At 56.7% G+C, this 461,373-nt stretch carries 423 protein-coding genes, 2 tRNA genes, 1 other RNA gene and 2 pseudogenes (2 of these 428 running past the window's edge); 249 read left to right on the forward strand and 179 right to left on the reverse strand.

Annotated features, from left to right (window positions below; translation table 11 throughout):
- From fdhD to DT594_RS01115, 6 genes are all read left to right on the forward strand, one after another.
- Window positions 1–306 carry the end of a formate dehydrogenase accessory sulfurtransferase FdhD gene (fdhD, locus tag DT594_RS01090; RefSeq protein ID WP_246164563.1) on the forward strand. 483 nt of this gene lie to the left of the window's left edge, so only the last 306 of its 789 coding nucleotides appear in the window; its start codon lies beyond the left edge, outside the window; it ends in the stop codon at window positions 304–306.
- A complete protein-coding gene (locus DT594_RS01095; RefSeq protein WP_149330985.1) occupies window positions 303–2,627 on the forward strand; it encodes an FdhF/YdeP family oxidoreductase in 2,325 nt (774 codons plus the stop codon). The genes fdhD and DT594_RS01095 overlap by 4 nt, the downstream gene beginning before the upstream one ends.
- A 389-nt stretch (window positions 2,628–3,016) precedes the next feature.
- The gene (locus DT594_RS01100) at window positions 3,017–4,045 is read left to right on the forward strand and encodes an amino acid ABC transporter substrate-binding protein (protein WP_149330986.1); all 1,029 of its coding nucleotides are present in this window, start codon (window positions 3,017–3,019) and stop codon (window positions 4,043–4,045) included.
- A 100-nt stretch (window positions 4,046–4,145) separates the two neighbouring features.
- Complete coding sequence (locus DT594_RS01105; RefSeq protein WP_149330987.1) at window positions 4,146–5,330, forward strand: amino acid ABC transporter permease; 1,185 nt, start codon at window positions 4,146–4,148, stop codon at window positions 5,328–5,330.
- Between the two features lie 8 nt (window positions 5,331–5,338).
- Entirely contained in the window at window positions 5,339–6,436 is a 1,098-nt protein-coding gene (locus tag DT594_RS01110) for an amino acid ABC transporter permease (RefSeq protein WP_149330988.1), read from the forward strand.
- A 62-nt stretch (window positions 6,437–6,498) separates the two neighbouring features.
- Complete coding sequence (locus DT594_RS01115) at window positions 6,499–7,224, forward strand: amino acid ABC transporter ATP-binding protein (protein ID WP_178091445.1); 726 nt, start codon at window positions 6,499–6,501, stop codon at window positions 7,222–7,224.
- Window positions 7,225–7,299: 75 nt separating this feature from the next.
- On the opposite strand, the gene DT594_RS01120 is transcribed toward DT594_RS01115, so the two are convergent.
- Entirely contained in the window at window positions 7,300–7,752 is a 453-nt protein-coding gene (locus tag DT594_RS01120) for a GNAT family N-acetyltransferase (protein WP_149330990.1), read from the reverse strand.
- A gap of 277 nt (window positions 7,753–8,029) precedes the next feature.
- Between DT594_RS01120 and DT594_RS01125 the strand changes: the two genes are divergently transcribed.
- The 4 genes from DT594_RS01125 to DT594_RS01140 all read left to right on the forward strand — a co-directional run bounded on the left by DT594_RS01125 (window position 8,030) and on the right by DT594_RS01140 (window position 14,075).
- A complete protein-coding gene (locus DT594_RS01125; protein ID WP_149330991.1) occupies window positions 8,030–9,106 on the forward strand; it encodes a GGDEF domain-containing protein in 1,077 nt (358 codons plus the stop codon).
- A 354-nt stretch (window positions 9,107–9,460) separates the two neighbouring features.
- The gene (locus DT594_RS01130; protein WP_149330992.1) at window positions 9,461–11,923 is read left to right on the forward strand and encodes a penicillin acylase family protein; all 2,463 of its coding nucleotides are present in this window, start codon (window positions 9,461–9,463) and stop codon (window positions 11,921–11,923) included.
- 178 nt (window positions 11,924–12,101) lie between these two features.
- The gene (locus tag DT594_RS01135; RefSeq protein ID WP_149330993.1) at window positions 12,102–12,464 is read left to right on the forward strand and encodes a DUF2237 family protein; all 363 of its coding nucleotides are present in this window, start codon (window positions 12,102–12,104) and stop codon (window positions 12,462–12,464) included.
- A gap of 294 nt (window positions 12,465–12,758) precedes the next feature.
- Window positions 12,759–14,075 carry an MFS transporter gene (locus DT594_RS01140; RefSeq protein WP_149330994.1) on the forward strand — a complete coding sequence of 439 codons (1,317 nt, stop codon included), beginning with the start codon at window positions 12,759–12,761 and terminating at the stop codon, window positions 14,073–14,075.
- 47 nt (window positions 14,076–14,122) lie between these two features.
- Here the strand turns inward: DT594_RS01140 and DT594_RS01145 are convergent, their stop codons facing one another.
- From DT594_RS01145 to flgA, 4 genes are all read right to left on the reverse strand, one after another.
- Window positions 14,123–14,872 (reverse strand): flagellar brake protein, encoded by a 750-nt coding sequence (locus DT594_RS01145; protein ID WP_149330995.1) that lies wholly within the window; start codon window positions 14,870–14,872, stop codon window positions 14,123–14,125.
- A gap of 73 nt (window positions 14,873–14,945) precedes the next feature.
- Window positions 14,946–15,407 carry a flagella synthesis protein FlgN gene (locus DT594_RS01150; RefSeq protein ID WP_149330996.1) on the reverse strand — a complete coding sequence of 154 codons (462 nt, stop codon included), beginning with the start codon at window positions 15,405–15,407 and terminating at the stop codon, window positions 14,946–14,948.
- A 50-nt stretch (window positions 15,408–15,457) separates the two neighbouring features.
- Window positions 15,458–15,769 carry a flagellar biosynthesis anti-sigma factor FlgM gene (gene flgM / locus DT594_RS01155; RefSeq protein WP_149330997.1) on the reverse strand — a complete coding sequence of 104 codons (312 nt, stop codon included), beginning with the start codon at window positions 15,767–15,769 and terminating at the stop codon, window positions 15,458–15,460.
- A gap of 206 nt (window positions 15,770–15,975) precedes the next feature.
- On the reverse strand, window positions 15,976–16,686 hold the full coding sequence (flgA, locus tag DT594_RS01160) for a flagellar basal body P-ring formation chaperone FlgA (RefSeq protein ID WP_149330998.1): 711 nt from the start codon (window positions 16,684–16,686) through the stop codon (window positions 15,976–15,978).
- A 117-nt stretch (window positions 16,687–16,803) separates the two neighbouring features.
- Here flgA and DT594_RS01165 point away from each other — a divergent pair, with 117 nt between their 5' ends.
- The 13 genes from DT594_RS01165 (at window position 16,804) to flgL (ending at window position 29,913) form a co-directional block, all read left to right on the forward strand.
- A complete protein-coding gene (locus DT594_RS01165; RefSeq protein ID WP_149330999.1) occupies window positions 16,804–17,733 on the forward strand; it encodes a chemotaxis protein CheV in 930 nt (309 codons plus the stop codon).
- 60 nt (window positions 17,734–17,793) lie between these two features.
- Window positions 17,794–18,621: a CheR family methyltransferase gene (locus tag DT594_RS01170; protein WP_149331000.1), complete on the forward strand. Its 828-nt coding sequence runs from the start codon at window positions 17,794–17,796 to the stop codon at window positions 18,619–18,621.
- A 250-nt stretch (window positions 18,622–18,871) separates the two neighbouring features.
- Window positions 18,872–19,276, forward strand: coding sequence for a flagellar basal body rod protein FlgB (gene flgB / locus DT594_RS01175; protein ID WP_096346130.1), 405 nt, complete (start codon window positions 18,872–18,874; stop codon window positions 19,274–19,276).
- Window positions 19,277–19,279: 3 nt separating this feature from the next.
- The gene (gene flgC, locus DT594_RS01180; protein WP_096346129.1) at window positions 19,280–19,732 is read left to right on the forward strand and encodes a flagellar basal body rod protein FlgC; all 453 of its coding nucleotides are present in this window, start codon (window positions 19,280–19,282) and stop codon (window positions 19,730–19,732) included.
- A 16-nt stretch (window positions 19,733–19,748) separates the two neighbouring features.
- A complete protein-coding gene (gene flgD / locus DT594_RS01185; protein ID WP_149331001.1) occupies window positions 19,749–20,435 on the forward strand; it encodes a flagellar hook assembly protein FlgD in 687 nt (228 codons plus the stop codon).
- Between the two features lie 36 nt (window positions 20,436–20,471).
- The gene (locus DT594_RS01190) at window positions 20,472–21,836 is read left to right on the forward strand and encodes a flagellar hook protein FlgE (protein ID WP_149331002.1); all 1,365 of its coding nucleotides are present in this window, start codon (window positions 20,472–20,474) and stop codon (window positions 21,834–21,836) included.
- Window positions 21,837–22,051: 215 nt separating this feature from the next.
- Window positions 22,052–22,792 carry a flagellar basal-body rod protein FlgF gene (gene flgF, locus DT594_RS01195; RefSeq protein ID WP_149331003.1) on the forward strand — a complete coding sequence of 247 codons (741 nt, stop codon included), beginning with the start codon at window positions 22,052–22,054 and terminating at the stop codon, window positions 22,790–22,792.
- A gap of 55 nt (window positions 22,793–22,847) precedes the next feature.
- Window positions 22,848–23,633, forward strand: a complete 786-nt coding sequence (gene flgG / locus DT594_RS01200; RefSeq protein WP_149331004.1) for a flagellar basal-body rod protein FlgG — start codon at window positions 22,848–22,850, stop codon at window positions 23,631–23,633.
- A 15-nt stretch (window positions 23,634–23,648) separates the two neighbouring features.
- Window positions 23,649–24,326, forward strand: coding sequence for a flagellar basal body L-ring protein FlgH (flgH, locus tag DT594_RS01205; protein WP_149331005.1), 678 nt, complete (start codon window positions 23,649–23,651; stop codon window positions 24,324–24,326).
- Window positions 24,327–24,337: 11 nt separating this feature from the next.
- Window positions 24,338–25,438: a flagellar basal body P-ring protein FlgI gene (locus DT594_RS01210; protein ID WP_149331006.1), complete on the forward strand. Its 1,101-nt coding sequence runs from the start codon at window positions 24,338–24,340 to the stop codon at window positions 25,436–25,438.
- Between the two features lie 14 nt (window positions 25,439–25,452).
- A complete protein-coding gene (gene flgJ, locus DT594_RS01215) occupies window positions 25,453–26,670 on the forward strand; it encodes a flagellar assembly peptidoglycan hydrolase FlgJ (RefSeq protein WP_149331007.1) in 1,218 nt (405 codons plus the stop codon).
- 2 nt (window positions 26,671–26,672) lie between these two features.
- Window positions 26,673–28,649, forward strand: coding sequence for a flagellar hook-associated protein FlgK (flgK, locus tag DT594_RS01220; protein ID WP_149331008.1), 1,977 nt, complete (start codon window positions 26,673–26,675; stop codon window positions 28,647–28,649).
- A 13-nt stretch (window positions 28,650–28,662) separates the two neighbouring features.
- Entirely contained in the window at window positions 28,663–29,913 is a 1,251-nt protein-coding gene (gene flgL / locus DT594_RS01225; protein ID WP_149331009.1) for a flagellar hook-associated protein FlgL, read from the forward strand.
- A 29-nt stretch (window positions 29,914–29,942) separates the two neighbouring features.
- On the opposite strand, the gene cueR is transcribed toward flgL, so the two are convergent.
- From cueR to DT594_RS01240, 3 genes are all read right to left on the reverse strand, one after another.
- Window positions 29,943–30,332, reverse strand: a complete 390-nt coding sequence (gene cueR / locus DT594_RS01230) for a Cu(I)-responsive transcriptional regulator (RefSeq protein WP_149331010.1) — start codon at window positions 30,330–30,332, stop codon at window positions 29,943–29,945.
- Window positions 30,329–32,746 (reverse strand): heavy metal translocating P-type ATPase, encoded by a 2,418-nt coding sequence (locus DT594_RS01235; protein ID WP_149331011.1) that lies wholly within the window; start codon window positions 32,744–32,746, stop codon window positions 30,329–30,331. Before DT594_RS01235 ends, cueR begins: the two co-directional genes overlap by 4 nt.
- A 91-nt stretch (window positions 32,747–32,837) precedes the next feature.
- On the reverse strand, window positions 32,838–34,586 hold the full coding sequence (locus tag DT594_RS01240; RefSeq protein ID WP_149331012.1) for a potassium/proton antiporter: 1,749 nt from the start codon (window positions 34,584–34,586) through the stop codon (window positions 32,838–32,840).
- Window positions 34,587–34,698: 112 nt separating this feature from the next.
- Here DT594_RS01240 and DT594_RS01245 point away from each other — a divergent pair, with 112 nt between their 5' ends.
- The 4 genes from DT594_RS01245 to DT594_RS01260 all read left to right on the forward strand — a co-directional run bounded on the left by DT594_RS01245 (window position 34,699) and on the right by DT594_RS01260 (window position 37,130).
- Complete coding sequence (locus DT594_RS01245; RefSeq protein WP_149331013.1) at window positions 34,699–35,361, forward strand: thiopurine S-methyltransferase; 663 nt, start codon at window positions 34,699–34,701, stop codon at window positions 35,359–35,361.
- Window positions 35,361–36,284, forward strand: coding sequence for an AEC family transporter (locus DT594_RS01250; protein WP_149331014.1), 924 nt, complete (start codon window positions 35,361–35,363; stop codon window positions 36,282–36,284). The genes DT594_RS01245 and DT594_RS01250 overlap by 1 nt, the downstream gene beginning before the upstream one ends.
- A 273-nt stretch (window positions 36,285–36,557) precedes the next feature.
- Window positions 36,558–36,788, forward strand: a complete 231-nt coding sequence (locus DT594_RS01255; RefSeq protein ID WP_149331015.1) for a hypothetical protein — start codon at window positions 36,558–36,560, stop codon at window positions 36,786–36,788.
- A gap of 129 nt (window positions 36,789–36,917) precedes the next feature.
- Window positions 36,918–37,130: a DUF1328 domain-containing protein gene (locus tag DT594_RS01260; protein ID WP_096346113.1), complete on the forward strand. Its 213-nt coding sequence runs from the start codon at window positions 36,918–36,920 to the stop codon at window positions 37,128–37,130.
- 134 nt (window positions 37,131–37,264) lie between these two features.
- On the opposite strand, the gene DT594_RS01265 is transcribed toward DT594_RS01260, so the two are convergent.
- Both DT594_RS01265 and DT594_RS01270 read right to left on the reverse strand, forming a co-directional pair.
- Window positions 37,265–39,478: a glycosyltransferase gene (locus DT594_RS01265; protein WP_149331016.1), complete on the reverse strand. Its 2,214-nt coding sequence runs from the start codon at window positions 39,476–39,478 to the stop codon at window positions 37,265–37,267.
- The gene (locus DT594_RS01270; protein WP_149331017.1) at window positions 39,475–40,533 is read right to left on the reverse strand and encodes a lysylphosphatidylglycerol synthase transmembrane domain-containing protein; all 1,059 of its coding nucleotides are present in this window, start codon (window positions 40,531–40,533) and stop codon (window positions 39,475–39,477) included. The genes DT594_RS01265 and DT594_RS01270 overlap by 4 nt, the downstream gene beginning before the upstream one ends.
- 210 nt (window positions 40,534–40,743) lie before the next feature.
- Between DT594_RS01270 and ffs the strand changes: the two genes are divergently transcribed.
- The 4 genes from ffs (at window position 40,744) to recR (ending at window position 44,057) form a co-directional block, all read left to right on the forward strand.
- Window positions 40,744–40,840: signal recognition particle sRNA small type (gene ffs / locus DT594_RS01275), an RNA gene on the forward strand.
- A gap of 134 nt (window positions 40,841–40,974) precedes the next feature.
- Window positions 40,975–43,050 (forward strand): DNA polymerase III subunit gamma/tau, encoded by a 2,076-nt coding sequence (gene dnaX, locus DT594_RS01280; RefSeq protein WP_149331018.1) that lies wholly within the window; start codon window positions 40,975–40,977, stop codon window positions 43,048–43,050.
- A 36-nt stretch (window positions 43,051–43,086) separates the two neighbouring features.
- Window positions 43,087–43,413: a YbaB/EbfC family nucleoid-associated protein gene (locus DT594_RS01285; RefSeq protein ID WP_149331019.1), complete on the forward strand. Its 327-nt coding sequence runs from the start codon at window positions 43,087–43,089 to the stop codon at window positions 43,411–43,413.
- A 29-nt stretch (window positions 43,414–43,442) separates the two neighbouring features.
- Window positions 43,443–44,057: a recombination mediator RecR gene (gene recR, locus DT594_RS01290; protein ID WP_096346108.1), complete on the forward strand. Its 615-nt coding sequence runs from the start codon at window positions 43,443–43,445 to the stop codon at window positions 44,055–44,057.
- 22 nt (window positions 44,058–44,079) lie between these two features.
- Here the strand turns inward: recR and DT594_RS01295 are convergent, their stop codons facing one another.
- Together DT594_RS01295 and DT594_RS01300 are read right to left on the reverse strand one after the other, a co-directional pair.
- Entirely contained in the window at window positions 44,080–44,949 is an 870-nt protein-coding gene (locus DT594_RS01295) for a pirin family protein (RefSeq protein ID WP_149331020.1), read from the reverse strand.
- A 103-nt stretch (window positions 44,950–45,052) separates the two neighbouring features.
- Window positions 45,053–45,322: a hypothetical protein gene (locus DT594_RS01300; protein ID WP_149331021.1), complete on the reverse strand. Its 270-nt coding sequence runs from the start codon at window positions 45,320–45,322 to the stop codon at window positions 45,053–45,055.
- A 215-nt stretch (window positions 45,323–45,537) separates the two neighbouring features.
- On the opposite strand from DT594_RS01300, the gene DT594_RS01305 reads away from it, so the two are divergent.
- Complete coding sequence (locus DT594_RS01305; RefSeq protein ID WP_149331022.1) at window positions 45,538–46,272, forward strand: substrate-binding periplasmic protein; 735 nt, start codon at window positions 45,538–45,540, stop codon at window positions 46,270–46,272.
- Window positions 46,273–46,386: 114 nt separating this feature from the next.
- The gene (locus DT594_RS01310; protein WP_149331023.1) at window positions 46,387–47,718 is read left to right on the forward strand and encodes a serine hydrolase domain-containing protein; all 1,332 of its coding nucleotides are present in this window, start codon (window positions 46,387–46,389) and stop codon (window positions 47,716–47,718) included.
- 67 nt (window positions 47,719–47,785) lie between these two features.
- Here the strand turns inward: DT594_RS01310 and DT594_RS01315 are convergent, their stop codons facing one another.
- Window positions 47,786–48,013 carry a YheU family protein gene (locus tag DT594_RS01315; protein ID WP_096346103.1) on the reverse strand — a complete coding sequence of 76 codons (228 nt, stop codon included), beginning with the start codon at window positions 48,011–48,013 and terminating at the stop codon, window positions 47,786–47,788.
- 71 nt (window positions 48,014–48,084) lie between these two features.
- On the opposite strand from DT594_RS01315, the gene DT594_RS01320 reads away from it, so the two are divergent.
- Complete coding sequence (locus DT594_RS01320; protein WP_149331024.1) at window positions 48,085–48,843, forward strand: sulfite exporter TauE/SafE family protein; 759 nt, start codon at window positions 48,085–48,087, stop codon at window positions 48,841–48,843.
- On the opposite strand, the gene DT594_RS01325 is transcribed toward DT594_RS01320, so the two are convergent.
- Together DT594_RS01325 and mnmC are read right to left on the reverse strand one after the other, a co-directional pair.
- Window positions 48,821–51,589, reverse strand: coding sequence for a hybrid sensor histidine kinase/response regulator (locus DT594_RS01325; protein WP_149331025.1), 2,769 nt, complete (start codon window positions 51,587–51,589; stop codon window positions 48,821–48,823). The genes DT594_RS01320 and DT594_RS01325 overlap by 23 nt on opposite strands.
- 114 nt (window positions 51,590–51,703) lie before the next feature.
- On the reverse strand, window positions 51,704–53,692 hold the full coding sequence (gene mnmC, locus DT594_RS01330; protein WP_149331026.1) for a bifunctional tRNA (5-methylaminomethyl-2-thiouridine)(34)-methyltransferase MnmC2/FAD-dependent 5-carboxymethylaminomethyl-2-thiouridine(34) oxidoreductase MnmC1: 1,989 nt from the start codon (window positions 53,690–53,692) through the stop codon (window positions 51,704–51,706).
- Window positions 53,693–54,282: 590 nt separating this feature from the next.
- On the opposite strand from mnmC, the gene DT594_RS01335 reads away from it, so the two are divergent.
- Together DT594_RS01335 and DT594_RS01340 are read left to right on the forward strand one after the other, a co-directional pair.
- Window positions 54,283–55,488, forward strand: coding sequence for an acetyl-CoA C-acetyltransferase (locus DT594_RS01335; protein ID WP_149331027.1), 1,206 nt, complete (start codon window positions 54,283–54,285; stop codon window positions 55,486–55,488).
- 22 nt (window positions 55,489–55,510) lie between these two features.
- Window positions 55,511–57,655 (forward strand): 3-hydroxyacyl-CoA dehydrogenase NAD-binding domain-containing protein, encoded by a 2,145-nt coding sequence (locus tag DT594_RS01340; RefSeq protein ID WP_149331028.1) that lies wholly within the window; start codon window positions 55,511–55,513, stop codon window positions 57,653–57,655.
- A gap of 2 nt (window positions 57,656–57,657) precedes the next feature.
- On the opposite strand, the gene DT594_RS01345 is transcribed toward DT594_RS01340, so the two are convergent.
- Complete coding sequence (locus DT594_RS01345) at window positions 57,658–57,993, reverse strand: 4a-hydroxytetrahydrobiopterin dehydratase (protein ID WP_149331029.1); 336 nt, start codon at window positions 57,991–57,993, stop codon at window positions 57,658–57,660.
- A 117-nt stretch (window positions 57,994–58,110) separates the two neighbouring features.
- Here DT594_RS01345 and DT594_RS01350 point away from each other — a divergent pair, with 117 nt between their 5' ends.
- Both DT594_RS01350 and DT594_RS01355 read left to right on the forward strand, forming a co-directional pair.
- A complete protein-coding gene (locus DT594_RS01350; RefSeq protein ID WP_149331030.1) occupies window positions 58,111–59,058 on the forward strand; it encodes an HPP family protein in 948 nt (315 codons plus the stop codon).
- A gap of 277 nt (window positions 59,059–59,335) precedes the next feature.
- Window positions 59,336–60,316, forward strand: coding sequence for a DMT family transporter (locus DT594_RS01355; RefSeq protein WP_149331031.1), 981 nt, complete (start codon window positions 59,336–59,338; stop codon window positions 60,314–60,316).
- A gap of 58 nt (window positions 60,317–60,374) precedes the next feature.
- Here the strand turns inward: DT594_RS01355 and fumC are convergent, their stop codons facing one another.
- Complete coding sequence (gene fumC / locus DT594_RS01360; protein ID WP_149331032.1) at window positions 60,375–61,766, reverse strand: class II fumarate hydratase; 1,392 nt, start codon at window positions 61,764–61,766, stop codon at window positions 60,375–60,377.
- Between the two features lie 85 nt (window positions 61,767–61,851).
- Between fumC and DT594_RS01365 the strand changes: the two genes are divergently transcribed.
- The 5 genes from DT594_RS01365 (at window position 61,852) to DT594_RS01385 (ending at window position 64,788) form a co-directional block, all read left to right on the forward strand.
- On the forward strand, window positions 61,852–62,388 hold the full coding sequence (locus tag DT594_RS01365; protein WP_149331033.1) for a DUF2059 domain-containing protein: 537 nt from the start codon (window positions 61,852–61,854) through the stop codon (window positions 62,386–62,388).
- 62 nt (window positions 62,389–62,450) lie between these two features.
- Window positions 62,451–62,777, forward strand: a complete 327-nt coding sequence (locus tag DT594_RS01370) for a BolA family protein (RefSeq protein WP_149331034.1) — start codon at window positions 62,451–62,453, stop codon at window positions 62,775–62,777.
- 83 nt (window positions 62,778–62,860) lie between these two features.
- Complete coding sequence (gene trhO / locus DT594_RS01375; protein WP_149331035.1) at window positions 62,861–63,814, forward strand: oxygen-dependent tRNA uridine(34) hydroxylase TrhO; 954 nt, start codon at window positions 62,861–62,863, stop codon at window positions 63,812–63,814.
- Between the two features lie 12 nt (window positions 63,815–63,826).
- Window positions 63,827–64,468: a DsbA family protein gene (locus tag DT594_RS01380; RefSeq protein ID WP_149331036.1), complete on the forward strand. Its 642-nt coding sequence runs from the start codon at window positions 63,827–63,829 to the stop codon at window positions 64,466–64,468.
- On the forward strand, window positions 64,462–64,788 hold the full coding sequence (locus DT594_RS01385) for a DUF6122 family protein (RefSeq protein WP_149331037.1): 327 nt from the start codon (window positions 64,462–64,464) through the stop codon (window positions 64,786–64,788). The genes DT594_RS01380 and DT594_RS01385 overlap by 7 nt, the downstream gene beginning before the upstream one ends.
- A gap of 82 nt (window positions 64,789–64,870) precedes the next feature.
- On the opposite strand, the gene DT594_RS01390 is transcribed toward DT594_RS01385, so the two are convergent.
- Window positions 64,871–65,458 carry a UPF0149 family protein gene (locus DT594_RS01390; protein WP_149331038.1) on the reverse strand — a complete coding sequence of 196 codons (588 nt, stop codon included), beginning with the start codon at window positions 65,456–65,458 and terminating at the stop codon, window positions 64,871–64,873.
- A 159-nt stretch (window positions 65,459–65,617) separates the two neighbouring features.
- On the opposite strand from DT594_RS01390, the gene recQ reads away from it, so the two are divergent.
- The gene (gene recQ / locus DT594_RS01395; protein ID WP_149331039.1) at window positions 65,618–67,747 is read left to right on the forward strand and encodes a DNA helicase RecQ; all 2,130 of its coding nucleotides are present in this window, start codon (window positions 65,618–65,620) and stop codon (window positions 67,745–67,747) included.
- Window positions 67,748–67,772: 25 nt separating this feature from the next.
- On the opposite strand, the gene DT594_RS01400 is transcribed toward recQ, so the two are convergent.
- The gene (locus DT594_RS01400) at window positions 67,773–69,953 is read right to left on the reverse strand and encodes a patatin-like phospholipase family protein (protein ID WP_149331040.1); all 2,181 of its coding nucleotides are present in this window, start codon (window positions 69,951–69,953) and stop codon (window positions 67,773–67,775) included.
- Between the two features lie 187 nt (window positions 69,954–70,140).
- On the opposite strand from DT594_RS01400, the gene DT594_RS01405 reads away from it, so the two are divergent.
- Window positions 70,141–70,953, forward strand: a complete 813-nt coding sequence (locus DT594_RS01405) for a UDP-2,3-diacylglucosamine diphosphatase (protein WP_149331041.1) — start codon at window positions 70,141–70,143, stop codon at window positions 70,951–70,953.
- Here the strand turns inward: DT594_RS01405 and DT594_RS01410 are convergent.
- The 3 genes from DT594_RS01410 to DT594_RS01420 form a co-directional block, all read right to left on the reverse strand.
- On the reverse strand, window positions 70,950–72,329 hold the full coding sequence (locus tag DT594_RS01410) for an adenylate/guanylate cyclase domain-containing protein (RefSeq protein ID WP_149331042.1): 1,380 nt from the start codon (window positions 72,327–72,329) through the stop codon (window positions 70,950–70,952). The genes DT594_RS01405 and DT594_RS01410 overlap by 4 nt on opposite strands.
- A gap of 209 nt (window positions 72,330–72,538) precedes the next feature.
- Window positions 72,539–73,138 (reverse strand): HD domain-containing protein, encoded by a 600-nt coding sequence (locus DT594_RS01415; RefSeq protein WP_096346083.1) that lies wholly within the window; start codon window positions 73,136–73,138, stop codon window positions 72,539–72,541.
- A gap of 106 nt (window positions 73,139–73,244) precedes the next feature.
- Window positions 73,245–73,580: an Mpo1-like protein gene (locus DT594_RS01420; RefSeq protein ID WP_149331043.1), complete on the reverse strand. Its 336-nt coding sequence runs from the start codon at window positions 73,578–73,580 to the stop codon at window positions 73,245–73,247.
- A 258-nt stretch (window positions 73,581–73,838) separates the two neighbouring features.
- Between DT594_RS01420 and DT594_RS01425 the strand changes: the two genes are divergently transcribed.
- Window positions 73,839–74,876: an AraC family transcriptional regulator gene (locus tag DT594_RS01425; protein ID WP_149331044.1), complete on the forward strand. Its 1,038-nt coding sequence runs from the start codon at window positions 73,839–73,841 to the stop codon at window positions 74,874–74,876.
- Entirely contained in the window at window positions 74,876–75,439 is a 564-nt protein-coding gene (locus DT594_RS01430) for a nitroreductase family protein (protein WP_149331045.1), read from the forward strand. The genes DT594_RS01425 and DT594_RS01430 overlap by 1 nt, the downstream gene beginning before the upstream one ends.
- Here DT594_RS01430 and DT594_RS01435 read toward each other — a convergent pair.
- The 5 genes from DT594_RS01435 to DT594_RS01455 form a co-directional block, all read right to left on the reverse strand.
- Window positions 75,418–76,737 (reverse strand): sensor histidine kinase, encoded by a 1,320-nt coding sequence (locus tag DT594_RS01435; protein WP_149331046.1) that lies wholly within the window; start codon window positions 76,735–76,737, stop codon window positions 75,418–75,420. The two genes, DT594_RS01430 and DT594_RS01435, sit on opposite strands and share 22 nt — an antisense overlap.
- A 5-nt stretch (window positions 76,738–76,742) precedes the next feature.
- A complete protein-coding gene (locus tag DT594_RS01440) occupies window positions 76,743–77,096 on the reverse strand; it encodes a hypothetical protein (protein ID WP_149331047.1) in 354 nt (117 codons plus the stop codon).
- 148 nt (window positions 77,097–77,244) lie between these two features.
- Window positions 77,245–77,925, reverse strand: coding sequence for a response regulator transcription factor (locus DT594_RS01445; RefSeq protein ID WP_096346077.1), 681 nt, complete (start codon window positions 77,923–77,925; stop codon window positions 77,245–77,247).
- A complete protein-coding gene (locus tag DT594_RS01450; protein ID WP_149331048.1) occupies window positions 77,922–78,326 on the reverse strand; it encodes an SH3 domain-containing protein in 405 nt (134 codons plus the stop codon). The genes DT594_RS01445 and DT594_RS01450 overlap by 4 nt, the downstream gene beginning before the upstream one ends.
- Before the next feature lie 14 nt (window positions 78,327–78,340).
- Window positions 78,341–78,643, reverse strand: a complete 303-nt coding sequence (locus DT594_RS01455; protein ID WP_149331049.1) for a YciI family protein — start codon at window positions 78,641–78,643, stop codon at window positions 78,341–78,343.
- Window positions 78,644–78,793: 150 nt separating this feature from the next.
- Between DT594_RS01455 and DT594_RS01460 the strand changes: the two genes are divergently transcribed.
- From DT594_RS01460 to rluB, 6 genes are all read left to right on the forward strand, one after another.
- On the forward strand, window positions 78,794–79,648 hold the full coding sequence (locus DT594_RS01460) for a PHP domain-containing protein (RefSeq protein ID WP_149331050.1): 855 nt from the start codon (window positions 78,794–78,796) through the stop codon (window positions 79,646–79,648).
- A gap of 30 nt (window positions 79,649–79,678) precedes the next feature.
- Complete coding sequence (locus DT594_RS01465; protein WP_149331051.1) at window positions 79,679–80,317, forward strand: L-threonylcarbamoyladenylate synthase; 639 nt, start codon at window positions 79,679–79,681, stop codon at window positions 80,315–80,317.
- A gap of 81 nt (window positions 80,318–80,398) precedes the next feature.
- On the forward strand, window positions 80,399–81,616 hold the full coding sequence (locus DT594_RS01470; RefSeq protein WP_149331052.1) for a tryptophan--tRNA ligase: 1,218 nt from the start codon (window positions 80,399–80,401) through the stop codon (window positions 81,614–81,616).
- Between the two features lie 89 nt (window positions 81,617–81,705).
- Window positions 81,706–82,524 carry a segregation and condensation protein A gene (locus tag DT594_RS01475; protein ID WP_149331908.1) on the forward strand — a complete coding sequence of 273 codons (819 nt, stop codon included), beginning with the start codon at window positions 81,706–81,708 and terminating at the stop codon, window positions 82,522–82,524.
- Window positions 82,499–83,284: an SMC-Scp complex subunit ScpB gene (gene scpB, locus DT594_RS01480; RefSeq protein WP_149331053.1), complete on the forward strand. Its 786-nt coding sequence runs from the start codon at window positions 82,499–82,501 to the stop codon at window positions 83,282–83,284. The genes DT594_RS01475 and scpB overlap by 26 nt, the downstream gene beginning before the upstream one ends.
- 101 nt (window positions 83,285–83,385) lie before the next feature.
- Window positions 83,386–84,282: a 23S rRNA pseudouridine(2605) synthase RluB gene (gene rluB, locus DT594_RS01485; protein ID WP_149331054.1), complete on the forward strand. Its 897-nt coding sequence runs from the start codon at window positions 83,386–83,388 to the stop codon at window positions 84,280–84,282.
- A gap of 26 nt (window positions 84,283–84,308) precedes the next feature.
- Here rluB and DT594_RS01490 read toward each other — a convergent pair whose 3' ends face one another.
- The 5 genes from DT594_RS01490 to DT594_RS01510 all read right to left on the reverse strand — a co-directional run bounded on the left by DT594_RS01490 (window position 84,309) and on the right by DT594_RS01510 (window position 88,878).
- Window positions 84,309–85,244: a GGDEF domain-containing protein gene (locus DT594_RS01490; protein ID WP_149331055.1), complete on the reverse strand. Its 936-nt coding sequence runs from the start codon at window positions 85,242–85,244 to the stop codon at window positions 84,309–84,311.
- Between the two features lie 181 nt (window positions 85,245–85,425).
- On the reverse strand, window positions 85,426–86,166 hold the full coding sequence (locus DT594_RS01495; RefSeq protein ID WP_149331056.1) for a YciK family oxidoreductase: 741 nt from the start codon (window positions 86,164–86,166) through the stop codon (window positions 85,426–85,428).
- Complete coding sequence (locus DT594_RS01500; RefSeq protein WP_149331057.1) at window positions 86,159–86,839, reverse strand: HAD family hydrolase; 681 nt, start codon at window positions 86,837–86,839, stop codon at window positions 86,159–86,161. The genes DT594_RS01495 and DT594_RS01500 overlap by 8 nt, the downstream gene beginning before the upstream one ends.
- Before the next feature lie 4 nt (window positions 86,840–86,843).
- The gene (gene ubiG / locus DT594_RS01505) at window positions 86,844–87,545 is read right to left on the reverse strand and encodes a bifunctional 2-polyprenyl-6-hydroxyphenol methylase/3-demethylubiquinol 3-O-methyltransferase UbiG (RefSeq protein ID WP_096346066.1); all 702 of its coding nucleotides are present in this window, start codon (window positions 87,543–87,545) and stop codon (window positions 86,844–86,846) included.
- Window positions 87,535–88,878 (reverse strand): TRZ/ATZ family hydrolase, encoded by a 1,344-nt coding sequence (locus DT594_RS01510; protein ID WP_149331058.1) that lies wholly within the window; start codon window positions 88,876–88,878, stop codon window positions 87,535–87,537. Before DT594_RS01510 ends, ubiG begins: the two co-directional genes overlap by 11 nt.
- Before the next feature lie 127 nt (window positions 88,879–89,005).
- Between DT594_RS01510 and mtnA the strand changes: the two genes are divergently transcribed.
- From mtnA to pyrF, 12 genes are all read left to right on the forward strand, one after another.
- Window positions 89,006–90,085, forward strand: a complete 1,080-nt coding sequence (mtnA, locus tag DT594_RS01515) for an S-methyl-5-thioribose-1-phosphate isomerase (RefSeq protein WP_149331059.1) — start codon at window positions 89,006–89,008, stop codon at window positions 90,083–90,085.
- Window positions 90,086–90,331: 246 nt separating this feature from the next.
- Complete coding sequence (gene gyrA, locus DT594_RS01520; protein WP_149331060.1) at window positions 90,332–92,977, forward strand: DNA gyrase subunit A; 2,646 nt, start codon at window positions 90,332–90,334, stop codon at window positions 92,975–92,977.
- 9 nt (window positions 92,978–92,986) lie between these two features.
- The gene (serC, locus tag DT594_RS01525) at window positions 92,987–94,072 is read left to right on the forward strand and encodes a 3-phosphoserine/phosphohydroxythreonine transaminase (protein WP_149331061.1); all 1,086 of its coding nucleotides are present in this window, start codon (window positions 92,987–92,989) and stop codon (window positions 94,070–94,072) included.
- 5 nt (window positions 94,073–94,077) lie between these two features.
- Complete coding sequence (gene pheA, locus DT594_RS01530; protein WP_149331062.1) at window positions 94,078–95,175, forward strand: prephenate dehydratase; 1,098 nt, start codon at window positions 94,078–94,080, stop codon at window positions 95,173–95,175.
- A gap of 83 nt (window positions 95,176–95,258) precedes the next feature.
- The gene (hisC, locus tag DT594_RS01535) at window positions 95,259–96,386 is read left to right on the forward strand and encodes a histidinol-phosphate transaminase (protein WP_149331063.1); all 1,128 of its coding nucleotides are present in this window, start codon (window positions 95,259–95,261) and stop codon (window positions 96,384–96,386) included.
- Window positions 96,383–98,626, forward strand: a complete 2,244-nt coding sequence (locus tag DT594_RS01540) for a bifunctional prephenate dehydrogenase/3-phosphoshikimate 1-carboxyvinyltransferase (RefSeq protein ID WP_149331064.1) — start codon at window positions 96,383–96,385, stop codon at window positions 98,624–98,626. The genes hisC and DT594_RS01540 overlap by 4 nt, the downstream gene beginning before the upstream one ends.
- Window positions 98,623–99,315, forward strand: a complete 693-nt coding sequence (gene cmk, locus DT594_RS01545) for a (d)CMP kinase (RefSeq protein WP_149331065.1) — start codon at window positions 98,623–98,625, stop codon at window positions 99,313–99,315. The genes DT594_RS01540 and cmk overlap by 4 nt, the downstream gene beginning before the upstream one ends.
- 157 nt (window positions 99,316–99,472) lie before the next feature.
- Window positions 99,473–101,155 (forward strand): 30S ribosomal protein S1, encoded by a 1,683-nt coding sequence (gene rpsA / locus DT594_RS01550; RefSeq protein WP_022961938.1) that lies wholly within the window; start codon window positions 99,473–99,475, stop codon window positions 101,153–101,155.
- A 149-nt stretch (window positions 101,156–101,304) separates the two neighbouring features.
- Window positions 101,305–101,598, forward strand: a complete 294-nt coding sequence (ihfB, locus tag DT594_RS01555) for an integration host factor subunit beta (protein WP_096346058.1) — start codon at window positions 101,305–101,307, stop codon at window positions 101,596–101,598.
- A gap of 68 nt (window positions 101,599–101,666) precedes the next feature.
- Window positions 101,667–101,966: a lipopolysaccharide assembly protein LapA domain-containing protein gene (locus tag DT594_RS01560; protein WP_174958793.1), complete on the forward strand. Its 300-nt coding sequence runs from the start codon at window positions 101,667–101,669 to the stop codon at window positions 101,964–101,966.
- A gap of 5 nt (window positions 101,967–101,971) precedes the next feature.
- The gene (gene lapB, locus DT594_RS01565) at window positions 101,972–103,150 is read left to right on the forward strand and encodes a lipopolysaccharide assembly protein LapB (RefSeq protein ID WP_149331066.1); all 1,179 of its coding nucleotides are present in this window, start codon (window positions 101,972–101,974) and stop codon (window positions 103,148–103,150) included.
- A gap of 37 nt (window positions 103,151–103,187) precedes the next feature.
- Window positions 103,188–103,895 carry an orotidine-5'-phosphate decarboxylase gene (gene pyrF / locus DT594_RS01570; RefSeq protein WP_149331067.1) on the forward strand — a complete coding sequence of 236 codons (708 nt, stop codon included), beginning with the start codon at window positions 103,188–103,190 and terminating at the stop codon, window positions 103,893–103,895.
- Between the two features lie 4 nt (window positions 103,896–103,899).
- On the opposite strand, the gene DT594_RS01575 is transcribed toward pyrF, so the two are convergent.
- The 4 genes from DT594_RS01575 to DT594_RS01590 form a co-directional block, all read right to left on the reverse strand.
- Window positions 103,900–104,955 carry an NAD(P)-dependent alcohol dehydrogenase gene (locus DT594_RS01575; RefSeq protein ID WP_149331068.1) on the reverse strand — a complete coding sequence of 352 codons (1,056 nt, stop codon included), beginning with the start codon at window positions 104,953–104,955 and terminating at the stop codon, window positions 103,900–103,902.
- Window positions 104,956–105,031: 76 nt separating this feature from the next.
- Window positions 105,032–105,907, reverse strand: coding sequence for a DUF6279 family lipoprotein (locus tag DT594_RS01580; RefSeq protein ID WP_149331069.1), 876 nt, complete (start codon window positions 105,905–105,907; stop codon window positions 105,032–105,034).
- Between the two features lie 142 nt (window positions 105,908–106,049).
- Window positions 106,050–106,499 carry an anti-virulence regulator CigR family protein gene (locus tag DT594_RS01585; protein WP_246164523.1) on the reverse strand — a complete coding sequence of 150 codons (450 nt, stop codon included), beginning with the start codon at window positions 106,497–106,499 and terminating at the stop codon, window positions 106,050–106,052.
- A gap of 38 nt (window positions 106,500–106,537) precedes the next feature.
- A complete protein-coding gene (locus tag DT594_RS01590) occupies window positions 106,538–107,737 on the reverse strand; it encodes a YbfB/YjiJ family MFS transporter (protein ID WP_425460500.1) in 1,200 nt (399 codons plus the stop codon).
- A gap of 341 nt (window positions 107,738–108,078) precedes the next feature.
- Here DT594_RS01590 and DT594_RS01595 point away from each other — a divergent pair, with 341 nt between their 5' ends.
- The 4 genes from DT594_RS01595 (at window position 108,079) to DT594_RS01610 (ending at window position 112,183) form a co-directional block, all read left to right on the forward strand.
- Window positions 108,079–109,515: an MFS transporter gene (locus tag DT594_RS01595; protein ID WP_149331072.1), complete on the forward strand. Its 1,437-nt coding sequence runs from the start codon at window positions 108,079–108,081 to the stop codon at window positions 109,513–109,515.
- A 120-nt stretch (window positions 109,516–109,635) separates the two neighbouring features.
- Window positions 109,636–110,607, forward strand: a complete 972-nt coding sequence (locus DT594_RS01600) for a DUF2157 domain-containing protein (RefSeq protein ID WP_149331073.1) — start codon at window positions 109,636–109,638, stop codon at window positions 110,605–110,607.
- Window positions 110,607–111,668: a DUF4401 domain-containing protein gene (locus DT594_RS01605; RefSeq protein ID WP_149331074.1), complete on the forward strand. Its 1,062-nt coding sequence runs from the start codon at window positions 110,607–110,609 to the stop codon at window positions 111,666–111,668. The genes DT594_RS01600 and DT594_RS01605 overlap by 1 nt, the downstream gene beginning before the upstream one ends.
- On the forward strand, window positions 111,665–112,183 hold the full coding sequence (locus DT594_RS01610; RefSeq protein ID WP_149331075.1) for a GDYXXLXY domain-containing protein: 519 nt from the start codon (window positions 111,665–111,667) through the stop codon (window positions 112,181–112,183). The genes DT594_RS01605 and DT594_RS01610 overlap by 4 nt, the downstream gene beginning before the upstream one ends.
- Before the next feature lie 68 nt (window positions 112,184–112,251).
- Here the strand turns inward: DT594_RS01610 and DT594_RS18900 are convergent, their stop codons facing one another.
- The 4 genes from DT594_RS18900 to msrB form a co-directional block, all read right to left on the reverse strand.
- The gene (locus DT594_RS18900) at window positions 112,252–112,428 is read right to left on the reverse strand and encodes a hypothetical protein (protein WP_096346047.1); all 177 of its coding nucleotides are present in this window, start codon (window positions 112,426–112,428) and stop codon (window positions 112,252–112,254) included.
- Between the two features lie 126 nt (window positions 112,429–112,554).
- The gene (locus DT594_RS01615; protein ID WP_149331076.1) at window positions 112,555–113,034 is read right to left on the reverse strand and encodes an FKBP-type peptidyl-prolyl cis-trans isomerase; all 480 of its coding nucleotides are present in this window, start codon (window positions 113,032–113,034) and stop codon (window positions 112,555–112,557) included.
- A gap of 101 nt (window positions 113,035–113,135) precedes the next feature.
- A complete protein-coding gene (gene msrA, locus DT594_RS01620) occupies window positions 113,136–113,744 on the reverse strand; it encodes a peptide-methionine (S)-S-oxide reductase MsrA (protein WP_149331077.1) in 609 nt (202 codons plus the stop codon).
- Window positions 113,741–114,256 carry a peptide-methionine (R)-S-oxide reductase MsrB gene (gene msrB, locus DT594_RS01625; protein ID WP_149331078.1) on the reverse strand — a complete coding sequence of 172 codons (516 nt, stop codon included), beginning with the start codon at window positions 114,254–114,256 and terminating at the stop codon, window positions 113,741–113,743. Before msrB ends, msrA begins: the two co-directional genes overlap by 4 nt.
- A 201-nt stretch (window positions 114,257–114,457) precedes the next feature.
- On the opposite strand from msrB, the gene DT594_RS01630 reads away from it, so the two are divergent.
- Window positions 114,458–115,711 carry a serine hydrolase domain-containing protein gene (locus tag DT594_RS01630; protein WP_149331079.1) on the forward strand — a complete coding sequence of 418 codons (1,254 nt, stop codon included), beginning with the start codon at window positions 114,458–114,460 and terminating at the stop codon, window positions 115,709–115,711.
- 87 nt (window positions 115,712–115,798) lie between these two features.
- Here DT594_RS01630 and DT594_RS01635 read toward each other — a convergent pair whose 3' ends face one another.
- The gene (locus tag DT594_RS01635) at window positions 115,799–116,923 is read right to left on the reverse strand and encodes an ABC transporter ATP-binding protein (protein WP_149331080.1); all 1,125 of its coding nucleotides are present in this window, start codon (window positions 116,921–116,923) and stop codon (window positions 115,799–115,801) included.
- Window positions 116,924–116,977: 54 nt separating this feature from the next.
- Window positions 116,978–117,883 carry an ornithine carbamoyltransferase gene (argF, locus tag DT594_RS01640; RefSeq protein ID WP_149331081.1) on the reverse strand — a complete coding sequence of 302 codons (906 nt, stop codon included), beginning with the start codon at window positions 117,881–117,883 and terminating at the stop codon, window positions 116,978–116,980.
- Between the two features lie 275 nt (window positions 117,884–118,158).
- Between argF and DT594_RS01645 the strand changes: the two genes are divergently transcribed.
- Window positions 118,159–120,252, forward strand: coding sequence for a molybdopterin oxidoreductase family protein (locus tag DT594_RS01645; RefSeq protein WP_149331082.1), 2,094 nt, complete (start codon window positions 118,159–118,161; stop codon window positions 120,250–120,252).
- A gap of 90 nt (window positions 120,253–120,342) precedes the next feature.
- Window positions 120,343–120,660: a Grx4 family monothiol glutaredoxin gene (grxD, locus tag DT594_RS01650; protein WP_149331083.1), complete on the forward strand. Its 318-nt coding sequence runs from the start codon at window positions 120,343–120,345 to the stop codon at window positions 120,658–120,660.
- Window positions 120,661–120,712: 52 nt separating this feature from the next.
- On the opposite strand, the gene DT594_RS01655 is transcribed toward grxD, so the two are convergent.
- Both DT594_RS01655 and moaB read right to left on the reverse strand, forming a co-directional pair.
- Window positions 120,713–121,918 (reverse strand): molybdopterin molybdotransferase MoeA, encoded by a 1,206-nt coding sequence (locus DT594_RS01655; protein WP_246164524.1) that lies wholly within the window; start codon window positions 121,916–121,918, stop codon window positions 120,713–120,715.
- Entirely contained in the window at window positions 121,915–122,463 is a 549-nt protein-coding gene (gene moaB / locus DT594_RS01660; RefSeq protein WP_149331085.1) for a molybdenum cofactor biosynthesis protein B, read from the reverse strand. Before moaB ends, DT594_RS01655 begins: the two co-directional genes overlap by 4 nt.
- A gap of 72 nt (window positions 122,464–122,535) precedes the next feature.
- Between moaB and mobA the strand changes: the two genes are divergently transcribed.
- From mobA to DT594_RS18905, 4 genes are all read left to right on the forward strand, one after another.
- Window positions 122,536–123,114 carry a molybdenum cofactor guanylyltransferase MobA gene (mobA, locus tag DT594_RS01665; protein WP_149331086.1) on the forward strand — a complete coding sequence of 193 codons (579 nt, stop codon included), beginning with the start codon at window positions 122,536–122,538 and terminating at the stop codon, window positions 123,112–123,114.
- An 85-nt stretch (window positions 123,115–123,199) separates the two neighbouring features.
- A tRNA-Pro gene (locus tag DT594_RS01670) sits at window positions 123,200–123,276 on the forward strand.
- A 168-nt stretch (window positions 123,277–123,444) separates the two neighbouring features.
- On the forward strand, window positions 123,445–124,677 hold the full coding sequence (locus DT594_RS01675) for a tyrosine-type recombinase/integrase (RefSeq protein ID WP_149331087.1): 1,233 nt from the start codon (window positions 123,445–123,447) through the stop codon (window positions 124,675–124,677).
- Between the two features lie 185 nt (window positions 124,678–124,862).
- The gene (locus DT594_RS18905) at window positions 124,863–125,021 is read left to right on the forward strand and encodes a hypothetical protein (RefSeq protein ID WP_174958799.1); all 159 of its coding nucleotides are present in this window, start codon (window positions 124,863–124,865) and stop codon (window positions 125,019–125,021) included.
- A gap of 397 nt (window positions 125,022–125,418) precedes the next feature.
- Here DT594_RS18905 and DT594_RS01680 read toward each other — a convergent pair whose 3' ends face one another.
- On the reverse strand, window positions 125,419–126,372 hold the full coding sequence (locus DT594_RS01680) for a LysR family transcriptional regulator (RefSeq protein ID WP_246164525.1): 954 nt from the start codon (window positions 126,370–126,372) through the stop codon (window positions 125,419–125,421).
- A gap of 104 nt (window positions 126,373–126,476) precedes the next feature.
- Between DT594_RS01680 and DT594_RS01685 the strand changes: the two genes are divergently transcribed.
- Genes DT594_RS01685 through DT594_RS01695 form a run of 3 tightly spaced genes read left to right on the forward strand, consistent with a single transcriptional unit; the run spans window position 126,477 to window position 129,390 of the window.
- Window positions 126,477–127,700, forward strand: a complete 1,224-nt coding sequence (locus DT594_RS01685) for an argininosuccinate synthase-related protein (protein ID WP_149331088.1) — start codon at window positions 126,477–126,479, stop codon at window positions 127,698–127,700.
- 9 nt (window positions 127,701–127,709) lie between these two features.
- The gene (locus DT594_RS01690; protein ID WP_149331089.1) at window positions 127,710–128,471 is read left to right on the forward strand and encodes a 2OG-Fe dioxygenase family protein; all 762 of its coding nucleotides are present in this window, start codon (window positions 127,710–127,712) and stop codon (window positions 128,469–128,471) included.
- Complete coding sequence (locus DT594_RS01695; RefSeq protein ID WP_246164526.1) at window positions 128,464–129,390, forward strand: DMT family transporter; 927 nt, start codon at window positions 128,464–128,466, stop codon at window positions 129,388–129,390. Before DT594_RS01690 ends, DT594_RS01695 begins: the two co-directional genes overlap by 8 nt.
- Window positions 129,391–129,876: 486 nt before the next feature.
- Here DT594_RS01695 and DT594_RS01700 read toward each other — a convergent pair whose 3' ends face one another.
- The 5 genes from DT594_RS01700 to DT594_RS01720 all read right to left on the reverse strand — a co-directional run bounded on the left by DT594_RS01700 (window position 129,877) and on the right by DT594_RS01720 (window position 138,043).
- Window positions 129,877–131,151 carry a YiiX/YebB-like N1pC/P60 family cysteine hydrolase gene (locus tag DT594_RS01700; RefSeq protein ID WP_149331090.1) on the reverse strand — a complete coding sequence of 425 codons (1,275 nt, stop codon included), beginning with the start codon at window positions 131,149–131,151 and terminating at the stop codon, window positions 129,877–129,879.
- 189 nt (window positions 131,152–131,340) lie between these two features.
- Window positions 131,341–134,139 carry a dsDNA nuclease domain-containing protein gene (locus tag DT594_RS01705; protein ID WP_149331091.1) on the reverse strand — a complete coding sequence of 933 codons (2,799 nt, stop codon included), beginning with the start codon at window positions 134,137–134,139 and terminating at the stop codon, window positions 131,341–131,343.
- Between the two features lie 243 nt (window positions 134,140–134,382).
- Window positions 134,383–136,338 carry a DUF3732 domain-containing protein gene (locus DT594_RS01710; protein WP_149331092.1) on the reverse strand — a complete coding sequence of 652 codons (1,956 nt, stop codon included), beginning with the start codon at window positions 136,336–136,338 and terminating at the stop codon, window positions 134,383–134,385.
- Window positions 136,335–136,823 carry a three component ABC system middle component gene (locus tag DT594_RS01715; protein ID WP_149331093.1) on the reverse strand — a complete coding sequence of 163 codons (489 nt, stop codon included), beginning with the start codon at window positions 136,821–136,823 and terminating at the stop codon, window positions 136,335–136,337. Before DT594_RS01715 ends, DT594_RS01710 begins: the two co-directional genes overlap by 4 nt.
- Entirely contained in the window at window positions 136,820–138,043 is a 1,224-nt protein-coding gene (locus DT594_RS01720) for an ABC-three component system protein (protein WP_149331094.1), read from the reverse strand. The genes DT594_RS01715 and DT594_RS01720 overlap by 4 nt, the downstream gene beginning before the upstream one ends.
- A gap of 617 nt (window positions 138,044–138,660) precedes the next feature.
- Here DT594_RS01720 and DT594_RS01725 point away from each other — a divergent pair.
- From DT594_RS01725 to DT594_RS18910, 3 genes are all read left to right on the forward strand, one after another.
- Entirely contained in the window at window positions 138,661–139,308 is a 648-nt protein-coding gene (locus DT594_RS01725) for a hypothetical protein (RefSeq protein WP_149331095.1), read from the forward strand.
- The gene (locus DT594_RS01730; protein WP_149331096.1) at window positions 139,305–140,507 is read left to right on the forward strand and encodes an ImmA/IrrE family metallo-endopeptidase; all 1,203 of its coding nucleotides are present in this window, start codon (window positions 139,305–139,307) and stop codon (window positions 140,505–140,507) included. The genes DT594_RS01725 and DT594_RS01730 overlap by 4 nt, the downstream gene beginning before the upstream one ends.
- A 264-nt stretch (window positions 140,508–140,771) precedes the next feature.
- Window positions 140,772–140,933, forward strand: a complete 162-nt coding sequence (locus tag DT594_RS18910; RefSeq protein ID WP_178091348.1) for a hypothetical protein — start codon at window positions 140,772–140,774, stop codon at window positions 140,931–140,933.
- A 62-nt stretch (window positions 140,934–140,995) separates the two neighbouring features.
- Here the strand turns inward: DT594_RS18910 and DT594_RS01735 are convergent, their stop codons facing one another.
- Window positions 140,996–141,253 (reverse strand): helix-turn-helix domain-containing protein, encoded by a 258-nt coding sequence (locus DT594_RS01735; protein WP_149331097.1) that lies wholly within the window; start codon window positions 141,251–141,253, stop codon window positions 140,996–140,998.
- A gap of 675 nt (window positions 141,254–141,928) precedes the next feature.
- Between DT594_RS01735 and DT594_RS01740 the strand changes: the two genes are divergently transcribed.
- The 5 genes and pseudogenes from DT594_RS01740 to DT594_RS01760 all read left to right on the forward strand — a co-directional run.
- Window positions 141,929–142,309 carry a hypothetical protein gene (locus tag DT594_RS01740; RefSeq protein WP_149331098.1) on the forward strand — a complete coding sequence of 127 codons (381 nt, stop codon included), beginning with the start codon at window positions 141,929–141,931 and terminating at the stop codon, window positions 142,307–142,309.
- 74 nt (window positions 142,310–142,383) lie between these two features.
- Window positions 142,384–143,550: a hypothetical protein gene (locus tag DT594_RS01745; RefSeq protein WP_149331099.1), complete on the forward strand. Its 1,167-nt coding sequence runs from the start codon at window positions 142,384–142,386 to the stop codon at window positions 143,548–143,550.
- A gap of 607 nt (window positions 143,551–144,157) precedes the next feature.
- Window positions 144,158–145,033, forward strand: coding sequence for a site-specific integrase (locus DT594_RS01750; protein ID WP_149331100.1), 876 nt, complete (start codon window positions 144,158–144,160; stop codon window positions 145,031–145,033).
- 77 nt (window positions 145,034–145,110) lie between these two features.
- Entirely contained in the window at window positions 145,111–145,455 is a 345-nt protein-coding gene (locus tag DT594_RS01755; protein WP_149331101.1) for an MbcA/ParS/Xre antitoxin family protein, read from the forward strand.
- Window positions 145,456–145,511: 56 nt separating this feature from the next.
- A pseudogene (locus tag DT594_RS01760) lies at window positions 145,512–145,661 on the forward strand (integrase core domain-containing protein); the annotation flags it as partial.
- A gap of 7 nt (window positions 145,662–145,668) precedes the next feature.
- Here the strand turns inward: DT594_RS01760 and DT594_RS01765 are convergent.
- Both DT594_RS01765 and DT594_RS01770 read right to left on the reverse strand, forming a co-directional pair.
- Window positions 145,669–146,313, reverse strand: a complete 645-nt coding sequence (locus DT594_RS01765; RefSeq protein ID WP_149331102.1) for a TetR/AcrR family transcriptional regulator — start codon at window positions 146,311–146,313, stop codon at window positions 145,669–145,671.
- Between the two features lie 201 nt (window positions 146,314–146,514).
- A complete protein-coding gene (locus DT594_RS01770; RefSeq protein ID WP_149331103.1) occupies window positions 146,515–147,441 on the reverse strand; it encodes a quinone oxidoreductase family protein in 927 nt (308 codons plus the stop codon).
- Between the two features lie 186 nt (window positions 147,442–147,627).
- On the opposite strand from DT594_RS01770, the gene DT594_RS01775 reads away from it, so the two are divergent.
- On the forward strand, window positions 147,628–149,964 hold the full coding sequence (locus DT594_RS01775; protein ID WP_149331104.1) for an FdhF/YdeP family oxidoreductase: 2,337 nt from the start codon (window positions 147,628–147,630) through the stop codon (window positions 149,962–149,964).
- Window positions 149,965–150,017: 53 nt separating this feature from the next.
- Here the strand turns inward: DT594_RS01775 and DT594_RS01780 are convergent, their stop codons facing one another.
- The 9 genes from DT594_RS01780 to DT594_RS01820 all read right to left on the reverse strand — a co-directional run bounded on the left by DT594_RS01780 (window position 150,018) and on the right by DT594_RS01820 (window position 162,921).
- Entirely contained in the window at window positions 150,018–151,199 is a 1,182-nt protein-coding gene (locus tag DT594_RS01780; protein ID WP_149331105.1) for an acetyl-CoA C-acetyltransferase, read from the reverse strand.
- A 126-nt stretch (window positions 151,200–151,325) separates the two neighbouring features.
- Window positions 151,326–151,976: a CoA transferase subunit B gene (locus tag DT594_RS01785; protein ID WP_096346500.1), complete on the reverse strand. Its 651-nt coding sequence runs from the start codon at window positions 151,974–151,976 to the stop codon at window positions 151,326–151,328.
- A 2-nt stretch (window positions 151,977–151,978) separates the two neighbouring features.
- Entirely contained in the window at window positions 151,979–152,677 is a 699-nt protein-coding gene (locus DT594_RS01790) for a CoA transferase subunit A (RefSeq protein ID WP_149331106.1), read from the reverse strand.
- Window positions 152,678–152,713: 36 nt separating this feature from the next.
- Window positions 152,714–153,622: a hydroxymethylglutaryl-CoA lyase gene (locus DT594_RS01795; RefSeq protein ID WP_149331107.1), complete on the reverse strand. Its 909-nt coding sequence runs from the start codon at window positions 153,620–153,622 to the stop codon at window positions 152,714–152,716.
- Window positions 153,619–155,574, reverse strand: a complete 1,956-nt coding sequence (locus DT594_RS01800) for an acetyl/propionyl/methylcrotonyl-CoA carboxylase subunit alpha (protein WP_149331108.1) — start codon at window positions 155,572–155,574, stop codon at window positions 153,619–153,621. Before DT594_RS01800 ends, DT594_RS01795 begins: the two co-directional genes overlap by 4 nt.
- Before the next feature lie 54 nt (window positions 155,575–155,628).
- A complete protein-coding gene (locus DT594_RS01805; RefSeq protein WP_149331109.1) occupies window positions 155,629–156,423 on the reverse strand; it encodes a gamma-carboxygeranoyl-CoA hydratase in 795 nt (264 codons plus the stop codon).
- Between the two features lie 58 nt (window positions 156,424–156,481).
- Window positions 156,482–158,089, reverse strand: a complete 1,608-nt coding sequence (locus tag DT594_RS01810; protein WP_149331110.1) for a carboxyl transferase domain-containing protein — start codon at window positions 158,087–158,089, stop codon at window positions 156,482–156,484.
- A gap of 61 nt (window positions 158,090–158,150) precedes the next feature.
- Window positions 158,151–159,332 carry an isovaleryl-CoA dehydrogenase gene (locus tag DT594_RS01815; protein ID WP_096346494.1) on the reverse strand — a complete coding sequence of 394 codons (1,182 nt, stop codon included), beginning with the start codon at window positions 159,330–159,332 and terminating at the stop codon, window positions 158,151–158,153.
- Between the two features lie 25 nt (window positions 159,333–159,357).
- Window positions 159,358–162,921: an indolepyruvate ferredoxin oxidoreductase family protein gene (locus tag DT594_RS01820; protein WP_149331111.1), complete on the reverse strand. Its 3,564-nt coding sequence runs from the start codon at window positions 162,919–162,921 to the stop codon at window positions 159,358–159,360.
- 152 nt (window positions 162,922–163,073) lie between these two features.
- Here DT594_RS01820 and DT594_RS01825 point away from each other — a divergent pair, with 152 nt between their 5' ends.
- On the forward strand, window positions 163,074–163,961 hold the full coding sequence (locus tag DT594_RS01825) for a LysR family transcriptional regulator (protein WP_174959104.1): 888 nt from the start codon (window positions 163,074–163,076) through the stop codon (window positions 163,959–163,961).
- 38 nt (window positions 163,962–163,999) lie between these two features.
- On the opposite strand, the gene DT594_RS01830 is transcribed toward DT594_RS01825, so the two are convergent.
- Window positions 164,000–164,851, reverse strand: a complete 852-nt coding sequence (locus DT594_RS01830) for an SDR family oxidoreductase (protein ID WP_149331112.1) — start codon at window positions 164,849–164,851, stop codon at window positions 164,000–164,002.
- 444 nt (window positions 164,852–165,295) lie between these two features.
- On the opposite strand from DT594_RS01830, the gene DT594_RS01835 reads away from it, so the two are divergent.
- The 8 genes from DT594_RS01835 to DT594_RS01870 all read left to right on the forward strand — a co-directional run bounded on the left by DT594_RS01835 (window position 165,296) and on the right by DT594_RS01870 (window position 175,187).
- On the forward strand, window positions 165,296–166,966 hold the full coding sequence (locus DT594_RS01835; protein WP_149331113.1) for a DUF1302 domain-containing protein: 1,671 nt from the start codon (window positions 165,296–165,298) through the stop codon (window positions 166,964–166,966).
- A 23-nt stretch (window positions 166,967–166,989) separates the two neighbouring features.
- On the forward strand, window positions 166,990–168,357 hold the full coding sequence (locus tag DT594_RS01840) for a DUF1329 domain-containing protein (protein ID WP_149331114.1): 1,368 nt from the start codon (window positions 166,990–166,992) through the stop codon (window positions 168,355–168,357).
- Between the two features lie 219 nt (window positions 168,358–168,576).
- Complete coding sequence (locus tag DT594_RS01845; RefSeq protein WP_246164527.1) at window positions 168,577–169,638, forward strand: WD40/YVTN/BNR-like repeat-containing protein; 1,062 nt, start codon at window positions 168,577–168,579, stop codon at window positions 169,636–169,638.
- Between the two features lie 44 nt (window positions 169,639–169,682).
- The gene (locus DT594_RS01850) at window positions 169,683–169,922 is read left to right on the forward strand and encodes a hypothetical protein (protein ID WP_149331116.1); all 240 of its coding nucleotides are present in this window, start codon (window positions 169,683–169,685) and stop codon (window positions 169,920–169,922) included.
- A gap of 36 nt (window positions 169,923–169,958) precedes the next feature.
- A complete protein-coding gene (locus tag DT594_RS01855; RefSeq protein WP_149331117.1) occupies window positions 169,959–172,469 on the forward strand; it encodes an efflux RND transporter permease subunit in 2,511 nt (836 codons plus the stop codon).
- Window positions 172,470–172,539: 70 nt separating this feature from the next.
- Window positions 172,540–173,505, forward strand: coding sequence for a VOC family protein (locus DT594_RS01860; RefSeq protein ID WP_149331118.1), 966 nt, complete (start codon window positions 172,540–172,542; stop codon window positions 173,503–173,505).
- Window position 173,506: 1 nt separating this feature from the next.
- Window positions 173,507–174,319, forward strand: coding sequence for an enoyl-CoA hydratase/isomerase family protein (locus DT594_RS01865; protein ID WP_149331119.1), 813 nt, complete (start codon window positions 173,507–173,509; stop codon window positions 174,317–174,319).
- A gap of 37 nt (window positions 174,320–174,356) precedes the next feature.
- A complete protein-coding gene (locus DT594_RS01870; RefSeq protein WP_149331120.1) occupies window positions 174,357–175,187 on the forward strand; it encodes an SDR family NAD(P)-dependent oxidoreductase in 831 nt (276 codons plus the stop codon).
- Window positions 175,188–175,240: 53 nt separating this feature from the next.
- On the opposite strand, the gene DT594_RS01875 is transcribed toward DT594_RS01870, so the two are convergent.
- Window positions 175,241–175,876, reverse strand: coding sequence for a TetR/AcrR family transcriptional regulator (locus tag DT594_RS01875; RefSeq protein ID WP_149331121.1), 636 nt, complete (start codon window positions 175,874–175,876; stop codon window positions 175,241–175,243).
- A gap of 154 nt (window positions 175,877–176,030) precedes the next feature.
- On the opposite strand from DT594_RS01875, the gene DT594_RS01880 reads away from it, so the two are divergent.
- Window positions 176,031–176,810, forward strand: coding sequence for an SDR family oxidoreductase (locus tag DT594_RS01880; RefSeq protein WP_149331122.1), 780 nt, complete (start codon window positions 176,031–176,033; stop codon window positions 176,808–176,810).
- A 2-nt stretch (window positions 176,811–176,812) separates the two neighbouring features.
- On the opposite strand, the gene DT594_RS01885 is transcribed toward DT594_RS01880, so the two are convergent.
- Window positions 176,813–177,208: a VOC family protein gene (locus tag DT594_RS01885; RefSeq protein WP_246164528.1), complete on the reverse strand. Its 396-nt coding sequence runs from the start codon at window positions 177,206–177,208 to the stop codon at window positions 176,813–176,815.
- Window positions 177,209–177,530: 322 nt separating this feature from the next.
- Between DT594_RS01885 and DT594_RS01890 the strand changes: the two genes are divergently transcribed.
- Window positions 177,531–178,427: a helix-turn-helix transcriptional regulator gene (locus DT594_RS01890; protein WP_149331124.1), complete on the forward strand. Its 897-nt coding sequence runs from the start codon at window positions 177,531–177,533 to the stop codon at window positions 178,425–178,427.
- An 8-nt stretch (window positions 178,428–178,435) separates the two neighbouring features.
- Here DT594_RS01890 and DT594_RS01895 read toward each other — a convergent pair whose 3' ends face one another.
- The 9 genes from DT594_RS01895 to DT594_RS01935 form a co-directional block, all read right to left on the reverse strand.
- The gene (locus tag DT594_RS01895; RefSeq protein WP_149331125.1) at window positions 178,436–179,695 is read right to left on the reverse strand and encodes an MFS transporter; all 1,260 of its coding nucleotides are present in this window, start codon (window positions 179,693–179,695) and stop codon (window positions 178,436–178,438) included.
- A gap of 44 nt (window positions 179,696–179,739) precedes the next feature.
- Window positions 179,740–180,618, reverse strand: coding sequence for an SDR family NAD(P)-dependent oxidoreductase (locus tag DT594_RS01900; protein ID WP_149331126.1), 879 nt, complete (start codon window positions 180,616–180,618; stop codon window positions 179,740–179,742).
- On the reverse strand, window positions 180,615–181,985 hold the full coding sequence (locus DT594_RS01905) for a phosphotransferase family protein (RefSeq protein WP_149331127.1): 1,371 nt from the start codon (window positions 181,983–181,985) through the stop codon (window positions 180,615–180,617). Before DT594_RS01905 ends, DT594_RS01900 begins: the two co-directional genes overlap by 4 nt.
- 65 nt (window positions 181,986–182,050) lie before the next feature.
- Window positions 182,051–182,497 carry a nuclear transport factor 2 family protein gene (locus tag DT594_RS01910; RefSeq protein WP_149331128.1) on the reverse strand — a complete coding sequence of 149 codons (447 nt, stop codon included), beginning with the start codon at window positions 182,495–182,497 and terminating at the stop codon, window positions 182,051–182,053.
- Between the two features lie 36 nt (window positions 182,498–182,533).
- Window positions 182,534–183,331 (reverse strand): SDR family NAD(P)-dependent oxidoreductase, encoded by a 798-nt coding sequence (locus DT594_RS01915; RefSeq protein ID WP_149331129.1) that lies wholly within the window; start codon window positions 183,329–183,331, stop codon window positions 182,534–182,536.
- 30 nt (window positions 183,332–183,361) lie between these two features.
- A complete protein-coding gene (locus DT594_RS01920; protein ID WP_149331130.1) occupies window positions 183,362–184,711 on the reverse strand; it encodes a DUF1329 domain-containing protein in 1,350 nt (449 codons plus the stop codon).
- 42 nt (window positions 184,712–184,753) lie between these two features.
- Window positions 184,754–186,415, reverse strand: a complete 1,662-nt coding sequence (locus tag DT594_RS01925) for a DUF1302 domain-containing protein (protein ID WP_149331131.1) — start codon at window positions 186,413–186,415, stop codon at window positions 184,754–184,756.
- 199 nt (window positions 186,416–186,614) lie between these two features.
- A complete protein-coding gene (locus DT594_RS01930; protein WP_149331132.1) occupies window positions 186,615–187,523 on the reverse strand; it encodes an alpha/beta hydrolase in 909 nt (302 codons plus the stop codon).
- Window positions 187,524–187,598: 75 nt separating this feature from the next.
- On the reverse strand, window positions 187,599–188,957 hold the full coding sequence (locus DT594_RS01935) for a DUF1329 domain-containing protein (protein ID WP_149331133.1): 1,359 nt from the start codon (window positions 188,955–188,957) through the stop codon (window positions 187,599–187,601).
- Window positions 188,958–189,482: 525 nt separating this feature from the next.
- Here DT594_RS01935 and DT594_RS01940 point away from each other — a divergent pair.
- From DT594_RS01940 to DT594_RS01955, 4 genes are all read left to right on the forward strand, one after another.
- Window positions 189,483–191,072 (forward strand): phytoene desaturase family protein, encoded by a 1,590-nt coding sequence (locus DT594_RS01940; protein ID WP_149331134.1) that lies wholly within the window; start codon window positions 189,483–189,485, stop codon window positions 191,070–191,072.
- A gap of 43 nt (window positions 191,073–191,115) precedes the next feature.
- The gene (locus DT594_RS01945) at window positions 191,116–192,393 is read left to right on the forward strand and encodes a cytochrome P450 (protein WP_149331135.1); all 1,278 of its coding nucleotides are present in this window, start codon (window positions 191,116–191,118) and stop codon (window positions 192,391–192,393) included.
- A gap of 36 nt (window positions 192,394–192,429) precedes the next feature.
- Window positions 192,430–192,783, forward strand: a complete 354-nt coding sequence (locus tag DT594_RS01950) for a nuclear transport factor 2 family protein (protein WP_149331136.1) — start codon at window positions 192,430–192,432, stop codon at window positions 192,781–192,783.
- 181 nt (window positions 192,784–192,964) lie between these two features.
- Window positions 192,965–193,783 carry an FkbM family methyltransferase gene (locus DT594_RS01955; protein ID WP_149331137.1) on the forward strand — a complete coding sequence of 273 codons (819 nt, stop codon included), beginning with the start codon at window positions 192,965–192,967 and terminating at the stop codon, window positions 193,781–193,783.
- Here DT594_RS01955 and DT594_RS01960 read toward each other — a convergent pair.
- The 8 genes from DT594_RS01960 to DT594_RS01995 all read right to left on the reverse strand — a co-directional run bounded on the left by DT594_RS01960 (window position 193,765) and on the right by DT594_RS01995 (window position 203,014).
- Window positions 193,765–195,048: an MFS transporter gene (locus DT594_RS01960; RefSeq protein WP_149331138.1), complete on the reverse strand. Its 1,284-nt coding sequence runs from the start codon at window positions 195,046–195,048 to the stop codon at window positions 193,765–193,767. The two genes, DT594_RS01955 and DT594_RS01960, sit on opposite strands and share 19 nt — an antisense overlap.
- Before the next feature lie 70 nt (window positions 195,049–195,118).
- Window positions 195,119–195,907 carry an SDR family NAD(P)-dependent oxidoreductase gene (locus DT594_RS01965; RefSeq protein ID WP_149331139.1) on the reverse strand — a complete coding sequence of 263 codons (789 nt, stop codon included), beginning with the start codon at window positions 195,905–195,907 and terminating at the stop codon, window positions 195,119–195,121.
- Window positions 195,908–195,970: 63 nt separating this feature from the next.
- Window positions 195,971–197,002, reverse strand: coding sequence for a hypothetical protein (locus tag DT594_RS01970; RefSeq protein WP_149331140.1), 1,032 nt, complete (start codon window positions 197,000–197,002; stop codon window positions 195,971–195,973).
- Between the two features lie 39 nt (window positions 197,003–197,041).
- Entirely contained in the window at window positions 197,042–198,406 is a 1,365-nt protein-coding gene (locus DT594_RS01975) for a DUF1329 domain-containing protein (protein WP_149331141.1), read from the reverse strand.
- A 391-nt stretch (window positions 198,407–198,797) separates the two neighbouring features.
- Entirely contained in the window at window positions 198,798–200,018 is a 1,221-nt protein-coding gene (locus DT594_RS01980; protein WP_149331142.1) for a multidrug effflux MFS transporter, read from the reverse strand.
- A gap of 122 nt (window positions 200,019–200,140) precedes the next feature.
- Window positions 200,141–201,376 carry an NAD(P)/FAD-dependent oxidoreductase gene (locus DT594_RS01985; protein WP_149331143.1) on the reverse strand — a complete coding sequence of 412 codons (1,236 nt, stop codon included), beginning with the start codon at window positions 201,374–201,376 and terminating at the stop codon, window positions 200,141–200,143.
- Between the two features lie 16 nt (window positions 201,377–201,392).
- Window positions 201,393–201,713 carry a 2Fe-2S iron-sulfur cluster-binding protein gene (locus tag DT594_RS01990; protein WP_096346460.1) on the reverse strand — a complete coding sequence of 107 codons (321 nt, stop codon included), beginning with the start codon at window positions 201,711–201,713 and terminating at the stop codon, window positions 201,393–201,395.
- A gap of 23 nt (window positions 201,714–201,736) precedes the next feature.
- On the reverse strand, window positions 201,737–203,014 hold the full coding sequence (locus DT594_RS01995; RefSeq protein WP_096346459.1) for an MFS transporter: 1,278 nt from the start codon (window positions 203,012–203,014) through the stop codon (window positions 201,737–201,739).
- Between the two features lie 196 nt (window positions 203,015–203,210).
- Between DT594_RS01995 and DT594_RS02000 the strand changes: the two genes are divergently transcribed.
- Together DT594_RS02000 and DT594_RS02005 are read left to right on the forward strand one after the other, a co-directional pair.
- On the forward strand, window positions 203,211–204,860 hold the full coding sequence (locus tag DT594_RS02000) for a methyl-accepting chemotaxis protein (RefSeq protein ID WP_096346458.1): 1,650 nt from the start codon (window positions 203,211–203,213) through the stop codon (window positions 204,858–204,860).
- Window positions 204,861–204,890: 30 nt separating this feature from the next.
- A complete protein-coding gene (locus DT594_RS02005; protein WP_149331144.1) occupies window positions 204,891–205,655 on the forward strand; it encodes a hypothetical protein in 765 nt (254 codons plus the stop codon).
- Window positions 205,656–205,664: 9 nt separating this feature from the next.
- Here DT594_RS02005 and DT594_RS02010 read toward each other — a convergent pair whose 3' ends face one another.
- Window positions 205,665–206,294 carry a TetR/AcrR family transcriptional regulator gene (locus DT594_RS02010; RefSeq protein WP_149331145.1) on the reverse strand — a complete coding sequence of 210 codons (630 nt, stop codon included), beginning with the start codon at window positions 206,292–206,294 and terminating at the stop codon, window positions 205,665–205,667.
- Between the two features lie 308 nt (window positions 206,295–206,602).
- On the opposite strand from DT594_RS02010, the gene DT594_RS02015 reads away from it, so the two are divergent.
- From DT594_RS02015 to DT594_RS02055, 9 genes are all read left to right on the forward strand, one after another.
- Window positions 206,603–208,225 (forward strand): GMC family oxidoreductase, encoded by a 1,623-nt coding sequence (locus DT594_RS02015; protein ID WP_178091371.1) that lies wholly within the window; start codon window positions 206,603–206,605, stop codon window positions 208,223–208,225.
- On the forward strand, window positions 208,222–209,712 hold the full coding sequence (locus DT594_RS02020) for an aldehyde dehydrogenase family protein (RefSeq protein ID WP_149331146.1): 1,491 nt from the start codon (window positions 208,222–208,224) through the stop codon (window positions 209,710–209,712). Before DT594_RS02015 ends, DT594_RS02020 begins: the two co-directional genes overlap by 4 nt.
- 99 nt (window positions 209,713–209,811) lie before the next feature.
- Window positions 209,812–211,272, forward strand: coding sequence for an alpha/beta hydrolase domain-containing protein (locus DT594_RS02025; RefSeq protein ID WP_218574459.1), 1,461 nt, complete (start codon window positions 209,812–209,814; stop codon window positions 211,270–211,272).
- Between the two features lie 236 nt (window positions 211,273–211,508).
- Entirely contained in the window at window positions 211,509–211,730 is a 222-nt protein-coding gene (locus DT594_RS02030; RefSeq protein ID WP_096346452.1) for a ferredoxin, read from the forward strand.
- A gap of 50 nt (window positions 211,731–211,780) precedes the next feature.
- Complete coding sequence (locus DT594_RS02035; RefSeq protein ID WP_149331147.1) at window positions 211,781–212,539, forward strand: SDR family NAD(P)-dependent oxidoreductase; 759 nt, start codon at window positions 211,781–211,783, stop codon at window positions 212,537–212,539.
- 37 nt (window positions 212,540–212,576) lie between these two features.
- Window positions 212,577–213,518, forward strand: coding sequence for a VOC family protein (locus tag DT594_RS02040; protein ID WP_149331148.1), 942 nt, complete (start codon window positions 212,577–212,579; stop codon window positions 213,516–213,518).
- A gap of 2 nt (window positions 213,519–213,520) precedes the next feature.
- Window positions 213,521–214,405 carry a fumarylacetoacetate hydrolase family protein gene (locus tag DT594_RS02045; RefSeq protein WP_149331149.1) on the forward strand — a complete coding sequence of 295 codons (885 nt, stop codon included), beginning with the start codon at window positions 213,521–213,523 and terminating at the stop codon, window positions 214,403–214,405.
- A 33-nt stretch (window positions 214,406–214,438) separates the two neighbouring features.
- A complete protein-coding gene (locus DT594_RS02050) occupies window positions 214,439–216,028 on the forward strand; it encodes an MFS transporter (protein WP_149331150.1) in 1,590 nt (529 codons plus the stop codon).
- A gap of 109 nt (window positions 216,029–216,137) precedes the next feature.
- Window positions 216,138–216,932: an IclR family transcriptional regulator gene (locus DT594_RS02055; protein ID WP_149331151.1), complete on the forward strand. Its 795-nt coding sequence runs from the start codon at window positions 216,138–216,140 to the stop codon at window positions 216,930–216,932.
- 3 nt (window positions 216,933–216,935) lie between these two features.
- On the opposite strand, the gene DT594_RS02060 is transcribed toward DT594_RS02055, so the two are convergent.
- Both DT594_RS02060 and DT594_RS02065 read right to left on the reverse strand, forming a co-directional pair.
- Window positions 216,936–218,126, reverse strand: a complete 1,191-nt coding sequence (locus DT594_RS02060) for a thiolase family protein (protein ID WP_149331152.1) — start codon at window positions 218,124–218,126, stop codon at window positions 216,936–216,938.
- Between the two features lie 2 nt (window positions 218,127–218,128).
- Window positions 218,129–218,524, reverse strand: a complete 396-nt coding sequence (locus DT594_RS02065) for a Zn-ribbon domain-containing OB-fold protein (RefSeq protein WP_149331153.1) — start codon at window positions 218,522–218,524, stop codon at window positions 218,129–218,131.
- A 133-nt stretch (window positions 218,525–218,657) separates the two neighbouring features.
- Here DT594_RS02065 and DT594_RS02070 point away from each other — a divergent pair, with 133 nt between their 5' ends.
- The 4 genes from DT594_RS02070 (at window position 218,658) to DT594_RS02085 (ending at window position 222,552) form a co-directional block, all read left to right on the forward strand.
- Window positions 218,658–219,359 carry an SDR family NAD(P)-dependent oxidoreductase gene (locus DT594_RS02070; RefSeq protein WP_149331154.1) on the forward strand — a complete coding sequence of 234 codons (702 nt, stop codon included), beginning with the start codon at window positions 218,658–218,660 and terminating at the stop codon, window positions 219,357–219,359.
- Between the two features lie 28 nt (window positions 219,360–219,387).
- Complete coding sequence (locus tag DT594_RS02075) at window positions 219,388–220,386, forward strand: fumarylacetoacetate hydrolase family protein (protein ID WP_149331155.1); 999 nt, start codon at window positions 219,388–219,390, stop codon at window positions 220,384–220,386.
- A gap of 167 nt (window positions 220,387–220,553) precedes the next feature.
- Entirely contained in the window at window positions 220,554–221,957 is a 1,404-nt protein-coding gene (locus DT594_RS02080) for an aromatic ring-hydroxylating dioxygenase subunit alpha (protein ID WP_149331156.1), read from the forward strand.
- Window positions 221,958–221,991: 34 nt separating this feature from the next.
- Window positions 221,992–222,552 carry an aromatic-ring-hydroxylating dioxygenase subunit beta gene (locus DT594_RS02085; protein WP_149331157.1) on the forward strand — a complete coding sequence of 187 codons (561 nt, stop codon included), beginning with the start codon at window positions 221,992–221,994 and terminating at the stop codon, window positions 222,550–222,552.
- A gap of 98 nt (window positions 222,553–222,650) precedes the next feature.
- On the opposite strand, the gene DT594_RS02090 is transcribed toward DT594_RS02085, so the two are convergent.
- Entirely contained in the window at window positions 222,651–223,403 is a 753-nt protein-coding gene (locus DT594_RS02090) for a DUF2889 domain-containing protein (RefSeq protein ID WP_149331158.1), read from the reverse strand.
- A gap of 105 nt (window positions 223,404–223,508) precedes the next feature.
- Between DT594_RS02090 and DT594_RS02095 the strand changes: the two genes are divergently transcribed.
- The gene (locus DT594_RS02095; RefSeq protein WP_096346439.1) at window positions 223,509–224,309 is read left to right on the forward strand and encodes an SDR family NAD(P)-dependent oxidoreductase; all 801 of its coding nucleotides are present in this window, start codon (window positions 223,509–223,511) and stop codon (window positions 224,307–224,309) included.
- A gap of 71 nt (window positions 224,310–224,380) precedes the next feature.
- Here the strand turns inward: DT594_RS02095 and DT594_RS02100 are convergent, their stop codons facing one another.
- Window positions 224,381–226,012, reverse strand: coding sequence for an ATP-dependent acyl-CoA ligase (locus tag DT594_RS02100; RefSeq protein ID WP_149331159.1), 1,632 nt, complete (start codon window positions 226,010–226,012; stop codon window positions 224,381–224,383).
- A gap of 181 nt (window positions 226,013–226,193) precedes the next feature.
- On the opposite strand from DT594_RS02100, the gene DT594_RS02105 reads away from it, so the two are divergent.
- From DT594_RS02105 to folE, 16 genes are all read left to right on the forward strand, one after another.
- The gene (locus tag DT594_RS02105; RefSeq protein WP_149331160.1) at window positions 226,194–226,919 is read left to right on the forward strand and encodes a TetR/AcrR family transcriptional regulator; all 726 of its coding nucleotides are present in this window, start codon (window positions 226,194–226,196) and stop codon (window positions 226,917–226,919) included.
- Between the two features lie 385 nt (window positions 226,920–227,304).
- Window positions 227,305–228,381, forward strand: coding sequence for an amidohydrolase family protein (locus DT594_RS02110; protein WP_096346436.1), 1,077 nt, complete (start codon window positions 227,305–227,307; stop codon window positions 228,379–228,381).
- Entirely contained in the window at window positions 228,381–229,232 is an 852-nt protein-coding gene (locus DT594_RS02115) for a fumarylacetoacetate hydrolase family protein (RefSeq protein ID WP_096346435.1), read from the forward strand. Before DT594_RS02110 ends, DT594_RS02115 begins: the two co-directional genes overlap by 1 nt.
- Before the next feature lie 13 nt (window positions 229,233–229,245).
- Window positions 229,246–230,151 carry a 3-hydroxyacyl-CoA dehydrogenase gene (locus DT594_RS02120; protein WP_149331161.1) on the forward strand — a complete coding sequence of 302 codons (906 nt, stop codon included), beginning with the start codon at window positions 229,246–229,248 and terminating at the stop codon, window positions 230,149–230,151.
- Window positions 230,148–231,323 carry a thiolase family protein gene (locus DT594_RS02125; RefSeq protein ID WP_149331162.1) on the forward strand — a complete coding sequence of 392 codons (1,176 nt, stop codon included), beginning with the start codon at window positions 230,148–230,150 and terminating at the stop codon, window positions 231,321–231,323. Before DT594_RS02120 ends, DT594_RS02125 begins: the two co-directional genes overlap by 4 nt.
- A 5-nt stretch (window positions 231,324–231,328) precedes the next feature.
- Window positions 231,329–231,838 carry a carboxymuconolactone decarboxylase family protein gene (locus DT594_RS02130; RefSeq protein WP_149331163.1) on the forward strand — a complete coding sequence of 170 codons (510 nt, stop codon included), beginning with the start codon at window positions 231,329–231,331 and terminating at the stop codon, window positions 231,836–231,838.
- Between the two features lies 1 nt (window position 231,839).
- Window positions 231,840–232,391 (forward strand): glutathione peroxidase, encoded by a 552-nt coding sequence (locus DT594_RS02135; RefSeq protein WP_149331164.1) that lies wholly within the window; start codon window positions 231,840–231,842, stop codon window positions 232,389–232,391.
- Between the two features lie 120 nt (window positions 232,392–232,511).
- Window positions 232,512–233,789, forward strand: coding sequence for a cytochrome P450 (locus tag DT594_RS02140; RefSeq protein WP_149331165.1), 1,278 nt, complete (start codon window positions 232,512–232,514; stop codon window positions 233,787–233,789).
- A gap of 225 nt (window positions 233,790–234,014) precedes the next feature.
- Window positions 234,015–235,322: an amidohydrolase family protein gene (locus tag DT594_RS02145; RefSeq protein ID WP_096346429.1), complete on the forward strand. Its 1,308-nt coding sequence runs from the start codon at window positions 234,015–234,017 to the stop codon at window positions 235,320–235,322.
- A 108-nt stretch (window positions 235,323–235,430) separates the two neighbouring features.
- Window positions 235,431–236,582 carry an acyl-CoA dehydrogenase family protein gene (locus DT594_RS02150; protein ID WP_096346428.1) on the forward strand — a complete coding sequence of 384 codons (1,152 nt, stop codon included), beginning with the start codon at window positions 235,431–235,433 and terminating at the stop codon, window positions 236,580–236,582.
- Window positions 236,582–237,640 (forward strand): acyl-CoA dehydrogenase family protein, encoded by a 1,059-nt coding sequence (locus DT594_RS02155; protein ID WP_096346427.1) that lies wholly within the window; start codon window positions 236,582–236,584, stop codon window positions 237,638–237,640. Before DT594_RS02150 ends, DT594_RS02155 begins: the two co-directional genes overlap by 1 nt.
- Window positions 237,640–238,440 carry a crotonase/enoyl-CoA hydratase family protein gene (locus DT594_RS02160; protein WP_096346426.1) on the forward strand — a complete coding sequence of 267 codons (801 nt, stop codon included), beginning with the start codon at window positions 237,640–237,642 and terminating at the stop codon, window positions 238,438–238,440. The genes DT594_RS02155 and DT594_RS02160 overlap by 1 nt, the downstream gene beginning before the upstream one ends.
- A gap of 25 nt (window positions 238,441–238,465) precedes the next feature.
- Window positions 238,466–239,590: an acyl-CoA dehydrogenase family protein gene (locus DT594_RS02165; protein WP_149331166.1), complete on the forward strand. Its 1,125-nt coding sequence runs from the start codon at window positions 238,466–238,468 to the stop codon at window positions 239,588–239,590.
- 54 nt (window positions 239,591–239,644) lie between these two features.
- Entirely contained in the window at window positions 239,645–240,514 is an 870-nt protein-coding gene (locus tag DT594_RS02170) for a cache domain-containing protein (protein ID WP_246164529.1), read from the forward strand.
- A gap of 20 nt (window positions 240,515–240,534) precedes the next feature.
- Window positions 240,535–241,242, forward strand: a complete 708-nt coding sequence (gene folM, locus DT594_RS02175; RefSeq protein WP_149331167.1) for a dihydromonapterin reductase — start codon at window positions 240,535–240,537, stop codon at window positions 241,240–241,242.
- 18 nt (window positions 241,243–241,260) lie between these two features.
- Window positions 241,261–241,815, forward strand: a complete 555-nt coding sequence (gene folE / locus DT594_RS02180) for a GTP cyclohydrolase I FolE (RefSeq protein ID WP_425460501.1) — start codon at window positions 241,261–241,263, stop codon at window positions 241,813–241,815.
- A gap of 22 nt (window positions 241,816–241,837) precedes the next feature.
- Here folE and DT594_RS02185 read toward each other — a convergent pair whose 3' ends face one another.
- The 7 genes from DT594_RS02185 to DT594_RS02215 form a co-directional block, all read right to left on the reverse strand.
- On the reverse strand, window positions 241,838–242,668 hold the full coding sequence (locus DT594_RS02185; RefSeq protein ID WP_149331169.1) for an oxidoreductase: 831 nt from the start codon (window positions 242,666–242,668) through the stop codon (window positions 241,838–241,840).
- Between the two features lie 1,148 nt (window positions 242,669–243,816).
- Window positions 243,817–244,002: a helix-turn-helix transcriptional regulator gene (locus DT594_RS02190; protein WP_096346420.1), complete on the reverse strand. Its 186-nt coding sequence runs from the start codon at window positions 244,000–244,002 to the stop codon at window positions 243,817–243,819.
- A gap of 675 nt (window positions 244,003–244,677) precedes the next feature.
- Window positions 244,678–246,006 (reverse strand): DUF1329 domain-containing protein, encoded by a 1,329-nt coding sequence (locus DT594_RS02195; protein ID WP_218574460.1) that lies wholly within the window; start codon window positions 246,004–246,006, stop codon window positions 244,678–244,680.
- Between the two features lie 15 nt (window positions 246,007–246,021).
- On the reverse strand, window positions 246,022–247,902 hold the full coding sequence (locus tag DT594_RS02200; protein WP_149331170.1) for a DUF1302 family protein: 1,881 nt from the start codon (window positions 247,900–247,902) through the stop codon (window positions 246,022–246,024).
- 47 nt (window positions 247,903–247,949) lie between these two features.
- Window positions 247,950–250,403: an efflux RND transporter permease subunit gene (locus DT594_RS02205; protein ID WP_149331171.1), complete on the reverse strand. Its 2,454-nt coding sequence runs from the start codon at window positions 250,401–250,403 to the stop codon at window positions 247,950–247,952.
- Between the two features lie 10 nt (window positions 250,404–250,413).
- The gene (locus DT594_RS02210) at window positions 250,414–251,415 is read right to left on the reverse strand and encodes a sialidase family protein (RefSeq protein WP_149331172.1); all 1,002 of its coding nucleotides are present in this window, start codon (window positions 251,413–251,415) and stop codon (window positions 250,414–250,416) included.
- A gap of 282 nt (window positions 251,416–251,697) precedes the next feature.
- Window positions 251,698–253,407 carry a sigma-54-dependent Fis family transcriptional regulator gene (locus DT594_RS02215; protein ID WP_149331173.1) on the reverse strand — a complete coding sequence of 570 codons (1,710 nt, stop codon included), beginning with the start codon at window positions 253,405–253,407 and terminating at the stop codon, window positions 251,698–251,700.
- 370 nt (window positions 253,408–253,777) lie between these two features.
- On the opposite strand from DT594_RS02215, the gene DT594_RS02220 reads away from it, so the two are divergent.
- The 19 genes from DT594_RS02220 to DT594_RS02310 all read left to right on the forward strand — a co-directional run bounded on the left by DT594_RS02220 (window position 253,778) and on the right by DT594_RS02310 (window position 271,145).
- Window positions 253,778–254,029: a phenol hydroxylase subunit gene (locus DT594_RS02220; RefSeq protein WP_096346414.1), complete on the forward strand. Its 252-nt coding sequence runs from the start codon at window positions 253,778–253,780 to the stop codon at window positions 254,027–254,029.
- A gap of 47 nt (window positions 254,030–254,076) precedes the next feature.
- Window positions 254,077–255,078 (forward strand): aromatic/alkene monooxygenase hydroxylase subunit beta, encoded by a 1,002-nt coding sequence (locus tag DT594_RS02225; protein ID WP_149331174.1) that lies wholly within the window; start codon window positions 254,077–254,079, stop codon window positions 255,076–255,078.
- Window positions 255,075–255,347 (forward strand): MmoB/DmpM family protein, encoded by a 273-nt coding sequence (locus DT594_RS02230; protein ID WP_096346412.1) that lies wholly within the window; start codon window positions 255,075–255,077, stop codon window positions 255,345–255,347. The genes DT594_RS02225 and DT594_RS02230 overlap by 4 nt, the downstream gene beginning before the upstream one ends.
- 10 nt (window positions 255,348–255,357) lie before the next feature.
- On the forward strand, window positions 255,358–256,905 hold the full coding sequence (locus tag DT594_RS02235; RefSeq protein ID WP_149331175.1) for an aromatic/alkene/methane monooxygenase hydroxylase/oxygenase subunit alpha: 1,548 nt from the start codon (window positions 255,358–255,360) through the stop codon (window positions 256,903–256,905).
- Window positions 256,906–256,978: 73 nt separating this feature from the next.
- Entirely contained in the window at window positions 256,979–257,338 is a 360-nt protein-coding gene (locus DT594_RS02240) for a phenol hydroxylase subunit P4 (protein WP_149331176.1), read from the forward strand.
- A 10-nt stretch (window positions 257,339–257,348) separates the two neighbouring features.
- On the forward strand, window positions 257,349–258,410 hold the full coding sequence (locus DT594_RS02245; protein WP_149331177.1) for an NADH:ubiquinone reductase (Na(+)-transporting) subunit F: 1,062 nt from the start codon (window positions 257,349–257,351) through the stop codon (window positions 258,408–258,410).
- 117 nt (window positions 258,411–258,527) lie between these two features.
- Window positions 258,528–258,848, forward strand: coding sequence for a 2Fe-2S iron-sulfur cluster-binding protein (locus DT594_RS02250; protein WP_149331178.1), 321 nt, complete (start codon window positions 258,528–258,530; stop codon window positions 258,846–258,848).
- Window positions 258,849–258,858: 10 nt separating this feature from the next.
- A complete protein-coding gene (locus DT594_RS02255; RefSeq protein ID WP_096346407.1) occupies window positions 258,859–259,779 on the forward strand; it encodes a catechol 2,3-dioxygenase in 921 nt (306 codons plus the stop codon).
- Between the two features lie 31 nt (window positions 259,780–259,810).
- The gene (locus tag DT594_RS02260; protein ID WP_149331179.1) at window positions 259,811–261,271 is read left to right on the forward strand and encodes a 2-hydroxymuconic semialdehyde dehydrogenase; all 1,461 of its coding nucleotides are present in this window, start codon (window positions 259,811–259,813) and stop codon (window positions 261,269–261,271) included.
- A 7-nt stretch (window positions 261,272–261,278) separates the two neighbouring features.
- Window positions 261,279–262,145, forward strand: coding sequence for an alpha/beta fold hydrolase (locus DT594_RS02265; RefSeq protein ID WP_149331180.1), 867 nt, complete (start codon window positions 261,279–261,281; stop codon window positions 262,143–262,145).
- Window positions 262,146–262,147: 2 nt separating this feature from the next.
- The gene (dmpE, locus tag DT594_RS02270) at window positions 262,148–262,933 is read left to right on the forward strand and encodes a 2-oxopent-4-enoate hydratase (RefSeq protein ID WP_149331181.1); all 786 of its coding nucleotides are present in this window, start codon (window positions 262,148–262,150) and stop codon (window positions 262,931–262,933) included.
- Window positions 262,934–262,987: 54 nt separating this feature from the next.
- Window positions 262,988–263,926 carry an acetaldehyde dehydrogenase (acetylating) gene (locus DT594_RS02275; protein ID WP_149331182.1) on the forward strand — a complete coding sequence of 313 codons (939 nt, stop codon included), beginning with the start codon at window positions 262,988–262,990 and terminating at the stop codon, window positions 263,924–263,926.
- Between the two features lie 13 nt (window positions 263,927–263,939).
- A complete protein-coding gene (gene dmpG, locus DT594_RS02280) occupies window positions 263,940–264,977 on the forward strand; it encodes a 4-hydroxy-2-oxovalerate aldolase (RefSeq protein WP_096347358.1) in 1,038 nt (345 codons plus the stop codon).
- On the forward strand, window positions 264,974–265,777 hold the full coding sequence (gene dmpH, locus DT594_RS02285; RefSeq protein ID WP_149331183.1) for a 2-oxo-3-hexenedioate decarboxylase: 804 nt from the start codon (window positions 264,974–264,976) through the stop codon (window positions 265,775–265,777). Before dmpG ends, dmpH begins: the two co-directional genes overlap by 4 nt.
- Before the next feature lie 10 nt (window positions 265,778–265,787).
- Complete coding sequence (locus DT594_RS02290) at window positions 265,788–265,979, forward strand: 2-hydroxymuconate tautomerase (protein WP_096347360.1); 192 nt, start codon at window positions 265,788–265,790, stop codon at window positions 265,977–265,979.
- Between the two features lie 353 nt (window positions 265,980–266,332).
- Window positions 266,333–266,698, forward strand: coding sequence for a hypothetical protein (locus DT594_RS02295; protein WP_149331184.1), 366 nt, complete (start codon window positions 266,333–266,335; stop codon window positions 266,696–266,698).
- 196 nt (window positions 266,699–266,894) lie between these two features.
- Entirely contained in the window at window positions 266,895–267,935 is a 1,041-nt protein-coding gene (locus DT594_RS02300; RefSeq protein ID WP_246164530.1) for a serine hydrolase domain-containing protein, read from the forward strand.
- Window positions 267,936–268,146: 211 nt separating this feature from the next.
- On the forward strand, window positions 268,147–270,153 hold the full coding sequence (locus DT594_RS02305; protein WP_149331185.1) for a methyl-accepting chemotaxis protein: 2,007 nt from the start codon (window positions 268,147–268,149) through the stop codon (window positions 270,151–270,153).
- A gap of 155 nt (window positions 270,154–270,308) precedes the next feature.
- Window positions 270,309–271,145, forward strand: a complete 837-nt coding sequence (locus tag DT594_RS02310; RefSeq protein WP_149331186.1) for a PhzF family phenazine biosynthesis protein — start codon at window positions 270,309–270,311, stop codon at window positions 271,143–271,145.
- Between the two features lie 45 nt (window positions 271,146–271,190).
- Here the strand turns inward: DT594_RS02310 and DT594_RS02315 are convergent, their stop codons facing one another.
- From DT594_RS02315 to DT594_RS02330, 4 genes are read right to left on the reverse strand one after another with little or no spacing between them, the layout of a single operon-like run.
- Window positions 271,191–272,135 carry a formylglycine-generating enzyme family protein gene (locus tag DT594_RS02315; protein WP_149331187.1) on the reverse strand — a complete coding sequence of 315 codons (945 nt, stop codon included), beginning with the start codon at window positions 272,133–272,135 and terminating at the stop codon, window positions 271,191–271,193.
- A complete protein-coding gene (locus DT594_RS02320) occupies window positions 272,128–274,173 on the reverse strand; it encodes a LysM peptidoglycan-binding domain-containing protein (protein ID WP_178091373.1) in 2,046 nt (681 codons plus the stop codon). Before DT594_RS02320 ends, DT594_RS02315 begins: the two co-directional genes overlap by 8 nt.
- Before the next feature lie 2 nt (window positions 274,174–274,175).
- Window positions 274,176–275,021, reverse strand: coding sequence for a DUF4123 domain-containing protein (locus tag DT594_RS02325; protein WP_178091375.1), 846 nt, complete (start codon window positions 275,019–275,021; stop codon window positions 274,176–274,178).
- On the reverse strand, window positions 275,006–277,132 hold the full coding sequence (locus tag DT594_RS02330; RefSeq protein ID WP_149331190.1) for a type VI secretion system Vgr family protein: 2,127 nt from the start codon (window positions 277,130–277,132) through the stop codon (window positions 275,006–275,008). The genes DT594_RS02325 and DT594_RS02330 overlap by 16 nt, the downstream gene beginning before the upstream one ends.
- 601 nt (window positions 277,133–277,733) lie before the next feature.
- Between DT594_RS02330 and DT594_RS02335 the strand changes: the two genes are divergently transcribed.
- From DT594_RS02335 to DT594_RS02345, 3 genes are all read left to right on the forward strand, one after another.
- Window positions 277,734–277,925 (forward strand): CsbD family protein, encoded by a 192-nt coding sequence (locus tag DT594_RS02335; protein WP_149331191.1) that lies wholly within the window; start codon window positions 277,734–277,736, stop codon window positions 277,923–277,925.
- Between the two features lie 501 nt (window positions 277,926–278,426).
- On the forward strand, window positions 278,427–280,472 hold the full coding sequence (locus DT594_RS02340) for a carboxylesterase/lipase family protein (RefSeq protein WP_149331192.1): 2,046 nt from the start codon (window positions 278,427–278,429) through the stop codon (window positions 280,470–280,472).
- A 15-nt stretch (window positions 280,473–280,487) separates the two neighbouring features.
- A complete protein-coding gene (locus tag DT594_RS02345; protein WP_149331193.1) occupies window positions 280,488–282,521 on the forward strand; it encodes a carboxylesterase/lipase family protein in 2,034 nt (677 codons plus the stop codon).
- A gap of 57 nt (window positions 282,522–282,578) precedes the next feature.
- Here the strand turns inward: DT594_RS02345 and DT594_RS02350 are convergent, their stop codons facing one another.
- Entirely contained in the window at window positions 282,579–283,556 is a 978-nt protein-coding gene (locus DT594_RS02350; RefSeq protein WP_149331916.1) for an endonuclease, read from the reverse strand.
- A 191-nt stretch (window positions 283,557–283,747) separates the two neighbouring features.
- Between DT594_RS02350 and DT594_RS02355 the strand changes: the two genes are divergently transcribed.
- Both DT594_RS02355 and DT594_RS02360 read left to right on the forward strand, forming a co-directional pair.
- The gene (locus tag DT594_RS02355) at window positions 283,748–284,356 is read left to right on the forward strand and encodes a response regulator transcription factor (RefSeq protein WP_246164565.1); all 609 of its coding nucleotides are present in this window, start codon (window positions 283,748–283,750) and stop codon (window positions 284,354–284,356) included.
- A 225-nt stretch (window positions 284,357–284,581) separates the two neighbouring features.
- Window positions 284,582–285,730 (forward strand): AI-2E family transporter, encoded by a 1,149-nt coding sequence (locus tag DT594_RS02360; RefSeq protein ID WP_149331195.1) that lies wholly within the window; start codon window positions 284,582–284,584, stop codon window positions 285,728–285,730.
- Between the two features lie 50 nt (window positions 285,731–285,780).
- Here DT594_RS02360 and glpK read toward each other — a convergent pair whose 3' ends face one another.
- From glpK to DT594_RS02380, 4 genes are all read right to left on the reverse strand, one after another.
- Window positions 285,781–287,271: a glycerol kinase GlpK gene (gene glpK / locus DT594_RS02365; protein WP_149331196.1), complete on the reverse strand. Its 1,491-nt coding sequence runs from the start codon at window positions 287,269–287,271 to the stop codon at window positions 285,781–285,783.
- Window positions 287,272–287,306: 35 nt separating this feature from the next.
- Window positions 287,307–287,792, reverse strand: a complete 486-nt coding sequence (ybaK, locus tag DT594_RS02370) for a Cys-tRNA(Pro) deacylase (RefSeq protein WP_149331197.1) — start codon at window positions 287,790–287,792, stop codon at window positions 287,307–287,309.
- Between the two features lie 62 nt (window positions 287,793–287,854).
- Entirely contained in the window at window positions 287,855–288,892 is a 1,038-nt protein-coding gene (locus DT594_RS02375) for an NADP-dependent oxidoreductase (RefSeq protein ID WP_149331198.1), read from the reverse strand.
- 140 nt (window positions 288,893–289,032) lie between these two features.
- Complete coding sequence (locus DT594_RS02380) at window positions 289,033–289,620, reverse strand: hypothetical protein (RefSeq protein ID WP_246164532.1); 588 nt, start codon at window positions 289,618–289,620, stop codon at window positions 289,033–289,035.
- A gap of 166 nt (window positions 289,621–289,786) precedes the next feature.
- Here DT594_RS02380 and DT594_RS02385 point away from each other — a divergent pair, with 166 nt between their 5' ends.
- The gene (locus tag DT594_RS02385; protein ID WP_178091378.1) at window positions 289,787–291,565 is read left to right on the forward strand and encodes a hybrid sensor histidine kinase/response regulator; all 1,779 of its coding nucleotides are present in this window, start codon (window positions 289,787–289,789) and stop codon (window positions 291,563–291,565) included.
- On the opposite strand, the gene DT594_RS02390 is transcribed toward DT594_RS02385, so the two are convergent.
- From DT594_RS02390 to ccoN, 14 genes are all read right to left on the reverse strand, one after another.
- Window positions 291,562–292,203, reverse strand: coding sequence for a response regulator (locus DT594_RS02390; protein WP_149331200.1), 642 nt, complete (start codon window positions 292,201–292,203; stop codon window positions 291,562–291,564). The two genes, DT594_RS02385 and DT594_RS02390, sit on opposite strands and share 4 nt — an antisense overlap.
- 135 nt (window positions 292,204–292,338) lie before the next feature.
- Window positions 292,339–293,532 (reverse strand): MFS transporter, encoded by a 1,194-nt coding sequence (locus DT594_RS02395; protein ID WP_178091380.1) that lies wholly within the window; start codon window positions 293,530–293,532, stop codon window positions 292,339–292,341.
- Entirely contained in the window at window positions 293,522–294,397 is an 876-nt protein-coding gene (locus tag DT594_RS02400; RefSeq protein WP_149331202.1) for an ion transporter, read from the reverse strand. Before DT594_RS02400 ends, DT594_RS02395 begins: the two co-directional genes overlap by 11 nt.
- A 63-nt stretch (window positions 294,398–294,460) precedes the next feature.
- Window positions 294,461–295,006: an adenine phosphoribosyltransferase gene (locus DT594_RS02405; RefSeq protein WP_149331203.1), complete on the reverse strand. Its 546-nt coding sequence runs from the start codon at window positions 295,004–295,006 to the stop codon at window positions 294,461–294,463.
- Window positions 295,007–295,029: 23 nt separating this feature from the next.
- Window positions 295,030–295,764 carry a fumarate/nitrate reduction transcriptional regulator Fnr gene (fnr, locus tag DT594_RS02410; RefSeq protein WP_149331204.1) on the reverse strand — a complete coding sequence of 245 codons (735 nt, stop codon included), beginning with the start codon at window positions 295,762–295,764 and terminating at the stop codon, window positions 295,030–295,032.
- 91 nt (window positions 295,765–295,855) lie between these two features.
- Complete coding sequence (locus DT594_RS02415) at window positions 295,856–296,605, reverse strand: sulfite exporter TauE/SafE family protein (protein ID WP_246164533.1); 750 nt, start codon at window positions 296,603–296,605, stop codon at window positions 295,856–295,858.
- Window positions 296,602–296,850, reverse strand: a complete 249-nt coding sequence (gene ccoS, locus DT594_RS02420; RefSeq protein ID WP_149331205.1) for a cbb3-type cytochrome oxidase assembly protein CcoS — start codon at window positions 296,848–296,850, stop codon at window positions 296,602–296,604. The genes DT594_RS02415 and ccoS overlap by 4 nt, the downstream gene beginning before the upstream one ends.
- Window positions 296,847–299,330: a heavy metal translocating P-type ATPase gene (locus DT594_RS02425; protein WP_149331206.1), complete on the reverse strand. Its 2,484-nt coding sequence runs from the start codon at window positions 299,328–299,330 to the stop codon at window positions 296,847–296,849. Before DT594_RS02425 ends, ccoS begins: the two co-directional genes overlap by 4 nt.
- 2 nt (window positions 299,331–299,332) lie before the next feature.
- Window positions 299,333–299,848, reverse strand: a complete 516-nt coding sequence (locus DT594_RS02430; protein WP_149331207.1) for a FixH family protein — start codon at window positions 299,846–299,848, stop codon at window positions 299,333–299,335.
- Window positions 299,849–299,852: 4 nt separating this feature from the next.
- Window positions 299,853–301,268, reverse strand: a complete 1,416-nt coding sequence (gene ccoG, locus DT594_RS02435) for a cytochrome c oxidase accessory protein CcoG (RefSeq protein ID WP_149331208.1) — start codon at window positions 301,266–301,268, stop codon at window positions 299,853–299,855.
- A 137-nt stretch (window positions 301,269–301,405) separates the two neighbouring features.
- On the reverse strand, window positions 301,406–302,308 hold the full coding sequence (gene ccoP / locus DT594_RS02440; protein WP_149331209.1) for a cytochrome-c oxidase, cbb3-type subunit III: 903 nt from the start codon (window positions 302,306–302,308) through the stop codon (window positions 301,406–301,408).
- Window positions 302,305–302,496, reverse strand: a complete 192-nt coding sequence (locus DT594_RS02445) for a cbb3-type cytochrome oxidase subunit 3 (RefSeq protein WP_096348528.1) — start codon at window positions 302,494–302,496, stop codon at window positions 302,305–302,307. The genes ccoP and DT594_RS02445 overlap by 4 nt, the downstream gene beginning before the upstream one ends.
- A gap of 6 nt (window positions 302,497–302,502) precedes the next feature.
- Window positions 302,503–303,114 carry a cytochrome-c oxidase, cbb3-type subunit II gene (gene ccoO, locus DT594_RS02450; RefSeq protein WP_149331210.1) on the reverse strand — a complete coding sequence of 204 codons (612 nt, stop codon included), beginning with the start codon at window positions 303,112–303,114 and terminating at the stop codon, window positions 302,503–302,505.
- A complete protein-coding gene (ccoN, locus tag DT594_RS02455; protein ID WP_096348530.1) occupies window positions 303,114–304,556 on the reverse strand; it encodes a cytochrome-c oxidase, cbb3-type subunit I in 1,443 nt (480 codons plus the stop codon). Before ccoN ends, ccoO begins: the two co-directional genes overlap by 1 nt.
- Before the next feature lie 395 nt (window positions 304,557–304,951).
- Between ccoN and DT594_RS02460 the strand changes: the two genes are divergently transcribed.
- Window positions 304,952–305,596, forward strand: a complete 645-nt coding sequence (locus DT594_RS02460) for an alpha/beta family hydrolase (RefSeq protein WP_246164534.1) — start codon at window positions 304,952–304,954, stop codon at window positions 305,594–305,596.
- Window positions 305,597–305,608: 12 nt separating this feature from the next.
- On the opposite strand, the gene DT594_RS02465 is transcribed toward DT594_RS02460, so the two are convergent.
- From DT594_RS02465 to DT594_RS02475, 3 genes are all read right to left on the reverse strand, one after another.
- A complete protein-coding gene (locus DT594_RS02465) occupies window positions 305,609–307,348 on the reverse strand; it encodes a methyl-accepting chemotaxis protein (RefSeq protein ID WP_149331211.1) in 1,740 nt (579 codons plus the stop codon).
- A gap of 137 nt (window positions 307,349–307,485) precedes the next feature.
- On the reverse strand, window positions 307,486–308,769 hold the full coding sequence (locus DT594_RS02470) for a TRAP transporter large permease (RefSeq protein WP_096347637.1): 1,284 nt from the start codon (window positions 308,767–308,769) through the stop codon (window positions 307,486–307,488).
- An 18-nt stretch (window positions 308,770–308,787) separates the two neighbouring features.
- Window positions 308,788–309,381: a TRAP transporter small permease gene (locus tag DT594_RS02475; protein WP_149331212.1), complete on the reverse strand. Its 594-nt coding sequence runs from the start codon at window positions 309,379–309,381 to the stop codon at window positions 308,788–308,790.
- A 158-nt stretch (window positions 309,382–309,539) separates the two neighbouring features.
- Between DT594_RS02475 and dctP the strand changes: the two genes are divergently transcribed.
- Window positions 309,540–310,694 carry a TRAP transporter substrate-binding protein DctP gene (dctP, locus tag DT594_RS02480; protein WP_149331213.1) on the forward strand — a complete coding sequence of 385 codons (1,155 nt, stop codon included), beginning with the start codon at window positions 309,540–309,542 and terminating at the stop codon, window positions 310,692–310,694.
- A gap of 48 nt (window positions 310,695–310,742) precedes the next feature.
- Here the strand turns inward: dctP and DT594_RS02485 are convergent.
- Window positions 310,743–310,837 (reverse strand) — tRNA-Sec (locus tag DT594_RS02485).
- A gap of 176 nt (window positions 310,838–311,013) precedes the next feature.
- Here DT594_RS02485 and apbC point away from each other — a divergent pair.
- Both apbC and dcd read left to right on the forward strand, forming a co-directional pair.
- Entirely contained in the window at window positions 311,014–312,108 is a 1,095-nt protein-coding gene (gene apbC / locus DT594_RS02490) for an iron-sulfur cluster carrier protein ApbC (RefSeq protein ID WP_149331214.1), read from the forward strand.
- Window positions 312,109–312,190: 82 nt separating this feature from the next.
- Window positions 312,191–312,757, forward strand: a complete 567-nt coding sequence (dcd, locus tag DT594_RS02495; protein ID WP_022963707.1) for a dCTP deaminase — start codon at window positions 312,191–312,193, stop codon at window positions 312,755–312,757.
- A gap of 133 nt (window positions 312,758–312,890) precedes the next feature.
- Here the strand turns inward: dcd and DT594_RS02500 are convergent, their stop codons facing one another.
- The 3 genes from DT594_RS02500 to DT594_RS02510 all read right to left on the reverse strand — a co-directional run bounded on the left by DT594_RS02500 (window position 312,891) and on the right by DT594_RS02510 (window position 314,504).
- Window positions 312,891–313,595, reverse strand: coding sequence for a TorF family putative porin (locus DT594_RS02500; RefSeq protein ID WP_178091382.1), 705 nt, complete (start codon window positions 313,593–313,595; stop codon window positions 312,891–312,893).
- Window positions 313,596–313,830: 235 nt separating this feature from the next.
- On the reverse strand, window positions 313,831–314,166 hold the full coding sequence (locus DT594_RS02505; RefSeq protein ID WP_178091383.1) for a GNAT family N-acetyltransferase: 336 nt from the start codon (window positions 314,164–314,166) through the stop codon (window positions 313,831–313,833).
- Window positions 314,167–314,273: 107 nt separating this feature from the next.
- The gene (locus tag DT594_RS02510; protein WP_149331217.1) at window positions 314,274–314,504 is read right to left on the reverse strand and encodes a hypothetical protein; all 231 of its coding nucleotides are present in this window, start codon (window positions 314,502–314,504) and stop codon (window positions 314,274–314,276) included.
- Window positions 314,505–314,816: 312 nt separating this feature from the next.
- On the opposite strand from DT594_RS02510, the gene DT594_RS02515 reads away from it, so the two are divergent.
- The 3 genes from DT594_RS02515 (at window position 314,817) to DT594_RS02525 (ending at window position 316,942) form a co-directional block, all read left to right on the forward strand.
- A complete protein-coding gene (locus DT594_RS02515; RefSeq protein ID WP_246164535.1) occupies window positions 314,817–315,584 on the forward strand; it encodes a CAP domain-containing protein in 768 nt (255 codons plus the stop codon).
- 86 nt (window positions 315,585–315,670) lie between these two features.
- A complete protein-coding gene (locus DT594_RS02520; protein ID WP_096347629.1) occupies window positions 315,671–315,862 on the forward strand; it encodes a CsbD family protein in 192 nt (63 codons plus the stop codon).
- A 189-nt stretch (window positions 315,863–316,051) separates the two neighbouring features.
- Entirely contained in the window at window positions 316,052–316,942 is an 891-nt protein-coding gene (locus tag DT594_RS02525; RefSeq protein ID WP_149331219.1) for an EamA family transporter, read from the forward strand.
- Window positions 316,943–317,007: 65 nt separating this feature from the next.
- Here DT594_RS02525 and DT594_RS02530 read toward each other — a convergent pair whose 3' ends face one another.
- Window positions 317,008–317,289 carry a peptidylprolyl isomerase gene (locus DT594_RS02530; protein WP_149331220.1) on the reverse strand — a complete coding sequence of 94 codons (282 nt, stop codon included), beginning with the start codon at window positions 317,287–317,289 and terminating at the stop codon, window positions 317,008–317,010.
- A 181-nt stretch (window positions 317,290–317,470) separates the two neighbouring features.
- On the opposite strand from DT594_RS02530, the gene DT594_RS02535 reads away from it, so the two are divergent.
- Both DT594_RS02535 and DT594_RS02540 read left to right on the forward strand, forming a co-directional pair.
- Window positions 317,471–318,253, forward strand: coding sequence for a hypothetical protein (locus DT594_RS02535; protein ID WP_218574461.1), 783 nt, complete (start codon window positions 317,471–317,473; stop codon window positions 318,251–318,253).
- 55 nt (window positions 318,254–318,308) lie between these two features.
- On the forward strand, window positions 318,309–319,052 hold the full coding sequence (locus DT594_RS02540; RefSeq protein ID WP_149331221.1) for a J domain-containing protein: 744 nt from the start codon (window positions 318,309–318,311) through the stop codon (window positions 319,050–319,052).
- Window positions 319,053–319,078: 26 nt separating this feature from the next.
- Here DT594_RS02540 and DT594_RS02545 read toward each other — a convergent pair whose 3' ends face one another.
- Window positions 319,079–319,693: a flavin reductase family protein gene (locus DT594_RS02545; protein ID WP_149331222.1), complete on the reverse strand. Its 615-nt coding sequence runs from the start codon at window positions 319,691–319,693 to the stop codon at window positions 319,079–319,081.
- Window positions 319,694–319,790: 97 nt separating this feature from the next.
- Here DT594_RS02545 and DT594_RS02550 point away from each other — a divergent pair, with 97 nt between their 5' ends.
- The 7 genes from DT594_RS02550 (at window position 319,791) to DT594_RS02580 (ending at window position 324,888) form a co-directional block, all read left to right on the forward strand.
- A complete protein-coding gene (locus DT594_RS02550; RefSeq protein ID WP_149331223.1) occupies window positions 319,791–320,111 on the forward strand; it encodes a hypothetical protein in 321 nt (106 codons plus the stop codon).
- A 124-nt stretch (window positions 320,112–320,235) separates the two neighbouring features.
- The gene (locus DT594_RS02555) at window positions 320,236–321,000 is read left to right on the forward strand and encodes a WecB/TagA/CpsF family glycosyltransferase (protein ID WP_149331224.1); all 765 of its coding nucleotides are present in this window, start codon (window positions 320,236–320,238) and stop codon (window positions 320,998–321,000) included.
- A gap of 72 nt (window positions 321,001–321,072) precedes the next feature.
- Window positions 321,073–322,104 (forward strand): acyl-CoA dehydrogenase family protein, encoded by a 1,032-nt coding sequence (locus tag DT594_RS02560; RefSeq protein WP_149331225.1) that lies wholly within the window; start codon window positions 321,073–321,075, stop codon window positions 322,102–322,104.
- 6 nt (window positions 322,105–322,110) lie between these two features.
- Window positions 322,111–322,935, forward strand: a complete 825-nt coding sequence (locus DT594_RS02565; RefSeq protein WP_149331226.1) for a PIG-L deacetylase family protein — start codon at window positions 322,111–322,113, stop codon at window positions 322,933–322,935.
- A 10-nt stretch (window positions 322,936–322,945) separates the two neighbouring features.
- Window positions 322,946–323,545 (forward strand): methyltransferase domain-containing protein, encoded by a 600-nt coding sequence (locus DT594_RS02570; protein ID WP_149331227.1) that lies wholly within the window; start codon window positions 322,946–322,948, stop codon window positions 323,543–323,545.
- Complete coding sequence (locus DT594_RS02575; protein WP_149331228.1) at window positions 323,542–324,240, forward strand: glycosyltransferase family 2 protein; 699 nt, start codon at window positions 323,542–323,544, stop codon at window positions 324,238–324,240. Before DT594_RS02570 ends, DT594_RS02575 begins: the two co-directional genes overlap by 4 nt.
- Before the next feature lie 111 nt (window positions 324,241–324,351).
- Complete coding sequence (locus DT594_RS02580; protein WP_149331229.1) at window positions 324,352–324,888, forward strand: type 1 glutamine amidotransferase domain-containing protein; 537 nt, start codon at window positions 324,352–324,354, stop codon at window positions 324,886–324,888.
- Between the two features lie 83 nt (window positions 324,889–324,971).
- Here DT594_RS02580 and DT594_RS02585 read toward each other — a convergent pair whose 3' ends face one another.
- Window positions 324,972–325,259 carry a hypothetical protein gene (locus DT594_RS02585; protein WP_149331230.1) on the reverse strand — a complete coding sequence of 96 codons (288 nt, stop codon included), beginning with the start codon at window positions 325,257–325,259 and terminating at the stop codon, window positions 324,972–324,974.
- 420 nt (window positions 325,260–325,679) lie between these two features.
- Here DT594_RS02585 and DT594_RS02590 point away from each other — a divergent pair, with 420 nt between their 5' ends.
- The 5 genes from DT594_RS02590 to DT594_RS02610 all read left to right on the forward strand — a co-directional run bounded on the left by DT594_RS02590 (window position 325,680) and on the right by DT594_RS02610 (window position 333,473).
- Entirely contained in the window at window positions 325,680–326,348 is a 669-nt protein-coding gene (locus DT594_RS02590) for a TIGR04211 family SH3 domain-containing protein (protein ID WP_149331231.1), read from the forward strand.
- Window positions 326,349–326,407: 59 nt separating this feature from the next.
- Window positions 326,408–327,778, forward strand: a complete 1,371-nt coding sequence (gene ppnN, locus DT594_RS02595) for a nucleotide 5'-monophosphate nucleosidase PpnN (protein WP_149331232.1) — start codon at window positions 326,408–326,410, stop codon at window positions 327,776–327,778.
- 161 nt (window positions 327,779–327,939) lie between these two features.
- On the forward strand, window positions 327,940–330,777 hold the full coding sequence (locus DT594_RS02600) for a PAS domain-containing protein (protein WP_218574462.1): 2,838 nt from the start codon (window positions 327,940–327,942) through the stop codon (window positions 330,775–330,777).
- A gap of 104 nt (window positions 330,778–330,881) precedes the next feature.
- Complete coding sequence (locus tag DT594_RS02605) at window positions 330,882–331,274, forward strand: YgaP family membrane protein (RefSeq protein ID WP_149331233.1); 393 nt, start codon at window positions 330,882–330,884, stop codon at window positions 331,272–331,274.
- 324 nt (window positions 331,275–331,598) lie between these two features.
- A complete protein-coding gene (locus tag DT594_RS02610; RefSeq protein ID WP_149331234.1) occupies window positions 331,599–333,473 on the forward strand; it encodes a putative bifunctional diguanylate cyclase/phosphodiesterase in 1,875 nt (624 codons plus the stop codon).
- Window positions 333,474–333,487: 14 nt separating this feature from the next.
- On the opposite strand, the gene DT594_RS02615 is transcribed toward DT594_RS02610, so the two are convergent.
- The 3 genes from DT594_RS02615 to DT594_RS02625 form a co-directional block, all read right to left on the reverse strand.
- Window positions 333,488–335,209 carry a potassium/proton antiporter gene (locus DT594_RS02615; protein WP_149331235.1) on the reverse strand — a complete coding sequence of 574 codons (1,722 nt, stop codon included), beginning with the start codon at window positions 335,207–335,209 and terminating at the stop codon, window positions 333,488–333,490.
- 61 nt (window positions 335,210–335,270) lie between these two features.
- Window positions 335,271–337,793: a protein translocase subunit SecD gene (secD, locus tag DT594_RS02620; RefSeq protein ID WP_149331236.1), complete on the reverse strand. Its 2,523-nt coding sequence runs from the start codon at window positions 337,791–337,793 to the stop codon at window positions 335,271–335,273.
- Window positions 337,794–337,851: 58 nt separating this feature from the next.
- Window positions 337,852–338,244 (reverse strand): hypothetical protein, encoded by a 393-nt coding sequence (locus DT594_RS02625; protein WP_149331237.1) that lies wholly within the window; start codon window positions 338,242–338,244, stop codon window positions 337,852–337,854.
- A gap of 535 nt (window positions 338,245–338,779) precedes the next feature.
- On the opposite strand from DT594_RS02625, the gene DT594_RS02630 reads away from it, so the two are divergent.
- Window positions 338,780–339,889 (forward strand): 3-deoxy-7-phosphoheptulonate synthase, encoded by a 1,110-nt coding sequence (locus DT594_RS02630; protein WP_149331238.1) that lies wholly within the window; start codon window positions 338,780–338,782, stop codon window positions 339,887–339,889.
- 20 nt (window positions 339,890–339,909) lie between these two features.
- Here the strand turns inward: DT594_RS02630 and DT594_RS02635 are convergent, their stop codons facing one another.
- Entirely contained in the window at window positions 339,910–341,667 is a 1,758-nt protein-coding gene (locus DT594_RS02635; RefSeq protein WP_149331239.1) for a putative bifunctional diguanylate cyclase/phosphodiesterase, read from the reverse strand.
- Between the two features lie 365 nt (window positions 341,668–342,032).
- On the opposite strand from DT594_RS02635, the gene DT594_RS02640 reads away from it, so the two are divergent.
- Entirely contained in the window at window positions 342,033–343,976 is a 1,944-nt protein-coding gene (locus DT594_RS02640) for a hybrid sensor histidine kinase/response regulator (protein ID WP_149331240.1), read from the forward strand.
- 26 nt (window positions 343,977–344,002) lie between these two features.
- Here the strand turns inward: DT594_RS02640 and DT594_RS02645 are convergent, their stop codons facing one another.
- The 3 genes from DT594_RS02645 to DT594_RS02655 form a co-directional block, all read right to left on the reverse strand.
- On the reverse strand, window positions 344,003–345,019 hold the full coding sequence (locus DT594_RS02645; protein ID WP_149331241.1) for a DUF2235 domain-containing protein: 1,017 nt from the start codon (window positions 345,017–345,019) through the stop codon (window positions 344,003–344,005).
- Between the two features lie 194 nt (window positions 345,020–345,213).
- Window positions 345,214–346,338: a sensor histidine kinase gene (locus tag DT594_RS02650; protein WP_149331242.1), complete on the reverse strand. Its 1,125-nt coding sequence runs from the start codon at window positions 346,336–346,338 to the stop codon at window positions 345,214–345,216.
- A 162-nt stretch (window positions 346,339–346,500) separates the two neighbouring features.
- Window positions 346,501–347,814, reverse strand: a complete 1,314-nt coding sequence (locus tag DT594_RS02655; RefSeq protein ID WP_149331243.1) for a methyl-accepting chemotaxis protein — start codon at window positions 347,812–347,814, stop codon at window positions 346,501–346,503.
- Window positions 347,815–348,093: 279 nt separating this feature from the next.
- Here DT594_RS02655 and DT594_RS02660 point away from each other — a divergent pair, with 279 nt between their 5' ends.
- Window positions 348,094–348,399: a hypothetical protein gene (locus DT594_RS02660; RefSeq protein WP_149331244.1), complete on the forward strand. Its 306-nt coding sequence runs from the start codon at window positions 348,094–348,096 to the stop codon at window positions 348,397–348,399.
- 223 nt (window positions 348,400–348,622) lie between these two features.
- On the opposite strand, the gene DT594_RS02665 is transcribed toward DT594_RS02660, so the two are convergent.
- The gene (locus DT594_RS02665) at window positions 348,623–349,507 is read right to left on the reverse strand and encodes a LysR family transcriptional regulator (RefSeq protein WP_149331245.1); all 885 of its coding nucleotides are present in this window, start codon (window positions 349,505–349,507) and stop codon (window positions 348,623–348,625) included.
- 110 nt (window positions 349,508–349,617) lie between these two features.
- On the opposite strand from DT594_RS02665, the gene DT594_RS02670 reads away from it, so the two are divergent.
- A complete protein-coding gene (locus DT594_RS02670; protein ID WP_149331246.1) occupies window positions 349,618–350,058 on the forward strand; it encodes a PACE efflux transporter in 441 nt (146 codons plus the stop codon).
- Window positions 350,059–350,162: 104 nt separating this feature from the next.
- Here the strand turns inward: DT594_RS02670 and DT594_RS02675 are convergent, their stop codons facing one another.
- The 5 genes from DT594_RS02675 to DT594_RS02695 all read right to left on the reverse strand — a co-directional run bounded on the left by DT594_RS02675 (window position 350,163) and on the right by DT594_RS02695 (window position 357,945).
- Complete coding sequence (locus DT594_RS02675; RefSeq protein ID WP_149331922.1) at window positions 350,163–350,621, reverse strand: PA2171 family ribosome-binding persister protein; 459 nt, start codon at window positions 350,619–350,621, stop codon at window positions 350,163–350,165.
- A 237-nt stretch (window positions 350,622–350,858) separates the two neighbouring features.
- The gene (locus tag DT594_RS02680; protein ID WP_149331247.1) at window positions 350,859–351,482 is read right to left on the reverse strand and encodes a pyridoxamine 5'-phosphate oxidase family protein; all 624 of its coding nucleotides are present in this window, start codon (window positions 351,480–351,482) and stop codon (window positions 350,859–350,861) included.
- Window positions 351,483–351,601: 119 nt separating this feature from the next.
- Window positions 351,602–353,875 (reverse strand): tetratricopeptide repeat protein, encoded by a 2,274-nt coding sequence (locus tag DT594_RS02685; RefSeq protein WP_149331248.1) that lies wholly within the window; start codon window positions 353,873–353,875, stop codon window positions 351,602–351,604.
- A gap of 60 nt (window positions 353,876–353,935) precedes the next feature.
- On the reverse strand, window positions 353,936–356,077 hold the full coding sequence (locus DT594_RS02690) for a sulfatase-like hydrolase/transferase (protein WP_149331249.1): 2,142 nt from the start codon (window positions 356,075–356,077) through the stop codon (window positions 353,936–353,938).
- 152 nt (window positions 356,078–356,229) lie between these two features.
- Window positions 356,230–357,945: a sensor domain-containing diguanylate cyclase gene (locus DT594_RS02695; protein ID WP_149331250.1), complete on the reverse strand. Its 1,716-nt coding sequence runs from the start codon at window positions 357,943–357,945 to the stop codon at window positions 356,230–356,232.
- 172 nt (window positions 357,946–358,117) lie between these two features.
- On the opposite strand from DT594_RS02695, the gene DT594_RS19190 reads away from it, so the two are divergent.
- The gene (locus DT594_RS19190) at window positions 358,118–358,204 is read left to right on the forward strand and encodes a small membrane protein YohP (protein WP_463478140.1); all 87 of its coding nucleotides are present in this window, start codon (window positions 358,118–358,120) and stop codon (window positions 358,202–358,204) included.
- A 238-nt stretch (window positions 358,205–358,442) separates the two neighbouring features.
- Window positions 358,443–360,518 carry a putative bifunctional diguanylate cyclase/phosphodiesterase gene (locus DT594_RS02700; protein WP_149331251.1) on the forward strand — a complete coding sequence of 692 codons (2,076 nt, stop codon included), beginning with the start codon at window positions 358,443–358,445 and terminating at the stop codon, window positions 360,516–360,518.
- 69 nt (window positions 360,519–360,587) lie between these two features.
- Here the strand turns inward: DT594_RS02700 and DT594_RS02705 are convergent, their stop codons facing one another.
- Window positions 360,588–361,331, reverse strand: a complete 744-nt coding sequence (locus DT594_RS02705; RefSeq protein ID WP_149331252.1) for a siderophore-interacting protein — start codon at window positions 361,329–361,331, stop codon at window positions 360,588–360,590.
- 238 nt (window positions 361,332–361,569) lie between these two features.
- Here DT594_RS02705 and DT594_RS02710 point away from each other — a divergent pair, with 238 nt between their 5' ends.
- Window positions 361,570–361,830 carry a TIGR03643 family protein gene (locus DT594_RS02710; protein WP_149331253.1) on the forward strand — a complete coding sequence of 87 codons (261 nt, stop codon included), beginning with the start codon at window positions 361,570–361,572 and terminating at the stop codon, window positions 361,828–361,830.
- 43 nt (window positions 361,831–361,873) lie between these two features.
- Here DT594_RS02710 and DT594_RS02715 read toward each other — a convergent pair whose 3' ends face one another.
- On the reverse strand, window positions 361,874–363,556 hold the full coding sequence (locus tag DT594_RS02715; RefSeq protein WP_149331254.1) for a methyl-accepting chemotaxis protein: 1,683 nt from the start codon (window positions 363,554–363,556) through the stop codon (window positions 361,874–361,876).
- Window positions 363,557–363,731: 175 nt separating this feature from the next.
- Between DT594_RS02715 and DT594_RS02720 the strand changes: the two genes are divergently transcribed.
- A complete protein-coding gene (locus DT594_RS02720; RefSeq protein ID WP_149331255.1) occupies window positions 363,732–364,283 on the forward strand; it encodes a YdeI/OmpD-associated family protein in 552 nt (183 codons plus the stop codon).
- Window positions 364,284–364,298: 15 nt separating this feature from the next.
- Here DT594_RS02720 and DT594_RS02725 read toward each other — a convergent pair whose 3' ends face one another.
- Complete coding sequence (locus DT594_RS02725; protein WP_149331256.1) at window positions 364,299–365,108, reverse strand: enoyl-CoA hydratase-related protein; 810 nt, start codon at window positions 365,106–365,108, stop codon at window positions 364,299–364,301.
- A gap of 105 nt (window positions 365,109–365,213) precedes the next feature.
- Entirely contained in the window at window positions 365,214–365,960 is a 747-nt protein-coding gene (locus DT594_RS02730) for a glutaredoxin family protein (protein WP_149331257.1), read from the reverse strand.
- Window positions 365,961–366,147: 187 nt separating this feature from the next.
- Here DT594_RS02730 and DT594_RS02735 point away from each other — a divergent pair, with 187 nt between their 5' ends.
- Window positions 366,148–366,972 (forward strand): NYN domain-containing protein, encoded by an 825-nt coding sequence (locus tag DT594_RS02735; protein WP_149331258.1) that lies wholly within the window; start codon window positions 366,148–366,150, stop codon window positions 366,970–366,972.
- Window positions 366,973–367,150: 178 nt separating this feature from the next.
- The gene (locus tag DT594_RS02740) at window positions 367,151–367,381 is read left to right on the forward strand and encodes a hypothetical protein (RefSeq protein WP_149331259.1); all 231 of its coding nucleotides are present in this window, start codon (window positions 367,151–367,153) and stop codon (window positions 367,379–367,381) included.
- 94 nt (window positions 367,382–367,475) lie between these two features.
- On the opposite strand, the gene DT594_RS02745 is transcribed toward DT594_RS02740, so the two are convergent.
- A complete protein-coding gene (locus DT594_RS02745; RefSeq protein WP_149331260.1) occupies window positions 367,476–368,177 on the reverse strand; it encodes an FMN-dependent NADH-azoreductase in 702 nt (233 codons plus the stop codon).
- A gap of 119 nt (window positions 368,178–368,296) precedes the next feature.
- Here DT594_RS02745 and DT594_RS02750 point away from each other — a divergent pair, with 119 nt between their 5' ends.
- Window positions 368,297–369,202: a LysR substrate-binding domain-containing protein gene (locus DT594_RS02750; RefSeq protein WP_149331261.1), complete on the forward strand. Its 906-nt coding sequence runs from the start codon at window positions 368,297–368,299 to the stop codon at window positions 369,200–369,202.
- Here DT594_RS02750 and DT594_RS02755 read toward each other — a convergent pair.
- Window positions 369,147–370,580: a sensor domain-containing protein gene (locus DT594_RS02755; protein ID WP_149331262.1), complete on the reverse strand. Its 1,434-nt coding sequence runs from the start codon at window positions 370,578–370,580 to the stop codon at window positions 369,147–369,149. The two genes, DT594_RS02750 and DT594_RS02755, sit on opposite strands and share 56 nt — an antisense overlap.
- 127 nt (window positions 370,581–370,707) lie before the next feature.
- Here DT594_RS02755 and DT594_RS02760 point away from each other — a divergent pair, with 127 nt between their 5' ends.
- From DT594_RS02760 to DT594_RS02800, 9 genes are all read left to right on the forward strand, one after another.
- Window positions 370,708–370,944, forward strand: coding sequence for a hypothetical protein (locus DT594_RS02760; RefSeq protein ID WP_149331263.1), 237 nt, complete (start codon window positions 370,708–370,710; stop codon window positions 370,942–370,944).
- A 152-nt stretch (window positions 370,945–371,096) separates the two neighbouring features.
- Complete coding sequence (locus tag DT594_RS02765) at window positions 371,097–372,467, forward strand: flavin-containing monooxygenase (protein WP_149331264.1); 1,371 nt, start codon at window positions 371,097–371,099, stop codon at window positions 372,465–372,467.
- A complete protein-coding gene (locus DT594_RS02770; RefSeq protein ID WP_149331265.1) occupies window positions 372,464–373,549 on the forward strand; it encodes a DMT family transporter in 1,086 nt (361 codons plus the stop codon). Before DT594_RS02765 ends, DT594_RS02770 begins: the two co-directional genes overlap by 4 nt.
- A gap of 15 nt (window positions 373,550–373,564) precedes the next feature.
- On the forward strand, window positions 373,565–373,858 hold the full coding sequence (locus DT594_RS02775; RefSeq protein WP_149331266.1) for a hypothetical protein: 294 nt from the start codon (window positions 373,565–373,567) through the stop codon (window positions 373,856–373,858).
- 243 nt (window positions 373,859–374,101) lie between these two features.
- Window positions 374,102–374,533, forward strand: a complete 432-nt coding sequence (locus tag DT594_RS02780) for a DNA methylase (protein WP_149331267.1) — start codon at window positions 374,102–374,104, stop codon at window positions 374,531–374,533.
- A 125-nt stretch (window positions 374,534–374,658) separates the two neighbouring features.
- Window positions 374,659–376,851: an OsmC domain/YcaO domain-containing protein gene (locus tag DT594_RS02785; RefSeq protein ID WP_149331268.1), complete on the forward strand. Its 2,193-nt coding sequence runs from the start codon at window positions 374,659–374,661 to the stop codon at window positions 376,849–376,851.
- 75 nt (window positions 376,852–376,926) lie between these two features.
- The gene (locus DT594_RS02790; RefSeq protein ID WP_246164536.1) at window positions 376,927–377,805 is read left to right on the forward strand and encodes an endo alpha-1,4 polygalactosaminidase; all 879 of its coding nucleotides are present in this window, start codon (window positions 376,927–376,929) and stop codon (window positions 377,803–377,805) included.
- A 74-nt stretch (window positions 377,806–377,879) separates the two neighbouring features.
- The gene (locus DT594_RS02795; protein ID WP_149331269.1) at window positions 377,880–378,461 is read left to right on the forward strand and encodes a DJ-1/PfpI family protein; all 582 of its coding nucleotides are present in this window, start codon (window positions 377,880–377,882) and stop codon (window positions 378,459–378,461) included.
- Between the two features lie 31 nt (window positions 378,462–378,492).
- Window positions 378,493–378,798 (forward strand): ribbon-helix-helix domain-containing protein, encoded by a 306-nt coding sequence (locus DT594_RS02800; protein ID WP_149331270.1) that lies wholly within the window; start codon window positions 378,493–378,495, stop codon window positions 378,796–378,798.
- On the opposite strand, the gene DT594_RS02805 is transcribed toward DT594_RS02800, so the two are convergent.
- The 8 genes from DT594_RS02805 to DT594_RS02840 form a co-directional block, all read right to left on the reverse strand.
- Window positions 378,799–379,599, reverse strand: coding sequence for a substrate-binding periplasmic protein (locus tag DT594_RS02805; protein WP_149331271.1), 801 nt, complete (start codon window positions 379,597–379,599; stop codon window positions 378,799–378,801).
- An 88-nt stretch (window positions 379,600–379,687) separates the two neighbouring features.
- Window positions 379,688–380,515, reverse strand: a complete 828-nt coding sequence (gene nadE, locus DT594_RS02810; protein ID WP_149331272.1) for an ammonia-dependent NAD(+) synthetase — start codon at window positions 380,513–380,515, stop codon at window positions 379,688–379,690.
- A 150-nt stretch (window positions 380,516–380,665) separates the two neighbouring features.
- Complete coding sequence (locus DT594_RS02815; protein WP_149331273.1) at window positions 380,666–381,142, reverse strand: nuclear transport factor 2 family protein; 477 nt, start codon at window positions 381,140–381,142, stop codon at window positions 380,666–380,668.
- Window positions 381,143–381,156: 14 nt separating this feature from the next.
- The gene (locus tag DT594_RS02820; protein ID WP_149331274.1) at window positions 381,157–383,214 is read right to left on the reverse strand and encodes a pyridoxamine 5'-phosphate oxidase family protein; all 2,058 of its coding nucleotides are present in this window, start codon (window positions 383,212–383,214) and stop codon (window positions 381,157–381,159) included.
- Window positions 383,215–383,240: 26 nt separating this feature from the next.
- Window positions 383,241–383,873 carry a glutathione S-transferase family protein gene (locus DT594_RS02825; RefSeq protein WP_149331275.1) on the reverse strand — a complete coding sequence of 211 codons (633 nt, stop codon included), beginning with the start codon at window positions 383,871–383,873 and terminating at the stop codon, window positions 383,241–383,243.
- A gap of 179 nt (window positions 383,874–384,052) precedes the next feature.
- Window positions 384,053–384,955 carry a LysR family transcriptional regulator gene (locus DT594_RS02830; RefSeq protein ID WP_149331276.1) on the reverse strand — a complete coding sequence of 301 codons (903 nt, stop codon included), beginning with the start codon at window positions 384,953–384,955 and terminating at the stop codon, window positions 384,053–384,055.
- Window positions 384,956–384,958: 3 nt separating this feature from the next.
- The gene (locus DT594_RS02835) at window positions 384,959–385,855 is read right to left on the reverse strand and encodes a LysR family transcriptional regulator (RefSeq protein ID WP_178091385.1); all 897 of its coding nucleotides are present in this window, start codon (window positions 385,853–385,855) and stop codon (window positions 384,959–384,961) included.
- A 153-nt stretch (window positions 385,856–386,008) separates the two neighbouring features.
- Complete coding sequence (locus DT594_RS02840; protein WP_149331278.1) at window positions 386,009–386,869, reverse strand: carboxylate/amino acid/amine transporter; 861 nt, start codon at window positions 386,867–386,869, stop codon at window positions 386,009–386,011.
- Window positions 386,870–387,056: 187 nt separating this feature from the next.
- Here DT594_RS02840 and tenA point away from each other — a divergent pair, with 187 nt between their 5' ends.
- Entirely contained in the window at window positions 387,057–387,725 is a 669-nt protein-coding gene (gene tenA, locus DT594_RS02845) for a thiaminase II (RefSeq protein ID WP_149331279.1), read from the forward strand.
- 39 nt (window positions 387,726–387,764) lie between these two features.
- On the opposite strand, the gene DT594_RS02850 is transcribed toward tenA, so the two are convergent.
- On the reverse strand, window positions 387,765–388,820 hold the full coding sequence (locus DT594_RS02850) for a hypothetical protein (protein ID WP_149331280.1): 1,056 nt from the start codon (window positions 388,818–388,820) through the stop codon (window positions 387,765–387,767).
- A 167-nt stretch (window positions 388,821–388,987) separates the two neighbouring features.
- Between DT594_RS02850 and DT594_RS02855 the strand changes: the two genes are divergently transcribed.
- From DT594_RS02855 to DT594_RS02865, 3 genes are all read left to right on the forward strand, one after another.
- A complete protein-coding gene (locus DT594_RS02855) occupies window positions 388,988–389,740 on the forward strand; it encodes an ion transporter (protein WP_218574463.1) in 753 nt (250 codons plus the stop codon).
- A gap of 178 nt (window positions 389,741–389,918) precedes the next feature.
- Entirely contained in the window at window positions 389,919–390,380 is a 462-nt protein-coding gene (locus DT594_RS02860) for an ABZJ_00895 family protein (protein WP_149331281.1), read from the forward strand.
- Window positions 390,381–390,426: 46 nt separating this feature from the next.
- Window positions 390,427–390,870 carry a YtoQ family protein gene (locus tag DT594_RS02865; protein ID WP_149331282.1) on the forward strand — a complete coding sequence of 148 codons (444 nt, stop codon included), beginning with the start codon at window positions 390,427–390,429 and terminating at the stop codon, window positions 390,868–390,870.
- A 101-nt stretch (window positions 390,871–390,971) separates the two neighbouring features.
- Here the strand turns inward: DT594_RS02865 and DT594_RS02870 are convergent, their stop codons facing one another.
- Complete coding sequence (locus DT594_RS02870) at window positions 390,972–391,772, reverse strand: OmpA family protein (protein WP_149331283.1); 801 nt, start codon at window positions 391,770–391,772, stop codon at window positions 390,972–390,974.
- Window positions 391,773–391,817: 45 nt separating this feature from the next.
- The gene (locus tag DT594_RS02875) at window positions 391,818–392,213 is read right to left on the reverse strand and encodes a DUF4398 domain-containing protein (protein ID WP_149331284.1); all 396 of its coding nucleotides are present in this window, start codon (window positions 392,211–392,213) and stop codon (window positions 391,818–391,820) included.
- Window positions 392,214–392,561: 348 nt separating this feature from the next.
- Here DT594_RS02875 and DT594_RS02880 point away from each other — a divergent pair, with 348 nt between their 5' ends.
- Complete coding sequence (locus DT594_RS02880; RefSeq protein ID WP_149331285.1) at window positions 392,562–393,182, forward strand: FMN-binding negative transcriptional regulator; 621 nt, start codon at window positions 392,562–392,564, stop codon at window positions 393,180–393,182.
- An 86-nt stretch (window positions 393,183–393,268) separates the two neighbouring features.
- Here the strand turns inward: DT594_RS02880 and ycaC are convergent, their stop codons facing one another.
- A complete protein-coding gene (gene ycaC / locus DT594_RS02885) occupies window positions 393,269–393,895 on the reverse strand; it encodes an isochorismate family cysteine hydrolase YcaC (RefSeq protein WP_149331286.1) in 627 nt (208 codons plus the stop codon).
- A gap of 142 nt (window positions 393,896–394,037) precedes the next feature.
- Between ycaC and DT594_RS02890 the strand changes: the two genes are divergently transcribed.
- The 6 genes and pseudogenes from DT594_RS02890 (at window position 394,038) to DT594_RS02915 (ending at window position 399,526) form a co-directional block, all read left to right on the forward strand.
- The gene (locus DT594_RS02890) at window positions 394,038–394,943 is read left to right on the forward strand and encodes a LysR family transcriptional regulator (protein ID WP_149331287.1); all 906 of its coding nucleotides are present in this window, start codon (window positions 394,038–394,040) and stop codon (window positions 394,941–394,943) included.
- Between the two features lie 201 nt (window positions 394,944–395,144).
- Window positions 395,145–396,245: an oxidoreductase gene (locus DT594_RS02895; protein ID WP_149331288.1), complete on the forward strand. Its 1,101-nt coding sequence runs from the start codon at window positions 395,145–395,147 to the stop codon at window positions 396,243–396,245.
- 55 nt (window positions 396,246–396,300) lie between these two features.
- Window positions 396,301–396,390: pseudogene (locus tag DT594_RS19040) on the forward strand (hypothetical protein); the annotation flags it as partial.
- A 165-nt stretch (window positions 396,391–396,555) separates the two neighbouring features.
- Window positions 396,556–397,416 (forward strand): restriction endonuclease, encoded by an 861-nt coding sequence (locus DT594_RS02905; protein WP_149331290.1) that lies wholly within the window; start codon window positions 396,556–396,558, stop codon window positions 397,414–397,416.
- Window positions 397,409–398,059: a hypothetical protein gene (locus tag DT594_RS02910; protein WP_149331291.1), complete on the forward strand. Its 651-nt coding sequence runs from the start codon at window positions 397,409–397,411 to the stop codon at window positions 398,057–398,059. Before DT594_RS02905 ends, DT594_RS02910 begins: the two co-directional genes overlap by 8 nt.
- A 75-nt stretch (window positions 398,060–398,134) precedes the next feature.
- The gene (locus DT594_RS02915) at window positions 398,135–399,526 is read left to right on the forward strand and encodes a hypothetical protein (protein WP_218574464.1); all 1,392 of its coding nucleotides are present in this window, start codon (window positions 398,135–398,137) and stop codon (window positions 399,524–399,526) included.
- A 559-nt stretch (window positions 399,527–400,085) separates the two neighbouring features.
- Here the strand turns inward: DT594_RS02915 and DT594_RS02920 are convergent.
- The 4 genes from DT594_RS02920 to DT594_RS02940 all read right to left on the reverse strand — a co-directional run bounded on the left by DT594_RS02920 (window position 400,086) and on the right by DT594_RS02940 (window position 403,382).
- Window positions 400,086–400,613 (reverse strand): hypothetical protein, encoded by a 528-nt coding sequence (locus DT594_RS02920; RefSeq protein ID WP_149331292.1) that lies wholly within the window; start codon window positions 400,611–400,613, stop codon window positions 400,086–400,088.
- Window positions 400,614–400,949: an STAS-like domain-containing protein gene (locus DT594_RS02925; protein ID WP_149331293.1), complete on the reverse strand. Its 336-nt coding sequence runs from the start codon at window positions 400,947–400,949 to the stop codon at window positions 400,614–400,616. It abuts the gene before it with no gap.
- A complete protein-coding gene (locus DT594_RS02930) occupies window positions 400,946–402,064 on the reverse strand; it encodes a hypothetical protein (RefSeq protein WP_149331294.1) in 1,119 nt (372 codons plus the stop codon). Before DT594_RS02930 ends, DT594_RS02925 begins: the two co-directional genes overlap by 4 nt.
- A 925-nt stretch (window positions 402,065–402,989) precedes the next feature.
- On the reverse strand, window positions 402,990–403,382 hold the full coding sequence (locus DT594_RS02940; RefSeq protein ID WP_149331295.1) for a winged helix-turn-helix transcriptional regulator: 393 nt from the start codon (window positions 403,380–403,382) through the stop codon (window positions 402,990–402,992).
- Window positions 403,383–403,479: 97 nt separating this feature from the next.
- Between DT594_RS02940 and DT594_RS02945 the strand changes: the two genes are divergently transcribed.
- The 3 genes from DT594_RS02945 to DT594_RS02955 all read left to right on the forward strand — a co-directional run bounded on the left by DT594_RS02945 (window position 403,480) and on the right by DT594_RS02955 (window position 405,920).
- Complete coding sequence (locus DT594_RS02945; RefSeq protein ID WP_246164537.1) at window positions 403,480–404,499, forward strand: zinc-dependent alcohol dehydrogenase family protein; 1,020 nt, start codon at window positions 403,480–403,482, stop codon at window positions 404,497–404,499.
- Window positions 404,500–404,503: 4 nt separating this feature from the next.
- Window positions 404,504–405,238 carry an NADPH-dependent F420 reductase gene (locus DT594_RS02950; RefSeq protein WP_246164538.1) on the forward strand — a complete coding sequence of 245 codons (735 nt, stop codon included), beginning with the start codon at window positions 404,504–404,506 and terminating at the stop codon, window positions 405,236–405,238.
- A 223-nt stretch (window positions 405,239–405,461) separates the two neighbouring features.
- Window positions 405,462–405,920 carry a GNAT family N-acetyltransferase gene (locus tag DT594_RS02955; RefSeq protein WP_149331297.1) on the forward strand — a complete coding sequence of 153 codons (459 nt, stop codon included), beginning with the start codon at window positions 405,462–405,464 and terminating at the stop codon, window positions 405,918–405,920.
- Window positions 405,921–405,973: 53 nt separating this feature from the next.
- Here the strand turns inward: DT594_RS02955 and DT594_RS02960 are convergent, their stop codons facing one another.
- Window positions 405,974–406,852, reverse strand: a complete 879-nt coding sequence (locus DT594_RS02960; protein ID WP_149331298.1) for a LysR family transcriptional regulator — start codon at window positions 406,850–406,852, stop codon at window positions 405,974–405,976.
- A gap of 99 nt (window positions 406,853–406,951) precedes the next feature.
- On the opposite strand from DT594_RS02960, the gene DT594_RS02965 reads away from it, so the two are divergent.
- Window positions 406,952–408,121, forward strand: a complete 1,170-nt coding sequence (locus DT594_RS02965; RefSeq protein ID WP_149331299.1) for a mandelate racemase/muconate lactonizing enzyme family protein — start codon at window positions 406,952–406,954, stop codon at window positions 408,119–408,121.
- Between the two features lie 27 nt (window positions 408,122–408,148).
- Here DT594_RS02965 and DT594_RS02970 read toward each other — a convergent pair whose 3' ends face one another.
- Together DT594_RS02970 and DT594_RS02975 are read right to left on the reverse strand one after the other, a co-directional pair.
- Entirely contained in the window at window positions 408,149–408,808 is a 660-nt protein-coding gene (locus tag DT594_RS02970) for an NADPH-dependent F420 reductase (protein WP_149331300.1), read from the reverse strand.
- A gap of 81 nt (window positions 408,809–408,889) precedes the next feature.
- A complete protein-coding gene (locus DT594_RS02975; protein WP_149331301.1) occupies window positions 408,890–409,651 on the reverse strand; it encodes an SDR family NAD(P)-dependent oxidoreductase in 762 nt (253 codons plus the stop codon).
- Between the two features lie 126 nt (window positions 409,652–409,777).
- Between DT594_RS02975 and DT594_RS02980 the strand changes: the two genes are divergently transcribed.
- Both DT594_RS02980 and DT594_RS02985 read left to right on the forward strand, forming a co-directional pair.
- Window positions 409,778–410,356 (forward strand): TetR/AcrR family transcriptional regulator, encoded by a 579-nt coding sequence (locus DT594_RS02980; RefSeq protein ID WP_149331302.1) that lies wholly within the window; start codon window positions 409,778–409,780, stop codon window positions 410,354–410,356.
- An 87-nt stretch (window positions 410,357–410,443) separates the two neighbouring features.
- Window positions 410,444–411,625 (forward strand): GGDEF domain-containing protein, encoded by a 1,182-nt coding sequence (locus tag DT594_RS02985; RefSeq protein WP_149331303.1) that lies wholly within the window; start codon window positions 410,444–410,446, stop codon window positions 411,623–411,625.
- 133 nt (window positions 411,626–411,758) lie between these two features.
- Here the strand turns inward: DT594_RS02985 and DT594_RS02990 are convergent, their stop codons facing one another.
- On the reverse strand, window positions 411,759–412,049 hold the full coding sequence (locus tag DT594_RS02990) for a hypothetical protein (RefSeq protein ID WP_149331304.1): 291 nt from the start codon (window positions 412,047–412,049) through the stop codon (window positions 411,759–411,761).
- Complete coding sequence (locus tag DT594_RS02995; protein ID WP_149331305.1) at window positions 412,046–412,864, reverse strand: NAD(P)H-dependent oxidoreductase; 819 nt, start codon at window positions 412,862–412,864, stop codon at window positions 412,046–412,048. The genes DT594_RS02990 and DT594_RS02995 overlap by 4 nt, the downstream gene beginning before the upstream one ends.
- A gap of 155 nt (window positions 412,865–413,019) precedes the next feature.
- Here DT594_RS02995 and DT594_RS03000 point away from each other — a divergent pair, with 155 nt between their 5' ends.
- The gene (locus tag DT594_RS03000; protein WP_281290870.1) at window positions 413,020–413,619 is read left to right on the forward strand and encodes a LysR family transcriptional regulator; all 600 of its coding nucleotides are present in this window, start codon (window positions 413,020–413,022) and stop codon (window positions 413,617–413,619) included.
- 4 nt (window positions 413,620–413,623) lie between these two features.
- Window positions 413,624–413,875, forward strand: coding sequence for a type 2 periplasmic-binding domain-containing protein (locus tag DT594_RS19185; protein WP_425460502.1), 252 nt, complete (start codon window positions 413,624–413,626; stop codon window positions 413,873–413,875).
- A gap of 79 nt (window positions 413,876–413,954) precedes the next feature.
- Here DT594_RS19185 and DT594_RS03005 read toward each other — a convergent pair whose 3' ends face one another.
- A complete protein-coding gene (locus tag DT594_RS03005; RefSeq protein ID WP_149331306.1) occupies window positions 413,955–415,880 on the reverse strand; it encodes a TRAP transporter permease in 1,926 nt (641 codons plus the stop codon).
- 20 nt (window positions 415,881–415,900) lie between these two features.
- Window positions 415,901–417,097 (reverse strand): TAXI family TRAP transporter solute-binding subunit, encoded by a 1,197-nt coding sequence (locus DT594_RS03010; protein WP_149331307.1) that lies wholly within the window; start codon window positions 417,095–417,097, stop codon window positions 415,901–415,903.
- A gap of 318 nt (window positions 417,098–417,415) precedes the next feature.
- On the opposite strand from DT594_RS03010, the gene DT594_RS03015 reads away from it, so the two are divergent.
- Window positions 417,416–418,342 carry an AEC family transporter gene (locus tag DT594_RS03015; RefSeq protein ID WP_149331308.1) on the forward strand — a complete coding sequence of 309 codons (927 nt, stop codon included), beginning with the start codon at window positions 417,416–417,418 and terminating at the stop codon, window positions 418,340–418,342.
- 27 nt (window positions 418,343–418,369) lie between these two features.
- Here the strand turns inward: DT594_RS03015 and uraH are convergent, their stop codons facing one another.
- Both uraH and DT594_RS03025 read right to left on the reverse strand, forming a co-directional pair.
- Entirely contained in the window at window positions 418,370–418,780 is a 411-nt protein-coding gene (uraH, locus tag DT594_RS03020) for a hydroxyisourate hydrolase (protein ID WP_149331309.1), read from the reverse strand.
- Between the two features lie 11 nt (window positions 418,781–418,791).
- The gene (locus tag DT594_RS03025) at window positions 418,792–419,304 is read right to left on the reverse strand and encodes a GlcG/HbpS family heme-binding protein (protein WP_246164539.1); all 513 of its coding nucleotides are present in this window, start codon (window positions 419,302–419,304) and stop codon (window positions 418,792–418,794) included.
- A gap of 169 nt (window positions 419,305–419,473) precedes the next feature.
- Between DT594_RS03025 and DT594_RS03030 the strand changes: the two genes are divergently transcribed.
- Window positions 419,474–420,145, forward strand: a complete 672-nt coding sequence (locus tag DT594_RS03030; protein WP_149331310.1) for a heavy metal response regulator transcription factor — start codon at window positions 419,474–419,476, stop codon at window positions 420,143–420,145.
- Window positions 420,142–421,512, forward strand: coding sequence for a heavy metal sensor histidine kinase (locus DT594_RS03035; protein WP_149331311.1), 1,371 nt, complete (start codon window positions 420,142–420,144; stop codon window positions 421,510–421,512). The genes DT594_RS03030 and DT594_RS03035 overlap by 4 nt, the downstream gene beginning before the upstream one ends.
- Window positions 421,513–421,819: 307 nt before the next feature.
- Here DT594_RS03035 and DT594_RS03040 read toward each other — a convergent pair whose 3' ends face one another.
- On the reverse strand, window positions 421,820–422,449 hold the full coding sequence (locus DT594_RS03040) for a glutathione S-transferase family protein (RefSeq protein WP_149331312.1): 630 nt from the start codon (window positions 422,447–422,449) through the stop codon (window positions 421,820–421,822).
- A 123-nt stretch (window positions 422,450–422,572) separates the two neighbouring features.
- On the opposite strand from DT594_RS03040, the gene DT594_RS03045 reads away from it, so the two are divergent.
- The 3 genes from DT594_RS03045 to DT594_RS03055 all read left to right on the forward strand — a co-directional run bounded on the left by DT594_RS03045 (window position 422,573) and on the right by DT594_RS03055 (window position 426,035).
- Window positions 422,573–423,733 (forward strand): alpha/beta hydrolase, encoded by a 1,161-nt coding sequence (locus tag DT594_RS03045; RefSeq protein ID WP_149331313.1) that lies wholly within the window; start codon window positions 422,573–422,575, stop codon window positions 423,731–423,733.
- A 177-nt stretch (window positions 423,734–423,910) separates the two neighbouring features.
- Window positions 423,911–424,510 carry an START domain-containing protein gene (locus DT594_RS03050; RefSeq protein WP_178091388.1) on the forward strand — a complete coding sequence of 200 codons (600 nt, stop codon included), beginning with the start codon at window positions 423,911–423,913 and terminating at the stop codon, window positions 424,508–424,510.
- Window positions 424,511–424,520: 10 nt separating this feature from the next.
- Complete coding sequence (locus DT594_RS03055; RefSeq protein ID WP_149331315.1) at window positions 424,521–426,035, forward strand: hypothetical protein; 1,515 nt, start codon at window positions 424,521–424,523, stop codon at window positions 426,033–426,035.
- A gap of 46 nt (window positions 426,036–426,081) precedes the next feature.
- On the opposite strand, the gene DT594_RS03060 is transcribed toward DT594_RS03055, so the two are convergent.
- Window positions 426,082–426,861 (reverse strand): SDR family NAD(P)-dependent oxidoreductase, encoded by a 780-nt coding sequence (locus DT594_RS03060; RefSeq protein WP_149331316.1) that lies wholly within the window; start codon window positions 426,859–426,861, stop codon window positions 426,082–426,084.
- Window positions 426,821–427,384 (reverse strand): winged helix-turn-helix transcriptional regulator, encoded by a 564-nt coding sequence (locus DT594_RS03065; RefSeq protein ID WP_149331317.1) that lies wholly within the window; start codon window positions 427,382–427,384, stop codon window positions 426,821–426,823. The genes DT594_RS03060 and DT594_RS03065 overlap by 41 nt, the downstream gene beginning before the upstream one ends.
- Window positions 427,385–427,689: 305 nt before the next feature.
- On the opposite strand from DT594_RS03065, the gene DT594_RS03070 reads away from it, so the two are divergent.
- The 9 genes from DT594_RS03070 to DT594_RS03110 all read left to right on the forward strand — a co-directional run bounded on the left by DT594_RS03070 (window position 427,690) and on the right by DT594_RS03110 (window position 439,977).
- On the forward strand, window positions 427,690–430,326 hold the full coding sequence (locus DT594_RS03070; RefSeq protein ID WP_149331318.1) for a mechanosensitive ion channel domain-containing protein: 2,637 nt from the start codon (window positions 427,690–427,692) through the stop codon (window positions 430,324–430,326).
- A gap of 239 nt (window positions 430,327–430,565) precedes the next feature.
- The gene (locus tag DT594_RS03075) at window positions 430,566–431,942 is read left to right on the forward strand and encodes an NAD-dependent succinate-semialdehyde dehydrogenase (RefSeq protein ID WP_149331319.1); all 1,377 of its coding nucleotides are present in this window, start codon (window positions 430,566–430,568) and stop codon (window positions 431,940–431,942) included.
- Window positions 431,939–432,436, forward strand: a complete 498-nt coding sequence (locus tag DT594_RS03080; protein ID WP_149331320.1) for a CIA30 family protein — start codon at window positions 431,939–431,941, stop codon at window positions 432,434–432,436. The genes DT594_RS03075 and DT594_RS03080 overlap by 4 nt, the downstream gene beginning before the upstream one ends.
- Before the next feature lie 128 nt (window positions 432,437–432,564).
- On the forward strand, window positions 432,565–433,728 hold the full coding sequence (locus DT594_RS03085) for a hypothetical protein (RefSeq protein ID WP_149331321.1): 1,164 nt from the start codon (window positions 432,565–432,567) through the stop codon (window positions 433,726–433,728).
- A gap of 348 nt (window positions 433,729–434,076) precedes the next feature.
- Window positions 434,077–435,006, forward strand: coding sequence for an alpha/beta fold hydrolase (locus DT594_RS03090; protein ID WP_149331322.1), 930 nt, complete (start codon window positions 434,077–434,079; stop codon window positions 435,004–435,006).
- 272 nt (window positions 435,007–435,278) lie between these two features.
- Complete coding sequence (locus DT594_RS03095) at window positions 435,279–435,932, forward strand: hydrolase (RefSeq protein ID WP_149331323.1); 654 nt, start codon at window positions 435,279–435,281, stop codon at window positions 435,930–435,932.
- A gap of 148 nt (window positions 435,933–436,080) precedes the next feature.
- Window positions 436,081–436,794 carry a nuclear transport factor 2 family protein gene (locus tag DT594_RS18990; RefSeq protein ID WP_218574465.1) on the forward strand — a complete coding sequence of 238 codons (714 nt, stop codon included), beginning with the start codon at window positions 436,081–436,083 and terminating at the stop codon, window positions 436,792–436,794.
- Between the two features lie 48 nt (window positions 436,795–436,842).
- The gene (locus DT594_RS03105; RefSeq protein ID WP_149331324.1) at window positions 436,843–438,489 is read left to right on the forward strand and encodes an acetolactate synthase large subunit; all 1,647 of its coding nucleotides are present in this window, start codon (window positions 436,843–436,845) and stop codon (window positions 438,487–438,489) included.
- A 54-nt stretch (window positions 438,490–438,543) separates the two neighbouring features.
- On the forward strand, window positions 438,544–439,977 hold the full coding sequence (locus tag DT594_RS03110) for an aldehyde dehydrogenase family protein (RefSeq protein WP_149331325.1): 1,434 nt from the start codon (window positions 438,544–438,546) through the stop codon (window positions 439,975–439,977).
- Between the two features lie 21 nt (window positions 439,978–439,998).
- Here the strand turns inward: DT594_RS03110 and DT594_RS03115 are convergent, their stop codons facing one another.
- Window positions 439,999–440,928 (reverse strand): LysR family transcriptional regulator, encoded by a 930-nt coding sequence (locus DT594_RS03115; protein ID WP_149331326.1) that lies wholly within the window; start codon window positions 440,926–440,928, stop codon window positions 439,999–440,001.
- A 242-nt stretch (window positions 440,929–441,170) separates the two neighbouring features.
- Between DT594_RS03115 and DT594_RS03120 the strand changes: the two genes are divergently transcribed.
- The 3 genes from DT594_RS03120 to DT594_RS03130 all read left to right on the forward strand — a co-directional run bounded on the left by DT594_RS03120 (window position 441,171) and on the right by DT594_RS03130 (window position 443,314).
- Entirely contained in the window at window positions 441,171–441,791 is a 621-nt protein-coding gene (locus DT594_RS03120) for an FMN-dependent NADH-azoreductase (protein ID WP_149331327.1), read from the forward strand.
- Window positions 441,792–441,964: 173 nt separating this feature from the next.
- The gene (locus DT594_RS03125) at window positions 441,965–442,786 is read left to right on the forward strand and encodes an alpha/beta fold hydrolase (RefSeq protein ID WP_149331328.1); all 822 of its coding nucleotides are present in this window, start codon (window positions 441,965–441,967) and stop codon (window positions 442,784–442,786) included.
- A gap of 120 nt (window positions 442,787–442,906) precedes the next feature.
- Window positions 442,907–443,314 carry an OsmC family protein gene (locus tag DT594_RS03130; protein ID WP_149331329.1) on the forward strand — a complete coding sequence of 136 codons (408 nt, stop codon included), beginning with the start codon at window positions 442,907–442,909 and terminating at the stop codon, window positions 443,312–443,314.
- Between the two features lie 62 nt (window positions 443,315–443,376).
- Here the strand turns inward: DT594_RS03130 and DT594_RS03135 are convergent, their stop codons facing one another.
- Window positions 443,377–444,270, reverse strand: a complete 894-nt coding sequence (locus DT594_RS03135) for a LysR family transcriptional regulator (RefSeq protein WP_149331330.1) — start codon at window positions 444,268–444,270, stop codon at window positions 443,377–443,379.
- 152 nt (window positions 444,271–444,422) lie between these two features.
- Window positions 444,423–444,977: a helix-turn-helix domain-containing protein gene (locus DT594_RS03140; RefSeq protein ID WP_246164540.1), complete on the reverse strand. Its 555-nt coding sequence runs from the start codon at window positions 444,975–444,977 to the stop codon at window positions 444,423–444,425.
- Between the two features lie 382 nt (window positions 444,978–445,359).
- Between DT594_RS03140 and DT594_RS03145 the strand changes: the two genes are divergently transcribed.
- The 11 genes from DT594_RS03145 to DT594_RS03195 all read left to right on the forward strand — a co-directional run bounded on the left by DT594_RS03145 (window position 445,360) and on the right by DT594_RS03195 (window position 459,125).
- Window positions 445,360–446,259, forward strand: coding sequence for a pirin family protein (locus DT594_RS03145; protein ID WP_149331331.1), 900 nt, complete (start codon window positions 445,360–445,362; stop codon window positions 446,257–446,259).
- The gene (locus DT594_RS03150; protein WP_149331332.1) at window positions 446,259–448,046 is read left to right on the forward strand and encodes a monovalent cation:proton antiporter-2 (CPA2) family protein; all 1,788 of its coding nucleotides are present in this window, start codon (window positions 446,259–446,261) and stop codon (window positions 448,044–448,046) included. The genes DT594_RS03145 and DT594_RS03150 overlap by 1 nt, the downstream gene beginning before the upstream one ends.
- A gap of 199 nt (window positions 448,047–448,245) precedes the next feature.
- Window positions 448,246–448,932, forward strand: coding sequence for a hydrolase (locus tag DT594_RS03155; protein WP_149331333.1), 687 nt, complete (start codon window positions 448,246–448,248; stop codon window positions 448,930–448,932).
- A gap of 47 nt (window positions 448,933–448,979) precedes the next feature.
- Window positions 448,980–449,558, forward strand: a complete 579-nt coding sequence (locus tag DT594_RS03160; protein WP_178091390.1) for a putative antibiotic biosynthesis monooxygenase — start codon at window positions 448,980–448,982, stop codon at window positions 449,556–449,558.
- The gene (locus DT594_RS03165) at window positions 449,555–451,534 is read left to right on the forward strand and encodes an amidohydrolase (RefSeq protein ID WP_149331334.1); all 1,980 of its coding nucleotides are present in this window, start codon (window positions 449,555–449,557) and stop codon (window positions 451,532–451,534) included. The genes DT594_RS03160 and DT594_RS03165 overlap by 4 nt, the downstream gene beginning before the upstream one ends.
- The gene (locus DT594_RS03170) at window positions 451,524–453,131 is read left to right on the forward strand and encodes an MFS transporter (protein ID WP_149331335.1); all 1,608 of its coding nucleotides are present in this window, start codon (window positions 451,524–451,526) and stop codon (window positions 453,129–453,131) included. Before DT594_RS03165 ends, DT594_RS03170 begins: the two co-directional genes overlap by 11 nt.
- Window positions 453,132–453,141: 10 nt before the next feature.
- Window positions 453,142–453,918, forward strand: coding sequence for an alpha/beta fold hydrolase (locus DT594_RS03175; RefSeq protein ID WP_149331336.1), 777 nt, complete (start codon window positions 453,142–453,144; stop codon window positions 453,916–453,918).
- Between the two features lie 130 nt (window positions 453,919–454,048).
- A complete protein-coding gene (locus DT594_RS03180) occupies window positions 454,049–456,991 on the forward strand; it encodes a sensor histidine kinase (protein ID WP_149331337.1) in 2,943 nt (980 codons plus the stop codon).
- A 4-nt stretch (window positions 456,992–456,995) separates the two neighbouring features.
- A complete protein-coding gene (locus tag DT594_RS03185; RefSeq protein ID WP_149331338.1) occupies window positions 456,996–457,634 on the forward strand; it encodes a response regulator transcription factor in 639 nt (212 codons plus the stop codon).
- Between the two features lie 145 nt (window positions 457,635–457,779).
- Window positions 457,780–458,394 (forward strand): helix-turn-helix domain-containing protein, encoded by a 615-nt coding sequence (locus DT594_RS03190; RefSeq protein ID WP_149331339.1) that lies wholly within the window; start codon window positions 457,780–457,782, stop codon window positions 458,392–458,394.
- Entirely contained in the window at window positions 458,391–459,125 is a 735-nt protein-coding gene (locus tag DT594_RS03195) for a pirin family protein (RefSeq protein WP_149331340.1), read from the forward strand. The genes DT594_RS03190 and DT594_RS03195 overlap by 4 nt, the downstream gene beginning before the upstream one ends.
- Window positions 459,126–459,169: 44 nt before the next feature.
- Here DT594_RS03195 and DT594_RS03200 read toward each other — a convergent pair whose 3' ends face one another.
- Window positions 459,170–459,526, reverse strand: coding sequence for a hypothetical protein (locus DT594_RS03200; protein ID WP_149331341.1), 357 nt, complete (start codon window positions 459,524–459,526; stop codon window positions 459,170–459,172).
- Between the two features lie 74 nt (window positions 459,527–459,600).
- A protein-coding gene (locus DT594_RS03205) for an ABC transporter permease (protein ID WP_149331342.1) crosses the window boundary here: on the reverse strand, window positions 459,601–461,373 show its 3' portion. The gene runs 813 nt beyond the window's last position; only the last 1,773 of its 2,586 coding nucleotides appear in the window; its start codon lies beyond the right edge, outside the window; the stop codon is at window positions 459,601–459,603.

Consider the following 461,373-nt stretch of genomic DNA (forward strand, 5'->3'; position numbering starts at 1 on the left):
GAGCAAGGTGCGATAACACTGTGCCGAGAAGATATCGGCCGGCATAACGCGCTGGACAAACTCATAGGTGCGCTGTATCGCCAGCAGATCGACTACAAAAGAGGCTTTGTTGCGGTGACCAGCCGTTGCAGCCTGGAGTTGATTCACAAGGCCATTCGCGCGCAACTACCGACGTTGGTCAGTTTGTCTGCCCCGACTGCGCTCAGCGTCGATTGGGCCGTTCGCCACGGTTTGAACCTGATCCACCTGCCGCATAGCGGCGCCCCGCGACTTTATACCCCTCAGCCGACACGGGACCTCGCATGACTGCTCGCTACAAGCCCTACAAAGGACCTGCCGCAGGGTGGGGCGCGCTGCGCAGTGTCGGTCTGGCCTGGCTGGACAGCAAGCAGCCGATCAAGAACCTGCGGGCGATGCTCAAAACCAATCAACATGGTGGTTTTGATTGCCCCGGCTGCGCCTGGGGTGACTCGGCCGAATCAGCACACATTAAGTTTTGTGAGAACGGCGCCAAGGCAGTGAACTGGGAAGCGACCAGCCGCGCAGCAGGGGCAGATTTTTTTGCCCGCCACAGCGTTAGTCAGCTACGCGAACAGAGTGACTATTGGCTGGAATATCAAGGGCGTCTGACCGAGCCGATGCGCTATGACCGCGCCTCTGATCACTACGTTCCGGTGAGCTGGGAGCAAGCTTTTGCGTTGATTGCGAGCCACCTCAATGCGCTGGAGAGTCCGCATCAGGCGGAGTTTTATACCTCGGGCAGGGCCAGTAATGAGGCGGCGTTTCTCTACCAGTTGTTTGTCAGGACGCTGGGCACCAACAATTTCCCCGATTGTTCGAACATGTGCCACGAGGCTAGCGGTGTAGCCCTGGATGCCTGTCTCGGTACCGGCAAGGGTAGCGTGACGCTGGCGGATTTTGCCCTGGCTGACGGTATCTTCATTTTTGGCCAGAACCCCGGCACCAATCATCCCCGTATGCTGGAGCCGCTCAAGGAAGCCGTAAAGCGCGGGGCGCAGGTGGTGTGTTTTAATCCGCTGCGTGAACGGGGGCTGGAGCGCTTCCAGCATCCGCAAAACCCGCTGGAAATGCTCAGCAATACTTCGTCGCCGCTCAATACCGCCTTCTTCCGCCCGGCGCTGGGCGGTGATATGGCAGCGCTGCGGGGCATCGCCAAGTGCCTGTGGTACTGGGAGCAGCAGGCCCTGGAGCAGAGTGGGCCAGCAGTGTTTGATCGGGGTTTCCTCGCCGAGCACTGCCATGGAGTTGAAAGCTATCTGGCGCTGCTGGATGACAGTCCGTGGGATCAGATTACACAGCAGTCGGGTTTGAGCCGTGACGAGATTGAGCAGGTCGCGCAGCGCTATCGGCGCTGCGAGCGGGTAATTATCTGCTGGGCCATGGGCATTACCCAGCATCACCACGCGGTGGCTACCATTCAGGAAATTGCGCACCTGCAAATGCTGCGCGGGCAACTTGGCAAACCGGGTGCCGGGCTCTGCCCGGTGCGCGGTCATAGTAATGTGCAGGGTGACCGCACCATGGGCATCAATGAGCGTCCGAGTAGCGCCTTGCTGGATGCCATTGAGCGCCAGTTTGCTATCGCCGTTCCGCGCCGGCAGGGACACAACACGGTTGAAGCCATCAATGCGATGCTGGCGGGTCAGATCAAGGTTTTTGTGGCGCTGGGTGGCAATTTTGCCCAGGCCACGCCGGACACCCCACGCACCCACCAGGCTCTGCAGCGCTGCGAACTAACGGTGCAGATCAGCACCAAGCTCAACCGCAGTCATTTGACGCCCGGTCGCGATGCACTGATTCTGCCCTGCCTGGGGCGCACCGATATCGATATCCAGGCCAGTGGCCCACAGGCGGTCAGCGTGGAGGACTCGTTCAGCATGATTCATGCGTCCTATGGACAACTGCCTCCGTTATCCGGGCAGATGCGTTCCGAGCCCGCCATCATCGCCGGCATGGCTCAAGCCACACTGGGAAATAGGCCGGTGCGGTGGAGCGAACTGGCCGACGATTACGCCAGGATCCGCGAGCTTATCAGTGCGACTATTCCGGGCTTTGAAAACTTCAACCAGCGGCTCGCTCAGCCTGGTGGCTTCCATCTGGCCAACCCGGTCAACTCGCTGACGTGGGATACTCCGGCGGCCAAGGCGAGCTTCAGCGCCAATCCGTTGCCAAAGGTTTTGCTGCACGAACGCGTGTTGGCGACCGGTCAGACTCCCGATCTGATCTTGCAGACACTTCGCTCTCATGATCAGTACAACACCACGATCTATGGGCTGAATGACCGCTATCGCGGCGTACAGGGCACGCGCGAGGTGCTGTTCATCAATGCGTTGGATATCCAGCGTCTGGGGTTTGTGCCTGGTCAAAAGGTCGATCTGGTGGCGCTGTGGGACGATGGGGTCGACCGGCGCGTCAAGGGCTTCACTCTGCTGGAGTTCGACGTTCCGCCAGGCCAGGCGGCGGCCTATTATCCCGAGACCAATCCCCTTGTCGCATTGGATAGCTACGGCGAGGGCAGCTTTACTCCCGCATCGAAATTCATCGCCGTGCGTCTGGAGGCCAGTGCCGCTGATATAGCTAACCAGATTAACGTCGCGCTTCAATAAAGCTGATCTTCAAGTCGGCCGTTAGCAAACGTGGTGCAAACGGATGGATCTGCCCCATTTTTGAACCCTCTCGCCCCGTTGTGGGTAGCTGCTGCGCCGAGATAGCGCAGTTTTCTGTACTGGACCGTCAAATCTGTAACGAATATGTCGCAATGCTAAACGTTTTGACCGTGAAAGATTCTTTACTGTGAACTTAACTGTACTGGTACAGCCCTTGCAGTAATTGTCGGGACTGAGATTGGCACCTCGCCAATGGTCTCGAGCCAGCTTTATGGCGATTTCCGTTCCAGTATTACAGCATTGCTTTCATGGTGGAGCGCCTGCGCTTTTCAACGTAGGCACCGGAGAAGAGACTCCTCTACAAATAATAGAAAAATGGGAGATTTTGCATGAATACGGTGAAAACCACTCTGGCAGTATTCGCGACAGCTGCCGCGTTAGGCGTCAGCAGCTTTGCCCACGCGGGTACCACGCTGGACGAGATTCAGAAGAAAGGTTTTGTGCAATGCGGTATCAGTGATGGTCTGCCGGGCTTCTCCTATGCCGACGAAAAAGGTAACTACCTGGGTCTGGATGTTGATGTATGCCGCGCCGTAGCCGCCGCGCTGTTTGGCGATGCAACCAAAGTGCGCTACAGCCCGCTGACCGCCAAGGAGCGCTTCACGGCATTGCAGTCTGGCGAAGTGGACGTGCTCTCGCGTAACACCACCTGGACCAGTTCGCGCGATGCGGGCCTGGGCTTGAACTTTACCGGCGTTAACTACTACGACGGTCAGGGCTTTCTGGTGAACAAGAAGCTTGGGGTCAAGAGCGCCAAGGAACTGGATGGTGCGACCGTTTGTATCCAGGCCGGCACTACCACTGAGTTAAATGCGGCTGATTATTTCCGTTCCAACGGCATGAGCTTTACACCTATCACCTACGACACCTCCGATGAAAGCGCCAAGTCTCTGGAATCAGGCCGCTGCGACGTGCTGACCTCTGACCAGTCGCAACTGTATGCCCAGCGTATCAAGCTCGGCTCACCAGACGACTATGTTGTACTGCCCGAAGTGATCTCCAAGGAGCCGCTGGGCCCGGTAGTGCGTCAGGGTGATGACGAGTGGTTCAACATCGTCAAGTGGTCGTTGTTCGCGATGCTGAATGCCGAAGAACTGGGTGTCACTTCAGAGAATGTTGATGAAATGGCCAAGTCCAAAGCCAACCCGGATATTGCCCGTCTCTTAGGCGGCGAGGGTGAATACGGTAAGGAATTGAAATTGCCTAAAGACTGGGCTCACCAGATCATCAAGCAAGTCGGCAACTACGGAGAAAGTTTCGAGCGCAATGTCGGCGCTGGCAGCGAACTGAAAATCGAACGTGGTCTTAATGCCCTTTGGAACCAAGGTGGGGTCCAGTACGCACCGCCGGTGCGCTGATCCGATCAGACGGCAGCCCATCCCGGGGCTGTCGGCAGTGTTCCTATGATGTGAACCTCATGCCCGCCTGTGCGGGCGTGAGTGTTCTATGAGGGCTTCTATGCAAACTGCTACAAAAGTACCTCGCCCGCGCGGCTCAGTCTGGACCGACCCGAAGGCGCGTGCGTGGATTTTCCAGTTGCTGGCTATTGTTTTAGTAGTAGCCATGGGCTGGTTTCTGTACGACAACACCATGACCAATCTGGAAAAGCGCGGCATCACGACGGGCTTTGCTTTTCTCAACAACACTGCAGGGTTCGGGATTGCCCAGCATCTGATTGAATATACCGAGAGTGATAGCTACGGCCGAGTATTTCTGATCGGCTTGCTCAACACTTTGCTGGTCTCGGTGATCGGTATCGTTATGGCGACGCTGTTGGGCTTTCTGCTTGGCGTGGCACGGCTTTCGCCCAACTGGTTGATGCGCCAACTGGCCACAGTCTATATCGAGATCTTTCGCAATATTCCGCCCTTGCTACAGATACTCTTCTGGTATTTCGCGGTCATGCTCAGCTTGCCGGGGCCGCGTCAGAGTTTGAGTCTGCTGGATACGTTCTTTATCAACAGCCGAGGCCTGTATATGCCTTCGCCGACGCTGTCCGACACCTTCGGGTTGTTTATGGCTGCGTTAGTGCTGTCGGTAGTGGCCATTGTCTTTCTGGCCCGTTGGGCGAAGGCTCGGCGTGAAGCGAGCGGTCAGATATTTCCGGTGGCGCTCAGTGCGGTGGGCATTCTGCTAGTGGTTCCGGGGCTGGCAGTCATGGTTGCCGGATCACCGGTGGTGTGGGCAATACCGGAGCTGACTGGCTTCAACTTCCGCAATGGCTGGGTAATGATTCCCGAGCTGATTGCGTTGACGTTGGCACTGACCATGTATACCGCGGCATTTATTGCCGAGATTGTTCGTTCGGGTATTCAGTCGGTCAGCCATGGCCAAACCGAAGCAGCCTATTCCCTGGGCCTTCCTGCGGGACGGACGCTGCGACTGGTGATCATACCGCAGGCATTGCGGGTGATCATTCCGCCTTTGACCAGTCAATATCTGAATCTGGCGAAGAACTCCTCGCTCGCCGCTGCGATTGGTTACCCGGAGATGGTCTCGCTGTTTGCCGGCACGGTGTTGAATCAAACCGGGCAGGCAATTGAGGTGATTGCGATCACCATGAGCGTTTATCTGGCCATCAGTATCAGCATCTCGATGCTGATGAACTGGTACAACAAGCGCATTGCGCTGATCGAGCGATAGGAACAGCCATGCAAACTCACACATTCAAACCGGATATGCCGCCTCCACGCCAGGCGATTGGCGTTGTCGCCTGGCTGCGAGCCAACCTGTTTTCCTCCTGGTTTAACAGCCTGCTCACATTGTTCTCCTTGTATCTGATCTGGTTAGTGGTGCCGCCAATTATCCAATGGGCTTTCCTTCAGGCTGATTGGGTAGGGGAAACCCGTGCCGACTGCACCAGCGAAGGTGCTTGCTGGGTGTTCATTCAGCAGCGCTTTGGTCAGTTCATGTACGGGTTCTACCCGACCGAATTGCGCTGGCGGGTGGATCTCACCGCGATTCTGGCAATAGTCGGTGCGGCGCCGCTGTTTGTATCGGCGATGCCGCGCAAAGGGCTATATGGGATCGCCTTTCTGGTGATCTATCCGATTATTGCCTACTGCCTGCTCAGCGGTGGTGTTTTCGGCCTGGAACACGTACGCACCAGCCGCTGGGGCGGTTTGATGCTGACGTTGGTCATTGCTGCAGTGGGCATTGCCGGTGCGCTGCCACTGGGCATATTGCTGGCACTCGGCCGACGCTCGGACATGCCGGCCATACGCGTTATCTGCGTGACCTTTATCGAGTTCTGGCGCGGAGTGCCGTTGATCACGGTGCTGTTCATGTCGTCAGTCATGCTGCCGCTGTTTTTGCCCGAGGGCATGAGCTTCGACAAGCTGATGCGCGCCCTGATCGGCGTGATTCTGTTCCAGTCAGCCTATGTGGCAGAGGTGGTTCGCGGCGGCCTGCAGGCGATCCCCAAGGGTCAGTACGAAGCGGCTGAGGCTATGGGCTTGGGTTATTGGCGGGTGATGGGCCTGGTGATATTGCCGCAGGCGTTGAAGATGGTCATCCCGGGCATCGTCAACACCTTCATATCGCTGTTCAAGGACACTAGCCTGGTGATCATTATCGGTCTGTTCGACCTGCTCAACAGCATCAAGCAGGCAACCACCGACCCCGCCTGGCTAGGTATGGCCACCGAGGGCTATGTATTTGCCGCGCTGGTTTTCTGGATTTTCTGTTTCGGCATGTCCCGCTACTCCATTCATCTGGAGCACAAGCTGGACACCGGCCACAAGCATTAGGAGCATTAGAGATGACTGACACAGCGAAAGAGTCCAAGGTAAAAAGTGCTGCCGGTGCGAGCATGATTCAGATGCAGGGCGTGCACAAATGGTATGGCCAGTTTCATGTTCTCAAGGATATCAACCTGGAGGTCCAGCAGGGCGAACGTATCGTGCTGTGCGGGCCGTCCGGCTCGGGCAAGTCGACTACCATCCGGTGCATCAACCGTCTGGAAGAGCATCAGCAGGGCCATATCATCGTTGACGGTACCGAACTGACCCATGACCTCAAGCATATTGAAGCGGTGCGCCGAGAGGTCGGCATGGTGTTCCAGCACTTCAATCTGTTCCCGCATCTATCGGTATTGCAGAACTGCACCCTATCCCCAATGTGGGTGCGCAAGATGCCCAAACGTCAGGCTGAAGAGCTGGCGATGCATTTCCTGGAACGTGTGCGGATTCCTGAGCAGGCTCTGAAGTATCCAGGTCAGTTGTCCGGTGGCCAGCAGCAGCGCGTGGCGATTGCCCGCGCGCTGTGCATGCAGCCGAAAATCATGTTGTTCGACGAGCCAACATCTGCGCTGGATCCGGAAATGGTCAAGGAAGTGCTCGATACCATGATCGGCCTGGCCGACGATGGCATGACCATGCTCTGTGTGACCCACGAGATGGGTTTTGCCCGCACGGTAGCGAACCGGGTGATCTTTATGGACAAGGGCGAGATCGTGGAAGAGGCAGAGCCCGAGAAGTTCTTCAATCACCCAGAGAACGAACGTACCAAGCTGTTCCTTAGTCAGATTATTCATTAACCCCTGGCGCAGCGATCAGCTCTCAGGGCTGGTCGCTGCATTGCGTTGGTCGCGCTGCAGATTAACGCGGAGCGATTACTCAAGGCGCAGTTTCATCTCCACCAATGAACTGCTGAACCCTGCTTTTTCATATGCGCGAACAGCCACAGCGTTGCCGGCATAAACATCTAGATAGCAGTGCGTGGCCTGCTTTTCTCTACTCCAGGCCAGCAGCCGGTCAATGATCGCCTGATTGACACCCTGACCCCGATACGCCGGTTTCACGTACATAAATCCGAGATAGCTGTGAAAGTCATGGTGCAGATGCGGCTTGGATTCGCGCAGCTGCGCATAGCCGCTGCCCACGAGTACGCCGTTCTGTTCCGCCACCAGCAACAAAGACCGCTCATCGGCTATCAGCTGGTTCAGGTCGTAGTAGCGGGCCTGATTGCGAATGTCCGTGTTATAGGGCCGCTCCGCCTCAATCACGCCCTGTTCAAACTGCAGCAACTGGGGCAGGTCGGTCGGTTGCGCGGGTCTGATGTTCATACCTCTCCTGTGCGTGGGCTAAGTCTATGGGGATATTAGGCGGGTAAGCAGGCAGGTAACAGGTACAGTTACCCAAGTGTTTCATATGGGCTCCGGCAAGCTTGAAGATAACGGCGTCTGCATGATCCGAGTGAGTTATATAACGAGTACGAGGCAACGTTAAGGAAGGTTTTGTTGCGATGGCTTTGGGCTATACTCGGCTCACACTGATCGCGTCTGCTCAGCCTCTGGGCGACATCACCAGGCCGCTAGATCGGTCCTAGCATGGAATTGCTGCATGGCACAGGGACGAAAAAATGAGACGGGGTTGGCGCCAGTGGCGCGGCGAACGCATTCGCGGCCGCAGTTCTGGCAGCTCGCCAGACGCTGCTGCCAGTTGGCTGCCAGTGTCGACGTAGCCTTCTTCTTTTTATTTCATCTGCTTGGCTCGCCCATTCTGGCATGGATCAACATTGCCAGCGTCAGCCTGTACCTTGCAGCATTTCATCTGCTGAATACCCGGCGTAACGGGCTTGCCATCGCGCTGATCTGGACTGAAGTGATAGTTCATGCGGCCCTGGGGACCCTGCTTATCGGCTGGGACAGCGGTTTTCACTACTTTCTTTTGATGTTCATTCCCGCGCTTTTTGCCGGAATGACCACTACCCGCGCATGGATTGCCGTAGCGGGTCTATGGGCATTTTACGTTTCGCTGTATGCGATGATGTGGTTCGTAGAGCCGTTGCAGCCGATCTCGTCAAATGCCTTGCTGGGCGTATTTCTGTTCAATCTGACGGTTGTGTTCTGCATGTTCAGCTATCTCTCGCTGTTCTACGTCAATAACGTCAGCAGCGCGCAGCGTAAGTTGCAGTTCATGGCCACTACCGATCCCTTGACGCGACTTTTCAACCGTCGGCATATGATCGAACTGGCCGAAAAGGAAATTGCTCGCTGTGAGCGTCATCCTCTGCAAATAACCTTTCTGTTATTGGATATCGACCACTTCAAGCAATTCAATGATCGTTACGGACATGACGTGGGCGATCGCGTGCTGCAACGGATGAGCGCTTTATTGACATCCGTGCTGCGCACTCAGGACTCGCTCGGGCGCTGGGGCGGCGAGGAGTTTCTGGCGTTGCTGCCGGACACCGATGGTGAGCAGGCACTGCTGATCGCCGAACGCATGCGCGCTACTGTGGAGCAGGATCAGTGGGAGTGCGAAGGGTTTGCGCTGTCCGTCACGCTCAGCATCGGCGTCAGTGAATATCGCCCCGGAGAAGATCTCAGCCTGGCCATTGCCCGCGCAGATCGAGCGCTTTACCAAGGCAAGGAGGCTGGGCGTAATCGGGTGGAGCTGGAGCTTGCCGGGCTCTGATCAGCCACGCGGTTTCGCGCGCGGGCGTTACAAATAAAGCCATGACGTATACGTCAAATGCTCAGGCATTGCCGCCCCTCCCTCCACAGGCCTCCTCGTTGCTTACATGCTATGGCACACCCGGGCTTGCTACTTGTTTAGCCGTAACCGCATGAAAAATTTGGCGTTATCCATTCTGGTTCTTTCTTGGTGATTTATCTGCGCTGCGGATTTCCAATTACTTAGCCGATTTGGATTGGCACTTTGGCGACAATCGGCCACCACAAGCTCTGCTAGCCTTCCGTGAGTACGGTTGGCGCTGCATCGTCAGCCGCACGCCTAAACAACAACAATAAAATGTGGAAGGACAGGCTTATGAGCATCAAAGTTCGAGATCGGCTTACGCCGGTACTGACGCTGTTGACGGTGGCAGTCTCGTTGGGGTTGTCGGGTTGTTTTAGCGGTGGAGGTGGCGGCAGTGAAGACGACAGCCCAGTTGCTCCTCCTGGAACCTATTCCGCGGATATTCAGCGCACCCAGTTTGGCATCCCGCATATTACTGCCGAGGATTACAAAGGCCTGGGTTACGGTGTGGGCTATGCCTTTGCCGAGGACAATATCTGTTCATTGGCCCGCGAGATTGTGGTTGCCAGCGGCCAGAGCATGCTTTACCTGGGCGACAGTGGCGATATCGCCAGTGACGTCTTCTACACCTGGTACAACTCCCAGACCAAACGAGAGGAATTTCTCGCATCCCAGGATCAGCAGGTCATTGATGCAGTAGAAGGTTACGCGGCGGGCTATAGCCGGTATCTGCGCGATACAGGTGTGGCTAATATCGACCCCGAGTGCGCCGGCGAACAATGGGTGCGCGAGATCGACGTCAACGATCTGCTGGCTGTGTATGGCAAAGGCAATTTACGCGGCGGCCTGTCCAATTTTGTGGGAGCCATTGTTGCAGCGGCGCCGCCGGTACAGAGCGGAGTAATGAGCGGCGCGCGGATGCGCTCTGTCGCCCCGGCAGCTGCAGCCGAGTTCGACATGACCACCATTAACGTCATGGACGGCGGCAGTAACGCCTACGCATTGGGCAGCGAAGTCACCGGCACCAGCAGCGGCATGTTGTATGGCAACCCGCATGAGCCATGGAACGGGGTGCAGCGCTTCTATGAGTTCCACCTCACATTGCCAGGCGAGCTGGATGTAATGGGTGTTGGCCAGCAGGGCCAACCTTTTCCCAATATTGGTTTCAACAGAGATGTGGCATGGAGCCATACCGTTTCCACGGCTAAGCGCTTTACGCTTTATCAGCTCAGTCTTGTGAATGGCGATCCCCTAAAGTACAGCTATGAAAACAGTGAAGGTGTGGTCGAGCAACGTGACATCCAAGTGGTCGAGGTGACCATCCAGTTACCGAACGATCAGACACTAGTTCGGCCCATCTACCTCTCCCACTTTGGGCCCATGCTGGCAGTTAATTTGGTTAACGGTGCATTGCCAGCCTGGGGCGACAACAACCTGGCGTTCGCTATTCGTGATGCGGCCTCGGAAAACCCTCGTGCATTGAATCAGTGGTTGAGCATGAACAAGGCAACCAGCGTGGAGTCCCTGGTTGATACCATGCAGGAAACCGTCGGCCTGCCGTTCGTGAATACCATTGCTACCGATCGTTTTGGCAAGGCGTTGTATGCGGATATCTCCACCGTGCCCCACGTGACCGCGCAGAAACTCAGTGCCTGTATTGCCGGGCAACCGGCGCTTCAAGCATTGGTCAGTTTTGATTTGCCGGCGCTGGATGGCAGCACGGTCGACTGTGAATGGGGTGTGGATTCCGACTCTCCACAGGCCGGCATCTTCGGACGCTCCAACTTGCCGTTCCTGATCCGCGATGACTATGCAGCCAACTCGAATGACAGTTACTGGTTAAGCAATCTGGAGCAACCACTGACCGGCTTCTCGCCGTTGCTGCGCCGCCGGCTGCTGCCGTTCCCAGGCGCTGACACCCCGGAAGGTGTGCCATTGCTGATGCGTTCGCGCATGGCATTCCAGCAGATACTCGATCGGCTGGACGGCTCAGACGGTCTGAGCGGCACCACCTTCACGCTGGATAATCTGCAGGAGGTGGTTTATGGCAACCGCAGCTACGTTGCCGAGTTGGTGCTCGACGATGTGCTGGATGACTGCCTGCTCAATCCACAGATGCCCCTCTCCGACGGTGGAACCATCGACGCCACGTCGGCATGCGACGTTCTGAATACCTGGGACCGTCGCAATAACCTTGAGAGCAGAGGTGCGCATGTGTTCAGAGAGTTCTGGAGGAATGTGCCCTTTAACGAGACCACTGAAACGGCTTTTAACGTGCCTTTTGATGAATCCGATCCGATCAACACCCCTCGCGATCTGATCATCAATGCGGACACCCGCGAAGCCTTGGGTGAGGCGATCAAGTTCTTCGAAGATCGTGATGTGCCGCTGGATGCCACGCTCGGTGAACTGCAGTATGTTGTAGACGCTGGCACTAATGGCGAGCGTATTCCGATGCATGGGGGGCAGGGCCGTGAAGGTGTGTTTAACGTCGCTCAGGGACCGTTGCCAAATGCTGATGGCGAGTACACACCGATCAGTACCGGGCCGACTTACATGCAGTCAGTCACCTTTGATGCGGATGGTCCGGTGGTAGAAGCGCTGCTGGCGTACTCACAGTCAGCGGATACTACGCGGCCTTATCACCGCGACCAGACTCGCCGCTATTCGGCCAAGGACTGGATTCGCTTGCCTTTCAATAGCGATGAGATAGAAGAGCAGGCTGTTGGTGACCTGGTTGAATTAAGAGAGTAAATCTGGCGACACGCTGTCTGCGTGAAAGACACCTCAGGTCAGCCTGGGGTGTCTTTTTGCATATGGGCTGTGTCATAGGTTTTCACACTCTTGTGATTGCTTAATGAACTGCACAGGGTAAATTCAGTCACTTGCTGTACGGAAATGAACTGAACCTATTGGCAGCCAGGAGTTAAGCATGGATGTGATTAACAAGAATGTACTGGGTACGCCGCTTCAGCCATGTTGCCTTGAGATTCGGTCAGGCTTTTATCGTGACGGTTACTGCCGGACAGGCGATCTGGATCTCGGTAAGCATGTCGTGTGTGCGGTGGTGACCAAGGGGTTTCTGGTTTACAGCTTGACCCGTGGCAACGATTTGATCACCCCGCGCCCAGATTGGGATTTTCCGGGGTTAAAGCCTGGAGACAAGTGGTGCCTGTGTGCAACACGTTGGAAAGAAGCGTTTGAGGCGGGTTGCGCCCCACCGGTGGTACTTGAAAGTTGCCATGAGTCGGCAACTGACATTATTGATCTGGATGTGTTGAAGGCGCATGTATGAAATCAGCCGGGTAGTAGGCGGGAAGGCTGGCTGGCGTCCTGTATTTGCCGTGTCGCTGGTGGTATCATCGGCGCCGGTTCATGTCCAAAGAGTTGCTATCTCTGCGGTCTTCACCCAGGTAGCCAGCTTTGCTGTTCTTGCTGTGTCCCCCCGATAAAAACCAATAATCAAATGATGAACAACCTTCTGTCATTAAGTCAGTCGGTGTCATCTGCTATTTCTATTGTTGTTCTAATATGACCAGCAATTATTACACCCTTTATTGATGTATTTTGATTTGATGCCGGAGTTTTAATGCCCAGAAGTCTTACTGCCTTTTCTTCGTTGTATTTCGCCACCTTGTTAATGCTGCTGGGTAGTGGCTTGCTCAGCACCTATCTCGGGCTGCGTCTCTCCGCAGATGGCACCAGCGAAATATGGATCGGCTTGTTAATGACCGGCTATTACGTAGGTCTGGTGATGGGCGCTTCCATTGGTCACCGGCTTATAGCTCGTGTAGGTCATATCCGCGCCTTCGTGGCCAGTGCCGGGGTGGTCACTGCTTCCGTTCTTGGCCATGCCATGACCGCAAGCGTCGAGGTATGGCTGGTCCTGCGATTACTGGTGGGTATGGCGATGATGTGCCAGTACATGGTGCTGGAGAGTTGGCTCAACGAACAGGCGGAATCGCATCAGCGCGGGATGGTTTTTGCCAGCTACATGGGCGTGACCTTTTTGGGGCTTGCGATGGGTCAGGTGGTCCTGACCGCCATGCCGGATCTGGATATCCGCCATCTGCTGATCGTCTCCATGTGTTTTTCTCTCTGCCTGGTCCCGGTAGCGGTGACCAACCGCATCCACCCGGCACCGCTGCACCCGGCACCGATGAAGATCCGCTTGTTTATCGAGCGTATTCCGCTGGCGCTGACCACGGTGGGTGTGTCGGGGTTACTGCTGGGGGCGTTCTATGGTCTGGCGCCCATATTTGCCTCGGTGAGTGGGTTGGCGACCTCGGATATCGGTATTTTCATGGCGGTGACCATTGGCGCGGGCCTGGTCGCCCAGTGGCCAGTAGGTTGGTTGTCTGACCGGTTGGATCGTAGTCGGATGATCCAGGTCAACGCCATCGTGTTGACGGGCGTGGTGTTGTTGATCGCGCTGGCGGATATGTCTCCCATCGGCCTGATGGCGCTGACTTCGCTGTTTGGCGTGTTGGCATTTACCTTGTATCCGCTGGCCGTGGCATTGGCAAACGACCATGTCGAACCCGATGACCGGGTGCCGTTATCGGCGATGTTGCTGGTGACTTTCGGTCTGGGAGCCAGTATTGGGCCGCTGCTCGGCTCGGTATTGATGAAAGCCATGGGCGCTCACATGCTGTATGTGTTTATGGCCTGCTGCACCCTGATCCTCGTCCTGCGTGTGCGGCCAGAGGCGGTCAGTGGGGAACACCTTGTGCCAGACGCGCCGATACACTTCATGCCCGCCGCGGGTAACCTGGTCAGTTCGTCGCTGGCGGCGGCAATGGACCCGCGGGTAGATGAGCATATGGTGGAAGAGCAGATGCGCGATGATGGCCACGTCAAGGCGTCAGAGCGTGATGAGGATCAGGACGACCACCGGCCGGGCTGATTTGGCCGGCATTGCTTCATTAGAGCTGCGCTAGATGCGAGCGCAGCTCAGAATAGATCGTCCTTTTCCAGGCGCCGTGCTTCGCGCTGGAGGAAGTTGACGAAACGGTCGATCTGCCGCTGAACGAGCGGGCTAGGCTGCTTGAAGCGCAGGCCGATATGCGTTTCGTCGATGGCTGCTTCATAGTTGGCGTGACGCACTTCCAGGGTCAGAGTGCTCCTGCCGTTATCCGGCAACTGCAGGTAGCTGAGCTCGAACTCGTCACCGGGGGGCAACTGATGACTACAGTCGCCCGCTACCCGTGCCTTGCAGCCGGTAGCGGAAATATCCATGATGCTGCCGGTCAGGCTCACAGCGCGCTTTGCGTGGACTATGCCGATACCCACATCCAGGCTCCGGCGCACTGCGGCGCGAAAGGCTCCGCGTTTCTGGTGATAAATCATTTCCTGCGGCACCGCCGCACGGTAGGCAGGTGCGTCATCGAGCATGACGGTCTGCGCGCCCGGGCATTGCCAACGGATGTGTACACCGTCAATCCAGGTTTCTAACCGGAAGGACTCACCCATGGCCGCATATCGGTCACCTTCGCGGGGAATCATTTCATCTAGCCACAGCTGCTTGGAATCAGTATCGATCTTGACGATAAAACTCTGAAAGCGTTGGGTACGATCGGTGAAGGTGATGGTAAGTGGATCGTGGCGCTGCTGAATATTTTTCAGTAACGACAGGACCTCTATGGCAGAGCGCACTTCGCGCGGCGGCTGTGGACCAGCTTCTTGGTTGAATAAGGTGGACACTGACGGCTCTCGGTATCAGAAAATCAGGCGTTAACTATACAGCAAGAGAGCGGCAGAGCACCGCAGCTCCCACTTATACCTTGGTCAGGTTACGGGGGGTGCCGCTTCTGCTGGAAAGACCCTGGCTGTCGTAGATGTTCTGACTCGATTCGCCCTGATTGCGCAACAGGTCGAGTAGCTGACCGGTCGCCTGCTGGCTGTGCCGAATTAATCGAGCGTTACGTTCGTTAGCCGTTTTGCAGCGTTGCAAGGCGTCCTTGAAAGCGTGGTAGGTGTTCAAGAGCTCCGCTGTCTGCGTGGTAGCTAAGTGATGTTCAAGGCTCTCGCCCGGCTGGATGCCCACTTGCTGGCAGTAAGTGATGATGGCGCGATCGTGCTGGGCGAGGCTGGTCACCAGCGGCGCTTTCTCGGCCAACAATAGCTCTAGGGCAGGCATGTCGCGATCGACGAGGGCTTTGTGTTCCTGGTCGAGCAACGCTGTAAAGGATTCCGCATCAACTTTTGCGGTAGAAAAAAGCGTATTCAAGTGTTCCATCCGGGTTCTCCGCCTCGAGTGTCAGCAAAGCTTCTGGATGGTACTCCGGATTATTCCTCGAGAGCCAGAAGCTTGTCTGCAATGCGCGCACTGTCGGTCTGGTAAGAGCCGTCACTGATAGCCTGACGAATCTGGGCAACCCGCTCGCTGTCCACTTCAGGCAGATCGCGCAGGCGTTCTTCGATGGCCTGCAACTGTTGAGCCTGGGAGCTCAGCTTCACCCCGTTCTCAGCGCTGACGCTCGGATCGGCAGGGGTCTGCTCCGCAGGGCGTGACGCTTCAGCTGCGTCGCGCTTGCTGTTTGCCGCGGTAGACTGCGCGCTGCGGCTGGCGCTGTTGGAGGTGTTGAAATCGATAACCATTCTGTTTTCCTCAGAATCTGAATGCTTTGCTAGTAGCGTTAACGGCGGCCAGCTTCAGAACTTTAGGATTATTTAACCTGAATTCGCACATATTTTTGCAAGGCTGAAAATGCGTGCGTTGCGTGCGGCCGGAAAGCGTGCCGAATAGCCTGAAAGCACCGGGAACGTTGATCATACCTGATCCGTAGTAAATGTCATTCGCCGCATTACATCGCTACCTCGACCTGACCCGGCCCCATCACTCTGGCTTTGACCACGCGGCCTGAGCGGATGTTCCGTACGCTGATCTGGCTGCCGGTATTACCGCTTTCCATTGCTTCACCCGACATACGCACAGAAACCTGGGTATTGGCCGCGCTGATAACCACCTTGTCACCCCGTTTGATGACTTCATCCTGCTCCAGCATCTGCGGCGAAAGTACCGTGTCGGCATTTATCTGACGGCGCAGACGCATGCCCGCTACCTGCTGAGGGTCGGTCAAGTAGGCGTTGCCGAGCAAGCCCACGTCACGCTCAAGCATTGCCAGATCCGTTGGCTTGATCAGGCTGTGGCGACCAAGTGGACGGGTGACTACGAGAACCTCTTGAAACAGGCTGACCTGGGCCGGAACGAATAGCCGCCAACGAACTTCACTCTCGCAACTCAGGCGCACGGTAACCCGACCTACCGGCTCGGCCGGACTCTCCAGACTGGCAGACAGCGCATTCTCTGGGCATAGCGGCAGGCGCAGGCGCGGGTCGAGACGGTTAACTTGAACGTCATAACGCGCTTCACGCGCACTGCGATCCAGATGGGCTTCAACTTCCTGCTCAAGAAAAGTCGTGGTCGCGCCGATAAGCTGGTCTATCAGCGGATTAGCTGAAAGGCCAGCGCAAAAAAATATCGGCAATGCCGCGCACCCTGTTATAAAACGCATACAATGAACCTTGATGACGAAGGGTTGGCGTATGTCAATAAAACGCCGTTACGTGAGTTACGGTAACCATGCAGCAAGATACGTGCCGCATAACCCGCTATCGATAAGGAGTTGCCCATGGCAGGCGTGATGGATTCGGTCAACCAGCGTACTCAGCTGGTGGGTCAGAACCGCCTTGAGCTTTTGCTGTTCCGGCTTGCCGGAAATCAGCTTTATGGCATCAATGTGTTCAAGGTGAAAGAAGTGCTTCAGTGCCCGAAACTGACGTTGCTGCCAAGGCTTAACCCGGTAGTGCGGGGCGTTGCCCATATTCGTGGCGGCACCTTGCCGATCATTGATCTGAACAAGGCGACCGGCGGCCCGGGCCTGGATGACCTGAGCACGGCGTTTGTGATCATTACTGAATACAACTACCGCGTGCAGGGTTTCCTGGTGCGTTCGGTGGAGCGCATCGTCAATATGAACTGGTCCGATATTCATCCACCGCCACGCGGCACGGGCCGGGACCATTATCTGACCGCGGTAACCCGCGTCGACGAACAGATGGTCGAGATCATCGACGTGGAGAAAATCCTCGCCGAGGTCGTGCCTACGGTAGAAACCATCACTGCCGGCGTGATTGATGAACAAACCCACACCGAAGCGCATGCGCGTCGCGTGCTGATCGTTGACGACTCGTCGGTAGCACGCAAGCAGGTAGCTCGCTGCTTGCAAGAGGTCGGCGTGGAAGTGATCGCCATGAATGATGGCCAGCAAGCGCTGAATTATCTTCGCGAGATGGCCGATCAAGGCGACAAGGTGACGGACGAATTGCTGATGATGGTGTCGGATATCGAGATGCCGGAAATGGACGGCTATACGCTAACGGCCGAGGTCAGAAATGATCCGCGGCTGGTGGGTCTGCACATATTGCTGCACACCTCGCTGTCCGGAGTATTCAACCAGGCTATGGTGAAGAAAGTCGGCGCTGATGACTTTCTGGCCAAGTTCAAGCCTGATGAGCTGGCCCAGCGGGTGATTGATCGACTGCATGCGTTGCGCGGATAAACTGATGACTGATGCTGCAACTCAATATGCTGCAATTCAACTGAGAATGGGACGGGCTGTGTGACATCAGCAAACAAGGACTTCCAGGTTTTCCGCGAATTTCTGGAAAAAGCCTGTGGCATTGTGCTCGGAGACAACAAGCAGTATCTGGTCGCCAGCCGCCTTAATCGGCTGTTGGAACAGCACCAGATAAAGAGCCTGGGTGAGCTTGTGACGCGTATTCAGACCCAACCCAGAGCCGGGTTGCGCGAAGCGGTGGTTGATGCGATGACCACTAATGAAACGCTATGGTTTCGCGATGTCTACCCATTTGATGTGCTTAAAAATCGGCTGATTCCTGAGTTCATCAAGGAGAACCCCGGACAACGGCTGCGCATGTGGTCGGCCGCCTGCTCCTCTGGGCAGGAACCCTATTCATTGAGCATGAGCATTGACGAATTTGATCGGGCCAACCTGGGTCAGTTACGCGGTGGGGCGCAGATCGTGGCTACCGATCTCTCGGGCGCTATTCTCACCGCTGCCAAGTCAGCTCAGTACGATAGCCTGTCGGTCGCACGCGGTTTATCTGCGGACCGGCTGGTGCGTTATTTCGATCAGTCGGTCCCGGGTCGCTGGACGGTCAAGCAACCGATTCGCAATCGGGTGGAATTCCGAGCGCTGAATCTACTTGATAGCTACGCGATGCTCGGCAAGTTCGATATTGTCTTCTGCCGCAACGTATTGATCTATTTTTCCGCTGACCTGAAGAAAGATATTCTCAAACGTATTCATGCGTCCTTGAAACCGGGTGGCTATTTGATGCTTGGCGCCTCCGAGGCGCTCAATGGCTTGCCTGAACTCTACCAGATGGTCCAGTGCAGCCCCGGCATCGTTTACCAAGCCAAATAAGCCTGCGGTTTATATCAATCCCTTCCTCTGATGCTGCCAGGCAGGTTTTTCCTGTCTGGGCGGTGTTGGCACCGGCGTCATCTGCCTAGCCTCGAACATTTGCCGTTGGGCGGTCATTCTTTGCCGCGCTGCCGGTCTTTAATTTCCAACTCGCTGAAATTAAACAATATTTTATATTGGCACGGCACTTGCTATGTCTATTGGCAAGAACACTGTGTGGCTATCTGTTGCCATCCTGAGGAATGCCGGTATGAGTATCAATTTCGATAAAGCATTGGGAATACATGAACAGTCACTGCTGTTTCGCGGCCAGCGAGCAGCGGTACTGGCAAACAATATTGCCAATGCCGATACGCCCAATTTCAAAGCCCGCGATCTGGATTTTGCTGCCGTGCTACAGGCAGAGCAGAGCGGCGAGGGTCGCTCTTTCAATGCGACCCAGACCCACTCCCAGCACATGAATGCCGAAAGTCTGATCGATCAGGCCGCCGGCTTGCGCTTTCGCACGCCGCTACAACCAGCGGTCGATGGCAATACCGTCGATAGCCAGGCAGAGCAGGCGCAATATGCGGATAACGCGATTCGGCTGCAGGCCAGCTTTACCTTTCTCAACAGCAAGTTTTCAGGGCTGATGACCGCCCTGCGTGGAGAGTAAGCCATGTCTCTAAGTGACGTATTCAATATCGCCGGATCCGGCATGAGCGCCCAGTCGGTGCGACTCAATACGGTAGCCAGCAACATCGCCAACGCCGAGACAGTGTCCAGCAGCGATGGTGAAACCTACCGCGCGCGGCAGCCGGTATTTTCCACGGTGTTCAATGCTCAGTCGGGCATGAGCCAAGGCATGGGTCAGTCACTGTTTGCCGGCGATGATCAGGCCGGGCAGGGCGTGGAAGTGCGCGGTATCGTGCAGTCCGATGCCGAGCTTCAAGCGCGTTACGAGCCGGATCACCCGATGGCCAATGAAGAAGGTTATGTGTATTACCCGAACGTCAACGTGGTTGAGGAAATGGCCAACATGATGTCCGCATCACGTGCCTACCAGACTAACGTCGAAATCATGAATGCAGCCAAGACCATGTTGCAGCGCGTTCTCACCCTGGGTCAGTAACAGGAGTTATCCGACCATGAGTATTGCCAATTCAATCGGTACCGGCGCCAGCGTGCTGGATCAGTACGGCCGGGACGACAGCCGTGAGGTTCAGGGTGACGAGATGGGCAAGGACCAGTTCCTTACGCTGCTGGTCACGCAGCTCAATAACCAGGATCCGCTGGCGCCCCAGGAAAACGGCGAGTTCATTGCCCAGCTGGCGCAATTCAGCACGGTGGAGGGTATTGAAACGCTCAATACCTCAATGGAGTCCCTACTCAGCGGCTATCAATCGTCTCAGGCCCTGCAAGCCTCCTCATTGGTGGGGCGTAAGGTCATTGTGCCAACCGACAAGGCAATGGTTGATACCACTGAGGGCGTCAAGGGGCAATTGGCTTTGCCCGAGCCCAGCACCAATGTCTATGTCAACGTACTGGATGATGAGGGCAGCTTGGTGACGCGCATCAATCTCGGGGCTCAGGATACGGGTATGCACGACTTTGTCTGGGACGGTACTGACGCTAGCGGCAATATCATGCCGCCCGGGCGTTACAAGTTTGAAGCTCAGGCCAGTATCGATGGTGAAAACAAGCAGCTTGCGACGTTGTTGCCAGCCAATGTTGACAGCGTTTCTCTTGGCAATGGCGCTGGTGGACAGATGACCCTGAACGTTGCCGGCCTTGGCAGCATCAATTTATCCGACGTGTATTCAATCAGTCAGTAACAGCCGTCCAACAACGAATCGGCAAGGAGCATTACCATGTCTTTTAATATCGGTTTGAGTGGTATCCGGGCGGCGTCATCCGATCTGAATATCACCGGTAACAATATTGCCAACGCGGGCACGGTTGGTTTCAAGGGGTCACGGGCGGAGTTTGGCGACGTGTACGCGGCTTCGATTCTGGGCTCGGGCAGCAATGCTCAGGGCAGTGGTGTATTGCTGGGTAACGTGGCGCAGCAGTTTACCCAAGGCAACATCAATTACACCGAAAACAGCCTGGATCTGGCGGTCAACGGCAATGGCTTTTTCGTGACCAGTAACCAAGGTGCGTTGAGCTATACCCGCGCTGGTTATTTTGGTACAGACCGTGAAGGCTTTATCACCAATAATAGCGGAGCTCGTTTGCAGGGTTTCGCGGTTAATGCTGTTACCGGACAGATCAACCAGGGCGTGCAAACCGATCTGCGTGTGGATACGCGCTCAGCTGATCCCCGGGCTACCACTTCCGTTGAGTCGACCATCAACCTGAACTCTACCAATGTCCGTCTGCCCGTATGGCAGCAGGCATATGACCAGCAAATCGCCACCGCGGCTGATCCGGCCAACCCGACGCCAGCGGAAATTCAGGCTGCAGAGGATGCCGCGCAGGCGACGTTTGATCCAACCAACTCATCAACCTATAACAGCTCGACCTCGGTGAATGTGTTTGACAGCCTCGGCAACCCGCATACGCTGACCAAGTATTTTGTCAAAACCGGCGGCAATGAGTGGGACATGTTTACACTGATTGACGGGCGCCAGGTACCGGGTAACCAGCTACCGACTGATCCTGGTTTTGCTCCGCAACCTACCCAACTGACCTTCGACACGGTGGGCCAACTGGTAACACCGCAGCCGTTAAACAATATCGCTGGTTGGGTGCCTCTCGATTCGTCAGGGCAGCCGACGGGAGCCGATTCGCCAGCAGCCTTCGATATTGATCTGACTGGCACCACCCAGTTCGCATCCAGCTTCGCGGTAACAGCTGTGGTTCAGGATGGCTTCACCACTGGTGAGCTGGCTGGTTTGTCGATTGACGACGAGGGTCTATTGGTCGCGCGTTACACCAATGGTCAGACGCGAACTCAGGGCCAGGTTGTGCTAGCCAACTTTGCCAACCAACAAGGGCTGACGCCGCTGGGCGATACCGCCTGGGCGCAATCTTCTGCCTCCGGTGAGCCGGTCGTAGGCGCGCCGCAATCCGGTACTTTGGGGGCCATTCAATCAGGCGCGTTGGAGCAGTCAAACGTGGATCTGTCTGAACAGCTGATCAACCTTATTATCGCCCAGCGAAACTATCAGGCCAACGCCAAGACCATTCAGACCGAAGATGCGGTAACCCAGACCATTATCAATCTGAGGTAATCCACTTCAGAAACCGGGCCGCAGATAACCCGGTGGAAATAAGGCGGCAAGACAGCAGGCGAAAGCTTGCCGGTCTTGCCGCCTTTTTCTTTGCTAAATTTCAAGCCATTGATATTAAAAGACTAATTTGTCTCGATCGTATATGGCATGAAGTGTGCATTATTCCCTTTGACAACGCCAAAAGCGGCAATTACTTGTCAGAACGGGAGTAGAGCGTGGACAAATCCTTATTCATCTCCATGAGCGGAGCCAGCCAGAACATGCTGGCGCAACGCGCTCACGCCAATAATCTGGCCAACGTCAGCACCACCGGCTTCCGGCGTGATTTCGAGCAGGCTCGTTCGATGCCGGTCTACGGTGAAAGCCTGCCCACCCGCGCCTATGCCATGACGGAGCGGCCAGGTACGGATATGTCGTCCGGTAGCCTGCAGGAAACCGGTCGCGATATGGATCTTGCGGTTGAAGGTGATGGCTGGATTGCGGTTCAGGCGCCGGATGGCACAGAAGCTTATACCCGTGCAGGCAGCCTGAATATTGACGCTTTCGGGCTATTGCGCACCTCCAGCGGCTTGCCGGTACTCGGCAACGCCGGCCCCATCGCTTTGCCGCCGGCAGACAAGGTCGAAATTGGTCAGGACGGCACTATCACCATCCGCGCCCTGGGCGAAGCGCCCAACGTGCTGGCGGATGTGGACCGGATCAAGCTGGTCAACCCGGATCCTGCGACATTGCGCAAGGGCGAGGACGGACTGATGCGGGTCGAAGGCGCTCTTGAACAACCCGCCGACGGCGCGGTACGCGTAGCCACCGGATTTCTCGAAGGCAGCAACGTCAATGCCGTGGAAGAGATGACCGCGATGCTGTCGCTCGCTCGGCAGTTCGAGTTGCATATCAAGATGATGCGCACCGCCGAAGAAAACAGCAGCACGACCAACCGACTTTTGCAGATGAGCTAACGCTAGTTAGCCCTGATCAGGCGCGTCAGTGAACTGACGCGCAAGGAGATACACCATGCACGCAGCACTTTGGGTCAGCAAGACCGGGTTGTCCGCCCAGGACACCATGCTCACGACCATTTCCAACAACCTGGCCAACGTGGCGACCACAGGTTTCAAGCGCGATCGGCCAGAGTTTGAGGATCTGTTGTATCAGATCAAGCGCCAGCCGGGCGCCCAGAGCACCCAGGACACCCAGTTGCCCTCGGGTTTGCAATTGGGTACCGGTGTGCGCGTAGCCGGCACGCAGAAGATCTTTACCCAGGGTTCGCTGCAAACGACCGAACAGCCTCTGGATCTGGCAGTAAACGGACGCGGCTTTTTTCAGATTCTGATGCCCGACGGCAACATCGGCTATACCCGTGACGGTAGCTTTCACCTGGATGCTGATGGCCAGATCGTGACCTCCAGTGGCTTTCCGCTGGAGCCTGGCATTGTACTGCCGGAAGATACCCAGACCTTCACCGTGGGCGAGGACGGGACCGTCAGCGTCGCGGTGTTCGGCGACCCTGCACCACAGCAGTTGGGCATCGTGCAGACCGCCGATTTCATCAACCCGGCCGGGTTGCAGTCGATCGGTAACAACCTGTTCCTGGAAACCGCCGCCAGCGGCGCGCCGCAGGCCGGCAATCCCGGTCAGAACGGCCTGGGTACGGTGCTGCAGAACACGCTGGAGAATTCCAACGTCAGCGTGGTGGAAGAACTGGTCAATATGATCACCACCCAGCGCGCCTACGAAATGAATTCCAAGGTTATCTCCACTGCAGATCAAATGCTGCAATACATCAGTCAGAACCTCTGACCGGAGTGATGTGAAATGAAAACGCTGCGTTGCTCTGTGCTGCTTTGCGTTCTGGCGCTGCTGACCGCTTGCGTTCAGGTGCCCCCGCGTCCTGATGACCCGGCTTACGCGCCGGTGTTGCCGCGCACGCCAATTCCACAAGCATTGAATAACGGCGCTATCTATCAGGCCGGTTTTCATCAGAATCTGTTCGATGACCGCAAGGCTCACCGGGTAGGTGACATCATTACCATCACGCTGCAGGAGCGCATGGCGGCAAGTAAAAGCGCTGACAACGAAATCAGCAAGAACAGCTCGACGCAAATCGCCAACCCTGTCCTTTTTGGCAACGTGGTCGGTGCCAAGGGATTGGATCTCGGGGTGAACATGAGCGGAGACCGCACTTTTGCCGGTGACTCCGAAGCCAACCAGACCAATAGCTTGACCGGTTCAATCACCGTTACCGTGGCCGAGGTACTGCCCAATGGCATCTTGCGCGTTCGCGGCGAGAAGTGGATTACGCTGAATAATGGTAACGAACTGATCCGCATTTCCGGTCTTGTTCGCAGTGACGACGTATCCACAGACAACACTGTCCCCTCTACCCGGGTAGCGGACGCGCGTATCGCCTATTCCGGTACCGGTGCTTTTGCCAATGCCAGTCAACCTGGTTGGCTGAGCCAATTCTTTCTTAGCCCCCTTTGGCCCTTCTAGGAGTCATGAGCATGCGAAGCCTGCTGTTATGCCTGTGTGTTCTGCTCATCAGCCCTTTGGCGCAAGCCGAGCGGCTGAAGGATATTGCCAGCATTGCCGGCGTGCGGAGCAACCAGTTGATTGGTTATGGCCTGGTCGTGGGGCTGGATGGTTCGGGTGACCAGACCAGCCAGACGCCCTTTACCGTACAAACCTTCAACAACATGTTGACCCAGTTCGGTATTACCGTGCCGCCAGGTACGCGCATCCAGATGCGCAACGTAGCTGCTGTGGCTATCCACGCTGACCTGCCGCCTTTTGCTCGTCCGGGGCAGAATATCGACATTACCGTGTCCTCAATTGGTAACTCGAAAAGCCTGCGCGGCGGTAGTCTGTTGATGACTCCCCTTAAAGGTATCGATGGCGAAATTTACGCGATTGCCCAGGGCAACCTGGTAGTCGGTGGCTTTGGTGCGGAAGGTGCCGACGGTTCACGAATTACCGTCAATGTACCGAGTGTCGGGCGCATTCCAGGCGGCGCTACGGTCGAGCGGGCAGTGGAGAGCCCGTTTGCTACCGGCAGCCATCTGGTGTTCAACCTGAACCGCCCGGATTTCACTACCGCCAAGCGGGTAGTGGATCAGATCAACAACACTTTCGGCCCGGATGTGGCACAGGCTCAGGATGGCGGCTCGATCAGCGTGCGCGCGCCGCTGGACCCCAACCAGCGGGTTGATTACATGTCGATGGTCGAGAACCTGCAGATTGAGCAGGGCAACGCTGCCGCCAAGGTGATCATCAACTCGCGTACCGGCACCATCGTGATCGGTCAGGACGTACGTGTTCAGCCCGCTGCGGTAACCCACGGCGGCCTGACGGTGACTATTTCCGAAAATATTCAGGTCAATCAGCCCAACGCACCCTTTACCGATGGTGTGACCACTATTACGCCCAGCTCACAGATCAATATTGAAGAAGGTGACAGCCGGATGTTCGTTTTCAATCCGGGTGTGTCGCTGGATGAGATCGTGCGCGCGGTCAACCAGGTGGGTGCAGCGCCCGGCGATCTGATGGCGATTCTTGAAGCATTGAAACAGGCCGGTGCGTTGAATGCCGACCTGGTTGTGATCTGAGCGAGGAACCGATCATGAGCCCGAACAGCGTCAGCTATACCGACCTCAACTCGATGAACGAGATGAAGGTCGGCTCAAAGGCCAACAGCCCGGACAACATCAAGCGTGTTGCCGAGCAGTTCGAATCGCTGTTCATGAACATGATGATCAAGAGCATGCGTGATGCGAATGCGGTATTTGCCGAAGGCAATCCGTTGAACACGCCGCAGACACGTTTCTATCAGGACATGCATGACAATCAGATGTCGGTTCACCTGGCGGAAAAGCAAGGGGTCGGCCTGGCCGACGTGATGATGCGTCAGCTCTCCCCACAGACCGCCGCCGCACCAGCTGCGACCACCTTGGACCGGGCGCCGGCGGTCTCTCCGGCTTCGGACGCACGTGCTGCGGCGCCCGCTTCCGCTGGTGCCGATCATTCGGCGCTGCTGGCCCGCAGGCGCCTGGCCTTTTCATTGGGGCATAGTGGCATGCAGGCAGCTCAGCTCAGCGCTCAGGTGGCCAGCGCTGCTGCGAGTGGCAAATCTGAAGTCGCTGATACCTGGCAACCACTCCGCGGACTGCAGTCCAGCGCACGGCAACATCCAGCGACCGCTGAAGTGCGTCAGTACGCTGCCGTGAGTAATTCTGCGTCAGTGGGCCAGTCGCGCTTCAACAGCCCGGCGGAATTTGTCAGCACCATGCTGCCAATGGCGGAGAAGGCCGCAGAGCGTCTGGGTGTTGATCCACATTATCTGGTCGCCCAGGCCGCATTGGAAACCGGTTGGGGCAAGTCCATCATCAAGCAGGCAGATGGCAGTACCAGCCACAACCTTTTTGGTATCAAGTCCCACGGGGGCTGGCAGGGTGAGTCGGCCAATGTAGTGACCCACGAATATCGCAATGGGGTGAAGGCTCAGGAGCGCGCTGATTTCCGTAGTTACGCCTCCTTCGAGCAGAGCTTCGATGATTATGTCGATTTTCTGCACGACAACGGCCGTTACCAGCAGGCACTGACCACCACAGCGAACCCGGATAGCTTCTTCCGCGAGTTGCAACAGGCCGGTTATGCCACCGACCCGCAATATGCCAATAAAGTGTCGCAGATCGCCCGCAAGCTGATCAGCCAGCAGCAGGTGGCTGATACAACGCCCGCTACTGCTCCGGCAGCCGATATTGCGTTTGCTGGCAATGAGGCGGTAGATACTCCGGTGGCCGGCCTGGCTGACCATCTCACTAGCCAGGGCAGGGCGTAAACATGGCTGATCTGTTCAATATCGGGCTCAGCGGTCTACGCGCCAGCCAGACAAATCTGTCGGTCACAGGGCAGAACATTACCAACGTCAACACCCCTGGCTACAGCCGTCAGGCTGCAGTGCAGGCAGCACGTGAGCCGTCATTCAGTGGCGTCGGCTATATCGGTAACGGTACCAATATCACCGATGTGAAACGCATTTATAATGAGTTTCTGACCAACCAGGTGCGTACCAGCACCTCTATCAACTCTGAAGTGACTGCGTTCCGTGGGCAGATGGAGGAGCTCAATACGCTGCTCTCCAGTACAGCGACCGGTATCACCCCTGGCTTGCAGAATTTCTTCGATGCGCTGCAGACGTCGATTGAAGATCCAGCCAGTCTGGCTGGCCGTCAGCTGTTCCTGTCGGAGGCCGAAGGTCTGGCTTCGCGGTTCAATACGGTGCAGGAGCGACTCTCGACCCAGACGCAGTTTATTGGTGAACAGATGAGCTCGCTGACCGATCAGATCAGCCGTTTGTCGACCTCTATTGCGGGCTACAATGATGCTATTGAAAAAGCAGCGGCTAATGGCTCGCAACCCAACGACCTGCTTGATTCCCGTGATGAGGCGGTGCGGCAGCTCAGCGAGTTGGTTGGCGTTACGGTCGTCAAGCAAGATAGTAACAGCATCAATATCTTTATTGGCTCGGGCCAGCCCCTGGTCGTGGGCAAGGAAGCTTCGCGTCTTGAAGTGGTGCAGGGTCGCTCGGACCCCAGCCGTGCCGAAGTGGTGCTGGTTACCGGTGGCAGTCAGCAGGAAATCACTAACCTGGTCAGCGGCGGAGAACTGGGCGGCCTGATTCGCTACCGGCGCGATGTGCTGGACCAGGCGATGAATTCGGTTGGCCGGCTGGCCTTGTCGATCGCCAGTGAAGTCAACGATCAGTTGGGCAAGGGTCTGGATATCAATGGTCAGGCCGGCGGGCAGTTGTTCAAGGATATCAATAGTCCGGATCAAGTCGACTCGCGCAGTCGCGCCCGACCGACCAACACTGACCCCAATACCAGCCTGGATATTCTGATCACCGATACGGCGCAGTTGAGCACCTCGGATTACGAAGTATTGTTCAGCAGCGCCACCGAGTTCAGTGTGCGTCGCGTATCGGATGACAAGGTCAGTGGCCCCTTCGATATCAATAGCGTGCCGCCGCCGGAGCTGGATGGCTTCAGTATCAACCTGGGCGGTGCCGGCGCCCTGGGGGCGGGGGACCGCTTTCTGCTGACGCCCACGCGCAGTGGAGCAGGGGCCATGGACGCGGTCATGAACCAGCCAGAGGAGTTGGGATTTGCCGCACCGGCCAAGGTCGACGCGAGTCTGGAAAATCGCGGCAACGCCAAGGTAACCCAGCCGACACTGGTAGCTGGGCCCCAGCCAATCGATCCAGCGGTCATGCAGGGCTTCATGCCTATCACGCTTACCTACGATGAAGCCAATTCGCAGTTTTTGCTCAGCAGCCCCGCCGGCCCGGTGGATCCCGCGACGATCAGCGTCACGCCCGGCCAAGGCAATGAGCTGGAGTACGAGATCGAAGGCTATCGCTTCAGCATGAACATGACCGGCACTCCTTTGAATGAAGACAGCTTCGAGGTTGGGTTCAATACGGGTAAATCCGACAACCGCAATGCGTTGATTCTGTCCGATCTGCAGACCGATGCGGTGCTGGGTCAGGCCGGTGGTGCGGCGGGGTATTCGTTCTCTGACGGCTATGGAGATCTGGTGCAGCGGGTGGCGACTTTTACCGCGCAATCTCGGTCTGACAGCGAGGCCAGCGGGGCAGTTTTGAAACAGACGCAAAACAACCGCGATTCGGTTTCAGCAGTGAACCTGGACGAAGAGGCTGCCAATCTGATCAAGTTCGAACAGTATTACAACGCCTCGGCGCAGGTAATTCAGATTGCTCGCTCGGTATTCGATACACTCATTAGCAGTATTCGCTGACAGGTAAACGGCCATGCGTATTTCCACGATTCAGGCTTTCAATACCGGCGTGCAGGGCGTGCAGGATAACTACTCCAGGGTCACGCGCACGCAGGAGCAGGTCAGCTCCGGCAAGCGAATACTGTCACCAGCGGATGATCCGGTTGCTAGCGTGCGTTTACTGCAGCTGGATCAGCAAGCCAATAAACTGGACCAGTATGATGCCAACCTGACCGCAGCGACGAACAGCCTTTCGCAGGAAGAGGCGATCATCAATTCGATCAACAACAACTTGCAGCGAGTGCGGGAAATCGCTCTGCAGGCAGGTAACGGCGCCTTGGATCAGGGCGCTCGCGAGGCGTTGGGGCAGGAGCTGGTAGAGCGTGAGGAGGAGCTGGTGGCATTGTTTAACAGCCGCAATGCCCGGGGCGAGTATCTTTTTGGCGGCTTTCAGAGCCAAAACCCACCCTTCGTCAAGGAGCCGAATGGGACTTATACCTACCAGGGAGATGAAGGCCAGCGCTCGATCCAGATTGCCGGCTCCAAGCAGGTGGCAATCAATGACAATGGCAAGAACCTCTTCGTTGACGTGCCCAACGTCAACCGGGTAACCACCGAAACGCTGACCGGCAGTGCGCGGATATCTCTGGGCGTGGTTGAGGACAAGAGCGCCTACGACACCCAGTTTTACCCCAACGACAGTGTCACCATCCGCATTGGCGCAGATGGTGAAAGTTACGAAATTCTGGATCAGAACAGTGATCCGCTGACGCCGCCGGTTACGGGTGTGATAGAGCCCAATGAAGATCAGAGCTATCAGGTTCGATTCGGCGGGGTGGTTGTCACACTGGATGGTGAGTTGGCCGAGAACGACGAATTCCAGATTACCCGTGGCGCCGTCGACGGCGGCGCAGAAGTTCAGGAACGCCGCAGTATTCTGCAGACCGTTGCGGAGTTGCGTAACACGCTGGAAACCACAGGTGACAGCACGGAAGACAAGCTGCTACGCCGCGACCAGTTGGGGATAGCGGTAGAGAATCTGGACAATGCAATGAATCAGGTCCTGAGCGTGCAAACCAGTATCGGGGCGAGGATGAACGTAATTGACTCGACCCTCGAAGAGAATGCCGAAATCAAGCTCATCAATAAGGAGATGACCGCCGATCTTTCCGAGCTGGATTATGCCGAGGCGCTAAGTCGCCTCAGCTTCGAAACAGTTGTTCTACAGGCCGCACAGCAGAGCTTTGTCAAGGTCAGTGGCCTGAGTCTGTTCAATCTGATTTGAACCGCGTGAGGTCTTTACGGCCGAGGCTGTCAGGAATTAGCCAGCCCCTCCAGAATCGGACAGTCCGGCCGCGCATCGCCATGACAGCATTCAGCCAGGTTACTCAGAGCGCTATGCATGGACTGCAGGCCGGCAATCTTTTCCTCCAATTCCTGCAAATGCATCTGCGCCAGCGCCTTGACCTCGGCGCTGCTGCGTTCCTGGTTCTGCCAGAGCGCGAGTAGCTGGCTGATCTGCTCAATGCTAAAACCCAGGCTACGCCCGCGATGGATAAACCGCAGGCTGTGCAGATCCCGTTCACTATAACGCCGATAGCCCGCCGGGCTGCGCTCGGCAGCGCCGAGCAAACCGATGCTCTCGTAGTGACGAATCATGCGCGGTGTCAGTTGACTGATCTTGGCGGCCTGGCTGATATTCATACGCGCTCCGCTATTCGGGGCTGAGGTTTCCAGCGCTTGAGCAACAGTGCGTTAGATACCACGCTGACGCTACTCAGCGCCATTAATGCGCCTGCCAGCATCGGGCTGAGCAAGCCCATAGCTGCCAAGGGTATGCCCAGACTGTTGTAAACAAAGGCCCAGAACAGATTCTGGCGGATCTTGCGCCAAGTATGCCGCGAGATGTCCAGCGCTGCCGGTACCAGCTGTGGGTCGCCACGCATCAATGTAATGCCGGCGCTGTGCATGGCCACGTCGGTGCCGGTAGACATGGCCATGCCGACATCGGCGGCGCTGAGCGCGGGAGCGTCATTGATCCCGTCGCCGATCATCGCCACCACCTGGCCCTGGTCGCGCAGGTTTTGTATATGCCGCGCTTTGTCTTCTGGCAGCACCTGCGCTTCGATATGCGTGATGCCCAGTTGCTCGCCGACAGCCTGGGCGGCGGCCTGGCTATCCCCGCTGATTAACCAGCTGTCGATATTCAGTTCGCGCAGCTGATTGATGGTGCGCAGCGCTTCGGGCTTCAAGGTGTCAGCAAATGCCATCAGCGCAATCGGTTCAGATGCACCCTCAACTGCCAGCCAGGACACCGTATGGCCTTGGTTCTCATGCTGTTGAGTCAACCGGGCCGAGCTTTCCAGGCTTACCTTCAGGTCAGCCATAAGCCGCCGGTTTCCCAGCCATATGCGCTGCCCTTCGATCAGCCCGCTGGCGCCTAGCCCGGAATGAACACGAAAGTCCGTGGCGGCTGGAGCATTCACCTGCTGCGCATTGGCATAATCCAACAGCGCCCGGGCGAGCGGATGTTCGGCGTTGCGTTGTAACGCGACCGCCAGCATCAGTGCCGAGCCTTGTTCCTCTTCCCGAGTTTGTGCGAGGGCGCCCAGCGCGGCAAAGGTCACCAGACTGGGTTTGCCTAATGTCAGCGTGCCGGTTTTGTCGAATACCACAGTGTTGACCTTGTGAGCCAGTTCCAGCGCCTGGGCATCGCGGATCAGTATGCCATGGCGTGCAGCGACGCCCGTGCCGACCATAATCGCGGTCGGCGTTGCCAGACCCAGTGCACAGGGGCAGGCAATCACCAGCACGGCTATCGCGTTCAGCAGCGCCTGTTCGCCGCCAAACCAGAGGCTGCCGAGTCCCCAGGTCAATGCCGCTATCAGCAATACAATGGGCACAAAGACCGCACTGACTCTATCCACCAGGCGCTGGATCGGGGCTTTGGAGGCCTGTGCGCTTTCCACCAGGCGGACGATTCTCGCGAGCATGGTGTCATGCCCGACGGCGGTGGTTTCAACCACCAGCATGCCATCCTGATTCATCGCGCCGGCGCTGACGGAGTCACCGGGCTGACGGCTGACAGGCAGGCTTTCGCCGGTGAGCATGGACTCGTCCACATGGCTGCCACCCTCGCGAATGATCCCATCTACAGGAATGCGTTCGCCGGGCTGAATCAGCACGTGATCCCCCAGATTGATCTGCTCGAGCGGCACCAGTTGCTCACCGTCAGCCGTTCGCAGCCGGGCCATGTCCGGGCGCAGGGCAGTAAGAGCGCGGATGGCATCCAGCGTTTGGCGCTTGGCGCGACTTTCAAGGTATTTACCCAGTAGTACGAAGCTGACGATCACTGCAGAGGCTTCGTAATACAGTTCAGGCATCACGCCGGCCGGACTGGTAAAGACATGCCAGCTACTTAACGCCCATCCTGCCGACGTACCCAGGGCCACCAGCAGATCCATGTTGCCGGTGCGGTTGCGCAGCGCATGCCAGGCACCGCGGTAAAAGCGTGCACCGAAATAGAATTGCACGATTGACGCCAGCAGCAGCTGCAGTAGCGGTGGCAGCATGAACTGGTGATAGCCGAAGAGGGCGGGGAACATGCCTAAGGCCAAGGGGGCGCTCAGCAAGGCGGCAAAAATGACGTGGCGCCGCTCGCTTTTCAGTTTGACGGCTTGTACGTCTTGCTCTTCAGCCGTCGCGGGCGTGACCCAGCGCCCAGGGTAGCCGGCCTTTTTCAAAGCGCTGAATAGCTCGTCGGTCGGCATACCTGCCAGGTACATGACCCGCGCTTGCTGACTGGCCAGGTTGACCTCGGCGCCGAGCACGCCAGGTACTGCCAGCAGCGCCGTTTCTACGCGGCGGACGCAGCCGGCGCAGCTCATGCCTTCGATGCTCAGTTGCTTGGCTTCGGTCGCCAGCTGATAACCGGCCTGGTCGAGCGCGGTGCTGACGGCGCTGAGCTGGCTGGTGGCGTCAAGCTCCAGGTAGGCAGTATCGGAAGCAAGATTGACTTGCACCTTGGAAGCGCCGGGCACTGCGGTGAGCGCGCGCTCGACCCTGCTGACGCAGGAAGCACAAGTCATACCGTTAATAGGAAGGGTGATGGCAGTCATGGTGGTTACTCGAAGCTGAACCAGCGTGAACTGTGCACCTTGACATCATGTCAAGGTCAAGCAAAAGCGTACATAAGGATTTACCGCCGACCTAGATGAAACCCATCGGCGGCTTGCCTGAGCCACTGCCAAGCTTCAACCCGACCTTGAGAATCAGGTCATTATCCAGCGCAGCAACGACCCAGGTATGACCTTCCCACTCTACCCGGTCGCCCACCACCGGGTGTCCACCAAACTGCTTGCTGAAGAAAGCCGCCAGGGTCAGTTCACCCAATTCAGGCGGCACCTCGAACCCATAGAAGTTTCCCACCGCGCTAAGCTGCGCGTCGCCTTCGAGGATGAAGTCGCCGAAGAACTTGCGGTTCTCCAGGTAGCTGGGTGTATGTGCCTTACTGAACAGTCGGGATAATGCTGGCAGATCCCTGGGGCTACCGATAATGCATAGCACATCGTTCAACGCCAGCCGTGTGCTGCCGGAGGGATGCAACAGGTGGCTACCGCGAAACACTGCGGCTATGCGCGATTCCGCGGGCATGGTGAGTTGCTTCAACTGCACCCCGACACACCAGTTGGCATTATCCAGCTGGTAGATCATGACTTCGTAATCGCCGTCGATCGCGATATCCAGGCTGGTGCGCTGCATCGGCTCTGGCTGTGGCGGGATTTCCACTTTGCACAGGCGAGCGGCCAGTGGCAGCGAGGAGCCTTGCAACAGCAACGATACCAGCACCACCACAAAGGCGACGTTGAACAGCAATTGCGCCTGCTCAAGCCCGGCGAGTAGCGGGAAGATCGCCAGAATAATCGGCACTGCACCGCGCAGCCCCACCCAGGCAATAAACAGGCGTTCGCGCCAGGAGAACACGAAGGGCGCCAGACATATCAGTACCGCCACCGGGCGCGCCACCAGAATCAGAAAAAGCGCAATGCCGACAGCCGGCCCAGCGATGATGATCATTTCACTGGGGGTCACCAACAGGCCGAGCATAAGGAACATGCCGATCTGGCTCAGCCAGGCCATTCCATCCTGCACATGCAGTATGTTCTGCAAGTTGCGTACGCGCCGATTGCCCAGCACCAGGCCCGTCAGGTAGATGGCCAGAAAACCGCTACCGCCGATGCTATTGGCAAAAGCGAATACCAGAATCGCGCCGCTGGTGATCAGCAAGGGGTAGAGACCTGTCGCCAGGTGCACACGATTGACCAGCCAGGCCAGCAGCATGCCGCCAGCCAAGCCGCAGAGACCGCCTATGCCAAACTGCTGAACCAGCAGCAGCAGAAAGTTCCAGCTGAAGCTCTCCTGTCCAGAGGACAACATCTCCACCAAAGTAATGGTCAGGAAGATCGCCATCGGATCGTTCGAGCCTGATTCGATCTCCAGCGTTGCGCCTACGCGCTGCTTGAGATTCAGCCCCTTGCCCTGCAGCAGCGAAAATACCGCCGCGGCGTCGGTAGAGCCAACAATGGCCCCCAGCAGCAAGCCTTGTAGCCAGTGGATGTTCAGCAGCCAGGCAGTCAGCATGCCCGTCAATCCGGCGCTTATCACCACACCAATACTCGCCAGTGACATCGCGGGCCACAGCCCGACGCGGAAATTCTCCACCCGGGTGCGCATACCACCATCCAGCAGGATAATGGCCAGCGCCAGGCTGCCGATCATGAAGGCAGTAGAGGTATTGTCGAAAGCAATGCCGCCAAATCCATCCACACCGGCGAGCATGCCGATAATCAAGAATATCAACAGTAAGGGAATGCCCAGCCGGGATGAAAGTGAACTGGCCAGAATGCTGGCGCACAGCAGCATGGCGCCGATGAGAAAAAGCGTGTTTATATAATCCATACGGGTGGCTGGTCCGTCCTGATGGTGAATCAGCCCATACTATATCCTGAACAGCCGGACGAGTTTAAAAATTGCTGTATAGTCAATCGATTGCAACCCGAAGGTGAATGAAATGGACGCCCGTTTCTGGCACGAGCGCTGGCAGCGCGGTGAGATTGGTTTTCACAAATCCAGGGCCAACCCACTGTTGGTCCGCTGGTGGCCGCAGCTGGGGTTGCCCTCAGGGAGTGCGGTATGTGTGCCGTTGTGTGGCAAAAGTCTCGACCTGCTCTGGCTACGTGATCATGGTCACTCGGTGACGGGGATCGAACTGTCGCGTAGCGCGCTGGAAGACTTTGCCCAGGAAAATCAGTTGGCCTTGCACTGGCGCCGTGAAGAATCATTTGATGTGGCCGAAGGGCAGGGCCTGCAGCTCTTTGCGGGCGATTTCTTTGCCGTGCAGCCAGAGCATATCGAGCAGGTCGCCGCAGTCTATGACCGCGCTGCGCTGATCGCGCTCCCGCCAGACATGCGCGCTCGCTACGTCACTCACATGCTCACAATCCTTCCTGCGAGCTGGCAGATGTTGCTGGTGACCCTGGATTACCCGCAAGCCGAGCGACCCGGCCCGCCTTTCAGTGTGCCTGACGCTGAGGTGCGAGCCCTGTTTGCCGGTTGCGAGGTGACTCAGCTGGATGATCAGGACGTTTTGAAGGATCACGCCTTGTTTCGCCAACAGGGGATGACGCAGTTGCGTGAGCGGGTGTATCACATCATCAGGACACCCGCGGCCTGATGAGCGCCGCGCTGATTCTGCTCTACAAGCTTTTGCCTTTGTATATAACCGTGGGGCTTGGTTGGCTGGCGGGACGCTATTTGCAAGCCAGCGGTAGCCATATCGCTGGCATCATGCTGTATATCGTCACGCCGTCGGTGATCTTTGCAGGGGTCATGGCCGCGCCGCTCTCCCTCAGTGTGATCATGCTGCCGTTTCTGGTCTTTGCATTTTGCACGATGCTGGCGCTGGCCCATCTGGTAGTCGCCCGGCGCTGGCTCAAGGATCCGGTCGCCAACCTGATCCCACTGTCTGTAGGGACCGGTAATACCGGCTACTTTGGCATTCCGGTGGCGTTGCTGCTGTTCGGCGAGCAGGGTTTAAGCATTTATATTGTTTGCATGCTTGGCACCACGCTGTTTGAAAACTCGGTGGGCTTCTATCTCGCTGCACGTGGGCGGTTTGGCGTTCGCGACTGTCTGCTGAAAGTCGCCCGCCTACCCGCGATTTATGCTTTCGCCCTGGCAGTAGCGCTCAATCTGTCACAGATTGGCATGCCGGAGGTGCTGGTACCGTTGTTTGACAACCTGCGTGGCGCTTACAGTATTTTGGGCATGATGATTATTGGCATGAGTATTCTCAGCATGCGCGGCCTGGCCGGTGACCTGCGCTTCACAGCCTTGGCATTTTTTGGCAAATTCATCTCCTGGCCGCTGCTAGCCCTGGCGTTCTGGTGGGTAGATAGCCGTTTTCTCCAGCTGTATGAGCTGCCGGTCTACAGAGCGGTGTTTCTGATCTCGATCACTCCTATCGCCGCCAATACCGTCGTTATTGCCACTTTGCTCAACACTTCTCCGCGGCAAGTTGCAGGCACCACTCTGCTGAGCACATTGGTCGCGCTCATCTATATCCCGTTTATGGTTTCATGGGTTCTGAGTAACTGAACTAAATTCGCTTCCCTCTGTCGGGCGCGAGCTTCGCGCCTGGCTATCCCACCTCGATCCACCCCTCGATATATCGTGCAAAATGCAATCCACCAAATCGGCACGTCGTGCATGATGCCTATTCGGGTGGCTGGGCGTGGTTTTTAAGTTATTGATTTAAATAAATATTTTAATAAATAAAGACTGGCACGCAGCGTGCACTCCTCTATGTACGTAACAGAACTATTGGCGGCCACAAGCAGCCGATGCTGGTTAGAACCAGGGGAGAACAAGATGAAGTACAAGGATCTCGGGCAAGGCGTTTTCGCAACAATGTTATTGACTGGGGCAACAGTCATGCTGCTGGTTAGTGGCGGCAACAGCCCCGAACAGAAGCGTACCTATCCGGTTCAATCCAGCCTGCCAGCCGAAATCCGTCAGCAGGCGAGCGATCAGCTGCAAAGAACGAGCGTCGAGCAGGGCCTCCGTCCGTTCGGCAGTGAAAAATCAAGCTGGGTGTTTTGAGACAAGCTGGGTTTCAAGAGAAGTAACTCTATCAGGAAGATTTGATCCAGAAGGTTTGCGGTAAATCATTGTGATCGTCAGAGCCTTTGAGACGGTCCATCAAACTGAGAGTGTTGGGAGGGTAGAACGATGATTGTATGGGCTATTGCTTTTCTGATTGTGGCTATTGCTGCAGCGATTGTAGGTTTTGGCGGAGCGGCTATAGGCGTTGTAGCGGCTGCCGGTAAATTTCTATTTGTTGTCTTCATGTTGATGTTCGTGCTGTCGTTCATCCTCGGGATGGGTCGACGCATTCGCATGCAGCGCACCAGTCTGCCGCGTGCCACCTCGGTTAACTGGTAATTGCTGTTACAAGGTACGTTTAGACTGGATAGCTGCAACCGCACCTATCTGGTCTAGCTATCCGATCTAATTATCCAGCCGAACTGTCTAGTAGAACTATCTAGTTAGCCGAACTATCCAGCGGACTTTGATAACTATCGATCAGGCTGCTGGGCAAGTATTTCGGCATAGATGCTCTTGATCTCCATCGCGAACTGATCAACTGAATGCGCTCTGGCAGAATTCCGAGCGTTGCTGCCCATTTGCTGGCGCAGATCAGCGTCGCATATCAGCTTTGCCACTTCCGCCTGCCATAGGCGCTGATTCTCCGGCGTTTTGAAGCCGTTTACCCCCTGCGCGATCACATCATCAATACCACTTGAGCGTATGGCGACCACTGGCATTCCGGCGGCCATGGCTTCCAGGATGACCATGCCCTGGGTTTCTGATTTGGAAGCGAATACAAACAAGTCTCCCAGGCGGTAGTAAGAGGCCATCTGCGCCGGATCGACCGCGCCGACCAACGAAAACCAGGCCCCCAACTGCAACTCGTCGATGCGCTTCTGCAGCCGTTGCCGCTGATGCCCATCGCCGATCATCAATAGCCTGAAAGGCTGGGCGATCTCCAGGCGCAACTGCTGCACGGCATCGATCATGAAGTCGATGTTTTTCTCGTTCGACAGCCGCGCCACACTGATCAGTATGATTTCCCGCCCGATCCCCAACTCTCTGCGCAGGGCGGATAGGTCGCTTTCATCAACTGACTGAAAACGCTGAAAATCTATCCCGGTAGGCTGGACGAAGGTCGGCGCCTTGACGCCGATCATGCGCAAATATTCTTCGGCAGAATACGTCGGGACCACAATGCCGTCACATTTATTGGCGAACCGCTTGATCAGCGAGTGTGAAATCAGGTTGCGGAACAGATTGCCGGGCAGCGGTACAAAGTGAGCGTAATGCTCCAGGCGCGTGTGGTAGGTGTAGACCACGGGCACGCCTAGGCGCCGACCGATAAACAACCCCAGCGATCCAATCCAGATCGGGTGATGCAGATGAATAATATCCGGACGAAATTGTTTGATTTGCCGATGAATGCCAGGGGAGAAAATATTGGCAAGTCTGAACTCCTGTCGAGAACCCAGTGATAACAGCGATGGCAGGCGGATTACTCCAGGCTCGTCGTCGCGTTGATTGGTGTAGCGTGGCGCGACGATCAGGGTTTCATTGCTGCGCGCTCGCAAGCCTGTGCACAGGCGCTGGATAGACAGCGGCACGCCGCCAATAAAGGGCAAATAGTTGTTGGTGAACATCGCCACCCGGACGGGCTTTTCGATCCAGGGCGCGGGATTGATGTCAAAGTTGCGATAATAGTCGCGGCCAACAAAGACCAGAGTGTACAGGCGCATCGCCAGCAGACTCATCAATCCCAATATCAGCAGGAAATTGACGAACCCTACATAGAACAACGAGTAGATAAAAAACCACAGGCTTTCCAGCTTTTTGAATAGAGGGTGCTGGCCAATCTCTACCGGCACCAGTTCTGTGGTGACGCCTGTGGCGCTGACCTGCACGCGTACATAGTGATAGAAGCTGGTGTCATCATTGAGTATCAGGCCGCCGGCGCCGCCGGTGGTGATAAAACGAGTCCCGGCGATCTCCCGCTCTGAATACATGGGTAGGTTGGCCGAAAATACCAGATCGATATGATGTTGTTTAACCAGCCTCATCAGGCGATCGACAAATTCGGCAGGTGCCAGAAAGTCTTCGTCCTCAATCAGCAGGCTGTTGTCCTCGACGTGCAGGGGTGGGTAGCCGATAAACAAGAAGGTATGCGCGGCATCGTCACTGCCCAATAGGTCGGTGAGCCATTCCAGCTGCCAGCGGAAATGGGTTTTGCCGGTGCCATCGAGAAAAATAAGCCGGCTGTCTCCGAGCGTTACCGAGAAGAAATGCGGGCCGAAGTGCTCATAAAAGCGAAAGCTGCCGAAATTGGCGTATTCATTGGAGCCAAAGGTCAGCAGATAGGGGATCTGCAGGTGGCTTAAAGTACCGTAGAGCGCGCGGTACTTATCTTCACCGCCAGCACTTACGGCGTTGCCGGCTGAGACCAGAAAATCGGTGCTCCCCTCATTCAGCAAAGGAATGAAAGTTCGCTCGAATACACCGACCGAGTTGTTGATATTGCCGACCACGGCGAAACTGAATTGCTCGGCATCTCCCAGTTTGCTTTGCAGCTCCAGCAGTTGCTGAGTATGCACGGCGGAAAATTCGGGTTTTGACAGGTTCAAATAGCCTTTATAGCCGATCAGCGCCATGACTAATGCGATGTTCAGATAGAACAACGCCTTGAAGGGACGTTTTCGCATCACTGCGTGTCCCGCTGGCGGCCAAATTCGACCTGCATCATGATCAACCCAACCACCATGCCCAGATAAATAGTCAGCACCCGCCAACTGATAGTGACCAACACCAGATGCTCGACCCCTAGTAGCGTGCTGAAGAAACTACCGAATACGCCCTCGGAAATACCCGAAGCGCCTGGGGTAGGCGAGAAATACATGATGAAGGTCGTGACCACCAGCAACCCAACGCTGATCAGGTAGTCGATATCGTAATCCAGGCTGGCAATCAGCAGCGCTGGAAAACTGAACAGCGCAAGCAGGAAGATACAGGTGAAGGCGATCGATAAAAGCACATCTGTGCGATTGCCGCCGATGTAGTGCTTGAAGCTGCGGGCAAATCGCAGCATCTCGCGACGCAGTTTGAATTGCCACCGTCGATGCCTTGCACTGCCGATCAGATGCAGCTTGCGAGCGGCATTGAAGAGGGCGGACAGCGGGATGATCAACCAGCGTGTGCGCAGCAGTACCAGTGCAAAAAAGCCCAGGTAAAGCACAATCAAGAGCGCCAGCCAGCCGCCTATGGCGCCAATTACCGCCTGGTCGCGAAGCACTTCCGAGGTCAGCAGAAAGATTGGGGTCAGGGTGAAAATAAAGATCACGGCAAGCAATGTCCGGATGGTAGTCGCGGCACCCGCGACGCCAAGGCTGACACCGTGGCGTTGCAGGTACCACATCTGAGCAAACCCGCCGCCAGTAGCCATAGGAGTAATGTTGGAAAAAAAGATGTTGATAAAAACCAGACTGAATATCCGCTTTAACGGCAGGCACTCGCCTAAAGCGCGCAGGGTAAAGTGTAGCCGTAGCCCGTCTGCGGCGAAGTAGATTATCAGCAATACAGCAATGGGTAGCAGGGCGGACCAATGCAGCAGGCGCATATCAAAGCTGAGACTCTGGCCGGCGAACTGGTCATAGACTGCCCAGGTACCTAAAGCGGCAAAACCCACGAACAGGCAGGCGAGGGCGAACAGCCGACCCACCGATGTAACAGGTTGAAGTGGTGCGGGCTTGGAGCTACGGGGCATGGGTCGTTCACTTTACCAGGGCAAAAGGCAGTCTAACGTGAATTCCCATGGGCTCGAATACTAAAAGGCGATTTTCTTGCATCCAGTTCACAGGCGTTTTCACGATGCGGGCAGTGCGTTGAAGCTGTTGGCGACAGCAACGGCTTGTAAGTTCTCGCCAAGCCGTTACAATAGCGCGGCCCGTCCAGTACGGGTTTGTTATGGTGGCCCTGTCGGTCCCCTCGCAATGATTCGCCGTTAACCTGGTCAGGCCCGGAAGGGAGCAGCCACAGCGGTTATATCGTGTGCCGGGGTGTGGCTGGCGGGGCTGCCACCCAATATTTCCCGCTTTTATTTCTCGCTTTTACTCTCCTATTTCTCGCCGTCGTGCATCTCGCAATGTCGCCCCGCTTTGGGTACAGTAGCGCTTGCCTTCAGATCAGACCGGACTACAGACATCCAATGAGTTATCAGGTACTTGCCCGTAAATGGCGTCCGCGCCTGTTCCGTGAAATGGTCGGCCAGACCCACGTTTTGCAGGCCCTGATCAATGCCCTGGATCATGACCGGCTGCATCACGCCTACCTGTTCACCGGTACTCGCGGTGTGGGTAAGACCACCATCGCGCGTATTCTGGCTAAATGCCTCAACTGCGAAACCGGCGTCAGCTCCGAACCTTGTGGAGTGTGTTCCGCGTGCAAGGAGATCGACGAGGGCCGTTTTGTCGACCTGATTGAAGTCGACGCGGCCAGCCGGACCAAGGTCGAAGACACCCGTGAACTGCTCGACAACGTGCAATATGCGCCGTCCAGAGGCCGTTACAAGGTCTACCTGATTGACGAAGTGCACATGCTCTCCAGCCACAGTTTCAATGCGTTGCTGAAGACGCTGGAAGAGCCGCCGGAACACGTCAAGTTTCTATTGGCGACTACCGACCCGCAAAAACTCCCGGTAACCGTGTTGTCCCGTTGCTTGCAGTTCTCGCTGAAGAACATGCTGCCGGAGAAGATTGTCGATCACCTCAAACACGTGCTGGGCGAGGAGATGATCCGCTTTGACGAGGAGTCGTTATGGCTACTCGGCCGCGCCGCCGATGGTTCCATGCGCGACGCCTTGAGTCTGACTGACCAGGCCATAGCCTTCGGTAACGGTGCTTTGCAGATTGCCGATGTGCGCTCGATGCTCGGTACTATCGATCACGGCCAGGTATTCGGTCTGCTCGACGCGCTTGCGGCCCATGATGCGCCCGGCGTATTGGCTGCCGTGGCTCAGCTAGCCGAGCAAGGTGTGGATTTTGCTGGTGTATTGGCAGAACTGATCTCTACCCTGCAACGCGTTGCCATCGCCCAGGTATTGCCCGCTGCGGCCGACAACAGCCTGGGTGACCAGGAGCGCATTCTGGATCTGGCAGGCCGCTTGAGTGGCGAAGATGTGCAGTTGTTCTATCAACTCGGGCTGCATGGCCGGCGCGATCTGCCGCTTGCGCCCGACCCGCGTGGCGGCTTCGAGATGGCCTTGCTGCGCATGCTGGCGTTTCGGCCGGGCAGTCTGTCACAGGACTCGGCCGCGCCCTCTTCGGCGCCGCCGGGAAAGTCCTCGGGGCTCAGCCAGGCCAAGGCTGAATCCCCGCTCCCCGTACCGGCCGTCGGTAGGGATGTTGCCAAGACCCATCCCACGGCCGCTGCTGATGATCCCCAAGTCCGGCATGAACCGACTGAGCGCCCTGAGCCCAAGGTAAGCGCGTCGCCGGACACCAGTGAGCCAACCCCTGCTGTCGCGGCCACTGCGGCTGCTAACTCGTCTCCTGCAGTAGAACCGGTTACAGATGCTGGACAGGCTGACGGCTCTGCTGCGCCGCAGTTGACTGCGGCTTCGGCAGACACCAGTACGCGCATGCACTCCGGGCAGCCGTTGAAGGCAGGGGTGCCAGTGAAGCCGCCACTGGAAGAGCCCCCGGCGGAATGGCTGCAGGCTATCCCGGACGATGGTGCGGCTGACGATAATATTGATGTGGATGCTGATGAAGCGCTGGATATCAGCCAATATCTGGGCGACTGGCAGGCTGAAGCGGAGGCTGCCGAGACCCTGGCCGAAGAGGTGGTCCAGGCGCAGGACACTATCAGCGATCTACCGCCTGCCAGCGGCCTGGCTGCTGAATGGTTGGAGATCTTTCTGGGGCTGGGCCTCAGTGGTCTGACGCAGAGCATCGCCGCGCATTGCGAGCTGGTGGAGCGATCTGCCGATGCCTGGACGTTGCATCTGGATCCCGGACACAGCGCGCTGTATAACGAGAACCATCGCCTGCGGCTGCAGCAGGCAATCAATGAGCATTTGAACCTGAGCATCACGCTGGAGGTCAAAACCACAGCGCCAGAGCAGGAAACGCCAGCGATCGCGGCTGCCAGGCGCAAGTTCAAGCGTCAGCAGGAGGCGGAATCGAGCATTCGTCAGGATCCGCTGGTCATGAGCTTGATGCAGACGTTTTCTGCAGAAATATGCGCTGAGAGTATTCGTCCGATTGACGCGGCGAAACCCTGAATTTAATTACCTTACCTTTGAAACGAGGACAGCATCATGATGAAAGGCGGCATGGCCGGGCTGATGAAGCAGGCGCAGGAAATGCAGGAAAAGATGCAGAAAATGCAAGAAGAGCTGGCTAATGCCGAAGTGACCGGGCAATCAGGTGCTGGTCTGGTGTCGGTGATGATGAATGGTCGGCATGACGTCAAACGGGTGAGTCTGGATGACAGCCTCATGAGCGAAGACAAGGAGATCCTTGAGGATCTGGTGGCGGCTGCTTTCAACGACGCAGTGCGCAAGCTGGAAACCAACAACAAGGAAAAGATGGCCGGCCTGACCCAGGGTATGAACCTGCCTGACGGCTTCAAGATGCCTTTCTGATCTATCCACTATTTGTGCAAGGCTGCTAAATGAGTTTCAGCCCTTTGATTCGCCGTTTGATTGATGGCCTGCGTGGCTTGCCGGGAGTCGGTCCAAAGACCGCCCAGCGTATGGCGCTGCATTTGCTTGAACGTGACCGTGATGTGGCTCGGCATCTGGCCGACGCTTTGCACGCCGCAATGGATGGTGTCGGCTATTGCAGCCGTTGCCGCACCCTGAGCGAGCACGACGTTTGCGCCATCTGCAGTGATCCACGCCGTGACAGCAGCTTGCTGTGTATTCTGCAGAGCCCTGCGGACGTTTGGGCGGTTGAGCAGGCCGGAGGGTTTCACGGGCGCTATTTCGTGCTCAAGGGTCAGCTGTCGCCGATTGACGGGTTGGGTCCTGAAGAGATCGGTATTCCTGCGCTGCTCGAAGCCGTGGAGAGATCTGCTATCGAGGAAAGCGCGGTAGCCGAGGTGATTCTGGCTACCAACCCGACGGTCGAGGGCGAAGCGACCGCGCATTATATTGCCAACCTGCTCAAGCCCCGAGGTATCAAGGTGTCGCGCATTGCGCACGGTGTGCCGCTGGGAGGCGAGTTGGAATATATTGATGGCGGCACGCTGGCCCATGCGCTGGCAGGGCGAACGCCAATCCTCTGACGTTGGCCCTGTGCAGCCTGCTTCAACTGGCCAGGCGTCCGTCGCGATAATCGCGCAGCGCCTGTTCGATCTCGTCTCTGCTGTTCATCACGAACGGGCCGTACTGCACTATGGGTTCGCCCAGCGGCTTGCCGGCAATCACCAGCACTTTCGCGCCCTCGTTTTCAGCCGATAGCGCTATCCGGTTGCCGGGCCCCAGCCGACCCAGACGGCTCTTGTCCAATAGCTGATCCTGTTCCCGGCCGTGGTGGGTGACCTGCCCCTCATAGACATAGAGCATGGCATTCAGGTGCATGGACAGCGGCAGCTCAACGCGCTCGCCCGGCAGCAGGTGTAGATCCAGGTACAGCGGCTCGGTACTTTTGCCGGTGATGGGGCCGGATATGGAGCCCTTGCCCAGGTCGATTTCGCCCGCTATGACTCTGACCAAGCCTCCACCGGAAAGCCGTTGCTCGGCGATGGCGGAAGAGGGCAGGTCGGTATAGGACGCAGGCTGCATTTTTTCCGCGCCAGGCAGATTTACCCAGAGTTGAAAGCCGCGCATCCGACCGGAGGCCTGCTGCGGCATTTCCGAATGGATAATGCCTTTGCCTGCGGTCATCCACTGGACTCCACCTGGTTCGAGCAAGCCGCGGTTGCCCAGGTGGTCCTCGTGCAGCATTCGACCTTCAAGCATGTAGGTGACGGTTTCGAAGCCCCGGTGCGGATGCGATGGGAAGCCGCCAACATAGTCGGCCGCTTCATCGGAGCCAAATTCATCGAGCATCAGAAACGGGTCAAAGCGTTCGGCACCACTGCCACCGAACACGCGTTTGAGCTTGACGCCATCACCATCGGACGCGGCTTGGCCCAGCAGCACTTCAACCAGATCGCGATTAACTGAGGTAGACATGACATATCTCCTATTGAGGTATGTCATTAGTCTAGAGAGGGATTAATCGATTAAATAGCGCAAAAAATGCCCGCTTTAAATCGATTTATTTGATGTGAAGCGCTTATTCGCCGGCTTTCTCTTTCAGTTCCTTGTTAATACGGTCATAGGCTTCGCAGGCGCCATGATCACTGCGTGTAGGGTCACGCAATTGTAATCCCAATAGCTGCTTATGCAGCTCGTTGGCTTTGGCCTGGTCACCGTCGGCGAGCCGATGGATGGTTTCAGCCACTTCCTCAGCCTTGGCTTGGGCTTCTTCGGGCGTGCAGGCATAGGCTGGCAAAGCGGCCATGCCGAAGAGGGCGGTAAGTACCAGACCCGTTAGTATTTTCATCAAGTAACCTCGTTGACTGCTCTTGTTAACGGCTTGCTAAACGCAAACGTTATCGTAACGACAATACTACTTCGCACCAAGCGCTGGCTTGTCCCGGCGCTGCGGAGAATAAATTGAAACAGCTAATGCCTTGCTATAGTGAATGACAGGAGTAGCTTACGCACGACAATTAATGTTCCTGCGACATTCTTTCGCACTTACTAATGAGAGTCAGCATGCTGATTTCAGTTCCCCGACTAGCTATCCTGCTGTTGTGTCTCGGAGCCGCGCCAGCGCTGGGCGAGAGCTTCAAGGTCGGATTTGGTACGCACAAACCGCCGTACATTTTCGAAGGTGAAGCACGCGGGCTGGAATACGATATTGTGCTTGCCGCATTTGCCCAGCAGCAGCGCGAAGTGCAGCCCTATCACGCGCCGCTGGAGCGTCTGCATCGTATGCTCGAACGCGGCGAGCTGGACGCCATCACCTCTACCAATACCACCAGCGGGGTGCCCGCGCACTATTCCGCCATCTATATCGAATACCAGAACGTGGCTGTGTCACTCGCCGCACGCAATGTGCAGCTCACGGGTATCGAGGATCTCAGCCTGTACTCGGTCAGCGCTTTCCAGCGTGCTCGGTTTCTACTCGGCGACGAGTTTCGCAGTATGGCGCTGAACAACCGCCGCTATCGGGAGGAAGCCCGCCAGGTGACTCGCAACATGCTGCTGTATGCCGGCCGAGTAGATGTCATGATTGGCGACCGGCGGATTTTTCGCGCTTTTGATCCGGTAGTGGCCGACCGTGTAGATATTCATCAGCCGGTGATTGAACACGGCCTGTTTCCTCCCACCGGATACCGGGTAGGCTTTGTCCGGGATGCGGATCGTGACTTGTTTGACCAGGGGCTTGCAGCGATCATCGACAGCGGTGAGTACCAGCGTATTGAAGCGCGATATGCAGAGTATTGAATGCCGACTGATTCGGTGACTGAATAAACGCTGATTGCGCCCCAAACTGAGCTGATTTGTTGCGTCGCATTGGTTAGTCTTTGAGCTGACAACAACAAAAAGATCGGACATATCATGCTCATTCAACGACCGCGCCTCACCGCGTATCTCCCCCCGCTGATTCTGGTAACACTGATGGCTACTCACACTCCTTCACTGGCGCAGGATAAAGCCCCAGCCTTGCCGACTCCCGATAGCGTACGCCTGGATAAACTGCAATTGATGCAAGGTTTTCCACCCGCCGCGGACAAACAGGTGACGGCCGCTAATTTCTTGAGCGAATACCCAAAACTGCGCTGGGCATTTCACCATATGCGTGAACTGCTGCCTTCCCGCAACGTCGCCAGGGGCCCCGGCGCGGCTGTTCCGTTGCCAGCCGGAGATGATCGGCGGGCGGAGATTGATGCGCTGACCTTTACCGGCCCGGACGGTAACACCCTGAGTTTTGCCGACTACCTGACGGCGTCTTTCGCGGACGCGACCTTGATCATGCTCGATGGCAAAGTCATCTATCAGGCCTATCACGAGGGAATGCCGGAACAGAATCCGCACATGATGTGGTCGATGACCAAGTCTTTCGCTGGTTTGCTCGCGACTCAGCTGATGGAGGAGGGCGTCCTTGATGGCCAGACGTTGGTCACTGAATATGTGCCGGAATTGAAAGGCAGCGGCTGGGAGGGCGCCACCCTCCAGCAGTTGCTGAATATGACGGCAGATATCGACTACAGCGAAGTCTATGCCGATGCGGATTCCGACGTCATCAAGTACGCCTTCGCGGCGGGCATGCTGCCGGTCCCTGCGGACTTTGCCGGACAGCGCGAGCTGTACAGCTACCTACCGACCATCGGCGCCGACGGTGAGCACGGCGAGCGCTTCATGTATCGCACGGTGCATACCGAAGTGCTCGGCTGGGTACTGCGCAAGGCTACCGGCAAACACCTGGCGGAGCTGATCAGTGAGCGCATCTGGACCAAGCTGGGGACCGAGCATGACGCCTTTCTGCTGGTGGACCGCCATGGTGCCGAGTGGGCCGGCGCCGGTATGAATGCCAGCCTGCGCGATCTGGCGCGGTTCGGCGAGATGATGCGGCTTGAGGGCCGTTTTAATGGTGAGCAGATCGTCAGCGCCAAGGCGGTCAAGGCGATACGCGAGGGAGCCGATAGAGAGGCTTTCAAGGCTTCAGGTCGGGATTTTCAGCCAGGCTATTCCTACCGTAACCAATGGTGGATCAGCCATAACGCCGATGGTGCTTTTGAGGCTTTGGGGGTCCATGGTCAGATGATCCACGTCAACCCGGCAGTTGGCCTGGTGGTGGTGCGGTTGTCATCGCACCCAGTAGCGAGCTCAGCCTTTACGTTCCCGACCACGCTCCCGGCGATGCAGGCGCTGGCTGACCTGCTGCGCTAACAGGCCGGCGCGACTCTCGATAGCAGACAGGGCCTATTCTCGACAGGAAGTACTGCTGCGTGGGTGTTTAGTTGAACATCTCTGCCGGCACGTCGCGGCGGTGCGCCAGACTGGTGTCACCGCTGTCGGCGTGATAGACGATGACCACATCGCCCTTGATGATCTGCTTGCGCAGTCGCTCAACGCGCTGGTCGAGGCTGGCATCGTAGCCGTTGTCGGTGCCGTCACGGGTAACAAAATCCTCAAGCATGCGCTCAAGGGTGGCGGGGTCCAGAAGGTCGTGGGGTATCAGCACAGTGTCTACTTCCTCGATGACATGAGCGCAGATGATACACTGCGCGGCTTGTCGATAACGTCTGGCTTGCGATGATTACAGATCCTCTGTTTTATCTTTGTGCGATTCCTGCGGTGCTGTTCTACGGTATAGCCAAAGGTGGCTTTGGTGGCAATATTGCCATTCTCTCGGTGCCGCTAATGGCACTGGTGGTCTCGCCGCAGAAAGCGGCAGCAATACTCCTGCCGATTCTTATCGTGATGGATATCACGGCGCTAAGGACCTTCCGCGGCCGCTGGGACAAGCCGAACCTTCGTATCATCATTCCGGCAGCGCTGATCGGCGTGCTGATTGGCGGTCTGACCTTTCGCCTGCTGGACGATGCACATATACAGCTGATGATTGGCGCCATCGCGTTGGTCTTCGTACTGAACATCTGGCTCCGGGGTGAAGAGCCACCAGTGCGCGGGGCGGGAATAGTGCGCGGCGGATTCTGGGGCATCATCTCCGGCTTTACCAGCTTCGGCATCCATGCTGGCGGGCCGCCAATCAATGTCTATCTATTACCGCAGAAAATGGACAAGACACTGCTGATGGGCACTATTGCCGTGTTCTTTGCTGTGGTCAATCTGGCCAAGCTGCCGGCCTATATTTACCTGGATCAGTTCAATACCAGCAATCTTCTGACCTCGCTGGCGCTCCTGCCACTGGCCCCAATAGGGGTATGGCTGGGTTTCTGGATGCTCCAGCGCAGCAATGAGAAACTCATATATCAGCTGTGTTACGTCTTCCTGTTTCTAACCGGGTGCAAGCTCTTGTATGACGGATTCAACGGGCTTTATCCCGGTTGAGTAGAGCGTCGATCACCGCATAGAGCGCATCACGCTGGACCGGCTTGGCCAGATAATCGTTCATGCCCGCTTCGACGCCAGCTTGTCGGTGGCTCTCGAGAATATGCGCGGTCAACGCGACTATGGTCACCGCGGGGAGCCGATGCTGACGCTCGAATGCGCGTATTTGCCGGGTAGCCTCAAAACCGTCCATGACCGGCATTTCGCCATCCATGAGAATCAGCTGGAATTGCTCCGGACTGGCGCGATACACCGCCAACGCTTCGGCCCCATTGGTCACGAGCTTGACCATGCAGCCGCGCTTCCCCAGCAAGCCGCGCACCACCATCTGGTTGACCGGATTGTCTTCGGCGACCAGCACGCTGAGTGAGCGGCCGAGCGGATTGGGGAAAACATCCAGGTCATATTCGGTCGACGTGGCGTGGTTATTGCTGACCATATCCAGTTCAGCCAAAGCCTTATGCATCTGCACTGGCGTAATGGGTGCATTGCATAGCCTGCAATGGCTTGTAGCGCAGGCCGATAGCACCTGCCGCAGATGCACGGAACAGACCACCAGTGCCGTTCCGCGGTGCGCCTGCAAAGCCTGGTTTAGACTGGCGAGCTGCGTCTGATCCAGCTCGGCGGTACTGGCAAGCAGCAGCCCAGATCGCTGGCTGCTGTTCAGTTGATCGAGGGTAAGCGGCTGCGGGTCATAGCCGAAGCGCATCAGCAGCAGGCGATAACTGGCGGACTCAGCGGGGTTCTGGCTGACTAGCCAGGCGGGGCGCAGCTCAGTGGTTCCTCGGCTTGCCTCTGCGGCGATGTCGGCTGTTGCCGCAACCAGCTCAAAATCCAGCGTGAAGCTGAAACACGAGCCCGTCCCCGGCTGGCTCTCTACTCTGATATGGCCGCCCATCAGCTTGGCCAGCTCCTGGCTGATGGTCAGCCCCAGGCCGCTGCCGCCGTAGCGGCGGGTGGTACTGCTATCGGCCTGAGCGAAGGACATGAATAGTTGATGTCGAGCGTCCGCGCTGATGCCAATGCCGGTATCGCTGATGTCAAACTGCAGCCGCACAGCATTATCCTGCGCGACTGCAAGGCGGCTGACATGCACCGCGATATGTCCCTGTTCAGTAAATTTGACCGCGTTACTCATCAGATTGAGTAGCACCTGTTTCAGCCGGGTAGGGTCGCCGATCAGTAAGCGAGGGGCTTCCGGATCCAGACTGCAATAGATCTCCAGGTTCTTTTTCAGGGCTTCGGCGGTAAACAGGCTGCAGCTATCGGACAGGAGTTGCTCGATATCGAACTCGATACGCTCCAGACGAACCTGGCCGGACTCGATACGAGCATAATCCAGGATGTCATTGATCACCGAGATCAATGCATTGCCGGAACTGTTTATGGTTTCCACGTAGAAGCGCTGGTTGCTGTCCAGCCGTGTATCGCGCAGCAGTTGCAACATGCCAAGCACGCCGTTCAACGGAGTGCGGATCTCGTGGCTCATTTTGGCCAGAAAGCGACCCTGGGCGACGGCCTCAAGACGCGCTTGTTGAGCCTGTTCGTCCGCTTTGTAGCGCGCTTCCTTGAGTGCATTTATTCGGTCAGCCAGCCCCAGCGAGAGGATGAACAGCTCGACGCAAATCCCTAGTTTTACCCAGTCAGTGCCATAGGAAATCGCCAGCTCGATGCCCAGCGAGCCGGCTGTCGAGAGCATCAGTGAACACAATAACAAGCCCCAGGCCAGCGTGTAGTAGGAGCCGTAGCGAAAGCCCTTGCGCCAGACGTAAAGGCCGGTGGCGAGCAGTATCGCTGAACTGACCAGTACGTACAGGCTGGCCGCCAGATTGTAGAGATTGAGCCCGATCAGCGGCAGGCTGATCAATGTCAGGCCAACGATGATGATGACGCAGCGCAGCAGCCAGTCGATCCTGGGAAATCGCTCCCGCGTATGCAGAAAGTGCCGGCTGAATTGGCTGGCAACGATGCAATGCAGGAACATCAGGCTGTAGATCGAGATCGACTGGAAACTGATGCCCATGGGTAGCCACTTCCACAGCAGCCCATCGAACGCCGCCATGAACAGCAACATGTTCATGTTGTAAATCAGGTACCAGAGATAGCTGCGCTCGCGCAGTGCCATGTACAAGAACAGGTTGTAGGCAAACAGGCCGAGCAATACGCCGTAGAACAGGCCGTTGGCGAGCATGCTGACTTCCAGATTGGCCGCGGCGGCGGGCCAGGTGGAAAAGTACAGGGGTACAAACACAGTACTGCTGGTTTCCACCCGCAGGTAGAAGTCGTTACGACCGGGCACCAGCTCCACCGGCATCCAGGGGTTGCGCACCTGCATCGGCCGCTCACCGAGCAATAGATGATCGCCACTGTGTTGTTCGCGGATCGGCTTGTCCGCGGCGAATTGAAACAACTTCAGGTTGTCGAGAATCGGATAGTTGATCTCGATTACGCCGCTGACGCTGGTACTGGAAGGGTTGTCGATGGTGAAGCGCAGCCACCAGGCGGAGCCCGTTTTGCCCATGTTGGGGTATTTCCCCGTCACCGGCTGCCAACTGCGTCCCGGGTTATCATGGATCTGATCGACACTGAACCCTGCCTCTGGGTCTTCCAGCAACAACACGTGGGAGGACAGATTGACGCGCAGATCGGTCTGCTCGATCAACAGGGGTTCGACCGTCTGCGCATGCGATGGGAATGCCAGCAGAAAGGAGCAGCAAAGTAACAACAGCCTTAGCGACAGGGCCATCCGATGCAAACCTCTGGGTGCCTGTCGATTATTGGAATGTTATTGAGACAAGGCTTGCTTGAATGTAGCACAGGCGCGGGTTCTGTGGGCATGCCCGGGACAGCTAAGCGCGCTTCAGGGTGTCAGTTGACCCCGAATGAGTTGGCGCAGCAGAAAGCGGCTGGGATGCACGGCCTGGAAGAGATCGCTGGGTAGCGGCAGCGCTTCGCCGGTGACCAGCGCAGCAATCAACTCGCCGCTTAGCGGGCAACTGATCAGCCCACGCGAGCCGTGGGCCGCGTTGATAAACAGTCCAGGGAGCCAGGGCGAGTCTGTGGATGGCTGCTTGGATGCGTCCTTGCCCAACACCGCATACGCGCGCTGGAAGCTGGCGGCATCGACTAACGGCCCAACCAGGGGCAGATAGTCTGGGGTGGTGCACCGCATGGCCGCGCGGGCCTTCAGGGTAGCCGGGTTCAGCTGTTCTCGCTGCAGTGCGTGGGCCAGGGCGGGTGACAGACTATCGAGCAAGGCCAGGTTGCTGTGGTTTTCCTCGGCACTGGGCTGCGTATCATCACGGTCAAAACGAAAGCTTGCGCCCAGATGATGCTCGCCCTGACGCGCCGGGGAGATATAACCTTCGGCGCAGATCACGCTACGCAGCTGCGCACTGTGCTCGGTAGCTGGGAGATGGGTAATCTGCCCGCGTATGGCTTTGAGCGGCAGGTGTTTGGTCTGGACAAATTTCTGACTGTCCGCCGCGCTGCAGATAACCGCCACATGCGCCTGGGTAAGTAGGCGCCCATCGGCATCCAGCGCCTGCCATTGGCCTGCTTGATATGCCAGGTCCAGCGCTTCGCTGTGGGTTTTCAAGGTGATGGCCGGATGCCGCAACAGCGCCTGGCACAGGGCCGGTGGATTGACCCAACCGCCTTCCGGAAAAAACAGACCAGAGTGATCAATGGCAACGCCAGCTATTTCGCTTGCCTGTTGCGCATCCACACCGTGCAGGAAGCGTTGTGGATAGCCGGCCGCCGCCAGCTTTTGCAGGCGTGCGGATTCCTTGCCGTTGGCGCCCAGCTGCAGCACGCCGCAGGGCTCCCAGTGCTCTCCATCGCGCGGAAGTACCTCGTGCAATAGCCGCAGGCTGTAGGCATAACTACTCTGGATAAAGCGTGAAAGCGGTGTCTGATGCGGCGACAGTTTGCAATAGAGTATGCCCTGCGGGTTGCCGGAAGCTTCCTGTGCAGCGGCTGGATGGCGCTCGATAACAGTTACCTGCCAGCCGCGCCGGGCCAGGGCGTAGGCACTGCAGCAGCCAGCCAGCCCGGCACCGATGATGATTGCAGTTCGCTCGCCTTGGGCTGGCTGGGGCCGGGCATACCAGGGCGCGGCCCAAGGCGTTGAGCCGCTGCGTTGCAGGCTTCCGGCGAGCATATGGCGTTTGTGCCTGTGCCCCGGAACTCTGTGCATGTCAAAGCCGGCGGCGATAAGCCCGCGCCGTACCTCGCCGACGCTGGTAAAGGTGGCGACCGTTGTGCCCGGCTGCGAGAGCCGCGCCATCTGTTGATACAACGCGGGTTGCCACATGGCCGGATTCTTCGCCGGGGCAAAGCCATCCAGAAACCAGGCATCTACACGCGCGTCGAGGTGCGGCAGGGTGTCGAGCATATCGCCAACCAACAGCGTCAGGGTCACCCGCCCTTGGGCCAGAACAAACTGTTGCCAGCCGGGAGCCAGATCCGTGTATTGCGCTTCAAGAGTCTCGGCCCAGGGCTGCAGCTCTGGCCACAGGCGCTGCGCACGCTTAAGGTCGCAGGCAGATAGCGGGTATTTTTCGCAGCTGACGAAGTGCAGAAAGGCCGAGGCTGGCGCGCATTGATCCCACAGCTGCCAGGCGGCAAGGAAGCTTCTGCCAGTACCGAAGCCGGTTTCGCCTATGCAGAAATGGCCGCCCTCAGGCAAGGCCGCCCAGCGCTGAGCCAATTGGTTGTGGAGCAGAAACACATGCCGTGCTTCGTCCAGGCCGGATTCACTGGAGAAATACACATCGTCAAACTGTTCTGAGAACGGTTGCCCGTCGGCTGACCAGCTTAAGGTGGCAAAGGGTGATGGCGAGTTCACGACGGCTCCTGCGGTGTATCCGCAGGCATTGTAACCGCGAACGCGGCATATTAAATGCGCTGTTGTCTAGCTGGAGCAGGAGCCGCCCGGTGCAATCGATGCTCGATTAGCTCGGGGCTCAATTGATGTTGGGCAATATCAGCAATACCCAAGTAGCAACAAACACCAGGGCAACGGAAGAACATCTGCCTTTGATTCGCTGTTTCATAATGACCACCTTTTATTATTGTTGGCAGTTGCCTGGGTAAGGCCTGCGGCGCCAGCCGGGTTGTGGCTTGTGCGCTAATGTACGTTGACCTATAAGGCCGTTATGCAAAGTCTGACTGCAACGAGGGTTACCCGTTCAACACTTGGTGCTGCAACTACAGGGTAGATGTTTTCATCTTCGAGCGTTAGATGAATTGGCTACTTTAAAGAGTCACATTGTCGCCAACTAGAATGACGTTGTCATGACAATGTCATCATTAATGTTGTCATTTTTGCCGACGGCGATAGAGCGCCGCTTTTGTCAGCGGGATTGAGCGTTTTGGTCATTGTCGCGCTCGCTGTCAGGAGTAGGGTAACTGTCAGTCGTTATTACGGAGAGTCCCATGACCGAAGCATTTATTTTCGACGCCGTGCGCACCCCGCGCGGCAAAGGCAAAAAGGACGGATCGCTTTATAGCGTCAAGCCGGTGAACCTGATCGCAGGCCTGTTGCGCAGCCTGCAACAACGCCAGGACCTGGATACCAGTCAAGTGGATGACATTGTGCTCGGCTGCGTGACGCCGGTGGGCGATCAGGGCGCAGATATCGCCAAGACCGCAGCGCTGGTGGCCGAATGGGATGATCGGGTCTCCGGAGTGCAGATCAATCGCTTTTGCGCTTCGGGTCTCGAGGCGGTGAATCTGGGCGCGATGAAAGTACGCTCCGGATTCGAGGATCTGGTGGTCGTGGGTGGGGTCGAATCCATGTCACGGGTGCCCATGGGCTCGGACGGCGGTGCGTGGGCGATGGACCCGGAAACCAATCTAAGGGCGCATTTTGTGCCGCAAGGCATTGGTGCTGACTTGATCGCTACCCTGGAGGGCTTCAGCCGCGAGGATGTTGACGCTTTCGCGCTGCGCTCCCAGCAAAAGGCGGCCAGCGCACGCAGCCGCAATGCCTTCGCTCGCACGCTGGTGCCGGTCACCGACCAGAACGGCATTGTACTGCTGGATAACGATGAATTTATTCGCGCGGATACCACGCTGGCGGGTCTGGGTGCGTTGAAGCCGAGTTTCGAGATGATGGGGCAGATGGGCTTTGATGCCGCAGCGCTGTCCCGGTATCCGCAGGTGGAGCGTATTCAGCACGTACACACCCCCGGCAACAGCTCGGGGATTGTAGATGGCGCCGTGGCAATGCTGATTGGCTCCCAGGACAAAGGGCGCGCTTTGGGGCTCACCCCCCGGGCCCGCGTAGTAGCGACCGCCGTGACCAGTACCGATCCCACCATCATGCTCACCGGCCCGGCTCCGGCAACCCGCAAGGTCCTGGCCCGCGCCGGGTTGAGCATCAATGACATTGACCTGTTCGAGGTCAACGAAGCGTTCGCCTCCGTGGTCATGCGCTTTATGAAAGAAATGCAGGTGCCGGAAGAGAAGGTCAACGTCAATGGCGGCTCCATCGCCATGGGCCATCCACTCGGCGCGACCGGCTGCATCATTCTGGCAACGCTGCTCGATGAGCTGGAGGCCCGGCAGCTGCGCTACGGCCTGGCCACGCTCTGTGTCGGCGGCGGCATGGGTATCGCGACTATTATCGAGCGACTTTGATGTGAGCAGACAGGAATCGACCATGACAGATGCTATTGAGTACCGGAAAAGCGCTGATGACATCGTTACGCTGACGCTGGATATGCCCGGTCAGAGCGCCAACACCATGAACGCGGTCTACCGCGAGGCCATGGCGACGACCATTGTGCGTCTGGAAGCCGAGCGCGAGCAGATTGCCGGGGTGATTGTGACCTCGGCAAAGAAGACCTTTTTCGCTGGCGGAGATCTTAACGAGCTGATCAAGGTGACTCCGGCCGACGCCGAGAACTTTTATCACATGGTGTTAGGTCTGAAGGCTCAGTTGCGGCGCCTGGAAACCCTCGGCAAACCGGTGGTCGCGGCGATCAATGGCGCGGCATTGGGCGGCGGCTGGGAACTGGCGCTGGCGTGCCATTATCGTATTGCGCTGGACCAGCCGCATGTGCAATTGGGACTGCCGGAAGTAACTCTGGGCTTGCTGCCTGGCGGCGGCGGTGTCGTGCGCATGGTGCGCCTGCTTGGCGTAGAGAAAGCGCTGCCGTATCTTGCCGAAGGCAAGCAGTTGCGACCAGCTCAGGCGCTGGCGGCGGGCCTGATTCATGAGCTGGCAGACAGCCCTGAAGACATGCTGGCGAAAGCGCGAGCCTGGATACTGGCCAACCCGGCGGCGGTTCAGCCCTGGGATAGCAAAGGCTACAAGTTGCCCGGCGGCACGCCGAGCCATCCGGCGCTGGCGCAGATGTTACCGATTGCACCTGCACTGCTGCGCAGCACGACCCAGGGCTGTTTCCCGGCACCGGAGAAGATTTTGTGTGCCGCGGTGGAAGGTGCTCAGGTGGATTTCGACACCGCGCAGCTGATCGAGACCCGCTACTTTACCGAGCTCGCCACCGGCCAGGTGGCCAAGAACATGATCGGCACTTTCTGGTTTCAGCTGAACCAGATCAAGGCCGGCGGATCGCGACCCGCCGGGTTCGACAAGGTGCTTACGCGCAAGCTGGGCGTGCTGGGTGCCGGCATGATGGGCGCAGGAATAGCCTATGTGGCGGCATCAGCGGGCATTGAGGTGGTCCTCAAGGATGTCTCCACCGAGGCGGCAGACAAGGGCAAGGCCTATTCCGCCGGATTACTCGACAAGAAGCTGTCACGCGGTCAGACCACTGAGCAGAAGCGCGAGGCGATACTCGCACGTATCCATCCCACTATTGATGAGGCAGATTTTGCCGGTTGCGACCTGATTATTGAAGCGGTATTCGAGGATCGAGAACTCAAGGCCAAGGTCACCCAGGCGGCTGAGCAGCATGCTCTGGCAGACGCGGTTATTGCCTCCAATACCTCCACGCTGCCGATTACCGGCCTGGCCTCGGCCATCAAACAGCAGGACAGATTTATCGGCCTGCATTTCTTCAGCCCGGTCGACAAGATGCCGTTGGTGGAGATTATTCGCGGTCAGCACACCAGTGATGAAACGCTCGCGCGTGGGTTTGATTTCGTCATGCAGATCAACAAAACGCCGATTGTGGTCAATGACAGCCGTGGGTTCTTCACCTCCCGGGTATTCAGCACCTTTACCAGTGAAGGTATCGCGATGCTTGGCGAGGGCGTGCCAGCCGCGTTGATCGAGAATATCGCGCGTCAGGCGGGGATGCCGGTGGGTCCGCTGGCGGTATCGGATGAAGTGTCCATGAGTTTGATGAGCCATATCCGCGAGCAGACCCGACGAGATCTGATTGCCGAAGGCCAAAGCCTGCCCGAGCACCCGGCGTTCAACGTTATCCAGCAGATGGTGGAAACCTTCAAGCGCCCCGGTAAAGCGGCGGGGGCGGGGTTTTATGAGTACCCCAAAGATGCCCGCAAGCATTTATGGTCAGGCCTGAAAGCGCAGTTTGAAAAACCCGAGGCCATGATTCCGCAGCAGGATGTTCGCGACCGGCTGCTATTTATCCAGGCAATTGAAACAGTTCGCTGTGTCGAGGAGAAAGTGTTGTTGTCCACGGCGGATGCCAACATCGGCTCGATCTTCGGTATCGGTTTTGCCGCCTGGACAGGTGGCGCGCTGCAATTCATTAATCAATATGGTTTGCAGGCTTTTGTCGCGCGGGCGCGCTATCTGGCGGAGCAATATGGCGAGCGGTTCGAGCCACCGGCATTGTTATTGGAGAAGGCTGCCAGCGGCTCGACTTTTTGAGGTCAGAGTAATTGATCGGTTCGTGCCGCCATGATCAGATCATTGCGGTGCACACCGCCCAGCGAATGACTCCACCAGCTGACCGTCACCTTGCCCCATTCCGTTAGCAGGGCAGGGTGATGGCCGGCCTTTTCTGCCAACTCGCCGACCTTGTTGGTGAAGTGCAAAGCTTGGGCAAAGTCATTGAAATGGTAGCGCTTTTCGACCCGAGATATGCCATCGACGTGTTTTAAAGTCCATTCCTGCAATTCGTCCAGCAATTCCTCTATAGCCTCTTCATCCATCGCGGTAGCGGCTGAATCGCTGGTATTCAAGGATTCGTGGGGCAACGTACTCATGCTCTTTCTCCTATTGCCTGTGGGTGATTTGAGCATAGCAGTCAAGCTGCTGTCCTAGGATTCAGTTTGTGCCAAGGCGTATCATGGGCGGCTTGCTAGGACATCAGAGGAAGAGGCATGCATCAACGTTGGCTGAGCGAGAGCTTGCGCTTTATCGGTTGGAGGCCAGACAGCACCAGTCACCAGGAAAAGCTGATTTCCGCGCTGGGAGCGACCCTGTCGCTACTGGTTGTGTACTGGGTCACGCATATAGGTCTGGATGGTGACGGCGCGCTCTGGGTCACCGGCTCCATGGGCGCCAGCGCCGTGCTGGTGTTTGCCATGCCGCATGGCGCGCTTTCGCAGCCCTGGTCGGTGGTCGGCGGGCAGGTCATTTCCGCCAGCTTCGGCGTGGCCTGCATGCAATGGTTGCCCGCCGGCCCCTGGGTGGCGGCCTTGGCGGTGGGAGGCAGTATTTTCCTGATGATGTATCTGCGTTGCTTGCACCCGCCTGGCGGGGCGACCGCGATGATTGTGGTCCTCGGCGGGCCTGCGGTGGAAAGCGCCGGATTTCATTTTGTGCTTTATCCGATTCTGCTGGATGCCCTGGTGATCGTCGCCGCGGCGTTGTTGTTTAATAACCTGTTTGAATGGCGTAGGTATCCGTTGTCGTTATCCCATCATCAGGTGGCGCGCCCACCGGGCATCGCACCGGAAGATTTTCACCACGCCTTGCGGCAGATGAATTCCTACGTCGATATTGAATTTGACGATCTGCTCAAGCTGGTCGAGTTGGCCAATAAACATGCCAAGACGGAAGGCGTTGCTGAGAACGACCTGGTGGCGGGAGCTTTTTACAGCAACGGTTTGCCGGGCAGCAACTGGTCAGTGCGTGAGGTGCTGCAGGTCGAGGCAAGGCGCCCGGGGCGCTATGGCCGGGTGCGCTATAAAACCATCAAAGGCCAGGGCGAGGGCAGCGGCGGCATGTGCAGGCTATCGACCTTTATCACCTGGGCGCGTTACCCGGTGGAGCAGGATGAGACCGGTTGGCACCGGGTGCGCTCTGTGGATAAGCCGAAGGTCTAAGCCCATTACGACGTTGGTCGAATGGCTTGACCGGTTGTTCATAAGGAGACTGGTCCTATGTTTTGGTGACCTTATCTACCCCGATGTAGATGTGCTGCTCTCCTTAGGCTGCTACCCGCAAGGGCGCAGCCATTTTTTTGCTACAGATGCGCCCAGATCGGTTATTACCCGGTGGAGCGGAACAGTTGCTGAGGCAACCTGAGCCCATCTGTAGCTATGGTGCTGGCTGGCGCGAGCCTACAATACCGCGTCCCTTCGCAAGCTTAGAGTTCCCACCATGCACGTCTCTTCTGGTCGCTGGTTATACGGTTTCGTTCTGGCCATGATCACCACCGTGCTATGGGCCGTGCTGCCGATCATGCTCAAGGAAGTGCTCAAGGGCATGGATCCCTACACCGTGACCTGGTATCGGCTGTTCAGCGCCGGGCTGGTGTTGTTTATCTGGTTGGCGGTGCAGCGGCGCTTGCCGTCGATTCGCGCGCTGTCGAACACCAATCGCTGGTTGTTGGTCGTGGCGATTGTCGGGTTGGCCTGCAACTACGTGTTTTATCTGATGGGCCTGAGCCGACTGACTCCAGGCACCATGCAACTGATGATTCAGACGGCGCCGATCATGCTGATGTTCGGCAGCATGCTGGTATTCCGCGAGCGTTTTGGCCTGGGCCAGGTGTTGGGCGTATTGGTACTGCTGCCGGGCTTCGTATTGTTCTTCAACCAGAGGCTGGTGGAGCTGTTCACGCAGATGAGCAGTTATACCCTGGGTATTCTGATCACCCTGGCTGCGGCGTTGACCTGGGCGCTGTATGGGCTGGCGCAGAAGCAGCTGCTGACCATCTGGTCTTCGGTCACTGTCATGATGGTGATTTACCTGGCCTGTTCGGTATTGTTATTGCCGTTGACCAATCCCTTATCGGTACTGGATCTGACCGGGCTGCAATTCTGGCTATTGGTTGCCTGCTGCCTGAATACCTTGATCGCCTATGGCGCCTTCGCAGAAGCGCTGGTGCACTGGGAGGCGTCACGGGTGAGTGCGACCATCGCGACTACGCCGCTGTTTACCTTCAGCATGGTGGCCCTGGGCTCCATGCTCTGGCCGACCATCGTCCAGCCGGAGCTGCTCAATAGCCTGGCCTATCTGGGCGCGTTGATGGTGGTGGTGGGCTCGGCGCTGGTGGCGCTGGCGCCGAGCCTGATCCAGAACCTGAAGAATCGCCGTCTGCGTCGGCTGGCGGTGACACCGCCGCCGGCAGGATCCTGATTTAACCCTTTCACGGTCAGGTGGCCGCGCTTGCAGGCCGCCTGACCGCGAAACCAGGTTAGCCGTTCTCACCGAGCATGGCCTCCGGCCGCACCGCCTGATCGAACTCCGCCTCATCCAGATATCCCAGTGCCAGCGCCGCCTGCTTCAAGGTGGTGCCTTCCTGGTAAGCTTTCTTGGCTATGTCAGCTGCCTTGTCATACCCAATCACCGGATTCAGCGCTGTCACCAGCATCAGGCTGTTGTCCAGGTGCTCGCGCATGCGCCGGGTATCGGGCTCCATGCCTTCAATGCAATGCTCGCGGAAGCTGTTGCAGCCATCGCTCAGCAGTCGCACAGACTGCAGCAGGGTATGGATGATCACCGGCTTGAATACATTGAGCTGCAGGTGCCCGCTACTCGCGGCCATGCCCAAAGTCACATCGTTGCCTTGCACCTGGCAGGCAATCATCGACAGCGCTTCGCATTGGGTCGGATTGACCTTGCCGGGCATGATCGAGCTGCCGGGCTCATTGGCTGGCAACCTGACTTCGGCAAAGCCGGCGCGCGGGCCGCTGCCAAGCAGGCGCAGGTCGTTGGCCAGCTTCATTAGCGTAGTCGCTAACTGCTTGCAGCCAGCATGCAACTGCACCAGCGGTTCGTGACCGCTGAGCGCGGCGAACTTGTTCTCGGCGCTGGTAAACGGCTGGCCGGTGAGCTCGGCTATTTCGCTGGCGAAGGCCTCGGCGAAGCCGGCGGGCGTATTTAGCCCGGTGCCCACCGCCGTGCCGCCCTGGGCTAGCGCGTAAACGCCGGGCAGCGCCTGTTCTACCGCCTGCAAGCCCATATCCAGCTGGGCAACAAAGGCCGATAGCTCTTGGCCGAAGGTCACTGGAGTGGCGTCCATCAGATGCGTGCGCCCGATCTTTATCAGGTCGGCATGTTGCTGCGCCTGATAGTGCAATTTCTCACGCAGCGCGGTAACCGCCGGGATCAGCGTATTGCGGGTCTGCAGCGCAGCGGCAATATGCATCGCAGTAGGAAAAGTATCATTGGAGCTTTGCGAGCGGTTCACGTGGTCATTCGGATGCACTGGCGACTTGCCGCCCGGTGAACCGCCAGCCAACTGGTTGGCACGCCCGGCGATCACCTCGTTGGCGTTCATATTGCTCTGTGTACCGCTGCCGGTTTGCCATACCGACAGGGGGAAGTGCCCATCCAGCCGGCCATCGATCACTTCGTCGGCAGCACGCTCGATGAGCTGCGCGGTGTCTGCGTCCAATTGTTCGAGCTTGAGGTTGGTGCGCGCTGCGGCTTTTTTGATCAGCCCCAGGGCGTGCACCACTGCCAGAGGGATACGCTCCTCCCCTATGGCAAAATGATGTAGTGAACGTTGGGTCTGCGCACCCCAATAGCGATCAGCCGGGACATCAATATTCCCCATGCTGTCGGATTCGGATCTTGTACTCATGCTGACTCTCCGCGTTGGTGTATGGTGTCTCGGGCTGTCAGTATAGGCCCTTGACCCTTATGACCCACGAAAGCGGGAAAAGTCCATGCGAAGCTCGATCCTGCCAACGGCTTGTTGGCCAATGTTCTCGGCACTGTTTATCTCAATGCTGCTTATCGCACCACTGGCGCAAGCGGATGAAGCTTCGCACCGGGCGAGTGCCGAGCGCTTTCTGAAGCTGGCCAATGCCGACGAGATGACCGCGCCGGTGTACCAGCAGGTAGCGCGCATGCTTACCGCGCAGTTCTCGCAGATGGGCGGCTCGATGCAGTACGAGTCGATACTGCGCAAGTACCAGCAGCGCGCGCGGGCCGAGCTGGATAAAACCCTGGCGTGGGACGCGATGCGCGACGAGTTGATTGATCTCTACCTGCCGCTGTTCAGTGAGCAGGAATTCGAGCAATTGGCAGCGTTTTACCAGTCCGACGTTGGACGCAAGTTGATGACGCATTTGCCGGAGCTGACCCGAGAATCCATGGCGATCAGCAGTGGCCGCGTCGAGGAAAAAGTCGGCCCGCAGATTCAGGCGTTGATCGAAGAGATGGGCGCAGAGATCGAAGAGCAGCAAGCCGATCTGCGCTGACATATCGCGCCGGGTTACACTTGGGGCATGAGTATTGAGTAACTGGATTGTGGAGAAACATGATGACTAGCAGCACAGGGCCAACCCAAAACGCACTTCAGCAAGCCATGCAGAACTTGGCGCCGGAGCATCTGGAACTGGTCAATGAAAGTCATATGCACAGCGTACCGCCGGGATCGGAATCGCACTTCAAAGCGGTGGTAGTCAGCCAGCAGTTTGTCGGCCTGAACGCGGTCAAGCGGCATCAGGCGGTCTATCGTTCGCTGGGTGATCTGATGGCGAGCATCCATGCACTGGCGCTGCATACCTACACCCCTGAGGAATGGGCGGCCCGGCAGCAGGCGCCTGCATCACCCAATTGCCTGGGCGGCAGCAAAGCGGACGCCTGACTTGGATCCTGCGCTCTGCTAGAATTCGCGCCTCAATGGGTGCGCCCTTTACGGGGGCGATAACTGTATTGCCGAGGTAATTCATGTCGCAGATTGTTGTAGTAGCGCTGTACAAGTTCGTCACGCTGGAAGATTTCGAAGCCAAACGCCAACCGCTGCTGGATGTGCTGACCCGTTACGGCGTCAAAGGCACGTTATTGCTGGCGCGTGAGGGGATCAACGGCACCATCGCCGGCCCGCGCGAGGGGATGGATCGAGTGCTCGATTGGCTGCGCGCCGATCCGCGTTTGAGCGACCTGGATCATAAGGAGTCGCTGTGTGACGAGATGCCGTTCTACCGGACCAAGGTCAAGCTGAAAAAAGAGATCGTCACCATTGGTGTGCCGGATGTAAGCCCCAACGAGACTGTGGGTACATACGTCGAGCCGGGTGACTGGAATGCGCTGATCAGTGATCCAGAGGTGCTGCTGATCGACACTCGCAATGACTACGAGGTGTCGATCGGTACCTTTGAAGGCGCAGTCGATCCGCAGACCAAAAGCTTCCGCGAATTTCCCGAGTACATCAAAGCCCATTACGATCCCGAGAAGCACAAAAAGGTGGCGATGTTCTGCACCGGCGGCATCCGCTGTGAAAAAGCCTCCAGCTATATGCTGCAACAGGGCTTTGACGAGGTGTATCACCTCAAGGGCGGCATCCTGAAGTACTTCGAAGAAGTGCCCGCCGAGCAAAGCAAGTGGAATGGCGAGTGCTTCGTCTTTGATAACCGCGTGACCGTGCGTCATGACCTGGCACCCGGGTCGTTCGACCAGTGCCATGCCTGTCGGCACCCGATTTCGGCTGAAGAAAAGGCCGCTCCGCAGTATGAGGAAGGCGTCAGTTGCCCGCGTTGCTATGCCAGTCTGCCGGAAAAGACCCGGCGCCGGGCTGAAGAACGGCAGAAGCAGGTACGCCTGGCCAAGCTGCGCAATCAACCGCATCCAATTGGTCAACCTCAGGCCATGGCATCCCCGGGCGGAGCCCCCAACAAACCCTGACGGAGTAAGGCCATGACTCAGCGCCTGTTGTATGTAATGGATCCCCTGTGTTCCTGGTGCTGGGGTTTTGCGCCGGTGATCGACGCGATTCAGGCTGCATACCCTGAGCTTGCCATCCATATGGTCGCCGGCGGATTGCGGCCGGGGCAGCGGGACCCGCTTGATGCAGCCAGTCGCGAGGCGCTGGGCGAGCATTGGGAGGCGGTCGAGATTGCCTCGGGTCAACCCTTTTTGAGTCCGGATGACCTGCCTGGCGGCTTTGTCTATAACACTGAGCCGCCGTGCCGCGCGCTGGTGGTAGGTCGCGAGCTGGAAGCCAGCAACGTCTGGGCTCTGGTCAAGGCCATTCAACATGCATTTTACGCGCAGGCGCTGGATGTAACGCAGACGGCGCTATTGGTCGATCTCGCCGAGCAGGTTGGTTACGACCGGCGTTCGTTCAGCGAAAGCTTCGACGCTGAAATTACCCGGGCGGCGATTGCGGCTGATTTTTCCTGGACACGCGACCTGGGTATTGCCGGCTTTCCCACCCTGTTGGCCCAGCGTGATGGGCAGTTGGCGCTGCTTACCAACGGCTATCAGTCGGTTGATGAGGTAATGCCGTTGCTGGATCGTTGGGTGGCAGCGGGAGAGGCCCGGCAGCCAGCATGCTGAGCACTGCGCTGCACCTGGCTTTGCATGCGCTGGTTCCATTGGCGGTGGCCCTGCTGTTTTTCCGGGGCCAATGGAAAAAAGCCTGGTTGATCATGCTCCTGACCATGCTGGTTGATCTCGACCACCTGGTCGCTGATCCTATTTTCGACCCGGGTCGCTGCTCAATCGGCTTTCATTTTCTGCACAGCTATTCCGCCATCGGCGCTTATCTGTTGATGACGCTCTGGCAGCCGCTTAGATTGGTGGGCCTGGGACTGCTGATTCATATGCTGGTGGATGCCAGCGACTGCTGGCGAATGGCGGGGTTTCCACTTTTGTAGGCAATAAAAAAGGCCGGGTAATTCCCGGCCTTTTTATCTGCGCTGAACGAGCGCGGTGACTGTCGAGTCAATGGCACCCGATTCAGTGGCGTGAGAGCAGAGCCGGCTTGGGCTTGTCTTCAGGGGCGTGGAACAAGAGGAAGAGTTGGGTGAGGATTTCGGGGATGTGCTGCATCATGTCCTCGACCATATCCTCATCCTGAGCGATTTCTGCAAACTCGGGCTGATCATCGAACAGTCCAGAGCCGACCATGATCGGCAACAACAGCTCGCTGACGGTCTCTTCGTCCTGGCTGAACCAGTCCTCTTCACGCAGGAATACACCTTCCAAAAAACCAACGCACCAGCTGCGCAGGTCGGACAGGTCCGGCTCGTCGCCGAGCGTCAGATCGCACGGTGGCTCAAGCTCTTCATCACTGGACAGGTCGCGGGCGATTTCCGCCTTGAGTTCGCGCAGTGAGCCTTCGATGTCGGCTTTCTGAGCTTCATCCTGGTAGTTGGGTTCTTCAGCAAAAAGCTCCGCGATCCATTCTTCTTCAGGTACTTCAACGGGGCTGATGCACAGCGCGGTGAGATAACCATGGCCGGCAAGATAATCAAGCGCTTCATCGTGCAGGTCATCGGCATCGAGAAACTGCTGCAAGCGCTCGAGTTGGTCGGCAAAGGACATGGGACACCTCATAATCAGAATTGTTAACCATTGTACGCGCGCACCGGTTTTTTTGCCAAAAGCGCGGTGTATTTGTGCGCAGAAACACGGATGCAATCCCGAGGGCTGTTATAATTTGCCGCCTGTAAAAGGCCAGTCCACTTCGATCAAGGGAGACTCATGCGCGAGCAAGCTCTGGAACGGCTCAAGGAAATCTTCGGCTACGCCGAGTTCCGTGGTCAGCAGGCAGACATTATCGACGAGGTGGCGCAAGGCCGCGACGCGTTGGTACTGATGCCCACTGGCGGCGGTAAATCATTGTGCTACCAGATCCCTGGGTTGCTGCGTGATGGCCTGACGGTGGTGGTCTCGCCGCTCATCGCGCTGATGGACGATCAAGTCGCTACGCTTAACGAGCTCGGCCTCAAGGCCGCGGCGCTGAACTCCACCTTGACTGATCAGGCGCAACGCGAGATCGCCGAGCAGATGCGCGCCGGCGATCTGGATTTTCTCTATCTGGCTCCGGAGCGCCTGCTTAAACCGCGCACGCTGCATTTTCTGCAGAGTTTGAAAATCAGTTTGTTCGCGATTGACGAGGCTCACTGCGTATCCCAATGGGGGCATGATTTCCGTCCGGAATATCTTCAGCTAGGCCAGCTCGCGGAGCTGTTCCCCGATGTGCCGCGCATGGCCTTGACGGCTACCGCCGATGAGCGCACCCAGGGCGACATCACCCAGCGCTTGAAACTGGAAGCCGCGCGCTGCTTCATCTCCGGCTTTGATCGGCCGAATATCTTTTATCGGATTGTGCCCAAGGACAAACCGCGCCAGCAGTTGTTGAACATGCTTGCCCGGCACAAGGGCAACGCCGGAATCGTCTATTGCCTGTCGCGCAAGAAGGTCGATGAAACCGCGGCTTGGCTGAGTGCGCAGGGCTGGCCGGCTTTGCCTTATCACGCCGGGCTGCCGTCGGAATTGCGGGCCACGCATCAGAAGCGCTTTCTCAATGAGGAAGGCCTGATCATGGTCGCCACCATTGCCTTCGGCATGGGCATCGATAAGTCCAACGTGCGCTTTGTCGCGCATATGGATTTGCCGAAAAGCGTTGAGGCCTATTATCAGGAGACCGGGCGTGCAGGGCGCGATGGGTTGCCAGCCGATGCCTGGATGGCCTACGGGCTGCAGGACGTGCTGATGCTGAATCAGATCATGGCCAACTCCGAGGGCGACGAACGACACAAGCGCATTGAACGGCACAAGCTGGATGCGATGCTCGGGCTCTGTGAAATCACCACCTGCCGCCGGCAGATGCTGCTCGATTACTTTGGCGAAACCATGCCCGAGCCGTGCGGCCATTGTGACAACTGCGTGGAACCCGCAGCCACTTGGGACGGCAGCGAGGCGGCCAAGATGGCTTTATCTTCTGCCTACCGCAGCGGCCAGCGATATGGCGTAGGGCATCTGATTGATATTCTGCTCGGCCGCGATAATGAAAAGATTCGCAGTGCTGGCCACCAGCATCTGTCCACCTATGGTATCGGCAAGCAGCTGTCAGAACAGGAGTGGCGCTCGGTATTTCGCCAGTTGATCGCCCGTGGTCTGGCTGAGATTGACCTGGATGGCTATGGCAGCCTGCGCCTTTCGGACAGCTGTCGGCCGCTATTGCGCGGGGAAGAAACCCTGGCGCTGCGCAAGGATGTCAGCCGCTCGGCGGCGCTACCCTCGCGCTCGGAAAAGGCCGTGGTGGCCGAAGCCGACAAGCCGCTGTGGGAAGCCTTGCGGGCGTTGCGCAAGCAATTGGCCGAATCGCATGGGGTGCCGCCCTATGTCATTTTCCCAGACTCCACGCTGGTCGACATGCTGCGTCAGCGCCCGGCCAACTTGCAGGATATGGGGCTGGTCAGTGGTATTGGCGCGCACAAGCTGGAGCGCTACGGTGCTGATTTCTTGCAGGTCATGCTCGGGGACGCGGGGGCGGTACAGGACGCGCCACTGGATATTGCCCAGGAGGCCCAGGCGTTGGCGATGGCCGGAATGGGCGCCGAACAGATTGCCCGGCAGCTGGATATGCCCGTCAAACAGGTTTACATGCAGCTGGCCCAGGCCGTGGGGCTGGGTAAGTTACCGTTGAACCGGGCGATTGACTTGCCACCCGGCCAGCTCGAGCGTATTCAGGATGCCTTCCTGAATCTGGCGGAGGAAGATTTGCCAGGGGTGCGCACGTTGGCCAAGGAGCTGGATGAACCGGTGGAGGAGGGCGTACTGCATTGCATACGTGCTGCCCTGATCCACGAGATTTCCGGGGCCTGATTAAACATAGGAAGCCGGGCAAGCCTTAGAAGGTTTGCCCTAGCTTCATATATAGCGCGCGCTCGCCTTCCTCGTTGGCGCCGAGGCCGAAGAACAACGGGCCGAGGAAGGTGTCCAGGCCGAGCAACAGGCTGCCGGCGGTAATATAGCCAGTGTCGAAGCCGCTTTCTTCCTTGTTATAGACCCGCCCGTACTCGAAGCTGGCGCCCAGATAGACCGGAATGCCAACCGGCACATAGTTGCCTGGGTTCAGCCGACGGTAATACACCACCCTTCCCAGATTGTAGTTCTGCCCTGCCAGCCCGTTCTGACGAAAACCGGAGAACTGACCGGGGCCGCCCAGCAGAAAGCTGCTCTGCGCGACACCTACATCGCCATCGGTGCGACCAAGGAAAGCGCCTAACTGGAAGCTGTTGGCGCCCCTGGAAAAGGCCTTGTTCGCGCGCAATTCGACTTGCTCGTAGCGCTCATCCGCGCCGAGATCAGGCTCGGACTGACGCCAGACGGCCCGGGCTTCGTCCCCGGAGCGCGGGAAGTTCACATTATCCAGCGTGTCGCGGTCGACTTGCAGGGTATAGAAGGCCTCTTCGAAGCTGAACGACGGCAACTCGGGGTCGCCCACGCGCACCCGGGATTCACCCTTGTAGCGTGACAAGCCGAAGCGTACTTCGCCATTATTGGCGATCTGTCGACCCAGGTTGAAACCGGTGCCGTAGCGGGTCTGGCGGTAGTCGACGATGGGATCGTTATCGATAATGACTTCCACGTTCCGGGATTCGGCATCGATAAAGGGCGCGACGAAGTAGCGCGAGCCGAAATCCAGCGGTTGGTAGAATTCGCTGTAAAACACCTGATTCTCGCCTAGCTGCAGCCGCGTCAGCCATTCTGCGCCCAGCGGGTTGACGCCATTGACGCGGAAACTGGCGCCGATGTTGAACTGACTGCCGCCCTTGAAATCATCCACCAGGTTCAAACCCAGGCGCAGATAGTCGGTACCGGTTTCGCGGCCACTGGTGCGTACCAGCAGGGTATTGGATTCGTCACCATGGACAATCTCGTAGCTTACCCGGCTGAAATAATCGGTACCGTAAATAGTGCCCATATCCTCTTCCAGGCGCTCCAGATTGAGCGGCTCACCCAAGGGCTGGCGTAGCATGCTACGCACTACCTTGTCGGATACCTTGCCACTGTTCTCCACCTCTATGGCGTCAATCACGGGCTGCCGCAGCGGGCGAGTGCGGGCCAAATTGCCGCCCGGCTCAGTACGCAGGTATCGTTCAGAGAACGTCCTGGCCTGCGGCGAAGCGCTGAGGCTGGCGGCACCGGCGCGGACGGCCATGGCGGTCTGGTCAAAGCTGCTGAAACCCATGGCGCCCAGTTCCGGTTGCAGTAGCAGATCATTCGGGCCCAGGGTATCGAGCTGTTCCTGAGTGTTGGTGCGGGTCAGCAGGCTGGTGGTCTGGTCCATGATGTCGATAATCGAGGTCAATTGTTCCGCCGACTTCAATGGTGTGCCACTGTCCACCACAATCACGCGATCCACGCCCATGCTGCGGGCGATATCCACCGGCACGTTCTTCACCAGGACGCCGTCGACCAGCATGCGGCCGTCGACGTTAACCGGGGCAAAAAAGCCGGGCAGGGCGATACTGGCCCGGATGGCCAGAGGCAGATGGCCGTGGTCGAAAACCACCGCTTCGCCGGTAGCAATATCGGTTGCCACTGCGCGGAACGGAATCGGCAAATGGTCAAAATTGTCTATATCGTTGGTGTGCACCAGCAGCGCTTCCAATGCCAGGCCCAGATTCTGGCCCTGCAGCAGGCCAAGCGGCAGATTCAACCGGCCGCGGTCGAAACTCAGGCGCTGTTTAACCAGAAAGTCGCGATCGTCCTGCTTGCGGCGAAAGGGAATATCTTCGCGCAGCGGGGTATCACTCAGAATGGTCTGCCAATCCAGTTCCAGTGCAATCTTTTCGATCTCATCAGCATTGTAGCCCGCCGCGTAAAGGCCACCGATGACTGCACCCATGCTGGTACCGGCAATTGCGTGAATGGGGATGTTCATTTCTTCCAGTTGCTTGAGCACACCGATGTGCGCCAGGCCCCGGGCGCCACCGCCGGACAGCACCAGGCCGGTGCGCAGTTCTTCAGCGCTGGCATAGGGTATGAGACTGACAAGCAGCAACAGCAGAAAGCGTTTGAACATGGTGTTGGCTCGGGTACGCGATGATCATGGAAGTCAGGCGGATATTGTATACGACGCAGCACATAAATAATGAGCCTGGTGTGGACTTTGATACGCGCTTTGGCTGTCACGTGATGGTCATGAGAGTGTCATCTAGCCGTCAAGCCGCAGACCTAAGGTGGAATCTATACTCCAGGGAGATGCGACCATGACCAGTGCTGAAGCTCATTCACCGGGTAGCAAGCAGCGGGTACGTACACTGTGGATTTCCGACGTTCACTTGGGCACACGCGGTTGTCAGGCTGACAAGCTTACCGCCTTCCTCAAGGAGTATGAGTGCGATCACCTGTATCTGGTCGGGGATATCATCGACGGCTGGCGCTTGCGCAAGAGCATGTATTGGCCCCAGGCACATACCAACGTGGTGCGTCGGGTCCTGACGATGAGCAAGCGCGGCACCCGCGTGACCTATGTCACCGGCAATCACGATGAGTTTCTGCGCCGTTACGCCAGCCTTGAGTTAGGTAATATTCACCTGGTGGACGAAGCCGAGCACCAGACCCTCGACGGCCGTCGGCTGCTGGTTATTCACGGTGACCAGTTCGATGTGATTACCCGTTGTCACCGCTGGCTAGCGTTTCTGGGTGACCATGCCTACGAGTTCAGTCTGACGCTCAACCGCTGGCTCAATCATTGGCGCGCGCGCTATGGTTACGGTTATTGGTCACTGTCGTCCTACCTCAAGCACAAGGTAAAAAAGGCGGTCAACTTCATCAGTGATTTTGAAGATGCGGTGGCCCATGAGTGCGTCAAACGGGACTATCAAGGCGTTGTGTGTGGGCATATTCATCACGCCGAAATCCGCCAGGTCAATGGCATCACCTATCACAACTGTGGTGATTGGGTGGAGTCCTGCACTGCATTGATCGAGCACCTGGACGGCTGTATCGAGCTCTACAGCTGGGTCGACCCCCTCACCAATGTGGTGCCGGCCACGCCGGTTGCAGCCGCTGCGGTCTAGATGATGACCTTGTCGCGCAGCTTGCGTGCGGCCAGCTCCAGCGACTTGATGATCTCGTCCTTGTCGTAGTTACGAATGCCGTTGGTGTCCAGATACATGGAGAATCCCGGCTTCTCATGCTCGACGAAGGTCGGGGCCGCGCCCAAGTCGCTGCGGAGTCCGGCCACCTGATAGATCTGTACCGGACGGGAAAAGCCCTTGACTGATACCTGCCCTTTGTCCCGGCACATGACCAGATCCTTGACCAGCGAAAAGGTCTCGTGGGGAATCAGGATCTCACCCGGATCAGCCAAGCTTTCCAGGCGGCTGGCCAGATTCACTTCGCGCCCGATGATGGTGTAATCCATCCGCGTATTAGCGCCAAAATTGCCAACCGTACAGTAGCCGGTGCTCAGCCCCATGCGGATTTCCAGCGGCCGGGTAATGCCTTTACTACGCCACTGTTGCCGCAAGACTTTCATATGTTTGCGCATGGCTACAGCCATTGCCACCGCGGCTTGGGCATCCTGTTTGGCGCCCTGGCTGACGGGGTCGCCGAAGAAAATCATCACACAGTCGCCGATAAATTTGTCGATGGTGCCGCCGTACTGCAACGCGATACGCGACATCTCATCCAGATAGTTATTCAGCAGATCGGTGAGCGCCTCGGCTTCCATCTCCTCGGCCAGTTCGGTAAAGCCGCGAATATCCGAGAAAAATACCGTGAGCTTCTTGCGTTTGGTTTCCAGCTGCACACTTTGAGTACCGGAAAAAATCGATTCCCAGACCTGTGGCGACAGGTATTTAGACAAATTGGTGGCCAACCGCGCGGTTTTTTCCTGTTCGGCGCTGATGACCTTCTGTGCCTGTTCCAGGCTGCGGCCCTGGCGGTAGACAAAGGCGGCCATGATCAGCATGAAAGTTCCGCCGCTGAGCAGGGCACTGACTGCGACCAGGGTAGAGCTGGCAAGAACGATCTGAGGGGTTATCAACGCGGCAGAGAGCATCAGGCCCAATAGCGCCAGGAGCCAGCCAGTCAGCATGAACAGGGGGCCGCCGATAATGATGCTGGCGAAGCTGATCAACAGGGTAAAGACAATACTGGCGACCGCATTGAACTGACACAGGGTAATGAACAAGCCCGTGTGCAGGCCGTCAAGCGCAAGCAAGGCCAGCCTGCTGTGCAATGGCCTTAGATTGTTCAAGCGAGCGACGGCCATGCGAACGATATGCGGATAGATCAGTGCGTAGCTGATAACGCCGAAATACAGCAGGGAGATACCGTTTTCCACGGCGAGGGAGGTAAAGGTAATGGCTACGCACAGGTAGGCTAGAACCCGGGAATGATAGCCTTCCAAGGGTGGTTTGACCGGTTTTACGCGGTTGTTGAACTTCATGATCAGTCGTTCCCTGGCCTGATGGCGGGCTACAGCTGATCTGCCTTGGACAACCGGCGCTGGCAATGCCTGTCGCATTGCTGTGGATCAGCCGAGCGATTACCGGCTGATCATAAACTGCATCAACAGTCAGGGAAACCGAAAACGCGGGAGATTTATCCCGCGAGCCGCGTTACCCGGCCGGGGAGGCCGGGCGGCAAGGGAAAACCTCAGGCTTCGCTGACGGCTTTGTAGATCGACTGCTTGGGACGGGCAAAGACCCGGCGCAGCATCGGCTCGAAGAACGACAGCGGCTCTGCTTCGTAGTCCACATCGAAGGCAGTGGCGTCGTAGAGCGCACAGAATTCAGCCGTGCGCTGGTACAAGGGATGATCCTTGAACTGGTCGCGTAGGTGACGATCCATGCCCAGGTGGTGGAAAAAATAATATCCCTGGAACACGCCGTGCTTCTCCACCATCCACAGATTCTCCGGGGAGACGAACGGCTTGAGAATGGCCGCAGCAATGTCCGGGTGGTTGAAGGAACCGAGCGTGTCGCCAATATCATGCAGCAACGCGCACACGACATACTCTTCATCCCGGCCATCGCGGTGCGCACGTGTAGCGGTTTGCAGCGAATGCTGCAGGCGGTCAATCGGGAATCCGCCGTAATCGCCGTCGAGCAGCTTGAGATGGGTAAGAATCCGGTCAGGCAAACCGTGGGAGAATTCCTTGAAATGGCCGGAGATGGCAGCCCAATCTTCAGGGGTGCCTTCCTGCATGGCTCGGAATGTGGCTTGTTGCTGACCCTCTTGTAATGGCTGGCCCATGGGCTGGCTCTCCTCTTGTTCAGGTGTGTGAGGAATCTTAACCGGCTGTCAGGGCGGTGACTGTCGCATGCCTGACAATCGCCTCAGCCCTGTTGGGCGGTTACAGCTAGAATCGGATGCGGCCGGTCAGTGCGTCCTTGAGCATGACCCAGTCGCCCATGAAGCTATACAGTGGGTACTTGAAGGTGGCGGGCTTATTCTTTTCGAAAAAGAAATGGCCGACCCAGGCAAAGCCGTATCCGGCAACCGGAAGTGCTAACAACCACCACCAGCTCTGGGTGAACAGGACTAGGGCGAGCAGGCTGAGGACCAGCAGGCTGCCGATATAATGCAGACGTCGGCTGGTATCATTGACGTGCTCGCTCAAGTAATACGGATAGAACTCGGCAAATGAATGAAAGGTGGGTATGGGCGCCTGAGCAGAGGCATTCTGCTGGGTCATGATGTTCTCCCGTGACTGGGTTATTATCTGAGTATAGAGTAGCCAGCAAAGGTGCACCCACCTATGACCGGGTGTGCCAAAGCGATAGTTTTTTGCGGGAAAGTGTTATGGGGAAAGGAGATGCGGGGAGGAGTAACGTCTACCGAATGGACTCACATCCCTTAGTGATTAGTAAGTTAGTTGATTAATAAGTCAGTGGATTGATAACCCACATTATAAATAACAGAGAGCAGCACTCGCTGACTGCCCGAGAGGTTTATGTCTTATCCTGAACGCACTACCTCATCCAGCTGGGCTATGGCGATAGTCCAGGCGTTGGAGTTGGAAGGCCTGAGCGGTGCAGATCTGTTTGCGGATCTGGGGATGGACTATTCGCTGCTATCCGACCCCGACGCGCGCATTCCCCAGGATCAGATGACACGTCTTTGGCAGCGGGCCGTGAGCCTTTCGGGCAATCCAGCAATCGGTCTGGGTATGGGCAAGGTCATAAGGCCCGCGCACTTCAATGTGGTCGGTTTTTCTTTGTTGTCGAGCAAGACACTCAAGGACAGTCTGGCCCGGTTGGTACGTTACCAGCGAATCATCGGCGAAGCCTCGGATATGGCGCTGCTGCAAACGCCGGACAGCTATGTGCTGGAGTTGCAGATCCATGGCGACAGCTTGCCCGCGCCGACCCAGAGCCACGATGCTGCCCTGGCTTATTTACTGGCCTTCTTCCGCTGGATGACCGGAGATCGGATTACCCCGCAGCGCGTTGGCTTTGCCTACCCGGCACCGGCGGACTTGAGTGCATATGAGGCCTTGTTTGAATGTCCGTTGGCATTTTCCCGACCACGCTACAGTATTGAATTCTCCCGTCAGGTCATGGAAGCTCCTCTGGCCACTGGCAACGAGACGTTGGCGCAATTGCATGACCAGTTCGCCGGGGAATATCTGGCGCGTTTCGAGCAGACACGCGTCACCCATCAGGCTCGTCAGGTGCTTTGCCGGCTGCTGCCCCAAGGTGAGCCGAAACGGCAGGCGGTTGCCAGCGCCCTGCGAATGAGCACGCGAACGCTGCAACGACGTTTGCAGGATGAAAATACCAGCTTCCAGCAATTGCTCGACGAAACGCGGCGGGAGCTGGCGATGCAGTTTTTGCGTCAGAAGCGCATGACGCTGCTGGAAATTGCCTATCTGCTCGGGTTTGCTGATCCAAGTAACTTCTTCCGGGCGTTCAAGCGTTGGTTTGGTATGCCGCCGGGGCAATATCGTGAGCAACTGCAGGAATCGCAATCGATGACGGAGGACAGCTGATGGATGCTTTGGAAGCGTTGCACAGTCGCGTATCCGTTCCGCGGCTGGTTGCGCCCGCCCCCACTCAAGAGCAACAACAAGCGCTGTTCAACGCAGCATTGCGCGCCCCGGACCACGCATGGTTGAGGCCCTGGCGCTTTCTGGTGGTAGAGGGGGAGGGCTTGCAGGCGCTGGGTCGGGTTTACACCCAGGCGGCCCTGGCCGATACCCCCGATCTTGACCAGGAGGCGCTGGAACGGATTCAGGCGTTGCCACTGCGGGCGCCGATGATCATCGTCGCAATCAGTTGTCACCAGATGCATGAAAAAGTCCCCAGCATTGAGCAGGACCTATCCTGTGCAGCGGCGGTCAGCAATATGCTGGTAGCGGCGCATGCCATGGGTATCGGCGCCGTGTGGCGCACTGGCTGGTTGGCTTACCACAAGACAGTGCGCGAAGGGCTGGGTTTGACCGAGCAGGAGCGTTTGATCGCGTTTCTGTATCTGGGTCAGCCGGCGGGCGCTCTCAAAGCCGTTCCCGAGTTGACGCCCGGCGACTTCTTTCAGGTTTGGCCGGGTAACTGAATCAACGCTTTCAGTCCGCCCATGGTGCTGAGGCTGAAGGTCAAGCTGCCGCCATGCATGGCTATCGCGCGCCTGGCGATGGCCAACCCCAATCCATGACCGCTAGCGCCAGTCTGCCCCGGCAGGCGCAGGAACGGCTCGCCAAGACGCGGAAGCCACTGGTCATCCACGCCAGGCCCCTGGTCCTCGACGCTGATCTGGCACTGGCCGCGGCTGGTGGCCAGGCTGACCCGTATAACCCCGTGGGCTGGGGAAAAGCGCAGGGCGTTGCGCAGCAGGTTGTCCAGAGCGCTGCGCAATTGTTCTGGCCAGCCTTCGAGGGTTATCAGAGTGCTGCCAACCAACTCGAACTCTTGCGTATCCGCGACGAACTGGTTGTCCTCGATCACCTCTGCAACCAGGGTATCCAATGCAAACTGGCACGGCGGATGGTCCTGAATATCCTGGCGACTCAGTGTCAGAATGTCTTCAATCAGCAGATCAAGACGGGTGCATTCCCGGTCCAGGCGGGACCAAAGCGGGTCTTCGGTAGCCGCCCCTTGCTTGCTGCCCAGTGCCAGGCCCACGCGCAAGCGTGCCAGTGGTGATCGCAGTTCGTGAGAGATGTCGCGCATCAGCTGGCGTTGGCTATCAAGCAGGTCTTGCACGCGCTGCGCCATATGGCTGAAATGCCGGGAGAGATCTCCAATTTCGTCGCTTCGCCGACCTATACGCTCGAGTTTTTCGGCCTCAAAACGGCCCTTGGCCAGGGACTGCGAGGCCAGGCCGAGCTGGCGTAAAGGGCCAGTCAGGTAGCGGCTCAACAGCAAACTGATGATGCCCAGTAAGGCCATGGCCAGGAATATGTTGAGGATCAACGCTACGGGCGTGCGTCGCCAGTTGAACAGTTCATCCCGGGGTACAAAGAGACTCAGATGGTAATCGCCCTGGGCGCTCAGCCAGTCAAGCTGGAACAGGCGGCCATGCCAGATTTCTCTGGATTCGACATTCGGGGGCGTGCTTTGCTGAAAAATGGGTCTGCGTGGCAGGGTGCCAGGTAACAGGCTCTGGCCTTCGGTATCAAAGAGCTGTGCGCGCAAGCGATACTCGTCGCGCTGGGCATCCAGCCACCGTTGGGCAGCAGACGGCCCATCGGTTTCATAACGGGTAACCAGCTCTTCGGCGAAATCCTTGAGCTGGGGGTGGAATTGCAGCAGGAGCCAGTCCTGCTGCAATGCCCGGCTAACCAGAAAGCCCGAGCCGCCCACCATCAGCGTGGCGAGCCAGAGTATGGCAAAGACTTTCCAGAATAGCCGCATGGCGATTAGTTACTGTCTTTATCGTCATGGGCGTGGTTTTTCTTGCCTTCTTCCCAGTGCTTTTTCATCTTTTCACGCTTTTCTTCACGCATCTCCGCCATTTTGGCTTGTTGCTCCTGGGTCAGAATCGCATTCACTTCGGCTTGGTGTGTTTCACGCAGGGCGCGCTGTTGCTCTCTGTGCTTCTCATGCAGGCCTTTCAGTTGACCTTGCTGTTCGCTGCTCAGTTCGAGTTTCTCGGTCATGTACTGCATGTGCTTCTCATAACGGTCGCCACTCTTGCCGTGCGAGTCGGCCAGCAGTGCGCCAGAGAAGCCGGTGGCAAGTACCATCACGGTAGCGAGTAGGGTCTTTTTCATGGGTAACTCCTGTTGGTTCATGGCAGGCCTGAGTGTCAGGCCGTTGATGAAGAGTCTAGGGCTTGTCACGTAAATTGGGGCTGGTACTGGGTAAAGGCTGTGTAAAGGTGGCGGGGCTGTGTGTTTCAGCTAAGCCGCGGTTGATGGCTCAGCTGCTGTACAGGTAGCCCCGGCCCCTCAGCGCCTGAATCCGGCTGCGACCATCAGGATGTGGACCCAACTTGCGTCGCAGGTTGCTCAAGTGCATGTCGAGACTTCGATCATAGGGCCCCAGCGCCTTGCCGAGCGCCTGACGGGAGAGGCTTTGGCGCTCTACCAATTGGCCCGGTTTTTCCAGCAAGGCGCGAAGGATCAAGGCTTCACTTTGGGTCAACGCCAGCAGCGTCTCATCTTGCCAGGCCATCAAGCTATCCATATCCAGACGAATATCGCCTACCTGCAGGCTATTGCCAGTCGATTGCCCCTGGCTGCGGCGCAGCAGAGCGCGAAGCCGGGCCACCAGCTCGCGCGGATCGCAGGGTTTGGGCAGGTAGTCGTCGGCGCCCAATTCGAGACCGAGGATGCGGTCGATTGGCTCGCCCCGGGCACTGAGCATCAATAGCGGCGTGTTGCAGCTCTGGCGTAAATTGCGCAGCACATCCAGACCATTCATGCCCGGCAGCATGACATCCAGAATGATGACCTGAAACTGGCCGCCAATAGCCGCTTCCAGCCCGCTGGTGCCGTCATGGGCGCAGGTCAGCGCAAAGCCTTCAGCGGCCAGCCAGTCAACCAGCAACGCGCACAGCTCCTGGTCATCATCAATTATCAGGATCGCGTTGTCAGTCAATTGAGCCACTCGTTACGTTTGCCGCGGCGGCCCATATTAGCCAGCAGGAAGCCGATGACCAGACTCGCCAGCACAGTCGCTCCCCCTATCATGAACCACTCCTGGCGCTGCGCTTCCAGTAGCGCGTCGGCTTGCATGTCGGTTTGTGCGCGCGCATCAAGCAGTTCGCGATTCTGCTCTTGCAGGCGTTCCAGCAACTCGGCATCCGTGCCCGTTTCCAGCTGTTCAGCCAACCGCTGACGTTCTGCCTCCACCTGCGCCAGCTGTGCTTGCAGCGTGCCAATATCCGTACTGACATCCTCGGGCTCTGGCACTGACGTGGTCGGAGGTTCTTGTGCCAGGCTCAGACTGGGTGAGCTGAGGCACCCCAGTAGCAATAGAGCTAGTATGGGTCTGGACATCCCGTGCTCCTTGTTTAAGCTGGAAAAACGCGCTTGAACGGCTTGACCAGCACTTGGGCATAGACGCCTGCCGCGACATAGGGGTCGGCATCTGCCCACGCCTGCGCTTCGGTTTGGGAGGCAAATTCGGCCACGATCAGGCTACCAGTAAAGCCCGCGGCGCCCGGGTCAGGCGATTCAATGGCGGGGTGAGGGCCGGCCAGGACCAGCCTGCCCGCGTTTTGCAGAGCCTGCAGTCGTTCAATGTGCGCCGGGCGTGCAGTGATGCGCGCCTGCAGTGAGTCGGGTGCATCGGTGGCCATGATTGCAAATAGCATGTTGAGTCCTTGATCCGTTTCAAAGTGTTTGTAATAACAGTAAGTTATGCCATTGCACTAGGTGTTGTCAGCGTCGGGGCGGCATAATAGTGAAAATTCTTTTTGCTCGGGCACTGTTCCGATGCCACTGCCACGTTACACGGAGACCTTTTGATAGCTGATCTGCACATGCACAGCACCGCCTCGGACGGCTCGCTTGATCCGCAGGAGCTGATGCAGCGCGCGTCTGTTGCCGGTGTCGATTTGATTGCGCTGACCGACCATGATTGCCTGGACGGATTAGCCTTGGCCGAGCAAACCGCGCGGCAGCTGGGCATGCGCTGGATTAGCGGCGTGGAGTTGTCGGCGCAGTGGCAGGGGCACACAATTCACGTCCTGGGCTACGGTTTTGATCCGGCTTCGGCGGAATTTGTCAGCGCTATGCAGGCGGTCAAAGCCGGGCGCTGGCAGCGTGCCGAGCAGATCGACAAACGTCTGGAGGGGAAAAAGATGCCTGGCGCACTGGCCGGGGCGATGGCGGTGCAAAAGGCTGCCGGCAGTGCGGCAGAGAGTCCGCCAGCGCGCCCGCACTTTGCCGACTGGATGGTTGCCGAAGGTTACGTGCGCGATCGCGCAGAGGCGTTTCGAAAATGGCTTGGCTCGGGCAAGCTCGGTGATATCAAGCAGCATTGGCCAGAGCTGCCAGAGGCGGTCGAACAGATACGTTCGGCAGGCGGCATGGCGGTGATGGCGCATCCCTGGCACTACGGCTTTACCCGCGCCCGGATGCGCCGTCTGTTGAAGGATTTTGCCCAGGCCGGTGGGCGCGGTATGGAAGTGGTCAACGGCCAGCAGCCGGTAGAGCAGGTGGCGTACCTGGGCAAGGTCAGCCAGGAAATGGGCTTTCTCGCCAGTTGTGGCAGTGATTTTCATCATCCTGACTCGCCGTGGATGGCGCTGGGGAAAATGACCGCGTTACCCGCCGATTGCGCTCCGGTCTGGAATGACCCGCTGTTTAATCGCTAGAATGCAGCCACCAAAACAAGAGAGTTCAGTGTGAGCCAATATTTTCATATCCACCCGGAAAACCCTCAGGCGCGTCTGATCCGCCAGGCCGTCGAGATCATCCGCCAGGGTGGGGTGATCGCCTATCCGACTGATTCCGCCTACGCACTGGGCTGTCACTTGGGCGACAAGGATGCGTTGGAGCGTATTCGCCGGCTGCGTCAACTGGATGACAAGCACAACTTCACTTTGATCTGTCGAGACCTGTCGGAGCTGGGTGTATACGCCAAGGTCGATAACCCGACCTTCCGCCTGCTGAAAGCCAATACGCCTGGCCCTTACACTTTTATTCTGCACGCCACCGGTGAAGTGCCGCGCAGATTGCTGCATCCCAAGCGCCGCACCATAGGCATACGCATTCCTCAGCACCAGATCACGCTGGCGCTGCTTGAGGCGCTCGGCGAGCCGTTGATGAGCGTGACTCTGATGATGCCTGAGGACAATTTGCCTCTCACCGATCCGGAGATGATCCGTGATCGCATCGGCAAACAGCTGGATCTGATCATCGATGGCGGTGCCTGCAATGTCGAGCCGACTACCGTTGTCAGCCTGCTTGAACAGCAGCCTGAAGTGCAGCGCGTAGGCCTGGGTGATCCGGCGCCTTTTGGCGGCGCTCCCGGCACAGACTGATCGGGCAGGAGTCTTTGCCCAAAGCATGCGTATAATGCGCCCATTCATTTCCCTATTACCTAGTAAATTCAGGAGTCCCCTTTGAGTTCCGTCGATTCACAGCGTCGCGTATTGTCAGGCATGCGTCCCACAGGGCGTTTGCACCTGGGGCATTACCACGGGGTGCTGAAGAACTGGGTCAAGTTGCAGCACGAATACGAGTGCTTTTTCTTCGCCGCAGACTGGCATGCACTGACGACCCATTACGAGACGCCGGAAAATATCGAGCAGAACGTTTGGGACATGCTGATCGACTGGCTCGCCGCCGGCGTCAGCAGCGGCTCTTCAACGCTGTTTATCCAGTCCCAAGTGCCCGAGCATGCCGAGCTGCACCTGCTGCTGTCGATGGTCACGCCGGTCAGCTGGCTGGAGCGCGTGCCGACCTACAAGGATCAGCAGGAAAAGCTGCGTGATCTGGACCTGGCGACTTACGGCTTCTTGGGCTATCCGTTGCTGCAAAGTGCGGACATCCTGATGTATCGCGCCGGTCTGGTGCCTGTGGGTGCCGACCAGGTGGCTCACGTGGAGATTACCCGCGAAGTGGCCCGCCGCTTCAATCACCTGTACGGCAAGGAGGCGGGCTTCGAGGAGCGTGCCGAAGCGGCTGTGCACAAGATGGGCAAGAAAGCCGCCAAGCTTTACAGCAAACTGCGCAAGGCCTATCAGGAGCAGGGCGACAGTGAAGCGCTGGATACCGCTCGCGCGCTGCTGAAGGAACAGCAGAACATCACGCTCGGGGACAAGGAGCGGCTGTTCGGTTATCTGGAGGGCGGTGGCAAGGTTATCCTGCCCGAGCCGCAAGCGCTGCTGACCCCGGATTCGAAGATGCCGGGTCTTGACGGGCAGAAGATGTCCAAGTCGTACGGCAATACCATCACCCTGCGCGATACCACCGAGCAGATCGACGAGAAGATCCGTCGTATGCCCACCGATCCCGCGCGCGTGCGTCGAACCGATCCGGGCGAACCGGCCAAGTGCCCGGTCTATCAACTGCACAAGGTTTATACCGACCAGGCCACCCATGAATGGGTGCAGCAGGGTTGCCGTAGCGCCGGCATTGGTTGCCTGGAGTGCAAGCAGCCAATTATCGAGGCAGTGACCGCTGAACTGGCGCCGATTCAGGAGCGCGCTGCTGATTTTGAAAGCAATCCGGATGCGGTGCGCCTGATTCTCAATGAAGGTACCGAGCGCGCCCGCGAAGCTGCGCGCGATACCCTGATCGAAGTCCGCCAGGCCATGGGCCTGCAGTACCGCCAATAACCCATGGGCAGCCGCGCATGAGCAATCAGCCGCCGCCCGCCGACTCCGCTCGCGCGGAGCAGTTGGTTGCTCCGGCGGTTGCTGCGGCAATGACTCCCATGGGCTCAGGCCAGCAGGAAATGCCTTTTGCCATGGTCTATGGCAAAGCCGTCACGCAGATCCCGCAAGATTTGTATATTCCCCCCGAAGCGCTCGAGGTCTTCCTCGAAGCGTTTGAAGGCCCGCTCGACCTGTTGCTCTATCTGATCCGCAAACAGAATATCGATATTCTCGACATACCCGTGGCTGACATTACCAAGCAGTACATGGGCTATATCGAGTTGATGACGGTAGTGCGCCTGGAATTGGCGGCCGAGTATCTGGTGATGGCGGCCATGCTCGCCGAAATCAAATCCCGCCTGTTGCTGCCCCGGCATCAGGAAGACGAGGATGAAGAGCACGACCCGCGTGCGGAACTGATTCGTCGGCTGCAGGAATACGAGCGTTTCAAGCAGGCCGCAGAGGAAATTGACGGGTTGTCGCGGGTCGGACGTGACCTGTCGCTGGCCAGCGCGGAGGCCCCTGAGTTTCAAAGCCGGCGGGCGCATCCGGAGGTGGACATGCAGGAGCTGATGCTCGCACTCAGTGACGTGCTGCGGCGCGCCGATATGTTCGAGAGTCATCAGGTCACCCGGGAAATCCTCTCCACCCGCGAGCGTATGGCCGATGTGCTGGAGCGTTTGCGCGGACAGCCATTTGTGCCTTTTGTCAGTCTGTTCAGTGTCAGCGAGGGTAAGCTGGGGGTGGTAGTCACCTTTATGGCGGTGCTTGAGCTGGTCAAGGAACAGTTGGTGGATCTGGTGCAAAGCGAAGCCTTCGCGCCTATTCACGTCAAAGTACGAGGTGAAGATGTCCCAGCCGAAACTTGAGCATATTATTGAGGCTGCGTTGCTGGCCGCCGGCAAACCCTTGTCACTGGATCGCTTGCGCGACCTGTTTGATGAGGGCCAGGCGCCAGGTCTGGATGCGCTGCGTGAAGCGCTCGGGCGGCTAGCGGAATACTACAACGGCCGCGCCATCGAACTGCGTGAAGTTGCCAGTGGGTGGCGGCTGCAGGTGCGTGAAGAGTTTTCGCCCTGGGTCAGCCGGCTGTGGGAAGAGCGGCCGCAACGCTACTCGCGGGCGATGCTGGAAACCCTGGCGCTGATCGCCTACCGTCAGCCGATTACCCGTGGCGAGATCGAAGATGTGCGCGGCGTGGCAGTCAGCAGCCAGATCATCAAAACACTGCTCGAGCGCGAGTGGGTAAGGGTGGTCGGGCATCGCGACGTGCCAGGTCGACCTTCCATGTACGCCACCACCCGTCAGTTCCTTGACCACTTCAATCTGCGCAGCCTCAGCGAGTTACCGCCGCTGGCGGCGATTCGTGACCTGGATCAGGAACCGGAGCTGGCGCTGCAGGATGAGGGTGCGGTGGATGACGTTGATACTCCCTGGATGCCGGTAGAGCCGTTGAAGGCCTTGGATGCTGCGGGCGCGGAAACCGGCTTTCACGCATTGCTGGACGAGCTGGGGGAAATGGAATTCAACCTGAAAACCGATTTTGATGATTATCAACCGCAGCGGTCGACCTCAGACCCAGATCAGGACGATGACCCTGAAGCTAGCGCGGATCCTGACCAGCGCTGAGTTTATCTGGCTGGTCGACGGCCTTGGTGGTAATCTAGTCGGTCATTATTTTCTACATCGTCTTCTCTACACTGTCTTTTCTACACCGGGAGGTGCCACGCATGACCGATCATCCTACCAATTCTGACTCAACCTCTGTCAGCGGCGAAAAGCTGCAAAAGGTGCTTGCCCGCGTCGGGCTTGGTTCGCGCCGTGAGGTTGAGGCCTGGATCGAAGCCGGACGCATCAGCGTCAACGGCAAGCTCGCTACCCTGGGTTGCCGGGTCGACAGCCTGGACCAGATTCTGGTCGATGGTCGTCCGGTCAAGCGCGATATCGAAAATGAAGAAGCCCGCCGAGTCATGCTCTACAACAAGCCGGAAGGCGAAGTCTGTACCCGTGACGATCCCGAAGGTCGGCCTACCGTTTTTGATCGTTTGCCGCGGCTCAAGCATGGCCGCTGGATCAACATCGGCCGCCTCGATATCAACACTTCAGGCCTGTTGCTGTTCACCACCGACGGCGAACTGGCTAACCGCTTGATGCATCCGTCCTATCAGATGGACCGCGAGTACGCTGTGCGGGTCATGGGCGAAGTGGACGAGGAAATGATCGAGCGACTCAAGACCGGCGTTATGCTTGATGATGGTCCTGCGCGCTTCACCGACGTTGTGACCGCCGGTGGCGAGGGTATCAACCGCTGGTACCACGTGTGTCTGATGGAAGGCCGCAACCGTGAAGTGCGCCGCCTGTGGGAATCCCAGGGTATGCGCGTCAACCGCCTCAAGCGTGTACGTTTCGGGCCGGTGTTCCTTGGGCCAGAGTTGCCGGTGGGTCGCTGGCGCGAAATGAAGCAGAACGAAATCGATGCGTTGAGTCAGGAGGTCGGGCTCACTCCGATATCATTGCCAGCCATGAAGACTGCTGACCGGGAGAAGGCTCAGCGGCTTGCGCGCAAGCCTTCCATGCATCAGCCGCGTGCGGTTCGGCGTACCAAGGTGCCGCACAAGTCGCGTTGAAACGCCTGTAGCTGCAGAGCTGGTCGTCAGCAGGCAATCCTGTTGCGACCAGCGCGCTTGGCGACATACATCAGCTTGTCACCGCGCTCCAGTAGACCCTCGTTGTTCTCTTCCGCTTTCAATGTTGCAACCCCCAGGCTTGCCGTCATCGGGATGGGGTCGCCATCAATTTCGAACTGCATCTGCGCAATGCTGCAACGAATCCGTTCAGCGACGAAGCGCGCGGCATGATTGTCGGTATTGCTCAGTACCACGACAAACTCCTCACCACCCATACGGAATAGCTCGTCTACATCGCGCAGGCAACTGCGTGCACAGTTGACCACGGCTTTAAGCGCCGCGTCACCGTAGGCGTGCCCGTACTTGTCGTTGATCTGCTTGAAATGGTCTATATCCAGCACCAGCAACGATAGAGGTGTGTGGTGGCGTGAGGAGAACTTCACTTCACGGGTCAGTGCCTGATCAAGACCCAGGCGATTGCCGATGCCCGTCAGACTATCGTTCAAGGCTGAGTGCAGGGCAGCCCGGTACATCAGCGCGTTGCGCAAGGGATACAGCAGATTGCCGAGCAATGTCTCCAGACTCTGTAGCTGTACTTCGCTGAAGCGTTTGTCACGAGTGAACTGAATCTCGCCCAGAAAGTCACCGGCATGCGTCATGCGGTAGTTGCAGCGGTGCATGCTTGGCACGCCCTTGCTTACTTTCACGGCGTGGGCGTCGTGGTGAAACTCAAGGCTGTTGAGGCCCATGAATTCCTGCACGGCGGTGAAGAAAAGATCCAGTACCCGCTCAAGCTCCAGCGAGGTTTGCAGTTGCTGGGTGAGCCGCTGCTGCAGACCTAACACGGTCATGTGCTTGACTGCTTTTTCACGCTGGATAGCGACTGACGAAAGCTTTTTTTCACTGATGAGCTTCAGGCGCGCCGAGTCGAAGTCAATGGTGTTGCTGGTCGATAACGTCATGGCTGCGCCTGCAGTAGAGTGTGATATCAATACACCATGCAGGGTTTGTGCCTATTATATTAAATTGTTATTAATCAAAGATTTGATTCGGATTGATCGGCAAAAAAAGGAAAAAGCGGCAAAAAGTTGCCGCTTTTTCCAAAACGCGCGCGCTGGTCGAAAAGGGGTGACAAAAAACCGCCTACTGGGCGTCGAGGGCCTGGCCGTTGACGGTTTTGCTGTCGGGCCCCAGCAGATAGAGAAAGGCTGGCATTATTTGCGCAGGCTCTGGGTTCGTCTCGGGTGCCTCTCCTGGGTAGGCCGCAGCGCGCATGCTGGTCCGGGTGGCCCCGGGATTCAGGCTGTTGAAACGTATGGCGCTGGTACCTTCCTGTTCGTCGGCGAACACCTGCATCATGCCCTCCAGGGCAAACTTGCTCACCGCATAGGGTCCCCAGAAAGCCTTGCCTTTGCGGCCGACGCTGGAAGACACGCAGACCACGGATGCATCGGGAGCGGCGCGTAATAGCGGCATCATCGACTTGCTCAGCAGGAAAGGCGCGTTGACGTTGACCTGCATCAGTTGCAACCAGGCTTCAGCCTTGACGTTGTCGAGCATGGTGCGCGGGCCGAGCAGGGCGGCGTTGTGTACGAGGCCGTCGAGCTTGCCAAAGGTGTCGAACAGCTGATCAGCCAGATCCAGATAGTCTTTCTCCAGCGCAGTTTCCAGGTTTAGCGGGCAGAGCGCCGGCTGCGGAAAGCCGGAGGCTTCAATCTCATCGTAGACCGCTTCAAGTTTCGACGGCGTGCGGCCGATCAGTACCACGGTTGCCCCATGGCCAGCACAGCTCAGCGCGCAAGCACGGCCGATTCCGTCGCCGGCACCGGTGATCAATATCACACGATCCTTGAGCAGGTTCTGGGGTGCCTGATAATCAAACATGGGGTGCCTCCTGAAGTTGCCTTTGCGCTAGCCATGGGCGCAGCTCGGCTGGGGATCGTACGCTGTGAGTCGCCTGCCATCCAGCCGGATCCTCGCCTGGGGGAATGTAGCCATACAGCGCGGCAATGGTCGGCATATCCGCTGCTTTCCCCGCGAGGATGTCGCGCAGGTGATCGCCTATATAAACTGAATGGTGCGGCTCTACACCCATTTGGACGCAGGCTTTGAGCAGGGGTTCCGGATGCGGTTTGCCGTGGCTGACCTGATCGGGGCAGACCAGCGCATGACAACGGTCTTCCAGGCCCATGGCCGCCAGTAACGGAATGCTGAAGCGACTGAGCTTGTTGGTCACCACGCCCCAGGGCATTCCCTGGCCATCGAGCCAATCAAGCAGTTCCGGAATGCCATCGAAAGGCCGAGTGTGTACCGCCAACGCCAGATCGTAGCGCTGCAGAAACTCTTCACGCAGTGCCTCGAAGCCCGGGTCGGTGGGCTGCATGTTGAAGGCGCTGCTGAGCATGCCAACCGAGCCGTCAGATACCCGGTCGCGGATACGTATGGCATCCACTGGGGGCAAGCCGCGTTCCTGGCGCATGGCCAAAATGATCGCCATAAAATCGTCGACGGTATCCAGCAAGGTGCCGTCAAGATCGAAGAGTACGCTGGTCAGCATGCCGTCAGGCGCTGCGCCGAGTGTGGATCATGTAATTCACATCCACATCGGATTCCAGTTTATAGACCTTGGTCAGCGGGTTGTAAGTCAGGCCGATGATGTCCTGCATGTCCAGGCCGGCTTCGCGTGACCAGCGGCCCAGCTCGGCGGGTTTGATAAACTTGGCGAATTCATGGGTGCCCCGCGGCAGCAAACGCAGTACGTATTCGGCGCCAACAATGGCAAACACAAAGGATTTCGGATTGCGGTTGATGGTCGAGAAGAAAATGTCGCCGCCGGGTTTGACCAGGGTGGCGCAGGCGCGGATGACGGACGCGGGATCGGGCACGTGTTCGAGCATTTCCAGGCAGGTAACCACGTCAAAGCGACCGGGATGCAGCTCCGCGAGTTGCTCGGCGGTGATCTGCTGATAGTCCACCTCTACGCCGGATTCGAGCTGATGCAGCCGGGCGACGGCCAGCGGCGCTTCACCCATATCAATGCCCATCACCTTGGCGCCACGCAGGGCCATGGCTTCGGCGAGAATACCCCCGCCGCAGCCAACATCCAGCACTTCTTTACCCGCCAGGCCAACACGTTCATCAATCCAGTTGGTGCGCAACGGGTTGATCTGGTGCAGTGGCTTGAACTCGCTATTGCGGTCCCACCAGCGGCTGGCCAGCGCCTCGAATTTGGCGATTTCTGCCTGGTCCACATTAAGCGTCATGTTCTTCGTCCCCTGTCTGAATCTGTTGGGCCCACTCGTTCACCGCTTCGAGCAGGCCATCCTGGTCGGCCAACTGCAGCTGGCCAGATCTGACTTTTTGCCGGCCAGCCACCCACACATCTGACACATGCGAGGCGTTGCAGGTATAGAGTAATTGTGACACCGGATGGTAGACGGGTTGCAAGGGCAGGGCGGAAAGGTCCACCGCGACCATGTCCGCCAATTTGCCAGGCTCCAGCGATCCGGTTTGCTCCGCTATTCCCAGCGCCTGAGCACCGGCCAGCGTGGCCATGCGCAAGGCACTGTGCGCATCCAGCGCGGTGGGCTGCCCAGATACGCCTTTGGCCAGCAATGCTGCGGTGCGCAGCTCGGCAAACATATCCAGATCATTGTTGCTGGCAGCGCCATCAGTACCCAGCGCAACATTAATATTGTTGTCCAGCAGACGCTGGACCGGGCAGAAGCCGCTGGCAAGCTTCATGTTGGATTCGGGGCAATGAATGATCTGTACGCCATAGTCCCCGAGAAGCTGCATATCCTGATCGTCGATCTGGGTCATATGCACCGCCTGCAGACGCGGGCTGAGCAAGCCGAGCTCACGCAAGCGCTGCAGCGGGCGCATGCCCGTCTGGCGTATTGCTTCTTCCACCTCGAAAGCGGTTTCGTGAACGTGCATATGCACCGGCAGTTCCAGTTCATCTGCCAGCGTGCGTACGCGGATAAGTGTATCGTCGCCCACGGTGTAGGGTGCGTGCGGGCCAAAGGCGACACTGATCAGCTCATTGTGTTTACTGTCGTCATGCAGGCGCAGGCCCTTGGATATGGCTTCGGCGCTGTTCTGCGCGCCGGGGATCGGGTTGTCGATAACCGGAAATGCCAGTTGCGCGCGGATTCCGGCGTCCATGGCTACCTGGGCCGCGATCTCGGGATAGAAATACATGTCGGCGAAAGAGGTGGTGCCCCCACGGAGCATCTCGGAAACGGCCAGTCGCGTGCCGATACGAACAAAGTCCTCGCTTACCCAACGGCCTTCAGCCGGCCAGATGTGATCATTCAGCCAGCTCATCAATGGCAGGTCATCGGCGAGCCCGCGGAACAGACTCATGGCCGCATGGCCATGGGCATTGATCAGCCCTGGGATCAGCACATGATGAGGCAGTTCACGGCGTTCACGGGCCTGCAGGGTAGCAGCGCGCTGCTGGCTGACGATGCCGAGGATGCGGCTTTGGTGCACAATAACAACATGATTTTCCAGTACCTGGCCGGTGGGCACGACGGGCACAATCCAGCGCGCCGAGATCAGCAGGTCGACGGAATCGGGCAGAGATAGCATGGGGAGTTCATCTTGGATCATGCGCAGCAGTATAACGGCTGCCTTCGATTGGGTGGAGTGACATTTCATTTCTGCGTTCGTCAGGCCACCCCGGGGATGGGTATACTGGCGGTTTAGGAGGGTCACCATGCAGCCTGCTACACAATCAGCCACAGCGGACAAAGTGAAAGCCCTCGAATGGCGCGGCGGCGTATTACGCCTGCTCGATCAGCGCCAGTTGCCAGCGCGCGAAGAATATATCGATTGCGCTGATGCGGATCAGGTGGCAACGGCCATCCGCGACATGGTCGTGCGTGGTGCGCCAGCGATTGGTATCGCTGCGGCCTATGGTGTTGCGCTGGCCGCCCGCCGCGTCGGCCAGAGCGAGGACTGGGCGCAGGCGCTGAAGGCGGATCTTGAACTGCTGGAAAATGCACGGCCGACGGCGGTCAACCTGAGTTGGGCATTGAAGTTGATGCGCGACCGGCTGGCGCGTCTTTCCGCCCACGCCGATGTTCCCGCACGCCTGCTTGAGGCGGCTCAGTCGATTCATCAAAGCGATCATGAAGCCAATCTGACCATGGGCAAGCTGGGCATGGAGCTGATCCGCAAGCATCAGAAGACGCCGCAAAACCTGCTTACCCACTGCAACGCGGGCGCATTGGCCACTGGTGGCTATGGAACAGCGCTGGGCGTGATTCGCGCCGCGCATGCGGCCGGGCTGGTCGACAAAGTGTTTATTGACGAAACCCGACCCTGGCTGCAGGGCTCGCGGCTGACCGCATGGGAGCTTGAACGCGACGGTATCGAGGCGAGTATCAATGTTGATTCGGCCGCCGGCCATTTGATGAAGACCCAGACCATCACCTGGGTCATCGTTGGCGCGGACCGGATTGCTGCCAATGGCGATGTGGTGAACAAGATCGGAACCTATTCGCTGTCGATTCTGGCCATGCATCACGGCCTGCGGTTTATGGTTGTTGCGCCAAGCTCGACCATCGACATGGCGCTGGAACATGGTGATGAGGTGGTTATCGAGGAGCGGGGCGCCGCCGAGCTGCTGCAGCTCGGTGGCCAATCACTGGATGTCGGTGTGCCGGTGTTCAATCCGGTGTTCGATGTGACGCCGGCGGATCTGATCGACGCCATTGTGACCGAAAAAGGCGTAATCGAGCGCCCGGACGCGCGCAAGTTGGCCGATCTGATGAGTCACCGGCATCTGCACTGAGCGGTGGCTTGATCCTTTCCAGGGACCCGTTCGTCCTTCTTGTTGGAATAGCAGGCTCAGACTTGCGTTTCGCCTCCCTCCCAGCCTCGCTCTGTGGTATCCTGTCGGGCTTTAACCGGGTGTCCTGCGGCCCCGCGCTGACTGATCGCTTTCTAGCGGAAACAGCAGCCCCGCAGAGCCCCTGAGTGCGCCGAATAACTGTTACAGGCATCGTCAGGTTGCCGACAATAAAAGGAATGCCGTTTCATGGGTGAACTGGCCAAAGAAATCCTTCCAGTCAATATCGAAGATGAGCTGAAGCAGTCGTACCTGGATTACGCCATGAGCGTGATCGTGGGCCGGGCCTTGCCGGATGTTCGCGACGGTCTCAAGCCGGTGCATCGCCGCGTGCTGTTCGCGATGAGCGAGTTGAACAACGACTGGAACAAACCCTACAAGAAATCGGCCCGTGTGGTCGGTGACGTAATCGGTAAATATCACCCACACGGTGACTCTGCGGTCTACGACACCATCGTTCGTATGGCGCAGCCGTTCTCGCTGCGCTATCTGCTGGTTGATGGTCAGGGCAACTTCGGTTCGGTGGATGGCGACAACGCCGCCGCCATGCGTTACACCGAAATCCGTATGACCAAGCTGGCACATGAGCTGCTGGCTGATCTGGAAAAGGAAACTGTCGACTGGGTGCCCAACTACGATGGCACCGAACAGATTCCTGCGGTATTGCCGACCAAGGTCCCGAACCTGCTGATCAACGGATCCAGCGGTATTGCCGTGGGCATGGCGACCAATATTCCGCCGCACAACCTGACGGAAGTGATCAACGCCTGTCTGGCACTGATCGAAAACCCGGATATGACCATCGATGATCTGATGGAACACATTCCTGGTCCGGATTTCCCCACCGCGGGCATCATCAATGGCCGCGCGGGTATTGTTGAGGCCTACAACACTGGCCGCGGCCGAATCTATGTCCGGGCTCGTTGTACTATTGAAGATATCGACAAGGTTGGCGGTCGGCAGCAGATCATCATTCACGAGCTGCCTTATCAGTTGAACAAGGCACGCCTGATCGAGAAGATCGCCGAGCTGGTCAAAGAGAAAAAGATCGAAGGCATTACCGAGCTGCGTGATGAGTCCGACAAGGACGGCATGCGCGTGGTGATTGAGATACGCCGGGGCGAGGTCGCCGAGGTTATCCTCAATAACCTCTATACCCAGACGCAGATGCAGAACGTGTTCGGCATCAATATCGTCGGTCTGCTCGATGGCCAGCCGCGCATTCTGAATCTCAAGGAATTGCTCGATGCCTTTATTCGTCACCGCCGTGAAGTGGTGACCCGCCGTACCGTATTCGAGTTGCGCAAGGCGCGTGAGCGCGGGCATATCCTTGAAGGTCAGGCCGTTGCCTTGTCGAATATCGACCCGGTTATTGCCATGATCAAAGCCTCGCCGACCCCGGCTGAAGCCAAGGAGCGTCTGATCGCCAACGCCTGGGAGCCGGGCGCTGTGGTCGAGATGGTCGAGCGCGCCGGTGCGGAATCCTGCCGCCCCGATGGCCTGGACGAGCAATTCGGTCTGCGTGACGGCAAGTATTACCTGTCTCCCGAACAGGCACAGGCGATTCTGGAACTGCGCCTGCACCGTCTGACTGGCCTGGAGCACGAAAAGCTGCTGGCCGAGTACCAGGAAATTTTGCTTCAGATCGGTGAACTGCTGCGTATCCTCAACAGCCAGGAGCGCCTGATGGAAGTCATCGTCGAGGAGCTGGAGCTGATTCGCACCAACTTCGGCGACGCGCGCCGCACCGAGATTCTAGCTTCACGCCTGGATCTGAGCATTGCCGACCTGATTACCGAAGAAGAGCGGGTCGTAACCATCTCCCATGGTGGTTACGCCAAGAGCCAGCCGCTGGCCGATTACCAGGCCCAGCGCCGTGGTGGTCGCGGTAAAGCGGCGACGGGCGTCAAGGATGAGGACTATGTCTCTCACCTGCTGGTTGCCAACAGCCACACCACGCTGCTGCTGTTCTCCAGCAAGGGCAAAGTGTACTGGTTGAAGACTTATGAAATTCCAGAGGCTTCGCGCACCGCGCGGGGTCGTCCGCTGGTCAACCTGTTGCCGCTGGACGAAGGCGAGTTCATTAGCGCCATGTTGCCGGTCGACGAGTATACCGAAGGCTGGTTCATCTTTATGGCTACCGCCAACGGCACCGTGAAGAAGACGCCGCTTGAGCAGTTCAGCCGCCAGCGTACGGTCGGTCTGATTGCACTGGACCTGGATGAAGGCGATACGCTGATTTCCGCTGCTATCACCAATGGCGAGCGTGAGGTCATGTTGTTCTCCGACGGTGGCAAGGTGACACGCTTCAAGGAAACTGACGTCCGGGCCATGGGTCGTACCGCGCGCGGTGTACGCGGTATGCGTTTGGCGGAAAAGCAGCGCCTTATTTCGATGATTATTGTCGAAGAGGGCACGCAGATTCTGACCGCTTCGGCGCGCGGCTACGGCAAGCGCACGGCAGTTGAAGAGTTTCCGCAGTACAAGCGCGGCGGCCAGGGCGTCATTGCCATGGTCAGCAACGAACGTAACGGTCCGCTGGTCGGGGCTGTCCAGGTGGTCGATGGTGAGGAAATCATGCTGATCTCCGACCAGGGCACGCTGGTGCGTACCCGTGTCGCCGAGGTGTCCAGCTTGTCGCGTAACACCCAGGGTGTGACGCTGATCAAGGTCGCCAGCGACGAGAAACTGGTAGGTCTGGAGCGTATTCAGGAGCCGTCTGAAGAGGAGCTTGCTGATGGCGAGCTGGATGAGTCCGATACCGACGTGGAAGTGAATGCAGAGCTTGGTGCAGCGCAGGACGAGTCTCCGGCTGCCGATACGGATCAGGAGTAAAACGCCGCCGTGAGTAATCGATTGTTCAATTTTTGTGCGGGTCCTGCAGCATTGCCTGAGGCGGTGCTGAAGCAGGCTCAGGCGGAACTGCTGGACTGGCAGGGCAAAGGCCTGTCGGTCATGGAAATGAGTCACCGCAGCGAGGAGTTTACCCAGGTTGCTGAAACCGCCGAGCAGGATCTGCGTGATCTGCTTGGCGTGCCGGACAACTACAAGGTGCTGTTCCTGCAAGGCGGTGCCAGCCAGCAGTTTGCTCAGATTCCGCTGAACTTTATGGCCGAAGGTGGCAGTGCGGACTATATCGACACCGGCATCTGGTCCGCCAAGGCGATAGAAGAGGCTCAGCGTTTCGGCCATGTGAACGTGGCTGCCAGCGCCAAGGGCTACGATTATTTCGCCATCCCGGGTCAGAACGAATGGCAGTTGTCGGATGATGCCGCGTATGTGCACTACACCCCGAATGAGACCATTGGGGGGCTGGAGTATGGCTGGATTCCCGAGGTAGGCGACAAGCCGCTGATTGCCGATGTGTCCTCGACCATTCTTTCCCGCCCGCTGGAGGTGTCGAAGTTCGGCATGCTTTACGCCGGCGCGCAGAAGAATATCGGCCCCAGCGGTCTGGTAGTGGTGATCGTGCGTGAAGACCTGCTCGGCAACGCTCGCGCCAGTTGCCCGACCATGCTTGATTACAGTGTCGCGGCGAAAAACGGCTCGATGTATAACACGCCGCCGACCTTTGGCTGGTACCTGGCAGGCTTGATCTTTAAGTGGGTCAAGGAGCAGGGCGGCCTGGAAGCGATGGAACGCCTCAATCAGACCAAACAGCGCACCTTGTACAAGGCGATAGACAGTAGCGAGCTGTACAGCAACCCGATCAATCCGGTGGATCGCTCCTGGATGAATATCCCCTTCCGCCTGGCAGATGATCGGCTGGACAAGCCTTTTTTAGCTGGCGCCGAAGAGCGGGGCCTGTTGAACCTCAAGGGCCATCGTTCAGTGGGCGGTATGCGCGCGTCTATTTATAACGCCGTCGGCCAGGATGCAGTGGATGCGCTGGTGGCCTATATGGCCGAGTTCGAACGGCAGCGGGGTTGATGGCAATGTCTGATGAAGACCAACTCAAGGCACTACGTAAACGCATAGACAGTCTCGACGAGAAAATTCTCGAGTTGATCAGCGAGCGCGCCCAGTGCGCGCAAACCGTGGCCCATGTAAAACAGAAGTCCCTGCCGGAAGGTAGCAAGCCGCTGTTCTACCGGCCCGAGCGTGAAGCCTGGGTGCTCAAGCACATTATGGAGCTGAACAAAGGGCCGCTGGACAATGAAGAGATGGCTCGGTTGTTCCGCGAGATCATGTCCGCCTGCCTGGCGTTGGAAGAGCCACTGAAAGTGGCTTATCTGGGGCCAGAAGGTACCTTTACCCAGGCTGCCGCGATCAAGCATTTCGGCCATTCGGTGATCAGCGTACCCATGGCGGCGATCGATGAGATCTTCCGTGAAGTGGCGGCGGGTGCCGTGCAGTTCGGTGTGGTGCCTGTGGAGAATTCCACCGAGGGCGCTATCAACCACACGCTGGACAGCTTCCTCGAACACGACATGGTCATCTGTGGTGAGGTCGAGCTGCGCATTCACCATCATCTGCTTATTGGTGAAAACACCAAGACTGACAAGATTTCCCGGGTTTATTCGCATGCCCAGTCGTTGGCCCAGTGCCGCAAATGGCTGGACGCGCATTATCCGAATGTCGAGCGGGTCGCAGTGGCCAGTAATGCCGAGGCGGCCAAGCGGGTCAAGGGCGAATGGAATTCTGCGGCGATTGCCGGGGATATGGCCTGCGAGCTGTATGGGCTGACGCGGATTGCCGATAAGATCGAAGATCGCCCGGATAACTCCACGCGTTTTTTGATCATCGGTAGCCAGATGGTGCCGCCCACTGGCGACGACAAGACTTCAGTCATCGTCTCCATGCGCAACAAGCCGGGCGCCTTGCACCACTTGCTGCAGCCGTTCCACAACAACGGGATCGATCTGTCACGGATCGAAACCCGGCCATCGCGCAGCGGCAAATGGACCTATGTATTCTTTATCGACTTCTTCGGCCACCAGCATGATCCGCTAATTAAAGATGCACTGGAGCAGATCAATGAAGAATCGGTAGCACTCAAGGTGCTGGGTTCGTATCCGAAAGCGGTACTCTAATTCGTTAGCGACAAGCCGCAAGCTGCAGGCTGCAAACAAAGGCAGACGGAGCGGCTTGAGGCTTGTAGCTTGAGGCTCGTGTTATGACCTGTGATTTTCTCAGCCTGGCATTGCCGGGTGTACAAAAACTGTCGCCCTATGTGCCAGGCAAGCCGGTTGAAGAGCTGGCCCGCGAATTTGGCCTGCGTGCCGAAGATATCGTCAAGCTGGCTAGCAATGAAAACCCGCTGGGCCCCAGTCCACTGGCGCTGGAGGCGCTAAAAAGTGCCTTCGCCGAATTGACGCGCTACCCTGATGGCAACGGCTTTCTGCTCAAGCAGGCGCTGGCCGAGCGCCTGGGTGTGAGCACGTCGATGATCACCCTGGGTAATGGCTCAAACGATATTCTCGAGCTGATTACCCGCGCCTTTGTCAGCCCGCAGCATGAAGTCGTCTTCAGTGAGCATGCGTTTGCGGTCTATCCGATTGTTACCCAGGCCGTGGGTGCTCGGCCTGTGGTCGTGCCCGCACGTGATTGGGGGCATGATCTGGATGCCATGGCAGCGGCGATCACCCCGGCGACCCGTTTGGTGTTTATTGCCAACCCGAACAACCCGACTGGCACCTGGATTGAGCGCCCGGCATTGGAGCGCTTTCTCGCCAAGGTGCCGGAAAACGTGATCGTGGTGCTGGATGAGGCTTATACCGAGTACGTCGAAACCGGTGATGTGCCCAACGGGCTGGATTACCTGACGCAATATCCGAATTTGCTGGTGTCTCGCACCTTCTCCAAGGCTTATGGTCTGGCTGCTCTGCGCGTGGGTTATGGCATTTGCCAGCCGGCGATTGCCGATGCGATGAATCGCGTGCGTCAGCCTTTCAACGTTAACAGTCTGGCTCAGGCTGCAGCGCTGGCGACGCTGGAAGACGAGGCATACCTGGCGGAAAGCCGCAGAATCAACCGCGAAGGCATGGCGCAGCTGGAAGCGGGCTTTACCTCGCTGGGGCTGAGCTGGATTTTTTCGCGCGGCAACTTTGTTGCCGTGGACCTGGGGCGTGAAGCTGCACCGGTGTTTCAGGGCCTGCTGCGTCAGGGCGTGATCGTGCGGCCAGTTGCCAACTACGGGATGCCCAACCACTTGCGCGTATCCATCGGCTTGCCGGAAGAGAACCAGCGGTTCCTTGAGGTGCTGGGCCAGGTACTGGCTGATGCAGCAGGTGCTGGCGAGTGAGCAATGTGAAAACGCTGTCTCCTGCGAGCGCGACCATCGGGCGCCTGGCGGTGGTCGGTCTGGGCTTGATTGGGGGTTCCTTCGCCAAAGGCATCCGCGAATCGGGTGTGTGCCGCGAGGTAGTCGGTTGTGATGCCAATCCAGTCACACGCGAGCAGGCGTTGCCCCTCGGCGTGGTGGATCGCGTGACGGACAGCCTGGCGGAGGCGGTGCAGGGCGCTGATGTTATTCTGTTAGCGGTGCCGGTGCTGGCGATGGAAGCGGTCCTGGCCGAATTGGCGGCGCTGGAGCTGGGCAACGCGGTTCTGACTGATGTCGGCAGCACCAAAGGTGCGGTGGTCAAAGCGGTTGAGCTGGCATTTGGCAGTGTGCCGAAGCGCTTCGTCCCGGGCCACCCGATTGCTGGTTCGGAAAAAAGCGGGATCGAAGCGGCAAGCGCTAAGCTATTCAAGCGCCACAAGGTGATCCTCACGCCGCTGGATGAAACCAGCGCCGAGGCGCTGAAGCTGACTACCGCCCTGTGGCAGACGCTGGGCGCAGATGTTGAACATATGCCGCTAGCTGATCATGACGAAGTGCTCGCGGCAACCAGCCATCTCCCGCATTTGCTGGCTTTTTCACTGGTTGATACGCTGGCTGGCCGCAGCGAAAACCAGGATATTTTTCGTTATGCCGCCGGTGGTTTCAGGGATTTCACCCGGATTGCCGCGAGCGATCCGGTGATGTGGCGGGATATTTTTCTTGCCAACAAGAACGCGGTTCTTCGGAGTCTGGATGCCTTCACTCATGATCTGGATCGCTTGCGTAACGCAATAGCGTCTGACGATGCGAACACCTTGCTCGGGGTATTTACCCGGGCTAAGGCGGCGCGCGAACACTTCAGTACTATTTTGGCCCGCAGGGCGTATATGGAACCTATGCAAACACAAGTCTGTAATTTTATTGCCAGCCCTGGTGGGCGCGTTCAGGGCAGCATCCGCGTACCCGGCGACAAATCCATTTCGCACCGCTCAATCATGCTTGGTTCGCTGGCGGAAGGAGTTACCGAGGTGGAAGGCTTTCTTGAGGGCGAAGACAGCCTGGCCACCTTGCAGGCATTCCGTGACATGGGCGTGGTGATTGATGGCCCCCATCAGGGGCGGGTGACCATAAATGGCGTAGGCCTGCACGGGTTGCAGGCGCCTCCTGGACCCCTTTATGTCGGTAATTCGGGCACCTCCATGCGCCTGCTATCCGGATTGCTCGCCGGGCAGATGTTCGACAGCGTGCTGATGGGCGATGCGTCTCTGACCAAACGGCCCATGGGCCGCGTAGCAAAACCCCTGCGGGAAATGGGCGCGCGAATCGACACCGCCGACGAGGGCAGGCCGCCGCTGCGTATCATGGGCGACAGCCGTTTGATGGGCATGGACTACACTATGCCCATGGCCAGTGCCCAGGTGAAATCCTGCCTGTTGTTGGCCGGGCTTTATGCTGCGGGCAGCACCTCGGTGGTCGAGCCCGCGCCCACGCGCGACCATACCGAGAGAATGCTCAAGGGCTTCGGGTATCCGGTCAAGGTCGAAGGTGCCAAGGTCACTATTGAACCGGGCCACAAGCTCAGCGCCTGCAAGATCGACGTACCGGCGGATATTTCCTCGGCGGCGTTTTTCATGGTTGCGGCGAGCATCGCCGAAGGCTCTGACTTGCTGCTTGAGCATGTAGGCATCAATCCGACGCGGATCGGCGTAATCAATATTCTGCGTGCAATGGGTGGTGACCTGAGCCTGGAAAACGAGCGCGAGGTCGGTGGTGAGCCGGTGGCGGATATCCGGGTGCGCTACGCACCACTCAAAGGCATCGAGATCCCGATCGATCAGGTGCCGTTGGCCATCGACGAGTTTCCGGTGCTGTTCGTGGCTGCCGCTTGCGCGGAAGGCCGCACAGTTTTACGCGGCGCCGAGGAGTTGCGGGTCAAGGAATCCGACCGCATCCAGGTAATGGCTGACGGTCTGCAGGCGCTGGGGATCAAAGCAGAGCCCACCCACGACGGTATTATTATCGAAGGTGGTCAGATTCAGGGTGGTCAAGTCGACAGTCACGGCGACCATCGTATTGCCATGTCTTTCAGTGTCGCTTCCCTGCGTGCTGCAGGAGATATTCTTATCACTGATTGCGCCAACGTGGCGACGTCATTCCCGGGCTTTGTCTCGCTGGCCAGTTCGGTCGGCATACAGGTTCGGTCGGAGGAGAACGCGTGACAGATCAAGTTATTCCGGTTATCACCATCGACGGACCCGGCGGGTCCGGCAAGGGCACTATCGCTGGTCTGTTGGCCAGCCGACTGGGCTGGAAATTGCTGGATTCGGGAGCTCTTTACCGGCTGCTGGCCTATGCCGCGCAGAATCATGGTGTGGACCTGACTAACGAAGAAGGGCTCAAGGCTCTGGCAGCCTATCTGGATGTACAGTTTATCGCAGAAGACGGGCAGCGCGATCAGCGGATTATTCTTGAGGGTGAAGATGTCACTCGTGCGATCCGTACCGAAACCATGGGCACTGGCGCCTCGCAGGTAGCAGCGATTCCGGCGGTGCGTGAAGCGTTGCTCAACCGTCAACAGGCTTTCCGTGAAGCGCCGGGGCTGGTGGCGGACGGTCGCGACATGGGTACTGTGGTGTTTCCCGACGCGCAGTTAAAGGTGTTTTTGACTGCCAGCCCGCATGAAAGGGCTGAACGGCGCCACAAGCAGTTGCTCGGAAAGGGTGAAACTGCTAATCTGGCGAGTCTTCTCGATGAGATTATGGCTCGTGACGAGCGTGATATGAATCGCAGTGTGGCGCCTTTGCGCCCCGCAGACGATGCCATATTGCTTGATTCGACTCACTTGTCGATTGAAGAAGTACTTGAATCAGTGCTGAAGGAAGCGCGCGAGCGCGACCTGCAGGGCTGATCAGGCCATCCGCTGCCGGGAAACCAGCCTGGCCGGCAACGGGCATTTTATAATCAACCCACATCAGCTGGTGATGTGGCGGGTATGTGGGCTGCAGGGCGCGCGATAACAAGCGGCCAGGCGGTTACTGCCTAAATAACCATTTACAGGATTCCAAATGAGCGAAAGCTTTGCCGAACTTTTTGAAGAAAGTCTAGTTACCCTCGACATGCAGCCGGGTTCCATCATCACCGGTATCATCGTGGACATCGACTCCGATTGGGTCACCGTTCATGCTGGCTTGAAGTCTGAAGGTGTCATCCCGCGTGAGCAGTTCCTGAACGATCAGGGCGAGCTGACGATCAAGGTGGGTGATGAGGTTCACGTTGCACTGGAAGCCGTTGAAGACGGTTTCGGTGAGACCAAACTGTCCCGTGAGAAGGCCAAGCGCGCCGAATCCTGGAAAGTCCTCGAAGCAGCTTTCGCCGCAGAAGAAATCGTCAAGGGTGTTATCAACGGCAAGGTCAAAGGTGGCTTTACCGTCGACGTCAACACTATCCGCGCGTTCCTGCCTGGCTCCCTGGTCGATGTCCGCCCTGTGCGCGACACCACGCACCTGGAAGGCAAGGAACTGGAATTCAAGGTCATCAAGCTTGACCAGAAGCGCAACAACGTTGTCGTTTCCCGTCGTGCCGTCCTCGAAGCCGAGAACAGTGCCGAGCGCGAAGCCCTGCTGGAAACCCTGCAGGAAGGCCAGGTTGTCAAAGGTATCGTCAAGAACCTCACAGATTACGGCGCATTCGTCGATCTGGGCGGCGTAGACGGCCTGCTGCACATCACCGACATGGCGTGGAAGCGTATCAAGCATCCTTCCGAAATCGTCAATGTTGGCGACGAGATCGATGTCAAGGTGCTGAAGTTCGACCGCGAGCGCAACCGTGTTTCTTTGGGTCTGAAGCAACTGGGTGAAGATCCATGGGTCGCCATCACCGGTCGTTACCCTGAAGGTACTCGTGTTACCGCCAAGGTCACCAACCTTACCGATTACGGCTGCTTTGCCGAGTTGGAAGAAGGCGTTGAAGGTCTGGTACACGTATCCGAAATGGATTGGACCAACAAGAACATCCATCCTTCCAAAGTTGTCCAGGTGGGCGACGATGTAGAAGTTATGGTTCTGGATATCGACGAAGACCGTCGTCGTATCTCCCTGGGCATCAAGCAGTGCAAGATGAACCCATGGGAAGAGTTCTCCAGCAAGTTCAACAAGGGCGACAAGATCTCCGGCTCCATCAAGTCGATCACCGATTTCGGTATCTTCATTGGTCTGGACGGCGGCATCGACGGCCTGGTTCACTTGTCCGACATCTCCTGGAACGAAGCTGGCGAAGAAGCCGTGCGTCGTTTCAAGAAGGGCGACGAGATCGAAACCGTCATCCTGTCTGTTGATCCCGAGCGCGAGCGCATTTCTCTGGGCGTCAAGCAGCTGGAAGACGATCCGTTCTCCAACTTCGCTTCGCTGAACGAGAAAGGCACCATCCTCAACGGTATCGTCAAGGAAGTGGATGCCAAGGGTGCAGTAATTACCCTGGCGGAAGAAATCGAAGGCACTCTGAAAGCCTCCGAAATCAGCCGTGACCGTGTTGAAGATGCGCGTAACGTGTTGAATGTCGGCGACGAAATCGAAGCCAAGATCATCAGCATCGATCGCAAGAGCCGCGTGATCAGCCTGTCGATCAAGGCCAAGGATGTTGAAGACGAGAAAGAAGCCATCCAGGACCTGCGCAAGCAGGAAATGCAGGCTTCCGGTCCGACCACCATTGGTGATCTGATCAAGCAGCAGATGGAGAACAAGGGCAACTAAGCCTTTGGGTTCCACCAGAAAAAGGGCGACTTCGGTCGCCCTTTTTTGTGCCCGTCATTCCAGCGTCACGTCGTAAGCTTGCGGCTAATGGCCAGGCATGGTAAAACCGAATGAAACGGATCTAGCCGCTTGATAAAAAAGGAAAAACCATGACCAAGTCGGAGTTGATCGAGCGCATAGTGGAACAGCAGGGGCAGCTATCAGCCAAGGATGTGGAATTGGCGATCAAGACCATGCTGGAACATATGTCACAGGCACTGGCCACCGGTGAGCGCATAGAGATAAGAGGCTTTGGCAGCTTCTCTCTGCATTACCGTGCACCGCGTGTCGGCCGTAATCCTAAAACCGGCGACTCCGTGGAACTTGAAGGCAAATATGTGCCGCACTTCAAGCCTGGCAAGGAGCTGCGCGATAGAGTTAACGAGTCGCTGCAAATGGCCTGAAGCGGTATCAAGCCGCGTTTCCCTTGCGCTATACTGCGGGCTATATGAATGGACTGGAGTCGAGTGGTATGCAATGGCTAAAGCGCGCGGTACTGATTGTTATTCTTCTGCTTGTGGCCCTGGCGACCCTGGATTTCATGCTGGAAAACCAGCAAGGCATTCAACTTCAGTTTCTTGAGCTGCAATCCCCCGAATTACCCCTCTCGCTGTATATCGTTATCGCCTTTATTCTTGGCAGCCTGCTCGGCGTCTTTGTCGGCTGGTTGATTACTACCCGGCTACGTCTCAAGTTGATGGTTCAGAGCAACGAGCTCAATCGTTACCGCAAGGAAGTCGACAAGCTGCGTACTCAGCCCATCAAGGACTGATTCCCATGCAGGAATTGCTGTTCCTTGGACTCTTTGTATTGGCCTTGGGAATTGGCTGGTTTCTGGGGCGGCGTGAAGCAATCAAGGTTGGCTTCATGCTTGAGCCGCATGGGAGCGCGCTGGATCGGCAGTATTTTATTGGCTTGAACTACCTTCTGAATGAACAGCCCGATGAGGCCATCGAAACCTTCATCCGCGCGCTTGAAGTCAATCCTGAAACCGTCGAAACGCACATCGCCATTGGCAAACTGTTTTGCCAGCGCGGTGACGTGGAGCGGGCGATCAAAGTCCATCAGAACCTGCTGGCTCGGCCCAATCTGAGCCGTCCGCAGGCCGATCGGGTGCAGTTGGAGCTCGCCAGGGACTACCTTGCGGTGGGTATGCTGAACCGCGCTGAACGCTTGCTTGAGGAGCTGGTGGAGGCTGCCTCGCCGCTGCGGGCTGAGGCTCTGATCGATCTGGTCAAGGTGCACGAGCGCGAACATGAGTGGGACAGTGCGATACTTGTCGGTACCAAACTGGTTCAGGAGCGCTCAGCGTTTGCTGTGACACTGGCACACTACCATTGCGAACGGGCTCTGGTTTTGCTTCAGGGTAACAACCAGTCCGCCGCGCGAAAGCATCTTGGCCAGGCGCTCGATACCGACAGCGGTTGCATCAGGGCAATGTTGATGCTGGCTGAACTGGATCTGGATCAAGGGCAGCCGCAAGCGGCACAACGCTGGCTGAACCGTCTGGCGGAGAAAGACGCTGATTTTGTGCCCCAAGCCTTGCCGCTGATACGTCGCTGCGCTGATAATGGCGCCCTTGACATGGTGCAGTATCTGGATCGGGTGATAGCCAGTAGCGCGCAACCGCAGGTTCAAAGCGTGTTGGCCCGAGCGGATCAGCTCAAGTCCCAGGCCAGCTTGCATGAGGTTAGTCATTTCGTGCTGGCCCATATTCAACAACAACCTTCCCTTCGGGGATTGCTCTATCTGATTGACCTGCATCTGGATCATGTCGAGGCCAAAGGCCGTGACAATTTGTTGATCCTGCGGGGCATCGTCGAGGCGCTGGTCGTAGACAAGCTCCCGTACCGTTGCGCTTCCTGTGGTTTTTTGGCCAAGAAGCTGCATTGGCAATGCCCCACCTGCCACGGTTGGTCAACCATCAGACCCCTCAAGGGGCGTGAGGCTGCGTAAGACAGTCATCATGGACGTTCTTAAACAGGATAAATGCATGCCCTGCCAAACCCCCGTTATTGTTGCTCTGGATTTTCCTGATATGTCTGCCGCCGTGGCTCTGGCTGAGCAGCTTGACCCGGCACAGTGCCGCGTCAAGGTTGGCAAGGAGCTGTTCACCAGCAGTGGCCCTGCGGTGATCGAGCGATTGCACCAGTTGGGCTTTGAAGTCTTTCTCGACCTCAAATTCCATGACATCCCGAATACGACTGCTGGCGCGGTGTCAGCAGCGGCGGAATTGGGTGTGTGGATGGTCAATGTGCATGCTGGTGGCGGGCGGCGAATGATGGAAGCCTGCCGCGAGGCGCTGGATGGCCGTCGTGGTCACCGCCCTCTGCTGACTGCAGTCACCGTTCTAACCAGCCTGGAGCAGGAAGATCTGCTGGAAGTCGGGGTGGACATCGAACCCATGGTACAGGTGCAGCGGCTAGCGCGGCTGACTCAGGAATGTGGCTTGGATGGGGTGGTCTGTTCCGCCCGCGAAGCCAAGGCGCTGCGCAGTGCCCTGGGTAATGATCTGCTGTTGGTTACACCGGGAATCAGACCCGTTGACGCCGTTGCCGATGACCAGCGACGTATTGTGACGCCGCTGCAGGCCATCGAAAATGGCAGCAGTTACCTGGTTATCGGGCGCCCCATCACCAAGGCACCCGATCCTGCACAGGCGCTGGCGGACATCGTCGCTGAACTGTCCGTTAGCGTCTGATCAGTCAGGGCGTGATGGCGACCTTGAGCACGCCATCACGCTGATGACTGAACAGGTCATAGGCAGCGACGATGTCTGCCAGTTTGAACCTATGCGTGACCATGGCCGTCAGATCGACGCGGCCAGATGCAACCACTTCCATCAGCCGGCGCATCCGCTCCTTGCCGCCGGGACACAGGGTGGTGATGATCTTGTGGTCGCCCAGGCCGGCCGCTATCGCATCCAGCGGCATTGACAGCTTGCCCGAGTAAACCCCTAGACTCGACAGCGTGCCGCCTGGTTTCAGGGCCCGCAGGCAGGATTCGAAGGTCTGCTGAGTGCCCAGCGCCTCAATGGCCACATCCACGCCCTTGCCAGCAGTGATCGCCATGATCTGCTCCAACGGGTCCTGCGTCCTGTAGTTGATGGTTATGTCGGCGCCCAGGCGTTTGGCAATCTCCAGCCTTTCGCCGACGCCATCGACGACAATGATTCGCGTGGCGCCCATCAGTTTCGCGCCAGCGGTAGCGCACAGTCCGATCGGTCCCTGGGCAAAAATCACTACGGTATCGCCAATCCGAATACCTCCACTTTCGGCGCCGCCAAATCCGGTGCTCATGATATCCGGGCACATCAATACCTGTTCGTCACTGAGACTGTCCGGTACTGGCGTCAAATTCGCCTGGGCGTTGGGGATCAATACGTACTCGGCCTGGCAACCGTCAATGGTGTTGCCGAGTTGCCAGCCGCCCATTGCCTTGCCACCGCATTGGCTGGTTATGCCGTCGAGGCAGGGATGGCATTGGCCGCAGGGAGTGATGGCGCCGGCGATTACCCGCTGGCCAACCTGATAACCCTGCACCGCATTGCCGAGTTTTGCGATCACGCCGACCGGTTCATGGCCGATGATCAAACCGGGTTTGACCGGATATTCGCCCTTGAGGATATGCACGTCTGTACCACAGATGGTGGTAGTGGTGACGCGCAACACTGCATCTGTGGGCCCGGGCTCGGGTATTGGGCGCTGTTGAATCTCGATCCGGCCAGGTGACAGCCAGACGGCTGCCTGCATAGTGGACATGGGGAGCCTCCAGAGTGCGGTAGAAGTTATGCCTCCACTACTCTAACGGCTTGCCCGGCGCAGCTATTGATCTGAATCAAGCGGGAGTGGATGGCTCGCACTGCATCTGCTGCAGGTCCTGATCCAGTATGGCGAACTGCTCGCGCATTCGCGTCAGCTGCTTGTCACTGGCCAGGTTAATCACGTCGGCGAGCATGGCTGCACCTCTGCGGCTATTGATATCGGTCTGCTCCTTGAACTCTGTCGTCCAATAGCGCTCGCGTTCGATCAACAGATCAGTGATTTGCGTCGTAAAACCTGGATCCGAACGCGACCGAAGTGTCGCAAGCAGTTGTTGCTGCCAGTGCTGGCGGTTGTCCAGCCAGATACGGTTCTGGTCTTCCATATCCACCGACCAGCTCTCGATACGCTGGCGTTGACTCTCATTGATGCGGCCGAGCCATCGTCGCAAGCGCTTTTCAAGGCGCTCGCTGCGTTCCTCAGCTTGTGTCGCCGAGTCGGGAGCCACAAATTTGTCGTGCATTTCCTGATGCTGCTCAGCTAGGTTGGCTTCCAGTGCTGCGACCTGCGAATCGTCCAGTTGCTGGAACAGTTCCGCCATTGTCCGGGCTATCTCGAGCAATACCCGGTCCACAGCCGGTTCAAACTGCGGGATTTGATCGATTAAAGAGCTGGCTTGAAGGTCATCAAGTGCCAGGGTGGTTTGCAAGTTGGTCAGCAAAGATCTGTAGTCGGGGATTTCAATGCTGCAATGCCAGTCCAGATGCTCATCAACGCGCGTAGAGAGCCAATTTTTTTGTGTGCTGGTCAAGGGGATGTAGTCGCCGGTCTTCCAACTTATAAGCCAGTTCAAATTGCTATAGGCCAGGCGGGTAGAGCTGCAGGAGGTCAGCGCGCAAAGGCACAAGAACAGAGCAAGGGGGCGTAAGCGAATCGATCGTAATAGGGGCATGCCGTCGAATCCGGTATTTTTAGTCGCGTGCGAAGATGACTATTGTCGGAGAGTAATACTATTTGCGCTGAGTTTGCCGACAAAAACATGTCATGAGGTGTCGGAGCTGCCAGGCCATCTGGTAAAGCAGCTCCGTACACGTTTAATTCAGCACATTGAGCAGAATGCTCTCGATAATGCCCGTTGCTGCTGATACCAAGACGGCATCGGTACCGACCTGGCGCCAGTTGTAACCGGGGTAATGCGGGAGGCGCGACTCCAGTCGGTCATCAAAGCGCTTGGCAATGCCGGGAGGCAGCGGCTTACCTCTAGCCAAATTCTTGCGGATGCCGGGTGGGAGTGGTTTGGCCGGTTCCAGGTAGCTGCGTTGGTCTCTGAAGATACTGCGAACGACAGCTTCCTCGATGGTTATCGAGTGTTTGTCCTGTTCATGGCTTGAATGGTGATGATCCTGCTTTTTGTCCTTTTTTCCCTTGTCATGGGGAGGCTGGGCGAGGGCGCTGGCAGAGGCAAGGGTCAGCGCTAACGTGATGGCAGAAAGGGGGATGAAGGTGATTTTAAACAGTGTCATTGGTGTTTCTCCTTTGCTCAATTAGAGCACAATCCAGCCAAGGAGGTTCACTGAGTGCATTAATGACGCAGATCCGCGACTTTCAGCATGCAGATAAAGCTGGCTAACAGGGCAGCAGCACCGAACCACAGGCTCGCCTGCAAGCTGATGCCGTAGTCGAAACCCTGCCTCACCAGCCAGGGACCAATCAGCTGGGTCCCACCGTACAGTGCTATCAGCGCTGCCGAGAGCCTGGGGCCCTGCGTAGGTTGGAGGCTGCGCGCCAGGCGCTGGGTCAGCAGCACTGCACCGAGAAAGCTGCCCCCAACCAGCAGACTGCAGAGCATGATGCCCCACTGCGCGGGCAGCAGTATTGCTGCGAGCACGCCAAACAGTTGCAGCACATAGTTAACGATGAGCACATTGCGATCACCAAACTGACTGCCTAGCCGGTTCCATAACCAGGTCGAGGGCAGGGCGGCCAGGGCGACAATCAGCCAACTTTGGCTGACCATCGGCGAACTGGCGCCTAACTGCAAGCTCGCGAGCATGGGCAAAAAGGTCATCGGCAGGATGTAACCCAACCCAGCTCCCGCATACGCGTAGAACAGTGGCTGACTGTGCCGATCAAACAGGCTCTGCCGCCCGGCTGGTATGCCCTTAGGTGCTGTAAGCGACGGCGAGATCGAAATTCTGCTCAACGTCAGCCAGCTCCACCAACCCAATGGGATACTGAGCAGGGCCGCAGGCCACCAGCGCGCCGCGCCGGCCAGCAGCTCATCACTGAGACTAACCAGCGCGCTGGAGAGCAGCAGCCCCAACCCGACGCCCAGATAAATCAGCCCGCTGGCCCGAATGCGTCCTTCGCCCGCCAGCCATTCAAGCACCAGTGCTGGCACCAATACGAAGACGATGCCGTTACTGATACCGTTACCCAAACGCAGGGTACTGATCCAGAGCAGAGAGTCGGTCTGCGTCAGGCATAGCAAGGTGAGGCAGTGCAGCGCCAACGCCCAGGGGGTGACACGGCGAATACCGGACGGGGTTGCCCAGCGAATCGCCAGTAGGGCGCCGAGCAGATAGCCCAGATAATTCCAGCTGGCAATATCCGCAGCCTGACTGAGCAGAAGCTGGCCATCGGCGACTAGCCGCGGCATCAGCGGGGTGTATACGAAGCGCCCTAGCCCATGCACCACCAGTAACAGAAGGGCGCCTGCCGAAACGACTTTGGTGATGCTAAGAGGCTGAGATGGCAAATTCTGCTCCTGAATTGCCGCCATCTTACCGGGCTTGGCGGCGCGCTTCCATTGCTGCTGAAAGCACCATAAGGAAGCTGAATAAGTTTAATCCCTTCTGCAAATAACGTCCGCAAGCCTTGTGGTTCGTGCTTCTGCGAGCAGCGACGCGGTGCGTGGTGATCCATCTGCGCCGGGCGTTGCAACGGTGGCCCAAGCGCATGGTTGTAATGGTTGCAGGCTGGCATAGAATCAGCTGAGCAAAACCCGCCAGTGTTGCGCAAACGCCACATAACTGCCGTTTGCTCGGTCACTGCGAGCGAGCCGATAAAAATAAAAGCGCCAGCTTCGGTTTCCGAACTGGGCGATTCTCTGCAGGGGTGAATATGAGCCAGTCCGGTATTCTCAAACGTTCCACCATCCTCATTCACGGCTCGGTCGGCATGCCGCTGGCGATCATCGGTTACCCGCTGGTGGTCTATCTGCCGCCATTCTATGCGCAGGAAGTCGGGCTGAACATGGCGCTGATGGCGCTAGTGCTGGTATTTGCCCGAATGACCGATGTCATTACTGACCCGCTAATCGGCACGCTGAGTGACCGCTGGCAGACCCGCATCGGCCGCCGTAAGCCCTGGCTGATCATGGGTGTGCCTTTGATGTTGATCGGTACCATCATGATCTTCATGCCGCCTGACGGTGTCGGGCTCGGTCATCTGTTGCTCTGGACCGTGATTATGTACCTTGGCTGGACCATGGTGACCTTGCCCTACGGCGCCTGGGGCGCAGAACTTTCGCCGCTGTACCACCAACGCAGCCGTGTAACCGCCTCGCGCGAAGGCTTTGTATTGATTGGTCTGTTCCTCGCGGCATTGGCGCCAGCCATAGTGCAGTCCATGGGCGCGCGCTTCCAGGCTGGAGATACCGACGGCTTCTGGATGAATGCGGTGGTCTGGGCCGTTGGCACCGATGGTCAGCTGGGCACGGGTTACGGTCCGATCCTCGCAGGGATGGCGTGGCTGCTGCTGATCCTGCTGCCGCTGACGGTTCTGCTGGTCGTTACCAAGGTCAAGGAAGCTCCTCCGCAATCGGTACAGCGTACCGATTGGAAAAAGGGTATGCGGGTGCTGAAGAATAATGGCCCGTTCAAACGCATGATGCTGATGCTGTTGATCGTGGTAATCGGCGAATCCTTCCGCAATGCACTCTCCGTGTTCTTTATGCAGCACATTATTCAGATCCAGGCGCAGATCGGTCTGATGTACCTGCTGTACTTTGGCGTGGGCATTCTCGGGATTCCGTTCTGGCTGATTCTCGGTAAGCGGATTGGCAAGCACCGGGCCTTCTGTGTTGCGGTGGGTGTATCCAGTGCCAGTATTCTTGGCATGTTCTTCCTGCAGGCCGGTCAGCTGCTGCCGTTTGCGATCATGTTCGCACTTAAGGGCTTCTGTTTTGCCGCCTTCCAGTTCCTGCCGCTGTCCATGCTCGCTGATATCGTCGATCTGGATACCGCACGCAGCAAGGAGCATCGCACCGGCCTGTTCTTCGCTATGTCCGGTATGGCGCAGAAATTCGCCATGGCGATCGGCCTGGGGTTGTCGCTCGGCCTGCTGGCGCTGGTCGGCTTTGACGCTACCGCGACCACGCATTCGGACACCCAGTTGATGGCATTGCGACTGCTCTACATCATCGGCCCGGTCATCCTCTATATGGCTGCGTTTGCGGTGGCCTGGAAGTATCCGCTGACCGCAGACCGTCAGGAGCGTATTCATCAATGGGTAGTGCGCCGTAACGCGCGATTGCAGCTTGAACCTCAGCAGCCTTGAAAACAGCCGCCCCGGCAAGGGGCGGCCAGCTGATTGAGAACCCGTCGCTATCTCCATGTGCCTTTGTACCGCTATGCTGTCATCTCAGCTAAATAGCCGTTTAAAAGGAATGACTGGCACATGTCATTGAGCTTGCAACAACGCGATCAGCTTCTGAGTTGGACTGAACGGGGTTATCTGAAAGGCCCGCAGCTTCAAGCCTGCGCTACACCGGCTCAGCTTGCTCCGCAGGCAGGTCAATGGCAGTGGCTTCTGGATCGGCTGCTGGCATGTGCCGGGGTGCTGTTGGTGGGTGTCGGTGTGGTGTTTTTCTTCGCCTGGAATTGGGATGCATTTCCGCGCTTTGCCAAGTTTTCGGTGGCCGCTGGCGTGCTTAGCGGCTTTACCGCCATCGCGCTGTTCAGTCATTACCGCTCTGTACTGCAGCAAGCTGCTTTGCTGGGTTGTTGTATTGCCACAGGCGCGTTTTTGGCATTGATTGGGCAGACTTACCAGACCGGCGCCGATATCTGGCAGTTGTTTGCCGCATGGGCGCTACTGATGTTGCCCTGGGTAGTGTTGTCACGCTCTACCGCCTGCTGGGCGCTGTGCTGGGCGGTGGCTAATCTCGCGCTGCTGCGCTTTTTCAGTGCCTCGATGTGGTTTGGCTTGTTCGCAGGCTTCAGTGGTCACGACGCACTGCTGATAATCGCGCTGGCGAACCTTGCCGCTTTGGCGCTATTCGAGATATTCGGCGCTAAGCTGCTTGGCCATAGGGGCAGGGCGCTGCACCGCATTTGCGCGCTGGCGGGGCTCAGCGCGTTGCTGGTCGGCGCGATGATTAGCTGGTGGCAGGAGGCTTTCCTACCGCTGTTGATCGGGTTCGCTGGCGCTAGCTTGCTGGGCGTGCCCTTGTACCGCTGGTGGCGGCTGGACTTGCCGATTCTTGCGCTCCTGTTGTTCGGGCTTATTGCCCTGGTCACAGGCGGGTTGTTCAAGCTACTAATGGAGCATGAGGGGTTCTTTGCCTTTAATGCGATCGGCTTGTTTGTCGTGGTGAGTAGCGCCCTGGCCTCGCTCTGGCTGCACCGCATCTACCGGGGGGGCCGCTGATGAACAAGGTCGAAGTGCAAACCTTGCTGGACCAGATCCAGCAGCCTGCCGGGCTAAGCCAGGAACAGCGTGAGCGCTTATCGGCAGGGGTGGATTCACCTTGGTGGCTATCGATCCTGCTTGGCCTGGCGGCCTGGGTTTCCTCCTTATTTCTGATCGGCTCGCTGGTTGGACCTTCGGTATTGCTGCTGGATGGCCCGGCGGGGATGGCGCTGGCCGGTGTGCTAATGCTGTGCGCCGGGTTGTGGCTGTTTGGTCGGCCTGGGGTGTTTCCTGAGCAGATGGGCTTGGCCTTTGCCCTTGGCGGTCAAGGACTGTTGGTGTATGTGCTGGCCGACGCCATGGCTGCAAGCGACGAAATGCGTTCGGCGGCTATTGTTTGCCTGCCTTTGTCGGCCGGATTGCTGCTCGCGCCGGGATCGATACTGTTTCGGCGCCTTTGTGCACTGTTGGTCTTCGCCAGTATTGCGGTGCTGCTAGGCAGCGGCCCGGGTCTGACGCTTTACGGATTATTGCTGGCCTGCATGGCCATCGTCTCCTGGTTGCTGCGCTCATCCTGGGTGAGTGCCCGCTACGCATTGCATCTGCGGGCGCTAACCGACGCCGCCACGCTCATGGCGTTATTACTGGCGCTATATGGGCATCAAGGCCTGCTCGACGTCATGTCGCAGCATACGTCTGCGATTACGGCCCCAGCTGGGGTATGGCTGTTGATTCATCTCGGGCCAGGCTCATTATTATTATTGACCCTGGGGTGGCTGCTGCGCAGCGAGTCGGTCAGAACGCGTATTGCCGTTTTGCTCGCCGCCGGGCTTTTGCTGATACTGACCTATCAGGCTCCGGGTCTGCTGATAAGTTGCGCGCTCGGGCTGGCGGTTTATCATGCCGGTAGCCGCAGTTGGAGTGTGCTGGTGCCGGCCTTTGCCTTGTTCTACCTGGCCGAGTTTTATTACAGCCTGCACATTTCGCTGCTGCACAAATCGCTGCTGCTCTGCGCTAGTGGTTTGTCGCTGCTGGCGATCAGGCAGGGGTTGAAAAGTCTGTTGTGGAGGCCGCTATGACGTTAACACGGTGGTGGCCCGCGATGGTGGCGGCCTGGCTGTTGGTCATGGCGGCGGCGTGCTTCGCGATCATGAGCCATGAGCGCACTCTGCGCGACGGTCAGTTGGTGTATTTGGAGCTGGCGCCGGTAGATCCACGTTCATTGATGCAGGGCGATTACATGGCGCTGGAGTTTGCCTTGAATCGCGAGCTGGAAGCGCAGATGGCTCTGCAACAAATGCAAAGTGGCGATCAGCCTGCCTACGCGCGGTTGGCTGTTGATGAGGCGGGTAGGACGTCATTTTTGGCACTGGCGGATACTGTCGATAGCCACAAGGGCCAGGTCAGCATGCGCGTACGCCAGCAGGGTAGCCGCTTCAGCTTGGGACCTAACGCGTTTTTCTTTCAAGAGGGAACTGCGGCGGTTTACGAGCAGGCAGATTGGGGTGGCTTTCGCGTAGCGGAGGATGGCACGTCGCTACTGGTCAGCTTGCATGATGAGAATTTGAATGTGTTGGGCTTCAGTCGGCGCTGAACGGTGGGCTGGACTCAATAAATTGCGGTCTAGCCCTTACCGTAACGCAGATTTGCAGTGCGTAATGCTTACTTGGCCGGACGGCCTGGACGAGGAGCACCGTAGACCTGACCACTCTTGCCATTGGGAATCTTTTGAATTTCACCGCCAGAGGCGATAAAAGCATCAATCTGATTATCAATGGATTGGCTGGTGGCGACGGCTGCGTCGGCCTTGCGTTTGCTTGGGGCGGTTTTTGCTGACATGTTCACCTGCCTGAGTAAAAGTAGGCGAGCATTCTACACTTTTTTGTTGCATTTTGCTAAACAATTGATTAGGCCGCCTGCAACGGGCCGATGGCCGGCCGTTGCAGGAAGCCTACTGAGACTGTTTTAGTGGTGATGCCCGCCTGCACCATGGGCATGGCCGTGAGCCAATTCTTCTTCGCTAGCCTCGCGTACATCCAGAATTTCTATAGCGAAGGTCAGATCCTTGCCAGCCAGCGGATGGTTGGAATCCACCTCGGCCTGGGAGAGTCCGACTTTGACGATGGTAACTTGGCGAGGTCCTTGATCCGTTTGAATAACGGCAACCATACCTGGCTTCCACTTCTTGGCGCCTTGCAGGCGTTTGACCTGCACTTTCTGGATCGCATCATCCAGCCGCGGGCCGTAGGCCTTATCTGCGGTCAGGGTAACGCTGAAATTGTCCCCAGCTTGACGTCCTTCAAGAGCTTCCACCAGACCATCGATCAAACCGGGCTGGCCGTGCAAGTACAGGATAGGATCGTGATTGTGGGAGCTTTCGATCTCGCCGGTGGCATCGGACAGGGTGTAATGGAACTGAACTACGCTGTTATTGCTGATCTGCATCGTGGTGATTTCCGCTCAGGGCTGACTGGTGACTGATATGTGCCTAGTAAGTGAGGGCATTATCAGGCCCTGAGCGAGATTTTCCAACTCGGAGGCAATGCTTACTTCGCTCCCCATATATCTTCCAGCCGATCGTCCCGCCCGCAACGGCTCCGATAGAAATTGTAGCGAATGGGATTTTTCGTGTAGTAGTCCTGATGATAATCCTCGGCGGGATAGAAGGCTGTCTGCGGAAGGATTTCGGTCACTATGGGTTTTTCCAGCTTGCCCGAATCCGCCAGCGCCTGTTTGGACTGCTGCAGAATTTCTCGCTGCTGCTCGTCGGCATAGAACAATGCACTTCGATACTGCGGGCCGCGATCACAGAACTGCGCATTTGGCGTAACCGGGTCAATGGTCGGCCAGAAAGCTTCCACCAGCTTTGTATAGTTGGTTTCGCGCGGGTCGTAAAATACCGCTACCGCCTCGATGTGCTGGGTGCCACCCGCCGAGACTTGCGGGTAAGTGGCTGAGTCGGCGTCACCGCCAATATACCCGGAAATGGTATCTACAACACCGGGCACCTTGTCGAAATCCGCCTCAGTGCACCAGAAGCATCCTCCAGCGAACACCGCCATTTCTGAACCTTCGGGGCCTTGTTCAAGAGGTTGGTTGGCAAGCGCCTGAAGGCTCAGCAAACCCAATGCCAGGGCGGACAATAACTTGCTCATGCTCTCAACTCCGGCAGGGTTTCATTTTCAGGTACGAAACGCAGCGCTACACCATTGTTGCACCAACGCTCGCCGGTCGGCGGAGGGCCGTCCTTGAATACATGACCTTGGTGACCACCGCAGCGGGCGCAGTGATACTCGGTGCGCGGCCAGATCAATTTGAAGTCCTGTTTGGTGCCCATGTGGCCTTTGATTGGCTGGGTGAAGCTGGGCCAGCCGGTGCCGCTGTCGAACTTGTCCTCGCTTCGGAACAGAGGTAGGTAACAGGCAGCACAAATGTAGGTACCTGCGTCATAAACCTTATCAAGCGGGCTGCTGTCGGGCCGCTCGGTTGCCTCTTCAAACAGCACTTCAAAGGCCTCGGCAGACACTTTGTCTTTCCAGAAACTATGCGGTACGTCCAACGGTTCGAAGCTCATGCCAACCTCATGGGTATCTGCCAGACTCAGACGACTCATTACCGGGAGCGCCGGTAGGGCGAGAAAGCCTGCCAACAGTGTTCTGCGATTCATATCATGTCCTTCAGGAGTTGTTGCTTGCACAGGATAAGACTATGCCCATGGCAGAAAATTACACGGCCACATCGTTTCATAAGATGTATAAAAATAGCTGGGCTGAAGGGATGTATTGTAGAGTTTGATCGAGTGGCGATGGTGTGGCGCAGGGGCAGCCGCATCAACATAACAATAAGCTGATTTATCAGGGAGCAAGCAATGAACTACAGAGTAGGCCGCAAGGCCAATTTGCGCTGGATATTGGCGCTGATGCTGGGGGTAAGCAGTCTGGCAGCACACGCCCAGGAAGCTGAGGCTTATCGTATTACCGAACCGCGTTTGCAGATGCTGACCCAGGCGATGCAAAAGCAGGTTACCGATGGCAAGTTGGCAGGGGTAGCGACGCTGGTATGGCAGGACGGTAAAACGGTACATCGTCAGCAGACCGGGTACCAGAATATCGAGGAAAACCAGCCGCTAAGCGAAGATACGATTTACAAGATTTTTTCCCTGACCAAACCGATTACCGGCACTGCCTTGCTGATGCTGTATGAAGAAGGCAAGTTCCAGCTCGATGATCCGGTTGAAGAGTATTTGCCTGAGCTCAAGGGTCTGCGCGTGGCGGTGAGTGAGGGCGCGGATGGCCAGCCAGAGACGGAAGCTGCAGATCACCCGATCACTATTCGCGAACTGATGACCCACACTGCCGGGTTTACCTACGGACGTTTCTCACAGTCCCAGGTGGATGAACTCTATGTGCGCGAGGACATTCAGAATATCGATACCACACTGGCGGATATGGTTGCCAAGCTAGGCAGGATTCCGCTCCGGCAGCAGCCGGGTACGCGGTGGCATTACAGCGTGGCAGTGGATGTGCAGGCGCGGCTGGTAGAGGTCATGTCAGGCATGGCTTTTGACGAATTTCTGCAGACCCGCATTTTTACGCCGCTAAAAATGGTTGATACCGGCTTCTATGTTCCGCAGGAAAAGCAGGACCGCTTTGCGGTGTCCTATACGCCTGACCCCGAGAAAGGCCTGCAACCTTATCCGAACAAGCCCTGGTTGACCAAGCCTAGGTTCCTTAATGGCGGTGGCGGGCTGGTATCCACCATGGATGACTATCTGCGGTTTGCGCGGATGCTGTTGAATGAAGGGGAGCTCGACGGGGTGCGGCTACTCAAGCCGGAGACGGTGCAGATGATGCGCACCAATCAGTTGCCTGAGGGCGTAGCAGGTCCGGATTGGGCGCCGGGTAACCTTTTCGGGCTGAACGTGGCGGTGGTCAGCGAGCCCGAGCCGGCCGGTTACCTGCCGGAGAATACCTATTGGTGGTGGGGTATTCATGGGCCGTGGATGTGGGTGGATCCGAGCAATAAGATTATTGTGTTGGGCATGATGCAAAACACCGATTACCGCCACTCCCGCGTGGTACATGGCACCGCAAGCCATATCCTCTATAGACCTGCACCCTGAACGCTGCAGCGCGCTCACATAACCCTGGTCGGCTGTTTCAGCCGATCGGGGTTTTGCACGTGAATCAAGGCAGGGTAGGGAGCTGAACTAGCTGGAAACATTGCTGGGATCGGCGCCCAGTACCTGTTCCAGCGGCAATTGCGCGTGCAGGTTGACGCTGCCTTGCGCGGCAAACACCACCAGGTGGTCTGCGGCGATGCGTATGCCCAGGGACTTTCCTAATGAGTGATCGTCATGGCTGGGGAAAATCGACTCCAGAATGCTGCCGGTGGGCAGCTGCAGGCGGTATAGCGTGGTCGCGCCGAGAAAGGTTTTGCCGATAATGGTGGCGCGCAGGCTGCTGTGCTGTTCGCCGACTATGTCATCCGGACGCAGCAGCACGTCCACCGCGCTGCCGGCGGGCAATTGATAGGCACGGTTGCCGCGAATCACGCCCAGTTCGGTTTGCACCGTATCCGGTGATATGAGCTGGCCGCGGATAAAATAGCCCTGACCAATAAAGCTGGCGACAAAGGGCGTCGCAGGCTCATGGTAGAGATTGTAGGGTGTGTCCCACTGTTGCAGATGACCGTCCTTGAGCACGCCGACATGATCGCTGACGGCAAAGGCTTCGTTCTGATCATGGGTGACCAGCATGGCACTGGTGCCGCGCAGTTTGAGAATATCGCGTACCTCACCCGAGAGTCGGCGGCGCAATTCCCCGTCCAGATTCGAGAAGGGTTCATCCAGCAACAGTAGTTTGGGATCGGGCGCCAGCGCGCGGGCCAGGGCCACCCGTTGCTGCTGGCCGCCGGACAATTCATGCGGGTAGCGTTTGCTCAGCGGAGCGAGTTTAACCAGCTCCAGCAGCTCGGCGACCTTGGTCTTGCGGTCGGGGTGCTTGCTGATGCCAAAGGCGACATTTTCCTGCACTGTCAGGTGCGGGAACAATGCGTAATCCTGAAACACCATGCCGATACGGCGAGCTTCGGGTGATACGCGCCGGGTTGGGGTCGACAGGCTGCGGCCATCCAGGCGAATTTCGCCACCGGTAATGGGTTCAAAGCCAGCAATAGCCCGCAGACTGGTCGTTTTGCCGCAACCAGAGGGGCCGAGCAAACAGCCGATATCGCCGCTGCGTAGGTGGATGTTCAGATCCGTGACAACCGGATGGTCGGCATACCCACAGGCCAGTTGATTCAGTTCCAGCACAATGCCGTGGCTGTCAGGCATACCGTACTCCTGGTCCAACAATGTGGTTCAACAAGGTGGTTCAGCTGCGCAGAGTTACTCGACCAGCAAGAACTCGACCAGGGCTTTTTGCGCATGCAGACGGTTCTCGGCCTGATCCCAGACCACGCTGCGCGGATCCTCCATCAATTCGCTGCTGACTTCCTCCCCCCGGTGGGCTGGCAGACAGTGCATAAACAGTACCTGCTCATCAGCCAGGTCAAGCAAGGCAGGGGTGACCTGGTAGGGCGCAAAGCGCTTCAGCCGGGCTTCGGCCTCATCTTCCTGACCCATGGACGCCCACACATCGGTGTTGATCAGATGCGCGCCGCGCACCGCTTCCGTGGGATCGCGCATCACGCTAACCCGATCGCCAGCCTGGGCGAGGAATTGCGGGTCCGGGTCATAACCTTCCGGGCAAGCAATACGTAGCTGGAAATCAAACTGCATGGCAGCCTGAATAAAGGTGTTGCACATGTTATTGCCATCGCCGACCCAGGCCACGGTCTTGCCCTGAATGCTGCCGCGGTGTTCCAGATAGGTTTGCATGTCCGCCAGTAGCTGGCAGGGGTGCAGGTCGTCGCTCAGGCCATTGATCACCGGCACGCGGGAATACTGGGCGAAGGTTTCCAGATCAGCATGGTCGAAGGTGCGGATCATCACTGCGTCACACATGCTGGACAGCACCCGGGCGCTGTCTTCGATCGGTTCGCCGCGCCCCAGTTGGGTATCGCGCGGTGACAGAAAAATGGCCTGGCCACCGAGCTGGATCATGCCGGCTTCAAAGGACACGCGAGTACGGGTGGACGCTTTCTCGAAGATCATTGCCAGAACACGGTTCTTCAGCGGCTCATAAATCACGCCCTGCGCGTGCAGAGATTTGAGCTCGATGCCGCGCTTGATCAGGCTGATCAGCTCTGCCTGAGTGCAATCCATCAACGAAAGAAAGTGCCGTACTGTCATGTTGACTACCTGGAAAATGGGGCGGCCAGTGACCGGAAACACAAAGGCCGATCGCGACCCGAAAGGCCCGATACAAGCCATACCCAAAAAAGTGAAGGGCCGATCTTATCGGTAAAATCCGCTGCAAGGCAAATAGCCACGCGGCGCTTGTGCACCAAGATAATCAATTCAATCACTGAATGGCAGCGTATTTTGCCTCTTGCGAGCCCGGCTGACGGGGCCTAGAGTGCATGATTGACCAGACATTAATCATAAAAACCATCAGAGTCACCACCATGCCTGTAACCCATTATCGTGCCTGTCATTTGTGTGAAGCCATTTGCGGTCTGGCCATTGAGACCGAGGGTGAGCAGATCCTCTCAATCAAGGGCGATCACGAGGATCCGTTCAGTCGTGGGCATATCTGCCCCAAGGCCATCGCCCTGCAGGATATTCAGAACGATCCTCAGCGTTTGCGCATGCCGGTCAAGCGGGTCGGCGAACAGTGGCAGCAGATCGGCTGGGAAGAGGCTTTCGAGTTGGTTGCCAGTCGCCTCGCAGCTATTCAGCAGGAGCACGGGCAGAACGCGGTGGCGGTGTATATGGGTAACCCCAATGTGCACAACTATGGTTCGATGACCCACAGCAACTATTTCCTCGGGCAGTTGCACACCAAGCAGCGTTATTCTGCGACCTCGGTAGACCAGTTGCCGCACCACCTGGTGTCGTTGTGGATGTACGGGCACATGCTGGCAATCCCGATTCCGGATATCGACCATACCGATTTTTTCCTGATGCTCGGCGCCAACCCGATGGCGTCCAACGGCAGCATCATGACCGTGCCGGATGTGGGCAAGCGCATCAAAGCGTTGAAGGCGCGCGGTGGCAAACTGGTGGTGGTCGACCCGCGGCGCAGCGAGACGGCTGAGCAGGCTACTGAGCATCAATTTGTGCAGCCGGGTACTGACGCCTCCCTGTTGGTGGGTCTGCTGCATACCTTGTTTGATGAAAAACTGGTCAAGGACAGCCCAGCCCTTCAGGCGACCTTGGGGCTGGAGGATGTTAAAGCCGCCATTGCGCCGTTCAGTGCCGAGGCCATGGCCGAGCATTGCGCCATTCCGGCCGAGAAGATTCGCCAGCTTGCACGTGATTTCGCTGCGGCCGATAGCGCTGTCTGCTACGGGCGCATGGGTGTGTCCGTCCAGCGCTATGGCACCCTCTGCCAGTGGCTGATCCAGATCATCAACCTGGTCACGGGTAACCTCGACCAGCCAGGCGGCGCACTCTGTACGGAGCCCGCCTTTGATGTGGTGGGTATGGGCAAAGGCGGTCATTTCGACAAATGGCGCAGTCGGGTATCCAACCTGCCGGAGTTCAATGGCGAGTTGCCCGTTGCAGCCTTGGCAGAAGAGATGCTTACCCCCGGCGAGGGGCAGATTCGTGCCTTGGTGACTTCAGCAGGCAATCCGGTGCTTTCCACGCCAAATGGTCGACAGCTGGATCGGGCGCTGGAAGGGCTGGAGTTTATGGTCAGCGTCGACCTGTACATCAATGAGACGACTCGGCATGCCGATGTGATCCTGCCGCCGACGGCGGCACTAGAGCACGATCATTACGACATTACCTTCAATAATTTTGCCGTACGCAATGTCACCCGCATCAACCTGCCGATTCTGCCCAAGCCAGAGGGCAGTCTGCATGACTGGGAAATTTTCGTTGGTCTGGGTCAAGCGTTCGCCAAGGTGCTCGGCCAAACACCCAGGCAGACCATGGCGCCGGAAATGATGGTCGATGCCGCGTTGCGCAGCGGTCCTTATAAAGATCGCTTGAGCCTGGCAGTGCTCAAGGAGCATCCGCACGGTATTGATCTGGGCCCGCTTAAACCCAATCTGTTGCCGCGTCTGCAAACCCCCAGCAAGCAGATTGAGTGCGCACCTCAGGTCATTCTTGATGATCTGCAACGCTTCGCCACTGATATTCAGCAAATGCGCCCCAAGCTGGGCGAACTGCGTTTGATCGGCCGTCGGCATGTGCGCAGCAACAATTCCTGGATGCATAACTATCAGCGTCTGGTCAAAGGCAAGGCGCGTGATCAATTGCTTATGCACCCGGATGATCTGGCCAGCCGTGGCCTGAGTGATGGTCAGCAGGTGGTAGTGCGCTCACGGGTCGGCGAGGTGACAGTGGCGGTGGTCGCCAGTGACGAGATGCTTGCAGGCGTGGTCAGCCTGCCTCACGGCTGGGGGCATAATCGTAAGGGCATCGAGCAGGACGTGGCCGCCGCGCATGCCGGCGTCAGCGCTAATGATCTGACCGATGAGCGCTTCCTTGATCCGGTCACCGGCAATGCTGCCCTCAATGGCGTCACCGTGGAGGTGGTTGCAGCCTGAGGCGCGAGAAGCATTCTAGGGAGACCGGTATTGCCGCAGGGCTGAATGGGTTACACTAGGCCCATTCGGTACTGTTATAGAGGAAGCACCATGGATACCATCGATACGATCAAAGAACAGATCGGCAATAACCCGGTCCTGATTTACATGAAGGGCGCGCCTAACGCGCCCCAGTGCGGTTTTTCCGCGCGCGCCGTGCAGGCACTGATGGCCTGCGGCGAGAAGTTCGCCTATGTGGATATTCTGCAGAACCCGGATATCCGCACTGAGCTGCCAAAGTACGCCAACTGGCCGACTTTTCCGCAACTGTGGATTGACGGCGAGCTGGTTGGCGGAAGCGACATCATCGCTGAACTGCATGAATCAGGTGAGCTGGCGACTATGATCAAGGCCGTGGCTAAAGCCTGATAGCTCCAGCGTTACCAGAACCCGCCCGGCGCAAGCCGGTGCGGGTTTTTTATTACTGAAACAGTCCGTCAAAGGGAAAGAACGCCAGCGGCTGGCCGAGCCTTACCACTGAACCGGCCGGTATCAATATCAGCCCGGTGGCCTCACTGGCGCTGCTCAATACCCCCGAACTCTGATTACCCGCTGGCACGACCTGACCGTTCTGCAGGCACGCACGCAGGTATTCATCGCGATTTCCCATCGTGCTCGATTCGAACCCCGCAGGCACCGGCAATTGCACTGGTTCGGTGTGCTCCACCCCAAGCCGGCGCAGTAGATAGGGGCGGACCAACAGTAGAAAAGTCACCAGCGTTGCCGCAGGGTTACCTGGCAGGCCGAGCACCGGCACATCGGCAAAACGCGCCAGCGTAAAAGGTTTGCCTGGTTTGATTGCCAGCTTCCACATGTCCAGTTGGCCGTGTGCCCTGAGCGCCATGCCCAGGTAGTCAGCTTCACCTACCGAAACACCGCCGGAGCTTATGATCAGATCCGCCTGCTCACCCAGTGCCTGCAAACGGCTGATAGTCAGGTCTGGGTCGTCCGGCAAAATGCCGCCATCAATGATCGTTTGCCCCATGCGCTGCAGACAGCCGATCAGGGTGTAGCGATTACTGTTGAATATCTGCCCCGGCCCTAACGTCTGGCCAGGCTCAACCAACTCATCCCCGGTTGACAGAATCGCCACGCGCAATGCACTACGTACAGGCACTTCGGCAATGCCGGCCGATGCAATTACGCCCAGATCCTGCGCGCGAAGCCGCTGGCCAGCCTGCATGATCACGTCTCCCTGGCGTATATCCTGGCCGGCCGGTCGCACATTCTGGTCAGGGCTGACTGCCTGGCTGAACCGCGCCATATCACATTCAAGTAAAACGTTTTCTTGCATCTCAACACAGTCAGCGCCTGCCGGAATCGGTGCGCCGGTAAAAATCCGCGCGCAGGTACCTGGCTCCAGCGGCGCAGGTGACATGCCGGCGGTAATGCGTTGGCTGACGCGTAGTCCACCGCCCAGCGCTTGAGCCAGATCACTTGAGGCTAATGCGTAGCCGTCCATGGCACTGTTATCCCAGGGCGGTACGTTATGGGCGCAGTGCAGAGGTTCTGCCAGAATACGGTTCAATGCGTTGGCGAGTGGCACGCGCTCAGCAGGTTGCGGCGCTTCCGCCGAGGCTGCCTGCAGCAATCGCTGCAGGGCGTCGGCAACCGGCAGCAAACTCACGAGCGGCTGCCGCAGGTCGGGTCCATGCTCGGATCAATGGCCAGATGCTGAACAAAGTTGCACGGACGTGTCCGACTATCGAGCTGCTCTTTGAGTATGCGGCCCCAGGCAGTTCGGCAGGCACCGGTCGAGCCGGGCATGCAAACCACCAGGGTACGATTAGCCAGCCCGGCCAGCGCGCGGGACTGCAAGGTAGAGGTACCAATCTCCTCCCAGGAAACGTGGCGAAACAGCTCGCCAAAACCATCGACCATCTTGTCCAACAGCGGCGTGATCGCCTCTGGCGTGCTGTCGCGCCCGGTAAAGCCAGTGCCGCCGGTGATCAACACCACCTGTACTTCGGGACGTGCGATCCAGTCTGAGACTACCGCGCGGATGCGGTAAATATCGTCCGGTTGCAGCCGACGATCAGCGACGTGGTGGCCGGCCTCGGTAGCGCTGTCGACCAACACCTGGCCTGATGTATCGGTCTCCAGCGTGCGGGTATCGCTGACGGTCAGAATGGCGATATTCAAGGGCGAGAAGGTTGCTTCGTTATGGGCCATGTGAGGCGTTCCTTTGGCAGACAATGCGGCCAGTGTTATAACACAGCGCATTAGGTAATCGGAGAACGACCGATGAGCGTGATAAGCAACAAACAGCTTAGCTTATTGCTGCTGGCGGGCGGGCAGGGCAGCCGTCTGGGCGGACGTGACAAGGGCTTGATGCCATGGCAAGGACAGCCGATTGCGGCGCACCTGGTTGCACTGGTCAGGCCGTTGGTGAGCGAGGTAATCATCAGCTGTAATCGCAATCATGCGCTTTATCAGCGTTGGGCCGATCAATTGGTAAGCGATCAGGACGCCGACTATCCTGGCCCGCTGGCCGGCATTCTCAGCGGTCTGAAGGTATGCACAGGCAGTCACCTGCTCATTGTGCCCTGTGATTTGCCGAATCTGGATCAGGCGCTGCTCGTGCAGTTGATAGAGCATGCGGCGAGTGAGCCGGCCATTCCCTGGGTAACAAGAACTGGCGAGACCTGGCAGCCATTGGTGTCGCTGATCCCGCAGTGTTCGCTGGCGGAGTTGCAACAGGCCTGGGAACAAGGTCAGCGCAGCCCACTGCGCTGGATGTTAGGTCAAGCCCATGGCGTTTTTAGGCTACCCGCGGATGACCCGAGGCTGCGCAACGCCAACCGTATTGAAGACTGGCAATAACCTATAAGCCTCTGCTGGCGCTGAATATTTTTTAGCTCAGATACTTGAGAAAATAATACCGCGCGGTAAAATGCGACCACATGATCGGGGTGTAGCGCAGCCTGGTAGCGCGTCTCGTTCGGGACGAGAAGGTCGCTGGTTCGATTCCAGTCTCCCCGACCAATACCCTGTTTCTGGTTGTATCCCTACGTATCCAGAAGCCCGCAAAAGCCCGCCAAGTGCGGGCTTTTGCGTATCTCGGCGTTTCCCATTGTTTCCTGAAGTAGCTATCCCCCGTGTATGCTGACGTGTATGCTGTAAATATCAATCATTCTTCAAGAGATAGCATACATGAGGCGACAGGATATAAAGCGCAGGCCCTTGTCTGACACGGTTCTCAGTAATCTTGAGCCAGAGCCAAAACTCTACCGCGAGCAGGACGGCAATAATCTGTATTTCAAGGTCAAGCCTGATGGCAAGAAGGCCTGGGAGCTGCGTTACAAACGTGCCGACGGTAAATGGAGCTGGCTTGGCCTTGGCATTTATCCCAGCGTAAGCGGCAGCCGAGCTCGGGAGCTTGCGGAAAAATATCGAAAGCAGATATCTGACGGCCACGATCCTGTAGCGAAGAAAAACCAATTAAAAGCCGATCTTAAGAACGTTGCTGAGTCGAGTTTTAAGATGCTCGCCCTGGACTGGTTCGAAGGGAGAAAGGATCGCTGGGGAGAAAGCTACCAAAAAAGAGTGATGGGAGCTTTTGAACTGCATGTGTTCCCGGTGATGGGTAAACGAGATTTCCGGGAAATAACACCGCTTGAATGGTTCCGTTTTTTTCAAAAAATGCAGAAGAAGGGCATCCTGGATCAGACAGAGAATGTGCGGCGGTCATGTAGAGGGGTCTACAATCTCGCCAAGGTGACCGGAAGGGTCACGAGCAATCCCGTCGACGGACTTGAAGAAGAGCTTTACAAGCACACATCCGAAAACTATCCCCACGTGCCGCCAGCCGATCTGCCTGAATTGGTATACAAAATCAAAGAGATGTCTGAGGAGAGATTTAGCCCGGAGATCAGATATGGGCTGTCGATCTTAATGCAATTAGCTGTTCGGCCTACTGAATTGCGCGAAGCTCCTTGGTCGGAATTTGATTTAAAGAAGGCGCTTTGGGAAATTCCCGCAGAACGCAACAAGTCGGGCAGAGCGCTTCTGGTTCCCCTTTCAAAGGAGGTGATGGCTGATCTCCTAGAACTCAGGAAAATCAGTGGCGGCTATCAGCTTCTTTTCCCTGGTCGGCATGACCAGTCGAAACCATTGAGTAACATGGCTTTCAACATGGCCCTAAGACGGCTTGGATATGAAGGGCGTCAGGTAGGGCACGGTTTCAGACATGTCATGTCTACATGCCTTAATGAGAACGACTTTAACAAGCAGCATGTCGAAGCACAGCTGAACCATTTTGAAAAAGGGGTGGCTGGTAATTACAACAAAGCTATATACATAAAGCAGCGTACAAAGATGATGCAGTGGTATTCGCAGCACCTGCATCAGCTAGCTGACGGTTATCGATTGACTTGTAATCAGTAGTTCCCGAGTTCGACTCTTGGTGCCGGCACCAGTAAAATCAAAGGCTTGCCTTGTATGGTAGGTCTTTTTTTTGCTCAAAAATTGGTTTGGGGTAGGAGTTTGACTGTAAGATTTTCAGGGTTAGATAATTTTGCTTACTACTTGCGCGCTCAAAATCTCTGCTTATATCCGAGGAAGCTGATGCCATGATCCAACTGGATTTGAATACAAATGACGCAGAGGCGTTGCTTCGTCACGCAAAGAGCTTCGAGCCTGCCACCGGTGATGCTCGGGAGGACAGCCGGCTTTCCGATGCACTTCGTGATTTGGCTGAAGCGATTGAGCAATCGTTGGGTGGGGGATAGTCGTCTGCTTCTTTTGCAATGTATTAATTCTCTCGATCCGACCGCCTACGTCACTCACACGCTGCGGTAAACTTGGATGTCACAGAGCGAGGGGTTATAGGGCCGTGCAGCGCTAAAAGGCCACACGACGCGGGAGATGCTCCCTCAGGTATCTAGAAAGCGGTCTGAACAGGAATTGCGACGGTTGAAGCTAGGCCGTCGCCATTTGGCAAGATAGCCGTCGGCTAAGGGCTGCTTCCGGCCAATACTGGCCATCAAGTGCTTACCACGGCAAGGGCGATTCAATTGGCCGGTTCCGACAGCCTTATAGCAGCAATCGGGATCTCATTTGCTCGCATCGGCTTCTGGCGAGCCTACCCGACCGAGCACTTAAAAGCACTCTTGATTGAAGGGCAATTCAGTTCTGCCCATACGGAAGGGAAACTGAATCCTCTGGCGAAGCAATCTGAGCGACGAGATAGTCGATTAGTACCCGGCACTTAGGCGAAAGGTATTTGTTCGGCTGGTAGAGTATCCAGGCCATGCCAAAGTAGGAGGTCACGTAATGCCATTCTGGCAGAACCTGGACGATACGACTTTCGTTTAGCGCATCCTGGGCCATGAAAAGTGGCAAGCATCCGATACCCAAGTCTTCAAGAACCCCATCCAGCCGCGCCTCACTATGATTGGTCACAAAGCGCCCGGTCACCGTAACATTGACGCTATCGCTGGTCACCTTGTGACGAAGCTGCCAGCGATTATCGCTTGGGATTTCTCCGAGATACAAACAGCTATGTCGAGCCAACTCACTGGGATGCTCCGGGACACCATTTGCGGCTAGGTATTTCTCGGTTGCACAGAGTACATGGCTGACCTTTTTCAAAGGTCTTGCTGCCAAGCCAAGTGGTGGCATATCGGTGATCTTGATCATGAGATCCAGATCGTCACCGATCAGGTCCACAGGATTGTCCGTGAGCCTTAGCTGTACGTCGATATCCGGATACAATCTCAAAAAAGCGGGGATGTGAGGCCCCACCAGCTTTCTTCCGAACGCTTTTGGAACACTCAGCTTTACCAATCCCTGCGGTGTGCTGTTGAAACGAGTCGCTACCTCCATTACTGATTGGCAGGACTCAACCAGGTGACAGCACCTCACATAAGCCTCGACACCTGCCTCAGACAAGCGAAGCTTTCGTGTTGTGCGCTCGAGCAGCTTGACCGACAACGCCGCTTCCAAACTGGCCACCTGCCGGCTTACCGCTGAGGATGTGGTACCCAATCGTTCTGCAGCTGCTGAAAAGCTTCCACACTCCACTACCTTCACGAAAACAGCCATGTAGGGCATCAGGCCCATATATTGATTCGTTCTCATGGCGCAAAACTCTTGTGTAGGAAACCCGATTGTTCCTTCTTCGCTGCATCCTGACAATGCTTTCTCAGCAGCGATGGGCTGCATAACGAGCAGAGGGACGTAGCATGGACCATTTCAAGGAAGTACGGAGTCTGGAAGATCTGGAGTATCTGACGGGAAGATGTGAACACGTTCTCACTTTATTCAGCGGTGGAGTCGATAGCAGCTACCTTCTTTACAAACTGGCGTCATGCTCCTTCAAGGTAACCGCCTTGGCCATTGATCTTGGCGATGGGACCAACCTGGAGGATCTGCAGCAGATAGCCCAACATTTTGGGGCCGATTTGCGCGTTGTAGATGGGCGGCGGGCATTCGTTGACGATGCTGTGCTCCCGGCCATCCAAGCGGGCGCGCAATACATGGGCATTTACCCTATCAGCTCGTCGCTGTCGCGACCGATCATTGCGAAGCTCGCTGTTGACATGGCCGGACGGCTTGGCTGCGACGCTATCCTGCACACCGCCAACCAATCTCAGAACAGCTTACGGCGGCTCAATGGCGCCTTAAGGCAACTCCGCTTCGCCGGATATACCGGCTCCCCGTATGAGTATTCAGCTTTCAGCCGGGAAGAAAAGATTGCCGCTTTAAGTGCCGCCGGCTTGTACCGTTTTCAGGCCCGGGGGATTAGCGGGGATGCCAATCTTTGGGTCCGGGAATATGAATCAGGTTGCCTGGATAACCCAGAGAACTTCGTAGCGGCAGAGAGCATTTATAAATGGACGGCCGCGAACCAGGTCGCTGTTCACGATGAAGTGAAAATATCAATTTTGCAAGGCAGGCCGGTTGCTTTGAATGGGCTCGCCACACCTTTGATCGACATCATAGAGCAACTGAACCTTATCGCCGGCAGCTTCGGCATAGGTCGATATAGCGGTCTTGAACACCTGCAGGGAGGTGAGAAGGTTCTTGAGGTGCGGGAGGCGCCTGCAGCAACGGTTCTGCTGGCAGCCTATCGGCACCTGGAGACAGCCACGCTGGATGCGGAGCTTATCCGTGAAAAGCTTTCAATCGAACAGCTATGGGTCCGAGAAGCGATCGAGGGTCGGTGGTTCGGAGATCTTCGCCGGGCAGCAAGCGGCTTCATCAGCGAAACCGCAAAACATGTGTCCGGAACGGTGAGCTTTCGTCTCCGGTCAGGAGCCGCGGACCTATCTTGTATTCGTGCAGAGCAGCCACTCTACCTTACGGATCGGGACCAGTGGGAAAAGGATGTGGCTCGCCAACGGGGATCGCGCGGCCTGTTTGATCTTCAACTCCCCGCCCCATCAATTTGCGTAGCGACCGCTTAGGAAAACACCATGGATACGGTTGAAATCGAGAAGTCCTCTATAAAGCTGGACTCGAAAGTAGCGCAAACCTGCGCTGCAGCACTCAAGGACAAAGGCTGGGTTTTCGTGCCTGGCCAACAGTGGAAAAACAGCTTCTCTCTTAGCCTTGAGCAGTGGTCTGGTTTCGCGGCGTATTGGAACAATCTGATGTTGGACAACCATATGGGGGATAACGGCAAGTACCGATATCGCCGCTATAGCTCGTTCCAGGTTACACCTAGTACGGGTCGAATTTTACTGAACCCACACGAGCCGTATATGCAGCCAAGATCGGTGAACCCCTTAAACGGCGATACCAAACGATACTATTCGCCTCTTGAGCAGGGGCTCGTCAATCATCCTTTCTTTGAGTCGCTGCTTCTGGGCCTTGGGCGGATCTACGATCAGGCATCGGGCGAAAACGAAGAATGGAACGTAAAGCTACACCCATACAGAATCCTCGCAGAGGAAAGCTCACCGGGTAAGCCGACACCGGAGGGCTTGCACCGCGACGGAGTGGATTTCATTGCGATGATGTTGGTCGACCGGGTAGGGGTTGAGGGCGGGGTCACGACTATAACCGACAGCAACCGAACGTTTCTTTTCTCCAAGACGATGACTTCGCCAATGGACATCATTCTCGGGGACGATCACAGGGTCATGCATGAAGTGTCAGCGGTTAGCAGCCCTGACCTACCTGGCTATCGTGACGCTCTGGTTATCGCGTTTGCGCGAGCCATCGCAAATGAATAATCTGACCCGGTTATCAAAAATAGTGTTCGCTCGGCATGCGGAATTCATGTTGCTGGCAGTCGCCATTGTCTGGGGTACCAGCTACGGCGTAGCGAAGGGAGCTCTCGTCTTTTATCCGGTGCTCGGGTTTCTTGCGGTAAGGTTTCTGCTCACGTTTTTGCTGCTTTTACCCTCGCTCAAGGCCCAACGCCTAAGGGATCTTTTGCCGGGTATACCGCTGGGCCTGGTACTGCTCACGATATTTTTATGCGAAACCTTCGGAGTAGCTATCACAACAGCCTCGAATGCTGCCTTCTTGATCAGTCTGTGCGTTGTCTTCACACCATTGGTTGAATGGTGGTTGTTCAGGGTACGCCCGCCTAGCAGCTCTCTCATTGCCGCAGGCATATCCTTAGCTGGAGCCCTACTGCTCACGCAGGCTGCAGATATCGAAATGAATCTGGGGGACTGTCTGATGATTGCTGCAGCAATATGCAGGGCATTCATGGTGTGCCTGACCAAGAGATTCACTCAACACAGCGACGTGTCTGCTTTAGCGCTGACGGCAGTTCAGACCGGCGTAGTCGGGTTGGGGTGCCTGGTCGCCTTCGCATTGTCTCCGGGCCTGATGCCCGCAATGCCAACAGAGCCGTCGTTCTGGTTCGCAACGATCTACCTGGTGCTGTTCGGAACGTTGTTCGCATTTTTTGCGCAAAACTATGCCGTGAAGCGCACAACGCCGACTCGCGCTTCCCTCTTGATGGGGTCTGAGCCGCTTTTTGGGGCCCTGTTTGCGGGGCTCTGGCTGAGCGAACAGTTGAGCGCTACAGCGTGGCTTGGAGGGATTATGATTGTGGCCGCTTCGGTCTGGGCAAGCTGGCCCCGCAATGAAAAAACAATACATTTAGAAGTGAAACGCAACAGCTTGGCTGAGCCATAAAGGGCCTTGTTGCTGGGGCTTTCTACCCCGACATAAAGGGGTAGATACGCCCCGCTTCGGGCTGCATGAGTACTTATATTGGGTTATGGCATCAGAGCTTCTGCGGCGTGCGGATCGAATTGCCCGGCTTTGATAAACACACTTCTACGCCCCCTTCTGACCAAAGGCAGCTTGTTACGACGGGCTGATAACGGCCAGAAGCGGACGTTCAAGATATCTACGAAATCAGGGGCGATTCAGTTTTATGGAGGGTCACACAGCAATTTCGACTATTGAGACCATCAAAGCTCCAACCCCTAAGCTGGACTTGAGCCTCCATCATTATTTGCGGACCACAACTGTCAACCGTTCATCAATAGCCGGCCCACGGCGGTATGTGTATTTCAGGATAAATTCATCAGATCGAATAGTATGCTCTGTGTTGTCCCAAAAAGTCTGCTGCACTTCGCTAGCTTTCCTAGGTGCGTACAATGAAGGATTGTGCGGTTAGAAGGTCTTCATTGGTTCGTCGATGGAGCGGATGCGAAAACAGTCGTCACAGAGCCTGATCGTCCCTGGTCCAGCCGCTGGGATACTCAAGAGGACATAATCGCGGACCGGTTCATCTGCACAGACAGTGCATACATCCAAACTTTCCGCTGTCCAAATGGCCGCTTCCGTCATAGCAGCCTGCTTCGGGTTCCATTCGCGCAAAGAAGCGAACCATTCCGGTGTGTGCGGACGGAGTAACGTGGGATGTTCGGGTTCGCGCCGCCCCCTACGCTCAAGCCAAGTAGTTGCCGTCCTAATACGCCGAGCATGTAGCTCCGTCAAAAGCTCGTACAACTCAATCTTCAGGGCAAAGTACTGACGAGGGTGCAACGAGTTAACGGTCACGTAGCCCGCGTGATTCTTTATAAAACGGTTTTGGTCCAACCTCTCGTCCGCTAGCAGCTCTTCGCAGTACCTCTGCTTGCTGTTCGACGAGCCATTGTAGCTCTCCATGACTCCAACGTCGTATTGCCAGGCATTTCTTTTAAACTCATCTTCCCACAGATCCAAATACTTCGAAGTTCGCAGAGCTTGCACTAAGTAAGCGTCTGCCTCCTGATGCTCCACAAGGTAGGCATCGATGTCATTGAGCGACTCTATCTCAGACGATAGCTTGCGGGCCTCACGAAGCAAGAGGTTGGTTGCGTCGCGCATAGCCTGGACGTTGTCAATATCCTCACGGCTGAAAGCCTCTTCTTCCGCACTGAGATACCTAAGCACATTAGAGACTTCAAAAAGCGCCGAGCTCTTTAGCAACTCCCCGGGATGACAGAAGTCTGCATCCGATACTAGCTTCACTCCGGCTTGGCGATAGGCTTGGGCGACTAAACGTGAGCAGAACTGCCTCCGGCCGGACCCGAAACCAGCTAACACACTCTTGGCGGCACCGACTGATGTGTATCGAGTTCCAACCGCAGCCCTGGCGAACGATATGGCGGTGTCCAGTTGATCAGTGGTCAAATGCTTCACAGGCCGAAGCACATATCCAGCGCAGCCCGGTTCAAGAATAAGCCGCACGAGGTTGCGTGCGTGAACCCCGTCGCCGGTTGAATCGATCACACTCGACCTACCCACACAAATCATCGCGTGAGAGATATCCGCACCGATGACCTTACGAATCGTTTGGCTCATTGGGTCGGGCGTGGTTGTCAGTACTATATCGCCGAGCTGAATGAGTTCAGAGACGAAAACTCGAGGCCGCAGTTCCGATTCATTTATATCAGCTTCCATAATGGTTACTTCTCCGCTTCGGCTTCAGAACGACGAGTTCGATTGTTATCTGCCCTAAACGCATGCCTTCGGCGGATAGCTAACATTACCCAGCGCCTGCTTTCGGCCAGAAGTAAACGCTCGGAGATATGAATAAACTAGAAACTATCTAGGCTCTTCTTGCACATAAATCTTGGCCCTTTATATAAATCAGCCACCATGGCATTTTTTATATTTTAGACCAGAACCACATGGGCATTGCTCATTTCTGCCCACCGCACCAAACAACTGATTGATAGCGGACTTCGACGCTGTATAGGCGAGTTGAGCAATGTAGTTTGATTGGTTTTCAAGCTCCTGACGCTGCACGCCAGTTAGCCCGTCAACATACGGATCTAAACGTCGCATCTCTGCAGAGGCATCACCGTGTTGCCCGCATAATGCGAGTATGACCGCATACTGGCTTCGGGTTTGAATCAGCCTGTGTACCAGTCCAGTTTCATTTACAACGCGTAAAACGTGCTGCTCCATGACCTCCCGGGCACCCTCATAGTCTTTCATTGCGACAAACTCATCAGCTAGGTCCTGCCCAAGTCGCACCATTGACTCCGGAGCGCCAGCCATATTGTAGAATTTCATCGAATGGATACGGAGAAATGGCGTTGGCTTCCCCAGCGCTTCGCGGACTCTGGCGAGCAACTCCAGTGCGTCAGCGAGATGTTTGAGATCTTCCTGAACATTCTTTGGACGGTTGATAATTGTCCACAACACATCCGGGTTTTTACCTATTACATCTTGCGGACGGATACCGAGCAGCTCGTAATAGCCTTCAATAACTTTCCAGCACAACGCTTCCGCTTCTTTGTTCTTTTTTAGCTTCCACAGCGCGATAGCATGGTTATAGTCAAAAATGCGCTCATGCTCAGAATCCGGTAGTTTGGGCCGGGCTTGATCTACAAGCACCTGAACCTTGCGTGCATCGCGCTCTTCTGTTGCGCACAGTATTCTTTTCATCGCATAAGCGATTTCTTCGCGGTGGGTGAATTTGTGCTCGGCGAGGAGCTCACCCATAGCCTCTACCCGCTGAGTAATTTTTTCAGAATGGCCATCTCTAAGTTCAGAGAAAACAAGCCCATCCAGCGCCCAGAATTTATGAACAGGTTCAAGCGTGTCTGAAATCGATGCGCGCTCCAGGTTTGCTAGTATGTCGACGGTGATACCCATTTCATAAAACAGCTCTTCGCCGGAAAGTGCGATGAGGGTCATAACGTCGTTGAGCTTGATATAAATCTGGGTTAACAGCGAGAATCTAGAAGTGTCGCGGGTTTGGTGAAGGCTCTCAACCAAAAGCTCTTTCAAAGCCATCAGTGCGTTATTTGCAACCGCCGGGTCCATAAGCTCTAGGTGCTGCAGCCCTAGTGCCCTGACGGCGTCATGTACTTTTAGCGTCTGGTACCCAAGCATCTCGACGGTTCCGGTAGCCCGCATCTTTTTGAGCATGGTGGCTGCACCACTTTTGGACAAGTCCAGTGAGCTGGCTAGAAGCACTAAAACTTCATCAAGACGCAACCCCACGTCAGCCAGGCTGAACAATGCGAGCGAATCCTGAACTAACTTCTCGAATCCCTGATAAACACGGGCTAGGATGATCTCCTGAGCGGTCTCTACGCTATTTTCTTGCTGCTGAAGCTGAGCGCACAGCGCATCAACATCGCCTTCGTATTCTGAAACCGCAATCTTCGCGGCGCTTTCAACATAGAGCGGCAGACCACCGGTATAAGTCTGCAGTTGCTTGTAGCTTTGGGCGGTGGCAAAACCTCCCAGATCGTCCACTGCTGCGGCCACCGTATCAATATCCCAGCCCAGAAGTGCCTCGCGCTGTAGGCCCGTAACAGCTTCAAGTTCGCGCACGTTGTCGTGTGGCTGACACAGCAGGATGAAACGCATGCATTTGGTAGCATTCAGAACATCGCGCAGATTTTCCATAGGAACCCGATGCGCATTATCTAAGACAAGCAGCAGGGTGGTCCCTTGCTGATTTAGGAATGTGTCAAACGTTCTAAGGGCCTCGTAGCCGCTGGCACCCGGGAGCAGGATTTTCCGCAGGCCATCCTGACCCGGGGTTGCAAATTTCGCTGCCAGCTCACGAACTAGTGTGCTGGCCAGTGCAGTGCCTGGGAGGTCACCGATGTCATAGTAGGCGCACAGCTCGGTGTAGTGCAGAGCAGAATGCGCTGCCCACGCCGTCTTGCCTGCGCCGGATAAACCGCAAATGATGCGTACACGCTTGTCGGACTCAAGAGATGGCTCCAGTTTCTGTGGTCTGTAGAATGCTGGGGGCGCGGGAAAATCTTGTAACTGAACGATCAACTGTTCAAATAGCGCAGGAAGGTCTTTGGCGTGAAACGCATGCTGTTTATTTGGGATGCTTCCTGTGGCAGCAAGCTGCGCCAGTCCGGCCAGCTTCCAGATCAGTGAGTCCGGGCGCAGCAATGAAAAGCTCAGCTTCTCCGCTTCAGCTGTACACCATATCACTGCGTCAGGTATTGACTCCCACGCGGGCGGGAGTGCCGGATGGCGTTCAGAGGTAGACAGGGGCCAAATGAAAAGAACATCAGAGGGCAGTTTCTTAGCATCGATAGTCTGCTGGAGCTGCGCGCTTGGTGACTCGTTCGCAACGATAACAAAGGAAGCCTGGCCGTTACGCTTCCCCTCAGCATGCTCTTTTCTCAACGCATCAAAGCGATCTAGAGCGCCCGCAATATCGCTGGGTATGATTGGCTTAGAACGAGTTTTAACCTGCACATAGATTCTCTCCTGCTCGGTAGAAAGCTCAATATCCTCATCAAGTTCAACCATCACCACATCAATGCCGGCCGTCTGCGCCAATAGCAAACAACCGACCGCATAGAGATGCTGATATAAAAAGCCTCTGTGTACCGCTTCAATGCGTACTAGCTGAGCGGCATCCAAGACATATGTGGTGTTTCTTTCATCACTTCCCTGCACTTTGAACTACCCCTGGCTCTGTCGACACTTCTGGGCACTGACCGTTGGCTAATACTGCCAAAAGCTGCTGCCTGAATTTTGTCCGCGCTGTCTGGCAGCTATTTGATCGATAACACTCTTACACGGCCGGCATATATCGGCCGATACTGCTAGTTAATAACGACAAAAGTTGATGTGTCAGCAGCCGATCAGTCGCATCTATCTACCCCTCCACATACATCTAGTCGTATGGCAGCCGATAGATCATTTCGCCGATTCTGAAGGCCAGTCTTCTGGAACTAGCGCGGGTGGCTTGGTCCACGGATCTTCAACCAAAGCTTCTTGGAACCACTGCTCGCGCAAGTTTGCATGTTCAGTAATGATTAGTTGAAAACCTGGAACCTCTTCTTGAGTGAACTTCAGCAACAACTCGAATAGCCGGCGAACCGCATTGAGGTCGGCGTCGGCTTCCGTCTTCTGCACCGAACCGTCAGCATCCTGGTAAACTTGCTCAGAAGGAAAGTAAACCTGGGTTGGTTGGTCAATCAGCAGGAAACGTGGGATTGGTCGATTGTTCTGCACCGCGAATAGGTGAAGGGCGAGTAGTGCAGACAGATGGTACGCCAGATGGTTTTCGCCGCCGCCGGTCCTGCCCATAGGTACTGGGCGCTCGGGCCGATCAAAAATAATCGTCAGTTGAGGCAGACTTAGCCGCGCGGGGTAAGGACCGAATTCGGCGTGAAACTTCTGGATGTATCGTGACATCTGCGCGGAGATGTTGTTGAGGATCGACGTTAGGCGTTCGTTACTGTCATCCGTCCCGATTTGCTCCTCAAGTTGCTTGACCTTGTTGTTAAGGCGGCGACCCTCAGCTTCTAGATTAGCAATATCCTCATTTGGAAGAAGCGTTTCCAGGAACAGGCTGATACGGCCGACTACGCGTGCTGCAGCATTATTGCGCGAGCCCATCTTGGCGAGAAGTTCGTTGGCTGAGATCGCCGAGGACAACTCCACTTCCTTCTGCTTGATTTCATCTTTGATTGCGTCCACGGTGCCGGCCAGTTCCGTCAAGTAGGCTTCGAGCTTAGGACGTTGGCCAGTGGCGACGCGCAACTCCTTGTCGAGCGATGCCAGTTCGTTGAGAAGGACAACGGCAACTGGGGATCCTAACCCCAGGTTCTTCTCGCTGAACGGCCATTGCCATTCCCCGCTGTCTGGATTCTTCGGCAGGGCTTTGATCGACGCCAACCGGTCTATCTGTTCGGCGGCCTCATTTTCGTAGCCGCCCGAGCGTTCGGCAAACTGTCGCGCCGCATCAATCCTGGCCTGGGCGTCCCGGCGATTGCGGCGCAACTGGACAAGTTCCTCTTCCAGAATCGAAATCCGGCTGCCATCGTCGTCAGGTACCGTTTCGGGCTTCCAAGACAGCGCAGACCTCAATAGCTCTATGATCCCGCCTGCATTGAGATTCTCGTCGGTGGTGCCAATGACCCCGACTGTCTTTGCTTCCGAATAGAGGCCGATCGCCTGCACATGCGATGTATCAACGGCGCCGCGTGCCAGTTCCAGTTTCTTCTGGTTAACCTTTAGATCCCGCTGCGCCAAGCGCAACTTGGACTCTAGTTCGTAGCGGTCGCTGGACGAGACGCCGAGTAGGATCGGTAACGTGTCACGGATCGCCTGCGGTTGGAACTGCTCGTTCTGCCGGTAGAAAAGTTGGTCTTTGTTGGCGACCAACCCTTGTTTCTGGAACAGGTAGTAGAACGTGTGCTTAACGTTGGCGTCGTAGCTGTTGCGACTATGCCCCAGCGCGACTTCGGTGCGGTTCTCGGGAATGCCGAGCAGGCGCGACAACAGTTCGACGACGCTTTCATCGTCAGTGTTAATTGCCAAGTCCTTAAACTCGGGGGCTTGCAATTGGGCGCCTCTGCGTAGCATTGCCGTACTGCAACTAGCGCCGCTACCAGAAGGGGTTGGTTTTGCAACCAGCACCTGCTCCTTCTCGAACTGGTAGATAACTGCGAACCAGGCCACCTTGTCACGAATGATGCCCTCGGGGACGTTGAACGAAGATCGCCCCATGCAGTATTCGATGATTTCTGAAAGTGCAGATTTGCCGGTGGAGGAACGACCGGTGATGACGTTGAGTCCGTCTACCTTGAATATGAGGTCACGACGCTGGCCATCATGGCTGTAAATATGGATGGATCTGATCTTCATGGGCGAATCCCGAAAGTCGTGTAAACGGTCGCCCGGTCGGCGATACGTGCGAATTCCCTTCCTACGACGCGCGCCACTTTCTGGCAGGCGACGGTTTCGGCAGTTCCATCGACGGACTTACGTACTTTCTTGGGCACGGTTCGAATGCGTCCATCATCCGCGACGGCGATGCAGCCCCTTTCCATCAGAAGACCGAACCCCTCGAAGGCATAGGGGAGCATTTCCGTGACCCGGTCGGGGAAGCCCATCATGATTTGTTGGTTCTTCTCGACGGTCTTGAGTAGATAGCTGCGTGGGCTGCTGGCGATCACCTCTCGTGAGTCCTTGTGCAGGCTTAAGGGCAGCACGAGAAGCGACATCGAGAAGGGCATGCCGCGGTCGTCTTCTTCTTCGTAGCCGGCAAGGGCGCGAAATATGACTAAGCCACAGAACGCCGGGTTGAATAGGTTTCGAACCTCGAATGGGCGATGATCCCATCGCTTCACGATGCCACCTCCAGTACGTTGTCAAGACGGTCAAGGAATCTGGGATGCCAGTACACTCTGGGCTGGGGAGTACTGTCGGCCAATATGTGGAAGCTTCCACGAAGGACGTAGGGCTCCGTCACCCGCGCACGAATTCGCAGGGACTCTATCTTCCCGGTTTCAAATTCCGCCCAATTGTAAAGTTCAGCGCCGGCTTGGCGAAGCGCATCTTCCGCGCTGTCGTCCCCCAGTCTCTCGAAAATGACATCCTTATAGCGGTCCCACTCATCGGCCAAGCGATTCTCGTAATCCTCGACCTCTCCCAGCACAAGAAGGCTTTCGCGAGCCCAGGCCGACCGTTGTTCGAACGCCCGGTAATAGTCCAAGATCGCATTCCTGATTCGGTTAGCTGAAATGCCGATCTCGCGCAGCTGCGCCACGAACAGGCGCGGATCCGCAGAGATGTCGATGTTGTCGGAGGGAAGTTTTCCGCGGAAGGTGATAGGCAGGTTGTCCGCCTTATACTCCTCGGCGAAGTTCGAGAGCTTGTCCGATACTTCGTAGCCAAAAATTCCTTCCGGCCTAGTGCCCGTCAGCTGCTTGATCACGACATCCGTCCACCAGCCTTCCAGCCGCTCGAAAACGAACTCTCGGTGCTCACGCCGGATGCTTCGCATGTGCTTGTCCCTTATGAGCACAGGAATGTCACCGATGCGCGGGCTGCTATCGAAGATCAGGATACGCTCGAGGAAATCCTGCTTTTCGGTATCATTCAGTTCCTCGAACGCCGCAGAAATCGGAGCGATGAGTTTCGATGTCGATGCCGAAAGTGCCTTTTTGGCCAATTCAGTCAGAGTTTCTTCATCGTCGGAGGGGGTGGGCTGATTGGAAAGAAGACGGGATAGGAACGAGTCGGCCGACACCTTGCCGGTTGTGAATAGGAAGAACCGCAGGTTCGATGCAGCGCGGCCATCACATTTGTACCGCACCAACCAGATATTGACGGACTTCCAGAAGTCGGTCGACAGATCAGTCAGCCTGTCACCGATTGCCTTGTGCTTGAGTGAGCCCAAAGACTTGACGCCTTTGCGGTCGATAAAATCGAGGTCGTCATCCTTTTCTAGGAAAATGGACGTGTCCTCCGGCAGCTGGAGCAAATGGAGTAGAGCGAGACGCGCCTGATAGATGTATCCCAGGCCTTGCTCGCCGGCTGAGAACTTGTCGGTAGATGTCCCGGCCATTCAAAAGTCCTTTTTTAGATTTTCGAGAGCGTAGCTGAGGTTGCGTCGGGCCATGGCATATTTTCCTATTACGCCATGTCTTCTATGTTCCGCCCTCGAGTGATTAAAGCCGCAGGCCCGTTCTCCAGTGCCTATCTTTACCCAGATAGTAGCAAAATGCGCCGGCAAGTCCTCTAAAAGGTGACATCTTAATTATCTTGCAGCTTTCACGAATGCGATTGGCCGGTAGAGGACACAATGTCGAAGAGTCAGCTTCTGGCCGGAAGCGGACGCTGGTACAGGGAGCAATCGACCAGGGCCGGACCAGAAAACCCGGTGAATCTCAAAATTACATGGCGGGTATCTACGATGATGCAGTTATTCTCCTAGAGCTCCAATCGCGTAGGCTAGGTCTACGGTCTACGCTGAAGTTGCCAGATTTGTGAATAGGTAGGAGAGGCCTGAAGCGAGCCGCCGCGCCTGCAGTAAATGGACAAGCGCCCAGGCAAATCGCTTGATTCACGAGTCACGAGCAACTCAAGTAACCTCTTAAGCTAAAAAATTCAACACTGAGACCCTTTACACGAAATTATATGGGAGTAGAATCGCGTTTAACGAAACCATAATGAGCGTTTACTATGCCGCAGTCTAGTCGTAAGGCCATTGCTGAATTGATCATGCAAAATATTCCTCGTGATCTCCTGCTGGGCATCGATGAAGGCCTGAATGTGGGAGCCGCTCGTGCTTTTACTGCGGCCAAAGCCATGCACAGTGGCCATGTCAAACATGCAGTTGGCCAAATGCGTAGTTTCCATATGAACGAGACGTTCAACGAGGCACTGATCGCCAGTGGAGCGGACTCCACTCCGATCAAGGGTAACAGCCTTGTTATCGGGCGTTCCGGTATGCTGACTTTGGCTCGTTTCAACGTATCCGCTCGTACTTGGAATAACGGCCGTCGTAGCGCAATGCGACGCCAGCTTGCCCAGGCAAACCAAGCCATTGAACAACTGGTTCAGCCTGGCCTTTTCTCACCGACGCCGATTACCGGAGCGAGCGTTTTCTTTGTGGCATCGTTTAGTGGTTCTATGTCGTTTGAGCCCGAGTCTCCGCAAACGATCTACATTGCCGTGCCTGACAAAGACATGAAATCCTGGATTTTCCAAGAGCCGCTCGCCAGCTTCTGCTCTCGCTACTTTGAGGTCGAGAATCCTGTTCAACAAGACATGGCTCAACCTAAACTCAAGCCGGGCGTGGCAGCGGAAACTCGGAAAAATCAATCATGAGTCGAGGAGTCAATGGCTTCCAGTCGGGCCGCCTGAGTCAAGCTCTCGCGGCCCGACGTCTTCCTCAAGTTCAGCTCGCTGCGATGATTGGCGTTTCGCCAGCGACTGTCAGTAAATGGCGCGCAGGGCATCAGGATCCGGAAGCTGACGCGCTCGAGCGCCTTGCTACCGTTATCAACGTAAGTCCTGAGTGGTTTACCCGACCACTGCCGGCTAAGGCATCTCTTCCTCTATTCCGAAGCAACGCTTCGGCGCATGTCGCTGCCCGGCAGATGTTGGAGGCACGACTGGAGTGGGCCCAAGACATCTCAATCGCCCTGGAAGAGTTCGTTGACTTCCCTGAGGTCAAGCTGCCGGTGAGGAGGTTCGAGTCGCCTGAACAGATCAGCGCTTCTGATATAGAAGAGGCCGCTTCTGATTGCCGAGATCTTTGGGGCCTGGGTAGGCGAGCCATCCCTGACCTTGCGCTAGCGGTTGAAGGTGCCGGGGTAATCGTCGTCCGCGAAGAGACAGGCATCGCCCCTATAGAAGGGCTATCAGCCTGGAGTGAAGCGCTGAAGAGACCGATGGTTCTGCTATCTGCAGACAAGGCAAATGGATTCCGCAGCCGGTTCGACCTGGCTCATGAGCTCGGACACTTGGTACTGCATAAAGGCATAGAGCGGTCCACCGATCCAGTTCGTCACAAGCAGATGGAAGATCAGGCGCATAGCTTTGCTGGGGCTTTCCTGCTGCCTGCTGAGACCTTTGCTGCTGAGGTGAAAACACCTGTCACCTTGGATAGCTTGCTGCTGCTCAAACAGCGCTGGGGGGTCTCGGTCGCTGCAATCGTGATGCGCCTTTATGCTTTGGGAGTCATTGATCAGGAAGAGAAGTCTCTTCTCTTCAAGCGCCGCTCTGCACGTTGGGGAGTGAAGTCTGAACCAGGTGACGAGGGTCGTGTTCCTGAGCAACCTCGTCTTCTCAAGAGAACCTTCGAACTACTCGCTTCGTCAGGTGTTCTGCCTATCGAATCAGTCCCGAGCTACATCGGCTTGGCTGCATCTGATATCGAGAGTTTGACTGGCCTCCCTGAAGGTTACCTGTCTCAAAGCGGTGTGGTGTTGTCGCTCACTAAGCTGAAGGCCAGCGTTGCCCGCGATCCATCCCCTGTTGCGAACGACTTCGGCGCGACCGTTTTGCCTTTCTATCGACTCTGATGCATAGATAGGCATCCAACCTTGCTTGGATGCCTTTTGCCATGCAGCAATATTCTGGCTTTCCTGTTCAGCCAAGACCGGCTTCTAAGTTAAGTTCGTGTCGTCGAGTCTGGCCAAAAGCCTTAGCGTGGGGCGTTCGGACAAGTGCCTGTTGAGCTTGGCAATGGCTTATCCTTTTTCATGCACCGGAAAAACGAATGAGCCTCCTAGGGAAAGCTAGGGCAGGGTGCTTCCAAAGGTGAATTTACATGCGGGGATACTGTGATGATTGAGTTCGATCTAAATACTAACGACGCGGAAGCCCTTCTCAGGCACGCCAGAAGCTATATCCCGAAGACAGGTGATATTCGGGAAGATGCTCGTTTAGCTGATGCACTGGAAGATCTGGCTGAGGCGATTGAGCGTTCTCTCACTCCAGAGGACTGATCGAGTCGTAGCGTACTGGTTGGAATAATAGTCCGGAAGGATTGCAGCCGGACTGGCTGATGTCATTGCTTCTGAGACTCAGCAATCTTGTTTTCTAAGCGCATCACAAACTCAATAAGAGTCAGTCCAAAAACCTGACATACATCCCGTAGTTGGATCACATCAAGCCGGCGTGATCCGCGTTCGATGTCGCTGACAAACGATTGGGGCCGGTCTAGCGCCTTTGCGAAATCCGCCTGAGTCAATCCCGCTTCTGTGCGGCACTCCTTGATCAGCATAAGAAGGATAGTGGTTTCTGGGCGATATAGAGATTTAGACACTGGCGACTCCGTATGGACAGAGCGCAAAGGTATTATGTATATTGACATATCTGATATCCAGATAACCAGATATTCAAAGAAATGGCAGATGAAGATTCATTGCGTTGACGCACATTTTTTAGTGGTTCGGTTCCTGAAACGCAGAATCTTTACCGCACCGGTTCTGGCGAGTCACCTTACATGCCTGATCAAGAAGGCCACCTGATGAGCGATGGTTTGTGCACAGCAGAGCGACTTCTTTTGCAGAAAGCTGAAGATTTTTGCTTTCCTTTTTCAGTTACGGGTTTTTTGTTTGACGCTGTGCTGTTGGGCAACGTGTGTTTCGGTAAGGTTTATCGCCACGCCAACGCTGATCCGGTCTCAGGACGATTCGTGGATGGCCATTTAATACACACTTCCACAATTGCGGGCTTTACTGATCATGGTGGGTTCATAGCGATCACAACGCTGAACAGTATCTACGTATGCGTTACGACCGTCGCTGAGAGGTCGGCGTTTATAGCAGAGATCAGATCGTTACCTAAACCAACCTATCACTAGTCAAGCTTTGCTCTCCTGGCTGGATCTACGCAGCGTTCCAAGCTGAGGTTGATATTTTCGCGATGCCCATTGACGAGCCCTAAAAGGTTCGTTAATATCTGAATACCGGATAAGCAGATATATAGGGCGGCGTTTATGACTGACGAGAACAGCACAGTAATCGAAATTGATGTGGTTCAGGGCAAACACGGTGTGGCTTATTTTGACGCTATGGACGTTTGCCAAGCATACAAAGTGAGCGTCGCGGAGCATCTCTCCGCATTGGAGTCTTGGAAAACTAAGTTGGGTGCTCTCAAGATCCATCCTGAGCTGGACGCTGGAGGAGACACGGTGTGGATTCCGGTTGTACTGCTTGCTGCCTTTCTCATCTCAGTTGGAGCTGAAGAGCACACCGAGACGAAGCACTCCATCTCAAGCAAGACATTGATGGCAGATTTGGCAGAAATGCCTGAGGAATTCGTTGGCTTCATCAGAAGCCAATTTCTAAGCATCGGTGAAGCGATGCCCAAGCTTTAACCATGAGTGAGTACGCTCGCAGTGAAAGGTACTAGCTCTGAGCAAAACCGCTCGCTGTCCAGCAGGATATTTGAATGGCAGTACGTCTCGAATTTTTGACTCAGGACACGGCTGAAGTTGAACTGGCCAGACGTTACTGGGCGATGGATGCGGAAGGCCTTTTTTTAGAGAAGGTGAAAGATCTGGTACCTTTTCGTGACCTAACCCAGTCGAGTTTTCTGAGCATGCGAGTTCGTAAATACTGCATAGCTTACGATGAAAACCAATTTTGCAGACAGTGTGGCGGCATGGTTCTGGTGACCAAACGCACTGAGCCGAAAAAAGTTCTCCAGATGTCGGATCGCCCTTGTAGTGAGTGTGAGAAGCGCACTAATGAAAGGGAACTGCAAGAAAGGCAGACCGTTCGGGAAAAACTGCAACGCCGTGTAGATACGTACAGTTATCAGGTGAGATTCGAAACGATTTCATATGAGCGGCTGTCCGACGACGTGTGCCTACTGTTGTTAGCCATCGACGCGCTGATCACGCCGAAGCTGGCAAATGGCACGTTCAAAGAACGCGAGTGTGAGGCGCTCTCACCCATAGGATGCGAAACCTATCTAAGAAGTCTTTATGAGCAAAAAATCATAAGGGATGACCCAGCGGCAGCGTGTAAGGAAGCATATTTCTTCGAAGATGGACAGTTAAGGATGCGGTGGGATAAGGCAGATTTCTTTTTGCTGCCTGATGAGATGAGCGGGCGGGGACCTGTTGCTTTAGAGAAAGTTACCGAACGTATATTTACTGACAGCGAAGCATTGTCCAATCTTTGGCTGGATTTTGCTGTAAGCGACGTGATCCGATATCTGGTAGACCAGTGTCAAACCTATAATCTTCCTTTGCAATCTGACAGCATTGTAAAAATTAAGGGCATAGTTAGACAAGGGTTACGTATTTATAGCGTGTCGCAACTTTGGTCCGTAGTCTGGAAAATTGTAAAAGACGCAGCGAGTCTTGCGAGCCGTGAGTATTACAACCGCACCAAAGCTGCGGCGACGATACCGAATAAGATCATAAGACAGCTTGAGAAAGCTGAGCAAAATGGCGGCATTAACTACAGCTGGCATCGGCCTGAAAAGCATATTGCTGGGTCACTTGGGATGATGTTTTTCAAGCATTTTGAGCTGAATGAATACACACCAGGATCGGAAGCGTTAAATAGGTTGTCCTCATTGGGGCATCAATCAACTAAGCACGGATGAGAAACCGCAGGCTTCCGCATCGATATTTACTCAAAAAGCGATAGGACCTGACGCATTTTAGCTGCGCTGGGCCAGTTTTCAGACCTGATTCGGGCGGGGAATTGGGCAAAACTGACTTGAAAAAGGCTATAAAGCGAGCCCGCTCAGGATGAGATCGCCTCTTCGCTGAGAGCGAAGCGACGGAGTCGCTAGCCGAAGCGGCTAGATTTGATGTCAAACATAAGCCGTACTCGATACATATCGAGTACGGCCGTCGCCCCCATACTCGGTCATCGAGTATGGGGGCGTTGTGGACATTCGCGCAAAACGAGCAAGTTGCCGAACGTAGGTGAGGCGACTTCAGATTTGTGTGATATTGCCAAAAAAGCGAGCGTGAAACGGTCGATTTTGACAACGCCTATTCGCGAAGCGGCTTATCATTTGACATCAAAAAATGGGTTGGTGTGATGGTGAGGATAAAGCAGGGTTGAAGTCATTCTTCCATGCTATGCATGGCTGATATTTGTATAACCAACTTTGCCTCGGCTGTATACTTGTTTTTGCTAAGTTAGCGTCTCATTATAAGAGCTTCGGCTTATCGCCATAACAATAATAAGAACGGTAACCTATGAACGAGCAAACCAAGAAAAGATATAGCAGCCTTGCTAGGCATTTTTATAAGCATCACATGAATCACGCGCCACTGAGTCTTGGCAGTATTGCAAAAGAGTTGATTAAAAGCGCAGCAAAATTCAGGCCTGACTATTTTAGAATATTGAAGAATGCATTGTCTTTCGATTTACAAAGCAGGGGATATTCAGAAGCAGCGATAAAGATCAAAGCGATTGTAAATCCTGTTACAGTGAAAGGTAGCACATTAACTAAAAAGCCAAAGCTTGCGCGCGCAAGATCATGCTCGAACGTAGACTTGTTGCAGTTGGCGAATCACCTGTTCAACGCTGGATATTATGAGGAGTTTGCAGCAATTTCGCTGATCAGTTATACCGGCGCCAGACCGGCTGAGCTCCATGCCATGCAGATAGATGATAATGTGCTATTTATTGAAGGCGCAAAAAAGACCGAAGATAATGTGCGAGGAGCTGACCGCGTTTTAAAAATAAGTAACTCTAGTGCCCAAATGGTTATTACGGACTGCATTCGCATTCTGAAAACATCCGAACGCTCTATAGATGCCATCAGGCATCGACTGCGTATAGAGGCTGGGAAGGTATGGCCACGCAGGAAGGTGCTTCCGAGTATGTACTCTATAAGACATCAAGTTGGGGCTGATTTGAAAGCATCCAATCTAGCCCCGAAGGTGGTCGCTTATATCATGGGGCATCAGTCAACTAACTCAATTATGCGATATGGGGACAGGCGTCAAGGCGTCGCTGGGAGATTGGAAGTTGAGCCGGCACAAGAGTCGGATTTGAGCAATGTGAGAGATAAAATCAAATCTAAAAGTGGAGAGCTGGTTGTGAACATGCTGCTCAAGGATAGCTAGCAGCAGGGTGCGAGTGTCAGATGTCACCGCTACTTTGTTTGCATTGGGCTACATTGAGTTCAAGAAAGGGTTAGGGCATGACGGATGACGCTTATTCGGACCATGTGTTAAATAAAGCCGTAACCAGGATCTGCATAGCCCTTGAGCTTGAACAGTGGGAAAACGAGATCCTGGTGGCCAAAGGCGCATCGCAGTCCGGTGTTCTAGGCGGAGATCAAATGCAGTTCCCAAGGACAGCCGCGATGATCACGCTAGTACAAATTTATCAGCTGTTGCTAGCGATAACGGGCGCTGACGCAGCCGCTCGGTGCTGGTTGCGTACGATGAACGACGTGTTGGGAGGCGCTCCGCTGGATTTGATGAAAACCCATGAGGGGCTCGAAATTGTTCTGCATTATTTGGAAAGTATTTCGCTTCGGTAATTAAACCGTTGCTAGCCCGAAAGCTCGCGCTGAAAGCCGTTGTATGCATCTCGGGTGTGCTTCTAGGCTTCATCCAGCCCGGCAGTCCTACCCAGAACTCATTTGTAGAGGGTTTGAATGGCAAATTCCGTAACGAGTGCCTGAATCGATCCTGGTTCAGAACGATGGATGAGGCCCAGGTGGAGATTGATTTATGGTGGGAGCATTGTAGAGTTAGTGAGTAGCTTGGCTGGACTCTATATGACCTTTTTCTATAGCTGATAAATACGCTACCAGAGCTCTTGGTACTTCGATAAGCAGGAGGTCTTGAGCGAAGCTCTGGTTTTCATAAGCTTTATGGAGTATGCCGACAGGCAAGCCTACCAACGTTAGCGTGTATCGTCGCTGATCATATGCACTGGCTTTGGGTAATCTTAATTTGAGGACATGATTAAACGCATCCTCTATCACCATATTCATGGCTGTTGAATATGGTCCGAGTTTCTCAAATGCAGGGTGGGCCATTACCAGATAGTCTGGATGGGCGTGTATGTACTTTAATAATGGCATTGCTAATATCTCAATGACCTCTTCTACCGTGAAGCTGACCCATTGGGACTCTTGGACCTCTTGTGCTTTACAGACTATTGTTTCCAGCGACTGCATGTGCCTTGAGGCGAGGGCTTGCAATATCGCGGTTTTATCTGGGAAAAAATGGTAAAGGGATCCTATTGACGTCTCGGCTTCTAACGCTATGCCGTGAGTAGTCAGATTAGCGGGGCCATCTTTTATCAGGAGCCGAGCGCAGCCATCGAGAATGAGTTCAGTACGGAGGTGACCACGAGACTGTTGCGCGACGCGCTGGCTTTTCTTATTCATGTATAGTTGTTTTTTATTTAAACGCTATAGGGCAGGCTTTGAAATCTGCCCTCAGGTCTACTGAGTATCCTATATCGAATAGCAGTCCTCTGTTCCTTCATGACTTTCGTTTGAGACTTACTTAAGGTCCAAAAGAAGGATGTGCTTTTTCGCACATCCCCTCCTAGCTTTACAGTAAAGGCATCAATTTTAATCTGGAAATTAACTGATTTTCGCATAGATCTTCGCGTGCGGCCCGTTCACCTGTGACTCCCACGCCTTGGTCGTCTCTGCGAAGTCGAATTCCGCATAGTCCACAGTAATATTTTCTGTTGCAGATATATCAAGCAAGCGTTCCCATATCTTGCGACGATCTGCCGGGGGGCGTTGGCCGGTGCCGATGCATGACAGGGTTCGGAACAGCAGGTCAGCGATGTCCAGGTTGAGTTGCCGTCCCGCTCCGGTGCCGACGGTAACAATGCGCGCACCCCATCGCGTTGCCTTCAGTGCATTGAGCATTGGTTGGCCGCAGACCAGATCAAGCACCACATCATAGCCTTCACCTGCTTCAGCTTTGAGCGCGTTTACATCTGTATCGTCGCCTTTAAGGCATACAGTAGCGTCGGCAATGCCACGTTCTTTCAGTCGCGCCAGAGCTGCTTCGCTTCTACCGGCCGCTACGACCTTGCCTGCTCCCAGATAGCGCGCCAGTTGCAGGGCAATCTGCCCCAGTGTGCCGGTACCACCGAGAATTAACACGGTCTCGCCAGTCTGTATTTTTGCCGTTTCCAAAGGAATAAGCGCGCCGGTTGCGGCGATACCCATAGTAATAGCGGTGCGGTCATCGATATGGTCTGGCACTTCCCACACCTCCTCGATGGGAACAAGCGTGCGTTCTGCCCAGGCGCCATATGGCAATACCGAGCGTTCGCCAAAATACACGCGCTTGCCCTCTGCTGTGCGGCCTACACCTTCGCCGCGGATGACGCAGGGATAGGCGATGCCAAGCCGATAGGCGCCTAGTACATCCCAGCCGCCGAGGCCGGCGGTATCAACGTTGATCAACACTGCTCCGTCCTGAGCTTCTGGTTCCTTAAACTCTTGCATAACCGGCAGGGCGCCGCGCTCGGTAATGACAGCTGCTTGCATTGTTATCTCCTGTTGCAGTGCCTGGTCACGAACAAACTCTTGCCCAGGCGCTGGCCTCTATTGTGAGCTGTAGTCAAATAATATTCTGTAGTAAGATTGGGATTCTGTCAAAAGAATAGAATGGTTGGCGTGATGACGGTCGATCACATCCCGCCCTGACCCTCGCGCCTAGACTATGGACAACTGATGAGTTGGTTACATAACAGCAAAGTGCAGTTCAAAATTTACAAAGGTCCAGCGGCTGGCTGGGGCGCACTACTGAGTGTTACTCATGCGTGGCTTACCAGCGAGCAACCGATAAAGAATATCAGGGCGCTGCTTCGGACGAATCAGCAGGGTGGCTTTGATTGTCCCGGTTGTGCTTGGGGAGACTCCCCAGAGTCCGGTACGGTTAAATTCTGTGAAAATGGGGCCAAGGCAGTTAACTGGGAGGCGACCAGCCGGAAGGTAGACGCGGCATTTTTTGCCCGGCACAGCGTTGCTCAGTTGCGCGAGCAGAGTGACTATTGGCTGGAGTATCAGGGGCGCCTGACTGAGCCGATGCGCTATGACGCAGAGACTGATCGCTATGTCCCTATTGATTGGGACGCCGCCTTTGCGCTCATTGCCGGTCATCTCCAGCATCTTGAGTCTCCGGATCAAGCTGAATTTTACACTTCGGGGCGAGCCAGCAATGAGGCAGCTTTTCTTTATCAGTTATTTGTTCGTGCCTACGGTACCAATAATTTCCCCGACTGCTCGAATATGTGTCATGAGGCCAGTGGGGCGGCACTTAACGCTAGTCTGGGAACCGGCAAAGGCACAGTCACGCTTGAGGATTTTCAACACGCAGACGCTATTTTCGTTTTAGGACAGAATCCAGGCACCAATCATCCGCGAATGCTCGAGCCACTGCGGGATGCCGTCCAACGGGGGGCAGAAGTGGTGTGTTTCAATCCACTCAAAGAGCGCGGGCTGGAGCGGTTTCAACACCCGCAGAAGATGTCTGAAATGCTCACAAATCGTTCTAAGCCAATGCATACCGAGTTCTTCCGACCTGCACTGGGGGGCGATATGGCCGTGCTGCGGGGCATGGCAAAACATTTGCTGGCGTGGGAGCGTGATGCGCAACGCAGGGGCATAGCCGGTGGGATGGACAATGAATTCATCAATACCCAGACGGACGGCCTTATCGCCTATCTGGCCGTTCTGGATGCAACCCCCTGGACGCATATCGTTGAACAGTCAGGGCTGACATATGCTCAAATCGAGCAAGCGGCGAGACTCTACAGCGGTGCGTCCAATGTTATTTTTTGCTGGGCTATGGGTATCACGCAGCACCATCATGGCGTGGCTACCATTCAAGAGATTGTCAATTTGCAGCTGTTGGGCGGTAACGTTGGACGCTTGGGAGCCGGGCTGTGTCCGGTCCGTGGTCATAGCAATGTTCAGGGTGACCGGACCATGGGTATTAACGAAAGGCCGACCCAGCAGTTCCTTGACCGCCTGGCGGAAACTTTCGCTTTCGAACCACCCCGGGACTCAGGTCACAACACAGTCGAAGCCATCGGGGCCATGTTGACCGGCTCCGCTCGTGTATTTGTAGCTCTGGGGGGTAATTTCGCCCAAGCCACCCCAGACAGCAAGGTGACGCATCAGGCGCTTAGCAGCTGCGATCTGACGGTACAGATCAGCACCAAGCTCAATCGAAGTCATTTAATGGTGGGTAAGGAAGCGTTGATCCTGCCGTGCCTTGGCAGGACCGATATTGATCTACAGGCAACGGGTGCTCAATGCGTCACGGTTGAAGATTCCTTCAGTATGGTTCACGCTTCTTTTGGCCAGCTTGAGCCTTCGTCTGATCAAATGCGCTCGGAGCCCTGGATCATAGCCGGTATTGCTGAAGCCACGCTTGGGAAAAAGCCCGTTGATTGGCACGCCATGCGTGACGATTATCGGTTGATTAGAGAGGCGATCTCGCAGACTCTACCGGGGTTTGAGAGTTTCGAGCAGCGCCTTGCAGATCGTGGTGGCTTTCATTTGCCCAACTCAGCCAGTGAGCGCAATTGGCAGACAAGTACTGGAAAAGCGCAGTTTTCTGCCAATGTGTTGCCTGTCAGCCTGATTCACGAAAAGGTGCTTGCCAGCGGGCGGGTGCATGACTTGGTCGTGCAGAGCCTGCGTTCTCATGATCAGTACAACACGACTATCTATAGTCTAAATGATCGCTACCGGGGCGTTTCCGGGCAGCGCGAAGTATTGTTCGTGAACCAGAAGGATATCGATAGGCTGGGTTTTGAGGCGGGCCAGAAAGTAGATCTTGTTTCCCTGTGGGATGACGGTGTAGATCGCAGAGTGAAGCGTTTCACGCTGCTTCCCTACGATATTCCGCAAGGGCAGGCTGCCGCTTACTATCCAGAAATCAATCCGCTGGTGCCACTGGATAGCTACGGGGTTGGAAGCTTTACGCCAGTGTCGAAGTTCATACCGATCAGGCTGGAACGCAGTACAAACGAGCAACGACCGCAATGGGTCTTCAGTTAGAGATTAGATAGTTGTGGAAGGTGGCAACCAGCACCACCTTCCACAAAGCGTTACTAGTCACGTTCCACTGCCAACGCAACTCCCTGGCCGCCACCGATACACAGCGTCGCCAGCCCCTTCTTGGCATCGCGCCGGGCCATTTCATGGAGCAAGGTTACCAATACTCGGCAGCCGGATGCACCGATGGGGTGCCCCAAGGCGATAGCGCCGCCGTTGACGTTGACCTTCGATAAGTCCCACTCCAGCTCTTTACCCACCGACAGGCATTGAGCGGCGAAGGCTTCATTAGCTTCGATCAGATCCAACTCAGCGATAGACCAGCCGGCTTTGGCCAGGCATTTCTTGCTGGCGGGCACCGGTCCGATACCCATGATCGCCGGATCGACCGCAGCGCTGGCATATCCCTTGATACGCGCCAGTACCGGAAGACTCAACGCCTTGGCCTTGTCCGCCGTCATAAGCATTACGGCCGCTGCGCCGTCATTCAAGGTCGAGGCGTTGCCAGCGGTGACGCTGCCGTCCTTTTTGAACGCCGGACGCAGGCCTGCCAGGCTGCCTTCAGATGTCTCGGCACGGGGTTGCTCGTCGGTATTGAAGGCAACGGGATCGCCTTTGCGCTGGGGAATCATCACTGGGGTGATTTCATTCTGAAAGCGTCCGGCATTGATCGCCGCATTGGCGCGCTGCTGGGAAAGCAGGGCATAGGCGTCCTGATCTTCGCGGCTGACCTTGTATTGGCTTGCCAGGTTTTCAGCGGTGATGCCCATGTGATAGTCGTTGAAGGCATCGATCAAGCCATCCTTCAGCAGGCTGTCCTCAATCTGGGCATGACCCATGCGCAGGCCGGTGCGCACTTTAGGCAGTACGTAGGGTGCCAGGCTCATACTTTCCATGCCGCCGGCAATGATGATCTCGGCGTCGCCACAGCGGATCGCCTGGATGGCCATGTGGACGGCCTTGAGACCGGAGCCACACAGTTTGTTCAGCGTCAGCGCGGGGGTGCTGAACGGCAGACCGGCATTGATCGCCGACTGGCGGGCCGGGTTCTGACCACAGCCAGCAGACAGCACTTGGCCAAGGATGACTTCATCAACCTGGCTGGCGTCCAGACCAGTACTGCTCATTAATGAACGGATGACGGTGGCGCCCAGTTCAACCGCTGGCACATTCGCCAGCGAGCCTTGAAAGCTGCCGATGGCGGTACGCGTTGCTGCGACAATGACGACGTCTTGCATGATCTTTTCTCCAAAAAAAACGTGGCTACCATAATGGTAAGCCACGTAAAAACTTCAACGGGCAGCATTTCCAGAGCAGCTTGGTTAGCTACTCCGGAAACCAGTGAGCCTACCCCGCAGGGCAGGCTAGTATTTGCTGTGGTATTGCTCGGTCAGCACCGGACAGCCGGTTGCATCCTGCAATGCCTGGACGGTGATACCGGGCGCCAGTTCGAGCAGCTCCAGGCCGGCGTCAGTAATGTCGAGCACGGCGAGATCGGTAATGATCCGGGTAACCACACCCAGCCCCGTCAGCGGCAGGTCGCACTGCTTGAGAATCTTCGGGCTGCCGTCTTTGGCATTGTGCTCCATCAGCACCACGACGCGCTTGACGCCAGCGACCAGATCCATCGCGCCGCCCATGCCCTTGACCATCTTGCCGGGGATCATCCAGTTGGCCAGATCGCCTTTCTCCGATACCTGCATCGCACCCAGGATCGCCAGGTTGATATGTCCGCCACGGATCATGGCGAAGGAGTCGGCATTGTCGAAGAAGCTGCTGCCGGGCAGGCTGGTAACAGTCTGCTTGCCGGCGTTGATCAGGTCTGGATCGACCTTATCGTCCTCGGGGAAGGGGCCGATACCGAGCAGACCATTCTCGCTCTGCAACCACACATCCATGCCTTCGGGGATGTAGTTGGCCACCAGCGTAGGCAGGCCGATGCCAAGGTTTACGTAGAAGCCGTCAGACAATTCCTGAGCAGCTCGTTGCGCCATTTGTTCGCGTGTCCAGGCCATGATCAAGCGCTCCGTGTGGTACGTTTTTCGATACGTTTTTCCGGATTGGCATTGAGCACAATCCGCTGCACATAGATTCCCGGCAGGTGAACCTGATCGGGATCGAGCGCACCGGTTTCGACGATTTCCTCCACCTCGACAATGCAGATCTTGCCGGCCGTCGCCGCCAGGGGATTGAAGTTGCGCGCGGTCTTGTTGAACACCAGATTGCCGGATTTATCAGCCTTCCATGCCTTGACCAGGGCCACATCTGCCGTTAGCGCGGTCTCCATTACATACCACTCGCCGTTAAACTGGCGGGTTTCCTTGCCTTCGGCGATCAGCGTGCCGTAGCCGGTCCGGGTATAGAAAGCCGGAATCCCGGCGCCACCGGCGCGCAGCTTTTCCGCCAGGGTGCCCTGAGGCGTGAATTCCAGCTCCAACTCGCCCGACAGATACTGGCGCTCGAACTCTTTGTTTTCGCCCACATAGGACGACACCATCTTGCGGATCTGGCGGGATTCGAGCAGCAGCCCTAGCCCAAAACCGTCAACGCCAGCGTTGTTGCTGATAACCGTAAGATCCTTTTTCTGCGTATCGCGCAGGGCTTCGATCAAGGCTTCAGGGATACCGCACAACCCGAATCCGCCGACCGCCAGGGTCATGCCGTCGTCGACAAGCCCGGCGAGGGCCTCCCGAGCGTCAGGATAGATTTTGTTCATTGTTATAGATGCTCCTCTTCCCGTTAAGGTGTGTGGTTATTGGTCAAGCTGGCTGCTTCTGGCCCGGGCAACGCGCGAACCGGAGGGCCGGTTCAACAGGGTGCTGATGCGGTTGCCGGCGTGAATCAGCGCGTCCAGGTCTATCCCAGTGTGGATGCCCAGGCCATTGAGCAGGTAGAGAACGTCTTCAGTGGCGACGTTACCTGTGGCGCCCTTGGCGTAGGGGCACCCGCCGAGGCCGGCAACCGAACTGTCGAATACCTGGATGCCTTCCAGCAGCCCGGCGTAGATATTGGCCAGCGCTTGCCCGTAGGTATCGTGAAAATGGCCGGCCAACTGATCACGTGGAATGTGCTGCGCAACGGTTTCAAACAGATTGCGCGTGGCGCCGGGCGTGCCGGTACCAATGGTGTCGCCCAGGGAAATTTCGTAGCAGCCCATGGCATGGAGTTCGCGGGCCACGCCGGCCACCTGGCTGGCGGCGATCTCGCCGTCATAGGGGCAACCCAGCACGCAGGATACATAGCCGCGCACCCGCACGCCGGCTTCGGCTGCGGCGCTCATGACGGGTTCGAAACGCTGTATGCTTTCGCGGATCGAGCAGTTGATATTGCGCTGTGAAAAGCCTTCGGAGGCCGCGGCAAACACCGCCACCTCGTCAGCACCGGCTTGCAAAGCCAACTCAAAACCTTTCAGGTTCGGTGTGAGCGCCGCGTAGGTCGTGCCGGCGCGGCGCTGAATCCCGGCAAATACGTCCTGTGAGCCGGCCATCTGCGGGACCCACTTGGGCGAGACGAAACTGCCCACCTCGACGTAGCCCACCCCGGCGATGCTCAGGTCGTCGATCAGACGGATCTTGTCGGCGCTGCTGACTGGCTGAGCCTCGTTCTGCAGGCCGTCTCGCGCGCCTACTTCGACCAGTTTGACCGAGGCGGGCAGACTCATTGCGGTTCCTCCATTTCCACCAGCAGGGTGCCCTCGGCGATCAGCTCGCCTTCGGCGCAGAAGATTGCCTTCACCGTGCCGGCTTCGGCGGCGCGAATGCTGTGTTCCATCTTCATCGCTTCGAGCACCAACAACACGGCGCCAGCCTCGACCTGTTGGCCTGGCTCGACCATGACGCGCACGACGCTGCCATTCATCGGTGCTTGTAAACCACCAGCGTGCTGGTGGGAATGGTCGACTTCGGCAATCGGGTCAAATCGATCGATCCGCTGCCAGCTGTCGTGCCAATGCAGATACAGCGCGCCGCTGCTGATCAGCAGGCGGTGGCGGCTGGTCTGCTGCGCCTCGGTGATCAGCAGCGTCTGGGTAGTCGGGCAATACGAGCAGCCGGTTACGTCTACGGCGGCAAAGGGCTGGTCCAGCTCGCCACAGCGCAAATGCAGGCGGGTTCGCGCCGGCAGTCCGGCGCGCCAGCTGGTCAGGTCAGTCCATGGGCTGGATTCGCCAGGGCCGGAGGCTACCGACGAGGCGCCAGGCATTGCCAGCAACCAGGCCTTCGCCGCGACGCGCCAGAACTGCTCATCGAGCGTTTCAGGCGCGGGCAACAATTGCTCTGCATGACGCGGAATAAAACCAGTATCCAGTTCGGCCTTGGCGAAGGCGGGGTGGGCCAGAATACGGGTCAAGAACCTCAGGTTGGTCTGCACGCCAGCCACCACGGTCTCGCGCAGCATGGCCAGCAGGGACAAGCGCGCTTCTTCCCGCGTCTCGCCCCAGGCAATCAGTTTGGCGATCATCGGATCGTAGAAAGGCGAGACGACGTCGCCTTCGGTAACGCCGCTGTCCACGCGGCGGCCTTTGTCGGCGGTTGGCTCGCGATAAAGCTGTAGGGTGCCGCTGGCCGGGAGAAAGTCGTTATCCGTATCTTCGGCGTACAGGCGCACCTCAATGGCGTGCCCCATCAGCGGCACCTGCTCCTGCGTCAGCGGGAGCTTCTCGCCCTGGGCGACCCGCAATTGCCAGGCGACCAGATCCTGCCCGGTGATGGCTTCGGTGACTGGATGTTCGACCTGCAAGCGGGTGTTCATTTCCATAAAGAAGAATTCGCCGCGCGCGTCCAGCAGAAACTCCACCGTGCCGGCACCGACGTAGCCGATAGCCTGGGCGGCCTTCACTGCGGCATCGCCCATAGCCTTGCGCAGTTCAGGCGAAAGGCCCGGAGCAGGGGCTTCTTCAACGACCTTCTGGTGACGGCGCTGGATTGAACAGTCGCGTTCGTTTAGATAAACACCCTTGCCGTGCTGGTCGGCAAACACCTGAATTTCCACGTGGCGGGGTTGCAATACGTACTTTTCCACCAGCATGCGCGCATCGCCAAAGGAGGACTGAGCTTCCCGCTGCGCTGATGCCAGTGCTTCAGCCATATCCGCTTCGCGCTCGACCACCTTCATGCCTTTGCCGCCACCGCCGGCGGTGGCCTTGAGCAACACCGGGTAACCGATGCGCTCAGCGGCCGTTACGAAGGTTTGCAGGTCCTGCTCGTCGCCATGGTAGCCAGGCACCAGCGGCACGCCGGCCTTTTCCATCAGCGCCTTGGCCGCTGATTTGCTGCCCATGGCATCGATGGCCGAGGCGGGTGGCCCGACGAAGATCAGGCCCTGTTCTTCGCAGGCACGGGCAAAGCCGGCATTCTCGGATAGAAAACCGTAGCCGGGATGAATCGCCTGGGCGCCGCTGGCGTGGGCGGCGGCGAGAATCTTGTCGACCAGCAGATAACTGTCCGCTGGTTTCGCGCCACCCAGGCCGATGGCTATATCGGCTTGTAGGACATGCTGCGCCTGACGGTCAACGTCACTGTGTACGGCGACAGTGGTAATGCCCATCTCTCTAGCGGTGCGCATGACCCGGCAGGCAATTTCGCCGCGGTTGGCGATAAGCAGGGTATTGATCATTTTTGTTCGTCCCACATCATGGCGAAGTTGTGTGTTGTTCTGTGTGCATTATCTTTAGCCTTGTTGCCATTCCGGTTTGCGCTTTTCCAGAAAGGCGCTGAGTCCTTCCTGGCCCTCAGCGCTGACCCGGATGCCGGCAATAGCCGCTTCGGTATAACTGCGGACATCGCCGCTCGGCTCACCATGCTTGACGGTCTGCATCAGTGCCTTGGTTGCGCTCATGGCCTGGGGGCTGTTCAGCAGCAGGTTATCGACCCACTCCTGTAGCGCTACGTCCAGCTTCTCGGCCGGATAACATTCGGCAAGCAAGCCCAGTTCCCGTGCTCGCTCCCCGCTGAAACGCTCGGCGGTCAGGGCGTAGCGGCGCGCCGCACGTTGCCCGATAGCCTGCACCACGTAGGGACTGATCACGGCGGGAAGCAAGCCGATACGCACCTCGGACAGGCTATACAGGCTGTCGTTGGTCCCAATGGCTATATCGCAGCAACTGATCAAACCCAGCGCACCACCAAAGGCTGCTCCATGTACCACGGCCAGAGTTGGCAGGCTGAGTTGCGCCAGACTAGCCATTAGTTGTCCCAGTTCCCTGGCGTCACTCAGGTTGGCCTGGTAATCGAGCTTGGCGCACTCCTGCATCCAGGCCAGATCGGCTCCGGCAGAGAAATGCTTGCCGCGCCCGCGCAGCAGTAGAAACCGCAGCCCTTCGGTAGCCTGAAGCTCGTCCATGGCCGCCAGCAGCTCGCTGATCATCTCGGCATTGAAGGCATTGTTGCGTTCGGGCCGGTTTAGCCAAAGTGTTGCTACGCCGTTGTCGCTGTATTCGAGTTCGATTGTCTTGAAGCTGATCATGGCTTTCTCAATCCGTGTTGTGGCAATCAGCCGCCGGGTGAAGCGGCAGCCGAAGCAATCACATCCTGAACACCCCAAAGCGGGTCGGTACGATAGGCGCGTTCAGCGCGGCGGATATCGCCAGCCCGAGCACGTCGCGGGTCTGCGCCGGATCAATTACCCCGTCGTCCCATAACCGAGCGCTGGAGTAGTAGGGGTGACCCTGCCGCTCGTACTGCTCGAGAATCGGTTTGCGCAGCATCTGTTCCTGCTCGGCGCTGAAGGTATCGCCGGCGCGCTCAGCCTGTTCATGCTTGACCTGCACCAGCACGCCTGCGGCCTGCTCGCCGCCCATCACAGAGATCCTTGCATTGGGCCACATCCACAGGAAACGCGGATCGTAGGCGCGGCCACACATGCCGTAGTTGCCGGCGCCGAAGCTGCCGCCGATAATTACGGTGAACTTGGGCACCTGGGCGCAGGCCACGGCCGTCACCAGTTTGGCCCCATGCTTGGCGATACCGCCGGCCTCGTATTTCTGCCCGACCATAAAGCCGGTGATGTTTTGCAGGAACAGCAGCGGAATGCCGCGCTGGCAGGCGAGTTCGATAAAGTGCGCGCCTTTTTGCGCGGACTCGGCGAATAGGATGCCATTGTTCGCCAGGATCGCGACCGGATGCCCATGCAGGTGGGCAAAGCCGCACACCAGCGTGGTGCCATACAGCGCCTTGAATTCATCGAACTGGCTGTCGTCGACCAGGCGAGCAATCACTTCGCGCACATCAAAGGGCTGCTTGGCATCGGCCGGGATGATGCCGTACAGCTCGTCGCTGGCGTAACGCGGATTGATTGGTGCGCGGCAGTTCAGCTCACCCTGTTTGCGCCAGTTCAGATTGGCGATGCAGCGGCGGGCCAGGGCCAGGGCGTGTTCGTCGTTCTCGGCATAGTGATCGGCCACGCCTGAGGTCTTGCAGTGCACATCGGCGCCGCCCAGATCCTCGGCGCTGACCACTTCACCGGTAGCGGCTTTGACCAGCGGTGGGCCGGCAAGAAAAATGGTTGCCTGGTTGCGTACCATGATCGCTTCGTCTGCCATCGCTGGCACATAGGCGCCGCCTGCGGTACAGGAGCCCATGACCACGGCAATCTGCGGAATGCCCTGGGCGCTCATGTTGGCCTGATTGAAGAAGATGCGGCCGAAGTGTTCGCGGTCGGGGAATACCTCATCTTGGCGTGGCAGGTTGGCGCCGCCGGAATCCACCAGATAGATGCACGGCAGGCGGTTCTGCTGGGCGACGGTCTGCGCGCGCAGGTGTTTTTTTACCGTCAGCGGGTAATATGAGCCGCCTTTGACCGTTGCGTCGTTGGCCACGATCATGCATTCGACACCTTCCACGCGCCCGATGCCAGCGATCAGGCCGGCGGCGGGAACGTCTTCACCGTAGACCTCATGTGCGGTCAGTTGGCCGATTTCCAGAAACGGCGAGCCTGGGTCGAGCAGGGCATCGATGCGTTGGCGGGGTAACAGTTTGCCGCGCGAGAGGTGGCGCTCCTGTGCCTTGGCACCGCCGCCTTCGGCAACGCGCGCCAGCAACGCGTGCAGGTCAGTCACCAGTGTCTGCATGGCCGAGCAATTAGCCGCATAATCTGGCGCATTGCGATTGATTTGACTGTTGAGAATACTCATGGATCATCTCTTTTTATAAGGGCGCTTCTTATGAGGAGGCCTCACCGGTTATGAGGAGGCTTCACCGGGTCTCGTTGAAGAGTTCGCGCCCGATCAGCATGCGCCGTATCTCACTGGTACCTGCGCCAATCTCATACAGTTTTGCGTCGCGCCATATGCGGCCGGTAGGGTAATCATTGATGTAACCGTTGCCGCCAAGGATCTGGATTGCTTCACCGGCCATCCACGTGGCTTTCTCGGCGGTGTAGAGGATCACGCCCGCACAGTCCTTGCGCACCTGCCGGACATGCCCGCTGCCCATGGCGTCGAGGTATTTGCCCACGCTGTAGAGATAGGCGCGGCAGGCCTGAAGGGTGCTGTACATGTCAGCGACCTTGCCCTGAATGAGCTGGAACTCGCCGATACTCTGACCGAACTGCTTGCGGTCGTGGATATAGGGCGTGACGATGTCCATGGACGCCTGCATCAGCCCCATCGGGCCACCGCTCAGCACGGCGCGTTCGTAATCCAGCCCGCTCATCAGCACCTTGGTGCCTTCGCCCAGGCCGCCGAGAATGTTCTCTTCCGGGACTTCAACGTTGTTGAATACCAGCTCGCCGGTGTGCGAGCCGCGCATGCCGAGCTTGTCGAGCTTTTGCGCGACGGAAAAGCCGGGGGTGTCGGTATCCAGAATAAAGGCGGTCATGCCCTTGGCTCCAGCGGCGAGATCAGTCTTGGCGTAGACCACCAACACGTGGCAATCAGGGCCGTTGGTGATCCACATCTTGGTGCCGTTCAGCACGTAGCGGTCGCCTTTCTTGTCGGCGCGCAGTTTCATGGAGACCACGTCGGAGCCAGCATTCGGCTCGCTCATGGCCAACGCGCCGATGTGCTCGCCGGAGATCAGTTTGGGCAGGAATTTCTGTTTTTGTGCTTCGCTACCGTTGCGGTGAATCTGGTTAACGCAAAGATTCGAATGCGCACCGTAAGACAGGCCAATGCCCCCGGCCGCGCGGGAGATTTCCTCCATGGCGATCATGTGCGCCAGGTAGCCCATACCTGAGCCACCGTATTCTTCGGCGACGGTAAGGCCAAGCAGGCCCATGTCCCCGAATTTACGCCATAGGTCCATCGGAAATTCATCTGTGCGGTCGGCCTCGGCGGCGCGCGGGGCGATTTCCTTGGCAGCAAAACCGGCGACTGAATCGCGCAGCATGTCGATGTCTTCACCAAGAAAAAAATCCAGTCCGGGTATCGTGCTCATTTTCTTGTACTCCTGTTCTTGTGGTTTAGAGCTGCGTGGCCTGGATGCGCGCATCCTGGGTGGTAGCATCATGGAATTGAGCCTTTTGCTCATTGCGCCATGCGGATAACAAGCGAGCATGTTGAGCGTGGGCTTGATCAAGATAGCGTTCCTTAACCGGGCCATAGCCACGAACAATGTCAGGTAGGTTGGTCAGCTCGATAGCGATTGGCAGTTTCTCGGCGCTAAGCTTCTCAAGCACCTCGTCAAGAATGCCTTCATAGATTGCCAGCCATTCGCGTTCGACCTTGCGCTCGGCGGTATAGCCGAAGGGGTCGATGATCGAGTTGCGCAGGAATTTCAGACGCGCCAGCAGCTTGAAGCTGCGCATCATCCAAGGACCAAAGCTGCGTTTTTTTGGCTCTTCGCCAGGCTTGGCGTTGTTCATGATGGGCGGAGCCAGGTGGAAGTTGAGTTTGTAGTTGCCCTCAAACTGAGCTTCGATCTTTTTCATGAAATCGCCATTGGTGAATAATCGAGCCACCTCGTATTCATCCTTGGTAGCCAGCACCTTGAAATAATTGCGTGCCACGCTCTCAGTCAGCTTGCCTGGTTCGCCAGCAACCCGCGTTTCAGCATCACGGAACTGCTGCACGCGAGCCAGGTACTTTTCTCCCAGTTTGGCGTTCTGGTACTCGGTGAGGGTGGCGATACGGCGTTGGATGACCTCATCCAGGTTCTGCGACAGGTGCTGTCCGGCGGATTTACTGCTGTTGCTGTCAATCAGGCTGCGTAGGCGTGGCAGGTCGACGGCGGCACGGCGGCCCCAATCGAATGCCTTGAGGTTGAACTCGATTGCCGTCCCGTTGAGCTCAATGGCCTGTACCAGCGACTCTTGCGCGACCGGCAGCCAGCCCTTCTGATAGGCAAAGCCAAGCATAAAGGTGTTGGTGGCAATCGAGTCGCCCATCAGTACGGTGGCGATGCGGCTGGCATCAAGGAAAGTCGATTGCCCCTCGCCAACAGCATCAGCGATCTGCGCCGACATGGCCTGGGTGCGGAACTTCGGATCCGGGTGCGCTTCGAGGTTGCCGCTCTCGGCCTGCATGGCAAAGGTGCGCACGAACTCGCTGGTGATGCTTTCGTCGGAATTCACTACCGCGTGGGTTACTCCTTGACGCAGCTTTTCCAGCGTTTCGTTGTTGGCGCTGACCACCAGGTCGCAACCCAGCAACAGGCTGGTTTCGCCTGCCGCAATGCGTGGCGCATGCAGTTGCGATTGCTCGGCAGCAATGCGGATATGCGACCACACGGCGCCGCCTTTCTGCGCCATGCCAGCCATATCCAGATTCAACACGCCTTTGCCTTCTATGTAAGCGGCCATCCCCAGCAGCGCGCCGATTGTCACCACGCCGGTGCCGCCGACGCCTGTCACTAGAATGCTATAGGGCTGATCCAGCGACGCCATGGCCGGCGTGGGCAGATGCCATTCATCTGCACCGGTGTTGCCTAGCGCCTTGGCCTTGCGCAGCGCGCCACCTTCCACAGTTACGAAACTTGGGCAAAATCCGGACAGGCAGGAGAAGTCCTTATTACACGATGATTGGTCGATGCTGCGCTTCTGGCCGAACTCGGTATCGACAGTCACCACTGACATGCAATTGGATTTGCTACTGCAATCGCCACAACCCTCGCAAACCGCCTGGTTTATGACGACCCTGCGTGCTGGATCAGGAAACTTCCCGCGTTTGCGACGGCGGCGTTTTTCGGCGGCGCAGGTCTGATCGTAGACGATGGCGGACACGCCCTCGAACTCACGCAACTCTTTTTGCAGCTTTTCCATATCATCGCGGTGCAGCACTGGCACGCCCTCAGCCAGGTCCATCACTGATGCGTATTTTTCCGGCTCATCTGTCACTACAGCAATGCGTTTGACGCCCTCGGCCGCCAGTTGCTGAGTGATCTGTGGCACCGTGAGGATGCCATCCACCGGCTGTCCACCGGTCATGGCAACAGCATCGTTGTACAGGATCTTGTAGGTCATCTGGACCTTGGCAGCGACCGCGGCACGGATTGCCAGGATGCCGGAATGGAAATAGGTACCGTCACCAAGGTTGGCGAATACGTGCTTGGTAGTGGTGAATGGCGCCTGACCGATCCAGGCCACGCCTTCGCCACCCATCTGACTGAACGTCTGGGTCTGCGGATAAATCCAAGCGGCCATGTAATGACAGCCGATGCCCGCTAACGCGCGGCTGCCTTGTGGAACTTTGGTGGAAATATTGTGCGGGCAACCCGAGCAGTAATGCGGCACGCGATCCATCAATGCGCCTAGTACGTTTTTGGTGGTGAGCTGTGCCTCGAGCTGTTGTAACCGCAGTTGCAGTCGTTCGTCGGGGTGTAAGCGCAGAATTCGCTTGGCCAGAGCGCGGGCGATGTGTGCCGGAGTCAGTTCACTGATGGCCGGAAGCAGCCAATCGGTGTGGGGCATGCTCCACTCACCCTTGTCGTCGAACTTACCAACGATGCGGGGCCTTACGTCTTCACGCCAGTTGTACAGCTCTTCTTTCATTTGGTATTCGATCATGTGGCGCTTTTCTTCCACCACGATGATTTCTTCTAGACCCTCAGCAAAATGGCGCACGCCTTCGGCTTCCAGAGGCCAGACCATGCCCACTTTGTAAACACGCAGGCCCATCTGCTGCACCTGTTCTGCATCAATGCCGAGCATCTCCAGCGCCTGGCACACGTCCAGATAGGATTTGCCTGCGGTGATGATGCCGATTCGCGCATTAGGCGAGTCCATTACCACGCGGTCGATACGGTTGGCCCGGGCGTAGGCCAATGCCGCATAAAGCTTATGTTCGAGCAGGCGTTGTTCCTGAGCCAACGGTGGGTCGGGCCAGCGGATGTTCAGGCCGCCTTCGGGGATCTGGAAGTCAGGAATGATCGATTCGACGCGGAACGGATCGATATCGACAATTGCAGCGCTCTCAACAGTATCGGCGACGGCCTTCAGCGCCACCCAGCAACCGGAGTAACGCGACATCGCCCAGCCATGAATACCGTAATCCAGGTATTCCTGCACACCAGAAGGCGCCAGCACCGGCATCATCACGGCTTTAAAGATATGCTCAGTCTGGTGAGGCAGTGAAGAGGAGCGGGCGCCATGGTCGTCACCGGCGACGGCCAGGACACCGCCAAATTTCGATGTGCCGGCGGCATTGGCATGGCGGAATACGTCTCCGGAGCGGTCAACGCCCGGGCCTTTGCCGTACCACATACCGAACACACCGTCATAGGTTGCGCCTTCAAAGATGTTGACCTGCTGGGTCCCCCAGATGGAGGTGGCCGCAAGCTCTTCGTTGACGCCTGGCTGGAACTGGGTGTGGCTCTCTTTTAGGTAGTCCCGAGCACGCCACAGGTGCTGATCAAAGCCACCGAGGGGCGAGCCCCGATAGCCGGAGATAAATCCTGCGGTATTCAGCCCAGCTGCCAGGTCGCGCTGGCGCTGCATGATCGGCAGGCGCACCAGCGCCTGAACGCCGGTCATCAGTTGATAGCCGCTTTTCTGGGTATACTTGTCATCAAGCGAGAGGGACGTTCCCATGGCTGCTCATTACCTGTTTTATTCTGTTTTATGGCTACTGCTGTTCACGGTAGGGCGAGATTGCTGGAGTATATGAAGGGGTGCTGGTATCGTAAATTTATAAAAACTAGATACAGGTATCTGAAAAACAAATGTCAAATCATGATATCTCCATGCGCCAGCTGCGCTATTTCGTTGCCGCTGCGGAGACCGGTCAATTTTCTCAAGCAGCGAGCAAAGTGCATGTCTCGCAGTCCGCAATCACCACTGCAGTGATGCAGCTAGAAGAGCGCTTAGGTGTGAAGCTGTTCGAGCGGATGCCTTACGGGGTCAGCCTGACGGCGGAGGGCAACAAGTTTCTCCAGCATGCAAGCCACATCCTCGACACATTGCAGGATGCGCTTAGTGAGCCGTTCTTTCTCAGCCATGCAATAAACGGGGTGGTAAGGGTAGGGGCGTCGTATACGGTGCTGGGCTATTTCCTGCCTAATTTGCTGGCGCGGTTCAAGCGCAGTTATCCCGATGTAGAAATCGATCTGATCGATATGGACCGTGGGAGTATTGAAGCGGCAGTCAAATCGGGTGATTTGGACGTCGGCTTGATTGTGACCTCCAATGCCAGCGACCTCGGAGGCTTGGAGCACAGCGTGCTGATCAGGTCGCGCAGACAACTGTGGCTGTCGTCCAGCCATCCCTTGATGCAGTCGGCATCTATCACCTTGAAGGACATAGCCGGATACGCTTACATCATGCCCACGGTGGATGAAGGTGAGCCATCGGCGCTGCGCTATTGGCATAGCCAGAACCTGGAGCCGCAGGTGGCTTTTCGTACCTCTTCGATGGAATCGCTACGCGGGCTGGTGGCCCACGGTTTTGGCGTGACAATCTTGTCAGACATGCTCTATCGCGCCTGGTCGCTGGAAGGCAAAAGGATTGAAATCCGCCCGCTGACCGATGCTGTGCCGCCGATGGAGCTAGGCTTGATCTGGCGCGAAGGCGTCAGCCTGAACGAGGCTGCCAGTGCCTTTCAGCAGTTTCTCATTCATGCTTGCGGCTCTTGAGGAGCTGTTGCTGGCCAGTCAGGCGCTGGCCGTATTCCTCAACCCTTAGCCGCATTTTCTCTGCGCTGCCTGATTGACTCGGCGAAGTCGCGCTTTAACGTGGGGAAATACGCTATCTGCCCGCCCATGCCGCCGGCAATATCGATAGACGCACCGCTGATGAAGTTCGCGTAGTCACTGGCAAGGAACAGTGCCATGCCAGCCACGTCCTCGGGGCGGCCGTAGCGCCCAAGTGGTACTACCTTCATGACCATTTCATCAAATTCTTCGCGGGTTACGCCTGGCCCCATTTCCTTGAAGTGCCGATCCCACTGGCCGGTATCGATCCAGCCCATGTTCAACGAGTTGACCAGAATGTTGTCCTTAGGTAGCGACATGCCGAGCGATTTTGACAGGGCCACACAGGAGGCGCGGTTGATCACGGACGGGATACCCTCTGGGGTTGGGACTACCCCTGCAAGCGCGTTGATTTCAATAATCCTGCCCCAGCGCTGCTTTCGCATAAAAGGCACTACGGCCTGTACAAAGCGAAAGTGACCCATTTGCAGTATGTTGGCGTGCGCAAGGATGTCTTCAGGAGTGAGGGTGTCCAGATTCCCGCCCTTGCCCTGGCCCGCGTTATTCACCAGTACATCCACACCGCCCCAGGTTTCGGCCACCTCTGCAACGAATGCTTGCACTGCCGCGGTATCAGTCACATCGACAGATCGAGCGATGACTGCTGCCCCACTGCTTCCTAACGCCTTGCCGGTATCTGAAATTACCTGAAGGTCACGCGCACAGATAGCTACTTTTGCGCCGTCCTCGGCAAAGGCTTTGGCTATTGCCCGGCCAATACCTCGGGAGGCACCTGTAATAATTACGCGCTTACCCTTTAAATCAATATTCATACATTCTCCTTGATGATAAAAGGCGCACTTTTGGCCCGCCAGTTATGCCCAGAGGGGCCTAAATAGGCGCGTCGTGGGCCAGGAATAGGTGCGTGACACGTTGGACACTAGAGAAAAATAGAAACACAAATTGAACAAAAGATAAATTTATGTTTAATTTATTGGGTGGATTGATGATTTAAAAAGGGTGGCCGCCCGGTTTCTCGCCCTTTGCGGCAGATTCAATAACGGCTACGCACACTCGGTTTGTGGGTTGTTTGATTAATCTGAATGCAGAATGTAAATCTTGATATGGAATTATGTTATTTGTTCAGCTAGGATGGCTACACGCTGAACTGAGCGCGACAGGCTAAGCCCACCGGGGCTGTGGTTGAAAGGCGCTTGTGGCCTTGCAGCGATACGCGATGTTTCATTAGCCACTGAAAATAAAAACAAGGAACACAGATGAACACTAAAATCAAATTTGGTCATATCGGCTTGGCTCGCAGTGCGCTGGCTCTCGCAGTTATTGCGGCTACAGGTAGCGTTTCAGCCAAGCAGATTGATATAGGCAACCCGGATATACGCCTGCGCTGGGATAATACGGTTCGCTACAACCTCGGCATCCGCACGGATGATCAGGACAGCGCAATTATGAATAATCCCAACTTTGACGAGTCAAACGGCAAGTTTGATAAGGGCGATATCGTCACCAATCGTATCGACCTCTTGACCGAAGTTGACCTGGCGTATAAATGGCATTACGGCGCTCGTGTCAGTGCTGCTGGGTGGTATGACGATGCCTACAATGATCGCTCCGTTGAAAGCAATGTGCCGGGTTATTCGACAAGCTATAACAACGACCGCTACAGCTCTGAGGTCGAGCGTTACGTCTACGGCCCCTCTGGCGAAATTCTTGACGCGTTTGTCTGGGCCAACTTTGATCTGGGCAACACGCCAGTAAACGTTAAAGTCGGGCAACACACGCAGTATTGGGGTGAGGGCCTGTTGTTTGGAGCTCACGCCATATCTTATTCCCAGGCTCCTCTGGATGCGGTTAAAGCTGTAACCAGCCCAGGCATTGAAACCAAGGAGGTATTTTTACCGATCGGTCAGATTTCAGCTAAGGCGCAGGTAACCAATAACCTGTCTATCTCCGGTCAGTATTTCTACGAATGGGATCACACCCGCTTTCCGTTTGGTGGTACTTACTTTGGCGCGGCAGATCCTTTCTTTGAAGGCCCAGACCGTCTGCCTGCGGCCCCAGGATTTAACCTTCAGAGGGCGGATTCCAAGTTTGGGCGTGATGACGCCAACTGGGGTGTAATGGCGCGTTACGATATTCAAAGCCTTGGTGCAACTGTGGGTATCTATCATCGTCAATTTGACGACTACCAGGCGTGGCTGTCCCCTCAGATTGACCTGGCTGCCGGTCAATACCGGTTGGTGTACCCACGTAACGTGAAGCTGACCGGTGTTAGCTACGCGGGCAACATCGGTTCGGCGTCTATCGGCGCGGAACTGTCGTATCGCCAGGATGGAGCCCTAAACGCCACCGGCATCAGTTCGGTAAACAATGAAGGCCCCCGCGGTGATACTTACCATGCTGTGGTAAACGCTGTTTATGGGGTACCGCGCAACTGGCTGGCGAACAACTCGGTGCTGGTAGCCGAGCTGGCGTTCAGTCATCTGGATAAGGTCACCAAGAACGATCAGTTTTACAAGGGGGAGGGTAACGCTGGCTGCACCGACCTTCGCACGCCAGGCATTCCAGGCTCCGGCAGCAAAGAAGATGGCTGCTCGACGCGCAACTACGCAGCCGTCGCTGTGAACTATACCCCGCAATACTTGGCCATCTTGCCTTCCTGGGACCTGTCCATTCCTTTGACCGTCAACTATGGATTGCATGGTAACGCCGCCACTGCTGGTGGTGGTTCCGAAGGCGCGCTGGCCTGGTCTGTGGGTGCATTAATGACTTATCGTCAGCGTCACGACTTTACCTTGCGCTATGCGGATACTGCTGCTCAAGAGAAGAACACCCTCAATGCCAACGGCGCCGAGATGGTTAACGGCAACGGCGCAGTAGGTGGTACCGACCGTGGTTGGGTTTCGCTGACCTACAAGACGTCCTTTTAATAAACATAATATCGGAGCACGTTATGAAACTTCATTTTGCCTTAAGCATCGCCTTGACAGGGATTTCGGCGTATTCATTGGCCGCAGTGCCTGCGCAGGAAGCTGCCAAACTCGGCGAGTCTCTTACGCGTATCGGGGCGATTCAAGCAGGCAATGAAGCCGGTACTATCCCCCCTTTTGAAGGGGGGCTTCGTGAGGCTCCTCCGGGTTTCAAACCGGGCAGCGGTTACTGGACTGATCCCTTCAAGGATGAGGAGCCGCTGTTCCGCATTGATGCCAGCAACGTTGAGCAGTACGCGGATCAGTTGAGTGCAGGGCAAATTGAATTGCTTAAACGCAATCCAGATACCTATTACATGGACATCTATCCGACCCACCGCACCGCAGCTCATCCGGAGGATATTCTCGAAGCCACCGTGCGCAATGCCACAAGCTGTGAGACGTTGAAAGACGGGCTTGCGCTTGAGCCGGAATGTCGCGGCGGAATACCTTTCCCGATTCCCCAGACCGGTCATGAGCTGATCTGGAATCAACAAACGCGTTACAACGATGGCAAGTATGGCACTACCACACGCTCCTCCAACAGTTGGATCGTGGCCTCCAGTGGTACCGTTACAAAAGCCTCCGAACAGTCAACCTTTGTAGAGCGGCCTTACTACCAATCAGATGTAGAGGGTCGTGATCCGCAGATGTACACCCGCGTTTACTCCGTCACCAAAGCACCAGCGCGTCGTGCGGGTGAGCTGACCGGTTATATGGACTTTCTTGATCCAACCCAGCAACCACGTCGCGCCTGGAGCTACACCCCAGGTCAGCGTCGGGTCAAACTTGCGCCTGAGTTTGCTTACGATACCCCAGTTGCGAGTATGGGTGGGCTGGAGCTATTTGATGAACTGTTCATGTTTTCGGGTATGCAGGATCGCTTCGAATACGACCTGGTCGGTAGAAAGGAGATGTACATTCCTTACAACAACTACAAGCTGTACTTTGACTGCGATGCTGACACTCAGTTGATGGAATCCCACGTCAACCCCGAATGCGAACGTTGGGAGCTACACCGTGTGTGGGAAGTCGAGGCAACACTGAAGGAAGGCAACCGTCACGTCTACAGCAAGCGGACTTATTACTTGGACGAGGACACCTATGGTGCAGGGCTATACGACGCCTGGGACCAGGGTGGTCGGCTATACCGCTCCATGATGTTGGGGGGCGTACAACTTTATGATCACGACATCCCTTACATCGTCAAACACTCGATCTATGACTTCAACAAGGGCATGTATGGTTTGATCAATGACGCGCTCAATGGTGGCTATCAGGTCCTTGAAGAGCCACGCTCGGAACGCGAGCTGAACCCTGAAGCTGTCGTTAGCCGAGAGAGCGTTCGCTAACTGCAATTCGATCAAGGCAGCGTTATTTATCCAGGACGGATAAAGCGTTGCCGATCTTACCGGTTGACCAGGTGTGCCTTGGTAAATAAGGTGCTCCCGGGATTACTGAGGATAAAAATAATGAAAGCATCCCACCTGTTCAGTTGCTCTGGCTCTAAATATTCTTCAACCGTGCTGGCCCTTCTCGCAGGAGCTTGCTGCGTCGGGTTGGCGCTTCAGGTGTCCCCTGTATTGGCGTCCGCACAAGCGGAGCAGGCGTCCTCGAGTTTTCATGATCCGTTGCAGCAGTCGGCGCTGACTCAGCTCGGAGCCGCCTCTGAGCCAGCGTTGGCGGTGACTCGCGCTGGCGAAAGTCTTGTCAGCGTCGGCTTGCGCGGTTTGATCATGATTTCAAATGACGATGGCGAAACCTGGACCCAATCTCCGAGTCCCGTGGCGGTCGATCTGGTGCAGGTGTATTTCCAGAACGAGCTTAATGGCTGGGCCGTCGGGCATGATTCCGTTCTGCTGAGCACCACCGATGGCGGGCTTTCATGGGTAGTTCAACTGGATGGGCGCAGTCTCGTTACGCTGCTGAAAAAGCATTACGCGAACGCTTCTGATCTTGATGAGTTTGAAGCGGAAAGCATGCTTAGGGAGGTCGATTTAGCCACCAGCACGTCCTCTGATCCTGACATTATGGCAACGCCTTTTCTCGATGTATTTGTAGACGAACAAGGCGAAGGATATGTGCTGGGCGCTTTTGGTATGCTGCTGCGCACCACCGACAACGGCGCTAGCTGGGAGCCGTGGACGGAACATACCGATAACGACCGGCGTATGCACCTGTACAGCATCGATATGCAGGGCGATGAGGTTTATCTCAGCGGCGAGCAGGGTTTGCTGATGCGCCTGGACCGCGAAGCGCAACGTTTCGTCCAGATCGAAACACCCTATACCGGCACTTTTTTTGGTGTGCGTGTCAGTGACGGCGTGTTGATTGCCTATGGCTTGAGAGGCAATCTTTATGTCAGCCGCGATAGCGGCGATAACTGGCAGCAAGTGAACACGCAGCAGCAAGCCACACTCGTTGACGCGGTCAGCGACGGTGCTGGGCATATCCTGTTGGTGAGTGAGCGGGGCGAACTGATTAGGCTCAACACCGAGACACTGGAAACCGATCTGATTGCAGTGCCCTATTCCGGGCAGGTTTATTCGTCAGCCAAACCAGAAAAGCCCGGAGCACTTATAGTGGCGCAGTTCTCCGGGCCCAGAAAGATAGATATCAGTCAGTTCCAATAACCTTATATATCGCACTTTTGTTCACCTCGTTGGAGGTCTGAGTAATGGTCGCTGAATATAGAAAAACCAGAGATAAAGTAGCGAACTGCAAGCGCAACATGGGCCATGCCAGTAGGCATGCACTCTCCCGATACCTGCTGATGTTGAGCATATTGGTGCCGGTGCTGGTAGCTCCGGCAAATATTGCGATGCAGTTTGAGAACGGTGCTGTGGCGCTGGACGTCAGCCATAGTGGAATGTCCGCTGGTCTAAACGATGTTATGTCCGGGTTGCACTGGCGCTAATACCGCCGCCCTGCAGCCTGATATGTGGAGAAAGTGATGGTCGACCTAAAAAGCAATACCGGGATGCCAGTCGTACGTGACGTCAATGATTTCGATAAGCGTTCTGGTGGACTGTTTGAGCGGATTATATTCAGCCACCGAATATTGGTGCTGATAAGCTGTCTTCTGGTCACTGTCGCACTCGGATTTTTTGCTACCAAACTGGACGTCAACGCCAGTTTTGAGCGGATGATTCCGGTCAACAATCCCTACATCCAGAACTATCTAGATAATAAGAGCGAGTTGCCTGGGCTCGGCAATAACATCCGGGTCGTGGTTGCCAATAAACAGGGCAATATCTACGATCCTGACTACCTGCAAGCGTTGCAGGAAGTCAATGACACGCTCTATCTGATTCCAGGCATAGATAGATCCTGGATGCGTTCATTGTGGATGCCTATTGTGCGCTGGCGTGAAGTCACCGAAGCCGGAATAAGCGGTGGGGCAGTAATGCCGTCCGACTATGACGGCAGTGAGGCCAGCATCACAGCGTTGCGTCGCAACGTTACTCGCGCTGGCCTGACAGGCAGCCTGGTGGCCAATGACACTGCATCGAGCATGATTGTTGCGCCCTTGCTGGAGACCCATCCGCAAACCGGAGAGCCGCTTGATTACAGCGAGTTTTCCGACCAGCTTGAAGAAAAGATCAGATCCCTGGAAAGCGACCAGATCGATATCCATATTGTTGGTTTCAGCAAGCTGGTCGGCGATCTGATCGACGGGCTGCAGGTGGTGATGCTGTTCTTCGCCATCTCCGTGGCGATTGCTGCGCTGTTTGTGTATCTGTACACGCATTGCATTCGCAGCACGTTGCTGCTGGTGGGCATCGCCATTACCGGCGTGGTCTGGCTGCTGGGTCTGATGCAGATTCTGGGCTATGACCTGGACCCCTATTCCATCCTCGTGCCTTTTCTGATTTTTGCCATAGGCTTGTCTCACGGCACGCAGAAGATGAATGGCATTCTCCAGGACATCGGACGCGGCACGCATAAATATGTTGCCGCACGCTACACCTTCAGACGGCTGTTCTTGACCGGCTTGACGGCGCTGCTGACCAATGTGGTCGGCTTTGCGGTCCTGGCGATCATTGATATACCCGTTATTCGTGACCTTGCGTTGACCACCAGTATCGGCGTGACCGTACTGATCTTCACCAAGTTGATTCTGATTCCTGTGGCGTTGTCCTATATCGGCGTAAGCAAGAAAGCGGCGAGATTGGCAATTGAGAAAGATGCAGCCGAGCAGCAGAACAAAAGCTGGCAGGGCAAGATCTGGCAGGGTCTGGATCTGTTTACCCAGCGTAAATGGGCTACTGTTGCCATCGCCGTTTCGGTTCTGCTCACCGGCGTCAGCGCAGTGGTAATGATGGATCTCAAAATCGGCGATCTTGACCCTGGCGCGCCCGAGTTGCGTGCCGATTCGCGATACAACCGTGATAACGCATTCATATCTTCCCACTACGGTCTTTCTAGTGATCAGTTTGCGGTCATTATGAAAACCGAAGTCGATGGTTGCCGCTTTTATGGCCCGTTGCAAACCATGGACAAGCTGGCGTGGCGTCTGCGTCAGACCGAAGGCGTGCAGATCACCAGCTCCCTGGCAGATTCAGTGCGGTTCGTTACGTCGGGAATGGCTGAAGGGAGCGGCAAGTGGTTGACTATCAGCCGTGATCAGGCCATTACCAATGCGTCGGTTGACGCCGCGATGATCTCCTCGCCTGGCATTACCAATCAGAACTGTTCGGTTACGCCGCTGATTGCCTATCTCACCGACCACAAGGCAGAAACCCTCACCCGGGTACTGAACGTGGTGGAGGATTTCAATGAAGAGCACGGTACTGGGCCCGACGATGAACAACCGGTGCAGTTCCTTTTGGCCGCAGGTAACGCCGGCATTGAAGCGGCGACCAATATTGAAGTGCGCAAGGGCATCATCATCATGTACTTCGCGGTCTACGGCGCGACCGCGCTGTTGTGCCTGATCACCTTCCGCAGTATTCGTGCCACGCTGGTTGCGCTTATCCCGTTGATCATGACCACCATTATTGCCAAAGCGCTGATGGTCTGGCTGGGCATTGGTCTAAAGGTCGCCACGTTGCCGGTCATGGCAGTAGGTGTCGGAGTCGGGGTTGATTACGCACTCTATCTGCTTAGCGTGCAATTGGCCGTTCAGGCCCGCGGAGAGTCCTTGGCAGTGGCCTATAGGCGCTCGCTTGATTTCACTGGTCGGGTAGTGGCACTGATTGGTTTGACCATGGCGGCAGGCGTCATTACCTGGGCCTGGTCGCCGATCAAGTTTCAGGCCGACATGGGGATTCTGCTGACCTTCATGTTTCTCTGGAACATGTTGGGTGCGCTGATCTTGATTCCTGCCCTGTCGCATTTTCTGCTCAGAGACGTTGGCGCAGGAAACAATAGCGGAGCGGTCTCTTCACCCGCTGAGGCTCCGGCACCTGTTGCACCACAGCCTGTTCAAACTAAAAGACAGGCAATGGTCGACACCCATTGAAGCGCTACCTGAGGTAGCGCTTGCCAAACACCCGGTTTTTTTCGCTCCCCTGTAAGAAATGGAGATAAAGATGTTCGAATTGTTGATGAGCGCCGACATGATGGTGCCAGACCCGGATGGGATGACCGAATTGCTGGTGGACAAGCTGGGCATCCACAAGCACGAGCGCTGGCGCCAGGCTTTTGATGACCATCCCTATATCGCCCATTTCCTGCGGGTACATAAATCATTAGCGGTGTCGCCGACCCGAGTCGAGCCGCAGTGGCATCTGGATCGCCCCAACCCGGGCGATCCGATGTTCCATGACTTTCTGGAAAGCTTGAAGGAGTACCAGGGTCGCCACCGTCCGATGCTGACTCATTCCATCGTACTGGCGCTGCACGGCGACAAGTTCGATGCTCTGGTCGCAAAACTGATGCGTCGGCGGCTTCCGTTCCGGATGGCGCAACGTACTCCAGACATGCCTTTCGACCGTCTGTGGTTGGGTGCGTCGCCAGAAAAGCCAGTTTATGATCCCATCGTGGATGGCGGATTGTGTATTGAAGTCATGCCCATGGAACCGCTGCAAATGCCGGCCGATACGTTCTCGGTACCTGCGCCACAGCCGCGCGATTCCAAGCCCGGCGATATGGTGCGGGTTTCTGCGCGCGGCTATCTGGTGCGCGACCTGAACGAGACACTTCGCCGCTGCTCGGCCAATCTTGACTGGGAGCCTTCAGGCCCGGTTGAGCTGATCGAGGGCGAAGGCTATCGCCGTGCGCGCATGGGCTTTAGCCTGGCCAATAGCGCCACGCTGGACATCATCGAAGCGACCCGCTGGAACAGTGAAGCCGGTCTGTATCTCAACAGCTGGGGCCCTGGCCCTTATTACATCCGCATTGCGGTAAATGATTTGGCTGCGAAGGCTGAAGACCTGCGGGCGCGGGGTACGGCCTTCAGCTGGATCGAGTCCAGCGATGCGGTGGGCGGCAAGGCGCTGATCAGGATCGATCCGTCTGAGCTCAGAGGCCAGTTGTTCGAGTTCGAGGAGTGCTGATATGAGCACGGAGCAAAGTCAGCCTGAAGTAATCAACGACGCAGTGCAGATGCACTGTGACGGGGCCGTGGGATGGGTGGTGCTCACCCGTCCTGGCCAAATCAACGCCATCAACGATGCCATCCGCGTTGGTGTTCCAGCGGCCCTCAAGCGTCTGGAGAGCAACGATAGGATTCACGTTATAGTGATTCGCGGTGAGGGCGAACGCGGGTTTTGCGCCGGGGCAGACATCAAAGAAAAACGCGGGCCCGAGACCTCCATTCAGGTGCGCAAACGGATGGAAGGCGCCCGCTGGATAGAGGCTATCGATGCGGTCAGCAAACCGGTCATTGTCGCCATTCACGGGTACTGCATGGGCGGCGGTCTGGAGCTGGCGCTAGCCTGTGATATCCGCTTTGCTTCGCCCAATGCTGTGTTGGCATTGCCGGAAACCGGTCTAGGACTGATTCCTGGCGGAGGCGGTACGCAGCGCTTGTGCCGAGTGGTAGCGCCAGGTCATGCGCTTGATCTGCTGCTTACTGGTGAACGTTTGGATGCCGAAAGGGCGCGCCAGATCGGCCTGGTATCGCGGGTGGCGAAAAGCGCCGACACCTTGCTGGATGAAGTGATGGCGCTGGCGTTGCAAATTGCTGGTAAATCACCAATGGCCTCCGTATATGCAAAACGAGCCGCGCGCGCGGCCTCGGAAGTCGACCTGAAAAAGGGCCTGGATCTGGAACTGGACCTGTTTTCGTTGCTGGCCACCACCAAGGATGCCAAGGAGGCTGCTCTGGCCTTTGCCGAGCGTCGCGCGCCGCAGTTCACCGGTGAGTGAAGCTGGGCATCTCCTATCAACTTCAGAGAAGCATAAAATGACAACAGACAAGCTCAAGGATCGTGTAGCCATTATCACTGGCGCTGGTAGCGGCCTGGGTGCCGAGTGTGCGCGGGTATTGGCTTCGCATGGCGCTGCCATTGCAATCGTCGATATCAATCAGGATGCGGCAGCCAGTGTGGCGGCAGAGATTGACTCGGCCGGTGGCAAAGCCATGGCGATACGCACTGATGTATCCAGCGAAGATGAGGTCAGGGCGATGGTCGAGCAGGTGATGAACCGGTTCGGCCGTATTGACGTGCTGCACAATAATGCTGCCGTGCTGGATGTGAATCAGCGCCAAAAAGATCGTGATATCTGTAACCTGGACATGGATGCCTTTGATCGCGCCATCGCGGTGAACCTGCGCGGCGCCGTACTGTGCTCCAAGTATGTCATTCCGGTGATGCTGAAGCAGGGCAAAGGCTCGGTGATTTTTGCCACCTCCGGACTGGGTGCCCAGGGTGATCTGTCCCTGACCGGCTATGCGACAACCAAAGCGGCACTGAACATGCTGCCCAAGCTGGTAGCCGCGCAATACGGCAAACTGGGGGTGCGCGGCAATGCGGTGCAGATTGGGCTGGCGCCTGCGGAAAATGCTCACAGTTCAATGCCGCCAGAGCTGTTGAATATCTTGCGTGATAATCACCTGACGCCTGAGTTGGGCACTCCACGGCAAATTGCTGACGTGGTGGCCTTTCTCGCTTGCGACGAGTCATCTTTCGTAACGGGCACCACTCTGGTGGCGGACGGTGGTTTTGGCAGTCACACGCCATCGCTGGTAGCGATGCGTGCGTTTTTCGAGCAGTCAGGCCGCGGCAGCATGTGACAGCAGTTGGATAGGGCCGGAGGTGCCGCTAGCCAGGGAGTTTTAGGCCCGGGCTATTTTCTGATGCTGTTGAGAATGAAATTGGCCGAATGTTCACGCCAGATGCGCATGCCTTCTTTGGAGGTAGTGTCAAAGCCGACGAGAACAGACATGGTGTAATGGTTGGTAAATCCACCAGACATCAGCAGTGCCGAGCTGGCCAGGAACAAACGAGCGTCTATATCCGGTTTGAAAACGCCGGCTTTGATGCCGCGTTGGAGCACTGACGAGAATTTGATGGCTAACGCCGGAGATTGACTGGCGAAGCTGTTGGGCCTGGTGTCTGCTGCCTCGTGATAGCGAAGGCCCTCCAGGGCCAGCGCGCCCAGTAGCGGATCTTCCATATATTGGTCAAAGCAGCAATTGAGCAGTGTTCGCAGTGCTTGTTCCGGCGCCAGATGATCTATTTCCAACGCGATCAGCTCTTGCATTATCTGTTGCGAGGCGTCATCCAGAACGGTTGAAAACAGCACTTCCTTAGAACCGTAGTAGTGATAAACCAGTTGCTTGGTCACGCCGGCTTCTCGCGCAATATCTTCTACCCGTGCGCCGGCCAGGCCTTTCTGGGCAAAGATTTGTCTGGCGGCAGCAAGCAGACGGTTCATGGTATCGCGCTTGTTCGGCTCTGCACGGTTTGACGGGTTATTCATATTATTCCGTCTCTGGATTGGGTGGAAATATATACAGGGCGTCGGTAACTTCGGTCGGTGCCTTCCATAGCTTCAGCATATAGCCACAGCATAAAGTATTCCGACAGCGCTGTAATAAATCTGTGGCGTGGGCAAGCAGGCAATTGGAGTAGATATGGATCTTAATATTACCGATCGTAAGGCTATTGTCTGCGCTTCCTCTCGCGGCCTTGGCAGAGCCTGCGCACTGGCACTTGCCGCAGAAGGATGTGAGGTATTTATCAATGGCCGTGACCCTGCCAGCTTAAACCAGGCGGCCGTGGCAATACGTGACAGCACCGGCGTTGAAGTAGTGCAAGTAGTCGCCGACCTCAATAGCGGCGCCGGACGAGCCGCGCTGCTTGCGGCTTGTCCCGCCCCGGACATTCTGGTCACCAATAACGGAGGGCCTCCGCCCGGACGCTACCAGGATTGGGATCTTGGTACCTGGCAGCAGGCTCTGGAAGCCAATATGCTCAGCGCCATTCTGCTGATTCAGGCCGTGGTGGGCGGGATGCGCGCCCGGCAATTTGGCCGGATCGTCAACATCACCTCGGCAATGGTCAAGTCGCCGCGCTTGCCGATGGGCCTCTCAACGGCGGCCAGGGCCGGCCTTACGGCGTTTTCCAAGGCGCTTTCGCTAGAGGTGGTGCGCGATAACGTCACCATCAACAATGTTCTACCCGAGCGTATCGCTACGGACCGGCTTACCTACATGACAGGCCAACTGGCCAAGCACAAGAATATAAGCCTGGAGCAGGCCCGAGCGGAGATGTTGGCACCGGTGCCAGCGGGGCGTTTCGGCACGCCCGAGGAATTCGCCGCCGCCTGCCTTTTCCTATGCTCCAGTCAATCGGGATATATCACCGGGCAGAATCTGCAGCTGGACGGTGGTGCCTACAGCGGCCTGATCTGAGCTCAGCCCTTGCTTCTGGTCTTCCAGTCGGCCGGGGCTTGTTCTTCGGCGGCAAAATCAAGTTCAACGTCCACATCATTGGGGTCTTTGAAGAATACCTGCCAGGTTCGAACATCGCCCGGGGCGCGGATAATCCGATAGTCAATGGCGTGCTGATCTAGCTGGTCCAGCGTTTCCTCCAAGCCCTGCGCAAAGAACGCCATATGGTCGAGCACACCCCGGCGAGGGTTGGGCATATGATCGACGGCAATCACGTGAAGCACCGGATGGCCTTCGGCATAAAGCCACAGTCCCGGCACTGGAAAGGGCGGTCTTGGTCCGCATTCAAGCCCCAACAGGTTTTCATAGAAGTGTTGCGTCTGCTCGAGCTGGTCGGTAACGATAGTGAAGTGGTCCATTCTAAGAATCATGCTGTGCCTGTCGTAATCAGAAAGGGGTTTAGCGGTCTGCCCAGAGGGTGGCTTAAACCGTCAAAAAAACATGGCTGGCCTTGGCCTCATCTTGTGTTCGCGAGCTGCTTGGTGTGATAGGAAGTTTGGGTTCGTTCGTTGTAAAGGGCAAGTATTCCAGTACTCCGATTAAGCCCTGATAGGGCAAATTGAATATTGGTTTTTCCAATACCTTAAATCATTATTTATGGGTTGTTTAATGAGGATGATTGGTTAGTCTGAAAGTTGAATAAAGCGGTTCCCAATAAAAATAATCGCTGAGAGTAAATCCATGTATTCAGTAAATTATGATGAATATGATCCGGCGGCTGCCGGGGAGTTTCTGACAGAGTCTCGATTGGTGGATGCCGGTTTTGATATTCATATCCAGCATGCTCATTGGTCGAACTCTGGCACCGCGGTGATTCAGGCAAAGGAAAGTTGCCTGCTGCGTTTGGTCCTGCCGACACCCGCTAGACGCTGGTCACCTTTTTCGGATAACAAGGGGCGCTTTCCCGCACTCAATTGTGACTTCCAATCGCTTGGGCAAGTGCTGTTTTTGCCACGCGATACAGAGTTTCAGTTTCGTCACGGGGTGTCGGAATACAAGGCCATGATCTGTCTGTTCGACCCAAGTATCATGGGGCCGCTGGCCGGCATCCAATGGCAATGGGACGGCTGCTTGAGCGACAGCATGCTGAATCTGGAAAATCCCTTTCTGCAAATGTCGCTGCAGCGTCTGGCGCAAGAGGTTGCCGCCCCTGGTTTTGCCAGTGAGCTGCATACCGAGTGCCTGTTGACCAGCATCGCACTTGATTTGCATCGGCAGTTTTTGAGTTCGCAGGTCGGCACCGATTCAGGAAAGCTGAGCTCGCAACAGCTGAAAACCTTGCGTGAACTGGTCGAGTCGGTACCCGAGCAAAGCAATTCCCTAAAACAGCTTGCGGATGTACTGGATATGCCCGCCAGGCGCCTGTCAGAGCAGTTCAAAAGCACCACTGGCCTGACGCTACGCCAGTATGTAGCGCAGGCCCGCATCCGCCGGGCAAAGTCGCTATTGCTGGATCGCAGCATGTTGATCAAGCAAATCTCCTACCATACCGGGTTCCTCAGCCCGGCCTCCTTTACGGCAGCTTTCCGTAAAGAGGTCGGTATGACGCCTGAAGCATTCCGCCAGGTGCACCAATAAACTGCTGCTTAAAAAGCAGGCGCGGCGTCGGTGTCTGTCTGCCGAAAAACAGGGTAGCTTCCGAGCAACAGCAGCATCAATGGGCCGACAACAAAGCAAACCGTGCTGAAGATGAGCAGGCCTGAATAGTCGCCCGTCATGCTGTAAAGCGCGCCGAACAGCAGCGGTGCGGCGGCGGCCCCTGCGGTAATCAATCCTAGATGGATGCCGAATAGGCGACCGTAATCGCGCATGCCGAAATACTTGGCTATAAGAAAGGCGGCGATATCAAACTCCGCTCCGGCGCCAATACCCACTAGCATCGTCGCCAGAACATAAAGCGCCGTATTGCCGCTGCTTAGCGCGAAAATAAGACAGGCAACAGCGGGCATGAGTAGCGCTATAGAAGCTACGCCTGGCGCCCACAGGCGGTCAATCAGATAGCCTACGACCAGGCGTCCGAAGATCAGCGAGATACCAAAGGCGCTAAAGATCTGCCCGGCCTCGACGGCGCTAAGACCACGGTCCTGGAGCAGCGGGATAATATTGGTCACCAGTCCGACTACGCAGGCCACTACCAGAGTCATAGACAGATTGCACAACCAAAAACGCCAGGATCTTAGTGCCTCTGCTAACAACATGCCGCCTGCGGCGTTCTGGGATATGGGCTGCTTAGCGGTTACCGTGCCACTTTCAACTCTAACCGGCAGCAACCACAGTAAGGTCAATGGCAGTGCAATCAGCACCGGCAGCAGCGACAGCGCGATGAATCCGGCTTGCCAGTTCCAGGTTGAAACCGACCAGGTAATCAGCAGCGGTAATCCGGCTGCGGCGAGCCCTGAGCCGCTGAGAATGATGGCCAGCGCCAGCCCGCGATTTTCCACAAACCAGAGATTCACCAGGTGGGACCAGGTAATCTGCAAGGTGCCTAAACCCGCTAGCGGGACCAGGAAATACCCCAGATACAGGCTCCATATCGTGGTTTTTACCTGGGTGAGTAACACCAGGCTGATTGACAGCGCGATCAATGAAAGGATGGTGACAATACGTAGGCCAAACTTCAGGTTGAGCCAGCCCGCCAACTGAGCGGCGACTATGGTGCCGAGCGACAGAGCAGTGATGGCGGCCTGTAATTCACTTCTGCCCCAGCCCAGTGCCTGCTCTAGCGGGATCATCATTGAGCTGAAGCTGTATAGCAACAGCGAGCTGGAGCTGGTCGCGACGCCTACCACGGCAAGAATGAGGATCTTCCAGCCGATCTTGAATTCTCTGTTATCGAACTGTTTCATGGTCTATGCCCGTTCAGGATAATGTCAGATGAGGCGGTACTGCGTCAGTCGTTGCCAATAAACTGAGCCGCCTCGGTACTTTTGCTTATCACGTGATCTCGCCTCAGGCTGCCGGGTGACGCTTCGCCCGCCGGAACTGCAAGATCTTCAGGATGAATGAGCGTCGGCCCGTTCCGCAGTTGCTGCAGAGCCAGGCAGACGATGTCGTCCGCCTGCGGCAATGGCATGGTCATGGCATTGGGAATATTCAATCGCTGCATGGTTTCTCGCATCGTTGGCGTATCCACGGTGCTGACCAGTAGATTGAGCACGTCAACGCCCTGGTCCTTCCACTCAGCCCACAGCGATTCACCCAGATTCAGCGAAAAGGCCTTCGTTGCGGAGTACATACCCAGCTTGCGCACACCACCGAGAGCGGCATGTGAACCCACTAGCAGCAACCCGCCGCGGCCCCGCTCTATCATCCGGCCGCCAAATGCGTGGCTGATGTCCATGACTGTCTGCGTGTTCATCCTGAGCAGCTTCATCCACTGCTCGGCATCGGTGTTTAGAAACTGGCTGATAAAGGGGTCACCGCCGGCGTTGTATATCACCAGGCCGACCTGACGGGTGCCGGTGGCTTCCAGCAGCCTCGCGGTAGCATCCGTTGCCGACAGGTCCTGTTTCACGCATAGCGCCTGAACACCGTGTTGCGCTTCAATCTCGGCTTTCAGTGACTCAAGCGCTGTCTCGTTTCGGGCAACGAGAATGCAATTCAGGCCCTGCGCTGCGAGCTGGCGCGCGAAGGCTGCACCGATGCCATGGGATGCCCCCGCGATAAGCGCCCAGTTACCATATCGCAGTTGAAATGTGGGCTTATCGTCCAGTCGGTTGATCCGCCTTACCGGAATACCCGCTCTGAAACGCTCTTTGTGCAGGCTCATAGCGGAGGAAGATCAATATGACTGGCTGAGGCGCCAATAGCCGTGCTGCCGAACACCTGAACGCGTCGTTCAATCTGCGAAGCAAAAAGTGTTAACAGGGGTAGGTCATGCTCGGCCCCCGCTGTGGTAACGAAGCTCTCCAGTGCAGCCTCCATTTTCTGATGATCTTCAAAGCGCTGGCCGAGCAGTGCTTGGGCTTCACGCATATCCTGGGCCTGCAGCTCCAGCATCATGGCGTCGGCCTTGCCTAGATATTCAACGATCTTGCGCACGGCGTTCAGCTTGGTGCTCTGGAATGGATCAGTCACTTCGACCTGTTCAACCGCATCGCGGAGCATGCTCAGCAGTTCGGCGTTGGGTCCGGTTGGTTTGATCGAGCTTGCTGGCGTCTCGATTGCCACGCCCATTGATTCCGCCAGGGCATGGACCACTACGCGGCGCAGGGCAATGTCGAATTCAATATAAGTATCGTGGGGGTCTCCCGGTTTTGGCGTCGCGACCGTCGAGGAGAACTGCATGGTGCTGACGGTGGAGAACAATGTGGTATGAAAGCGCACCACGTCGGGTTCGGGCGGTTCGCCGCTGACCTGCTGATAATATTCGTAGAGCTGCTTGAAAGGCGCTCCGAGCGGTTCGTAGTTGTCCCGCATGCGCGCGGATGCCAGATCGGCCAAGGGATCGCCGATCATCGCGAATTCGAAATCATAGAGGGTGGTCAGCTTGCCGTTCTCGAACAGATACTGCCCCGAGTCGTACTGCACCAGGCTCGGTTTGCTGCGATGCTGCGGGACGTTGCGGCGCAGCCAGTTGAGGGCAAATTCCAGCAGCGGCTGCGGTCGGGTTTTATTGCGCGCGTAAAGCGGGTAATAGGCATCTAGCCCGGCCAGCGAAATGGCTTCGGCGCCCTCGGGTAGCGCGATGCCCTTGGCCACAAAGTCATCCAGTGGCAGCTGGTGCATGGCGACCATGGCGTCTATGTATTGTTTGGCCAGGCTCAGACGCTCAGCGTCGTCGCTGGCGGCGGAAACGTCTCGGGTGCCGGGTACAGCTTGCATGACGATGGCTAGCGGGTCCTCGCAGAAGCCATAGATATGCGGTACTGGAACGCCCTGCTGACCGAGCAGCGCGAGAGTATCCGCTTCGCGGCGCAGATCATCCGGAAACGGGCTGACATCGCCGCCGCGGTCGCCACGGATGTGTAATTTGAGTATTTCATTGCCCCGCTGCAGTTCCATGTTCCAGGCAGGGCGCCAGCGCGGTAGCCGGTCTGTGCTGACCACCGTCCCGCCCAGCAGCGTTTCGATGAAATCCCGTATTTTCTGCTCGACCAACTGCTCGCTACCGGCATTGTCTAAGGCCATGTTCATTTTTACTCCACGAATAAGCGTCTTCGGCCTAGCAGCGCCAGGCCGTGTAAATAAATAAAGTGTGCTCAGGTCTTTGCGGTAGCCAGTTCCGGTCCGCCAACCTGATCCAGCGATACGCCCTTTTTCTTCGCCAGGTCGGCGGTGTCGAGGTATTCGCGCCATGCCGTGATTTTGCCTTCAGCATTTAGCTCGTAAACCGCGACCATGGAATGCGGCATCGCTTTGCCGCTGGAGACGGCGTAGTCATCGCGTTCGGTCATGACGATGCTGTCCGAGGACACGATGTTGCGGATAACGCAGTGGTTGTGGGTGACGTAGCTCATTTGCCGCTGGATCTCGTCGCGCAACGCAGCGCGGCCGCGAATTACTGGCCCGCCGGGCACCCAAAGCTGCCAGACGGCGTCCTCGCTCATCATGTTCAAAATAATGTCCAGCTGCGGTCGCGATTTAGCGGTGCCGTCGCCCCAAGTGGCGCAGAATTCCCTGATGATCTGTTCTTGTCGTAAGCCCATGGCATAAGTCTCGTCGGAGTAGGTTGAGGTTCGTGCTCAGAGGTAGGCGCGGACGACCGGGACCATGGGCGTTCCGCAACTCATGCCGCCGTCGACACGCATCAGGGCGCCGTTCACATAGCGCGCCTCGTCGGAGGCGAGGAACAGCGCCATATTGGCGATATCTTCCGGCTCACCCAGCTGTGGCACGTTCTGCAAGTCGAGGAAGGCGCGGGTCATCTCTTCATTGGCCCAGCCTTCAAGCGCAGCGGTACGGATCACGCCGGGCAGGATCGCGTTGCAGCGAACCCCCTGCTTGCCGAAGGTGGCGGCGATGGTTTGCACATACCAGTTGAGTGCCGCTTTGGAAGCGCCGTAACTGAACTGGGCGACTTCCCCGGCAATCGAACTGGTGGACGAGGTGAAGATGATCGAGCCAGAGGCTTGCTTCAGCATGTGGGGCAGGGCGTGCTTGCAGGCAAGCACGCCACCCAGCACGTTGACGCGCATGTTGGCGTGGAACAGCTCTTCATTGAAGTTGATGAAGTCCACATCCCGCGCTGTGTCTGGATTCTTGTTGACCGCGTTGTTGAAGAGGATGTCGATGCGGCCGTAGGTCTCGATGGTGGCGGCTATCATCTGCTTGAGATCGGACTCCTGACCAACGTCAACCTTGAGCGCCGTCGCTTCGTTGCCCGCCGCCGTGATGCTGTGCACGACGCGCTCCGCAGCGTCGGCGTAGAGGTCGGTCACTACAACCTTGGCGCCCTGAGCGGCAAATGTGATGGCGCTGGCGCGGCCAATACCGCTCCCGGCGCCGGTGATCACGGCTACTTTCCCTGCAAGTCTGTTCATGGAAGTCTCCAGTCTGGAATCAGCACAGCGTTAACGGCTTTGGCCAGCGGCGATGGTTTGCGGATTGGCTTCGCGCTCCATAATCGGCGCCTCGCGGTAGCGCGTTGGGCCGTTGCCGAACATGCCGTACTGGCTGCGGGTAAAGTCGTACAGCGAGTAGGAATCCTGCTGCGGATTATTCGGGATGCCATAGGCCTGAATGTTGTATTGCGCGCCCGAGCGGAACATCTCGCCGCTGTCATCCCAGGCGTCGTACAAGGCTGCGCCGAAGGTATCTTCGTCAATGTAGTAACGGCGGGATTTCTGTGCGTGCCGCACACCTTCCTTGCGCTCAGCTGAAACAACCCAGGCGCGGTGCAATTCCCAACGCTCGCAAGCTGGGTTGATGTGGTTTTCCATCAGTTTGGTGTCCATGTCGCAACCCCATTTCAACTGGTAGTTGCTGTAGGGCAGAAACATTTCCTTTTTGCCTTCCAGCGTCCAGTTGAAGCGGTCCATTTTGCCGGAGAACAGAAAGATTTCGTCGTAGAAGGACACACTGCCGAACGCGGCATTGGGCGTATCGTAGGAAAACTCCGGTGCCTTGCGGATGCGCCGCTGCCCAGTCGAATAGCTCCAGGCGTAGCGATCATTTTCCACTGGATCAAGGTGATCCCAATAACCGGAGGCGGTGCCCGCCGTACGAGCCGGAGCGACGATGCGCGACCAGATCCGGCTCGCGATCTTCGGGTCACGTCCTTCCACATCCAGTTGATAAAATGGTTTTTCACCGGTGGAGCGGTTGGTGTTGGTCAGGGTCACGCGCCCCTTATTGACCACATAGGCGCTATGATTCCAGTTCCAACCGTTGACGCCCTGATAGTTGAGCAGGTAGTTCCACATGGCCTGCTCGCCGCTCTGCGGAATCGGAAAGGGCAGCCCGCCACGGCAGGCTTCACTGACGGATAAACCGTCGTGCAGCGATTTACACTCCGGGTTGCCCGCGTTATTCACGGTCGCCGCTAGAAAGGACTCGGGGAACGCCGCCGTGCGGTGGGTCGGATAGATGTCCATGTAATAGGTATCCGGATACTGCTTGAGCAGCTTCATTTGCCCGGCAGAGAGCTGGTCGGCAAATTCGTCGGCGTTCTCGGCACTGATGCGAAAAAGTGGTTCTTCATCGGCGAAGGGATTTGGCCAGGATCCGTCGGCTGGCTTCAGGCTGGCGGGCACCTCCAGGCCGCCGGTGTAAGCGGGAATGGTACCGGCCTCATTACCAGAGGCTATCGCACCAAAGCGGGTAAGGTCCTGGCCCAGGTCATCGGCGGTCCATGTCTCGTTACCCAGCGCCGAGGTAGCTATGACCGCGAGCAAGCTGATTGCAATCTGATTCATCTTCATGGAGTACTCCCAATTTTATTGTTATGTCTGATGGTCGTTGGCCTAGAACGCAGTGCTCAGGGTCAACGATACCCAGTCACGATCGGAGAGGCCGATGCTGCCGTTACCCCCTACCACGGTGTTTCCAACGCCTGGAACATTGCGGGTGATGGTGTCGGAGCCATAGCCGATGTAAGACAGGCTGATGTCATAGCGCTCGTCCAGCACGCCTTTGATGCCCACCTTGAAGTTGTAATCGCCCTCGTTGCCACCGCCGGTGGCAGCATTGCCGGAAAGACCGTAGTTGAGGCTCATAGGCGCGGAGATATTCCAGCCGGGCAGAGCGCCCAGCCACTGCGGGGTAAAGTTGATCGCCAGCCCGGCATAGTTGCGGGTAGCACAGCCCCAGTCCTTATCCTGGTTGACACAGCCGCCATAACCTTCGCCGCGGAACTGATCGGCATTCTCGGTGACTTTGTCCAGATGGCTATAGGCGACCTCGGTAATCAGCGAGCCGGTGTCCCAAAGCGGTGTTGAAGGCAGCAGCCAGAGCGCGTTGGCGACCATGTGCCAGGTGTCGCCTCGCGCGCCTTGGTTGTCTGCCAGATCAAATCGGCTGGATATCAGCGAAGCGTTTTCACGATAAGACAGGTCAACACCCACCGACGCACCGCCGAGTACCGGCCCCGCTGACCAGCTCAAGCCGTAGAGCTTGATGTCTTCGGCGTAAATATAACGGGCAGAGCTGGGCCCGGTTTGCAGGCCCCAGGGGGTGTAGTCATCAAACTCGCGGTAGAACGCGCTGATATCCGATTGCATGAAATCGAGGCTGTAACGCGCCATGACGCCCCAGTTGCCGCGGTTGTCGGGTTCTAGCGGGTCTTCAATGGGAAAGGCAAAGCCGGGGGCAACGGGCAAGCGGTCCGGGCCTTGCAGAGCCACGTCGGCAGAGGCCAGGTAGGTTCCGCCTTCAGGTGCGCGCGTTGAATCCCATTCAAGGAAATACTGTGCCGCGAGGGAGAGCCGATCAGTGACCTGGGCCTGGCCTGAGATTTGTGCCAGCGGCAGGAATACCTCGCGGGTTTCAGTGCCGGGATTTGCCTGAGCCTTGCGGCCATCCAGAGGGGCTTGCGAATAGGAAACAGCGTGCCCGGGGATCAGCAGACCGTTGCCCCAATAGAGAGTGTGACGTCCCGCACGCAGGCTGACCGGCGCATCGCCGAGATAAAACCGGGTGAACAAAAACGCATCGAGCAGCTCACCGTTCAAACCCTGGTGGTAGCGCTTGGTGTGGGATGAGTAGCGATCACCGATATAGCTGCTGGTACTGGGTCCGGCAGGCGCACCTGGATAGTAGATGTTGCCCGGATTGGTCTCGATATCGGTATCGGCGTAGGCCTGATCGTACCAGGCCGCACCACTGATGCGCAGGCCATGGGTTCTCTTGTAAGCCAGCTCCAACTCGCTCATCACATCCAGACGGTTGGTTACCACGTCACCGCGATCAAACTTGTAGTTTGATTCGTCATAGGTAGCGTTGTTGCCCAGTGCGTTGTCGCGGCCTTCGGCGCGCACGCCCAGGTTGTAACGAATGGTATTGTCCCAGCGGCCGCTCAGGTCGGGATTGCCGGTATCGAATTCTGCTGCCTGAATACTGCTGACACAGGCAAGCGAGACTGAGAGTCCTACAGCCTTGCTGAGTAATGAAAACTCTGGCTTGAACATTGAGCTTCTCCGTTGATCTTGTTTTTATAATCTGACCGTTGTCAGTAAACGTCACGGGGGCGGAGGGGACAACGCGTAGGGCTATCGCTGAACTGTCTGTACCTATCGATGAACTGCGTTCGGCGCTGAACCCGGCCAAGTTGCTGGGCGAAGCGAGGTCAGTAAGAGCAACCCGGCCTCGCCTTTTCAATAGCCCGCCTCAGCTCTCCTGTAGCCAAGTATCCATGGCCTGCCAGACCTGCAGCCTTGATGAAGCCATGTTGTGCATATGGGCGGCGCAGCCGATGAGAGTGACCGTGCTGTGAGAGGCGAGAGGATAGAATGCTGCTTCGCGCTGCGGGTCAGGGCTGACATCGACTTCGCCGTACAGCAGCATGACCGGGCAACCAATGGCCGCGGCTTCGCGCGTCACGGCACCAGGGGTAAGTGCAGCCAATGCGAGGGTTACAGGCGTCAGGCCGGCGTGCTGATTATCACGTTCGATCAGCTGCTCCGGGACATCAGGCAGGTGAAAAAAGCCGCGCATGGGTTGCCGGTCAGTTGCGATGTAACCGCCCGCAGCAAGACTTGCTTGCACGCTGGCTACGTCAGTGTCGCCCAGCTCCAGAGGCAGGTTGCTCCAGCCCGCTACAATCAGCCGCTCAAAGGTTTGAAAGCATCCCTGTTGGTAAACTGCCAGCATTCCGCCCATGGAATGGCCCAGCCCGGATAGTCGCAACGTGCAATGCGGCGGTAGCTGCAGCCATTCGCCTTCCAACAGTCCAGCGGCGGTTTGCCGTGTGGCAAAGTCGCTGGCAGCGGCAATCATTTCCAACGTTAGTTGGTTCTCGGGTTGCGGCATACTGCTGGCGCCCATACCGAGGGTGTCGATGGCCAACACCAGATAACCGCGCCCGGTCATGTATCTGGCAAAGCTATAAGAAGGATCCAGATAATCAGGATGATAATAATCACTGGAACAACTGCCACCATGTAGGCACACCAGTAGGTCTACCGTGCCGTTGTTAGCAGTCAGATCATCTGCAGCGAAAAGTTGGCCAGACAGGGTGACGGGCGTGGAGTAGGGTGTGAGATGGCTGATGTTCCACGTCAGTTTGATTTTCTGCATGGTGGGGTCCTTTCAGGAAACAAAAAAAAGCCCTTCAGCGGCGTGGGCAACTGAAGGGCTCAGAGGGGCGATCAATTAACGCTGAGATTCACGCGATACGATCGCTTCGGGGTTGAGCTCGCGCTCGCTTCTGGCTTCGCTCAACACGCGATAACCACCGGTCATGCCGTCGTTGATAATGCCGTACATGCCTTTGTTGAAATCAAATATGGTGTGTTTGACGATATAGGGAATGTCGTGATCATAGAACTGCACGCCACCCATCATCATTGAACGGTACAGCTCGCCGTTCTGATCCCAGGCATCGTAGAGGCCAGCGCCGAAGGTATCTTCATCAAGGTAGTAGGTGCGCTTGCTGTATACGTGGCGCATACCAGGCTTGAGCGTTGCCTCCACTTCCCAGACGCGGTGCTTTTCCCAGCGCTCGCATTCCGGATTGGCGTGCGCTGTCCGGAACTGGTCATCACAGTTGAAGTAGAACTTGTATTGGTTGTATGGGATCAGCATTTCCTTGCGGCCAACCAATTTGAAATCAAACCGGTCCTGCACGCCGGAGAACATGAACAGTTCATCAAACAGTTCCAGACCGCCCATACTGCCAACTGGCGTGTCGTAGTTGAATTCCGGGGCAAGCTTCACGCGACGTTGACCGGGTGTATAACTCCATGCTCGCCGTGGCTGAGCGGTAGGGTTGAGGAAGTCCATCAATCCTGTCAGTTCGCCGGCCTTGCGCGCTGGCGCTTTGGTCACCGAATAAACGCGGTAGAACAACTCAGGATCGCGGCCGGGGATGTCAGTCTGGTAATAAGGCCGCTCGACAAAGGTTGCCTGGTTGGCTGTACGAGTAACAGAGCCGTTACGATCGACTACCCAGGTATCGGATGAGGAGGTAGTAGTACCAAACTTGCCGTCGTTATAGCGCACCAGCAGGTTCCACATCATTTCATTGCCGTTTTGTGCTATGGGAAAGGGAATTCCGCCGCGGCAATCGGCTTCGAGCGCCAAACCTTCATTGGAGGTATTACAGGTGGTGGCATTCCGGATACTTGCCTCTTCCACTTCCTTTGGATAGGCCGCTGTGCGGTGGGAAGGATAGATATCCATATAATATTCGGGATTGCGCTGCAGTACTTCCTTCTGACCGGCGCTCAGCAGATCAGCGTGCTCAGCCATGTTCTCTGAGGTAATGCGATATAGCGGCTGCTCGTCCTTGAACGGGTTGACCCAGAAGCCGCTGTCAGGCTGGAAGCCTTCCGGAGCGTCGCGCAGCCCGCCTTCATAGGGAGGAATTGAACCGTCCGCATTGCCTGCTTGAATGGCTCCCACCGCTGTCAGGCTTTGCCCTAACTTCTCTGCCTCTTCGGGGCTCACAGCCGCAAAGGAGGCGGCAGATAGTCCGCCCAGTAACAAACCGATAGCAATATTCAGTTTCATGAACGTTCTCCGTTATTGATGTTGTTAGAACGAGATTTGCTGGAGCAAAGCCGGCCATAGGTGGCGCTGGGCTGACCCAGAGCTCCGCGACCATCGCAAGTGTTCCATGATTGATTGGGGGTAGTGATGGGAAAGCGTGGGCTGCACTGGCCGAGCAGCGTCTGAAAAGACACTGTTAAACGTGCTGACCATGACAAGCGTCCGGAATGATCCAGATCTGTGCTCATTTTTCTGTCCTTTTATTTTTATTTTTTAGCGGCTAATGCTTTTAACGCAGCGTAGAAGGACGTCGGAAAGTCATTCGAACTGTCAGCAATGCCTGAGTAAACCGTAGCAGAGATCCTTTTTTAATTCCATATGCAGATTAATATTCTGCAATAAGAATTGTAAGTGCTATGGTAAAAACACACCTGTTGGCGAAATCGGTGAGCAGTGCCAATCGTTTTACTCAGGGTAAAACGGTTGCGCAGCACCTGGGCAAGCTTTGTTATAGGGTGCTCACCAGCTTGAAAAAGGGATACAACCATGAATAACAACAAGACAGATTTCGACGTAATTATCGTAGGTGGCGGCACCAACGGCCTGTCGGCGGGCTGCTATCTCGGCCTGGAAGGGAAAAGGACGCTGGTGCTGGAGGCGCTCGACAAAGTGGGCGGCATGGCATCGTCGGGGTATCTGATCCCTGAAGCCCCCGAGCATCTGGTACACCCCTGCGCTCTGGACATGATGTCGATGCGTGTTCATTCCCACATTCCCCAGGAACTGGACCTTGAGCGCCACGGATTCAAGTCCATCGAGCTGGCGCCAGGGTACGTTTATCTGCACCCGGATGGGAGCTCGCTGGTGTTCTGGCGAGATCGGCTGAAAACCGCTGCGGAGATCAGGCGCTACAGCAACAATGACGCTCAGGCGTTTCTGGAGTTCATGAACGTTATCGACATGTTCCTGGAAATTGCTCTCCCAATGATGCGCGTTGATCCGGCGAAATTGAACTTCGGGGCCAAGCTGAAAGTGATAGGCAGCGCCCTGAAAAATCGTAAGCTCAAGCCTGAATTGATGGGTCTGCTGACCGGCTCCGCGCATCAGGCAGCACGTGAACGCTTCGAGCACCCGGTCACCATTTCCGCGATGTGCGCCCTGACTGGATTGGCCGGAGATATCACCGCTGATGGCGGCGGTATCTACTATGCCTTGCTGGGCTTTCTTCACCGCTTTGGTGTTGGTCGGGTGCTCGGCGGGATGCAGCAACTGAGCAATGCCATGCGCTCCAGGCTCGAAGAATTGGGCGGGCAGGTCATTACCTCTGCAACCGTGACGGAAATCGTCTCCAGCCAAGGAACGGTGAAAGGCGTCAAGCTGGCCGATGGACGCGAGTTCACGGCCCGCTCGGTCATCGCCGGCTGCCATCCTAAAGTGGCTTTGGAAATGGTGACGGCTGGCGAAATGCCCAGGCACCTGCTCACCCGTATCGCCATGGCGCCAGCCAATGCCAAGGGCTCAGGGCCGCTCAAGGTGGATGTGGCGCTGGACGGTCAGATTTCCGTGCCGCGCTTCGAACAAGCCCGGGGCGACGGCGTCGACCTGCGCAAGACCTGCCTGCTGATCGGTACCGAGGAAGCCGTGCTGGAAAGCTTTAGCGCCTGCGCCCGGGGTGAAGTACCTACGCTACCGTATATCACCATGGCCACTCCAAGCGCTGCGGATCCTTCCCAGGCTCCGGCCGGCCAGGACGTGGTCTACATCTACCCGCCGGTCATGCCGGTCAACCCGAAAGCGGGCTGGGATAACATCAGGGAAGCTGTTGCAGATCAGGTCATCGATCAGCTCTCGGCCTATGTAGAAGGCATCAAGGGGCATGTCATAGGTCGGCGGATCGAAGCCGCGCCGGATTTTACCGCACGTCTGAACACGGTGAATGGATGTGTCGTGCATATCGACACCACCTCTATGCGCTCCAGCACCATGCGCCCGGCTCACGGGCTGGGCGGCGATACCCTGCCGGTCGCAGGCTTGTATCTGGGCAGTGCCGGCATTCATCCCGGTGGCGGCGTGAATGGCATGGCTGGCCGTCTGGCAGCCAAGCGCGTGGCCAGTTATCTGGCGAAGAACCCCTAACGATCAAATAACAAAAATTACATTCTTAACAGGAGGACACCCTATGTCACTCGCAGCCCAGGAACTTGACATCGAAGCCGCCTACCATGCGGTCTCGGACACCTATCTTGGTTCGGACGTCGATATCCATGGCCTATGTCGGGACAAGCGTCACAACGAACCGGTAATGCAAGGCGACTTTGTTGACACCTACCTCAAGGTGCCGACCAATGCTGGCGCCAAGGCGGCCAAGTGTGCAGTCACGTTGTTCAAGTACAAGGACATAATGGCGGTTCTGCGTGACGCCGACACCTTCACCAGCGGTTTCATCGCCGAAGGACTGGGTGCGTTTTTTGATGGACTGATCATCCTGGCGATGGATGGCGAGCAGCACCGGCGCACCCGCGCACTGCTGCAGCCGGTGTTCATGCCGCAGACCGTGAACGAATGGCGACCCGAGATTGATCGGGTCATCCGCGAAGAGTTCCTGTTGCCCATGGTGGCAGACAAGAAAGCCAATCTAATGGACTTTGGTCTTTATTTTCCAATTCGCGCCATGTATGCGCTGATGGGTTTTCCTGCCGATGATCCGGAAAAGTTCAAAAAGTACGCGAGCTGGGCGTTGGCATTGGTGGCGGCTAACCAGATTGATCCGGAAAAGGCCAAGATCTATGGGCCTCTGGCTGGCCAGGCGGTAAAGAGCCTTTATGATGCGATCAAAGAGGTGGTCGTTAGCAAGCGCGCCGAGGGCACTCAAGGGAATGATCTGATCAGCCGCCTGATCAATGCCGAATACGAGGGCCGGGCATTGGATGATCATGAGGTGACCACCTTTGTCCGCTCGTTATTACCGGCCGCAGGGGAAACTACCACCCGGACCTTTAGTTCGGTGATGACGCTGCTGCTGGAGCGCCCCGAGTTGTTGGAGCGAGTGCGCAATGATCGCAGTCTGATCGGCAAACTGATCGATGAAGCCGTGCGTTATGAACCGGTAGCAACTTTCAAGATTCGCCAAGCCTCAAAGGATGTCGAGATCGGTGGCGTTATGTTGCCCAAAGGGGCAATGGTTCAATGCATGGTGATTTCTGCCAATCGTGATGAGGACGCCTTCGACAATCCAGACGCCTTTGATCTGGACCGCAAGTCGCGACCTTCGCTGGGGTTTGGGTTTGGTCCGCATATGTGCATTGGGCAGTTTGTTGCGAAGGTAGAGCTCAACAGCGCGATTAACGGCATTCTCGATCTGTTCCCCAATATCCGTCTTGATCCAGACATGCCCGCGCCGAAGATTGCCGGAGCGCAACTGCGTGGCGCAAAGTTCATTCATGCCGTCTGGGATTGAAACTCACGCCAGCCCGGCCTTGAGAGGTGAAGACCAATGAATAATGTTGATAACGTAGAGATCAAAAACTTCCTGCATGGGCAGCTCAAATGCTGGAATGCCGGCGATCGGGATGGCTTCTTTGAGCACTACCGAAAAATATCTCCCAACGGGCTGGATATCGAGTATCTGGGCCGGCCGGTGATGGAGGGTTTCGCAGTGCTGGAAGGCATGTGGGACCAGCAGAACAGCAAATTCAGCGTGGAGGTTGCGTTGTCGATCATTGCCGCCAATGAGGCGGCTTGCCACCACAGAAATGTGATGCGCGATGGTGGCGGTGTTATCGAAACCATTGAGTTGTACAAGTTTGAGGAGGGCAGGACGCTGGTACGCTACTTCATCAAGCAGTGACGGGCCGACAGCTTGCCGCCAAGCAACCGCAGTAACGCTGCGGTTTCTCCGTGTCTGGTGCCATGTGGCGCGCGATTCCTGCGCGCAAATGCACAGCTCAGGCCTGCTATGATCACCGCGGGCGTTCTTATTCGAGCCAATCCCGATCCAGGCCGAGCAATTCCCATCCAGGATAGTCCCTATGAACAAACAACTCTTGGAGAGCTGGCGCATTGAAGCGCGTCGGCAACTTGTCTCACAGCGCGGCTTGAACGTCTGGCCGCACGATGAACCAGATGATCTGGAGCAAATCCAGCAGATCCGTGAATGGCTCGACAGCCTGCCGGAGCCCGTGGTGCTGCAGCACCCGCTGCACCCCCTGAAAATACGGGTGGCCAGGGGTTTCAGCCCGCGCATGGCTTACTACTTTGCCCTGGGTGATTACGAGGAAGCGGATCTCGAGTTGATCGAGAAGATGATCAGGCCGGGGGACAGGGTGCTGGAGTGTGGCGGCGGTGCGGGCATCACCGGTTCGCTGGCGGCTCGCTGTTCGGGTAATCCGGTCACCATCGTCGAGCCCAACGAGGTCATGCATGGAATCATCCGCCAGAACGTCCAGCTTAACGGGCAGGAATGCCGACTGATTACGGCGGCGGTAGTGGCCGACGCCTATGCAGGCGATACGCTGACCCTTCGCGTGCAGGATGAATACTGGTGGAGTTCGGTGCTGGATCATGGTTCGGGCACGCCGGTGCAGACTGCGGTCGCGAGGATTTCCGATTTACTGGAAAGCATCTGCCCCAGCGTTCTGGTGTTGGATATCGAGGGCGCGGAAGTAGGACTGTTGCCTGCAAAGTTGCCCGATGATCTGCGCTTGATCATGGTCGAGTTACATACACCTGATATAGGCGATGAGGCCACCGTCAGCGTGGTCAATACGATAATGGGCCAGGGTTTCCGTCTCTGCCATGTCAGGTCCCAGACCTGGGTGTTCGAGCGATCTCAAGCCATTTCTGGTTGAGAGGGCCGGGATTGGAATGCGCTTGCCGAGCGCAGCGTCAACAGGGTCAGGGATGCCACTATTGCCGCGACCAGCGAATACATGATGACCGGGTCGTAGTTTCCGTACTGGGTATGGATGTAGCCGAAAAAAGCCGGAGACATACCCGCCACGATAGTGACCAGACCCAGATGTAACCCAAAAATGCGCGCATAGTCTTTCATGCCGAAATAGCGAGCCATGAGAAAGGCGGCTATATCAAACTCCGCACCTGCGCTTAAACCTATGCAGACCGTAGCCAGTACCAGCAGGGCGGTAGACTCTGGCCCCGTCACCAGCAAGATAAGACAACCTATGGCCGGGGTGAACAGCGCAGCGGCGGAAATGACGATGGGCGAGTAATGGTCAAGCAGGTAGCCAACCAGCAGCCGTCCGGCAATGATTGATGCGCCGAAGGCACTGAAGATCTGGCTGGCAGTAAGTGCAGGTACGCCTTTGTCCTGCAGGTAAGGCACCATCACCGTGACCATGGCAACGATAAGCGATACGGACAGGATGAGTGATAGGTTGCATATCCAGAAGGTCCGGGATTTGCGCGCTTCGACAAAGGTGAATCCGGTCGCCGCCAGCGGGGCTGTGCGAGCTTTTCCTTGAGCGCTTTGGGGCTCGGCTGCCGGGAGTTGCAACCACAGCAGCGCCATCGGCAGCGTGGTCACCAGGGGCATCACCGCCAGCAACAAAAAGCCTGCCTGCCAGCCCCAGCGTTCCATGCACCAGGCCAGCAAGGGCGGAACGATCAACGCCGCCACACCGGTCCCGCTCAGGATGATCGCCAGCGCCAGCCCACGGTTGCGCTCGTACCACAGGCTTATGAGTTGGGTCCAGGTGATGGCAATAGTTCCCAGGCAAAGCAGCGGCATGGCGAAAAACGCGAAATACAGCCAGGCGATATGGCCATTGAGCTGGGTCAGGGCGGCATAACACAGAACCTGCAGAATGACCGAGACAATGGCCACACGGCGCAAACCGAAACGCGAATACAGCCATCCGAGCAACTGCGAGGCGACCGCCACGCCGGCGAAAAGAAAGGTAATGGAAGCCTGAAGTTCGCCACGGCTCCAGCCAAAGGCTTCCTGAAGCGGGATGACCATAGTGCCGAAACCGTAGAGCAGGGCCGCACTCATACTGGTAACAACGCCAAATACGCCGAGAATCAGAAGTCGCCAGCCCAGGCGGAATTCGGTGAGATCAAGCCTTGGTTGACTTGACAGGTTGTGGTCGGACATTTTGCAACTCCTACGGCACCTGCGCCTGCATCAAGCCGGCGCGCGATCAGCATTATTTTTATGGTTATCTTTATGACTTTTTAAGTAATTCTTCGATCTTGGGTAAAGCGACCATGGTGGCTCCGCCATCCACCAGCAGCGAGGTACCGGTGATGTAACTTGCCTCGTTTGAGGTAAGGAACAACACTGCTGAAGCGATATCAGCCGATTGCCCCAATCGGGGAACCGGAAAATGTTCCGCCAGCAGGTGGGGTAGCTCCTCGCCCAGGGTGCTCATCATGTGGTCCGTGCCGATCAGGCCCGGCTCCACCACGTTGACCAGAATATTCAGTGCACCGAATTCGACGGCTAGCCCGCGGGCAAAGGCATTCATGAAGGCTTTGCTTGAGCCGTAGGGGATCAGCGTGGGGGTGTACTTGCGATTGGCCTCGCCGGAGGAAATGAAGATGATGCGTCCCTTGCTCTCCGCTTTGGTGAGGTGCGGCGCGGCATCCTTGGCTAGCCAGAACAGGGACTGGATATTGCTGCGTACCAGATGATCGAAGGTCTCGTCCGGCATCTCGGTGATCAGCCCGTGGGCGGTATCCGCTGCGCAATGGACCACAATATCCAGCTGGCCGAAGTGATCAATGGCACCTTCTACCATGGACTTTATCGCTGCCCGGTCGGCTATATCGCCGCCGACCAGGGTCGCTTCACAGTTCAGCGCTTTTATCTGCTCGACCGTCTCATTACCGTATTTCGGTGTTCTTGCTGAGACCACAAGCTTGGCGCCTTCCGCAGCGTAGGCCAACGCGATGGCTTTGCCCATGCCGCGCCCGGCGCCTGTCACCAGAACAACCTTGTCTTTGAATCTCATGTGTTGCTCCCGCAGTGTCGAATCGAGTTGCCTGCCTGCAAAGCAGGCAGGCATGAAGCCGCGCTACAGATCAGCGCCCCGCACATTACGGGCTGTGCCGTTGCGACGGTCGGACTCACCCCAGGCCAGCCAGCGGTCTGGTTCGCGCTCATCGCCCACTCGACGCCAGCGTCCTTCTTGCTGGGCGGTGATCGGAAAGCCGCCGACGAAATCGATCATTTCGCCCTTAGGTGCAGGAAGGAATTCCCATTCTTCCTCACCGTCCAGGATGATGCGTGCCGAATCGAGGAAGTAACTACCGTCCTTGTGCATCGCCAACCCTTCAATATCGGTCGTGGTGCGTATTTCGCCTTTTTCATTCATGAAAATGGCATAGCCAAGGTGTTCATGACCGACCATGAAGGAGCCCGAGTCCCAGGTGCCGTCCTTGTAGATGGTCACGAATGACCACCAGATCACGTGCATCTTGTTGTTTACCACCAGGTCCTTCTTGAAGTGAATGGCGCCGCCCTCGGCCATGTAGAACTGGTCCAGCGCCATCGCGCCCTTCACTGGGCGGCCTTCACAGGTTCCCGAAATATCCCAGAGCTGGGAGACGTAGAAGGTGCCCCATTCAACGCCAGGCAAGTACCACTGCAGGCCAGGCCCAAGTAATTTGCCTTCCAGCTCAAACAGGCCGTCCTCCTTCCAGGTAAGCTTTTCACTCGACGCGGTGATCTTCCATGAATTGCCCGGCTCGTCAGGCTGGTTGGTCCAGGTGACAGTGTCGCCTTCCAGCGTCTGCAGCGGAATAGGCGTGGGCGCTTGGGCGGCCATGCGCTCTTGATCCATGCGCAAATGCTGACCATCGATATGGTTGGTTTGATAGATGAACTTGGTCGGATTGGGCGTGCCGTTGGGCGCGAGCAGTGAGCGAACGAAAGAATAGATGTTGCCCTCTTCGTCGCGCACCGAGCCAAATGGAGAGCTCTTGCTTAACTGCAGGCCGAAGAAACCACGCTCACCGGCCATCGCTGGCCCGGTTACCTTGTGGGGGCCAACCAGTTGCTGGTAACCAAAATCGCCGCGTTCAGGAATCGTTGTAAAAGTTCGCATAGCATTCTCATTGTTTTTGGATGACTTAGGGGGGTTAGGTTATCGCTGGCTGTAACGCGAGACGATTGACTCGGGGGCCATATTCCTCTCGGGTAGAGGTGTGGGATCAAACTGATAACCGCCTTTCAACCCATCGTTGATCACGCCATACATTCCCTTGTTGAAGTCATAGATCACGTTTTTAACGTTATAGGGGATGTCCAGATCGTAGAGTTGCACGCCGCTGAGGAACATAGAGCGGTAGAGGCTGCCTTGCTGGTCCCAGGCGTCATACAAACCAACGCCAAAGGTGTCTTCGTCCAGGTAGTAGGTACGCTTGGCATACACGTGTCTGCTGCCTGATTTGAGGGTCGCTTCTACGACCCATACACGATGCAGTTCCCAACGCTCACATTCAGGGTTCGCATGCTTCTCGAGCATCTGTTCCTCCTGACCACAATCGAAATAGAACTCGTAGGCGTTATAGGGAATAAACATCTCCTTGCGGCCGACCAGTTTGTAGTCAAACCGCTCCTGGCTGCCGGAGAACATCTGTAGTTCATCGAACAGCGTGACGCCGCCCTGACTGGCGACGGGCGTGTCGAAAGCGAACTCCGGTGCCAGTTTGATGCGGCGCTGCCCAGGGGAGTAACTCCAGGCCCTGCGGGGCTGATCAATGGGATCGAGAAAGTCGGCCAGGACGGTTACTTCGCCTGCACGGCGGGCTGGGTATCGGTTAAGAGAGAACACCCGGGCGTACATTTCGGGATTGCGGTCGTCCTGGTCCACCTGGTAGTAGGGCATTTCTTCAAAGGTTTGCTGTTCGGCAGCCTTGGTCACACTGCCGTTGGAATCGATAATCCAGCTGTTGGATGAAGCAGTAGTCGAATACCCAGAGCCAATCTTGTAACGCAGTTGCTGGTTCCATAGCACTTCGTTGCCCGACTGGGGAATGGGAAAGGGCAGGCCGCCACGGCACGCGGCATCCACAGCCAGCCCGTCTTTCTCGGTATTGCACTCGGTGGCATTGCGAATGGTTGCTTCGACGACTTTCTCTGGATAAGCAGCAGTGCGGTGGCTGGGAAAAATATCGAGGTAATAGTCCGGATTGGTTTGCAGCAGATGTTTCTGTCCGGCGCTTAAATTGTCGGCGTATTGGTCCATATTGCTGGCGTCGATACGAAACAGCGGTTCCTCGTCTTTGTAGGGATCAACCCAGAATCCCGAATCAGGCTCAAAGCCTTCAGGCGCTGTGCGCAGCCCTCCGGTATACGCCGGAATGGTGCCTTCACTATTGCCTTCCTTGATGGCTCCCCAGGGCGTCAGGCTGTCTCCGAGTTTGGCTGCTTCTTCGGGGCTGACCGCTGCCAGGGAAAATGTCGAGATGCCACTCAGGGCGATACACATCATCAGTCGGTTTTTCATTACGGCTCTCCAGCTTTTTATTTTTGTGCATGTTCAGTGCTCTGCCGCCATTTCTTTCCGTGAGTTTGTGCGGTGAATTCAACCTAGCAGAGCCATATCGATTAATCCACAATACAGAATTCCATTCTTTTGGAAGAATTTTGATATTGACGTAATTGAAGGTTTGAGAGGTTTTTGCTGGAGCTTTGATGTTTTGCTGTAGCCCAATGCTGCTGCGGCTCGCAGAGGGCAGCGGCGCTCTCTCAAGGTTTGTGAATCGATTGAAGAGAGGGCTATAAATCGTTTTACCCTGGGTAAAACAAAACCATACCGAGAGGTTTTGGTGAACGCGCGGATAAGAGCGTTGCCAGAGTAAGAATCATGATCCTTCGGGGGGAAGGGGTGGAGACATCTAGATATCCGAGCCCTGAGAAATCAGCAAATTCTGCCGGTTTGCCAGTATGTGAATCAACAGGCCGCTACCCGACAGCAGCAACATGACGCCGGTCAATGGAACCGCGCTGGGCATGCTCCAGATACTCACCGCCGCCGCTCCACAGGTACCCAGCAGAAACTGAATACACCCCATGATGGCAGAAGCAGAGCCCGCCCGATGGCCTTCGTTGGCCATGGCAAGGGCAACCGCGTTGGGGCTGAGCAGCCCCATTGAAGTCATGTAGATAAAAAAGCAGACCATAAGCAAGGGCAGGGAGGCGACGCCCGTCAAGGTAGCGACCAGCCCTACCAGCGATGCTGCGGCAGGGACTATGATCACGTATTTCAGCATGGTCGCGGGGCCGAAGCGGGCGACCAGCCGTGCATTGAACTGCGAGCCGCCGATCATGCCAAATGCATTGATTCCGAAAAACCAGCCGAAGTGCTCTGCGGGTACGCCATACAGTTCGATGATGACGTAAGGCGAGCCTGCCACATATGCAAACATGCCACCAAAAGGTAGGGAGCCTATCAGTACATAGGTCATGAACTGGCCGTTACCCAGCAGGTTCGCGTAGCGGCGGAAGTTACCGACAATACCCAAACGTTCGGCTGTGTGCCGTGACAGTGTCTCACGCATGCTGAAATGCATGCTTATCAGCAGGATCAGGCCGGCACCGGCGAGTACTGCAAAGATCCCTCTCCAATCCATTACCATCAAGAGCAGCCCGCCGATGATGGGAGCCAGAATGGGTGCCAGACCGAGTGCCAGCATCAACATCGAGAACGCCCACGCGGCCTGTGCTGTGGTCGTACGGTCACGAATAACGGCCCGGCAGATAACTACCCCAGCGCTGCCGCCGAGCGCCTGAAAAAAGCGTGACGCGGTGAGGGTGGTCAGGTCATTTGCCAGCATGCAGCCGATAGATGCAGCAATATAAAGTACGAGCCCGAAATACAACGGCGGCTTGCGTCCATAGCGGTCGCTCAGGGGGCCGTACAGTAGTTGCCCTAGTGACATGCCGAGCAGAAAAATCGCCAGTGTAATCTGTACCTCTGCGGACTCGACATCCAGGCTGCGCGCGATTGATGGAAAGGCGGGCAGGTACAAGTCAACCGACAGCGGCGAGAGAGCCGTCAACATCGCAAGCAGAAATAACCAGCCTGGGAAGAATGGCGCTTTTTCACTCTTACTCATGGATGGTGACTCCAACGCAGCGATTCAGAGGGGCATGCAGGGCGAGCGGGCTCGAAATACTGCGATAGCGACGGTAAACCCCTTCAACTTTGCAGGTATCAAGGGTCACCAAGATCAAGCGATTAACTGCGGTGAGCGACTTCCCAGGCTTTCAAGTCAAAATCAGGTTTCCTGGCTTCGCGCGGGGTCAGTTCTGGCGGACGAGACAAGAGTTTTTTGCCGGCAAGATGATCCCCCGGGCGGTTGCATGACTCGACTGCCACCAGTTGATCCCTACGGAAGCACAGCACGGAGAACTGGTCCGTCTCCATTGAGCCCAATGTCACCGTGCTGTCGTAACCGGTAGATAGACCGACAATCTGCAGTTTCAGATTGCCTTGGTCGGTCCAGAACCAAGGCGTAGAGATAAACGGCGCGGCTTTACCCAGCAGCCTGGCCGATACCGATCTTGCTTGGTCCATCGCGTTGGGAACAGATTCTATGCGGGTATGCTCGCCCTGATTGTGTATGCAAGGGAAACAGGCAACATCGCCAATCGCGGAAATATGCGGATCATTGGTTAAAAGGTGGGCGTCGACCTTGATGCCATTTTCGATTTCCAGGCCAGCTTCAGTCGCCAGAGTAATGTTCGGAATAACGCCGATGCCATAAACGACTAGATCGGCGGGAAGCACTTCGCCGTCGGCCTTTTCCACTCCGGTTACCTTGCCGTTTTCTCCGATGATCTGATCCACTGCCTGGCTGAAGTGGAATTTAACGCCCCAGGACTCGTGTGCCTTGAGGAAAAGCTCGGACATCTGCGGCGAGATCGCTCTGGCCATGAGCCGCTCACCCCGATCAATCACCTGCACACTGGCTTCCTGCGCGGCAGCTACCGCTGCGAATTCCAGACCGATAAAACCGCAGCCAATCACAACCACATTCCTGGCTGCCTTGGCCCTCGGCGCCAGCGCATCAGCATCAGCCAGCGTTTTGATGCCATATACCCCTTCAAGGTGTTCGCCTGGAATCGACAGTGCGCGATTGTGGGCACCTGTCGCAAGTACCAGGTGGTCATATTCCAATGCTTTTTCGCTCTCAAGCACCACACGCTGGTTCTGCCGATCAATCAATACTGCTTTATCTTGGATCAGGTCGATCTGCTGTTCATCAAAAAAAGTGACGGGTCGAAAAAGCAGATTCTCTGCCTTGATTTTCCCCAGCAGATAAGCTTTGGACAGTGGCGGACGCTGGTACGGCAGCCCAGGTTCATCGCCCACCAACGAGATTTTTCCGGCGAATCCGCCTTGGCGCAGTGACGCGGCGACTTGAAAGCCTGCCTGGCCGGCACCGATTATTACAACTGACGTAAGCGTCATATCTGCTCCTGTGCAATCAGTACTGGGACTCGGGCAAACGCAGTACCATACCGTCCATATTGTCCTGAATAGTCAGTTGGCAAGTAAGGCGGCTGTTTTCCTTGCGTTCGTTGGCGAATTCCAGCATATCCAGCTCGGAGCCCTCGGCTGCGGGCACGGCACCCATCCAGTTATCTTCTAGAAACGCATGACAGGTGGCGCAACTGCAGGCGCCGCCGCAATCGGCCTGGATACCAGGCACCATAGCGTTCAAGGCAGCTTGCATTATGGATTGCCCGACCTCTGCGGTCACCGCGTGTGGGGTACCGTTGTGTTCTATGAACGTAATTGTTGGCATCGATATTCTCCAGTGAATCAGTGTCAGGCTGCTACAGGATTGGCTACGTGCGATTTTTCAAACTGCGGTGCCCGGCCTAATGTCAAAAGCATCAGAGGCCCTATAACCGAACAGGCCAGACAGTAAATGAGCATCAAGTTATAAGATCCGGTCTGGCTAAGAAACGCTGCAAACAGCAAGGGCGCTGCAGCCGACGTGGCGGTCAAAAGGCCAATGTGAAAGCCAAACAGACGGCCATATTCCTTCAGTCCAAAATATCTGGCGATAAGAAAGGCGGCGATATCAAGTTCAGCACCGGCCCCAAAACCAATTGAAATAGCAGCCAGCAATAGCAGAGTAAAGTCCGTGGTACCGCTTAGCAAAATGATGCAGCCGAATGCAGGCATGGCCAGGCTCAAGGCAGAAATGCCTGGGGGCCAGACCCTGTCCAGCAGATACCCTACCAATACTCTGCCGAATACCAGCGACAGACCAAAGCCACTGAATATAAGGCCAGCTTCCTCAGCGGAGAGGCCCAAGTCACGCAGGATTGGCACAGTGTTGGTAACCATGCCGATAACCACTGAAATGACCAGTGCCAGCGCGATATTGCAGATCCAGAACTTTTTCGAGGTGAAACCTTCTTTGAAGGTCATGCCGGTAATGCTGCGTTGAGCCGCCAGCTTGTCTGCTTCACTCTCGTGAGCCTTTGGCTGGGGCACTGAAAACCAACAGAGTGTCAGCGGCAACAGCAGCAGCAGATTGATCAGCGCGAGAATAATAAACGCCGCGCGCCAATCCCAAGTACTGATGCCCCAGGAGAGCAGGGGGGGAATCGTCGCTGCCGCCAACCCGGTGCCGGATAATCCGATAGCGAGCGCCAAGCCCCGGTTTTTTTCAAACCACATATTAAGCAACTGCGTCCAACTGACTGCTAGGCAGCCGATACTCAGAATAGGGATAAGCACAAACACCAGATAAAGGGTCCAGATAGACCCACCAATCTGAGTAGCGGCGAGATAGCCCAGCACCGTCAGCGACATTGAGACGCTGGTGACCTTCTTCAGGCCATAACGCAGGTTAAGCCAACCGACGACCTGCAACGCAATTACGGCGCCGACGAACAGGAAAGTAATCGCTATCTGCAATGCACTCCGGCTCCAGCCGAAAGTTTCCTCAAGCGGAACCACGAGCGTCCCAAAACCATAGAGCAGCGATGAGTTGATGCTGATGCCGATGCCAAGCATCGCCAGAATCAATATCCGCCAACTGGTGCGAAATTCACTTGTATCAATGGCAGCGCTGTTGCCGGAAGTGTTCATGTTTGCCGTCCTTCATTGTTTTTATGTCCCAGTTGGAGTGCTGTAGCCGCGCCTATGCGAGGAGCGTTTTTCACATAGCTTCCAATTTCTGGATATAGAACTATATACTGACATCAGAATATTGCATGAGCGTGATGATGTCCATACCGATTATCCGCTTCATGCCTACAACAAAAATAGTGATAAGGAATGCTCAATGCTATTGCTCAGCCGCCTGTCCATGGGCGTAAAACTGATTCTTGCCCCAGCTCTGATTGTGTTACTACTTGTTGCGATTTCTGCGGTTGCGTACGACGGGCTTAACCGTCAACAACGAGTTTTACAGCAAATTGAACAAGTGCGTTTCAGTCAGTATCAACTTGCCCTGGATATTTCTGCGGCGTCTCAGGCGGCGATGGTCGGTTCGTACGCGGCAGTGGTGCAGTTGATTCAGGCACAGGGCAACGTCTCGCAGGAAGAAATGCAGTTCTATGTCGAAGATATGCAGGCCAGCGTATCTGATATGCGCACGAGCATTCGTCTTGGTCTCGAGGGTACGGCAGCGTTAAGCGAAGAGGAGCATGCTTCATTCACCACCCTCAGCGAACAGTCGGAGGCGTTTGCCGTAGGCGTCGGTGAGCTGGCGGAGGCAGTCCTGGAAAACCCCTATCAAGCTCCTTCGCAGCTGGGTTACGTGCGTGCAGACTACAACCGCATGTTGGGTTTGTTGAATATTTTCATGGAGGACCAAAAGGCGCTCTCCAGCCTGTCCTTCAATGATGCGAACGAAACGGCTAACGCGGTGACACGAGCTTTGGTTATTGCAGTAGTGACTGCGATGGCAATAGCGCTGTTGGTCGGTTTGCTAATGCGTCATCAAGTGCTGAAATCCATTCGCGGCATTGAGCGCGCCGCAGTCAAATTGCGTGATGGTGATTTAACCCATCGTGTTGCGGTGATAGGCAAGGATGAGATTGCACAGACGGCCATTGCTTTCAATGCGCTAATAGACAGCTTGCAGTCCGCCGTCCGGCAGGTGACACGTGTTGCTGGCTCGGTGGGTACGTCTGCTGATGAGTTGGTTGCAACATCTAATCAGGTGGCGCAAGGGGCTAACGAGCAAGCCAGTGCCGCCACGCAAACGTCATCTACCGTTGAGCAGATGAGCATTGGGCTGGCGTCAATTTCATCACATGCGGCCAGCCTGCATACCTCGGCACAGAATAGTCTGCGTGGTGCTGAAGCAGGTCGTGCAGCCCTGAGCCGTTTGCTGGACGAAATCGAGCGGGTGCGTCGAGCCTTTGCTGCAATTACCTTGTCAGTCGGTGATTTTGTTTCCAGTACCACCGCGATCACCGATAGCATCAATCGGGTCAAGGAGTTGTCTGCGCAAACCAACCTGTTGGCACTGAACGCAGCGATAGAGGCGGCGCGCGCGGGTGAGAGCGGCAGAGGCTTCAGCGTTGTAGCTGACGAGGTACGAAACCTGGCTCAACGCTCGGCAGTGGCAGCCAATGCGATCAATGAACTGACTGACGCGTTGGAAAGTCAGTCAGGCAATGTTCAGAGGGTACTGGATGAGGGGGCTGCCGCGCTGGACAGTAGTCAGGCTCATTTGGATTCGTTGGAGAGCGTGCTGTTGGAGGCTTCCAGCTTGGTGGGTGCCTCAACTCTGGGCGTAAGCGAAATCGCCTCAGCGGTGCAGGTGCAGAATGAGGGTGGAAAGGAAATCAGTTTCGGTATTGAGCGAATTGCAAAAATGGCCGAAGCAGGAGACCTGATCTCCCACCAGGTTACCGCCGCGGTGGCTTCTTTGAAGGAACTGGCTGAAGAGCTGGAGTTGTCCGTCGGACACTTTCGCACTTGAATGATCTGCACAACCATAAGGACAATTCTCATGTCGCTGCGCCAGTTGCTCTTTGTTTCAGTTTTCTGTCTGGTAGTTACTTCCCCTGTTCAGGCTGATCAGGGCATCAATGATAGGTTGCTGATCCACGAGATGCGCTCACTGGCTTCCTCGATATGTGCCAACGTGCTGGTATTTTATAACCAGAATGGCAGTCCCTTTGTCGAGCAGAATCGGCAAAGCTATCAGCAGAGTCTGGTAAAGCTGGAGGGGCTCTCCTCCCAGCTCAACCGTCCGATAATTACCGAGCATGTGCGCACGTTGGTTGCCAGCGTTGACGATACCTCAGAGCTCCCCCAGTCGGGGGCAGCGTTAAGGGCCACTGCGCCCGGATTTACTCTTTGGTTGTTGCCCGTTGTCGAATCGCACTATCAGTTGCAGTCTGATCTGGATGCGCTATATAAAGCCACCGAACCTAATGCGGACGGAAAAGCTGACGTAGGGTTACATACCCTCAGTCAGCGCCTGAGCGAGCTTATGGTCGGCTATCAGGTGGCTGCGTTCAGTCGACTGGGTGCAGAACAGTGGGTGATGACGGAGGAGGCAGTGATTGAACACGATCAAGAGGTTTTGGCGTTGTTTGAGCGTCTCACCGTAGACCATCTAGATATATCGCCAGCCGTTGAACGCTCCCATAGATACTACACCTTCACCAGGCCGCTGTTATTGAACCAGACAGGCAACTGGGCTCCGAATGCAGTGGAGCGTTTTCTTGCTCTTGCGTTGGGTGAGCTGAATCACTTGTCTGTCGAGTAGGAGGCCAGTCTATTGCCGCGCAGGTTGATTGGCCGGCCATACGCCATTGTTTAACAGCGCATCAAAAGCCGTGCTCATCTCTGCGGCGTTGTGCGGGTAGTCATGTCGAACCCACCAGAGCCAGAGCCCCAGCAGAGCTCCGACAAAGCAGCGTACGGTGGCTTCGCGGCTTAACTCTTCTGCAATGCCAATCTGATAGCGGCAATAGTGTTCGCGCACCTGAACAATCAATATATTTTCCAGGTGAGCCAGGATGATTGCTTGGGAAGGACTGTTGAAAAAAGCAGTAGTCAGTGACGCATGTTGCTCCGTGGCTGTAAATAACCAGTTAGCGACATCCAGGACCGCAACGGGTGCTCCCGACACCATGACTGTGCGAGTTGTTGGAAGGCCGATGCTTTCGTAGCCAGCCACTAGCAGATCTTCCTTGTCACGAAAGTGCGCGTAGAACGTGGACCGAGCTATCCCAGCGGTATCCAGCAGTTCCTGAACCGTAATATCGCGAAAGTCCTTTTCCAGTGCGAGCCTGTACATAGTGCCGAGCAGCCGGTCGCGAGTGTGCTGGATTCTGAGTTTGTGGCGATCCTCCGGCGCATTCGGCGGGTCACCATTGGGGCGGTCTGGATGGCGCTTGCTCATACCTTTTTCCACGGGAACGATGAATTGTTATGCCCGTGAGACTGCCACAGCCGGTTTGGCCTGGGCAAGATAAAGCCTGATTGGCATTCTCTGGTGTACACCGAACGGATATCAAATTCTGTCCGTTGTAGCTCGGTTGCGTGCAGACCTACACTCCCAGCTTCAGCAAAAGAACAACGGATAAAAACAATGAATACCGACCATATTGCCGCTAACCATGGAACGGGCTGCAGGGTGCCTGCGTTTGTTCCCGCCGCCCAGATATCACAGCCCGATTTTTGGACTGATAAAGCACGGGAACAGTGATCATGAATGAAAGCTACGACTACATCATTGTTGGAGCGGGTTCGGCCGGCTGCGTGATGGCGAACCGACTCTCGGCCAACCCTAGTATTTCGGTACTGCTGATCGAAAGCGGTCCGGAGCACACCAGCCTTTTAATCGCGATGCCGCGAGGCATAGGCAAGTTGTTGATGCCGGGCAACCCGCACGTTTGGGATTATCAGGCGTCGCGGGGAGAAGGCATGGCCACGGAGCTGTGGCTCAAGGGTAAGGCTATTGGCGGTTCCAGCTCGGTGAATGGGATGGTTTACGTGCGTGGCGCACCTGCCGATTATGACGCCTGGGAGGCGCAGGGATGTACCGGTTGGGGTTGGCGGGATATGGGCCGACAGTTTGTCGCGATGGAAGATCACCAGCTTGGCAGCTCCGAGTGGCGGGGTGTGGGCGGACCACTGAAGGTAACTGTGCACCCCTCGGGCGATGAGTTGTGCGATGCGATTATCGACGCTGCCGCCCACATCGGTACGGCGACCGTTGCGGATACCAATCATGTGGACTCGGTGACGCAAGGCGGGTTCGGCTATCAGCCGCAAACTACCTGGAAGGGGCAACGCTTCAGCGCGGCGAAGGCGTTTCTTGATCCAGTGCGTGCAAGGCCCAATCTGACGGTGCTGACGGGCACCCATGTACAACGCATACATTTTGAGGGACGCCGTGCCGTCGCGGTGCAGGTGCAAGAGAAAGACGGCGAGCGCCGCATCCGCTGCCAGCGTGAAGTGCTGTTATGCGCTGGCGCTATCGAGTCTCCAAAGCTATTGCAGCTATCTGGCATAGGGCCTGCTCAGCTACTGCATTCTCTGGGCATTCCGCTCATTGAAGATGCGCCGGATGTCGGACGTAATCTGCGTGAGCATGTTTATATCGCCGCGCAGTTCCGAGTCACCCGGGGCAGCTTCAACCATTGCTTCGCCGGACTGGGGCTGGCTCGCTCGGTGCTAAGTTATTTTCTGCGCAAGAAAGGCCCCATGACCCACGCTGCCCATGAAGCAGGCGGCTTCGTAAAAACCCGGCCTGGGCTGGAGCGCCCCGATGCGCAGATCGGGGTAAGCCTGTTTTCAATGGATGGCGACGGCAAGACCGTGGCTATTGATAAACAGCCGGGGATCACCCTCGGCGGGTACTTCATGCACCCGCAAAGCCAGGGTGAGTTACGCATTGAGTCGGCCGACCCGGCGGTGCCGCCAAGAATCCTCGCCAATTACCTCAGTGCCGAAGCGGACCAGACGGCGGCAATATCGCTGCTGAAGTGGATCCGCAAGCTCGCGGCGCAACCGTCGCTCAAGCCTTTCCTGGTTGAAGAACTGACTCCCGGCCCGCAGGTGCAAAGTGACGAAGAAATGCTTGCTGCCTTTCGCCGCTTTGGTCAGACCGCCTATCACGTAGCCGGAACCTGCCGCATGGGCAGTGACGAGCACGCCGTGCTGGATCCTGAGCTCAAAGTGCGCGGGGTTGAAGGTTTGCGCGTGATTGATACATCGGTCATGCCCACGCTGGTATCAGGCAACACCAACGCGCCGGCCATGGCCATCGCCATGCGCGCGGCAGAAATCATCGCTGGTGCGAATCAGCCAGGAGCGAACGCAGCATGATTATTCCTTTTACCCACCTGAACAAACTCTACATAAACGGCCGCTGGGAAGAGGTTAGTGAAGGCGCTGAAGCGATCATTAACCCAGCCACCGAAGAGGTGATTGGCCATGCGCCGGTGGGTGGCGTGGCCGCTGCCGAGGCGGCAATTGCTGCCGCCCGCGAGGCGTTTGATCAGGGCCCGTGGCCCTGGCTGAGCATGGCCGAGCGGGCGGATTACATGCGGCGTATGCACGCTGCACTGGTAAGTCGGCGGGAACAGATTGCTGCGCTTATCGTGGCAGAGGTCGGCTGTTCGCAAATGGTCACTCAGGCCATGCAAGTGGATATGCCGCTGGGGCATGTTCTGAAGGCCATCGACCGATCCCTGGTGACCGAAGCCCGGCAGATTCCGGTCGAAGCAGTACCCAATCCGATGAACCCCGGCGGGCCAATGATCCTGGGAAGCGGCAGCATCGAACGCGAACCCGTGGGCGTGGTGTCGGGTATCACTGGCTACAACTTTCCCTTCCTGCTGAACCTGGCCAAGGTCTTTCCGGCGCTGCTGGCAGGCAACACCCTGGTGCTCAAGCCGTCACCCTTTACGCCGTACTCGGCCTTGCTGTTCGGCGAGATTGCCGAGGAAATCGGTTTGCCCAAAGGCGTATTGAATATCGTCACCGGTGGTGTCGAGGTGGGCAGCCTGCTGAGCAGTGATCCGCGGGTGGACCTGGTCTCGTTTACCGGCTCGGAGGCGGTCGGCATCAGCATCATGACCCAGGCAGCTGCCACCTTGAAGCGGGTACACCTGGAGCTGGGCGGCAAGTCTGCGCTGATCGTGCGCGCCGATGCCGACATTCAGGCGGCCGCCATGGGCGCCGTTGCCGGACTGATGATCAATGCCGGGCAAGGTTGTGCGCTACTGACGCGTTTCGTAGTGCACAACTCGGTCCGCGAGCAGTTTGTGCAGTACGCAAAAGCCACTGCCGGTCAATTCAAGGTGGGGGATCCGTCGGATCCGAGCGTGATGATGGGGCCGCTCATTCGCGAATCGCAGCGGGCCAAAGTCGAAGGCTTGATCGCCAGCGGACTTGAGCAAGGCGCCAAGCTGGTATGCGGTGGCGGTCGTCCGGCCGGCCAGGAGAAGGGTTTTTTTGTCGACATCACTCTGTTTGATGACGTCACCAATGACATGACCATCGCCCAGGAAGAGGTCTTTGGTCCGGTTGGGGTAGTGATCGGTTTCGACACCGACGAAGAGGCTATCGCCATTGCCAATGATTCACGCTTTGGGCTCAACGGCGGCGTAATGACCGCCGATGCTGCCGTTGCGTACAAGATGGCCAAACGTATCCGTGCCGGCAGTGTTTACCTCAACGGGGGTGGCGGAACCATGCCCTACGCGCCTATTGGCGGCTTCAAGCGCTCGGGTATAGGTCGTGAGTTCGGACCTGATTGGCTCAATGAATTCACCGAAGAAAAGTCCATTATCTATCCCATCGGGCGCTGAACACTTGACGAGCCCTGGCGCGGCGAGAGTCGACCGACCGAGTCAGGGCAGGCTGTGTACATACAAACAATAAATACAACAAAGTTCGTAGGAGACACCATGCATAAAGCATTCGGCGCAGGTCTGCTCGCTGCCACCCTGGCTTTGGTTGGCTGCAACAATGACGACAACAGTGACAGCAAGGACGACGATCTTCGCGCGGAAGTGCCGCGTATCGAAGCCGCTGCCGGCGGTGCGGGGGAGGCGGCCCTGGCCGCAGACCTGCAGTTTGCGATGGACAGTGTCGGCTACAGTGAAAAGGAATTCATCCTTTCTGGGACTGCTGTTTCTTACCTGCCAAAGGGCGGGCAGTCGCTCGGTACGGATGGGCAGTGGGACGTCGAAGAGAATGACAGCGCCGCTTACGTCACGCGGGCGGTTGTCTACCAGCCACTGGATGCCGAAGCGTTCAATGGCACTGTTATCATCGAATGGATGAACGTCACCAGCGGGAGCGATTCCAGCCCGGTCTGGACCTATACGCACAACGAATTGATTCGCGAAGGTTATGCACTGATCAGCCTGTCCGCGCAGGCAGCCGGGGTGGCCCGCACCAAAGCCATGGATTCCGAGCGATATGCCAGTCTGCTGCACCCCGGGGATAACTATTCCTACGACATCTTCTCGCAAGCTGGGCAGGCTGTGCGGGATCATGCTGATGTTCTGCTAAATGGGCTGCGACCCAAGCGGGTGCTGGCGGCAGGGGAGTCGCAATCAGCCTACCGGCTGGTCTCCTATGCCAACGCTGTCCACCCGTTGGTGACTGTCTATGATGGCTACCTGCTGCAAAGCCGCCTAGCCAATGCCGCGCCGCTGGCCACAGCCGATGACGTCTCCGGTTCGACAGAAATTCGCTTAGACCTGGGCGTACCGGTCCTGATGTTCCAGACTGAAACTGATGTCAACGAGGCGACGCGCCAGGCCGATACCTCAACCTACCGGCTCTGGGAAGTCGCCGGAACGGCGCACTTTGACGTGTACGGTGGCGGCATTGGATTGATCGACATGGGCGATGGAGAGGGCGCGTTACTTGCGCTAGAGGCACTATTGGAACCGCCGAGCACGGTGTTCGGCTTCATCAACTGCGACAAACCAATCAATGCCGGTCCGATGAGTTTCGTGCTCAGCGCTGCGGTGCATGCACTCAATGAATGGATCACAACCGGTACGCCACCGGCCTCGGCAGAGACCTTACAAGCTATCGACTTCACGCCCTACAGCCCTGGCTATGCGCGCGATGCACAGGGCAATGCCCTCGGTGGCATCCGCACGCCTTTTGTTGATGTGCCGCTAGCGATGTTGAGCGGCACAGGCAACAGCGGCGGCGAGGGCTTTTGCCGGCTATTCGGAACTACCGAGCCGCTCAGCGCGGATGAGCTGGACACCTTGTATCCGACGCAGCAGGCCTTCGTCACGGCGTGGACGGCGGCTACCGAGGCGGCGGTGGAAAGGGGCTATATTCGTCCCGTGGATGGGCAAGCGCTTATTGATGCCGCGGGCCGAGTGCAGGTGTTACCTTGAGTTAAATTGAACATAAATTGTATTTATGTTTTTATAAAAAATTCTCTTATAAATCAGCATGAAGCATGATTTAGCTTTTGATTTTAAACGAATTATTTAGTTATTTTGCTCAAGCGAAACGTTGTCATCACAACGTAAATTGGAAAATTGCGACGTTTAGCCAACTAAAAATTTACAAAAATGAATTTATTGTTCATTATCGTCTTGTGGCTGAGCCTGACAAAGAGGATAAGAGTATGAGTTCAGATAACATCATTTATCGTGCCGTAGCCGATCGCAGCCGCTGCTGTGGTTATGGCTTATGCGCTTCAATCTGTCCAGAGGTTTACAAGCTCGACGCTGAAGGCCTGGTTTACTTTGACGATGACAAAGTAACTCCAGAGCTGGAAGAGACCGCGCGCGAAGGGGCTGAAGCTTGCCCTGCCGAGGCCATCTGGCTGGAAAAAATCGAAGCTTGAGCGTCGTATTTGCCAGCAGATAATCAAACAGATGGTCGAGGTAGATTGTTATGGAACGTTTGGAAGGCAAAGTTGCGCTCATCACCGGTACCGGTGGCGGGCAGGGTAGGGTTGCAGCGCTGCGGTTTGCTCGTGAGGGCGCGACTGTAGTCGGTTGCGATACCAACGAAGACGAAAACAAGATTACCGCGGATCTGATGGCGCAGGAGGGGTATATCCTTCATGGCTATGCCCCGGTCGATCTGGGTGACCATGAACAGGCGAAAGCCTGGGTCGAGTCTGCCGTAGCCGAGCATGGCCGGATTGATGTTCTGTATAACAACGCATCTGCCGCACGCTTTGCGCCGGTACAGGATATGACCATCGAAGACTGGCACTTCACTATTCGCAACGAAGTGGACCTGATCTTCTACACCACCAAATACGCTTGGAATCATCTGGCTGAACGCAAGGGGGTGATTCTGAATGTGTCGTCCACCGCTGCCTGGGGTGGCTCCAAAGTAGCCGGTATCTCGGCGCATTCGGCTGCCAAGGGGGCCGTGGTTTCCTTTACCCGCCAACTCGCCGTCGAAGGTGCGTCTGCGGGTATTCGTGCGATCAGCATCAGTCCTGGTTTTGTCGCCACGCCGGGTACCGCCGCGTTCATGGAAAACCCGGTAGCGCGCGCCGCGCTGCTAGACGGCGTGCTGATGGACAGGCCCGGACAGCCCGAAGAGGTTGTCTCGCTGGCCGTTTACCTGGCATCCGATGAGGCGTCCTTCATCACCGGATCGGATATCGTCATTGATGGTGGATTGCTGGCTATATAAGCCATCCGCCGGCGTCTGATAGAACGAGGAGAAGCAGATGGATATTATTGGACTGGGTTACATGGGCTTTGAAGCCACTGACCTCGAAGCCTGGCGCGATTATGGCCCGTCGGTAATGGGTTTTGCGATAGGCAAGAATCCGGAAAGCGATCCGGATTCGCTGTATTTCCGTATCGATGATCGCCGCCACCGTTTTGCTTTCCACCCTGGCAAGGTTGATCGGCTGGCCTACCTCGGTTGGGAAGCCAAAGGACGGATGCAATTCAAGGCAGCCTGCCAGACGTTTACCGATGCTGGCGTGGAGTTTAGCGTTGGAGACGCAGATCTGTGCGAGAAGCGCGGCGTCAAGGAACTGATCCGCTTCTTTGACCCGGTCGGTTTTCGGCATGAGCTGTTCTATGGGCAAAAATGGCTTCCCGACTCATTTGTGCCTGGGCGCCGCCATGGCGGCTACCTGGCTGACAAAAGAGGTCTTGGCCATGTCGTGTTGATGACGCCCGAGTTTCCGCCGGAACTGGAGCATTTCCTTATCAATATCATGGGCTTTCACTGGTACGGTTCGGGCGCGGGCAAGGGCAAGACCGGCTTTTTCCGCTCCAAGCTGAATACCTCCACCAGCCATGATATTGCCTACGGACACGCTCCGGGCCGTATGGGGATTCAACACGTCGGCATGTTCGTCGGCAGCCTGCGCGATGTGGGCGAGACCTACGATATCGTCAAGAAGCGCGAACTGCAGATGATGATGACACTGGGGCAGCATTCCCAGGACCCGCATGTTTCGTTCTACCACTTCAATCCGTCAGGCTTCGCCTTTGAGTGCATCGCTGAAAGTGAACCATGGCATGACGATGGGTTCGAGCTGAATCCGGAGAAGATGAGCGTGTGGGGCCACGAATTGGTGGGCCCGATTCTGGGGCCGAGCGTGAAAACCCCGGAAGAGGTGCGCGATCCGGAATTTACCGCCAAGAAAGCCTAGCAATGCACTTGGCTCGGGTAGAAGACGCGGCGGGTGCGCGGTTCTGGGTTCTGTTGCATCTCGATACCGGGGCCAGCCAGCGCATCAACGCCCCGTTCTCTCAGTGGGCCGGCGAGGTCAATACCGGGAGTCTCTCGGCGCTTGATCTGTCGTCCACTATGCTCGAGCCGAATACGTTTCGTCTTGTGGCACCCATTGAGCCCGGCGCCCGGGTGTTCGGGGTCGGGCTCAATTATTTATCGCACCTGACTCGCCTGGGTAGTACCACGCCTGCTCATCCCCTCGCCTATATCAAACCCGATTCTGCCATCGTTGATCCCTACGGTATGATTTCCTATCCAGCGATGACCTGCGAGCTGGACTATGAGATTGAGCTGGTGGCGGTGGTCGGCAAGCCGCTGGGCGACGCCGCTGCCGCTTCGGCCTGTTTAATGGGTTACACCGTCGGCAATGATATCAGCGCGCGGGATGCCGGCCGTGCACTGGGGCGGCTTGATCTGTTGACTCAGAAGGGCATGGATGGCACGACGCCGCTCGGGCCGTGGATTGCCACGCTTGATCAATGTGGCGGCGGCGGACAACCGCAGTTGGATATGTGCATGACCATCAATGGCGAAGTTCGGCAGCAGGACAATACTCGGGAAATGATTTTCGCAGTTGATGAACTGCTGAACTATCTGGATGCGCGTATCACGTTGCGCCCAGGGGATCTGGTTTTTACCGGATCGACCCACGGGGTTGGACTGGAAGACGGACGTTTCCTGCAGCCAGGAGACGTTCTGGAAGCACAGATTGAGGGCATCGGCATGCTGCGAAATGAAGTTGGCCCGCAACGTATTCTTGCCCCGGCAAGGCAATCTGGGCGGCTAGGTTATCCCGCTGTCTGACTCATCAACCCAGTCCCCTGGCAAGAGGCAATCATGAATCAAGGGGCCACCTGGTATCCGTTAAAGCACCGTCAGTTTCGCCTGTTCTGGAGCGCCGGTGCAGTCATCAATATTGCGATCTGGATGCAAACAGTAGGTGCTGCCTGGATCATGGTTGGGCTCACCGATTCAGCCTGGATGGTGTCGCTGGTGCAAACCGCCATGACCCTGCCGGTGTTTCTGTTCGGCTTGCCCGGCGGAGTGATTGCGGACCTGGTGAATCGCAAATACTGGCTGCTGTTCACTCAGTCGGTGATGCTGACAGCCGCGAGCATACTGTTTATCTTGGCCGCTACCGGCAGCCTGAGCGCCTGGATGCTGTTGTCGCTGACCTTTTTACTGGGCACCGGAAGCGCGCTGAGCATGTCAGCGTGGATGGCCGTCACTCTTACACTGATCCCGCGGGAAATCGTGCCTGCGGCGGTCGCGCTCAACGCTATTTCAACCAATGTTGCTCGCGCACTGGGCCCCGCCATCGGCGGCCTGCTTATTGCTGTCGCAGGCCAGGCTTCGATGTTTCTTTTGATCGCCTGTTGTTTTATGGGGGTGATCCTATTTCTGATTGGTTGGCGGCCTGTCCGAGTCAGTAATGTGCTGCCCCCTGAGACTTTCCTCGGCGGTATGCGCAGTGGTCTGCGCTATATACGTCATTCCGTCTCCTTGATCAGCTCGCTGAAACAGGTATTTATCTTTACCAGCTGCGCCAGTGCACTGTGGGCGTTACTGCCTTTGATAGCCAAGGACCAGCTGCAGATGGAAGCGGGCGGCTATGGCCTGTTAATGGGGGCGTTGGGTGCAGGCGCGGTGATCGCTGCGGTCAATCTCACGCGTCTATATCGTCTTGTGGCGCTGCGCCGGCTGGTTGTTGTGGGGGCAGTTGCTTTTGCGCTGGTCACCGCAGCGGTGTCGCTGACTGACGTGGTCTGGCTGGTCTGGCTGCTTCTGGTTGTCGCTGGCATTGCCTGGATGGCAGTCAATGCCACGGTCGCTACCATTGTGCAAACCTGCGCGGCTGATTGGGTTAGAGCCCGAGTCGCTTCGGTATATTTGCTCATGTATATGGGCGCGATGGCGGCTGGCGGCGCGGTGTGGGGGCTGGTTGCGGATCACCTCGGGCCGACCAATAGCCTGCTGCTGTCTGCGGTAAGTATTGTCCTCGGGCTTTGGTTGACGCGCGATGGCGTCTTCGTATTGGGTAGCGAGGCTGATTACCGCACGGTATCGCAAACTGACAAGCTGGTGGTGGCCGCCGAGATCAATCACTCTGACGGTCCGGTGTCGGTCGAAATCAGTTATCGGGCGCTGAATGAGTTCCACCAGGACTTTATAAAGTGTGCTTACGCAGTGGGCCAGTCGCGGCGGCGTAACGGAGCGCGCAACTGGCGACTTTACCGTGACCTGGCCGACCCAAACCGTTTTGTAGAGCGTTTTATAGTAGAGTCCTGGCTGGGCTACTTGCGGCAAAGAGATAGGGTTACTCAGGCCGATCAGAATACGGAGAGCCAGTTGCTGCGCTACGTCATCAGTACGGATGTTGCCACCAAGCGCTACATCCATCAGCCGAATGCACTGGGCGAATGGTGATAAAAATTGATTTAAAAATACAATTCTTGATATAGAATGATTGGCAGGCCATTATTGGTGCGTCATATTCGGGATCTGTTGATCCCTGCGCCTGAGGGGAGATACAAAAATGGATGCTGAAGTCAGTATCAGTGATAAAAACGCTGCCAAGTCGTCGTCCTTGGTTACCGTAAAGCCGGTCGTCAACGCTGTTCGTATTCTCCGCTTCCTCAGTCAGGCTGCTGCTCCAGAGCGCTCCGTGGATATCGCCAGGAAGCTGGATATCAACCCCAGCACTTGCTTCAATATTCTCAGAACCTTGGTCGCCGAAGATATGGTCGATTTTAGCCCCATGTCCAAGCGCTATTCCGCTGGGTTGGGGCTCGCCCGGCTGGTTGAACAGTTCGTCACCCAAGGGCAAAAAGTGCAGTTGGCCAAGCCCTTGTTGGAGAAATTTGCTGCTCGCTCAAAGGTGACCGTCACCTTGTGGCGGCGCATAGGTAACGACCGGATTGTTATCGTCAGCTCTGCTGCGTGTCCTACCGATGTGCGGATCGACATGAGCGAAGGTCAGCGGTTGCCAATTCTAATGGGCGCCAGTGGGCGTTTATTTGCCTCGCAACTCGATCTGGACCAGCCGCAGCCCAAGGCTATCTTCGACAATATTCGCTGGAGTGGGGCGCTGTCCTACGAAGAATATTGTGAGCAGGTACGGGATGCGGCCAAGCTCGGCTGGTCCATCGACGATGGCCACTTTTCAATCGGCATCCTGGCAGTGGCGGCACCGGTTTATTCTCCCTCCGAGACCATCGACTTCACCGTGTCGGCCGTGATGTTTCGTGGTCAGCGCGATGAAGCCGGAATTGCAGAGTTGGGGCAGTCACTGCGTAATCTGGGCAAGGAGTTGGGAAGCGTGCTGTTCTGATTATCAGTCGCGCACCAACAACAGGCTGCCGCCCAGCGGTCCGCCCCCGGCGGCCGTGACCGCTACCTGGTGATCAGCAATCTGGCGCTTGTCGGCGCGCCCCCATAGTTGCAAACAGGCTTCGTGCACGTAGCCCAGGCCGTGGGTGCGCCCTCCGGAGAGCTGGCCACCATTGGTATTCAACGGTAGCTCACCGTCTAGCGCGATGCGCTGCCCGCCGTCAACAAAACGCCCGCTCTCCCCTACCGGACACAGTCCCAGAGCCTCTAGCCAGATCATGGTCAGTATCGAGAAGCCATCGTAGAGCTGCGCGGAGCCGACATCCTTGGGTTTCAGATCGGTACGTGCCCACATCATGCGCCCGACATCGAACGCCGCGCCCTGGGTCAGCGAAATCTGATCCCAGGACCAGGGCTGGTTAAGCGCTGCACCCATGGCTTCGATCCGGATCGGCGGGTTGCGCCCGTCTTTGGCGACATCACGGCGCGACAGGATGATGGCGGTTGAGGCATCACAATGCACATCGCAATCGAACATACGTAATGGTGTGGATATCATCCTCGACTGCATGTAGTCGTCCATGCTCATCGGTGTACGATAAACCGCCTTGGGGTTGAGCTCGGCGTTGCGCCGGCAGGTCAGAGCGATTTGTGCGAGCTGTTCCGAGGTGGTGCCATAGTCATGAAAATGCCGCTGCGCATACATGGCCATCAGATTTGCCGCCGAGAGCACATTGAAAGGGGTGTACCACTGCCAGGCAAAACTGCTGTCCCGTCCCTGAGTTTTATTCGTCAGGGCTGAAGCTTGCTTGTTGTGTTGCCGGGTAGAGGACTCGGTAATGGTGCGAAATACCAGCACATTTCGACACATGCCGCTGGCAATGGCCATGACCCCATTGATGATGCCGGCTAGGGGGCCGGGCCCCTCATAGCCGCCGCCAAACCAGTTTACGTTCAAGCCAAGTGCATTTTTAAGCGCGTTCGGCCCGACCGGAGAAAAGCTGTCACCGTTATTGTTGTCACCCGGCCAGCACGCTACCCCATCGATCTCGTCCCGGGTCAGTCCCGCATCGGCAATGGCTTCAAGACAGGCGTCTGCGGTCAGCCGCATGGCTGACAACTGCGAAGGGCGGCCAACCTCGGATTGACCAATACCGGTAATAGCGACATCTTTTTCATACAGACGGTCAAACATGCTCAATCCTTAACAAATAGGGGAAGCCATACATCGTCTTCCTGCTGAAAGTGCACTCTGACGGGCATCCCGATAAAGACGTCTGTCACCGGTATCCCTTCGATATTACTGACGAAGCGCAGACCTGCCTGCTCTACCAGCTCGACGATGGCAATCACGAAGGGCTCCTGCAGTTCAGGTGTCCAGGGCTGGTGGTTGATGGTAAAGCTGGCGACCTGGCCTTTTCCCGACACGGCCTCCGGACCTACTTCAAAGCTGTTGCACGCGGGGCAAACGGGACTGGGCGGGTGAAAGTAACGAGTACAGGCGCTGCAGCGGTGGATCAGCAGCGCGTTGTTTTTACCACCTTGCCAAAAGGCGCGGTTGTCACCGGTGAGGGCGGGCAGCTTTCTCGGCATCGGATAAATCCTGTCTTAACAACTTGGATAACCCAAGGTTAGCATTTGTACACATATTAAAAAAGTGTTCTAATCTAAATCTACTGGGCCTTGCATTGGCCTATCTAATAAGACTCACTTGTGGAGGTCGCTCATGACCCTTTCTCTGCAAGGCCGCGCAGTAATAGTCACAGGCGGCTTTGGTGTACTCGGTAGCGCGCTGACCAAATTGTTGCTTGAGCGGGGGGCTAGAGTAGCGGCCCTGGATCTGAGTGACGTGCCTGCCGCGTTGACAGCTTCCGCTGACTTTCTTCCCCTGGGCATGGTCAATCTGACCGAAACGGCGTCCGCCGAGCAAGCGATGAACCAAGTGATTGAGACTTTTGGGCGTATCAACGCGGTCGTCAATGTTGCTGGTGGCTTCGCCTGGGAAACGTTTGAATCAGGCTCGTTGGACACCTGGGACCGCCTCTATAAGATGAATGTGCGTACGGCCATCGTCAGCACCAAGGCGGCGTTGCCGCACATTCTGAGCGCCGGCAACGGTCGCGTGATCAACGTCAGTGCGTTGGCTGCCAACAAGGCTGGATTGGGCGTTGCTGCCTATGCAGCGTCCAAGGCCGGCGTGGCGCGCTTTACCGAATCGCTCGCGGAAGAGTTGAAAGCCCGCGACGTCACGGTCAATGCGGTCATGCCCAGTATTATCGATACACCCACAAACCGGGCTGATATGCCGGATCAGGATTTCACCTCATGGGTTACACCCGAAGCGCTGTCTGCCGTCATAGCCTTTTTGCTGTCGGCCGAGGGTCAGGTAATCACTGGGGCCTGCCTACCGGTAAGTGGTCGAGTATGAATAGCTTAATGAATGGGAGATTGTTGCCATGAGATTGGTCACTTTTGTAAATAGCGAAGGCCTGGAACTGGCCGGTGCCTTGATTGAGCAGGATCAGTCAGTGCTTGATCTGCAACAGGCTTACACCGAGTTGCACGGAGGGCGGGCTGCAGCGCTGTCCAGCGTTCTTTCGCTTGCAGAGGCAGGCGATGAAGGTATGGAGCTGGCCCGCAATATTGTTGCCAAGGCACCCTCGGCGGCAGTCCAGGCGCGGGCATCTGTGCGCTTGAGAGCGCCTATTCAACCACCGCCGCAGATGCGCGATTTTTCCTGTTTTGAGCTGCACTTGCGTCAGAGTTTTGCTGCTGCTCGCCGTCTTCGTGCGATGCGCACCCCTGACCCGGAAGCGACGCTCAAGGCCATGAATACCAGCGCCGATGACCGTGTAATGGATACCTTCAACCGCCAGCCGATTTACTACAAGTGCAACCGGTTTGCCGTGGTAGGGGTGGACGATCAGTTCGAGTGGCCTGCCTACAGCAAAGCGCTGGATTTTGAGCTCGAATTTGGCTGCTACATTGGCAAGCGCGGCAAAGACATTACCCGTGAAAACGCCCGGCAGCACATTTTCGGCTACACGATTTTCAATGACATCAGCGCCCGAGATGCTCAGGCGAAAGAGATGAGCGGCATGCTCGGCCCGGCGAAGGGCAAGGATTTTGATACCGCCAATATTATGGGTCCCTGCTTGGTTACGGCGGATGAACTCGAAGATCCCTATGATCTGAATATGATCGCCCGAGTGAATGGCGAAGAGTGGGGCCGGGGTAACACGCGCGATATGCGCTGGCAGTTTGAAGATGTCATTGCCCATGTATCGCAGTCCGAGACCCTGCACAGTGGAGAGTTTTTGGGCTCGGGCACTGTAGGAAACGGCTGTGGCCTGGAGCAGTTACGTAACCTCAAGCCCGGAGACGTGATTGAGCTGGAAGTAGACGGAATCGGCATGTTGCGCACTCAAGTGGGGGAGAAAGGCAATCCATTTTGAAAACGCCTGATGGCAAAATTAAAGTCAAATTGATACAGATCACTAAAATCTGTTCACAAATGTCTTTCAATGTGATTTGCTTGGCGCTGAGCTAAGAGTTACCAAGCATTAAATCAATTGATGCTTAGCGCGGCCTGATAAGACCCCTAATAAAACTGGAGGCGAACATGCTTACTAAAACCAGCCAGGTGCTTTCCGATGGCACCAAGATTTCTGATTTGATCTATCCAGATACGCGTGAAGTGCAAATGCGCGTGCTCTCTGACCCTGAAATTTATCAGATGGAAATGGAAAAGATTTTCGGCAAGACCTGGGTGTTGCTCGGTCATGAGTCCGAAATCCCCAACGCGAATGATTTCATGGTCCGCGACATCGGCGGAGACTCCGTTATTGTGGCCCGCGACAAGCAAAATGAGATCCACGTGACTCTGAACGTCTGCCCGCACCGTGGCATGCGTGTGGCGCTGACCGATTGCGGTAATACACAGATTCATAAATGTATTTATCACGGTTGGGCTTTCCGACCGAATGGCGACTTTATCGGTTCCCCGGTCAAGCGCGAATGTATGCACGGCACAATGCTGCCTGAGTCCGAACTGGGCTTGAAAAAGGCGCGTTCAGTACTGTATGGCGGATTGATCTTTGCTACCTGGAACATTGAAGGTCCGTCATTCGAGGACTTCCTGGGCGACGCAAAGTGGTATTACGACATTCTGTTCCAGCGTACCGATAAGGGGATGGAGGTTCTTGGGCCACCCCAGCGATTTATGGTCAACGCCAACTGGAAAACCGCTGGTGAGCAGTCGGCAGCTGACGGATTCCATACGCTGACCCTGCACCGTTGGCTGGGTGAGGTAGGTAACTACGCTAAAAAAGGCGGGGCTGAGACGGATGATGATGAGCCGGACCTGACGCCAGAAATGTACGGTGTTGAGGTGAGTTCGCCGCATGGCCATGCGCTGCGTTGCATCGATCTGGCGCGCAAAATCCGCCGGTTGACGGGTCTTGAGCCAGACGATCTGTCAGTACAGGAGAAGCTGAATGCGCTTCCACCAGCGGGCATGACCAAAGAGATGGTCGACCAGTTGGCAGGGAATCTGAGCGAGGATCAGCTCAAGGTATTGACGTCCATGCCGCCTCAGGTAGGTGGCATGTTTCCTAATATTCTGTTCGGATTCGTCTATATTCCGCAGCCTGATGGTTCAGTCGTCGGTTCGATGACACTGCATACCTATATTCCCCGTGGTCCAAACCAGCTTGAGTTCTGCAACTGGATCTTTGCCGAGAAGGATGCACCTGAAGAGCTTCGCGAGAAGATGCTCAAACAGACCATTCAGCTGTTCGGGACCTCTGGCATGGTTGAGCAGGATGATTCCGACACCTGGCCACATATGACCCTGTCGGCGAAGGGTGCAATGGGCCGCCATATGACCTTGAAGTATCAGGCCGTTTACGAGACGGGCAAACCAGAAGGTTGGCCTGGGCCTGGCATCGTCAACGAGGGCTTTACCAAGGATGACACCCAATGGCATTGGTGGCTCTACTGGAACGAGCTGATGAACGCCGAATAAACACACCCCGGACAAATAAAAACAGGAGCTTCTCATGCAGCAAGTTCAAGAAAATATCCCGGCAGCCGCTCCGGGAAAAGCAATCGCGGTGGGGTCGGCCGAATACAACGCAGTGCTGACTTTCATGTACGAAGAGGCGGCGTTATTGGATCAGCTACGTCTCGGGGAATGGGGTCAGCTACTGGCCACCGACCTGATCTATACGGCGCCATTGCGCCATACGCGCCTTGGCGCGGACCATGCCAAAAGTTTTATTCGCACGGTTCAGCATTTCCATGATGATTACCGCTCGGTTATGGGTCGTATCCTGCGACTGTCTGGCAAGAGCGCCTGGGCTGAGGATCCGCCATCGCGGACTCGCCGCCTGGTGACCAACGTGATGGTGCGTGAAACAGACAAGCCTGACGAGCTGGCGGTAGTCAGCTATCTGCTGCTGACGCGTAGCCGTTTCAGTGAGCATCATGTTGATGTGATCAGCTGTGAACGCCATGACATCCTGCGCCGTGAGACGGACGGCAGTTTCAAGCTGGCACGTCGAGAGGCGCTCCTCGATCAATCTGTGCTGGGAACGGCCAATCTGGCCATCTTCCTTTAAGGGTTTGGCCGGCTGTGGTCACAGCCGACCATGCGGGGGACAAAGCCTGTCTTGCAAAAGACAGGCTTTGTTTTATCCAGGAAAGGGAAACAATCACCTCAACGCTGAGTTTGAATGATTTCCGGCTCGTTACCGGCGAACCAATCCTGATCGCTTGCGCAAAGTTGGCTTGCACGTTCAGTAAAATCCTCTGTAGAGCCTTTCATGCGCATGGCCTGCTGTGCTCTAACGGGTTGTTGGGCGTAGCAGAGGCCAGTCACCCTGGCGTGAGGCATTTCGTCCAGATCGTACTCGCGCCCGCGGGAGATGGTCGTACAGCGGCGTAATATCAAAGCCGCTTGCGCCTCTTCAGTAGGCAGGTTGGCAATAGCCCAGCCGGCCATGCCGTGGTTCAAATCGATTCCTCGGTACGGCTCTGGATCCTGAATAAACGTATCGGTAGTTGTCCATTGCAAGAAAATCTTGCCGTCGCGCAGGAGGGTGGAGGTAGTAACCCCGGCCACGCGCATAGGAACGGTTACGTCATATACGCGCTGGGTCAGCTTGCCGGCGGCCGCAGCAACGGCAAGGCCTGCCAGGTCGAGCATGTGAGTGCATTGATGCCTGGCGTCGGTTGCCCGTGTCACGCTGTGAGCTACTTCTGACAACGGCATGCCAATCAGCGACTGAAGAGGCGCTGCGGCGCCTGGACAGGCTGTATAGGGAAAACGTACAGCGTAGCCGCGCACATCGGTGACCAGGCCCTGAGCGTGCCGGATACTGACCCGGAAGTGATGAAAGTCGTCCTCCAGAGCGGCTCGCATTTCGCCGTCGGAGTGCTGGTGAATTTCAATACGTCGACGAAAAAGCATGCTGTTGACCTTTATGATAATGATGGATTAGTGCTGTATGTCCATCCTGAATATGATTTAATATGAACATTAACAAAAAAAGTGTTTATTAAAAAGGTTGCCGATATGAGACTACTTGAAGATAAAGTCGCCCTGATCACCGGCGCTGGTGGTGGAATAGGTGAAGGCGTCGCCCGCTACTTCGTCAAACAAGGTGCCAGTGTTGTGGTGGCGGAGCTTAACGAAAGCTTGGGTAACGCAGTTACCGCCGATCTCCGGGCTCTGGGCGGGAAAGCGCTCTTTTTCAAGACGGACGTCTCAAGCAAAGACAGCATCAATGCTGCCATTCAGGCCGCTGTCGACGAGTTCGGTGGGCTTGATACCTTAGTAAACAATGCCTTTGCGCCAACACCCAATGTGTTGATGGAAGACAAGACTGACGAAATGCTCAAGCAGACCCTGGACACCACTGTTTGGGCTGCATGGTGGTCGATGCGTGCTGCGTTACCCCACATGCGTGCCCGTGGGGGCGGATCGATCATCAACTTCTACTCGATCGATACGGAAATTGGCGCTTGGCTACACTCGGACTATAACACCGCCAAATCTGCCATCGTCGGACTGACGCGGAGCGCGGCGGCTGAATGGGGCCGCTTTAATGTCCGCGTGAACGCTATTGCCCCGACTGCCATGGGAGCCACTTTCCACAAACTGGCGGCTGAAAACCCCGGATTTGCTGAACGGTCTGCGGCCATGCGACCTTTGGGTCGCAGCGGTGATCCAGAGGATGATATCGGGCCAGTAGTTGCTTTTCTGGCTTCTGAAATGTCGCGCTACATGACTGGGGAATCCCTGCATGTGGACGGGGGTATTCATTTGCCTCGCTACAATTCGCGCCCTGCAGATGTGCCGGTGCGGGAGTACTAAGATCCTTCAGGTCTAGTAGGTTGTACATATCAAAGCCCGCGTTGAAGCGGGCTTGATTGTTGTGGGTGTTATCAGCGCTTTTTCACACTGATATCTGTCGCTTCCAAATCCCAGGTTGTAGGCGTTTTTCCCTCGTCACGGAGCAGATACTTGAGTACTCGCCCCTGAGGATTTTTTGGCAATGAGCTACGAAACTCGATGTAGCGGGGCAGGGCATAGTAAGGCACGCAGTCCGTAGCCCAGTGAAACAGCTCTTCCTCACTAAGTTTGGCACCGTCATTTAGAATGGCTGTGACCTTGACGTCGTCCTCACCCTTGTCCGAGAGCACCGCGTGTACCGCCACTTCTGAGATGGCTGGGTGCACGGCAAAAGCTGATTCCATCTCAAAACTGGAAATATTTTCGCCGCGACGGCGCAGATAGTCTTTTTTGCGATCAACAAAAAAGAAGAATCCGTCTTCATCAAACTTGCCAATGTCACCGGTGTGGAACCACATGTTCCTCATGAGCTTGAGGGTTTCTTCAGGCCGACGCCAATAGCCTTGAAACATGATATCCGGCCGTAGGGGCCGAACGACTATTTCGCCAGCGGTGTTTGCTGGCAATTCCTGATCGTTCTCGTCGACAATCCGTACATCAAAATCAGCAATGCGTTTGCCGGATGAGCCGGGTTTCGCGTACTCGCCGGCAGCCAAGGTAGTGATGACGCAAGCTTCAGTTAGGCCGTAACCATTGCCGCCAACGAGCGGCGTACCAAAGCGTTCACGCCAAATTGATTTGGTCTCTTCGGTATAGGGGTTACCGCGGGCAGTGTGGATTTGACCAAAGCAGCGACGCATGGCGTCATTATCAGGCGCCTGCGCCAGTAGTCCGCCCATGCCGCCAAGTATGGATGCAATGGTGGCGCCGCTTCGCTCAACCTCTGGCCAGAAATTGGAGACCGAGAAACGCGGCAGAATGGCTGCTCTTGCGCCCACCAGAACACTGGCGATGATGGTGACGCAGAGCGCATTCATATGAAATAGCGGCAAGGGCGTAATGGTTACGTCGTTTGCCGTAGCTGGTCCTGCACGCAACTGCAGTCGTGCCAGGTTGCACATGAAGTTATAGCTCACCATACAGCCCTTAGACGGTCCAGTGGTGCCAGAAGTGTAGATCAGGCACGACAGGTCAGAGGGTTTCGGTTTGCTCGGTATCGGCGTGGTTTTGTTATCGCGGTATTGATCCAACGGCTCGACCGTAATAGGACCGTCAACGGAGGCCTGCAGGGCTTCGCGGTGCAAGATGCGCTTAAGTGCTGGCAGCTGCTCACACACGGCCGTAATCCTGTCCATGTACGCGGCCTCGCAAATCACCAGCTGAGTATCCGCATCGGCAATTTGATGCCGGAGAAACTCGCCACGCAAAGCGGTATTAATCGGCACGCTGACAGCACTGAGTTTGTTGATCGCTAGCCAGCTCACTACCGCATCAATATTGTTGTCCAGCATGGTGACAACCGTCTGGCCTGCACATACACCCAGCGATGAGAGGGAGTGAGCCATCATGGTTGAAATTGAGTCAATTTCACTATATGTGTATAGTTTTCCACTGAAGTCGAGGAATACACGGTCTGGATGGCTTGCTACTGCTCGGTCCAGGGCTGCAATGATGGTGTCCTGTTCTCCGAGTGACCAGGTGTCGGGGTTACCAGTACCGCTCATGATAAATTTCCTCCGGGTGCGGCTCGCAGCATGGAGCCTGACTTTTATATTTCTGATAGAGAATCACATTCTATATTGTATTTTTTGCGATGTCTCTATCAAGAGTTGAACAGAAATTGGCTATAGTGATTAGTTAATCTGCTAGAATCGCAAAAACTAGGCTTAAAAAGGGGGGGTGCATATGCTGGATAATGAGGCCGAAGGTGCTATACCGCCTGTTGGAAAGGGCGTGAAAGCAGAGTCAACAGGCAAAGGTAATAAAGGTGTTCCACTTCCCAGCAAATCGACGTCCCCGGCGGTAGGTAAAGCCCGGGCAGTTAAGCCTAATCGTCGTTCGGAAGAGACCATTAACAGTATCCTGCAGTCCACTGAGGAAGTTGTTCTGCGCTCAGGCGCTGATCGGATATCGATCTTGGACGTGTGCAAGCTGGCCGGTGTTTCCCGCGGCACCTTCTACCGGTATTTTTCATCTCAGGAAGATTTGCTTGATACCTTTTCCAGGCATAAGCGCGATAATTTTCACCAGATTATGGTCAATACCATAGGTGTGGTTGAGGATCCGGAAGCGCGGTTGAATGCCCTTATCAATTTTATCGATGACTACCTTGAGGAAAGTCGGGCTCAGCGACTTCTTATGGTGGCCCCAGAATATGCTCTTGGATTTTTCCGGCGCATTTTCCACGACTCGATCCTGCGTTTCCAGGATACATTGGATATAGTTTTTGATGACTGGGACGCCAGGCTGGGGGTCAAGCTTGACCGTGAGTTGATTTGTGAAATGATCATCCGTTATGTGTTGAGCGAGATATTGGTTCCAGAAAATACCGGCAGACGCCTGCTTCCCGCGCGGGTCAAGCGCCTTGTGGCTTCGCTCATCACCGGCTCTACTTCTCGCACACGCCGCTGATTGAATGGGAGGTATGGCAAATACCTCCCCGGTTTGCTGTTGGTTATTCTAAGTCGCCTTAGACATAAGATATCAATATGTCGCTTTAACCTCCCCGTTCTTCCTTCCCACGTTTTCCACCTATAGCGGATTCTGCGTTTTTTGTATCCTCGTTATATTTTATTAATCGTATATTTATCAAAAGCCTATATGACTTTCGTGTGGTCACTGCGCGTCCCTGGCCTAGGTTGAAATTCGGGTTGTTGTTGTGCTGGCTTCATAAATAACTTGAACAGTTTTGCCATTTATGATCAATTTACATAATGCTAGCGCATATGAGCTCAGCCGCGCCTGTTCTGCGGCCGCTGGACTCTCATCCAATAGAACAACACTGAGGCTAACTATCATGCTAATCGATCTGCACGCCCACGCCCCCCACCCCGAGTACTATGACCAGCACCCCCATTGGGGCCCTGCGTTTGAATCCCAGCCAGATGGCGACATCAAACTGCGGGTTGGTGAATGGATACTCTCGTTGGGCGCGCCGGAGCGCAAAGTGGCGCTGCGCGAAGCGCATGCCCGCGGTGAAACCCTGCAGGTAGCTGAATATATGGCGAAATGGGCCGATCCCAAGCACCGGCTCGCCAGCATGGATGCAGCAGGACAGAATGCGCAGGTGTTGTCGGTACCAAGCCATTGCTACATGTATTGGGCTGAGGCTGAGTTCGGTATCCCCTTCGCCAGAACGGTCAACGATTCCCTCGCCAAATATTGTTCAGGCGCGCCAGATAGACTGATGTTCTGGGCTCACGCACCCTTGAATGTGCCGGTTGAGGCGGCAAAAGAGATCCGCCGTGCTTGCACAGAACTGGGCGCCAAAGGTTTGGTAGCGGGCGGCTCCAACTTTGGTGGACTTGAGTTTGATTCGCCTGAGATGGACCCGGTATGGGAAGCGTTGTGCGATCTCGATCTACCGATGTTTGTGCACGGTTATAACCAGTCGGTGACTTGGGGCAAAGATGCCAACACTGACCGTTATGAAACGACTGCCATCGTGGGTATGAATTACGATGAAGCAAAGTGCTTCTGGTACATGATCAATGGTGGTGTGTTTGATCGATTCCCCAACCTGAAGGTATACATCACCCACGGCGGTGGCTTTGTCCCTTATCAGTTAGGGCGCATGGCGCAGACCAATCCGAATCTGGATGTGTCATACAACAAGAAGCCGTTCCTTGAGTACCTGCGCAACTTCTACTTTGACGTAGAGCTGCACGAAGTTCCGATGCGCCAGGCGATGGTGGAAGTCATTGGCGCTGATCGTGTGCTCTATGGGTCTAACTTCGGCGGTAGCGATGCGGTACGTCACGACCTGACCGATGACCTGAAGCTGTCTTCTGAAGATATGGATCGCATTCGCTGGAAGAACGCTTGCGAGTTGTTGCATCTTGATCCAGCCAAGATTGGCAAGGTAGGTGCGTAATGCGCCTGGCGAGATGCTCTTACAAGAGTGGAGCGCCTTTCTGGGCTGTGGTTGATCTGGAGCATGAGGCGGTTAATCCAATTCACGGTAGCTTCAAGGATTGGGCGCCGTTGGTGACTGCGGGCCAGGGCATAAGTGCGCTGTCTTTCTCGGCCGATCCGATTGCGATGCAGGATATTCAACTGCTGGCTCCGGTTGATCCGATCAACCGGGTGGTGGTCGCCGGGGCCAACTATCTTGCCCACCTGATCAAGGACTTCGGTCTTGATGCACCCAAGCAGCCAGTAGCATTCCTAAAGGCATATGGCGCTTTGATAGGCGCTCATGACCCGATTCGATATCCGCCATTGACCGAAGAGCTTGATCACGAAGTAGAGCTAGTGGCGGTCATAGGCAAGGATGAAATCGATCCTGCTGATCCCCTGGCGTCGGTACTCGGTTACACGGTGGGCAACGACGTCAGCTCGCGCGATCTTCAGCGCAGCGGGGCAAAAGGGATTGGGATGGACCTTTTCGCCGCCAAAAGCCAGGACCTTACTACAGGTGTGGGACCGTGGATCGTGACCCGAGATGAGTTTCCACAGGGCTCCCCGCAATTGCGCTTGACCCTGGCAGTCAACGGGGAAGTGCGTCAGGACGGCAATACTGCCGAGATGACCTGGGACGTGGGCGAGTTGATTGCCTTCGTTCAGGCCCGCTCCAGTTTCCGTTGTGGAGACATTCTGTTTACCGGATCGCCTGCGGGCGTAGGCATGGGTACCGGCCGCTTTCTCAATCCGGGTGATGTGGTGGAAGCCTCGGTTGAGGGCATCGGTACGCTGCGCAATGTGGTGAGTGAAAAGAACGCTTAATGAGGTTTTTACAATGACTGCGAATAAAACGAACAAGGTGGTGGTAGTCGGTGCCGGTCTGATGGGCACGGGGATCGCCCATGCCTTCGCCAGTTCCGGGTTCCCGACGGTGATTGTGGATACCAATCCTGAGTCACTAAAGCAGGCTTACAACAGTATCGAAAAAATCCTCGGCGATGGCGTGCGTCTGGGCAAGGTATCTGAAGATAGCGCTCGGTCGTCCCTGGAGCGTTTGACTGTGAGCGAAGACTTGAGCGTGGCTGCCAGCGGCGCCAATCTTGTGCTTGAAACGGTTTCAGAGCAGCTTGCTGTCAAGAAGGCGGTGGTCACTCAAGCGGCTGCTGTCATGGCTGAAAACGGCATCATAGCCAGCAACACCTCTGCGCTTAGCGTGACCGAAATCGCAGCGTCTGTGCCGTCGCCCGAGCGTTTTATCGGCATGCATTTTTTCAATCCCGTACACAAGATGAAACTGGTCGAGATCGTGTTGGGCTTGGCGACCAATGATGAAACGGTAGCTATTACCCGCGATTACTGTGAGGCGCTGGGCAAGACGTCCATTGTCGTCAATGAATCGCCTGGCCTTACCACTAGCCGGATGTCTGCTCTGCTGGGTAACGAGGCCATGTATATGTTGCAGGAAGGTACTGCGACTGCCGAGGACATCGATACAGCATTGCGAATGGGCTTCAATCATCCGATGGGGCCATTGGAACTGGGTGATCTGACGGGGTGGGATACCCGCTTGTCCGTACTGCGCTACCTGCACAGTACCCTGGGTGAGAAGTTTCGCCCGTGCCCATTGATCATAAAGATGGTTGCAGCCGGCCGGCTAGGGCGGAAAACCGGCCACGGCGTTTATCGGTATGAAGACGGAAAAGCCGTGCCAGGTTCTGGGCTCAAAGGCAGTTACCTATGAACGATATCGTCATTGTAGATGCGGTACGCACTCCGGTAGGACGCTTTCGCGGCAGTTTGGCTGGCGTTCGAGCGGACCACATGGGCGCTTTGGTACTCAACGAACTGTTGAAGCGCACGGGCTTAACGGCACAACAAATCGATGATGTAATTTTTGGCTGTGTCACCCAGATCGGCGAACAATCGGCCAATATAGCGCGCACAGCATTGCTGAGTGCGGGCTGGCCAGCGACTGTTCCGGGTCTTACGCTGGATCGAAAATGCGGATCCGGTGAGGCTGCTGTGCATGCCGCGGTCGGAGCTATTGCTTGTGGGGCGGCTGATATCGTTATCGCTGGCGGGGCTGAGGCGATGAGCAGAGTGCCGATGGGTAGCAACCGTGATATTCACGGTGAAGCATTCGGTTGGCAGGCCATGGAGCGTTACGAGCTGACCTCGCAAGGCGAGGCCGCTGAGCGTATGGCGGAAAAATGGCAGATCAGCCGCGATGAACTGGACGCCTATGCCCTGGAAAGCCACCGGCGAGCCGGAGCGGCGGCAGATGCGGGGTACTTCGCTAGTGAAATCGCGCCTATGCCCATTGCCGACCTCTGCGAGAAAGATCACGACGGTTTCACCGGCTTGTTTTTCGCAGATGAAACCATCAGGCGCGACACGTCGCTGGAAAAGTTGGCGACCTTGAAAACCAGCTTCCGTCCGGAGAACGGCCGCATTACCGCAGGTAATTCCTCGCAGATATCCGATGGTGCGGCGGCGTTGCTGGTGATGTCGGCAGACACCGCAAAGCGTTTGGGTCTGAGGGCTCGTGCTCGCATCAAGACCATTACCACGGTGGGTGCGGATCCTACGTTGATGCTGACCGGGCCTATTGCAGCTACGCAAAAAATTCTGCAAAAGGCTGGGCTCCGCACGGACGACATCGACTTGTTCGAGATCAATGAGGCGTTTGCTTCAGTGCCGATAGCCTGGATGCGTGAGATGGGTGTGTCTGCTGAGCGATTGAACGTCAACGGGGGGGCTATTGCACTAGGTCACCCGCTAGGTGCCAGCGGCGCGCGTATCATGACCTCCATGTTGAATGAGCTTGAGCGCCGCAAGGGACGCTATGCCCTCCAGGCTATCTGTTGTGCTGGCGGACTGGGCACAGCTACCTTGATTGAGCGGCTTTCCTGACTACCATGTCCAGAATTACGCCATTACCCCTATCGTCGCTTCCGGAGTCGCTGGCTATTGCGCTGCAACGTGGCCTGGACTCCGGCATGCTGAGTTCCAGCGTGCCTGTGCTGGTTTGGGCGCATCGTCCTGCGTTGGCCGAGGCCTGGTTAGCCGTGCTTGAGCTGTTTTACAGTCAGAGTCTGTTGAGCGAGCGGCTACGTGAGTTGGTACGCCTGAAAATCGCCAGCGTAACGACCTGCAAAGCCTGTCAGTTAGCCAGAAAATCAGATGATGTAAACGATCTGGATATCGCTTGCCTGGCGTCAGACAGTGATCACTTTACTCAACAAGAACAGGCCGCTTTGCAGTTCGCTGAATTGTTTGCCGGCGATTACATGACGGTAGGTGATGTGCATTTTGAAGCGCTGGCAAGGTTTTTCAGCCCAGCGCAGATAACAGAACTCAACATGTATTGTGCCCTGATGCTTGCTGGCGGGCGAATGACCTACGTCCAGCAGGCTTACGAGGAATAAAATGAATACCCCATTGCATAGCTGCGCTTTAAAAAAAATGGATGGTACTGACACTAGTCTGATCGCCTACACCGGCAAGGTGTTGTTGATAGTCAATGTGGCTTCGCGCTGCGGCCTGACGCCGCAGTATCAAGCACTCGAACAGCTGTATAGAGAGCGACAAAACAATGGATTCGCAATCCTGGGCTTTCCGGCCAATGATTTTCGCGAACAGGAGCCTGGCAGCGACGAAGATATTGCGGCGTTCTGCCAAAGCAAATACAGCGTCAGCTTCCCTCTTTTCTCCAAGATCAGCGTCACCGGCGCAGATCGCCATCCGCTGTACTCGGCGCTCACCGCAGCCGCTCCAACGGCAGTGGGTGAGGGGCCCATGCGCACCAAGCTGGAAAGCTTCGGCATTAAAACCAGCCCTGCACCTGAGGTGGTATGGAATTTTGAGAAGTTTTTGCTTAACCGTCAGGGCGAAGTGGTAGCGCGCTTTGCCCCAGATGTGGAGGTCACTGAGCCACGCTTCCTGACGGTTTTGAATGGTTTGTTGAATACTGAAACATAGTAATTATGCATTTATGTAAAAAGAGTTCAATTCTTTCCTTTTCAGGAATAGTCTGAATTGTCCGTGTGGTCTTCTTGGCAGAAGCCCACCTGAGAGTCAAAACAACAAAAGGAGAACGTCATGACTGACAGTTCCAAGAGCAACCTGGAAACCGTGTTTGCCGATGTAGCCAGTAACTACAAGGGCAGCGATATTGATTTGCATGCTACGTACGCTGAAATGCGCAAGACCTCGCCGGTTATGGAAGGTAACTTCATGGAGCGCTTGGGCGTTCCGTCCATTGCCGGTGTAGATCCTGACCGCCCTTGTTTCACGCTTTTCAAGTATGACGATGTTATGCACGTGATGCGTGACGCCAAGCACTTCACCAGCGGCTTTATTGCTGAAGGCCTGGGTGCTTTTTTTGACGGTTTGATCCTGACGGCGATGGACGGCGATCAACACAAGAACATGCGTAACCTGCTACAGCCAGTGTTTATGCCGGATACGGTTAACCGCTGGAAGGAAGAACGTATCGACAAGGTTATACGTGAAGAATTTCTGCAGCCGATGGCTGGGCAAAAAAGTGCAGACCTGATGGACTTTGCTCTGTACTTTCCGATCCGGGTGATCTACTCGCTTATCGGTTTTCCGAATGACCAGCCTGAAAAGATCAAGCAGTATGCTGCGTGGGCGCTGGCCATTCTTGCCGGTCCGCAAGTTGATCCGGCCAAAGCAGCAGCGGCCAAGAAAGCCGCCATGGAAGCGGTTGTGGCGCTTTATGATGCTATCAAGATTGTGGTGGCAGAGCGCCGCGCAGAAGGCGGCGAAGGGGATGATCTTATCAGCCGCTTGATTCGTGCAGAGTACGAGGGGCGCTCGCTGGATGATCATGAGATCACCACTTTTGTGCGTTCTCTGTTGCCTGCAGCAGGCGAAACCACCACGCGTACTTTCGGTACGCTGATGACACTGCTTCTGGAAAATCCTTCTTTGTTGGAGCGGGTACGAAATGACCGCAGCCTGGTCAACAAGGCTATTGACGAGTCTATCCGTTTTGAGCCGGTCGCCACCTTCAAGGTGCGCCAAACGGCAGAGGCAACCGAGATTCGAGGGGTGGCGATTCCCAAAGGCGCGATGGTGTCATGCATTGTCAGCTCAGCCAACAGAGACGAAGAGTTCTTTGAAAACGCCAATACCTTTGACATTGATCGGCGCCAGCGGCCTTCATTCGGTTTTGGCTTTGGCCCGCATATGTGCATAGGGCAATTTGTTGCCAAAACCGAGATCAACTGTGCCCTGAACGCGGTGTTGGACATGTTGCCCAATATCCGTCTCGATCCTTCCAAGCCGGGACCGCAAATTACCGGTGCACAGCTTCGCGGTCCCCATCAGCTGCATGTAATCTGGGACCGATAAACGTCTTCTCCCGAAGTCCTCGCAATCTGCCTGAGCAAGGCTTAGGCAGATTGCGACTCCCTACTCTGATAGCCAGTTTTTAGGACTTGCTCCAAAACGGAAGCAGGGGTCTCTTTGCTGGTAACAAAAAGATATAAACACAAATAAGAAATGTGTTTAAATTAGGGCTTGGCTCAACTACTATCTAGCTACAAACAAAATCCGCTATAAGCGAAGGGGAATACCATGAATCTTGAAGATCTCATCCTCGTCAGTGTGGACGATCACGCTATCGAGCCGCCAGATGCCTTCAAACACCACATGCCTGAAAAATTCAAAGGTCGTGAGCCGCACGTAGAAAAGCGTGGTGACCGCGATGTTTGGATTTTTGAAGACGAGGCTACGGGGTACATGGGTCTTAATTCCGTCGTCGGTCGACCCAAGGAAGAGTACGGTATGGAGCCGCTTGGCTATGATCAGATGCGCCGAGGCACCTGGAACGTCAAGGACCGAGTTGATGACATGAATGCCAACGGCGTTTTGGGCTCGCTGTGCTTTCCGACCTTTCCCGGCTTCGCCGGTCAACGCTTTCAAGCGCATGGCAATCGTGAGATCGCCTTAGCGGCCATCCGTGCCTACAACGACTGGCATCTGTATGACTGGTGTAATGCGGCACCCGGGCGGTTCATCCCGCTGATGTTGGTACCCTATTGGGATATGCCGGCCGCCGTGGCTGAGGTCAAGCGTCTTTCGGCCCAGGGTGTTCACGCGCTGTCGTTTTCTGACAACCCTGCGCGCCTGGGCTTCCCATCAATTCATGATGACTATTGGGATCCTTTGTGGAAGGCGTGTGCAGATAACAACGTAGTGGTCTGCTGTCACATCGGCTCCGGTGGTAAAGCCGAGCACGCGTCCGATCTGTCACCGATCGATGCATGGATTACCACCATGCCCATCTCGATTGCCAACGCGGCGGCGGACTGGATATGGGCGCCGATGTGGAAGAAGTTTCCTACGCTACGCATGGCTTTGTCTGAGGGCAGTATCGGCTGGGTCCCTTATCTGCTGGAGCGCGCCGACTTTACTCATCGCCACCATAATGCATGGACCAACGCCGATTTCGGCGGAAAAATGCCGAGCGATATTTTCTTCAAGCACTTCATTACTTGCTTTATTGAAGACAATTTTGGTCTGCAAAATCTTAAGTTCATGAACGAAGACATGGTTACCTGGGAAAGCGATTACCCACATTCCGATTGCACCTGGCCGCATTCACCAGAAACCACCTGGGCGCATTTGAAGAATCTGACTGATACGCAGATCAACAAGGTTACCCACCTGAATGCGATGCGCGAGTTCTCCTATGATCCGTTCCCGCTGATCGGTCGCGAAAATTGCACAGTGGGCGCGCTACGTGCCCAGGCAACGCACGTGATTACCGAGCCAGCATTGGGTCTGGGCGGTGCCGAGGTGACCCGCAAGGACGGCAAGCCTGTTACCTCCGGCGACATCAACGCGATGTTCGCCCAAGCTGACGCAAAAACTGCGATCTGATTAGATCCTGCGCTAAACCCACTGCTGTCGTAATCCGGCAGTGGGTGTGCAGGTTGGTCATTTAACTTGCTTTCTGGGTTGTTTCAATCAGCCGAAGGTGTCTTGTTGATGAGTATTTCCCAGTTTAAATACAGCGTTATTCCCGAAGAAGCCGAAGCTCTGCGTGCCGATGTACGTTGCTTTCTCAAGGAATCGCTGGAAAATTACCCGGCTGTCAAAAAAGCCCATTCATGGATGGGCTTTGATGCGCAGTTCAGCCGTCAGCTTGGCCAGAAGGGTTGGCTTGGCATGGCGCTGCCGAAACAGTACGGCGGGGCTGATGCCAGCCCTTTTGCCCGTTACGTGATTATCGAGGAACTCTTGGCAGCGGGTGCACCGGTATCGGCGCACTGGATTGCTGATCGTCAGAGTGCACCATTGATACTTCGTTTTGGTACACCAGCACAGAAAGAGAAATACTTGCCGCCTATCTGCCGTGGCGAGAGTTACTTCTGCATTGGCATGTCGGAACCCAATTCGGGGTCTGATCTGGCGTCGATCAAAACCAATGCTCAGCGTGTCGACGCTGGCTGGTTACTGAATGGACAGAAGGTCTGGACTACCAATGCCCAGCATTCGCATTACATGATTGCGCTGGTTCGCACCGGCAGTCAGGCCGAGAGCGGGCGGCATGGTGGTATGTCTCAATTCATCATCGACCTTACGCTGCCCGGCATCACCGTGCGTCCGATAGCGGATCTCGCCGGCGGCGAGCACTTCAATGAGGTCTTTTTCGATAACGTTCGGTTGGATGCCGATGCGCTTATCGGAGAAGAGGGTAAGGGGTGGGATCAGGTCACGGCAGAGCTGGCCTTCGAGCGCAGTGGGCCAGAACGCTTCCTCAGTAGTATTGCGCTTATGCATACGGCACTGGCATTGATTGGGCCGCGACCAGATGCGTTGCAGGCGCGTGATATTGGCCGTATCACCGCCCGCTTGTTGACCTTGCGCAACATGTCGCTGGCGGTCACTCAGCAATTGGTTGATGGAAACAACCCGGCCTGGGCTGCCTCATGTGTCAAGGATCTGGGCAATGTATTCGAACAGGAGCTGCCAGAAACGCTGCAGCTCTTATTGGAAGAGCAGGCACAGGTGAACGGCGGCTCTGATCATGCGCAGGTGCTTGCCTATCTGACCCAGATGGCGCCTTCATTCTCGTTACGCGGGGGTACTCGTGAAATTTTGCGCGGCATTATTGCGCGTGGACTGGGGTTGAGATAATGCGAGAACTTTTTGAGTCAACCATTGAGCGGCTGTTGAGCGATATATCGACTGCGGACTATATCCGCTCTGCCGAAGGCGGCATGTGGAGCGCTGATCTCTGGCGCGCATTGGAAGAAAATGGTTTTCAGTTGGCCGGCGCACCTGAAGCGATTGGTGGTGCAGAGGCAGGCTGGGAAGATCTGTTTGTAATCGTCCGTGCGGCAGGGCGCTACGCCGCTCCAGTTCCATTGGTGGAAATGTTGCTGGGTAACTGGCTTCTTGAAGCAAGCGGGATAGGTGCGCGCAGCGGCGTATTGACTATCGCCGCTCAGGGTACCCTGCGTTGGGAAGGGGAACGACTATCCGGGGACCTGTATCACGTGCCGTGGGGACGGCACGCCGAATGGGTAGTAACGGTGGTTGGAGATCAGGTGGTGTTGTTGGATATGGCTTGCGCTGACGGTGTTGTTCCCGGTAGCAACATTGCCGGAGAGCCACGCGACAATCTGCTTTTCAAGGCCGCCCACTGCGCCGCGTCGGCCAAGTTGCCTAGCGCAATGCCGGCCTCTGTATTGCAGATTGGTGGCGCTATGCTGCGCTCTGCCCAGATGGCTGGTGCGCTGACTGCATTGCTGGAACTTACTTCGGGCTATGCGGCAGAGCGCAAGCAATTCGGAAAACCGATTGCCTCGTTTCAGGCCATCCAGCAGCAGCTTGCGGTTCTCGCTGAGCAAACGGCAGCGGCCAATGTTGCTGCGGAAACCGCTTTTTCTGAGTCCGGTGACCAGCTTGCGTCATTCAGTATCGCTGTGGCCAAGATCAGTACGGCCGATGCGGCCAGCATAGGCGCGGGTATTGGGCATTCGGTACACGGTGCGATCGGTTTTACTCAGGAATATTCTCTACACCTGTTGACCCGCAGGCTTTGGGCATGGCGCAGCGAATTCGGTTCGTCTACCTTCTGGAGTACGCAGTTGGGCAAGTATGTCTGTGCAGCGGGTGAACAGGCTTTCTGGCCAATGATCACGCATTCAAAACAACATCAGCTCCCGGTAGCTGAAATAGGATCTGTGTAATGAACCCCTTTCTCCAGGTTGAACGGCACGGTGCTGTAGTAATGGTCCGCATGAATAGCCCTGAAACCCGCAACGCATTGTCAGAGCCGGGACAAATTCAGGAGTTCGTCGATCTATGTGCTGGCTTGCGTCGAGATCAGAGTGTCAGGGCCGTTGTGCTGACAGGCAACGGCAAAGCCTTCTGTGCAGGTGGCAACATCAAGGACATGCAAAACCGTGAGGGTATTTTTGCTGGTTCGCCTTATGAGCTGCGCGATACCTACCGCAACGGCATTCAGCAGATTCCCCTGGCGCTTTACGAGCTGGACATCCCGATCATTGCCGCAGTGAACGGTGCCGCCATCGGTGCTGGGTTGGATCTGGCGTGTATGTGCGATATCCGTATTGCCAGCGAAAAAGCCGTGTTTGCGGAAAGCTTTGTCAAGCTAGGGATTGTGCCTGGCGACGGTGGTGCTTGGCTTTTGCCGCGTATTATTGGCATCCCGAAGGCTAGTCTAATGGCCTTCACTGGCGACACCATTGGTGCTGATAAAGCCCTCGAATGGGGGCTTGTTGAGCAATTGTGTTCGGCAGAGGAGCTGGAGACCGAAGCGCTTGAGCTGGCTCAGCGTATCGCCCAAAACCCGGGCCACGCCTTGAGACTGTGTAAGCGTCTCCTGCGTGAGGGGCAGCATATGCGGCTTGACTCCCTGCTTGAACTATCGGCGGCCTATCAATCGCTGGCGCATCACACCCAGGACCATAGTGAAGCGGTAAACGCGTTTGTCGAGAAGCGCAAACCGAACTTCAAAGACCAATAACAAAACTATTCGAGGAGAGGTCACGATGCGTAGGGTTTTTCGTGAAGATCACAATATGTTCAGGGAGCAGGCCCGACGTTTCGTTGAACGGGAAATAACACCGTACCTGCATGAGTGGGAAAAGCAGGGCATCGTTCCGAAGGATGTTTGGCGCAAAGCTGGCGAAATGGGTCTGCTGTGTTCAACCGTACCCGAAGAGTACGGTGGCGCTGGAGGCGATTACGGCCATTCGGCGGTAATGATTGAAGAGCTGGCGCGTGCCAATGCTACCGCGGTTGGCTTCACTACCCACTCTGAAATTGTTGCCCCGTATCTGATTGCCTACGGCTCCGAAGAGCAAAAGCTGAAGTGGCTACCTGAGATGGTCAGCGGCAACATCATCGGTGTGATAGCGATGAGTGAGCCGGGAATAGGCAGTGACTTACGCTCAATGCGCACGCAGGTCCGCCGTGAGGGCGATGAGTATGTGGTCAGTGGGCAGAAAACCTTTATCACCAACGGCGGCAACGCAGATCTGGTGGTGACTGCGACTAAACTTGATCCGGCCAGCAGAGATTTAACGCTCATCTGTATCGAAACGGATCGCCAGGGATTTTCCAAGGGAAAACTGCTGGACAAGATCGGCCTCAAAGGCCAGGACACCGCCGAGCTGTTCTTCGACGAGGTGCGGGTGCCGGTCAGCAATCGGCTGGGAGAGGAGAATAAAGGATTTAAATACCTCACTCATCAGTTGGCCTGGGAACGCCTGATTATCGGCCTGCGAGCCGCACAATCGATCGAAACACTGTTTGAAGAGACCTTGGAATATACCCGTGAGCGCAAGGTATTCGGTCATAGCGTGTTTGATTTTCAGAACACGCGATTCAAGCTGGCCGAGGTCAAGGCTCAGGCCACTATGCTGCGCGTTTTTGTAGATGACTGCCTGGAGCGCGTTATGCGTGATGAGCTGCCCGCAGACGTGGCAGCTATGGCCAAGCTGTTGGGATCGGAGCTGCAGGGTAAAATGCTGGATGAGTTGTTGCAGTTACACGGCGGCTACGGCTTTATGAGTGAATACAAGATCGGTCGTGCCTGGGTGGATGCACGTGTTGCACGCATCTATGGCGGCACTTCAGAAATCATGAAGGAAATCATCAGCCGCAACTTTTGAACCGGCCCGGTGCGTCGATACTCTGGCGTCCAAAACAATAACAATAGGGGAGTAATGACTATGTTGCTGATTTGTCGAAATATCCTGATTGTAGCCACCCTGTTTGTGGTGGCTAACGTTTTTGGCCAAGGCATACCTGAGGATCGTTACGCTGAAGAAGCTGATAGGGCAAAAAGCCTGCTTCGCAAAGCGATAGCACACTATCGGGCCGAAGGGGAGAGCTCACTTGCTGCCTTCAGTCGGCAGGGTGAGTTCGTCGACGAAGAGCTTTACGTCTACGTTATTGGCACTGACGGCGTCATGCTTGCGAGTGGCGGCCCGTCGTCCAATCTGATTGGCAGGGATGTCGGCTCCGCGCTGAATGACGACCTGAATAAAGGTTTCAAGGCAGCGCTGGCATTGCCAGAAAGCGAGCAGATTCATCATGCTGATTATCGCTGGATGAACTGGCAGATAGGGCGGGTAGAACGCAAAAGGGTCTTCTACCAGAGAGTGGACGACAAGATTTTTTCAGTCGGTTATTACATTGAGCGCTCAAGCGAGACAGAGGCGCAAGTACTGCTGGACTACGTCATCAAAGCTGTTGCTGAACAGCCCGAGCAGACCTTTGAACGCATAAACGAATTGGATGCTGAGTTTCTCAAAGATGATCTTTACGCCTTTGTGGTTGATCGTGAATCACAGAGGTTTATCGCCCATGGATACAATCTGAGGCTGGTAGGAAGTGATTTTCGTCGAGTCCAGTCGGCGGATCGCCAACCGATTGGGCAGGAGATCTTAGATGCTGCAGCTAAAGCGGGTAGCGGCCGTATCGGCTATCTATGGCCCAATCCGGTCACAGACAAGAACGAACCCAAGACGACACTGTTCCAGGTAGTTGGTAACTACATTGTCGCTGTCGGTTTCTACTCGAAAGCTGAATAACCCTCCAGGTTATGCAAAAGATGAACTCAACACCTGCCATCTTGATTACGGGTGGCGCCCAGAGGGTGGGCTGGCACTCTGCTCAGCGTCTGGCCAGTGACGGCTTCCGAGTTATTATTACTTGCCGTCACTGGCGCGCAGAGTGGCCAGAGCAAGGGCCGGCGGGTATTGAAGTTATCCTGGCTGACTTTTCAACCAATGAAGGTATTGAGCTGTTTATCGAGGAGCTGAAAACCCAGGTTTGTTCATTGCGAGCGATTGTTCATAACGCCTCAACATGGTGTGCTGATACTGATCTGACCTCGGATGATTTTCAGGCTATGTACGCGGTTCACATGCTAGCGCCATATATGATCAATAAGGCCTGCTCCAGTCTGCTAAACCAGGCGCAAGCAGACATCGTTCATATTACCGATCATGATGCCTTGAGCAACGACCCCGACTACGTGGCTTACCTAGCGACCAAAGCAGGACTTGAAAGTATGACTCGCTCGTTTGCGAGACGTTTCGCTCCTGCGATCAAAGTAAACAGCATAGCTCCGGCGTTGATCATGTTTAACATCTCGGATACTGCTGAGCATAAACAACATATTCTCGAGCAGTCTTTGTTGGGGTTTGAACCTGGGCCAGAGGTATTCTATCGCACCCTGAGATACCTGCTTGAAAACCCGTACATCACAGGAACCTGCCTCGACTTAAATGGCGGCGGCAGGCTTAAATATGCTTGAGAGATGGTACCTATGAGCTTGGAAAAACTGACCGATTGTTACCGGGGGATTCTAACAGAGCTGGACGAAGAGCCTGGCCGTGAAGGATTGGTGGGCACCCCTTTGCGGGCAGCAAAAGCGATGCAGTTTATGTGTCGAGGTTATGGGCAGTCGCTGGACGAAATTGTGAATAATGCTTTGTTCGATTCCGATAATGACGAGATGGTTATCGTCAAGGATATTGAGCTGTATTCCCTTTGTGAGCATCACATGTTGCCGTTTATAGGAAAGGCCCATGTCGCCTATATCCCCACTGGCAAGGTCATCGGTCTGTCCAAGGTAGCCCGCATTGTCGACATGTTTGCCCGACGTTTGCAGATACAGGAAAACCTCACGCGACAAATTGCAGAGGCATTGCAACAGGTGACTCAAGCTGAAGGTGTGGCCGTAGTGATTGAGGCGAAACACATGTGCATGATGATGCGCGGCGTTGAGAAGCAAAACTCCACTATGTTCAGCTCGGTAATGCTAGGTGCTTTCCGTGAATCGGGTAATACTCGGCAGGAGTTTCTGCAGTTGATCAGCCGGGGTTAATTGCCCCGGCTATGCGAGGAACTCAGGCGTCAGTTGAGACCGCTAAATGCCGCCAGCGCTGCAATTCATCTTTTCTTGAGGCTGACCGGGTTTCAGCCAGCGAGATGGCATCGGAGCCCACGATAAAATGAAGCGGGGCCTTTGGATTCAGTGCTAGTTCGATAAGCGCTTGGCCGAGCTTTTCTGGTGCGCCAGGCTGGTTGTGGTTGTTGTTGGCGGAGGATGACCGAACCTTGCTAGAGAACTCCTCATATTCGGCAAGGGGAGCGCTGCCAAAGCGAGCGGAGCTGTCGTCCAGAAAATCAGTGCGAAAGGCGCCGGGTGCAACCAAAGTTACTTGGACGCCAAAACCCGCCACTTCCTGCGCCAATGACTCAGAAAACCCAACGACGGCAAACTTCGAGGCGCAATACACACTTGCACCGGGCATCCCGGCAAGGCCGGCAATTGATGCAATATTAAAAATGTGGCCTTGACGTTGATTGCGCATTACCGGCAGCACCGCTCGACACATAGCGAACAAGCCAAAGACGTTAGTCGCAAACTGACTTTCAATATCGCTTGCGCTGTTATCTTCAAATGGGCCTAACTGACCATACCCAGCATTGTTGACCAAAATATCAATGTTCCCGAATTTGGCGATGGTCGCGTCTACTGCCTTTTGGATCTGATCTGTTGCAGTCACATCGAGAGAGAGGGTTAGAACCCGACTTGTATCGTGGCTCCTGTAAGCGTCGCTGATATTCGCCTGCGTCCGTCCCGTAACGACCACGTTGTCGCCTGCCGCAATGGCGGCTTGAGCTATATGCCAGCCGAGGCCTCTATTTGCTCCGGTGATGAGCCATGTACGCATTTACACATCCTCGAATTGGTAGGTAGCTTACAGCTTGGCTAAGAAACTATACATAATGTTAAAAAGTGTCAATATGTTCCGACTAAAGCGTAGGCGAGCCTTGAATTGATGCTAACTAGGCCCCCGTTAAAACAGCTTCGCCGGTAAACTTCAATCCAACGGTGGTTCTACAAACCTCACTAGCTCTCCACGCGAATTAATAATAGATAGAGGTCCTATGGTGGATTTGCTCATGGTTTCGTCTTGGGCCTTAGGCATGACCGTGCCATAAATTTTCAGCCAGCCCTTTTGGCCAAAGTCTCCCTCAATAAACACAGCAGATTTCCTGGTCTCAGGGTAGTTTTCGCCATATCGGTTTCACCCAAATCTGATCCGCGGGACGGTATGACTCACGCAATGCCGATTTAAGCACAGAGTGCTGAGAAAGCTGTTACCACCTCACAATCTGTCGCTGGCCCTGCTGACTCGGCAGGAAGGCATGTCCTGGCAGACGCTATCTAATTGTCGCCAACAAGCCAAGGCTTGAGGGGCTGCTGTGCCAGGAGATCAAAAGCCGACTAACTCTTTTCCGGAAATTGAAGTTCTGCCCTCAATGGAAGCAGAACGGCTTTGCCCGTCTGGAAGAGGCCAGGGTCAGTGACTTTATGCGCTTGTACGGCCACGAGCACCGGCATCAGGGCCTAGATGCTACCGTTCTTGCAAAGCGACACGAAGTGTATGAGCGGGCCTATGCTGAACGCCCGAGGCGCTGCTCACGACACAAGAGAAACTGGCAGCCTGTCAGGGGTGTAGCACTGAACCCTGAGAGGCTTGAAGTAGCGCAGAAAGAAGCTGACACATGCTTGGTTAGCTTTCTTCCAGGCATATGAGTCGTTGCTGTGCATCGCAGGCCATGAACGGTTGGTTGTGGATAGCCTTCTGCATGCTCTGCAAACCTTTGCCAACTCAGTATTGGTAACGTACGAACTCAAGGAGGAGAGGTTAAAGTGCGGCGGGGAAGCCAGTAACTAACACTGCTCCCAGAAGTTTGACTGTAGACACGGGCGGCGGCGTCCGCAAACCAGAGAATAGTTTATAAGCCCATCTTCTGGTGGTTCCGGAGCAACCGCCTTTGGCTAAGTTCGAGGAACTCGTGTCTGGTAACGGTGCTAGGAACGACCAGCCGCCGCATTCAAGATCCAAGCTTCAACCTCATGCTTCAGCCAACGACTGGCTTTACCGATTTTAACCTGCCTCGGAAATTCTCCATTCTTAATCCGTGCGTAGATGGATTTTCTACTTAGACTGACTTTATCTGACACCTCGTGGAAGTTCAGCAGAACCAGATCAGTCATGGTGCGCCTCCCCATTAACTCCTAGAAGAGGTAATACAGTTTTATTATTGATCTTTTTTCGGTTAAACATTTTATTTGCCCTTAGCCAGGGCATCCGTGCGTTATTTCTACCCGTTCAATTCGACTGCGTGCCCAAGGGATAGATGGCATCGCAGTAGCACGCGGGAGGTTCTGGCAAGACCTCATAGACAAATACTATTGTAATGAGCCTAATCGGTCAATAAATAATCCTTGACATTTTTATAGCCACCTATTTCCATGCTGTCAACTCTTAAGAGCGCTGAGTTGTAGGTGTGCTTTCCAAGGAGAGTTAATGTGTATGCTGGTTTGTATGCTGTATTTTATAAAATTCATAATATGTTGATATACATATAAAAATACATGTAAATAGAATCCAGTCTCCCCGACCAAATCCTTTTTCAGGTGTTCCCACTCTGTCTCACCGCCGCCCTGGACCCGCTGGGGCGAGCCTTGCGGCTCTCAGCCTTTTCTCGTTATGTCTCTTTGTAGCTATCCATTGGAGAAACCGAGAGCATTGGTATCCCTTAACCGGAAGATCAAAGCTTAGTTTATATACTGGAAATGTAGGGCTCGCCATTGCCTGAAGAGATTTGTCTGGGCAAAAAAAAGCCCGCTAAGCGGGCTTAAAGGGGAGCAGCTTACTCCACAACAAAATCAGTTGCCGGTAGCACGCATATGCTGAACGCTGAACATTTCCGGTGTGCTAAGGCTAGGATCAACCTGACCCTTGAACTGACCGGTGGTGCAATGCATCGCCTGAACGTCGATCATGCTGAAGCTGTCATCAATTGACACGCCTGTGCCCTTGTTGGCAGGCAGGTGGTGGTCCGGATGCGCCTGGCCGATGGTAAAGGTCTTCCACAGCTTTCCGCTGCGATCATAAGAGACGGTGCGTGGAATGGTGAAGGTCTGCGCATCGATGAAATGCACGCGCTTGGAAAGAGGATGGCTGTCATCAACCGGAGAAGCCTCCACTTCATAGACCTTGCGTAACTGCCAGGTTATGTTCGGGAAACAGCCGCCTTGGCCTCCAAAAGCCACCACCTGATAGCCATCGCTGTCGCTATGGGTTTCTGCGTCCAGTGTCAGGTCATTGTGGTTGTAGAAGGGCATCAGCATGTGCCGCGTTCCCTTATAGTTCCAGTTCATGTCGGAGATACGGCCATTGTATCCCTCAAAATCTTCGATCATCAGGTCGGAACCCAAGAAAGCGTCAGTGACCTGGCCAGTGGCCAGGCGACGCACACGCCGCTGAAACCCCAGATACAGCCAGGAATTGTCTCGCTTGAGATCATCCTGCGCACGGTGAATCAACAGCTGAGTATTGCGCACGTCGTATGGCTCGAGTACCTGCACGTAGATACCACGAAACAGTTCTGAGGGGTTTGGGGTTATTGTCGGAACAGGCTCATGGTTGACGCGACCAGTAAAGTTCAGGAAGTGAAAGTTGAACTTAATGGTACGCTCCAGCTTGCCGGAGTTCATGTCTCGATATTTCCAATAAAATGGTGCAATCGCGGCGCTGTCTCCCCAGTTGTAGCCGTATTTGTAGTTCCATGCGAGCTTTTCACCTGCTCTGGGATCATTAGTATCGGGCTCTTCAAGAAATGGCCGTCCAGCGACCCAACCGTTTATTTCACCGACGCTATCCCCCAGTGAGACCTGTCCGAGACCATTGCGGCTAGCCTCGATATAGCCTGGGTGCAGATCGAAGGAAGTGGTCTCGCCTACAGTAACCTCCAACCAGCCCTGCTCGATAAAATTGGCGAAGGCAGGATCAATGATGTCCTTGAACTGCGCCAGATTGTCCTGGTTGATGACCATTCCCGCCTGCAATCCATCATGGGAGGGAACGTCGTCCTGGTAGGGATGAAAACTATTATTGATCAGGACATCGTTCGCCAGCACGCTAGTGCTGAACAGGCTGACGAGCATGCTGCCAGCGAGGGCGGAACGGGTGAAATGCTTGAGTGTTATGTTCATAGTTATTCCTCGTAATCAGAAGCTGTAACGTACGGTCAACTGGAGTTCGTCTTCTTTTTGGGCCATGCCGATAGGGCCTGCGCGGAAACGTCCCAAAGGCTCATAGCCACCCAGTCCAAGAGTTTGTCCTTCGGCATGGCCAGGTGCGCCGGCGGTAAAGGGGTCCCAAGGGTTACAGCTACGGCAATCATCGAACTCGCGGGCGCCACGGCCAACTTTGATATTTGCGCCACCGACAATTTTCAGGTTGTCGCTGACCAACCATTCAATGCTGGGAGCGATGGCGGTGGCTTCTGCCTTGAAGTCGTGTGCTGCGAGAATTTGTGGGCTCAAACGATCGTTCATCCACCAGCCCTTGATCAGCAGGGTGCCGATGAAGTTCTCTTCCCAGTCAGGCATCCCGGCCTTGCCCAGCGGACGATCTTCGAGCTGGTGCTCGTGGATCTTCTGCCCGAACAATTGGCCGGAGAACAGGAAAGCTCGATTGCTGTTGAGGAAGGGCAGGAAGATGTTCTTGTCGGCACCGACCACGAAGCGGGTTACGTCCGACTCCGAATACAGACGTGTCTGCAAAGTATTGGCGAACTCTTCCCCGTCGGTGTGGGCTACTTCCATGCGAAATACGGTATCGATACTCTGAGCGTAGTAATCCAGTGATCCACCGATCAGGTTGACTCGAGGAAAGTGGATGTCGAAAGCGATCAGGCTCGGCCATACCGCGGTTTCACCAGTGAAGCCATTCTGGCCCGGAATGCCGCCGCGCAATGAAGGCAATTGCGAGCGGTAGGTGAGGGCGTTCAATGAGAAGCCGATATCGCCATACACACCCTCCAGCTTAAGGCCGAACTGGCCGTTGGACAGACTCCAGGCCGGCATATGCGCCTTGCGGACGCCGATCTGACCGGGTCCGAAGTCAGTCGCGAACACTCCGCCTGCGAAGTTGGCGACGGTACCGCCGTTTTCCCACAGGTTGTTCATGCCGCGGAAGAAGCAAGCTGCATCAAGGATATTGTTCGGCGAACCGCACTGTCCAATGTCATGGGGGCGGAAGCGGTCGAAGTTCCAGACGAAGGACAGGTTCAAGTCGTCAAAAATCTCGCCAGGTCCCATCCGGTAGTCGGTCTTCAGAATCCACATGGGGATGCGAATGTCCTGCAGCTCGTCATAGATGTTGTTGCGTGAGAAATCCACCGGGTTGATCACGTCAAGCACGCGGAATAGATCGGTGCGGCCCCAGACCACTTGCTGCTTACCCAGGCGGGTGCTGAGGATATGGCCGTTGCCCAGCCCGTAATCGAAGTCCACGTACAGCTCGCGGATGAAGTCCAGCCGGTCGTTGAACTCGCCGTAGCGCAGGTCGTTAGTGTCCTTGTCGAGGTAACCGTTGATACAGCCACGGCTGTCCACGTCACAGGGGCGAACTGGTACGCCGAAAGCGACGCCGCCATCGGTATCATGCAGCTGTTCGCCCAGCACTATCATGCCTTCGTTAGGGTTGTTGGCCTCGTCAAAGGAGTTGGGCAAGGCCAGGCCGCTGCCATGCGGGACGCTATTGCCCCCGCCGATATTTTCGATCATTACCGGCCCGCCGGCATTGCGTCCGTATTCATTCTTGTTCAGGTCATATACGCCGTCATAAGAACCGCGCAGGACAGCGTTCCAGGAGACGTTGCTGAACAGTCCAAACTCGCCGATTTTGCGCTCGGCATTCAATTGCATGGTGTTGCGGAATTTGGACAACCCCACGCTATCGCGAACGAAGGTGGCATTTTCGTAGTAGCCGGAGTATCTGATCTCCTCATCAGCGACCGCGCTGGCGAGGGGAGTCAGAGCCAGACCGGCGCTTCCAAGCAGAGTCAGGCTCCAGTGCTTCAGGCCTATTATTGTTGTTTGCATGGCAGTTCCTCTTGCAGGGTGGGAGGGGCGAGCTGACGGCGGTGCCGTCAGGAAGCACCCTGTATCAGCCCGTTTTCCGCCCCATGCCGGGCAGATGACGGGAATGCTAGGTCGGATGAAAGATCGGCATGCAGCACGCCGTCGTCATCCACGTAAACATCGGTAATGAAGCGCGGACGCATGACCAGCACCCAAGCCGGTACCAGCAGCATGGCGGCAATGCCGTTGATGACGATCATCACGCACAGCAGCATCGCGGCATCGGCCTGAAAGCGCAGATCGGAGAGAATGACCCACATGATGATTCCGGCCATCAGCGTGATCGCGGTGAAGCTGATCGCCATACCCGTGGTAGCGATGGAGCGCCGCACCGCATCGCGCAGATCGCCGGTTTTGGCCATTTCTTCGCGGATGCGATCCATCATGTAGATTGAGTAGTCGATGCCTACCCCGATACCCACTGCGATCACCGGCACCGTATTGATATCAATGCCCAGTCCGCTGATGCCCATATAGGCGTAGGTCAGAGCTGTGGCGAAAAGCATCGCCAGCAGCATCATCAGGCCGGCGTGCCAGGAGGTGTAGAACAGCATCACGAAACCAAAGATCAGCAGAAACACCAAGGGCAGCACGATCAGGTTGGTCTCGAATGCGGACTCGTTCATGGCCGCCGCGACACCCATGGTGCCACCAGCCAGGCGAATGCTCAGCCCCTCGACCTTGCCTTCATTGGCGTCGATCCATTGTTGGGCCATATGGATTGCTCGGCGGATGGTCTCGCCCTGGCGGTCCTTGTAATAGAAAACCAGATTGGCGATGCGGTCGTCGGTGTCGTTGAACTCGTTCAGCGCACCGGGGATGGGGCTGGAGGCCATGTAGGTAAACATCAATCCACCGACATAGTCCGCATCGTGTGGGATCTGGAACCAGCGCGGATCATCGTTATGCATCAGCCGGTTGACCTGCTTGACCAGGTCGGGCAACCCCTTGCTGCCGCCCACGCCCGGGTCGCCAAGCATATGCGCCTGCAAATCACCTAGCGCACGCAGAACCTCTGGCTGCTTCAAGCCGCCGACCTGCTCGTGCTCAGCGATGATGTACAGCTCCTCCGAACCGGGGAAGCGATCATTCACCTCCTTCGAGGAGACGTTGTAATCATGTTCTGGGTAGAGGATTGGGGAGCCTGGCTCCGAGTCACCGATGCGTACGTTGGAGGCGGAGAACAGTCCTGCCACGATTGCCAGCGCTGCGATGCCGAGCATCACTGGTGCGGCACCGGGACGCGACACCATGCGCGAGCAGGCACCGCCGATATAACGTAAAGCGGTTTCACGCAGCTCAGGATTTTTCGGCGTCGGCAGAATCGACAGCAGTAATGGCACCCCGATCAGTACCGTCAGGATCACAGTCGAGGCCCAGAGCGAGGCATAGATTCCCAGTTTGGTGTTCAGCGCGATGGAGCCGATGGCAATAAGCGATAGCCCGACCGCATCCGATACCACGCCCAGCGAGCCCGGCCGGAACAGACTTTCAAAGGTGGCACGAGCGGCCTGCTGACCGTTGCCCGACACGCGAACTTCAGCGTAATACCGTTCAACTAACTGCACCCCGTGACTCATGGCGCGAGCGGCAATCAGAAAGGGAATAACTAGGCCCAGCGGGTCGAGATTAAATCCCAACAGACTGATAATTCCGAGCCCCCAGATGGTCGACACCATCACCCCGCCGAGCGGGATCAATACGCCATAGGCCTTGCGGAAATGGAAGATCAGCAGGGCGAGCATGATCAGCACGGTGAAGATGAAGATCTGCAGGATCTGGTCCATATAGGTATAGGCCCAGCCGACCAGCACCGGTTGACCGGTGGCGTAGATGGTCATCCCGTCGCGGGCTTCGTTATCGCGCAGCAATTGCAGTTGGGCAAAGGTGTTTTCGTAGTCCAGCTGGCCCTCGATCAACTGCGCCTTGACCAATGCCATCTTGAAATCTGGCGAGACTAGCGGCCCGTAGATCCGGGGATTGGCGGCTACATCAGCGCGCATGGCGGCCAGTTGCTCTTCGCTATAGTCGTTCTGCTGCGCATCAAAGTAGGGTTCGGAGTTGATCGAACCCACTTCGGTCAGCCAGATCTTGCGAGAGTTGCGATGGGTTACGCTGGTGACCAGGTTGTGGTTTACGCCGGGCAAGTTATCGACCGCGTGCGTGATACGGTCGATGGTCGCCAGATTCTCATTGCTGAAGATGTCCCCGTCTTCGAAGGCAACGCCAACCACTAGCACATTGGCGCCGCCGAAGCTGTCCTTGATGCTATTATGCAACTCTATGTAGGGATGCTGCTGGGGCAGCAGATCGGCAAAATCGGTGTATATCTTCAGCCCAGGTATGCGCAGAGCGAACAACAGGGTGAGTAGTGCGATGGCGGCCAGTACCTTGCGTGGGTTGTTGAATATCCACACTTCGAGGCTGTGCATGGCATGGGTAAATCGATGCATTCCAGGCATGTCGGTTTCCTCAGTTAGTACTGGCCGCTAAGGCCTTTGGGAGTGGAATATTCAGCAGGAGCCCTCGGCCACCAGCCGCCAGAAGGTGCTGATTGGGAAGCAAACGCCCTGCGCGCAGATAGAGGGGTTGATCAGGCGTGGTCAGGGGCGTCCAGCGCTGGCCGCGCAGTTGCAGCACGGTGGCGTTTTCACCTACCGCGTAGAGTCCTTGCGGGCCATCAATAAAGCCAAAGATGGGTGCTTCGGTGCCGGTACGCTGACGTTGCCAGGTCACTCCGGCATCGCTGGTGTGCCAGATAAACCCATTCAGTCCGCCGACCCACCCTTGCTCCAGAGAGGTGTAGTGACTGGCGTGCGGATAGAACTCATCCGGCAGGCTGCCGGAAGTCTCCCAATTGCGGCCACCGTCTACGGTAACGAACCGCAAGCCGTACTCCCCGGTGACGATAGCTTGCTCGTCATTGACGAACTGCAGGGTGGTAAATATGGCATCCTCGTCGAGGCTCATCTCATCCCAGGTCTGACCTTGATCGGCACTGCTTTGCAAGGTGCTGAATGCGCCTGCCGCCCACCAGCTGCCATCAGGCGCGCAAGTCGCCGCCATCATCTGTTCACTGCTGGGCAGTGCGTGAGCAGTCCAGTTCTGTGCCTGGGGATCGGCATGCCAGAGTTGGTTATCGAAGCTCAGGGCAATAAAACTGCCATCGGGGCAGACATCCAGATCGATCAGACTCATATCGGTAGGTAGCTGTTGGCGCTGCCATTGCTGCCCGTTATCCAGGCTGCTTACAGCCACACCTTGATTACCAACCAACAGGGTGACCTGTGCATTGCTGGCCATTGCCTGATAGAAATCGGTACGCTGATTTGGCTGTTTTGCCTGTTGGGTAACGGCATCCAGGTCAAGAGCGGCTTCGCAACCGCTCAATACCACCCCAAGGCTGACAAGGGCGATAGAAGGGAAAAGACGTATTAACGGAGGGCGCTCAAAGCGCCGTAGGGCAATTAACATGTACGCCACCACTGTTTGTTTTTGTATAAGCAAAGCGACTACGCAGCATGTAGCAACGCCCATGCCAGCATGCTGGGCGCGCCCGATTTCTGATTTCAAGTTATTGTAAAGTTTGAGTTTTATTGTTTTGTTCGTGCTGAGGAATGGGCTCAGGAGAGCCTAGGCGTCCAAGAAATTTGATCAATTGATCAACTCTCCTGGAGCTGTTTCTCTTTTGATCAAAAGCGCAAAATGCCAGTCGTCGTGACGAAGAGCAGGTCTAGGGGGGAGGAGCGGAAAGCGTCAGAGGGTATGTGAAACGTCACTTTTTTTCAGTCGGTAAGCTAGTGCCGGTCGGCTCAGGCCAAGCAGCCGGGCAGCTTTTGATACGTTCTGTTCGGCCATCTGCATGGCTTTGTGCATCAGTTGCTGCTCTAGTGTTTCAAGGCTGATGCCTTCCGCGATGATACGGCTGGCCCAATCGCCCTCCGCCACCGCCGTCGACTGCACGTCGACAAGCTGTCCCGTGGCGTTAAGACGTTCCTCGTGTTTGCTGTCCGGATCGTCGGGGAATACCGCAAATAACGAGTCCTGGCTGATTGTTTCGTTGCTGTCGGTCAGGATCACTCCGCGCTCGATCACATTCTCGAGTTCACGAATATTACCCGGCCAACGATAACGAAGGCATAGCTCCAGTGCTTTGTCTGAAAAGCCCAACGTGCGTTTGCTGTATTCGTTATGGAATTTTTTCAGAAAGTGTTCTGCCAATAGCGGAAGGTCTTCCAAGCGCTCGCGCAAGGGAGGAATCTTGACCGGGAACACATTCAATCGGTAGTACAGGTCTGCGCGGAAGCGCCCGTTCTCCACCGCTTCGGCAAGTGATTCGTTGGTGGCGGCAATGACGCGAACGTCAATGCTGCGGGTGCGATGATCGCCGACCCGTTCGAGCTCGCCTTCCTGCAGAACCCGCAACAAGGTCGCTTGCGCGCGGGGGGACAGCTCAACCACTTCATCGAGGAAAATGGTACCGCCGTGAGCTCGTTCAAAACGGCCCTGGCGAGACTGGCTGGCGCCGGTGTAGGCGCCTTTTTCCACGCCGAACAGTTCTGCCTCAATCAGGTCCGGCGGGATAGCGGCGCAGTTCACTGCTACGAAGGGTTGCTCAGCGCGCTCACTGCTTAGGTGCACGCTGCGTGCGATAACTTCCTTGCCAACCCCGGTTTCACCAAGCAACAGCACCGAAACCTTGCCTTTGGCGGCCTTGTCGATCATCTGACACACGGTCTTGTAGGCGTGGGACTGGCCTATACCATAATACTGCCCCTGCTGCTTTTCCAGGCTGGTACGCAGTGAACTCACCTGGCTCTGCAGGTCGTATAACTCCTCGATAATCGGGTCGCTGCGAAAGTACTGCTTGAACTCCTCTGCGTCCTCCCACTCTTCTGCAGGCTTGCCGGTAATCAGGCATTTTTCATCTCCGCAGCCACGGCAACTGGTCTCACGGAAGATGATTTCTCGGCCCATAAAAGAAGAGGTATAGGCGCATGCATATCCCAGCAGCGCCCAACACGCGGGATCTTCCATCATGCCCAGTTCAGTTTGGCAGATCTCTACTTCGAAAGAGTCGATCCACTCCAACTCACCGTAAAAATGGCCGGATTGCTGATCCAGGTCGATCTGAATCGGCCGCACCTTGACCATGCCCTTGAGTGAATGCAGTTGAGGGCCAGCGAGAAAGATGTCCAGCTCGCTGGAGTGGGGTCGCAGATGGCGCGCAAGTTCGGCGTCCTTTACTCCGGACTGGTAGCCCATGCGCATGAAGAAGCCCTTGGCCCGTTCAATCCCCAGGCTATTGACCAACTCGCGGCGGAAATTCGCCATGGAGGATACCTGCATCAGAAGCATCCGCTGTTCGCCAAACCAGATTTTCCCTTCAGCACTTTGAAAGCGAATTTGCTCGCTCAGATCAAGGTAATCCGAGTATTGGACCTGGGGCTTGTAGCTGATCGCCATGGCGTCTGCCTATTTTTTATTAGCGGGCTGCGTCCGGCTGGGTGTGTCTCATAGTGATCCAGGAGCCGGCGGTTTTATCTCTTTATCTTCTACTCGTATTTACCAAAAAATCAACCAGATGATGAAAAAGTGGGCCGCTGCAGTCAGGGCTGAGCATTTGAGTGAACAGGGGTAGCAACTTGATCAAATGATCAAAAAAAGCCAACCCCCTGCTGCTTTTACTTCTACCTAATACGGCGCGTGTATTTTGGTGAAAATACGAAATATATAAATAAATCAATCGTATACATCGAATTTACGCATGCTTTTTGTTTCTTGGCACAAGCGTTGCTCTGTTGCTTTCACAACACCAAGCACAGGTCCCGACCTTATGAGCCAGCCCGCACAAACTTTTGATCAGATGCCACGTTATGTCCGTGTGCGCAGTGAGCCTGGGGCTCGCCTGGTCGAGTTCGACTTCGCCATCGGCCATCCCGATTTGTTTGTAGAACTGGTTCTTCCCAGTGCCGCCTTCGAGCATTTTTGTCAGCACAACCGTGTTCAGCATATGAGCGAAGAGATGGCTCGGGCGGTGGATGAAGAAATGATCAAGTGGCGATTTGGTGAACATGGAAGTCGCTGATTCAGCTGATCCGAACACCCTTCCAACAACAATACGGTAGCGTTGATATGAGCATCGAAATCAAGACTACATCGGTCGAGCCGATTCGAAACACCTACAGCAATATCAAAAGGCGTTTTGGTGATAAACCGGCGACCCGGTATCAGGAAGCCAGCTTCGATATCGAAGCGGTGACCAACTTCCACTACAAGCCGTTGTGGGATCCGGAGCACATGCTCAATGACCCGACCCGCACCTGCATTCGCATGGCCGATTGGCACAGCGTGACCGATCCTCGGCAATTCTATTACGGCGCCTATGTGCAGAACCGCGCCAAGATGCAGGAAGCTACCGAACACAGTTACAGCTTTTGCGACAAGCGTGGCTTGATTACGCGCTTGCCTGAAGACCTGCAAGAGACGCTGTTGCGCTTTCTCGTGCCGCTGCGGCATGTGGAGCTGGGTGCGAACATGAATAACAGCGGTGTCGCCGGTGATTGCATCGCTGGCACCGTCACCCAAATGCATATCTACCAGGCCATGGACCGTCTGGGTGCAGGTCAGTATCTCTCGCGTATCGCGCTGATTATCGATGGCGGTACCGGCGAAGCGCTCGACCGCTCCAAAACCTACTGGATGGATGATGCGCTGTGGCAACCCATGCGTCGCCTGGTTGAAGACACGCTGGTGATCAAGGATTGGTTCGAATTAAGCCTGACGCAGAATCTGATCATCGATGGCCTGATGTACCCGCTGATGTACGAGGCCTTCGATCAGTGGCTGGATGAGCAAGGCGCAGCCGACGTGTCCATGCTTACTGAGTTCATGCGCGACTGGTCTAAGGAGACCGTTCGCTGGGTCGATGCGATGGTCAAGACCGTGATGGCCGAAAACGAAGCCAACGCCGTTCAGCTGCAGGCATGGGTCGAGCATTGGGAGCCGCGCGCCTATGAGGCGCTGGCGCCCTTGGCCGATGAAAGCATGGGCCGTGACGCGCTGGATACAGTTCGCGCCCAGTTTGCCACTCGTTTGAAAAAGCTTGGCCTCACTAGCCAGGGAGTACAGGCATGAGCCAGCTCGCTTTTATCGTCTTCCAGGACAACGACAACGCTCGTTACATCGTGGAAGCCATTGCGCAGGACAACCCCCACGCCGAAGTGCAGCACCAACCCGCACTGATCCGAATCCAGGCCGAAAAACGCCTGGTGATCAACCGAGCAACGGTTGAAGAGAAGATCGGTCGGGAATGGGACGTTCAGGAAATGCTCCTGGATGTGATCAGTATCGGCGGCAACGTGGATGAGGATGAAGACCATTTCATTCTCGAGTGGAAAAATTAGGAGATCGATCATGGCGACCAATAAGAAGAAACTCAGTCTCAAAGACAAGTACCAGTATCTGACGCGCGACATGGCCTGGGAACCCAGCTACCAGTCGAAAAAAGACATCTTCCCGCAGGAAGATTTCGAAGGCATCAAAATTACCGACTGGGACAAGTGGGAAGATCCCTTCCGCTTGACCATGGATGCTTACTGGAAATACCAGGCCGAAAAGGAAAAGAAGCTGTATGCGATCTTCGACGCCTTTGCACAGAACAACGGTCATCAGAATATCTCCGATGCCCGTTATGTGAATGCGCTCAAGCTGTTTTTGACCGGCGTGTCCCCGCTTGAGTATGGCGCCTTCCAGGGCTACTCAAGAGTCGGCCGGCAGTTCAGCGGCGCTGGTGCGCGTACTGCCTGTCAGATGCAAGCGATTGATGAGTTGCGCCACGTGCAGACGCAGATTCACGCGATGAGCCATTACAACAAGCACTTCAATGGTTTGCATGACTTTGCCCATATGCACGATCGCGTCTGGTTCCTTTCGGTGCCCAAATCGTTTTTCGATGATGCGCGCAGTGCAGGTCCGTTCGAATTTCTCACGGCGATCTCGTTTTCTTTCGAATACGTCCTGACCAATCTGTTGTTCGTGCCCTTTATGTCCGGCGCCGCTTACAACGGCGATATGGCCACAGTCACTTTCGGCTTCTCAGCTCAGTCCGATGAAGCCCGGCATATGACCCTGGGCCTGGAAGTGATCAAATTCATGCTTGAGCAGCATGAAGATAACGTGCCGATTATCCAGCACTGGATCGACAAATGGTTCTGGCGCGGTTATCGCCTGCTCAGCCTGGTCAGCATGATGATGGACTATATGTTGCCCAACAAGGTGATGTCCTGGAAGGACGCTTGGGAGGTGTACTACGAGCAGAACGGCGGGGCCTTGTTCAAGGACCTTGAGCGTTACGGTATTCGTCCTCCCAAATATCAGGACGAGGCAAACAAGGGTAAAGAGCACATCAGCCACCAGCTGTGGGCGACCTTCTACCAGTACAGCCAGGCTACCAACTTCCATACCTGGATTCCCAGTGAAGAAGAAATGAACTGGCTCTCGGAGCAGTACCCGGACACCTTCGATCAGTACTACCGTCCGCGCTTCGAGCATTGGCAGGCGCTGCAGGAGAAAGGTGAGCGTTTCTACAACAACACTTTGCCGCAACTGTGCCAGGTGTGCCAGGTGCCGGCTCTGTTCACCGAACCTGATGATCCGACCAAGCTGAGTCATCGCAGTCTGGAACATGAGGGTGAGCGTTATCACTTCTGCTCGGATGGCTGCTGCGACATCTTCAAATATGAGCCTGATAAATACATCCAGGCCTGGCTGCCGGTGCACCAGATCTACCAGGGCAATTGTGAAGGCGCAGACGTCGAGACGGTGGTGACCAAGTATTACCACATCGACGCTGGCCGGGACAATTTCGAGTATCTGGGTTCACCGGACCACAAGCGCTGGCAGGCGATCAAGGGGCAGAAACCTGCCGAGCCTCAGGCGAGCAAACCCAAGAACGCGGCCTGAACTCCGCCACCTGTGTCATCCGGCGGGGGCTGTACCTTCGCCGGATGAATTGGAACAAGAAGAGGTACGCATCATGAGCGTCAAAGCTATATCCGAATACATCACCCAGCCGAAGGACACGGTCGCCAACTTCAACGGTATGCAGGTTGTCTACGTGTACTGGGAAAAACATCTGATGTACGCGTCGCCCTTAGCCTTCCTCGTCGCCCCCGACATGACGCTGGAGGACTTCCTCGAAGACGTGTTGCGCCCAGCTATTGCGGCCCATCCAGACAGCGTCCGTCTGGATTTCAGCCAAGCGCAGTGGCAGCTCAATGGTCAGGCGTTTAATCCGGAACCGAGTGCGGAGCTGCTGGGGCAAGGTGTGGACCACAAGAGCATGCTCACGCTGAACACCCCCGGCCTGAACGGCATCAACGGCTGCGCCAGCTGAGGTCGAGCATATGAGCTACTCACTGACAATCGAGCCTATCGGCGAGCAGATTAACGTCGAAGAAGGCCAAACCATCCTGCAGGCCGCATTGCGCCAGGGTGTGTGGCTGCCCTTTGCCTGCGGGCATGGCACTTGTGCCACCTGCAAGATTCAGGTGGTCGAAGGCGATGTAGACATTGGCGACGCCTCACCCTTTGCGCTGATGGATGGCGAGCGTGACGAAGGCAAGGTACTGGCTTGCTGCGCGACGCTACAGAGTGATGCGGTCATTGAAGCCGATATTGATGTCGACGACGACTTCGAGGGTTACCCGGTCGAGGATTACGTAGCCACTGTGACGCGCATCGTCACGCTGTCTCCGACTATCAAGGGTGTGCATCTGAAGCTTGACCGGCCCATGACTTTCCAGGCCGGCCAGTACATCAACCTGGTCTTGCCTGGTATCGAAGGTAGCCGCGCGTTCTCACTGGCCAATCCACCCAGTCGTGCTGATGAGGTCGAACTGCATATCCGATTGGTTGAAGGTGGTGCTGCGACGACACATGTCCATCAGCAACTCAAAGCCGGAGATCAACTCAGTCTGTCCGGCCCTTATGGCCAATATTTCGTGCGCCGCTCGCAACCCGGTGATCTGATTTTTATCGCGGGCGGATCGGGTTTGTCGAGCCCGCAATCGATGATCCTTGACTTGCTGGAGCAAGGCGACACACGGCAGATGACCCTGTTCCAGGGCGCACGCAACCGCGCGGAGCTTTACAACCATGACCTGTTTCAGGGGTTGGCCGCCAAGCACAGCAATTTCACCTATGTCCCCGCGCTCAGTCAGGCGGAAAAGGATGATCAATGGGCAGGCTTTTGCGGTTACGTGCACGAGGCGGCCAGGGAACATTTTGGCGGTCGCTTTGCTGGCAACAAGGCCTACCTCTGCGGGCCGCCGCCGATGATCGACTCGGCCATCAGCGCATTGATGCAAGGCCGACTATTTGAACGCGATATTTTCATGGAACGCTTCTTCACAGCCGCCGACGGCGCCGAAGAAACGACCAGGTCGGCACTCTTCAAGAAAATCTGAAGGGGCCCGAAGAAATGCCTGCGGCGTCAGGTAACTGTCTGCGCTGCCGTGAACACGGCGGCCTGACCTGAACGTCAGATTAGGTAGAGCGAAACATTAACAGTCGAGAACAAAAAAATGACTGTGAACTATGAAATTACCGAGCGAGTCAGCGGCAGCCGTTTTAGCTGCGAACCTGAGCAGAGCGTGCTTAAAGCGATGGAGCAGCGGGCTAAACGCTGCGTCCCCGTCGGTTGTCGGGGTGGTGGTTGCGGCTTGTGCAAGGTTCAGGTGATCAGCGGCGAATATCACTGTGGGCCGATGAGCCGTAAACATGTGTCCGACGCTGCTCTTGCCTGCGGCGAAGCGCTGGCTTGCCGTCTTTACCCGCTGAGCGACTTGACGATTGAGTGCCGCACGCCCAAGGCCGCGGCCGAAATACAACAACAAATCCAATGAGGTGATAGTCATGAGAAAAGGTGTAATGCGCCCCGGTCACGTACAGCTTCGCGTCCTGGACATCGATGCTGCAGTTAAACACTACACGGAGTTGATGGGCCTGATCGAAATGGATCGCGACCCACAGGGCCGTGTGTACCTGAAAGCCTGGACCGAGGTCGATAAATATTCCTTGGTGTTACGCGCTGCCGAAGAGCCTGGCATGGACTTCATGGGATTCAAGTGCATTAGTGAGGAAGTACTGGATAACCTGCGCGCCGGCCTCGTTGCCTTCGGTTGCGAGGTGGAGGACATACCGGCGGGGGATCTGCAGGACTGTGGTCGCAGGGTGCGCTTCGTAGCGCCGACCGGGCATAACTTCGAGCTGTTTGCGAGTAAGAAACAGACCGGCAAATGGGGCGTCAATAACCGCAATCCGGAAGCCTGGCCCCGCGAGTTGGGTGGTATGCGAGCCACCCGCTTCGACCACTGCCTGCTGTACGGCCCGAATTTGGCGGAGACTTACGAGCTGTTCCGCGACGTGCTGGGGTTCGATCTGGCTGAACAGGTACTGACACCAGAGGGGAAGCGGGTAGCACAGTTTCTCACGGTGAGTACCAAGGCCCACGACGTGGCGTTTATCGAGCACCCCGAGCCGAAATTTCACCATGCGTCCTTCTATCTGGACAACTGGACTGACGTGCTCCGCGCGGCTGACCTGATTTCAATGACCGATACCTCGATAGATATAGGCCCGACTCGGCATGGTCTTACTCATGGGCAGACCATCTATTTCTTCGATCCATCGGGTAATCGTAACGAAGTGTTTGCCGGTGGCGACTACCACTATCCGGATCACGAGCCTGTGACCTGGGATGCCGAGTCATTGGGCAAAGCTATTTTCTATCACGACCGGGTTCTGAACGAGCGGTTCCTGACCGTACTGACCTGACTATTTCGTTTGTCACCAGGATTGCGCAGCTATGAAAGACATCAAACATTTTATTAACGGCGAGTACGTCGGGTCGGCCAGCGGCAAGACCTTCGATAACGTCAATCCGGCCAATGGCCGGGTGCTGAGCCGTGTACATGAAGCAGGGCGCGAGGAAGTCAATGCGGCAGTGAATGCCGCGCGAGCTGCTTTCAATGGACCTTGGGGGCGGATGACCGTCGACCAGCGCACTGAAATACTGCACAAAGTGGCAGACGGCATCAATGCTCGGTTTGAAGAGTTTCTCGATGCTGAATGTCAGGACACCGGCAAACCCAGATCATTGGCCAGCCATATCGACATTCCCCGTGGCGCCGCCAACTTCAAGGTGTTCGCCGATCTGATCAAGAATGTTCCTGCCGAGTCATTCGAGATGCCCACCCCCGATGGCACTGGCGCCTTGAATTATGGCATCCGTCGACCCAAAGGTGTGATTGGTGTTATCAGCCCATGGAATTTGCCGCTGTTGCTGATGACATGGAAGGTTGGTCCCGCATTGGCCTGTGGCAACACCGTGGTGGTCAAGCCTTCGGAAGAAACACCCACTACGACGGCGCTGCTCGGCGAAGTGATGAAAGCGGCTGGCGTTCCTGATGGGGTCTATAACGTGGTGCATGGTTTCGGTGGCAACTCCGCTGGCGCTTTCCTCACCGAACATCCGGATGTGGATGCATTCACTTTTACCGGTGAAACCGGTACTGGCGAAACCATCATGAAGGCTGCAGCTAAGGGTGTGCGTCAGGTCTCTCTGGAGTTGGGCGGCAAGAACGCCGGCATCGTGTTTGCCGATTGTGATATGGATAAAGCCATCGAAGGCACGCTGCGCTCGGTGTTCGCCAACTGCGGTCAGGTCTGTCTGGGCACTGAGCGTGTGTATGTCGAACGCTCTATTTTCGACGAGTTCGTCGCACGTCTGAAGGCCGGAGCGGAAAGTCTGGTGATCGGCCCGCCGGATGATGAAACCAGCAATTTCGGTCCGCTCATCAGTCTTAAGCACCGCGAGAAGGTCCTGTCTTACTACCAGAAAGCCATTGACGAGGGCGCCACTGTGATTACCGGTGGCGGCGTTCCCGACATGCCCGCCGAGCTGGCGCACGGTGCTTGGGTACAGCCGACAATCTGGACCGGGCTGAAGGATGATTCGCCGGTGGTGACTGAAGAGATCTTTGGCCCCTGCTGCCATATCCGCCCGTTTGACAGCGAGGCCGAAGCAGTCCAACTGGCCAACAGTCTGCCTTACGGCCTGGCGTCGGCAATCTGGACCGAGAACGTCACCCGCGCGCACCGCGTTGCGGCGCAAGTCGAAGCAGGCATTGTCTGGGTCAACAGCTGGTTTCTGCGTGACCTGCGCACCTCCTTTGGTGGTAGCAAGCAGTCCGGCATCGGTCGTGAAGGGGGTGTGCACTCGCTGGAGTTTTACACCGAACTTAAAAACATCTGCATAAAACTATGAGGCGGCCATGAACGCACCCCTGAATACCAATCCAACCAGCCCCGAACTGGGTCGTGAAATTCTCGCTGGCGGGTACCGCACTAACGTACACGACAACGGCCAGGGCTTCCCGGTGATGCTGATTCACGGCTCTGGCCCCGGCGTCACGGCCTGGGCTAATTGGCGGCTGATTATGCCGGAGCTAGCGCAACAGCGCCGTGTGATAGCACCTGACATGCTCGGTTTCGGTTACAGCGAACGCCCGGAATCGCCCAATTACTGTCGCGATACCTGGGTCGAACATGCCATCGGTGTGCTTGATGCGCTCGGCATTGAGCAGGCCGATGTGGTTGGCAACTCCTTCGGCGGCGGTATAGCGCTGGCGTTGGCAATCAAGTATCCCCAACGGGTACGACGGTTAGTGCTGATGGGTAGCGTCGGGGTCAGTTTTCCTATCACTAAAGGGCTTGACGAGGTGTGGGGCTACGAACCGTCTTTTGCTCTGATGCGCCGACTGATGAGTGTGTTCGCCTTTGACCGCAATCTGGTGACTGACGAGCTGGCCGAATTGCGTTACCAGGCCAGTATTCGACCCGGCTTTCAGGAGTCGTTTGCGCAAATGTTCCCCGCACCTCGCCAGCGCTGGGTAGATGGCTTGGCCAGTGACCCTGCGGCAATACAGGCTTTGCGCCATGAAACCTTGGTGATTCATGGCCGTGAAGACCTAGTCATTCCCCTTCAGGCTTCGCTGGATCTGGCCAACCTGATTGAGCGAGCACAGCTGCATGTCTTTGGCCAGTGCGGACACTGGACGCAGATTGAGCACGCCGGGCGCTTTGCGCGGCTGGTTAACGATTTTCTCACCGAAGCGGATAGCGCTTCAGGAGCGCACTGACAATGGAACAGCAACAGATCGAACAGCTCGGAGATGAGCTGTATCAGGCCATGAGCAAGCGCGAGATGGTCAGCCCCCTGACCAGTCGTGGTTTCGACATCAGCCTTGATGACGCCTACCACATTTCTTTGCGCATGCTGCAGCGCCGCCTTGACGCTGGTGAGCGGGTAATCGGCAAGAAAATCGGTGTTACCAGCAAAGCAGTGCAGAACATGCTGAACGTGCACCAGCCGGACTTCGGCTACCTGACCGATAGCATGGTTTACAACAGTGGTGAAGCAGTGCCCATCAGTGAGCGGCTCATTCAGCCTCGCGCCGAGGGCGAGATCGCTTTCATCCTGAAAAAAGATCTGACCGGTCCGGGTGTAACCAATGCTGACGTCCTGGCTGCCACCGAGTGCGTGATGCCTTGTTTCGAGATTGTCGATTCACGCATCCAGGATTGGAAGATCGCGATTGAAGACACCGTAGCGGATAACGCGTCTTGCGGCCTTTTTGTATTGGGCGACCAGGCGATTTCCCCGCGCAAGGTCGATCTGGTCACCTGCGGCATGGTGGTCGAAAAGAACGGCCAGGTTATCAGCACCGGCGCTGGCGCAGCGGCGCTGGGCTCGCCAGTCAATTGTGTGGCTTGGCTGGCGAACACCCTTGGCCGATTCGGCATTTCACTGAAAGCCGGAGAGGTCATCCTGTCAGGTTCTCTGGTTCCGCTTGAACCGGTCAAGGCCGGTGACTTCATGCGCGTGGATATCGGCGGCATGGGCAGCGCCAGTGTGAGATTCATTTGACCTGAATTCCAGGTCATTGGAACAGACAGCATTTCCCCTAGAGGGTAATACATCATGAGCAAGAAACTGAAAGCCGCGATCATCGGTTCAGGCAATATCGGTACCGATCTGATGATCAAGATTTTGCGTAACAGCCAGCATATCGCCATGGGCGCCATGGTCGGCATCGACCCGGAGTCCGATGGCCTGGCGCGCGCCATGCGCATGGGTGTGGCTACCACCCACGAAGGAGTGGATGGCCTGGTCAAGATGCCGGAATTCGCCGACATAGACTTCATTTTTGATGCCACCTCGGCCGGTGCCCACAGGCACAACGAGGTGCTTCTGCGCGGCCACAAGCCGGGTTTGCGGATCATCGACCTGACGCCGGCTGCCATCGGCCCTTACTGTGTGCCGGTAGTTAATCTGGAGCAGAACCTGCATGAAACCAACGTCAATATGGTCACCTGCGGTGGCCAGGCAACCATACCCATGGTCGCGGCGGTCTCGCGCGTAGCCAAGGTGCACTATGGCGAGATCGTCGCCTCGATCAGCAGCAAATCTGCGGGACCTGGCACCCGCGCTAATATCGACGAATTCACCGAAACCACTTCCAAGGCGATTGAGGTGATTGGTGGTGCAACACGTGGCAAGGCGATCATCATCATGAATCCTGCCGAGCCGCCACTGATCATGCGCGACACCGTGTATGTACTCAGCGAGTTGGCAGATCAGGCCGCAGTCGAGGCTTCTGTTGAAGAGATGGTCCAGGCGGTGAACAGCTACGTGCCGGGCTATCGGCTTAAGCAAAAAGTGCAGTTCGACATCATCCCCGAAGATCAGCCGCTGAACATTCCCGGCCTCGGCCATCTGAGTGGATTGAAAACCTCAATCTTCCTCGAAGTCGAAGGTGCCGCCCATTACCTGCCGGCCTACGCCGGTAACCTCGACATCATGACCTCCGCAGCGCTGGCGACCGCCGAGCGCATGGCGCAGTCGATGAATCAGGCCTGAGGAGGACAAGACCATGACATTCAATCCCGGCAAGAAACTTTATATTTCCGACGTGACCCTGCGTGACGGCAGCCATGCCATTCGTCACCAGTATTCGATCAAGAATGTGCAGGACATTGCTCGCGCGCTGGACAAGGCCAAAGTCGACTCCATCGAAGTCGCCCACGGTGATGGTCTGCAGGGCTCCAGTTTCAACTATGGCTTTGGCGCTCATACCGATCTGGAGTGGATCGAAGCCGTCGCTGAAGTTATCAGCCATGCCAAGATTGCCACGCTACTGCTGCCTGGGATCGGCACTATCCATGATCTGGATAACGCCTATCAGGCGGGCGCGCGCATTGTGCGTGTGGCCACCCACTGTACAGAGGCTGACGTATCCAAGCAGCATATCGAACACGCTCGGAAACTGGGTATGGACACCGTCGGTTTCCTGATGATGAGCCACATGCAAACTCCGCAGGGTCTCGCGCAACAGGCGAAGATGATGGAGGACTACGGCGCTACCTGCCTGTACGTGGTCGACTCCGGTGGGGCAATGAGCATGCAGGATATTCGTGATCGCTTTCGAGCCTTGAAAGATGTGCTCAAGCCTGAAACCCACACCGGTATGCACGCTCACCACAACCTCAGCCTGGGTGTGGCCAACTCCATCGTCGCGGTGGAAGAGGGCTGTGACCGTATCGACGCAAGCCTCGCAGGCATGGGCGCCGGCGCCGGCAATGCGCCTTTGGAGGTCTTCATTGCCGCCGCTGAGCGCCTGGGTTGGGAGCATGGCACCGATCTGTATACGCTGATGGATGCGGCTGACGACATCGTTCGCCCCCTGCAGGACCGGCCGGTGCGGGTTGACCGCGAAACCCTGGCGCTGGGTTATGCCGGGGTTTACTCCAGCTTCCTGCGCCACTCTGAAGTAGCCGCACAAAAGTACGGCCTCAAGGCCGTGGATATTCTCGTCGAGCTGGGCAAACGCCGCATGGTCGGTGGCCAGGAGGACATGATCGTCGACGTGGCGCTGGACCTGCTGGCCGCCCGCAAGGAGCAAACAGCATGAGTGAACAACAACGTACCCTGACCCGTGATCAGGTGCTGGCACTGGCCGAGCATGTGGAAAGCGCCGAGCTGAACCGCCAGGACATCACCAAGGTCACCAATGACTACCCAGACATGACCTTTGCCGATGCCTACGACGTGCAATGGGAAATTCGCCGCCGCAAGGAGTCCCGTGGCAACCGCATAGTGGGCATGAAAATGGGCCTGACATCCTGGGCGAAAATGGCTCAGATGGGCGTTGAAACACCGATCTATGGTTTTCTGGCCGATTATTTCAGCGTACCGGACGGCGGGGTGGTGAATACCGCAGAGCTGATCCATCCGAAGATCGAAGCCGAGATCTCTTTTGTGACCAAAGCTCCGCTTAAAGGGCCCGGTTGTCATATTGGCGATGTGCTGGCGGCGACCGATTTTGTGGTGCCGACCGTCGAGGTGATCGATTCGCGCTACGAGAACTTCAAGTTTGATCTTATCAGCGTGGTGGCCGATAACGCCTCTTCTACGCGATTCATTACTGGTGGCCAGATGGCCAGTGTCGAAGATGTTGATCTGAAGAATTTTGGTGTTGTGGTTGAAAAGAACGGTGAAGTGGTAGATGTCGGTGCGGGCGCTGCGGTTCTCGGCCACCCGGCCTCAAGCGTGGCCATGTTGGCCAATCTGCTGGCCGAACGTGGCGAACATATCCCGGCCGGCACATTCATCATGACCGGCGGCATTACTGCGGCGATATCGGTACAGGCGGGTGACAATATCATCGTGCGCTATCAAGGACTGGGCAGCGTGTCGGCCCGCTTTATCTGAGGAATTCAGCATGCCAATTGCACAACTACATATTCTCGAAGGACGCAGTGACGAACAGAAGGAAAGACTGATCCGTGAGGTTAGCGAAGCGATCGCTCGTGCGCTGGATGCTCCGATGCCCAGCATCCGGGTAATCATCAGCGAAATGCCCAGAACACATTTTGGAATTGGGGGCGAACCAGCAAGCAAGGTCAAGCGCTGATGGATGGGGTGGGTGTGCAGCAGAGGGCAGCGCCTACGCGCTTGCCGTCTCTGTATCTATCCTGCCGCGACGGTCTGACCGAAACATCAAGCAGACTTCTGCTTATTGATCGGCTGATCGAGCCGGACAGCCACATAGAAGGGGTGGTTTTCATTACCGCATGCGCAGGCCTTGCTCAGCCACAACTGTGCGGTGGAAGCGTCGGCGAGCTAGGGACGCAGCTGTCGGCGCTGCTGTTTGAACTGGGCTATTCGTTGCCGACCAAAGCTGGAGCGGAGAAAATTGAGGCCCTAACGTCAATGCTGTTTGATTCCTCTCCAGTTGAATGCATGGAAATACGGCTGGGGACAGATATGAGTGTTCGGCAGTGTCGAGAGCTGGGCCAGGCTCTGCAATCATGGCGTGCGCGTAGGGTATTGATGATATGTCTGGATGAGATCCCGGTAGATGCCGAACCGGGTAGCTACCGCAGTCCACATGACCCTTATTGGCGTAATCTGATGAGCCGCTGGGTGGATGAGCAACAGTGGTTCGAAGCACTATCCGACACAACGTGGCAAGCCCGTCCAGGTACCCAGCAGCGCACATTGGGTGACGCTACGCTGTGTCTGTTACATGCGGCTTTTGGGCTAGGCGGTTCGCAAATGCCGGAGCGGTTGTTCGGCTTCGATCTGGATGATGATCAGCGAACACTGTCCGGTTATGGCTGGATGAACTGACGCACCTCAATTTTGTTTGAAGCTGACCACAGGCTTCAGTGGCGCTGGCCGGTAGCCGTATCATCTTATTGCGGGGCACAAAAAGTAACGGTTGTTTTCCTAAGCAATCTTACGGCTACCCACGATGCAGGATAAGGTAGGTTTATTTGCAAGGTCGTATCGGCCTTGCAAATACACCTACCCGTGAGGAGAGTAAGTGTTCGCATTTATCCCCAGGCAGAAGCGCCCTTTGCAGGGCATTTTGGCTAGCTTGATGCTAATGCTGTTCTGCATCTGCGCTCACGCGTCAGAGAATCTGCACGACGAAACCTTGAGTAAGATCCTCGACCAGGCGCAGACATTGGAGCCCCTGGAAACAGTAGTTATCTCCCACAACGGCTCAATCGTGGCCGAACGTGGCTATAGTGGGCATACCACCACCCAGCCAACCAACATCAAGTCGGCTTCAAAACTGGTGATGTCGGCGCTAGTCGGCATTGCGATTGACAAGGGCGTTCTACAAGGTGCCGATCAGCAAATTGCCCCTTTGCTAGCGCGTGATTTGCCGGCGGAGCCGGACCCTCGTTTGCAAAAGGTGACCATTGGTGACCTGCTAACGATGCAAGCAGGACTGGGCTCGACGTCGGGAGCAAACTATGGGGCTTGGGTGACCAGTTCCAATTGGGTACGTGCTGCATTGGCTCGACCTTTTGAGGACGAACCAGGCGGCCGGATGATCTATTCCACTGGCTCAACTCATTTATTATCCGCGATTCTGTCGCGCCAGACAGAACGCACTACCTTGCAGCTCGCGCGTGACTGGCTCGGTCCGCTTGAGGCGTTTTCGATTACCTCCTGGGAGCGTGACCCTCAGGGCACTTATATGGGCGGAAACCAGATGGCCATGAGTCCGCGATCCTTGCTTGCATTTGGCGAGTTGTATCGCAATGGCGGGGTTACGGCTGAAGGGGGGCGCCTGATCTCTGAAGCTTGGATCCGATCATCATGGCAGCGTCATACCCAATCGCGGTGGACCGGGCATGGTCATGGATATGCCTGGTTTCTGACCAGAATTGCCGATCAGGACGTACGCTACGGCTGGGGATATGGAGGGCAGATGCTGTATGTGGTGCCTGACCTGGGGCTGACGGTGGTCATGACCTCGGATGAAAGTGGTTCGGCAGCGCGCAGCGGGCATCGAAATGACCTTCATCGCCTTCTTGCAAAAATCATCGGCAATTTGACCGAGCGCACCTAGTCGCCAGATCATCTAGGTCAGTAGCCACCATTTTGAGCGCCATCGTGGGGCATTATGTGGGCATAATGTTCGATTATGGTGCCTTTGTTGGCGAACGTGATTTTCTTCTGCGGCATTCCGATGCTTTTGTGTACAATTCCGCTTTATTACCCCTCTTGCCCTCGTCGTTGCTACTTCGCGTGCATCTGCTTTGCAGTGGTTAAGGAGAATCATGTTCGTTTTCAAGCCAGTACTGGCACTCATGTCCCGGGCTCGCTATGCCCAGAAATTCCTCATCATTCTTGTGGTATTCATGGTGCCCTTCTGCATGTTGTCAGCGGGTAAGCTTGGCGATTTGAACGATGACCTGAACGAAGCCGAGGCTGAACTGCAAGGTGTGGCGATAATTGCAGATTATCTGGGCGTTTATCAGTTGGCCCTGGAGGTTGCGACCGTCAACGTTGTACGTGGAGCTCGAGATGAGCCTGACCTGCAAAGCGAATTGTCTGAGCGGGTTGAAGCTTATGAGCAGCGGGCGCTCGCCTTGAATGCTCGGCTTGAGGAGCTTGGTCTGGGCGATCAGCAGGCTCAGATGCCTGCCGACCAGAATGCGAAGCCTGTAGCTGAGCAAGGGGCTTCGCTGGACACACTTTTTATCAATGAGATGCCGCCTGTTGAGGCGCAGCAGGCCGCGATCAAGGCCATCGCCGCCCAATCACGGCTCAGCCAGGATAGCGATCCCGTGGTTTATCGAGAGGTCGATCTGCTCATCAATCACGTGCTCCCGTTTCAGCAGACATTCGCCCAGACTCAGGCCTACAGCGCGTACATGATGGCATTTGGATTTCTGGAGTCTTCCTCAAGACCTTCTGTGCTGAACCTTGCCAGCCAGATTGAACGGCTAGTGGAAGCGGCTTCCCATCAGGGCGGGCAAGCGGCGAGCGGCGCTGGTGCTACTCTGGCCGAAGCGGGGGCGGCACTGGGTGAGCTGTACAAGACCAAGACACTGGATATTTACACCCAGGCCTGGTTTTCCGATCTGGATTCCACCGTTAACTGGATGAGTAGCATCAACGCTTATCAGCCCGCCGAGCAGCTGCTTGAGGCGGCCACTCAAGAGACGCTCCGGCAACTCGAAAGCCGGCTGGCTGAACGTGTGCAGGCGAGGCAGACCAGCCTCTGGTTATGGTCGGCTGGATTGTTGCTGGCGGTGCTGGTAATCCTTTATCTGTTTACCGGCTTTTACCTGTCTGTGCATGGCGCGATTAGCGATATTGTGGGCGCTACCCGGCGGATGGCCGGTGGCGATATGCGCGGTGACGTGATCACCAGCGCCAAGGATGAGCTGGGCGACCTTGCGCTGGATTTCAATCGAATGCAGAACCAGATGCGCCAGTTGATCAGCGAGGTGGCCAGTGTTTCCAGCGCTACCTCTCAGCGTGCGGATAGCGTCACCAGCAGTGCCGACGCGAGCCAGCGCAGTATCAGCCAGCAGACCGCCGAGCTTGAGTTGATCGCCAGCTCCATGAGTGAGCTGGTCAACAGTGTGCATGAGGTTAGCCGCAGCTCGCACACCTCAGCCCAGCGCGCGACCGGTGTCGGCGATCAATGCAAGGAAGGCAGCGTGCAGATTGGGCGCGCTGTAAAACAGATTAACCAGTTCTATCGGGAAATGGATAACTCACTGGAAGGTATAGCCGCAGTGAAGGTCGAGAGCCAGTCGATCGACAAGGCGGTGTCCGTTATCCAGAGCATCGCCGATCAAACCAACCTTCTGGCTCTCAATGCGGCTATCGAAGCCGCTAGAGCGGGGGAGCAAGGGCGTGGTTTTGCGGTGGTGGCCGATGAAGTCAGAAATCTCGCCCAGCGCTCAAAGACGCTCACCGATGAAATCTACGGCACGATCGCGCGTTTGCAGCAACAGGTCGACAGTACGGTCAAAACCATCCAGTCCAGCCATACCAGCGCGACAGCGACCGTGAAGGAAGTGAGCCTGGCAGCCAATATCTTTGAATCCATTACGGGCAGCATGGGCGAGATTGTAGACCACAGCACACAGATTGCTTCCGCCGCCGAACAACAGGCGGCCGTAGTAGAAAGCGTTGAACGCAACACCCTCGCGATCAAGGCATTGAGTGAAGTTAACGCCGATGAAGCAGGACGCACCTTGAGTGCCAGCAGCGAAGTGGCAGATATGACCCGGAAGCTGAATGGCATGATCGGTAATTTCAGGGTCTGATCTACGGTTGGCAATTCTGATTTCGCGATTAATCTGCCCGGTTGGGCTGATTGCCGTTATTTCTGTGGCGCATATCTAGCGCTGATCTGTATCTGTGCGCCGCCGCTGAGTCTGACTAGCATAGTCACAATAACTCACCCTCGGAGTAGCGGCACATGCCTTCTTCATTCTCGTTTCAACAGGTCGATGTATTTGCTGAAAAGCCTCTGCAAGGCAACGCGTTGGCTGTAGTCAGTAACGCCGACGCGTTGACTGAGGATCAGATGGCCGCATTCGCGCGCTGGACCAACCTCAGCGAAACCACTTTTCTGCTGCGTCCAACCTTGCCAGATGCCGATTACCGCGTGCGTATTTTCACCCCTCAGCGAGAGCTGCCTTTTGCCGGGCATCCCACGTTGGGCAGCTGCCATGTATGGCTGGACAACGGCGGCGTGCCGCAGGCCAAGGAAATCGTGCAGGAGTGTGGCGCGGGCCTGGTACGCATCCGCCGTGACGGCGCCCGCCTGGCTTTCGCCGCGCCCCCTATGGTACGCAGCGGCAAGGTGGACGACGCAACACTTGCACGGGTATCTCATGGGCTGGGCATCTCGCTGGAGAGTGTGCTGGACAGTAACTGGGTGGACAACGGCCCGGGCTGGGTCGCCGTACTGCTTTCATCGCGTGAAGACGCGCTCGCCATCCGTGCGGATTACTCCGCGCTCAAAGGCTTGAATGTCGGCGTGGTGGCTCCTTGGACAGGTGCTGGCGCTGAAGCTGATGTGGAAGTGCGCGCCTTCATCGGTGACGAATACACCGAAGACCCGGTCACCGGCAGCCTGAATGCCAGCCTCGCGCAGTGGTTGATAGCTGCCGGCAAGCTGCCACAGCGCTACGTTTCCAGTCAGGGCACGGTTATTGGGCGGCGGGGCAGGGTGCATATCGAGAAAGTGGGTGATGATGTCTGGGTAGGTGGGGAAGTGCAGCGTTGTGTGGCTGGGGAGGTTTGGTTTTAATCTCGTTGAACCGGTCCGACTCGTTGCACTTGGAAGCTTCGTAGCTCATTGCCTGGATTTAATTGGCTCAGGGCTCTGAACGGCACAGCGAAAAGTATATTCCGCAACACTTTCCCATTCTGGATTCATCATGCTAGGTAAAGATTCGGATATACCTGTCCGTGAAAAGCTGAAGTCCAGCGAATCAGTGCCTAGATTACGAACGACACGCTGTGTTCCTTCCTCTGGGCCCTTCGGGTCTACCCTGGTGGGACGCTCTTGGTAGTATTCCTTAGAAAACCAGTCTTGTACCCATTCCATACCATTGCCGGCCATGTCAAAAAGTCCGAGGGGATTGGCTGGCAGTTGGGAGCCGACCGGTACGAAACTGCTGGTTTCATCTACTTCTTTAGCCAACTCTGGATGATTATGTAAAGGTTGCCCGTCATGAGTAGGGTAGACCCAATCCTGGCTGCCTCGATTGCGAGCAGCGAACTCCCATTGAGCAGAGGTTGGCAGCGTTACCGGGACGCCAATTTTTTCTCCCAGCCATCCACAATAATTATTAGCTTCCTGCCAAGTTACCTGAGCAGGTTTACTGCCATAGAAGCGGCTCGTCGGTTCTTGCTCGAAAGGTTTTCTTGCCCAGGTCTTGGATAAGCCGCGCTCTATAGGCTCTAAATGATTGGCTAATAGGTAATTATCAAAGTCCTCCCAGGTTATTTTGAAGCGCCCCAGTGAATAACTGGATAGTGTGACTTCGTGCGCAGCATTCTGCTCCATGGCGGCAGGAAAGTAGGGTCGCCAAACACCATCTTTCCCAGTTGCCCCGAAGTCGCCCATGACAAAGACGCCGCCCTCAATGTGGACCATATCGGGAATGATCGGTTCTTTCTCTTCACCGAGTTTCTCAGCCTCTCCAGCCTGGCGAATATTATAAGAATCGTCATTGCAACCGTATAAAAATGACAACCCTGTCACCAAGATGGGGATGGATAAGAAGTTACGCATAATGAGTTCCTGAAAGCTGAATATGTTTGGCCAATTTTACTGGCTGGTTCGGCGTTGCCCGAGTCCCGCTTAGCCTGCTTTCGAGGCGGTCCATTTGTAGGCCAGGGAACAGTCTCATCAGGTTTTTCAGGCGGCTTCGGTTAAGCGTGAAACTAGTTTTCCTACCATTCGTACTAATACGGGTCACTGTTTCCTCGTAATCTCTCCAGCTCTGGCTCAGCTCTAGAAGAGTAAGAATTGCACGTTCTCTGCTATTAAACCCTGCGGTTAAGCGATCCCAAAATGTCGGGCCGTAATCGAAGCACAGAATTTCAAGTAACTGACCCTTAACTTCTGGAGGGGCGTACCTGATCCAACTGTCTTCACCCTTAGCTAAGTCTAAGAGGGTATTTTCTGCTGTTGTTATCGCAAGAATCTCTCTTTCGCGTGCCGTGCGATGACTTTGAATAAATCGCTGGACTTCCGCTTCCACGCGTTCCGCTGCCTCCTGCCCAAGACGAGCTGCCATAACCGCATGGCCTGTTCCGCTCAATACTCCAAAAACAGCAAAACTCGTCAGTTGATTAAAGGCTCCGGCTTCGATTTCCTCTACTTTATGGAAATCTACGCCAAGAAGCGCGTTATAGATGAACTTAACGAGGGAGCCAAAGGCTTCAGCATTGACTTCTGCTCCGAACTCGCCGGATGCACCGCCTCCCACAACCAGACCCGCGTGTACATTAAAGTAAAACTTGTGGGTTTGTTTGCTCCATCCGATACGAAGCCGAGCCTCCGCGCCTAGACCAAGAGCTGCGCCCACGCCTACTCCTAATGTGGACAGAGCTTTCCATCGCGGCACCTCCACCAGAGTGTCTTGCCATTCAATACTACCTTCGAGTTTGCCGTCAGCACGGACGCCTGCAAATGCGCCTGCTTCAACGCTCGCGGGCTCACCATTTCGGCTGTTACGGTTCGAGTCACCAACGCCGCGCAGTTGCGGAATACCGTTATTCATTGCGACATGGACTTCCGCACTCAGCATGGCACTCGCCCCAGAGAAACCTACTAGCTCTGCGGACACTTTGGCGCGGAACTTACCTAGTGAGGCGGCTTGGCGCTGGTTGTTCTGATCCCTGTAATAGATCAACCATTCGCTTTCGTCCTCAGCCGGCCAGGTAGTGGTCGCGTAGGCTTTACCCTCGGCAAGGCTAGCGCTAGCGGATGCCTTGGCGGCGATATGTGCGGAGAGTTTTCGCGGGTCGTACCCTGATTGCAAACTGGCACCCATCGCGAAACGCATGGCTTGCGCCTGAGCGCCGACAACGATTGGCTGCATGCCTTCAACCGGCGTCCAGCGAGCAGGGTCGTTTTGCCACTCCAGCAAACACCAATCGACAAAGCTTTGATGCAGAGTCAGTTTGAGCGACGGCTTATTCATATCCTGCGCTATGGTTTCAGCCAATTTCTGTCCATTGATTGCCCCGCTTTCGGGGTCATACCAGCCCTTTGCGCGGGCCCTGTCTTGAGCTTCGATACTGTAACTGCGATGCCTACGCCAACCAGAGTCCTTGCGCACGTAAGCGTAATGGTTGTTACCTTTCAGGCGGCGTATTTCGGTCAGTTGCATCGGCTCGGATGGCTTGCTCGAATCAATAATTCGTTCCTGCTGGAGGCGCTCGACAAAACCATCCTTGAAGGCAAGTATATTGTCTTCCGTATTCTCCATTGCCTCATAGAACTGGTGAATCAACTGATGTAACACAGCTTCTTCTTGCTCGATTTCTCGCTGATGCTCTGCGGTCAGTGGCACAAATATACCTTCTTCAGCCTGGTGAAGTAGGTCAACATACTCATCGGCGCATGCACTGCAGTCGGCTACCTGGCCAATGCTCCGGGTTTGGCGGGTTTTGTCTGGTTCGGGCAGACGAATGCGTTGCTGCGGGTGAATACGGTTGGCATCTCCAATCTCCGGGTTCAGTCGCATCAGCGTTGCGACAGTGGTGCCGTTAGCTTTGGCGATTAAACTGAGGCTGTCTCCCGATCTAACGATGTATTCCACGGTTATACGTCCTTGTCTAAACCAAAGAGTTGTTTCTCTGCGAGCTGAAGACGCTGATTGGCGCTTTGCTCCGGATTAGCGAGCAACTCTCGTGCCCAGCCTTGACGGCTGAATTCCTGAGGGAAACGCCAGGCCAGCTCCAGATAATGTAAACACTGGTGCTCAAGAGTGAAGCCATCTTCATGGGCTTGCTGAATCAGGTTATCTATTTGTTCACGTTGGTGGACGTAATTCTGGTGCTCTGGACGGCAACCTAAGTCCAACGCTGTCTTATCGACAAAGCGCTGATATTCCTCAGCTTCCCATTGTTTCAACTGTCGTTCCCGCAACTTGTACCAGCCTTCCTCATGCGTGTGTCGGGGTGCTCCAGTGGCTTTGCTGACATAGCTCTGCCATGTGCCTTTAGTAAACACTCGCCATTGGGTGATGGGACCTGACCAGGCTTCGAATTCCCCAGTGCTCATGGAACTGAACAACCTGCTTGACCAGTTTGGAGCATAGAACCGGCAGTAGGCGAGTTGGTCAGAGGGTAGGGTAATGCTGATCAAGCTGCGCAGGTGGTTCGCCAGCACATTCATGGGGGCGTCTGAATACACGACCACGCCATCTGAACGCCAGGATTCAGTCGATGCTAACAATCGCCCCTTAGCAGAAGGCTTGACCAGCCAAGGGCTGGCTTCTATCACTTCGGTATGCCGAGTGCCACGAAACAACGGCTCAGTGATCGGGTGATCATCAAGGTTGTAGGCCGTGAAGGGCACGTCCATGGCCAGACCATCCACTAGCAGATAACAGGAGTCTGAATAGATTGGCGCGTCCGTTTGTTTCATGATTAAGCTATCCGGCACGGGCAGGCCTCCAGAGGACAATGGCCGTCGGATTGACGATGACATTGGCTGGCCAGCAGCAGGTCGTCTTTGGCGGCGGCTTTAAGACGCCCTAGATCATTGGGCTGAACCGCAAATAAGATAGCGCCCGTCTCAGTCTGTGCTGCAGCTGCAGGTATAACCGGTAGTTGGATACCAATCCCCGAACCTTTTCCAGCAGTACCACCCGCATTCTGCCGAATCGTGGGGCCTACAAGGGTAACGCCGCTGGCATCGATTTTGATAAAGCTGCCGCCGGCCTTGAGTGTCAGCTCATTACCTGCCTCGATTACCATCTTCTGTCCCGCCTTGAGATGAATCTCGCGGCCGGCCTTGGTCAGTTGTGCAGTACCCAGCTTTATATGCTGGCTGGTACCCACGGTCAGGTGGTCGTTGGCTTTGATCTCGGACTTTCTGTCTGCGTGGGTGGTGTGATGCTCTTCGGCTATGAACTCGCTGTAGCTGTTTGCTTCCACGCGATCATGACGTTCGTTGCCTACTCGGATCTTCTGGTCGTGCTCGATGTTCTCGTCCCAGTCGCGCTGGGCGTGCAGGTAGATCTGTTCTTCGCCTTTTTTATCTTCGATGCGCAGTTCGTTGTACCCGTCGCCGCCGCCGCCGGGCGCCGTGCTCAGGGTTTTGAATACGCTTCGGGTTTTGTGTGCGGGTAGCTCGTACGGAACCGGGTGAGTCTTGTGGTACAGGCATCCGGTGACCAGGGGTTGATCCGGGTCCCCTTCGAGGAAGGTGATCAGCACTTCCATACCGATTCTGGGGATGGCAATGCCGCCGTATTGATTGCCGGCCCAGCTGGAGGAGACTCTGAGCCAACAGCTGGTTTGGTCGTTGCCCTGGCCTTCGCGATCCCAGTGGAATTGCACCTTGATGCGGCCATATTGGTCGCAGTGAATTTCTTCGCCTTCCGGGCCGGTGACCACGGCGGTTTGGCTGCCCAGCACCTTGGGTTTTGGATGGGCGAGTTGTGGACGGTAGGGCACATCCCAGGGAGTGGCGGTGAATTGATTGCGGTAGCCTTGTGTAAAACCGTCTTCGGCTTTGGTATCGCTGGTGACGGATTCTTCCAGTACCTGCGGCTGTTTGCCTTCGTGCCGGATGCCAGTGATCAGCCAGAGGTCGTTCCAGTCGGTTCTGGGGTGTTCGGAGAGCGTGAGGAAATGACCACTGATCAGCGTAGGCACATCGCTCTTGCCTTCGGCCAGGCGGTAGTCGCTGCGGTGGCGTTCCAGGCTGCGTTTGGCCAGGTGCTTGCCGCGGGCGCGTTCGGTAAAGAGGCCGGGGTAATCGTAGTCTTCCAGGTCGGGTAGCGGTACTGGCGGTTGATCGCCTTCGACCGACTGTTCGGTCTTGTGCGCGGCTTCCATCAAGAGATGGGGCTTTTCGAAGTCGTAATCCCGGCGGGTGACGCGGCTGGGGCGGGTTTCCACGCGCATGGCGAAGCGCTTTATGACTGGCTCATCGGCGACCAGGCCGCTGTCCTGAATATACGCAGTGGGGCGATCCAGTTTCGGAAAACCGGTCTGGTCGTCGCCGAAGACCAAAAGATGGTTATCGCTGCTGTGTTCGAAGTGATAGTGGATACCTTCTTCTTCGCAGAGGCGCTGAATGAAATGCAGGTCGGTTTCGTCGTACTGGGTGCAGTAGATCCGTTGTGGGTATTCGCTGTTTAGCTGGAATCGGTAGGCATCGGCCTGGATGCCATGGTCGCTTAATACCCGGGCGATGATCTGCGGCACGGTCAGATGCTGAAAAATACGCTGATTGGTGCGGTGGCCCAGGTAAAACAGATGCGGCACCAGATCGATATGGTAGCGCGTCAGTCGCTTGCCGGCATCGCCCTGGGCGACGCGGTGGATCAGGCCGTGGATGCCTTTGCCCGCTCCTGCGAAACTGAAGAAAGCCGGTTGCTGGAGCAGGCGGTCGATGTCCAGGTCCGGGCGTTCGCTGACCAACTCCAATTGGAAATGGTAGGGCTGGCTGATGTGCTCGACGCCTTCAAAGGACAGGACCTTGAATTCGTGCGAGACGCCGGGAATATCGAGGGTGAAGTGAGCCTGGTTGGCGGCGGCGAACATCCAATGTTCCTTGTGCTGGTAGGGCTGAGAGCGAAAGCGGCCGTGCTGGGCGCGCGCAGATTATCGCAGATTGAGGTGTGGAGTTATGTGAGCTAGTCAGCAAAATGGGTGGTCTAGGGTGGTAGAAAGGTCAATCAGATCAAGGGGATATGTGCGCAAGAAGTTGCGCAGGTAGTGATCGGTTGGGGCCGAAAGACAATAAAAACCAAGGTCAAAATGGATTCCCGCTTTTGCGGGAATGACGAGTTGGGTGGGAGGCTGGTGATAGTTGGTCCAGACCGCTTGGATTCCCGCCTACGCGGGAATGACGGGAGTATTAGGTTGGCTCTACGGTTTGGCCGACAAACAGTACTCGCATCCCCCAGAATCGTCATCCTCGCGAAGGCGGGGATCCATTCGGCTTTTCGGCTGGGTAAGTGGACGGGTGGCAACTGCGAGAGGGTGCCGGGTACAGGGTTTACAGATCAATGCGGCCACATGGGTCACAGATTACGCGTAGCGCTTTTCAGGAGGATGAGCGTAAGTAGCTAATGAACTGAAATCACGGCCAAATGTCATAGCCATGTACGGTCGAATCCCGATCGTTAGCAGGAGTACCATTATGAGCGGCACTACAGACAAAATTAAAGGCACGGCAAACGAAGTTGCTGGCAAAGGCAAGCAAGCTGTAGGTAAGACGGTTGGTAATGAGCGTCTACAAGGCGAAGGCGCGGCTCAAGAGGTCAAGGGCAAAGCTCAGAACCTCAAAGGTGATGTTAAAAACGCAGTCAAAGACGGTATCGACAAGGCCTGATTCAGTCTTGGTACTAGGGCACTGGCGCATAGCGCTAGTGCCGTTTGCGTTCGCCCCCCCCCCGCTTTGCACTGCTGCGTCTACAAATCTTCCTTCATTGGCTCCTGATACTTCTCCTATCGCTCTAAGAAATGGTCACTGCGGTTGTGCTTGAGCAGAGTACTGCCTGCCCGTATTTGCTGGGTTGCCGGCTCACTCCCTGATAAGAAAATGCTCAAAACGACCAACGGCTTCACCCGTTCAATTGACGTTAGAGGTCAATTTGCGTATGAATGTTCATTCATAACCGTTCTTAATCTTCTTTTATGTCTCGGTTGTTTGCTATATCAATTAACGAATCATCCTGACATTTTTCTATTGATAGGGTGGTATCGAAACAATATTAAAAAATGGATCCGTTGCGGCGCTAAGTCTTTTCACCCGTCAGCCCCTTTTCGGCATCCTGCGCCGGGCGGGCGGACGTTTTAATGCACTCCACTACAAAAACAAACGGAGAAGCGCATGAAAGATCATCTGGAGCATCGCTCTTGTACTCGTCCAAGCAAAAGTCGCGTAGCGGGATCACCGCTGCTGGCGATTTCTCTGACACCGGTATTGCTGGCTCTTGCTGGGTGTTTTGGCGGCGGCGGAGGGGGTTCTTCCGATTCCGGGCCGGACACCATGACCGGTACCTTCATAGACAGCGCAGTCTCTGGGCTGGATTACCAGGGCACCACCACTGCCGCGAGCATGACCGACGAGCAGGGCCAGTTCAGCTATGTCAACGGCGAAACCCTGACGTTTTCCATTGGTGAACTTGAGTTAGGGTCGGCCGTCGGAGCGGAAGTAATGACGCCCTTGAGCATTACTCAAGGCGCCAGCGCTGCTAACGAGACGCGCGTAAACAATATGCTGATCCTGTTGCAGACCTTTGACGCCGATGGCGATCTGAACAATGGCATCCAGATTACCGAGAGCATTCGAGATTACATTTCTCTCAATGCAGCCAGCTTGGATCTTGCTCAGCCAGTAGCTGATTTTCGCGCCAGCCTGACCCCGCTGGTGACGGAACTGGATGCAGCAGGCGCGTTCTCTGACACCGATTCACGGCCACGCACGGTCACTGCCGCCGATGAGGCCATTGAGCATTTTGCGCGCTCAACCAGCCCTCGAATGACTGTCGAGACGACCACAGGCGAACTGCGCGGTTTTGAAGCCAACACCAATACCTGGCAGTTTTTGGGTGTTCCTTATGCGCGTCCGCCGTTGGGCGATCTGAGATGGCGCGCTCCGCAGCCTTTGCAGCCATGGGATGGCGTGCGTGATGCCGTGGCCTGGAGCGACCAGGCGGCACAGAATCCGGCGCTGGAGCGTTTTGGTGAGGGCGGAATGAGCGAAGACTCGCTTTACCTCAATGTTACCGCGCCCAAGGATGCCGAAGACCTGCCGGTCATGGTCTGGTTCCATGGCGGCGGCTTTACCGCGCTGACCAGTAATACCCTACCTTTCAATAACCCTGAAGCCTTGGTCACCAAGGGCGTGGTGCAAGTGTCGGTCAATCATCGTCTGGGGCCTTTTGGTTATATCGCTCATCCGGAGCTGAGTGCTGAAAGCGGTTATAACGGCTCCGGCAACTACGGGCAGATGGACCTGATTGCTGCATTGGAATGGGTACAGGACAACATCCAGGCATTCGGCGGCAACCCGAATAACGTGACTATTTTTGGCGAGTCGGGCGGCGGCAGGAAAGTGTTGTCGCTGATGGCATCCCCTCAGGCAAAGGGCTTGTTCCACCGGGCTATAAGCCAGAGCGGCACGCTGATTCCTGATACGCGCTCGCTGGAATCTGCCGAAGCCATCGGCTCCACACTGCAGACCAATCTAAAGGCGGCCTCGCTGGAAGAAATGCGGGAAAGAAGCTGGCTGCAGGTCATGGCTGCTGCTGCCCGACTGGTGCCTTATACCAACGTGGATAACAGCTATTTGCCCACCACCGAGCGCGTCAGCTTCGAAAGCGGTGCACAGAACGATGTGCCCTTCATGTTTGTCATCAATACCAACGACACCCCCGACCCCATTGGCACCGTCATCGATGTTTTTCCATGGATGGAACCGCTTAGCATGGCCAATCATTACGCTGCGCTGTTCAGTCATCAGCCCGCGGGCTGGAAGGGCATGGGCGTAGAGGCATACCACGCTGCCGAACTGGCATACGTGTTCAACGCACCTGAAAGCGTGATCACCCATCACTTGCTCGGCCTGGTGATTGACCCTGCAACGGGTGAGTCATTGGAGATTGGTGACCTGAATAATAACGGCGTCTCCGGTTCCCAGGGTGATCCCGCAGACATCTTTGTTTCTGCTGGCTTTGATCAGACGGATGAGGTGGTTATCGACCGCATGATGACCATGTGGACCAACTTCGCCAAAACCGGTGACCCAAGCATTGAGGGTGAAATCGACTTCCCGTTGTATGACGGCCAGACCCAGCGCTACTTAGAGCTCGGCGCTGACGCTGAAGCGCAGATCGGGATTGCAGACCAATTCAGCACTGACACCCAACAATAAAAACAGGTGATAAACATGACTACAATCAACCGAGGTTCAGGCACCCGAACGGTGCCTATGATATTCGCTCTGGCGCCCTTGTTTCTGGCACTGACCGGCTGCTTCGGCGGCAGTGGCGGTTCTGATTCGGATGATGACGTTGCAACAAGTACCGGCGTCTTTGTCGACAGCCCCGTTGCAGGTCTTGATTACCAGGGCACAACCACAGCCGCAGCGGTAACCGACGAGCAGGGGCAGTTCACTTACCGGGAAGGCGAGACGTTGACCTTTTCCATTGGTGATCTGGAATTGGGCTCTGCGCTGGGTGGAGAGGTGCTGACGCCTTTGAGCATTATCGAGGACGCTGAATCTGCTACTGATCAGCGTGTCTCCAATATCCTGATTCTGCTGCAGACTCTGGACGCTGACGGTAATCTGAATAATGGCATTCAGATTACCGACCTCATTCGCGATGAAGTGTCTTTGAGTGCCGCTGGTATTCTGATTGATCAACCCACTGCGGCCTTCCGCACCAGCCTGCAGGAGTTGATGGCAACTCTGGAAGAGCAGCAGGCATTCAGCGATGCTGATCCGCGTGCGCGGACGGTGACCACGGCGGCCAATGCGCTGGAACATTTTCAGCGTTCGACCAGCGAGCGGGTAGAGGTTGAAACAAGCGGCGGGACCTTGCGCGGTTTCGCCGCCAATGACGACACCTGGCAGTTCCTCGGCGTGCCATACGCCAAGCCGCCGTTAGGCGATTTGCGCTGGCGGCCACCTGTGCCTGCAGAACCCTGGTCAGATGTACGTGAGGCAACCTCATGGTCAGACCAGTCTGCTCAGGACCCGGCGCTTCAGGCGATCAACAAGGGGGGCATGAGCGAAGATTCCCTGTACCTGAATATCACGGCACCGAAAGAGGCAGAGAACCTGCCGGTAATGGTCTGGTTCCATGGCGGGGCCTTCGCGATTCTGTCTGGCAACTCCGCCCAGTACAACAACCCTGAGAGCCTGACTACCAAGGAGGTTGTTCTGGTGACGGTCAATCACCGGCTGGGGCCCTTCGGTTATATTGCCCACCCCTTGCTGACTGCAGAGAGCGGCTACCAGGGCTCGGGTAACTACGGCCAGATGGATCTGGTGATGGCTCTGGAGTGGGTGCGCGACAATATCGCTGGCTTTGGTGGCAACCCGGACAACGTAACCTTGTTCGGTCAGTCGGGTGGGGGTGGCAAGACCTATTCCTTGATGAACTCGCCCCAGGCCGCTGGGCTGTTTCACAAGGCCATCGTCCAGAGTGGTGCATCCCCACTGGACCCCGAGAGCGAGCCGGCCGACTCATTGGCCAGTTCAGAGGCAGTCGGTAGCGCCTTGTTTGAAAGAGCGGGGGTGTCCACCCTGGAAGAAGCCAGAGCATTGCCCTGGACTGCTTTCACTCAAGCCGACAAGGACAACGGCATCCCACGGGAGACTTACAGGCCCAACGCGGATAATTATTACCAGCCTAAAACTTACTTCCAGAACGCCCAGGACGGCATGCCCAGCGACGTTCCACTAATGGCCGGCGCGACTAACGGAGACTACTCGACCCTGCGGGCCGCTCTGCCGATCTGGTTAACCCAGCGTTCGGATACCTACCAGTCCAATCAGTACGTCTACAAGTTCAGCCGTGTGCCTGACGGCTGGGCAGACCTGGGTCTGCGCAGTTGCCACGGCTGCGAGTTACCCTATCTGTTTGATTACCCGGCAGGGTTGGTGCAGAACTTCCAGCTTGGTCTGGTCCTGACGCCGGAAGGCACGCGACCGGCGATCGGTGATCTCAATGGCAACGGTGTTAGCGGCTCTCAAGGTGATGCAGCGGATGTGTTCGCATCCATGGAATATGGCGCTGAGGACGATGTGATTTCCGAGCTGACCATGACCATGTGGACTAACTTCGCCAAGACCGGCAACCCCAGTACCGAGAGCCTGGAGTGGCCACCCTACACCAACGCCAATGACACCTTCGTGGAGATCGGGCCGGAGACTGAAGCCACGGTAGAAACTGGCTTGGCGGAAGCCTTGCAGTAACGCGACAGCATTCTCCTTTGCAGCGCTGGTTTCGTGCATGGAATCAGCGCTGTTTTTTTATCTGCAGTTTCCCGCCTGGCGGTAACCACCCGCCTGTGCCTGTGCTGCTGTGTCAAACATGACCCTGTTGCGCTCCGCTACCTGGTTGTAGCTGGGGCATCCCTGCGGCAAATGAAACACCTTGCTGTTGCGGTTACCAATAATCTTGCCCTGTACCGCGGCATGTGAACTCGGCGCCAAGACAATCTCAGTGCGTTTCTCCAGTTCTTTCAAACCTTCCCCACTGGGGCGCTTGCCGATACTCCAGGTACGCTCGCCGGTTACATAAGGATTGCTGTGCCCCATAACGCGGGCGATACGCTGGTCCCTGACACGCTCGGATTCGCTCACCGGGTATTTACCGTACCAGGCCATCAGCAATTGTTGTTGCTGTCTGGACATGCTCAGGCCATAACGGTCGTGCATATAAAATTGAATGCGCGCTACCGTACCTTTGGCCTCATTCCGGGGCTCGGCAACCCGCTGTTTGAAATCCACCCGAGAAGTACAGGCACCGTAGCGGTAGGGGGTGCTGGTCAGTTGGCCAAAGTTGTAATTGCTGCGATCAGCATTGACTTCACCTACCGTCGGCCAAAGGTTGTGCATGTCGGCTTCCATGGCACGGAACACCGGATCGGTACGAATACAATGTTTGCGTCCGCCCTGTTGCCAGCATTGGCGTTGATGCCCAAAAGCCCAGGCCGGCATTACGTGCTCCCATTCCAGGCGTTCAGCACGCACTTCCTGGGCACGAATCTTGTAGCCGCAGGCAGCCAGATCCATGCGGCCGCCGGAACGGCCCTGCCACTGCCAGTTACACCCGCAATAAAGATCGCCAGCGGTATTCTGGTCATGAAAGACCTGCCTGCGTAGCTCTGTCTTGGCTTGATCGAAAGTAAGTGGAGCGGCGGAAATCGATAAAGACGCAAGGGCGACCAGCGCACTCGCGATAAGGTAGATAAATGGCACTGCTATTCCTATTGCTGAAGGAGCCATTACTGCGGTCGGCATGGTAACTGCGCGCCTGGTGACGAACAACGTGTTTCAGACGGGTTCTGCGACAAGCAAATTGTTAACCCCATAACAAACCTGACAGAAACCTATCTCTTTTCCATATCGCGGTTGGTTAGGTGTGCTTGAATTCGGCCTAGGGGAGGAATCGTATGGCCGGGAAGCCCATCACCTTGATGATCATCGATGACCAGCCGCTGCTGAGGGCGGGGGTAGCTGCAATCATCAGCAGCAACGCTGATATTGCGTTGGTAGGCGAGACGGAGTCTGAGCGCGACGCTATGGAGCTGTTGCGTGATTTGCAGCCGGACGTGATTTTGATGCCGGTGCAAAGGCCGATCATGAATAGCATCGACGCCATCAACCGCATGCTCAGCGAACACCCCCAGGCAAAGATTGCGATATTGAGCACTCATCCGAAAGAACTGCAAATGCTGCAAGCGGCTAACGCGCGCGCCTGCGCGTATCTGCTGAAAAATGCCTTGCATACAGACTTGGTCGACACCGTGCTTGCTCTGGCGGCTGGACAACACTTGCTACCGGCCGACGTCAAGGTTGATTCGATCGCTCAAGTGAGGTCAGGGCCGCTGTCGAGTCGCGAGTGGCAAGTATTGCGCTGGGTCGCTAAGGGCCGATCCAACCGGCAAGTGGCGCAGCTGCTGACGATCAGCGAGGGAACAGCAAAGGGGCATCTGCATAACGCAATGCGCAAACTGGGCGCGCGTAATCGGACGCAGGCCGTGAGCATTGCCATGCAGCGGGGAGTTATCGGAGTAGAGCACTGAACAGTTCAAGCAACGCTAGGCTCGGTACCCGGGGTGGGTGCCCAGCCTGCTTGCGATGCGCCCGTTCAGAAGTGGCGCGCATTGAAACCATCAAATTGCCTGGGCCAGGCGTAGCGGTTTAGGGGGTGAGACGTAGCTGGGAATGGAACGGCGGAGTAAACTCGTGTTCTGATCAGCGTCATCGCCGATTGATCGCGACCTGTTTGTGCCACTTATGGAAGAATCATGCTGAAAGCTCGAGCGGAAGAAAAAAGCTTTATCCTGTTATTAGTGATCGTATCGGTGGCCTTTATCTGGCTGTTGTTGCCTTTTTATAGCGCGGTTTTCTGGGGCACCATTTTAGCGATCATCTTCCAGCCGGTGCAGCGCTGGATTGAAACCAAACTCAATGGTCGGCGCGGGTTATCGGCGTTTGTGACGCTGATGATGATCCTGCTGATGGTGATTCTGCCGGTGATTTTTCTCACCGGAGCGCTGGTGCAGGAAGGCGCGGCTCTGTACGAGCGGATGGAGTCCGGCAACATCAATTTTGGTGATTACTTCCAGCAGATCATGACCGCACTACCCGGCCCAGTGCAGGATCTGCTGGCACGATTCGGGTTGGCGGATATTTCCGGCGTCCAACAGCAGCTCTCCGAAGGCGCTCAGCAAGCCAGTCAGTTCGTCGCGACAAAAGCCTTTGGCGTAGGGCAGGACACTTTCCGCTTCCTGGTCAGCTTCGCGATCATGCTCTACCTGCTTTTCTTTCTGTTGCGCGACGGGCCTACTGTTTCCCGGCATATCAAACGAGCCATCCCGCTGGGTGAAACCTACAAGCAGCACCTGCTGACCAAGTTCACCATGGTGGTCAAGGCTACGGTCAAAGGTAACATCGCCGTGGCGGTGGTGCAGGGCGCGTTGGGCGGCTTTATTTTCTGGGTGCTGGGTCTTCAGGGTGCTCTGCTGTGGGGCGTGCTGATGGCGGTGCTGTCTTTGTTGCCAGCGGTGGGTGCAGGCTTGATCTGGGGCCCGGTAGCCATTTACTTCCTGGCCACTGGGGCGATCTGGCAAGCTGCGGTATTGACTGCCTTTGGTGCCATTGTGATTGGGCTGGCAGACAACATTTTGCGCCCGCAACTGGTCGGCAAGGATCTCAAGTTACCCGACTACGTAGTACTGATTTCCACCCTGGGCGGCCTGTCGTTGTTTGGGCTGAACGGCTTTGTTATCGGGCCGATGATTGCCGCGCTATTTATCGCGGCCTGGAGCTTGTTTGCTGATGCGAGGGAGCAGGCGAAAACCGAAATCCCGCTGGCCGACACGCCTGCAACACCTGCGTCCACGCCACAAATTGATACTCTGTCGATTAGCTCCGGCGGCGATGCCAGCCGTTAGAACGGAGCCAGCCCGCCTGTTCAGGCGGGCTTAGCTCAGACAAGAACACCTTAGACAGGTACATCTCTGACACGGCGAATGGCATCCAGCCAGCCGGAGTAGAGCTGCTCGCGTTTGGTCTCGGGCATGGCCGGGCTAAAGGCGCGCTCGCATTGCCAGCGTTGGGCTATGTCGTCCAGATCCTTGAATAAACCAATCTGTAACCCAGCGAGATAAGCGGCGCCCAGCGCTGTGGTTTCGGTCACCTGCGGCCGGTCTACGGGTACACCGAGAATATTCGCCAACGCCTGAACCACCCAGTTGTTGACTACCATGCCGCCATCCACGCGCAGTGCGGCGGTGCTGTTGGCGCCGTCGGCGATCATTGCGTCCAGCAGGTCGCGGGTTTGAAAACACACCGACTGCAGGCCGGCGGTGACGATCTCGGCAATGCCCGTGTCGCGCGTCAGGCCAAAAATCGCGCCGCGCGCCTTGGGATCCCAGTAGGGTGCGCCCAGGCCGGTAAAGGCCGGTACCAGATAAACGCCACACTGATCGCCTGTTTCTTCTGCCATGGCTTCGGTTTCACCGGCATGCTGGATCAGCTTGAGGCCATCACGCAGCCATTGGATCGCCGCGCCGGCAACAAAAATGCTGCCCTCCAGCGCGTAGGTGGTTTTGCCATTGAGTCGGTAGCCGACGGTGGTTAACAGCCGGTGCTCAGAGTGGATCGGCGTATCCCCGGTATTCATCACCATAAAGCAGCCGGTGCCATACGTGCTCTTGACCATGCCGGGTTTGAAGCAGGCCTGGCCAATCAGCGCTGCCTGCTGATCGCCGGCGATGCCGGCTACTGGAATCGCCGCGCCCAATACGTCGGCGTCAGTGGTGCCGAATTCGGCAGCACAGTCCATCACCTCAGGCAGCAAGCTGGTGGGGATGCCCAGCAGTTCGAGCATTTGCTCGTCCCACTGCTGTGTATGAATATTGAACATCAGCGTGCGCGAGGCGTTGCTGGCGTCAGTGCGGTGCACCTTACCGCCGGTCAGGCGCCAGAGCAGGAAGCTGTCGACGGTACCGAAACGCAGTTTGCCCTGGTCGGCGCGATCACGGGCGCCATCAACGTTATCCAGTAGCCAGCGTAGTTTGGTGCCGGAGAAATACGGGTCGATCAGCAGCCCGGTATTGGCCGTGACCATCGCTTCGTGGCCAGCTTCTTTCAGTTCGGTGCAGTAGTCTGCGGTGCGCCGATCCTGCCATACGATCGCGTGATGCAGCAGTTCGCCGGTCTCGGCATCCCACAGCAGTGTGGTTTCGCGCTGGTTGGTAATGCCGATGGCGCTAATATCGCTGGCCTGAAGCTGAGCTTTCTGCAGTACATCGCGGCAAACGTCCAGGGTGCTGGACCAGATCTCTTCGCCATCGTGCTCGACCCAGCCGTCCTGTGGAAAGTACTGCTTGAACTCGGCCTGGGAAACGGCGACGGGGTTGGCCTGGGCGTCAAAAATAATGGCGCGGCTACTGGTAGTGCCCTGGTCGATGGCGAGAATATGCTGGGCCATGGCGCGGCTGTCCTTGTTGTGATTGCTTTTAACGGTCAGTGATGCGGTTTGTCTGCGCGGCTAATGTTCGCGAATTCCCCACGGGTCTGGCTGGCCAGCGCCTCTGCGGTCAGTTCAATTTCCAACCCACGTCGGCCGCCGCTGACATACAGGGTAGGCCATTGCCGGGCGCTGGTGTCGATAAAGGTCCGCAATGCTTTCTTTTGCCCTAACGGGCTGATGCCACCCAGCAGATAGCCGGTGCTGCGCTGTGCTGCAGCGGGGTCGGCCATGGCAATTTTCTTGACGTTGGCTGAAGCTGCCAGTGCTTTAAGGTCGAGCATGCCGTTGACCGGTACGATGGCAACCAATAGCTCGGCAGTTTCGCTGCTGGCTAGCAGCGTCTTGAACACACGCGCAGGATCGAGTCCGAGTTTGTCGGCGGCTTCACCGCCATAAGATTCGGCCTTGGGGTCATGCTGATAGCGATGCAGCCGGTAATCAATGCCGGCTTTGTCGAGCAGTTTTGTAGCTGGCGTCATGGTGTATTCCTGGCAGGGACGCTGCAAGATTAAAGCGTCCCTGCGCCGTCGCCAAGCGCTGATCAGCTGTCGGCGATCTTGACTACCAGCTTGCCGAAGTTTTTGCCTTCCAGCAGCCCCATAAAGGCGGCAGGCGCATTCTCCAATCCATCGACCTGATCTTCCTTGACCTTGACCTTGCCTTCGGCAACCCAGGGCGTCATGACCTTGAGAAACTCGGGGTAGTGCGGGCCGTAGTTGTCAAAAATGATAAACGCCTGCATGCGAATACGCTGGCTGAGCATCAGGCGCATCAACTGCGGCAAACGATCCGGGCCAGGCGGCAGCTCGGTGGCATTGTACTGGGCGATCAGGCCGCAGACCGGAATGCGCGAGTGCGGATTCAGCAGCGGCATCACCGCGTCGAACACCTTGCCGCCGACGTTCTCGAAGTACACATCGATACCCTTGGGGCAGGCCAGGGCCAGTTGCTCGGCGAGGTCATCCTGTTTGTGATCCAGGCATGCATCAAAGCCGAGCTCCTTGACCGCGTAAGCGCATTTTTCCGCACCGCCAGCTACGCCGACCACGCGGCAGCCCTTGAGCTTGGCAACCTGGCCCACGACCGCGCCGACCGGACCGGTGGCGGCGGCGACTACCACGGTTTCACCTGGCTTGGGTTGGCCAATGTCCAGCAGGCCCATATAGCCGGTAAAGCCGGGCATGCCGAGTACACCCAGTGCCTGCGAAGGGTTCTTCATCTGCGGGTCGAGCTTGAACACCATGGCGCCATTGCTGACCGAATAATCCTGCCAGCCGGCCGTGTAGGACATGACCAGATCACCCTTGGCGAAGCCGTCAAGGTGCGACTCTTCCACCCGACATACCGCGCCACAGGGCATCACGCCGCCAACGGGTACCGGCTCTGAATAGGACTTGGCATCGCTCATGCGGCCGCGCATGTAGGGGTCCAGGGACGTCCACAGGGCGCGGAGCAGCATCTGACCCTGTTCGGGTTTTGGGATCGGGCTCTCGATCAGGTTGAAGTTCTCGGCTTTAGGAGCGCCTACCGGGCGTGAAGCGAGCAGTATCTGGCGGTTGACCTGATTGTTCTGAGGCATGGGTGTCCCTCTGGTTATTTGGTTGCGAGTGCGGGATAAGTTGTTGGCAATAGCTGTGCATGCAGAATGCGAGCGGTTGACCGGTAGGTCAACCAGGCTGGCACAGGCTTATGGTGGGGTATTGATCAGGCGAAGATCGGCTACTGATCGCCGTGGGTCATATTCCAGCTGCTGATAAAGTCGCGAGCCAGGCCGCCGCGGTGGGGGTAGGTAAGTTGCCAGACATGCGCAAGTGCTTGAGTATCGGATGCTTCGGTAAGGCAGACTGCCTGCTGCTGGTAGATCATCCAGGCGATGGCAGTAGCATAAGCCAGATTAAAGGCCAGCTCGGCGTGTGGGTCTTGCAGAAAGCAGCGCTGGCTAGCCAGTCCGCGAATCAGGCTGGCGAGGTCAGGCTGGGTAGCCAGGTAGTCGTCCCACAACCGGGTATGTACGCTGGCGCTGATGCCGTATGGCCCGATGCCGTCGCCTGATTGCTTGTCCGCCGGTAGCCAGGCCATGGCCAGCAGGGTGCCTAGTAACAGATTTTCAGCGCTGGTATCGGCGACGCCCAAATAGGTCAAGGTCGGGCGTATCACATGGCAACGCAAGCTCTGCGGCGGTACCAGAACGGCGATGTTCAGAGGCGGATTGAAAGGAAGCGCGGGTTCCTGACCGATCGCTGCTGCGGGATCATGATTCAAGTGAAGCTGAGGAGACTGCATCAAGTACGGGCTAACCGTTGTCACATGATCACCTTACTGCATAAGTACGTTAAAGGGCTTAGGTGAAGCATAGTCCTAAAAAGACAAAGTAAAATATTGTTTTTAAACTGATTAATCTTTTAATTTTGCTCCTATATTTCCCGATGGTATAAAAAGGCCATTACACAACAAATAGAACAGGATGTCGGCCATGTCACCGGGCCCTGCCAGCTCCCAGATTCCCATTGACGAACCAGCGTTGCTGGCCCAACAACGTAGTTTCACCAACCTGCGTTTCAGCCAAGGCTTTGAACCAGGTTTTCAGCGCTACCTGCACGACAAGATGTGCAATCGCGTGTGGGTGGTGGCCTTTTCCTGTGTCAGTTTCATGTTGCTGTTCGTCTGGATTGATCTGACCTATTTGCCCGCTTATTTGAATCGCTATACCGTCAGCGTACGCCTGGTGGTGCTGACGATTGTCTGCATCACTCTCTGGTATGCCAATCGACCCAACAAAATCGCCCCGCGAAGGGCCTTCGCTGCGGCGTGGCTCAGCTACGTGTTGAGCGGGCTGATGGTGGCGATGATCATTGTCGTCAGCCGCATTGCGGACATCGGCGTGCAGGTCACCCACGACGGTCTCTATCTGGTGTTGCTCTCGGGGTTCTTTCTGCTCGGCTTACCGATGCGCTATGCGGTGACCGGGTCCTGGGGCATCGTGCTGGCGTACCTGTGGGCGGAGTATATGATTGGCAGCCCGCGCAGTTTGATCATCGCCAGCGGGCTATTCCTGGTGTGCTTCAATCTGATCGGCAGCCTCGGCGCTTATATCTATGAATACATGATGCGCGGCGCTTACCTGAATGAGCGCCTTCTGGTCGCAGCGCGCGCAAGGGCCGAGCGCGAAAGTCAAAGCAAGACTCGCTTTCTGGCTACCGCCAGTCATGACCTACGCCAACCTTTGCATGCCATGTCCTTGTTTATCCAGCACCTCGACGAGCGAGTGATTGATCCTCCATTACGGCTGACGGTCAAACGCCTGGCGGACTCAACTCAGTTGCTGCAAGCCATGCTTAATTCGCTGCTGGATATCTCGCGGTTGAGTGTCGGAATGGTCCGCCCGCAACTGCGGGCTTTCAACCTGCGGCCGTGGCTGTTGCGGTTACTGGCAGGGCTGGAAGCCAGTGCTGAACAGCGTGGCGTACGAATGCACCTGGTCTGCCCACATCACAGTGCGGTCTACAGTGACCCATTGCTGCTGGAGCGGCTGATTCGCAACTTTCTCAACAACGCATTGCTGCACGCCCAGGCGACTGAGGTACGTATTGAGGTCGTAAGGGTTGAACAGCGTGTGCGCTTGTCGGTGGTCGATAATGGTTGCGGTTTGAGCGCCGCCGAGCAAGAGCAGGTCTTCGAAGAGTTTACGCAGTTGAATAACCCTGCGCGTACGCTGGAGAAGGGCGTTGGGCTGGGGCTGTCCATCTGCAGACAGTTGATGCACCTGCTGGAATACCCCTCGGGTCTGATCTCTGCGCCGGGGCAGGGTTCGCAGTTCTGGATAGAAGTGCCGGTGGCTGACTGGACCGAGGAGCTGAAGAGCGCTCCTGAGCATCAACAAACTACTTTGCTCGGCAACGTGGTGGTCATCGAGAACGACCTGATCAACCAGGAAGCGATGGAGACCTTGTTGCGCGAATGGGGTTGTACGGTGCGCTGTTATCAGACGCCCGAGCAGGCGCTGGAAAACATCCTGCCGGGCAGCGTAGATCTGCTGGTAAGCGATTACCGCCTGGAGGGCAGTATGGATGGCATCTCACTGGTCAGGACGCTGCGTGAGCGTGGTCTGCATACTGGCGCCACGCTGTTGATTACGGCTGATACCAGCGAGGAAGTCGTCGAGGCGGCGCGCTTGACGGATATCGAGCTGATCTATAAACCCGTACTACCCGCTCGTCTGCGGCGCATGATTCAGCAGTTGCTCGCCGACTAAAGGCTGACCAAGCCGAGCTTGCGAGCAATGCCCACGCACTCGGTACGATTGTGGCAGTCGAAAGTGATGAACAAGGCCTTGAGATGCGTTTTGACCGTATCTTCCGAGAGATTCAGGCGCTGACAAATTACCTTGTTCGGCAGGCCCTCACTGAGCAGATCGAGGATCTCCAACTGCCGGGGGGTAACACCCAGTTCGCGTGCAGATGCTTGGCGATCCGTAGGCATGCCATTGCCGATGACGACCTGTTCGCCGAACAGCAAGCGCGTCACCGCATCCAGCAGAGTGCTGCCGTCTGCGGTCTTGCTGATAAAGCCCGACGCGCCGAGCTGCATGGCCGCGTCCAGATCGCTGGCGCTGTTACTCGCGGTCAGTATTGCAATAGGCACCAGCGCATCTATCTTGCGTAACTTCTGCAGCAATGCCAGACCGCTACTGTCGGGCAGTTGCAGGTCGAGCAGAATCAGATCGTAGGTGTGTTCGCTGGCGTGCTGCTCGGCCTCGTTAGCGTTGTGTGCATGGTCAAGTCTGACGTCCTGGCAGAGATTCTGCAGCGTCAAACTCAAGCCATCGAGGTAAATCTGATGATCATCGATCAGCAGCAAACGCGTATCAGGCGGCAGGTTTGGGGCCAGCATGGATGCTTCCTTAGGTAATCCACCGTGTACAGCGCACGGGCATCACGGTGTTTTTATTATTGGATGGATCATAAGCAACCTTGCTCTGAAGGTCTAGGTGCAGGGTTGGCAATACGCGCAGAGCGCGTGGCGTCTTTAAGCCGGGAAACTTTTGCGGCGCAAGTAAACAATCAACCCGAGGTTGATCAGCAGGACCAGCAAACTGCCAGCCACAACGCTCGGCCAACCGGCCAGGCGCCAGAAGGGCTCCAGATAATAGACCCCCAGAGCCGAGCCAAGATAGTAGAAAACGGAATACAGTGAGGACGCGCTGGCCTTGCTGTGGGTTGCATGCTGATTGATCCAGGCGTTGGCCAGCGAATGGGTGAGGAAGAAGCCGAACGCATTGCACAACAAGCCGGCAAGGATCAGCCACAACTGCTCCGAGAGTGTGATCAGGCAGCCGCCAATCAATAACAACACGCCGATGGCCATTCCCGGCAACCCACCTCCATAGTTCAGGCGACCGGACAGTGCAGCAGAGAAGGTGCCGGCCAGATAGGTGAGAAACAGCAGGCCCAGTGCACCGGCACCGAGTTGCCAGGGTTCCGCGCTGAGGCGAAAGGTCAGATAGGTGTACAGGTTGATGAAGATCATGAAGTTGCAGCCGCCGAGCAGAAACGCTGGCAGCAATTGTCGATTGCACAGATGATCAATAAAACTTTGGAAGCCTCCTGCCGGTGACAGCCGCTGCGGGAGAAAACCGGCAGGGCGGGGCAGCAGAATCGCCACGCAGATCAAGCCGAGCAAGGTGAAGGCCGCGAGGCTGAGAAATACCGCCTGCAATCCCAGATGCTCACCAATAAAGCCCCCTGCTAAACGTCCACCCGCGCCACCGACAGTGTTGCCCGCGATATACAGCCCCACTGCGGCGACCATTGCCTTGCGGCTCATGCTGTCGCCCAGGTAGGCGATCGCCACCGCGGGTAGCACGCCCAGGCAAATACCCAAGGCTGCGCGTAACCACAGCAGTAGCGAATAGTCGGTGGTATAAGCCATGGCCAGATTGAGCACTAAGGTGGCCGTGATACCTGCCAACAGCGGGCCCTTGCGGCCAATCGCGTCTGACAGGGGGCCATGCACCAGCAGCGAACAGGCCAGAGTCAGGTTGGTCAGGGTAAATACACTGCTGGCCTGCAGGCTGGTGATCTGGAAGGTCTCGGCAATCAGCGGCAGCAGCGGATGTATGGCATACAAATTGGCGAATACCACCAGTGAGGCCAGAATCAACGCCAGGCAGGCCCGGCGAAAAGCCGGGGTGCCTTTTTCAATCAGCGGTTCAACGCTCACGCAGTGCGTTACGCAATGAGCTGAGTTCCTCGCGCAGCTGCCGTACCTCGTCCAGGAGCAGCTCCTGATGCACTCCGGACAAGGTGCTGGCATGGTGCTCTGCCTGCACCTCGCCAGCGGTCCCTTCTTTGAGTGCTTTGGCCGCTGCGATGCGTTCACGCTGATTCTGGATGGCGTCGACGATCACCGCGATAAACAGGTTGAGCATCATGAATGTGGCAATCAGGATAAAGGGCACGAAGTACAGCCAGGCGAACGGGTAAACCTCCATAACCGGGCGCACGATACCCATCGACCAGCTCTCCAGCGTCATGATCTGGAACAGCGTATACAGGCTGGCGCCCAGGGTGCCGAACCAGTCAGGGAAGGCTTGGCCAAACAGCTGGGTCGCAATCACCGCGGCCACATAGAACACCAGGCTCAGCAGGGCGACGATGCTACCCATGCCCGGCAGCGCCGACAGCAGCGATTGAACTACGATCTTCATGCTTGGCACTATGGATACCAGTCGCAGGACCCGCAATACGCGCAGCGCGCGCAGCACTGCCAACGGACCGCTAGCCGGGACCAGCGCAATGGCAATTACCAGGGTATCAAACAACCCCCAGGGATCCTTCAGCAAGCGCCAGCCATGGGCGACGAAGCGTAGACCGATCTCGATCACGAACATGCCGAGAATGATCTGATCGAGCAGTTTCAGCACACCGCCCCAGTGCCGCATCATGGTCGAAGAGGTTTCCAGGCCGAGGATCACCGCGTTGATCAGAATCAGCGCCATGACCAGAAACTGGATGCGTGGCTGCTCCAACCGTTCAGCCAGCCGCTGACGCCAGGGCTGGGACATATCTAGGGTAGTGGTGTTCATGTGTGCTCACACTTCGAGCGCAGGCGCGCTCAGGATAACGGGTTGGTTGGATGCAGAACCGGCTTATTCGTCCAGCTCGAAAGCACACAGGGTATAAGTGGGAATATCGGCATCCTGCATCTTGCGGGAGCCGCCGAGGTCGGGCAGGTCGATAATAGCGCCGGCCTCGTAAACATTGCCGCCGAGTTGCTTGACCAGTCGGGCTGCAGCCAGAAAGGTGCCGCCAGTGGCAATCAGGTCGTCGAGCAACAACACCTGCTCGCCGCCCTTGAGTGCATCGCGGTGCATTTCCACCACACAGTCACCGTACTCGCTGCTGTAGGTTTCGCTGATCACATCGGCAGGCAGCTTGCCGGCCTTGCGTACCAGAATCAGCGGTTTATTCAACTCGTAGGCGAGCACTGAGCCAAGCAAAAAACCGCGGGCATCTATAGCCGCAATGTGTGTAATGGGTGATTCGACATAGCGTTGAATCAGGCTGTCAGCGACCATGCGCATCGCGCGGGGTGACTGGTACAGTGGGGTGATGTCGCGGAAGGTCACCCCGGCCTTGGGGAAATCGGGTATCGGGCGGACCAGGGATTTGATGCTGTACTCGTCAAATATCATTACGGGAGTCCAATGGCGTTAATTCAGTCACTTTGGCCGCCGGCAAGGGCGCAGAGTTCAATGTGGTCGAGTATATCAATCTGTTTGCCGTCTGCGGCAATCAGACCTTGTTGTTGAAACCGGGTAAATACCCGTGAAACGGTTTCGACTGCCAGACCCAGATAGTTACCGATTTCGCTGCGCGACATGGCCAGGCGAAAGCACTTGGCTGAGTAACCGCGCGCGCGATAGCGTGCCGACAGGTTGATCAATAAAGTGGCAATGCGCTCATCGGCAGTTTTCTTCGAGAGCAGCAGCATCATCTGCTGATCATCGCGAATCTCCCGGCTCATCAGGCGCATGACCTGCTTGCGTAGTTGCGGCATGGTCGCAGTCAGGTCATCCAGGCGCTCAAATGGTATTTCGCACACCGAGGTGGTTTCCAGCGCTACCGCGGAGACGGGATAGCGCTCGCTGTCCATACCGGACAAGCCGATCAGTTCACTGGCCAGATGAAAGCCGGTGATTTGCTCTTCACCGTTATCCGACAGGCTGAAGGTCTTTACCGCGCCGGAACGCAAGGCATAGATCGACTCAAAGGGGTCGCCCTGACGAAACAGCATTTCACCTTTTTTCACCGGTCGCCCACGCTTGACGATGTTGTCCAGCACTTCCAGCTCTTCGTCATGCAATGCCAAAGGCAAACACATGCCTGAGAGGCTGCAGTCCTTGCAGTGGGTTTCGGGTAGCGCAGCGCGCAAGGTGATGGGAGTACTCATGGGCAGCTTCCTGGCTGAGGTCTAGCGGTACAGTAATGACTGTAAAGCGTACATCATGCATGGCTACTCTGCCATTTATCCCATAGTTGGGTCAGTGGTGCTGATGTTCCGTCGCTTCTGCGGGCAGGCCTTGATTAGCTTCATGGCTGCCGTGCCCCATCAACCACGCCTGGTGGGGTCCCGGTATGGTCCACAAGCCAAAGAGGATAACCAGCAACGCGGCGGAGATGCGCACATGGCGCTTGCGCAACCAGCGCAACATTGTCTGCGCCGCCAGACCAGTGGCCATCAGCGTTGGCAGCGTGCCCAAACCAAATGTCAGCATCAGCCCGGCAGACACCCCCGCATCGCCCTGGCTGCTGGCCCAGATCAGCGTGCTGTAGACCAGCCCGCATGGCAGCCAGCCCCATAGCGCGCCTAGTGCGATTGCCTGGCTAGGCGATTTGACCGGCAGCAGTTTGCGCGCACGTGGCTCGATATGCCGCCAGAGTCCGCGGCCCAACTGTTCTATGCGGGTCAACCCGGACCACCAGTTAGCCAAATATAAACCCATGGCGATCATCAGCAATCCGGCAAGGGTGCGCAACAGAATGCCGAGGCCAAGATCCTGGATCAGCCAGCCAAGACTGCCGACCAATGCGCCGGCTAGGCTGTAGCTGGCGATTCGCCCGGCGTTATACCCCAGCAAAATGCGCCACAGCGGCCAACCTTTGCGCTGTTGCGCCGGGATGGCCATGGTCAGCGCGCCCATCAGGCCGCCACACATGCCGATGCAGTGCCCGCCGCCGAGCAAGCCGAGCGCCAGGGCAGTGAGAAACAGCGGCAGTAGTTCGGCGTTCAAGATCGGTTATCTCGGTCTTCGTTTTCCGCCGCGGACGCTTCGAGGTCTTTTGGCTCGTCAGCCGTTGTCGGCTTTTCTTCTGGCTGGGCGGCCAGATGCGCCGGGTCTTCGTCGTCGAACAGGATGCTGTGTGCAGGGCCGTCGAGGTCATCGTACTGGCCGCTATCGACCGCCCAGGTGAATACCCAGATGGCGATGATGACCAGTACCACGGCGATGGGGACCAAAATATACAAGAATGTCATACCGCCGTCTCCAATAGCACGGGAGCGCCGCGCTGAGTGACCTGCCGCCGCTGGTCCATGCGCACCAGGCGCAACGCGTTCAGCACTACCAGCAGTGAGCTGGCGGACATACCAATAGCAGCCCAGGCGGGTGTAACCAGGCCCAGCGCTGCCAATGGCAGGATACCGGCATTATAGGCGCCGGCCCAGAACAGGTTCTGCACCACGATGCGTCTGGTACGCCGAGCCCCGCTCAAGGCCTGCAGCAGCACCGTCAACTGACTGCTGAGCAGCACTGCGTCGGCGCTGGTTTTGGCCAGGTCAGACGCCTCGCCCATGGCAATAGAGATATTCGCGCTGGCCAGCACCGGTACGTCATTGACCCCGTCGCCGAGCATCAGCACCTGACGGCCCTGGCTCTGCAGTCCCTGCACATAGGCGAGTTTATCCGCAGGGCTGGCATTACCAATGGCCTTTTCGATGCCCAATTGGTCAGCCATGCGGTTGACCACCTGATCATGGTCACCGGAGAGCAGGATGACCTGAAGCGCGCGGGCTTTGAGTCCTTGGATCAACTCGGCAGCATCGGGGCGCAGGCGGTCGTTGAGTACGAACCAGGCAATCGGGCCCTGCTCGTCACCGAGTAGCAGCCACTGACCGGGTTCGTCAGGCAGTTCGGGTGCTGCATGGCTACTTGGCATGGCACTGAATTTGGCACTGAGCTCACTGACAAAAGCGGGTTTGCCAATACGCAGTAGCTGGCCCTGGCAAATCCCTTCCAGTCCCAGGCCGGGGTGGCTGGTGACGCTGTCAGCCTGCTCCAAGGTGCGGCCAAAGGCACGGGCGATGGGATGCTCGGAGCGGGCTTCAAGCATCCGCGCCAGACGCAAAGCCTGATCGCTGTCCTGGCCGGCAAAGGCTTCAACACGCTCCAATGTCATCCGGCCTTCGGTCAGCGTGCCGGTCTTGTCGACAATCACGGTGTCTATTTTGGTCAAACCTTCGAGCACATGCCCGCGGGTGATCAACAGCCCGAGTTTCTGCAGACTGCCGGTGGCGGTGGTCAGTGCCGTGGGGGTGGCCAACGACAGCGCGCAAGGGCAGGTGGCGACGAGCATTGCCAGTACGACCCAGAACGCTGTTTCGCCATTGGCCAGCCACCACCAGAGACCGCCGACGACGACCGCGGCACTCATGACGATCAGCAGAAAATACTGCGCCGCCTGATCGGCAATTTGCGCCAGGCGTGGCTTGTCGGTCTGGGCGCGCTCGAGTAATCGCACGATGGCGGACAGGCGCGTCTGTTCACCGATGGCGTTGACTCGAATACGCAGTGGGCCTTCAACGTTCAGGGTGCCGGCGGTCACCTGGTCGCCGACGCGTTTGGCCAGCGGCAGGTATTCACCGGACAGCGCAGACTCATCCACGCTGCTGATGCCGTCAATGATCTCACCGTCGGCAGGGATGCTCTCGCCTGGCTTGATATCCAGCAAGTCGCCGGGCTGCACTTCGTCCAGCATCACCCGCTGCGTATGCCCCTCGCTGTCTACGCGCATGGCGCTGGGCGGCAGCAGGTTGACCAGTTTGGCGCTGCTTTCCACCGTGCGCTGCCGCGCCCGGCGTTCCAGATAGCGCCCCGCCAGCAGGAAAAACGCAAACATGGTGACCGAATCGAAGTAAATTTCGCCGGTATTGGTTACCGTGGCCCAGACCCCAGCCAGATAGGCGCCACCGATCGCCAGAGATACGGATACATCCATGCTCAAGCGGCGATTACTCAGGTCTCGCCAGGCGCCCTGGAAGAAGGGCGCGCAACTGTAGAGCACCACGGGCGTGGTCATTAACAGGCTGACCCAGCGCAGGATAATGGCCATATCCGCAGTCAGGTCCTGATTGAATTCCTCATACAGGGCCATCGTCGCCATCATCACCTGCATGAACATCAGCCCGGCCAGGCCCAGGCGACGCAGATAACGTCGATTCTCGGCGGCAATCTGCTCGCTGGCCTTGTCTGCTTCAAACGGATGCGCGCCATAGCCGATGCGCTTGATCTCTGCCAGCAGTGCAGAGAGGCGCGTCTGTTCCGGGTTCCAGGTCAGTGTCAGGCGGTGATTGCCCAGGTTCAGGCCGGCCTGGCTCACGCCAGGCATCTGGCTCAGGCGTTTCTCGATCAGCCAGCCGCAGGCTGCGCAACTGATGCCTTCAATTAATAACTGGATCTGCTGCTGATCACCCTCACTATGCACATAGCGTTGCTGCACATCGGCGCGGTCGAGCAGCTCCAGTTCATCCTGCAGTACCCGGGGGAGGGCTTCGGGATTGACGGCATTATCGGTGCGGTGGCGGTAATAGCTTTCCAGGCCGCCCGCCACGATGGCTGCGGCGACCGCCTGACAGCCCGGGCAGCACATGGCTCTGGGCTGCTCGAGTATGACGCAGGTCCAGGAAGAGCCGGTCGGAACCGGCTCGCTACAGTGGTAGCAGGGGACAGGATTAGCCATGCTTACTCGGCGCTGAGACGATAAGTCTGCCCGCTGCCCAGGTTGATCTCATCGGTCAGACGCCAGCCTGTTTCGCCAGGTTTGGTCGGGTCGCTCAGATCGACGTAGTGACGACCCTGCATGGATTCAGACAACTGCCCGGCGTACTGATTGCCACTGACGCGCTTGAGCAGCACGGTGCGGTCGCGTTCCGCGTGAGAAGGGGAGATCAAGTCCAGTTGCAGGTCGGCCGGCAGCGGCTCCAACTGGCCCTCAAGGTTCAGACTGATCTCGCCCGTTACCTCGTCCACGCTGAACTCGGAGGACAGCTGCAGCTCATCAGCCAACTGATCGCGGCCCAGGTGCATGTTGATCGCGCGACCTTCCTTGTAATAGTTGTCGCGAACCATGCTGTCCTGGTGTGCCAGCGAAATAAATAGCAAACCCAGCCCGATGACTACGGCAAACACCAGAATTCCGATGATGAACCAGGGCCAGAACTGCTTGTACCAGGGTGGAATGATTTCGTCTTGCTGCATGTAATTACCTGAGGTTAGGGCCCATGAAACGGCTTTCGGACAGCGTTGTCACTTCGGGGTCGTCTTCAGCGGTGACGCGGAAGTTGACTGGCATGTTGGTGCTTTCCAGGAATGCCGGGTCGAGCTGCACGTTCACCGGTAGTTGCAAGTGTCCGTTGGCCTCGACAGTCAGGCGGTTGTCCGGCAGATTCATCTCCAATTCCGGATGCCCTTCGATGCTCAGATCAAAGGTCCGCTCCTGCTGGGCCTTGTTGAAGATCCTGACAATATACACGTTCTCGATATCGCCGCCGCGGGCCTCGCGGAACAGCACGTTACGGTCACGCTGCACGTCCAGTGACACTTCGGACAGGCTGGTAACAGTCACGATGAACAATCCGATCATGATCGCCAGGGCCGCACCATAGCCGAGCAGTCGCGGACGAATGACTTGGGTTTTCTCGCCACTGAGATTATGCTCGGTGGTGTAGCTGATCAGCCCCCTGGGATAGTTCATCTTGTCCATGATGTCATCGCATGCGTCCACGCAGGCGGCGCACTGAATGCACTCATACTGCAGGCCATCGCGGATATCGATGCCGGTAGGGCAGACCTGAACGCACATATTGCAGTCCACGCAGTCGCCCAGACCCACGGCCGCAGGCTCTACACCCTTCTTGCGTGGCCCGCGCTGCTCACCACGGCGCGGGTCATAGGCGACGATCAGTGTGTCCTTGTCGAACATCACGCTCTGGAAGCGGCCGTAGGGGCACATGTAAAAGCAGACTTGCTCGCGCAACCAGCCGGCATTGATGTAGGTGGCCATGGTAAAGAAGAACACCCAGAACAGCGTCCAGCCATTGATTTGCAGGGTGAAGGTATCCGGTACCAGTTCGCGAATCGGCGTGAAATAACCGACAAAGGTCAGCGCGGTGACTACCGACACGCTCAGCCAGATGCTGTGTTTGGCAGTACGGCGAGCCAGCTTGTTGGCGTTCATCGGTTGCTTGTCGAGCTTGATGCGCGCGTTGCGCTCGCCCTCGGTAACCTTTTCCGCCCACATGAAAATCCATGTCCATACGGTTTGCGGGCAGGTGTAACCGCACCAGATGCGGCCGGCGAACACGGTGATGAAAAACAGGCCAAAGGCGCAGATGATCAGCAGGAAGGACAGCAAAAAGAAGTCTTCCGGCTGGAAAGTGGCACTGAAAATATGGAACTGGCGTGCCGGCAGATCAAACAGCACGGCCTGACGGCCACCCCAATCCAGCCAGGCGGTACCGAAATACAGCAGAAACAGCAAACCCACGCCGATCAGCCGTACGTTGCGAAAAAATCCCTGGTAAGACCGCGTCTGGATCTTGTCGCGCTTGGCGTACAGATCGTAGGTCTGAACCTGACCCGGGGGGGTGACATTCTTGACGGGAATTTTTTCGCTCATGATGATCCGCCGTGGTGTTGTGCGAGGGAGGTGTCCCGGCCGGAGGTCCGGCCGGGACTGGTAGTGCTATACCACTCAAGAATAGGGTGGCTGGTCGTTCAGCGCCATGCGACCTGGCGTCGCGGCGGGTGGGTGGTTCAGTCTGCTTCGGCGTCGGTATTGCGCTTGGACAGGCTATAAACGTACGCAGTCAGCACGTGCAGCTTGTCTTCACCCAGGTGTGCCTGGGATGGCATGTTACCGTTACGACCATAGCGCAGGCTCTGCTGAACCTGCAGCATGCTGGCGCCATACAGCCAAACATCGTCTGTCAGGTTAGGTGCGCCCAACAGTGGGTTGCCTGTGCCGTCCGGGCCGTGGCAGGCCACGCAGTTGGTCTTGAAGATCTGTTCACCAGCAGCAATATCCACGCCTTCAGTTTCCAGTCCTGACAGGCTACGAACATAACCGGCGGCATTGCGAACACCAGACTCGCCGATGACTGCCAGCCAAGCCGGCATCGCCGCCTGACGGCCGCCATTGAGCGTGGTGCGAATCTGGTCCGGCTCACCGCCCCAGATCCATTCGTCGTCGGTCAGGTTCGGGAAACCGTAGGCACCGCGGCCATCAGAACCGTGGCAAACCGAGCAGTTAACCGCAAACAGGCGCTGGCCGATGCGATGAGCCTCGTCGTCCTGGGCAACCTCTTCCACCGGCATGTCGGCGAACTTGGCGAAAATCGGTGCGAACTGCTCACGTGCATCCGCTACCTCTTCCTCGTACTGGCCCACTTGGGTCCAACCGAGGATGCCAGGCCATTTACCCATGCCAGGGTAGAGCACCAGGTAGACGGCGCTGAAAACGATGGTCGCCAGAAACAGGACGAACCACCAGCGCGGCAGGGGGTTGTCGTACTCCTCGATACCATCGAAGGAATGGCCAACGGTTTGGTCGGTTTCTTCCGGCCGCTGCCCTTTGCGGGTAGCGAAGAGCAACCAGAGGATCAGGCCCAGCGTGATCAGGGTCAGGACAATGATGTACCCGCTCCAGAAATTACTCATTCTTTGTTACTCCTAGCGTCTTGCTGCTCACGGCGCGCTTTTTCATCATCAGACTCATCGGCGAAGGGCAGTTGAGCCGCTTCGTCGAAATCTTTTTTCTTGTAGGAGCTATAGGCCCATACGGTGACACCGATGAATGCCAACATCGCAAGGATGGTGGCAATGCCGCGGAGAGTGTTGATATCCATGGTCGGTTACCGGCGATCTGAAAGAACAGTGCCGAGGTGCTGCAGATAGGCGATCACGGCGTCGATTTCGGCGACCCCTTTGACTTCCTCTTCAGCACCGGCAATGTCTTCGTCGGTGTAGGGCACGCCCAGGCGGCGCAGGCCAGTCATCTTGGCAGCGGTATGGTCGCCGCTCAGGACGTTTTCCTGCAGCCACGGGTAAGCCGGCATCTTGGACTCAGGCACTACATCACGCGGGTTGATCAGGTGCGCACGATGCCAATCGTCGGAGTAACGCTGACCGACGCGGGCCAGATCTGGACCGGTACGCTTGGAGCCCCACAGGAAAGGGTGCTCGTAGACGCTTTCACCGGCTACCGAGTAGTGACCATAACGCTCGGTTTCCGAACGGAACGGGCGGACCATCTGCGAGTGGCAACCAACGCAACCTTCGCGGATATAGATGTCACGTCCTTCCAGCTCCAGCGCGGTGTAAGGCCGCAGGCCCTCGATCGGCTGAGTGGTTTCCTGTTGAAAGAACAGCGGGACGATCTGGGTCAGGCCGCCGAAGCTGATCGCAACAACGATCAGCACCACCAGCAGGCCCAGATTTTTTTCTACCAATTCGTGCTTTTTCATTAGTGAGCTGCTCCCTGGGTCATTTGCGCGGCGGCCTGTGCTTCAGCCGGCTGAGAGGCGCGAATGGTGCGCCACACGTTGTAACCCATCAGAAGCATACCAATGAGGAAGAACAAGCCGCCGATCATGCGGACAATAAAGCCCGGGTGGCTGGCTTCCAGCGCTTCCACAAAGGAGTAGGTCAGGGTGCCGTCGACGTTGACTGCGCGCCACATGAGGCCCTGGGTAATGCCGTTAACCCACATGGAAACGATATACAGAACCGTACCTACAGTAGCTAGCCAGAAGTGCACGTTGATCAGGCCAACGCTGTGCATCTGCTCACGGCCGAAGATCTTCGGAATCATGTGATAGAGCGAGCCGATGGAGATCATCGCAACCCAGCCCAGCGCACCGGCGTGTACGTGACCAATGGTCCAGTCGGTGTAGTGGGAGAGGGCGTTAACGGTTTTAATCGCCATCATCGGACCTTCAAAGGTCGACATGCCGTAGAACGCCAGGGACACCACCAGGAAGCGCAGGATCGGATCGGTGCGCAGTTTGTGCCAGGCACCCGACAGCGTCATCATGCCGTTGATCATGCCGCCCCAGCTTGGCGCCAGCAGAATCAGTGACATCACCATGCCCAGCGACTGTGCCCAGTCAGGCAGCGCGGTGTAATGCAGGTGGTGCGGGCCGGCCCAGATGTAGATCGCGATCAGTGCCCAGAAATGCACGATCGACAGACGGTAGGAGTAGATCGGGCGGTTAGCCTGCTTGGGTACGAAGTAATACATCATGCCCAGGAAGCCGGCAGTCAGGAAGAACCCCACCGCGTTGTGCCCGTACCACCACTGAACCATTGCATCCGTCGCACCCGAATACATCGAGTAGGATTTGAACAGCGTGATCGGCATAGCCATGCTGTTGACGATGTGCAGCACAGCAACGGTAATGATGAAGGCGCCAAAGAACCAGTTACCCACATAGATGTGCTTCATCTGGCGCTTCATAATGGTGCCGAAGAACACCAGGCCGTAACTGATCCAGACCAGAGCGATAAGAATATCGATCGGCCATTCCAGTTCGGCATACTCTTTGGTCGACGTGAGACCCAGAGGCAGCGTAATAACCGCTAAGACGATAACTGTCTGCCAGCCCCAGAACACAAAGGCCGCCAGGCGGTCGGAAAACAGCCGGGCCTGTGAGGTGCGCTGCACCACGTAGAAGGAGGTAGCCATCAACGCGCAACCGCCAAAGGCAAAGACGACCGCATTGGTATGCAACGGGCGCAGGCGTCCGAAGCTGGTCCAGGGCAGGTCAAAGTTCAGGGCGGGCCAGACCAGCTGGGCTGCCAGAAGGACACCAAGGCTCATGCCTACGATACCCCAGATCACCGTCATGACGGCGAACTGACGTACCACTTTGTAGTTATAAGCTGTCGAAGTGGTAGCTGTGCTCATGCGAGGTTCCACGGATAGCAATGGGTTTAAGGGGTCTAAAACGGCGGCAAGTATGAGGAAAGCTGCCCTCGTTTGCAATGACACAGGTCAAGGTATGGTCCGCTTCAAAGCCCTCTGGATGGCCTTTTACAGTACACTCGACGAAGTGGCAGTGGGCAGTGACAGCAATCGATACATCTGCCTGCACGGCGCAAGATTGATAACCGGCGCGAGGTTTTTAGTTGTGTGGCCGGCTCCTTCTCCACGGCTATCAGACGAACGCGGATCGGGCAACGGTAAGCTTAGTACCCCGGGGGCCATGTGTGAAGCACAATAACCCTGTTGATTGCGTGGCATCTTGTCGCAGTTGTGCTCGCGGCTGCCGGGGAATGAACAGATAAACAGGAGATCCGACGTTGCCTGCAAAGCTGATTGACCACCCCGCGAATGGCGCAGCACATGCGACCCTGCTGTTCGCACATGGCGCAGGCGCGCCTATGGATAGCGAGTTCATGCAGCTGATGGCTACGTTGCTGAGCCAGCAGGGGCTCGACGTCGTACGGTTCGAATTTCCCTATATGCAGACTCGTCGCTTGGAAGGTAAAAAGCGCCCGCCTGACCCCATGCCGAGGTTGCTTGACGCCTACCGCGAGCAATGCGGCCTGCACCGCGGCCCGTTATTTATTGCGGGTAAATCCATGGGCGGCAGGGTAGCGAGCATGCTGGTGGACGAGTTGCCGGTAGCCGGCGCTGTGTGCTTTGGTTATCCCTTTCATCCGCCAGGCAAGCCGGAGAAAACTCGCATCGCTCATCTGCAGAATTTACGCCGCCCCCTGTTGGTGCTGCAGGGTACCCGCGATCCGTTGGGTAAACCGCATGAAGTCGCTGAGTACCCGCTATCCGAGCGCCTGGAGCTGAAGTGGTTGGACAGCGCGGACCATGATTTCAAGCCGCTCAAGGCGTCAGGGCGGACCCAGCAGGATGTTATTGCCCATGCCGCGCGGTTGGCTGGCGAGTTCTGTCGCCAGCATTTACCCGGTTCAATCGTTAGCACCGGTTAACGGGCTAACCGGTCAGACTCCCAGCGCCTTTGGCAAAATGCCAGTGCTCAGGGTACCCCAGTGCTTGCCTTTGACCGTCAGCGGTACAAAGAGCACGAACACGATAGTGCTGCTGCCGGGCAGCACAAAGCTGCCCATACCCACATGCTCGCATTTATTCATGTTATCCAGATTCACGCCCTTGGCCACAAAGCGCATATGCACACTTTTGGCTGCGTCAATCGCGGGATCGCCGGTCAGCGGCTGCGAGGTCGCCGAGCGGCTGGCAGCCAGATAGCCGTGATTGTCCACGGGCACCATATACACGATACCGTCCTTACCCTGCGAGTCCCACTCATCAAGCAATGGTTGAACCAACTTCTGGTACGGCTCCGCCCAACTGACGTTGTGCTTGGGCGGCTGGGTGTCGGGGATGGGCTGGTATTGCCGGTCAAATACGTTTATGCCTTGCTCCAGCAGTTGTTCAAGGCGGGATTCGATCAGGCGCCGACGCGCCATCAGCTTGTCCGTTGCGCCTTCCAGGTTGCCCTGTCCCAGGCGGAAGTTGCACAGCGCCTGCAGGACCAGATTGGTGTTTTCCAGCTGGGTATCTGCGTGCTCAAAAACACTGCTGACGCACTGGCTGATCCCCACACTGAGATCGCGTATGGCGCTGCCATGCTGGTGGGTTTCAGTGTTCGTTACGGTCAGTTGTTCCAGCGCACTGCTGACCATCAATAGATCATCATTGGCCTGCTGGAAATCTTCGACCATCCGTTCAAACTGCTCAGCGGCGGTACTGACCGCGCTGCCGGCCTGGTTGGTCTGAGCCTGCATGGTCTGGGTCTGCTGATCCGCGCCGGCCATGGCATCGAGCATCTGCTCAATCAGCTGGCCAATCTGGGTTGCTGCGCTGCCTACCTTGACCGATAGATTGCGCACTTCGTCGGCGACCACGGCAAAGCCACGACCATGCTCACCCGCGCGGGCGGCTTCTATCGCCGCATTGAGAGCCAGCATATTGGTCTGCGAAGAAAAATCCTGGACTGTGGTGAGAATGCTGCGGATCTGCCCGGAGGTACTGTCCAGCGCTTCGATATTGGTCTTGAAACCCGTCATGCTCTGACTGATTTGTTGCATCTGTACGTGGGCGTCGCCGAGCTGCAGTTTCGAGCTGCGCGCTACTTCCAGGTTGCGGCTGTTCATCTCGGTGATGATGCCCGCGCGGGAGGATATGTCCTGTAGCGCCCGAGTGGTTTGCTCGCTGGCCTGGAAGATCAACTCTGACAAGTTCTTTTGTTGCTGGGCATCATTGCCAGCGTGCTCGGCGAGTAGACGGTTTTGCGCTGAGGACAGCGCAATACGCAGGCTCTGTTGCTGCAGGTCGAGCATGATGTCGCGAAGCCGCGAGGAGAACTCAGCAAGTTGTGCACTTAGCGGGTCGGCAGTCCGCTGGGGCGCGTCGTCCTCGGCCAGGTCTATCTGCACAGCATTGGCTTTGTATAGCTGCGCTTGTGCAGTCTGGCTGCCGCCGTTCAATAACCGGACTTCCTTGATCAGCATCAGCGCCACAGGCGTGAGCAACAGGCTAGCGCCGAACAGCAGACCACTGCTTAGCCAGAGTAATGCCGCGCTGAAAAACAACTGACTGGCCAAGAGTAAAAGACAAAGGCCGGTAGGGGAAAAGATCTGCGCGGCGGGTTGACGAAAACCGTCTGCATTCCCTTCAGCACTTCTCATGCTACGCATATTGTCGATGGTCTCGCTGCTCATGTGGTCTGCACCTTATACCCCTGAAGAGGTTTATTATTCTGGTTCAGAAACATTATCGGCAGCGCTGTCAGTTTGCTTTAGCTTGTCGAGCAAAACAGCAGGTCAGGGCGGTCGGCCGCCGCCCTGATTCGACTGCGTCAGCCACCCCCTAGAGAGGGAAGCCATAGCGAGATGGCGGGGAACATGATCAGCAATGCGGTGGCCAGCAGTAATATCAGAATGAACGGCAGGGTGCCGCGGATCACGTCAAAATAGGGCCTGCGGAACACCGCCATAGCGGTAAAGATGTCGCACCCGAACGGCGGCGTGGCTGAACCAATAGCGGCCTGGAGGGTGACAATCACGCCCACATGGACCGGATCCAGACCCGCTGCCGCCACCGCCGGTTTGAATAGCGGCGTCAGGATCAGGATCACCACGATGGGGTCAACAAACATGCAGCCGACGAAAAAGGACACGGCGATCAACCCCAGCACCAGCAACTGACTGTCGCCGATAGTCTCGATCACAGGTCCAAGGATAGCCTGCGGAATGCCAGCAAAGGAGATGGTGTAGGTAAAGGCGTTACCCGCCGCGACCAGGATAAAGACCACCGCCGTAATCAACCCGGTGGAAAGAGCTATGTCCCAGAGCTCGGTCACCTTGACCGCACGCAAGATCACCACTTCCAGCACCAGCGCATAAAGTACTGCAATGGCCGCAGCTTCGGTCGGGCTGAAAATGCCGCCGTAGATACCGCCGACGACTACTAATGGAAAGCCCAGGGGTAGCAGCGCCTTTTTCAATGCCTGGCCGCGCCTCACCCAGGTTGCCTTTTCTTCAGGCGCGATGCCCATGCGCAGAGAGGCATACCAGCAGTACACCGAGAACATCAGCAGAATCAGCAAGCCGGGCAGGATACCGGCGATAAACAGGTCACCAATTGACGCGCCCGAGACTACGCCGTAAATGATCATGCCGATACTGGGCGGGATCAGCAGGGCAATGTCGCTGGAGTTGATAATCAGCGCAATGCTGAAGGAGTCCGAATAGCCTTTTTCCAGCAACTTCGGCCGCATCGGACCACCCATGGCCACCACCGTGGCCTGAGTAGAACCGGAAACCGCGCCGAACAGAGTGCAGCCGGCAGCGGTAGTGATCGGCAGTCCGCCGCGCAAGTGCCCGACAAAGGTCTGCACCAGATCGAGCAGGCGATTGGCGGTGTGGCCACGGGTCATCAGGTCCGCAGCGAAAATAAATAGTGGCACAGCCGCCAGCGCCCAGCTCTGCACGCCGCTGATCATCTGGCCCATAAGCAGCCCGACGTTGTTCATGTCGATCACCAGAAACATGAACATCAAACTGGCGACCAGCAAAGGCACCATCATCGGAAAGCCCAGGAGCAACAGCACGATCATGGAAATGATAATAATAGTCAGCATGATGGGGTCCGCCCCTCCTTAGGTGGTGAGGTCGTCGGGCACGTCGTCATATCGCTCTTTTTCACTGAACGAGCGATAAATATCCGCTGAGGTCATATTGCGCAATGCGGTCAGCCAATACTGAATGCCGGCCAGAGCAAAGCCAATGGGCACTATCAGATAAGGAATCCATAACGGAATCTGCAGAGCCGAGGATTTACGCCCGCGACTCTGGATGGCACTGACATACTCATAGGCATGCCAGCAGAAATAGAACATCAAGGCGCCGGTCAACAGGCATATAGTGATCAGGAGCGTTTTTCTCGGCCAGCCCTTGAGCTGATCATAAAACGCTGACATGCAGATATGCCGCGCACGTCGAACCCCGTAGCCGAGGCCGGCAAATGTCATGATCACGATGCACATCTGGGTCAGTTCTACCTGGCCGGTTACACCGCTACTGAGTAACTGCCGGGCCAGCACATGCACTACCAGCATCCCGGAGATAAACAGGACAGTGCAGCCTAGGATCAGTTTTTCGATCTGTTCGGTCACGCGATCCAGCAAACTTAAAGCGCGGATTAACCCTTTGCTCCAGCCGCCTGTGGCCGGGGGTCCGTCGGAATCGGGCATTAGATTGTCCTCTGCATACAGTCTGCAATACGGCACTGTTGCCAAATAGCGCTTTGAATGTTGCTTAATTCAACATAACCCAAGTCGATTGTTTTTGCATAGCGTAGCTTGTGCTAAGGTTAAAAATGTTAACCAGAACAATTGATAAGGAGTGTTCCATGATATTACGTAATGGATTGATCGCCGGGGCAGTAATACTGTTAGCGGCGTGCGGATCAGACGAGCAGGAAACAGCGGCTACTGCTCCGGAGACCGCAACTCCGGAAACGGAAGAAGTTGAGGTCACCACATGGGGCTTTGGTCTGGAAGAAATCGAAGGCAGTGTGCAGTATGAATACGGCGAGAAGTTTGCCGAACTGATCAACGAGAAGTCCGATGGCGAGATTGAGGTCAAACTCTATCCTTACGGCCAATTGGGCGGTTTGACTGACATTTATGACCAGGTTCAGGAAGGCGCTATTCAGTTAGCCTTCGGCTCTGGCTTTTTGGGCGGTACCGTTCCCGAGTCACAGCTGTTCAGCTTGAACTTCGTGCTGACCGACGATGAAAAGCTCAACACCGAAATTCTCAACGATCCGGCGTTCCGCAAGCATGAAGACCTGGTTGCTGCGTTTGGCGAGCGCAACTTGCAACCCTTGGCTATCGTGCCCGAGGGCTGGCAGGTATGGAGTGCCAACAAGGCTGTCCGTACGCCTGAAGACTTCGACGGTATGGCGATCCGCGTAATGGATAACCGCCTGCTGCGCGAAACTTATAGCGCCTATGGTGCAGAGCCTACCACCATGGAATACGGTGAGTTGTTCAGCGGCATGCAGCTGGGTCAACTGGACGGTAACATCCAACCGGTTTTTGCCCATCAGGAAATGGACTTTTATCAGGTTCAGGATTATCTGATTTTTGCCAATCAGGCGCAGTTTATCGCTACCTTTATGGGTAACAAGGAGTGGTACGACGGTTTGTCTGATGAGCATAAAGACATGATCGAAGAGACTGTCGTCGAGTTGGTACCGCATGTACATGATGTGCAGACGCGCCTGAATACCGAGCGTTTGGATATCATCACCGAAAACAGCGATATCGAGCTGGTTTATCTGACCCCTGAAGAGCGCGATGCGTTTCGCGAGCTGAGCATTCCGGTACGTGACACCTTCGCCGAAATGGTCGGTGAGCGTGGCGAGCGTCTGATGAACGCTTTGATTGAGCAGGTTGAAGCCGCTCAGTCAGGTGATGAGACCCCTTCTGAAGAGACTGACGCGGAAGATGGTATGCAGGAAAGCGATGAATCGGCAATGGATGAAGCCGACGCCGCTTGATTGCCTGTAACCGTTATTGCGCATTAGCTGTTGTGCAATAACGGTGATTGGCGGAAGGGAATAGGAGTCGAACCTACCAGACGCGCCTGGCGCATCTCACCGGGTTTGAAATCCGAGCGCCCCACCGGGGACGATGCCCTTCCATCAGTCGCAAGCTAGCATAGCGCGCCGCCCGGCGCGCTATCTATAAAGGTCATGGATTACGGCGGATAACAACCGCGTGTATCCAGCTCCTGACATCCCGCCGATCATTAGTTCTTTCGCACTGGCCTGCCAGCCTTTAGCATGTAGCCTTTGTATTCCCCCACTGGATATCCCCATGTCACACATTGATCGCATGAGCATCGAGCGCGCCCTGAGCCAATATCAGGACCCTTATCTGAAAACGGATCTGATCAGTGCTGGATGTCTGCGTGACATCCAGATTGATCAGGCGCGGGTCACGGTAGAGATTGAGCTGGGTTACGCCGCTGCCAGCTTGACCGCTGGCATTGCCCAAATGCTGCAGGTGGCCGTGGAGGCGGTGGAGGATGTCGAGGCGGCGAAGATCAACGTGCGCTGTGTAGTGCGTGCAGCGCCGGCGCAGGGCAGTATCGAAGCGCTGGGTAATGTGAAAAATATTATCGCGGTGGCCTCGGGTAAAGGCGGGGTTGGCAAATCCACCACGGCAGTCAATCTGGCCCTGGCGTTGGCGCGAGAGGGTGCGTCGGTAGGCGTGCTGGATGCGGATATCTACGGCCCGAGCATGGGTTTGATGCTCGGCTTGCCAGCCAACACCCGGCCGGAAATCAAGGATCAGAAACTGTTTATCGCGCCACGCGCCCACGGGGTGCAGGTCATGTCCATGGCTTTTCTGGTTGACGAGAATACCCCGGTAGTCTGGCGCGGGCCAATGGTGTCAGGAGCCTTGATGCAATTGCTGACGCAGACCGCCTGGGATGACCTGGACTACCTGGTCGTGGATATGCCGCCGGGAACCGGTGACATCCAATTGACGCTGGCGCAGAAAGTGCCGGTCACCGGCGCAGTGATTGTTACCACACCGCAGGATCTGGCGCTGCTGGATGCGATCAAGGGCATCGAGATGTTCAACAAGGTGAATATTCCGGTGTTGGGCGTAGTGGAAAACATGGCCATCCATATTTGCTCGCAGTGCGGTCATGCCGAGCATTTGTTCGGTGAGGGCGGCGGCGAAAGATTGGCTGAGCAGTATGGCGTTGATCTGCTGGCGTCGATGCCGCTGTCGATGATGATTCGCGAGCAGGCTGATGGCGGAACGCCGACGGTGGTCGCTGAACCGGAATGCCAGATCAGCATGATCTATCAGGATATGGCGCGGCATGTGGGCGCTCGAATCGCCGAACGCGCGACTGATGCCCAGGGCATGCCCAACATCAGCATCAGTGACGATTGAGACGGCGCCGGACGGCACCCTTTTTTCACCGCGGATTACCCGTTAACATGCAACCTCTTTTTTGCACACTGCAGGGCACATCATGAGCATCAAGTCAGACCGTTGGATACGTCAAATGTCCCAGGAACAGGGCATGATCGAGCCCTTTGTCGAGCGTCAGGTACGCGGTGAAGAGAGTGACCGGGTTATCTCCTATGGTGTTTCCAGCTACGGCTATGACGTACGTTGCTCGAATGAATTCAAGGTGTTTACCAATATTCACTCGGCCACCGTGGATCCCAAGCATTTCGATGAGAAAAGCTTTGTCGATATCACCAGCGATGTATGCATCATTCCGCCGAACTCTTTTGCGCTGGCGCGTACGGTCGAATATTTCCGTATTCCGCGTAATGTACTGACCATCTGCCTGGGCAAAAGCACCTACGCCCGCTGCGGCATCATAGTCAACGTCACGCCGCTGGAGCCTGAGTGGGAAGGCCACGTTACACTGGAATTTTCCAACACCACGACTTTGCCAGCGAAGATTTATGCCAATGAGGGCGTTGCGCAAATGCTGTTCTTTGAATCCGATGAGCCCTGTGAAGTGTCCTACCGCGACCGTGGTGGCAAGTATCAGGGGCAACGCGGCGTGACCCTGCCCAGAGCCTAAGGGCGACGTTAGCCCGGTATAGCAGCCCGGTATTAATAGCTACGTACATAAAAAACCCGATCAAAGCCTTGGCCTTGATCGGGTTTTTTATTGCTTGAGTCACAACAGGGCGCTCAACGACGCCGTGTTTACATCAGAAGCTCTTGGATACCGCGAACGTCACGTTGGAGCCGCACGAATCGGTGCTGCCGTAGGCACAATTTTCGTCGCTGATGTCGGTGTCGCTGTACATCACCGCCCAGCCAAGGCCCAGGGCTTCCTTGCTCAAGGTCAAAGCCCAGTCGTTGTAATCAAAGCCGTCGCCAGTTTTATCGTTGCTGTCGCCGTAGTGCAGACCCAGACCGATGTCGTAGGGCAGGGCAAGATCGTAGCCCACGTAGTAGTAGTGGTTGTCAGCATTGTTGTAGGTGTCTTTGAGGCCCACGGTGAAACCATAGGCGCTGACGCTGGCGAGCCATTCGTAGACATCGATCGAGCTGTTGCCGGGGAAGGTATAGTTGGCCCAGGCAAGATCGTAGGTAACTTCTTCAGTGATAGCCCCGCCGTAACCAACGTAGTAGTCCAGTTCGATGCTGGCCCCGCCGAAATCGTCGGAGTCTACATTGGAGCCCCAGGCACCCAGGTAAACGCCGCTCTCGTGAGCAAAATCCAGGCTGGCCTGAACGGCGCCTTTGCCATCAGTCTGCGATTGACCACGCCAGATGTAGTCGGTCGCCAGTGTGGCGGTCATGCTGGCGTCGATGGTGCCGATGGCAGTGTCGAATTCTTCTGCGTGGGTCATGCTGGCAAAACCCAGAGTGGTTGCTGCTGCGATGGCGGCGGTTAGTTTCTTCATCATCCTCATTACCCCATATAAATAAATCAAAATTAGAAAATGTGTTGGCAGATGGCACTTTGCACATTGCTTGCCAGCTTTAAATAATTTTCTAAATTCATGGGGTTATGAACGAAATATGACAAAGAGCCTTATCGATGATGCTGGCCAGGCGGCAGCATTGCACCTGTGAAGTGCGGAGTTCACGTGACGGGCTTGGTTGTGGTGCGTGGCAAATCAGCTGAGCGGACGGCGCGATTTAGCCGAGATTAACCAGGGCGATAAGGTCCTTTTCGCGACGATAGCGCTGCAACTTGCTGGCGAGGGATTCGGGCAAGTTACCGGTGATCTGGTAGCCGTGATGATGGTAGAGATCAGCCAGTTCTGGTCGGCAAAATAGCCATATAGAGCCGCTTACTGCCGGTCGCATCTGGCTGAGCAGGCGCCCAGCCAGCCCTTGATTGCGCACGGACGGGTCGACGAACAGGCTGGTCAGCCAATGGCCGTAGCCATCAGTCAGCGGCTGAATACAGGCGCAGGCTTGGATGTCCGGCGCTCCCACGGCCCATACCTGATGGACATCGCGGGCTTTCATAAGGCTGCCATGCCGGCGATAGAAGGCGTTGGCCAATGGATGCATGGCCGGTGATAACAGCAGGCAAGACGACGTGACAGAGCGGGGCGGCGACATTTCGGAAGAGCTTAGCGTTTGCCCATGGAACGGCGGGTGCCTTTGGGCGCCATGCCGATTCTTTTCTCATGCCGCGGATTGATGCCCTTCAGACGCCAGGGTTGCTTGGCATTCTTGGCAGCCAGGGCCTCTGCGGTGGAAAACGGCAGCTTGAAAGCGGGAGGCTGGCCCTGCGTTTCAGCATGGGGCAGTTCTGCGCTTGGGTCTTTCTCGGGCTGGTCCGCTGGGTTAGGGCTGGTCATGGAAAATCCGTGGAATGATGTGATGACGTGGCGCGCGAGTATACCCGTTTATGGCCAAGGTTCCACGGTCCGGCAATTATTTCCGGACCAGATGCAAAGGTTTCGGATCAATCTGCGCATTGGGCTGTCAGAATGGGAACACGATTTCCGTTTACAGGTTCACACATGGAAGATGTCTTGCCTCTCTCAGCCTTGCCCGCACCTTTATCCAGATCCCCCCGCGCCGTTTTCAGGTGGTTTACTTGCGCTAGTCTGCTGAGCGTCGGACTATTTGTTGTCGCCCCTGTTAGCGCAAACGAAGCGGCGAAGGTGGTGAGTCAGATCAATCAGTACCGTGAGTCCGGGCGTGACTGCGCTGGCGATTTCAAACCGCCTGCCGGTCCATTGGCTACGAGTGAGGTGCTGGCTGGAGTGCCTACCATTGCCGGTCAGGATCTGGGCTTCCTGCTGCAACGGGCGGGTTATCAAGCCGCGCAGGCGCAGGCGGTGAGAGTCACGGGCCCGGAAGACGTCGCCATGATGATGACTGTCCTCCAGCAGCAGTATTGCGAGGTGTTGATGAACCCGGCCTATGCGGATGTCGGCGTATCGCGTGAGGGGAAAAGATGGCAGCTGGTCATGGCTCGCTCTTTGTTGTCCAGTGGTATGGGCGATTGGGAGGAGGCGGGCCGGGAAGTGCTCGATCTGGTCAATGAGGTGCGTGGCGAGTCCCGTACATGCGGTAATGAAACGTTCCCCAGCACATTGCCGCTGGCATGGAACGACGAGCTCGCCAGTGCCGCACTGGATCACAGCCATGATATGGCCAAGCAGAACTACTTCAGCCACACCGGGCGAGATAACAGCCAGGTGGGTGAGCGGGTGGGTCGTCAGGACTACGAGTATCAAGTGGTCGGGGAGAATCTGGCAGCCGGTCATGGTTCGGCGAAGCAGGCTGTCGCCGGGTGGTTGATGAGCCCTGGGCACTGCGCGAATCTGATGAATCCGCAGTTCACCGAGATGGGCGCGGCGTACGTTGTGAACCCAGCCAGCGACAGCGCCATTTTCTGGACACAGGTGTTCGCTGCGCCTAAAGAGTGACAAATAATCTGAACTTGTCGGCTTTACGACCGGTCAACTTACTGTAAGCGAGATTTCATATCGCAACATTGACTGAGGTGAAAGCAATGACTAGCACAACTGACAAGATCAAAGGCAAAACCAACGAAGCAGTCGGTAAAGGCAAGCAAGGCGTTGGTGAAGCAACCAATAATGATCGCCTGAAAGGTGAAGGCAAAGCCCAGGAAACCAAGGGTGGCGCTCAGCAAGTCAAAGGTGAAGCCAAGGACACCCTGAAGAAAGGTGTCGATAAGGCTTAACAACCTGAAGCGATGATGCAGGCAGCGATTTGGTAACACCACAATCGCTGCTGCAAGCAGGGCCGGTACACGCAAGTGTGCCGGCCTTTTTTGCATTGGTGCAGACTGTGACGTATTTCGCTACGCTGACTGTACGTTTCCTACCCCGCTGATTGCCGGTCTAATGGATACTTTACGAGGAGTATTCCTATGGCCCCGCGGGATCTGATGTTGGCATTGGTGGTAATTGTCGTCTGGGGCATGAATTTTGTTGTCATCAAGACCGGACTGCAGGGTATGCCGCCAATGCTGCTGGGTGCGCTGCGGTTTATGTTGGTGGTGTTTCCTGCGGTGCTGTTCATCAAGCGCCCGGATGTGCCCTGGCGCTGGCTGTTGGCTTATGGCCTGACCATATCCCTGGGTCAGTTTGCCTTTCTTTTTTACGCGATGTCAGTGGGGATGCCCGCCGGCCTGGCGTCGGTAGTACTGCAATCCCAAGCCCTTTTCACGCTGTTTTTCGCCGTGCTTTTTCTCGGCGAGCGTCTGCGTGGATTCAATCTGGTCGGTTTGCTGGTCGCGGCTGGCGGGCTGACGCTGATTGGTCTGCAGGTAGACAAGGTGATGACCCTGGCTGGATTTCTGCTGACCATCTGCGCAGCGTCCATGTGGGCGATGGGCAACATCGTTACGCGCAAGATCGGCAAGGTCAATCTGGTCGGTCTGGTGGTGTGGGGCAGCATGATTCCGCCGTTGCCGTTTCTGGCCCTGTCCTGGTGGCTGGAGGGCCCGGTGCTGATGGGCGAGGCGCTGGTCAATATCAGCCTGGATACCATACTGGTGCTGTGCTATCTGGCATTTGGCGCGACCCTGCTGGGCTACAGCTTGTGGGGCCGATTGCTATCACGCTACCCAGCGAGCCAGGTGGCGCCTTTCTCGCTGTTGGTGCCGGTAATTGGGCTGACTTCCGCGGCGTTGTTAGCGGGGGAGCGGGTAGGGCCGATGCAGTTGACTGGCGCGCTGTTGGTGATGCTCGGGATTCTGATCAACGTGTCAGGGGGTTGGTTGTTCGGTCGCTGGCGCTTGCGTAGCGCGCGGGCATGACAGGCTGACTGAGTCGAAAAACTGAGCCGCAAGGCGCAGCCCGTCGACCCAGCCAGTTCAGATGATCAGTCCTGGCGGCTGGTCACTTCCAGCAGGTGATAACCGAATTGGGTTTTCACCGGACCCTGCACAACATTCACTGGCGCGCTGAATACCACGGTGTCGAATTCCTTGACCATCTGGCCAGGGCCGAATGAACCCAGGTCTCCACCATCGCGACCGGACGGGCAAGTGGAATTGTCCTTGGCGACCGTGGCGAAATCGGCGCCGCCTTCAATAGCTGCTTTCAGTTCATTACATTTTTCTTCAGTCGGTACCAGGATATGACGGGCTGTAGCTTTAGGCATGGGTGTTACTCCAGTAAGGGCGAGGTGAATATATAACCAGGGGTATAGGTGCAGAGGGTAGCGCAAAGCGTCGGCGCTCGAAAGCGCCAGTCCGACCTCCGGTGTACTTCTATTCGGTAAGAAATCATTGCGATGGTCGAGCCAGTCTGTGAAAAGCCGGCGCTTTGCTCTAGTGTGACTAATGAATACTCTCTTACATGCAGCCAAAGCCATGCCAGACAAATCAGAGCCTCGTACTCCCCAGCAACGACAAAGCTCAAGCCGAAATGGCTTGCCGGTAGGCACTGGCGAAAAGTCAGATAAGCAGTCTATCGAGAAGTTTATTCATCAGGTCCGCAGTCTGCCTACCGGTGGCGGAGGGCAGGGCCGCTTGTTATTTGCGCTGGACGCCACCGCCAGCCGCGAGGCGACCTGGGACCAGGCCTGCGATCTGCAGAGTGAACTGTTCCTGGCCACTCGCGATCTGGGTGGGCTAGCTATTCAGCTGTGCTATTACCGCGGTTATGGCGAGTTCAAGGCTACCGCATTTGTAACTCAGACCCAGCAACTGCTCAAATTGATGAATGGCGTGCGTTGCCTGGGCGGTATCACCCAGATCAACCGGGTATTGCAGCATGCATTGAAAGAAACCCGTGCGCAGCCGGTCAAGGCCGTTGTGTTCATTGGCGATTGCTGCGAAGAGCCGGTCGATCCTTTGTGCCACAGTGCCGGTGAGCTGGGCATGTTGCGCACGCCGGTGTTCATGTTTCAGGAGGGTAATGACGCGCATACCAAAGCGGTATTTGAACAGGTGAGCAAGCTGTCGGGCGGTGCCTATGCGCCCTTTGATCGCAGCAGTCCGCAATTATTGAAGGACCTGTTATCGGCTGTGGCTGTCTATGCTTCGGGTGGCGTCAAGGCGCTGAAACACTTTGCCAGTCAAAGTTCGCCGGAGGTCAAGCGCCTGACCGGACAGATTCGCTAGCCACAGCTCCGGCAGCGCCAGCACAAATAGAGAAAGCAACTCGTCGGAGAACGTCTTGGGCTTATTGTTAATTGTACTGATCATCATCGGCGTTATTGCCTGGTTCTGGGTCCGCAGTCTGCCTGCTGCCCAGCGCCGGCCTGCGCTGGTCAAACTGCTGCTGCTGGGGGTTGTGCTGGCCGTGATCGTGCTGGCCCTGTCCGGGCGTTTTTACCTGGTATTGGCCTTGCTGGCGGGTTTGCTGCCTTTCATCAAGCGCCTGGTGCCGGGGCTTATTATGGGGCGGGTCTTGCGCGGTATGAAAATGCCTGGCGGTCGCGCGCAGCCCAGCGCCGGAAATCAGTCAAAGGTGACCTCGCAAGTGCTGGAAATGACCCTGGATCATGATTCGGGTGACATGACCGGCCAGGTACTAAGTGGGCCATTGGCGGGTCGCCTGCTGGGTGAGCTGGGAGAAAGTGAGTTTATCCAACTGCTGCAGTATTGCCGGCAGACCGACGAAGACTCCGCACGTCTGCTGGAGTCCTATCTGGACCGACGTTTCGGCGACTCCTGGCGTGAGGATGAGCCCGGGGCTGGTGGCGCTGCCGACCATGGCGGCCCTCAGGCTCACAGCGGTGGTCCGCTGACCGAACAGGAGGCGCTGGATGTGCTGGGGCTCAAGCCTGGCGCCAGCCGGGAGGACATTATTGAAGCTCACCGCCGCATGATGCAGAAGATGCATCCGGATCGTGGCGGCAGCGATTATCTTGCTGCGCTGATCAATCAGGCTAAAGATGTGCTGCTAGGTTTACGCTGAGATTGCGTTCAGCCTGTTTCGCAATTTCATTTCGGGCGATAGAGCTGAAAGCGCTTGCCCAGTTCGAAATAATCAGCTGCGCCGCCGCCGCGCAGCACTGGTTGAGCGGCCGCTGTGTCGTAGATGCCATCTACCAGTAACGTCTTGTCGATATGCACCGCCACCACTTCGCCAAGAATCAACCACGTAGGTACGGGCACGCTGTCCAGCCCTTGCAGCTGGAGGATCTGGGTGACCTTGCATTCAAATGAAACCGGGCTTTCCAGCACTCGCGGCACTGCAATCACCTGAGAGGCGACCGGGGTCAAGTGGCCCAGTTCGAATTCATCCACCTCGGGCCCCACGGCCGCGCAGCTTTCATTCATTGCCTCGACCAACGGGCGGGTCACCAGGTTCCAGGCGAATTCACCGGTCTGCTCAATGTTGTTGAGGCTGTCCTTGCGGCCAACGCTGGCGAAGCCAATGATGGGGGGTACGTAATTGAAGGCGTTGAAAAAGCTGTAAGGCGCCAGATTCAGGCGGCCCTTGGCATCTTGCGAAGAGATCCAGCCAATGGGTCTTGGACCTACGATGGCGTTGAAGGGATCATGGGGCAAACCATGGCCCTGTGCCGTTTCGTAGTAATACATCTGCCTGCTCATGCAACCCACTCCCGTCTGATATTATCTGGCGTCATCTTTACCTGTTCCTGCGCTATCCTCAATACCCGCCCAACGCCGAATCATAGAAGGATGTGACATGGACTCAGCGGAAACTGTAATGAGCAGAGTTAAGCCCATCGCTTTTGCCGGGGTAGAAACCCTCAGCTTTCGTCAGCTCGATGAGCTCAATGGCTTGGGCAAAGGGTCGAGCTTCAAACTGTTCAAAACACATCTTCCAGCGCTAAAAGAGGACAGCGATTATTTCTACGTGTCCGGAGACGCGCATCCTCAACTGCTTGCCGAGCTGAAAAAGTCAGAACAGGTTTATCTCGGCAGCGTCCATCTGGTCTTGCTGAGTCGCGCAGGCTACGAAAAACTCCAGCAGCTCTCGAAATTAGTCCCCACTCGGAAAAAGTAGCGATTGCTAAGCGGGGAGGGTGACGAAAATGAGTATTGGTTGAACTAATTTGGGCCTGGCTACACCTATATTTGTGTTGTAAAGACGCATATATTGCTAAATGTCTCCACCGAGTAGCCACGCTATGACCAAAGCATTGTTCCGTTATCAAGACCGCTTGATCAATAGACTGGACCTCATTGATGACGCCGACTCCGAAGCGTTGATTCAGAAGCTCGCCTCGGTTACCACGCCGTCTACGGTGGCTTTTCTCAACCAGCATGCCTACAACCTGGCGCAGGAGGATCCTCGCCTGCAGCAGGGATTCGCCGAGATGACCTATCTGCTCAGGGATGGCATCGGGATCAAGTGGGCCTGCCAGCTCAATGGTCGAGAGCCCAAAGCCAATATGAACGGCTCGGATTTTATCCCCCGGCTGGTTAATCATCTGCTCGAAGCGACCCCCTGTGATTACCAGTTTTTCGCCATGGGTACGCGCGATCCGTGGTTGGAAAAGGGCGCCGAAAACCTGTTCAAGCACCACCGCTTTCACGCGGTTGACGGATTCCAGCCGGCGGAAACCTATCTGGATTACATTCGCGGGCATCTTGACCCGACGCGTGTCCCCGTTATTTTGCTGGCGATGGGCATGCCCAAGCAGGAAGAGCTGGCAAGGCGCATTCAGACGACGATAAATGGCCCCGCCTTGATCATCTGCGGCGGTGCGATTCTGGATTTCGCTGCTAATCGCGTAAAGCGGGCACCGCTGCTTTTCCGCAAATCCGGGATGGAGTGGCTGTACCGCCTACTCAAGGAACCCAGGCGGCTGGCCAGACGCTACATTCTGGGTATTCCTCGGTTTTTCTACTATCTCGCGCGTAACGGTATGGTTTCCCGCCAGGCGCGCTAGTCCCGCCAAACAAATTGAACGATTTCGCCAGGTTTATGCCCAAAACTATGGACATAACGACGGAAGAAAATCATGACGGACGACCTCCAGCGGCTCGCAGCCATTCTTGATGTCATTGCCAAGCGGCCCCAGCCTCTCCGTCATGATGCCGAGCTTCAAGTAGCCATGCGGGTGTGCGTCGAGCAAGGTCTGGACCGCTTGCCCCTGCCGGCCGGGGGGCGGACTTTACAGCGCTGGCAAGCGTTGGCCTCGGTAGCGGGCCACGACCTGGCGCTGGCGAAACTCTATGAAAGTCATACTGATGCCATCGCCATCCTCCATGAACTCGATTCCAGGCATCTGCTAACCGATGGTTTGTGGGCTGTTTGGGCTGCCGATCCGCCTTACGCCCGCTTGAATGTGGGCCATGACGCGGAGGGCGTGGCGCGGTTGCATGGGCGAAAAGCCTGGTGCTCGGGAGCGGCGCAAATTGATAGCGCGCTGATTACCGCGTGGGATGATCAGAATCAGCCGCGATTGGTAGCGGTCAATCTCCATCAGCGCCAGGTCGCAATCAGCGATCAGGGCTGGCAAGCGGTAGGCATGGCCACCACGGCCAGCGTGGAAGTGCAGTTTGACCAGGCGCAGGCCACTTTTGTCGGCGGGTGCGACAGTTATCTGTCAAGACCTGGCTTCTGGCATGGCGGTGCCGGCATCGCGGCCTGTTGGTACGGGGCTGCTGCTGCATTGGGCCAAGCTCTTAAAGCGCATTGCGCCAAGCGAACCGATGATCCGCATGCGCAAGCGCATCTGGGGGCGGTGGACGCGACCCTGAGTAGTGCCGCAGGAGCGTTGCGCGACTGCGCCCAGTGGATTGAGCAGCACCCGCAGGAGGATGCGCAGTGGGTTGTACGTCGCGTCCGTGCGCAGGTAGAGCAGGCCGCGGACGAGGTGCTCAAACGAGTAGGCCGCGCGTTGGGGTCCACGCCCTATTGTCGCGATCCACATTTTGCCCGTCTGGCGGCGGATTTGCCGGTATTCATGCGTCAAAGCCATGCTGAACGGGATCTGGCCGAGCTGGGCCGACAGGTGGCGAATGCCGATCACCTGACCTGGCAGTTGTGACGCGCCATGACGCCTGAGCAGATTGCCGCTATTGCACAATCAAAGCCCACCGTCGGGACCGATGTCAGAGCGCCTTCTGCCGGCGCTTTTGGAGTATGCGGGACGCCGCTGGAGGCATGGCAGCGCAGCAGCGCGTTAGCTGCAGTGGCCTCTGTTTCCTTGGCAGAGTTGATCCCGCAATCGGCGCGATTGATTGTCATCGCACCGCACCCTGACGATGAAGTCCTGGCCTGCGGCGGTCTGCTGGCGGCGCTGGCGGAACGAGGTACAGCCGTCACGCTGGTGTCGGTCACCGACGGAGAGGGCAGCCATCCGGATTCCCCGTTGTGGCCGCCACACAGGCTACGCAGTGTCCGGCGGCAGGAAAGTCGCCGTGCCATGACGTTGTTAGGCTTCGCGCCGGACCAACTGGGCTGGCAATACCTGGGGCTGCCCGATGGCAGCGTCGCGGCCCACGCCGCTGCTCTGGAATCATGCCTGGCGTCCCTGGCGCGCCCAGGTGATTGCCTGCTGACCACCTGGCGCGGTGATGGTCACTGTGACCACGAGGCCGTAGGTGAGGTAGCTGCGGCCAGCGCCCGACGTGTCGGTGCGCGGCTGATCGAGGCGCCGGTTTGGGCCTGGCATTGGGCTGCACCGGAAGATCCGCGTTTACCCTGGGCGCGTGCGCGCAAATGGATGCTGGATGATCAGCAACTTGCCAGGAAGCGCCTTGCCGTGGCGGCTCACGTCAGTCAGTTGCAAGGCGACTCCAGTACGCAAGCCGGGCCAGTACTGGACAAGGTTACCCTGGCGCGTCTGCTGCAACCCTATGAACTGTTCTTTACATGAGGGTAGTGCCATGAATATGCCCGCCTCTTACTTCGACAAAATGTTCGAAGCCAGTGAAGATCCTTGGGCCTTCCGCGAGCGCTGGTATGAAAAGCGTAAGCGTGATCTGACCCTGGCCAGCTTGTTGCGCCAGCAATATCAGCGAGTATTTGAGCCCGGCTGCGCAAACGGCGAACTCAGTCTGGCATTGGCCGAACGCAGTGTGGGTTTCCTCGGGCTGGACATATGCGAGCGCGCGGTTGCGTTGGCTCGCGCCCGTCTGGCGCAGCAAAGTGCCGCGACAATCAATCTTGGCCAGGTGCCAGAGGATTGGCCTGCAGGCAGTTTCGATCTAATCGTGCTCAGCGAGCTGGGCTACTATCTGGATGAAGAGCAGTGGGTGCGAGTTATTCAACTCGCGCAGCAGAGCCTGCGGCCGCACGGCACGCTGCTGGCGTGCCACTGGTTACATCCTATCGAAGGCTGTCCGATGGACGGCGCTCGCGTCCACCAATTACTTGCGCAGCACCTCAAGCTGCATCGTAACGTACGCCACGAAGAAGCAGATTTTCTGCTCGAAGTCTGGAGTAGCGATCTGGCCCCGATGCGCCTGCAGGAGCGGGTGACTTGATTGGCGTTATCGTGCCGGCCCACAACGAGGAGGCGCTGCTCGCCGACTGTCTGCGCTCGGTGCAAGCGGCTGGCAGGCACGCGGATCTGCTCGGAGAGACCGTCTGCGTAGTAGTGGTGCTGGATACCTGCGAAGACCGTTCAGCAGCGATAGCCAATAGCTTTGGCGCCGATATTCTGGAAGTGCAGGAGCGCAACGTTGGGCATGCACGCCGGGTCGGGGCTGAATGGTTGCTGGCCAAGGGCGCGCGCTGGCTGGCTATTACCGATGCCGACACGCTGGTGCCGGAGGATTGGATCAGTTGTCAGCTGAGTTTCAAGGCCGACGCAGTGTGCGGCACTGTGCGCATTGATTGCTGGGAAGACCTGCCTGATACAGTGCGTTACCGTTACGCTCAGGAGTATCAGCAGCGCGAAGAGCACCGGCATATTCACGGTGCCAATCTCGGCGTCTGCTCGCAGGCCTATCAACGCGTGGGCGGCTTTCTTTCGCTTGTAGCGCATGAAGATGTGGCGCTGGTCAGAGCACTGGAACAAGCTGGCGCGCGGATCGCCTGGACCGCACTGAATACTGTCAGTACCAGCGCCCGCCTGACTGCGCGAGCTCGTGGCGGCTTCGGTGATTACCTCAAGGCGCTGGCTGCCGAGACCGTGGCTGCCGGTGTCCAGGTGGCAACGTCACGGCCACTCCGGTAGCGGCCAAGGCGGTGGCAAAACGTGCAGCGGTGCCATGATCCAGCTCCATTAGTCTGAACTTTCGGCGGTGTGTTGGTCGTATCTTCTACATGAACGTGATTGGAGTTGAATATGAGCAATGCATTGCAGGGCAAGCATGTAGCCATTCTGGTAACTGATGGATTCGAGCAAGTCGAGTTGACCAGCCCCAGAGATGCGCTGAAGGCGGCTGGCGCCAGTGTGGATATATTGGCCGATAAATCTGGCAAGGTTGAAGGCTGGAATCACGACAAGCCGGCAGACAGCTTCACGGTGGACAAGACCTTCGAAAATGCGTCTTTGGCTGACTACGATGCCATCGTGCTGCCGGGTGGCGTGTTCAATAGCGATAACATCCGTATGGATACTGATGCCCAGTCACTGGTACTCGAGGCCGCTGGGTCGGGCAAACCAATCGCAGTTATCTGCCACGGTGCCTGGATATTGGCCTCGACCGATTTGGTGCGTGGCAAGACCATCACCAGCTTTCCATCGCTGAAAGACGACCTTACCAATGCTGGCGCCGATTGGGTCGATCAGGAAGTGGTCGTAGACGGCGAGTTGATCAGCAGCCGCACTCCGGATGACCTGCCTGCCTTTAACAAGGCGTTGGTCGCTGCGCTGAGCTAAGCGGCAACCGCTGCACACTGGTGCTTCGGCCACTAAAAAGCCTCATCCGCGAACCGGATGAGGCTTTTTTTATTCGGCTAAGATCATTCCAGCTCGCTGGTGCAGCTTTGTGCGGCGGCAATCAGCCGTTCCTGAATGGCTGGATCAACGGCATCACCGCCCATGGCTTCCAGTTCTTCAGTGCTGAGATCCTTTGCAACCTCGTCCGCGGCGCAACCACAAAAGGTCTCTGCCTTGACTGAAGAGTGCTCCAGTTGCGTGGTTTCAACGCATTCGGCGACGAAGTTTTCCCGAGCATTGTCAGGCCAGTCGGCAAAGGCGGGAAGGGCGAAGGCCAGCGGCGTAAGAAAAGCGATGAGATGACGCTTCATTTGAAACTCCTTTTTTTATTGCTGATGTCGATCATGGGTGATCGCGGGGCCCAGGACTAGAGGGCGCTACTTTTTGGAGGTCCGCAGACCGCAGTAGTTCATTTATCCTGCTGCTGTGGTGTGGCGTAGGGATGATTGGCAATCACCAGCGCATCGTTTTGCGACGGTCTTGGCAAAAAGCACGGCGGCTGGTCGGATAACGGGAACTTGTTCTGCATAACGGGGTCATTCGGCTGGCGGAACACAACCTCAAAAAGCTCTGCGCAGTACTGGCCATGCGCCTTACAGCCCGCAGACTCAGCTTAAAAGACAGGGTGTCCGCCACCGCCGTCGCACTCGATTGCTGACAGAATTCAATGCATCAGACCCTGGCCGTCCGATTCAGGTCATGAGTCTGAGCCGCTGCAAGTGAAAAAAGTTATGTTGATAGCCAAAAGTGCTTCTGCTGTTTCGTTCCTTCGCGTCGCTCGCCTGACCTCCTGTGCTGTCTGTTTTGGCGCTCTGTTTGCGCTGCCCATGCCTGCCCATGCCCAGGAGGAGGGCAGTAACGAGCGCTGGGTGAGCGACAACCTGAATACCTATGTTCGTAGTGGGCCCACTGATGGCTACCGGATTGTGGGCACCCTGACCTCGGGTGAACGGGTCGAACTATTGACTACCCAGGGCGACTATAGCCGGGTGCGCAGTGCCTCAGGCGATACAGTGTGGATCCCCAGTAGCGAGTTGCAGGAGGTACCCGGCCAGGGCGAGCGGCTGCCGCAGCTGGAAGCCCAGGTTGCCGAGCTCAGTGCTGAGCTGGAAGGCATTGATGCGACCTGGACCACGCGAGTGCAGGGCATGCAGGAAACACTCGACTCGCGTAAAGCCTTGATTGATGAGTTGGAAGCCACGCGTCAGGCGTTGCACGCCGAATTGACCGAGACCCAGTCTGAATTACGTAGCGTGCAGGCGCAGCTGGGCGATGAAAATAAGCAGGTCTTGATGCGCTACATGCTCTATGGCGGCGGTATCGCCGGGGTGGGTATTATCTTTGGCTTGATCTTGCCGTCCATGACCCGTAGCCGAAAGCGTAACGATGGCTGGGTATGACGGTAGCGTTGGACGATTCTGGTAACATGGAGCCCTCTATTTTCGGCTCGGACACCAGAATGCAAAAACACGTCGTCAACGTTTCAGTCAACCCGCGGGGCAGCCTGGAAACGCTGTCCCAGCGCGAAGTACACCAGCTCAGTGAAGCGGGCTCGGGCAGTACCTACAGTCTTTTTCGCCAGTGTGCGTTGGCCATTCTGAATACCGGCGCGCAGATTGATAATGCCAAAACCATTCTCGAAGCTTATGAAGACTTCGAAGTGCGCATTCATCAACAGGACCGCGGTGTTCGACTGGAACTGTTGAATGCGCCTGCAGACGCGTTTGTCGATGGTGAAATGATCGCCAGCACTCGGGAGATGCTGTTCAGTGCGCTGCGCGACATCGTCTATACCGAAAGCGAGCTGGGCAGCCCGCTCATTGACCTGAGCAGCTCGCCAGGTATCACTGATTACGTTTTCCAGTTGTTGCGCAACGCCCGTACCTTGCTCCCTGGCGTGGAGCCGAAAATGGTGGTGTGCTGGGGTGGTCATTCGATCAACTCGGAAGAGTACAAATATTCCAAGAAGGTGGGCCACGAACTCGGTTTGCGCAGCCTGGATATCTGTACCGGTTGCGGCCCTGGCGTGATGAAGGGGCCGATGAAGGGCGCGACCATCGCCCATGCCAAACAGCGCATTCGCGGCGGCCGCTACCTGGGCCTGACCGAGCCGGGCATCATTGCCGCCGAGGCGCCGAATCCCATCGTTAACGAGCTGGTGATTCTGCCGGACATCGAAAAGCGTCTGGAAGCCTTTGTACGCGTTGGGCACGGGATCATTATTTTCCCCGGCGGCGTGGGTACTGCCGAAGAGTTTCTGTATTTGCTGGGTATTCTGTTGCACCCGGATAACCAGGGTGTGCCGTTCCCGGTCATTCTCACCGGGCCGAAAAGTGCTGAGGCCTATCTGCAGCAGTTGCATGACTTTGTTGGCGCCACGCTTGGCGCCGATGCGCAAAGCCGCTATCAGGTGATTATTGATGACCCGGCGCAGGTCGCGGTGCAGATGGCCGCAGGGTTGAGAAAAGTCAGAGAGTTTCGTCGCGAGCGTAACGACGCTTTCCACTTCAACTGGTTGCTGAAAATCGAAGAAGGGTTCCAGCGGCCGTTTGACCCCACCCACGAGAATATGGCCAGCCTGCAGCTTACCCGCGCCGTTCCAGCCCACGAGCTAGCCGCTAACCTGCGCCGCGCGTTCTCCGGCATTGTCGCCGGCAACGTCAAGGACAATGGCATTCGCCGTATTGAAGAACATGGACCCTATGAGATCCGTGGCGAGGCACACATCATGCAGCCACTGGACGAGCTGCTCCAGGCCTTCGTGGCTCAGCACCGCATGAAGCTGCCTGGCGGTTCGGCCTATGTGCCCTGTTACCGCGTCGTGAGCTGATCCGCTAACCTTAGCCCCTAGCCCAGCAGGTGTCTTACACATTAATATGACACCTGCAGTTCTTCTTTTGCTACCTCTCTCTACTCAACCAAACATCGCCAAACGGATGACCTTCCTCTGCTTGCGGACCGGGTCACCGCCAGGAGCCAGAGCAGCGCTTTATGCACAAGGATTCACTCGATAGTCCGTTGTCCGCCGTCCTCGACAACCCGGCGTTCCTGCGCTGCCCAGGCGAGATGGCGGAACTGATCCGTGCCTTCGACTGGAGCGCCACCGGGCTGGGCCCGATTGTCCTGTGGCCGCTCAGCTTGAAGGCTGTCGTCGACGTTATGCTGCGCTCCTCGGTGCCTATGGCAATACTCTGGGGCAAGGACGGCATTTTGATCTTCAATGATGCCTACTCGACATTTTCTGGCGCTCACTATCGTCACAAATTGGGCCGCAAGGTCGTCGACGCCTGGCCCGAAGCCGCGGCGTTCAACGCCAATGTCGTGAGTACCGTGCTTGCCGGAGACACGCTGTCCTACCGCGATATCGAATTCACCTTGCAGCGTGGAGGCATACCGGAACCTGTTTGGATGGACCTGGACTACTCACCGATAGTAGGGGCGGGCGGAGATCCTGCGGGCGTGATGGCGATTGTTCGCGAAACCACTGAGAAAATTCTGGCCGCCAGGCAGGTGATTAATGTTCAGCAACGGCAGCATCAGATGCTGCAACAGATGCCTGGATTTGTCGCAGTGTTGCAGGGGCCGGAGTTTATTTATGAATATGTTAATGACGCTTATATCAGGATTTCGCAGCGCACGGACTTCGTCGGCAGGCGCTTTCGGGATGTGTTCCCGGATGTAGCGGAGCAGGGTTTTTATGAAATGCTCGACCGGGTATACGCCAGTGGCAAGGGCGTGGTCACCCGCAATATGCCGATGCGACTCCGCGGCAGCGATGAAGAGCAGTTTATCGACTTTGTCTTCGAACCCATCCGCGATGGTAGTGGGGCAGTCTCTGGACTGTTTATTGGCGGTTACGAGGTCACCGAAGCCTACCGTGCTACTCAAGCGTTGAAAGCCAGCGAAGAACGGTTACTGGATCTCAATGCTAATCTCGAGCGCAAGGTCAGTGAGCGTACCCAGGCGCGCAGCGTTAGTTGGCAGGTCAGCCCTGATCTGATGGGCGCCTTGAACGCTGATGGCTACTTCATTACCTCCAACCCGGCCTGGCAGACGATGCTCGGCTGGACCGAGGAAGACCTGGCCGAGCACACCCTGTTTGACCTGATTCATCCCGACGACATCGCCGCGACCATGCAGGCCTTCAAGGGAAATCTGCAAGGCTCACCGTCAATCCGCTTCCCCAACCGTTATCGTTGCAAGCACGGAGGTTACCGTTGGATCTCCTGGATCGGGGTGCCGGAAGACGGCATGATTTATTGCACTGGCCGCGATATTACCGAGGAAAAGCTGGCAGCGGCCGAACGTGATCAGTTGTGGACGCTGTCTGAGGATCTGCTGGCGCGGGCCGATTATGACGGCAACCTTACAGCCGTTAACCCGGCCTGGACCCGGCTGCTGGGTTGGTCGGAAACCAAACTGCTAACTGATCGCTACGCCGAGATTATCCATCCCGATAATCTGCAGATGGTTATTGAGCAGCTTGAGCTGATGGGGCAGACCGGGCAGCCAACGCGTTTCGAGAACAGCATTCTTGCGGCTGACGGTGAATGGCGACCGATTGACTGGACGGTGTCGCCGGAGCCCGGCGGTACCCATTTCATCGCCATCGGCCGGGACCTTACCGAGCATAAAAATCGTGAAAAGGAACTGGTCCGCGCTCAGGATGCGTTGCGCCAGGCACATAAAATGGAAGCGGTGGGCCAATTGACCGGGGGCATCGCCCACGATTTCAACAATTTGCTGGCGGCTATCAGCGGTAGTCTCGAATTGCTGGAAATGCGCATTAACCAGGGCAAATTCGAAGGTACCGAGCGTTATATCAATGCTGCCCAGGGCGCGTCCCGCCGCGCGGCCGCATTAACCCAGCGGCTCTTGGCTTTTTCACGCAGGCAAACGCTGGATCCGCGCCCCACTGATTGCAACAGGCTGGTGCAGGGCATGGAAGAGCTTATCCGCCGCAGTGTCGGGCCTGAGGTCGACTTGCAATTCGTCAGCGAGCCGCAGCTCTGGACCACGCTGGTGGACGCATCGCAGTTGGAGAATGCGCTGCTGAATCTGTGCATCAACGGCCGTGATGCCATGGCGCCGCAAGGTGGTGCGCTGGTAATCGAAACTGCCAACCGCTGGCTCAATCAGCGCGACGCAGCCGTTTTCGATTTGCCCAGTGGCGCTTATGTCTTTCTCAGTGTGACCGACCACGGCATCGGCATGACGCCTGAAATCGTCGACAAAGCCTTCGATCCGTTTTTTACCACCAAGCCCTTGGGCCAGGGAACGGGTTTGGGCCTGTCGATGATCCATGGCTTTGTAAGACAGTCCGGGGGTCAGGTGTGGATCCATTCGGAACCGCAAAAGGGCACTACGGTGTGTCTGCACCTGCCGCGCTCCACTGCCACCGCATCAGCTGCGGATCCAAAGCCGGCATTGCCGGGGGGCGGCAGCGGCCAGGGTGAGACGGTGCTGGTCATCGATGATGAGGCCGCGGTACGCATGTTGATGGTCGAAGTGCTGGAAGATGCCGGCTATCAGACGCTGGCTGCGGAAGATGGGCCTGCGGGCCTGGAAATAGTGCGCTCTGCTGCACGCATTGACCTGCTGGTAACGGATGTTGGTTTGCCGCGCGGTATGAATGGGCGGCAGGTCGCCGATGCGGCGCGTGCGCTGCGGCCCGAGTTAAAGGTGTTGTTCGTGACCGGCTATGCGGAGAAATCCGCGATGAGCCAGGTTCAGCTTAACGACAGCTTGCAGGTACTGATCAAGCCATTTCCCATGGCAGCGCTGAGCGGCAAGGTGCGCGATATGATCGGGCAGCGGTCAGATCGCTAAGGCTGCTGATGGCAGACCTCCTGTCGGCTGTCGAAAACAAAAGTGGAACGCTTGCTCTGGGGCACAGTCATTAACTTACGATGACTACTACTGGAGGACGAGTAATGAATAACCCTTTTGACAAGAATCAGACTCAGAACGTTGGCGAATTCGAGCGTGCGGTTTCTGTATTCAGCGGCCTGATGCTGGTCGGCAAAGGCGTTCGCCGCGGCGGCTTCAGCGGCATCTTGCAACTCGCTCTGGGTGGCATGGCACTGGCGCGTGGTTATACCGGGCATTGCGAGGCCAAGCGGATATTCAACGAAACCCTTAATGAAAAACAAGGGAGTCAAAAGCAAGGCCAGGCCGCTCTTGATCAGCGCTATAGCCATATGCCGATGGATTCCGAAGTGCACAGCCCTGATTTTGAAAGCAAGTCGGTTGATTTGCCAGACGCAACACCCATGGGGCATGAAAATCAGGTTGGCGCGCGCGGTACTCCTTCCGCAAATAGCTGATAGATTCCGGCTGCAGGTACGTCGTCAGCGTAACGCTGGTACCTGCACTGCCCTTGTTTGGTCTGAATAGCGTTTATAGCGCCCCAGCTGTTGCGCCTCCTGCGAACAGCGATTATGGCTCGCTACCCTCCGTCTTTACCCCATAACATCTAGGTTTATCCTCGAATTGAGCCGTTTTGGCCCTTGAATTCTCCTACCCCGTGTTTTTGCTCTAAGCTTTCCTCAGACTTTTGAATGCTTGCTCCAACTAACGATTTTAGTTAGCGTTCTCATTTTTATTCCGATAAGTGATGTTCGTCTTTGCTTCAGGGAAATTAATGGAATATGGATGCAGACGTTAAAAAGGATGAAAAAGTGCATGGATCCTACCGCCCGAGCGTTCAGCGGCTAACGCACATTGCTGATTTGTTATGTATTGTTTTACTGGTGATCGGGGGTCGCGCGGTCGCACTCGGCGGTGAGCTGGACATACTGCTGTCAACCTTGGGCGTGGTAGCAGCACTGGTAGGGCGTTATCTGATTCAACGCGAACGAACAGAGCTGGCAGTGCCTCTGCTGTTGGGCGTCATGATGGTGCTGGTCAGCGTATCGATGGTGGTCAATCAGGGACTCTATAGCGGCGCTTTGCTGTCTTATCCATGCCTGCTTATCGCTGCGGGCATGCTGGCATCGCGTCGGGTATTTCTCGGTTTGTTGGTCAGCATGCTGGGCATGGTGGCGCTCATTACCTGGATATCGCTTAATGGCATGCACACCTACGTGGCCGTACCCCATGGCCCTGGACGTATGCTGGTGGTCAGTTCATTGCTGGTGCTGGGCGCTGTCGCCATGTGGTTACTGGCCAACGATTTACATCATGCCCGTGAAAATCTCGACCATGAAATCTTCCAGCTGGAAAACTCCCAAGCCAGCCTCAACTATCTGGCGCAGCATGACCCATTGACTGATCTTCCCAATCGCTCGCTGATTGAGGAGCGGGTTGGAAATGCCATCGGCCGCGCCAGACAGTCGGGCAAGATGGTCGCATTGCTGTTTCTGGATCTGGATCATTTCAAGATTATCAATGATTCCCTCGGGCATATTGCTGGTGACCAGTTGCTGCGTGAAATTGCCTCGCGGCTGAAGAAGGTGGTCAGGGGTGGCGATACTGTCAGCCGGCAAGGTGGTGACGAGTTTCTTATCGTTCTCGCCGAGGTCGATAGTATCGATGCGATGACCGCGGTATTGATGCGTATTCAGACACTGGTAGCGCAGCCGCTGACCCTGCAGGATATGGAGCTGGTGGTTTCCCTCTCGATCGGTATTTCGGTTTATCCGCAAGACGGCGACGATTTTGGCACCTTGCTGAAAAAAGCAGACACGGCGATGTATCAAGCCAAGTCTGCCGGTCGCAACGCTTATCGGCTGTTCAGTGACGAAATGAGCGCGGACACCTATGCACGGCTGGGAATGGAGCAGGATCTGCGTCAGGCGCTGGTGCGAAACGAGTTCGAACTGCATTACCAGCCTATTGTGGATATGCGGGACGGGCGGGTGGTTGCGGTGGAGGCATTGCTGCGCTGGCGCCACCCCGAGCGCGGCATGGTCGGGCCGGATGCGTTTATTCAGGTGGCCGAGCAGTCAGGGCTCATCGTCGAGATGGGTATCTGGGTATTACAGCAAGCCTGCCAGCAGATGGTCATCTGGCAGGGTGAAGGCCTGCCCGAGGTGTTGATATCGGTCAATCTGTCCGCGGTACAGATGCACCGCGGCGATCTGGAACAGTCAGTGCGCGATGCGCTGCAACGTACCGGACTGAAAGCGTCGCTGTTGGAACTGGAGCTGACCGAGTCGATGCTGCTGCACGACTCCGAAGCGTCAATCCTGCTCTTGCAGCGCCTGAAACAGTTGGGCGTCAAGTTGGCTATCGATGATTTTGGTACCGGATATTCCAACCTGTCTTACCTGCAGCGTTTTCAGGTGGATCGATTGAAAATCGACCGTTCTTTCGTGCAGTCGATCATCAGCAATGAGCAAAATCGAGCGATAGTCACGGCCATCATACAGATGGCGCACAGCCTTGAGCTGGAAACCACCGCCGAGGGTATTGAAGACGAAGCGACTCGGCAGCTACTGGCGGCGCTAGGCTGTGATTGCGGCCAGGGCTACCTGTTTTCCAGGCCGGTGTCGGCGTCAAAATTCATGGCCCAGGTTCGATAGGCTCGAAGAGCCTATCAAGTCGGCTCCGGGATCAGGCCGATGGTGACGATTCTGGCGTCGATCATATCGCGTACGGTCAAGATCACACCGTCCAGCGTAACCGATGTGCCGATTTGCACTTCTCGCAGCTCTTCGGACATCGTCTGGCGCACCAGGGCTTCGAGCGTCAGCAAGTCATCAGCGGCGAGGATGATGCCGTAGGAGGAACGAATGTCATCCACAGTGGTTGAGCCCTTCAGGCGCAGTTCTCGGCTGGGTAGCTCGTTGCGAGCAGCCTCCAACGCCTGGGAAAAGACCGAATCGACAAAGGGCCTGGTTTCCGGACGCAGCACCACAAACAGGTGATCGCCAGCCTGCAACGCAGTCGATCCGCGTGGTGGGATGACCAGGCTCTTGCGGGTGATCATGGCGACCACGGTGCCATCCGGCAACGCCATCTGCGACAGTCTGCGGCCCACTGCACGACCATTGGCGCCCAATGTGTACTCGACGATATCCGCATCCACGTCGCCCAGCGCGGTAATTTCCAGAGTAGCTGCCGGCGTAGCGGGCGGCTTTTCCGTCAGCCCCAGCTTGCGCGCTACCCAGGGCAGAGTTGAGCCCTGGATGGTGGCAGAAATCAACACCACGAAGAACACCACGTTGAAGATCAGCTCTGCGCCGGGTAGCCCGAACATCAGAGGAAATATTGCCAGGATAATCGGTACCGAACCGCGCAGTCCGACCCAGGATACCAAGGCTATTTCCGCTTTTTTAAAGCCGAAGAGCGCGAGTATGGGCACCACTGCCAGCGGCCGGGCGACCAGCACCAGAACGGCAGCGATTACCAGCCCCTCAAGCCAGACCTCGAATAATGACGGTGGGTTGATCAGCAGACCGAGTACCACGAACATGGTGATCTGGCTAAGCCAGGCCAACCCGTCATGAAATAGAAAGGTACTGCGCTGGAACACAAAGCGGCTATTGCCGATCACTACCCCGGCAAGGAAGATCGCCAGAAAGCCACTGCCGTTCAGGTTCGCTGCCAGCCCGAACGCGAGCAAGCCACAGGCTGCCACCATTACCGGGTACAGGCCGGAAGCGACAAGGTGGATACGGTTGATGATCTGCACCGATGCCCAGCCCACGCCCAGACCCACCGCAGCGCCCACGCCCATTTGCAGCAGAAACATCTGCAGCAGCCCCACACCGGGCTCCATGTCATTGACCAGTATTTCCAGCAGGCCAACGGTCAGGAAGATGGCCATCGGATCGTTCGAGGCGCTTTCTATTTCCAGGGTCGCCTTCAGGCGTTCGCGAATATGGATGCCTGCATTACGCAGCAGCGAGAATACAGCGGCAGCATCGGTCGAGCCGACGATCGCGCCCAGCAGCAGACCCTCCATGATGGGCAAGTCGAGCACATAAGCGGCTGCCACGCCGGTCACGGCCGCCGTTATCAATACGCCCAGGGTGGCCAGCAGGGATGCCGGCTTCCAGACTTTCTTGATCGACGCCGTAGGCGTTTGCAGCCCACCGTCAAACAGAATAATCGCCAGCGCCAGGGTGCCCAGTGCATGGGCTGCGCCTGGACTATTGAAGCTGACACCGCCGATACCCGCGTCACCGGCGAGCATGCCGATCAGCAGGAACAGCACCAGCACTGGCAGCCCAAGGCGCGCCGAGAGTTTGCTTGAGGCTATGCCAAACAGAATCAGTATCGCAGCCAGTAGAATCAATTGGTCAATCAGGAACATGCGTGGTCTTACCTCGTTGAAAACGGCCGCCACCCACCGGGCTAGAGGGTGGCGGTGCTCGTTAGGGTATCAGGTCCAGCTCTTTTCTGATTTGTTCCGCACTGGGGCGTAACTGGGCGCCGCCGTTACGCATCCGCCGCTGGCCCAGGTAAAACAGAATGGGCGCGGCAATCAGTATTGACGAGCTGGTACCCACGACAATGCCGAACAGCATGGGCAACGCGAAGCTGGCCACGGCTGCGCCGCCGGCTATAGCCATCGGCAGCAAGGCGAGAAAGGTGGTCAGCGAGGTGAACACCGTACGGGTCAGCGTCGAGGTGATGCTCTCGTTGAGCAATTGTAAAAGCGGCTTGTCGGGCGTAAGGCGCAGGTTTTCCCGTACCCGGTCGAATACCACGACCTTGTCATTGATCGAATAACCGATCAATGCCAGCAGGGCGGCCACTGCCGTGAGATTGAACTCGACGCCAGCGAGAACAAAAAAGCCGATGGTCTTGGTCAGATCCAGTGCAATGGTCAGCGTTGCGGCCAGGGCGAAGTGGTACTCAAAGCGGATCCACAGATAAACCAGCATGCCGGCTGCGGCCAGCAGCACTGCCATGATACTGGCCTGGACAAAGTCGCCGCTGACCTTGGGGCCTACCATCTCCACCCTGGGGAAGCTGGCATCTGCGGCCAGTTCGGTAACCGCCTGTTTCAGTGTTTCCACCGGCGCGCCCGAGGCTACCTGTTCAGCTCCCTGCATCGGCAGGCGGACCAGATACTGGCCTGCGTCACCCGACTCCTGGATGGCCGCCTGGCCGAGACCATGTTCCTGCAGGCTGGTGCGCAGCTGCTCTACCGTGGTATCAGGCGCTTGCACTTCCACCAGGGTGCCGCCGGTAAAATCGATGCCATAGTCCAGCCCCGGACCGAAAAACAGCGCTAATGAGCCAACCGAGAGTACCAGGGACAGCATCAGGCCCATCACCCGGCCCCGCATCAGATTCAGACTGCCGCTGGTGAGGTTGTCGAGCCGCTTGATGCCAGATATCACCAACGGGCGTCTGCCCATACGCCGTACGCGCCATTCCATCAGTAACCGGGTCACCGCAATGGCGGTAAACATTGACGTCAGCAAGCCGATCCCTATGGTTACCGCAAAGCCCTTGACCGGGCCGTTTCCGAAAAGGAACAGCAGGCTGACGGCTATCAGCGTAGTGGCGTTGGAGTCCAGAATGGTGCTGTAGGCGCGGTTGAAGCCTTCGCTCATGGCGCCAAAGGCGGACTTGCCGTTACGGGTCTCCTCGCGGATGCGCTCATTGATCAGGATATTGGCATCCACCGCCATGCCGATACTCAGAATGATACCGGCGATGCCGGGCAGGGTGAGTGTGGCACCCAGCAGGCTGAGTATGCCGAAGATCAAGCCGACGTTGATGCTCAGGCCCACGCAGGCGATAAAACCCCAGCGGCCGTACACCGCCAGCATGAAGCCGATAACCAGCAGAGCGCCGAAAACCCCGGTACTGATGCCCATGGCGATCGCGTCACTGCCCAGGTCCGGCCCGACAGTGCGCTCTTCTATGACTTTCAGCGGAGCGGGCAGGGCGCCGGCCCGCAATAGCAGAGCCAGATTGCTGGCCTCACTGGCGCTGAATGCGCCGCTGATTTCACCACTGCCGCCAGCGATTACACCGCGGATCACGGGTGCGGTGATGACCTTCTGATCCAGCACTATGGCCAGCGACCGGCCGATGTTGGCACGGGTCATGTCTCCGAACAGATCGGTCCCCTCGCGGTCCAGCTTGAAATTGACCACCGGTTGGCCGGAGTCGGGATTGAATGCCAACTGGGCATCGCGAATATGCTTGCCCTCCATGGCGACCTGCTCCTCCAGCTCATACGCGGTGCCTTGTGCCTGATCTTCAAGGGTAATGACCTGCCGCGATTTGCCGTTTGCCGCCCAGTGAAAGGTCATTTTTGCGGTCGTACCCAGTAACTGACGTATCTCCTGCGGATTCGCCACACCGGGCATCTGCACCAGAATGCCGTCGGCGCCCTGGCGGGTAATGCTTGGCTCTACCAGCCCGGTTTCATCCAGCCGGCGACGCACCACTTCCAGGCTGCGATCTACTGCATCACTGGTCAGCGCCTCACGGTGCGCGTCAGTCATGTGCAATATCCATTGGTTCTTGTTCTGCGCCTGTTCCAGCTTAAAGCGGGTGCCGGGCTCTCCAGGTTGCGAATTAAGCGACAGGGCAATGCGCTTTAAATCAGGGTTGTCGCGCGTATGTCTGACCGCGATCTGGACTGATTCGATTGAGGCCGCCGGCTGGGTAAAAGCAATGCGCTCCTTGCGCAAGGCGGCGGTCAGATCATTGGCCAACTGCTGGTTATCGTTGCGCAGCAGCTCGCGGGTATCGACCTCCAGCAGCAGATGCGATCCCCCGCGCAGATCCAGGCCAAGCGCCAGGTTGTTATCGGTATACCAGCGGGGTAGTTGTTGTGACACCGAAGTGGGCAGCACATTGGGCAAGGCGCAGAGCAGCCCGAACAGCATTATCAGGCCGTAAAGCACGGCCCGTGAAGACAAAGATTTCATGTGTAATCCTCGACACTAACGTCGTAGTTTCAGAACTTACGGGTGTGGTCAGCTGGGATTACACAGAGGGTGGGGCGCGCGGAGCCTGCTGGAAGAGGTTGCCATGGTAGGAACTGAGAACGGCTCTGGGCGCCATTAGACCAGGAAGGGGTAGTGGCGGATGCAACGTAAAAAGCTGCGTCGCAATGGCTAGCCATTGGGGGTCCGGATCGCCGTCATCACCGAGCAGGTCAGCTGCACGCGGCAGAATACGAGCTGGATCGCTGTTGCCGGCAAAAACAAAGTGCTCGATCTGGCTGACATAACCGGAACCGACTGCCGCCTTGGCGCCGAAGGAAGCCGAGTTGATGCACAGCGCCAATCCCACAAACAGCAGCCACAGCAACGGCAGCCTGGCCAGTGCCGAGACTGGGGCTGGATCACAGGGACCTGGTGTAAGGGCTCTGGACATGCAGGGCATTCCGAATGTTGAGCGGCAAGTGTGGGGGCGACCTGTCAGTTAGTCAACGCTTCTGCCTGTCGTTCAGCTAGCGGGGAGGCTTGATGCCCGGCCGTCAATCGGCTAGAGTCATGACAGATCAATGGAGACGCCCATGCAACTCATGTCAGACCACCACACCATCACCCGCAGTGCTTCACGCACTGGGTCGGTGTGCGCGCTGACGGCAATGGTTGGCGGGTATTTCTATTTTGGGTATTGGTTTAGCCGCATGCGCGCCTGATACCCCAGCAGGCGCCCGGTTCAAGGGTCGCCACCAGCAGTTTCAAAACCCCGGTCGGCTTCCCGCCCGGGGTTTTTTTATGTCCGACAATTTGATGTTTTGCTAACGAGGATTTGATCATGTATGCACCCACTCACAACACCGCTTCATATCGTAACTGGCGATTTACCGGCGCCTTGCGCGCTGACACCCGACCACTGAATCGAACGACACATAGAACACGCTAGTGCTGTGGCGCAGTGAGCGCCACGCGAGGAATCGAGTATGAATGCCACGCTCTCTACCCTGACCAATGCTGTCCACGGACGCCTGATCGACACTGCTCTGGCTGACGCCGCCCTGAGTGAACCGAGCAATCCGCGTCACACCCTACCGCTCCCCAGCCCCGCGCAGTTGCGCCAGCGGCTTCCATGCAGCCCCGCTTTGCACGGGCAAATCGCCGAGCAGCGCGACGCTATTCGCGCAGTACTGAACGGAGACGATGATCGTCTGCTGGTTATTGTCGGGCCTTGTTCCCTGCATGATCCCGACTCGGCCATGGAATACGCACAGCTTCTCGCTGAGTTGGCGCCACAGGTCAGCGATCAGTTGCTGCTGATGATGCGCACTTACGTCGAGAAGCCGCGCACGACGGTGGGCTGGAAGGGCTTGATGTACGATCCGCATCTGGATGGCACTGGCGATATGGCTGAAGGGCTGGCGCTGTCACGGCGTCTGATGCTGTCGGTTGCCGAGCTGGGTTTGCCGGTCGCGACCGAACTGTTGCAGCCAATGGCCGCGGGCTACCTTGACGACCTGCTTGGGTGGGCTGCCATTGGCGCTCGCACCAGCGAGTCGCAGACGCACCGGGAAATGGTCAGTGGTCTGGGTCTGCCGGTCGGCTTCAAAAACGGTACCGACGGCAGCATAAGTATTGCCAGTGACGCGATGCGCTCTGCTGCGCATGGCCACCAACATTTTGGGCTGGATGAGCAGGGTCGTCCGGCAATGGTTCAGACGCGCGGCAATTCCGACACGCATCTGGTGCTCAGGGGCGGCAATGGCGGAGCGAATTATCATCCGCAGGCCGTTGCGGCGGCGCGGCAGATGCTGGTGGGTCAAGGGCTTGAAGCACGTCTAGTAGTGGACTGCAGCCACGCCAATAGTGGCAAGAATCCGCTATTGCAGCCTGAGGTGCTGGCCTCGGTTGTTGAGCAGCGATTGGCGGGTGACACCAGCCTGCGCGGCGTGATGCTCGAAAGTCATCTGTTTGATGGTTGCCAGCCGCTGTCCGGGCAACTGGCGTATGGGGTCTCTATCACTGACGCCTGCCTGGGCTGGAATGCGACTGAGCAAGCCCTGTTGCGCGCGGCTGAGCGTCTGGGCGGGCGCTAACTCTGGCAGGTACGCGGGCGTTATTCCTGCGTACTGGTTGCCATCCATTGCTCGAACTGCTCGGGTGGCAAAGGCCTGGAAACGAAATAGCCTTGCACCTCGTCACAACCAAGGCTATCCAGAAACGCGTAAGTCTGGTGATCTTCCACGCCTTCAGCCACTACGCTGTATCCCAGGTCATGGGCCATGGAGATCATCGCCTTGACCAAGGTGCGGCTGCGCTTTTCTTGCTCTATGCGCTGAATGAAAGAGCGGTCAATCTTGACTACCTGGGCGGGGATTTCCTGCAGATAAGCCAGGCTGCTGTAACCGGTTCCAAAGTCGTCGATCGCCACCCGTATGCCAGCCTTGAGTAGTGCGTCCAGTTGGTTGGAGGCGATGGGGCTGTAATCCACCAGGGCGCTCTCGGTCAGCTCAACTTCAATGGAGGTGACAGGCAGAGCGTGCATGCGCATTTCTTCCAGCAGCCGCTCGACCAGATCAGTCTCTTCCAGATTGGAAGCGGAAATGTTGATCGACATGCACATGGTCAAGCCCTTGGCGTGCCAGCTTGCAGCTTGCTTGATCGCCGAGCGCATTACCCATTCAGTCAGTGGCCTTGCTAATTGGGTCTGTTCAATTATCGGGATAAACTCGGTTGGAGATATATTGCCCCACTCGGGGTGCGTCCAACGTAGCAAGGCTTCGGCACCAACCGTCTCGCTGGAGCGCGTGGAGATGCGCGGCTGATACTCAAGGTGCAATTGCCCTGGCTGTTCCAGGGCACTGCGAAAGTCCACCAGCATCTGAAATCGCCGCTGGTGATCCGCATCCAGCTCCGATGAATACAGGGCGACGCCCTTTTCTGTCAGCCGTGCGTCCAAACAGGCGCTGTGCGCTGTGCGCAAAATATCGATTGAATTCTGCTCCTCGAGCTTGAGCCGGGCAATGCCTACGGCCGGGCGCACCATGACTGCGGCGGCTTCGCCCGTGGTCAGGCGGCGCAGTGCCTCACGCAGGGCCAGGGCTTCGCGCACAACATCTTCGTCACTGTCAGCGATCAATAAGTGCGCAAACTGGCAGGGCCCGAGATGGTAAACCCGTCCGCCTTCGGGCAAGGTATTGCCCAACAGCCGACCGGCTGAGCGGGCCAGCTCTTCAACGTAGGCAGGGCCCATGACGCGCTGCAAGGAACCCATTGAGGCCACGTCTACTACTTCGCTGAAAAGTACATAGACCGAGGTCGGCTGATGATCGCGGCTCATCTCCTGCAGATCGACGGCGAATTGGCTGCGGTTAGGCAGGTCGGTCAGCGGATCAAGCCGGCCGTAGGCCCGTTGCAACTCGATCTGGTCCATGACCATGGCGGCCAGATCCTGGAGCACCGCCAATTCGGCGGCCGTCATGCTGCGGGGTTCATTTCCAAGTACGCATATTGCACCCAACGTATAACCCTCACGGGTTGTCAGCGGTGCGCCGGCATAAAAACGGATGCCGGATTCGACCAGTACGCTGTTCTTGTAACGGGGTGAGGCGAGCAGATCGGGTATGGTCAGGCCGGTGGCCGTCTCGGTCACTTCACTGTCGCAGGCATCGGAGCGGGGAATCTCTGAGCGATCCGTGCCGACGCGCGATTTAAACCACTGGCGCTTTTCATCGGTGAGAGAAATCGCCGCAATCGGCAGGTTGAATAGCTGGCTTGCCATACGGGTAATACGATCGAAGCTATCGCTGGGTACCGTGTCGAGCAAATTCAATTTCTTCAGGGCATAAAGTCTGTCTTGCTCATGCACGCTCATAGCGCTATCTCGAATAAGTTGTGTGAGTCCTTTCGTACTGGCCACTTACTGGCCTTACCGAATTAGTCTGGCGAGCTTAATTCGGTAGTGAAATCAATGTAGCACAGGCTTTAGCCGTGGTTATTGAAAAGTCGCGTCAGATATTCGCAAGACTCCCTATATAGAGCCTGCGAATGGCGATATATAGCAAGGCCTCGGGATATGAAATTTCGCTAGAACTATGATCGTGCGGGCAGGTAGCTGCAATGCGATGCTGCAGATGGTTTGGAGAGCTGACACATTTTGATAAAGTCTGAACCTAAATTACCATTGATCGGTCATGAACAGTTCAACCGACCTTCTTCGTAGTTATCGTCAGGAATAATATGGACAGCAAAGCGCATCTGAGTCCTCTGTTCTCGGCAGAAGACAAATACCGTCTGTTGGTTGATGCGGTGACTGATTACGCCATCTACATGCTTGACCCGCAAGGCATCATCGCCAGTTGGAATACCGGCGCCCAGCGGCTCAAGGGCTATGCTGCGGAAGAGGTTATTGGTCAGCATTTCTCGATGTTCTATTCCGACCTGGATCGTGCTGCTGGCCTGCCGGGTAACGGCCTGGCGATTGCTGTTCAGCAGGGGCGGTTTGCCAATGAGGGCTGGCGGGTGCGCAAGGATGGCACACGCTTCTGGGCGCATGTTGTGCTGGACCCCATCCGCAATGGTGCCGGGGACATAATCGGTTTTGCCAAGGTCACCCGCGATCTCACCGAACGCAAGATGGCCGAACAAGCGCTGCGCAAGAGTGAGGAGCAGCTGCGCTTGCTGGTGCAGGGCGTAACGGATTACGCGATTTATCTGGTCAGTCCGGAGGGGCTGGTTACCAATTGGAACGCTGGCGCCCAAAAGATCAAAGGCTACCGCCCGGAAGAGGTCATAGGCCGGCATTTCTCCTGTTTCTATACGCCTGAAGATGTGGCCAATGGCAAGCCTGAAACCAATCTAGCGCTGGCTGCCCGCGCGGGTAGAGCGGAGGAGGAGGGCTGGCGCATACGTAAAGACGGTACCAGGTTCATGGCCCACGTCATCATTGATGCCATTCGCGAAACGGATGGCACTCTGACCGGTTTTGCCAAGGTCACGCGCGATATCACCGAACGTATGGAGACGCAAAAGGCTCTCGACTATGCGCGCGAGGAGCTGCTGCAGGCGCAGAAGATGGAAGCGGTCGGCCGCCTTACCGGCGGCGTGGCGCACGACTTCAACAACTTCCTGACGATCATCCTGATCAGCCTGAAAATGGCGCGCAAGCGGGTGATGGATTCCCCGGATGTTCTGCGCTTTGTGGACAACGCGATCCAGGGCGCCGAGCGCGGTGCCTCCATGACCCAGCGCATGCTGGCGTTCTCCAGCCGCCAGTCGCTGCAGCTGGAAGTGCTTTCGCTTACAGAGCTGGTGCAGGGCATGCGTGACCTGCTTCAGCGCTCCATCGGACCGCAGGTACGTATTCGCACCCAGACCGCCGTGGCGCTACCTCCAGTACAAGCAGACGCGCATCAACTGGAAACCCTGTTGTTGAATCTGGTACTTAACGCCCGCGATGCGATGCCAGAAGGGGGCGACATCACCATCAGCACGCGCCGACCCCGTCACGAAGAGATACCCGTGGCAGGCCTGGAGGACGAAGACTGGGTGATTCTGGAAGTGGCTGACGTCGGTGAGGGCATGGATACGCAAACCCTGGCACGGGCGACCGAACCCTTTTTCACCACCAAGGGTGTGGGCAAGGGCACTGGTTTAGGCTTGTCCATGGTGCACGGTATTATCGAACAGTTGGGTGGCAAGCTGAAACTGCATAGCGAGCCAGGTCAAGGTACGCGCGCGCAGCTTTGGCTGCCTGTCTATCAGGGTGAGGAGCCAGTGGTTGGTCACGAAGCGATAACACCGTGGGCCGATGCGGCTGTCGCGCTGCGAGTTCTCGCCGTGGACGATGACGCTCTGGTACTGACCAATACCTGCGCACTGCTGGAAGAGATAGGCCATCGGTCATTCTCAGCAGGTTCGGCCGCTGAGGCGCTGGCTTTTCTCGAGCAGGAGACGGTTGATCTGGTGATCACTGATCACGCCATGCCGCTTATGACTGGCAGTCAGCTGGCTGAGCTGCTGCACCAGCGCTATCCAGGCTTGCCGGTGATCCTGGCCACCGGGTATCTGGAAATCGGCCATCAGCAGACAGAGAACACACCTCTGCTGGCCAAACCCTTTGATGAGCAGGATCTGGTTCAGGTAATTTCCCGGGCTGTCCGCCGATCCAAGGGGCAGGGTTAGCTGACCAGGAACACGCGGCGCAAGCTTCAGTCGAACAGGCTGACTTTGCTCCAGTCCTCCTTTATCTGTTTGAGCAACTGGCGTAATCCCGGGCTGCTGTACTTGGCAGCGGGGTCTTCCCAGCGCTTGCGCACGCTGCGGTGCAGCTGCGCTTCGGGTACTCGCACTCTGGAACGACGCATGATGCGGTAGAAGCCTTTGTACTCGTTATGCTTGCTGCCCAGGTGGTTCGGCTGCAATTGGGCTTGCAAATGCGCTTCCAGCTCCAGGCCGGCGCTCTGCGCTTCACGGCAAATCCACAGTCCGGCGTAGTCTCCCAGTGAATGATCCGGATAGCCGCCGCCGATATCGGTATGGACGCCGGCGAACCACACCTGCTTTAAATCAATGCCCGGCTTGAGTGACCAGAGTGCTGGTTCAAAGTCTTCCCGGTTCTCGTCAATGGCCACCGCATGCCGTGCGTGGCAAATGATGCTGCTGGGTTCGGTGTCATGAAACAAATAGCGCGCTGTGCCCAGCGTGCCGAGAAAGGGCGCGGGTATACCCAATGCGCCGACAGTATCGAACACGCCGATAAACTCGATCTGGCTGATATCGGCTACGGCGTAATCTTTCCTGAACTGGCGTGCTTTGACTTCACTCGGGGAGGAGGCTGGACTGCGCTGTCGATACAGCTCGTAGGCTGCATCTATGTGCCCGGCGTGCGCGCGTTTGAGAATGCCGCAGTTGCGAATTAGCCCGCCAAGCGAGCGAACGGTATAGGCTCCGCGGCTGAAGCCGAACAGGAATAATTGGTCGCCGACATCGTAGTTGTGCACGATAAATCGGTAGCAATCCATAATGTTCTTGTCGATGCCCTTGCCAGTCACCCCACCGGTGAGGCGATCGCCCTCGGAACCTACACCCCAGTCGTAAAACACCACCTGCCGGTTACCTTGGGCGTCGGCGGGGGCAACCGCCTGGGCGATGCGCAGGACATGAGTGGGTGTGTCGCTTTCCGGTGATTGCCAGGTTCCGTCGGCACAAATAACGATACGTTTCATCACGTACTCCATGGTCAAGACTGGAGCACAACTGCGGCGGCTGCCTGCACTCGTATGAGTGAACCGTAAGGCAGGCCATATAAGGCGATAACGGTCCTAGGGAGTTTCTCGGGCTGCTGACTTCAGCTGCAACCTGATAAAGGTATAGCGTACTCAGTGGGAAGCTGCAGGTTCAGATAGAGTTCAGCAACTGATCAGTTTTTAGGTAACTCAACGGTAAAAGTGGTTCCAGCGCTTTGCGTCGACTCCACGCTAACCTTGCCATCGTGTGCCATGACCAGTTCTCGGACGATATACAAACCCAGACCGAGATTTTTGTTTGGGTTACCTTTTTCAACATGCTTGCGACTGGAAAGCTCAAAGATATCCTGCTGCTGCGATTCGGGTATGGGTTTGCCCCTGCTGTTGACTGTGAGTACCACCTGGTCTTTACGGGCTTCACAGCCGACGACGATATCGCCCTGCGGATCCCCATGCTGCAGGGCATTGCTAATCAGGTTTTGACAGATCTGGCCGATACGGCTGGCGTCCCAGTGACCGCTGCAATCGCCATTAACCACGTGTTCAAATCTGTGATCCTGGTGTGCGGAGCGAAACTCATCAACCAACTGACGAGTAATTTCAGCCAGATCTGCCGGGCCACGGTGAATGATCAAGCCCTCACCAATGCGGCTTTCGGTGAAATCCATCAGATCGTCGAGCATTTCTTTCATGCGCTGAACACTGGCTATCATGATTGAGCCCAACTGGTTCAAACTCTTGTCGGCGTCTTCCATATTCTTCAGCTTGGCAGCGCCAAAACTGAGCACCTGCAAAGGCGAGCGGAGATCGTGCCCGAGCATCCCGACGAAAATATCGGAGTTCTCGGTTACTGCCTCCGAGTAACGGCCAACCGATTCAGCCAACGCTTGATCTATGGATTCATTGAATCGAATCAAATCCTCCAGCTCATCGGGATTATCCGGTTCGCTCAATGCTTCACCCTTGATCCACAGGCGCAATACACTGGCCCGCAAAGCCCGGTATTCTGCGACCAGGAGACGAATGGAGAAGCCCGCTCCCAGGCGCTCATCGGCATGTACCTCGGCAGGCGTATCCGTATCGGAAGTGGGGCTATTGCCCTGGGACTTGGATTCGCGTTCCGATTCGGTCTGCGCCGTAGCCATATCACGAACGATATTATTCAGCAGATCCTTCGCATGGTCACGAAGCTCGACTACCTGCAGGTCCCCACCGGTCGGCTGGTTTGCGCGGGCAAAATCCTCCCATTCCTTGAGGATAGCTTCCATATTGGCGGAAATGAACTTATGTAATCTCATGGCTTCGCTGCTCTACGCGGATCTGATCTTTAGAACATGTTAGACCGCAGTGTGAAGACCTGTTTGCCGACACAGGGAGGGGCTCAGTCGAATGCTGTGCTGACCGGAGGACTTATGACTATACGGAGGGGGGCGCCCCAACACCAGCGCCCCCGGCAAAGCTTACTTCAGTTCCTTGGCAAACCGCCCAACCGCATTAACCACCTGTTTGGCACCCTTCTGAATTTCAACGATCACCGTCCCCGCCTGACCCGCCAGCGCCAGGCCCTGAGCTGCTTGCTCACGGCTACGGGCCATGCCGTGGACGGCGTCTTCGGCCAGCGACTGATTCTTCTCCACCACCTGGATGATCTCCTCGGTAGCCTTACTGGTGCGACCTGCCAACTGCCGTACTTCATCCGCTACCACCGCGAAGCCTCGGCCTTGTTCACCCGCCCGGGCAGCCTCAATGGCCGCGTTCAGAGCCAGCAGGTTGGTTTGCGCGGCAATACCGCTAATGGTCTGAACGATTGAACTGATCAACAGGGATTGTTTGCCCAGTGCTTCGATACCCTGAGTGGCTGATTCCACTTCGCGCGCGACATGCTCCATGGTTTCGACGGTATCCTGAACGACGCAAGCGCCCCGTTCCGCGCTCACGTCCGTCTGCAGCGAAATATCGTAGGCAACGCCTGCGGCTTCCCTGACTTCAGCCTCCCGCTCTACCTGATCACTGACCACACTGGCGAACTTGACCACCTTGTACAGCGTGCCTTCGGTGTCATACACCGGGTTATAGCTGGCCTCCAGCCAGACATCGCGGCCCATGCTGTCGATTCGCTGGAAGCGATTACTGACGTACTCGCCTCGATTGAGCGTTTGCCAGAAGCTTTTGTATTCTGGCGAAGCAGTCGTTTCGGGGGTACAGAAAAGACTATGGTGCTTGCCGACGATCTGCTCCTTCGAATAGCCCATGGCTTGCAGGAATTGCTTGTTGGCGCTGATTACCTTGCCGTCCAGGCTGAACTGGATAACGGCGGTAGAGCGCATCAGTGCATCAATGAATTGCTGATTTTCCTTCGCCGCCTGAATGCTTTGGGTCACGTCGCGGGCAACGCCCTTGATGCTCAGCAACTCACCCCGGTGATCCTTCAACGGGTACCAGTTGACGCGTAGCCAAACCAGGCTGCCATTGCTGCGCAAGTACCGGTAGTCATCTGAAATCGGCTGGAATTTGCCGACGGCGGCCCTGAAGTTATGAAAGCAGGGCAGTTTGCTCACGTAGCTGGGCACCACCTCCGCCATGGGGCGGCCTTGCAACTGCGCCGGAGTGTAGTCCAGCGCCTGGGCAAATTTCTGATTGACCACCGCTATTTTGAAATCCTTATCCAGCTCGATATACATCTCGTCAGACGCGAGCATGTCTGCCAACTGACGCAAAAGATGCAGTTCCTGATCCTGTTCCTTGAGCTTGGCTTTCAAATGGTGGTTAAACATGGCGATGTCCGTAGGGGAAGGTGCTCTGTTATCGGCCATCCCGAGATGTTCTTTACCCGCGAAAGATGGAAGTTTTTAATTCACGCCAGTTCAGGAGTGGTGTAGTTGTTTCAAAAAATTAATAACTATAGGCAATTGGCATGTGCAATGTGCTGCAGCTGAGTAATAAAGCTGATTCAGGGCCATCGGTTGTCGGGCCGGTTGTCATTTAAATCAGGGTGAACTTTTTATATTGCATACTTTCTATTGTGTACGCTTCTTAAATATAAAAGGTGACTCATGAAAGATCTCAAACTATCCAAAGTACTTTTCGCCTCTGCTTTTACCATTGCACTGGGAGCTGCTGCGCCCCTGGCTGTTGCAGGTGATCATGACAAGCACGATGCGGACGGCACTCATCACGAAATGGACAAGAAAGATCACAAGGCCGGCCATGGTGATGACGCCACTGGCAACCCCGGCGCACCTGGTAGCGATGGCACCGGAACAACCAGTGCAGGGTCCGAAGCCCCTAATGCTCCTGCCCATGTTCCCGGCGGTACCAATCCGGATGATGCTCCCGAGTCCGATCGCGACGTAGAGTAACTCTACCTCGACACTCTGCCCCGATGTTGGCAGATTGCCGTTTGCTTGAAATTGTTATCTGGTTACTAGCAAGCAGCAGTAATAAGGTCCGGGTCTATATCGCTATATCGATATAGACCCGGACTTTTTTGTTTAAATATTTTGTTAACTGAATTGATGACAAGTTACGGCTATATGAGTATGGATATTTATGTAACTTGATATGAAAAGAGTGGGCGCTTTGTTACAAGGTTTCGCGCATCAATTCGATATAGCGCTGCGCGCCCAAACCCAGTGACCGGTCCTTGACCCAAACCATATCCACCCATAGCCACAGCTCGTTGGTCATATTTTCGAAGCGGATCTCCAGCAGGCTGCCGGCTGCCAACAAAGGGTGGATCAAGGTTCGCGGCAACCAGGCCCAGCCGAGGCCGGCCTGCACCAAGCTGAGGGTGGCGAGGTGACTGTCGGTTAGCCAGATCTGTCTTGAGCGCACCATGCGTGGATCGGATTCCGTTACGTCGCCGCTGGCTACCACAATCTGCCGCATGTCCATCAGTTGTTCTTCCCGGATCGGTGCACTGCCTTCAATCATTGCGGGATAATCAGGTCCCACCACCGCGACCAACAGCTCGCTGCCGAACTCCTCGAAGCGCTCACGCTCGTCAATGGCGGGGCGTTCAAATACCAGAGCGATCTGTACCGAGCCTTCGTGCAGCAGCCTTAGCGCATCTGCCTGTGGTTCGGAGCGGATTTCAAGTTCCAATGTAGGGAATTCACTGGCCAGCGCCGCGAGAGGACCATTCCAAGCCGCAGAGAGCAGTTCGGGGGCAACGGCTAGTGTCAGCCGCTTCTCCAGCCCCTGATGAATTTGCAGTGCTTGTGTCTGCAGTTCCAGCAACTGGCGTTGGACCTGCCTGGCCTTGGGCTCCAGGGCGAGCGCTGCCGTGGTCGGCAGGGCTTCACGCGCTGAGCGATCAAACAGCTGTAGATCCAGCTCGGCCTCGAGCTGGGAAATGCTCATGCTGATCGCCGAGGGAACGCGCTTGAGCTTGCGCGCTGCGGCAGAGAAAGAACCGCAATCCAATACTTCGAGAAAAACTTTGACGGTTTCGCTGGTGAATGCCATGGCTTGTCAGATTTATTGATAGGAGGTTTCTTTTTCTATCAGAAGTTAGCACTTATATTCCAGCCCTTTACTCAGTAAAGCTGAGAAATTGATTAGCAGGGGCTGTCATCATGCAGGGGATCAAACGCAAGCTGGTGTATGTGACGCTATATGAAGTAATCGCTACGGCCATTATTACGCTGATACTGCTGTTGATGGGGCATGCGATTCTGGACGCGGGTGTCGCCTCGGGCATGACTTCTGCGATTGCCGTGAGCTGGAATCTGGCCTGGAATAGCCTGTTCGAAAGCTGGGAGGCGCGGCAGCCGGAGCGTGGCCGCAATATCAAAAGGCGCATCATGCATGCGCTGGGTTTTGAATTCGGTCTGCTGGCGATTCTGGTGCCGGTGATGGCCTGGTGGTTGGAAATCTCGCTGTGGCATGCCTTTGTGCTGGACATGGGACTGCTGATATTTTTTGTGTTCTATACCTTTGTGTTCAGCCTGGCCTTTGACAAAATATTCGGATTACCTTTGTCGGCTCAACCTGTCATGGTCGAATCCCAGGCTTGAAGCCGCCAATGGAAGTGATCTGCGAGAAGGGTCCACTGGTTTCAACCCTTCTCGCGGTAGAGACACTTGCAAGTCTCTTTTCTTCCGTGCGGCTGCCTGGCAGCTTACTTCTGTGCAGCTTTCAGCTTCTTTTGCTTGGCCGCCATTTGCTCGCCCAGCTCGTTCAACTGATCCTTGCTGAGTAATTTGTTCGCTTCCTTGAACATTTCCTCTTCCTCTTCCTCGATATGGTGCTCCAGCAGTTCCTTGAGCACTTTGATACGCCCTGAAAACTGGAGAGAGCCTGGGTCGGTCGCAAGCAAGTCAGGCAGCACTAATTTCTCCACCGCGCGGTGCTCCTCGACGGCTTCGTGATACATCTTGGCTTGTTCCTTGCCACCAGCCTTTTTGTAAGCCGGATAGAAATCTTCTTCCTCGAGTGAGGTGTGTACACTCAGCTCAGCCTGGATCTGCGCGAGCAGGTCGGTACGGGTTTTTACCGCACGTTCGGTTGTGCTGGTAATCTCATCCAGCAGCTTCAGGACTTTCTTGTGGTCGTCTTTGAGCAGTTCGATCGCATTCATTATGTCGTCCTCATCAGGTGCTTTAATCACGGTTGCAACCAGGGCTTCTTTCAAGAGGCCTCTCTTTCGCAGGCAACATGCTGAGCTCGCCATTAGCGCGGGGGCTCTTGCCCTCACTCAATTCATGTTGTCTGCTACAGATAGAATGGGTGACACGCGAATAGTTCAGGGAATAAACGCCGCAGCGCTTTCTTCAGGTGGTGAGCTAGGTGCTGAACTGCTTAGGGAGCCTGAGGACTAATACAAGGTATCCTGCTGTCGGCCAGGCAATTCGTCATCGTATCGCTTGGCGTCCACGGAGCCGTTCGACAGCGCCGCCAGGATGGTTCCGGCGCTGGGCAGGGTGGCAGCGGGTTGAGTCGCCTGTTCATCCCATAACCGGGATCGTTTGATAGCCCTGGCGCATTGGAAGAACACCTTCTCGACCTCGATCACCAACACGCATTTCGGCGGTTTACCCTTCACTGCAAAGCGCTCCATCAATTCAGGTTCAACTGTGATGGTGGCCCGGCCGTTCACCCGCAGCGTCTCGCCCACGCCAGGTATCATAAAAAACAGCGCGACCCTGGGGTCGGTAAGCAGATTGCGCAAACTGTCTACGCGGTTATTGCCCCGGCGCTCAGGCAGCAGCAAGGTCTTCTCGTCCTGCACCTGCACAAACCCAGGTGCGTCGCCGCGCGGTGATGCGTCCAGCCCGCCATCACCACTGGTGGCCAACACGGCAAAGGGTGAGGCCTGAATCAGCGCTTGATACAGCGGGTGGATGAAGTCGATTTCCTTCTTTTGCGACACCTCGGCGACGTCGCCGTAGAGAGCAGCAAGTTGGTCGGCGTTGTTGATGACGTGCTTGGGGTCTAGCATTGCGGCTCCCGCTTGGCAGGTGGTGGCAAGCCTAACCTTATCTCTGGAAGGCAATTTTTGCACACTGCTGTGGTTATTCCTCAGTGAAGCGGCTCGGTAGGCAGCTACCCCGACGCGCCTTACCTACCTGCTACCGCCGGATCATCGGGATTCTGCTCACGCAATTGCTCCATTAACATCCTCGCCTCTTGTGAATCCTGCCCACCTAGATAACTTACCAATGCCAGGCGCAGTTGGCGGTTGGCAGGGTCGGCAGCGAGTTGCTGTCTGAGCAATTCACGAGCCTGCTCGGGCTCGCCGCTGTCGTGCAGGGCGATGGCCAGTACGTAGGCGTAGTCGGGGTTGTTGGGTGCCAATTGGTGGGCTTGGGTGAAGGCGGGCAGGGCGTCTGCCAGCTTGCCCTGGCGGACCAGCGCCATACCCAGTGCATGCTGCAGGCTGGCTTCCCCTGGATGAGCTTTGAGCGCTTTGTGCAAGATGGCCAGGCCGACCTGGGGTAGGCGGAAGTATTGCTCCTGCCACTGGGCTTGCATGATCACGGCGGGGAAAAAGGCCGAATCACGCTCCAGTGCCGCACGCAAGGCAGCTTCAACCCGATCTTCACGGCCGCTCAGTTGATAGAGCATGGCTAAATTGAAGTGGGCGTCAGCACGCTCAAGGAGGTTATTTTGTACCTGCTCGTATTCAGCCTGCAGCGTCGGCCAGGTGGTCAGCCCGGATTTGGTTTGCGCCGATAGTTGCGCCAGTTGCCAGGCGACAGCGAGGCGAACTGCGCGTACAGGATCGGATGCCAGGGGCGCTAGCAAGTCTGCGAGTTGGGTTTCACTGGCCAGAGCCGGCAAGCTGTTGGCCGCGGCGACCCGCACGCTGGGATCAGCATGCTGAAGCGCACTGGCTAATTGCTGCAGCGCGGCGAGTGACGGATAGCGAGGCAGTTCGCTGATCAGGGTGGCGACTCTGATGGCGGGCTGATCGTCACGGGCCAGTTGTCTGTTCAGCGCAGCTGCGGCGCCGGGTTCGCCATCGCGTGCCGCTGACAGATCCTGCGCGTAACCGCCATCGCGTGGTTCCGCGTCAGGGTATTGCGCCAGATACTGGGCAACCAGCTCTGCCGGCTCAACTTGCTGATGGCAACCCAGACAAGCGTCGGAATGCCCCAGTTCCAGCGCCTGAGCCGGGTTGGGTGAAGTAAAGCTGTGGTCATGCCGCAGATCGTTGGTCATATACAACTTGCCGGGCATATGGCAGTTGATACATTGCGCGCCGGCTGAGCCATTGGGGTGATGGTGGTGGGCTGGCGAATCATAGTCTTTTGCTTGCAGGCCGCTGCCGTCAATCGCCGCGCGAATGGGCTGCGCATTGCCGTTGTGACACTGCGTGCACACGCCATTGCCTGACGCGCGCAGTTCGCCGCTGTGCGGGTTGTGGCAATCGGAACAGGCCACGCCGGCGGCGTGCATCTTGCTCTGCTTGAAGGAGCCATATTCGAAAACCTCGTCCTTGATCTTGCCGTCTACTTCATACAGATCCGCGCTGAGAATACTTGGCAGAAAGTCGTCCATCAGCGCGTTGCTGTGCTGGTAGCCGTCGTCCAGTGGCGCACGGCGGCTATGGCAGCGCGCGCAGACTTCCACTTCTGCAGTGGGGGCGATACTCGGGTTGGCGCTGAAGCCCTTCGAGTTGTTGTGTTGTTCCGGCTTGGATGCCGAATGGTTTTCAGCCCAGGTCAGGTGGCCAGAAGCAGGGCCGTGACAGCTTTGGCAGCCGACGCCGGGCGCTTGCCAGCGGCTGGCGAAGCTATCTGTGGCGGCATTGTAATTGCGCTGGAAGTCAGTGGCGTGGCACTCGATACACATAAAATTGGCGTTCTGCACGGCACCAGTCCAATGCAGAGGGCTGTGGTGATCCACGGCCTGGTCCTGATACAGATGAAACCAGGCCTGTTGCTGGGTATCCCAGGCCATGCCGTGGGCCTGCAAACGCCCACCGGGCATCTCCAGCAGGTATTGCTGTAGCGGCTCCAGACCGAAGGTGTAAGCCACCTTGAAATCGGCCGATTGGCCGTCGGCACCAGGGGTCCGAATCACCAGCGCGTCGTCCTGACCCAGGAACAGATGGCTTTCGGTATCCGTATCGATCTGTTGTCCGCTGAAATCCCCAAGTACTGTTTGCTCAGTGGCAGGCTGCATGGCCAACTGGTGGTGGGAACCCTGCCAGTCGGCAAAGGCGGCGGTGTGGCAGCCTTGGCATTGGCTTTCTTCCACCCAATGTGGCGTGGCTATATTGGCTGCGGGCCCGGGCGTGGACGCGCTGGGCAACTGAGCAGCCCACCAGGTGGTACCCACTGCGGCAATTACCAGCAACGCGAGCAGCCAGATCCAATGTCTGTTCATGATCGCGCCTTCATGCCAGCTTCCATCAGGCAGTGGGCCCTGTTAGGAATGCGCCGGTCATCACAACGGACAGGGGCCGAGATTGGCGCTGATGATGTCGCGGTCAAGGTCATCGGTAGAGCCGTCGATATTGAAATCATAGGTGCTGGAACCGCCCCAGCGCGCCTGCACGGCGGCCTGCGTGCTCAGATCCAGATCATCCACTGCACCATCACCATTTCCATCACCGGGGCAGCTGATCTGTGAAGCAAGCACGCTATTGAGCTCGGCTCGCAGCAGATCCAGATTGCGCTGCTTTTGCGGATTCAAACCCTGGGTCGTCAGATTACGGTTGGCCTTGTCAATCTGGGGTAGCCTCGGATTCTGATCAATGGCGTAGAACTCTTCAGTGACTACTTCGACACCGTCGTCGAGGGTGATGTCGTAATCCAGCGCCTGATTGCGTACCAGTTTGAAATCGTCATTGCGCACTGCCTGAGTAGTGGTCGGGTTCATGACTATGCGGTTGCGCTCGTAATTGGCTGGGTCGTCATCATAAATCGCCTGGTTAACTTCCCAGCATTGGGTCAGTTCGCCCCTGAGTACCGCTGGATCGTCAGCCCCAATACCCCACCAGACCCCAGCGTTATCTTCACATACGTTTTTGCTCACCGGAGTGTGAGAGCAGAAGTTGCCATAGAACACGCATGGACCATTACGGCCGCCATTGAGCTGAAGATTCAGCCCGCCCTGGGTGAAGTTATAGTCGCGCAGGCTCTCCTGATCCGGGGTGCTGAGGTAGGGCTGCATACTGACCGAGTCGACGCCCCGCGGCACCGCGGCGGGCACATCAATACCGGCCGTTTCGCCAAATAGCTGAAATACGTCCGCAGCGTTAATCATATGCTCTACGGCACGGCCAGGTGCTTCGACCATAGGCCCGGCGACGATTAACGGCACCCAGACCCCGGTCTGATACGCCGTGCCCTTGGCGCGATTCGGATCAAAGGGCGCTTTGACCAGATTGCCGAAACTGCCGTTATCGCCTACGACCACCACCATGGTGTCGCTGGCAGCCGGATCGTAGATCAGCGAACCATCGGACTGCGCCTGGGCTATACCGGTTTCCACCAGCAGCCGCCCCAGTTCGGTATCCATGGCCTCGATCATCGCATCGGACAACCGCCGTTGATTGGGCAGATTGGCGCAGTTGCTGTTCAACTCGGCATTGATGCCCGATGGCAGCAGTTCGGCAGGGGGCTGTTGTAGTGGCTTGTGCACCGAGCTGAAACTCAGGGTGGTCATCCACGGGCCTGGTTGGCTCTTGCGTGCGTTGATCCATTCGATGGCCGCGTTCACTTCGATGGTTGAGCGCCAGCCGCGCCCGCGTATGTCACTCAAGGGCGCCTCAAGTACCTCGCCTGCTGCGTTAACTACCAAAGGCGATACGTAATGCGCGTTCACCTGGTCGAAGTTGACCTGTGGCGGGGTTTCGCTTTGGCAGATATCGTCAGGAACCAAGACCCCACCCCGGGAAACGCATTGCAGCCCGGCCGAATCACCCAGCGCACTGGCACCGACAATTTCCGTACACTGGCTGCCGTTCGACGTGGGTACATAGCAGGCGCCGCTGTAGGCTCCATTGGTCTGGGTTTCATCCGGGATGTATCCGCAACTGTGCGTCCCAACTGCGGCGACACCACCGGCAGTGGTATCGATGGAGCCAGGCTCGCCGCTGATCCAACCGTAAAAGTTATTCCAGCCAATTTGCGCCGGCGTGCCGTTGCCGGCTTCGTTGTTCTCTGCCTGGGCCAGGTGAAACTTGCCGAACATCGCGCTGGTGTAACCGGCAGGTTCCAGCAGTTTGGCCGCAGTGATCTGTTCTGGGTCAGTCTGCGAGTTGGCCAAATCGTTAGGGCCGATCGCCTGATAGATGTTGGTACGAAGTGGATAGCGCCCGGTCATCAGCACGGAGCGCCCGGGGGAGCATTCAGGCATCGACCAGGTATTGCGAAAGCGCACTCCGGCGTCCGCTATGGCGCCGATGGTAGGCATGCTGGGCGGTTCTGCACCGCCGTAGCCAAAGGCACTGAGCTGATCAATGCCCACGTCATCCATGATCACGAATAGAATATTCGGTGTCGGGTTCTCAGTGACGGGTGGGGGATCCTCAGCATTTGAGTCAGAGCCGAATCGGCAGGAGGCAAGCACAAAAAAAGTCATCACCAACAACACTTTGGCGCCGTGCGGAGTTTTCAAAGGTAACCCTTCTTATTATGGAGCGTTATTTATGGCCGGAGTATCGGGCCATCAAGCGCTGCGCGCAAGCTAAGGTTAGGAGGCGGCAGCTAGTGTTATGGATAGACCGCTGGAGCTCATCCGGGTTGTGCTTCAGCTATAAAGGGCGTCTCGACGCACAGCCGATTGCGCCCGCTGTGCTTGGCCTGGTACAGCGCCTTGTCCGCGCGGTTGAGCGCGGCTTCGACGCCCTCATTGCCTACCATGACCTCAGCGATGCCAATACTCACAGTAGAATGCACCAGGTCATTGTCGTTGACTCTCACCTCCAAGGCTTGCACGGCTGCGCGCAGGCGTTCTGCGCAGCGGTTGGCCTCTTGCAGATCCGCCTCCGGTAGCAGAACGACAAATTCCTCACCACCAAAGCGCGCCAGCAGATCCTTTGTACGACTGTGTGTTTTCAGTGTTTGCGCAATGCTGACGAGGACTTGATCCCCGCAGCTGTGCCCATACTGGTCGTTCACCTGTTTGAAGTGATCAATGTCGACTACCAGCACAGCCAGCGGCGTACCCCGATTCTTAGCCAGCTCCAGCAGATAGTCCGCCTCGGAAAAGAAGAACCGGCGGTTGTAAAGCTTGGTGAGCGGGTCGGTGGCAGCCTGCTTTTTCAGCTCCTCTTGGGACGCGCGGATATCTTCCAGAATCTTGATGCGGTGGGAGATGATAAACGCCAGGGTCAGGGCCTCAAGTACGATGCCGATACCCACCCCGTGGCTGCTGAGATAGGAGTGGGCAATAATCCCCTTATAAAACAGCACCGCGATACCGTTGAACAGCACAAAGAAACTGTGGCCGATCAGAAAGTACACAACCAAGGGGTTGCCCTTGCGGTACAACGAAATGCTGACAGAGAAGGTCACCACCATCATCAGCGCGGCCAGGCTACTGGCGGGCTTGAGCGCTGCTGAAATATCAAACAGACCCCAGATCAGAGTGCCGCAGAGCAGCGCAAGCAGGGCCTGCAGCACGCGGTGCTCGGTAGGGTAAAAGCGCTTGGTCTCGAACACCGCCATCATGAACAGCATCAGAAAGATCGGCATGGTGATCAACGAGATATTCAGCTTGAACACCCCGCTGCCATAGACATCGAAGGTGCTGGCGATCAACCCGTAGGACAGCGCAATCCACACCAGCCCGGAGATCAGGTAGAACGAGTAGAAGATGTTCTCTTTCTTGCTGGTAGCGAAATACAGCAAGCCGTTATAAACCACCAGTGCGAGCATCATGCCCACCAGCAGAGCAATGTCGGTTTTGATGCTGATCAGCGCGCGCCTGGAGGTTTGTTCATCCAGTACCTCGACGGCGAACCATTGATGCGAATAGGCATGGCTGCGCAGGTACAAGGTAGTGGACTGGGCGGCGGGGATCGTCAGAGGGTACACGGCGGTGCCGCGGTACATCAGCGGATCATCATCGATCTCTTCCATATCGAGCGACTGCTGATCCACCAGCCGGCCATCGCGTTCCTGATAAAAGTCGACCGAGCGCACATGATAAGCGTGGGGCAGGTGCACAAACAGCTGTTGCTGCTCACCGGTGGCATTGTCCAGAATCACCTTGAACCAGGTCACCCTGGCACTGGTGCCAAGTGTGGTTTTACTGTTGGTGGGGGTAAAGGGCAGGGCGGTGATGTCTTGGTAAGTCAGCGCTTGAGAGTCATCGATGAAGTAGCCCATGCTGAAATCAGTCAGCGAGACCGGCGTTTTTGTAACGTCGACTCTGGGCTCGGCCCCCGCAACGCTCGCGTTGATCATGAGGAGCGATAGTAATATCAGCTTCTTGAGTAATTCCATCTACGATTGCCTGTTTCGCTCGTGAGTGCACTGCAAGGCAACCTTCAGGCTGCTGCATTCCGTTGCGTTCTAGGGTGAATATACTCCATGTCGGCGGTACAAGCCCAGCTTAGAGCGGAACGATATCTGCCTGGGCAGGTCTTTAAAGTACAGCCAACAAAGGAGTAGTCGCATGTTGAAATTTCTAGGCAGCACCATTGGTATCATTTTTTTGATCGGTCTGGCCGTTGTAATCGGCTTTTTCATGCTGATCTTCTGATCAATTCGCAGCCGCCGGCTCAGCGCCTGTTGAGCCGAATGGCTGGGACTGATGATGGCCTATGGCCTTCTGTCGGAAAGTCGATGCATATTTACAATATGTCAGACATTGGCGATACCGCGAATAGTAGCCTGAGGTAGACTTCTCGCTTGGAAAACTGTTCTGCCGTGCGATGTATTGCTGTGCACGCCCGTGTAGTACCTCAGTTGATCAGAATCCTTCCACGACCTGAGATTTTATGCTGACGGGTAGTTACGACCTTTTCATGGTCTTCATTTCTTTCTGCGTGGCAGTTCTTGCCTCGTACACCGCACTGGATCTTTCCGGCCGCGTTGCCACATCAAAAAAGAATGCTGTGCCCTTCTGGATATGCGGGGGCGCGCTGGCGATGGGCATTGGTATCTGGTCTATGCACTTCGTCGGTATGTTGGCGTTCAGCCTGCCGATCCCCATGGGTTACGACCTGACCATCACTTTGCTGTCGCTGGCCTTGGCCATTATTGCGTCGGGCTTCGCCCTGTGGATGGTGGCGCAGCCGGAGATGCCCTGGACACATCTGCTGATTGGTGCCGTGGCTCTGGGCGCGGGCATCGCCGCGATGCATTACCTGGGTATGTACGCACTACTGATGCAGCCGGGCATTGTCTATGACCCCTTGCTGGTGGGCTTGTCGCTGGTAATCGCGGTCATTGCGTCGGCATCCGCGTTGCTGATTGCCTTCCGCTTGCGCAGAAACACGGCCTATGTGAAAGCCTGGCGTATGGGTGCATCGCTGGTCATGGGCGGCGCCATCATCGGTATGCACTACACCGGCATGGCCGCGGCAGGCTTCCCGGAGGGCAGCTTCTGCGCTGCGGCGATTGACGGGCTGGACAACAACTGGCTGGCCAGCCTGGTCATTGTAGTCACGCTCGCGGTGCTCGGCATCGCGCTGCTGACCTCGGTGCTGGACGCAAAAATGGAACTCCGCACCGACGCGCTGAGTAGCTCCCTGGCGGAAGCCAACAAGGAACTGACACACCTGGCCCTGCATGACAATCTGACCAAACTGCCCAACCGCCTGTTGCTGGAAGACCGTATTGAGCAGAGCATGCAGAAGGTCAAGCGCAACGGCGGTATTTTCACCCTGATGTTTCTCGATCTGGATGGCTTCAAGCCGATCAATGACGCCTTTGGCCATCACGTGGGTGACAAGCTCCTGGAGCAGGTCGGACAACGGCTAACCCAACGTTTGCGCGCTACCGATACCTTGGCGCGGGTCGGCGGCGACGAGTTTGTATTGTTGGCGGAAGTGGATAACGCCACCGATGCATCCAACATCGCCAAACAGATTATTGACCTGGTCAATCAGCCGTTTCAGGTTGGCGAGCAGGAACTGCGGGTATCCACCAGCCTGGGCATCGTGATGTATCCGGCGGATGGCGCGGACCAACAAGAGCTGCTGATGAACGCCGACGCTGCCATGTATCACGCCAAAGCCAGTGGCAAGAACGACTTCAGCTTCTTCAACACCACCATGAACGCCGGCGCTCTGGCGCAGTTGAACCTGCTGCAGGATCTGCGCCGCGCCCTTCAGCAAGACGAATTTGTACTTTATTACCAGCCTAAATTTGCCGCCAATGGGGGACAGATCGTAGGGGCTGAAGCGCTGATACGCTGGCGCCATCCCACCCGAGGCTTACTGGCGCCTGGCGCGTTTATCGGGCTGGCCGAGAAGTCCGGCCTGATTGTTGAAATCGACAGCTGGGTGCTGAAACAAGCTTGTCAGCAAATGGGCGAATGGTACGCCGAAGGCTATCTCGACTGGTGCGTAGCGGTGAACGTCTCGGCATTGCAATTATCCCAGCCGCGCTTCGTCGACAGCGTGCAAGCAGCCCTTGAGCAAAACGCCCTGCCTGCGAAACACCTGATCATCGAAATCACCGAAACCATGGCCATGAATGACGTCGATGCCAGCATCAAGGTGTTGGAGCGTCTCGCCAATATTGGGGTAGGTGTCTCGATTGATGATTTTGGTTCTGGTCATTCCAGCCTGTTGTATCTGAAAAATCTGCCGGTCAACGAACTGAAGATCGACCGCGGTTTCGTCAATGAGCTGCAACACGGCGCCGCGGATGAAGCGATTATTTCTGCCATTGTCGATTTGGGTCAGGCGCTAGGGCTACGCATTGTCGCTGAAGGGGTGGAGACGGCAGAACAGCAAGCATTCCTCTCAAGTATGAAGTGCGACGTGCTGCAGGGCTTTTTGTTAGGGCACCCGCTCCCTGCTGAAGACTTTATTGGCAAATTGGCTGAAAAGCGCACTGCCAGCTAAAGCATTCGGACCGCCGCGGCGCCCCGGATGCTTGTCAGCAAAATCGCATTCAACTTTCAATTTCCAACTTCAGCCAGCCTGTACCGCATCGGCCTGTTTCAATTGCTTGTGCTGGTCTTCGTTACTGCCATGCTTCCAGTAGCTGGAAATATACAGATCAGCCCGGTCTACCTGACGCTCCTCGCGAAAATACTGGCGCAGGGCGCGCATGCCGGTGAACTCGCAAGCCGCCCACACATTGACTCGGCCGTCTGGCCAGGGCAATTGGCGCATACGCTCGGCCAATGCCTCAGGGCGGTGGCCGGGCTCAGGGTTGATAAGCCAGATCAGTTCCATCCCCGCGGGCGCGTTGAGCTGTTGAATGTCCGCCTGGTCGATTACCTCAAGTATGGCGGTGCCCCGAGCGTCGGCGGGTAGAGCTTCAATATTGACGCTGATCGCGGGTAACGCCGTCATGTCGCCAGCCAGCACAAAGTAGTCCGCACTGTGGTCGAGCGGCTTTTTCGCGCCAGGGCCGCCAACCAGGATGCTGTCGCCGGTCTGGCAATGCGCCGCCCAATGCGAGGCCGGCCCACCATCGCCGTGCAACACAAAGTCCACGTCGATCTCGCCAACGCGTTGCTCGCGGATCGTATAGGTGCGCATCAGCGGTTTGTTTTCTGGACCTGCGTCGAACATCAGCTTGATGTAGCCGCCTGCCTGGTCTTCGGGAAAGTCCAGCATGCCGTCGCCGCCGAGAGTGACGCGCAGCATGTTCGGGGTAACGTTGTGCTTGCTAATGACGTGCAGATTACGGGGTAAAGCGCGTGCCATGGATGTTCCTCGGACGAGTGTCGTCCCGTTTTCGGTCATATGCCAGGCGATACGGAAGGCTGCTTGGCCTCTGTTGGGCGCAAGTCAGGACGCCATATTAACGCAAAAGAGGAGCCTGGATCGATTGCCGATTTGCGACTCAAGGCGATTTCGCAGCAACAGGCTGTTGCAATGATGCGGGTGCCGCCAGACGTCGGTATGCGCATAATGCCGCCTTTGATCAGCAGGGGTGTGGGCTATGTCCGGCAGCAATCAGTGGAGCGGTGCAGATGCGTCCCGCATCATCGAAATGGCCTGGGAAGACCGCACCCCGTTTGAAGCGATTGAAGCCCTGTACGGGTTGAGTGAGCCGGCGGTAATTCAACTGATGCGCAAGCAACTCAAGCCCGGCTCCTTCCGCTTGTGGCGTGCGCGCGTCAGCGGCCGCAAGACCAAGCATGGGGCGCTGCGTGATCCTGGGGTTATTCGCGGTTATTGCCCGACCCAGTACAAGCGTTAGGTCAGCGGAAGATACAGGCATCCTTGCCTGAGCCTCGCGGGTGTCAAATGCGGAACTGACCTACCAATGAGCCTAACCGGTCGCCAAGTGACGACAGATCGCGAGCGGTCTTGGCACCATTGGCAGTTTCATCTGCCACGCTTTCCACTGCTGTGGCGATCTGATGCACGCTGCGGTTGATCTCCTCCGCTACGGCCGTTTGCTCCTCAGCGGCACTGGCGATCTGCGCGTTCATGGAGTTGATGGTGCCGATCAGCCGTGCGATGGCATCCAGTGACATGCCCGCTTTATTGGCGTGCTCGCTGGTGACTTCACCGGCATCGCTGGAGCGGCGCATTGAAGCCACCGCGGCCTCCGTGCCCTGCTGCAGGCGCTCGGTCATGCCCTGAATCTCCTGGGTGCTCTGCTGGGTACGGCTGGCCAAGGCACGGACTTCATCAGCCACTACCGCAAAACCTCGTCCTGCTTCACCGGCACGGGCTGCCTCGATGGCTGCGTTCAGCGCCAGCAGGTTGGTCTGTTCTGCGATGGAGCGGATTACGCCCAGCACGCTAACGATCGACTGCACATCCTTTTGCAGGGTATCCAGCGTGCTGCCGCTGCTGCGGATGTCCTGCACCAGGGTATGAATCTTGGCGATACTGCCATCAACGATGGATTTGGCATCCTGGCCTTCTCGATCAGTTTGTTGCGCCGCTTCCGCTGCGCCCTGGGCGCTGCGGGCCACTTCTTGCGCCGCGGATGACATCTCGTTGATGGCTGCGGCGACCTGCTCGGTCTCGCTGCGCTGTTTGCCCATGGCAGCGTCGGAACGCTGGGCCTGGGACGACACATCGGCAACCAGCACCGTTAGCTGGCCGGTCATCTCCACTGTCTGCCGCACCAGCCCGTGTACCTTGTCTACAAAGCGGTTGAACGAGGTCGCCAACTCACCGATTTCGTCGTTACTGGTCACCGGCAGCCGGCGGGTCAGATCACCTTCACCTTCAGCAATGTCGTCCAGGTTGCTCTTGATCTGTTGCAGTGGGCGCAGCAGGGTGTTGGCCAGGATGACCCCGGCGATGCCAAAGACAATCAACAGCACGGTCGCGATCACCAGGATGCTGGTGATGATGGTGTTCACGCGTTCGCTGATGGCGGCTTCCACGTCGGCGAGCTGTGCGTCTATACCGTCCAGGTTGATAGCTGTGCCTATGGCCATGTCCCATTTGGGCAGATAGTAGCTGTAAGCCAACTTCGGCACGGTAACGGCTTCGTTGCCGGGTAACGGCGAGGAGTAATTGACGTAGTAGCTGTTGTCCTTCGCTACGCGGACCAGCTCACGGTTGATATAAACGCCGTTCGAATCCTGGCGGTTAACCAGGCTGTTGCCGACGTCTACCGGGCTATCACCGCGGAAGAGTCTGACCACGTCGGAATCATGGCCGAAAAAGTAGCCGTCTTCGCCGAACTTTATCTTCGATAGCACCGCGATGGCTTGTGCGCGGCTGCTCATGTCGCCGTCACTGGCGTTCTCGTAAAGCGTCTGAACCGAACCAATGGCGATCTGGATGTAGTTGCGCAGCTCCGTGCGGCTTTCCTCCATCAGCCGCTCGCGGGTGGTCTCCAGCTCATGCTCGGCAAGATTGTTCAGAATATTTGCGGCCGCGCCGCTCAGTACCAGGGCAAAAAGAATGACCGGGACCAGAGCCAGCAGGACGACTTTCGACTTAAGGGACATGCGCACGTGTTTCTCTCCGAGAGGTCGGCAGTCTCACACATGCCGTTGCTTGTCTATCGGCAGCGCCGAAGGTTACTGAAGAAGAAAACCACGAAAGAAATTCCTCTCGGACGGGTTTTCCAGCTTCCCCAGCTTTGGCATGCTGATGCTTGTCACTTATTTCGTCCATCGCGGGTGAGTCATGAGCCAAGAACACACAAAATCCCGATTCCAGGCACTATTGCAGCGTCCGGCTGAACCAGGCGATGGTCAGCCATGGGCTTTTATCGTTCTGCCTAAAAGCGCGAGCGACAAACTCCCGCGGCGCGGCAGAACGACGGTGGATGCTTCCGTCAATGGCCACAGCTTCCAGGCCACGCTTGAGCCCGATGGGCAATTGAGCCACTGGCTGCGGTTGGACGGCCCGCTGCTTGATACGGCTGGCGTCACTATAGGCGCCACTGCGGAGTTTGAGATCACGGCGGTGGAGCAGGAACCGGAGCCCGACATCCCAGCTGATTTGCAGCAGGCGTTGAATGCTGCTCCTGACGCATTAGCTGTGTGGCACGACACCACCACCATCGCGCGCCTGGACTGGATACATTGGATTACCACCGCCAAACAGACCAAAACACGCGCGAAGCGCATCAATGACGCTTGTAGCAAACTTGCCCAAGGCAAACGGCGGGTGTGCTGTTTTGACCCCTCGGGTTTTTACAGTAAAGCCTTGAGTGCCCCCAAAGCAGTGGACTGAGTTATTGGGTCGGATTTAGGCAGAGCCAGGTTGGGGAAAGCGTGGTGCTCGTTTTTCCTTGAAGGCGGCAATACCTTCTGCTGCCTCTGCACCACCCAAAGCGATCGCCATCAGCTGTTTTTCACGGTCAAGTTGCCGTCTGAATGCGTTCTGATCGGGGCCGTCAAGCAATTGCAGGATCGCGCTCTGCGATGCCCGCGCACCCTCGGCCAATTGCTGGCCGAGCTCCAGTGCGACCTGCAGAGCTGTTCCCGGCTCGACCACGCGGTTGACCACGCCCGCCTGCTGAAACCTTTCTATCGGCAAGCGCCCGCCAAACAAGGCAATCTCTGCAGCCAACTGATGGGGCAAGGACTGGGCAAGAAAGGCCGAGCCCCCGCCATCTGGCACCAGTCCGGCTTTGACGTAAGCCATGGATATATAGCTGCCGCTGGCCGCCACGATCAGGTCAGCGGCAAATGCCAGCGACGCTCCTGCACCAGCGGCGCCTCCCTCAATGGCGGCAATCACCGGCTTCGGGCAGAATTTCAACTTCAGCACCAGATCATGCAGGCGTTGGATCAGCGCCGCACGTTCCTCCACGGGTAGGGCAGCACGGGTTTCCAGCGAGCGCAGATCACCACCCGAGCAGAAGAAGTTACCTGCGCCGCGCAGCACCAGATTGGCGATCTGCGGATCTGCAAGCGCGTCGTCGATATGCTTTTCCAGCAGTATGTACATCGCCGTTTCAAGCGCGTTGCGCTTGTCTTGCCGGTTCAGCGTCAACACCAGTGTGGGGCCGCAGCGTTCAGCCAGAATGATGTCGTTGGTATCGGGCGATGTCATGGTGCCTCCGTAGTCGAAAATCAGTGGCTACGAATATACCTGTTTGGGTCGCGGCGGCAGGGCGCATAAGTCGGTTGAATGGTGGTCAATCCAGCTACTGGCGGATCAACCGCCAAAGTATCTGAACATCCATAACCCCATAGCCATCATCATCAGATTTTCAGTCAGCGATACAAAGCCCAGGGGGACACTGCTGCCACCGCCAACGCAGGCACATTTGAGTTCGCGGCGATCGATGTACACCGCTTTAAATACTGACGCCGCGCCTACGGTACCGATAAACAGAGCGACCGGAATCGCAAGCCACAGCAAGGCCCCGGCTACCATCAGCACGCCGGCAAACAATTCGGCGTAGGGGTAAATATAGGAGTAGGGCACTTTGCGGCGGGCGAGCAGATCGTAGTTGAGAAACATGGTGGAGAAGCTCTCAATATCCTGCAATTTGAGCAGCGCCAGAATGCACATGCTGAAGGCGATAAACAGCTCGACAGTTCGCACGCTCAGCAGCGCCCCACCGGCCATCCAGATCACCGCCAGCGCAAGCAGTGCGGCAACCCCGAATACCGCCAGGACCGGTCTGTAACTAGTCTCATCGGCGGATTTTACCTCTTTGCCAAAATGCCGACGCAGATCGTCGTAACCGCCGATTCGCTGCTCACCGATAAAGGCTTGCGGCGTAGTATCCACATCATGCTTGGCCTTGAATGCGTCGGTTTCTTCGCGGCTGGTCAGCCAGTTGTCGTCCACGCTGTAGCCTTGCCGCCTGAGCAGATCAAGCGACTTCAAACCGAATGGGCAGAGGTGCTTTTTCATGACCATGCGGTAAAGCGTGGCCTGTTTTTCCTCAGTCATAGACTACTCCTCTAAAGTTCTGGACATCTTCTTGTGGCACGACGATCGGGCTTAGGTTCCATTGGTTTCCCCAAAGGGCGAGCGCCAGCTCGAAACGCTTTACCTCATGGCGACTTGCGGCTAACGTCAGAACTACTGCCGTATTCAAAACAAGGACGCCATGAATACCACCTCCAGGTCGACTGCCATGCAGGACTTAACTAACGGAAGCGAGGCTACAGTTGCGATTCTGGTGGACTGCGACAACGTTCCACCGGAAATCCTTCCTTACGCACTGCGCGTTGCCGCCCAGTTTGGCCGAGTCGCATTGCGCCGCGGCTACGGCAATCACACCACATTGGCAAATCGCTGGCAGGAGGCCCTGGTGCGCCAGGCGTTCACGCCGCATCTGCAGTATCAGTACGCCTCGGGCAAGAACACCGCTGATATTGCCTTGGCGCTGGACGCGCTTGAAGCCATGTTTGACCAACGCGCCGATACCTTCTGCCTGGTTACCAGTGACTCCGACTTCGCCTACCTGTGCCGCAAACTGCGCGAGCGCGGCTCGCGCGTATGCATAGTCGGCGAAGCGAAAACGCCGCAGGCACTTCGTAACGCTAGCGATCAGTTTTTTGAATGGTCGCCTGATGACGCTGATCCCGACGGCACCAGCGATTCGGCAGAAAAAGCCCCGGTGAAACCGGAGTCCGCCGCCAGGCCCAAAGCCCCGAAGGTAGAGCCGAGCAAAGAGCTGGTTAAAGATCTCGCCAAGGAGGCCAACAAACCCCCGGTCAAGCAGCGACCACGTTTTGTGGTGGAAGCGGTCTCTCTGCTGGCCAGCGAATCCTCCGAAGGTAAAGTCGGCCTGGGCGCGCTCGGGCAATACCTCAAGCGCACTGATCCGGCCTTTTCCCCCAAGACCTACGGACATTCCGGGTTGCTGGACATGGTGAAGACCTATGATTTGTTGGAGTTGAAACAGGAAGCGGGAGCGGGATGGTTTGTGGTGTTGGCAGATGTGAAGGGCGGTTGAGTTACGACTTTGGTGGTTAACGACTCAATAGTCTTAACGCAAAAAATGGCCTTTATGGATTGAAACAGTTAAATTAACCAAATGGCATATGGCCACTCACAGAGGCTTAGCGGACGTCACCGAGATGCACGACGCGGACTGAGACCTGGTACGTTGTTACTCGAACCCAGGGAGTTTTATGGATTCCGAAGTAGTACAAAAAGCCGAGATAATTCTCTCAAATAAAAAGCTACTGGCAGAATTCGCCGACCTCAACAGAATGACCCCCGAGACAGCCAGGAAGCTGCTTGAGCGGCTTATTCGCGAGCCTGTTGATTCCGAGCAGGTCGAGCGTGAAAGAGAGTCGGTACTCGCATATTGCTACTCGAAGGTAGGCAAAATATTTGGGATAGCAAAACCCAAGACCTGATTGAATGCCGGCGCAGCCGGCCGTCACGCTATGTGAGCGCCAACACGTCAAAGCCGTTCCGTGGCTAAGCGAGTTGACGCCCAGACCAGCATCCTCATACCGTTTCCAGGTGCGGGGCCTCTGCAAAAGTTGCCTGCAGCTCGTCAACGAGAGTGTCGACCTGCTGCATTGCATCAGCTACCGATTCAGCCAGCAACTGCCCACCCACTTCCTGTCCTTCGATAGCGATATAGTGAAAGCGGGTGATCCCGATAAACTCCAGGGCGGTCGCCAGATTGGGTTCCAAATGATTCATGTGCGCCATCTCCCCACCCGGGTTGAAGCCCACACCACCTCTGGCAGTGAGAATGACAGCATGTCTCGGTCGGTCCGCGAGCTTGGCGACATAAGGGTCGAGTGGATTGCTTTCATCGACATCCACCGTCCGGCCCATGCGCACTACCTGATCAATCCAGGCCTTAAGCGCGGCGGGCATGCCGAAGTTATATAGCGGCGTGCCGATCACCAGAATATCAGCAGCAATCAACTCACCTGTTAATTCATCACTTTCGGCCAACACATCTGCCATCCAGGGCTCCTGTTTTTCCTCTGGCGTGAAGGCAGCTGCGATCCAGTCATGGTCGATTATGGAAGGTGGGTTTTGGCCAATGTCTCGGTAGGTAATGCTGTCTTGCGCACGGCGAGACTGCCACTGGCTGACGAAGCGGTGGCTAAGATTGCGGCTGTGTGAGCCGTGATTGTCCTTACCGGCAAAGCCGGGGCGGGCGCTGGCGTCTATGTGCAGAATATGTGGCATGGTATGCCTCCTGTTTAGAGTTGAATTCATCTGTAATTAATCGCAAGCTCAGACTAGGCCGGCCCTCTATGGGCGACAAACGATCTTTTCTTTCGGCTACAGGTGAGAGGAATTCACTCATGACTCATCGTCGGTTACCTTCTCTTTCCGCGTTGCGGGCGTTTGAAGCCGCGGCTCGGCATGAGAGCGCCAAGCAGGCGGCGTTGGAGTTATCCGTCACAGCTACCGCCATCAGTCACCAGGTTCGCGGGCTGGAAGAGTCGCTCGGCGTATCGCTGTTTGTGCGCAAACCTCGACAACTGGAATTGACGGCCCAGGGGCGGGAGCTGCAGGAAGTGCTGGAGTCTGCGTTCGACAGCATCAGCACTGCAGTTGAGCGCCTAAGCGCAGTGCCCTGTCGTCAGGCGGTCACGCTCTCCACAACCCCCGCCGTTGCGGTGCGTTGGTTGTTGTCATGGGTTTGCTTGTTACGCGAGTCGCATCCGGATATCGACTTGCGCATTCATGCGTCCCATGAGCCGGTCGCCCTGGACGGAGTAACGGCGGACCTGGCTATTCGCTATGGTGACGGTCGCTGGCCGGGCCTGGTGGCAGAAAAGCTGTTCGATAACACCTTTATCCCTACCTGCAGTCCGCATCTTGGGTTGCACGATGTAGCTCAGCTTGCCTCGCATTCGCTGATCCACTTTCGCAACGAGGATGCAGTATCGTCGCCCATCGACTGGGCGGCGTGGCAGAAGCTGGCAAAGGTGCCTGGGCTGGATGTCAGCGCCGGGTTGGTGTTTTCCGACGAGACTCACGCCATATCCGCTGCCATCGGCGGCCAGGGTGTGGCGTTGATGAGTCGTCCGTTGATTGAAGATGAGCTGAGGGAAGGGCGTCTGGTTCAGCCTTTTGGCCCGTCGTTTGAAGGTAAACCCTTCTATCTGGTGTACCCGGAAAGCCGCCGGAACGATCCGACGATTCTGGCTATTCGCGATTGGGTAATGTCGGTGCCGGGCGGGTTGTGCACGTTGTCGGCTTAAGCTGGTCATTGGCTATGGCCGAAATCCCGGCAATCTTGAAGCGCTTGCCGCCATCGCGTTTGGCCACGTACATGGCTTCATCCGCAAGTCGAACCAGCTCCAGTTCATCCTTGGCGTGCTCTGGGTAGATGGCGATACCCAGGCTCGGCGCACTGATGACCGTTTTGTCGTTCAGGATGTACGAATTGCTTAGCGTGTCGAGAATTTTTTCGGCCACCAGGATGGCGTCTTCGCGCTTACCGATGTTGTCCAGCAAGACGGCGAACTCGTCGCCGCCCAACCGGCCAATGGTGTCGGACTCACGCACACACTGTTTGAGGCGTTGGGCAACTTCCTGCAGCAGATGATCCCCGGTGGTGTGGCCGAAGGTATCGTTGATCTGTTTGAAGTTATCCATATCGATATACAGCACTGCCAGCCGTAAGTCGTCACGTTGGGCTCTTTGCAGCGAGTTTTGCAGGCGGTCCAGAAACAGCGCCCGGTTGGGCAGCTCAGTCAGGTGATCGTAGCGTGCCAGAAACTCCAGGCGCGAGTGGGTGCGTTTGCGCTCTATCGCGGTGGCCACCTGGTTTGAGACGAATTGCAGCAGCTCCTTGTCATGTTCGTTGTAACGTACCGAGCCGGAATAGCTTTGCAGCACTAACGCGCCGATGGTTTCGGTACCCAATATCAGCGGCACGCCCAGCCAATCCAGGGAATGCTTGCCAGCGACCCTGCCGATTTTTTTCAGCATCTGCTCGGCCGTTTCAGGCGTCAGCAACATGGCCTCGCCTGAGCGAACAACTTCGGCACTCAGGGTGCCGGAGTCTAGCGACTGAGGCAGCGGTGGAGCGTCAAATTGGTCCACGTAGTAGGGGAAGCTCAGCTCGTCAGCCGCAGCGTCGTATAAGGCGACAAAGAAATTCTCGGCCGGCAGCAACTGACCTATCACCTCATGCACCCGCTCATACAACGCTTGCAAATCACCGGCCGAATGAGCTGCTTCCGATATGGTATACATCGCTGCCTGCATCGCTTCGGCACGCTTACGCGCGGTTATATCCCGTGCCACGCCGACTCGCACCTGCTCTGCCTCAAGCCATTGCGCAGACCACATGATATGCACGATATGCCCGTCCTTATGGAAGTAACGGTTCTCATGATCATGGGAGGGTTCGCCGGAATTGATCCGCTCGACCAGCGCGCGGCTGGCATCGCGATCAGCCGGGTGCATCATTTCATAGGCCGTGCGGCCAATCATTTCATCCGGCCGAAAGCCGAAAACACGCTCACTGGCCGCGCTCACCGAAAGAAAGCGACCCTCAACATCCACTACGCAGACTACGTCCAGCAGTAGATCGAGTAATTTGTCGTGAGGTAGGTGCGGGTTTGAAGTCATGGCGGCAACTATACTGGCACATTGGTTAAATTCGCTAGCGCGAGAATGTTTCAGTCGTTTATCGAGAGGGGGCGAAAATGTTGCCCGTGCTAGGCTGGTCGTGCCCTCCAGCTACGTTGAGGGTAGAGTGATCCAGACCAATTCGCTCTTGCTCAGGCTGGTATCTGACTGGCAGCAGAAACGCGGACACCCCAAACGTGTTAAGGTGCCGCTCCTGGCATATGAGTTATCAAGCATTTTTCTCTTGCTTGACCAGTTCGAGCGCTTTCTTCCGGCGTATTCTCGAGATCTCGCGTTCCATCTCGGCGGCCTGCCCGCCACCGGCCGTCTGTTTCATCAAACAGATGCTGCCTTCATCACATAGCACCTTCGGTTAAATCCCATTGTGTGCGTCTTACTGCGGAGCCTGATGGCCAGCCCTTTGTCGGCTGAGCTGTGCGCTTTTGCGTTTTTTTTATCGTCGCCCGGGCCGCTCTCGCCTGGCGCACGATGCATCGCCTGTAAACAGGAGTCTTTATGACCTTAAGAATCGCCATTCTCGGCGCCGGCCCAAGCGGCCTGGCCCAACTACGTGCTTTCGAAGCAGCCCGCCGCAACGGTGCAGACATCCCCGAGATCGTCTGTTATGAAAAGCAAAGCGATTGGGGCGGCCTGTGGAACTACACCTGGCGCACTGGGCTGGACGCCTACGGCGAGCCGGTCCACGGCAGCATGTATCGCTACCTGTGGTCAAACGGCCCGAAGGAATGCCTCGAGTTCGCTGATTACAGTTTCGAAGAGCATTTCGGCCGGCCCATCCCGTCCTATCCGCCGCGCGCCGTGCTGCGTGATTACATCATGGGGCGTGTGGCCAAGAGCAATGTACGCCAGTACATTCGCTTCAATACCGCCGTGCACTGGGTAGATCAGGACGAAGCGACAGGCAAGTTCGCGGTCACCGTACGTGACCTCAAGCAGGACGAGCTGAGCACCGAGGAATTCGATCATGTGATCGTCGCCACCGGACACTTCTCCACGCCCAACGCACCTTACTTTGAAGGGTTGGAACAGTTCCCCGGCCGCGTACTGCATGCGCATGATTTCCGCGATGCGGTGGAATTCCAGGGCAAGGATCTGCTGCTGATCGGTAGCAGCTATTCTGCAGAAGACATCGGTACCCAGTGCCACAAGTACGGAGCCAAATCGGTCACCTTCAGCTATCGCTCACAGCCCATGGGCTTTGATTGGCCGGAATCCTTCGCCGAAGTGCCGCTGCTGACCGAGGTGATCGGCAAGACCGCCCACTTCAAGGACGGCACCAGCAAGGACGTCGACGCGATCATTCTGTGCACCGGCTATCAGCATCACTTCCCGTTCCTGCCCAACGAGCTGACCCTGACCACGCACAACCGGCTGTACCCTGAAGGCCTGTACAAGGGCATCGTTTCCCTGGCGAGCCCACAGCTGATGTTCCTCGGCATGCAGGATCAGTACTACACCTTCAACATGTTTGATGCCCAGGCCTGGTATGCCCGCGACCTGATGCTCGGTCGTATCAAGCTACCAGCCGCCGCGGCGATGGAAGCCGACTGCAGCGAATGGGTAGCCCGCGAAGAGCAGGTTGCCAATCCGTTCGAGGCGATCGACTTTCAGGCAGCCTACATTCTCGATCTGCTTGAGCCTACAGACTACCCAGCGTTTGACGTGACCGGCGTTGCCGAGATTTTCAAGCAGTGGGAGCACCATAAGGAAGCGGACATCCTTGGTTACCGTAACAAGAGCTATCGCTCGACACTGACCGGTACCCTGGCGCCCGTGCATCACACGCCCTGGATGGATGCCATGGACGATTCGCTGGAAGCCTTCCTCGACGAAGAGCAAACCCAGCCAACCAAGGAAAGCGCATGAGTCAGGCAAGCCTGAGCCAGGCGCGCTCGCGCTTCACCTCCAGCAGTATTCGCTGGGGCTTTATGTGGGCGCTATGGTGTGCTGTGCTCTGGGGCGCCTGGTACGTACCGGGCTCTGCCGTCTGGTTCGAAGCACCCTATATCGACCTGAGCTATGACACCAATGCCGAGTTTCTGCTCGCCGCGGCGGTGCTGACCACCTTTAACGCGATTGCCGTGCTGTTCTTCCTGTTTGTCTGGAACGGGGTATTGGGCAAGTGGGGTGAGTATCTGCGCACCATCCGGCAGATGCGTTACATCTCCAAGTGGTTCTTCATTGGCGCCATTTTTGGCGGCCCAATGGCGATCTTCGGCTCGTATCTGGCGATGGGGTATATCGGTGGAGCCTTCGCGGCCATTTCCGCACTGATGTACCCGATCATCGGTGCCACGCTGGCCAGGCTCTGGTATCAGGAAAAGATCACCCGGCGTGCCGCGCTCGGTATCTTCATCATCCTGGCTGGCGGCGTGACCGTCTATGCGCCTGGCATTATTGGTGAGCTGACCGGTACCGGTGATGCCGGCTGGCTGGGCTACCTTGGTGGTGCCATGGCCGCGTTGGGTTGGGGTATTGAAGGCGCCATCGCTGGGCGCGGGCTGGATGTGGCTGACCCGGATGTGGGCATAACCGTGCGCTTTACGGCGGAAGTTCTCTACTGGGTGGTACTGATTCTGCCGGCGATCTACCTGTTCACCGATCAACCGGTGGTGGATCTGGTCATCGCGACCTTCAACTGGGCAGCTATCGGCTGGCTGACGCTGGCGGGCGTGACTTTCGCCTTCTGCTACGTCTCCTGGTACAAATCCTTTCCGTTGATCGGGGTAGGGCGTGGGCAAGCGATTGCAGCCCTGTATGGCTTGTTCGCAGTGATCTTCCTTGCCGCCTTCACCCTCGATTTGCCCGAGTGGAATTTCCTGGCGGGTCTGGTGCTGTTCGTGACCGGTGGCTTCGTTATGTACACCGAGAACGACGAGGTGCTCGAAGTAGTACGCGCCGTGTCCACCGACAGCAAAACGACTACCGCCCACGCGGCCAACTCGTGATCACAGGAGCAACGCATGACTAAATTGCATATGAAAGGCCGCATCCTACAACTGATCAATGCCGAGCAGGATGTCGGCATTTGGGATTGGCAGATCACTGATGCGGTGATGGGTGAGTACGGTTTGAGCGGAGCTTATTGGCGCGGTAACACCCGAGTCACTCTGACGGACCTGTTCTCCAGCGGCATTTTCGAAAGCGTGGAAGAGAAACTCGATGACCAGGCCTATTTCGGCGCTGGCCGCGTGTTATTCAAATTTCGGCTAAACGACTTTGGCCGGCAACGCATGGATGATACCGCGCTGGTCTAACCGCAGCCGTTACCCACTACAACCAAGGAGCTACCATGTCTGATTTCTGGGGTTTTCCGGGGGCGGATATGCTCGCCGTCGGTGTGATCATCGTGCTTAGTGGCCTGGCGCTGTACCAGGCCCGCACCTTCGTCACCAAGCTGTAAGCGTTAAACGCCCCGCCAGGGGCACGGCCAGGAACGGGTTTTGCCTTTTACCAGTCAAAGCCTGAACCTGAGCCATTAACGTTAATCAAGGTGAAGCATGGCAAAGCACGTATCCGCAGCGGATATCGGCCTGGACCTGAGCCAGGGTGACGACCAAGCGCTATTCAAATGGTTTATCGCCAGCTTTCTGTTCGGCAAACGCATTCAGCAAAATATTGCCGTACAAACCTACCGCGTGATCATCGAACAACATCAGCGCGACACCCCGCGCAAGCTCGGCAATTGCTCCCATCGCGAGTTGGTCCGAATGCTCGGCGAGGGCGGTTACGCCCGCTATGACGAGTCGACCGCCACGCGCTTGCTCAAGCTCTGCACCAAGCTGAACGATGAGTATCAGGGCAAAGTCAGCGTCATCCACCAACTCAGTGACAATCGGGCGGATCTGGAGAAACGCCTGAACGCATTTGAAGGCGTGGGCCCGAAAACGGTTGAAATCTTTATGCGTGAAGCTGGACCTGTTTGGTACTGAGGGCCGATCAATACTGTCGTTTGGCCGCACGGCACATAGCTACTCCGACCACCAGCACATGACTTCCCGCTCAAAAGCCGGATAATGGCGGCCAATTCGTTTCGCTCGTCATTCTGGTGCCCCCCATGGAAATCAAGGTCAACTTTCTCGACAACCTTCGACTTGAAGCCAAGTTCGATGACTTCACGGTGGTGGCTGATCAACCCATCCGTTACAAGGGTGATGGTTCCGCGCCAGGGCCTTTCGACTACTTTCTCGCATCATCGGCGCTGTGTGCGGCGTATTTCGTAAAGCTCTACTGCGACACGCGTGGCATCTCCACCGACAACATCCGCCTGTCGCAGAACAACATTGTAGATCCGGAAAACCGTTACAAGCAGACCTTCAAGATCCAGGTCGAGCTGCCGGCCGACATCTCCGCCAAGGATCGTCAGGGCATCCTGCGTTCGATTGACCGCTGCACAGTAAAGAAAGCGGTGCAAACCGGTCCCGATTTCATTATTGAAGAGGTGGAGAATCTGGACGCCGACGCCCAGGCGTTACTGATGCCCATGGCAGCGGGCGAGGGTACTCGCGTGTTGGGCAAGGATCTGCCGCTGGAGCAGACCATCGCAAATATGTCCGGCATCCTGGCCGGCCTGGGCATGAAGATCGAGATCGCCTCCTGGCGCAATATCGTGCCCAACGTCTGGTCGCTGCATATCCGTGATGCGCAGTCACCGATGTGTTTCACCAACGGCAAGGGCGCGACCAAAGAGGCGGCGTTGGCCTCGGCGCTGGGCGAGTTTATCGAGCGGCTGAACTGCAACTTCTTCTACAACGACCAGTTCTGGGGCGAAGAGATCGCCAATGCGGCCTTTGTGCATTACCCGAACGAGCGCTGGTTCAAGCCGGGCCGCCGGGGCGCGCTGCCAGCGGGCCTGCTCGACGACTACTGCCTTGAGATCTACAACCCCGACGGCGAGTTGCGCGGCACGCACCTGATCGACACCAACTCCGGCAATAGCGACCGCGGTATCTGCGCGCTGCCCTATGTGCGCCAGTCAGACGGTGAAGTGGTGTATTTCCCCTCCAACCTGATCGAGAACCTGTTCCTCAGCAACGGCATGAGCGCCGGCAATACTCTGGCTGAGGCCCAAGTGCAGTGCCTGTCGGAAATCTTCGAGCGCGCGGTCAAGCGCGAGATTCTCGAAGGTGAGCTATGCCTGCCGGACGTGCCCCAGGCCGTACTGGAAAAATACCCCGGCATCCTCGCCGGTATTCGGGGGCTGGAAGAGCAAGGCTTTCCGGTGCTGGTCAAGGATGCCTCACTGGGCGGCGAATTCCCGGTAATGTGCGTTACGCTGATGAACCCACGCACCGGCGGCGTGTTCGCCTCCTTCGGCGCACACCCGAGCTTTGAGGTCGCGCTTGAACGCAGCCTGACGGAACTGTTGCAGGGCCGCAGCTTCGAGGGCCTGAACGATTTGCCCCAGCCGACCTTTGAAAGCCAGGCCGTTACCGAGCCGAACAACTTCGTGGAGCACTTTATCGACTCCAGCGGCGTGGTCTCCTGGCGCTTTTTCAGCGCCAAGGCTGATTACGAATTCGTCGAGTGGGATTTTTCCGCCGAGGGGGAGCACGCCAATGTCGAGGAGGCCGCCACCCTGTTTAGCATCCTCGAAGAGCTGGGCAAGGAAGTCTACATGGCCGTCTACGACGACCTGGGCGCCACCGCCTGCCGCATCCTGGTGCCGGGCTACTCCGAGGTGTACCCGGTCGACGACCTGATTTGGGACAACACCAACAAGGCGCTGCTGTTCCGCTCCGATATCCTCAACCTGCACAGCCTCGACGACGCCAGCCTGCAAGCGCTGATCGAGCGTCTGGACGAAAGCGAGCTGGACGATTACACCGATATCAAAACGCTGATTGGCATCGAATTTGACGACAACACCGCCTGGGGACAATTGACTATCCTCGAGCTCAAGCTGCTGATCCATCTCGCCCTGCAGCAGTTTGAAGAAGCCAAGGAGCTGGTCGAAGCCTTCCTGCAGTTCAATGACAACAGCGTCGAGCGCGGGCTGTTCTATCAGGCGCTGAATGTGGTGCTGGAAGTGGAACTGGACGATGAGCTGGATCTGAATGATTACGAGCCCAACTTCCGCCGCATGTTCGGGAACGAGCGGATGAACGCTGTTATCGGTTCAATGGACGGCAGCGTACGCTTCCATGGCCTGACGCCGACCAGCACGAAGCTGGAAGGGCTCGACCGGCATCAGCGTTTGATTGAGAGCTACAAGAAGCTGCATATGGCGCGGGCTAAAGCGGCGGGCTGATGCTAGCGCCGGCCGGGACGAGTGGCCATTTTGCCTATACTGTTCGATAGGTCAGCAGGCAGAGCCGAGATACCCATGCGAAAACTGGAATGGTTTGTAGCCGGTTGTGCCTTGGCGCTCGCTATAGGCCAGGCACCCATGGCCGCGGCGACAGATCGCAGCATTTCTCTGCCCGCCGAGGTGCCACCTGTCACGACTGGCGACTGGTATCAGCCGCCTGTCGGGGTAAGCTGGCAGTGGCAATTGCTGGTGGATGATGATCGCCCGCTGAACATCGCCCATGAGGCGGATATCTACAATATCGACCTGTTCAATACGCCCGTATCCACTATCCGCTCGCTACAGGCGGCAGGGCGCAGGGTCATCTGCTATTTCTCTGCGGGCACCTACGAGAACTATCGTCAAGACCGCGATCAATTCACTGACACCGATCTGGGCGACGGCCTGAAAGACTGGCCCAACGAACGTTGGCTGGATATTCGTTCGGCCAATGTCCAGCGCATCATGACTGAGCGGTTGGACCTGGCGGTCGAGAAAGGTTGCGATGCGGTCGAACCGGATAACGTCCAGGGCTATCTTGAACCCACAGGCTTTGCCCTGAGCGCCGAACACCAGCTCGCCTATAATCGATTTATCGCCAATCACGCGCGCCAGCGCGGCCTAGGGGTTGGCTTGAAAAACGATCTTGAGCAGGTGGAGGCGCTGGTGGACTACTATGATTTTTCTATCAACGAGCAGTGCTTTCAATACAACGAGTGCGACCTGTTGCTGCCGTTTATCCAGGCTGGCAAGCCCGTGTTGCATGCCGAATACCCCGGGGAGGAGGGTGGCTTTTCCCGGAGTGACAACTCGGTTGAAGCGCTGTGCGATGCTGCCAACAAACTGCAGTTCAGTACCCTGGTTTTGCCGGTTGAGCTTGACGATAGCTTTCGGGTCGCCTGCCAGAACCAGTGATTGTAGTAGCCGCCTGTTACCCGCAGGCCTTCATACCGGTGCATGCTGAACGCACCTATAGAGGAGGGCGAAACATGACCGCTAAAAGATTGCTGTTACTGGCCGGTGACTTCACCGAAGACTATGAAACCATGGTGCCGTTTCAGGCCCTGACCATGCTCGGCTATCAAGTTGACACGGTATGCCCGGAGAAAAAGGCCGGAGACACCGTACGCACCGCCATTCATGACTTTGAGGGCGACCAGACCTACACCGAGAAGCCCGGCCACAACTTTGCTTTGAACTACGATTTCGATCAGGTGAAGGTCGAAGACTATGTTGGTCTGGTGATTCCTGGTGGCCGCGCCCCGGAATATTTGCGCTTGAATGATCGGATAATCGAGATTGTGCAGCAGTTCGACAAGGCGCAAAAGCCTATCGCTGCCGTATGCCATGGTGCGCAGATTCTAGCCGCAGCAGGCGTGTTAAAGGGCCGGGAATGCAGCGCCTATCCTGCCTGTGGCCCTGATGTGAAGCTAGCCGGCGGAACCTATATGGATATCCCCGTGGATCAGGCCCACACGCAAGGCAACCTGGTCACCGCGCCCGCCTGGCCGTCGCATCCGGCCTGGCTGGCCGCGTTTGTAAAACTGCTGGGCGCCCAGATAACGCTCTAGTTTGGATAATCAATCATCAGGGGGTGGCCGCATGTGTGAGCTCTACGTCAAAGCCGATCCAATTCTGTACGAATCGCGTTCCCGCTCTCTGCGCATCCGCGGCGTGGTTACCACGCTGCGGCTGGAAAATCAGTTCTGGCAGATACTCCAGGAAATTGCCGAGGTCGATGGCATGACCACCAACCAGCTGATCACCAAACTGTACGAGGAAATAATGGAATTACGCGGCGAAGTGGAGAACTTCGCCTCGTTTCTGCGCGTGAGCTGTACCCGCTATCTTGCCCAGCGCGAGGCACGTCCGGTGCCCTTGTCGGTTGTGCGGACCTCGGCGGGCTGATTATTCTTTCGGTACGTAACGCTGGACTATTTGTTCATAACTGCCATCGGCGACCAGCTGTTGTAACGCCTCTGCATAGTCACCAACAAAGTCGAGATCGTTTGATTCCTTGCTGAACGCCACTTCTGCTGGCTCATGGGACACAACAACGTTAGTCGCTTTGATGCGCCTGCCCAAACCCAACTGACGAATCTCATAGGCGCCGGTATGTTCGTTGGCGATGACGCCGTCAATTCGCCCTCTGTCCAGCATGCGCCAAAGGTTTTCGCGTTTGGCAAGGATCGTTACCCGTGCGGCAAATTCGGGGTCGTTCATGACCTCCTGAAAGTCAGATCCGTAATACACCCTGATCTGAGCACCCAGACGAAACTCCGTATCTCGCAGGTCGAGAAGCCGGGTTACTGGCCATTTGGCAAGTGCTTCCTCATTCATGAACAGGATGTTGTGCGAGGCGGGTAATACGGCGCCGGAGAAGTGCGCGTATTTTGCGCGCTCTGGCCGGCGAAAGGCCCCGGGCAGAATATCCAGCCGGCCCAGCTCCAGTTCCCTTAGCGCTCTGGCCCATGGCAATTTGCGCAGGGTGACGGTGCAGTCCAGGTGCCCGAGCACCGCGCGGTTGAGCTCCACATCAATACCGGAGATGTCTCCATTAGGCAGTTGCATGCTGAACGGTGGGTCATCATCCCAGCGCAGGGTTTTTTCGCAATGGGCTGCCGCCAGATTGGACCAGCAAGCCAGGACCACAAGAACGAGCGTCGAGCAACTGCGTGATAACGCAGAACGGCCAATCAAGATCTTCATCCGTGCAGACCTCGTTGTGGTTTCAAGGAGCATAGCAGACCGGCGATCTCCGGTATTCTTCCCTCGCCCTGGCCCTCGCCCCTGCAGATCAAGGTGTCAGAGGCACCTGGCGTTTATGCTCTGTCGCATCATAGCGCTCGATGATCTTGCGCGCCGCCTCGTCGTTCACCGCTTCACCAACCAGAAAAGCATCAATCTGCTCGTAAGTCAGCCCATAGGCATCTTCATCCGGTCTGCCGGGCTTCAGCTCTTCAAGGTCGGCGGTGGGCACTTTACCGACTAGGGTCGCTGGCGCACCCAGCTCCGCAGCAATGCGCCGTACCTGGTTCTTGGTCAGCCCGGTCAATGGGGCGAGGTCACAGGCGCCGTCACCAAACTTGGTGAAAAAGCCCATCACCGCTTCGGCGGCATGGTCGGTACCCACCACCAGGCCATTGACGAAGTTGGCCAACGCATATTGCGTGACCATACGAGTACGCGCCTTGACGTTGCCCTTAACAAAATCGCGCTTGCCAGCGTCAGCCTGTTCATCGGCAAAGTTCTCCATCAACGCGTCGACGGCACTTTGAATGTCGACGGTGCGCACCTGATCCGGCTTGATGAAATCCAGCGCTGACTGCGCGTCGTGTTCATCATGCTGTACGTCATAGGGCAGGCGCATGGCATAGAAGGTAGCGTCGTAACCGCCCTGGCGAAGCGATTCGACGGCAATTTGGCAAAGCTTGCCACAGGTCGTCGAGTCCACACCGCCACTGATCCCGAGTACCAGCGCTTTGGTCCCGGAGCGGCGAACCGTATCCTTGATAAAGTCGATACGTCGTTCAAGCTCCATCTTGAGTTCAACGTCGTGCTCAAGCTTGGGATTTACCTGCAAGGCGCTGCGAATTTCAGCGCCACGGCTTGACGCAGTGTTCATGCTTATCTCCTTGGTATTCGACACGAAAATAATCAATGACCTGATAATTCGACACGATAAACGAGGTTCGTGCCGACACCAAGAGTCAGTTCGTTATCTTGTATGTCCCAGCAGTACAAAGGATTAGCATTGTCACTACAAGTGTTTACTTCACAAACCAAGCTGCGAAAGCCCCGGATGGTCATCGGGGCGGCGGCCCAGTGGCCAGCGGAATTTGCGTTCGGACTCCTTAATGGGGAGGTCATTGATGCAGGCGAAGCGATGGGCCATCAGGCCGTTTTCGGCAAACTCCCAGTTTTCGTTTCCGTACGAGCGAAACCAGTTGCCGGAATCGTCGTGCCATTCGTAGGCATAGCGCACAGCAATACGGTTATCGGTAAAGGCCCATAACTCCTTGATCAGGCGATACTCAAGTTCCTTGTTCCACTTGCGCTCGAGAAAAGCCTGCGCTTCGGCGCGGTTCTTCGCAAACTCCGCGCGGTTGCGCCATTGGGTATCTGGTGTATAGGCCAGGGCCACTTTTGCCGCGTCGCGGCTGTTCCAGCCATCTTCAGCCAACCGGACTTTTAACAGAGCAGACTCGCGGGTAAAAGGCGGAACAGGTTGGCGAATTTCAGGGGTAGACATGGCGCAGCACCTCTCTACAGATCAAGAACCAGGGGTTGAATACCGTCCGCATGTTCCGCCGGAACCGCGCAGCAGATCAGCACGCTGCCGTCCTCCGGCATTTCCGCCGGTGGGTTAGGGTAATGCACGTTGCCGCTGACCAGGCGGGTTTTACAGGTGCCGCAGGAGCCGCCGCGGCAACTGAAGTCGGGGCTCAGGCCACGACTTTCGGCCAGTTCCAGCAAGCTGCCGCTGTCTGGTGTCCAGCGCGCTTCTTTAGCCGATGACTCGAAATACACCGGCACCGGCGCGCTGGCGGCCGGTAGTTGCACCAGTGGCGGGGAGGCTTCAGCCGCCAAGCGTCGTAAAGTCGATGGCCCGAATGCTTCTGCGTGAATGCGCTCGTCAGCAATATTCAGTGCACGCAGCCCGTCGTACATATCTTGAATAAATCCGCCAGGTCCGCAGAGGTAAAAGTCGTAATCATCCAGCGGCAGCCGAGCCTTTACTTGAGCGAAGTCCAGGCGACCGGTTATATCAAAGTCGCGGCCAGCGATAGCTTCGGCACCTGGATTGCTTAAGGCGCGATGTATGTGCAACCGCTCCGGATCGCGCTGCTGTAACGCCTTGAGTTCTGCCTGGAATGGCAGATCCTCTAGCGTTCTGGCGCTCTGGAACAGATGCACATGGCGTTGCCGCTGATGCTGCTGATTCTGCGCTGCCAACTCCCTGAACATGGAGAGCAGGGGCGTGATGCCTACTCCGGCAGCGATCAGTACCACGGGCCGTTCGGTTTCCTCTTTCAGCGTGAAGCTGCCCATTGGCGGGCGCACCTCCAACAGGTCGCCCACTTGCACAGTGTTGTGCAGGTAATAAGACGCCGGCCCCTGCGCTTTGACGCTGATACGGATGTGCCCGTCAGAAGGGGCGCTGGAAACGCTGTAGGTTCTGATCAGCGCGGGCTCATCGGCATTGGGTTGCAGGCGCACTGGCACGTGTTGCCCAGGGGTGAAAGCAACCTGCGCATTGTCCAACGGTTTGATAACAAAAGAGCGGATGTCCTTGCTCTCTTGTTGTACTTGCAGCACCCGCCATTGCTGCCACTGCCGGCGCTTTTCGTTCTGCAGCAGCTTCTCGTCTGCTTTCGCCCAGGTGCCGGTGGCCAGGCTGGTGGGTGCGTAGTCGTGGAACTCCCAGCGCAGAGAGACGGCGGCCGAGCGTAGCACTGCCTGCGTCACATCCAGCGTCCAGAGGCGCTCGGCGCCTTCAAACGCGTTCACCAGTGGGCCATCCAGAATCAGTTCCGTGCGCCCGGTAAGCTGCAAAATGTCGCCATTGGCGAAATCGACAAACAGCAGGCCGGCGACAGGGTTGGCGTGCAGGTTGCCCAAGGTGTTGAAGAACAGATTGCCCGCGTAATCGGGAATGGTCAGCCGATTGCCCTCGACTTTAACAAAGCCCGCGCGGCCACCCCGGTGGGACACATCCACAGAGCGGTGGTGTGGGTCGTGATCGAAGTAGCTGGCGATAAAAAAAGTGTCCGCGGCGCGGATAATTGCGGTAGCCCGCGCATTCAGCTCAGTAAAGTCCTGGCGCGGGGAGCGGTCGGCTGGCATCTGAACGCGTTGATAGGAGCGCGTTTGAATGTATTTCGGGCAGTTGCCATAAGAGTGCTCGACCGCCACGGCAATGCCATCCGCAGATACCTGCTGGATCAGACCGTTGATGCGATTACGCCGACGCGTATGCAGCTCGATGCCGAGCAGCCCGATACTCTTGCCGGGTTGCAAGCCGGCAGCGGCCGGATCCTGGCTGTCGGGCCGCGTACCTAGCAGCAATTGCTGCGGGTCCGGCGAGGTCGCGAAGCCTTCCGGCCCCTCCAGCAGAGTGGCCCAGGGCCGCTGTTGCTCGTCTACCGCGCCGGCGATCATAAAGGGCAACTGTTGGTAGAATTCCCGGTGTTGGTCGGGCATGTGGTCGCGGATCACCTTTTGCCCAAGCACCTCCATCCGCTCGGATACGCCGTGGAGTTCCTGGAGTACTTTTTCCCCGGCATGCCAGGGAGAGCGACGGTGCTTGGGCAGATGATCCATGGTGCGTCCTCCTCGCGTGGCTCGGCTTAGCTGGACTGCAGACCAGCAGCGGTTCGCGCCATGGGTACGAAGTTGGGCAGTGCTTCAACCCGTTGCAGCCAGGCGCGCACGTTCGGGTAATCCTCCAGCGACACGTTGCCCTCCGGGGCATGAGCGATATAGGCGTAGTTCGCCACATCGGCAATGGTGGCTGTATCACCCGCCAGGAACTGCGAATTAGCCAGCTCGCTGTTCATCACTTTGAGAAGCACGTGGGAGCGGGTGATAGCCTCGTCGGCATTCAATTGAGCGCCGAACACGGTGACCAGGCGCGCAGAGGCCGGGCCGTAGGCAACCGGGCCGGCCGCCACCGAGAGCCAGCGCTGAATGCGCGCCGCCGCGACAGGTTCGTCAGACAGCCAGCTACCGCCGTCGTCGTACTTCTTCACCAGGTACACCAGAATGGCATTGGAATCGCTGAGAATGGTGCCGTTGTCATCGATAACCGGCACTTGCCCGAAAGGGTTGATGGCCAGGAATTCAGGCTTTTTGTGCGCCCCATTGGCCATATCGAGGTCCACCGGTTCCATGGGCAGCTTCAGCAATGAAAGCATCAGCTGGACGCGATGGGCGTGGCCGGACAGGGGATGGCGATAGAGTTTGATAGCTGGTTGAGACATGATCGTGGCTCCGCATCTGGTTAAGGAAGTCAGCGCAGATCAAACCGGCTTGGGGCTATTTGCGCTGGGAAATACATGCTGCACCCACTCGCGCCTGAGCAGAATCGCCATGCAGAACAATGCATAATTTCATTTTCTGAAAGAATGCGGGAGGGCGTTGACGTGTCAGCCGCGTAGCGCTAACTGAGGAAGGCCGGGTGGGCGCGCAGCCTGGGCGTGGCGAAGTCGATAAAGGTGCGCACACGCGCCGCCGCGCGGCGACCATCACGGTAGATCAACTGCGCCGGCATGCCTTGAATTGCGAAGCTGTCCAGTACCTGCTCAAGCACGCCGGCCTGCAGCTCATCATGCGCCTCATAACTCATGCAGCGAACCAAGCCCAGCCCCAGGGTCGCGGCTTTAATCGCGGCGCGCTGGGTGGTGCAGGTCAGCACCGGTATCGGTTTCACCACACGCGTTGAACGCTCTGAACGAAAGCGCCACTCATTTTCCTCACCAGAGGCGGTGGTCAGCACGCTGCGATGGGCTTTGAGGTCCTCTGGCGTTTGCGGGCGGCCCCACTTGGCCAGGTAAGCGGGTGAGCCGCAGACGATCGGCTGCACCGTCCCCACCGGCACGGCGAACTCCGATGAGTTCGGCAAATGGCCCACCACCAGCGCAACATCAATATTGTCCTCGAGCAGTTTCGGCAGACCCTCGCTGGCGCGGGTGAGAAGCTGCACGTCGGGGAACGCCTCCAGATAGTCGAGAGCAATGGGCATGAATATCTGCTGATCCATCAGCATCGGCAGTGCCACCGTTAATTGCCCGGCTGGGCGCGCATGCAGGCCAGCAGCGGAGCGCTCGGCAGCGGCGATGTGCTCCAGGATCTGCTCAGAACTGGCAGCAAAGAGTTCCCCCGCAGGGCTCAGTTCGACGCCGCGCGGGCCGCGCAGCAACAGGGTGTTATTCAGGCGTGCTTCCAGTTCAGCGATGCTGCGCATAACGGTCACGGTCGAAAGCTCCAGCTCGCGTGCTGCTGCAGCCAGGCTACCCGCTTGCGCCACGGCTTCGAACACCTGCATCTGACGATAACGGTTCATGCGCTAGAGTCCCCCAGCCCTCTGTAGGCCAGGGTCCTTGAGGAATCGGTCGGCACAAAAGTCGACAAAGGTGCGCACTTTAGCCGGCACCCGCCCGCCACCCTGATAGAGGATGTGCACCGGCAGCGCCGCTGCTTCATAGGTGTCGAGAATGATCTCCAACTCCCCCTTGGCTACCAGCTCGGCCACCTGATAAGACAACACCCGCGTCAGCCCCCAACCCAGGCGCGCAGCATTGATCGCCGCCCGGTTGGAACTCACCAACAAACGCGGTTGGGGGTGCAAGGTAGTGCTGCCTGTCGGCAGGTTGAATTGCCAATCGGTGAGCAGGCTGCTGGCAGACGACATCACAATAGGCGCTGCCAATACGTCCTTAGGAGCTTGCGGCCGACCAAACTCCTCTAGAAAGCCCGGGGCAGCGCAGATCACCGGGCGGATCTGCCCGACCTTGATCGCCTGCAGACCGGTGTCTGGCAAGTGACCGATGCGAATGGCTACATCCACGCCCTCATCGACCATGTTTACCACGCGATCCACCAGAAGGGCACTGATGGCGACCTGCGGATGCGCAGCCAGGTACTCGGTAATTTGCGGAATCAGATACAGCTCGCCGAACATCACCGGCGCCGTCACCGTGAGGTTACCCCGGGCCCGGATGCTGCTGCCGGTGGCCAGTTCTTCCGCTTCGTCCAAGTCCAGCAGGATGCGCTTGCAGTCTTCCACATAGCGCCGGCCGGCCTCAGTCAGGCGCAGACTGCGAGTACTGCGGGCCAACAGAAGGGTGCCCAGGCGTTTCTCCAGGCCGGCAATTACGCGCGTCACGCTCGGCGGCGACATGCCCATCAGCTTCGCACCCCCGGCAAAGCTTTTCGCCTCCGCCACGGCCAGCAGCACTTTCATTTCCTGAAACCTGTCCACAGTTACCGCCTTGCCTGGAACCTGATTGGTAGCACACAGCGTAGCGGCGTTGGATAGGGTTGCGCTACTTGTCCCGGTGGTTTGGCTGAACTATCGAGCGATATAGGTTGCTACTGACGGTCACCCGGGGCGAACTCAAGTGGGTAGTCTGCGCGCCCCCCGCTTACTGATCCACAGCGCGAAAATGATCAGGCTGCCGCCGATCGAAAGCGGCAGTAAAGCGGTGTCAGTGCGCCAGACCAGCAGATTGAGCAGCAGGCCCACCGGTACGGACAGATTGTTCATCACCGCGAGTGTTCCGGCGGATACCAGGGTCGCGCCCTTGTTCCAGCAAAACTGACCGACCGCCGTGGCGAGCACACCCATCCATAGCAGCACGCCCCATTGTGTGGAAGTGCTCGGTAAATGCTCTGCATCACCAAACAGCAGCCACGCTGGCAATACCACCAGCAGCGCGCCCAGAAAAAAGTAACCAAAGCGTCGATACAACGGGATCTCGGATGGAAAGTGCTGGGTCAAGTGCTTGTAACCGATCTGCCCGCTGGCGAAGGTGAAGTTGGCCAGTTGCATCAACAAAAAGCCGCCAAGAAATCCAGCGGAAATGCCGTCAAAGCGAATAACTCCCGCGCCAAGCACGGCAACAGCCGCAGCCACTAACGCCCAGGGGTTGAACCGCCGCCGCAGCGCATCATCAATCAGCGTCACATGCAGCGGCGTCAGCACCGTGAACAGCAGCACCTCCGCCACGCTTAGCAGATTGAAGCTCAAATACAGGCAGATGTAAGTCACGCCAAATTGCAACGCCCCCACCAGCGTGACCCCGCCGATGAACCGGGGGTCGACGCCGCGCCAGCGCGTCAGCGGCAAAAACACCATACCGGCCAGCAGGACGCGGGTCAGTACCGAAAAATAGGGATCTACCTGGCCGGCCAGATGGGCACCGATCAGGTTGAAAGACACGGCCCAGAGCACCGTGACGAAGAGCAGATAGGTCATGTCGCCTCCATTACAGGAGCGCAACCATAACGGCTCGCCGGCAAATCGGCTACGCGAGTTGTGTAGCTATTTGGAAAGAGGGCACAGATCTATTCTGGTCTCTGCGTCTGCGCAACCAGGTGGGCGTTGGCTATGCTATGGTGCTTTTTCTCACAGATTATCCATCAAAAACAGCGAGATAAAGTAGATGGCCTATACCTTCGAGCACCTCAAACAACAGTGTCAGCAGGAATGGGATGCCTATATTCAGCATGACTTTGTCAGGCAATTGGGCGAGGGCAGGCTGGCGCCGGAGTCGTTCCGTCACTATCTCAAGCAGGACTATCTGTTTTTGATCCAGTTTGCCCGCGCCTTTGCTCTGGCGGCATACAAGAGCACCACGCTGGACGATCTGCGGCACGCCAAGGCAGGGCTTTCGGCGATCGTCGATCTAGAGCTGGGCCTGCACATTCAGTACTGCAAGGAGTGGGGCATCAGTGAGCAGGAATTGCAGGCCTTGCCGGAAGCGCGCGCAACACTGGCATACACCCGCTATGTGCTCGACACCGGCAACCGCGGAGACCTGCTTGATCTGCACGTGGCGCTGGCACCCTGCCTGGTCGGTTACGGTGAAATTGCCAACTGGCTCAACACCCGTGCGCAAACGCTGCGCGGTGAGCAGAATCCCTATGATGCCTGGATCGGGATGTACGAGAGCGCCGAGTTTCAGGAGGCGATGCATGCCGAGATCGACTGGCTGAACTGCGAACTGGCGGACGTAACACCCCGGCGCTTCGAGCGCCTGGGGCGGATCTTCAGCGACGCCACCCGGCTGGAAATTGATTTCTGGGCCATGGGGCTGGAGCTTCGTCAGTAGCGTTAGTTACATGGCTGATCCCTTTCTCTTAGGGTGACACTACTTACCTCGGCCGGCTGACTGAACTATTGAGCGTACAAACTCGGTTGGAATCTCAACGTGCCTTGCTTCATCCAGAGAGGGGCGCAGCAAAATAGCGTCGCCGAAGGACCACACCACATGTACATTTCGCAGCGTGCAGTCCTCGGCAATACCCAGCTCACTCAGATCGCGGTTGCAGAAAGCGGGATCCAGCATAATGATTTCTGCTTCGTAGGCGCCGAGGCCTAAACTTTTTACCGTTTTCTCGGGTAGTGTCGTCAATGCCCCGCTAAATCCAGCGACCAACAACCCAAAAAACAACGTGAAGTGAATAGCTACTTTCCATCCGCCAAAATGGGCCATTGAGCAGAGCGTGACTAACGCTGCCATCAGGACTGGAATCGTCCAGATAACGATGTTTTGCAAGGATGGGCCAAGTTTGCCAATAACCGGTGCGCTGTTCTGGAGGACAAGAAGCAAGAGCACTACGAATGCTAGCTGCGAGAGATAAGCAACCCATGTGAACTCGTAGATGCTGTTCCTGCCAAGGTTAAAGCGCCATGTCACCAGTGTCCCGAACAGCACCGCTGTAACGGCCGGCCAGAGAAGTGCGGTCCATAGGAGGTTGCTTGCGTCGACCAGCGCTGCGATCAGCAGCCCTAAAGCACAAAAACAGAATGGGCCGAAGTAAACTAAACCGACCATTTGCCAAAAAACGCTATCGCGCTTGTCGTCTGCGCTGGGCATTGCCTCCTGAACACGCTCTTTAACTGCTGTGGTATTCAGGAACGACCGGAACAACATTGCACCTGGTACAAACATCGCTAGTACCACAACTCCGACGATAACAAAGCCAATGACGGCGGCTGCCAAGAGGAGCGATGAGAACTGGAACAAATCAAAGCTGGGGTAAAAGCGGTTGCGGTAAAAGTAGAGCAGGAATATGCCGAAGCCCACCAGAGGGGGAGCGGCTTTAGCAATCAACGAGGCGTGTTTGCCTATGATGGCGTCAGAAGCTTCAAATGCCGCATCAAACGGGTCCCTGCTCGGCGGACGATCTTTCCATTTCTGCATAGGGCTTCCTTGCTGGTGAGTTAATCGAAGATCATATCCTTATCGGCAGTAGCTGAGCTATCCTCGAGCGGCCTAATCGGTCCCCAGCAACCAAGCACATCAGCGATCAGATCAATGCCCGTGCTGACACGTTCGCGAGCCGACTCGACAAATAAAAAGGACTTAAATTGCACATCCGAGCCAAGCTCCACCTCGCAGTTGATCCCTCGGCGCGCGCGCGGGGTATATCGTCGTTCAATCTTGTGGCTTGTGGGCTGATTCTGATCGCTGTTCTGGTCGCAGTGCTGGAAACTGAGCAGACGCTGGTGGACCAATACCCAAGCTTTTTTATGATTGCTGACGGGCTCTTCTTTATCATTTTCGCAATCGAGTACTGCCTCAGATTGTACGTCGCGCCGCTTAATCCCAGGTTTTCTGGGCGCTTTGGCCGCATTCGCTATATTTTCAGTTTCTGGGCGGTAATTGACCTGATTGCACTGCTGCCATTCTTGTTAGCAGGTGCAGGTACCTCCGCCTACTACTTACGTCTGGCACGTCTTTTCCGCGTACTGGGTATTGCCCGGCTGGGTCGCTTTACCCACGCTTGGAGGGTCCTTGGCGGGGCGTTCTATTCTCGTCGGTATGAGCTTTTGATTAGCGCCCTTGTAGCACTCTTGCTATTGCTAGTATCAAGCACGTTTCTTTACCTGATCGAGGCCGACGGCCAGCCCGATGCGTTTGGCAGTGTGCCCCGTGCCCTATGGTGGAGTGTCGCGACCCTGACGACTGTTGGCTACGGTGACGTAACGCCGCATACGCCAATTGGGCAGTTCTTCGCTGGCATTACTGCTGTGGCGGGTATTGGCTTGGTAGCCATGCCAACAGGTATTCTCGCGGCCGCGTTCAGTGATGCTTTTCAAAAGCAACGTGGCGATAAGTGAGAGGGTATGCCTCGGCAAGGATGAGAGCGGTTACGCCTGGGCTGGGCGGTCGTAGTAGGCTGTTTAGTGCTTCTCATGCCCATCGCCGCTATCATCGGCTGGCTCATCTTTGCCAGTGGCAGATGAACCGAAAAACCGGTTTAACTTAAGTAAATCTCTCCTTCAAGGAAGACTCCCTATGACCAGGATGACCCCACTCAAAAAATACCTATTCATCTTCGGCGGCGCCAATCTGGGCTTGATGGTAATCGCAGCGGTGGTGTTTGCCCTGCTGGACCTTGAAGGCAATGCCGGGGTCAATATGGGCATATTGATTGCCTCGGCGATGGCGGCCGGGCATTACTTTCTCAAGGACCACCAACGTCTGCCGACAGCTGCCGAGAAGCGTTGGCTGGTTTTTATGTCGTTCCTGGTGTCCGTGCTGGTCTCGCTGCTATTCGTCTTGGCTGTCGTTGCGATGCAGCCAGAAAGTGTCGCGGTGATGCGGATTATGCTGCAAGAGAACGCAGTCGTTTTTCTGGTAGTGATGCTGGTGGTTTCGCTGGTTTATCTTCTGGTGCTCTGGTTGGGCTACGGCTTTATGCTCGACAGGCAGTTCAAGGCCATGCAGAAGAAAGCGGCATCTGACCGCTCCAGTTAGGTCTGGTACCCTAAGCCCAAATTCCCGACCACAACTGAGGTACCGCATGATCTGGACTGTTTACTTATCCGGTGAGATTCATACCGACTGGCGCGAACAGATTCAAGCCGGGGCAGAATCCGCCGGCCTGCCGGTGGAATTCACCGCTCCAGTCACCCATCACGAGTCCAGCGACGCTGCCGGCGATATGCTGGGCAAGCCCGACGTGCCCTTCTGGCGCGATCACCAGTCCGCCAAGGTCAACGGCATACGCACCAAGACGCTGCTCGAACAGTGTGATGTGGCCGTGATTCGCTTTGGCGACAAGTACAAGCAGTGGAACGCCGCCTTCGACGCCGGCTACTGCGCCGCCATGGGCACGCCTTACATTACCCTGCATGATGAAGACATCATCCATCCGCTCAAGGAAGTGGACGCAGCGGCGATGGCCTGGGCGCAGACGCCGGAACAGGTGGTTGAAGTGTTGAAGTACGTTACTTCGGCTAGGTAATAGTGCGACGCGTTGGGCCCATCACTGAAACAGAAAGCCCGCCAGAGCGGCGGGCTTTATACAAACGGATCAGGCACCCACGAGCGATGCCTTGATGCGTTTTACTCCATCGACGAGCGGGGCGCTACCTGTTGGTCGTCGTTGGAAATGGTCACTTCCACTCGACGGTTCATCGCCCGGCTTGACGGCGAATCGTTGCTGGCGACCGGGTATTCCTCGCCATAACCAATGGCCTGAACTCGCTGCATGCTAACACCAGCCGCCGTCAAGGCGCGGCGCACGGACTCAGCGCGACGCTGAGACAGTTGCTGATTGTAGGATTCAGCACCAGTACTGTCAGTGTAGCCTTCGACTACCACCTGGCGTTCCGGGTTTTCATTGAGAAAGTTGGCAAGTTGCTGCACGCCACGCATCCCTGACGGTTTAAGGTCAGATTTGTTTACGTCGAAAAGCACATCACCGAAGGTGACCAGCGTACCGCGCTCGGTCTGCTTGGCCTGAAGCTCTTCCTGCAACCGGCGAATCTCTTCCTCACGGGACTGCAGTTGCTGCTCACGTGATTCCAACTGAGCTTTGGCGCGCATGGCAGCGGACTGCTCCAGTTCATTTTCTGCAGCTTTTAGAGCAATAGTCTCATTGGCCAGCTCAATGCGGCGCTTGGCCAGATAGGCAAGTTGATCTACTTTATCCTCTTCACCGGCCTCGTACGCCTGGCTGGCCCGATCTACCGCTGCTGCAGCGTCTTCAGTCTCTAGCGCGGCCAATTGGCTGGCGCGAGGGTCACTTTGCAGTTGGGTATATTGGGCCTGAGCCTGCTCCAGATTGCTGTTGGGCTGGGAGGCACACGCTGCAAGACCAATGGCCGTTGCAAGCACGGTGGACATGGTGATTAGTTTATTCATAAGAGTATTCCTTTGCTTTAGGCATTTGAGAAGTAAACGGCAGGATTACTGGGTACCGCGCATACCCTCTTCGCGCAGTTCCTGGATACCTTTCTTGGCATCCTCTACAGCCCTTTGCGTCTTGGCTGCTCGCGCCTTGCGTTCGGCAACTCGAGCATCCATCTCTGCCTGCTCGGCAAGCATGCGCGCCTGCTCGTAATTCTTTTCCTGCATTTCCATTTCTGCCTGCTTCCACTTTTCCTGAGCGGCACGCATCTCCACCGCTGAGTACTCGGTAGCCTCGGCACTAACCGCGCTACGTACGGCTGATTCGGTCAGAGCAAACTGCTCGGTCGGCGGATTGCCGGCACAACCTGCTATTAACACGCCACCTAACGCCACGGCGGCGAACTTGGGTAGCTGGAAGCGCGTCAAAGGACTCTTGAAAGTATTCATAGACATAGCCAATCTCCATTTGAAATCTCGCTTGCCGGCTCAAAAAATTAACCGCAAGCAGTATCGTATACACCGCTTGATCATGTACGCATGATCAATATGGGCATGGTTTTGGGACACTATCATCCTGATAGTGTTCAAATCTTTTACCGCATGGCCCTGGATGTAGTGCTTTTGTAGAGCTATTTGATGCTGCAGCTCCAGGCCCTGGACTATCGTCAGCAAATGACGCGTGTTGATTGATCTTGTTCATTCAGGAGCGGAAAGCACATCATAGGGTTTAGTCACCAAGGGGCTTCGCTAGACTGTGACCCCGCTTCCCGATACACCTTCTGCCGCTGGAGCCTTATCGCCGTGTACCTGCCTGAACACTTTGCCGAAGACCGGCCCGAGCAACTGCACGCGCTGATGCGCGTCTACCCGCTGGGCACGCTGGTGATGCACTCCGACGCTGGCCTGGATGCCAACCACATACCCCTTGAGCTGTTGGCAGAGCAGGGCGCTCACGGCGTGCTGCAAGGCCATATCGCCCGTGCCAATCCCTTGGTACAGCAGATTACTGACGGCGCGCCCGTGCTGGTGATCTTTCAGGGGCCGCACGGCTACATCTCCCCCAACTGGTACCCCAGCAAGCACGAAACCCACCGCCAGGTACCGACCTGGAATTATCAGGTAGTGCATGCCCATGGCCGTATTCGCCTGCGCGACGATGAGCGCTTCGTCCGCGGCCTGGTAGCACGCCTGACCCGCGAACACGAAGCCCAGGCCGAGCCCGAACGCCCCTGGAAGATGACCGACTCCAGCCCTGACTACATCAGCGAGATGCTGGCGAAGATTGTTGGTATCGAGATCGAGATTGAGCGCCTGGTGGGTAAGTTCAAGCTGAGCCAGAACAAGGCTGCTGCGGATGTGGCGGGTGTGGTTGACGCGCTGGATGCGCGTGGGCAGCAACCGCTGGCAGATACCATGCGCTAAGGATTGTCGGAGTTGGTCAGCCAAATCCTTTCAGGCGAGAAAAGCAAAACAGCCATATCGATCGCGTCGATATGGCTGCAGAACTGTTAGCGCTTGCTGGTCAGCGTGTTGTAGCTGTTGATCAAGTTGCGATAGTCAGGAATGTGATTCGAGAACAGGGTTCCCAGACCTTCAACATCATTGCGCCAATCGCGGTGCAGCTCACACGCTAACCCGAACCAGGTCATCATCTGGGCTCCGGCAGCGGACATGCGATCCCACGCGGCATCGCGCGTCAAGGGATTAAAGGTACCGGATGCGTCTGCTACCACGAAAACCTCATAGTCTTCTGCCAGAGCTGACAGCACCGGGAAAGCGACGCAAACCTCAGTGACTACGCCCGCCACGATCAGTTGCTTTTTGCCAGTCGCTTTAATCGCCTTGACGAAGTCTTCGTTGTCCCAGGCATTGATCTGGCCCGGGCGGGCAATATAGGGCGCGTCCGGGAAAATCTCCTTCAGCTCAGGCACCAGCGGGCCATTCGGGCCGTCTTCAAAGCTGGTGGTGAGTATGGTCGGCAGCTTGAAATACTTTGCCAGGTCCGCCAACGCGAGCACGTTATTCTTGAAGGTGTCAGGCTGAATGTCCCGTACCAGCGACAGCAAGCCGGTCTGGTGATCCACCAGCAAAACAGCAGCATCATCCTTGTTCAGACGTACATAGGGTTTGCTCATGTCACTACTCCTCTCGGTTGTGCCAGCTTGCTGGCTAAAAATTAAACTATAGCTTTATGATAAAAGTAGAACGTGGGGGCTAGAAGTGAGTGATTGGAGGACTCAGCGTTCTAGCCATAGAACGCTGAAAGCGGGGGGCGTCATGCAGGATTGGAATGACTTGTATTACTTTGTGCAGGTTGTCGAGCACGGTGGCTTTGCCCCGGCAGGGCGAGCACTAGGCGTGCCAAAGTCGAAGCTGAGCCGTCGGGTTGCCCAACTAGAAGAACGCTTGAATACCCGATTGATTCACCGCTCTACGCGTAACCTGATGGTTACGGACGTGGGTCAACGGTACTACGAACACTGCAGAGCCATGGTGATAGAGGCGCAGGCCGCACAGGAAGTGATTGAGACAGTGCAGGGCGCCCCCAGAGGGGCTGTGCGCATGACTTGCCCGGTGGGTTTGCTGAACTTTCATGTTGGCGAAATGCTGGCTCGGTTTATGGCGATTTACACCGAGGTATCCGTGCAGCTGGAGGCAACCAATCGGCGAGTGGATCTGATTGCCGAAGGCGTCGATCTGGCGCTGCGAGTGCGGCCCCTGCCGTTGGAAGACACTGACCTGGTCAGCAAAACGTTGTCTGACCGGGGGCAGTGCCTGGTTGCCAGTCCTGACCTGGTTGAACGTTATGGCATGCCTGCCTCGCCGCTGGAACTAGCAGACTGGCCTAGCCTGAATCGTGGTACACGAGAAGAGCTGGCGATATGGACGCTGGAGAGCGAGACCGGGGAGCGTATTCAGGTACGGCATCAGCCCCGGTATTTCACTACAGACATGCTGGCACTCAAATCGGCCGCGCTGGCCGGCGTAGGCGTCGTCCAGCTGCCAGTGCTGATGCTGACCGATGAACTGGCCAGGGGCACATTGGTATCTGTGCTACCTAATTGGCGCCCGCCAAGGGAAGTCATTCACATCGTATTCCCGTCACGGCGCGGCATGTTGCCTTCGGTCAGGGCGCTCATTGACTTTATATCGGCAGAGTACGCGGCGATCGAAGAGGACTAGACGATGAGGGCTCGTATACAGATTAGGACGACTGTTTAAACCTGTTTCACATAGCTCAACAGAGCCTGTTAAACCGCTTAGCCGCGAGAGTTCGATACGCTTAACTGATCGGCCTCATCGAAAGAATGCATTTTCGTCCTCTACGCTTGGCAACCATACTCGCGGCCTGTAAATCATTCAGTAACGCAAAAGGCCAAGTTTATGAGCGATGTAATGCACAGTGTTCAATTTGCCAACCAGAAGTTGGCGAACCGGTTTGCACTGGCACCCATGACACGCACCAGCGCCGAGGCGGACGGTACCCCTAATCAAGCCATGGCTGATCACTACGAGGCCTACGCCAAAGGCGGCTTTGGCCTGGTGATCACCGAGGGCACCTACACCGATAACGGCGCAAGCCAGGGCTACGGCAACCAGCCAGGCATCATCAACGACGCCCATGTAGCCGGCTGGAAAACCATTGTCGAGCGCGTGCACGCAGCTGGCAGCAGCATATTCGTTCAGTTGATGCATGCGGGTTCTCAATTCCAGGCGAACCACTATACCGACCAACCCATTGCGCCCAGTGCGGTTAAGCCAAAAGGTTCGCCCTTGGGCATATATGGCGATCAAACCGAGTGGAAGACGCCAAAGAGCATGACCCTTGAGGACATCCAGTTCGCAATCGCGGGGTTCGTTCAGGCGTCGCAAAATGCCCAGGCGGCCGGTTTTGACGGCATCGAACTGCATGGCGCCAACGGCTACCTGTTGAACCAGTTCCTGAGCACCTATTTCAACCAGCGTGAAGACAGCTACGGCGGCAGCCTGGAAAACCGCCTGCGTATTATGGTTGAAACCATCAAAGCCATCCGCGCAGTGGTCGGCAAGGACTTCACCCTCGGTATTCGCCTGTCTCAGGTAGCAGTGACCGATCCTGACTATCAATTACCTGAGGGCGAAGCCGGATTCCGCCAGATCGTCGAGGCGGTGCGCGATGCAGGTGCTGATTTCGTGCATACCACCGACGGCGATGTGCGCCGCGCAGCCTTCATCGAAGGGGACAAGTCCCTTGCCGATGTGGCTGCTGAAGTCCAAGGTGTGGCGCTGATCATCAATGGCGATATTGACGAAACCAACCACCCCGATTTTGCTGCTGACTACCCACAAGCGTTGCTGGCCATCGGCAAGAAGGCGCTGGCCAATCCCGACTTCGTGCAGCGTTTGAAAGACGGCAAAGAGATTATGGACATGGACTTCGCCATGCTGCAGCCAAAGGCGACTATTGCTAACGAACAGGCATGGCGGCGCAAGCAGTCGGCCTAAGCTAGCATTTAGTACGGCCGCGTTCGGCACGGCACCTCGCTATTGTAGGTGCCGGCAAAACATCAACGAAGCGGACGAGCGCATGCGCAAGAGCGATGTGAAATATCGTTTCGTGATCGACATGGCGACGTTGAAGGCCGCCTAACAGGCTCGCAGTACGGGCGCGGCCCTGCTTCCGCGCCCGTACGCTAGCGCTCGTACGGTCTTGCGGGCTTGCCCGCGCCGTCTACCCACAACGTAGTTGTGGTGTTTGCAGACGGGAAGGTTTACCTTTATGGGAAGGCATTATGCCACTCTCAGGAGCCCATGGATGGCGCGCAAACGTACTTCAACCTTTGAAGACCTGGTAACCCTCCTTTCACGACTGCCCTGGTGGGCAAGTCTGCTGATTGGCGTTGTCAGTTGGCTGATCCTGCGGCCCGTTGCTACCAGTCCTATGGCTGCTCCCGCAGGCGCCACGCTCGATGACCTCTCCGGAATAATGCTCAGCCAGGCCTGGCGCGTCTTCGCGATGTTCGGCCAATACCTGATCCCGATTATCTGTCTCTTTGGCGCCATAGGCTCCATCGTTGGCCGCCAGAGCCGCAAGAAACTACTTAACAACGTCAAATCAGCTACCCAGCCCGGCAAAGCCATAGATGGCCTCGGCTGGCGGGAGTTCGAGCACCTGATTGGTGAGGCTTTTCGAAGAAAGGGCTACAGCATCACTGAAACCGGAGGCAACGGCGCAGACGGCGGAATAGATCTCATCCTGCGCAAGAGCGGGGAAAAGTATCTGGTGCAGTGCAAACATTGGCGCTCGATGAAGGTAGGCGTACCGGTAGTGCGGGAGTTCTTTGGTGCGATGGCGGTTGAGGGTGCTGCCGGTGGTTTCGTTGTTACCTCTGGGCAGTTCACTGCAGAGGCTAAGAGCTTTGCGGAGGGGCGCAATATTCAGTTGGTGGATGGTGGCAATCTCAAACGTCTATTGGCGAACCGCAACCCGACAAGCTCTGTTACTGAGCTCGATAGGACTTCGAAGCCAGCACCGCAGCCAGTAGAGGCAGAGCCTGCTTGCCCCTTGTGCAAGAGCGCAATGATCAAACGGACTGCGAGGAAAGGTGCCAATGCTGGAAATGTATTTTGGGGGTGTGGGACTTATCCAAAATGCCGTGGGGTGGTGAATGTCTGATCGCAAAAAAAAGCTGGAAGAGCTGTTGCTGCGCGCCGATTGGGATGATGCGCCCCTTCGGGCGCGGCAGAAGCGGGGCAGTCACAAAGGAATGTGGCTATCTTTTTTGGCGGTATGTATCGCATTTGTCGCCGTTGCCAACTATCTCGACTCGAAGCAATTGAGTCGCCAGAACATTCACACCTTAGCAAGCGAATCTCGGGTCGTTACCCGTGTCACGGCAACAGCGCAGGATGAAGCCAAACCAGCTGCGATTTCTCAGGCGAGCAAGCAGAAAGTGGATAGCTATGACGAGCAGGTCAAGCGCCTCCTGGCTGAACCTACGGAAGGGCCATCTACCACCCAACCCAAACAAACCGTGTTCAACGACGTTAACTACATTCCGGTGAAGCAGGTGAATACAGTCAGCATGGGAGTGGCACGTCCGCCCGCCGCATCGCAGTTAAGCCCAGTCTCGCGGCACGGATATGTCACGGTGGTTCAGGAAACGAAGCCGAGTTGCTGGCCGTACAAGCCTGGCAGTATCAGTTGTCGCAATTTCAAGAAAGCCATGAAGAGTGGGCATAACCAGCTCTGCTACAACAGCGCGCATAGCTACACAGAAGCGTGCCGCCGCGCTGCGCTCTACAACCCTGTGCAATGAATGCCGAAGGGGAAATGAAGCCAACTGGAAATTTCGCAGCGCGATTCTTAATAAACCAAAGAAATGACTTTTGGAATGCAGGTTAAAAAAGGATATACGCACATGGAACGGCCCGAATACGTAATTCAAGCTGAAGTAGCCCGCCTGATACCCGTGGTAGCCGATACCAACCGAGAGCAACGCGCGGCTTCGATTTTGCTTGCAGCGCTGCGTGGTGTTTATGAATTCCGGCAGATGATGTTTGCTTCAATCGGGCATCGAGTTGCCGCTCGTGCCCGGATGGGAGCCTGGACTGAGGTAGCGCTGGAATGTGATTTGGACATACCCAAAAAGGATCGCCCTGACGGCCTGGTACAGATCGTGACCGGCAACAAACAATGGTCCGCATTGATTGAGGCGAAGATCGGCAACAACGAAGTAGGCGAAGAGCAGCTAAAACGTTATCTGTTGCAAGCCAAGAAGAACAAAATCGATGCCGTCATTACCATCACTAACCAATTTGTAGCCTTGCCAACCCATCACCCCGTGAAGCTTCCCAAAACGTTGCTGAAAGGCATTGAGCTCTATCATTGGTCTTGGATGTACGCCGTTACGCAGGCGACTTTGCTTCTGGATTCAGGCGACATTACTTCACCCGACCAAAGATTCATTCTTGAAGAAGTGCTCCGTTATTTCAGCCACGACTCCAGCGGCGTAACGCGGTTCGACAGTATGAATCGTGAGTGGAAGGACGTAGTTGCCAAGGTGAAAAGCGGAGCCGTGCTGGGGAAGAGCACTGAAGAGGTAGAAAACACGGTCTCGAGCTGGCATCAGGAACAGCGTGACTTGAGCCTTGTCATGAGTCGCAAGCTCGGCCGGCAGGTGAAACAGAAAATCAGCAAGACCCACCGCAATGAACCTGTCCTGCGCCTCAAGGAAGACTGTGAGTTACTTGCTAAAGAGCACAAGCTTATCTGTTGCTTGACGATACCTGATGCTGCTGCCGACCTGGATATCACCGCCGACCTGACCAAACGCACCATCACCTGCTCAATGCGCTTGAGCGCCCCACAGGACAAAGTGCGCAGTTCGGCACGTGTGAATTGGCTGATCAAGCAAGTTAGCAAAGCCAATGCGGAAGGATTTTACGTCAAAGCAATCCGCCCTGGCCGAGCAGAGGAAACCCAAACGCCGCTGGCGAAGCTACTAGCTGACGGCAACGCCCTGGAGACGCTTTCCACCAACGTGGTGCCCAGCGCTTTTGAAGTCTTTTACATGGCCGATCTGGGGGCGCGCTTCTCCGGGGCGAGAATCTTTATCGAAGAGCTGGAAAAGGCGGTGCCGCATTTTTATCAGGAGGTTGGGCAGAGCCTTAGGGCTTGGGTGGCGCCGCCTCCGAAATTGCAGAAGCGTGATCCGGTTGAAGTGATGGGGATAGAAGATAGTGAGGAGGCTGAGGAGGCTGCCGCAGAGTCAGTTGGTGGTTGAGTGCAGGGAAAATGTTCGTGACAGGTTACAAGCATGGGAAAGATCAATCTGTCCCCCTTTTCCTCCAGAACCGGGCTAGATGAAAATTATCCGGGGCGCGCAATCAGCTAGAGAAGGTAGGCCAAGTCGACCAAAAATGTCAGCATTATGCGCGTGGCCAGCAAACGTTGGCAGAGCCTATGCGCGCGGCCCCTGCAACACAAAAACCGTTGCTGTGAATCCTCACAACGCAGTTGTGACGCTTATAGGCTGGAGCGGTTATTTCAGGACAGACCATCATGTCTCTCTCAGGAGCCCATGGTTGGCGCGGAAACATACTCTGCGTTCGAAGACTTGATCCCCATCTCTAGCCTTGGCGGGCGAGTTTGCTAATTGATGATATCGGTTGATTCATTAGGTTGCTGTTTGGTCGCGACTTTGATGCGTACCATAGGCAAGACCTGCCTCAAGCCATTTCGTTTTCCTAGAAAAATCGACATCAGTGCGAACACAAGGATAGGTATCAGGGACGTTAAGGAAAGTTCGAAATATCCTATACTCATAACGTGAGTGCGGATGCTTATATATAGTTTATAAGAAAGATAAAAAGCAATATTGCTAGAAGCCCAGCAGCAACACCATATAGCTCTGGAAAGACTTTGTTGGCCGTCTTTATTAGACCTTTGTCAATGAAATAATACTGGTGAAAAGTGGTGTGAATTTTTTCGCAAACGTTGAGAGTATTTAATAATGATCTATTACTGATTTCGTCCTGTTTATTCTTCGACATAAGATCAAAGTCAAGATCGCGTAACGGTAGTAGGATTGTAGAAGATATTATTTCTGATTTCACATGATAATTTATCTGGGTAATTCGAATTTCAATGTCTGAGAGTTTTGCCGAGTACAGCGTTTCAATTTTACTGGCATTACTACTTTTTGTTGCGACGGTTTTCTCAAGCCAGTCATTTAGCTTTTCGAGCTTGTCTATTATCGAATCTTTCTGTTTAAGTGCTTCGCTTCTATGTAAAGCTATATGGTCTTTAGAGATAACAAAGATCCAACCAAGAACTAATGTTATGAAAGCTACCCAAGGACTTATAGTCATCTAGACTTCCATGTCACGTGCGGCGGCAGAAATTCGATCGGCGATTATCTCTTCTATTGATTTTACTAAAGAGTGTGAATACGTAAGTCTTTCTTCTAGATCCTTTGCAGTAAAACCCTCTTCACGAATCAGGCCGCCAAAAGCTTCATCTAAAAAAGACCGACCATATCGATTGTAGCCATCCAGAACTACATGGACACTGCCATGTTTTAATAGCGCAGGAACTAAAATCCGGCGCCTAAAAGCTTCTCCGCTAGTATCCCCGTCGACATCGATCGTTCGACCGTAAGGAGCTGAATTAAATTCTTTAACAATTATAAGATCATAAGGAGTCATTTTATTTCAATGTTCCACTGAAAAAGTGTGCCTTCAAGTTTTTTTGGAAGATGAAAAAGTTCGAAATGTTTGGTGTCGTAAAATTTATAGAGCCCATTATTGCTAAAGATCCATAGTTTTCCACCTTCTGTCTCCGAAACTAAGGCTCTGATGCTCTTACTGCCTTGACCATGCTTTTTCTCTTTGGTTCCAGTCACGTCGGCCTGGAGAGATAGGTGTATTAGCTGGGAATCCTTCAGATCCTTACGGATTGTAGGCAAAAGCCCAGAACTTATCAACTCTGGCTTTTTTTCAATTAATTCCTGATAAACTTCTGGATAACTGGTTTTCAATGCGTCCACTACCCACGTACGTCGTAATACGGTTTTAGGAATTCCAACTCCGTTGTCGTATATGGCCAAATATAGTTGCTTTCCTTGTACTTGACACAGCAGCCACCAACGGCGCTCTTGATTGGTGTTGTTGCTGTCTGGATAGGCATGGCGGTTAACATTGTTTATTGTTTCTGATACGGCGTCGCCAAAAACATGTTCGGTTTCCGGGTTCAGCTTTCCGTCATATATTTTGTCTCTTATATAGTCAAGTATGTCTTCCATGTAGTCTTTTTTTGTACTTGATACTATGGGGAGGTGTTTGTAGGATTTAGGTGTGTATTTTGATATGCGAGACTTTATTACTTTGGGGAAATTTAGCCGGCACAAAGTTGAACGAACGGTGTCAGATGAGCTTGGTAATCTTATGATTGATTGTCTCGTGTTGTTATAGCGACTTTTTTCTGAGGCAATTTCTAACGCGGCGTAAGTGGCTATCAAAGCAGCCCCCGTTACTTGCTTTGTTTCTGAGAAATCTATAGAGCACGGTTGGAAGGGGATATATTTCTTTATATCCTGAATGAAGCGCAAAGTTCTTGTGAGTGCGTCGGCGGATTGTTCGTCGCCACCATAGATACAAAGCTTCTCTGGCGCCGGTATGGACTTATATCCCAAAAAACTTTTTTCTTGATTCGGTTTTTTATCGAGAAAGTATTTTTTATTTTTTCTTTTCAGCGCCGTTAGATGCCGTCTTGTTGAAGCTTTAATGAGAGTTAGTTTTTGTTCTGTTTTTAATAGCTTCATTTTTAAAAACCCTAAAGCGGGTTTGATTCCTTTTTTGGTCTCGTCCTGGTTTTAGAACTATAATCAATCCAGGCTCAACGCACCACTAATTTGATGCCAATCACCCCGCACAGCCTCAGAAATTCTCACCTCGCTCACCGTAGACAATTATTACTCGACTTCTGTCCATGAGGTGCTGCTTCGACTCTATTTTAGAGCGGCAGTACGTGAATCACGATCTGCTTCTAGAATCTTGATGCGCCGACAAAAATCGAGGCTGCATTGTTGGCCGGGTGAAAAATTAACATAGCGAGACTCTGTGAAAAAAATGGACGTTGGATTTATTTGTCACATCCCATATCCCAAACTCGAATCTGAGCGAACTGTTAAGCTGCGATCCCGTTACCCTTTTCATGTTCTGCTTTGAATTTGTGTTGATCCCTGCGCCTCTGAACTCGTGTTGTAACGTTCAAGCTCGCCAAACGTCCGCGAATCCAAATAAAACAGCCACTCAGCCACCATAGTAGGCCGCCCATCCTCCAGCTCAGCTTCACCTCCTGCTTAAATATGCAGGCTCCGCTTGGCTGTACACCAGTTAACGCGCGCCCACACGCACCCGAAATTTCGCCCCCACTGACATCTGCCCAACAAAGCGCAACCGATCAAAACCGTAATTTAGCGCAAAATTCTTGTCGATGACTGGTCGGGCTTATGGCTTTGGCGTGCAGCTTGATAGGTGCGACACCTGCCGAAATCCCTGAACGATGGTGCCGCCGTAGCTTGGTTTCTGAGTGGCGCGTGCTGAGACCATTCGCCTTCATTGTTGCCGGTTAGCGCGGCGTATTCGCCCACCATGGCCTGGGTAATCACAAATCGCCTCGCAGTGTGCTGATCTTCACCTCGCACGATCTTCTTTGTCGTTACACCAGGCTTGGCTTGACCCCAATTACCCTTGTACCTCTGGCGGCTTCGCTATCTGGTTTAACACCCCGCGGCGCTTGAGTGCCCAATCAATAAGCTCCGCCATTGATGGCCCCAGAGCTATGCCCATTTCGGTGAGGGTGTACTCCACCTTGGGCGGCACCTGGGGATAAACCTCCCGGCTAACGATTCCATCCGCTTCGAGCTGTTTCAGCTGCTGAATAAGCATTTTCTGGTTTACGCCCTCTACCCGGCGCTCCAATTCAGAAAAGCGCAAGGGCCCCTTTGCTGCAAAGAGCTGGCAAATGATGACGATTTTCCACTTCCCTTCAATGACTTGCAGCGCTTCCCTGGTGGCTGCAGCCCACACCAGTTGCTGCTTTGGATCCTCGCAATACCATTCACGCGGCTCTGCCATACTTACCTCTAGGTGGGTTACCCACAATATTGTGGGTTCTTGTTAAAACCTCAGTTGCCCTTTATTTTCTCAGAACATTCTCATAGAGGCTACGCCTATGAAAGCTGTTCGATGGACGACAGGGCCCAAGCCCGACCTGGAATGCCATGACGAGCCCGTGCCCACACCTGGTCCACATGACGTATTGATTCGGGTGCACGCGGCTTCGCTGAATTTTCGCGATCAGGCCATTCTGGATGGCAGGTATGGCGCGCGGCTCCAGCAGAACGGGGTCCCGTTGTCAGATGGAGCAGGGGAGGTGATTGCCGTAGGCAGCGCAGTGCGCAGGGTGAAAATAGGTGACCGGGTTACGGCATCATGCCATCCAACTTGGGTCGGTGGCGTGGCAATGCCTGAGTATCAGGAAAACAGCCTGGGCATAACCAGTGATGGTTGGCTTGCGCAATACATCCTCCTGAACGAAGTTGCTTTGGTTCATATTCCTTCCTACATGTCTTATATCGAGGCCGCCTCCTTGCCGTGTGCCGCTGTAACCGCCTGGACTGGGCTTAACCTGACGGCGCCTCTACAGCCTGGTCAGACAGTACTTGTTCAAGGTACAGGTGGTGTCGCGCTGTTTTCACTCCAGATTGCGCGCATGTTCGGCGCGCGCGTTTTCGCTATTACATCCTCTGATGAAAAGGCTGAAAAATTGAAAGGCTGGGGCGCTGAGGCGGTTGTCAATTACCGCACCTTTCCTGACTGGGAAAAGCACATCCTTGATCTCACCGGAGGCAAAGGTGTCGATAAAGTGATGGATATCGCTGGCGAAAAAACGATCGTCAAATCGGCCGCTGCCACCCGAAATGGCGGGTCCATTTCAGTCGTTGGCTTCACTAGTGGATTTGGTGGTGGGTTACCTCCAATGGACATCCTCTCGCGCACCCTTACCGTGGCGGGTACTGCCATTGGGCCCCGCTCAGATTTTGACGCATTGATGGCCGCCATGGCACAGCATGAGGTCAAGCCTGTCATCGATCAGGTGTTTCCGTTCTCCTCATACCGTGACGCCTACCGTCGACTTGAGAGCGGCGAGCACGTTGGCAAAATCGTCATCAATCAGTTCTCAGAGGAGTAACAGCATGAAGATTGGAATCATAGGCGCCGGCAACATCGGGGTCACCATCGCCCGCAAACTTTCCGCATGCGGCCATCTCGTCAAGCTCGCCAATTCCAAGGGGCCGGAGACCATCCACGAGCTAGCGAAGGACATCGGCGTGACTGCGGTGACCAAGGAACAAGCCGTTTGCGATGTGGATGTGGTTGTACTTTCAATTCCCTTTGCCAGCTACTCCGAGCTGGGCGAGCTTTTCAATGGCGTGGCTGATGACGTTATCGTTGTAGACACTTCCAACTATTACCCCGCACGAGACGGATCAATCGCAGAAGTGGATGAGGGGAAACCCGAAAGCATCTGGGTCAGTGAACGCATTGGGCGACCGGTGGTGAAGGCATGGAATGCTTTACTCGCTGAAACGCTTGCCCATAAGGGTAAGCCAGAGGGGCTGCCTTCACGTATCGCGATACCTGTCGCGGGTGACGATACTCGGGCGGAGGCTGTGGTTCAGGAGCTGGTGGATCAGACCGGTTTCTATGCTTTAGCATCAGGTGGGCTTGTTGACTCCTGGCGTCAGCAACCTGGTACTCCGGCCTACTGCACTGAACTAAGCCTGTCTGAATTGAAAGCAGCGCTTCTCGCCGCGGATAAGGATCGTGCGCCCCTTGATCGGGATGCGCTGATGAAAGAATTTTCGTCTGCTCAGGGCGAACTATCACATGATTATATCGTCGCCAGAAACCGCGCCGTTACCTCCTGACCGCCGCGCAGCTTCGAGCTGCGGTGTCAGGATCACTGAGGCGAGCGCTATTCCACCCCGGAAGATCAATGGGGTCAGAGTGATTGATCTTTCATGTGTTGATTTTCTCCGAGCAGAAAGCCAGAGCCGTTGCCGACAGCGATCCACATAGCTACAAAGAGGGCGAACAAAGCCGTCATTTGTTAAGATCTCGCCCCCCCGATAATGCTGCAAGGCGATGCGCATGCTCCAGTTAGTTTTATTACGTGATCACTTGGAATACAGCGATACGTTTGCGTCGTGGCTGCATCAACAGTTTGCGTACGAATACAGTGAGCAGCCGCTCGCTGATTGGCAGAGAGAGTTTAGCGAAGGGCAGGGCAATGGGGATTGGCAAACCCTGATTGCCTTGGAAAATGGCCAGCTATTAGGCGGGGCAGCTCTGGCAAAAGATGATTTGCCCGAGCGTCCGGAGCTGGGGCCCTGGCTTGCATGCGTGCTTGTCGCACCGCAGGCACGCCAGCGAGGCCTGGCCGAACGGCTGATTGCAGGCGTCTGCTCTCGCGCCAAAATCAAGGGCCATGAGCGACTGTATTTGCATACACATGATCGTGCTGACTATTACGCGAAGCGCGGATGGGAATATAAGGAGCCTTTCCATGCCTGGGGCAAGGAACACTGGTTGATGGAACGAACGCTCTAGTCCCGCAGGGTATTCTCATCGATCATCAGGTGTGACACCTGCAAAAATCCCTTTCAGCAATCTACCAGCGTCGCCCAGAACTCTTCCGCCGACCGGCTGATAGGCCCCGCTGGACGAGTGAGGTGAATTTCTAGGGGGATATCCCTGCTTTTATCGAGCGCTCGTACAAGACGCCCGTCGGCGACTTCCTGCTCAGTCAGGCTTCCTGGTAGCCAGGCAATACCTTTGTTTTCCAGCGCCATGGACATCAGCACCGCTGCGAGATGGCTGCTGAAAAGGGGTTTGAGATGTGGGTAAGCGTCCTTGCCGTGCAGTCGATGAGCAACGATGCGCCCCAGCCCCGACTCATGGGTATAAGCCAGATAAGGCATTGCCGCTGCGGAGGTGTCGAAGTTGGCGGAAGCACCCGCCAGAGGAACGAGCACGTCCTCGCCCACCTTCTTGCTGATGAACTGATCAGGGGGCAGTAAGGGCGGAACATCCGGGTGCCTGTGGCAGAGCAGAAACTGAACCTGGCCATGGATCAGCATTTGCTCACAGACGGCCATGCTATCCGAGTGCAGTTGCACAGCCTCAATGGGGGCACCTTTTTCGGCGCTACGCAGCCATTTTGGGAAAAATGTAAAAGACAGGGAGTGAGTCGCAGCAAAGTGCAGGGACCTGGCTGCCAATCCGGCCACCTCCTGAGCTTCGTTACGCATGCTGTACAAGCGCCTGGCAGCCTCTTGAGCGCTGGGCAGAATTTGCCTGCCAGCGTCGGTCAGGGTTGCGCCTTGAGGCGTGCGAACGAAGAGTTGCACCCCCATCCAGTTCTCCAGCGAGCGCACTCTGCGACTGAATGCGGGCTGCGTAACGTGCCGGGCTTCAGCCGCGCGAACAAAGCTGCCGTACTCGGCAAGCGCTGAAAGGTCTTCGAGCCACACAAGTTCCAAGGGCCATGCCTCCTGTGCATAGGGTCCGGCATTAATAGCATTGGGCGGGTGACAGCGCAAAGCCTAATCTTCGCGCCAACACCAACTGAGGAACCCGTCATGCGTATCGTCGACATCCGTGAAAAAACCGTTTCTATCGCCTCCCCAATTGCCAACGCCTACATCGATTTTTCCAAAATGACCTGCTCGGTAGTCGCAGTCATTACCGATGTGCTGCGTGATGGGAAGCCTGTCATCGGCTACGGCTTCAACTCAAACGGCCGCTACGGGCAAGGCGCGCTGATGCGTGATCGCTTCCTGGCGCGTGTTATGGAAGCTGATCCGGACACTCTCATTGATCATGACAACAACAGCCTGGACCCGTTTGCCATCTGGAAGACGCTGATGACCAACGAAAAGCCGGGTGGCCACGGCGAACGTTCAGTCGCAGTAGGTACCATCGACATGGCTGTATGGGATGCTGTGGCCAAGATTGAAGGTAAGCCGTTGTATCGCCTGCTGGCCGACCGTTATCGCGGTGGCGTGGCGGATGACAAGGTGTGGGTCTACGCAGCGGGCGGCTATTACTATCCTGGGAAGGACCAGACCAAGCTCAAGCTGGAAATGCAGAGCTACCTTGATCGGGGTTACGACGTGGTCAAGATGAAGATTGGTGCAGCGCCTCTGGATGAAGATATCCGTCGCATCGAAGCGGTACTTGAGGTGGTAGGCGATGGTCGCCGGCTGGCCGTGGATGCGAATGGTCGTTTCGATCTGGAGACCGGCATTGCCTACGCCGAGGCGATCAAGAAGTACAATCTTTTCTGGTACGAAGAGGTTGGCGATCCGTTGGACTACGCGCTGCAGGCCGAACTCGCGAATCACTATGAACTACCCATGGCGACGGGTGAAAACCTGTTCTCTCATCAGGATGCCCGTAACTTGTTGCGTCACGGTGGTATGCGACCTGATCGCGACTACCTGCAGTTCGACTGCGCACTGTCTTACGGGCTCGTGGAGTACATGCGCACGCTGAAAGTGATGGAAGAACTGGGCTGGTCATCGCGTCGCGTCGTGCCGCACGGCGGCCATCAAATGTCCCTGAACATTGCCGCGGGCCTGCACCTGGGTGGCAATGAATCCTATCCGGACGTATTCCAGCCTTTCGGCGGGTTCGCTGATGGGATTCGCGTAGAAAACAGCTACGTGGGTCTGCCGGATATTCCTGGTGTCGGCTTTGAAGCCAAGTCTGCCTTGTACGCTGTCATGCGTGAGTTGGGCGAAGGCTGAAAGCCGCGAACTGTGGTCTGGAAGACATCAACCGCCATTGGTGGTGAGTGCAGGGTCTGCCTTGGCAAGATTGGCTGTCAGTTCGGCCTGAGTCTGCCGCTCTTGCCGCCAGGCCGGTTGACCAGGCGCATTACGCCAGGACTCGCTCAATGGGCTGTGATCGACAGCGTCGAAACCAAACTGATCATATAGCTGCGCGACCCACTCCGCAGCCTCTGGGAAATCACTGGATAGCGCCAGGGCAAGACGATCCGGTGAACCCTTGGCGCGGTTCCACAGCGTGATGCGAGGAGCTTGAATATGCGTGAAAGCCTTTACCACCTTGGAGGCTGGAAGCTGCTCCTGACGCAGTTCGTGCGCGGTTTTCTCGCCTGAGTCGATCATCGGATAGTGGCCGTCTCGCCAGATCATATAGTTATTGGTGTCAATCACGACTTTGCCGGCTAACTCTTCGGCCGGCATGTTGTTTACCAGCTTCAGCGGCACAGCAATGACGATGAAGTCGCCTTGGGCAGCTGCATCGCGGGCGGTAGCGGCGCGCGCGGATGGCCCTAGTTCGTCGACCAGATCCTTGAGCGTTTCGGGGCCGCGCGAGTTGGAGATGACAACGTTGTAGCCGTTCGCGATGGCGGCGCGTGCAATCTGGCTGCCGACCTCGCCGGCGCCGATGATGCCTATGGTAGTCATATGCTCTATCCACATGTGAGGACAGCGGCGAATGAAGACCGCTGTCCTGCAGGTTTATCTAAAGGGCCAGAAGGGTGCGATTTAGATGCTTAGTCCGCCTGCTACATCGAGCACGCCACCAGTCATGTAACCGCCGTTAGGCCCCGCAAGGAAGCCGACAAGGGCTGATACCTCTTCCAGCGTAGCGATGCGGCGGATCGGATGCAGGTCCAGCAATGCGTCGGGGGCGCCGTCATCGCCTAGCACTTGCGCAGCCATGTCGGTGGGCATGACGCCGGGTTGGACGACGTTCACCGTGATACTGCGACTGCCCAGATCGCGCGCTACGCCCTTGGCATAGCCAATGAGGGCGGCCTTGGTACCCGCGTAGTCAGCCGCCCCTTGGAAGGGGACTTGTGTACCCAACAACGAGCCGATGAAAATGATCCGACCGCCGTTCGACAGAACGGGAGCAGCTGCGCGCGTTACGCTCACTGGCCCCATGACGTTGATCTGCCACTGCCGGTCAAGGTTCTCGACATCCAGGTTGGGATCGTCAACCGTTTGGCCCTGCACGGCAATAGCGGCGTTGTTGACGAGAATGTCGAGCTTGCCAAAGTAGGCGACCACTTCGTCAATCAGCGGCTTCGCAGCGGACGTATCAGCCTGATCATTTTTGATTGCCAGAGCACGAACGCCTTTGGCCTTTAGCTTCGCGACGACGGCCTCCGCTTTCTCGGCAGATGCCACATAAGTGATCGCAACGTCGGCACCCTGATCGGCAAGAGCTTGCGCCGTGACGGCGCCAAGGCCGCGAGAGCCACCAGTTACCAGTGCAACCTTACCCAACAATGACTTTTCCATTTGAAACCTCGTGATGTGAATGACGTCTATTTAATAACGTGCGTTACGGTAACGGACATTATAGTTTTGGATTTGGCGCGTCAAGTGTTTTAATATCGGTCGTTATGAAATTATGGAGGCAACGAAATGGGGCGTCATCGTGAGTTCGACGTAGATCAGGCGCTTGAAGCAGCGCTTGCTGTGTTCTGGCGCAAGGGCTATGAAGGCGCGTCTTACACCGACCTCACTCAGGCCACCGGTGTAGAGCGACCGGGGCTATATTCGGCATTCGGTAACAAAGAGGCCCTTTTTCGCCTGGCGCTGGAACGTTACAACGAGCACTACCTCGCGTTCTTTCCCGCTGCGCTGTTAAAACCGAGCTCTCGCGAGGTGGCTGAACACATACTGCGTGGGGTGGTGGAACTTAATACCCGTTATCCCGCTTACCCTGGATGTCTTGGCGTACAAGGAGTACTGGCCGGGTCAGACGACGCCGAGCCCATTCGGCAGGCGCTGATCCAGTTGCGCGCGGACGGAGAGACTTCGTTGCGCGAGCGCTTTGAGCAGGCAAAGGCAGAGGGAGATCTACCAGAGTCAGTCAACTGTGCTGCGCTAGCGGCATTTGTCATGGCGGTTACCCATGGCATAGCTGTGCAGGCCAAGGCTGGCTTCAGCCGCGAGACGCTGGAGGCGGTGGCCGATCAAGCCCTGTCAACCTGGCCATAGGATTACTCACTTCTCTGGATGCGAGTGCTATCCTTTCGTGCTGCTGGATGGGCGCACACCTAATTATTTTTTGCTGAGCAGGACACTATGCCTGACATTGACTTAGTCACACTCACGTCACTGACATTCGCTATAAACGCCATTGTCGCAGGTTACATGTTGTTATTAGCTCGGCTAAATATTGCCCAGCCCGCGTTTTACCATTGGGCTGCGTCATGCATCATTTTTATTTTTGCCAGCCTGCTTGCCGTGTCTCGGATGTATCAAGTTACCCCTGTTATCAGCGTCTGGCTTGCCCACAGCTTACTCGCCCTGCCACCCATTCTGATTGCAACCGGTTTGCTGCGCTTTTTTCGTGGCACCGAAACACCCTTGCCGATAAAAAAGCTGGGCATTATTTTTGCGGCTTACGCCACGCTGCTGTTTTTTACTTATAAATTGTCATACAGCGCGCCAATCCTGACGGCAACAGCGATAGCACTGGGATGCTGTTGGTGTATTGCGCTACTCAATTTAAATACAACGCAGCGCGTCGTATCCAAACTATTGCAGGGTGTTCTGCTGCTGCATGCCCTGGCCATGGTTGCAGAAATTACACTGTATATTGATAACTGGCAGTTGCCGCTAACGCGTCACTCTGAGTTGTACTTAGAGTTCATACTTATCAGCCACCTGCTGCTGACAACCATCGCCAGCATGATGTTGCCATTGCTGTTGTTTGTTCATCGTGAACAACATCTTATGTTGCAAGCAAACAGAGATGAACTGACACATCTACCTAACCGTCGGCATTTTTTACGTGAATCCTCCACCTTTATGGCAAGAGCTACTGACAGCTCGCCGGTAATAATCATGATGCTCGATCTGGATAATTTTAAATCCATCAACGACACCTTCGGCCATGCCGTGGGCGACGCAGCACTAAAACAGGTCGCCGACGCCCTTAATATAGAGTTGCGGGCAACCGATTTAATTGGTCGTATGGGCGGCGAAGAATTTGCTATCGTGATGACCGAAACCACTGAAGCAGCAGCACGGAAAGTTGCGGAACGCTTGCGTCAGAAAGTTGAACTTCAAGCCCGTGTTATTGAGGGAAATCAGATCAACTTGACCATCAGTATTGGTGCCATTTGCAGCTATAAAAACAATAGCTCAGATTTCCAGGCACTACTCAAACTGGCAGATGATGCTTTATTTGAAGCAAAACGTCGTGGCCGCAACCAAATTATCTTTGACTACAGCACAAATGATGCGCAGGTGGTCGGCTGAGTCTAGCGAGTAGAGCAAGGCGTCTCGATGGCGAAATCACCGGTGGCGGGCATGTCGCAGAGCAAATCTTGCCGCTGCAGAATGCCGCGCCGTTGTACCAGGCAATTGAGCACTGATCCAAGCAGATGGTCGATCAGGCAGACACGAGTCTCTCGTAGTCAGAGAAGGGCTTGAGCGCACAATACTGCACGTGTAGCAGATTCTCTTTGACGTAAGGCAGCGCCTCGATATATTCACGAGCCTCTTCGAAGGTATCGGACTCTAATTCAAACGCAGCACCTGGACTATCGGCTAGTCCATGGACCGCGCGAACAATACCGTCGGCGAAGCCTTTCCACACGTGCGAAACCTCTGGCTTTGCTAACCGCGTGAACTCCTCTGCGGCTCCATCAGCACGGCGCGTCAGAATTACCAAGGTTTTCATGACAGCACCTCCGTTTCCAGCGGCTGCGCCTGCGTTTCCTCGCTGTAAGCAATGTGCGCCATGATACCGGTCTGGCCGGTGGCCACGTGTGGCTTGAGCTCGTTGGTGCGAGTGTAATCACCTCCGTTTTGGGGCCGGAAAGGAATGGGCGCGTCCTCGAACAAACCTTCCAGACGGCTGCGCCAAACCTCCTTGGCCGCGTCAGCACCGGCGGCAGTCAAGTGCCCAGTGCCATATACGGCGAACGTAGGCAGCACATCGAAGCCAGGGAAGTAGAGTGAGCCATGGGTGATCGGAAACAGCAGTTGCTCTAGTGGCCCGTCGATTCCGCGCGGGGCGTAGTCTTCGGCGGGCCCGCCAACGGATACTGACAGCATGGCCCGTTTTCCTTTAAACGCTCCGTCGCCATAACGGTAGGCGTTGCCTGCACCCTTGTAGCCATGCGCGAGTCCGGCTGCCCAAACGCGATCAATCCACCCCTTCATGATGGCCGGCATGCCAAACCACCAAAGCGGGAACTGAAAGATGACGGCATCTGCCGCAATGACCTTGGCTTGTTCTGCCGCTACGTCGGCGGTCTGGCGGCCATGAAGATAGGCGTGAGCAGACTCGGCACCGAACGATAGCCGCTGAGTGTTCGCTCGCTCGGGAAAGTCGTGCTCATCAAACGTTGCTTTCCAGCCCATGGCGTACAGATCTGACTGCAACACCTCGTGCCCTTGTGCAGTCAAGGATTCAACAGATACTTCCACCAGTTGCCGCGTTAGCGACGAGGGCTCGGGTTGAGCATGGATGATTAATACTTTTTTCGACATAAATGAAGACTCCGCTGTGATTTCGGCGAAGTATCGCGGCGCTGGGACAATCTGTGAAATCGCAAAATTTTTCTGCTAGCATCAGTTTGATGGATACCAGACGCCTTGATCTCAATCTGCTTGTGACATTGGAGGCCCTTCTCATCGAGCAGAACGTGACGAGGGCGGCCGCCCGTCTGCATTTGAGCCAGCCAGCGGTCAGTGCCCAGTTGGGCCGCCTGCGCGACATCTTCGACGACCCTCTTCTGATCCCCGCGCACCGCGGAATGACCCCCACCGTCAAAGCCTTGGAGCTGCTCGTCCCGCTTCGCCAGGCACTTGACCAAGTAAGGGCCACCGTCACTACTCACCTGAATTTCGAGCCCGCGACGGCAAGCTTGACGGTATCAATCGCCTGCACGGATTACGTGCAGGCGGCCTTGATCAAACATCTGGTTGTCGCCATGCGACGCGAAGCGCCGGGTGTGCGTATCGCACTGCGCCTCCTGGACGTACCACAACTGGAGTTGCAGATGACTCGCGGCGAGGTGGATCTGGCCGTGATAAACATGACCGGGGCTCCGCCTGCATTGCACGCGCAACACCTCTATGATGAGAGTTACGTGCTGATCGGGCGCCATGGGCACCCAAGCCTGCGCGCGGACCTGACTGTGGATGAGTTCGCGCAGCTGGACCATGTCGTGGTGTCACCACGCGGCGGAGGCTTCTCTACCTCGGTGGATAACGCCTTGGTAGCACGGGGGGCTGCGGCGTAACGTAGTGCTGTCAGCGTCGTCATTCCTTCCAGTACCGGAGTTGGTCGCGCAGTCGGATTGTGTGGCTCTGGTTCCACGTCTTCTTGTAGAAGCTCGTGACGAGCAACTGCTGTTCGTAGCCCCGCCATTGCCGGTGGAAGGTTTTGCGATTGGCATGTTCTGGCATGAGCGGTCGGATGGGCACGCCGGTTTCAGATGGGTGCGTGAATTCATCGCTCTCGTAGCCGATTCTCGGGCATCTACGCTAACAGGGTAGAGCCCGGTTCAACTGAATCGAACAGTCTGGCTGGGTAGTTAGTCGCATTATTAGAATGCGACCTCACCTAGCTCGCGGCTCAGGCCAGCCCTGGCTTGCCCCGGTTCTGCTGCCAAACCATAGCTGCGAGCACGGCGGATGCCAGGCCGCCGATCAGGGTGGTCATCGGCCCCGGGAAGCTGAAAGCAAAGCCTGCGGCAATTAGTGGCAAGCGTTGCCAGGGTTTTACCAGACCAGCCCCCAGCAGATAGCCCTCCAGCCCGCCGGAGATCAGCATGATGCCGGCGATAATCGAGGGCAGGACGTAGAGCAGCGGTGTCAGGTCGCCCTGCAGCAGCAGGGCAGGCTGGAACAGGAAGAACAGCGGTACGAAGTAGATCACTATGCCCAGGCGCATGGCGGTAAACGAGGTTTTCATCGGCTTGGCCCCAGCTATAGTGCCGGCGAGGAAGGCTGCCGCGCCGACCGGCGGGGTGATCACCGAGAGCATGGCGTAGTAGACGATAAAGAAGTGCACGGCGATGGTATTGAGCCCGTCCACTTCAATGATCGCCGGTGCCAGTGTCACCGCCAGGAAGATATAGGCAACGATGGCCAGGCCGGCCATGCCCATGACGAAACAGGCGACGATGCCAAACAGGATCACCAGGAACAGATTGTCTCCGCCCAACCCTACCAGGCCGGAGGTGACCGAGCCGGTGACGCCGGTAATGGTAAGGGCGCCGACCACGAATGCGATGGGCAGAATGATGGCGGCGGTCTGGGTGATGAGTACGCCGATCTGCCGTATAGCGTCATACAGCCGGGCGGGCGTCAGGCGGGTTTCCTTGCGCAGGAACGACAGGCCAATCATCAGGATGCAGGCATACCAGGGCGTGTAATATTCCCAGCGCATGTACAGCAGCCCCCACATCAGAAACGCCATGACGAACAGAAAGGGCCAGCCGCGCATCAGCACCTTGCGCGTGGAGGGCAGGTCTTCCTTCGGCATGCCTTTCATACCGTTGCGCGCGGCATAGCCATCCACTTGCAGGATCAGGCCAAAGTAGAACAGCAGCGACGGCAGGATGGCGGCGATCATGATGGTGGCGTAGTCCACGCCAATGGTGATCGCCATGACGAAGGCTATCGCGCCCATCACCGGCGGCATCACCACGCCGCCGGTCGACGCGCAGGCTTCGATGGCGCCGGCGTAATGCGGCGGGTAGCCGGCTTTTTTCATGGTCGGGATGGTGATGGAGCCGGTGCCGGCGATGTTGGAAAAGATCGAGCCGGACAGGCTGCCCATAAAGGCGCTGGCGACCACCGCGACCTTGGCCGAGCCGCCGCGATAACGGCCGAAACCGGCATTGGCCAGGTCAATAAAGAAGGTGCCCGCGCCGGTTGCCAGTAATATGCCGGCGAAGACCAGAAAGCCCAGAATGATCTCGGCGACGATCTTGGTGGTGATGCCCATCATACCTTCGGCGCGGAAGACGTAGGATTCGATCATGTGGTCGAACTGATAGGGCACGCCCATGAACAGCCCGGGGAAATGGCTCGCGACCAACGGATACAGCCCGATCAGCACGACCACCAGCAGGAAGGGCGTACCGCCGCTGCGCCGGGCCAACTCCATCATCAACAGCCAGATAAGGATGCCCAGGTACAGATTGCTCCAACCGGCCTGGACCATATCCCAGGCGTTGTGGGCGAAGAAGAAACTCGCGGCCAGCACGCTCAAGGCGGCCAGACCATCGTAAATCGGCACCTTGGTCTGTCCGGCTCTGGCGGGCAGCGCAATAAAGGCCGCCGCAGCGAAGAAGCCAATAAAGATCCAGTAATACTCGCCTTCCAGCAGCCGTCGGCCTTCCCAGGTAAAGCCGAATATATAGGCGATACCGCTGACCAGCCCGCAGACGCTCAGTACAACAAAGGCGATACTCTGCCATGAGTAGGCGTCACCCAGCCGCGTGACCTCGTTACCGGGTGCAGCTTCTTCAGCAGTGATGATGTCGGTTTTCATGGCGATACCTTTTTATTCGGTCAAAGACGCGTACGAAAGCCTTCCAGCCCCTGTGTATGCTTCTTCACAATGGCCATGAATTGGTCGTTGTTTGCGTCCGGCTTGATCCCGCTTGCCTGAGCTTCGGCCAGGGCTGCCTCGCGCGCGGCCATCCAGCTATCCATCTTCTTGATAGCTTCCTGGTTCCACCCTTCGTCCTCCGCGGTCCAGACGTTGATCTCCTTGAGATAACGCACCGTGCCTGCATGCACCGGCAGTGGCGAGCGATCCAGATATTCCCTGAACACCTTCATACTCATCCGCGTGGAGAGCGGGTGAGAGCCTTTGTATTCATCGAAGGACTGGTGAAACCATTTGGCCATGCGGTAGGCGAACTCTTCGTCGACATCCGCCGGGGCGGCGTAGAGAAAGTTCGAGGCCAGGCCGTCGATGCCTTTGGAGGAGGAGACGCCCATGGTGATGGTGCCGGGCACGACCATGGGCCGGTGCTCAAGGAAGCCGGCCCAGGCCTCGGTATTGTCCAGATCCATGGGCAGCCAGCGTATGCCGCCGGGCGCGCCTTCCATTTCTGCCATCACCGAACTGACCGTGGCGCAGTAGGCGACATCGGCCCGGCCTTCAACAACGGTGCGGCAGTTCTCGACATAACTGCTGGCGGGTACAAATTGAAAGTTGGCAGCACCTTCTTCCGGCGTCATGCCGAGGTAGGCGGGCAGGCCATCACGGACGGCGGCGATCATCGGTGGCGAGAATTGCCCCTGGGCCACCCTGAGGCCGCCTTGCTTGAGGTCGTCCATGCTGTGCAGGTCAGAGTCGCCGGAGACGACAAAGCCCCAGGGGGTATCGTTGTGGTGCCAGATCACGCGCTGGGGCACGGGCGTCATGGTCGCGTAATGGCCGATGCCCTGGATCTGAAAGCGCAGTTCCGCCGCTGAAACCGAGCTTAACGCCAGATCGCGACGCTCGGTGAGGCGCCGATGGCGCTGGACTTCGCTGTCCTCCGGCACCACGCGCACATTGATGCCCAGATCCTTCTGCAGCGTGGGCCCCCAGCCGTTGGTCGAGGCAAAGCTGCCGCTGGAGGTGCCGGGCGTGCCGATCACCAGCAGGTTCGGCATAGCGTATTCATCTGCATGGGCTGAAGTGATAGCGCCGAACGCCAGCGCGCCCGCCATGGAGCTGGCAGCCAACATCGACTTCAGCGATCTGATCTGCATAAGAGCGGTCTCCGATTTTGTTTTTGTTATCGTGATGACGCTTCTGTGTGCCTTCGGCACCGGCAAAATCAAACTAAAGTCGATAGCGCGTTGCTGTCAAGAAAGCGGATGCTCCATGCTGGTTGGGGAAATGACCGGATTCATGGGGTGAATGGCGGCTCCTGGAGAACCCGGGTTTGATATCGTGGCGGCATCTGCCTGGCAAACGCACGACCCTTATCATTGGCTCAATGCTGAGAGTAGTGCGCGGACGCAGCACCTATTGGAAACCACTGACATGCCGATTGACTGCATGGCCTCCGATCATAACGAGGCGCCATGACCTCTTTGCTGTTACTCGCTTTGGTGCCTATTGCCATTCTGATTGCCCTGGGCACCTGGCTGCGTCAATCCGGCTTTCTGCAGGAGTCGTTCTGGCCGCAGGCTGAAAAGCTTGGCTACTACGTGCTGTTGCCGGCGCTGTTCTTTCATAGCCTGGCCACGGCAGAGCTGGGCGATGTGCCGGTGCGCAAGATGATGCTGACGCTGGTGCTCTCCATCCTGGTGGTTGCGGCGTTGCTGATTGTGCTGCGGCCGCTGTTCAAACTGGACGGCCCGGCTTTTACGTCACTGTTTCAGGGCGGGGTGCGTTTCAATAATTATGTGGGCGTATCGGCAGCGGCGGGGCTGTTCGGAGCGCAGGGCATTGCCCTGGCAGCGCTGGCGAACGCGGCGATAGTGCCCACCGTCAATGTGCTCTGCGTGCTGGTGCTGGCGCGCTACGGCTCCGCCGGGCGCTTGTCGCTTTTGGCGGTAGCTGGGCAACTGGTACGTAATCCGTTACTGGTTGCCTGCGTGCTGGGTATGGCGGCGCAGGCGATGGAATTGCGTATCCCCGGGGGAATAGAACCGGTGCTCAAGGCGCTGGGTCAGGCGTCTCTGCCGCTTGGTCTGCTGTGCGTCGGTGCCGCCTTGAATCTGAGCGCCGCTGCCGGCTGGATAAGGCCGATAGGCCTTTCGTCCGTCGCCAAGTTCCTGATCCTGCCGCTGATAACCCTAGGTTTCTGCCACCTGTTCGGTTTGCAAGGGGAGGCGGCTATAGCAGCGATCCTGTTCCAGGCGCTGCCGACAGCCTCCTCATCCTACATTCTGGCGCGCCACCTGGGCGGCGACGCGCCTCTGATGGCGGGCATCATTGCCGCCCAGACCCTTATCGCCGCCGTCGCGCTACCGGTAATGGTGATAACGCTGACGCCCTGGCTTTAAGCCTGACTGACTGCTTCGGGGTAGCGGTCAGTTGCCGCGGTAGGTCGAATACCCATAAGGGCTGAGTAGCAGGGGAATGTGGTAATGGTCCACCTCTCCGTCAGTTTGGAAGATGACCGGCACTTCCGGGAAGAACGTGTTTGTTTGCTGTTGTTCAAACCAGTCGCCGGTTTTGAAGGTCACCTTATAGGTGCCGCTCTCAAGTTCTTTGCCAGCAGGAAACAGCGCAGTCACACGCCCTTGCTGGTTGGTCGTGCCCTCACTCAGAGGCTGCCATCCTGTTGCTTGCAGCTGTTCCAGCGTTACTCGCACTTTGGGAGACGGCAGGCCGTTTTCCAGGTTGAGGACATGCACACTGAGGGGATTGTCGGCGGCCAATGCAGCGCCAGCGATGCCGGTGAAAAGCAGCGCCAGGCTGCAGCGGGAAATAAGCGTCATGGTGTGTTCCTTTATTGGGGAGTTTGGGTTAACTGTTGAATGGCGCTGATGGCGCAACCTTCGTCAATGCTGGAGCCTCCAGCACCAGCTACGCCCAGCGCGCCGATAACCTGGCCATCGACCAGCACCGGTACACCGCCACCAAGCAGCAAGAGTTCACCCAGGGTGTTGAGGTTGGCCGCGCTGGGGTCGCTCTGGGCTCGTTTGGCCAGTTCGCTGGTAGCGGTTTTGGTGGAGAGGGCGGTGAATGCCTTGCGTTGTGCTGCCAGGGTGTTATGCGGGCCGACGTTGTCATCACGTTGCAGAACCATCAGATGGCCCGACCGGTCCACCACGGCTACTACGGCGCTGCGATCCTGGGCATGGCAGGCACTCAGCGTGGCTTCGGCCAACTGGTTGCCCAGCGCCAAGGTCAGATCCTTGCGCTCGGCTACGCTTGGGGTGCCGGCTTCGGTGCCGGCCTGGGCGCCGCCCGCGGTCAGGCAGCCGACGAACAAGGTTATCAATGACATTCGATAGAGCATGGTTGTCTCCTGGATCTGTTGGTAATTGCCGGGGTTGTAGGCCCCCGGTTGAGCGCCTGGGCATATTGCGGTTCTCAATCGCTCAGCGGCATTGCTGGTTCATTACGTATTTGTAATGGGCAGGCTTGCCGTTTGGTTCTAATCTGCTGGCATACCAATGGAGACGAACATGCGAATTCTGGTTGTAGAAGACGAGCCCAAAGCTGCCGAGTATTTGCAGAAAGGCTTGGGTGAGTCGGGCTATCAGGTGGCGGTAGCCAATGAGGGGTTGGACGCTCGGCATTTGATTGAAGAGGAGCATTTCGATCTGATTATTCTTGATGTGATGTTGCCCGGCATGGATGGCTGGCAGTTGATCAAACTGATCCGTATGCGTAGCCAGACCCCCGTGCTGTTTCTCACCGCACGGGACAGTATTGAAGACCGAGTTAAAGGCCTTGAGCTGGGCGCGGATGATTACCTGGTAAAGCCATTTTCCTATTCGGAGTTACTGGCGCGCGTTCGCAGCTTGTTGCGCCGCGCCCCTTTACGTGAAGTGGAACAACACAAGTTGCTGGATCTGGAAGTGGATATTCTGCGCCGGCAGGTTAGTCGTGCCGGAAGCAGGATCGCGCTGACCAACAAGGAATTCGCGCTGTTGCAGCTGTTGATAAGCCACCCGGGTGAGGTGATGTCGCGCAGCCGCATCGCATCCGAGGTGTGGAATATCAATTTTGACAGCGACACCAACGTGGTAGACGTGGCGATCAGACGCCTGCGCGCCAAACTGGATGACCCCTTTCAACACAAGCTGGTGCATACCGTGCGCGGCATGGGCTACAAACTGGACACCTCAGCGTGAGCGCCATCCTGCGCTCACTGAGCCTGCGCCTCGGCCTGGCTTTTGCTTTGGTAGGGACTCTGCTGTTGGGCAGCATCGGGCTGTATCTCTACCAGTCATTGCAGCGTGAATTAGCATGGCGAGATGATCAGGCATTACTCGGGCGTCTCGAGCGAGTGCAGTTGCTGTTGCAAACAAGCCCGGACCTCAATGCGCCAACGACCCGGCCCGAGCTTTACGCCAACATGCTCGGCAATACCCAGCATTTTCTCTGGGTGCTGGATGGCAACGCCAGGATGTTGGTCAGTATCAATCCTGCGGGCCTGCCATTGCCGCAACTGACCGCCACCGGTGAGCCGGTATTTCATCAGGACCCAGACGAATCCTATCGGTTGGTCATTCAGCAGGTGGAGGTCAATCAGCAATCCCTGACCCTGATCGCCGGGCACCTGTTGAAGGAACAGCAGTTGATGCTGTCGGCGTATCGAGCCAACCTGATAACGGTGCTGAGCGTCGGTATTTTGCTGGCGTTTCTGTTGGGCTTCTGGATCAGCCAGCGCGGCTTGCGGCCGCTCAGGCTGTTGGCTTTGCAGGCGGGCGACATCGACAGCGAACACCTGCATCACCGGTTGCATACGGCTAGTCATTACAATGAGCTGGGAACGCTGGTCAACAGTTTCAATCAGGCTTTGGAGCGGTTGGAGGAGGGGTTTGAACAACTGACACGCTTCTCGGGTGATCTGGCCCACGAGATGCGCACACCGCTGAATAATCTCATTGGCCAGACCCAGCAATCGCTTAGCCTGCCGCGCTCAACTGAGCAGTATGAACAGTTGCTGGAATCCAACCTGGAAGAGTTTGAGCGCCTGTCGCGAATGATCGACAGCCTGCTGTTTCTCGCACGATGCGTTCAGCCCCAGCAAAGCCTCGAGCGCCGGACCACTGACCTTCATGCTTTGGCCGCGAGGCTTTGCGATTACTTTGAGGGGATGGCTGAAGATCAGCAACTGACGCTGAGTAATCTGTGCAATGGTCGGCTCCTGGTTGAGCCTGAGATGCTCACGCGCGCACTGGCCAACCTGATTGCCAACGCGATCCGGTACGCAGACCCGGGGAGCACCATCAGCATCGCGAGCAGGATCGAAGACAGCCAGACATTCATTAGCGTGCATAACCGCGGCAGCAGCATAGAGGAGGCGCACCTGCCACGTTTGTTTGACCGGTTCTACCGCGTGGATCCATCCAGAAGTCAGCCTGGAGACAGCGGTGGCTTGGGGTTGGCTATTGTCGAGGCGATCATGCGTCTGCATGGCGGGTCCGTCAGCGTGAGCAATGTCGACGCTGGCGTGCGCTTCGAGCTGTGCTTCCCGGCAACAGCGAACACATGACATTTTTGTAATTCGCGCGTCATGCTGGCGTTGGTGGCACCCTCATATCCTGTTCAGGTCAAGCGAAGGCACTCGCCACCGCTCTTAACTGAACAAGGATTTAGCCATGAAATTTCTCGTCGCCATTATGTTGTCTCTCTCCGCTCTTGCCTGCACAGTAGCCCAGGCCGAAGATGGCAGCACTCGCCTGAGTGAGTTCCACCAGAAACATCAGCAGCAGAACTAAGACAAGGCTCGCTCTGCTGTAGCCCCGACCTTATCCGAGAATTCTTTGACCGGATAAAGTCGGGGCTTTCATTTGCTGCACTCAGCTCAGGTCTTGATCGTGCTCCCGCTCCAAGGCGTCAGCTTTTTGTGCTGCCGGCCTCGCCAGAATTCGCTGCATATAAGACTCAAGATGCGGATATTCACTGAGCCCACGTGTCTCGCTGATTTTCTCGAATACAAACGAATTGAGCACATCCGCTCCGGTGAACTGATCACCCAGCAGATAGGTTTTGTCGGCCAGTTCGTTGTTCGCCAACGTCAGCACGTCGGTCATCTGCTCGCGGGCAAATCCGCCGAGAAAACACTTCTGGCTATTGTCTGCGCTCAATAGATACAAGGCGATCAGTGGGAAGGCGGCGGTGCCTTCAGCAAAGTGCAGCCATTGAACATAGCGAGCGTGCGCTGGGGTCTGTGCAGGGGGCGCCAGGGTGTCTGCGCCGTAGCGGCTGACCAGATAGTCGATAATGGCGCCGGATTCACATATCACCAGACCGTCATCCTCGATGACTGGCGATCTTCCCAGCGGGTTTATCGCCCTGAGCGCTTCGGGAGCGCGGCGGGTGACAGGGTCGCGCTGGTAGGTAACCAATTGATATTCAATGCCGAGCTCTTCGAGCATCCAGATGATGCGTTTGGAGCGGGACTGGTTGAGGTGGTGCAAGGTGACCATATGTGAGGCTTCCATGGCAGAACAGAGATAGGGCAACGATTGGCTTCCATCCTATGTCATATGGATATAGGTTTGAATCCGAGGGTTGAATTGTTCGCTGCGTATTCCAACGGATCATCATTAATGTCCCAAATCTCTACAGCAATAAGCACCCAGAGCTTCCATTCGCCGCTGCCGCCCGGCATCCGCTCGCGCAGGCTGGACAATGGCAACGGCCTTGATATGCACATTCTTGAGGCGGGCTTTGAACAGCCCGGCCGCGAGTGCGTGTTGCTGCTGCACGGCTTTCCGGAGCTGGCTTTTACCTGGCGCAAGGTGATGTTGCCGCTGGCGGCTGCGGGGTACCACGTGGTGGCGCCGGATCAACGCGGCTATGGTCTTACCGAAGGGGCGGATCTGCGCTTTGACGGCGAGCTTAGCCAATACCACTTGCTCAATCTGGTGCGCGACGCCTTGGGTCTGGTGTTCGCATTGGGCCATAGCTCTGTTGCTGCGGTGGTGGGGCACGATATTGGCTCGCCAGTGGCGGCGACCTGCGCCCTGACCCGGCCGGATATATTCCGCGCCGTCGCGTTGATGAGTGCGCCTTATCCTGGCGTACCCCACTTTCGCTTTGATGGCCGTAAGAGTGCCGAGCAAGCTGCGCGTTTGCATCAGGATCTGGCGGCGCTCAATCCGCCGCGGCTGCATTACCAACGCTATTTCTGCACCCCGCAGGCCAATGACGACATGCGCCATTGCCCACAGGGCCTGCACGATTTTCTGCGCGCCTATTTCCATATGAAAAGTGCGGACTGGCCCGGCAGCACACCAGCGCCGCTGGCATCGGCCAGCGCTGCGGAGCTGGCGAGCATGCCTGAGTATTACGTGATGCAGGCCGGCAGGACCATGCCGGAGACGGTCGCCACGGCGATGCCGACACCGGAGCAGGTGAGTGCCTGTGCCTGGTTGCCCGACGACGAATTGGCAACCTATGCCCGCGTGTTTGCTGAAACCGGATTCCAGGGTGGGCTGCAGTGGTATCGCGCTTTCGCCTCAGCCGCCTCCCAGGCGGAACTGTTGTTGTTTGCCGGCAAGACCATCAATGTGCCCTCCTGCTTTATTGCGGGAGAAAAAGACTGGGGCATCTACCAAAGCCCCGGCGCCTTTGAGGCTATGCAAAGCCGAGCTTGCACGGACATACGCAGTTGCGATCTGTTGCCGGGCGCAGGGCATTGGGTGCAGCAGGAGCAACCTGAGCTGGTGGTGAATAAGCTGTTGGGATTTCTGGCTGGTTTGCGTTAAGCGGGGAGACTGGGTCGGAGTGACCTTTGCGTTGGATTACGATGTGCTAATTTGAATGGTATTCAGATTCAGCTCTTTCCCGAAAGCGGCACGGGATGTTGACCAGTGGCTATCACCGATATCAAGTCTCGGCTGTTTCAGGGATCTCGCCTGTGTCATAGCAGCCTATGGCGGCTCGTGGGTCTTCTCTTGCTGACGACACTGGCGCTCAGTTTGTCCGGCCGGGTGTTAGCGGTGGAAGTTGAGCGTGTATCCCGTGACGGCCCGGATGAGATCCGCGCTACGGTCTCGGTCGCGGCACCGGTGACGCGGGTTTTGACGCTGCTTGAGCAGCCCTGCCACCTGCTGCAGTGGGTGCCAAAAGTTCGCTCCCTGACGGTTCTGGCAAGGCCTGGTGAAAACCTGACCCTGGTGTATATGGCGACAGACCTCGGTTGGCCCATGCAGCTCCGTGACAGCGTCACCCTGTTTACCCGTAGCGAAGGTCCGCCGGTCACACTGACTATGCAGTCCAGGCCCGATAGCGTGCCGGCTGTTGACGGCTACCAGAGAATCCCATTCAGCGAAGGCAGCTGGACGTTGTACGCCGAGCAGGCCGATACCACTCGTGTTGAGTATGTACAGCGTGTGGAGCCGGGCGGGCAGGTGTCGCAATGGTTATCTGATCGTGTCGGTGTGACCGAGGTGGCTGAACTGCTGCAAGCACTGCGGGACTATGCCGCCGGCAGCCGGAGCATTACGTGCGGTGATGATACTTCCGACCCCGGGCTTCCGTAGGTTTCCGCTGATGCCATACGCTGCCAGACCAGTGTGTTTCCAGTTGGCACTGACCCTGTTGCTTACGGCGCTGGCCGGCTGTGCCGGAATCAATGTTGCTACGGTTGACCGGGTTCCCATGCGGGAGAACCAGGCGTCGATAAAGACGAGCCTTTATGACTGCCACGCAGGGTATGACGCTCTGGATGCAATGGCACGGAAGCTCGGCACAGTAGATGCCCGTTACCCGCGAGTAGAGGGTCTTGCGCATCTGCGCACGTCGCGGTTTCTCGCCAGTTTTGATGTGTCTGGGCTGTCTGAGGTTGCGTATCAGCGTTGGCTGATGCGTCAAAACGCCAAGGCTGTCGAGGGGCTGTTCTTCGAGTGGTTACGTCTGCCGCCGGCCAGCCAGCAGCAGCTGAGTCATCACTGGCCAGGCGATCAGGCAGCGGTAAAACGTGCACTCAATGACTGCGGTGCTGTGCTGGTCGCGCACCAGGCTGAATTGCCACGCCTGACTGGCATGACCACTGACGGTCAGTATCAGAACTGGAAGCGCTGGGTAGGTCTTTACCCGTTGGCCGTCATGCCGTTCTATCTGGGCGTGATAAACGAACACCAGAATCTGCAACAGCAACAGCGCGAGTTTGCCAATAACGATACCGAACGGGCAGGGCAGTGGACGCATTACCAACCACCGACACCCACGCCGTCTCCTACCGATGCGTTGGAATTGTTACGTCAGCAACCATTGGATGAATTGGGCATACCGCTGTTGGGTTCAGCCATAGAGGAACAGTTACTGGACGCCTTTATGCCGGCCCTGGCGATCAAGAATACCCAAGGCGCACCAGCCGACAATGACCGACCCGCGCAGTTGATTGCCGATGCTAACGGAGCCGTTCAACGGGATACGACCCAACCGACGATTTATACCCATGTCAGTCATGGTCGCTATCAAGGGCAGGTGACCCTGCAGCTGAATTACAGTGTCTGGTTTGCCGAGCGCAAGGCGGAGCAAGCGCTGGACTTGCTCGCTGGCCAGTTCGACGGCATTACCTGGCGGGTTCATTTGTTGCCGTCAGGCGCTGTTCTGGGTTACGACAAGATGCATCAGTGCGGTTGCTGGTATCAGTTTTTTCCAGCTAGCGGGTTTGACGCCCAGCCCGCTTTGCCCCGTACTCAGGAGCCATTCAATATCGGGCGAACGCTACAGGCGGAGCAGCGGCATACTTTATGGTTGGCAGCTAACACGCACCATTTGCTTGGCGTACAAGCTGCAAACGCGCCAAGCGCCACGCAGCCTCTGACTGTGCGAGCCTATGCGCAATTAAGGGCTCTGGAAAGCCCAAACGGGCGCTATTTCAGTCCGTTCAACGCCCAGGGCCTGGTGACTGAATCCCGGCGACCTGAACGCCTGGTATTCTGGCCCATGGGCATTCCGAGCCCTGGTGCGATGCGCATTCATGGCACCCACGCTATCGCGTTTATCGGTTACAGGCACTTCGATGATCCCTGGCTACTGGAAGAGCTGGGGCTGGAATAGCTGTCGGGCCCAACTGTGGATTTTCAATCCGACCGACAAGCGCTTTCTACCATTTCTCATTCCACGGCCTTAACGCCACCTCGAATGCCCAGGTAGATCGGTGTTGCTGGTGCAGTTGCAGATAGACCTGGGCGATCTGATCCGGATCGGCCATGTTGTCATCCTTCGTTACCCCGGCGGCCCAATGTTTGCGGCTGCCGTCGGCTTGCGGTACACCAACTGCCGCATCAATGATGACTTGCGCCACATGAATGCCCTCAGGCATCAGCTCACGGGCCATGCTTTGTGCCAAGCCGGTCTTTGCCTGACAGGCCATGGCAAAGGCTGCGCTCTTGGCAAAGCCCTTCAGTGTTGCACTGGCGTTGGTGAATATGACCGTACCGCGGTGGCCGGACTCGGGTAAGTCCCGGCCGCGCATCGAGCGCGCTGCCTGTTGGGCCACATTGAAGGCGCTGAGCGCCGAGTTCACCAGGGTATCCAGCACCAGATCCGCGTCGGCCTCGGCCACGCCCTTGCGAAAAATACCGGCGGAGCGGCCGTCGATATTGTGAATCACCAGGGTAGGGGCGCCGAGATCTGCTGTGACCGCAGCAAACAGCTGCTCTACCTCTGCGGCGTTACCGGCGTCGCAGCTATAGCAATGGATAGCCGCATGCTTTGCCAGCTCCAACATCACCGGCTTGGTCGCGGTTCTCGCGGCGATGGCGACCTGAAAGCCATTCGCAGCTAGCAGGCGTGCGCAGCTGGCGCTGATACCGGGCCCAGCGCCGACGATAAGTGCGATTTCAGTCTGAGCTGACGGGCTTACTTCTGGATGATCTAGCATGTGCTATCTCCTTAATGGTTGCAGTGTCGGCCTCGACCTTCGAGGGAGCCAACATGGCGTGAATCTTGGCATCGGCGCCGGGTCCGGGACGCAGCCAGATCCTGTCGCGCGGGACGACTTGGCCGGTCTTCGGATCGACCAGAGCCAGGCGTAATTCGTTTTCGGTCTCACGATCAACCACTTCGATGGTCGGTGCGCCATAGCCCGAAGCATCCCAGCGATCGCCCCATTCGCGCAGGGCAGTGGTGACCTTCCAGAGATCGCGGCCTTTGTCAGTCAGGTGGTATTCATCACGTGGCGGGCGCTCGTTGTAGCGCGTGCGCTTGACCACTCCGTGTTCCTCCAGCGATTGCAGGCGCTTGGAGAGCGTGGTTGTGGGGATGCCACAGCTCTTTCTGAAGTCGTCATAGCGCGATAGTCCCAGGCCAAGATCACGCAGCAGCAGCAGGGTCCAGCGGTCACCGATGATTTCCAGTGCGCCCGCTACCGAGCAGCGCATGCCCGCAAAGGATTTGGCTTTCATTTCAGATCCTCGCAGTTACTCTTATTATGAGAGTTACAAGTTCTTTTGCGTCTGTCAAGCCGATGAGCGCTGCCGTCCGTGATAGGCGACCGGTGGACGATCGGCCCCGCTTTAGCCTAGAGCAACGACTGTTGAACCAAGGTCAGAGCCAACCCCGGTTGGCTTTCTGGTTGTTGTTTTTCCGCTACACTGCGGGGGTTTTATTTAAACAGGCCCTGCTTTCCATGACTGTAAGACGGTTTCCCTCCACTTGCTGGCTCCTTTTCACCAGTCTCATTCTGAGCTGTCTATTAGCGTCGCCCGCCATGGCGTCGGTTACCGATTTGTTGAATGCGGCCACCAGCGATGGACAGGAGGTGAGTGCCAGCGAAGAATCCGATGACCAGAAGGAATCCGAAGAGTCTACAGAGGAACCTCCGCCTGAGCCGTCCGCCAATCCGGTCCAGCCAATATTGGAGGCGGAGCCAGATCAGTTTTTGGAGAGTGATTTTTCGACGTCAGAGTCAGGTGATGCTCCCCAGCAAATTCAGATTTTGCGCGAGTCATTGAATAACCGTCAGGCTGCATTGGACGGCAGCCGCCGGCGGCTGGCTCATGCCCAGACTTTGCTGGAACGACTGGATAACGAGTACCGCAGTTTCGAGTTGCGGCTTGAGAAGGCTGGGTTGAACCTGACCGTGGACTATGCCCGTCTACTGCGCCAACGACTGGATCGGCTCAATAGCCAGACCATTGCTGTAGAGCTGACCGATGGCATCAGCGCCCGATTGTCAGCCGCCCGTGAAGAGCAGCTGCGTCTAGAGGAGTATGAGGCGATCAGCGATAACGATGCCCAAGAGGACTCTTCACAGGTACGCCAGGAGCTGATTACTCAGCTTCACGGTGTTGTCACAGAACACATCGATGTTCTCAACGAGTATTACAACACCGTGACCGAGCTACGGACACGTTTCGATGCCTACCAGCAGCTGCTTCAACAGCGCCTATTCTGGCTACCAAGCTCCGACCGGGTGGGTCCTGACACCGTCATTGATTTGTATCAGGGCAGCATTTGGTTTGTATCGAATTTTCATCTGGATGCCCTGACCGACGCCGTGCGTCATTCCTTTGCCGAAAGAACCATTCGTATACTGGTGGTACTGGCCGCGCTGATATTCCTGTTGGCGCGGCGCCGAGTCTTGCGGCAGAAGTTGGTGGATTGCGGGCAAGACGTAGGCAACGTGGGCCGTGATCGCATGGCCGCCACTTTCACCGCAGGGGGTGTGAGTTTTATCCTCGCATTACCTGGGGTCCTGGTACTCTTGCTCGCAGCACTGCTGCTCAGGGAAGGCAACAGTTTCTTCGCTGCCTTATCCTCCGGTTTCAGCTCGGCCGCCTTTGTCACATTGCTCCTGGAGTCGCTGCGCTCGGTAGCCCGTAGGGACGGGTTAGGTGAGCGTCACTTCAAATGGAATGGTCCGTCGCTGGCGGCTATTCGGCGTCAAATTCCGATACTGTTAGCGGTGCTTACTCCGGTAGTGATCGTCCTGCCAACAATGGACGCGCAGGAGGGAGCCGCTTTCGATGACAGTCTTGGGCGATTACTGTTCATAACCACTTCGGTGGCAATGGCCTGGTTCGCTTGGCGGGTGACGAGGGCTGTACTGCACGCTGCGCTCGACCGCAAATTCCTGAAAAGCGCGCAAGTGCTCGCCGTCGCTACGCCCTTGGCGCTCGCCGTAGCAGCCCTTGGGGGCTATTACTATACGGCGGTCCAGTTGCAAGGGCTGATGTTCATCAGCATCTGCTGGGTAGCCTTCGTAATTTTGCTGTACTACCTGTGTCTTCGCGGCTTGGCCGTGCGCGAGCGACGCATGACCCTCAAACGGCTGCGGGAACAACGCATTGCCGAACGCAAGATGGCTGAAGCCCGCGAAGCTGCGGAGAATTCCGGCGAGGGCGTCCCCGTTGCTTTCGATATGCCCGAAATGGACCTGGAAGACATCAGTCAGCAAAGTAAATCACTGATACGCATACTGGCGGTGACCCTTGCGCTTTATGTGCTGTGGGGCTTCTGGGCCGACGTCATTCCCGCTCTACAGATATTCGATAACATCACCCTGTGGAGCATCGGTGGCGAAGCGGAGGGCGAGACTTCAGTGGCCATCACCCTGGGTGATCTGATGTTGGCATTACTGGCCGGCGTTGGCACTCTGCTGGCCGTTCGCAACCTGCCGGGTACTCTGGAGGTGATGGTGTTGAGTCGAGTCAATCTGGAGCCTGGCTCTGGGTACGCGATCACGACACTGGTTACCTACATCATTGTGTTCATTGGTGTGATCACGGCACTGGCCGTCATCGGCGTGCAGTGGTCCGAGCTGCAGTGGCTGATCGCTGCCCTGGGGGTGGGGTTGGGGTTCGGGTTGCAGGAGATTGTTGCCAACTTTGTTTCCGGCATCATCCTGCTGTTCGAACGCCCCATTCGCGTGGGCGACACGGTGACTATCGGCGGAACAACTGGCACTGTGTCCCGTATCCGCATTCGGGCTACCACTCTGGTGGACTGGGATCGCAAGGAGCAGATTATTCCCAACAAGACCTTTGTGACCCAGGATCTGACCAACTGGACTCTCACCGATCCAATTACCCGCGTGATCATTCAGGTGATGGCGGCGTACGGCTCGGATGTGGACAAGGTTCGGGATCTGCTGCAGGAAGTCGCGGAAAATAACGAAAGGGTTCTGAACGACCCGGCCCCGGCAGTCTTTTGCGTGGGCCTGGGCGAGCGCGGAATCAATTTCGAAGTACGGGTATTTGTGCAAGACCTTCTGGACTTCATGCCCCTCTCACATGAGCTGCATTCGGCCGTCACCCGCGCGTTCAAAGAAGCCGAGATGGAAATTCCCTTTCCTCAGCAGGATATTCATATTCGCAGTGTGCCCATGCCCAAGAGCGCGTCCTGAAGCAAGAGCGGCCGCAGTCCTTCAACGCGGATCAGCCAGCCAGACTGCCGTTGCCAGCTAGATCCTCCACCACCACGGACATTTCCTGACTCAATGGGCCAGGAACTACTGAAAAAGCCTGCTGGTCCATTGGGGCAGACAGCCTAGGGTGTCTTCGCGGCCAAGCAGATGAATGCTGACGTGTGCATCATGCCGACGACACCCGCTGTACCAACCTATTCGATCCCGTAGGAGCGACCATGTCGACCATCACTACTGTTAACCCCGCAACTGAAGAACAACTCCACACCTACGATGTCATGTCTGAACAGGAAGCCACTGAGCGTTTGGAAGCCTGTCATGCTGCTTTTCTGGAATGGCGCCAACTGACTCCGCAGGACCGGGCGCCATACTTGACGAAAATTGCGCAAAAGCTGCGTGACAATGCTGATGAACTGGCTGCATTAATGACCAGTGAAACCGGCAAGCTGCTGAAGGACGGCCGCGTTGAAGTCGAACTCTGTGCGGCTCTGTTCGAATACGCCGCCAAGAACGGCCCCGAGTTGCTGGCCGATGAAGAGCGTGAGCAGGGGCTTAGCGGCAAGCGTGGCATCGTCAGCTATCAGCCCATCGGTGTGATCTATTCGATTCAGCCCTGGAACTTTCCTTGCTACCAGGTGGTTCGAGTGCTGGCCGCAAACCTGATGGCGGGCAATGGCTGTGTACTCAAGCATGCCAGCATCTGCACCGGATCAGGCCTGCGCCTGCGCGAATTATGTATTGAAGCTGGCCTGCCCGAAAATCTGTTTCAGGTCGTCGTGATCGGCCACGACACCAGCGACAAGTTGATCGCCCACCCCAAGGTCCGCGGCGTTACGATGACCGGCAGCGACGGAGCAGGTCGACACATTGGCGCGACGGCAGCCAAAGCGCTAAAGAAAACGGTACTTGAACTGGGATCCAACGACGCCTACCTGGTACTTGACGATGCCGACATTGAAACGGCGGTGAAATATTCAGTGATGGGCCGGCTATACAACAATGGCGAGACCTGTGTGTCTGCCAAGCGGTTCATCGTCACGGAAAAGGTCTATGACGCCTTTGTTGAAGCCTTCGTGGCTCAGATGAAAGCCATTACCATGGGTGACCCCACGAGCAAGGACACACAACTGGGTCCGCTTTCCAGCCAGGACCAATTCGATACGGTCAAAGAGCAGGTCGAGAGTAGTGTCGCAAAGGGTGCGAAAGTCCTCTGCGGTGGTGAGGTGCCCGACCGCAAGGGTGCTTATTATCCTGCAACCGTGTTGACGGAGGTCACTCCCGGAATGCCGGCCTATGACGATGAAATCTTCGGGCCTGTTGCGGCAGTCATCCGCGCCAAAGATGATGAAGATGCCATGCGACTGGCGAACGATAGTCGCTACGGCCTGGGTGGCGGGATTTTCTGCAAGGATGAGGAGCGCGCCATCAAGCTGGCCCGTGATCACTTCGATACGGGCATGATTCGTATCAACTCATTCGGCGCTGCGGATCCGAATATGCCCTTTGGCGGGGTCAAGGATTCCGGATACGGACGCGAACACGGCGGCTTCGGCATGAAAGAATTCGTCAACGTAAAGGCGATTTTCCTGCCATGAGCACCCGGGTAGCCGATATTTACCAAGCACGTCAGGGCGAGCGATCGCCCTGGACTGCTATCACCGATCAGGTGATGGGCGGGGTCTCGACGGCGGAGCTGCAGCAGTGCGAACGCCATGGCTCGGCTTGTACTTGTCTGTCTGGCCGCACAAGTCTTGAGAATAACGGCGGCTTTATTCAGATGAAGCTGGAGATCGAGCCGAGTTGGTCCTGCGGCGAGTACGCGGGCTTCTTTATCGAGCTATGCGGCCCGGCACATGACTACAATCTGAACGTCAAGACCACGCAGTTGGACAAGCCCTGGCAATCCTTTCGCTGCACTTTGACGGTGGAGCCGCAATGGAAGCGGTTTGTTGTGCCCTATAGCGAACTGCAAGCCCATCGCACAGACAAGGATCTGGATCCTGCAACAATCCGCAGCGTAGCGGTAATCGCTATTGGCGAGGCGTTCGATGTGGATGTCTGTGTTCGGCGGTTTGGTTTTTACCGCTAAGTCTACACACCCTCCTTTTAGGGGGTGTAGTTCTCCCCAGTAAGAGTCTGTCTCGATCTAGGCAATAGAGTGACAATGCCTGTCTCACGCTTGCGCAGCTAACTTAAGTGAGCACTCGGAGCTGTCACATGACGAAACTGGGCCTTTTCCTGTTTATCGGATTTGCCGGCATGCTGGGGGGCTGCTCCACAGGGTCGTCACAGTTCTCAAGTAGCCGGATGGACTACAACCAGGCTTTGCAGGAGACCGAGCAGAAAGAGTTGCTGCTGAATATTGTTCGCCTTCGATACAACGAACCACCTGCCTTCCTTCAAGTCACCGGGATTTCATCACAGTTCGAATTTACATCTGAACTGCTGATTGGCGGGGAGACCGACGGGGATGGACGCCTTGAGGTATTCAGTCCGGAAGCAGCCATCAGCTTTTCTTCCAGCCCCACGGTGACTTTTTCGCCGCAGCAAGAGAAGGAGTTTACCCGGCAGATCATGGCGCCAGTCGGTCCGGAAACGCTCTATCGATTAATTGAATATGGCTGGGGACTGGAACGTGTGTTTGGGCTGATGGTTCGTAGAATCAACGACGTTGGCACGCCGGTCGGATTGGAGCGCGAGGCACTTGAGGTGCCTACCGAGCAGTTGGACGTTTTCAGGAAACTTGGGTTGTGGCAGCGCACGCACCAACTGGAACTCGCGCTGGTTTCGCGCTCTGTCGGTGTCCTGGACGGCTACTTCATCCACGAGTTGGGCCTTGATGATCTCACAGCGCTGCGAGAGAAAGGCTACGGGCTAATTCGTGAAGAGGACGGCTACACGCTGACTGAGGAAAAAGAAAGTCTGGAGCTCATTGTCAGTGCGCCCCTTGCCGGTTCAGCGGATTGGTTGTCTCTGGCAGATAGGCTGAATCTTGATGGGCAAGCGGGAACCTATAGGATCGATCCTATGCGCAACAGCCAGCAGAACAGTTTTCAGCTGACTGTGGCTTTGCGATCTCCGCTTGAAATGATGGCTTTCCTTTCAAGAGGCGTGTCGATTCCTGCTTCCCATCACACTGATAGAGTTGCTCCCGACTGGCCGATCCCCGACGGACTCGAGTTCTTTCACGTACACGCCAGCCAGCAAAAGCCAAGTGACGTCTACCTCGCAGTTGAACATTTGGGAACCTGGTTTTATATCCCCAAGGATGATCTTGAATCACGTCGAACGCTTGGCCTGATGTCTTCACTGATCCGGCAAGAGGTGCAAGCCGGTGGGGCGGAGAATCTGCCGGTTCTGACGCTTCCGGTAGGTCGTTGAACGCAGTTTTCGCGCCGTAACATGTCTGCTGAACCGGTGACGCATCATACCTAGCACCCGTGCCCTATAGTATTTGAGACTGGTCGCTTATCAACTGTCATTCTGACATGGGTGATCCTGCCTCGCGTTGATCAATAACCCGTCTTATCCAAAAGCGACATGCCTGTTCTATCGACGCGTTTGTGAATTATCTACGTTGTTATCTCCGGAGCCGACGGTTCCTAAATGGGAGAGCATCATGATCACGATTGCTCAAACTAGATCATCCGGCGCAGTCATTGTCCTCGCCGTTAGCGTTTGGGTTGCGTCTATTTTTATGGTCTCTCCCGCTGCAGAAAGGAGTGCGACATGAGAACCCCCAACCGTACCATTGCCGCGGCTTTGTTAGCAGTACTGCTGCCAATTACTTCACAACTTGCTGCAGCACCCAGTAGCGAGCGCACAGAAAGCACTATTACCACCCAAGACGGCGTCGAGATCTACTTCAAGGACTGGGGCCCGAAAGACGGCGAAGTTGTTGTCTTCAGCCACGGCTGGCCATTGAACTCGGACAGCTGGGAGTCGCAGATGCAGTTTCTGGCAGACAACGGTTACCGCACCATCGCCCATGATCGCCGCGGTCACGGACGTTCCAGCCAGCCCTGGGAAGGCAACGATATGGACCACTACGCCGATGACCTGGCTGCAGTGGTGAACACGTTGAAACTGCAGGATGTCACTCTGGTGGGATTTTCTACCGGAGGCGGTGAGGTAGCTCGCTACATCGGCCGTCACGGTACAGGCCTGGTCAAGAAGGCAGCGTTGGTGAGCGCCGTGCCACCGCTGATGCTGAAAACCGATGACAATCCTGGCGGACTGCCCATTGAGGTTTTTGATGGGCTGCGCGAGGCATCGCTGGAGAACCGTTCACAGCTTTATCTCGACATCGCTTCCGGTCCGTTCTTTGGCTTCAATCGTGCCGACGCGAAGTCGTCCGAGGGCCTGATTCAGTCTTTCTGGCGGCAGGGCATGCTGGCTGGTGCCAAGAATACTTATGACTCCATCGCTGCATTTTCTGCGACCGACTTCCGCCAAGACCTAGCCAAGTTCGATGTGCCGACGCTGGTCATACATGGAGACGACGACCAGATCGTGCCGATTGACGGTTCCGGGAAAGCTTCTGCAGCCCTGATCGAGAATGCGGAGCTGCTGATATACGAAGGTGCACCCCATGGCTTGGCGGACACTCACAAGGATCGATTGAATCAAGACCTTTTGACCTTCCTGCGCAAAGAGTGAATGCAGGGTACGACAGCGGCCGTTGAAACACGGCCGCTTTCTTGCTGACCGTGATTAGTAGGCCACTGGACCCTGCAAGGCGTCTGAAGGCCGGTCTTGCTCCTTCGATATCAACTCGCCGTTCCCCGTTAGGCGACAGTGTTTGACGGTCTTGGGTACTACCGGGCCTAGGGTAGACGCAGGACACTCCTTTACAGGAGACGTAGCCCCTGGCGGATCTCTTAACCGAAAACCAAACCCACCTACGATGGCAACATATAGAGGATGTACTTATGACTTTTCGTAATGGCCTGGCGTCTCTTCTTCGCCCTGAAGACTCTGTGCTGGTGCTGATTGACCACCAGCCTTACCAGCTCGCGAATCTGAACAGCCACGAACCGACGATGGTAATTAACAATTCGGCGGCCCTGGCCAAGACTGCAAAAGCCTTCAATGTTCCGACCATCCTGACGAGTGTGGTCGCTGCCCAGGGCGGCAACATCTTTCCTCAGATCACGGATGTATTTCCCGGGCAGGAAATCATCGACCGCACTTTCATCAACACTTGGGAAGACAAGCCGACAGTGGACGCGGTCAAGGCAACCGGCCGCAAGCAACTGATCATTGCTGGTCTTTGGACCGAAATCTGTGTCGCTATGCCGGCTATCCAGGCTGCTGGCGAGGGCTGGGACGTTACTGTCATCACGGATGCGTCTGGCGGTACGTCGGTAGAGGCTCACGAAGTCGGCATACAGCGCATGATTGCGGCCGGCGTGAACATGATGACCTGGATGGCATTGGCGTCCGAATGGCAGCGAGACTGGGCGCGGACCGAGCACCTTGACGGAATACTCGAGGTCATGAGGCAGCATGGCGGTGGCAGCAGTATTGCGTATATGTGGGAGCAGCAGTTGCTCAATACGCCGGTGCCTGCCAGCGCGGGTTAATCCAGGCGGGGATGACGAGGCTTCTCCGCGACCCTTCGCGAGACAACGCGTGATTATTCGAGTCTCGTCATCCTTTTGTGACAAGCGATCATGCCATTGGTTGTGACCGCAGCTGGCCCGGTTGGGCTTTAATCTAGAGGGGCATGAAATGTCCATAGATAGTTTCCCTGTTGGCTTGGAAATGCATGTTTCCTATCCAAAGCTTCAGGTCATTCTGACGCTACTGTCTTTGACACACTTGAAATTCGAGATCAAGGAGGGGCCATTTGCCCGAGTCGAGACGGTCGCTATACAGGTCGTGCCACTTGGCAACAACCTCTTCGCAGTAAGCTGGCAGGAGCATGATGGTGCGACGGTGATGAACCTTCAGGACTATGATCGGGGTCTGATTCACTCCTACGCCACCTTACCTGACGGTGAGTTTTTGAGGATGACTGGATCACTCACGGTCAAAGGTCCCGCGGATCTTATTACTGATGAGCGACCGCATCGCAACAAGGCCTTGGTCCTTGAAGCGATGACATCACTTTTCCAACGCCATGATGTCTCTGCGGTAGAGCGCCTCTATGCAGCAGATTACATTCAGCATAATCCAACCATTCCCCAAGGCCGCGAAGCTTTGCAAGCGCTCGTCGCTAGCCTGTCGCCTGACGTCTATTACGAGCCCGGCCGTATGATCGCCGAAGGCGATTACGTCGCCATACATGGACGTATCCGTGGCTGGGCGGAAGCACCCCAGATAGTGGTCGATATTTTCCGGGTTGATGGCGGCAAGCTGGCTGAACACTGGGATGTGTTACAGGAAGAAGTGCTGGCAGCGGAGGCCGCCGGTCAGGTCTCGATGTTCGAGCCCCGCAACTGATTTGCATTTGGCCAGATCGTGCTGGCCTGAGCTTAGGAGAACTTCATCATGACCAAAGCAGCCGACCTGTTCGTCAGGTGCCTGGAAGAAGAGGGGGTAGAGTATATTTTCGGGGTTCCTGGTGAGGAGAATCTCGACATGCTCGACAGCCTTAGCCGCTCGACCAGGATTCAGTTGATCCTTACCCGGCATGAACAGGGCGCAGGCTTTATGGCCGCGACCTATGGACGGCATACCGGTAAGGCCGGTGTGTGCATGGCGACACTAGGGCCGGGCGCGACCAATTTGGTCACCGCTGCCGCCTATGCCCAGCTCGGAGGTATGCCTATCCTCATGGTCACGGGACAAAAGCCAATCAAGAAGTCGAAGCAAGGTCGTTTCCAGATCCTTGATGTGGTCGACATGATGAGGCCGCTGACCAAGTTCACCCACCAGCTCGCCAGCGCCGACAACATCCCCAGCCGGGTGCGCGAGGCCTTCCGGCTCGCTGAAGAGGAGAAACCCGGCGCAACACACATCGAGTTTCCCGAGGACGTCGCCGACGAAAAAACCGAATCGGTGCCGCTGACGCGTAGCCATACGCGGCGGCCCAATGCCGATGTGAAATCGATACGCGCTGCGGTGCATGCACTGGAAAAGGCCAAGTCGCCGGTCCTGGTGATTGGCGCAGGCGCCAACCGCACCATGACCTGCCGAATGTTGCGGCAGTTCATCGAGAAGACCGGCATCCCTTTTCTTACCACTCAGCTTGGCAAGGGCGTGATCGATGAACGTGACCCCAAATTTCTTGGCTGCGCGGCGCTATCGTCGGGCGACTTTGTCCATCGCGCAGTTGAGGCTGCTGACCTGATCATCAATATCGGCCACGATGTGATCGAGAAGCCGCCGTTCTTCATGCGGCCGGGCGGCACCCAGGTGATTCATATCTCGTCCAAGACCGCCGAGGTTGATCCGGTCTATTTCCCGCAGATCGAGGTTGTCGGCGACATCGCCAACGCGATCTGGCAGATCAAGCAGGATATCGTTCCGAATGGAAGCTGGACGTTCGACGCGATGCTGGCGGCGCGCAAAGGCCAGATCGCGCATAGCGCGTCGATCTCGGACGATGCACGCTTCCCCATCTTCCCGCCCTATCTGGTTGAACAGGTCCGCGCGGCGATGCCCGAAGACGGCATCATCTGCCTCGACAACGGCGTGTACAAGATCTGGTTCGCGCGGGACTACACTGCATACCGTCCCAATACCGTGCTGCTCGACAACGCGCTCGCCACCATGGGCGCGGGTCTGCCCTCGGCTATGGCATCGGCGATGGTCTATCCCGATCGCAAGGTGATGGCGATCTGTGGCGATGGCGGTTTCATGATGAACAGCCAGGAGATGGAGACCGCCGTGCGCTTGAAGCTCAATCTTACCGTGCTGATTCTCAACGACAGCAGCTATGGCATGATCCGCTGGAAACAGGCGCAGATGGGCTTCAAGGACTGGGGTCTGACCTATGGCAATCCCGATTTCGTCAAGTACGCGCAAAGCTATGGCGCGTTTGGCCACCGCGTGGAAAGCGCTGAGCATCTCCAGCAACTGCTCGTGCATACCCGCGATACGCCTGGCGTTCATCTGATCGACTGCCCAGTCGACTATTCTGAAAATGATCAGATTCTCAATGTCGACATCAAGAATCTGTCGAAAAAATTGTAAGGGCCATCTCGTTTCCCGACTTAAGCCGGGAAACGAGATGCTCGGGGAGTTCAAATGACTAAGCTCAAGTCTGCCTATCCGTTATATCTCAATAATGCGGCGCAGCAGCCGAACGCCGATCTTGCGGTGACTGACAAGTTTACTGGCGAGGTCGCTTTCCACGTTGCTCAGGCCGATGCTGCGATGATCGACGCAGCGATCGCAGGTGCGGTTGCAGCGGCAGAACCGATGGCGCGAGTGGCAAGCTACCAGCGCCAGGCGGTGCTCACCCATTGCGTCACGCGTTTTACCGAGCGGTTCGATGAGTTCGCTTACGCGCTATGTGTTGAGGCGGGCAAACCTATCAAGGACAGCGAGGGGGAGGTCGGGCGGCTGATCGATACCTTCCGTATCGCCGCTGAGGAATCTGTGCGGACGTCAGGCGAAGTCCAGACGCTCGACATCTCGGCGCGTGCCAAGGGTTATCAGGGCATGTGGAAGCGCGTGCCAATCGGGCCCTGTTCCTTCATCTCGCCGTTCAATTTCCCACTCAACCTGGCTGCGCACAAGATCGCTCCAGCGCTTGCGGTGGGCTGCCCGTTCGTGATGAAACCGGCGAGCCGCACACCCTTGGGGGCGATACTCATAGGCGAAGTGCTGGCTGAGACCGACCTGCCCAGAGGCGCTTTCTCGATCTTGCCCGCCAGCCGTGATGGCGCCGCACTGTTTACCACCGACGACCGCCTCAAGCTGCTGTCGTTTACCGGGTCGCCCGACGTTGGTTGGGACCTCAAGGCGCGCTGCGGCAAGAAGAAAGTGGTCCTTGAGCTCGGTGGCAATGCTGCTGTGATAGTAGATGCGGATGCCAATCTCGACGATGCGCTCGAACGCGTCATTTTTGGTGCCTTCTACCAGTCGGGGCAGAGCTGTATCGGGGTGCAGCGGATTATCATCCATGCCGAGGTCTACGATCGTTTCCGCGACATGCTGGTCGCCAGGACAAAGACGCTGATAGCGGGCGATCCCAAGCAGCGCGATACCTTTATCGGCCCGATGATTCATGTCAAGGAAGCGGAGCGGCTCGAGGCCTGGATCAACGAAGCGCTTGCCGCGGGGGGTAAGCTGCTCTGCGGCGGCAACCGCGATGGTGCGATGCTGGATGCCACCCTGCTCGAGGATGTGCCTGCCGATACCAGAATAGTCACTGAAGAGGCCTTCGGCCCGGTCGCTGTGCTGTCACGCTTCAGTGACTTCAATGTTGCTCTGGCCGACGTCAACGCCTCTAGATTCGGGCTGCAGGCGGGCGTCTTCACTCGCGATCTGTTCAAGATGTTCGATGCCTGGGATCATCTGGACGTCGGTGGTGTGGTGATCAACGATGTGCCCAGCTACCGCGTCGACAACATGCCCTATGGCGGGGTCAAGGATTCGGGCTTGGGCCGCGAAGGCGTGCGTTTCGCGATGGAAGACATGACCGAGATCCGCAACCTGGTCATTCGCCGAGCTTGAGGCGCGCCTCTGGAGGGCATTTCAAGAGGCCTTTTTACTCTCAGCAGCTGGGCGCGATGCACATCCCTCGCCCCATAGATACGCAGACTGTTCAAAGTACTTGATCAAGATCTCGGTAAGGACCTTGATCTTGCGTGTGGAGTGCTGGCCTGGTGGTCGGACAACATAGGCACCGGCCAGAGGGGGAGGGTAGCGCGTCATAATCGGGACAAGCGCGCCGGATGCCATATATTCGTGGGTTATGAAATAAGGCAGCCACGCTATGCCAATCCCCGCTGCAGCGGCGGCGGCGAGGGCAGTGCCGCTGTCTGCCTTGAATCGCCCCTGCGGGTGCACGGTAATGATCCTGTCGCCGTCCATGAATTGCCAGGCTTCGTTACCTTGCATAAGAGCCTCATGGGCCAGAATGTCATCTGGCGTCTCCGGCGCCCCATATTTCCTGATATAGCATGGACTCGCTACGAGGTTCCCAAAAATCGGACCGACGCGCCGTGCTTTTAGCGTGGAATCCTCTAGCAGGCCAAGCCGTATCGCACAATCATAGCCATCGGTGATCAGATCAACTCGGCGATCGCTGTAGCAGGTGTGTATATGAAGTTGAGGGTGTAGTTGGGCCATTTTCGCGAGGATAGGTGCGAAATGAGTTGGTCCGAAAGAGAGTGGAGCCGCGATCCGCAGGCGCCCGCGAAGTGGACCGGTCGGTAGCATCGCTTCTCTGGCTACGTCGGTTTCGACGCATACCTTGGCCGCATAGTCTCTGAATGTAGTGCCGGCTTCGGTAAGAGCCGCTCCGCGGGTGGTTCGCGAAAGAAGCTGAACGCCCAGTTCCGATTCAAGACGGGCGAGGCGTCGACTGACGATCGACTTGGCGATACCGAGCCTTAGGGCGGCAGGTGAAATACCTCCAGCATGGGCAACCTCTACGAAGGTCTGCAATTCTTCAATGTCCATTTTGGCGTTCCCCGAATAGCAACAATGGTTCCTGCAAAATGCTACTACCGGGCTGAAAACCTGAATAGGACAATACTGCTGCAAATAGGCGTCCGCTTTTTGGGCATGCCTTGCGGAATCAATCTTGAACCCAGTGGCAACAGCGGCTGACCTATGACTCGTCATAGCGACCGTGCTCCGGGCTTTCGCCAAGACAATGTGGTGCTCTTTCTGTGTGCCTATCTAGCAAAGGACGTACGACCATGAACCATATTCTTGTTATAAACAGCAGCGCTCTGGGTGAGGCATCGGTTTCGCGACATTTGGTAGGGAGCACAGTGCAGCGCATGCTCGAGCTAAACCCCAACGCTGTAGTGACTTATCGCGACCTCAACGACGCGCCCGTACCGCATCTCACATCCGCCACTGTTGCGGGCATCAGGGCTGTTGCCCAGACGCAAGACGAATTGGCCGCGCAGGCACTTTCAGATGAGCTGATTGCTGAGCTGAAGGCGGCCGACGTCCTTGTGATAGGTGCTCCGATGTATAACTTCAGTATTCCGTCGTCATTGCGCAGCTGGTTCGATTACGTGCTGCGTCCGCGGGTTACCTTTGCATACGGCGCAGGCGGTGTGCAGGGGTTACTTTCTTCAGATATGCGCGTCATCGTGATCGAATCACGCGGCGGGCTCTATTCGGAGGGGCCTACGAAGGCGATGGACTTCCAGGAGCCCTATCTGAGGACGCTGCTGGGCTTCATCGGGATCACTGATGTCACCTTTATTCATGCCGAGAGGATCGGTTCCGGACCGGAAGCGCGCGAGCTAGCAATAGAAACGGCGAAATCGCGGATTGAGGAAGTCGTCACTGTGTCTGGTCGATAAGCATCCCTGGCCTTTGTGTCCCGATTATGCGGTCATGCCATGGGGCGTGATCGCAGCTGGCCCCAACTGGTAAGAAAAAACCGCGATTCATTCTAACGCGACATCCTTGTGCTATAGCCTCTATCCCTTCCGCCGTACTGTTTCTGTGGTTTTTACTCACAGGAGCCATACCCATGACCACTTTCACTACCAGCGATAACGTCACACTCTTCTATAAAGACTGGGGCTCAGGGCAGCCGGTCTTTTTCTCCCACGGTTGGCCGCTGTCATCCGACGCTTGGGATAGCCAGATGTTGTTCTTTGGTCAACAGGGCTACCGCGTCATTGCGCATGATCGTCGAGGGCATGGGCGCTCGGAGCAGACCTGGGATGGCAATAACATGGATCGTTACGCGGACGATCTCGCCGAGCTATTCGAATACCTGGATCTGCACAACATCATCATGATTGGCCATTCTACTGGCGGCGGGGAAGTGGCGCATTATGTCGGCCGCCATGGCTCGGCACGGGTGGCGAAAGCGGTTCTGGTCGGCGCGGTGCCGCCTTTGATGCTGAAAACCGACAGCAACCCTGACGGCACCCCGATGGAGGCATTCGACGGCATTCGGGCGGGTACCGCCGAGAATCGCTCACAATTTTTCCGCGATCTGACTATGCCGTTCTACGGCTTCAATCGGGACGGCGCGAAAGTGAACGAAGGGCTTCAAGAATCGTTCTGGCTGCAAGGTATGCAGGGCGGCATCAAGGCGCACTATGACTGCATCCATGAGTTTTCCGAGGTCGATTACACGGCAGACCTCAAAGCCATTAGCAAACCGGTGCTTTTCATCCACGGGGATGATGACCAGATCGTCCCGCTCGCCGCTTCTGCGGAGTTGGCGGTAGGGCTGGTCAAGGACGGCATCCTGAAGGTTTACCCTGGCGGCTCGCATGGGCTTGCCCAGATTGATGCCGGCCAGTTCAACTCAGATGTGTTGGCTTTTATCCGTAGCTGAAATGCTTGCGACGCCCGACCAGTTGGTCGGACGTCGCTTCTCAGGCAACCATTCCACGTAGCCGCGCATCCAACAGCCAGCTTACCCGCGTGTTACATATCCGAATTTTGGAGTCGATCCATGACCATAAAACTATCCAAAAGTGATGTAGGCACATTTCGCCAACTACTGCATGCCGACCAACACGAAATAACCGCTGATGCACGCCTGGATTCGGCGTCTGATACCGGGCCCAATCCCCATGATCTCTATGACGCAGCGCTTGCTGCATGTAAGGCCATTACCCTGCTCATGTATGCCGAGAAAGCGAATATCCCTTTGGAAGATGTACAAATAACCGTCGACCGGGACAGCAGTGAAGAGCGATCTGGCAAGTACCATTTGCAGGTGGGTCTGGTCCTGATCGGCAAGCTGGACGCTACCCAGAAAGACCGTCTCGAACAGGTTGCTTCCAAGTGCCCTATTCACAAGTTGATGACTAACGCAGAAACCACGATCACGACAAGTTGTGAGGTCCCGGATCGTTGAAGGCTGGCCACGTGGGGTCAATCATCCGCGAGATCTGGTCCGGGTCTCGCGCTGCCTGTTTTCTAGTTTTCCAGGCCCCATAGGTGCGGCGCCTGTTCGAAGTATTCGGTCAGTATTTCGATCAGGATCCTGATTTTGCGTGCGGGATACTGACCTGGCGGGCGGATGACATACACCCCGGCTGGGGGCGGGGGATGACGTGTCATTATCGGTACGAGCGAACCAGAGACTACAGATTCATGGGTAATTGGATCAGGGAGGTACGCGATCCCTAGTCCTGCGATTGCTGCGGCGAGGAGGGCTGTGCCGTTGTCGGCCTTGAAGCGCCCGTGTGGATGAACCGTGATGATCTTGTCGCCGTCCATGAATTGCCAGGCTTCTGTGCCTTGCATGAGAGCTTGATGGCTCAGGATTTCGTCGGGCGTCTCGGGTGCGCCATATGTATTGATATAGCTTGGGCTCGCGACGAGCTTCCCGTAGAGCGGGCAGATGCGCCTCGCGATCAAGTTGGAGTCCTGCAGATAACCAACCCGTATGGCGCAATCATAACCCTCTGTGATCAGGTCGACGAAATGATCGCTATAGCGGGTGTGGATGTGGAGGTCGGGGTGCCGTCGGCCCATTTCCGACAGTGCCGGAGCAAAATGGGTTGGACCGAAAGACAGCGGCACTGCAACTCGCAGGCGCCCTCGAAGTTCGCCGGTCGGTAGAATCGCTTCTTCGGCCAGGTCGATTTCAGCGCAGACTTTGGCGGCATGGTCTCTGAATGTACTGCCGGCTTCCGTGAGTGCGGCGCCGCGAGTGGTTCGAGAAAGAAGCTGAACCCCAAGTTTCGCTTCAAGACGGGCGAGCCGACGACTGACGATCGACTTGGATACGCCAAGGCGGGCGGCAGCGGGCGAAATGCCTCCAGCGTGAGCAACTTCTACAAATGTCTGTAGGTCTTCTATATCCAACGCAGTCTATCCATCTAGCAAGCGACAACGGAGCTTGCCAATGGTACTACCGGATTGAGTAGAGAAACAGAGCTCCGCTTCCTGCAGGTGTATCGCACCTAAAGTCACAATTATTGTAGATCGCTGCGCTCATCAGCTACAGGTTGCCTAGCTCAACAATGATCTACCTCTACACTGTACTGCTGAATAGAGTCGAGCTTTCCTGTGGCGCGTCTACGACTAGGAGTAACACAATGCAGTTTTCGCCACGTCTGCGGGGACAAACCTGTTTCGCGTCTGAATACCCGGCAGAAATGCGACTGGTCACAAAATCCGTGACTCAGTGCTATCTCGCTTAGCGAACTCGACGAGCAGAGCATATATTGTCCTGCGGCCTTCACTCGTCTCGCAGCTACGTACATCAGCGGCGTCATTCCCATCGTCTGTTTGAACAAGCGCGAGAAATGACTGGGGCTCAGACTCAATAGCCAAGCGAGTTCAGTTGTGCGGATGCATTGGTCGAGGTGCTGGTCTATGAAGTCGTCGACACGAGCCACTTGCCAAGGGGCTAAACCGCCGGTGATTTTGCGCTGCGAAGGCTCGCTTTGACTATCAGCGGTGAGCAAGGCGATGGCCTGACTCAGATGCGCTGCGGCACCGTCGGGATCGAGGTGAATGGCTCTTTTCGTCTCCATTAGCAATATCAGCATTTGCCTGGTCTGTTTCAAGCGGTCGGTCCTTCAGAATGGGTACTGTTTTATGGCGAGGCGCAGTTGCCTTCGGGAATCACTATGCCTGTTCGGAGTTTCGTTTCGGTAGTGGTGTCCGAGGCTTAGCTCTGTCGCAAAAAGGGGAACGCAAAAGAGGGATGGTAGGGCTTCAGTTCACCAAATCTGCCTCTACCGCCAACGCGACTACGCGCTCCATTCGGCAGATCACATACCTGTCCCAAACCTGGGGCAGCCATCCAATAGTAAGCGCCGCTTCTTTGCGATAGTGACCACACCCTTCACGGGTTTCATCTTGCGACGCATTTGACCTATCTCGTGGATCAGGCCGCCGACCGCCGTGGAGGAGGACGAACTCCTAGAACCGAACTGGAGAGATGAAATGATTGAAATGATTATTGAGCAAAGGCGCCGCGGACTGGGCGGTGGCTTGGAAGTCGGCCGCGTGTTGCCCTTTGCAAAGCGGCGCATGGTCGGGCCTTTCATCTTTTTTGACCATATGGGGCCGTTCGATATCGCTCCCGGTCTGGATCGCAGCTTCGACGTTCGTCCGCATCCGCATATTGGCCTGTCAACCGTAACCTATCTGTATTCCGGCGAAGTGATGCACCGTGACAGCCTCGGTTACGAGCAGGCAATCCGGCCACGTGAGGTCAACTGGATGACGGCTGGGAGTGGCATTACCCACAGCGAGCGCTTCGAGCACGGGCGGATTCATGGGGATCGCCTGCACGGTATTCAGGCCTGGGTCGCCCTGCCAACAGAGCTGGAAGAAGTTGCCCCGTCTTTCACACATCATGCTGGATCAGACTTGCCGCAGTGGATTGACGCGGGTGTGGTCGGGCAGCTTATAGCCGGCAGCGCCTATGGCCTGACCGCCAGTGCGCAAACCCATTCGCCGCTGTTCTACGCGCATCTCGACATGGCGTCGGGAGCCACTGCTGAAATACCTGACGGCTACAAGGAGCGCGCGCTCTACATAGCAACCGGTGCAGTGGAACTGGATGGTACGCGCTACGAGAGCGGCAGGATGCTGGTGCTCAGCGCGGGCGCATCGCGTGTTCGAGCCTGCGAACACACTACGCTGATGGTTCTGGGTGGCGAGCCGATCGGCGAGCGGTTCTTGCATTGGAACTTTGTATCCTCTTCCAGGGACCGGCTTGCTCAGGCCGCATCAGACTGGAAGGCCGGAAGGATGAAGCTGCCAGATGCCGACGACGCAGAGTTTATCCCCTTGCCAGATGAACCCGCGCTAGCCATACCACGTCACGAGGGGGTTTGATGGCGGACGCTTCGGGCTTCAGCTTGGTACAAGCAGTTATTCTATTGGGAGCTGCTACCGTCGCAGTGCCGCTATTTCGTAGGTTGGGACTAGGCTCTGTGCTTGGCTACCTTGCCGCCGGGCTTGCTGTGGGGCCCTTCGGCCTCGGCTTGATTGACAACCCTGAAACGCTGCTTCATACCGCTGAACTAGGCGTTGTGATGTTTCTGTTCATCATCGGCTTGGAGATGCGCCCGTCCAAGTTATGGGCGTTGCGGCGGCAAATATTCGGGCTCGGTGCGGCGCAAGTGGTCACCTGCGGTATCTTGCTGACGCTGGTAGCGATGGCTGCAGGCGTCTCATTTCCCGTCGCCACGGTTGGGGCAATGGGCTTTGTGCTGTCTTCCACCGCAGTCATCATGCAATTGTTGAAAGAGCAGGGCGACACAGCATCGCCCCAAGGGCAGCGGGCGATCTCGATTCTGTTATTCGAGGACTTGGCGATTGTGCCCTTGCTGGCTCTTGTCGCGTTGTGGGGTACGTTATCCAGCCCAGCAGACCTCAACAGCGAGCCGGTATGGCAAGCCGCAGCCATCGCCGTCACCGGTTTTGCCGCACTGTTGGTGGCGGGCCACTGGCTGCTTGACCCGTTTTTCAAAATTATCGCCCGATCCGGCGCACGCGAAGTTCTCACCGCCGCCGCGCTATTGGTTGTGCTGGGATCGGCCGTATTTATGCATAGCGTCGGCCTGTCGATGGCGATGGGCGCCTTCGTTGCTGGCGTACTCCTTGCTGAGTCGAACTTCCGGCATCAGCTGGAGGCCGATATAGAGCCGTTTCGCGGCATTCTGCTCGGCCTGTTTTTTCTGAGTGTAGGCATGTCGCTGAACCTGCGGATTGTCATTAATGAGTGGCACCTGGTACTGGGCGGTGTCGTCATCTTTATGCTGGTGAAGGCGATTGGTATCTATGCAATCGCACGACTGACCCGCGCCACACATGCCACTGCGATGCACAGAACTGCGCTGTTCGCACAAGGTGGTGAATTTGCCTTTGTTCTTTATGCGGCAGCGCTGGCAGCGGGAATATTCGACGTGCGCGCGTCAGCTATTATGAGCGCCATTGTGATTCTCTCAATGGCGTTAACACCCATCGTGCTGATAGCTCAGGCACAAATGCGCCGGCGTGCGCCCACTGCCGTCGACCTTGACGGCATTGATGCCGCGGAGGACCTGCGCGGAAGGGTGCTCTTTATTGGCTTTGGCAGGTTCGCGCAGGTGGCCAGTCAGGGGTTGCTAGCGCGTTCTGTTGAGCTGTCGGTCATTGAGAACAACGTTGAGATGATTCACGCGGCGGCTAATTTCGGATTCAAGATCCATTACGGCGACGGTACCCGTCTTGATGTGTTGCGCGCATCGGGCGCAGAAATGGCCGAGGTTATCCTGGTGTGCGTCGACGACCCGGCAGTGGCAGACCACATTGTCGAGCTATGCCAGGCGGAGTTTCCCATGACCAAACTGTATGTCCGCTCGTTTGACCGTGGCCATTCGCTGCGGCTGATCAATGCGGGAGTCGAGTTCCAGATCCGTGAAACCTTTGAATCCGCATTGGTGTTTGGCCAGGCAGTACTGACGGAGCTCGGCTTTGACGAAGAGCAGGCAAGGGACGCTATCGACGAGGTGCGCGAGCGCGACAAAGAGCGGGTAGAGCTGGAGCTGATCGGCGGTCTGGAGGGCGGACGCAAGATGTTTCGCGGCAACACCGAAGCGCCGGAACCCGCTCCTTTGTTCAAGACGCGGACTTCATAGGGCTGCGTTGACATCCTGCCAGACTTCTTTCGTCCTGGGGGCTTCTCGGTCACCGCTTCTGCAATGCCCGAGTGCTGTTTTAGGACGCTGACCACACGAATATCCCAAGCAAGGATTGTCGTCCAATAATCAGTGCGGGGGGCCTGCGATAGTCAATGGGCGTTTCACGAACCCATCGCATATGTCAAAGGTGAGCACAATGCAGAACCCCAAGCTTGAAGTCTTAACCCCCAGCAACTCTCAGCTGATTTTTATCGACCAACAGCCACAAATGGCTTTCGGTGTGCAGTCTATTGACCGACAAACGCTGAAGAACAATGTAGTTGGCTTGGCCAAAGCAGCGAAAGTGTTTGGTATCCCGACGGTCATTACTACTGTCGAAACCGAAAGTTTCTCTGGGCACACCTATCCCGAACTGCTGGAAGTGTTTCCTGACGCACCCATCCTCGAGCGCACCTCAATGAACTCCTGGGATGATCAGAAAGTGCGCGATGCGCTTAAGAAAAATGGGCGTAACAAAGTGATTGTGTCGGGCCTGTGGACGGAAGTCTGCAACACCACGTTCGCACTGTCGGCGATGCACGATGCCGGTTACGAGATCTATATGGTCGCTGATGCTTCCGGCGGCACCAGCCAGGCGGCCCACGACTACTCAATGCAGCGCATGATCCAGGCCGGAGTGGTGCCGGTGACCTGGCAACAGGTGTTGCTGGAATGGCAGCGTGACTGGAAAAACCGCGACACCTACGACGCCGTCATGGCGGTGGCGAAAGAGCACTCCGGTGCCTACGGCATGGGCGTTGATTATGCCTACACCATGGTGCACAAGGCGGAAGAGCGGGTGAAGCACGGCCCCACGCTGGCACCGGTTCACGCTGAGATTTAGGTCGTTACGGGGCGGCTTTCGCCGCCCCGATTCCGGAGTTGCCCACTATGGCCCAACAGTTACCCGATATTGTGACGCTGGTCGTTCGCCACTGCGTGCGGGCAGCGCAGCTTAGCGCTTATGAAGTCTGGTTACGCCGGATCATGAACGTCGCAGAGCAGTTTGAAGGTCATCTGGGCGTGAACGTGATGCGTAGCCGAGGTGCAGGTCTGACCAACTTCACCATCGTCTTGCGCTTTAGCTGCATCGAGCGGTTGCAGGCATGGCTCGACTCGAATGAACGCAAACAGCTGATCAGTGAGGCGCTACCGCTGCTGGTGGATGGCGACCAGACAGAAGTCAGTATGGCCAACGAGTTCTGGTTTACCCCTGCCAGCGAGCACCCACAACCACCGCGCTGGAAACAGGCATGCGTCACCTTTCTGGTGATCTTGCCGCTCAGCTTGCTGGTACCGCTGGCGTGGCGGCCGCTATTGGCCAGTGTGCCCTGGCTGAGCGGCTACTTTGCCAGCGGCCTGTTGATCACAGCCACTATCGTTCTGCTGGTGGTTTACATTTTCATGCCCATGGTCACCGGCTGGTTTGCAGGCTGGTTGCAGGGCGAGGATGACGGGGCCAGGTCATGACCAACAAACCAACAGACCAGGGCAGACGGGGTTTTATCGCCGCTGGATCACTGATCGGCGCTGCCGGCGCCCTATGGTCAACCTTTCCGTTCGCCGCGGCTGCAGGCGCGGCAACCTCAACTATTCCCGGAGGCAACATGACTGCCGACATCATCTTCTTCAATGGCGATCTGCATACAGTGGATCGCGACAATCCCCGTGCGACAGCGGTTGCGATCAAGGACGGCAAGTTTACCGCCGTGGGCAGCGACGCCGAGGCCATGGCACTCCGGGGTGATGGCACGCATCTGGTAGACCTGCAGGGACGCACTGTCATTCCGGGATTGAACGACTCGCACCTGCATCTGATTCGCGGCGGTCTTAACTACAATCTGGAGTTGCGCTGGGAAGGCGTGCCGTCGCTAGCCGATGCGTTACGCATGTTGAAGGTGCAGGCGGACCGCACTCCGGCGCCACAATGGGTACGGGTGGTCGGCGGGTGGAATGAATTTCAATTTGCCGAGCGGCGGATGCCGACGCTCGATGAACTTAATCAAGCGGCACCGGATACTCCCGTATTTGTACTGCATCTGTACGACCGGGCGCTATTGAACCGCGCGGCCTTACGGGTAGTGGGTTATACGCGTGACACGCCCAATCCCCCGGGCGGTGAGATTCAGCGCGACGCCAACGGTGAGCCCACCGGCATGCTGGTGGCACGGCCCAATGCGATGATTCTGTATTCGACGCTGGCAAAAGGTCCGACGCTGCCTATCGAATACCAGGTCAACTCCACGCGTCAGTTCATGCGTGAATTGAATCGACTGGGTGTGACCAGCGCCATCGATGCCGGCGGCGGCTTCCAGAACTATCCGGACGATTATGAAGTGGTGCGCGAGCTGGCGAGCAAGGACCAGCTCACCGTGCGTATTGCCTACAACCTGTTCACCCAGAAGCCGAAGGAAGAGCTGGCTGACTTCAAAAACTGGACCACGCAAGTCAAACCCGGGGATGGCGATGATTTCTTCCGCCACAACGGCGCGGGCGAAATGCTGGTGTTTTCGGCGGCGGACTTTGAGGACTTTCTTGAACCGCGGCCGGACCTGGCGCCGCAAATGGAGGCGGACCTTGAGCCAGTGGTGCGTCACCTGGTGGAACATCGCTGGCCGTTCCGTCTGCATGCGACCTATGACGAATCCATCTCGCGCATGCTGGATGTGTTCGAAAGGGTCAATCAGGATATTCCCTTCAACGGCTTGCCGTGGTTTTTCGATCACGCAGAAACCATTACACCGCGCAATATCGAACGCGTGCGCGCCTTGGGTGGCGGCATTGCGGTTCAGGATCGCATGGCATTCCAGGGTGAATACTTTGTAGACCGCTACGGTAGCAAGGCGGCAGAACAGACGCCGCCTATTCAGCGCATGCTGGCGGAGGGCGTACCGGTGGGCGCGGGTACTGACGCCACCAGGGTATCCAGCTACAACCCCTGGACCTCGCTGTACTGGTTGGTCAGCGGCAAGACGGTGGGCGGCCTGGCGCTTCATCCGGAGGGCTTGTCCCGTGCTGTAGCGCTGGAACTTTTCACCCATGGCAGCGCCTGGTTCTCTTCTGAGCAAGGCAAGAAAGGTATGCTAAAGGTAGGTCAGTTGGCCGATCTGGTCGCCCTCAGTGCAGATTTTTTCAACGTCGAGGAGGAGCAGGTCAAGTGGATAGAATCGGTGCTGACGGTAGTCGGGGGCAAGGTGGTATACGCTACCGGCGAATTTGGTCCGTTGTCGCCCGGTGAGCTGCCGGTCACGCCGGACTGGTCGCCGGTAGCGCTTGTGCCTGGGCACTGGAAGCCCAACGCGCCATTGCAGGCAAGCGTCCATCAGTGCTCCGGACCCTGTGCAGTGCACGCCCATAGCCATGACCGGGTAAGAACGTCCTCTGTACCGGTCAGCGATTACCAGGGTTTCTGGGGTGCTTTCGGATGTTCCTGCTTTGCGTTCTGATAACGGGACAACCGCCCCCGCTGCAACGGCCTGGAGCCCGCTGCGCAATCCTGTATTCCGCTGGCTGTGGATTGCCAGCATAGCCTCAAACATCGGGACCTGGATGCACGAGGTGGGGGCAGGTTGGTTGATGACCAGCCTTTCAGCCAGCCCGATTGCCGTCGCCCTGGTTCAGGTGGCCGGGGCTGCGCCAATGTTTTTCCTGGCGCTGCCGGCTGGCGCGCTGGCGGATGTGATCGACAAACGCCGCTACCTGTTGGTAGTGCAGCTGTGGATGGCGTCCTCGGCGCTGGTTCTGGCGCTGTTGACGGTGTCGGGTCTGGTCACAGTGCCATTGCTACTGGGCATGACCGCTTGTATGGGTATTGGCACGGCCTTGATGATGCCCGCCTGGTCGGCTCTCACCCCGGAGCTGGTGGGCAAGACCGAGTTGCCTGCAGCCATTGCGCTGTCCAGTGTCGGGATCAACGTAGCCCGAGCAGTGGGCCCGGCCATTGCCGGAGTACTGGTGAGCCTTAGCGGGCCGTGGCTTACCTTTGCGCTGAACGCCGTGTCTTTTGTGGCGGTGATGGCGGTATTGTTCTTCTGGAAACGCCAGGTCGAGCCGGCTGTGCTGCCGGCGGAACGGCTGCTAGGTGCCATGCGCGCAGGATTGGTTTTCAGTCTGGAGTCGCCGCCGTTAAAACGCGCGCTGGCGCGGACCTTTGCGTTTTTCCTCGGCGCCAGTGCCGGGATGGCTCTGCTGCCCTTGCTGGTGCGCGGCGACATGCAGGGTGATGCCATGGACTTTGGGCTGCTGCTGGGCAGCGTTGGTGTTGGGGCGTTGGTGGGAGCGACGACCTTGCCGGCAATTCGCTTGCGTATCAGCAGTCACCTGCTGGTGGTGTTGGCCAGTCTGATTTACGCAGCGGTTCTAGCTGCATTGGCATTGCTGCGCGATATGTTCTGGTTGGTACCGATCATGGCACTCAGCGGAGCGGCGTGGATTGCGGTGCTGTCCAGTTTGCAGATTGCGGTTCAAACGTCGGTGCCTTCCTGGGTCAGGGCACGAGTGCTCTCGGTCTACATTCTGGTGTTTTTCGGCAGCATGGCCGCAGGCGGGATGCTGTGGGGTGCCATTGCCAGTCGCTATGACCTGACTTTTGCGCTGCTATGCGCCAGCGTCACCCTGGTCCTGGGCGTCGTTGTAACGTTACGTCTCACTTTGCCGGTGACCGAGGCAGAAGACATTGCCCCTTCGCTGCACTGGCCCACGCCGATACCTCCCAAGGGCGAGGACAATGATCGTGGTCCGGTGATGGTGACGCTGGAGTACTCGGTCAGGCAGACAGATGCCGAGCCGTTCAAACTGGCCATGCATGAGGTTCGGGCGATGCGCAGACGCAGCGGGGCGCTTACTTGGGGGCTGGTGCAAAATACCGAAAACCCTGATAGCTGGTTGGAGTTCTTTATTGATGGCTCCTGGCTGGAGCACATGCGACATCACGGGCGTGTCACCAAGGCTGACCGGCGGATCGAAGCGGCTGCGCGACGCTTCCAGCAGCCGGGTGTGGCGCTTGTGATAAAGCACCATGTCATGCATGTAGCACGTCGCTGATTGATCGGCCATGGGCTATCAGGTCTGCTTTATACAGGGCGACTGGTTGGGCCCGGCGGTATGGGACAAGTTCGAGCGCCATTTCAAAGCCTGCGGCTACGTTTGCAGTGTTCTTTCACTGCCGGCAGCCGGAGAGCTGGGTTGGTACCGGGTCTTGCATGGCGCAGATGCCAGATCATCGCCCCTTGGTCGTCTGGTGGATTTCTACGCGGAGCAAATTGCCGCCTTTCCGGCGCCGCCAGTTCTGATTGGGCATGCGATGGGCGGGTTGGTGGTTCAACTGCTGCTCGATCGTGGCCTGGGTGTTGCTGGCATCGCAATTGCTCCGCGGCCGCCGCAGCGAGTCTTCCCAGGCATCCTTTCGCTACTGCAGATACTCACCGCAAGGTCTGAGCGACGCGATGGAATGCGTTTTCTGCGTATGACGCCTGGACAGTTTTCACGGCGGGTTGCCTATCCAGGAGCCCGGCAAGTCACCGGGCAGCTCTATGAAAAATTTGTCGGCAGAGTCCCGCAAAAGCTGATGACCACAGTCGCATTCGGCTTTGGGAGCAGACTGCACTTGAGCCACGAGCGCGGGCCCTTGTTACTGATTTCCGGCGATGACGATCATATGGTTGCGAGTTCTGTCGTTTTAGCCAATTATTTCTATCAGAGGCGGTCGTTGGCGCCGACAGATTACATCTCCTTTCCTGGCTACGGGCATCTGCTTATTACGCAACCGGGTTGGGAACATGTCGCGGACCGAATCATTGAATGGCTTCAGCAACAACTAGGCTGGTTTTGATGCCGTCCAGCAGCTGTAGAACTCAACAGAGGCTGTGGGGTAACCCTTGCGAATAAACGCAATCTTGCTGCTGAGCCTCTTGCTCAGCTGCCTTGCGTGCCCAACTGCGTCGGCGCGCATCTCTGAGGAAATGGATCACCGCCGCTGGACTGCCAGCGATCAGGGTCCGAGTGCAGTGGGCGCGCTTGCGCAAACCGTTGATGGGTACCTTTGGCTGGGTACCCATGACTCCTTGTATCGCTTCGATGGTTTCGAGTTCGAGAAGTTCGAACCTGCAGACGGTGAGCCGCTGGGCGTAGTCTCTGCACTTATCAGTACGGCGCAAGGGCTGTGGGTAGGTTTCCGTGCCGGTGGCGTCCGTCTGATCGATTCAAACGGGATGATGCAGCCGATTGATTCAGGGCTTCCGGATGGAGTGGTGTATAGCCTGGCCGAGGACCCGCAGGGGCACATCTGGGCGGCGGCGGATGCAGGGCTTGCTCAGCACAACGGCGCTGGCTGGCGCCTGGTAGGTGAGGACGAGGGCTTTGCTGGCCTCCATGCCCGAGCGGTGCATGTGGATGCACAGGGCTATACCTGGGCGGCGAGCGAAGAGGAGCTGTACATGCGCCCCCCGGGGGCATCTTCGTTCATGAAAACCGGCATCAGGAGTCCTTCGATCAGCAAAATAGCATCATCTCCTTCAGGCGAGGTATGGGTAACTGATCGCTCCAGGGAGCATGTACTGCGTCTTACCAAGACCGGCCATGCCAGCATCAAACGTGAAGAAATACCGACATCAAGAGCAAACAGTATCGTTCTGGATGAGCAGGGAGGCGCTTGGGTGGGAACGCTGGGCGCCGGCTTGCACTACCTTGCTGCCGGAACGCGGCAGGAGTCTGTCGAGAAAACGGCTGTTATCGGCTCCTACACTGCTCGTGATGGACTCAGCTCCGATTATGTACTGGCCCAGCTCGTCGACCGTGAAGGCATCCTCTGGGTAGGCACGGATGCGGGCCTGGACCGCCTCAAGCGCAAAACCCTCGATCCCCTGGCTTTGCCTGCTGGTGCGGGAAGCCATGCGCTGGCTGTAGACAGTGAAGGTTCACTCTGGGTCGGATCCGATAGTGGCCAACTGAGAGGCTTCCGGGGTGATAGCCAATCCACCTTTGAGCTGGGCATGCCGATAAGCACCCTGGTGAACAGTGAGCAGTACGGTTTGCTGATTGGCGGTCACGAGGGGGTTTTCTCCCTTGCAGGCGATGGGCCGGAGCGCATCGCGGCACTCCCTGTGGAGACCGCCCCCGAATCTGCCATAAGGGCGATGGCGGTTGGAGAAGATGGCGATATATGGATCTCTGTCAACCGCGCAGGCCTTTTCGTCTGGGCTGATCAGCAATGGCGTCAGGCTGATCCGGTCAGTGATTCACAGCGGCAGGTAATGCCTGTCAGCGCCTCCCGAGACCTGGCGGGGAACCTATGGTTCGGCTACCGCGATAATCTTCTGGTGTCTTTTTCCGAGCAGAAGTTCAAACGCTGGAGCTTCCAGGAGGGGCTGGATATTGGCCATGTCACAGCCATGCTGCATCTGCCCGAACGTACCTGGGTAGGTGGCCAGCATGGGTTGGCGTACCTTGAGGGTGATCGTTTTCATCGTCTGGATCTGCCAGGCGCTGGATCATTTCAGAATATCTACGCGTTGGTCGCCGTGCCCGCCCGTCAGGGCGCGGGCGAATCAGGTATGGATATCTGGGTCCACAGTCGCGATGGCATCTTCAAACTGCCTGCGGCCGAAATTGAGCGGGTGATAGCCGGAGGCCAGGCGCTGCTTTACAGCTCACATGATCAGATTGGCCGGCTACCCATGGACCCATACAAGGTTCTACCATTGCCGACCGGCGTCTATACGCCTGATGGCTCCTTATGGTTTGCTACCGGACATGGCGTCGTTCGTGCTGATCCGTATCAGGCCGAGGGTATGGCAGAGCCGCCCGTTGTCACGATCAAGCGGCTGACGGCTGATGGCGTCGATTTCGACATCTCCGACGCGGCCGTTCAGCTGCCAGCCGCATCAAAAAAGCTGGTTATCGCCTATTCCGCGTTGAACCTTGGCGCACCGGAAACCATGCGCTTTCAATACCGGCTTAATGGCCATGATTCGGAATGGGTCGACGCAGGTCGCTCAAGGCGAGCGGTTTACTCCCACCTGCACCCAGGTAGTTATGAATTTCACGTACGTGTCATTGGCGAAAATGGGCGCTCCAACAGTCCCGACGGGATCTTGAATGTCCTCATTCCCCAGGTCTTCTATCTGCGGCCAGGATTTTTGCTGCTCCTTTCCGCGGCGCTGCTGTTGTTCCTGTTCTGGATTTCCAGTGTGTATATGTACCGTGAGAAAGCTGCCCTGCGGACGCGCCTTGAGGAGCGCTTCCAGGAGCGCGAACGCATTGCGCGCGAGTTGCACGATACGTTGCTGCAAAGCGTGCAGGGCATGATGCTCAGCTTCCAGGCGGTGGCCGACAGCTTGCCGAGGGAGTCCGCCGCCCGACACTCAATGGAGCGGGCGCTGGATCGGGCCGAGCAGGTAATCGCTGAGGGCCGCGACCGGATCACGGGTCTGCGCGGCGAGATCGCCCCGGCGGAAGATCTGGTTGTTGCATTTCAGGCGTTGCACCTGGAGGTCGGTGCTGCGGATTCTGCTGCCTACAGTGTTGGCAATGTAGGTAAACCGCTGCCGCTGCGCAGCGAAGTGCGCGACGCCTTTTACCAGGTGGGCAGGGAAGCGGTGTGCAATTCACTGCGCCATGCGCAGGCGTCCAGGGTCTCCGTCACTTTCACATACGCCGCAGACAGGTTCGAGATGCTGGTTGCCGATGACGGTGTAGGCATTGATCCGCTTTACCAGCGAATGCGCGGGCGCCCTGAACACGGTGGGATGAGGGGTATGTACGAGCGTGCCCACAGAATTGACGCAACGCTGGAGATCGTGAGCAACGCCAGGAGCGGGACGAGTATCAGGCTGTCACTACCTGGCAGCATTGCCTTTGAAAATACCGTTGATTACAAATACAGCCGTTCAAGTAGGGCAGGATAAACCCATGACCAGTCACCTCAAGCCCATCACCGTATTGATCGTGGACGACCATCCGCTGATACGCGAGGGTATTGCGGCAGTAGTGAGCAACTATGCGGACATAACTCTGGTGGGTGAAGCCTCCAACGGGCTGGAGGCCATCCGGCTGTACCGAGCAACGCAACCGGACGTAACGCTGATGGATGTTCAGATGCCCGAGCTCAATGGCATTGGTGCCATCAGCTCCATCATGTCCGAGTTTCCCCAGGCGCGTATCGCGGTATTGACCACCTATCGAGGCGATGTCAGGGCGTTGCAAGCAATCAAGGCCGGTGCGCGCGGCTACCTTTTGAAAAGCACCTTGCGGCATGAGCTGATCGATACCATACGCGTACTGGCTGCCGGTAAACGCCGCTTTCCGCCGGAGATTGCCGAGGAATTAGCTGCTCACCTTGATCAGGAAGGGCTTACCAACAGGGAGGTCCAGGTGTTGCAACACGTCGCCGAGGGGCTATCGAACAAGGAGACGGCTGATATTCTGGAAATAGGTGAAGACACCGTCAAAGGGCATCTTCGAAATATCATGGACAAGTTGGGAGCCAACAATCGCACGCATGCGGTGACTATTGGTATTCAACGAGGAATTATCGAGCTCGCGCAATAAATACGGCTGCCCCCCCTCTTTAGTGTTGATCCACGCTCCCCCGTTTGGGGCTGTGTCAGGCTCAGGGACGCTGCGATGCTTAGCTACCTAGGGTGGTGCGCCTGGCGTGCCACCAGCAACAGGTCCCGGCCAAGGAGCGCGAGCGATGAACGGGCGTGCCAGCACATGTTATTCGGTGGAAAATACCACTTCTCGTGATTCCGACTGCCTGAAACAGACCAGGCAACTGCTGACATTGTTGGCGGAGACGGAGCGGACGATTCACCGCGATCCCGACACGGCGTCGGCATACCTGAATCAGGCTATCGCTCTGCTAGCAGCCGAAAGTCAGAGCGGATCTTCGCAGCGTAAAAGCAGAGGTGGGTTGGCGCGCTGGCAAGTCACACGGATCGATGAGTTTATAAAGGATCACCTCGATCATTGCATTCGAACAACTGAGCTTGCCTCGCTATTGGGGCTCAGCGTCAGTCATTTTTCGCATGCGTTCAAGCAGACGATGGGGGTAACCCCATTGATGTATGTCGCCGCTGCACGTGTTGAGGCAGCGCGGCAATATATGCTTTGCTCGGCAAATTCATTAAGTGAAATTGCGCTCAGTCACGGATTTTGCGACCAGTCGCACTTTTGTCGGGTATTCCGACGAGAAACCGGCCTGTCGCCGCAAACCTGGCGAAAATTGCATACTGCAGACCCACATTCGTATTCGGCCCTTAATGCCAATTCCTCCCATCAAGCCGTCCAGCTCAGGAGTAGATCATGATTAGTGTTCGAGCAGCAGCACAACGAGGCCAGGCGGACCATGGCTGGTTGCGGTCAGCCCATACGTTCTCGTTCGGGTCTTACTTCGATCCCGAGCAATCGGGCTTTTCTGACCTGCTGGTTATCAACGATGATCGGGTCGATCCCGGTATGGGCTTCGGCTCCCATTCCCACCGTGATATGGAGATCTTCTCCTATGTGCTGGAGGGCGAACTGGCGCACAAGGACTCACTTGGCAACGGTTCGAGCATCAAGCCCGGCGACGTGCAGCTGATGAGCGCGGGCACCGGCATTGTTCACAGTGAGTTCAACGCCTCACAGAACGCCAAGGTGCATTTTCTGCAGATCTGGATCGTTCCAGCGCGGGCCAACCAGCCCGCGAACTATCAACAGCATTCGCTTGATCCAACGAAAAAACGGGGGCGTTTGGCTCTGATCCTGTCGCCAGATGGCGACGAACAATCGCTGGTCATTGATCAGGATGTGCGCGTCTATGCTGGAGAACTTGATGGCTACGAAGCAGCGCATCTGAAACTGCCACCCAACCGCTATGCCTATGTTCACATTGCTCGCGGCAGTGTGGCGTTGAACGGCAGGAAGATGGAGGCAGGAGACGGGGCGCGGGTCATGGATGAGACGGACCTTGAGTTCACCAACGGCCGTGACGCGGAAGTGCTGGTGTTTGATTTGCGCCCCAACATGCAGCCACAGATGGCCAGGGGCCGGTCCTGACCTGGGCGACGGCTACCTACATAATCTGGTCTGTGAGCGAGCAATTACAGCAGCTCTTCGTCTTCACAGACCAGTTTTACGCGAATGGTTTCCGTGGAGTAGTCCCCACCAATGCGCAGTTCGGCTTGTTCGCCGGGCTGAATGGTCGCGTCGGGGAAAAAGGTCCAGGCCTGTTCTGCCGGTTCTGGCCTGAGCGAGCATTCCACCGCACTGCTGTGGTTATTGGTCAGGCGCAGGTGCTTGGGGTTATCGGCGCTGGCCGGGCCAGTCGAGTCTTCCGGGTCGATGACCAGGGTGCGAATGTCCAGCTCGTTAAGCTCACTGTCCAGCAGCACCTGTGGCGCAGCTAAGGCGACGGCGGGCATGCAGGCAATCACGGCGCAGGCTTGGGCTAACTTCATCGTGCGACTCCTTATGTTTACCGATACACAGCAGTAGAGGCCGCTGCGCGTCTCAGGTTCCGTAGGTCACCTATTCAACCCTCGCGCAGCAACATGGCCTGGTTCTGCTTCAAGGCCTGCAGTGTTGGCAGCAGCCCGCCAAGCAGGGCAAGCGAGCTGACTGCACCTGCGACCAACGCGCCAAGCCACCAGAGATCGCCTGCCGGCAGTTTCAACAGCACGGTTGCCAGGGGGAGGGCGATCAGCGCGCCGAGTGCGGTAGCAAACAGGGTGGCGATAAACGTCAGCAGTCCTGTTTCCAGCAGCATGGATAGCCGAATGGCGCGGTGCCGGGCACCCAGGCAATGCAGCAGGTTGGCCTCATACAGTTGGCGCCTGCGGCTGACACTCACCACGCTGGAGAGCACCAGCAGGCTTGCCGTGAGGCTGATCAGCGCAACGGCGGCAAGGCCTGCGGTAGCCTTGCTGAGCAGGTCGCCTGCGGTCTTGAGCCAGTCGGCGGTGCTCAGGGTGATCACATTGGGAATGTTCCTGGCCAGCCACTGCTGCGACTGTTGCGCGGCCGGGTCGCTCTGGTAGACCACGCCGACATAGCGGCCGATCAAGGCATCCAATGCGCCATCCTGCAGCACACCCTCAAACCAGAAGCGCGTTTGCAGGCCTTTCTGGCGGTACAGGGCTCTGATTTCAGCGGCAATGGTCTGGCCTTCGACCAGAAACTCGACCTGGTCGCCGACCGTCAGCCCGAGTTCGTTGGCTTCTCGATCCTCCATGGCCATAAAGGCGGGCTGGCCGTCAGGTGCTGGTGACGTCCACCACTCTCCGGATACCAGCTCAAGGTCTTCCGGGTTGCCGGACAGATAACTGAGCTTGTATTCATCACCCATGGCTTCGCGTCGGGCGCGGGAATCGTCTGCGAGAATCTCGGCGATCGGCTCCTGGTTAATCGCGCCCAGGCGCCCGCGTACCAAGGGCAGCAGCTCGGTCTCGGCGGTGGGGTCAAGCGATTCCAGGCCGGCGTTGAGCGTGTCGATCTGATCAGGCAGCACTTCATAGAGAATCAGCGCCGGCGCTTCGGCGGGGATGGTTGATTCCAGTGCGCGCAGCAGCGTACTGACCAGCAGGGCGCAGGCGACTACCAGCGTCAGCGCGGTACCCAGCGACAGCAGCGTTGCTCGCAGTGGCGAATCCGGCCGGTGCAGATTGGCCAATGCCAGGCGTCGGGCAAAATTGCGCTCGGCAAAGCCGCCGTTTTCCAGGGCTTTGGCGCCGCGCTGCAAGCCCTTGATCAGCGCTTCCAGCAACCCCCAGAGTACGACTACCGCGAGCAGGAACATAAAGCCGAGTTGCGAGGAGGGCAGCCAGAACAGCGTGGCGGCGATATACACCGCCAGCAGCAGATAACTGGCTACCCGCCAACTACGCGGCTCATGGCGGGCGGCCTCAACCTTGCCCCTGAAAAGCCCTGCCGGTGACGCAGCCAGTGCTTTGGCAAGTGCCGGTAACGCGAAGACGTAGGCGGTCAATACCGCGAACAGCCAGCTCAGCAGCAGCGGCACAGCCCACAAGGCTATCCACTGGCCAGCGCCGTTTGAGCCGGACACCGCGAAGGCATCGCCGGCCAGTGTCAGGGCTATGGCGGAGAGCGCCAGCCCGATGGCGCCGCCGATAATCCCGGCCAGGCTGCCGAGTATGCCGATCTGCAGCAGATAGATGATCACCAGCGGCGCACGCCTTAACCCCAGCGTTTGCAGCGTGGCAATAGTGCCGAGCTTTTCATCCAGATAGGCATGAATGCTGTTGGCGACACCCAGGCCGCCAATAAACAGTGTAGTGAACGCAATCAG

It is taken from the genome of Halopseudomonas laoshanensis, from assembly GCF_008365385.1.
Classification (GTDB): domain Bacteria; phylum Pseudomonadota; class Gammaproteobacteria; order Pseudomonadales; family Pseudomonadaceae; genus Halopseudomonas; species Halopseudomonas laoshanensis.

Coding starts and splice junctions, on each gene's coding strand:
- flgM (WP_149330997.1), bottom strand. CDS start 15,769: ATGGTTATCGATTTCAACACCTCCAACAGCGCCAGCCGCAGCGCGCAG.
- DT594_RS01885 (WP_246164528.1), bottom strand. CDS start 177,208: ATGGACCACTTCACTATCGTTACCGACCAGCTCGAGCAGACGCAACAC.
- DT594_RS01210 (WP_149331006.1), top strand. CDS start 24,338: ATGCGAAGCCTGCTGTTATGCCTGTGTGTTCTGCTCATCAGCCCTTTG.
- DT594_RS01345 (WP_149331029.1), bottom strand. CDS start 57,993: ATGAGTACGTTGCCCCACGAATCCTTGAATACCAGCGATTCAGCCGCT.
- DT594_RS02170 (WP_246164529.1), top strand. CDS start 239,645: ATGACTATGTTGCTGATTTGTCGAAATATCCTGATTGTAGCCACCCTG.
- DT594_RS02790 (WP_246164536.1), top strand. CDS start 376,927: ATGCGAAAACTGGAATGGTTTGTAGCCGGTTGTGCCTTGGCGCTCGCT.
- DT594_RS01900 (WP_149331126.1), bottom strand. CDS start 180,618: ATGAGCCTGCACAAAGAGCGTTTCAGAGCGGGTATTCCGGTAAGGCGG.
- DT594_RS03040 (WP_149331312.1), bottom strand. CDS start 422,449: ATGGTCACCTTGCACCACCTCAACCAGTCCCGCTCCAAACGCATCATC.
- DT594_RS03030 (WP_149331310.1), top strand. CDS start 419,474: ATGCGAATTCTGGTTGTAGAAGACGAGCCCAAAGCTGCCGAGTATTTG.
- DT594_RS02070 (WP_149331154.1), top strand. CDS start 218,658: ATGACCCTTTCTCTGCAAGGCCGCGCAGTAATAGTCACAGGCGGCTTT.
- flgK (WP_149331008.1), top strand. CDS start 26,673: ATGGCTGATCTGTTCAATATCGGGCTCAGCGGTCTACGCGCCAGCCAG.
- DT594_RS01875 (WP_149331121.1), bottom strand. CDS start 175,876: ATGAATAACCCGTCAAACCGTGCAGAGCCGAACAAGCGCGATACCATG.
- grxD (WP_149331083.1), top strand. CDS start 120,343: ATGGATACCATCGATACGATCAAAGAACAGATCGGCAATAACCCGGTC.
- DT594_RS01770 (WP_149331103.1), bottom strand. CDS start 147,441: ATGCAAGCAGCTGTCATTACCGAGCGCGGCGCCCTGCCGGTTATGCAA.
- DT594_RS01990 (WP_096346460.1), bottom strand. CDS start 201,713: ATGCCAACAATTACGTTCATAGAACACAACGGTACCCCACACGCGGTG.
- DT594_RS02200 (WP_149331170.1), bottom strand. CDS start 247,902: ATGCAAACAACAATAATAGGCCTGAAGCACTGGAGCCTGACTCTGCTT.
- DT594_RS01890 (WP_149331124.1), top strand. CDS start 177,531: ATGTATTCAGTAAATTATGATGAATATGATCCGGCGGCTGCCGGGGAG.
- DT594_RS01380 (WP_149331036.1), top strand. CDS start 63,827: ATGACTCAGCGCCTGTTGTATGTAATGGATCCCCTGTGTTCCTGGTGC.
- DT594_RS01755 (WP_149331101.1), top strand. CDS start 145,111: ATGACGGATGACGCTTATTCGGACCATGTGTTAAATAAAGCCGTAACC.
- DT594_RS02080 (WP_149331156.1), top strand. CDS start 220,554: ATGCTTACTAAAACCAGCCAGGTGCTTTCCGATGGCACCAAGATTTCT.
- DT594_RS02330 (WP_149331190.1), bottom strand. CDS start 277,132: ATGTTCGCCGCCGCCAACCAGGCTCACTTCACCCTCGATATTCCCGGC.
- DT594_RS01940 (WP_149331134.1), top strand. CDS start 189,483: ATGAATAACAACAAGACAGATTTCGACGTAATTATCGTAGGTGGCGGC.
- DT594_RS02530 (WP_149331220.1), bottom strand. CDS start 317,289: ATGCCTAAAGCTACAGCCCGTCATATCCTGGTACCGACTGAAGAAAAA.
- ccoP (WP_149331209.1), bottom strand. CDS start 302,308: ATGAGTAATTTCTGGAGCGGGTACATCATTGTCCTGACCCTGATCACG.
- DT594_RS02940 (WP_149331295.1), bottom strand. CDS start 403,382: ATGGCAGAGCCGCGTGAATGGTATTGCGAGGATCCAAAGCAGCAACTG.
- DT594_RS01295 (WP_149331020.1), bottom strand. CDS start 44,949: ATGTCTACCTCAGTTAATCGCGATCTGGTTGAAGTGCTGCTGGGCCAA.
- DT594_RS01350 (WP_149331030.1), top strand. CDS start 58,111: ATGCATCAACGTTGGCTGAGCGAGAGCTTGCGCTTTATCGGTTGGAGG.
- DT594_RS03025 (WP_246164539.1), bottom strand. CDS start 419,304: ATGCTCTATCGAATGTCATTGATAACCTTGTTCGTCGGCTGCCTGACC.
- DT594_RS02660 (WP_149331244.1), top strand. CDS start 348,094: ATGAAAGATCTCAAACTATCCAAAGTACTTTTCGCCTCTGCTTTTACC.
- DT594_RS02225 (WP_149331174.1), top strand. CDS start 254,077: ATGAGCATCGAAATCAAGACTACATCGGTCGAGCCGATTCGAAACACC.
- DT594_RS01980 (WP_149331142.1), bottom strand. CDS start 200,018: ATGAGTAAGAGTGAAAAAGCGCCATTCTTCCCAGGCTGGTTATTTCTG.
- DT594_RS01150 (WP_149330996.1), bottom strand. CDS start 15,407: ATGGAACACTTGAATACGCTTTTTTCTACCGCAAAAGTTGATGCGGAA.
- DT594_RS03185 (WP_149331338.1), top strand. CDS start 456,996: ATGACCAGTCACCTCAAGCCCATCACCGTATTGATCGTGGACGACCAT.
- DT594_RS18910 (WP_178091348.1), top strand. CDS start 140,772: ATGATTGAGTTCGATCTAAATACTAACGACGCGGAAGCCCTTCTCAGG.
- flgC (WP_096346129.1), top strand. CDS start 19,280: ATGTCTCTAAGTGACGTATTCAATATCGCCGGATCCGGCATGAGCGCC.
- DT594_RS01125 (WP_149330991.1), top strand. CDS start 8,030: ATGGCACAGGGACGAAAAAATGAGACGGGGTTGGCGCCAGTGGCGCGG.
- DT594_RS02090 (WP_149331158.1), bottom strand. CDS start 223,403: ATGCTTTTTCGTCGACGTATTGAAATTCACCAGCACTCCGACGGCGAA.
- DT594_RS01575 (WP_149331068.1), bottom strand. CDS start 104,955: ATGTCCACTATGCAGGCAGCCGTCTGGCTGTCACCTGGCCGGATCGAG.
- dmpG (WP_096347358.1), top strand. CDS start 263,940: ATGACATTCAATCCCGGCAAGAAACTTTATATTTCCGACGTGACCCTG.
- flgG (WP_149331004.1), top strand. CDS start 22,848: ATGCACGCAGCACTTTGGGTCAGCAAGACCGGGTTGTCCGCCCAGGAC.
- DT594_RS01600 (WP_149331073.1), top strand. CDS start 109,636: ATGTCATTGAGCTTGCAACAACGCGATCAGCTTCTGAGTTGGACTGAA.
- DT594_RS01560 (WP_174958793.1), top strand. CDS start 101,667: ATGCAATGGCTAAAGCGCGCGGTACTGATTGTTATTCTTCTGCTTGTG.
- argF (WP_149331081.1), bottom strand. CDS start 117,883: ATGACAGTACGGCACTTTCTTTCGTTGATGGATTGCACTCAGGCAGAG.
- pheA (WP_149331062.1), top strand. CDS start 94,078: ATGTCTGATGAAGACCAACTCAAGGCACTACGTAAACGCATAGACAGT.
- DT594_RS02800 (WP_149331270.1), top strand. CDS start 378,493: ATGTGTGAGCTCTACGTCAAAGCCGATCCAATTCTGTACGAATCGCGT.
- DT594_RS02680 (WP_149331247.1), bottom strand. CDS start 351,482: ATGCTAGACCCCAAGCACGTCATCAACAACGCCGACCAACTTGCTGCT.
- DT594_RS02085 (WP_149331157.1), top strand. CDS start 221,992: ATGCAGCAAGTTCAAGAAAATATCCCGGCAGCCGCTCCGGGAAAAGCA.
- DT594_RS02995 (WP_149331305.1), bottom strand. CDS start 412,864: ATGTCGAAAAAAGTATTAATCATCCATGCTCAACCCGAGCCCTCGTCG.
- tenA (WP_149331279.1), top strand. CDS start 387,057: ATGGCCTATACCTTCGAGCACCTCAAACAACAGTGTCAGCAGGAATGG.
- DT594_RS02050 (WP_149331150.1), top strand. CDS start 214,439: ATGAATCAAGGGGCCACCTGGTATCCGTTAAAGCACCGTCAGTTTCGC.
- DT594_RS03075 (WP_149331319.1), top strand. CDS start 430,566: ATGTCGACCATCACTACTGTTAACCCCGCAACTGAAGAACAACTCCAC.
- DT594_RS02195 (WP_218574460.1), bottom strand. CDS start 246,006: ATGAACATAACACTCAAGCATTTCACCCGTTCCGCCCTCGCTGGCAGC.
- DT594_RS02665 (WP_149331245.1), bottom strand. CDS start 349,507: ATGGCATTCACCAGCGAAACCGTCAAAGTTTTTCTCGAAGTATTGGAT.
- DT594_RS01270 (WP_149331017.1), bottom strand. CDS start 40,533: ATGCCCCGTAGCTCCAAGCCCGCACCACTTCAACCTGTTACATCGGTG.
- DT594_RS01750 (WP_149331100.1), top strand. CDS start 144,158: ATGAACGAGCAAACCAAGAAAAGATATAGCAGCCTTGCTAGGCATTTT.
- DT594_RS01510 (WP_149331058.1), bottom strand. CDS start 88,878: ATGCTATCTCTGCCCGATTCCGTCGACCTGCTGATCTCGGCGCGCTGG.
- DT594_RS02295 (WP_149331184.1), top strand. CDS start 266,333: ATGAGTGTTCGGCAGTGTCGAGAGCTGGGCCAGGCTCTGCAATCATGG.
- DT594_RS02625 (WP_149331237.1), bottom strand. CDS start 338,244: ATGTCCAGAGCCCTTACACCAGGTCCCTGTGATCCAGCCCCAGTCTCG.
- DT594_RS01915 (WP_149331129.1), bottom strand. CDS start 183,331: ATGAACAGACTTGCAGGGAAAGTAGCCGTGATCACCGGCGCCGGGAGC.
- DT594_RS02040 (WP_149331148.1), top strand. CDS start 212,577: ATGGATATTATTGGACTGGGTTACATGGGCTTTGAAGCCACTGACCTC.
- DT594_RS01310 (WP_149331023.1), top strand. CDS start 46,387: ATGCTCATTCAACGACCGCGCCTCACCGCGTATCTCCCCCCGCTGATT.
- DT594_RS01870 (WP_149331120.1), top strand. CDS start 174,357: ATGACAACAGACAAGCTCAAGGATCGTGTAGCCATTATCACTGGCGCT.
- DT594_RS02145 (WP_096346429.1), top strand. CDS start 234,015: ATGAATCTTGAAGATCTCATCCTCGTCAGTGTGGACGATCACGCTATC.
- DT594_RS03160 (WP_178091390.1), top strand. CDS start 448,980: ATGGCCCAACAGTTACCCGATATTGTGACGCTGGTCGTTCGCCACTGC.
- DT594_RS01975 (WP_149331141.1), bottom strand. CDS start 198,406: ATGAAAAACCGACTGATGATGTGTATCGCCCTGAGTGGCATCTCGACA.
- DT594_RS03080 (WP_149331320.1), top strand. CDS start 431,939: ATGAGCACCCGGGTAGCCGATATTTACCAAGCACGTCAGGGCGAGCGA.
- DT594_RS02875 (WP_149331284.1), bottom strand. CDS start 392,213: ATGTCTATGAATACTTTCAAGAGTCCTTTGACGCGCTTCCAGCTACCC.
- DT594_RS02565 (WP_149331226.1), top strand. CDS start 322,111: ATGACGCCTGAGCAGATTGCCGCTATTGCACAATCAAAGCCCACCGTC.
- DT594_RS01895 (WP_149331125.1), bottom strand. CDS start 179,695: ATGAAACAGTTCGATAACAGAGAATTCAAGATCGGCTGGAAGATCCTC.
- DT594_RS02315 (WP_149331187.1), bottom strand. CDS start 272,135: ATGCGTAACTTCTTATCCATCCCCATCTTGGTGACAGGGTTGTCATTT.
- DT594_RS02445 (WP_096348528.1), bottom strand. CDS start 302,496: ATGGATATCAACACTCTCCGCGGCATTGCCACCATCCTTGCGATGTTG.
- hisC (WP_149331063.1), top strand. CDS start 95,259: ATGACCTGTGATTTTCTCAGCCTGGCATTGCCGGGTGTACAAAAACTG.
- DT594_RS01930 (WP_149331132.1), bottom strand. CDS start 187,523: ATGCAGAAAATCAAACTGACGTGGAACATCAGCCATCTCACACCCTAC.
- DT594_RS01925 (WP_149331131.1), bottom strand. CDS start 186,415: ATGTTCAAGCCAGAGTTTTCATTACTCAGCAAGGCTGTAGGACTCTCA.
- DT594_RS02640 (WP_149331240.1), top strand. CDS start 342,033: ATGGACAGCAAAGCGCATCTGAGTCCTCTGTTCTCGGCAGAAGACAAA.
- DT594_RS02150 (WP_096346428.1), top strand. CDS start 235,431: ATGAGTATTTCCCAGTTTAAATACAGCGTTATTCCCGAAGAAGCCGAA.
- DT594_RS01105 (WP_149330987.1), top strand. CDS start 4,146: ATGCAAACTGCTACAAAAGTACCTCGCCCGCGCGGCTCAGTCTGGACC.
- DT594_RS02335 (WP_149331191.1), top strand. CDS start 277,734: ATGAGCGGCACTACAGACAAAATTAAAGGCACGGCAAACGAAGTTGCT.
- DT594_RS02500 (WP_178091382.1), bottom strand. CDS start 313,595: ATGATGAAGAAACTAACCGCCGCCATCGCAGCAGCAACCACTCTGGGT.
- DT594_RS01495 (WP_149331056.1), bottom strand. CDS start 86,166: ATGTTTGATTATCAGGCACCCCAGAACCTGCTCAAGGATCGTGTGATA.
- DT594_RS01305 (WP_149331022.1), top strand. CDS start 45,538: ATGCTGATTTCAGTTCCCCGACTAGCTATCCTGCTGTTGTGTCTCGGA.
- DT594_RS01135 (WP_149330993.1), top strand. CDS start 12,102: ATGGATGTGATTAACAAGAATGTACTGGGTACGCCGCTTCAGCCATGT.
- DT594_RS01810 (WP_149331110.1), bottom strand. CDS start 158,089: ATGAGTATTCTCAACAGTCAAATCAATCGCAATGCGCCAGATTATGCG.
- DT594_RS02360 (WP_149331195.1), top strand. CDS start 284,582: ATGCTGAAAGCTCGAGCGGAAGAAAAAAGCTTTATCCTGTTATTAGTG.
- DT594_RS03150 (WP_149331332.1), top strand. CDS start 446,259: ATGGCGGACGCTTCGGGCTTCAGCTTGGTACAAGCAGTTATTCTATTG.
- DT594_RS01645 (WP_149331082.1), top strand. CDS start 118,159: ATGCCTGTAACCCATTATCGTGCCTGTCATTTGTGTGAAGCCATTTGC.
- DT594_RS02685 (WP_149331248.1), bottom strand. CDS start 353,875: ATGAACAGACATTGGATCTGGCTGCTCGCGTTGCTGGTAATTGCCGCA.
- DT594_RS01450 (WP_149331048.1), bottom strand. CDS start 78,326: ATGTCCAGACCCATACTAGCTCTATTGCTACTGGGGTGCCTCAGCTCA.
- lapB (WP_149331066.1), top strand. CDS start 101,972: ATGCAGGAATTGCTGTTCCTTGGACTCTTTGTATTGGCCTTGGGAATT.
- DT594_RS01745 (WP_149331099.1), top strand. CDS start 142,384: ATGGCAGTACGTCTCGAATTTTTGACTCAGGACACGGCTGAAGTTGAA.
- DT594_RS01690 (WP_149331089.1), top strand. CDS start 127,710: ATGGATACGGTTGAAATCGAGAAGTCCTCTATAAAGCTGGACTCGAAA.
- DT594_RS01610 (WP_149331075.1), top strand. CDS start 111,665: ATGACGTTAACACGGTGGTGGCCCGCGATGGTGGCGGCCTGGCTGTTG.
- DT594_RS01385 (WP_149331037.1), top strand. CDS start 64,462: ATGCTGAGCACTGCGCTGCACCTGGCTTTGCATGCGCTGGTTCCATTG.
- DT594_RS01120 (WP_149330990.1), bottom strand. CDS start 7,752: ATGAACATCAGACCCGCGCAACCGACCGACCTGCCCCAGTTGCTGCAG.
- DT594_RS02305 (WP_149331185.1), top strand. CDS start 268,147: ATGTTCGTTTTCAAGCCAGTACTGGCACTCATGTCCCGGGCTCGCTAT.
- rluB (WP_149331054.1), top strand. CDS start 83,386: ATGACCGATCATCCTACCAATTCTGACTCAACCTCTGTCAGCGGCGAA.
- DT594_RS01615 (WP_149331076.1), bottom strand. CDS start 113,034: ATGCAGATCAGCAATAACAGCGTAGTTCAGTTCCATTACACCCTGTCC.
- uraH (WP_149331309.1), bottom strand. CDS start 418,780: ATGACGCTTATTTCCCGCTGCAGCCTGGCGCTGCTTTTCACCGGCATC.
- DT594_RS03130 (WP_149331329.1), top strand. CDS start 442,907: ATGACCATAAAACTATCCAAAAGTGATGTAGGCACATTTCGCCAACTA.
- DT594_RS02890 (WP_149331287.1), top strand. CDS start 394,038: ATGCAGGATTGGAATGACTTGTATTACTTTGTGCAGGTTGTCGAGCAC.
- flgD (WP_149331001.1), top strand. CDS start 19,749: ATGAGTATTGCCAATTCAATCGGTACCGGCGCCAGCGTGCTGGATCAG.
- DT594_RS02985 (WP_149331303.1), top strand. CDS start 410,444: ATGCCTGACATTGACTTAGTCACACTCACGTCACTGACATTCGCTATA.
- DT594_RS02780 (WP_149331267.1), top strand. CDS start 374,102: ATGGCAAAGCACGTATCCGCAGCGGATATCGGCCTGGACCTGAGCCAG.
- DT594_RS01605 (WP_149331074.1), top strand. CDS start 110,607: ATGAACAAGGTCGAAGTGCAAACCTTGCTGGACCAGATCCAGCAGCCT.
- DT594_RS02160 (WP_096346426.1), top strand. CDS start 237,640: ATGAACCCCTTTCTCCAGGTTGAACGGCACGGTGCTGTAGTAATGGTC.
- DT594_RS02110 (WP_096346436.1), top strand. CDS start 227,305: ATGCTAATCGATCTGCACGCCCACGCCCCCCACCCCGAGTACTATGAC.
- DT594_RS03010 (WP_149331307.1), bottom strand. CDS start 417,097: ATGCAGATCAGATCGCTGAAGTCGATGTTGGCTGCCAGCTCCATGGCG.
- DT594_RS02690 (WP_149331249.1), bottom strand. CDS start 356,077: ATGACTTTTTTTGTGCTTGCCTCCTGCCGATTCGGCTCTGACTCAAAT.
- mobA (WP_149331086.1), top strand. CDS start 122,536: ATGAGCGTGATAAGCAACAAACAGCTTAGCTTATTGCTGCTGGCGGGC.
- ihfB (WP_096346058.1), top strand. CDS start 101,305: ATGACCAAGTCGGAGTTGATCGAGCGCATAGTGGAACAGCAGGGGCAG.
- DT594_RS18900 (WP_096346047.1), bottom strand. CDS start 112,428: ATGTCAGCAAAAACCGCCCCAAGCAAACGCAAGGCCGACGCAGCCGTC.
- DT594_RS03015 (WP_149331308.1), top strand. CDS start 417,416: ATGACCTCTTTGCTGTTACTCGCTTTGGTGCCTATTGCCATTCTGATT.
- DT594_RS01795 (WP_149331107.1), bottom strand. CDS start 153,622: ATGAGTCTGCCCGCCTCGGTCAAACTGGTCGAAGTAGGCGCGCGAGAC.
- DT594_RS02505 (WP_178091383.1), bottom strand. CDS start 314,166: ATGAAAGCCCGCGATGTCCATCAGGTATGGGCCGTGGGAGCGCCGGAC.
- DT594_RS02870 (WP_149331283.1), bottom strand. CDS start 391,772: ATGAATAAACTAATCACCATGTCCACCGTGCTTGCAACGGCCATTGGT.
- DT594_RS01695 (WP_246164526.1), top strand. CDS start 128,464: ATGAATAATCTGACCCGGTTATCAAAAATAGTGTTCGCTCGGCATGCG.
- DT594_RS01240 (WP_149331012.1), bottom strand. CDS start 34,586: ATGGATTATATAAACACGCTTTTTCTCATCGGCGCCATGCTGCTGTGC.
- DT594_RS02775 (WP_149331266.1), top strand. CDS start 373,565: ATGACTAAATTGCATATGAAAGGCCGCATCCTACAACTGATCAATGCC.
- DT594_RS01985 (WP_149331143.1), bottom strand. CDS start 201,376: ATGACGCTTACGTCAGTTGTAATAATCGGTGCCGGCCAGGCAGGCTTT.
- DT594_RS02310 (WP_149331186.1), top strand. CDS start 270,309: ATGCCTTCTTCATTCTCGTTTCAACAGGTCGATGTATTTGCTGAAAAG.
- DT594_RS01880 (WP_149331122.1), top strand. CDS start 176,031: ATGGATCTTAATATTACCGATCGTAAGGCTATTGTCTGCGCTTCCTCT.
- DT594_RS02025 (WP_218574459.1), top strand. CDS start 209,812: ATGCATAAAGCATTCGGCGCAGGTCTGCTCGCTGCCACCCTGGCTTTG.
- cueR (WP_149331010.1), bottom strand. CDS start 30,332: ATGAATATCAGCCAGGCCGCCAAGATCAGTCAACTGACACCGCGCATG.
- DT594_RS02120 (WP_149331161.1), top strand. CDS start 229,246: ATGACTGCGAATAAAACGAACAAGGTGGTGGTAGTCGGTGCCGGTCTG.
- DT594_RS02260 (WP_149331179.1), top strand. CDS start 259,811: ATGAAAGACATCAAACATTTTATTAACGGCGAGTACGTCGGGTCGGCC.
- DT594_RS02990 (WP_149331304.1), bottom strand. CDS start 412,049: ATGAAAACCTTGGTAATTCTGACGCGCCGTGCTGATGGAGCCGCAGAG.
- DT594_RS02385 (WP_178091378.1), top strand. CDS start 289,787: ATGTCACCGGGCCCTGCCAGCTCCCAGATTCCCATTGACGAACCAGCG.
- ppnN (WP_149331232.1), top strand. CDS start 326,408: ATGCAAAAACACGTCGTCAACGTTTCAGTCAACCCGCGGGGCAGCCTG.
- DT594_RS03125 (WP_149331328.1), top strand. CDS start 441,965: ATGACCACTTTCACTACCAGCGATAACGTCACACTCTTCTATAAAGAC.
- DT594_RS03115 (WP_149331326.1), bottom strand. CDS start 440,928: ATGGACATTGAAGAATTGCAGACCTTCGTAGAGGTTGCCCATGCTGGA.
- DT594_RS02570 (WP_149331227.1), top strand. CDS start 322,946: ATGAATATGCCCGCCTCTTACTTCGACAAAATGTTCGAAGCCAGTGAA.
- DT594_RS02815 (WP_149331273.1), bottom strand. CDS start 381,142: ATGTCTACCCCTGAAATTCGCCAACCTGTTCCGCCTTTTACCCGCGAG.
- DT594_RS02945 (WP_246164537.1), top strand. CDS start 403,480: ATGAAAGCTGTTCGATGGACGACAGGGCCCAAGCCCGACCTGGAATGC.
- DT594_RS01390 (WP_149331038.1), bottom strand. CDS start 65,458: ATGTCCTTTGCCGACCAACTCGAGCGCTTGCAGCAGTTTCTCGATGCC.
- DT594_RS02910 (WP_149331291.1), top strand. CDS start 397,409: ATGTCTGATCGCAAAAAAAAGCTGGAAGAGCTGTTGCTGCGCGCCGAT.
- DT594_RS01440 (WP_149331047.1), bottom strand. CDS start 77,096: ATGAAAAAGACCCTACTCGCTACCGTGATGGTACTTGCCACCGGCTTC.
- DT594_RS01420 (WP_149331043.1), bottom strand. CDS start 73,580: ATGACCCAGCAGAATGCCTCTGCTCAGGCGCCCATACCCACCTTTCAT.
- DT594_RS02255 (WP_096346407.1), top strand. CDS start 258,859: ATGAGAAAAGGTGTAATGCGCCCCGGTCACGTACAGCTTCGCGTCCTG.
- flgB (WP_096346130.1), top strand. CDS start 18,872: ATGAGTATCAATTTCGATAAAGCATTGGGAATACATGAACAGTCACTG.
- DT594_RS03055 (WP_149331315.1), top strand. CDS start 424,521: ATGCCATACGCTGCCAGACCAGTGTGTTTCCAGTTGGCACTGACCCTG.
- DT594_RS02755 (WP_149331262.1), bottom strand. CDS start 370,580: ATGACTTCAAACCCGCACCTACCTCACGACAAATTACTCGATCTACTG.
- DT594_RS01730 (WP_149331096.1), top strand. CDS start 139,305: ATGAGTCGAGGAGTCAATGGCTTCCAGTCGGGCCGCCTGAGTCAAGCT.
- DT594_RS02125 (WP_149331162.1), top strand. CDS start 230,148: ATGAACGATATCGTCATTGTAGATGCGGTACGCACTCCGGTAGGACGC.
- DT594_RS01685 (WP_149331088.1), top strand. CDS start 126,477: ATGGACCATTTCAAGGAAGTACGGAGTCTGGAAGATCTGGAGTATCTG.
- ccoG (WP_149331208.1), bottom strand. CDS start 301,268: ATGAGCGAAAAAATTCCCGTCAAGAATGTCACCCCCCCGGGTCAGGTT.
- DT594_RS02185 (WP_149331169.1), bottom strand. CDS start 242,668: ATGCGTACATGGCTCATCACCGGAGCAAATAGAGGCCTCGGCTGGCAT.
- DT594_RS02135 (WP_149331164.1), top strand. CDS start 231,840: ATGAATACCCCATTGCATAGCTGCGCTTTAAAAAAAATGGATGGTACT.
- DT594_RS02140 (WP_149331165.1), top strand. CDS start 232,512: ATGACTGACAGTTCCAAGAGCAACCTGGAAACCGTGTTTGCCGATGTA.
- DT594_RS01785 (WP_096346500.1), bottom strand. CDS start 151,976: ATGGCCTGGACACGCGAACAAATGGCGCAACGAGCTGCTCAGGAATTG.
- DT594_RS02805 (WP_149331271.1), bottom strand. CDS start 379,599: ATGAAGATCTTGATTGGCCGTTCTGCGTTATCACGCAGTTGCTCGACG.
- DT594_RS02920 (WP_149331292.1), bottom strand. CDS start 400,613: ATGACTATAAGTCCTTGGGTAGCTTTCATAACATTAGTTCTTGGTTGG.
- DT594_RS03095 (WP_149331323.1), top strand. CDS start 435,279: ATGACTTTTCGTAATGGCCTGGCGTCTCTTCTTCGCCCTGAAGACTCT.
- DT594_RS01920 (WP_149331130.1), bottom strand. CDS start 184,711: ATGAAGATGAATCAGATTGCAATCAGCTTGCTCGCGGTCATAGCTACC.
- DT594_RS02895 (WP_149331288.1), top strand. CDS start 395,145: ATGAGCGATGTAATGCACAGTGTTCAATTTGCCAACCAGAAGTTGGCG.
- DT594_RS02605 (WP_149331233.1), top strand. CDS start 330,882: ATGAATAACCCTTTTGACAAGAATCAGACTCAGAACGTTGGCGAATTC.
- DT594_RS02340 (WP_149331192.1), top strand. CDS start 278,427: ATGAAAGATCATCTGGAGCATCGCTCTTGTACTCGTCCAAGCAAAAGT.
- DT594_RS01965 (WP_149331139.1), bottom strand. CDS start 195,907: ATGAGATTCAAAGACAAGGTTGTTCTGGTGACAGGCGCCGGGCGCGGC.
- DT594_RS01835 (WP_149331113.1), top strand. CDS start 165,296: ATGAACACTAAAATCAAATTTGGTCATATCGGCTTGGCTCGCAGTGCG.
- ybaK (WP_149331197.1), bottom strand. CDS start 287,792: ATGACGCCAGCTACAAAACTGCTCGACAAAGCCGGCATTGATTACCGG.
- rpsA (WP_022961938.1), top strand. CDS start 99,473: ATGAGCGAAAGCTTTGCCGAACTTTTTGAAGAAAGTCTAGTTACCCTC.
- dctP (WP_149331213.1), top strand. CDS start 309,540: ATGATATTACGTAATGGATTGATCGCCGGGGCAGTAATACTGTTAGCG.
- trhO (WP_149331035.1), top strand. CDS start 62,861: ATGTCGCAGATTGTTGTAGTAGCGCTGTACAAGTTCGTCACGCTGGAA.
- DT594_RS01960 (WP_149331138.1), bottom strand. CDS start 195,048: ATGTCCGACCACAACCTGTCAAGTCAACCAAGGCTTGATCTCACCGAA.
- DT594_RS01840 (WP_149331114.1), top strand. CDS start 166,990: ATGAAACTTCATTTTGCCTTAAGCATCGCCTTGACAGGGATTTCGGCG.
- DT594_RS02590 (WP_149331231.1), top strand. CDS start 325,680: ATGTTGATAGCCAAAAGTGCTTCTGCTGTTTCGTTCCTTCGCGTCGCT.
- DT594_RS02030 (WP_096346452.1), top strand. CDS start 211,509: ATGAGTTCAGATAACATCATTTATCGTGCCGTAGCCGATCGCAGCCGC.
- DT594_RS02205 (WP_149331171.1), bottom strand. CDS start 250,403: ATGCCTGGAATGCATCGATTTACCCATGCCATGCACAGCCTCGAAGTG.
- DT594_RS02400 (WP_149331202.1), bottom strand. CDS start 294,397: ATGAACACCACTACCCTAGATATGTCCCAGCCCTGGCGTCAGCGGCTG.
- DT594_RS02510 (WP_149331217.1), bottom strand. CDS start 314,504: ATGACCAGCCCTAACCCAGCGGACCAGCCCGAGAAAGACCCAAGCGCA.
- DT594_RS02675 (WP_149331922.1), bottom strand. CDS start 350,621: ATGAATGCGATCGAACTGCTCAAAGACGACCACAAGAAAGTCCTGAAG.
- DT594_RS03045 (WP_149331313.1), top strand. CDS start 422,573: ATGTCCCAAATCTCTACAGCAATAAGCACCCAGAGCTTCCATTCGCCG.
- folM (WP_149331167.1), top strand. CDS start 240,535: ATGAACTCAACACCTGCCATCTTGATTACGGGTGGCGCCCAGAGGGTG.
- DT594_RS02860 (WP_149331281.1), top strand. CDS start 389,919: ATGACCAGGATGACCCCACTCAAAAAATACCTATTCATCTTCGGCGGC.
- DT594_RS03145 (WP_149331331.1), top strand. CDS start 445,360: ATGATTGAAATGATTATTGAGCAAAGGCGCCGCGGACTGGGCGGTGGC.
- DT594_RS01580 (WP_149331069.1), bottom strand. CDS start 105,907: ATGCCCCTATTACGATCGATTCGCTTACGCCCCCTTGCTCTGTTCTTG.
- DT594_RS03005 (WP_149331306.1), bottom strand. CDS start 415,880: ATGAAAACCGACATCATCACTGCTGAAGAAGCTGCACCCGGTAACGAG.
- DT594_RS01410 (WP_149331042.1), bottom strand. CDS start 72,329: ATGAAGTTCAACAACCGCGTAAAACCGGTCAAACCACCCTTGGAAGGC.
- apbC (WP_149331214.1), top strand. CDS start 311,014: ATGTCACACATTGATCGCATGAGCATCGAGCGCGCCCTGAGCCAATAT.
- DT594_RS01300 (WP_149331021.1), bottom strand. CDS start 45,322: ATGAAAATACTAACGGGTCTGGTACTTACCGCCCTCTTCGGCATGGCC.
- DT594_RS02405 (WP_149331203.1), bottom strand. CDS start 295,006: ATGATATTTGACGAGTACAGCATCAAATCCCTGGTCCGCCCGATACCC.
- DT594_RS01400 (WP_149331040.1), bottom strand. CDS start 69,953: ATGTTCAAACGCTTTCTGCTGTTGCTGCTTGTCAGTCTCATACCCTAT.
- ccoS (WP_149331205.1), bottom strand. CDS start 296,850: ATGACATTCTTGTATATTTTGGTCCCCATCGCCGTGGTACTGGTCATC.
- DT594_RS02430 (WP_149331207.1), bottom strand. CDS start 299,848: ATGCAGCAAGACGAAATCATTCCACCCTGGTACAAGCAGTTCTGGCCC.
- nadE (WP_149331272.1), bottom strand. CDS start 380,515: ATGAACACTGCGTCAAGCCGTGGCGCTGAAATTCGCAGCGCCTTGCAG.
- DT594_RS02015 (WP_178091371.1), top strand. CDS start 206,603: ATGAATGAAAGCTACGACTACATCATTGTTGGAGCGGGTTCGGCCGGC.
- DT594_RS02795 (WP_149331269.1), top strand. CDS start 377,880: ATGACCGCTAAAAGATTGCTGTTACTGGCCGGTGACTTCACCGAAGAC.
- DT594_RS01955 (WP_149331137.1), top strand. CDS start 192,965: ATGAACAAACAACTCTTGGAGAGCTGGCGCATTGAAGCGCGTCGGCAA.
- DT594_RS02525 (WP_149331219.1), top strand. CDS start 316,052: ATGGCCCCGCGGGATCTGATGTTGGCATTGGTGGTAATTGTCGTCTGG.
- DT594_RS02100 (WP_149331159.1), bottom strand. CDS start 226,012: ATGAGCGGTACTGGTAACCCCGACACCTGGTCACTCGGAGAACAGGAC.
- DT594_RS02130 (WP_149331163.1), top strand. CDS start 231,329: ATGTCCAGAATTACGCCATTACCCCTATCGTCGCTTCCGGAGTCGCTG.
- DT594_RS02055 (WP_149331151.1), top strand. CDS start 216,138: ATGGATGCTGAAGTCAGTATCAGTGATAAAAACGCTGCCAAGTCGTCG.
- DT594_RS02035 (WP_149331147.1), top strand. CDS start 211,781: ATGGAACGTTTGGAAGGCAAAGTTGCGCTCATCACCGGTACCGGTGGC.
- DT594_RS01455 (WP_149331049.1), bottom strand. CDS start 78,643: ATGCTATTTGCAATCATGGCCACCGATGCACCCGACTCACTGCAGGCG.
- DT594_RS02075 (WP_149331155.1), top strand. CDS start 219,388: ATGAGATTGGTCACTTTTGTAAATAGCGAAGGCCTGGAACTGGCCGGT.
- DT594_RS02670 (WP_149331246.1), top strand. CDS start 349,618: ATGCAGGGGATCAAACGCAAGCTGGTGTATGTGACGCTATATGAAGTA.
- DT594_RS01630 (WP_149331079.1), top strand. CDS start 114,458: ATGAACTACAGAGTAGGCCGCAAGGCCAATTTGCGCTGGATATTGGCG.
- DT594_RS02905 (WP_149331290.1), top strand. CDS start 396,556: ATGGCGCGCAAACGTACTTCAACCTTTGAAGACCTGGTAACCCTCCTT.
- DT594_RS03110 (WP_149331325.1), top strand. CDS start 438,544: ATGACTAAGCTCAAGTCTGCCTATCCGTTATATCTCAATAATGCGGCG.
- flgJ (WP_149331007.1), top strand. CDS start 25,453: ATGAGCCCGAACAGCGTCAGCTATACCGACCTCAACTCGATGAACGAG.
- fumC (WP_149331032.1), bottom strand. CDS start 61,766: ATGAGTACAAGATCCGAATCCGACAGCATGGGGAATATTGATGTCCCG.
- DT594_RS03175 (WP_149331336.1), top strand. CDS start 453,142: ATGGGCTATCAGGTCTGCTTTATACAGGGCGACTGGTTGGGCCCGGCG.
- DT594_RS02785 (WP_149331268.1), top strand. CDS start 374,659: ATGGAAATCAAGGTCAACTTTCTCGACAACCTTCGACTTGAAGCCAAG.
- dcd (WP_022963707.1), top strand. CDS start 312,191: ATGAGCATCAAGTCAGACCGTTGGATACGTCAAATGTCCCAGGAACAG.
- DT594_RS02865 (WP_149331282.1), top strand. CDS start 390,427: ATGATCTGGACTGTTTACTTATCCGGTGAGATTCATACCGACTGGCGC.
- DT594_RS02750 (WP_149331261.1), top strand. CDS start 368,297: ATGACTCATCGTCGGTTACCTTCTCTTTCCGCGTTGCGGGCGTTTGAA.
- DT594_RS02045 (WP_149331149.1), top strand. CDS start 213,521: ATGCACTTGGCTCGGGTAGAAGACGCGGCGGGTGCGCGGTTCTGGGTT.
- DT594_RS02550 (WP_149331223.1), top strand. CDS start 319,791: ATGGACTCAGCGGAAACTGTAATGAGCAGAGTTAAGCCCATCGCTTTT.
- DT594_RS02065 (WP_149331153.1), bottom strand. CDS start 218,524: ATGCCGAGAAAGCTGCCCGCCCTCACCGGTGACAACCGCGCCTTTTGG.
- DT594_RS03120 (WP_149331327.1), top strand. CDS start 441,171: ATGAACCATATTCTTGTTATAAACAGCAGCGCTCTGGGTGAGGCATCG.
- DT594_RS02950 (WP_246164538.1), top strand. CDS start 404,504: ATGAAGATTGGAATCATAGGCGCCGGCAACATCGGGGTCACCATCGCC.
- DT594_RS02005 (WP_149331144.1), top strand. CDS start 204,891: ATGTCGCTGCGCCAGTTGCTCTTTGTTTCAGTTTTCTGTCTGGTAGTT.
- DT594_RS02115 (WP_096346435.1), top strand. CDS start 228,381: ATGCGCCTGGCGAGATGCTCTTACAAGAGTGGAGCGCCTTTCTGGGCT.
- DT594_RS01830 (WP_149331112.1), bottom strand. CDS start 164,851: ATGAATATTGATTTAAAGGGTAAGCGCGTAATTATTACAGGTGCCTCC.
- DT594_RS02655 (WP_149331243.1), bottom strand. CDS start 347,814: ATGTTTAACCACCATTTGAAAGCCAAGCTCAAGGAACAGGATCAGGAA.
- DT594_RS02585 (WP_149331230.1), bottom strand. CDS start 325,259: ATGAAGCGTCATCTCATCGCTTTTCTTACGCCGCTGGCCTTCGCCCTT.
- DT594_RS01190 (WP_149331002.1), top strand. CDS start 20,472: ATGTCTTTTAATATCGGTTTGAGTGGTATCCGGGCGGCGTCATCCGAT.
- DT594_RS02720 (WP_149331255.1), top strand. CDS start 363,732: ATGAGCCAAGAACACACAAAATCCCGATTCCAGGCACTATTGCAGCGT.
- DT594_RS01325 (WP_149331025.1), bottom strand. CDS start 51,589: ATGGCCCTGTCGCTAAGGCTGTTGTTACTTTGCTGCTCCTTTCTGCTG.
- DT594_RS01675 (WP_149331087.1), top strand. CDS start 123,445: ATGAGGCGACAGGATATAAAGCGCAGGCCCTTGTCTGACACGGTTCTC.
- DT594_RS01285 (WP_149331019.1), top strand. CDS start 43,087: ATGATGAAAGGCGGCATGGCCGGGCTGATGAAGCAGGCGCAGGAAATG.
- DT594_RS02535 (WP_218574461.1), top strand. CDS start 317,471: ATGAATACTCTCTTACATGCAGCCAAAGCCATGCCAGACAAATCAGAG.
- DT594_RS02735 (WP_149331258.1), top strand. CDS start 366,148: ATGCAGGACTTAACTAACGGAAGCGAGGCTACAGTTGCGATTCTGGTG.
- DT594_RS02820 (WP_149331274.1), bottom strand. CDS start 383,214: ATGGATCATCTGCCCAAGCACCGTCGCTCTCCCTGGCATGCCGGGGAA.
- DT594_RS01995 (WP_096346459.1), bottom strand. CDS start 203,014: ATGAACACTTCCGGCAACAGCGCTGCCATTGATACAAGTGAATTTCGC.
- dnaX (WP_149331018.1), top strand. CDS start 40,975: ATGAGTTATCAGGTACTTGCCCGTAAATGGCGTCCGCGCCTGTTCCGT.
- DT594_RS01340 (WP_149331028.1), top strand. CDS start 55,511: ATGACAGATGCTATTGAGTACCGGAAAAGCGCTGATGACATCGTTACG.
- DT594_RS02840 (WP_149331278.1), bottom strand. CDS start 386,869: ATGACCTATCTGCTCTTCGTCACGGTGCTCTGGGCCGTGTCTTTCAAC.
- DT594_RS01255 (WP_149331015.1), top strand. CDS start 36,558: ATGAAGTACAAGGATCTCGGGCAAGGCGTTTTCGCAACAATGTTATTG.
- DT594_RS01115 (WP_178091445.1), top strand. CDS start 6,499: ATGATTCAGATGCAGGGCGTGCACAAATGGTATGGCCAGTTTCATGTT.
- DT594_RS01490 (WP_149331055.1), bottom strand. CDS start 85,244: ATGACGTTATCGACCAGCAACACCATTGACTTCGACTCGGCGCGCCTG.
- DT594_RS02705 (WP_149331252.1), bottom strand. CDS start 361,331: ATGGCACGCGCTTTACCCCGTAATCTGCACGTCATTAGCAAGCACAAC.
- DT594_RS02970 (WP_149331300.1), bottom strand. CDS start 408,808: ATGACTACCATAGGCATCATCGGCGCCGGCGAGGTCGGCAGCCAGATT.
- DT594_RS02600 (WP_218574462.1), top strand. CDS start 327,940: ATGCACAAGGATTCACTCGATAGTCCGTTGTCCGCCGTCCTCGACAAC.
- DT594_RS01235 (WP_149331011.1), bottom strand. CDS start 32,746: ATGACTGCCATCACCCTTCCTATTAACGGTATGACTTGTGCTTCCTGC.
- DT594_RS02545 (WP_149331222.1), bottom strand. CDS start 319,693: ATGAGCAGGCAGATGTATTACTACGAAACGGCACAGGGCCATGGTTTG.
- DT594_RS01130 (WP_149330992.1), top strand. CDS start 9,461: ATGAGCATCAAAGTTCGAGATCGGCTTACGCCGGTACTGACGCTGTTG.
- DT594_RS01475 (WP_149331908.1), top strand. CDS start 81,706: ATGACTCCCATGGGCTCAGGCCAGCAGGAAATGCCTTTTGCCATGGTC.
- DT594_RS02105 (WP_149331160.1), top strand. CDS start 226,194: ATGCTGGATAATGAGGCCGAAGGTGCTATACCGCCTGTTGGAAAGGGC.
- DT594_RS01335 (WP_149331027.1), top strand. CDS start 54,283: ATGACCGAAGCATTTATTTTCGACGCCGTGCGCACCCCGCGCGGCAAA.
- DT594_RS03085 (WP_149331321.1), top strand. CDS start 432,565: ATGACGAAACTGGGCCTTTTCCTGTTTATCGGATTTGCCGGCATGCTG.
- DT594_RS02730 (WP_149331257.1), bottom strand. CDS start 365,960: ATGACTGAGGAAAAACAGGCCACGCTTTACCGCATGGTCATGAAAAAG.
- DT594_RS02215 (WP_149331173.1), bottom strand. CDS start 253,407: ATGGCGATCAGCTACAAGCCCCAGGTCCAATACTCGGATTACCTTGAT.
- DT594_RS02830 (WP_149331276.1), bottom strand. CDS start 384,955: ATGAACCGTTATCGTCAGATGCAGGTGTTCGAAGCCGTGGCGCAAGCG.
- DT594_RS02060 (WP_149331152.1), bottom strand. CDS start 218,126: ATGTTTGACCGTCTGTATGAAAAAGATGTCGCTATTACCGGTATTGGT.
- DT594_RS02770 (WP_149331265.1), top strand. CDS start 372,464: ATGAGTCAGGCAAGCCTGAGCCAGGCGCGCTCGCGCTTCACCTCCAGC.
- flgA (WP_149330998.1), bottom strand. CDS start 16,686: ATGCGTTTTATAACAGGGTGCGCGGCATTGCCGATATTTTTTTGCGCT.
- DT594_RS02700 (WP_149331251.1), top strand. CDS start 358,443: ATGCTGACGGGTAGTTACGACCTTTTCATGGTCTTCATTTCTTTCTGC.
- DT594_RS01710 (WP_149331092.1), bottom strand. CDS start 136,338: ATGAAGATCAGATCCATCCATATTTACAGCCATGATGGCCAGCGTCGT.
- DT594_RS01095 (WP_149330985.1), top strand. CDS start 303: ATGACTGCTCGCTACAAGCCCTACAAAGGACCTGCCGCAGGGTGGGGC.
- DT594_RS01140 (WP_149330994.1), top strand. CDS start 12,759: ATGCCCAGAAGTCTTACTGCCTTTTCTTCGTTGTATTTCGCCACCTTG.
- DT594_RS01425 (WP_149331044.1), top strand. CDS start 73,839: ATGTCTTATCCTGAACGCACTACCTCATCCAGCTGGGCTATGGCGATA.
- ubiG (WP_096346066.1), bottom strand. CDS start 87,545: ATGACGCTTAATGTGGACCAGGCAGAAATCGCCAAATTCGAGGCGCTG.
- DT594_RS02350 (WP_149331916.1), bottom strand. CDS start 283,556: ATGGCTCCTTCAGCAATAGGAATAGCAGTGCCATTTATCTACCTTATC.
- DT594_RS01370 (WP_149331034.1), top strand. CDS start 62,451: ATGACTAGCAGCACAGGGCCAACCCAAAACGCACTTCAGCAAGCCATG.
- DT594_RS02955 (WP_149331297.1), top strand. CDS start 405,462: ATGCTCCAGTTAGTTTTATTACGTGATCACTTGGAATACAGCGATACG.
- DT594_RS02560 (WP_149331225.1), top strand. CDS start 321,073: ATGACGGACGACCTCCAGCGGCTCGCAGCCATTCTTGATGTCATTGCC.
- DT594_RS01435 (WP_149331046.1), bottom strand. CDS start 76,737: ATGCGGCTATTCTGGAAAGTCTTTGCCATACTCTGGCTCGCCACGCTG.
- DT594_RS02610 (WP_149331234.1), top strand. CDS start 331,599: ATGGATGCAGACGTTAAAAAGGATGAAAAAGTGCATGGATCCTACCGC.
- DT594_RS19190 (WP_463478140.1), top strand. CDS start 358,118: ATGTTGAAATTTCTAGGCAGCACCATTGGTATCATTTTTTTGATCGGT.
- DT594_RS02725 (WP_149331256.1), bottom strand. CDS start 365,108: ATGACATCGCCCGATACCAACGACATCATTCTGGCTGAACGCTGCGGC.
- DT594_RS01765 (WP_149331102.1), bottom strand. CDS start 146,313: ATGAATAAGAAAAGCCAGCGCGTCGCGCAACAGTCTCGTGGTCACCTC.
- mtnA (WP_149331059.1), top strand. CDS start 89,006: ATGCAGCCTGCTACACAATCAGCCACAGCGGACAAAGTGAAAGCCCTC.
- DT594_RS03180 (WP_149331337.1), top strand. CDS start 454,049: ATGGATCACCGCCGCTGGACTGCCAGCGATCAGGGTCCGAGTGCAGTG.
- DT594_RS02375 (WP_149331198.1), bottom strand. CDS start 288,892: ATGCCTCAGAACAATCAGGTCAACCGCCAGATACTGCTCGCTTCACGC.
- DT594_RS03065 (WP_149331317.1), bottom strand. CDS start 427,384: ATGAAAGCCAAATCCTTTGCGGGCATGCGCTGCTCGGTAGCGGGCGCA.
- DT594_RS01365 (WP_149331033.1), top strand. CDS start 61,852: ATGCGAAGCTCGATCCTGCCAACGGCTTGTTGGCCAATGTTCTCGGCA.
- DT594_RS02390 (WP_149331200.1), bottom strand. CDS start 292,203: ATGCTGGCCCCAAACCTGCCGCCTGATACGCGTTTGCTGCTGATCGAT.
- DT594_RS02470 (WP_096347637.1), bottom strand. CDS start 308,769: ATGCTGACTATTATTATCATTTCCATGATCGTGCTGTTGCTCCTGGGC.
- fnr (WP_149331204.1), bottom strand. CDS start 295,764: ATGAGTACTCCCATCACCTTGCGCGCTGCGCTACCCGAAACCCACTGC.
- DT594_RS03190 (WP_149331339.1), top strand. CDS start 457,780: ATGAACGGGCGTGCCAGCACATGTTATTCGGTGGAAAATACCACTTCT.
- DT594_RS02210 (WP_149331172.1), bottom strand. CDS start 251,415: ATGTTAATTGCCCTACGGCGCTTTGAGCGCCCTCCGTTAATACGTCTT.
- DT594_RS02265 (WP_149331180.1), top strand. CDS start 261,279: ATGAACGCACCCCTGAATACCAATCCAACCAGCCCCGAACTGGGTCGT.
- ccoN (WP_096348530.1), bottom strand. CDS start 304,556: ATGAGCACAGCTACCACTTCGACAGCTTATAACTACAAAGTGGTACGT.
- DT594_RS01165 (WP_149330999.1), top strand. CDS start 16,804: ATGGCAGGCGTGATGGATTCGGTCAACCAGCGTACTCAGCTGGTGGGT.
- DT594_RS01950 (WP_149331136.1), top strand. CDS start 192,430: ATGAATAATGTTGATAACGTAGAGATCAAAAACTTCCTGCATGGGCAG.
- DT594_RS01850 (WP_149331116.1), top strand. CDS start 169,683: ATGGTCGCTGAATATAGAAAAACCAGAGATAAAGTAGCGAACTGCAAG.
- DT594_RS02965 (WP_149331299.1), top strand. CDS start 406,952: ATGCGTATCGTCGACATCCGTGAAAAAACCGTTTCTATCGCCTCCCCA.
- DT594_RS01100 (WP_149330986.1), top strand. CDS start 3,017: ATGAATACGGTGAAAACCACTCTGGCAGTATTCGCGACAGCTGCCGCG.
- DT594_RS02250 (WP_149331178.1), top strand. CDS start 258,528: ATGACTGTGAACTATGAAATTACCGAGCGAGTCAGCGGCAGCCGTTTT.
- ccoO (WP_149331210.1), bottom strand. CDS start 303,114: ATGAAAAAGCACGAATTGGTAGAAAAAAATCTGGGCCTGCTGGTGGTG.
- DT594_RS01945 (WP_149331135.1), top strand. CDS start 191,116: ATGTCACTCGCAGCCCAGGAACTTGACATCGAAGCCGCCTACCATGCG.
- DT594_RS02645 (WP_149331241.1), bottom strand. CDS start 345,019: ATGAAACGTATCGTTATTTGTGCCGACGGAACCTGGCAATCACCGGAA.
- DT594_RS01500 (WP_149331057.1), bottom strand. CDS start 86,839: ATGCTGACCAGCGTACTCTTCGATCTTGACGGCACCTTGCTGGATACC.
- DT594_RS03070 (WP_149331318.1), top strand. CDS start 427,690: ATGGCGTCGGTTACCGATTTGTTGAATGCGGCCACCAGCGATGGACAG.
- DT594_RS01635 (WP_149331080.1), bottom strand. CDS start 116,923: ATGCCTGACAGCCACGGCATTGTGCTGGAACTGAATCAACTGGCCTGT.
- recQ (WP_149331039.1), top strand. CDS start 65,618: ATGCGCGAGCAAGCTCTGGAACGGCTCAAGGAAATCTTCGGCTACGCC.
- DT594_RS02695 (WP_149331250.1), bottom strand. CDS start 357,945: ATGGAATTACTCAAGAAGCTGATATTACTATCGCTCCTCATGATCAAC.
- DT594_RS03090 (WP_149331322.1), top strand. CDS start 434,077: ATGAGAACCCCCAACCGTACCATTGCCGCGGCTTTGTTAGCAGTACTG.
- DT594_RS02915 (WP_218574464.1), top strand. CDS start 398,135: ATGCAGGTTAAAAAAGGATATACGCACATGGAACGGCCCGAATACGTA.
- DT594_RS02275 (WP_149331182.1), top strand. CDS start 262,988: ATGAGCAAGAAACTGAAAGCCGCGATCATCGGTTCAGGCAATATCGGT.
- DT594_RS18990 (WP_218574465.1), top strand. CDS start 436,081: ATGTCCATAGATAGTTTCCCTGTTGGCTTGGAAATGCATGTTTCCTAT.
- DT594_RS01430 (WP_149331045.1), top strand. CDS start 74,876: ATGGATGCTTTGGAAGCGTTGCACAGTCGCGTATCCGTTCCGCGGCTG.
- DT594_RS01865 (WP_149331119.1), top strand. CDS start 173,507: ATGAGCACGGAGCAAAGTCAGCCTGAAGTAATCAACGACGCAGTGCAG.
- DT594_RS01680 (WP_246164525.1), bottom strand. CDS start 126,372: ATGAGAACGAATCAATATATGGGCCTGATGCCCTACATGGCTGTTTTC.
- DT594_RS02010 (WP_149331145.1), bottom strand. CDS start 206,294: ATGAGCAAGCGCCATCCAGACCGCCCCAATGGTGACCCGCCGAATGCG.
- DT594_RS02475 (WP_149331212.1), bottom strand. CDS start 309,381: ATGCCCGATTCCGACGGACCCCCGGCCACAGGCGGCTGGAGCAAAGGG.
- DT594_RS02000 (WP_096346458.1), top strand. CDS start 203,211: ATGCTATTGCTCAGCCGCCTGTCCATGGGCGTAAAACTGATTCTTGCC.
- pyrF (WP_149331067.1), top strand. CDS start 103,188: ATGCCCTGCCAAACCCCCGTTATTGTTGCTCTGGATTTTCCTGATATG.
- recR (WP_096346108.1), top strand. CDS start 43,443: ATGAGTTTCAGCCCTTTGATTCGCCGTTTGATTGATGGCCTGCGTGGC.
- DT594_RS02425 (WP_149331206.1), bottom strand. CDS start 299,330: ATGGCTAATCCTGTCCCCTGCTACCACTGTAGCGAGCCGGTTCCGACC.
- DT594_RS03200 (WP_149331341.1), bottom strand. CDS start 459,526: ATGAAGTTAGCCCAAGCCTGCGCCGTGATTGCCTGCATGCCCGCCGTC.
- DT594_RS01700 (WP_149331090.1), bottom strand. CDS start 131,151: ATGGAAGCTGATATAAATGAATCGGAACTGCGGCCTCGAGTTTTCGTC.
- flgH (WP_149331005.1), top strand. CDS start 23,649: ATGAAAACGCTGCGTTGCTCTGTGCTGCTTTGCGTTCTGGCGCTGCTG.
- gyrA (WP_149331060.1), top strand. CDS start 90,332: ATGGGTGAACTGGCCAAAGAAATCCTTCCAGTCAATATCGAAGATGAG.
- DT594_RS02465 (WP_149331211.1), bottom strand. CDS start 307,348: ATGAGCAGCGAGACCATCGACAATATGCGTAGCATGAGAAGTGCTGAA.
- DT594_RS03155 (WP_149331333.1), top strand. CDS start 448,246: ATGCAGAACCCCAAGCTTGAAGTCTTAACCCCCAGCAACTCTCAGCTG.
- DT594_RS02230 (WP_096346412.1), top strand. CDS start 255,075: ATGAGCCAGCTCGCTTTTATCGTCTTCCAGGACAACGACAACGCTCGT.
- DT594_RS02835 (WP_178091385.1), bottom strand. CDS start 385,855: ATGAAAGTGCTGCTGGCCGTGGCGGAGGCGAAAAGCTTTGCCGGGGGT.
- DT594_RS02635 (WP_149331239.1), bottom strand. CDS start 341,667: ATGAGCGTGCATGAGCAAGACAGACTTTATGCCCTGAAGAAATTGAAT.
- DT594_RS01800 (WP_149331108.1), bottom strand. CDS start 155,574: ATGATCAATACCCTGCTTATCGCCAACCGCGGCGAAATTGCCTGCCGG.
- DT594_RS01320 (WP_149331024.1), top strand. CDS start 48,085: ATGATTACAGATCCTCTGTTTTATCTTTGTGCGATTCCTGCGGTGCTG.
- secD (WP_149331236.1), bottom strand. CDS start 337,793: ATGAAATCTTTGTCTTCACGGGCCGTGCTTTACGGCCTGATAATGCTG.
- moaB (WP_149331085.1), bottom strand. CDS start 122,463: ATGGCCCATAACGAAGCAACCTTCTCGCCCTTGAATATCGCCATTCTG.
- DT594_RS02355 (WP_246164565.1), top strand. CDS start 283,748: ATGATCATCGATGACCAGCCGCTGCTGAGGGCGGGGGTAGCTGCAATC.
- DT594_RS02235 (WP_149331175.1), top strand. CDS start 255,358: ATGGCGACCAATAAGAAGAAACTCAGTCTCAAAGACAAGTACCAGTAT.
- DT594_RS02740 (WP_149331259.1), top strand. CDS start 367,151: ATGGATTCCGAAGTAGTACAAAAAGCCGAGATAATTCTCTCAAATAAA.
- DT594_RS02745 (WP_149331260.1), bottom strand. CDS start 368,177: ATGCCACATATTCTGCACATAGACGCCAGCGCCCGCCCCGGCTTTGCC.
- DT594_RS02630 (WP_149331238.1), top strand. CDS start 338,780: ATGAATGCCACGCTCTCTACCCTGACCAATGCTGTCCACGGACGCCTG.
- DT594_RS01260 (WP_096346113.1), top strand. CDS start 36,918: ATGATTGTATGGGCTATTGCTTTTCTGATTGTGGCTATTGCTGCAGCG.
- DT594_RS02290 (WP_096347360.1), top strand. CDS start 265,788: ATGCCAATTGCACAACTACATATTCTCGAAGGACGCAGTGACGAACAG.
- DT594_RS01725 (WP_149331095.1), top strand. CDS start 138,661: ATGCCGCAGTCTAGTCGTAAGGCCATTGCTGAATTGATCATGCAAAAT.
- DT594_RS01720 (WP_149331094.1), bottom strand. CDS start 138,043: ATGGCCGGGACATCTACCGACAAGTTCTCAGCCGGCGAGCAAGGCCTG.
- DT594_RS01905 (WP_149331127.1), bottom strand. CDS start 181,985: ATGAACATGGCCTTAGACAATGCCGGTAGCGAGCAGTTGGTCGAGCAG.
- DT594_RS01780 (WP_149331105.1), bottom strand. CDS start 151,199: ATGCAAGACGTCGTCATTGTCGCAGCAACGCGTACCGCCATCGGCAGC.
- DT594_RS03165 (WP_149331334.1), top strand. CDS start 449,555: ATGACCAACAAACCAACAGACCAGGGCAGACGGGGTTTTATCGCCGCT.
- DT594_RS02975 (WP_149331301.1), bottom strand. CDS start 409,651: ATGGAAAAGTCATTGTTGGGTAAGGTTGCACTGGTAACTGGTGGCTCT.
- DT594_RS01590 (WP_425460500.1), bottom strand. CDS start 107,737: ATGGCGGCAATTCAGGAGCAGAATTTGCCATCTCAGCCTCTTAGCATC.
- DT594_RS02345 (WP_149331193.1), top strand. CDS start 280,488: ATGACTACAATCAACCGAGGTTCAGGCACCCGAACGGTGCCTATGATA.
- DT594_RS01860 (WP_149331118.1), top strand. CDS start 172,540: ATGTTCGAATTGTTGATGAGCGCCGACATGATGGTGCCAGACCCGGAT.
- DT594_RS02615 (WP_149331235.1), bottom strand. CDS start 335,209: ATGTTCCTGATTGACCAATTGATTCTACTGGCTGCGATACTGATTCTG.
- DT594_RS01250 (WP_149331014.1), top strand. CDS start 35,361: ATGAGCGCCGCGCTGATTCTGCTCTACAAGCTTTTGCCTTTGTATATA.
- DT594_RS02925 (WP_149331293.1), bottom strand. CDS start 400,949: ATGACTCCTTATGATCTTATAATTGTTAAAGAATTTAATTCAGCTCCT.
- DT594_RS03060 (WP_149331316.1), bottom strand. CDS start 426,861: ATGCTAGATCATCCAGAAGTAAGCCCGTCAGCTCAGACTGAAATCGCA.
- glpK (WP_149331196.1), bottom strand. CDS start 287,271: ATGGCCCAGCATATTCTCGCCATCGACCAGGGCACTACCAGTAGCCGC.
- DT594_RS02825 (WP_149331275.1), bottom strand. CDS start 383,873: ATGTCTCAACCAGCTATCAAACTCTATCGCCATCCCCTGTCCGGCCAC.
- DT594_RS02020 (WP_149331146.1), top strand. CDS start 208,222: ATGATTATTCCTTTTACCCACCTGAACAAACTCTACATAAACGGCCGC.
- DT594_RS02710 (WP_149331253.1), top strand. CDS start 361,570: ATGTCCGGCAGCAATCAGTGGAGCGGTGCAGATGCGTCCCGCATCATC.
- DT594_RS01935 (WP_149331133.1), bottom strand. CDS start 188,957: ATGAAACTGAATATTGCTATCGGTTTGTTACTGGGCGGACTATCTGCC.
- DT594_RS02650 (WP_149331242.1), bottom strand. CDS start 346,338: ATGAGATTACATAAGTTCATTTCCGCCAATATGGAAGCTATCCTCAAG.
- msrB (WP_149331078.1), bottom strand. CDS start 114,256: ATGAATCGCAGAACACTGTTGGCAGGCTTTCTCGCCCTACCGGCGCTC.
- DT594_RS02165 (WP_149331166.1), top strand. CDS start 238,466: ATGCGTAGGGTTTTTCGTGAAGATCACAATATGTTCAGGGAGCAGGCC.
- DT594_RS02930 (WP_149331294.1), bottom strand. CDS start 402,064: ATGAAGCTATTAAAAACAGAACAAAAACTAACTCTCATTAAAGCTTCA.
- DT594_RS02850 (WP_149331280.1), bottom strand. CDS start 388,820: ATGCAGAAATGGAAAGATCGTCCGCCGAGCAGGGACCCGTTTGATGCG.
- DT594_RS02555 (WP_149331224.1), top strand. CDS start 320,236: ATGACCAAAGCATTGTTCCGTTATCAAGACCGCTTGATCAATAGACTG.
- dmpH (WP_149331183.1), top strand. CDS start 264,974: ATGAGTGAACAACAACGTACCCTGACCCGTGATCAGGTGCTGGCACTG.
- DT594_RS01855 (WP_149331117.1), top strand. CDS start 169,959: ATGGTCGACCTAAAAAGCAATACCGGGATGCCAGTCGTACGTGACGTC.
- DT594_RS01405 (WP_149331041.1), top strand. CDS start 70,141: ATGACCAGTGCTGAAGCTCATTCACCGGGTAGCAAGCAGCGGGTACGT.
- msrA (WP_149331077.1), bottom strand. CDS start 113,744: ATGAGCAAGTTATTGTCCGCCCTGGCATTGGGTTTGCTGAGCCTTCAG.
- DT594_RS01790 (WP_149331106.1), bottom strand. CDS start 152,677: ATGAACAAAATCTATCCTGACGCTCGGGAGGCCCTCGCCGGGCTTGTC.
- DT594_RS01820 (WP_149331111.1), bottom strand. CDS start 162,921: ATGGGAACGTCCCTCTCGCTTGATGACAAGTATACCCAGAAAAGCGGC.
- DT594_RS01110 (WP_149330988.1), top strand. CDS start 5,339: ATGCAAACTCACACATTCAAACCGGATATGCCGCCTCCACGCCAGGCG.
- DT594_RS03105 (WP_149331324.1), top strand. CDS start 436,843: ATGACCAAAGCAGCCGACCTGTTCGTCAGGTGCCTGGAAGAAGAGGGG.
- DT594_RS01595 (WP_149331072.1), top strand. CDS start 108,079: ATGAGCCAGTCCGGTATTCTCAAACGTTCCACCATCCTCATTCACGGC.
- DT594_RS01825 (WP_174959104.1), top strand. CDS start 163,074: ATGCGCCAGCTGCGCTATTTCGTTGCCGCTGCGGAGACCGGTCAATTT.
- DT594_RS01775 (WP_149331104.1), top strand. CDS start 147,628: ATGAGTTGGTTACATAACAGCAAAGTGCAGTTCAAAATTTACAAAGGT.
- DT594_RS01415 (WP_096346083.1), bottom strand. CDS start 73,138: ATGGGCCAGCCATTACAAGAGGGTCAGCAACAAGCCACATTCCGAGCC.
- DT594_RS02580 (WP_149331229.1), top strand. CDS start 324,352: ATGAGCAATGCATTGCAGGGCAAGCATGTAGCCATTCTGGTAACTGAT.
- dmpE (WP_149331181.1), top strand. CDS start 262,148: ATGGAACAGCAACAGATCGAACAGCTCGGAGATGAGCTGTATCAGGCC.
- DT594_RS03195 (WP_149331340.1), top strand. CDS start 458,391: ATGATTAGTGTTCGAGCAGCAGCACAACGAGGCCAGGCGGACCATGGC.
- DT594_RS01970 (WP_149331140.1), bottom strand. CDS start 197,002: ATGCGAACTTTTACAACGATTCCTGAACGCGGCGATTTTGGTTACCAG.
- DT594_RS02980 (WP_149331302.1), top strand. CDS start 409,778: ATGGGGCGTCATCGTGAGTTCGACGTAGATCAGGCGCTTGAAGCAGCG.
- DT594_RS02245 (WP_149331177.1), top strand. CDS start 257,349: ATGAGCTACTCACTGACAATCGAGCCTATCGGCGAGCAGATTAACGTC.
- DT594_RS01805 (WP_149331109.1), bottom strand. CDS start 156,423: ATGATCAGCTTCAAGACAATCGAACTCGAATACAGCGACAACGGCGTA.
- DT594_RS01245 (WP_149331013.1), top strand. CDS start 34,699: ATGGACGCCCGTTTCTGGCACGAGCGCTGGCAGCGCGGTGAGATTGGT.
- DT594_RS02220 (WP_096346414.1), top strand. CDS start 253,778: ATGAGCCAGCCCGCACAAACTTTTGATCAGATGCCACGTTATGTCCGT.
- DT594_RS02095 (WP_096346439.1), top strand. CDS start 223,509: ATGAGACTACTTGAAGATAAAGTCGCCCTGATCACCGGCGCTGGTGGT.
- ycaC (WP_149331286.1), bottom strand. CDS start 393,895: ATGAGCAAACCCTATGTACGTCTGAACAAGGATGATGCTGCTGTTTTG.
- DT594_RS02765 (WP_149331264.1), top strand. CDS start 371,097: ATGACCTTAAGAATCGCCATTCTCGGCGCCGGCCCAAGCGGCCTGGCC.
- DT594_RS02155 (WP_096346427.1), top strand. CDS start 236,582: ATGCGAGAACTTTTTGAGTCAACCATTGAGCGGCTGTTGAGCGATATA.
- DT594_RS01355 (WP_149331031.1), top strand. CDS start 59,336: ATGCACGTCTCTTCTGGTCGCTGGTTATACGGTTTCGTTCTGGCCATG.
- DT594_RS02190 (WP_096346420.1), bottom strand. CDS start 244,002: ATGACTGATCTGGTTCTGCTGAACTTCCACGAGGTGTCAGATAAAGTC.
- flgL (WP_149331009.1), top strand. CDS start 28,663: ATGCGTATTTCCACGATTCAGGCTTTCAATACCGGCGTGCAGGGCGTG.
- DT594_RS01910 (WP_149331128.1), bottom strand. CDS start 182,497: ATGGGCTTACGACAAGAACAGATCATCAGGGAATTCTGCGCCACTTGG.
- DT594_RS02520 (WP_096347629.1), top strand. CDS start 315,671: ATGACTAGCACAACTGACAAGATCAAAGGCAAAACCAACGAAGCAGTC.
- DT594_RS02240 (WP_149331176.1), top strand. CDS start 256,979: ATGAGCGTCAAAGCTATATCCGAATACATCACCCAGCCGAAGGACACG.
- DT594_RS18905 (WP_174958799.1), top strand. CDS start 124,863: ATGATCCAACTGGATTTGAATACAAATGACGCAGAGGCGTTGCTTCGT.
- DT594_RS01815 (WP_096346494.1), bottom strand. CDS start 159,332: ATGAGCACGATACCCGGACTGGATTTTTTTCTTGGTGAAGACATCGAC.
- DT594_RS01740 (WP_149331098.1), top strand. CDS start 141,929: ATGACTGACGAGAACAGCACAGTAATCGAAATTGATGTGGTTCAGGGC.